We start from the raw sequence: 461373 nt of genomic DNA, 5'->3' as shown, positions 1-461373 counted from the left end.
TGCTTCCTTAATAACCTGCTCAACATTCTGATACTTACCCCTAGCAATTTGGGATTGAATAAACTGTTCTTGTTCAGGACTTAGGGTAATATTCATGGGTTAAATAACCTCCTTATCAGGAATTTAATAACTGAGACACACTATCACTAATTTTATCCTTTAACACCCGCCTTTCACTATCCAACCTTTCCAACTCCTCCTTATCCACACACCCACTTTTAAACTCTCGTGCGGTCAATTTGTCGATAAATATTACCCCAACAAAAAGCTTTAGATTTGTTGGGAGTTTCTTTATTTTGTCCCCAGTAAGCGGGCGGAATAAATTTATAGAACTTCCCTAACACATAGATTATAATTTTTGTCAATTAGTAAATTACGCCAAAAAAAACCTTCCTTAGCCTGGAAAACCGAATTTTGAAGATTTTATGAAGTTATTCAATTCGGTAGACTTATACAGCCAATCGTGTTATTTATTGTAGTGTTTGCTTAGTCTAAGAATTTTCATAAGTTCTATAATCCCTAAGCCATAAAGCTCTTAGCTCTTATGGCCACTGTTCTCAATTTAGTTGAGCGGACATCTAATTTGCTGACTAAACTGCAAATCTTTCTCAATAAAACTCAATCGGATATGTTGGCTCAAACCCCATCGCTGATTCTTATTTAAAATTCATTGAAAAGAACGGTAGCACTGTCCTACAAATAGATCCAGATGGAGGGGGTTCTGCTAGGGCTGTATCTTTAGCCCGTGTAAATGGAGTATCTTCTTCTCAATTAGCTAACATCAATAATTTTATCATTGGTAACCCAGACAACAACTTCCTTACTGGTGGTAATGTCAACCTTGGTGTTATCCCCTTGCTTTAATTTTAGTTAACTTCAAAAGCGAAAACTCCTTAATTTTCTCCTTTTTTTAACAACCTATCACAATAATCAAATCATGAAAAAACTCAATCAGTCTCTAGCTTTTGTAATTCTCAGTTTAAGTCTCATTGGACAAAACTCCGTATCTGCCGCAATTATTAATAATACCTTTAGCGGAACTGCTGATTTCGGGCCTCTTACTGGACAAAGTTATAATGGTACAGCTACTTTTGATGATTCTAGTATTACGGGATCAGGAAATGAATCAGTGTCCACTACTAACTTTGAGTTAACCTTCAATGGAAAAATATTTAATAACTCAAATGCGGATATAGGAGGAAGTGCAGAAGCAATTTACGTCGATGGAATTTTCGCAGGAATACAATATTATTCTTGACCGATTATGAATTTATCCGTTGGTTTAATTGCAGGGGCATTTGACACTGAGGATGCTTCGTTTGCCTATGAGCTATCAGGAATACAAGGTTCTGGGCCAATAACCTACGCTCAAAATGTAGTTTCAGTCCCTGAACCTTCATTAATTCTCGGCGTATTAGGTGTAGTTTCTATGGGAATGATTATAATAACAAACAAAAACCCTATTATTTATAGGATTTAAAAATCAATCCCCATCTTGATAAAAAATCTTCACTCCAAATAAAATTAATATTTGCATTGGCAGCCGCTTCTCTATCTTCATTTCTATCACCAATACACCTCTAATCCTTCTATATTTGGACAAAAATAAATAGATTTAACGGGCAGAAAATTTAGCAGAATTTGTTGCCTTTTGGTTATCTCTTCTAGAGATATATCCACTTGAACACTATTGAATATACCGATGGCTACCCATCGGAATCTTGTATAAAATTCAAGCACTTCTTTCCAAGAAGACAAAATTTTGACTTCGCTATTTTAGTTCTGTCGGCAGACGATAACGAACTAAACACGGCTGATATCACATTACTCCCCCTTTATAATCCCAACGGCAGCCAATCAACCCCCTTAAAAATTTGGTTACTCAACGGACTTGAAGAAGACAACGAAGCGGAAATCGGCATCGGGCATGAGATTGCCTTATACAACAAAGTCGATGAAGATCCCAGTTTATCAGCCGCATTATCAGGAGGAATTTTAATTGATATTTTGGGATTAGTGCGCCGCGCAACTGGAGAATTAGACGAAAATTTCCCCGACGTAGGACGCTACATTTTCACGGCGGGAGAATACTTATTTGCTTTAAATGCCGCCATCCCTAGAGGATATGCCCTAGCTTGTCAGATTATCTATAAAATTAGTGCCGCACAACTAACTTTTGCCCGAATTTTCTTAGGTTCGACGATCAAATCTTGGATTTATGCCCGAAAACCATTAGGCATCATCGTGCCGGGTTTAGCCGCCATTGCTGGAGATAAATACTACAAGGATTTGCCGGCAGATGAAAATACCGAAGATTATTCTTTTGCCGCATCTAGCTCAAATTGGCAAAATGACTATTATGAAATGCCCGACCCAGAAGCAGAAGAGGAAGAAGAAAAGCCGCCATTGAAGATGGGGCAAATTAGTCGGGATGAAAACAATATAACGATTGTGCGTTCTCTACCACCTGAAATTTATCTAGAAACGACATCTAACCAAAACGCTGAAGGACAGAGCTTAAAAAATGCCATCAAGCAGGATACCTACAATCAAAGTTTCAAGTTTAGTGGGGGTCTTAGGCCGCCCATGCCAGTATTCGGCTTCGAATAGAGAAATCCAGTATTTTACGGAAATGCCGGGGGCGTTAAAATCGCCAGGAGTCGCGGGAAAAGCAGGAAGTTCTTTAGGTTCAGGCTTTTTGTTGTCCCATTGCTCCCAGTTGAATTGGCCGGTCAGTCGCCAAGTTTGAAGATCGCCAGCGAGTCGGGTTGCTAGTGCGAGGCTATTTTTAATCCTTCTTTAGAAGCTTTGGCACCGGTGCTAATCTCGCGTTTCTTTTTGGTTCCGTCCGGATTGGGTAGGGTCGCTCTTAAATATAGACAGCTTGAATTATTTTTTGCGCGGATGGTTACGAAGTCAAGTTTTTCGTTCTTCGCTTTGATCGCCTCTTCTAAGTTAAAAGTGCTTCCCACTTTCTTCCCACCAATTCTGACCAAGAATGACTAAAATATAGTACCATAGATAGACACGAGATAGACGGAAGAAAAAGTCTAAAAGTTTTACCCGGAAAGATTTTCAGATATTTTAAGAGAAGTGGGTGACCAGGGACTCGAACCCTGAACCAGCGGATTAAGAGTCTCAAGGTCTAGAACTTGAAACAGTTATTTTATAAAGGTTTTAGCTGACATGATTTTTTTTATGTCAGTTTTTATGTAGATTTAGCTGATTTTTAGACAGGCTAGAGCAGGGGACTATTTAAGTGGAAGAATGAAAAGAGGGTTATGATTTTCGAGCCGGCCTTCGAGATTTCCTCCATTCAACCAACGTATTTTTACGAGTCCATCAGGAAGGTTCTCTATAATTTTCCCTTTGAGTTTTTGATACATATAATGCTTTACGAGCATTCCTGGCTTAAGTCCCCAATAATTCGCCCTGGAGTTTGTAAGTTCTAGGTCGGGTTCTACGCTAGGGGCTTCTACATCTGGTTCTAGGTCGAGTTCTACGCCAGGGGCTTCTACATATTGTTTGATGAAATCAACAAGCACCGCTCGGGCACTTGTTCCCGATTTTTTGCATTTTTCTTTAAACTCTTCCCAAGTTTGAGGGTCGATTTCAAATGAAGCTAATTTTAATTCTTTTGAGCGTCCCATGTTGTTTTCTCCTTAAAAAACCGGCATGACAAAATCACGGGTAACACCAGCGTAATTTTTCAAAATAATCTCAGGGCTGTTACCACAGTTTTTGGCTATATCTGCTATTAAAACCCCATAATTTAAAGCTAAAGTAATGTGGGTATGCCTCATCTGGTAAGGGTTCCGGTATTCAATTTCTGGTAAAGTTTCTAGAACTTTTTTCCAAGCTCTGGCATGAAAATTATGCCAATCAATATAATGCCCCCCTTTGGAAGGGAAGATTAAATAATTTCTCTTCTGAATACTTCCTATTAAATTTTCAACTTGCTCGTTTAAGTTTATTATTCGTTTTTTCTGGGTTTTTAAATGGGTTTGTTTTTCTTGTTCAACCCAAGCCTTATTAAATATAATTTTCTTCCCTAAAATAACATCAGTCCATTCTAAGGCTAGAGCCTCAGAAGGCCGGCACCCAGTATAAAAAATAAATTCTACCAGAGGGCAGTAATAACTATAGTATGTACTGCTTTTGAATGCTTGAATAATTTTATCTCTTTCTTCTAGGGTGAAAGGGTTAATATCTTCTTGGGTACATCTCTTTAATTTAATCTGAGAGGGCATTTCATCAAATGGATTATAAAAAATTAATCCTGATTGAGTTGCCCACTTACAACAAGCTTTGAGTTGTACTAAGATACGCCTGGCTTCTGATGCTGTTTTATTAGCTAAAAGCCAGTCCCTAATCTTTGTTGAATTGTTTAAGTCAGTAGTTGGCAGTTTTTTTAAACAATTTCCTACTCTTTTATCAAAATCTTTTTTTAAGGTAGATTTTGCTAGAGTCGCACTTTTGAAATTCCTATATTTACTCCAAATGTTTTTAAGGTCGTCTTCAGGATTTTTTGCTGTCCCACCGTAACTTAAAAGAGACGGATCAAATTCACCCTGACTAATGTCAAGCATGATTTTAGCCGCTATGTAATTAGCTTTGTCTAAATCGGCTTTATTATTAAAATTTCCTCCGGTAGATAGGTTAAAGCGATTCCCCTCAAACGAAAACCTAATAATAATTGAACCGTTGTTATTTATTGGTTTAATTTTTTTCATAGTTCACACTCGTTAATATCATAAAGGGGGTAATTGTCGTAATAGTTGCCGTAGTAAGCTTTAGGCTGTTGATTAGGAGATGGTTTTAATCTCATCTTTTTAAGCTGAGTTTTAGTTTTTAGATTTTCTGGAATACAGTTATAATTAGATGATTTATATAAAATCAAACCGTTGCATCTTTCAGGCTCAACAGAAACAGCCTTTTGATATCCATACTCTGGTAAATTTTTGGTAACAGTTAGTCTGTTTTTCGTTCTTTTATAGGGAAGTGGTTCAGAGCATACAAACCCTAAGTCTTTACGATTTTTAACTACCTCATGATAATAAAAAGTTCTATACTTACCTTCCTTAATAAAATTTGTTTGAAAAGTAAGATTTACATCGGCTACCTGGTAAAGACCCTTTATATCTATAATAACTTTTAATACATTGCATCCCCATTCGTCTTTATAAATTTCGTAAGGAAGTTTTTCAGCACAATGAAAGTTTTCTTTTAAAGACAAATGTACAGCTACATAAAATTTATTAATTTCCTTAGACCAAACATAATGATAAGGTAAAACTTGGGCCGCACTCCACCCCGGATATCTATCCTTGTAATTATTTGGATAATTATGAACTATTAAGTAATGATAGTTTAATTTATCGTCAAATCCCATAAAATAAGGCAATTCTACAGGTGAGTACCAACCGCATTCTTCAAGAGCTTTAATAGTATTTTCTTGATATCTATCCCAGTATCTTTCAACTTCTAAAACCCAACAATTTAAATTTTTATCAAAATAACGCTCATAAGGTAAAGGTAAAGGTTGGGATAAATTGTCACAATACTCGCGATTGATGCACCGAGAAGGATAATGAGTAATAGGGATACATTCAAAATCTAAAGGACATTCCATAAGCGTAACGTTACATTTTCTTCCTTAAGACAAAAACATTTTCTTCCTTGAAAAACTCTTCAAGTAAACGAGCGGCGAACCGTTCCTTTAATCTCCTTGGGAACCTGTCTAACTGGCTCTTTACCTGTCTATATAGAAGCTCTAAGAGAACTTCTTCAAGAACTCCCTTCTGTTCCGCTTCAGCTAAAAGCCCGTCTACTAATTGGTCAACTAATTGGTCAACATCAATCCCACCAGTAGCCTTGAGCCTGCTTTCTTGGCGGTAGTTCTTTTGGCGGCAAGCGTTACTACAGAACTGCTGGTCAGGTCTAGCCGCCAAAAATTCATTATTACAAATTGGACATTTTACGGGTACAGACATTAAATCACCTCTGAATAATCTGTATAATGGCTGGTCAGGTAATTAATTAAGTAAGATTTAGTGCCGCAACAAGGAAGTTTAATCACGGTCAAAAACTCAATCCTTAATTCTAATTGGGTCATTTTATTCCATCTTTTAATCTTTGCTTTCAAGTCTTGATGTTTAAGGATTTTATTGATAATTATCCCCAAATTGACCCAAGTTTGGGCAAGCTTTAAATTAGGTAAGCCATCCTTAGCAAAAGATTTAATCTGGTTCAGATAAGGTAAGATTACCTTCCAGTTCTGTTTAATCCATTGTTTTAATTCTTTAACGTTTTGAACATTGATTAAACTGATAACTAAAGTTTTAAGCTCTTTAGAATTTAATCTTGATAGCTTAGAAGCAAATTGAAGATTATCTAAGTCTGAGTGATACTTAGAGATATCGAATAGAGTTAGTTGATTCATAATTTAACTTTTTTAATAGAACATATCGGACAAAACTTTGCGTGTCGTTTATGCCGCTTGAGTTGTCTTTCTAAAGCTCTAGTTCCTTTAGGCCAAGTGCGGACTAATTTCAAAGTTTTTCCTTGCTTTATAGCGGCGGCTGTGATTTTCGCACCTTGTCCATTTAAGTGCTGGTTTAGCCTTTTCTTGATGGATTTGCTTGTGTAGCCTAAATAGTGCTGTGCAGAGTGTTTCTCCGAACCTATGGGAGTTGGTAAAAAGTGAAGCAGGTAACAGGTCATCTCATTAAGAACGTAATTTGATTTAAGTGTTTAGTGTGAGAATTGGTTAAAGTTAAAAAAGACTACCTCCTCAGTAAGTTATCAATCATATCTTTAGTTTTCTTCTGTAAAAATATTATGTCTGCGTCAATAGAAACATATCTTGAACAGACAAGGGATAAAAATCTATCTGTCTGGATATTGTGATAATAGATGCAATCACACCCCCTATAAGATAGGGACGCGATAAATTTACAGTGTTCAGGCATAAAACTCATTTTTTTAACTCCTAATCTCTACACAAATTTAAAGCTCGTTCAATTATCTCTAGTTGTTGTGAGATGCCTCCTAGGGATTGGCTTATGATTGTTTTCTTCCACTGGGGAGAAGATTTAGAAGAACTATCAAACTCTTCAGCTAAACCCCCTAAAATCTGTTTAATTTCGTCAATTTTTTCTTTCATTTTTTGGTTTAGATAAGGTTAAATTAGTGCTTATCCTTTTAAGGTTTTAGAGAGTTATAGCCTTTAATTTAGTTGTTGATCTTTTCGGCTGCTACTGCTAAGGAATCAGCGTCGTAGAGCCAATTGTCTGAGGGGTACTCGAAGGACATTTGCTCGCAAATATCATAAAGGCTGTGGACAACAGCTAATAAGCTGTTTTGAGTTACAAGTCCCTTTAAAGTTTCCAGATCATCGTCTGATAATTCTTGTTCGTATCGCGGCTTACTTTGCATTTTTTTTACCTCCTTTTAGATTCTTCTATCTCGATATAACCTTTTTGCAATAAATCCTCAATGGTATGAATTGCACAATGGTAGGTAAAAACCATAGTTCCTATGGTTAGGTCGGGTTCATCTATCAACGACCATATTATGGATTTTTCTGTTTGTTCCAAATTTTTTAAGTCTTCATGTAAAGGATCTCCTTCAAAATCTTTGATTAGCCTTACTTTATTTTGGAATCTTTTACTTAGCAAATAAGATTTCATCCCAATAGCGCCAAGAAGTTTTTTGTTGCTTTGAGAAATTTCAATTGTTTGAGTTTCCATTAATTTTGTCCTTAGATGCAATTAGGCTAAGTTAAATTCGAGAGTAGATGAATCTTCTTCTAGGAAATGGATATTATCAAAACCAAAGCCGAACAATAAATCATCAATTTCAATCGGCTGGTCAAATTCCCCCTCTATTGTTTCTTCAAAAGCTTGATTTGTTGTATCAATTTCGTAGCAGTAGAAATTGATGAAAGCAGGAGCAAAAGAAAGCCATTCCGGTTGTTCGATTAATTTATTAGGTTCAGTGGAAGATAAAAACCTTATACTCATTTTCTTTCCTCTAATTATTGATAAATTCTTCAGCCCTTGCCAAAGCATCAGCATCTTGATCAAAGCCGAAGCCGGGGTTATTCGTATGGGCTTCTGCGGCTAATTCCTTAAGAGCGGTGACTATTTCTAAAATCGAATACGATTGACAAGAATGTGTAATTGTTCTTTCAGGGCTTCTTTTTTGGTTGTTTGTTCGTTCATAGTTCCTCTAATTTGTATGTTCTGATGACTGGTTTTAAAAATAAAAAGGGATACTGTCTAAATCTTGCTCCCATTGCTTCTCTATTTCAGCCAAAGTGGAGGGGAGATGATTGTGTGGAGGAGCTACAAAAGGTTTAGCCCAGCAGGGTAAGTCGGTGTACTCGTCTTTTTTGCCTTGGTAGGGTTCTAAGTCATTCATTAACCAGTAATAATGAAGCCTAGCCCTTGAGTTTTCAATGCTAACCTCCCAATCATCAATAAACCCATTACAGAAAAATAAGATTAATTTTTCCCAGGTAAGCGGAAAATTTCGTTTACTCAGTGTCAGATAAAAGTACGTTTTATCTGAGCCTTCAGTGATAGTAAATCTTGTCATTAAAAAGTTGAAGGATTTGCTCATTTTTATTGAAGAATAAATTGAGAATGTTAGGAAAAGGGTGAGTAAGTAAGCAACTCACCCAATATAAAAGACTGCTTACAAGAGAGTATGCACCTCCTTTTTTTAACTAAGTAAAATCTCAAACCAACTGAACTTATTAAAGTCTCTGTGAATTGGTGGTGGGGTTTTTTGACCTTCCGCCGCCTCCGCGTTCCTAGTGGTTATCCCCGTCCACTCCCTACAGTTTTATTTAGTAGCTAACTATGTTTCGGAGTTTGAAGTCATAATTTTCCTGAAAATTTGGGAATACTGTTAATAGACAGCTAAGAGTTATGTTTATGGTTTATCCCCGTTGGTTTCCTTCTCCTGGGGCTTGGTTCAGAGCCGTAGTTTTATTTGTTGCCTTAACTCCATTGATATTTATGGCGCGGGTTTTCAACTACTCAATCTCTGAAGCTTCGGGCTTTGAGTCTTTTATTTGGTTAGTTGTAATACCCTTGATTTTCCTGGCTTTTCTCAATCAAGGAATTGAGGAAAATTCCTTTGACTTTCCTAGCATCGGAAGTTGGATTGATGGTTTTTGGAGTTGGTTGGCTTGTGCAGTGGCTTTGTTAATTTGCACGATAGCTGAATATATTCGCTATAACGGTTATGTCAACTTAGCAACTGTTCTCGGCTCAGACTGTGAGAACTACTTGAAAATAATTTTCTTGGTAGTTCTTGCTTATTTTTACCAAGCCCGTTACTTATTCCTTAATAGGAAGAATTAACACGGTAATCATGCTCATGCTGTCTTTTTGAATCCTCTACCCTCGCTATTTGGTGGGGGTTTTTCTTATTTATAGGCATCACCTCCCGATGAATGAAAAAGGCTAGGGAACTATATATTTTTGCCCCTCACGGGTTGGTGAAAAATAATTCACCTAAGCAAAGCAAGCGAGATAATTACAACAGCCTACTAACCCCTACATATGAACATTTGCACCGTTCCCTAGGGGGGTAGGATGTCGTTTACCGCTATACATGAAGTTTACGTCCTGTTGACCAGATTGTCAAGACGTTTACTTCATGAAGCAAACGTCTGTTAAAATGAAAGAAACTGAAAGTGATAAAAACATAACACCTTTGAGGAAACGTCGAGAATCTGCCAATTTAACTAGACCTGATGTCAAAAGACTGATTGGGGTTAGCGAAAGAAGACAAGCAGATTGGGAGTCTGGTAAAGCGATGCCCAGTCTAGAAAATGCTGCCGCATTAGCGAAACTGTATGGTATTAGCCTAAAGACGCTTTTTTTTGAATTAGGAATCGATGTTTCTCAAATTCCTGACGATAAAGAATTAGTCCGTAACAACCATACTTCTCAAGGTTAAACCTTGATTGACAAACCACAGGGAGAGTTAAAAAATTTGACGATCACTAACCGTGATCGTCAGCCTTAACCCCCAATTCACAGAAATTTAGACAGACTGCCAATTCACAAAATACAAACCAATAACGAATAAGAGAGGATTTGGTATGAATGATCGGACTAAAATAGCCACTGACTTTATGCTCAAGTTTATCGAGATGAACCAGCTAATTTTTGACCCAAACGAACCAGAGGAAGAAGAAGACCACGACGAAGAGTTGGTCAATAGAGCGGTTAAATTGGCTGATATGTTGTTAGCGCGACTCGAGCAAGATGTTACTAACAAGAATTGTAACTGCTTAAGCAAAATTCTAGAAAATAAAGACAACAGCAGTAAACATCCATTAGACATTTTATTGGCGAAAAAAAATCTTGACCGTAGAGCTTTAGCCCGTATATCTGGAGTTTCTTATGATTCGCTTACGAGCTATGTAATTGGTCGTAGGCATATAACGCTAAAAAATACGATGAAGCTTTGTTATGCCTTAGATTGTTCACCTAAAGAATTAGCCGAAGCTTTTGGCTATACACAGAATGATAATCCTTAAGCAGCCGTATGAACTAAAAATGACTAAAAAAGTAAGTTTTGACAGGACGACTTTTTGGTTATATGAACCAATACCGCCCGAACTAATCATTAAGTTTTGTCAATATTATCGAATTTCACTTAAGGCTTTTTTCACTAAATTAGGTTACAACGTGGAGGGTTTATGACACTCGATAGCAAAATTCCAGAGCCTAAATTTCAAAAAGGAGAAGAGGTAAAAACCCCTATTTCCAGAAACGGAACATATTTTAGAAAAATCAGTTTTCGTTTGTGGGATGTTACAGAGAGTGGATGGGTTTACCTATTTTCAATAGGCAATAATGAGGTTGAGTATTTCACCGAACAAGAACTTAAAAAAATAACTATCGGAATGGAAGATGAGTAGTGACATTGGCGAACTAATCAAAGAATCCAATCAATTAATTCTAGAGCTTGGATGGACGATTGACCAAGCCAAAACCCATCTAGAAGGCTTATTTAACAAGCGTTCACGGTATCTTTTAGATATTAACGAATGGGCAGAATATATCCGTCAACTGAAAAGGGAAAATTACTATAAGAAGCATTTTCCTTCGGCTGACGAAAAAGAATTATTAGCCCTCCTAGAGAAAGAATATAAGCGATTAGGCTGGGGTTCTCGCCAGAAATATTCTCACTTCTCTAATTACACCAATTTAATTTTATTTATGCCCCAAAAATTACAGCCTTTACAATTAAAGGCTTACATTGAACATCTTCAGACTTTACCGGCTTTGGAAAAGCTTAATAAAGGCGGTTTATAAACCGCCCGTAGTAGATAGGAATTGACTTTATCGCACAACTCGAAGAATTAATAGAGTCGCTTGATTAAGTTGGTTCCTCTCAATGATAAACCAAATATCCCGTTTAATTAAAGAGGAATTATGATCGCACAATTAAAGACCCAGGACGACGAATATCAATACATGGCTAATCTCGAAGCCGAGGAACTTATATTAGGTGGAATTCTCTTTGATCCTCACGCCATAGGAAAGGTAGCCAATTTACTAAAACCTGAACATTTCTATGCTCAGGGTCACGCTACAATCTACGAGCTCGCCCTAGAACTTCATCGCAAGGGTAGTAAAACCGACTTAATGCTTATGCAGGAAGCATTAGAAAGTAAAAAAGTTTTAGAAAAAATTGGGGGGCAAAATCGGTTACTCCAATTAATTGAACGCACAGCATCGGCGGCTAATATTAAAGGGTACGCTGGGATCTTGATTACCCACTACGAGCGGCGGCGGCTGAGAGATTTAGCCCATGAATTTCTAGAAGAGGTGAAAGACCGGCAAAACAACCCTTTCCAGCTACAACAAGATTTAATTACTAAAATCACGGCTTTAAACCACCTCACCCCAGGAGAATCTGAGACTAAATTTCTGTATGAGCAAATTAAGCAGATTCTTCAGTGTGCAGACCTAACAGAAACCGAAATACAGATCAAACTAGAGGAACTGAGGAAAAAAGAGCGGATTGGCTCATGGGAATGGCGCAAAGAGTATTTAGAGCCAATCAAGAAAGAATTAGGAGATATAGAAGAAAAGGACAGCATTGAGGAAGAAACAGACAAAATCCTCTCAGCCCAAGAAATGAGCCTAGTTCTAAGACAAATTCTCCCAGAGTGTTTGGCTACCCCTGTTTTAAAACTAGCTGGCTGGCTTAATCTAAAGCCGGAATGCTACCTTACGGCTTTACTCTGTGGAGTCAGCGGCCTACATTTCCCCAAAACCAAGCTGATCATAAATGAAGCGCTCGATTTCAGCGTTACCCCTAATTTATACGGGGGAATCGTAGCCCCTAGCTCTCAGAAAAAAAGCCCTCTAATCAAGGCGATGATTGTTAAGCCTTTGCGGGAGCTTCAAAACCGAGCAAGAGAGGTTTATAACCGAGAATTAGAAGAATATCAGCAACTTATTAACAAATACGAGAGGATGAAGAAAAATGACAAGGAAAACCTCTTAGAAGAGTTCCCCGATGGGGAGCCAAAAAAACCCCACCCCAAAATCTATTATTTTACTAATGCGACCTCTGAGGCCATAATTAACCAATTTGATAAGCATCCTGAACAATCCCTGCTTTACCTTAAAGATGAATTGGCCGGGGTCTTCAGTGGTATGAACGCTTACAGAGGCGGCAAGGGGTCTGATGAACAGGATTTTCTAAGCCAATATGACGGCGCTGGTGAGGTTAGGCTGAGAAAATCATCAGAATCGGGAGTCGTTGACCTAGAATGTGTTCCCCTCTCCATTTTCGGAGGAATACAGCCAAAAGTTCTGCACAACCTTTTAGGAAACGGGGAAGACGACAACGGCAAATGGGCGCGGTTTATTTTTGTTCAGCAGCCGTTAACCGCGTCAGTTATGAGCGAGGATGGAGGAGCAATAGACCTAAACCCGCTATTAGTGGAATTATATGAACAAATTGCCGGTTTTCCTGTGATGACTTATCGGCTTTCTCGTGATGCTTTCCGCGCATACTGCAAAGCCTATAACGAATATGAACAGCGCAAAATCAGCATACACACTTCAACACCGATGCGACACGTTTGGGGCAAAGCAGAGGGGCTTGTAGGCAAACTAGCCTTAAATCTTCACTGCATTGAATACGCTATGAAGGGAGAAGTGCCGCCAGAATCGATAGGCGCTCATACGATTAACAGCGCGATCGCACTGGCTAATTTTTACGCCGCACAGATTGAGAGTATTTATGGCGGCTTGGGTGAGTCTCTCCCGAGTAACCTCGCTAAGGTAATTGAGCTTTGTAAGCGGAACAACTCAGAAGCGATTACAGCCCGTGACGTTTATCACAGCCTATCCACTTCAATCAAAAAAAGCGTGTCCTGTGAGGAGATTCGAGGCTGGTTTGCTCGGTTAGCCGAAATGGGTAAGGGAATCATCGAGGGTGTAGGGAAGGGTTTAAAATTTAAAATTCCTGCCCACAATGACCACAATAACCACAATGACCACAAACCTATTAATAGTTCACCTGAACCAAAAGAACCCCCTGAAAATCAAAATGTGGGCAATGTGGGCAATGTGGGCAATGTGGTCGAGTTAAAACCGGTTAAACAACCCAAATTCGAAATAGGAGACGAGGTTAGCTGGACAACCAAAAAAGGAGCGATGGAAAGGGGCATTATCAAAGGATTTTCCCAGGAAAAACCCTATATATAGCTCATATTAACGTCATCAGCGAAAACCCCCGTCTGTGCATGGTTAACACAAACAGCTTAACCTTAGCCCCAAAAAATAAATCCTGAAACGTAACGTTACATTTCAGGAAACAAAATAGATAGAATTGATGAGTCAATTTTAGATGAACCTGGCTTGAATTTTGGCTACTGCCTCACTAACAGAGATAGTCCCATCTCGGTTAATGTCTAGGCCCGAATTCTGTTGATAAGCTATTCCTGGTGTCGTGAAAAGCCCATAGTTTAAGCTTTTCCCTATGGCTTTGGGATACAGCACAGCCATATATAGATCGGCCAAAGATTTTTTTAATTTTGCTGGATCAATCATGTTGAAATACTCTTCAACATAATCAAGCTGATCTAAAGCCGTCATTTGAGCCAAGACTTGGGTTGTTGTACCCAATGCTAAGGCTGTATGCGGCATGAATTGAATTAATCCAGTAGCACCAGAGCCAGCATAGTTTTGTTTACTGGGGCTAAACGTCCCGTCGCTTTCCCAACTAATGACCGCCATCAGGTCTGACGGATCGCAGTTGATTTTTTTAGCAACAAGCCGAACCTTATTCTTAAACTGCTGTGAGCAATTTTCGTCACCGATGACTCGCTTTAGCGGCTGGTGAGGCTGGCATAAATGCGCCCAAGTAGTAGCAGAGCCGCCGGCAGATTGAGCGAAAATTAATTCACGGGAATAATGAACAAACTTACCGGCTTCTGGCTTGTTAAGGTATTTGGTTCCGTCAAACTTCCCATAAGGGTCATGACAACTGAAATTGTCATCTTCGACCCCTAAAAGGACAATGACGTGGCCTCTAGAGGTAAACGAAACCGGTCCGCTAAATATTGCCGGATAACCCGCCTTTAGATGAGAAATAACCCTACTCCACTGGTGATTTGTACTCCAATTATCATCAATTTCATACTCATTGAGTAAGTATTGAATATCAGAGTGTAAAAATCTGTCTAAGTTTCTCTTTTGGAATTCTAAATAAAGAGAATCCGGAGAAACTGTTTTCCCTAAACAGCCTAAAACCATTGCTGTCGATGTTAACAAGCAAGACCCATAGGGGTCGTATTTGTTATTTAGCTGATAGAAGTAAGGAAAATTTTGGGAAGTAGGAGGAGAATTAGGAACCGATTTTTTTAAAGGTAGGGGACATTCTTGATGACGAGAAACCTGAGAAAACCGGATGGTTCCCTCAATACTCGCAACCATTAAAAGTGCAAGCATATTCCTTCTGTTAAAAAGCATTCCTCGATTTTGATTGTTGGGTTTAATCGACTTCCACGTAGTATTTGCCTCGGTGCTGAATTAAGGTTATTTTCCCTAGGTCAGCCAACGCTTTTACTTTTCTGACGCAAATATTGTTACGTCTCGCGAATTCTTCTATGGGAATTTTCATGGTTTTTAGCTAGGTTAAAAACCTAGCTTTTCTAATTAATTAGCCCTGTACAACGGTTACAGAGTTAATATTTTTACCGTTGTACTTTTTACCGTTTAGGCTTCCTTTAACGGTCAGAGGTTCTATTTTTTGAGGGTCTGCGAAACGAATAATGGGTCTAGCTCCTGCGAGGTTAATTCGGACTCTTACGGGCTTCGGACGATCCACACCAAAGACTAGATTGTCTTCTGTGTCTTTGGCTAGGGTCACTCCCAATTCCTTGTCAATTCCTTTATAATCATCTTTTTTGGCTCGCCAACTATATTTAGTCCCAGCAAGATTAATATAGAATATTGCTGTTTTTGAATCTGTTGCCATGTTATTTTCCTAGTTCTGATTTTTTAATTAAAAGTAGCGGTGATTTTAAGCACTCACATTTAAGTGCTCAAATAATCAGAAGCAACATAAGAAACTCCATTTATTCCGATACTAGGAACCATAGGAAGAGTAGCGGTGACTGTCATCGTTTGGTTTTCGGTATCGTGGGTAATAACGATGTTATTAGGCCGGGTAATTGAAGGCAAGGCTAATTCCGCTAAAGCTAAAGCTTGAGATACTTCTACTAATTGGCCGGGTAAATGCGTGGCAGAGGTTTGGATTGGAGCAGACATAAATTTTTCCTCGATTTGTTAACTGTCTTAAATCTAGTCTGTGACTGGGTTTTATGTCTATATGATCAAGACATTATGTCTGCTTAGGGGTTAAGGGCAAAGCGTGAATGAGAGTCTAATGAGAGTCCAGTGAATGATCAATATGAGACGATGATCAGCCATTGCCCTTTTAGTTTTTTAGCTTTAATTTCTCCGAGTTTACACTTACGAGTAACGTTACGAGGACACATAAAATTTTGTTTCGCGTATTCTTGAACTGATTGATATTTAATAATCATTTTATTTACCTTTTTTTCTCCATTGAATTTCCCACTCAGGGATTGTGTTTTCTTGACCTTGTTTAAAATATCTAGCGAGGGCAGCTTCTACTTGATAATCTTTTAAGTCAACTCCTTTACGAGGGCCGATTTTGATGTTAACAGGCTTTTTCATAAATTCTGGATTAATGTATTTTTTCCAGAATTCCCATAACCTCATCGCTTCTTGCTGACTGTAACAATTGGCAATAAATTTACTATTATCGTCAAGAGTGCAGATAATCTCTTGTTGCCCTTTTCTATAAGTTATCGGTTTGTTTTTTTCTAAATGAAGTCTTTTTTGTTCCATAAAATGAGGGATTGTTAGAGCATAGTAGCTCCTATCTTTTCGATACCCTACTACTAACTGTGGAATATCACCGCCTCTCCTCACTTGCCACCATTCAGGCACTAGAGCATAGGCAGTAGTTTCAATCTTACAAATGTCACTTCGAAGCATATTAATTAATTCTGCTAAGGCGCTCATTTGAGAAGATAATCCTTCTAATCCTTTGCCTTGGTAAGAAATTTTTTTGGTTAAAAGTTCGTTGATTTCTTCTTGGGATGCTCCTTCTGGAATATCAGCGAATTTTTCGCAGTCTGTCGTTTCAATCGTGCCCTTAATAGACACCTCTAAACTTTGGCATGGGTCGCAATCCATATCTTCTATACAAGTGCATGGTTTAGGGTTGGGTTTAGGTTTAGGAGATGGGCTTGGGTCAGGGGTTGGATATGGCCCTGGGTTTGGAGTCGGATTTGGTGTTGGGTCTGGAATAGGATTAGGAACCGGCCCAGGTTTAGGATTAGGGCTTGGGTTCGGTCCAGGAACCGGATTAGGATTAGGGTTTGGATTAGGATTAGGGTTGGGGTTTGGATTAGGGTTAGGATTTGGGACGGGGTAGGGGGTAGGAACGGGGTAGGGGGTAGGAACAGGGTAAGGACTAGGAACGGGGTAGGGGGTAGGAACAGGGTAAGGGGTAGGAACGGGGTAGGGGGTAGGAACAGGGTAGGGGGTAGGAACGGGAACATATATAGGAGGGCTAGGAACGGGATAAGGAATGTATACAGGAGGACTAGGCACAGGAACGGGAACCGGCACAGGAACTGGTACAGGAACGGGAACCGGCACAGGAACTGGTACAGGAACGGGAACCGGCACAGGAACTGGTACAGGAACGGGAACCGGTACAGGCACAGGAACCGGTACAGGCACAGGAACGGGAACCGGTACAGGAACGGGAACCGGTACAGGCACAGGAACCGGTACAGGCACAGGAACGGGAACCGGTACAGGCACAGGAACCGGTACAGGCACAGGAACGGGAACCGGTACAGGAACCGGTTCAGGAGGGGGAATCGGTTGTTGTGGTAAGGGACAAAAATCTGGATCTTCCGGTTTTTTTTCCTTTGGCTTAGGTTGTCCGGGTGGTTTGGGTTCTGGCTGTTTCTCTGGTTTAGGTGGGTCTTCTGGTTCTGGTGGCTTAGGTTCTTCGGGTTCGGGTTCAGGCGGCGGCGGCGGCTCCTCCGGTTCGGGTTCAGGCGGCGGCGGTTCCTCCGGTTCGGGTTCTACCGGTTTAGGAGGTCGTCTAAAGGGGACAATATCATTCTCTCCGTCTTCATCTGGTAATTTCTCAGGAAGAGGGGGAGGCGCATCAGGTATAGTTTCTGGAGGCGGTGCGATCGTTGGGGTCGCATAGCTGGGGCTAATGGGGCGAGGTTTAGCGTCTGCTAACGGCGGTGGATTCCCGTCAATGTCAGGTTTTCCGTCTTCTCTAGTTATTTTAGTAATTTTTAAACTTATTTGTCGGTTATTCCAAGGAACTAAATTATAAGTTTGCAGAGAATTCCAATAAGCTGGAATCGATGTTTTTTCTTGGCTTCCGGTTGCATTTTGGCGAATTATATTTAATGGCGGGCCATAAAAATAATTTCCCCCCGTAAAATTCAACTCGCCGGTACCTACTATTTTTCCTCTAAGAACTCCCCGATAATAGGCTGTATAAGGGGTTGGCTTACCAGAGGGAGGTTCAAACAGACACTCTGCCTCTCCCTCAACTACATAATTAACAAAACCTTGACCGCCTTTGAAAGGCGAATCGGCTGGCATTTCAGGAGAATGAGAACAAGGCCCTAATCCCAAATCACAAGCCATGCCCGGGTCTAAAAATTGAGCCGTACTCATGGGAATCCCCGGCACCATTCCTTCTGCTGCGATTCCTTGCTTTGCATTGTTAAAGTCTCTAAACAATGCTCTGGAAAGCCCTCTTGGTAATCGAAAGGGGTTTTTTGGAGGAGTTGTCGGGGGTTTTCCTTCTGGGGGGAACTGGTAAGGGCGACTGTAGGGGACAATATTATTAGCCGCTCCCCCAGGATTGCCGGTTGGAGGGAGCGTAGGGGTAGCGGTTCCCCCTGGGGTCCCAACCGGAGGGGAAGCAGTAGCAGTAGTCATTTATTTAATTAAAATTCATATCTTAAATTCAGCAGGGATGGAAGCGGAGCCGATATCATTAGCGTGTTCCCAGCGCTTTCCCTGTCTTTGCCAATTTTTATTCAATTTGATGTTAGTGCGGCTGATATTCTGCCATTCCGGGGGGCTTACTGCGGTAATTTCAAACGGTGCGGAGGTAGCTACTCGCGCAGCGTTCCCCGTAGATTCGATAACCGTTGTTTCTGGGTAAAGGTAATTTAAAATCATCCCAGACCAGACGTGCAATTTCTCTAATGTGTTGATTGTCGCTGGTATATCTGAAGAGGTAAAAGCTGTCATAGTCAATCCTATCTATTATTTAAGAACCTACTACTAAGCTACCCTCTACAACTGAGTAAAGGAATCGGAAAAAAACCTTAATTTAAGGTAAAGAAATTATAAAGGACAATTGTAGCCTCGTATCTGTACCTAAAAAAGGGGCTGATTTTTATGTCAGTTTTTATGTCAGTTTATGTCAGTTGAGGATTAAGAGAAGTGGGTGACCAGGGACTCGAACCCTGAACCAGCGGATTAAGAGTCCGATGCTCTACCATTGAGCTAGTCACCCCTATTTTTAAGTATACATTAAAATCACCGAGAATTTTACTCAGATTAGCTGTAGTGGGTTACAGTTGCTTAACATCCCCTAGGGTTTTTGGCTGGGCATTGTCCACCCCATAATTAAGCTAAGATCAAAAAAGCTACCATAAACCGATATTGACCTTAGATAAGTCCATGACATCCCTTGTTACTGTCGATAAGCAAAAATTAGAAAATCCTCCCCTAGAAATACATTATCTCGGTGATCGCGTGTTGCGTCAGCCGGCTAAACGCATTGCTAAAGTTGACGACGCAGTGCGGCAATTAGCCAAAGAAATGCTTCAAACCATGTATAGTGCTAATGGGATCGGTTTAGCCGCGCCTCAAGTAGCGGTTAATAAACAACTTCTCGTGGTGGACTGTGAACCGGATAATGCCACCAATCAGCCCATAATCTTAATTAATCCTCAAATCACGCACTTTAGCCGCGACTTATGTCAATTTGAAGAGGGATGTCTCAGCATTCCGGGAGTTTATTTAGATGTAGTGCGTCCTAAAGCCATCGAAGTCAGCTTTAAAGATGAAAGCGGACGGCCCAAAAAACTGAAAGCCACCGGACTCTTAGCCCGGGTGATTCAACATGAAATGGATCATCTTAATGGCGTTATGTTTGTCGATCGGGTAGGGAATAATTTAGCATTAACTGAAGAATTAAAAAAGCATGGGTTCAGTCTGCAAGCTGTTAAACCCATTGCTTAATTTTTTACATCTAATTAGAGGAGCTTAAGAAGAGTGACGCCAAAAAGTGGGGTGTTGTTATTGGGATCTTGTATTGCTGCGATTGCTGCTGTCGGCAGTATTTTTGAACTATCTTCGGGAACCCCTGATCTAGGAAACACGATCACCGGGCTAATTTTAGCAGCGAGTATCCCCCTAACTGGATTATTCTTCTGGGCGGCGGTTCAAGATACCAGAGCCAATCAAAAATAATCCAGATAGCTGAAAAAAAAGTCGGTTAGGAAAAGCGGCAAAAATTCCTAACCTTCTGATTCTGACAATGTAGATGAGTTTTGTTTTTGAAATTGGACAATCGCTTCTTGAGCAATTTTCATAGTTAGACGGACTTGATCAATTTCCGACAGTTCATCCCAAGGTGCTTGGCGTAATTCTGTGGTGCCTCGCATCGCATAAACCAAAGGACGAGCAAAAATTTGTAAATCGTCTTCTGACCAATGGGAGAGTAAAGGCTTAACACATTGGATTAATTGCTCTAAGGGTGACAAATTTAAAGAAGCAATATTTTGAGCATAATCCATAATTTTATCTAATTGATGGGAAGGGACAACTTGACCAAAGCGTTCCCAGAGAGTGAGTTTGACCACAGAGTGATCCGCTTGGCTCCAGCATTGATGGAGATTAGAAAATAACTGATCAGCGCCGCTAGTTAGCTCTTCATCATCTAAACAGTCACAAAGAGCAAAATCATCTTCTAATTCAGTCACATACAGGTCAGCCGAGAGAGCATCCTGATTCCAAGAGTAGGCAAATTCTTCTTCTAAGATGGAACTTAGCAATTCGCTTCTAACAGTGACGAGAGCATCTTCAGACTTAGAATAAGTAGGTTGTTTGTTCATAAAAAAGCTCCTAGATGTATCTATTTAACAGCTTGCCAAGATTAGCTACACTGTCATCCTATCAAGTTCCGCAGAAAAATTATGTTTTTTTTGTATCACTATAGACCAAATAGAGAGACAATGGGGAAAGCATAAAAACCAACACTAGCACCGATGTTACTGTTACTGTTTTATTTGGGCGATCAGCTATACGCCATAGACAGTTTAAGGGTTGTTGAAGTGATCCCTAGGGTGAATGTTAGAAAACTGTACCAGGCACCGGACTACGTAGCCGGTTTATTTAATTACCGAGGCAGAGTGATCCCTGTTATTGATTTATCTCTATTAATTCAAGGAAAACCCTGTAGTCTTTGCTTGAGTACAAGAATTATCATAGTCCAGTATCCAGGTAAACCCGAACAGAGGGATTATTTAGGACTGATGGCCGAACAAGTTACTGATACATTAAATAAATCATCTGTTGAGGAACCAGAAAGTGTTCGGGGAAATATTATTATGGATGGTCATCGGATCATTGAACTGTTGTGTGTGGAGTCTCTATTTCCTGAGATAGAACAACTGCGAGTTTTATACAGTTATTAGTCCATAGCCCTTAGTCTATAGTCCTTAGTGCGGAACTCGTTCGGTCCCCCAGTCCATAATCCATCATTTCTCCCCATACACACTCACATAAAGAGGAGTGTCCATTTGTTGAATAGTTCAACTGAGCCTAATTTGGGTACAGACTTTTAAGAGCTTCTCTAGCTTTCCACTCCACATTTAAAGACGACCTATGAGTAGGGAGTAGGATATAAAGAGTAGGGGAAAGACTAACGACTCATGACTAATCGCTAATGACTCCAGAAGAAAAACAAATAGAAGCTTTATTACAACAAAAAATCGGTTTAAAAAAAGATAGCATTAATGCTAGACAAATCACCAACGCTTTAGAAAACCGCCGGTTAGCCTGTGATTTGCCAGATTTAAAAAGTTATGTGCAATTTCTAGAAACCTCTTCTCAAGAATGGTGGGAACTGATTGACCAAATTGTTGTCCCGGAAACTTGGTTTTTTCGCCATCGGGAAGCTTTTAAATTTTTGCACAAATATGTCAAAACTGAGTGGTTAAAGCCAAAGTGCAGAACTCGTTCGGCCCCCCAGCCTGTCTCAATTTTAAGAGTCTTGAGTCTGCCTTGTTCTACAGGAGAAGAACCCTACTCTATCGCCATCACCTTGTTAGAAGCAGGATTAACCTCTAACCAGTTTCAAATTGATGCGCTTGATATCAGTCATAGAGCCTTAGAAAAAGCTAAAAAAGCGGTTTATGGAGAAAACTCTTTTCGAGAAGACCTCACTCTCCCCAAAAATCATTATTTTCATCAAATTCAAGAAAGCTATCAATTGTCTGAGCTAGTTCGAGAAACGGTTCAATTTAAAGAAGGCAACCTTTTAGGTCCTCACTTACCGGTTCACAAGCCTTATCAGATCATTTTTTGTCGTCATTTATTGATTTATTTAGATGTTTCGGCTCGTTCTCGTGCTATAGATAGGTTAGACCAGTTATTAGTTCCTCGCGGTTTTCTCTTTGTCGGATCTCCGGAAATTGCTTTGCTGCCTTCTCCCCGATTTCAAGTTATTGATTATCCTTATGCTTTTGTCTATCAAAAAAATGAAAAAAGAGCCAAACACAAAAACCCAAAACCGGAAAAATCTATTATTCAGAAAAAAATTCGCCCTAGCAACCCAACTGAGCTTACTTCTCTAGCTCAAGCACAAACACATCTTAAAAAAGGGCAAACAATTTCTCCTTTATCTCTTGCTAACCATCCACAATCCCCCCCTAAAAATCCACTCGCTCAAGCCAGAGATTTAGCTGATTCAGGAGCCTTAGAACAAGCGGCATCGTTATGTCGAGCCTATCTGAATCAAACCCCTAGTGACCCTCAAGCCTATCTATTACTAGGTCAAATTTATCAAGCATTAGGCTCAGAAATTGAAGCTGAACAATATTTTCAGAAAGTGGTTTATCTAGACCCCAATTGCGAGGAAGCTTTAATACACCTTGCCCTTCTTAAAGAATCTCGAGGCGACTTGAGTGGCGCAACTTTAATCAGACAACGTATTCAACGACTGTTTAAATTAAGAGACAACCCATTATGAAAAGCCAACTTTGGAAATCTATAGAATCAAAATTAATCAGCATCCTTCTCTTGTCTGCTGTGATTATGGTTATCGGTGCTGGCATTACCGTGCAAGGGATGTCTAAAGTGGTTAATCTATCGCAAAAATCCGCCGAACAGGCTCAAGAACAAAAAGATAGAACCGTTAATCAGGTTGTTCTTCTGTTTATCGTCGGAATTATGGTTGATCTCGCTTTGGGAGTTTGGATTACTCGTAAGATCGCCAAATCTTTAATTAAGGCTGTCAAAATCGCTGAAGAAGTTTCTGCCGGTAATTTAACCACTCAAGTAGAAGTCACTTCTAATGATGAAATTGGGCAATTATTAATTTCCCTGAAAACCATGACCGAAAATCTTAATTCTCTCATTTCTAAAGTTCAGCATTCCGGGATTCAAATCACCAGTTCAACGACAGAAATGGCGGCCTCGAGAAGACAATTAGAAGCCACTTTAACTGAACAAATTGCCTCCACCAATGAAGTGACCGCAACGGCTCAAGATATTTCTAATACTTCTGAAGAATTAGTCCACACTATGGAACAAGTGGCCGACTTAGCTCAAAGTACAGCCCAAGCGGCTTCTCAAAGTCAAAATGATTTAGTGCAAATGGAAAAAAGTATGCGTCAGTTGTTGGATGCCACCACTTCTATCTCTTCAAAATTAGGAAATATGAGTGAGAAAGCTCATAATATTAATAGTGTGGTATTAACCATTACTAAGGTAGCCGATCAAACCAATTTACTTTCTTTAAATGCCGCCATAGAAGCTGAAAAAGCCGGAGAATATGGAGCCGGATTTGCGGTGGTTGCTCGAGAAATTCGACGACTCGCCGATCAAACTGCTGTGGCCACTTTAGAGATAGAACAAATGGTTAAAGAAATGCAAACAGCCGTTTCTAATGGAGTAATGGAGATGGATAAATTTAATAAAGAAGTGAGAAATAGTGTAGAAGATGTCGGAAATATTAGCCGCCAAATCGCTCAAGTGATTGAACAAGTTCAGCGTATTACCCCTCAGTTTGAATTAGTCAGTAAAAGTATGGAAGAACAATCTCTTCAAGCTCGTCATATTCGCGAATCAATGGAACAATTAAGTGAAGGATCAGAACAAACTGGTTATTCTCTCCATGAGACAAATATTGTTTTAGAAAGATTAAATGAAGCTGCCCAAATTTTACAAGCCGAAATCTCTGTGTTTAAAGTTAAAAATTAAACCCCTTTACAAATTGCACCTTTTATACTAAGCTACCGTCAAGCTTAAAGTACACCCTGTGAAAACACAGTTTTTCGATGATTTAATTTAACCTCCATGCACATAATTGACTATTTGATTGTTGCTTTATATTTAATTTTTGTTATTGTCTTAGGCATTATTTTTGAACGCAAAGCGGCTAAAGGATTAGATGCTTATTTTTTAGGAGATCGCAGTATTCCTTGGTGGGCCTTGGGAGCATCAGGAATGGCTGGCAATGTGGATATGGCCGGTACGATGGTTATTTCTGCCCTCATTTATGCCCTAGGAACGAAAGGATTTTTTATCGAAATTCGAGGGGGAATTGTTTTAATTATGGCCTTTTTGATGACCTTTACGGGTAAGTGGAATCGAAGGGCTATTGTAATGACTGAGGCGGAATGGATGAAGTTTCGTTTTGGCCAAGGAACTCAGGGAAAAGTTGCTAGACTTCTCAGTGCTATCGCTAATTTACTGTTTTCTGTTGGGGCAATGAGTTACTTTTCTGTCGCGGGAGGAAAGTTTCTCGGACAATTTTTAGGCATGGATGATAGACTCGCTTCTATTCTTTTAATTTTACTGGCTTTATCTTATACCGTTGTTAGTGGATTTTATGGGGTAGTTTGGACAGATGTTTTTCAAGGTTTTTTGATATTAGTGGCTGTTATCTATGTTTCTATTGTGGCTTTACAAACTGTAAATTTACCGGAAAGTTTTTCAGTATCAATTGCGGGAACTCAAACTTTAAAAACTTGGAATTTACAAGAGTGGAGTAGTATTGTTCCCTCTTGGAAAGTAGATTTACCGGGAGATTATTCTATTTTTAATCTTTTCGGTGGAGTGGTATTTTTCTATATGGTAAAAACCATTATCGAAGGATGTAGCGGCAGTGGAGGATATATCGTACAACGGTTTTTAGCGGCTAAAACTGATCGAGATGCCGGATTACTATCTTTATTTTGGATTCTTTTATTAGCTTTTCGTTGGCCGTTAGTCACTGCTTTTGCTGTTTTGGGGATTCATTATGGAGTCACCCAAAAAATGATTACCGATCCAGAACTCATTTTACCAGTTGTTATTGAACATTATGTACCGGTTGGATTTAAAGGTCTTTTAATTGCCGCTTTTCTCGCCGCCGCTATGTCCACCTTTTCCTCAATTATTAATGCAAGTGCGGCTTACTGGACTAATGATATTTATCAAGCTTATTTGCGGCCTCAAGCCAGAGAAAGAGAACTGGTTTTTCAAAGTCGTTTATCATCAGCCCTAATTGTTATTATCGGTTTATTATTAAGCTTTAATGCTACCAATATTAACCAGATTTGGGGTTGGCTAACTACAGGTTTAGGAGTCGGATTAGCTGTTCCTTTATTGTTGAGGTGGTATTGGTGGCGGTTTAATGGTTATGGGTTTGCCATTGGTACAGCCGCAGGAATGATTGCCGCTATCCTCACTCAATTGGTTATTCTTCCGATTTACAATTATCCTCAATATCAAGAATATCTGCTTTTTTTAGTTCCTAGTATTTGCTCATTAGCGGGGTGTATCATGGGAACCTTATTGACTTCTCCCACTGAACCGGATGTCCTTCAGAATTTTTATAATATTACTCGTCCCTTTGGCATTTGGGGGGAGTTTAGCAAAACCCTAAAACCGAATACTCAAGCCAAAATTAAAGCCGAAAATTTACGAGATATTTGGGGAACTTGTTTAGCCGTTCCTTGGCAGTTGACTTTATTTTTAATGGGAATTATGCTCATCATGAAACAGTGGGATAATTTAAAAGTTTTATCTCTCACTTTTCTGTTATTGTCTATTGGTTTATATTTCACTTGGTTTAGATATCTTTCTAAGGAAGTTAAAGTGGAATCTCTCCAAACAGTTAATAGTGATGAGTTATAGTTTTTAAGAAATGGCAACAGGTAAGGGTTTAAGTTTTATTTAAATGCGTTGCTCCTTCCTGTGCCCACCAGACTAACAGAGGTTATGGCAACCCTAATTGAGCATTAACTGCCAAAACAGCCCCAAAAATCCCAACATTAAAACCAGGTGAGGAATATTTTTTGACCAAGGGCGCTGAGTAATTTTCAATAACGGAAAAACGCTAAAAGGAACAAAAGTCAGTAAAACAATTCCCACTAAAAAATTAGAAACATCTGTACTAAAAACTAAACTCGGTAAACCCACTCCACTAAAACCAAAACTTCTAGCCATGACTGGCAAAAACTGTCCTGACTCTTGAATTATTGTCGGGATATAATAAACCAAATTAGCCACCAAAGTCAGAGGCAAATAAGCATAAACCACCGTTAAAAAATCGGGCATTTCTGGATCAATCCAAACGCTGAGACGATGGGTTAAATAAATGGCGATAGCCGGCAAACTCAATAAACCTAAAACGCTCGGCAAAGCTAACAACAAATGCTCAGAATCTAACGGCAAATCTCCCCAACCGAACCAACCGAGAAAAACTCGAGAGTGGTGCATCAAAACACCCCCTAAAAGCAATAATAACAAAGCCGCTTCTGCCCAAAATCCCTGATTATTTTCCCATAAATCCACAGCCGGAAAACGTAAATTAAGCTGAACAGAACGATTAGGACAGGTTTTTAAACAACTCATACATAACACACAATCTCGATTATCTTGTAATTGCGCTGGAATAGAATATACAGGACAACCCTGACTCGCTTGTCCTTCATTAGCAAAAGCTTCAGGAAAAGAGGCCGGCACAGCACCATTAGCCTTTTGACAGCTTTTTGCACTGCATAAATTCCCACAAATATGTTCTATTGAACGCAATTCCAGCACAGAGAGTTTAGCAAACATTCCATTCATGCCGCCAATGGGACAAAGATAACGACACCAAAGACGACGCTCATAAATCAGGCTAAATCCCACCGCACCGGCTGTAATAATCAACAGTAACCAAGCAGAAAGATAGGCCCTATGGGGCAAATTCCAAAGCTTTTCCCATAAATAAATCAATACAAATCCCGCCCAAAGTAGCCAAGCACCCCAACGATTGAGCCATTTTTTCGGCCAGGGTTTGAGACGATAATGAAATAGCCGCCAAGAAATTTTTCTGAGCCATTCCCCTGTAATCATAAAAGGGCAAACACTACACCAAAGACGACCAACCAGGGGAAACAGTAATAGATAAAACGGCCACCACCAAGCCCAAAATAAATTTAAAGTCAAGCTATTTTCTCGCTCTTGTGGCCCAACTAACCCCAAAATAACCACAGGAATAAAAACCGCCATCATCAACAGCCAGAAAGGTTGCACCCACCATTGACTGAGGAAAAAACGACGTAAAATAGGTATTTGATTGAGTAAATCGATTCTGAAAGTATTTTTCGGGGACTGTACTGACCATAAAACTTGTTCAGGAATGACAGTTTGCTCTTTTTGAGTCATAATGACAGCCCGCTTGAGAATGATTTCTAATTCCCCTAAATTCTCTGAATAGTTATAACTCATTAAACGCCGCAGGCCTGCTTGACTAAGGCTTAACAGGGAACGCCCCCTTTCTTGACAATATTTTTTGAGAAAATAGTCGGCAAATTCTACCAAGTCTTTTTTCCGTTGTGCTAAACAAAAAAGCTTGATTTGGTGTATATTGAACTTTCCCGCAGAGAGGGGTTTAGCACTAGCAAGAACAAAGCGGATAGAAGGAGAAACTTGTTCACTGGTAATCGCTTCTAATAGCCGCACTTGGTCAGCTTCCGGTAACAGATGTACGTTATCAAATAAAACTGTACCTCGGCCTAAATGCTGGTTGAGATGTTCAATAATCCATAAAATATCAAGCTTTAGTGATTCGGCTCGATTTTGTAATAAGTTGCTGAGGTTAAATTCAATAAATAATCCTTTTTGTATGGCCGAATGAGCATGAATAAATCCAGCTATAAAAGTTTTGCCGCTCCCGGGGGGGCCTTGTAAAAGAATTGGCTTTAAATCTGTCAAGGCTTCTTGCACTTGAGCCGCTAATTTTTGACTGATTTTACTATTGCCTAAAAGAGTTTCGTGAACCGGGATCGGTTTTATATAGGGATGTAGGTCCTCTAAATAAGGGCAACTAGGAGCAAGAACGATTTCTTGAACAAACTGTTCAGACAAAGAAGATCGGTTTTGAGAATTCTTAATATTCTTCTGTGTAGGGTTAGTTAACTGGCTTTGATTAATATGACCATTCATTGTTTTTGATCCCTCCGAACCGGCGCACGAGTTTAGCTAAAGGAAGTTTTTCCCTTTTCAATAGAACCATTAGGAAAAGGCTCTACCCATATTAGGGATTTTTTAGAGGTATAAAAAAATACTATCTACTGGCTTATTAAGGATTTTTTCAACATTTAAAAGTCGGCCGATACCTACCTCTATTAAAACATCTCTCCTGACTAAGGGTTCCCAAATTTTAAAGAAAAATAACAGTTAAGCCTTGGCTATAAGCTAATTTAATCAATATTACCCCTTTTTTGAGGGAAGCAAGGAGCGTGGTAAGTTAATACAGGGATCTGGTTCTCACCAAGGAATCAGCGTGACTATAACACTTAAGATAGAGGGAATTCAGCCCTAAAGCCGGGTTTTTAATCAATCTTTCGAGAGAAGAGAAGACTGATCAATTTTTTTACAATTTATATAATAACGATAAAAAAATTAACTTTTACGCAAAAATATTATGGCTCTCTATAAACTCAGAGATTTTATTCCCGACTATCAAGAATATTTTGATCACGACGACATATTAAAATACGATCTTTACGTCGGAAATGATAAAGTAGGTTCAATAGACGACCTGTTAGTCGATGATAAAGGACAATTTCGCTATTTTTTAATTAATACAGGAATTTGGCTATTTGGCAAAAAAGTTTTACTCCCTGTAGGATTAGCTCGTATTGATTATATTGAACATCGGGTTCATGCAGACACTCTCAGCAAAGAACAGGTAGAAAATTTACCCGAATATAGCGAAGATATGACGGTTGATTTTGAGCATGAAGAGGGAGTGAGAAAAGTTTACCGCTCTGGGCGACGAGAAAAAACGCCTGCTGGTTTAGGTGTTGGTTATGGGGGAGCAGATAGTGCCCCTTCAACTCCTAATACTACCCCTAGCGTAGATCTCAGTGCCGGTTATGATGGCTATGATAAAGATTCTTATGATTACAATCTAGATCGAGATTTATACGATCTTAGCGAACAAAATCATGCAAAATTACTTTCTTCTCAAGAGCGACTGCGTCTGCGTCGTCAAAACCGTTAAACCTTTCACCGTTTGATCTCTTGATAATCATCTTCTCTTTGCTCTTGTTGTGTTCGCACAATCGTTTGTAAAGAACCAATCACAAATCCTAAAGTAGCACCGGTGGCAATGATAACGGGTTTTCTCTCTGGGCGTTGAGCGATAACCGATACCGCTAACCCTAGCATCGTTCCCACCAGTGCTGTGATAATTCCTGAAAAAATTATGGCTTTAATATTCATGCTATTCCCCTTAAGCGACTTCTAGAACGGCATTGTGGTGCTTAGTTTTATTATTTCAAAATTTCTGAGAAAGCGGCTTAAATGCTCAAATTTTGTTGCATTTTTACACAAATAAGAAAGAGTAGACGAGCAATAAAATTGTGACCACAAACAGAATATGATTCATCCAATCATCGAAAGTCCAATTTTTAAACACGGTTTTTGTGCCTGTAAAGGTTAAATCTCTTTGTTTTGCTATATTAAAAGCTTTTGCCCAAAATTGCAACAGCTTGCCCCTTTAGTCCGGCGAGTATGTCAAAATAGCGGCTCAACATCAGGTTAAAATAAACAAAACTTAATCAGGTTACTCAAAACCTCAAAAAACAAACCGATGATTTTAATTTGGCTGTGTTTAGCAAGTATATTAGGCTGGTTTGTGAGTACCTTAGCCGGCGGGGGCAGTTCTTTAATTTTAATCCCCCTCGTGGGGATGATGTTAGGAACAGCCGCTATTCCCCCTGTGATTACCATTGGATGTATATTTGGCAATGGTGAACGCAGTTTGGCTTATCGAGACAGGATTAATTGGCAAGTGATTCGTTGGGAGTTACCCGGGGCGTTAATCGGTTCAATTTTAGGTGTATTTACTTTAACAACCCTTAAGCTAGAATGGTTAACCATCTTAATTGCTATTTTTTTAATTTTTTCAGGGATAAATTACATTTTTAAAAAAGAAACAGCATCTTTTAAGGTAAAGGCTTGGTATTTTTTCCCTGCGGGCTTTGTTTTTGCCTTTATATCGGGAATTTTAGGGGGGACAGGTCCGTTATTAGCTCCTTTTTATATTAATTATGGCTTGAAAAAAGAAGAACTCCTGGCAACTCAAGCCATGACTCGGACGGTTATTCATATTGTCAAAGTCATTGCTTATGGCGTTTTTGGACTTTTAGAGCTACCCTATTTTAGCTATGGTGTTCTCTTGGGCCTTGCGGCTTTTCCGGGCAATTGGTTAGGCCATCTGGTTTTACAAAAAATTAGTGAGCGGCGCTTTCGTCAATTGGTCATCTCTTTTATCATTTTTAGTGGCCTGTTGCTCCTGTGGCAACAACGGAAAATTCTGTCAGATTATCAATATTTTTAAGCGATTTTGGCGACAACTTTTCAACAGGGTGCTTTATGGTTGACCCTAAATGCGATAATCTATCAGATACTCCTTTAATAAAAATTTTAGAATGTCGAAGAAAAACTTATTCACTCAAGTTTTATTGGCCTTGTTTGCGTTTGTGGTAGTGGTCGCTTGTAGTCAAACCAATACACCGACTACCACCACATCCAATACTCAAAACAGTCCGGCCTCAACTTCTGAAGCTATCCCCATTGGTATTGCTGTAGCACAAACCAGCAATGTTTCTTTACTGGGTCAGGAACAAGTTGTCGGAGCAAAAATTGCCGAACAATTTTTTAATCAAAAGGGTGGAGTCAACGGCAAACCGATTAAATTAATCTTTCAAGATACGGCAGGAGATGAGCAAGGAACTATCAATGCTTTTAATACTTTAATCACCCAAAATCAAGTAGTAGGAATTGTCGGGCCGACTCTTTCTCAACAAGCTTTTGCGGCTGACCCCATTGCTGAAAGAGCAGGAGTTCCTGTACTTGGGCCTTCTAATACGGCTAAAGGAATTCCTCAGATTGGTAATTATATTGCGCGTGTTTCTGCACCGGTAGCTGTTGTTGCGCCTAATGCCGTAGAAGAAGCCCTAAAAATTAATCCTAAAATTAAAAAAGTAGCAGTTTTCTTTGCTCAAAATGATGCCTTTAGCAAATCGGAAACAGAAACTTTTCAAAAAACGATTAAAGATCAAAATTTAGAATTAGTTACTGTTCAAAAATTTCAAACCACTGATACGGATTTTCAAACTCAGGCCACCAATGCCATGAACCTTGCTCCTGATTTGATAATTATATCGGGACTAGCCGCCGATGGAGGCAACTTAATTAAACAATTGCGCGAGTTAGGTTACAAAGGCTTAATTATTGGTGGGAATGGCTTAAATACATCTAATATGTTCCCTGTCTGTCAAAAACTTTGTGATGGGGTTTTAATCGCTCAAGCTTATAGCCCTGAGTTAGACAATGAAATTAATAAAGCTTTTCGGCAAGCTTACCTAGCTCAAAATAAAAAAGAACCTCCTCAATTTAGCGCCCAAGCTTTTAGCGGGGTTCAAGTTTTTGTCGAAGCTCTGACGGCTTTAGATAAAAAAACCCCTATTAAGAGTTTATCTTTAGCGGATTTACGCTCTAAATTGAATCAAGAAATTTTAGCGGGAACTTATGAAACCCCTCTCGGAAAAATTGCTTTTGATCCCGAAGGAGAAATTAAACAAGAACAGTTTTTTGTGGCACAAATAAAAGTTGAACCCGATGGTAAAAATACTAAATTTAATTTTTTAAAATAAATTTATGGACTTTAATATCTTTCTACAACAGTTTTTAAATGGCCTATCCGTAGGAAGTGTTTACGCTATTTTTGCGTTAGGCTATACCCTAGTTTTTTCTATTCTAGGAATTATTAATTTTGCTCACGGAGCAATTTTTACTCTAGGGGCTTATTTCGTTTATTTTCTCATCGGCGGAGCATCCGGCTTTAATGGTTGGCTGAGTAATGCTCAATTACCTTTTTCTTTTCCTTTTGCTATTGCTTTACTGCTAGGTAGTGTTTTAGCCGGCTTGGTGGCAATAATAGTAGAAAGATTGGCATTTAAACCCCTAAGAGAGCGAGGAGCAGATTCTTTATTAACCCTGGTTTCCAGCTTAGGAGCGGCAGTTTTTATTGTCAATTTAATTCAATTATTAGTCGGAGCAGAAATCTATACTTTTCCCGATAATATTTACGGCAATTTACCGGTAGCAATCAATTTGGGAACAGTGGAAAAACCCGTGATGGTGCGTACTGTTCAAATTATTATTTTTCTTGTATCTGCTTTAACTTTAGCGGTCTTAACCTATTTAATTAATTCTACCAAAATCGGCAAGGCTTTACAAGCAGTGGCCGAAGATACCACCACAGCCAGCTTATTAGGAATTAATCCCGAAAAGTATATTGTATTTACTTTCTTTTTGAGTGGTTTTTTGGGAGGAATGGCCGGTACCTTAGTGGGTTCTAGTGTTAGTATTGCTGGTCCTTATTTTGGGATTACCTTTGGACTGAAAGGTTTAGGGGTAATTGTTTTGGGCGGCTTAGGCAATATCCCAGGTGCAGTCATTGGAGGGTTAATTATCGGTCTAGCGGAATCATTTGTTCCGACAGATTATTCGGGCTATCGTGAGGCCATTTCTTTTGCTCTATTATTTATTATGCTATTGGTTAGACCTCAAGGACTATTGGGACGTAAACGCATCCAAAAAGTTTAATTAGTCATTAGTCATTAGTCATTGGTCATTAGTCATTAGTCATTAGTTATTATCAATTATCAATTAAAATGTCTAATTTCTTTACTACCTATGGTTTTTTAATAGTCTCCATGATTTTAGGAGCGATTTTAGGACTTTCAGTCTATTTACCCTTAATGTCCGGTCAGCTATCTTTAGCAAGTCCAGGTTTTTATGCTTTGGGTGGTTATATTGCGGCTATTCTTTCTACTCAAGTATTTAAATATACGGGTGATTTATTTCCTTTACCTTTTTTAGGTTTAGAACTGCTTCTAACTACCGTAATTTCTGCTGTGTTGGCAATTCTTTTAGGAATTCCTGTTCTACGTCTGAGAGGAATTTATTTAGCCATTGCCACCATCGCTTTTGTCGAAATTTTGCGTATTTTGGCCTTAAATTTAGACATCACCGGAGCCGCAGTGGGAATTTTTGCTATTCCTCAACCCTTTCACTCTCAAATAGAATATCTTTGGTTAGCTATTCCTTTATTAATTTTAAGCATGATTTTTCTTTATCGCTTAGAACAAATTCGTGTAGGTCGAGCTTTAAGAGCCATTCGAGAAGATGAATTAGCCAGTGGTGCGATGGGAATTGATCAAACTTATTATAAAGTTCTCTCCTTTACATTAGGCGCGATTTTAGCAGGATTAGTTGGCGTAATTAGCGCTCACTTTCTCAATACTTGGAATGCTCGTCAGGGAACTTTTGATGCTAGTATTATCTTCTTAGCTTTTGTGCTAATTGGCGGCTCAAAAACTTTTGTCGGCCCTGTTATTGGCGGCATGATTTTAACGGCTTTACCGGAAGTGCTTCGCGCTATGGCAGGAACTTCTGGGTTACCGCTCCCTTTAGCCAATTTTCTGCGGGATGGTCGGTTAATTATTTTTGGTTTTTTAATTGTTATTGGTAGTATATTCTACCCTCAAGGGATTATTACACCAGAGTTATTAAAGCGCATAAGATGGAAAAAATCAGTCTAATGGACTCGTCAACCCCTAAAGAGTTAAGCACTATATTAGAGGTAAAAAATGTTACCCGACGCTTTGGCGGCTTGGTGGCAGTCAATGCGGTTTCTTTTACTGTGGAAGAACAGGAAATTTTTGGCTTAATTGGCCCCAATGGCGCAGGCAAAACCACTCTGTTTAATATTATTACTGGGTTACTGCCGCCTAGCCAAGGTGAGCTAATTTATCAGGGAGAAAGTATTACTAAATGTAAAGCTTATCAAATTGCCAGCCAAGGAATAGCGAGAACGTTTCAAAATCTCCGCTTATTTGGGAATTTATCGGTGTTAGAAAATGTAGCGATTGCTCATCATATTCATTATAAAACCAATTTATTAAAAAGCCTTTTTGGTCTGCCGCCAACTCGGTTAGAGGAAGAAGAAACTTATAATAAATCGAAAGAATTATTATCATTGATGGGGCTAATTGATAAACAAGAACAACTGGCCAGAAATTTGGCTTATGGTGATCAGCGACGGTTAGAAATTGCCCGCGCTTTAGCGTTAAAACCGAAAATTTTGTTATTAGATGAACCGGCAGCCGGTATGAACCCATCCGAAAAACTCGCCTTGAGTGATTTAATTCGGCAGATTCGCTCAGATTTTAATTTAACGGTCATATTAATTGAGCATCATGTGCCTTTAGTAATGGGATTATGTGATCGGATTGCGGTCTTAGATTTTGGTCAGTTAATTGCTTTAGGTCAACCGGAAATTGTTAAGAATGATCCCGCCGTGATAGAAGCTTATTTAGGAGATGAATAAAATAAAAAATGGATATAAAAACACCTTTACTAGAAATCAAAAATCTCTATGTTAACTATGGTGCTATTCAAGCGCTAGAAGATATTGATATAGTGGTTTATGAAGGAGAAATTGTCACTTTAATTGGGGCTAATGGTGCGGGAAAAAGTACCACCCTAAGAGCCATTTCGCGGCTGATTCCTCCTCGTCGCGGTCAGATTGTTTACCAAGGAATAAATATTACTCGCTCTCGTCCGGATCAAGTAGTCAGATTAGGCATTGCTCAAAGTCCAGAAGGACGTAGAGTTTTAGCACGACAAACAGTATTAGATAATTTAAAATTAGGGGCTTATACTCGTTCGGATAAGTTAGGGATTAAAAGTGATTTAGAAAAGCAGTTTATTATTTTTCCGCGTTTGGCAGAACGTCGTCATCAATTGGCCGGAACTCTTAGCGGCGGAGAACAGCAAATGTTAGCCATTGCTCGTGCGGTGATGAGTAAACCCAAGTTATTATTATTAGATGAACCGAGTCTGGGTTTAGCCCCGCAAATTGTGCGAGAAATTTTTTCAGTTATTCGTCAATTAAATGAGTCAGGAGTTACGATTTTATTAGTAGAACAAAATGCCACTTTAGCCCTACAAACTGCCACAAGAGGATATGTTTTAGAAGCCGGAAAACTGGTACTAAGCGGCCTAGCTTCAGAATTATTAAAAGATGAGCGAGTTAAACAAGCTTATTTAGGATAAAAAAACCTAACCTCTTTCCCTAAAAAAATTATAGGGTGAGCAAGGTCACAGACCATGTTAAAAGTAGAGACTAGCCCTGGCAACCTCTTGCTAAACCATTAATCTTTGTTTCCCCTATGTCAACTAGCGCACCTCTTCCCTGGCGTTTTATTCCTCTGATGGCGGCTTCTGGGCGGCTACAGATGGCCGTTGATACTTGGTTGTTAGAACAACACCTCAAAGGAAACCAGCCTTCTGTATTGCGTTTTTACCGTTTCGAGCCGCTTGTGATTTCCCTGGGTTTTTTGCAACGCACCTATCCTCAACACTGGGACTCTTTGCAGATTGAGCGAGTTCGTCGTCCTACAGGGGGTAGAGCGGTTCTACATAGCAATGATTTATGTTATAGCGTCATTACTTCCAATATCAAAGGAAAACGTGCCGAAATTTATCAGCAGCTTTGCGAGTTTCTCGTTCAAGGTTGGCGCGATCTGGGTTTAGAGTTGTATTATGGTGAGGCAGGGCGCGGCTATATCCACAAAGCTAGTTGTTTTGGCACAGCGACTAATGCAGATTTAGTTGATGCTGAGGGCAATAAATTTATTGGTAGCGCCTTACGATGCAGCCATGAGGGAATTATTCAACAAGGATCGATGCAACTGGATACCGATCCTAACTTATTTCAAGCTATATTTGGTGAGGCTGCCCCAAAAGCTCAATTTAAGAATGTTTTTGAAGATCAAGCTTTTTTAGAAAACATTATCTCTACTCTAACGGATGCGGCTTGTCGCTGTTTTAATATTGAATTGATTGCTCAACCTTTATCAGACGAAGAGTTAGTAAAAATTACAAAAATAGCAAATTTGTAGGCTGGACAACGACAGGGAAAATGTTGAAACGTCAGCGATAAAAATAATTATAAGTACCTGGACACAATTAAAGTTCCCTGTTCCCTGTTATTTAATCTAATTTTAGAACTTGATTGCGTCCAAGAGTAATGGATTGGGCTTCAATAAAGATATATTTAATATCAGGGTATTGAGTCCGAATTGATAATTCTATACGATCAATAGCTTGAGCAATATCTTCCGCCGACAGATGACGATGAAATTGAATGTCTAAATTTAATAAGATTTCATGAGGGCCGAAATAAAGCGTAAGAAGCCGCAATACATCGGCTACAGCAGAGTCAGCAATAGCTAGTCTTCTAATATGTTGTACAGTATGATTATCAGCACCTTCCCCGATTAATAATCCTCGACTTTCGTAGGCTAAAAGCACCGCTACAATCGCTAAAATAATGCCAATAACAATAGATGCTATTCCATCGAAATAAGGATTATTAAAAATCTGACCTAAAATAATGCCCAATAATGCCACTATTAACCCCAACAAAGCGGCAGTATCTTCATACAATATTGTAAAAATGGTGGGGTCTTTGCTGGTACGGACTGCCTCAAAAAAACTTTGTTCGCCAATGGAGGGAGCAAATTCACCAAAGGCAACAAACCAAGAAAATCCTTCAAAAAAGATAGCTAATACCAGTACAATATAATTCCAAGTGGGGTTTTCAATGGGATGGGGATGAATTAGATGAGTAATGCCTTCATAGACAGACATACCACCGCCCACCGCAAAGATTAAAATTGCGACAATTAACGTCCAGAAATACAATTCCCGTCCGTGGCCGAAGGGATGGTTAGCATCAGGAGGGCGTTTACTTAAACGAATTCCAAGCAATAGCAGCAATTCATTACTGGTATCAACTGTTGAGTGTATGCCCTCTGAAAGCATGGCCGAACTTCCTGTAAACCAGGCGGCAATAAATTTGGTGATAGCTATGGCTAAGTTTGCCCCGATAGCAGCAAATATCGATTTTTTTCCGGATTCTCCCGCCATGAGATTCTGCTTTTATGGGTTGATGTTTTAATCTTGATTAAAAGGCGGCTTCTTCTGCGAGAGTCTTTGGAGAGATTTTCACAAAATAAGCCCGCACCCTGAAGGGTGGGGCTATACGAGCGAAGCCCGCCTACGCGGGCTAAATTATATTTGTAGGGTGAGTTAGGTGATAGCGTAACCCACCAAAACTCTACAAAGATAGGTTATGCTTTGTATGTATTAAAGTAAGATCAGTGTATAAGTGTAGCTTACTAACTCTGACAGTTGCTAAAAAAAGCGGAGACAACAGATGACCAATCAACCTCTATCCGAACATGAAACAACTTTTGTAGCTATTCAGTTAAAAAATGGCGAAACAGTTAAGGTCAGTATAGATGAATTAGAAGATTTTTGGACGGCTAATGCTGATGAAATTAAGATTACATACGGTAAGCCTCGCCGTCCTCGACATAAAACTGCTGTAGCTACAGATAAATAGCTTAGTAGTATTTAATGTAGATTATTTTTGTCATAAATGATTTATATAATTCACTCTTTTAATATATCATATCTATTTCTATACATAATTTAGTAAGGCAGAGCAAAACACACCCTTACCCTATGTCTATATTTAGGATTTGAGTAAGTCCTGCAAAATTTCTGCTTCCTGATGCAATTTTTTAAATTCCTGTCGTTCTTGCTCAAGCTTTTCTGTTAAATTAGCAATTTCTTTCTCTAAATTAGCAATTTTTTTCTCTTTTTGAGCCTTTTTTTCGTAATTATCTTGCCATTTTTGTAACCATCTTTTTTTTAGAGAACCTTCATCACTGCCACTCCCCTCGTCATCATCATTAAAAATAGATTCGGTTGTTGTAGTATTTTGCGATTCCGGTATAATAAAATCGTGTTTAACTCCATAGTTAAGCAAGTTAGGAATCGTAAAATGATTGAGATTTAACTCTTGTGCCAATTGATATAACTCTTCTTCTTCATACCAGCGATCTTTCTCCATATTGCTTAGAATAGTAAGCATATTGCTCTTTTTTTTGGGTTTATTGTTACCGAGTCTATACTTCATAGCTTTCTTAAAAAATAGATAGTTAACCAGCGATCTTTCTCCATATTCTTTGTAATTGTAAGAATATCCCCCCTTTTTGGTTTTTTGTTACCAAGTTTATATCTCATATTACGCCCTACCCTCATAGTTAACTTTTCTTTTGTACAACTACGTAACTATTATAGCAGAGTTTTCTAATTGTCTAGTATATTAAAATATTTACAGAAGAAGAAATGGCAAACTAATGTACTAAAATTGGGCAAACAATAAGAGATTGTTTCCTTTAACAAATTCTCGGTAACTGTTCTCCACTCAACATATCTAAAATGCGACTAGCACCGATCAGACTTTGTACAGTAACTAACCCCATCTTAGCGTCACTCCTGCCCGTTACCTGACCAATTATGCAAGCTTGCTCATTATGCGATCGCAATATCTCCAACGCTTTATCTACCGACTCCTGGGGAACAAAAGCCGCAAAGCGTCCCTCATTAGCCACATACAAGGGATCGAACCCTAAAATCTCACAAGCGCCTTGCACATCTTCTCGTACTGGAATCACATTTTCATCAATATTTATCGTTACTTTTGCACTGGCGGCAATTTCATTTAAGGTACTCGATAAACCGCCTCTCGTTAAATCTCTCAAACAATGAATCTTTACCCCGGCTTCTATCAGTTCTAACACAATACTAGCAAGCGGCGCTGAATCACTTTCGATCGTTGTCTCAAACTCTAACCCTTCTCGAACCGCCATAATGGCAATACCATGACGACCAAGGTCCCCATTAATTAAAATAACATCTCCCGGTTCTACACTTTGGGGAGCAATAAGTAAATCATGTTCTACTATTCCCACTCCGGCGGTATTAATAAAAATACCATCCCCTTTTCCCCTATCGACAACCTTAGTATCCCCCGTAATAATTTGGACATTAGCATTTTCGGCGGCTTGCTGCATAGATTGAACAATACGCCACAGAGTTTCCATCGGTAAACCTTCTTCGAGGATAAACCCCACACTCAGATATAACGGACGCGCCCCACTCATGGCAAGATCATTAACAGTCCCATGAATGGCTAATGAACCGATATCACCCCCCGGAAAAAACAGAGGGTTAATGACATAAGAATCTGTGGTAAAAGCGATTTTATCGGTAGGCAAGCTTAAAACGGCTGAATCATGGGGAATACTTTTAGCCGCGCCAAAAGTCGGCAAAAACATCCTTTCTAGCAACTGCTGCATCAATTTACCCCCGCCTCCGTGAGCCAGTAATACGGTAGGATATTGGTCTATAGGGATAGGACAAGAGACGGTAAAATCAGTCATTGCTAGTGATTAGGGTACAGATAGTAATTGTATTGTAGGTTGAGCCAGTGGAACGAAACCCAACTCTTTACTTAAGTTAAATCATTTTAGGTTTCTGTGGCGCTCAACCTAACTTAGAGATACAATTAACTACAAGCCTTACCACAAGAGTTTTAAGGCACTAACGAGTGCTAAAAAGCAAAAAACCCATAATATAATTTGTCCAGTAGCACCCTCAAATTTGAATCCAGTTGCGTCAACCTTAATAGTATCTTGGGTTGAAAAGTCTAGAACAACAACTATGCAGGTTGCCGCTATGGCCGCCAGGGGGATTCCAATAGCTGCTGGTATATGATCTAATAAAACACTTGTTAGATCTCCACTGTAAGACCCAAATTCTACTAATTGCACAAGATATACACCCGCAAACCACATTGTTGCGCCAACTACAACTAGCTGAACAATACGCTTTAACCCATCCCATAACCAATTACTCTCTTGGCTTTGAGTCATACCGATCTCCTTTAAGTTCAACCTATTGCTAATTAAACCACAAAAAATCGCTTATTTAGTTTAATTTTCAATAAAAATCAACCTTTTAAACACATAAAAAGTTACAATCTAAAATAAAAGTACAGATAAAATACAATTTGATTCATCAAATACATATAAAAGATAAACTTATGAGAGAGTCTGTTACTTATCAAGATATTCTGCAAAAAGGCCAGAAACAAGGAGAACGCATAGGGTTACAATTAGGCTTACAACAAGGCAAATTAGAATTAGTTATGCGTCTTCTGACTCGCCGTTTTGGGAAAATTCCGCGAGAACAAGAAGATAAAATGAATCAGTTATCTACAGTACAAATAGAAGATTTAGCGGAGGCTTTGTTAGACTTTCAATCAATGTCAGATTTAGTATCCTGGTTAGATAACAATTCTTAATTTATAGCCAAAACCCGAATGGCAGATCAAACAAATAGACAGCGCTTATCCTTAATTATCCGAGGTGCAGTGCAGGGTGTGGGGTTTCGTCCCTTTATTTATCGACTCGCTACAGAATTAGCGTTAGTCGGATGGGTGAATAATTCTTCTGTAGGGGTGTTTATAGAAGTTGAAGGTAACAGAAATACTTTAGAGTCTTTTTTAGAACGGGTACAACGCGAAAAACCCCCGCGATCGCAGATCCATACCATCGAAACCCAATGGTTAGACCTGAGCGGATATACTACTTTTGAGATCCGTCATAGTGTTAGCGGCGAAAAAACCGCCGTAGTGTTGCCGGACCTTGCTACTTGTCCAGACTGTTTTAGAGAAATTTTTGACCCCCATAACCGCCGCTACCGTTATCCTTTTACCAACTGTACCAACTGCGGGCCCAGATATACCATTATTGAAGCGTTACCCTATGACCGGTGTAATACCACCATGAAAGGGTTTAAAATGTGTCCCCAATGTCAAGCAGAATATGAAAACCCTTTAGATAGACGCTTTCATGCACAACCCAATGCTTGTCCTGTGTGTGGGCCTCATTTAGAATTATGGAACCTCCAAGGTGAAGTTTTAGCGGCTGGTGATCGCGCTTTGATAGCGGCTGCTAACGCCATCAGAGAGGGAAAAATTGTTGCTATAAAAGGATTAGGTGGGTTTCATTTAGTGGTTGATGCGAGAAATAGCGCCGCCGTAGCAGAACTGAGAAAGCGTAAAGGCCGCCCCGATAAACCTTTTGCTGTTATGTATCCGGGTTTGGACTTGGTAAAGGAACAGTGTCAGGTGACTCCTACCGAAGAGGAATTATTACAGTCTGCTGAATGTCCTATTGTTTTGTTAAAGTTTGACCTCTCCCCTAACTTCAGATCCCCCCTAACCCCCCTTATGAAGGGGGGAACCATATCTTCTGAGGTGGCACCCGGGAACCCTTATTTAGGGGTGATGTTACCTTATACGCCTTTGCATCATCTCCTGATGAGAGAATTAGGGTTTCCTATGGTTGCTACCAGTGGGAATGTATCCGATGAACCTATCTGTGTTGATGAACTTGAAGCGCTACAAAAATTAAACCAAATAGCAGATGTATTTTTAGTTCATAACCGTCCCATCGCCCGGCCAGTAGATGACTCTGTAGTCCGTACTATGGGAGGTCGAGAAATGGTTCTACGCCGCGCTAGAGGTTACGCCCCTTTTCCTATAATTATCCCATCCCCTACTCCCTCTCCCTTAACCCCTGTTCTGGCAGTAGGCGGCCATTTAAAAAATACCATAGCCATCGCCCGCCCGCCTCAAGTGTTTCTCTCTCAACATATTGGAGACTTGGAAACCCCTGCCGCTTTTAACTATTTTCAACAAGTCATGACTAGCTTAAGGGAACTCTATGAGTTTGAACCTGAACTGGTTGCTTGTGATGCTCACCCCGATTATATCTCGAGTCAGTTCGCCGCTTCTCAAAACTTACCCCTCATTAAAGTACAACATCATTATGCCCATGTTCTCTCTTGTATGGCCGAACATGGACTCGAACCGCCCGTTTTAGGGGTTGCTTGGGATGGGACCGGATACGGCGAAGATGAGACGATCTGGGGGGGTGAATTTATTTATATCTCCGAAGAAACCTATCAACGAGTGGCCCATTTTCGCCCTTGGCAACTCCCGGGCGGCGAACAAGCGGTCAAAGAACCTAGACGAATTGCTTTAGGACTGTTAGAAGAACTGTTAATTTTAAACCCCGTCCTTGAAGGGCGAGGTCTTATTAACAATACACCCCTTGAGCAAACCTTTACTCCTCAAGAATTATTTTTACTGAAAACCATGCTTAAAAAAGGACTGAACAGTCCTAAAACTTCTAGCGTCGGCAGATTATTTGATGGGGTCGCTTCACTGTTAGGAATTCGTCAGAAAGCCAGTTTTGAAGGACAAGCGGCTATGGAGTTAGAATTTAAAATAGGAGAAATGATCACTGATAACTATTATAATTTTTCTATCTCCTCATCCGTTCCCGCTATTATTGATTGGTCGCCGATGATCACAGCAATTTTAAAAGATGTTTCTGATGAGCTTCCCCTGCCAGAAATTTGTGCTAAGTTTCATAACACGCTAGTTAAAATAATTCTTGAGATTGCCAAGAGTTTCCCCTGCCATCAGATAATATTAACGGGAGGCTGTTTTCAAAATCGTTATTTGACAGAACGCACAATTGATCAGTTACAACAACAAAATTATTGTCCCTATTGGCATCAACAGATTCCGCCCAATGACGGTGGACTTGCTTTAGGACAAGTTATAGCCGCACTAAAACCCAGAGTTTCTATTAATCATCAAGAGGTTTAAACGATGTGTTTAGCTGTTCCTGGAAAAATCGTGAGCATCAATGGAGATGATCCCCTGACAAGAGTAGGAAAAGTCAGCTTTGGTGGGATTATTAAAGAGGTCAATTTAGCCTACGTTCCCGATGTTGAAGTGGGAGATTATGTCATTGTTCATGTGGGTTTTGCCATCAGTAAAGTTGATGAAGAAGCCGCCGAACAAACGTTAGAATATTTCCAAGAAATCTCGGAATACACTTCGGTTTAACTGACTTCCCCACCTCAAGGCCCAGGGATGCTCCCACCTAAGTACCTGGACATAAATAAAGCACTCTATATTAAGAAATGTTTTAGTGTCCGAACTCTTACCCATTGCCCTTTCCCCCTTCCCCATTCCCCAATCTCACAGTTAACTTTATTGGGAGTCCGACTACTTAGCGGCTTTTTCTTAGATAACTGAGTCGAGCCTATAGATCACTTGTATCAGTTTCTGAGGCGGTGAGTTTCCCTCCAAGCTAACATTGTCCACAACTCCAGACCAATAAACACCCGATCAGGTTATTTTGCTGATTAGGGGATGATCTCCATTAGGACTCAAGACAGAACTTGTTACAATAGTTTACAAAGAAGATCATTATTGATTGCCCTTTATTAAACCCCTATGGCCCCCATTAGCAACTTGCCTGAAATACAGTCTCAAGAGTATCTAACCGTTGATATTCAGCCGCTTCACATCCCTGAAGGACATAGAGAGGAACTCGGTCCCATCAGCGATACTTCGCCTGAGAGTTGGCGTTACAATCCAGAACGTATTTATGCTCATTATAGTAAGCGTCCTCTACAGGTATTAGGAAGGTTATTTAATATCATCGTTCCTTTTGTCTTCTTTACCCTCAGTATATGGTGGGACAAAATAAGCGGAAAAGCCGAAAAAAATGGCAAAAAACGCGCGAGCCAGATCAGGAAAATATTGACTAAACTGGGTCCCACTTACATTAAAATAGGACAAGCACTCTCCACAAGACCGGATTTAGTTCCCCCTACCTATTTAGAAGAACTGGCGACTCTGCAAGATCAACTGCCGTCATTTCCTAATGAAATTGCCTATCGTTTCATTGAAGAAGAATTAGGGGCGACTCCCCAAGAAATATATGCAGAACTGTCCCCACAACCCATTGCTGCGGCTTCATTGGGACAAGTGTATCGAGGTAAATTAAAAACTGGAGAAGAAGTAGCCGTTAAAGTGCAGCGTCCTGATTTATCACGCCGCATTACTTTAGATATATATATTATGCGTCGTCTAGCCAGTTGGGCGCAAAGAAATATTAAACATATTCGTTCGGATTTAGTAGCCATTACCGATGAATTAGCCGGACGGATTTTTGAGGAAATGAATTATGTCCAAGAGGGTAAGAATGCAGAAAAATTTGCCGAACTGTATGGACATATCCCCGAGATTTATGTCCCCAAAATCTATTGGGAATATACCGGGCGGCGTGTGCTGACGATGGAATGGATTCATGGGATTAAATTAACAAATATTAAAGAAATTCAAGCAAGGGGAATTGAAGCCACCCATTTAGTTGAAGTTGGGGTTCAGTGTTCTCTGCGTCAACTGTTAGAACATGGTTTTTTCCATGCAGACCCTCATCCGGGTAATTTATTAGCCATGTATGATGGCAGATTAGCTTATCTGGATTTCGGGATGATGAGTGTGATTAAACCTTATCAAAGATATGGATTGATTGAGGCCGTTGTTCATTTAGTGAATCGGGATTTTGAATCTTTAGCTTATGATTATGTGAAGTTAGATTTTTTAAAACCCGATACCGATTTAAGACCCATTATTCCGGCATTAGCACAGGTTTTTGGCAATGCGTTAGGCGCGAGTGTTGCGGAATTAAATTTTAAAAGCATTACGGATCAAATGTCAGCAATGATGTATGAATTTCCTTTCCGTGTGCCGGCTTATTATGCTTTAATTATCCGTTCAATGGTGACATTAGAAGGAATTGCCATTGGTATAGACCCGCATTTTAAAGTTCTCAGCAAAGCCTATCCTTATATTGCCAAGCGGCTTTTAACTGATCCTTCAGACGAATTACGAAACTCTCTGCGCGATCTTCTTTTTAAAGAAGGAAGTTTTCGCTGGAATCGCTTAGAAAACCTGTTGCGAAATGCTAAAAACTCTCCCGATTATAATTTTGATAGTGCTGTGGATCAAGCCGTAGATTTTCTCTTTTCCGAAAGAGGCACATTTATTCGCAATAAAATCGTCGATGAAGTGGTCAATGCTATCGATATTTTTGGGCGCAAAACTTGGTTTAATTTTTCGTCTTCAGTGCGAGAACAAGTCGGTTTAGCCGTACAGGAAACCCCACCGGAATTAAGAGATAATTCTCAGACTGTAGAACATCTAAAAAATATCTGGAATATCTTACAAGAAACTCGGGGATTTGATCCGATGCGGTTAGTGCCGGTATTAAGCAAAGTAGTTACTAAACCTGAAACTCAACAACTCGGCCAAAAAATAGCTGAAGGGTTAGCCCAAAAAGCGATCGCTAGACTCATCCGTAATTTATTGTTACAGGAGGAAAAAAATTCGAGAGAAAATTACAACTATTCAGTTAAAAAGCCAGCTTTGCCGCCTGCAATCGTTCCCTAATCCAATAAAACCTTAAATCTATCCAAATTTCATCGGTGTTCATCTGTGGATAATTATCAAAAAATCCATAGATGACACTAATTTAGAAGACCAAATAGCACCAGAAGCCGTCACCGGTGCATCAATACGCTTAACAGATGGGTAGTCATAAATAAATATTAATTAATAATGTGTTGTGGATTTAATCAACGCTCGAATTTTTGAGCAATGTTAAGATAATCTTTAAACACCTTACGGATTAGACTTTTATGCAAAAGCGTATTAAACTCCCCTTAAACTTTTACCAGCCTAACATATTTTTATCAACATTATTCATTTTATATTCAGGAGGAATGTTTGTTATTTTTGCACTCCTGGCGCGTATTGTTGCTACTGATAATATTCCTCTGGTTGCGCGTATTCCATTAATGATTATTTGTTTATTAGGGGCACAACAAGGACTACATTTATTAGGATTTGTCGCCCATGATGGCTTTCATTTTTCCCTCTATCCTAATAAATATGTTAGCGTTTTTGCGAGCATTTTTTTCTCCTCGATGATTGTGGGATGGCCGGCCATCGGTTACGCTCTTGTTCATCCAACACACCATCGCTACACCAATCAAAGTCAAGACCCTGACCGTCAGATTTACGTTAAATACAAAAGCGTTTGGCAAAGAATGTTTTTAGCTCGATTAGCGATTAATCGCCAAAATGTCCGCCATACTTTTGATGTATTATTGGGTCGTTCTCTGCCGGATTATTACGCTCGGCTACCCTTTAATCAGCAGATGATAAGAGTCTTTGCTGTGGTGAATATTTTAACCTTAATATTTTGGTTAAGTATTTACATTGCTATTACAATTTTTGATCCCTTAACAGGAATAATTGGCATTTTATTACCGCATTTATTATCGATAGGAATAAGTGGATTTCGTTTTTATGTGGAACACGCTGAAACGGGTATAGGTCCATTTTGTAATTCAAGAACTCGAACTTCTTGGCTAATGTCTATTTTATATTTCTTCAATAATTATCATCTGGAGCATCATCTTTACCCATCAGTACCTTGTTACAAATTGCCAATGGTTCATCGTCTATTAAAAGAGCAAGGCATTTATGAACAAGCAAGTTCTCCTATTGAAAAAGGACTTTTTAGTGATTTTTCTTTTATGATGGCTAAGTTGACTGATGCTCCCTAAAAGTCTCAATGATCTGACGGTTAACTTTGAGGTAACCGGGTTCAACATGGGTGAAATGCTCCCTTAACTTTTGGTGAGCCGCCGGCAGGGCGTGAAAAGGAATCGAAGGATATAAATGATGCTCGGCGTGAAAGGGCATATTCCACATTAAAAAGCGTATCGGCCAAAAAGTTAGGGTGGTTCGGGTATTGCTCAAATGATTATCATCTTTGGTGCAACCGGTATGTTCAGCCAGCAAAATGAAGCGCAAAAAGGGTTGACCCACTGCTAGAGGTAGCAACCAGTAGAGGAAAAACCAGGGCTGCCCAACAAATAGGGAAACAGCGATACCTGCTCCATAAACGGCTAATTGTAGTCTGATCGAGCGGGTTACTTCTTTTTGAGCCGCTTCAGGAACATAAGGACAACCCTCAAATTGACCGCAAGCCATACGAAAATAGCCCCGTAACTTGTCAACCCACCACAGCAACCCACTCATGACTAATAGATACTCCCAAATATTGCTCGGTTCGAGGTCAGTCAATTCAGGGTCTTTATTGGGAATGCGAGTGTAACGGTGATGCCACTTGTGATAGCGGCGGTAAAAGGTACTGTTATAGAATGACAGCAAACCAGCAAACCAACCGACAAGATCATTTAAGCGATTATTTTTAAATACGGTTCGGTGAACACACTCGTGCATAGGCGCAAACATAGAAGCGAAAGAGAAGCCATACACCACTAGGGCTGGTATACCTATCTCCCAACGATTCAGATGTGTCCCCCACAGATAACCACTGACTCCCATAATGGTGAGATGTCCGGCAAGATATAAGAAACCTTGCCAATTAGAACGGGCATTTAAGGCGTTTAGTTCTTGAACTGAGAGAATTTGATGATGTTTAGTTTTCTGGCGAGCCACTGGATCAAACGTTTCCGGCTCTTGGACTGTATCCATAACAGATAAATCGCTTTTTAACATCGCTTTACCTCAACAGGCAAATAACAGGAGTTGGCTTGATGGGTGAAATATATAATTATGTTGTGATCAATAATTGTAGTTAGGACTACTTTTTAAAAGTTTAACTTTTATACCGTTTTAAGTTGTCACCCATGTGCGGAATGTGGGTTGTAAAATACTGCCGATATAACTCACAGTTGGGTATGACTTTATCTGTTAACTTTTTGATCAGTCCCATACTGCTGAGTTTATAACTCAAGATTGAATCTAATGAGATTGGTTCTTGAGCCTTGAGAACGGTATCTAAGGCTTTTGCTAATTCAGGTTGTTCAAGCAATGCTACTTGATGACGTTGTAAATGAGATGAATAAATGCCGCTTGGTGTTGCGGCTGTATCAATGAATTGAGCAAAGGTAATATCCCCGCAACTGAGATGATAAATAGCCAAATGTACTAATGCTGGATGTCCTTCTACCATCGCCATCAGTTGTCTAGCTTCTTGTCCATCAGACCAGTTGAGTCCATAGCGTTGAGCTAAGTGTTGTACCTGTTCTAAATTAAAGTTGTTTAACTCGATGGGCAACCCTACATTAAATGGGGATTGTTTTAACTGAAGAGGGACATAAATTTCTGTAGAGTGAACGATAATTAGCCGTAATTTTTGCCATATAGGTTGTCTTTTAGCTTCCTCATACCAGGAGCGAAATAAAGGTAAAACATCTTTGGCTACTAGAGGATGCTCAAAGAGAGCTTGAACTTCATCTAAGGATAAAATAAGAGGTGCATTAATTTGCTTTAATATATAGTTGCGTAAATAGAGAGAACAACTAATTTTGCTGCCAATATCTTCATCCCAATAATCGTCTAATTTCATTTCCAGTTCTAACTGGTGAGTAATATTAGCACAGAGCCAACGCAAAAATCGAGGTAAATTGTCTAAAATTACATTGTCGATTTGCTCTAGATTTAAACTAACAATATGGTAGCCTTGACTAGCCGCATAATCTAAGGCTCTCAACAGTAAAGAAGTTTTCCCCATTTCTCTAGGTGCTTTAATCCGGACTAAGGCACCGGGTTTTTTAATTTCTTGAAAAACTTGCATTTCCATCTCAGTTCTTTCGATGTAGAAGGGAGAATCGAGGGGAACTGCACCACTTGGGTAAGAAGGTAAATCCACATTGGCAGTATTATTAATCGACCCTGGGTCACACTGACCTATGGGTTGCAATTCCTGCGCTAAAATATGTGAATTATCGGGATAAGTGGCTGTCTTTTCTGGTGTATTAGAGAGGTTCTCCACTAAGTTAAACGTAGAGTCAGAGTCAGTAGCTGTTATTTGGGAATTAGCTAGTTCTAGTGTTAGTTTTTCATTTACCCAGTCTAAATCAAAAATTTGGGCATAAATAGGGTTTTTGACCGTTAAACTGCCTTGCTGTTGGGAGACAACCCCAGATAAACGTAATTCTAAGTATTCAGGAGAGTTGAGAGCCGGAATTTGTCCCTGTTGTAAAATCTGTTGATATAGCCGTAATAATTGTTGAGTTTTGGGAGTATTATAGAGCAAGTTATCGCGTATGGTTCTTAAATGCTCTGGTTGATCTTGAGCTTCCCAATTGAGGATAATTTTGTTCTCGACAAGTTGCTCAATCCACTGCCGCTCCTCACCTTCTTGAAGAGGGGTAAATTCTGTGCTATTCTTGCAGTAATTGACTATTAATAAACAGAGTTTTTGGGTAAGAAATGGTTGTCCATTAGTCCAATATAAAATTTCTTTTAAGACAGCTTCTGGGTTGCTAACTTTCCCGACTAATCCCTTAATTAAAGGTTTACTATCTTCGAGTTTAAAGCCTTGAAGTTCAATAGCTCGACCGATATTAAAAGGCGTAGAATAGTGTTTATCTTGAATCAAATCTGAAGGGGTAGCAACTCCTAATAAAGCAAATGCCAGTCGTTTATAGGCTGGCTTAATAGCTCGATTTTCATAACAGTGGCGAATCAAGGCGAAAAATTCGTCGGTAGAAAACTTCAAGCCCAACACATTATCAATTTCATCGATAAAGATCACAATTTTTTGCTGAATCTGGGTCAACAATACAGTTTCAATAAATTGATTCAAGCACTGAATTGGAGAAAGATCATCACGTTCTTTTAACCAACTACGCCGATTAATTTCTAGCTTAAAAGCACTAACTAATTCTTGAATAATTCCGCCATACCATTGAGGCGCGGTAATTTGTTGACTACCAATTCCCGTTAATTCTATTTCAGCACAAGCAAAACCTTGAGTCCGCAATTTATTCATGGTTCGTATTCGTAAGCTAGATTTTCCCATCTGTCTAGCATTGAGGACATAGCAATAGTCAAGTGCTAATAAACCTTCGTACAGTTCTCTGTCTGCTTGCCGCACTACATAAGTTGGCGCATCAGGCGGGAGACTACCACCAGGCTGATAAATGGGTTTGAGTTGGGCAGACATGGGTATTTTTGATGATAAAAACCTAACTTAGTCAGAATTATCTCATATTTATGAATTTTTGTATATCTTATTTTAACTGATTAGCTTGGATAAGCTCATACGCATTTAAGCTTTATATCATCAAGGAGCAGAAATCAAGCTGAAATCCTTACCTGTTCCCTTATCTGAATAGACAATTGTTATCCGTGCCAGCTTATGACCTGAATTTAACTGAGATGTCAAGTCCTGAATTTAACTGAACTATTGGCTCAAGAACTCAAATATTATTTTAGCCAGGAATTATAGAGAGCGACAAATTTTCTTTTGTTTGTACATTCTTTTATTCTTCAGGTGTTAGATGGTCAACAGCAACTTAACTATACAAGCCTACCCAAAAGCAGAACCCTTGTTTTCTTTATCAGATCTAGAAATCGGCAATGTATTGTCAAAATCAAGCCAATTCAAAACCGTGTCTCAAAATCATTATCAGGCTTTTTGGCAATTATGGGAATCAGAGCAAAAATATTTTTACAAACTTTGCCTACGGTGGATGGGAGGGAATTCTCATGATGCCGAAGATGTCCTAAATCAAGTCATGCTCAAAGCCTGGAATAAATGGGAAAAATCTGCCAATAAAATTATATCTCCGAAAGCGTGGTTAGCTCGAATTATTTATAACTTCTGCATGGATATACATCGCCAACGCCAACGAGAAGCCAGAGGAATTGAAAATATTGATGATCTTAAATTTGCCGATGATCGAGCATTGGTTTCTGAGGTAGGCATTCCTGAATCTAATCTTTTGAATCGGGAAATGCAGACATATCTGGGACACCTAATTGAATCATTACCAGATAAACTACGCCATCCTTTTATTTTACACTGTTACTATGAGAAATCCTATCAAGATATCGCCAAACAACTGGCCCTCTCTGAGGAGAACACTCGTAAACGCATTCAAAAGGCACGAAGTATTTTAAAAAAGCAATTAAAGAAGTATCTTGCCGGGGAAGATAACACCGCTCTACATACCTTTTCACCATCCTCCAAGGATATTCCAAAAGGAGAAACCTTTCAATCTGATGAAACGGTGATTTCTCATTGGGAATCATCCATCCCAACAAAAAGCAAACAAGAAGAAATTAACTATCAAGTAACCGTATTATGTCTGGAAACATTGTCACATCTTTGGTACAGTTCAGTCAATTCTCTGGGCTGGAGATGAATGCTCAGTTGGTTGTCTCAGAAAAGCCAACTAGACAACAGCAGAAACTGATCACTCTCAGTAAATATGTGCAAAAATATCCTCAAGGATGGAAAAAAAGATTAGAACTGGCTAATTTGCTTTACGAGATGGGCAACTGGCCAGAAGCGATCACAGAATATCGTCAAGTGATTGAGCGGCAACCTCAATTAATCGATGTGCGGCTACAATTGGGAAAAATTTTGCAGCTAATGGGACTCAAAAAAGAGGCAAGAGAAACATATCAACAAGCTTTATTGTTGTCTGAAAATGAAGGGACTCAGAATCATATCAAAGGATTGATGGCTGTTTGCACCGGTGAGAGTCAGAAGGCAATCCTGGCTTTTAATTTAGCCGCTAGTTTAGAACCTGAGCAAGTGGTTCACTGGCTGGCTTTGGCACAGGTACATCAGGAGCGAGAAAATCCGCTTGGGACTCTCAGGGCTTTTGAGCAGGTTTTGTCTATCAATCCAGATGATATGATAGCTTTGATTAACAGCTATGACGCACTCTTGGCGGTGGGGGATATGCAAGCGGCTAGAGTGCGGTTGAGTCAGCTTATAGCCAAATCTGGCGATGATTTACGGGTACTGCAAAGACAAATAGAACAGCGTTTGCAGATGAGATGGGTATCTGGTGAAGAAGGGAAACAGACTAAAAAAATGATTACCTCTCTACTGCGACAGGTTCCTCATGGAGTTGGGGCTTATAATTTCCTAGCCTATTATCATATTTTACGGGGAGATTGGCGAGAAGGGGTGAAGGTCTTAGCCGAGTTTACCGCAGAACACCCTCAGCATCCTTATGGTTGGTATTACTATGGGCGCTGCTTGTTTGACACAGGAGAATATTACAAGGCGGCACAGATGATGGTAAAAGCTTATCATCTCTATCCCCATGATTATGAGATTTATCGGGGGTTGTGTGAAATTTTACCTTTTGTGACCTCTCCCCCTACCCCTCTCCTACGAGGAGAAGGGAGTAAGACAACTCTTGCTTCCATAGTGCAGGAGATGTTGCGGCGCTTTCCGGAACGTTGGAGTGTTTGGACGACGGCGGGGCGGGTATTAGTCGAACATTTTCAAGAGATTGAACGGGGTTGTCAAATTTCCCAACAAGGGACCGAATTACAGCCTGAGTTAGCTGATGCTTGGTTTCGTCATGGGCGGGTGTTGGCTTTGGCTGGAAAACACCAAGAAGCAGTAGAAGCGTTGGAGAAAGGATGGAAGCTTTTACCCGTCGGGGGTTGTTTGCCATCTGTTGCGGCTGCCGTGTGGTTAGGAGAGAGTTACAAAGTGTTAAAGGATGCCAAGGCTAGTAAAAAATGGTGGGAAGCGGCTTGTGAGGGATGTCAGGAATTAAGGACATTTAACCCGGCTGCGGCTGATTACTGGTTAGGGAGAGCATTGCTAGGGTTGGGGGATAAATTGGGCGTAATAGGGGCATATCAAAACGCTTTAAGTCAGCAGTTATTATACCCCGCTCGTGGGGAAGTTGAGAAGGTTTTGCAGAGGCTAAAAGGTAATAAGGGAAAAGGTTTTAGGGGATGATGCTAGATTTTCGAGGATAAAATTTGCCCGTAACTCGAAAACTTACCAAATAGGGGTGGGGAAACGTCAAAAAGATGTGGAAAGAAGTTTACTAAACTAATAATGGAGAAGACACAAGATGGACTATAAAATATCGATTCAAAAACACGAACAGGAGGCTAACGCTCCTATTCCTACGCCTGTGGATTTGCACTTAATTGGTAGCAATATAGACGTTACCAAACCAACTTTTTCAAACTTTGAGAAGGACTCGCTCGGAAACGGAAACAATCTTCGATTGACGGATGCAAAAAATCTTTTTCGGGCGTGTGCCAGTCACATTAATAAAACGGACAAACCAAAAGTACCGCCTAAGCTGTTCTTTATTTACCGGGCAGTGGCGATTGGTGGATTAACGCGCGGCTTAGGTCAGTTCGCATCCAAACCTCTTACCGTAAAAGACAAAAGCATTGATCCTAACTTAATTTCCAACAATGACGATTTTCGTCGTTTGACAGGCTTAGTTCCTATTCAAAAAAAATTAGCGAAACCGGCACAAGGAAAATATCTCAATGGTTTCATTGAGTTAGTAGACGGTTGGTCCCAATACAAAATCGTAAAAAAAGAAACAACAGGAAACAGTAAATCATACTTGTGTTGCGACAAAGGCGACCGCGTACGCGGACTCTCATGGGAAGATACGGAGGATTTTAAGGAGCTTAGCAACAAAGGAAAAATATTATGTACTTTCCTTGGGAACAACTCAGCCCCATACTTGGCGGATTGGGATCTTGTTTTGGTGGGAGTTTCCAAACCCAAACCAGGTTCTATGCAAAAGTCTATTTATAGGGTAGTTGATCAACCTATGAATAAATCTGATCATAATATTCTTCCCCAATGGCTTTACGATTGCCTGGAAAAGCAATCAGGTACTCTTTCTTCTCACGTTACCCAACACGGGCCTGAATCACTTTATTGTGGAAACGATATTACAGAGCCGAATGAAGAATTTCTTGTCTTACGGAATCATGCGAAGAATATTGAGGAGGTCCATCATTACGTAATTAATAACAACAGTGCAAAGTACACTGGAAAAACATCATGGGACAAATTACAAACTTATCTAAAGCAAGAATTGACACCAGAAGACTATTTTTACTATCAGTTCGATGAATTTACTGGAAAGGAGAATAAACCGGGTGATTACCGTACAGCAATCACAAAGCTGAATGACAAGCTACCTAATACCTAAGGCTACCCCGAAATCTTGAGTGTGATCGCTGCTCTTGTAGGGTGCGTTAATGCAATGTAACGCACCTTCTGAATTATCGGGAAAGCGATGGCTGAAAAAACTGGTAAAAAAAGGCTCTCCCGTACTTGTGGTGATAAGAAAAGCTTATAAGTTGTAGGGTACGTTAATTAAATATAACGTGCCTTTTTTATGATTAAATTTGGTGGGTTACGAGAAGTGTTAACCCACCTTATGCTTTATAAAAAAACTAGAAATTAAGAGGGTTTAATCCGGCTGCGGCTGATTATGGGTTAGGGAGAGCTTTAGTTGGCTTTTGGGATTATTTGGGAGCGATAGAGGTAACTCAAAGTGCTTTGAGTGAGCAATTGTTGTATCCGGCTCGTGGAGAAGTTGAGAAGATTTTGCGGAGGCTGAAAGGTAATAAGGGAAAAGGTTTTAGGGGATGAGGAGAGATTTTTTGGCAGAAAATTTGCCCGTAATTCGAAAAATTCCCAAATGGGAGGGGGTAAACGTCTAACAGGTGTGGGAAGAAAAAACCACTCAATTCAAATATAGTCTTGTAACAAAGGAAAAAACAATGAAACGTGTCATTCAAGGTCTACTCGCATTGACTTTCGCTATCGTGGTTGCTTGTGGCTTCCAGGCATTACCTGCCCATGCCCAAACGGTTCAATCGGTTTGCGATACCGTGTCAAGCATCAACCCCTGCATCGTTAATTTGACGAATACTAAAGAACAAGGTGTTCGAATTTCGACGGGTCAAGTCTTGTTAGCTGTCTACACTAACAACAGTTATGAAAGTCCAACGAGTATTTCTTTGAAAACGGGGACATCAGAACAATCGCAAGTCAACCTTCAACCTGGTCAGTCTGTTTGGAAAGAATACCGGTTTAATAGCTTTAATAGAGTTTCTGTAAAGGCTACCACTGCCAATGGGGCTACTGATGCAACTGTGGTCTTCGTACAGGCAGATTCGCAGCAAACATAAGGAAGCAAGTTACCCAGATAGGCTCACATCGAATACATAATTCTTTGTATTAACGATATCAACAATAATAAGGCAGCAGGTGTTCGCTCCTGCTGTTCCTAATAGAACAATAAGAAAGAAAAAAAACTATGAAGCTTGTAATTAAAGGTCTCCTCGCATTTACTTTCGCTATTGTGGTTGCTTGTGGCTTCCAAACATTACCTGCCCATGCCCAAATCCCTTGCCAAGTGACAAGTACCAATTCCTGTACAATTCACTTAACCAACTCGAGGAGTCAGGTAATGAGAATTACGCCTGGGCTAGAATTGTTACTTGTTTTCACAAATAACGATTTCAGTAAGCCAACAGATATTACAGTTGGGGTTGGGGGTGTACCTCAAGATACAAGAAATCTTCAGCCTAATCAGTCTGTTTGGAAAAGTTATCCTTTTCAGAAATATAATGGTTTTACCCTCCGAGCTAATTCTCCAATAGGAACGCCTAATGCCACCGTCGTAGCGACACAGGCAGAATCACAAGCTGATTCATAATCGGGTAAGTTACCCAAATAAGTTGACATCTAAAATATGACCTCTTTGTATTGATGATGTCAACAATAGATATCTCTAAAAATGATGACAAAATCCATATATATTAAGGGTCGATCTTTGATTTTTGGAGATGTCTAATAATGAGGCGACAGGTGTTCGCTCCTGCTGTCCCTAATAGAACAATAAGAAAGGAAAAAAATGATGAAGCGTGTAATTAAAGGTCTACTCGCATTTACTTTCGCTATTGTGGTTGCTTGTGGCTTCCAAGCATTACCTGCCCATGCTCAAGATATCTGCCAGGTCTGCCAGGCGACAAGCACTAATCCCTGCATCATTGAACTCACCGACACAAGGGTACGGGCAGTGAGAGTTGAAACTGCACAAGATTTGTTAGTTGTTATCGCAAATAACGATTTCGAGCGGCCAGTAAAGATTACAGTTGGGGTTAGTGGTGTACAAGAGACGATAAGTCTTCAGCCTAATCAGTCTGTTCTGAAAAATTATCCTTATCATGCATATCCTTGTTTTACCATTCAAGCTAATTCTCCAGTAGGATCACCTAATGTTACCATCGTTGCGGCACAGGCAGACTCACAAGGTGGATAATAAGCTGTTACGCATCTAAATTATTAGTCCAGATAAAGGAGGAGGAAAGTCGATCTTTGATTTTTGGAGATGTCTAATAATAAGGCAGCAGGTGTTCGCTTCTGCTGTTCCTAATAGAACAATAAGAAAGGAAAAAAACGATGGAGCGTGTAATTAAAGATCTACTCGCATTTATTTTCGCTATCGTGGTTGCTTGTGGCTTCCAGGCATTACCTGCCCATGCCCAAATCCCTTGTACTGTGACCAGTTACGAACCCTGTGTTCTTAATCTAGAGAACCATAAGCCTGTAAATGTGAATATCACGCAGAATCTACCTTTGTTAGTTGTTTATACAAACAACAATTTCACTTATCCAGGATCAGTTACTTTAAAAGTTGGAGGCAAGTCTCAAGATATAACAAATCTTGAAGCTAATGAGTCTGTTTGGGAAAAATACCGTATTCAGAACTTTAACGGTGTGCAATTTCAAGCTTCATCTGCAATAGGAAAACCGAATCTGATTGTAGTTGTCTTACAGGCAGATAGGAAAAAATCATAATAATGAGGAAAGAAAAAAACTATGAAGCGTCTAATTTTTCTGATACTTACTCTTGCTATCGTGTTTGCTTTTGGTTTCCAGGAACAACCTGCCTATGCCCAAACCTCCTGCCGCGTATTAAGTACCCAACCATGTATTTTAAAGATGGATAAAATTGATTCACCTTATAATCTTACGATTAACCCCCAGCAAGATCTGTTAGTTCTTTATACAAACGATAGTTTCGTCTCCCAAGTGACAGTTCAACTTGAAGTTCAAGATCAAGCTCAAGATACAATAGAACTTTCTCCAAATATGACTATGTGGAAATCTTACAAGTTTCAAAACTTAAAAGATGCTCCAGTTACAATAAAATTCATCCAATCAGCTACTCGAGGGGATGACATCGAAACTGTTATAGTTGCATTGCAAGCAGATCAACGTGGATAAAATTAAAGTGGCATCACTTTTTGTTTTATAAAGGCACTCGCGCGTTTGTCATTTATTCTCCTCTTCTTGTTTGAATCCTGGGTTAATTGGGCTTTTTGTTCCCCTGATTTCCAATCAGATCACTAAAATAACTCCGATACAACTGACAACGCGGCTCAACTTCATTACCGGCAAGCTTCACTAAACCCATACTCTGTAACTGATAAGCTGATATGGTTTCTAATCGCACGGGATTATTAGAAGTAATCACCGTTTCCAATGCCGCCATTAACTTCGGTTCTTCTTGCAAACTCAACCAATGTTCTCGCAAATGATGACTATAAATTCCCGCATCTGTGGAAGCCTCAGCTAATAATTTCTCTAAGGTGACATTGGGGTAACTTTTCAGGTGAGAAAATGCCAGTTGTAACAAATAAGGATGACCCCCAACCAGTTGCATTAAAGGAGCGATTAAAGATGAATCTTCGGCTAATCCATATTGTTGGGCTAAGACGTGAACTTCTTGTTTTGTGAATTCTTGTAACTCAATAGGTAATCCTACATTAAATGGCGATTGTTTAATATTGAGCCGAATATAAACATCAGTAGCATGAGCAATGGCTAATCGTAACTGTTGCCAATTTGGGCGGCTTCTCCCCTTTTCATACCAAGAACGTAATAACCCAAAAAAGTCTACATAAACTTCAGGGAAAGGAAAAAGCACATCCGCATCATCTAAGTATAAAACGAGAGGGCTATCTGCCGCCGCCAAGAGATATTCTTCTAAATAAGTTGTACAACTTACCTTAGCCCCCATAGCCTCTTCATCCCAATATTCATTCAACTTATTGGGTAACTTAAGCTCTCGCGTCAGATAAAGACAAAACCAGCGTAAAAATTTATTCAGGTTAGTCAGATGAGTTTGCCGGTCTGCCATTTCTAAACTTAAACTCACTGTACGATATCCCTCTTTTTTCACCTTAGCTAATACCCGTTCCATCAGGGAAGTTTTTCCCATTAATTTAGGCGCTTTTACCCGAATCAGAGAACCCGGCTGTAACAGAGTTTCATAACAGAGCAATTCAATACTAGAACGCTCTACATACAATTCTGAAGTGGTAAAATCCGCTTTACCTTGGCTTGAATAGCTGGCAGACGGGGATTCTTTTAGCTTGCCATTGTGCTTCTCTTTATTAACCGTAATTGCTTGAGGACTTAGTAAGTAATATTCATGAGTAGATTGATGATCCCAATGTCGTTTTAGAGCTTCCTTAAAATTACTTTTTTTTACTTTTTCTCCTAGTGCTTCTGTGAGCAGTTTCCAAAGCTTGGGCGCGACATCTTGGCTAATATAACTGGTGGCATACTGGTGTTTAGCCGCTATCTGATCGTATTCTTCGCGTTCACAAGCGCCTTTAATTATAATAATTTCTAAGTCAGTTAAATTTCTCGAGAACTTTTTTAAAACGGCTTGATTAGCGATTCCTATTGCCTCATCTAAATTAAAATTCATAATGACCAAGAGTAAACCTAAGAAAGATAGTATGGGGAACCTACAAAATATTAATATATCATAAATTTAGCTCAATCCAACTCTTGTTAAAGATCAATTCATAAATTCGGTTGTGGACTTTTATATAAGTTTGTTCTTTAATTAATAACCCTGATAAGACCAATTCTCGCTCCTCTGGACTATCAACTGCCTTGATCTTTCCCTGCTCTAAAACTTGTCGATAAAGTTCTAGTAATGAGGTAGCTTGTTGTTCCCCTTTCAGGATGCGATCACGTATTGTCCTTAAATGCTCCGGTTCGTCTTGAGCCTCCCAATTTTCAATAATCTTTGTGTTAACTAAATTGTCTACCCATGCTTTTTCGGTTTTGTGAGGAACAGAAGACGATAAACTACGGATCATTTGGCAAATCTTTTGCGTTAAAAACGGTTGCCCATTCGTCCAGAATAAGACTTCTTTTAATACAGCTTGTGGGTTACTAACTTTGTCTGTAAGTCCTTGCAGCAAGGGTTGCGCTTCGTGTAGCTGAAAGCCATGTAGTTGAATAGCCTGGCCAATATTAAACGGTGTGCGGCGATAATCAGTAATTAAATCATTAGGAGTAGCAACACCAAATAAAGCAAAACATAAGCGTTTATACTGGGAATTAATATTACGCTGGTTATAACAAGATCGAATCAAGGCAAAAAAGTCATTAACGGTAAAATCTAAACCCAAAACAGTATCAATTTCATCTAAAAAAATCACGATTTTAGGTTGTGTATTCTCTGGCAATTGGACTTCAGCTAATAAAACTTCCTCAAAAAATCGACTTAATCGCTGTACAGGAGAAAGATCCAATCGCTCTTGCCACCAAGCTTTTAAATTTACCCGCTCCAGCAGTTCAAACCCTTGCCATAATTCCACCGTTAATCCTTTATACCATTGTTCGGGGGTAATATTTTCGTTGCCCATTCGCGTCATATCGATAGCCGCACAACAAAAACCCTCTTGCTGTAAATGGTGCATCATTCTTACCATTAAACTCGATTTACCCATCTGCCGAGTATTTAAAACATAACAAAACTCTCCATTTTTTAAAGCTTTGTAGAGGTAACGATCGGCGGAACGTACCACATAAGTAGGAGCGTCAACCGGCAAACTACCGCCAACTTGATAATCATAAGTTGAGGCAAGTTCAGCACTTTTGAGCAGGGCGTTTTCAAATTCTAATTTAGCTTGAGTGGCTTTGAGAAGTTCTAGGGTTTGGGATAATTCTTGTGTACGCTGTTCGACTTTTTCCTCTAAGGTGGCATAGAGGCGAGAATTTTCAATAGAAATAGCCGCTTGACTAGAAAGAATGGTTAAGACTTGGACGCGATCTGGTGTAAATGCGTCGGTTGTGAGATTATTTTCTAAATATAAAATACCGCTTAATTTGCCTTGATTCAGTAGCGGAAAACAAAGAATTGATTTAGGTTGAGTGGCAACAATATAGGAGTCTTGGGTAAATATTCCCTTATGGGCGGCATTATTAAGAACGACATTTTCTTGAGTGTGAGCGACATAGTTGATGATGGCGGTTGAGAGCAACGGGGTTTCTGTGGCGGCATCTTGTGAGGATATAGGAATAGATTGTAGAATGGTAAAGTCACCAGAATCTATTGTTCCTGCGGCTTCTATGACCCAGTTATCATCAGAATGTACCAGCAAAAAGCCTTTTTGAGCGCCGGCATTTTCTATCATGATTTTCATTAATTTTGCCAGCAATTTGCTCAGAACAATTTCACCAGCTAGGGCTTGAGATGCTTTAATAACTGTGGTTAAGTCAAGTATTTCTCCGTTAGTGCCTTTAGTAGAAATAGTTGTGCTAAGAACTGTTCCTTGGTTGGGAGTTAATATAAAATATTGTGGATATTCGTCTTCTAACTGTTTGACTTTAGCTTTGGCTCCCCAACGGCTGTAACAATGGTGAGCATTTCTTAGATATAACTGTCCAACTTCTTCTCTGCCAAGGTTCAGGTAAAATTCTGCGGCTCGTTCATAAGCTAAGGCTTCTTCGTGGAGAAATTCATATTTTTTAGCTCCTTGAATCGCTCGTTCATAAAGTTCTTCTGCTTGCCAATTATATTTTAAGACTCGCGCTTTTTCGGCGGCGACTAAATCATATTTATGTTGAAAATTTTCTTGACAGTTGTTAGACCATATTTTCATACTCTCCTGATTTTTATCTACCTGCTCCATCAAGTCTTTTTGCTGCTTTAGATCACAACTGCCATAATGAGCAAGAAAAGAAAGAGAAGAATAAAAATTATGCTGAGGAGATGTTAAAAAAGAGCTAGAAGCCATTACATATTTTTCAGCTTTAATTGAATTATTATAAGCTTGAATATAATTTTTGGCAAAATAAAAATAAATAGTCTTAGCAAAATAGACAAATAATATTAACCATTGGTTATTGCTGTCAATCCATTTTTTTAAATAGGCTTTTTCTTCACTTATTGAATTGCCAATAATCAAGCCATTATCATTATTACACAAAAAATTAATCACAATTTTATGAAATATATTTATAGAATATATACAAAATTCTTGTTTTAAATTTTTGAGGTATTTAGAATATTTTTGGTACTCTTCATCAACTTCTCCTAAATATTGCCCACTTAAAAATTTGACTAAACAATAATTTATAGCTGCATAAGAGGCAAACTCATTCTCTCCTTTATCTATACCTATTTTAAACCCATGTATTAATTTTTTTTGTGCTACTGTATTTCTGAGAAACTCTTTCCAGTGCCATATTTGTCCATAATACATTTGTATAACAAAAGCTTCTGATTTGGGACTGTTAAAATTTTCTACTAACTTAAGAGCTAGATTGCCAAATTCATATCCATAATTAATATCTTTTGTTAAGCTGCACAAAACCATTCCATAAGTGCTATATATATAAGGTGCGTGAGGTGGATTGCCATATTTTATACAGAGACTAAGTTGGATTAATATTACTTCTACAAATAAAGGAAAGTTTGTTGTAAGTGTAGCTGTAACAACTTGTTGTAAAATTAGTGTAACTGCTATTTGAGAAGGGTCACTTATTAGAGGTAAATTAGCTAGTTCTTCAATCTTTTTAATTCCCAAAAATGATTGTATTAATTCTTGTGCTTGTGTAATTTTATTGACTATATTGCCAGGGTCTTGAGAAAGAGAAATATTTATCCCAAATTCTAATAAAGTTTCCAGAGCAGTATCAATAGCTTTATTAGGTTTAAATGTCGTATAATAATATAATATTTTTAGCTGTTTTACCTTTGCTTTATCGAGAAGATATTTAGCTTTTTTTATAACCAATTCAGCCATTTCTTCAAATTGCTCAAATTGAATGTTCAAGTAGAGCAATTCTAAGGTTTCTATATACAATTCCCAGGTTAATTCATATTGACAATTCCAGCTATTGGTCTCTAATAGTTCTGTTCCAATTTCTAAATATTTAAGTGAAGCTTCATAAGCTGTAGATACTTTAGATTTTTTAGCCGCTTTAAGATTTAATTTAGCTAACTCACTTTTTTCTAATTGCTCAGTGATTAACACAGATCCTTTATTGAGTTGATTAACAATATTAAAAAGGTTATCTTCTAACTCATGTTCTTGAGTATTTTTTAATAATAGACGACCTATTTGTAGATGAATAGCATTTTTCTCGTCTTCTGGTATCAGAGTATAAGCAGCTTGCTGAACTCGATCATGCAAAAATTTATAAGGAATATATTCGGGGTATTTAGGTATAAAAACAGAGGAAATTTCTTCAGGAGCAGTTGACATTTCCTCCTGATTCCATAACAGGGGGACTTTATAGTCATTACTTAAAGGAATAATCAATCCTTCTTTAATTGCTATTTGCAATTCCTGAGAGGTAACTGTTTGTGATTTTCTATTAACTATAGAAAGAACTTCTAAATTAAATTTATTTCCTATACAAGCGGCTAATTTCAATATATTCTGAGTGGTCTGATCCAGGTTTTTGATTTTTTTTGTCATTAGATCAACTATATTATCAGTTATTTCTAATCTTTGAATTTGCTCAATATCCCACTGCCAATATCCTCTCTTAGTTTTTTCAACATTTAGATTAAAATAATTTTGGTTAAAAAATATTAATTTTTTTTTGTACAAAGTCTGGAGTAATTGAGTTATGTAAAAAGCATTACCACCAGTCTTTTTTGTGATTAAAGCTGCTAGATATTTTGCCTTTTGGAGTGAGCAAAGTAAAGTGTCAGAAACTAATTCATTAACATGATTAATTGCCAAGGGACCAAGTGTGATTTGATTAATTCTAGTATGGGTTTTTTTAATTTGGTCTAAGGTGTACATTAAAGGATGAGTAGAACTGACTTCATTATCTCGATAGGCTCCTATTATCAACAAATATTGGCTGTCAGTATTGGTCATTAATTTTTCAATTAAATTCAAAGATGGCAAATCTGCCCACTGTAAATCATCTAAAAATATAACTAGAGGATGTTCTTTTTGAGTAAAAACTTTAATAAATCTTTCAATAAATAAGTTAAATCTATTTTGTGCTTCAGTTGGTTTTAATTCCTCAACAGACGGTTGTTTACCAATAATCTTTTCTAGATCAGGAATCACATCAATGATGATTTTTCCATTATTTCCTAAAGCTTTTAAAATCTTTTTTTTCCAAGTTACTATTGCTTTTTGAGGTTCACTTAAGAGTTGACGAATTAAGTCTTGAAAAGCCTGTGTAATGATTGTATAAGGAATATCCCTCTGCAATTGGTCAAATTTGCCATTGATAAAGTATCCTCTTTGTTGTGTGATGGGTTTATGAATTTCATTGACTAAAGCCGATTTACCAATTCCTGAATAACCAGAAATAAGTATCATCTCTGAACTCCCTTGACTGACTCTTTCAAAGGTAGTTAACAATTGAGTAATTTCTGATTCTCGACCGTAGAGTTTTTGGGGAATTTGAAACTTATCAATAATATCCTGATTGGCTAAGGTAAACTGAGAAATATGTCCTATAGTCTTTAGTTGCTCAAGACAAATTTCTAAATCTGCTTTAATTCCCCAAGCACTTTGGTATCTTTCTTCGGGAGTTTTAGATAATAATTTTAAGACTATACTAGATACAATCGAGGGAATAGATAAAACTATTTCATCAGGTCTTTTTGGTTCCTGTGCAATATGACAATGAACTAACTCCATCAAATCATTACTTTCAAAAGGAAGTTGTTGAGTTAACATTTCATAAAAAGTTACTCCCAAAGAATAAAAATCAGCCCGGTAATCTATGCCTCGGTTTATTCTTCCAGTTTGCTCTGGAGCAATATAAGCTAAAGTTCCTTCTAATTGATTGATATTGGAAACGGTCTGTATTTCTGAAGATAAAAGGGTAGAAATGCCAAAATCAATAATTTTCAGTTTACCAGTTTCTTGATTATAAACAATGTTGGCAGGATTAATATCTTTGTGGATAATATTAGCAGCGTGAATAACGGCTAAAGCTTCAACAATTTTAATGCCAATAATAAGAAATTCTTCTAAGCTAAACGGAACTTTGGACATTAATAACTTTAAAGATTGTCCTCCAAAGTCCTCCAAGAACATCACTAAACTATTTTTGTATCGCTGTAAATCGTAAGCTTTAATAATGTTATCTGCATTTAAGGAACAGGTAATTTTATATTCCTGTTTATATCGAGTCAATTCTGAAGGAGAGGGGTAATCTTCTTTAAGAATCTTCAGAATTACTGGTCGATTATTATGCTTGAGAATTCCTCGGTAGACTAATGAATTAGCACTTTCATAAATTTTCTCAGTCAAATCGTAATTTATTATTGTATCCATACTATATTGATATCATAGATGAATTTATTTGTTTTGCTAATCTGTAACAACAGTAGTTGCGCTATCTTTGAAGACAACGCAACTTTGAGGGGAGAAAGCCCCTCTTTTAAGGAAGTAGAGAGGGGTACTTCACGACTTCCCAATCTCAAATTTTCTAAGTTGTACTTAAAGGTAAATAGGGAAAAGGAGGTGATACATATTTTACATTTAGGTTATATTTCTTTCGGTCGTTTTGATCTTTATCATAAAAGGGCAGTTTTGTCTCATTAGATTGATCATCTTCATCATCTTCAGCGTAAGCCCATTTTTCAATATCCTCTATAGAAAGATTTCTTTCTGAAGGTATTGGAGGGTAGGGAATAATGGCTTTGAAAATAGAATTGGTTTGATTTGGACTGATTTGTAATTCTTGTATTTCGCCTTCAAACCTATTCCGACTCACTTCTATTGTATATCTGGCAACCATCTCAAATGTACTAAGAATAGGTTGAGAAACGCGATGGTAGTATTTGGATTTCAGAGCGTAATCAACTCCTTCTTTTGTTATTTTAGGATTTTCTTGTGTTTCATTATTTGTTGTTCCTTCACCTATCGGTTGATAATATTCTGTTTGATATTGACCCATTTCATAATATACCTGTCCTCCCAATAAAAGGCTCAAACAAATTCCCTGCCAAGCTTTACTGGTAGGTAAAATAAAAGTGTTTGAGTGGCCTTTAGACATCATTTTGATCTCTTCTTTGTTAAACTCATAATTATCAGGAGAATATTGGCTATCAAATAATAGAATTTCTCTGATTATGAGACCATCTAATATTTTCAAGTCAATATTGGCCCAGTTACCATTGACAAAATTCTTCCAAATATCAGAGTTTTTGGGATTCGTTGCCTCTAAATAAGCATACCAACTTTTGGCCAGTAACTGGGATATTTTGCGGGTAATATATAGTGATCGCGTGGTTATATACAAATTATTTACATTACTTATAGCGGTTATTTCTGTATTTGTACCGTCTTTTGAATTGGGGAACATTGTTTTTATAAACCCATCAGCAAAAGCTAATCCATTAGAGGGTAAATCATCACCTATGGTTTTATTATTATTTTTATCAAGATCAAGATAATAATATGCTCCTTTTAGTGGATCTCCTTTGTCGCTAAAGTCTTTTTTCGTTTTAGTTACTATTTTTACATTTATGTTTTTTGGTTCTGTTACCCCAGGACGCGGAGTAACTATTAAAATCTGATAATATTTATCGTCACCTTCTCTATCTGTGGTGATAGATGGAGTTACTTCAATAGAATTAGTCATGATAGTAATTTACCTTTGTTTAGTGTTAACAAAAAATGAAAAATTTTCAATTCAAACCGTAAAAACGTCTGGGATTATCCCAAACAATCTTTTGTACTGTTTCTTGAGGTAACTGTGACTCAAGCGCTAGAGTTTTTTTCACAATGTCCGGCTGATGATCCATGTGAGGATAATCCGAACCGAAAATCACGTGATCAGTCCCAATGAACTCAATCAGTTGAGCCAAGTAAGGCTCAGAAGGTTCGATTGACACAAAACACTGACGTTGAAAATACTCCGTTGGGAATATTTTTACATAGTTTGTAACTTCCCAACGTAAGTTCTTATACTCTTCATCCAATCGCCAGAGCCAATAAGGTACCCAACCACAACCCGACTCTAAAAAACCGACTCGAAGTTGAGGATGCCGCTCTAAAACTCCCCCTTCAATCAAAGCCAATAATGCCATCATTTGTTCCATTGGATGGGAGCAAGCATGGAGGGCAAAACGGCTATTAAATCTATCTGCCCCTGTTGTTGGTAGGCGGCTATGGGTTCCTTCATGGATGCCTACAGCTATATCCAAAGCTTCACAAGCACTCCAAAAAGATTCATAGGACGGATCGCTTAAAATTCTGCCTTTAACGGGGTTAGGGCGCAAAAAAACCGCCTTCCAGCCCCAATTGGCAATGCGTTCTAGCTCTTTAACCATTGTTTCCGGATCATGCAGATTAATCGCCCCCACACCTTTTAATCGCGCTGGGTCATAGCTGCAAAATTCTTCATATAACCAGGTATTATAAGCATGGGTAAAAGCATCTATGACTTCTGGCGGCAAGGAATCAATGGCAAATAACCAAAGTCCATAGGTGGGATAAATAAAGGCGATATCCACCCCCATTTTAACCATCTCTTCAACTTGGGATTCAGGGCTATAACGACTCAGATAAGCATGGGGATGAGCTTGCATCATCTGCTTATTGCCTTCTTTTTCGACTTGCTGAGAGACTTTTTCGGTAATCAATTCTCCTTTAATTTTCATGTCCAAAGACGGGGCAAAGTCCTTAAATTTAGGGTCAATATATTTGGCCCACATTTGAGGCGGCTCAATAACATGAGAATCTGCATCAATAATTTTGTATCCGTTTAACATAAAATTTTTTGGGGAAATGCCTTGATTTTAGCAGAAATTTTCGGAAAAACAAGTTAAATTCAGTATATATTAGTTATACAGTTTAGACTATACTGTTTTTTAATCTGTTATTTTGTTTAGAGAAAATTTGGGCTTCAAGTACATCAATCTCTCTAAGGGTTTTTGTATTGTTTGATACAATCTTGTAAAATAAGCGAAAAAGCGATGATTCTAAAACATTTGTGCTAGGAGATTAACAATTTGATTTATGATTGTCCCTTGTATGATTATAAATACTTTGACAAAAAGCTTTAACCAATATGCTGAATTACCCTTGCTTGAATCCGGCTTACTTAATAGAAATCCTAGAACCAGACACTATATTTTTTATATCTGAGCGAGAATCAGTCTGTTTACAAGATCCTCTTTATTACCGTTTAGTTAGGTTAATTGATGGTCAACGCAATGTTGATGAAATTGTTGATATTCTTCTATTAGAACTGCTACAAGACCCAATATTTACTCAAGAAATATCTAACTTTTTCCAAGCTTCTTTGGATTTTAGTATTCAAGTTCAAAAAGCCCTATTCCAACTACACCAACAAGGGTTTATTCTCGAAAATACTCAAGCCCTACCCTCTAATTTAGCTATTCTTTGCCATCATTTAAAAATTCCTCAGTTACAAGCTGATCATCAACTACAATCCACTAAAGTGTCTGTCAAGACGTTAGGAAAAGTCCCTGATGATTTTTTCATTAATCTTTTAAAATCTTTTCATATTCAAGCGGCTGATGAAGGCGATTTAACAATTATTTTAACTGACGATTATCTTCACCCAAATTTAGAGGACTTTAACCAACAAGCCTTGACCTCTCAAACCCCCTGGATGTTGGTCAAACCATTAGGCACTATTTCTTGGATTGGGCCTTTATTTTCTCCTCAGAAAACGGGATGTTGGCATTGTTTTGCCCAACGTTGGCGAGATAATCGACCCATAGAAGAATTTATTAACAGACAGAAAAATTCTACAACACTTTTAACTCCTCCCCTGGCTTTTTCTGAGGCGACAATGCAAACGGGTTTAACAATGGCTGCCACAGAAATTTTTAAGTGGATTGTTCAACAAAAGAATGAAAGAATAGAAGGAAATCTGATTACTTATGATACTCTAACTCTACAAACTCAAGACCACATTTTGGTTAAACGACCTCAATGTCCCAGTTGTGGAGAAATTTGTAATAAATCTCCGTTGCCTGTCGTTTTAGGGCACTGTAAAACCACATTTAGCAGCGATGGAGGATATCGTTCTTGTTCTCCTGAAGAAACCTTGAGAAAATATCAACATCATATTAGTCCAATTACAGGTGTGGTGCGAGAATTAGCTAAAATTCCCAGTCCTGGTTTAATTCATACTTATATAGCTAAACATCATTTTCGGAATGTTTTTGATAATGTAGATAACTTACGACAAAATTTAGGGGGTAGAAGTTCGGGAAAAGGAAAAACGGATAGTCAAGCCAAAGCAAGCGGCTTTTGTGAAGCAATTGAACGCTATTCTGGGGTATATCAAGGCGATGAAATTCAACAAAAAGCTAATTATCAACAATTAGGAGATACAGCGATTCATCCTCATGATTGTCTCAATTTTAGTGAGCAACAATATCAAAATCGTCAACAATGGAATGCTGAATGTAAAGGATGGTTTCAAAAAGTTCCAGAACCTTTTGATGAAACGAGAGTAATTGATTGGACTCCGGTCTGGTCTTTAACTTATCAAGATTTTAAATATTTACCCACTGCTTATTGTTACTATGGATATCCGCAATCTCATCCTTTTGACTGTTGGGCAGATTCTAATGGTTGTGCCGCCGGAAATACCATAGAAGAAGCAATTTTACAAGGATTTATGGAATTAGTAGAACGAGATTCTGTGGCTTTATGGTGGTATAATCGTTTGTCGAAACCTCAAGTAGATTTAGAGAGTTTTAATGAGCCTTATTTTGAGCATTTAAAACAGTATTATAAGAGTCTAAATCGAGACTTATGGGTATTAGATATTACCAGTGATTTGAATATTCCTTGTATGGCGGCGATTAGTTCAAGAAAGGATAGGGAAGTGCAGGATATTATCTTGGGATATGGGGCACATTTTGACCCGAAAATCGCCCTTAGCCGCGCTTTAACTGAGGTGAATCAAATTCTCCCTAATGTGCGATTTTTTAACGATAAGGGAATGACACAATATCCTAATTTTGCTGATGTTTTAGCGATAAAATGGTGGAAAACTGCCACTTTAACCAATCAAAGCTATTTAATCCCTAATGAGCAAATGATGGCCAAAAAAAGTAGTGATTATCTCCCATTAGCCAGTGATGATTTATTAGAGAATGTTAAGTTATGTCAACAAATCGTTGAAAAACAAGGCATGGAACTATTAGTTTTAGATCAGACTCGTGCTGATATTGGTTTAAGAGTCGCTAAAGTCATTGTTCCAGGGATGCGTCATATGTGGAAGCGGCTAGGGTTAGGAAGATTGTATGAGGTGCCGGTTAGTATGGGATGGTTAAAAAAACCTTTAAAAGAAGAAGAATTAAATCCGTTTCCTATGTGGATGTAAAGATCATTCCTCCCGAACTTTTAAAATGATAAATTATATAGTCAATAATAAATAAAGCAATGGATAAAACAATCCTGACAACCCTTGAGCAAGCCGGAGTGCAATTTGTACGAGTTCTCTGGTGTGACAATGCAAACCAAATTCGAGCTAAAGCATTTCATAGACAAAGACTAGAAGCTTACTATCAGCATGGGGTAGGAATTTCCGCCGCTCAACAATCAGTTTCTATCATGTATGATGGTCCTGTACCCGGCTCAGGAGGGGGACCAGTAGGGGAAATTCGTCTGGTACCGGACTGGGATACCTTAGCCGTGCTACCTTATGCGCCTCGTCATGCTAGAGTCATGGGAGACATGATCCTCGATGGACAACCTTGGTCATTATGTCCGCGCTCCTTTCTTAAAAGGGCCATCGCTTCATTAAAAGAAAAAGGGTTAGAACTGATGGCAGGATTTGAAAATGAATTTTATCTGTTGCGAGCTTACCAACCCGAAATTACCCCAGTAGACCAAACCAATTTTGCCTCTACCCTATCAATGGATATGCAGCAAGCCATTATAGACCAAATTGCTGATGCACTGGCTAAACAAGGAATCCAAATAGAACAATATTACTCAGAATCCGGCCCAGGACAGCAAGAAATTTCTCATCTGTACACTCAGGCCTTAAGCGCGGCTAACCAACAAATCATTTTTTGGGAAACCGCCAGAGCGATCGCTCGCCAAAATCAAATGATTGCCTCTTTTATCCCGAAAATATTTGCTAACTATCCAGGAAGCGGTTCTCATCTACATTTTTCGCTGTGGGAAGAGGGCAATAATATTTTGCCAGATGCACAGGGTAATGGACAATTATCATCGCTGGCGCGTCACTTTATCGCCGGTTTACTCGAGCATTTGCCGGCTTTAATGGCAATTACAGCCCCGAATCCCAATTCTTACCGACGCATACAACCTCAAACTTGGAGTGGTGCTTTTTGCTGTTGGGGATATGATAACCGAGAAGCGGCTATTAGAGTCCCCACCAACCCAGAACCCCCCAGTCCAACTCATATAGAATTCAAAACGTTCGATGCTACAGCTAATCCTTATTTAGCTTTAGGAGCCGTAATTGTGGCGGGATTAGATGGAATTAACCGAAGTCTTCCCTTAGTTGATCCGGTGGCAGTAGATCCAGGAACGTTAACCGATCAAGAGCTACAAGAAAAAGCTATTCAAAGATTGCCCAGTAATTTAGGAGAGGCCATTCAACAGTTAGAAAAAGATCAAGTTCTCTTAGCGGCATTAGGAGCCGATTTAGCGCAGGCATTTATAGCCGTTCGTCGAGCCGAATGGGAAGCGATGAAAGATTGGTCATTAGAACAACAAGTCAAGTTTTTATTAAACTATTATTAATATGATAGAGTTTGCGGCTATTGATCATCATGCTCATAATCTTTTAAAACCAGAAATAGCTCAAAAATATGCTTATGCGGCTTTTTTTACCGAAGGTTATGACCCAGAAATTATTAATCATCACGCCAGACACACCTTATTTTATTACCGCAGTTTGCGAGAAATAGCTCAATTATTAAATTGTGAGGCGACCGAAGCGGCTATTTTAGAACGTCGGCAAGAGTTAGGACTAGAAAAATTGGCAGACTGTTGTTTTAAAGCCGCCAATTTAGAAGCCATTTTTTTAGATGATGGTTTTTTTCCGTCAGAGGTTTTTCCTTGGCAGTGGCATCAAAATTTTGTGAAAGTTAAGCGAGTATTGAGACTAGAATATTTAGCCGAACAATTAATCCCTAGAGCAGAGAATTGTAAGAACTTTTTAGAAGCCTTTCGCAGTGAAATTGATCCGCCGCCTAGAGAAGTAGTGGCTTTTAAAAGTATTGTCTCCTATCGAACCGGTTTAAATATAGATCTGGTTTCTCTAGAAGTTGCCGAGTCAAGTTTTGAGCAAGTGAAACAAGCCTGTCAAGAAAAACCTTGCCGCTTGAATAATAAACATCTAATTGATTTTTTATTAATCCAAGCTTTAGAAATCGCCAATAAATATAGGATTCCGATCCAATTTCATACAGGATTTGGCGATCCAGACTTAGATTTAAAGCTGTCAAACCCCCTTTATTTACGTCCCCTATTAGAAGACAAACGTTGGCAAAATGCACCGATTATTTTGCTACACGCATCTTATCCCTATACCCGAGAAGGGGGATATTTAGCATCTGTATATCCCCAAATTTATCTAGATACGGGTTTAGCGGTACCCTTTTTAAGCGTGGCGGGAATGCGTTCTTGCGTACAACAATTATTAGAACTAACACCCACCACAAAACTGATGTATTCTTCGGATGCTCATCACATTCCAGAATTGTATTATTTAGCTGCCAAGTGGGGACGAAAAATTTTAGCTGACGTTTTAGAAGCGGCTATAAAAGACACAGACTTAACAGCCAAACAAGTAGACTTAATTAGCAAAGCCATCTTATCCGAAAACGCCCGTCACGTTTATCAATTATATAATTAAAAATAACCCAGGGCTATTTCATTCTCTCAAACACCTAACCCTGAAGGGTAGTTGCTCACGAACAAAGCCCGCCTGCGCGGGCTATCTGACGAATTATGAGCCTTTTAGCCTGCGTAGGCAGGCTTGGTTCGTAGAGCTAGCGGCTTTAGCCTGTGAGCGTTTCAAAAGAATGAAATAGCCCTGACCATAACCTTTGCATCTTTGCGCGAAAAAAACAACTATGCCCACTCGTCAAACTTTAAACCTAAACAACCTACAACTATCCTACTTAGAATGGAACCAAGCAGAAACCCCATTACTCGCCCTACATGGACTAGCCGATCATGGATTAGTTTGGTCAAGTTTAGGAGATTATCTAGCGGCAGAATATCATATTATCGCCCCTGATTTACGGGGACATGGAGAAAGTAGCAAACCGCCTCAAGGCTATCGCTTTATTGATTATATTCAAGACTTAGAAGCTTTAATGAATCATTTAGGCTGGAAGAATGCCCATATATTAGGTCATTCTTGGGGAGCGAAATTAGCCGCTATTTGGGCAACACAACATCCTGAAAGATTCCGCAGTTTAACTTTAATTGATCCCTTCTTTATCGATAAAATGCCCAGTTGGTTTAACTTAACTTTTCCCATCTTATACCAAGTTTTACCCTTTCTCAAAGTGATGGGCCCTTTTCCCAATTATCAAGCGGCAGAAAAAATCGCCCAAGGATTAAAACAATACCGAGGATGGACAATCTTACAGCAGCAAATTTTTCAAGAAGGAATGGAACAAAAAGCTGATGGAACTTGGGGAAGCAAATTTATCAAACCGGCGCGAGATGAAATTTTTGAAGATGTGATGAGAGTAGCCGGATTAACTAAACCTCTGGATATTCCGACACTTTTTATTAAACCGAAACAAGGACTTAATCGCACAGAATGGCAACTGAAACCTTATAAAACTTATTTAAAAAATTTACAAATTGAAGAAGTTCCGGGCAATCACTGGGCTTTTTTAGTGGAACCCGAGGCTTTTAATCAAACTGTTAAAGGTTTTTTATCTAAAATGTGATGTTTTTGTCTCGCGCAAAGGTTGATTAAAAAATTTACAGGATAGCATTCAAGATGATTATTTAAGCTTTGTTAGGGCTTCTTTTAGCTAGTTTCTTTATGATCATTATAAGCGTTGGTTGCTAATGCAGGTTAGGGAAACATTCTGCATTTTTACAACTCTGTTGAGTATTATTACATATTTTTAAAATGTAAATTTAAATTATTAATATTTTTTTTAATGTCATGGTGCTTTTTATAAAAAAAGCTTAACTTTAAATGAATTTAAGCTAATGACTAATACCCAACTTATGACAAGCGAAAAGAATTCGGTAACAATTCCTCTAAACAAAAAGACTGATTAGCCGCACAAATAATTATTTCAGCATTAGGCGCTAATTCTGCAATCCATTGACGACAAGCACCACAAGGCATCATCAATTGAATATTATTTGGCTCTTTAGCATCAATACAAGCCACAGCAATCGCCCTAAATTCTCGCTCTCCTTGAGCAATGGCATGAGCAAAAGCCGCACGCTCTGCACATAAACTTAACCCATAACTGGCATTTTCTACATTGGTACCCTGATAAATACCTTTATTTCCTAAAATTGCCGCCCCTACCCGAAATTTAGAATAAGGTGCATAAGCTAGTTGAGCCGCGTTTTCTGCCGCTTGGCAGAGTTGTTTTCTTTCTTGTGGAGATAATGCCATTTTTTAGCACTAAGAATGAGTTTTAGAGGTCCGATTTTTAGTATAGTTGAATTAACAGTTGATTAAAGAATAAGCCCTAAAGTCCCTATGAACATCCGCATTGGCAACGGTTATGATATTCACCGACTCGTCGAAGGAAGACCCCTCATTTTGGGAGGAATAGAAATTCCTCATCCCGTCGGACTATTAGGACATAGTGATGCTGATGTGCTAACTCATGCGATTATGGATGCTATGCTAGGGGCACTCAGTTTAGGCGATATTGGCCATTATTTTCCTCCTTCTGATGCCCAATGGGCAGGGGCAAATAGTTTATTGTTGTTAAAACAGGTGCATCAGTTAGTCATAGACCGGGGATGGCAGGTAAGCAATATTGATACGGTGATTGTGGCTGAACGTCCTAAAATTAAACCTTATATTAAGGATATGCAGACTAAATTGTCAGGAACCTTGGGACTTAATCCCGGTCAAATTAGTATTAAAGCCACCACTAATGAAAAGCTTGGCCCCATAGGACGTGAAGAAGGAATAGCGGCTTATGCGGTTACGTTACTGCTTGGTACTAATTGAGTTTATTAGTTATTACCCGCGCCTAGACTTCGGCTTTTAAGTAGAGCCGCTTCTCGCTTAAACCGCCTTTTTTAGCTTATTTTCTTCTTTTATTAATTCTAACTCGTCTCGGTTTTCTTTTAAAAATTCGTTGTTGGATTTTCGGATTTTTTCTCGATGAATTCGTCAAGTTTTGCTGGGGTAAATTTTCGATTTGTTGTTGGATTGTATTTATCTCTTGTTGTTGAGTCGTTAAAGTTTCTAACAAATCTTTTTGGGGGATGGCTTCAAATTGTTCTCGTAAATTTTTGATCTGTTCTCCAAATTGATCAAAATTAAGATTAGATAAGGATTCAGAGAGTTTTTTAACTTCATTAGATAAACTTTCGATCATTTGCCCTTCAGGTCGATGGTTGAACTGTTGCACTAAATTATTAAAATCACCGGAAAGCACATTAAATGAGTCCTGATGGACGAAGTTATTCACTTCGTTTTTTAAATAAGTTAATGAATCAAGAGATTGCTTTAATTGTTCTAATTCAGAACGAGTGGGTAAAGATTGAATTAGATTAAAAGCCTGATGAATTTCACTTTGAGAATTTTCTAAAGTTCGCTCTAGGTTTTGCTGATTCTGTTTAAGCTGAAGGATTTCTGCTTGGACTTGGGCAAAACTATCTAATCGTTGCTGTAAATTCGCTAATTGTTCTTGAAGAGGATTTAGGTCCACAGCATTAAGGCTATCAAGACGCGCTTGCCAATGACTGAGGGTTGTCTGAAAGCCCTCTATTTTAGCTTTTAATTCAGTGTTATCAAAAGAAGCGGCTAACTTTTGTAAATCTTGCTGAAATTGGCTGATGGTTGCTTCGGTGTTTTCAATTTTGGCTTGCAAGGTTTTGATGTCAAGAGAATAATCTACATTAGGAGACTCCTGATGAACTTCTTTTTCCTCTTGGGGTTTTTCTAAGAGTTTTTGTTCGAGTAATAAAATATTTTCTTCCACTTGCTGTCTATTAAAGATATTCAGCAATAAAGTAATCATTAAAGGAATAGCGGCATAAGTGATCTCTTGCGTCAAAGTGGCGATCGCTATCCCCACCATAGAAATGCCAACAAAGAGGTATTCAACAGCTTGTAGTCCTGGATTAGCGGTTTTCATGATTGGTCACTCCACAGGGTTTACAATTCTTGACTCATCACTGATAACTTATTAGAGTTAACTGTTAACTGCTAACTCTAATCGGAGGATAGATAATAGCGATGAGAATTTTAATCATGGGTGGAACCCGTTTTATCGGGGTATTTTTAACTAAAATCTTGGTCAAACAAGGCCATGAGGTGGTACTGTTTAACCGAGGAAACAAACCTGTACCCATTGAAGGGGTAGAACAGATTCACGGCGATCGCCAAGATCCGGTTCAATTAAAAGAGAAATTGGCGAATCAAAAATTTGATGCCATCTTCGATAATAATGGACGAGAATTAAATGATACTCAGCCTTTAGCAGAAATTTTTAAGGATCAAATTCAACACTTTATCTACGTCAGTTCAGCCGGTGTTTATCAAAAATCCGACCAAATGCCGCATATTGAAGGAGATCCTGTTGATCCCAACAGCCGCCATAAAGGAAAATTCGAGACAGAAGATTATTTAGCTAAGGCGGGTATTCCTTGGACTTCCATTCGTCCTACTTATATTTATGGGCCTCAAAACTATAATGATTTAGAGGCCTGGTTTTTTGACCGCCTTGTTCGAGACCGTCCTATTTTGATTCCGGGTAATGGTTTGCATATCACCCAACTCGGCCATGTTCAAGACTTAGCGGCAGCGATGGCTGCTGTATTAGGCAATGATCAAGCGATCGGACAAATTTATAATATTTCTGGGGAACGCTATGTAACTTTTGATGGGTTAGCTAAAGCTTGCGCCGTCGCCGTTGGTAAGTCCCCTGATGAAATTAAACTCCTTCACTATAATCCCAAAAAGTTTGATTTTGGTAAGCGCAAGAGTTTTCCTTTACGGGTACAACACTTTTTTGCTGATGTTCATAAAGCCATGACTCAGTTAAACTGGACACCGGAATTTGACCTTGTATCAGGGTTAAAAGACTCCTATGAACATGATTATCTCCCCAGTGGTCGCCATCAAGCGGAGATTGATTTCTCGGTGGATGAGGAAATTTTGTCAACTCTCTGAGGTAAAACGTAAATAAGCCCAGAAATTAACGTCAGAATAACCGACACCCAAAACAGGATTAAACCAGGAGTTGTCCATGCTGGAGGAAGCGGACCTATCAATAGGGCAATGGCACTAATTTGAGTCACGGTTTTGAGTTTTCCCCAGAAATTAGCCCCACTAATACTACTATTACCGGTTAGTTGAGGATTAACCCGCCAACCAGCAATAGACAACTCTCTGAGTAAAATTAAAAAGACTCCCCAAGCGGGTATCTGCCCTAATTCGATCAGGGATAACAGAGGTGCTAATACCAGTAATTTATCCACTAAGGGATCTAAAAATTTGCCTAATTCGGTTATTTGGTTGAGTTTACGGGCTAAATATCCATCTAACCAGTCAGTGGCGGCGGCAATTAAGAAGATAATGACACCGATAAGACGATGGTTAGGGGTAGGATCGTGCAATAAATAGACGATAAAGGGTATTCCTAAAAGACGTGAAAAGGTAATCCAATTGGGTAGGTTCATAGAAACAGGGTAAAGGGTAAAATTCAACTTAAACTGAGGAACTTGGCCAACGAAACAGTCTGGGCAATTGGGAAATATCTAAAAGATAATTGGCTATCCAAACAATAAGATTAATCATTAACAAATAACGTACCCAAATTAATTGAGGATTAGAAGGTAAAAAATTTAATGCCTCATATAATTGCCAAAAGCGATAGGGCAAATAAACATAAGGAACCATAACCCAGACCACTGAGGACTTTTTTCTCAGGGTATAAACTTCGGAAGCAATTTGTAATACTAAAATGATTAAATAGGGGAGGAGTGCGACAATAACGCTTTGATAACCCCAGACAAATCCCCACCACACCAAAGCAACAAGCGGCAGGAAAAGACCAAAAATTTGTACAGGGACAAACCAATAGTTAAACCATTTTGGCTGGGGTAATGGTAGTTCAAAAGGTTTAAGGTCTTTCCAAGCGCGATCAACGATCAATAGAAAAACTGTTGCCACCAGAGAAAAAAGCACATTTTCCCAAAATAGATAATCAATCATCACTCGATTTTTAATGACCAATATTTCGGGTGGAGGTTACCCACCACCCCTGATCACTTTATTTATCACACTCTCGAGACAATTATCTACCCCCAACGGTAATAGAATCCACCTTGATATGGGGTTGTCCAACAGTTACGTAAACACTGCCGCTAACTGAACCACAGAAACCCGCCGCTAACCCTAAATCTTGGGAAGACATAGAAATTTTATTCATGATTTCTTTAGCTTCTCCAATTAAAGTAGCTCCCTTAAGGGGTTTTGTGATTTTGCCGTTTTCAATTAAATAAGCTTCAGAAACCCCAAAGTTAAATTCTCCGGTAGCCCCTACACTACCGCCACCCATATTTTTACAGTAAATGCCTTTATCCACAGAGGCAAATAAATCATCTAGAGAATAGGCACCAGGGGCAATATAGGTATTACGCATCCTTGAAGCCGCCGCATAGGTATAATTTTGTCGTCTGCCGCTACCGGTACGAGGATGTCCGGTTCTCATCGAACCCGTGCGATCCGCTAAAAAGTTCTTAAGAATGCCATTTTCAATTAATAAAGTCCTTTGGGTAGGCATTCCTTCATCATCCATGTCAATAGTGCCAAAAGCTTTATCGGATAGCCCTTCATCCCAAGCGGTTAAATTTTCATGGGCGATCTTTTCTCCTTTTTTATCGATAAAGGGAGTAGACTGGCGCTCAATTTGGGTGGTTTCTAACAAATGTCCGCAAGCTTCATGAAAAATTACCCCACCAAACTCATTAGCCATAATAATTGGGTAATTTCCCGATTCTACATAATCAGCATAGAGCATTTTGCCGGCAGATTCTGCCACTCGTTCGGCATCGCTTTGATACTGCCAACCTCGCAAGAAATTGGGATCGCTGGTATCTCCTACCCGTTTACCAATAGAAGAGCGATGTTCTCCATCAGCACACAAGAGATTATATCCTACAGATTGAGTCAGACGGATATCTCGGGCAAATGTCCCATCACTAGCGGCCACCATCACCTCTTGCCAGTCCCGGAAATAAATAGTCCGTCGAGATTGTACATGATTAGCTTTGAGGGATAGCTGATGGTTAGCGGCTAGGAGTATATCGCCCATTTCTTGCATCGAACTACATTGAGATAACCAAACTTCTTTCCCTTTTGTCCCCGCATAATCTCGAAATATCTCTAGATTGGTTTCTGGGATGTAAGCATTAGGGGTTGGTAAGTTTAAGCCTAAGATTGATAATCCTTTTTCTAAAGCTGATCTTAAGCCGCTAAAGGATAAATCATTGGTACTAACATAACAGTCGCCGCTTCCTTTGAAGATTCTTACCCCGGCACCGGTAGACAAACGTGGGGAAATGCTAGTGATCAGATCATCTTCGGCTAAACAACTAATGTAATTGGTTCTTTCTAAGAAAAATTCGATAAAATCTGCTCCGGCTGCACGTCCTAACCCCAATAGGGTTGATAGGGGTTTTTCCCAAGTCCCGTCGAAGCGATCACACGTCGGGCTATATTGTAGGGTGGGCAGTTCTCTGGAAATGAGTAGGGTGGGTGGCATAGATTCGGTTTCCTTGATTGGCTTTAACAATTCCTGTATCTGCTAGTGTAGCAATTTCAGGGATGCCGCTTGACACCAGTCGCTTTAGACACTATCAATATTAGCCTTGTAATTAAGTAATAATTCTCTAGTCGCTCAAAAAGTCTTAAATTCTCTAAATAACTTTTTACTCTTTGAGTAACAAGATCAAAGATAATAAAATATGGAAATAGCCTCAAATATCAATTAGGTATAGTCGAGTCAAGCTGATGAGACTATGCTCCGGTTGTTGTTTGACTTTTATCTATATCGCTTAACCTTTTTAATCAAAGTTTATGCTCAAAATCAAGAAGATTTTTTATTTAGCTAAAGTGCTATTATTATGCCTCGTATTTTGTAGCACTCTACTGCCGGTATATGCCGCCACAACAACTTCTCTCAATTCACCCTTAGAAGAACAAGTTTTACAAATTATTCGTAACCATCCTGATGTCATTCTAGAATCGGTTAAAGAATACCAAAATCAACAGTATGCCCTGCAAGAGCAAAAAAAACAAGCCGCTTTGCAGGAGATGAAAAATAATCCTGAAAAAGTGCTGGGTAATTCCCCGACTCTCACCGCTTCGGCACAAAAACTTGTGATGGTAGAGTTCTCAGATTTTCAATGCCCCTTTTGTAGCAAGATGTATGTAAATCTGAAAAAATTTCTCGGTAAGCACTCTCAAGAAGTGAGTTTAACTTATAAACATTACCCTTTAAGTCAGATTCATAAAGAAGCTATGCCGGCAGCCTTGGCGGCTTGGGCGGCATCCCAACAAGGTCAATTTTGGCCGTTTCATGATCGTTTATTTAGTCAACAGGATAAGTTAGGAGAAAAGTTATATCTTGATATTGCTAACGAGCTTGCTCTAAATTTAGAACAGTTTAACCGTGATCGTAATAGCGAAGCGGCGAGATCGGCCATTGAACAAGATATGGCGGTGGCTGAAAACTTGGGAATAGAAGGAACTCCTTATTTAGTGATTTATAACCCTAATAAACCTGACGGCAAGATTGAAACATTTTCTGGAGCATTAGACATCTCTCAGTTAGAAAAGATATTGGCAAATATTGGCAATTAGCTACAGTCTTTTTGCCTAATTGAATTTCCCCTCTATTATGAGGGCATTTTTTTTTCAAAAGTTTTCTTGGCTAAAAAAAGCCTGAAATAGTTAAAAATAACCATTCCAGACCTAAAATTATGCTTTTGTGGCTTGTACTCCTTGCCACGCCAATACAGGGAGAAAACTTTTAGCAATCTAAATTGCCGCTCCTGAAGCGGGTTCTGCTCCCATATTAGAAGCAATAGAGCGTAATACTGTAATTTGTTGCTGAAATTCTAATCCTTCAAGGGCTTTTAGCCAGTCATTTCCTTGTTGGGATACTTGATAATTTTCTGGCATAGGAATAATGGTTCCTTGATCCATGCCTTGAGCTAATAAGTACCAAAAATCTAACTTAGTGGTGGCGCTTAAAGACCCATATTGACGGCTCATTTCGGTGCTGTTACCCCGAGCAATATCTCGCATAATTTGTAATTGTTCTTCTTGGGGTTTTTCTTTGACTTGATTAAATAAACCTTCAGCAATTCCAGGTGAAGCAGTGGAAGCATCCGGAGCCGCAGGGGTTACTCCTTGCCCCATTTTTTCATACACGAACCACAACAGTGCTAATTGATCATCAATACTAAACTGTGTAAATTCGTTAACGACTTTGTCAGTATTAGCTTGGAACTGAACCATATCTGAACCTCTCAATATTGGATTTTTTGCTATTATTTTCGCTTTTTTTAGCTCTTATTAATTAAGATAAAGGTTATCCCTATACATTTTCATCCAACTCTAGATATAGTTCATTGAATTTTTATATTTTTATATTTTTATTATTTATAACCCTCGGCAGATTAAAATTTAAATAAAAATTTTTATTTTTTTCTTTAAATAAATCATCAGTTACTGTTAACAAAAAACCGGAGAAACTAATTCATTATCAGGCTCAATACTATCTCGAATCAGTTGATAGCCAATTTCATCTATCATTAATCCTTGTTCTCTGGCTTGTTCCCAAGATTGCCGCTCCTTCCATTGAGCATAAGCCACTCCAGTTCCATCTTCATTTTGATGCAATCGAGAACCCAGGGTTTGATAAGTTTTATAAATCGCTTCGCTTAGGAGTCGCCAACCTTGACGAAATTGTTCTTCTTTGCCTGGCTTAAGCTTCCACTCCCTTTTTAACAAATCTCCAAGAGTCGCGCGAATCGCGGGAAGCGGAGTGGAGAGGTAGGTAGCTATTCTCGGAGTTAACTTGACTTTTGTTTACTGATATATAAACTTCCCTTACTTGGGGTGATAAGGGAAGTGATTAATGGTTAAAGATGAGTGATAAACATGAACAGTTTTAACTTTATGATACCACTTGCTACAGATTTGGGGATCATTTAATGATCTTCGGCTGAATCGGGGTCTAATTCCCAGCGTTGCTCGTCTCGTTGTTCGAGTCTGTCTCTAACTCGAAGGGGTTTATTATCATCGGTTTGTACCCCTGTGGCCACAGCAAGATCTTCGACAATACTTTGCTCAGGTGTAGGGGTTAAACCTCCTACTGCTTCTTCTCCGGCCACTTCAGCTTGATAATGATTAGCGTCAAGATCATTAGCCGTTAAGGTCATTCCTTCTTCTTCAATATATTCTGACTCTTCAAAAAGGCTTTCAGTGCCAGTATTGTCATCGTCTATTTCTAATAAATTATCTTGAGAAAGATTGTAAATTGTTGGCTCGTCCATCTCTATTTCTCCAGCAAAAAAATTAATAGCCTCTTCTGAACCTGATTGATCACACCACAAGCGGCTGACGGCTTAAGTTTCCCAAGGGATGCTCCCAAAAAATTGATAGCCTGCCTAGGCTGGGGTGCGGAACTCGTTCCGCACAGGCTTACTTAAACCGCTCCTTTGCATAATCTAAGAGGGGGCTTGAGTTATTCTTTATAAGTTTGGTAGGTTTGTGTTGTGGTTTCAGAAGGATAATTAACTGATGGTGGTACCTCGTTGAGTGATTCACCTTGAACTGATGAGACGGTGCGGCTGTGATGAACAGTTTTTGGTTCATCGTAGCGTTTTCTTCTTAACAACCCTAACAAGCCAAATAAACCTAATAACCCTAACCATCCTAAATTAGAACGTTGTTGAGCATCTTGGGTACTTTGATTGAGTCGTTGTTGAGCTTGCGCTACAGATGCGTCTATTTGTTGTTGAGCGGTTCTGGCATAGTCTTGAATCTGTTGTCTGACTGTTTGCATTCTTTGTTCAGTTTGCTGTTGGGCTGTCTGAACTCTTTGCTGTGCGGCATCTGTGGCTGCTTCTATCTCGGCTTGAGAGTTTTGCAGGCTTTGTTGACTACCAGTGCTAGTGGTGCCGGTGGTTCCAGTGGTGCCGGTGGTTCCAGTGGTGCCGGTGGTTCCAGTCCCACTGAGTCCACTTGTACTATCTGCGCCGCCAGTGTTACCGGTGGTGCTACCTGTGTCTAGTCCACTACTGCCGCCAGTGGTACCAGTTGTATTGCCGGTTCCACCAGTAGTACCGCTTGCGCCACCGGTTCCCGCGCCGCTCTGTGCTAAAACCGGACAATAAATCGGAAAAGTGGTTAAACTAATGGCTACAAGACTTGCACTGAGAAATTGAGAAACTTTCATGGTCTAACTCCTTTATATTAAGTAAAAATTAAGTAAAAATTAACTAACAACTTTGGTAGCAAAGAATTCTCGATGTAGATGAGCCAGTTGACATTGATAAAGGTCTTCCATTTGAGAGGCCACTCCATCCCAACTAAAGAAAGAGTTAACTCTGCGTTGTCCGGCTCGGCCTAATTCTTTGCCCCAAGCGGGATCAGATAAAATGCGATTAATGGCCTCAGCAAAAGCGGGTGAATTTTTGCTTTCTACCAATAATCCTGTTTTTGATGAAACTACGGTAAACCGTAATCCTCCTACATCGCTGGCCACCACAGGAATACCAGATGCCATCGCTTCAATGGTTACCAGTCCAAAGGGTTCATAATAACTGGGGATAACGCAGACATCGGCGGCGGCGTAGTAGTTGGGTAATTCACTGTGAGATATTTGTCCAGCAAAAAAAGTAATCTTTTCTAGACCCAGTTCTTCGACTATAGTTTCTATGCGCTCACGTTCGAGTCCGTCTATTTGTCCGGGTTGACTTCCACCAACGATAATTAGCTGTAACTTCTCATGTTTTCTCACTTCAGGACGGCCCACTGCTCGCACCAAGGTTTCTATGCCTTTGCGACGATCAAAGCGTCCTACATAGAGAATAACCTTAGCGTCTGGGTCAATTAAGAGCTTTTCTCGGGCGCTATCACGATCTACACTGGCAAAACGTTTAATATCAGTACCACAGGGAATTATTTCAATGTTGCCGCCACGAGAAACTAGCGAGCGCATATCTTGTTCTTCTTGAGGGCTGGTTGCTACAATGCAATCTGCTGTTTCTAAACATTGTTTTTCTACTGATAAACGGGTATTGGCCACCAGGGGAACGGTGGTGACCGATCTATATTTGACTGCACCTAAAGAATGATAAGTATGAATATGTCTAAATAAATGGTGTTTGCGTAGCTCTAAACCTACCCACCCAGAAAGCCAATAATTTGTATGAATGATCGGATATAAAGTATGTGTTTGTGCTTGGAAATTAAAAAAACTTTTGACAAATTCTGGTAAATATTCAAATAAATGATCTCGGCCAATAAATTTTTCCGGCCCTGCGGCTAAACGAATGGTTCGAACATTAGGACTATGCTCAACTATATTAGCTTGCTCGGCATAAACTTTGCGGGTAAACATATCTACTTGCCACCCTTTTCCTCCTAAAGCTTCTCCGATCTCCCTTACGTAAACATTTTGACCGCCGGCTTCTTCTTTTCCGATGTCGATAGATGGATCGCCATGCACAGAAATTAAAGCTATTTTTCCTTTATTTTGACGATTATACATAATTAGGCTCTTTGAAAATATATCAAATTTCTTTCTCAACACCTTTACAATAAAATTAACGCTTTAGCCTAGCATCCAACCCCAGTAATAAATAGGCTTAAGGTTGATTTTGCTGAATCGAACTCGGGAAATAATTCTTTTGACTGATAAAATTTTATTCAGGAAATGTCATCAATAATTTTATATTATAAACTCGGAGATACTCTCATCTCCACAAAATATTTTAAAAGTTAGGGGAACATCTTAAATTATATTTTAATGCCATAGATAAGCCTTAAATACCTATTTAAAATGCTCCCTAAAAAGACAGATTATGAGGGAAAAAAAGTGCGGCAAAGATGTTTAAACCGGTTGTTAATTACCACCAAACTCGATTTCCATCTTCATCTACTCTCGCCTGACGGATCACATCAGAAATTTTATCGGCATCTTTGACATGATGCAACGCTTCTTGACTTCCGTCTGGGTTATCGACGACAAAATAAGTCGGAACTTGTTGGTAACCCACAATATCCCAACTATCTACAGCAACTTGTTGAGCTTTTTCTTCGATCGTTTGGGGTTCTTCACTGATGCGATCACCTGGGTTAGCCGTTAAACGTCCCTCGTATTGATCTTCTTCTTTTATTGGCTCTTTATTATCAACATTTTGCTTGATCTCACTCATAATAAATCTCCTATGAAAATTTTTGTTCATATATTTCTATTACAAGGAAAAATCTTCGAAGTATCATCTTTAGATAGAAAGAGGATTTCTCGAATTTTTCTCAGTCTTTAGACAGAATCAAAAAAGGCTCTATTTCTTTTGATATACTTCTTGTTTCACGGCAACTCAATATTCATTTCTTGCGGGTGATGACAAAAGCGGTTTTTTTTTAGACCATAGAATCAGCCTTTAAACTATATTAATTAAAGTAAAAGTATATGATTTTAATGAAACCACATTTAACTATCCAAATACCCCCTAAAGATATAGAATCTTCAACCGACACAGAACCGATGACTCCTTTCTCTCATAAAATTATTCAGAAATTTTATTTTTTAATTTCTCAATCCTTTTTGGCTAGTCAATTGAAAAACTTAAAAAATAGTAATTTCAAAATTTATCTGAAAAGCCTCTTGGGTTTTTTAATTGGAACCTGCACGAGTTTAGTCGCTATCAGTCTTTTAAAATATTATTCTCCTTTAATTGCCACCTTAGCTGGAGGGGGGATAGGCGCTATTTTTCTGGGATTAGCGAGTGTTATTTTTGTCATTGATATCAAACCCGAAGCATCTGATAGCCTTTCAGCTAATCAATCTGAAGATAATAACATCGATTTTTTCTCCTGGCTGTATCCAAAAGAAATTGAGCCGAAATTAAGAAAAACCTATTTTATTTTAGTGGGATTATTGGTAATTTGTTTTTGTGCGGCTCTTATTCTTCATTCTAATAATAGCTTAATCGAAGATTTTTCTATTAACATGGCTACGGAAATTTTGGGAATACTTTTAGTGCTTTTTGCCGTAGATAGAGTAATAGAATCAGAAAGAGACAAAAAGGATAAAAAAAAGGAAAGAGTGGCTATGCAACAAATAAAACAACCGCTCCTTCATCATTTCTATGTCTTGCAAGAAACTTTTGAAAAAGTTAAACTAGATCATCAAACATCTAAAATAAAAGAAATTTCTGAGATTTTTGATAAGTTAGATACAGAACAAGTTTCTCAATTATCTGAATCCATCAAAAGTACAGATAATCTTTTGTATTCCCTTGAAGATATGAATTGGCTTGATTATTTGTCTCAAGAATGCCATTCCACTAAAGAAACTTTGAATCGAACAGTGGAAAAATACTCATTATTTTTACAGCCTAGTCTATTACGAAGCATCGAAGAATTTATTAATTCTGCTTTTATTCGCTTGATTGTAGACTACCACGAAAAATTTAAACACCTGGATGAATCAGAACATATTTTGCAAAATCAAGAAGAATTATTTGAGAATCCGGATTTTATTCTTTTGCTCAAACAACATTTGTTTAAATATTTTAAACTGATCAAGTTGTTTAATAAAAATACTGGAGAGCAAGAAAAAAATATTTTGTTCAAATAATCCCCAAGCCGCTTTGATAAGTTGTCACAGATTTAATTTAAATTTACTTGTTAAATCCCCTCAATTTCTTGATGGGGATACCCCACACCCTACACCCTTCTTACCACTAAGCAACAATCGTTAAATTATTAAAGTTCAGGCTAACTTTATTAGATAGAGTAGCAATTTGAATTTGAGCAATACTGCCGGTTCCATCTTGATCAAAAAATAATTTTCCTGTACTTTGTTGATAGATAAAACGATCATCACTATCCCCTGCACTAGAGCCTAAAACAAATTGAGCTTGATTGAGTATTCCTAATAGCAATTCCCCATCAAACCCACTGCGGCGAATCTGAATTGTATCGTTAGTGATAGAAAAATCTTGAATGGTGTCAATTCCCTCTATTCTAGATTCAAACAAGAAAACATCATTCCCATTGCCGCCTGTGACAAGGTCATTTCCATTGCCTCCTATCAGAGTATCATCTCCATCATTGCCGCTTAGGGTATCATTACCATCCCCTCCACTAAGAGTATTGTTACCAGCATTGCCAGTCAAATAATTATTAACAAGATTTCCACTGCCACTGAGATTATCTGTCCCTGTTAAGGTTAAATGTTCGACGTTTTCCGGCAGGATATAATCAATACTGGCTTGAACCTTATCAGTTCCCTGAGCTACGGTTTCAATCACTTGGTCGCCGGCGTTGTCAACGACATAGCTATCATTGCCCTCTCCTCCTGTGAGAGTATCTGCACCCGCCTTACCATTAAGATTATCATTCCCTTGGGCACCGTAGAGAGAATTATTGCCTGTATTGCCCCACAAAGTATTATTCAAAACATTACCTGTGCCTGTAACACTATCTGTCCCAGTTAAAATTAAATATTCTACGTTTTCTGGCAGGGTATAATTCATACTGGTTTGAACGGTATCAGTTCCTTGATTGAGGGTTTCAATCACTTGGTCGCCGGCATTGTCAACGACATAGCTATCATTGCCCTCTCCTCCTGTGAGAGTATCTGCACCCGCCTTACCATTAATATAATCATTCCCTTGGGCACCGTAAAGCGAATTATTGCCTGTATTGCCCCACAAAGTATTATTGAGAAGATTACCTGTGCCTGTGAGATTATTGCTCTCTGTCAAGGTTAAAATTTCTACGTTTTCCGGCAGGGTATAATCAATACTAGCTTGAACCGTATCGGTTCCCTGATCGAGGGTTTCAATCACTTGGTCGCCGGCGTTGTCAACGACATAGGTATCGTTGCCGGCATCTCCTATGAGAATATCTGCCCCCTCTTTACCGTTAAGGATATTGTTCCCACTATTGCCTGTAAGAATATTATTGCCAGTATTACCAGTGCCGTTAATATTATTGCTGCCAGTCAGAGTTAAATTTTCAACCCCTGAAGGTAAGGTGACACTAACCGATGAAAATAAAGTATCAGAAATGGTCGCGGTTCCCACAGGCTGTATTAGCAACCCATTCAGGGGATTACTTAAATTAACGGTAAAATATTCGGTGTTTTCGTTAGTATTATCGTTGAGGATGTTGACATTAATCGTTTTGCTGGTTTCTCCAGGCAAGAAAGTTAGTGTCCCACTGGTTGCAGTATAGTCAAGTCCGGCTTTAGCGGGTCCGTCTGCTGTGGCATAATCAACGGTTACAGTAGAATTAGCCGCACCCGTCAGACTCACGGTAAAACTAGCCGATAAATTATTAGTGCTTCCTTCGGTGACGCTGCTATCACTAATATAAAAAGCGGTCTGAATGCTACCTTCGGGGTTAAGGTTAGTCACTTCCGGTGAACGCACAAGCTTTCTGATAATTCCATCTATTTTATTGGTAACGTAGATTTCCCCGGCTTCATCAACGCCGAATCTTACATCGCTGCGAGTGCTATTGAGAAGCTTTAAAAAAGAGGTTTCTTGAGTGCCATTAAATAGTCTTAGTTCACTCAAGGTCGCCTGTTGACCATTCACCAGTTGACTCGCACTGACGTTGAAAAATCGTCCATCATTAGCAAAGTCCGCAGTAATATACTGCCCCACTAATTCAGGAATGGCTGAACCTCGGTAAACATAGCCGCCAGCGATAGCCACCAGTCCGCTAATATCATGGTCATATTGGGCAACGGGATAGGTATAATGGTAGTCTGCGTCATTGTCCGGCAAGGGATAGAGAGCATATTCATTATTGTCATTAATCACAAAAGTGCCTTCCCGATTTCCCCAACCATAATTAGCACCTTTAATGCCTAAATTGACTTCTTCGATAAAATGCTGGCCAATATCAGCAATGAGCATTTTGCCATCGCCTCCGGTATCCCAACTAATACGATGGGGATTTCGCAATCCGTAAGCCCAGATTTCTCCTAAAGTATTAGGGTTGTTATCTTTAACAAAAGGATTGTCGCTCGGAATGCCATATTTTCCGTTAGCACTATTATTGCCTTTAGGATCAATCCGCAGAATTTTTGCCAGAGGAACACTTAAATCTTGTCCGTTATCTAAAGGATCGGTATCGGTTACGGGAAATCCATTACTTCCACCATCGGCCGTGGCGATATAAAGCATTCCATAATCTGGATCGCCGGGTTTAGCATTGGGGTTAAAGGCGATTTGTCCTACGTTATGATCCGCATAGGGTTCTTCAATGCGTAGTAATTCGCGCATCGTTCCAAAAAAGGTATTAGCCGTAGGGTTGCTCACTTGCCATTGTCGAATGACATCATGATGAGAGCTTGCTATCAGGTTGCCTTTGCTGTCATAAATCGGTTTAGTAATGGGATAATCGGGAACTGAGGTACTTTTTTGTTCACTATTTACGGTGTAAAATATGCCATTGGTTTTAAAATCGGGATCAAAAGCAAAAGACGTAAATCCCTGCTGTCCAGAAGTCGATAAAAAATTTGACACCACTTGAGTTTTAAGGTCTAAATATACACTAACATTGCCATTATCAATAACATAAAGTTTTCCCCGCATATCATTAACAAATAACCGTCCGCTACCATCATTAGCAGAGGAGAGGAAATTTAAGCGAGCGGCACTATTACTACCTGTTCCACTATTAGGAATGTGGGCCACTTCTTGTAAGCCTACAGAAAGCGAAGATTTTTTAATCAGTTCGGGAATGGGATTAGAGGTAATTGCCATTTTTTTGTCTCCAGAAATTGCGTGATGGTCGGGTAAACTCTATAAATAAACTTAGCTTTTGATGATTATAAAAGCAACCCTGTATTTTCAATTTTTAAATTTTATTAATTTTATTGAAGCGTCTGTCCTCAATAAATGTAGTCAAAAATTTTCATTGATTGCCAATGGATAAGCTTGTTATTTCCTTTTTTAATTCTGTTAATTTTTATTTGAAGCAACCACTAATATAACAAAAAATTTTTTCTATTATGTCTCTAACTAAAGATAGATTTATCTGGGTCTGCCCAACTCAGAAACACTCAGTGAACAGACGCTACACTATTAAATAGTTCACCTATTCCATAACTGGATCATGACGCTGCCGCCTCGTCCAACCCAACCTCAAATGCTGCGAATGTTAAAGCTTGTTTTTCGTCCCACCGACTATATGGATGAAAATGGTAAACGCTTCGGAGACTGCTTTGCGGTAGGGAGATCGGAAACTCCCTTTGTCTATATCAGTAACCCGAAAGCCATACAACAAATTATGACCGCTCCTGCTGAACAATTTGACAGTGGCAGAGGCAACGGAATTTTAAAATTTTTCGTTGGGGAAAACTCCCTGATTTTGTTAGATGGGGTTGCTCATCAACGTCAACGAAAACTGTTAACGCCGCCGTTTCATGGGGAACGCTTGCAAACTTACCAACAATTAATCTGTGACATCGCCGCACAAGTCACTGAACCGTTACAGGTGGGTAAACCTTTTCGAGTTCGTACCATTATGCAAGAAATTACCCTCAGAGTAATTTTAAAAGCCGTTTTTGGTTTACAAGAAGGCGAACGCTACCATAAACTCAGACAACTGCTCACCACTGTCTTAGACTCTATCAGTTCTCCTTTAAGTTCTAGCATATTGTTTTTTCGGCAACTGCGAAAAGATTGGGGTCCTTTGAGTCCTTGGGGTAGATTTTTGCGTCTGAAAGCCCAAGTAGATCAACTGATCTGTGAGGAAATTCGAGAACGCCAACAACAAGAAAAATTAGACGGGGAAGATATCTTAACCCTTTTGCTCAGTGCAAGGGATGAAAACGGAGAACCCATGACTTTACTCGAGTTACGCGATGAGTTAATGACGATGTTAATTGCCGGACATGAAACCACCGCAAGCATTTTAACTTGGGCATTATATTGGATTCATTATTTACCTGAAGTGGGCGATAAATTACGTTTTGAATTATCGAGTGTGGAAGACAAATCAAATCTCGCTCACATTTGTAAACTCCCCTATCTCAATGCCGTTTGTTCAGAAACCTTGAGAATATACCCGGTTGCTCCTCTGACATTCCCAAGAATTCTCAAGTCGGATATGGAATTATTAGGATATAAGTTTGCGGCTAATACCGTCCTAGCACCTTGTATCTATTTATTACATCATCGAGAAGATCTTTATCCTCAACCCGATCAATTTAAACCTGAACGCTTTTTAGAACGACAGTATTCTTTATATGAATATATTCCTTTTGGCGGCGGTAACCGTCGCTGTATTGGCATGGCTTTGGCTTTACTAGAAATGAAATTGGTATTAGCAACCCTGTTGCAGCGTTTTCAGTTAGAGTTGCTTAATTCTCGTCCCCTCAAACCCGTAAGACGCGGCTTAACTATCGCTCCTCCAAACAATTTTAAAATGGTGCTAAAATCGGTTAATTATCATTGAATTGAAAAGAGGAAAACCCGAGTGGCTCGTTCTCAACCTTACCAGCCTTTACTGCTGCGAATTCTTCACGGAGTCAATCTTATCGTTGTCTTGTTGGCGATGGTTACGGCTTTTTGGGTTTATAATATTTACGATGGTCGATTAATTCAGCTTCCTTTGCCCAATATTCCTGACATGATTGGTATTCATGGAACCTTCGGAGTATTGTTTTTAATTGTTTTTCCGGCTTTGGCTTTATATAGTTTTCATCCAGGACAAAAACGCTTAATTCAAGGTGATACGATTAATAAATTAACCGCAGTGGGGAAACCGATTTGGTGGTACAGTCTCTATCGAATTATTAATACTGTCATGTTACTGGCTGGAACTTGGGCATTGATGACGGGCAGACAAATGAAAGAAGAATGGTTACCTGATGGAAATTTAAATGAAACTTGGTATCAACTCCATTTATCGGCTTGGCTGGTTCTGCTCGGTTGTTTAATCATTCATGTTTTAATGGGGTTAAAAATTGGCGGGACACCTTTAATTATGTCTATGTTTCGTAGACAATATCGCCCCAGTGACTCTCCTCGACTTTGGAGACAAAAAATTCAAGAATTTATTAAATCTAGAAAAGAAACAAGGCAATGAAAAACAATAATAGGGTTCTGTCCCTCGTGGAAATTTTTGTGTTTGGTGGGATTGTCTTTGGTTTGATTTCTCCCCTATTTTCTCCCGAAGAAGAAAAAGACTCACACCATTCAAGTTTGAGGAGTGCTACTCAATGGGTACATTTTTTTTTAAATCGTTTATAATCAGAGAAAATTTGTCTTAAAAAAAACTTATATGGATAGTCAAGAACTAGCAAAATATATTGAAGCGACTAATGGGATTTCTAAACCTTGGTTGCTGATTCAACTGCGGCTGAAAAAATTACAAGAACGCCGCTCAACGATGGCAGAGCATGAGTATTTACAAGAAATTGAACAATTACATCAAGAATTGATGCGTTTAGGTGAATGGTGGCGCGGCATAGAGGATGAAGTGTTTTAATACCGAAAAAAACACGCTGGCGCTAAAGTGAGCAAGATAGTCAATAGTCTTTAGTCCTTAGTCCCTACTCATTAGTGGAAGTTAAAATAGGGAAAACCCAATGGCCAAGCGGCTACAACTAGATGTAGGACGACTAATGACCAATGACTAATGACTAACAAAGCATAATAAAGAGATACTCTTTTATAATCTCAAACAAATACGCACAGATGAGTATTGATCATATAGAGCCAACCGAGTATCAACAACGACGAGAACGTTTGATGGAAAAAATCGGTCAAGGAACAGCGATTTTTCGCAGCGCTCCCACTGCCGTAATGCACAACGACGTAGAATATGTATTCCGTCAAGACAGCGACTTTTTCTATCTTACAGGGTTTAATGAACCAGAAGCGGTGGCCGTTTTTGCTCCCCATCACCCTGAACACCGTTTTATCCTCTTTGTACAACCAAAAGACCCTGAAAAAGAAACCTGGACAGGATATCGTTATGGGGTAGAGGGAGCCAAAGAACGTTTTGGTGCTGATGAAGCTTATCCGATCAATGAATTGGATGAGAAATTACCTCAGTATCTCGAAAAAGCTGACCGCATTTATTACCATTTAGGACGAGATCAATACTTTAATGAAAAAATTATTGCTCACTGGCAGAAATTATTGACCACCTATCCTAAACGAGGAACCGGACCGATAGCCATCGAAGATACTAACTTTATTTTGCATCCGATGCGACTAATTAAAAGTCCTACAGAGTTAACTTTAATGCGTCAAGCGGCAATCATTTCTGCCCAAGCGCATAACAGGGCGCGAGAATTTGCCCAAGTAGGACAATATGAATATCAAATCCAAGCCGAAATAGAACACACTTTTCGTCAACTTGGGGGGATCGGTCCTGCTTATCCTTCTATTGTGGCCTCGGGTGCTAATGCCTGTATTCTTCATTATGTGGAAAATACTTCTGTCCTCAAAGAAAATGATTTATTGCTCATTGATGCGGGATGTTCTTATGGCTATTACAACGGAGATATTACCCGTACTTTTCCCGTCAGTGGTCAATTTACCCCTGAACAAAAAACTATTTATGAGATAGTTTTAGAAGCCCAATTAAAAGCTATTGAACAGGTACAACCCGGCAAACCTTACCATGAGTTTCATGATGCGGCTGTGCGAGTGATTGTTGAGGGTTTAAAGGAACTCGAGTTATTAACGGGAGACACCGAAGAAATCATCAAAGAAGAGAAATATAAACCCTTTTATATGCACAAAACCGGTCATTGGTTAGGGTTAGATGTGCATGATGTAGGGTTGTATAAATGCGGGGAAGAAACCTGGCAAACTTTGCAACCGGGTCAGGTTTTAACAGTTGAACCGGGAATTTATATTTCTCCTACTATTAAACCCGCAGAAGGACAACCCGAAGTCCCCGAAAAATGGCGAGGAATTGGAGTGCGTATCGAAGATGATGTTTTAGTGACGGTGGATGGACATGAAATATTAACCTCTGCTGTTCCTAAACATATTGAAGATATAGAACGCTAAACTTGAGGTGGGCAGTTGCCCACCCATTGATAATAATTGTTGGAGAAAATCACCATGACTGCACAAACTACCAAGCGGCTTTATACTTTAGAAGAGTATATCAACCTCGAACAAAAAGCCGAGTATCCAAGTGAATATCGAGATGGAGAGATTGTAGCTATGCCAGGAGAAACAACCGATCATAGTAAAATTGCTTTTAACTTTGCTTTTAACTTCAGATTAGCCCTAAGACAGCAAAACTACCAAATTTTTCTCAGTGGTGTTAACTTGTGGATACCCCGTTATCGACATGGCACTTATCCGGATGTGATGGTGATTGAGGGAGAACCCATTTACGAGGGGACAGGAAAAAGAATAGTCACCAACCCTTCTATTATTGTAGAAATATTATCCAAGTCAACTAAAAATTATGACCAAGGGGATAAGTTTCTTCATTATCGTTCTATCCCTCAGTTTAAAGAATATTTATTAATCGATCAGAAGCGTTATTATATCATGCAATATACCAAAACGAATGAAGGAAAATGGTTATTAACTGAATACGAAGGAGAAGATAATATTTTATCCCTGAGTTCTATTAACTTTGAAATCAACTTTGCCGACCTTTATGAAGGCGTAGAATTTGAACAAGAAGACGCTGAATAAAAAAAAATCCCTCTCGCCAAAATTTTTTGAAATAAAAATAGAAATCCGTTAAACTGAGAAAAAACTTTCTAGGCTCTCAAAGCAGACTAGCACTGACTTGAGACGGGAGGAATCTGTATTGTTAAAGCATTTAACGTGGCAATTGAACGCCATTGGCTTTCTTTTCACTGGAATTGTTTTAGCTAATCCTACTCAGGCTCTATTAGCTAAAAATGCTCATGATCATGACATACTATTGAAATCTAGTTTATTAGACTATCAAAACCGAACAAGAGTTTCCTTAATAGACAAGAAAAATTTAAAAACCGAAAATCTAGCCCATCTTAGCGAGACACAAAGCCGCCGAAGGAACCATGAGGTATCTATTCAACTCGCTAATGATATCGCCTATGGTTTAACCATCGCCCAAGACAAAGGAGACATTAAATACGGTACAACAACCTATCGAAAAGTCCAAACCGCTATTCATTTACTAAGGCGGGGAGCAGGACTAGACGGTGCTTCTCGTCGTTCAGGTGTACCGAGGAATCTTTTAGATCAACTCATGCAAATGGGACAAAAGCGTCCAGGCGCTTTAATTGATCATGTTTTAGATTAATTAGATTAATAGGGTAGATATACACATGAGCAAAAGGGAATCAAGCCCTAATTGAGTCGGAAGCTGGGTGCGGTGAAAGTCGCACGCCCAGATTTAAAAGAGAGGGGCGAGGCATAATAGCCTCCCTCGACTCTACCATACAAATATACAGCCGCTTCGCCCAGGAATTTTTAAGGATGCTTGATTATTGTCCCAGGAAAGATCACCCTCACCATAGACTAATTGATTAGCCAAAACTTCGCCATTTTTTCCCTCAAAATTGACATTTCTTTCGGAATTATCCACATTAACCGCCACAATAACAGTCTGATTATCTAACGTGCGGCTAAAGACATAAACCGTATCATCAGCATAAACAATCTGATAATCTCCGGTTCTCAAAGCCGCATATTGATGACGGATAGCAATAATCTCTTTATGATACTTTAAAACCTCTAAATCCCAGTTTTCTTCTTTAGGAAAAGTACGCCGACAATCGGGATCTTTTCCGCCTTCTAATCCCACTTCATCCCCATAATAAATACTCGGGGCACCGGGGAAAGTAAACATGAGAAAAGTAATTAGTTTTATACTAGATTTATCCTTACCCGAAGTAGTTAATACCCTAGCGGTATCATGACTGTTAAATAAATTCAATTGAGTTAACTGAATATCCCAAGGATAACGGGATAACAATTGCTGCATCTTCTCACCATAAGTAGCGGCTGATAAAGCCGGATAGGGCTTAAAATCTTGAGATTGATAATACTCTTTCAGAACGCGATCACCAGCCACAAAAGCAATAGTCGCCTCAGCAAAAGGATAATTCATCACCCCATCAAACTGAGTCCCATCTAACCATTGACTGGCATCTTCCCAAATTTCTCCGACGATATAAGCTTCTGGATTAATAGCTTTTACCCGACTTCTAAATTCTTGCCAGAAACCCGGTACTTTTATCTCAAAAGGAACATCTAAACGCCAGCCATCAATTCCTTTTTTCAGCCAATATTCCCCTACCTGCATGATATATTCTCGCACTTCAGGGTTTTCATGATTAAATTCAGGTAATGCCCGATTGCCAATCCAACCCACATAATTAGCCGGATAATTGCCATCATAAGCCGACAGGGGCCATTTTTCAATTTTAAACCAACTTAACCAAGCCGAATAAGGACCATGTTCAAGGATATCATTAAAAAACAAAAACCCGCGACTCGCGTGATTAAACACCCCATCTAAAACAATTTTAATATTATGTCGATGGGCTTCTTCTATTAAAAAATCAAAGGCCACATTTCCCCCTAACATCGGATCTACCTGATAATAATCATGGGTGTGATAGCGATGATTAGAAGCCGATTGAAAAATGGGAGTAAAATAAATAGCGTTAATGCCTAAATCTTTTAAATAATCTAACCTTTCAATTACCCCCCATAAATCTCCTCCTTTATATCCTTGATAAGTAGGCGGAGAGTCCCAAGGTTCTAAATTAGAAGACTGCCATAAGCCATATTTTGGATGTTTACTTCTGGCAAAACGATCTGGAAAAATCTGATAGAAAACCGCGTTTTTTACCCAATCTGGTGTTTGTATTTCCATTGTTAGTAGTTTGTACTTAGACCATGTTAAGTTATGTGTATTTTATGTCTATCCTCTAGGAGTGACTTCTTCCAGAAGGACGAAATAGATGAGAATGTTCGGGGTGATAGAGACGGGACCTAGCTTCTTTAACGGCTCTTAAAGCCGGACTGATAATATATAGTGTGGTGCGAATTAAATTTTCTTGTTGTGTAAAAGTTGCCATTTTTAAGAGCGGCACGACCCAAATTTTTTCATCAGGCCAACCCACTCGAAAACAAACGGCAACCGGGGTATCTGGAGGATAATGTTGGAGCAGCTTTTCTTGTGCTTTTTCCACATGACGGGCGGCTAAATATAAACATAAACTCGCTTGATGGGCGGCAAGAGAAGATAATTCTTCTGCATCAGGAACAGCCGAAGCACTCCCACTAATACGGGTTAAGATAATGGTTTGTACTAGATCAGGGATAGTTAATTCTGTTGCCAGTTTAGCGGCTGCGGCTTGAAAAGCGCTAATTCCAGGGATTAATTCAAAAGGAATATTAGCCTCACTAAGTGCCTGCATTTGTTCATGAATAGCACTATAAAGGGTAAGGTCCCCTGAATGAAGACGAACAACCGAACAGTTGTTTTTTACCCAATCAATCATTAGGGGGATAATTTCTTCTAGAGTTTTGTTACCAGTGGGGATTAATTGGGCATCAGGGCGGCTATTTTGTAAGATTTGTTTGGGCACAAGAGAATCAGCATAGAGGATAATATCCGCTTGAGAGATAATTTTGTAAGCTTTCATGGTCAGTAAGTCCGGATCGCCCGGACCAGCACCAATAATGTAAACCGCAGGTTTTAAAGGGATTAAGGGCATCTAACTAAAATCCAAAATCACAGTCCATCAAAAAATCATTTTAATCAAAGTCCTAATTTTCCACATCTTGATTAACAGGACGTTTTGAAGAAACCACATCGGGTAAAGGTCGCTTCAGTCGATAAAGCCAAATTAATCCAGTTATTCCTGCCATAATACCCACTAAACTGACCACTTGTGCAATTCTTAAAGGTCCTAACATTAAGCTATCGGTGCGTAACCCTTCGATCCAAAAGCGCCCTAAACTATAGGCAATTAAGTAAATGAGGGTTAATGTTCCCACTTTAAAACGATCGCGATGACGCAACCCCCAAAAAAATAAATAGATCAACCCAGCAAAAACCAGCAAATTCCATAAGGACTCATATAAAAAGGTCGGATGAAAGTAATCATATTGCAGATATTCAGGAGGACGGCGGCTAGGGGGTATAAACAGTTTCCAAGGTAAATCTGTAGGTCTTCCAAAGGCTTCTGAATTAAAGAAATTGCCCCAGCGCCCGATGGCTTGTCCTAAAGCGAGAGAGGGAACAAATACATCGGTTAATTGCCAAAGAGAGATTTTATTGAGGCGCGAAAAGATAGCGGCGGCTAAAGTACCCCCTATAATGGCCCCATGAATCGCTATTCCTCCTTTCCAGATGGCTATCATATCACCAGGATGGCCGGCATATTCTCGCCATTGAAACAGCACATAATAAATTCTCGCTCCGACAATAGCACTAATAATGACCCATATAGCGACATCTCCGATTAAATCGGGGTTGATGTTGCGGCGCTTGGCTAAATATTGCGATAAAGTTACGCCAATGAGAACCGCAGAGGCGATTAAAAAGCCATACCAACGGACAGCAATGGGTCCGATCTCAAAAATGACAGGTCCAGGAGAGGTAAATTGAAAGGCTAACAGCATGGATTCATGATGATTGAGAGACAATCTTCACCTATTGTGTCATCCTCAGCGTTATTGAGACAGAAAATTTTGTTTAGGATATGGGGGGAAAGGTTAAAGGAACGTTAATCAAGCCTTTCCCTTTACCCTGGATCGTGATTTTTATTCTGTCTAGGAAAGCCAAAAATTTTCAGGGCCATTAGTATTCCTATGAGCAATAATCCAACAGTGGGGGTGGATTCAGGCACTGAGGGCGGCGGATTTTCTGAGAGAACTACTATATTTTGTGTAAACTGATTTTGATTATTGGAGTTAGCAATACTCCCATCAGCAAAACCGGTTTGGCTTAAATCTACATTGACCTCTAAATTGCTGTTTCCTCCGGCGAGAGTTTCAAAGTGCATTAAACTAAAACGATCCAGTTGATTAATGCCTATGACTGAACCCATCCCAATAGCCGGAAAAGAGCCGCCTCCTAAATTGATAATTGAACCATTGAGGCTGTCTAATGTTCCTGTGCGAAACATAGGAAAAGATTGAGTCACTAAAGAGTTGTTTAAGGCGATAGGAGCCGAGAAACTATCTAGTGAGTGTATGATAGCGGGGTTAAAATTGACGTTAATGGCTGAACTAATTAATCCTACTGGTGAGGGATCAGAATCTTTCATCAGGACTTCTATAAAGAAACGATCACCTATTTGAAAATTGGGATTAGTAATAACTTGTCCTGGAGTTCCTGCATTGTCAGCTAGTAGATGAACTTGCGTATTAAAATTAGACATAATTTTTTTTATTTAATCTATTAAGATTTACTCTAAATATGGCAATATGTTTCAACCGACTTTAACCGATACTTAAGTTTTTTTTAAGTATCTAATCTTTTTATAAGCTTATTTTTCAACCGATTAAACCGTAATTATACGTAAATTAATTGGGAAAATAAAAACCCTTCAGTGAAATTAAGCATAAATTTTCAAAGTCAACAAAAATTAATGGCAATTTCAGTAATTTTACTGAAGTAAAAATATTTAAATTCAGTAAAGTTTCTGCCTTTTGTAGTCCGATAAAATATTGAGAGGTTAATCATTGAGCTTGAGTTAACTTTAAATGAAAGTTGATTTTTTTTTAGGTTTACTTACTTAATCAAGAGATGAAATTAATTCTGATGTACCAAGCTCTTGAGGAAAAAAATCTTAATGATGTTATTTTTACAATTTTTTTGGGCATTATAAATTTGAAGAAGCTCAAAGCCCTGATACGCCATCAATGGTGAAAAAAAGCTTATTAGAGCAGCCCTAACCAGTTATGTAAGTTTTATTTTTAGGTAGATTCCTTTTCTCGTGTAAAGATGGGAATCTTCTGGGAAAAGAATTAGGAAAATCTTTCTTAGTCCTTGATTGTTAATGGCAAGTTGATCAAGGATAAATTGTCTAACTTTTTCGCAAGATTAGTGAGTTATTACATGAAGCTATCCCAACTTTTTCTTGACATTTAGAATCTATAAGCTAACCGAATTTATCATTTACCAGTCCTAGATTATTGGTGAATAGATGCTCTAACATCTTTCTATCTTTCCCTTGGTGAATTCATTCATCAAATAGATATGGGATAGCGAGCAACAAATCAGAACAACTTTTTTGAGAAGTTGATGACGAATTATTGTACAACAATTGAGGAAAAATACTCATGGCAACTATCTTTGTAAGTCAAGGTTCAACTGGTAATGGTTCTTCTTGGAGCAGTGCTTTTGGAAGTTTACAAGATGCCCTCGCTAAGGCGGTAGCCGGGGATGAAATTTGGGTAGCGGCGGGAACATATAAGCCCACAACGGGCACTGATCGTGCAGCTACTTTTACCCTTAAAGAAAATGTCAAAATTTATGGAGGTTTTAAGGGCACAGAAACTAGCGTTACTCAAAGAGATATTAAAAACAATGTCACTATTTTAAGTGGAGAAATTGGTAATACTGTCAATACAACAGCCGATAATTCTTTTCATGTTGTTACGGGAAGTGGAACAACAAATACAGCCGTTTTAGACGGGTTTACCATTACCGCCGGCAATGCTAACGGGAGTGCAAGTCAGGGAAATGGAGGAGGAATTTATATTTCTGCTGGCAGCGCTACTTTTAAAAACTTGATCATTAATAATAATGATGCAACGGCTAATGGCGGGGGACTTTATACAGAAAGTAATAGTAAGCCGAACCTTACTAATGTTACTTTCAGCAATAATAGCGCGGCTAATGGAGGTGGGGCTTACAATAATGGCAGTACAGGCTCTTTTAATCAGGTAACTTTCAGTAATAATAGTGCTACTAATTATGGAGCCGGAATTTATAACAATTCCAGTGCTATTACCCTCGACGGAGGAACTTTTAGTCAGAATAATTCTACTACTTACGGTGGAGCTATTTACAATACCAGTAGTAACGCCATCATTACCAATACCCGTTTTACTGACAACAAGTCCCTAGATGGGGGGGGCTATTTACAATAATAGTAGCTCACCGACCTTAACTAACACCAGTTTTATCCTCAATAAGGCGAGTGATGAAGGAGGAGCTATCTACAATAATGGTAGTAATGCTCAAATCACTAACTCAGTTTTTAGCCGCAATGATGCTACGAGTTATGGAGGAGGAATCTATAACTATAATAGTGACCCGACTTTAGTTAATACTACTTTTAGTAGTAATACGGCGAATAGCGGCAGTGGGCTGTACAATACTGGATACTACAGCAGTGGGTATTATTACCAAAGTAACGTAACAGCCACTAATAGTATCTTTTGGGGCAATGAAGATAGTAACAATACAGGGGCACAAATTGTTAATGTTACCAGTTATGGAACTGCCACCGTTACCTACAGTATTGTTCAAAATGGCTATACAGGAACCGGTAATATCAATGCTGACCCCAAATTTGTTAACCCTGCCTCAGATGACTTACGTCTTTCTGCCGGCTCACCCGCCATTGATAGCGCCCTGCCTGGGGCATTACCCGCCGATAGCCGAGATTTAGACAAAGATGGCGATAAAACTGAACTTACTCCTGTGGATTTAGCTAATAATCCTCGCCTTGTAGGAAGTGGCCTTGATATAGGTGCTTATGAAGGAGTTGCGGTTTCTCCCACTCCCCCAACTTTAGAGAAAAAAATCCTTTTTGTTAATAGTAATGCCAGTGGTAGTAATAATGGAAGTTCCTGGACTAATGCTTTTAGTGATTTACAAGCCGCTTTAAACGCAGCACAAGCAGGAGACGAAATTTGGGTCACAGCAGGAACCTATAAACCCACATCAGGATCAAATCGCAGCGCTACTTTTGCCCTTAAAGATCACGTCGCCATTTATGGGGGATTTAGTGGCATAGAAAGCGATCTCAGTCAAAGAGATTTTCAAAAAAACGTGACTATCCTTAGCGGGGAAATTGGCAATATTGTCAATACCACAGCCGATAATTCTTACCATGTTGTGACAGGGACAGGTGTTACTAATACTGCTATCTTAGACGGCTTTACTATCACCGCCGGGAATGCTAATGGAAGTGGAGATAATGCTAATGGTGCAGGATTATGGAGTAGTAGCGGTAGTCCAACCCTGAAAAATCTTATTTTCGACAATAATAATGCTGTCGGTAATGGAGGAGGACTCTACAATGGCGGGGGTAGCAGTCCGATAGTATTTAATGTTACCTTCAGCAATAATAAAGCGGCTAACGGCGGTGGGGCTTTTAATGAGAGTAGTACCTCCTCTTTTACTAAAGTTACTTTCAGTAACAATAGTGCTACTAATTATGGAGCCGGAATTTATAACAATTCTAGTGCTATTATCCTCAACGAAGGAACTTTTAGTCAGAATACTTCTACTAATTACGGTGGAGCGATTTACAATACCAGTAGTAACGCCATCATTACCAATACCAGTTTTAGTGAAAACAAGTCCAACTATGGGGGAGCGATCTTTAATCTTAGTAGCTCACCGACCTTAATTAACACCAGTTTTATCCTCAATAAGGCTGGTGATGAAGGAGGAGCTATCTACAATAATGGTAGTAATGCTCAAATCACTAACTCAGTTTTTAGCCGCAATGATGCCAAGGGGAATGGAGGAGGAATCTATAACTATAATAGTGACCCGACTGTAGTCAATACTACTTTTAGTCTTAACACCGCTAGTAGTGGCAGTGGGCTGTACAATACTGGATACTACAGCGGTGGGTATTATTACCAAAGTAACGTAACAGCCACTAATAGTATCTTCTGGGGCAATGAAGATAGTAACAAGACAGGAACTCAAATTGTTAATGTTGCCAGTTACGGAACTGCTACCGTTACCTACAGTATCGTTCAAAATGGCTATACAGGAACCGGCAACAAAAACGCTGACCCCAAATTTGTTAACCCTGGCGCTGATGACTTACGTCTTTCTTCTGGTTCCCCCGCCATTGATGGCGGATATCCTGGGGCATTACCCGCAGATAGTCAAGATTTAGATAAAGATGGAGATAAAACCGAATCTATCCCTATAGATTTAAAGGGTGTTCCCCGCCTCATTGGTGCAAGCGTTGACATCGGCGCTTATGAAAACACCCAAAACACGAATCAGCCCCCAGTTCTCAACGATGCCACCTTTACCATCTCCAAAAATAGCCCCCTCAATACAGTAGTTGGAACCGTTACCGCCAGTGATCCCGATAGTACCAATCTTACCTATAGTATTACCGCCGGCAATCCTGACCTAGATAAAGATAATAAATTTGCCTTTGCCATCGATAACTCAGGCAAAATAACCGTTACCGATCCCGACGACTTTGGCACAAACACAAAAATTGACCTCACCCTAAATGTCAGCGATGGCCAACTTTCTGACACCGCTAAAGCGACTATCAACATTACACCTGCTAACGTTGCCCCTGTAGCCAATGATGTCACCTTTACCCTAGCAGAAAAGACCGCCGTTAATACCCTTGTGGGAACGGTTATTGCCAGTGATTCTGATGGAGATGCCCTTACCTATAGCATCACTGGCGGCAATTTGGATGTAGATGGAGATGGAACCGCCGCTTTTGCCATCGATAACACAGGGAAAATCACCGTCACCGATGCGGATGACTTAGACTATGAAACTCATCCTAAGTTCAACCTAACGGTTACTGCTAGTGATGGAAAACTTCAAGATGATGCGGCTATTACCATTCAATTAAGTAATATTGATGAAGACCGTCCCGTCGTTAGCAAGATCAAAGACACCAGCGTAGAAAAGGGTATCGTTGCAGGAGGAATTATTGTCGCAGGAGATAAGGTTAGCGCCACCGATCCCGATACCCCAGTAGAAAACCTAACCTTTAGTCTCAAATCAGTCCCCAAAGATAAATCCGGTAATCCCTTTTTTGCCATCGACTCCAAAACCGGCGAAATTACCATCACCCAAACAGGGGTAAACAATCTCAAATTTACCGACACAACCTACTCCTATAAACTCGGTGTCGTCGCCTCTGACGGCGTTAATACCTCCAGCGAAGAAACCTTTAATGTCCTCACCAATACTAATCCCATCAGTTCCCAGATTAAGCTATTGGAAGACAATAACGGCAGCGTTGGCAATGAAATTACAAATGTCATCTTAAAAGATAGTTTCTTCGTTGAAATTAATCTCGCTGATCTTCGTACCAATGCGGCGGGAATCATTACTAGCGCCCTCAACCTCGCTTTTGGGGCTGATGTGGTACAAAATATTGATAATCCCTTCGATCCCACTAATGTCAATAGTCCCTTAGTGACCTCGAATTTTACCTTATACCGAGGCGGAACTTTAGACAATACAAAAGGTTTAATTGATAACCTCAGTGGGGGTTCACTTCCAGCCGGGGGACTAGGTTCTGCTATTGGGATTAATAAAAATGAGCGTTTTAGTCTGCTACATTTTAAAGTAGTGGGAACCCGAGATGATTCTCAAATTGTCGTTGACCTTGATTCAAAACAAACCGGGTTTGCTGATGGAACCTTTGTTGATCCGGATACACAGCTTAAATTTACCAAAACCCTGATCATTAATGATGCACCCACCCTTGATCCCATCAGCGATGTTAATTTACCCGAATTAAGTACAAAAGGCAAGGTAATTGTTGCCGCATCTGATGTTAAAGTTCATGATGATCAATTTGGTAATACTCCCACTTTTACCCTAAAAACTGTCCCCACTGATAAGACAAATAACCCCCTATTTGCCATTAATTCAACTACCGGAGAAATTACCCTAACTGAAGCCGGCGCAAAAACCATTGATTTTGAAAGCGGCATTACTGCTTATACATTAGGAATTACTGCATCTGATGGATACAAAACATCCATCGAAAAAACCTTTAAGGTTAATATTACCAACGTCAATGAAACAACTATTAGCCTCGATAAAACCGCCATAACCTTTAGTACCCCTCTATCTAAATACCGTAATGGTGCAACAGATAGCGCATTTGTCCGCCCCAATTTTGCTGATACTTTCAAATATATCGATATTACTAATAATGCCGTTGGCGATGCCGATAATTTATCGATTTCCCAAATAGAAATTAAGGCATCAGGGGTCAGTATTGATTTACCCTCCGGAGATATTTTAATCAAACCCGGCAAAACACAACGTTTCTATTTAACTTATGCTCCCGATGCCGCCGGAGAAAAATTCTCCCTGGATGATGGGTTAATTATTCACAGTAATGCTACCAATAATTCAGCCTTAAAAGTAGCTTTAACGGGTAAGTCAACTTATAACAGCGATATTTCCTACGACGGGAAAGTCAACTTAGGAGATTTAGCCCCCTTAAACGCGGCTTTTGGCAGTCGTCAAGGAGACAGTAAATATGATCCGACGGCTGATATTACTGGCGATGGTGCTATTAATTTAGCCGAATTAGTTCCTTATAACAAGGAATTTGGTTTGTCTGTGGTTTAATCAGTAACTAGGTGGGAAGTAAGTTATCACTAATTATATTGACATTAAAAAGGCTTAGTATTAGGGTGAAACTTCTAAAAACTTCCCACCCTGTTACAAAATTGTTGTAGTTGTTCAGGTGTGAGGATCTCAAGCTTTTCGCTAGATAATGACCTTAATATTTGGTCATAAGTAATTAAGTAATCACATTCTGCCGCACTACTAAGAATTAAAACATCACTTGCATGAACCCCTCGATTACGCAAGTCCGAAGCATTTTTAAAATATTCTTCTGCCTTCTCGTAATTGAAATACAGCATCTCAACTTGCTGTTGAAGTTGGTCAAGTCTTTCAGGATTCTTCTGGGTTTCTGGTAAAAAAAGGAGTTCTTGAAGCACAATAGGATTAATGGCAAGACGTAACTTTTTACGTATTTCATCAGAAAATAGACGCGAACTAGGTGACTCACCACGTATATAAGCCGCCACCACATTTGTATCTAAGAAAACAAGAGGCTGACTGTCATACTGTTGCATTTTAATATCTCTTGTCAATTAGTATTGATCTAAGTATAAATGAATGTGCCCTAAACAGCATTTATGCAGGAACATGGAAGAAAAAACAACTCTCTCAACTGTTAGGGAAATTGCCACTGATAACCTGTTCCATCATCAACAAATTCCTTCTCACCTATACCAACCACTTGAATAATAATAGTGCGGCTTGGCGGCTTCCATTGTCCTTGACGGGGGGCAATATCGACAATAACCTGATCGTTTTTTTGAGAAACTCTAATGACAGTTGTGGCCCATTCTCCTTGACGATAATTAAAAGAATGTCCGTCATCTTCATAAAAAGTAAATTCCCCCTGTCCGGGATAAATTCGCAAACTCAATTGAGAAAACCCTTCCTCATCAAGATATTGTTTTACCGGTTGCATGGGAATAATAGAACCGGCTTTCACATAAAGCGGCATAATTTCCAGAGGCGCAGGGGCCAAGATATGAGTTGGACCTTGATAACGTTCCCCAGTCCACCAGTCAAACCACACCCCCTCCGGCAAATAAACCGCCCGATATTCCACCCCAGGACGACAAACCGGGGCCGCCATTAAAGATGACCCTAAAAACACTTGCTCGTGTAACTCATAAGTTTTGGGGTCATTAGGATATTCATATAACAGAGGACGCAAAATTGGTTCACCCGTTAAAGCGGCTTGCCAGAACAAGGTATAGATGTAAGGAATGAGTTGATAACGTAGTTCAATAAACTTTCGACATATCCCTTCGATCGTATCACCAAAGACCCAAGGTTCCCGCCGACCTACCCCCATAGAAGAATGGGCCCGCATAAACGGATAAAGCATTCCCGCTTGCATCCAACGTGCAAACATTTCTGCGGTGGAATTTTGGGCAAAGCCGCCAATATCAGAACCCACGAAAGCCACTCCAGAAAGCCCCATATTGCACAACATGGGTAAAGACTGTTCTAAATGTTCCCATACTGCCTGATTATCGCCCATCCAAACCGATGACCAGCGTTGAATACCTGCATAACCTGAACGGGTTAAGATAAAAGACCGTTCATGTGGACGCAGACGTTCTAAACCTTCATAAGCTGACCGGGCCATCATTAACCCATACAAGTTGTGAGTTTCTGCATGGGTAGCGGCTTCGTCCAATGGCCCTTGCTGAGAATCCATCGGAAACCAGATTTTTTGACCTTTTTCACCGAAAGGGCGGTCCGCGATGGAGGGTTCATTCATATCATTCCAAATCCCGGCTACCCCGGCATCGGTCAAACTTTTATGACATTCACCCCACCAATAACGCACTTCTGGACGCAAAAAATCCGGAAAAACCGCTTTTTCGGGCCAGACATAGCCATGAAATAATTGTCCGTTCGGTTTCCGCACAAAATAGTCTTTCTGTATTCCTTCATCAAAGACTGTATAGTCGGCTTCCGGTTCATATTTCACGCCAGGGTCTATAATTGTAACCACTTTAAAGCCGGCTTGAGAGAGGTCTCCTAATAAGCCGGTGGGGTTAGGGAAACGTTTTGGACTCCAGCTAAAGACGCGAAAACCCCGCATATAATCAATATCAAAATGAATGACATCACAGGGAATTTCACGAGTGCGAAACTCTTGGGCTACCTGACGAACCACTTCTTCGGTATCATATCCCCAACGAGATTGATGATAACCGAGGGACCACACCGGAGGAAGCGGCATTCGTCCGGTGAGTTGGGTATAAGTTTGTAAAATTTGGGCGGGTTGGGGGCCATGGATAATATAGTAGTCTAGTTCTTGGCTTTGGGTTTCCATGCGCCAAGTGCCGGGTTTTTCTACGCCGAGATCAAATTGACTCCAATAGGTTGAATTTAAAAATAATCCATAGGCCAGATGAGGCCGCAAGGCGATAAAAAAGGGAATGGCCTGATACATTTCATCGGTTAGCGGGCCATAGTCAACTGCGTCTATTGTCCAGTGGGTTTTGATTTCGCTACGTTTATCGAGTAACCCGGTCCGTTCTCCAAACCCATAAAAGTGTTCATCGGCCTCTATTTGTTTCCATGCCGCTACTTCTGCACTACGCCACCCTAAACCGGTTTCTGCGTCGCAAGCAAAGGGTTGTCCCGATTGATCATAACAATGAAGATGACTATTTTGTCGAAAAATTTTTATCTGTATTTGTTCGGTTTTAATTTCGATGGTTTCGGGGGTTTCTTCCAGTTTAAAATCGGTTTTTTCCCATTCAGAATCATCTAAGGTAACGGCCCAAGAACGACGGGGTAAAAATTCGTTTTTTGGGGTAAAGCGTACCCGAATTAAGTTAGGAGCAAGGATAGTAATTCTAAAGCGGGCATTGGTACAGCTAAAGTCTATATGGCGATCATTAATATTAAAGGTTTTTATTGTTCCGATGATTGACCAGGGTTGCTCAAGAATGGGTAATTGTCCGAAGTATTGCGGCATAATTTTTAATGATTCAGGCAGCAGGGAATAGTAAAGATAGAGAGCGTTTTTACTTTGTTAACTTTCATGAAAGTTTCGGTACTGATTATCCTTGTAATAATGATTGTCCTCCATCTACCCATAATTCTGTACCGGTGACATGACTTGAAGCATCTGAGGCAAGAAATAAGACCACTTGCGCCACTTGTGCCGCTTTAGCGGATTCTTTGCCGGTTAGGGGTATTTGCCCTTCGGGAAATTCTACGGGAATTTTAACTTCTTCTAGGTTTTCTTGTGTGGTACTGTCATCTATATTAGTATCGATCGCCCCTGGACAAATGACATTTACTCTAATTTTATATTGGGCGAGTTCTACGGCTATCATTTTGGCGAGTGCCACTTGAGCGGCTTTTGAGCAAGCATAAGCGGTTGCACCGGTGTTGCTAAACATTCGAGTGCCATTAACCGAGGAATTAATAATAATTGAACCTCCCTGTTGTTTGAGATAAGGAAGGGCATATTTTACCGTTAAAAATGTTCCTTTGAGATTGGTTGATAGGGTTTTATCCCATTCTTCGGGCGTGAGGTCTTCAAGGGGGGCCCAAACACCATTAATACCGGCATTAGCAAAAACGATATCAATTTTTCCCCAATATTCGCTAATTTTTTCAAATGCTTGCTCGACTTGCTCAGGTTGGGAAATATCAGCAATGGTTACCAGTCCTTCTCCGCCTTCAGTGTGAATTTGATCTACCGTTTTCTGGCTTTCATCGGGTGTATGGTCGATTGTAGCAATTTTTGCGCCTTCTTGAGCCAATAATAATGCTGTTGCTTTGCCTATTCCTGAACCGGCACCACTAATGACGGCTATTTTGTCTTTAAGCTGCATTCCCATCGTTTCCACTCAGCCAAATTTTTACTGTTTTAATTGTTCGGGTTTGTATTTCTTTTGGCTTCTATCGCGGGTAAGCTTTTAGTCTCTTCCGAAAGATAGGTTAGTTAATTATAAATATTTTAGCCCGCTCCTGCGGGCTTTGTTCCTATAACTCCAGGCGAGCTTCGGTGCGCGAAAATGAAATTAGGCGGCACCCATATTACCGATAGGTTTATGATCGGTTTTTTCCTCGGGTCTAGGTTGCCATTTTCCATCTTCCCCCTGCACATAACTCACTCTAATTGAGTTCCATGCGACTTGGGTCGCTTCTTGTTCATTTAACCCGTCTTCACTTGCGCTATTAAAAGCCGCTCTAAAAATGTTTTGCGCTCCTTCAGGCAGTTTTTCTCTTACATCATTAGGAATTTGCTCAACAGTTTCGTAAGCCATAATTTTTTCCTCAAAAAATTTTATCTATATAATCTATGACAAACAAAAACCCTTAAGATCGCGTCTATCTTTAGATATAAGCTTTAAAATCCTATTTTTCATTAAATTTAAAAACCTTTCTCTAAGTTAACGAATACTGACTTATTCAACTTGACAACCCTCTAGAGATATAGAATTTTGTTAAAAAATAAAATTTTTCTTTTTTCTAATAGTTTATAACCTAATTATAACTAACATATAATCATGAAAAAATTAATCATAATTCATCATAGTAGAATCATTTAATCACAATTTCTATTTCCTGCGCCCTTTTATGGCACAATGAGAAACACGCCTTTTTAGCATACTGAGAAAACACAAGCCTTAAAGAAAAACCTATTAATCTATGACTGCCACTCTCCAAGCTCCTCGCTCAACCCGCCGAGTCGTCTTTCCTTTTACTGCTATTGTGGGCCAAGAAGAAATGAAACTGGCCTTACTCCTTAACGTAATTGATCCCAAAGTTGGTGGTGTGATGATTATGGGGGATCGCGGAACCGGTAAATCGACTACTATCCGTGCTTTAGCGGATTTATTGCCAGAAATAGAGATAGTAGCTAACGATCCCTTTAATTCCCATCCCGAAGACCCGGACTTGATGAGTGATCAAGTCAGACAGCAACTAGAAGAACAAATTCCCTTAACCACCGCCAAGAAAAAAGTCTCGATGGTAGACTTACCCTTGGGAGCTACAGAAGACCGAGTTTGCGGCACGATCGATATAGAAAAAGCCCTATCAGAAGGGGTCAAAGCTTTTGAACCTGGACTTTTAGCCAAAGCTAACCGAGGTATCCTCTATGTAGATGAGGTGAACTTATTAGACGATCACTTAGTGGATGTGTTGCTCGACTCTGCCGCTAGTGGATGGAATACGGTAGAACGCGAAGGGATTTCTATCCGTCATCCGGCCCGCTTTGTTCTGGTGGGTTCAGGAAACCCCGAAGAGGGAGAATTACGACCTCAATTATTAGACCGTTTCGGAATGCACGCCGAAATTCACACCGTTAAAGAGCCGCCGCTACGAGTGAAAATTGTAGAGCAACGGGCAGAATTTGACCAAGATCCCTTAGCTTTCTGTGGAAAATATCAAGCTGAACAAGACCTTTTACAGCAAAAGTTGGTCAATGCTCAACAACTTTTATCCCGAGTTAATATTGATTATGATTTACGGGTGAAAATTTCCGAAGTCTGTTCAGAATTAGATGTCGATGGTTTGCGAGGTGATATTGTTACCAATAGAGCGGCTAAAGCTTTAACCGCTTTTGAAGGACGCACAGAAGTAACCGTCGATGATATTAAGCGAGTTATTACTCTGTGTCTGCGCCATCGTCTCCGTAAAGATCCCCTAGAATCTATTGATTCTGGTTATAAGGTACAAAAAGCCTTTAGCCGCGTTTTTGGCTTAGATGTAGCAGAATAAAACAGAGGCTTTTCAGTTCGTAGTTATTGCATAAGCATATTTTAATAAATTTGTCAAGCAGGCTACGAACGTAATTTTAATGATTTACCTAGCTATTATGACTACAAAAGTAATTATTGTTGGCGCAGGACCGGCGGGACTGCTTCTAGCTCATTATTTGTTACGTCGTGGCAACTATCAAATTAGTATTTATGAGCGACGGAGTGACCCAACTCATGTCTCTTTTAGTAATGATAGAACTTTTCCCATCGCGTTATCAGAAAGAGCCAAAAAAGCCATCAGGTCAATACCCGGTTTAGAAGAACGTGTTTTAAGTCAGGGAACATTCATAACAGGGTCATTAAGTCATCAAAAAAATGGAAAAGTTCGTCGGAATACCCGAAAAAAACCACTCCTGATGATGGATCGTTTTGGTTTAGTTAATACCCTTTTACAAGAGTTAATTAAGAAAAATCAAAACCAGTCCCTTAAGCTTTATTTTAACTGTCAATGTACTCAAGTGAATTTACAGGAAAAAACCTTAGAATTCACGAGAGAAGACGGAGAAAAATTCACCGATAATTATGATTTATTAATTGGAGCAGACGGTGCAAATTCAGCCGTTAGAAATGCTTTTATTAATAGCGAAAACGAACCTTTTGAATGTGAACTGAGTTATGTAAAAGATGTTTATAAAACTCTTTTTATTCATCGGAATAATGAGCAAGGAGAACTAAATTTAGAAGCGGGAAAAATTCATAATTGGGGAAGTGGAGAGTCGCTCCGCATTATTTTAGTCCCACAAGCCAAAAAAGCCCTTAATGGCGTGATTATTTATGAGGCTAAAAATAATTTATTGGAAAATTTTTCGACAAAAGAAGACATCCTCAAATTTTTTGCCGATTATTTTCCTGAACTGAGTAAAATTCTCCCAGAAGAAGAAGCCAAGGCATTACTTAATCGTCCTATTTCAAGGGTGTTAACCGTTCATTGTAACCGCTATCATCAAGGGAATAATGTGTTAATCATTGGAGATGCGGCTCATTCTGTTTCGCCTTCTCTTGGTCAAGGCTGCAATAGTGCTTTAGAAGATGTAGAAATTTTCAATAATCTCTTGGATGAAATGGGGGATAATTGGTCACAAGCTGTACCAGAATTTACCCGACGAAGAGTTACAGATGCTCAGGCTTTGCGAGAATTGTCTAATTATGTTTTTCCTCGTGGTAATAAAAAATTATTTTTTGAGTTTTTCCTGAGATTAAATATAGGTCGTTTTTTTCATAAAATATTACCTAACTTTTTCCCTCCTGTCTTTACAGATCAAATCTGGGAAAGCAGCGTTTCCTATTCAGAAATTCTTCAATCTTGTCAAGGTTGGGTTACTAAAGTTAAAAAAGCCTACAGGAGTTAGTAGTAACTATCATTGGTCTAATTAAAGAAAACTAGGATTAAAATTGGAAATCCGAGTGTATCATCATGAATCATCTTTAACGGTTTCTAATAAAGCTTTCAATATTAAATAACAAGAGGTTGCCCCGGGGTCTTGATGTCCAGCACTTCTAGGGCCGAGATAACTCGCTCGTCCTTTTTTTGCTACTAGAGGGATAGTATTTTTCATCTCGGTTTCTGCGGTAGTTACGGTTTTGAAAAGTGCTTCTTGAATAGTATCTTCTCTAGCAATAGCTTCTTGATATCTCCCAACCGCCGGCACAAGCACATCTATCATAGTTTTATCGCCTAGACTGGCTTTTCCCCGTTGGATAACTCCTTGTACTGCGGTTTGTAATAAATTTCCTAATTCTTCACTGGTTAATTGTTCTTTTCCTGCGGCTGTAGCACTGGCCTTGAGAAAAAAAGACCCGTATAAAGGCCCACTCGCACCCCCCACCGTAGAAATTAAGGTCATACTAACGGTTTTAAAAATCGTACCTAGGTCTTGATCAGCAACAGTGGGTAATATTTCTCGGACTTTGTGAAAACCCCGGCTCATGTTGCTCCCATGATCCGCATCGCCAATAGCCGCATCTAATTCTGTCAAATAGTCTTTATTTTCGTTGAAGCTTTTAGCTAAGGCTTCTAGCCATTGTAATATTTGGTCTTTGGTAATCATTCTTAATGAGAATTGTCCACAGATTTAAATATTTATTCTAACTCGCTCAAAATATATCGGATGGTTGAGAAGGATCACACTTGAAAGGATGACAATAGAAATATCTAGGCTAAATTAGGAGATGCCTATGTTTTTAAGAACTTGGCGCTTCATCACGGTTCTATTTACCGCCCTGTTAACAGGGGCAACCTTTTGCCATACTTTAGAATTACCTGCTAAGATGGGCTACTCGGCGGTTTTATACATTACTCTACAAAAAAGTCTGTATTGGATGTTTGGCCCCCAAGGAGTCGGGGCCTATATTGAAGTAAGTGCAGTGGTAACAACTCTTGTATTGGCGTTCCTAGTTCGTAAGCGGCAACCCGCTTTTTTCTTAACCCTTGCCGCCTCTGTGTGTCTGTTGATCGCGTTTCCTGTGCTTTTTTTCTGGTTTAATGCTCCTGTCAATGCTGTGTGGAGTGGGGTGACAACGCCTCAGTCAATACCGGCAGACTGGACAAGACTACGAGATCAATGGGAATATTCCCATGCCGCACGTTTTGGTCTTCATTTATTGGCTCTAAGTGCTTTGGTGCTTTCGCTGATCCTGGAAACGCCGCTTAACCGCGAACGTGAGCGTCATTTTGTTCAAAATTATCCACAGATGAACACAGATGAACGCAGATGAACAGGGTGTAGGGTGTAGGGTGACCTCCTAGCACAAGCGACGAAGGAGCGCGGAGCATCGTAGGGTGTGGGGGAAGAGTTTTAGGGTTTGTTTCCTAAGATCATAATATCCAGTTTAAATGCACAACAGCTTACCAATGAAAAGCCGCCGTTTTTACTGGAGCATCCCAAAATTTAATTAACTCATCATCCATTTTTAGAAGCGTAATAGAACATCCCTGCATATCCAAAGAGGTGATATAAGCACCGATTAAATTCCGAACAATTTTTAAGCCTTTTTTTTCACAAATCTCGACTAATTTCCGATAGATAATATACAACTCAGACACCGGTGTTCCTCCCATACTATTGACAAAAGCTAATACTCTATCCCCCGACTCAAAAGGTGGATCAATTAATTCTAAGTTTTCCCATTCTCCGGTTTTGAGATTTAATTCTCGCAGGGTACGACTATAATTCGTATCTTCAATAATGGATAAGGCTAACATTTCTGTAATTTCATCAGCCGACTTTAAAAGCATTCTCTCCCGTCCGGGTTCGCCATGAATTCCGATGCCAAATTCTATTTCATCCTCTCCTAACTCAAAAGTGGGACTGCCTTTAGCAGGAGTGGTACAAGAGGTTAAGGCCATTCCCATACTACGCCCATTTAAATTGACTTTACGGCAGAGATCCGATACTTGTTTTAAATCATAACCGGCTTCGGCTGCCGCTCCGCAAATTTTCTCAGCTAAGACGGTTGTTCCTACTCCTCGTCTTCCTTGGGTATAGAGGCTATCTTTGACGGCTACATCATCATCTATGAGAATATTATTCACTTTGATGTCTTCTGATGCGGCTAATTCTGCGGCCATCTCAAAATTCATTACATCGCCGCTATAATTTTTGACGATATAAAGTACCCCCAAACCACTGTTAACTGTTTTAGCCGCTTCTAACATTTGATCCGGGGTAGGAGAGGTAAAAATTTCACCCGGACAAGCCGCATCTAACATTCCTCTTCCCACAAAACCCCCGTGCATGGGTTCATGGCCACTGCCGCCACCAGAAATGAGGGCGACTTTGTTGCTAACAGGAGCATCCGCACGATAGATAAAATGAGGGTCAAAATGGACTTTAATTAGCTCAGGATGAGCCAGTGCCATTCCTTCTAGAGTCTCGCGGACAACGGTGTCGGGATGATTGATCAGCTTTTTCATGGGGGTTTTAATTGAAATTGCAGAATTTTCTCAGGGGTTTTTAATTGGCGATTATATAATTTATTATTTAATACGAAAAAATTTTACCCCGGCACTCACCAAAACCAATTTTTACATAACCTTCTTTTTCACAATAGCCGCGCAAAATAACTTCGTCACCATCGGCTAGAAAAGAGCGTGTCTCGCCGCTTGGCAGTTGAATAGGTTGCTCACCCCGCCGCGTAATTTCTAGTAAACTGCCTTGTGAACCCTCATCAGCACCGGAAACCGTACCACTGGCCAATAAATCTCCTGAACGCAGATTGCAACCATTACTGGTGTGATGAGTAACCATCTGTGCGATAGTCCAGTACATTTGAGTAAAAGAAGCGCGGCTGATAGGTAATGGTTCTATCCCCATTTCTCTCATTTGGACCGAATGTAGTAAGACTTCAACCGTTAAATTAATGCCTCCGAATTGGCTATTAGTAGAGCAAGCAAGATAAGCTAAAGGTGCAGGGTCATCGCTATTACGCTTCATAGCCGCACAGCGAAAGGGGGCAAGGGCATCTAGGGTCACTACCCAAGGAGATATCGTGGTGGCAAAGCTTTTACCCAGAAAAGGGCCTAACGGTTGATATTCCCAAGCTTGTATATCTCGTGCCGACCAATCATTGACTAAACAAAGTCCGAAAATATGATCCTCTGCCCTATCAATGGTAATCGATTCTCCTAAAGCATTACCAGCACCCACAAACAGACCCACCTCTACTTCATAGTCTAGAAGTTTAGAAGCCGCAAAACTGGGAACAGACTCTTCAGGGCGCTTGCTCTGACCAACAGGCCGCCGAATGGGAGTCCCACTGGCTACAATGGAAGAAGCACGCCCATGATAGGCGACAGGAATATATTTATAGTTAGGTAATAAAGGATTATCAGGCCGAAATAGTTTTCCCACATTGGTGGCGTGAAAAATCGAGGCGTAAAAATCGGTATAGTCACCAATACTGGCGGGTAATAATAATTGTGCTTCAGAGATAGGCAGCAAAATTTTACTTTCTGGAGGTGATGAGTCTGAGTTATAACGTAGCAATTGACTAATCTGGCGGCGTAGTAATAACGCACTCTCACGCCCCAAGGCCATCATAGAGTTTAAATTAGACGCACCACAAGCCGCTTGCAAATCCTCTGAAAGTTCGGCTAATAAACCTACCTCACCAACGGCGGCTAAATCTAAAATTTGATCGCCAATGGCGACACCAAGACGCGGCGATAGCTCATTTCTGCGCCGAAATACCCCAACAGGTAGATTCTGAATCGGAAAATCAGTGTCTTTTTGATTGGCTGATTCTACCCAACTCCGTAAGTTAGGATTATGAGTCTCATCAATCGTAGGATTAATAGATTCTTTCGCGCTCATGGGTACTCGGTTTTTAACTAATTAATTGTAACTGTTTTAGGTCTTCTATGGGTTCACTCAAAGAGCAGGAACCAAAGGATTGAAAAAATGAAAGCCGGCTTTGTTCTATTTCGGGTAAGCTTAATTCATAATCTCGCCAAAAAATTCTGTCTGTCAGAAATTGAAAATGATCAAGGTGGGTTTCTTCTAATAGGTTTATTCCTGCTTCTAAACTGGCTTTTTGTCCATAAACTAAGGCGGCAAATAGGGCTAAATTTAAAAAGCCGTGCATCTTAACTAAAAGAGGTTCAGGGGTTAAGGGTTGTTCGCTCCTTAAGGGATGGTGTAGTCCGGCCGTGGCTTTAAAGGATACTTTTTCTTTACCTAAAGCGTAAATAAATTCACCGAGTTTAGCGGCACTCGGAAAGGCATTACTTGTTAGTCCTCCGGTTCTCAGTTTGGCTGATGCTGATGGGTTTTTTAAGATGGCTAAAAATGGCGTGATTTCTTCACTAAAAGGTATTTCAAAAAAGGCGTTTATTTTTGTCGGAAGCTGATGCAATGCTTTTTCTATTTCTGTGGGAGAAAGCGGCGGGAATTCTAAGGCGGTAATGGTTATTTTTGGGTTTTGGAGGGTTAAGGCTTTTTCTAGGTCTGCCTGCCAGTTTTGAGAGAGAATTAGGCTGAGTGACCATTGGGGTAAGGTAAATTGAGGGAGGAGTTTTTCCAAGTCGTCTAGGCGGGAGCTTGGTAATACAAAAGTTCCTAACATCCACTCGTAAGCGGCTGTTCGTTGTTCGCTATATTGGGTCATGGCTTGTGGTAAGTCGAGTTTGGCAGGAGGAAAGAGGCCTGCATAGTCGACGATTGATGAGAGTAAGGTTTTGATTGGGGTCAGCATGGGGGTTTATGGATAAATTTTCGCGCTATAGCGCAAAGAGTTGAGGTTTGAGTAAGCTTTATGGTTATCATATTTGGTGCATAAAAGCAATTTTTTTAGGAAATTGTTACAATGTTTCCATGCACTTTAGAGGGGAGTTGTCAATGAAGGATTTTTGTCCGATTAAGCGATTTGATCATCTTGAGTTTTATGTTGGGAATGCTTTAGGGGCGGCTGTTTTTTATTCTAAGTTGTTTGGCTTTACTGAGACAGCTTATCGGGGACTGGAAACGGGTAGCCGTGAAATTGCTTCTTATGTGATGGAACAAGGTGAGATTCGCTTTGTTTTAAGTTCGGGGTTAAGTCCTGACCATCCTATCTCTCAAAGTGTGTTAAAGCATGGTGATGCTATTGCGGTTATTGCTTTGGAGGTTCCTGACGTGGTGAGTGCTTATAAGGAAACTACCAGTCGTGGTGCTGTGGGGGTTATTGAACCGACTGAGGATGAAGATGGACAGGGGATTTTTCGTTATGCGGCTATTCGAGGTTATGGGGATGTGTTAATTAAGTTTGTAGACCGTAGTGATTATAAGGGGGTTTTTGCTCCTTATTTTGAGCGGCGCTATGGGGTGACTTCTCAAGATACGGGTTTAAAGACCATCGATCATATTGTGGGAAATGTTGAGTCTGGAATGATGGACCATTGGGTACGCTTTTTTGAGGAGACAATGGGTTTTAGTGTTTTGGTGCATTTTGATGATCAGACCATTTCGACAGAGTATTCGGCTTTAATGTCTAAGGTGATGCAAGATAGTACCGGTAAAATTAAGTTTCCTATTAATGAACCGGCGTTGAGTAAGGGTAAGTCCCAGATTCAAGAATATTTGGAATATAATCAAGGGGCGGGTATTCAGCACGTGGCTTTAGCGACGGATAATATTATTGAAACGGTAACTCGCATGAGAAAGGCGGGGGTAGAGTTTCTCCATACCCCTAAAAGTTATTATGAAAATTTAGCTCAACGGGTGGGAAATCTCGAGGAACCTATTGAGCAATTGGCAGAGCTAGAAATTTTAGTGGATTATGATCATCAGGGGTATTTACTCCAGATTTTCACCCAACCGGTGCAAGACCGTCCGACTCTGTTTTTTGAAATTATTCAACGTCAAGGCGCTCAAGGTTTCGGAGAGGGGAATTTTAAAGCGTTGTTTGAGGCTATTGAACGAGAACAGGTTCTAAGAGGAAATTTATAGCTAAATAAGATTATGCCTTATTACAAGAAGTTAGGGAATATACCATCAAAGCGGCACGTTCAGTTTCGCCAACCTGACGGGTCTTTATATCATGAAGAATTAATTAGCACTCGGGGGTTTTCGGGTATTCAGTCTCTACTGTATCATGTACATCCCCCCACTGGACTTTGTAAACTATTGCACTCAAAAAAAGTTGAGCTTGTCTATGAAGAACAGGATGCCTTACATCACCGCCATTTACGGACGGCAAAAGTAACAAGTAAAGGGGATGCCATAGATTCTCGGGTTCCTTTAATGGCCAATGGAGATGTCTGCATTTCGATAGCTTGTCCTACTCTTCCGATGTCTTATTGGTATCGTTTTGGCAATGGGGATGAACTGATTTTTATTCACGAAGGCACTGGGATTTTAGAGAGTCAGTTTGGTATTGTGCGTTATGGTCCGGGGGATTATTTGGTCATACCTACCGGTGTGCTTTGGCGTATTCTTCCTGATGAAAACCCCCAGAGAATGCTAGTTATAGAGGCTAATAGCCATATTGAGCCGCCAGCGCGTTATCTCAACCGTTACGGTCAATTTTTGGAACATTCCCCTTATAATGAGCGCGACCTGGGTCTGCCGGAGGAATTGATCACTTATGATGAAAAAGGAGAATTTGAAGTCCGAGTCAAAACTGGAGACTTCCTCTGTAGCTATCTGTATCAATATCATCCTTTAGATGTGGTGGGATGGGATGGTTATCTTTATCCCTATCGCTTTAATATTGAAGATTTTGAACCCATTGTCGGACGTATTCACCAACCGCCGCCAGTACATCAAACCTTTGAAAGTGCGGGTTTTGTGGTCTGTTCTTTTGTGCCGCGTCTTTTTGATTTTCATCCCCTGGCTATTCCTGCGCCTTATAATCATTCTAATATCGATTCTGATGAGGTGCTTTACTACGTTCGGGGCAATTTTATGTCGCGCAAGGGTATTGAGGAAGCATCAATTACCCTTCATCCTCGGGGACTTCCTCATGGTCCTCATCCGGGTATGTATGAGGGAGCTATTGGTAAGCAAAAAACTGATGAATTAGCGGTTATGATTGATACTTTTCGTCCTCTGCGGCTCACTAAGCAGGCGCTTTTATTGGAAGATTCTGAATATCTTTATAGTTGGATGATTTAAGCACTTTGATAAAAATAATTCTTATTCTCTCCCCTTAATAAGGCCCAGGGCTGTTTCATTTTATCTTGCGCTACCACCCTGAAGGGTGCAGCTACACGAGCGAAGCCCGCCTGCGCGGGCTGAATTTTTTGTTATTAATAAATATTAAATATTGAAGCCTGCGTAGGCAGGCTTTGTCCGTAGAGCCAGAGGCTTCAGCCTGCGGGAATTTGTGCATATGAAACAGCCCTACCTTATTTAGTAGATAAAATTATAAAATCGCTCACCCCAAAAGACAACCCATGATAGACCCTACTTTAACTTATGAGGATTACCTCAACCCTGATGTTAGCCAATTAGTGACCGAGGATGATACCCCTGTGGATAACTTCGCTTCACAAAAGCAACAGCGCCTCTTAACCAGCGTTCTCTACAGTGCTAAAGCTGATGAAATTTTTATTGCTGCGGCTAATGTAGGAATATATCACGCTCTCGGTCAGCCGCCGATTGTTCCTGATGTGTTTTTAAGTTTAGATGTGCAAGTGCCGCCAAACTGGTGGGAAAAATCCCATCGTTGTTATTTAATGTGGCAATTTGGCAAGCCGCCAGAAGTGGTTATTGAAATAGTTTCTAACCAGGAAGGGGAAGAATTAGGGAAAAAGTTAGGGATTTATGAGCAAATGCGGGCGAGTTATTATGTTGTTTATGATCCCAGTCATCAGCTAGGAGAGAAGGTTTTACAGATTTTTGAACTGAGAGGAAGGCGCTATTTTCAAACTGATCAAACTTGGTTAGAACAAGTGGGTTTAGGGCTAACTTTATGGGAGGGAAAATTTGAGGGAAGAGAGGATACTTGGTTACGTTGGTGCTATCAGGATGGTAATGTTCTCTTAACTGGAGATGAACGCGCCCAAAATGCCGAACAACAGGCCCAAAATGCCGAACAACGCGCCCAAAATGCCGAAGAAAGAGCAAGACTCCTGGCTGAACAATTAAAGGCGCTAGGGGTTGATCCCGATCAGTTGTAAATGAATAAATGAATAAATGTATAAATGTAGGGTGTGTTAGGCGGCGACCATCAATGAGCATGACATAGATTTAACAATCCGCCGTAACGCACCCATTTCGAGGTTTAGCGTTCAACTATGGGGTTTTCGTGACAAATATCGGAGCGAAGCTTTGACACCCCTCCACTCGAACTTATCGCCGACATTTCCCACCCGACAATTAACTTAACAAAACTTAATATTTTTATTTTTGTAGCGATCCACCTTCGGCCGAGAAAAGGCAAAGGGAAAAAGGGCAAAAGCGCCAAGGGGAATTAAGTCCTGGGCACACCTAACACTACCCGAAAACCAATATTATCGTCGTCGTAGTCGGTGTTGCCGTTGAAGCGGTTGGCACTACGGCAGTTATTCGGGAGGTCGTACCAAGAACCGCCGCGAATTATTTTTCGAGAACGATTATCATTTTTATTAAGCCAAGGACTTCCATCATTAGGGGCATTTTTATAGTCGTTATGCCTATCATCAGCGCACCATTCCCAGACATTCCCGTGCATATCATACAAGCCAAAGGCATTAGGGGAAAATTGTCCTACTGAGGTTGTTTCTTGTCTATACTGTCCTTGTGGTTCGTCGGCATAAGTCTGTTGAGCATTATAGTTAGCTAACTGATCTGTTAAAGTTTCCCCAAAGTAAAAGGGTGTAGTTGTCCCTGCTCTACCAAAATAATACGGGAGGGTGAGAGCCGTTGTCCCTTCGCTCGCTCAGGGCAAGCTTTCAAGCAACGGATGAAACCCGACGCGACGGGATTTATCCCGTTGTGTTTATTAGTTAATAGATGATAGTCAATTTATCTCCTAATCTTAGTTTTTTTATTTCTCAAAAATTGAATAAATTTTGTTAACTTTTTTGACCAAAATAGCTATATTTTAGTATCCTAAATAATGAGGAGGTAGTCAACTAATGTATGGGACAAAACCGGTTAAATTAAAAGTATCAGATGCCGTTAAAGCACATTTGACTTATTTATGTCAGCAGTCTAACAACCTAATCAACTCTTCTCTTTATCTAATCCGCCAAAGACATTTTGAATCTTGTGAGACTAAATGTTACTTTGACCGAGAAGGGTTTTATAGATGTGGACGTAGAGATAGATTCCTTAAGATAACTTATGCGGAGTTATGTAAATTAATGAAGGATGAACTTAGTTACAAGATTTTAGGAGGACAATGTGCCCAACAAACATTAAAAACGGTAGTAGAATCCTGTAATAGTTATAACGGTCTTCTAAAAGCTTATTGGAAGGGAGAAGTAGATAAGCCCAAAGTCCCCAATTACAGGAAAAAAGGAGGTTTAGCACCTATTACTTATCCGGCTCAAGCTATATCTTTCAATCTTGAAACAGGTAAGTGCAAACTTCCTATTAGTTGTGAATTAAATAACGATATAAAAACGGATTTGGGATTAACAGAAATTTGGATAAACGGCTGCACTGGAATAACAATAGAACAAATAGCCGAAGTAAGGATCATTCCTAAAAATCAAAGTTTATATGTAGAGTATGTTTACAAAGTTGAAGAACCCCCCTCTATACAACTTGATTATTCTCTAGCATTAGGAATTGACCCAGGTCTAACAAATTGGTTAACTTGCTTGTCAAATAAAGGAAAAAGTTTTATCATTGATGGCAGAAAAATTAAATCTATCAATCAAAATTATCATCGTAAAGTAGCCAAGCTTAAAAAAGGTAACCCGGCTAAATATTGGGATAAAGTGCTAGATAGCGTAACAGAAAAAAGGAATAACCAAATGAGAGACGTTATTAATAAAGCAGCGAAATTTGTAATTAATTACTGTCTTAAACATACAATAGGCAATATTGTTTTTGGTTGGAACACTGGGAGTAAAAACGAAATTAATATAGGCAAAAAGAACAACCAAGAATTTGTCCAAATTCCCACAGCCAGACTTAAGAATAGAATTAAGGAGTTATGCGATTATTATGGGATAATTTTTACTGAAACTGAAGAAGCGTACTCTTCTAAAGCAAGTTTTCTTGATAATGATTTAGTGCCTAGACATGGTGAAAAACCCAGTCAGTACAAATTTTCAGGAAAAAGAATAAAAAGAGGGCTGTATCGTACAAAAAATGGGCTATTAATTAATAGTGACTGTAACGGTTCAGCTAATATTTTAAAAAAGGTAATGACACAGCTAAACCTAGATTTAGCCAAGGTCACTAGGGGAGCTTTGGCACTCCCAAAACGGTACGATTTATTCACAGACATGAAAAAATTATATCGTAAGACCGATTGCGGAGGCGCGTTTTAAACCGCCGTAGCAATCTCAGCTTAGAATCCGTTGTCTTTTAAGCAACGGAGATGTCAAAAGCATATTCCCATTGAGCTTCTGAGGGGAGTTGATAGTCTCGTCCGGTTTTGCTCGATAATCGTTGACAAAATTCCACTGCATCTAACCAGGATATCTTTTCTACTGGCCGATTATCTCCTTTAAAGTAGGAGGGATCTAAATGTAGTTCACGTTTAACTTTCGGTAGAGATGCAACCGCTTTCCACTGTTGCTGAGTGATGGGATATTTACTCATAAAAAAGGGAGATACGGTAACTTGATGTTGGGGTTTTTCGTTGTCATTATCCGATGACCCCATCATAAATGTTCCCCCAGGAATGTCAACCATCTCAAGGAAAGTGTTTTGACCTAAATCTTCAATGAAGTAACAAGCTTGTCCTGTTTGCTGTTGAGTTATGTTTCCAGGACGGTTGACTGTAACAATCTCAAAGTTAAATCTTAGCAGTGATCGCTCAATACGACACTTAACAAATAGCTCATCTAGGGCTGAAAACATATTTGTCCTACTGTTTGGGTTTTGTGAATAGAAATTACGGGGAAAGTATTTGGGAAGTGGTTTTCCTTTCAAAATTTTCCAAATGCTAAGTTGTATTCCGATACCAAAGCGCCCTCCAGAATAGGACAACCAGAGGAAATCAAGAATACATAGGGTTTCACGGGGGAGGTTAGCCAAAGCCGCCGCATCAAGTACCCCATCATTAGTAGCCTGACGCAGGATAGCAGTAGTTTCACGGTCTGCTTTTTGCCAATCACTGGTTGCAAGGTAACCAGCCAGGATAACGTATTCAGAAGGCAGTTGTGCCTCAACAACTCGAATACCATACTCTAAAACTTGAGGCAAAGAATTGCTCCCCTCTCCTTGTAGGAGAGGGGTTGGGGGAGAGGTCAAGGGATTTCCTACCGTCCAACTATTCAAGCTTATCTGTCCTTTCGGAGGATAGGATTGACACTCGTTAATCGTGGGTAGCCTATAATAAACTGGGGTTTGACTGGCTAAAGCCCTATCAGTTAGCCAAGCACAAAATGCTAAAGCATCTGTTAAGTTAATGTCAGTTTTGGGATGTCTAGCTTGACTCGGCTGAAAATCCCCAGAAGTGTTGTTTTGTTTTACTTGGGCAAAAATAAAATACTCAGCCTGACTAATATAACCGGTATCTATTGCTAAGGTTTCCTTGATTTTCAATAAATTATTCAACCGGCGTGATAATTTAACCTCTGCGGCAAGCTTGGCAATAATTGCGTCATCTGATTCTAATCCTCTCTCTAAAATATCATCAAGTCTTTGACCAACAGTTGGTTTAACTCTCAACCCTTCTTTACGGCAATCATAAGCTAAACACAGAGAAGCAACGGTGTGATTTTCTAAAGCTTTTTCAATTAATGTTGTAGCATTAGCTTGAGCCGCATAAAGGCGAATGGTTTCCGCCCACCAAGGATCATGAATATTATCAGTTAACAGGGTATCTTGTTGTAAGTCTTTCACCTGAACGGCGGCTAAATATTCTTGAAAACTTAAATGGACAAATTCATAATTACCTAAATCTCGTTCTATTAATAGCCCACTGATTCGTTTAATTTCTTTTTCTAAAAAATCATGAGGTGTGAGACGATTTCCGGCGACTTGAGCCAGTTCTTGTTTAATAATTGCTTCTCCTTCAGACAGGGTAAAGGTTCTTTTTTGCTTTTGCATCAAAGCCAAGGCTAAAACCTGTAAAACCGCTTGATTTTGCTTGGCAGTGAGGGGTCTTTGTATCTTTTTAGCTTCTTGTCTAGCTCCTAAAAGAAGACTGCAAATTTTTTCATAAAGTTCTACTCTTCTACCCGGTAAAGCACTCCCACAGTAGTGAACTGTTGCAATCATGGTGACTAATAAAGGATTGGTCGCCATATCTGCAATAGCTCGGTTATAGATAATTTTTTCAATCAATTTCTCAGCATTTTGTTGAGCGTCTTGGCGAACAGCCGGGTTATCTTTAGCATGGCTTCTAATTTCTGTGTGGAGATACCAACTCTTGATAAATTGCCTCACCTGTTGGATATTAAAAGGCAACACTTGTAAAACAGTGCCCACTTGTTCTAAATAGGTATAACCATGAGGGCGAGAAGTGATAATAAATGCAGTTTTAGAGTAGGTTTTCATTTGAGAATTAACCCATTGACTCACTGCGTCTCGTTCTGTTTCATCGGCTACTTCATCTAATCCATCTAACATAACCAAAGATTGTTTTAATTCCTCTTCTATCCAATTCTTAGGGGGAATTAAAGGAGAAGAAGCGGGAAGCTTTTCTATTTGTTCTTTAATTAAATCGGCTAAATTGGGAGGTGGCTGGGTGATAATTTGGTGGCGCAAATCCCGCAAATATAAAAATACAGGGGTGAATTTTGGTACATTATATTTTTTATGGTTCTTTTTGGCATAGGTGAGAGTTAAATATTTCAGTAGAGTGGTTTTTCCTGAGCCAGGAGCGCCAAGAATAGCTAAACAGCGATAAGCATCAAAATCTTTTATTTTGGCTAAAAAATTCCATATTTCATGACTTTCATGATTTATTTTTGGCTGAATCATGGAGCCGCTAACCTTATCGGGAATTTCGGTGACAACTTGGAGAGAAATAAAAACATCTTCTAACTCTAAAACCGGTAAGCCAATCCGAAAGCCTTCTACCTTATAACTGCTTAATTTGTCAATTAAACTTTTAGAATATTTATTTTCAAATGATGAGATTTTTTCCCATAATCCAAATTCAAATTTACTGGCTATTTTGTCTAATAAATTTTCTAACCAAGCTTGATAATAGGGCGTGACTCTCTGGTGTATATTTTTAATTAACTTTTGCAAAATCGGCGACAATATTAGAGTTATTGTGCCGAACAAGCAGAGGATTACCAAGCCCCACTGAGCTTTAAAAGAAAAGCCAAGAACTCCAAAAACTCCAACCCCCATTAAAACCCAGTAGGAAATCCGTAAAAATAGAGTTTGATTAGTTGGCCAGATTCCCTGTGCTAATACTAATACGGGTAGAAAAACACCGACAATAAATAAACCTAGAGAAGTATAAAATAACCCCTGATTAAATTGTTCAGGTAGATGAGCAAATTTTAGTAATCCAAATAGAATAACTGCACCAATTAAAGGAAGTAAACTACTTAACCAATTTCCGTTAGTGGTGGTTCCTGTAGATGATGAACTATTAGCCTTTAAAGTTAGCCAAATAATGAGGGCAAAACAGGCCCCAGTGAGCCAAAATATTAAGGAATTAGGAATATCTGAAGATAATAACTCGTCTTTTGCCGGCAGTTGGTTAATGAGGTAAGCTAAAACGCCATTCAGTAAAACCAACATCACACTGACAACTTTTTCCATTTCCCCACCCCCTCAAAGCTCACTATTTTCTCATTTTAGGTCTATTGATTGAGTTAGAGGGATTATTTCAGTATTTTTTTACTTTAATAACGGAATAACTATAGTTAGCCTAGGATGGCTCTCAATAATACTCGCTTAAACTCCTTGTAGTATGAGAAATTATCGCCGACATTTCCTACTCTACAATTGAACAAAAATTATTTTAGATTCAATTGAAAAATGGTCTATTTTACCTCATACAATTAAAACACAAATCCTGACCCGGCATAGAAGGGCGGCCACAGAATCGACAGCTATCAGATAAAATCTCTGAATTAGAGGGTAAGAGATATTCTCCCTCTAGGGAAAGTTTATTATTTTTTTGATGACTCTGACGATTAGCGGCATTTTCAAATCGTTTAATTAACTGCTCAATCAGTCTCTGATTATTAGTTTTTAATCCTAATTCTCGTTCTTCGCTTTGATCCCCATAAGTTAAAAACTCATAACTCCCTAACATAGCAAAATTGTCATCGCAAACGAGAAAATTTTCATGAGTTCCTAAAAATTTAATTTGACAACGATTAGGATAATTAGCCGCTAATTTTTTAAAATAATTAAGTCCTCCATAAATTTTTTCATTATCTAACTTTTGGGGGTTGATATGTTTGAATTTACCATAACCAAGTTTTAAAACACCTCCTTGCTCTAAAAATTGCTTACATAAATCCCGAATTTCATAATGATGGGTGTTTAGACAATTTTCAGTCAGCCCAGTAGACACTAAAATTAGTTGTTTTTTAGCCTGTTTTAAAGCCTCTATCAAAACTTGACGACCTTCACTGCGATCAAAAATTAACTTATACTGATAACCAGAATTATTGTAGGTAATAAATTCAGTAAATTCCGATATTTTATTAACAATAATAGGAGCAATACTTTGAGAAATATTTTCTAGTAAAATTTTCAAATAATCATTTTCTAAATAATGATTAATATTTTTAAGTGAATCAGCTAGATTAGCATTTAAATTAGAAGTTAGCGATCTATTAACGATATCTTCCACAAGCTCAGTAAAAACCTCGGCAACATTATCTAATTCTTGTTTAAGAGTCAATGCAGTTAGTTCATTAGATTTGAGCGGCTCTAAATTCTGAGTATTTTGATTGAGCGTTTCCGATAATTTTTGTAATTTACTAAAAGTTAACTGTATTTCGCCAATTGTTTCAGCATTTAATTTCTCTATCTGCTCCATCAATAGTGATGGCTCAAATGGTTGTATCGGGACGGGAAAATTAGCTATTTCTTCCTGAATAGCTTTAGTGAGTTGTACACTTACAGTATTGACTTCCTGTTTAGTGGCTAAAGCTTTTAAGGCTTCGCTGATTTCCTGGTTATTGATTTGTGATTCTATCTCAGAGAGTTGCTCCCTAAGAAGATTATAAAATTGGGTTTCTGATGGCTTATGAGCGTCAGAGGATAACAAGCTTAAAGATTCAGTAATTAAGCCTAGCTGTTGCCGAATTTGAGTAAGGGTTTCTGGTTGTTCTTTCTCGAAATAACCCGATAAAATGCTAGATTGTTGCTCTATCAGCGCTTTAATTTGAGTTTCACAAGCAACCAGTACAGCTTGGGTTTTTTGTTCGACTTCAGTGATAGCATTAACACTGTACTGTTGTAACTGTTGACTCTGTAGTTGTTGCAGTCTATGTCGGTTAACCCAGTTAACAGAAACAGTCAACGCTAGAGGTGTGACTGCATATACCACCTGTCCGGAAACAGTCGCTACAATTGAACCTGCTACAGTTCCCACCAAGGAAATCGGTTCTGCTAATTCTAGCCAATGCCATCTAGTCATAGTTTTACGTGATTAAGCTTCTATTTTAGTGTTCCCCAAAAATTAGGTTTCTCAAACACAAAAAAGCAAAAAAAGGTGGGAAATTCCCCACCTCGCGGCATCTTGTTCTCTAATGTAGTCTCCAGACGTTGTTTGCTATCTTGCGGCTAATTGTAATTCCAAATTATTAGACACGGGAAACAATTTAGCCTTGCGAGATTTAACAAAAACCTCTTGCTGTAATCTTAATTGAAGTGAATCCATTTGTTCACGAGTGATATTAGCCAAAATTTCCATATTTTCAGCTAATTCTAATTCTACCTGAATCTCTCGCCCCAGATGGGTAATCCGTTTAACTTTCGCTGATATATTGTTTGGCTGTTGAATAGTATTGATGTCTAATTCATGAGGACGAACATAGACTTGTAAGGGTGAAGAATGATTTACTGATTTATGGAACTGATCCGGGAATAGATCCATAAAATTAGAATGACTCGGTAAAACATTCACATCGCCGACAAAACTCATCACAAAAGGAGTAGCGGGATGATCATAGATTTCATCAGCCGTACCGACTTGTTCAATTCGTCCTTGGTTCATTACCACAATTTCGTCGGCAACTTCCATCGCTTCTTCTTGATCATGAGTGACAAATACGCTGGTTAGGTGAACTTCATCATGTAAGCGTCTTACCCAGGCTCGTAATTCTTTACGGACTTTGGCATCTAAAGCACCAAAGGGTTCATCTAATAATAATACTTCGGGTTGTACCGCTAAAGCTCTAGCTAGGGCTACCCGTTGTCGTTGTCCCCCTGAAAGTTGAGCCGGATAGCGCTCACCTAACCCCTGTAATTGAATTAAACCGAGTAACTCTTCTACTTTGTCTTTAATTCCTTTGCGTCCATGTTTACGAATTTCTAAACCAAAGGCGATATTCTGGCGAACGGTTAAATGTTTGAAGAGCGCATAATGTTGAAACACAAAACCGATATTGCGCTGTCTGATATCTAAATTAGTGGTATCTCGTCCATTGATAATGATGGAACCGCTATCAGGTTTTTCTAAACCGGCGATGGCTCTTAAAAGAGTGGATTTCCCCGAGCCAGATGGGCCTAAAAGAGCAACTAATGAACCTTTTTTAACTTCTAAGTTGATTTGCTCTAAAGCCTGAAAGCTCCCAAATTTTTTTGATACTTGACGAACAATAATACTCATGTTAATTGATCTCCTAACTAATATAAATTACAGGGACAGTGGTCATTAGTTAACTATTAATGGCTTCCTCGTCGGGCAGTTTTCCGTTCTAAAATTTCTTTGAGAACTAGCGTCACTAACCCTAATAAAGCGAGAACAGCCGCAGCACTAAACGCCGCTTCAGTGAGATAATTTTTGTAAGCTTGTTCAACAAAGATAGGTAAAGTTGAGGTGCGACCGATAATACTACCGGAAACCACCGCAACTGCACCAAATTCTCCCATTGCTCTTGCATTGGTTAACAGCACACCATAAAGTAACCCCCAACGAATTCCCGGTAGGGTAATATTCCAAAAAACTTGCCAATCATTTGCGCCTAAAGTTCTAGCGGCTTCTTCTTGTTCTGTGCCTATTTCTTCTAGAACCGGAATAACTTCTCGGGCCACAAAGGGAAAGGTAACAAATATAGTCGCCATGACCATTCCAGGTAAGGCAAATACCACTTTCATGCCATGACTAACTAACCATTCTCCAAACCATCCGTTACGGTCTCCATAGAGTAAAACAATCATTAAGCCTGCTACTACAGGAGAAATGGAAAAGGGCAAATCTATAATACTCATTAATAAGGCACGTCCTCGAAATTGATTACGAGCAATTACCCAGGCGGCACAGAGTCCAAAAATAGTATTTAAAGGAAGAGAAATTGCCGCTACAATCAAGGTCATTTTAACAGCTTGTTGAAATTCTCTTGTGCTGGCGGCTTCTATAAAAGCTCCTATGCCTTTATGAAAGGCTTCATAAAATACAGAGGCAGCCGGAATAAATAACACTAAGGCTAAATAGCCTACAGCTAATAAAACTAACGGATACTGAGGTGATTTACTTGATTGCATAGCGACGGCCCCACTGTTGTAAAAGATTAATGACGAGCAAGATTACCAGGGAAATAATTAACAAAACGGTTCCAATTACGGTTGCCCCTGCATAATCATATTGTTCCAATCTTTGAAACACCAACACGGGCGCAATTAAATCATTAAAAGGAATATTAGAAGAAACAATAACTACTGAGCCATATTCTCCTACTGCTCTAGAAAAACCCAGAGCTACCCCGGTTAAAATCGGGGGAAGTAATGGAGGTAGAATCACTCGCACAAAGGTTTGTTTTTCCGACGCGCCTAGAGACCATGCCGCTTCTTCTACTTCGGTTTCCATTTCTTGTAAAACCGGTTGTAAAGTTCGGATGACAAAAGGAAGAGAAATAAAGAGCATGGCGACAAATACCCCTAAACGGGTAAAGGCGATTCTTATGCCAAAAGGAGCAAAAATTTGACCTATCCACCCATTTTCACTATAAACCGTTGCTAAGACTAAACCCGCTACCGAAGTGGGAATCGCAAAGGGTAAATCTACCGAAGCATCAATAATTTTTTTGCCGGGAAATTCATAGCGTACTAATACCCAGGCCACAATTGTTCCCAGTAATCCATTAATTAAACCAGCCACTAAAGCAGTCAGAAAACTCACGCCATAGGCTGATATGGCCACTGGACTGGTAGCAATTTCCCAAAATTTTCCCCATCCTAGGGTTAAAGATTTAGTCAATAGGGCGGCACTTGGTAAGATGAGAATGATCAGAATATAGATCACTGTAATTAACCAAGGCCAAGAAATACTATTAATTAATTTTTGCTTAGATAATTTTTTTGTTTTACCTGGGTAATAACTCGTGTCAACTTTTGTCATTTGTGAATTACCATCCATCTATTTCTTGTCCTGATTGATACCAAACCTCTACATCTAATTCAGCTAGGTCTAGTAACGCATTATCTATTTGTTGAGAACTTCCCCGAATTTCTAAATCAAACCAACCATCATTTTGACTATTAGCACCTAAAAGAGCAGCTACTATATTGACTTCTAATCCGTGATGAGAAGTTAAGCGCGAAATTATCGGCTGTTGTTGATATTTTTGTGGAATTTTTATTTTAAGACGAGTTTCAGTTGGGCGGTCAAATTCTGATTGGTCTAGATGTAAAGGTTGAGGGGTAGTCATGATTCTCCTCCGCTTCTAAGATTTCCCATTTTTTGTCAAAATTTTGTCAAAAACTGCACCATCATCAAAGAATTTGGCTTGAATTTTGCTCCATCCCCCTAAGTCTTTTACTGTAAAAAGCTTTTTAACTTCGGGATACTGACTAGCAAATTCTTTGGTAACAGTGGGATCAACAGGACGAAAACCTGCCTGAGCAAATTCTCGTTGAGCATCTGGGGTAAAGAGATATTGGACAAAGGCTTCGGCCACTTTCCGAGTGCCATGTTTATCCACGTTGGTATCAACAATAGCTATAGGACTATCGATAGAAATGTTGTAATCGGTTGGCACAACATAGTTAGATTTTTCTCCCTTTTGTTGGGCTAAAATTACCTCATTTTCGTAGTTGATCAACACATTTCCTTGCCCTTGTTTATAGAAGACATCGCTAGATTCCCGCGCATCTTTGGGTAAAACGGGGGCATTTTTGAAGACTTGAGCGACATACTGTTCGGCTTGTTGAGGCGTTCCTCCTGCAACTGTGACTGATCCCCAAAGGGCTAAAAAGTTCCATCTAGCTCCCCCGGAGGTTTTTGGGTTGGCAGTAATCACCTTGATGTCTTTGTTGGCTAAATCAGCCCAGGTGGAAACTTTAACGCTGTCATCCCGTTTGACTAAAGCGGCTACGGATTTTGTAACAATCGATTCATTGGGAAATTCTTTTTCCCAACCGGCTTGAATTAATCCTGCTTTTTCAATCTTTTTGGTATCCAATGCCAGAGCAAGAGCAACCACATCGGCTTCTAGTCCATCAATCACAGCCCGAGTTTGTGAGCCTGATCCCCCGTAGCTTTGTTGAAATATGACTTCTTGTCCGGTTTGATTTTTCCATTGCTCGACAAATTTCGGGATGATTTTAGAATAAGCACTTTGAGTAACTGCATAAGATACCAAAGTGACTTCGACGGGTTGGTTAGCCGCCTTATTGCTATCTCCACCGGAACCTGAACAAGCGGCGATCACTCCACTCATCGCCAAGCCGACTAACATTAAGCTCAAGTATTTTAAGGATTTGTGCATCATTTAGTTAGTTGAGTCTGTTTTGATAAAACCATTTTATGAGTTGGATCAATCATATCTGTATCCTAAATGTTTTGCAATACGTTTTAAAATATTGTTGCTTTCAAATTTAGGATTAACAAGAGTGTGTCATGATAAAAGGGGATAAATAGCCGTGATGATATGGCAAAAGTGAGTAAACAGCCGAAAATTAACCCTCTTAAACAGCTAATTGACAGCAATTTCCTGTTTAAGGGCTTAGAGGAACAGTTATTAGCAGAATATCTAAGTATAGACAGTCTGAAAGTTGAGAAGCTTTTTTCCAATCGTCCCGTCTATACTGCTTTTCTAGCGGATGAATATCTAGATGTCCTTTACGTCATCGTGGATGAAGGATTAGTGATTATCCGCAGTGCCCCCTTAGATCGTATTATTGCCATCACTTATCCTGGTGATTGTTTTGGTATGAGAAGCTTACCTTTTAGTCACGGGTTAGCTAGTCGGGCTTTTCCGAGTTTAGTAGAAGCTTACAAAACTACCCACGTCATTAAAATTCCTTTAGAAAACATTCAGAAAATTTATGAAAATAGCGATCAATTCCGGCAACGTTATGCCAAGCTCTTTGAATTACGCGAAAAATTCCAGTATCATCTGCTTAATTGCAGTACCTATCCACCTCAAGCCGTAGCCGCTTTATTACGAGGATTAATCTATCAAGAACGAGAGTTAGGCAACCAACCCGATAGTCATGGGCGTTATCGGTTCGATCTGCCGGTAGATGTGATCGCCCGAGCGTGCCAACTTAACCAACGTACTGTAGAGCAAGTTCTCAAAGGAATGCAACAAGAAAATTTAATTGAAGCGGTGAAAGATAGTGAGGTTTCAGGAGATTTAATTCAAGTGATCGACCCAGAAGCTCTCAAGGAGGTTTATAGTGCCACTCGAGATAAGGTTTCTTGGTGGCCACTACGGTAAGCTTACCCCATCTAAAGTAAAGAAATATTAAACAAGTGTTCGGGATGGCTTACCGTCATCCCCAGTTGATTAGCGAGTAATCATTGATATTTATCTATTGAACTGACCAAAACTATTGTTTTTTTTCAAAATCAATAGATATTTTCTTTACACTTAGGTCTATTTCTCTACTGCTCTGTTGACATTTGCGAGTTATTACGTAGGTAAAAATACTGAGTATTTCAGTAAAAATACTGAGCTTGCTGAGATTTTAAGAGCCGAATTGTTAATTTTAACAGGAAATTTAAGTACCATCTCAGTATTTACCACAATACTCAAGCCAAAATTTTCTCGGTAATCTTGAAGAACGTTAACTTTTGTAACGCTTTTAACTTTCTCAAACTCATGGCGAATCAACAGCACTTAACCCTACTTCGTGAAAGTATCAGCCTCTGGAATGAATGGCGCTCAAAACAGCCAAGTATTATTCCCGATCTCCAAAATGCTAATTTAAGCAATATTAATCTTAGTGGAGCTAACTTAATAGATGCTAATCTACAAGGTGTAATAGCTCGAAAAGCCAACCTAAGAGGTGCTAATTTGCAAAGAGCCAATTTGAGTCAAGCTGACCTAACTCAAGCGGATCTCTCTCAAGCAAATCTCTCTAAAGCGAACTTATCTAAAGCTTATATTTGTCATGCCGATTTAAATCAAACGATTCTCAAACAAGCGAATTTAAATCAAGCTTATTTACTTGAGGCCTACTTAAATAAAGCAGTTTTAAGAGGTTGTGAACTTATTGAAGCAGACCTAACACAAGCTTATATAACTCAAACCGACTTGAGTAGTGCTAATTTGCAACGAGCTAATCTAACTCAAGTAACCGCGCTCAATATTAACGCCTTAAATACTAACTTTAAAGCCGCTAATTTAACGAAAGCTTGTTTAGACAATTGGTTTATTAATCAGGCTACTAATTTAGAAGATATTATTAGTGATGATCCGGATTGGCAATCTAAGCTCGGCTTAAAAGCGGCTCAAACTCTTTCAAGACAACTATCTATAGAAGCCTTCATACAAGCTTTGCACCATCAAAATCGTGCCGCCAAACCGGAACAAAAACCAACAGTTAAACAGTCTTTTCTATCCTTAAGTTTGTCGGGGTTATGTTAATTGACCATGACTCTCGAGTTGGGCCAAATCTCGATCCTCTCATCTATAATTAATTGAAAACACTATGGTGTGAGGAAAAGAATGGCTGTTCAACTACAACAGGCACTAGCAGTAGGCACTTATATAATTACTCAGCGTTTGAGGGGACGCAAACGTTTTCCTCTTGTTCTGATGTTAGAACCTTTATTTCGCTGCAACCTAGCTTGTTCAGGATGCGGAAAAATACAACATCCCAAAGAGATCCTCAAACAACAGCTAACTCCCCAAGAATGCTTTGCCGCCGTAGAAGAATGTGGCGCTCCTGTGGTATCGATTCCGGGCGGTGAACCGTTACTCCATCCTCAAATTGATGAAATTGTTCAAGGGTTAGTCAAACGGAAAAAATTTGTCTATTTGTGTACAAATGCGATTTTACTAGAAAAAAACTTACATAAATTTGAACCTTCTCCCTACTTAACTTTTAGTGTGCATCTCGATGGTTTAAAAGAACAACATGATAAATGTGTGGATCGCCCTGGCGTATTTGAGATAGCGGTTAAGGCGATCAAAGCGGCTAAAGCGAAAGGTTTCCGAGTGACCACTAATACTACAGTATTTGAGGGAGCCGATCCCAAACAAATGCAGGAGTTTTTTGATTTCTTAGAGAGTTTAGGCACTGATGGGATGATGATTTCTCCAGGGTATAGCTACGAGTGGGCCCCGGATCAAGAACATTTTCTCAAGCGAGAACAAACGAAAGCCCTGTTTAGAGAAATTTTAGCGCCTTGGAAAACCGGTAAAAAAGTTTGGAACTTTAATCACAATCCTCTGTTTTTAGATTTTCTCATCGGAGAAAAAGATTATGATTGTACCCCTTGGGGAAGTCCTTCTTACAGTTTATTCGGTTGGCAAAAACCCTGTTATCTCCTCAATGAAGGGCATTATAAAACTTATCAAGAACTCCTAGAAAAAACCGAATGGGAAAAATACGGGCCCAAAAGCGGCAATCCAAATTGCGCTGATTGTATGGTGCATTGCGGTTATGAACCTACGGCGGCGATGGATGCTCTTAAACCTGAAAATATGGGGCGTGCTATGGGCAGTTTAGTTAAAGTGGGTTAATGTATTAGCTGGGGTGCGGAACGAGTTCCCCACTAGGGTGCGTTCCCTAGCGCACCAATTTGACGTTCGTGAGGTTCAAGTAAGTTTGATATATCTGGGCCAAGGGGAATGATCCCCCCCGGATTAAGCGGAAAAAGATTGCCATAATAATCTTGTTTCACCTGTTCTAGATTACAAGTATCAGCGACTCCAGGTATTTGATATAAATCTCGTAGGTAAGCGCCTAAATTTTTATAATCAGCGATGCGGCGGCGATTACATTTGAACAGCCCATAATAAACAATATCAAAACGAAACAGAGTGGTAAACAAACGCACATCAGCAAGAGTCAGTTGATTCCCACATAAATAGCGCTTCGTCTCTAATACCTCCTCAATCTCATCCAGCGTGTCAAACACTTCAGTACAGGCCGTTTCATAAGCTTGCTGTGTTTGGGCAAAACCGCAGCGATAAACCCCATTATTAACCCTGTGATAAATTTTATCGTTCCATTGGTCGATTTCGGCTTTTAAGCTTTCTGGGTAGAGATCAAGATCAGGATGGGTTGCCCATTGGTTAAACTGATCGTTAAGCATGACAATAATTTCTGCACTCTCATTGTTAACAATGGTGTTGGTTTTGAGGTCCCACAGCACCGGTACAGTAGAGCGCCCGTTGTAACCGGGTTGGGCTAAAGCATATAATTCTGGCAGGGTGCTACATCCCTGTTGAGAGTCTTCTAAGGCCCAGATACCCGCATCTCCATCGGGATAAACAATAGAAACAGAGATCGCCGCTTCAAGTCCTTTCATTGCCCGTACTACAAGGGTTCGATGGGCCCAAGGACAACCTAACCCCACATAGAGGCGATAACGTGCGGCTTCGGGTTGATAAGGGTTATCGGGTTGTGTGCCTACAGAATTTCTAAATTGACTGGCAGGACGAATATAGTCTCCGGTTTGGTTGCGCGGGGCCATTTTCGACATCATTTGATGCCATAGGGTTGACCAAATCGTTTTTCCCAATTTAATGATCAGTTTGGGGGGAAGGGATTTACCTTTACTAGGAGTTTTAGCGGTTGAGGATGAGTTGGTCATGGGGTTTTATGATATTGATATTGACAGCCATTTCTATGTTAATTACAGAAAATTAGAGTTTATAGGTTCTCGATGAACTGGGGTAACTTGCGCTTGCTTGAGAATGCCGCTTAAAGTAGTTATATATTTGGGAGATGCTTCAGGCAAAGGAAATTCTTGAAGATAAAGCCGTGTTGCTTCTTTTAAACCAGCAATAGCTTGTTCAATGGTTTCACCCTGATCAACTGTGCCGACTTCTGGACATTCCGCTATATACATATCTTCTTCTTTATAGACAATAACTGTAAAACTACGGGTTTTCATTCTGCTTGTCCCTCAAAACCTTATTTAACTACCCTAACATCATTTTTTAGTAAAATTATTTTGGAGTTACACATCTTTTTAAAAGTTTGTCAGTTTCTCCGAGTAGATTATACAAGAAATGATTGGCTGTTTTTTATTATTAAATAGATTACCCCAAAAACTTGAATAAAAATTTATTTGATGTTTAAAGTCTGTTTGAAAAAGTTCTTTTTTAACATTTTTTATCAGTGCATCAGCGTAGCTAGAATTCTTGGTATTAACACCGTGAATAAAAAATACAAGCATATTAATAGAATTTAAGGGCTAAACTTATTTTAATCTCCTCTAGTCAGCACTCACTATTGAAATTGAGACAATAACCAAGCGCTCACCTTACCATGATTCATCTCTCGACTACGCCGCAAAGCTTCTTCTAATAACCCAATCTCTAAACCTAAAAACACTTCAGATTGTTCAATTCTGCGGCTTCCCCGATTTTCAACCCTAAAAGCAATTATCTCAACTTTTTGCACATCAATTATCCAATACTCACCCACCCCCAACGACTCATATAAAAGGCGTTTTTCTCCTTTATCATCTCCCAGAGAAGAATAAGCAACTTCAATGACTAAATCTGGCGGCGGATAGTGATCGAGATCGATAATAGTAGTATCCCAAGGAACAACTTCTGCATTACTCCCCAAATAAAAAGACACATCCGGTTGCGCTTCAAGAGAGCCGCTTTTTCGATAAGTACAGTTATCATGAACATCAAGGTCTATATTCCGAAGCCCCGCCAATAGATATAAAATACCAATAATAGCCGCATGATCGCGGGAATGGGGATTACCTAAAGGAGACATTTCAAACCTCATCCGTCCATTATAATAGTAGCCCTTAGCCTTTTCGTAGTCAGGAGTTGTAATTGCTTGAAGATATTTATCCCAAGTCGCTTTAATCCAAGTATCGGTTATCAGTTTGAGTTGTAGCTGACTCATAAAAAACAATCACATAGCATCCGCCGCTTTTATTCAACCATAACACAACTTCTTCATCTAACTGACACATCTTGTACATAGAAGCCCTTTACTCTAAACACTTAAATCGAGTAGATGTTTTTCAAGGAGTTAACTATGCCCAATCAATTAATTGCTTATCTTCAAAACGACTTAAACATTTCCTCGGAACAAATTCAATTAGCTTTGAGTCACTGCCAGATGATTCCCAGTCAACTCCCCATGATCCTTTGGCAATATGGATTAATTAACTTAGGACAACTTAATCAAATTTTAGACTGGTGGGAAACCCACTAAAATATCCCACAATTGTTACAAAACTCATGTATTATAAAACATTCACCAACAACCCCTTTGCACTATGGCGAGAAACCTAAAAAACCTTCAAACTCCGCAAACGATTTAAAGCCGCCGCCAACTCAAACCGACGAAATAAAGCCAAATCTACTTGAGGAAACTCGGTCAAAACATCCAATCCTTGCTCTCCTATATCCATCATGACTCGGTCTAAAATCTCCGGTATCGTTTTACGTTGATCAATATAATTTTCTTTAGCATAAACAATCGCTAAAGCAATAGCTCTTAACTGTCCGGGATCAACAATTTGCTCTACTGCACTTAAATCAATATCTTCTGTCCCAAAAGCGACCTCATCTACATCTCTGACCTTAAATTTTACCGCTCGTCGTCCCCGACTGGGGTCAATACTTTCTCCTAAAGGAATACGTGCAGTAATTTGACCAAACTTTTGTCCGCCTTCTGGGATACGATCACTACTATATTCTTTGGCAATAGCTTTAGCTTGTTCGGTGACATCAAAAGGTTGAAAATTTTCCATAGCGATCACTGTATCTGCTACATCAAAATAATCTCCACTTCCTCCCATGACTAAAATCGTTGATACTGCATAATCGCTATACAGTTGTTTAACTTTATCAATAAAGGGGGTGATGGGTTCTTTATCCTTAGAAATTAACCGTTGCATTCGGCGATCACGGATCATAAAATTCGTGGCGGCGGTATCTTCATCCACGAGCAAAACTTTTGCCCCGGCTTCTAATGCTTCAATAATATTAGCCGCTTGAGATGTACTGCCACTGGCATTAGTGCTAGAAAAATTCGTCGTGGTTTTTCCTTGGGGTAATTGATTAATAAAGGAGGCAATATTTACCCCCACAATTGATCTTCCGTCTTCAGCACGTATTTTTACGGCAGTGGGATCACTAATTACCCACTCTCGGCCATCCCCAGGAATATGATTATAAACCCCTAATTCAATGGCTCTTAATAGGGTTGACTTTCCATGATAACCACCCCCAACAATTAAGGTAATGCCTTTTTTGATTCCCATGCCGCGAATTTTTCCTCGATTGGGACATGAAAATTCTACTTCTAGAGAAGGAGGAGATTGAAAAGTAATCACATCTTCTTTTAAAGGACGAAAATCCACGCCACTACGACGGGGTAAAATAGACCCATTAGCCACAAAAGCAATTAATTCTTTTTCTTCTAATTGTTGTCTGAGATAGTCGGCATCTTCGCAGCTTTCAATATGGGTTTGAATTTCTTGAGCATTTAAAGCTTTATATTTAAGGGTATGATTAATAATCTCTGGGACATCTTCCCCTAACATTTGTGCGGCTTGGCGGCCTAAAATTGTGCGTCCTCTTGCTGGTAGTCCCACTAAAAAACGCACTTCGACTTCTTGAGTATTGATAAAAACTGCTGTGCGTTCTAAAACTTCTTGCCCTATTCTGACCAGGGAAATTAAGCCGCTTTTGCCGGTGCCTCGATAAGAACTTATTTGCTGTGCTACTCGCTCAAATTGACGAGTTAGATAATCTCTGAGGGCTATTTCTCGGCTCTTGGATTGATATAAACTTGAAGGGAATTGAGCCACTAATTGAGGAATTTTAGCAATGAGTTTACTCGGGGCGGCAAAGGGGTCTCCTTGCACATGTTCAACAGTTAAAATAAAGTCGGAAAACTCATAAGTTCCTTTAATATCTTTGTAAGCTTTGTAACCGTAACCGTCTATCTGTAATAGCTTTTTTCGTAATTGATTGTCATCTAGCATAGCTACTATGGGCGATCGCCAATAATGAATATTGTCTTATGTCCCATTAAACCCGATTTGGTTGCCAATTTACAAATATAAAACCACTAAATCTCGTTCAAATACAAATTCTACACAATCGGCCAGATCGTCAACTCCAACACCATTAAGAAACCATTCAATCGCCAGCCATAGTAATAATTTAGGTAATAATACTTTCCATTTGATATTCATTTGGCCACCCTCATAATTGCTTTCATGGTTATCTACATGATGTGGCCACTCTCTTCCTGATTTCTTCTAGTAAACTACTGAACTTTACTAATAAGTTGCAAGCTCACTTCGTATTTTTACTGAAATTAGCTCATCAATAATTTTACGGGTTATAAGTATTTATATTTAGACCCCCCATTTCTCGAGAGCTTGTTTTAAGGCACCTGGTGGTAAACTGTCTACCGTAAAAGGTTGACCGCTCTCTAGCCGCTCTAAAGCTTCAAAAAAGGCTTGAACGCCTGCTCCTGGATTATCGGGATGGTCCATAATTCCTGTACCTGCATTTAAAATAACTTCATTGCCATAATCAGCGATGGCTTTAGGAACAATACCCGGATGAATTCCAGCAGAAGGAACCGGAAAGACATTACGAGAGCGCAAATTATCTCTAATATTATGTTCTTCTTGTGCCTCAAAGGGTAAACTTCCATAATGAGCCGGATATAACACCGCATCTACGCCAGCATGAGCCATTAATGTTCCTAAAATAACTGAATAAGATAACCCGGTGTCCGCTGATGCACACATAGCCCCGGCAAAAGCTGGATGAGCAAAAATAGGGACGTTAATTTCTGGATCGGCGGCTAAGGCTTCTAGTACAGAAAACCCATAAGTTAGGACATTTAATAATAAAGCATTTGCTCCTTGTTTGACTAACAAGCGTGCTTTTTGAATTAATTGATCGGCTTTACCGGTAACATTAACCGCATATAAAACAGTGCGTCCGGTTTGTTGTTGGATCTCTTCTATAACTTGACGACAAGCTTCTAAACGTTTTAGAGTAGGAGCCGTTGCTAAATCCCCTAATATTTCATCGTCTTTGATGATATCTAAGCCAGCTTGAGCCACTTGTTTTAAAATAATGCCATGATCGGCGGCTGATAGTCCTAAAGCGGGTTTAAAAATGGCCATAATTAAGGGACGGTTCCAAACATTGAGGGTTTTTCTGATTCCAGTAATGCCAAATTTAGGACGTTGACCATAGCTTTCGGGGAGATGCACCCCTAAAACTTTTGCTGCACCAGCCATAGAATATTTGCCGAATATCATGGTTAAAAGGCTGGCGATGTCATTTTCGACATTCATTTCCGGAAAAGCGATTTTAGCGATACTGTAACCTCTTTCATCGGTTTGAATATCGATCACTTCTGCTAAATGTTGTTTTAAGGTGTCTTCTCGGTGTGACCATTTAGCGTCCCATGTTCCTGCGGTTTGTCCCACAGCAATAATTTTGGCTTGTTTTTGGGGGTCTATTCCGGGGGGAAAGCGATAGTCTACTGTGATTGTCATTAGAATTTAGAAGGCTAAGAGAAAAATAAGTAAATAACTTTAGAAGAGGTTCAACTAATATTAAATATAATACACATTTCTTGAGCTATTATGATAAATTCTACATTGGTAGATATAGCCGTTTATGGCAATGATAAGCAATTAAAGCTCGTGATCGAGGTTAAAGCGCGACGCGGAACGACTCGTGATTGGGCTGCAAAATTACGACGCAATCTCTATGTTAATCAATTTATTCCTGAAGTTCCTTTTTATCTTATTGCACTTCCCGATCAATTTTATCTCTGGAAAAATATTCAGAACCCTAATGAGGTAGTCCTTCCTGATTATCAAGTGAATCCTCAGCCTTTTTTAAGTCCATATTATTCTTTAACTGAATGGAACGAAACTAAATTTTTTCATACAACTTTTGAGTTAATTATGATGAGTTGGCTTAATCAAATTATTAATTTAGAAACTCCTGAAACTCTTGATTTTATCTATCAAGACTGGCTGCTTAATTCAGGCTTATATGAAGCAATTAGAGGTGGAGAAGCAAAATTAGAGATTTCAAGATAACAGTTATGGATGTCTAAGTAGTCGGACATAAATAAAGTCCACTGTGTCAAGAATTGTAAAACGCCTACAACCCTTCTCCATTGCCCATTCCCCATTGCCCATTCCCCAAACTCGCAGTTAACTTTAATTTTGTCCAGGTACTTACCTTAGTTGAAAGTTTATCGGGGTTTGGTGGGCACTGTTAATTATTCTGTCTGTATCACAATTTAACGGCGAGTGCCCACTTGACAATTCATGATCTAGGATTTTTGGGGTTTTAATGGGTCGTCGGCAATGCCAGCAACTAATGAGAGCGGCTGTTTTTGATGCCGCTTGATGACCGCAGACATTGCACCAGTACCTAGCCAGAGCATCTGCTCGCGCATTCGCGTTAGATCAGATTGAGCCAAAGTATGCAAGATAGCTGGAGTACAACAAGGGCAAAATAAGGTTTCCATAAGAACCATAACTATCAGTTCCTCGAATTTTTGTCTTGACTAAATTTTATATAGCGTTTTTCTGTCTAGTCAGGTACAAAATTCTCGGTCTATTGATGTTCATGAGATAAATTTTATATACACAAGATAGCGGCTATAAACAATATTGCTCAATTGCCAAGGAGGACACCAAAACAGGTCTTGAGTAACAGAAATCAGGGTCGCTTCTTCAGAAAAATTAAAACTCACCAGACCAAAATTATTGCGTCCAACGACTTCCTCTCCTTCATGTAACCATCGATTTCTCCACAGTAATAAAAAACAATTGATCAGGCGGCTTAACCCATTAGATTTCGGTGGCCAATCTCTTTTTAACCAACTCACATCACGCCGCCAAGTTTTAGCCGCTTGACGTTTGATCCATTCAATGTTGTAGCTCCAATCTGGCGGGGGTTCCCATTGAGCGGCTTTAAGTTCTCCGGGTTTTTTGATCTCTATTAAATCCGGGGGATTTGTCCAACCGATCCATTGTCTTTTAGGTTCTGGAATTAAAGATTTTAATTTAGTATGTACGAGACGGGTTTTTAATTCAGAATTACAAAAAGCACTAGCCGTTAATTGAACCAGGACACGAGGCGCTATTTTTTGTTCTAATTGATCCTTGAATGAACGGACAGGATATTCCCAATAATTTAAACGCACAGCCGAACCATAATGTATATCTCCTGAAAGCACAATAACCTGCTCCCGTCGCTCAAATAGAGTGCTTAAAAGTCTGGCTAAAGCCGATTTATGAATATTCCAAGCATCGCCGACATCATTGTTATAAACTTTCCGTTTTCTAAGATTCCATCGTTGAACCCGGTCAATAATTTGTAGACTAAATAAATTGGTAGGAGCAATCACTAAAGTCAGATCAATTTGGGCTAACCCTTGCTTACATAAGTGATCAGTTTCTTGTAGCGGCTGGTGTATTTGCCTCTCAAAAGCCGTTGGACTCAGAAGCATAGGAGGAGACGTTGCCGGTTGTTCTCCGGCTGGATAGCCGCGCCAAGTACGAGTATCTAAAACTAGCACTTCATAGCCTTGATATCTGAGGGTGTAGTGCCATGTTAAAGCTTGAGGACTTCGATCTAGAATCATCACCTCCCCGTCTTTTTTCAGTTTGGGTAAACCTCTAAGGGCATCTTGGGGGGGTAGTCCTAAATAACTGGCAATCTCATCATTCGCTAATTCATCTGTTCCCTCAGAAGCGGACCAAGCTTCGGCGGCTATCAATAATTTATTTCCCGTTTGTCCAGGTTCAAATTGTTCTGGGGTGTTTCCCCAACCCTGAAATAACGCATAAGCCAGTAATCCATTTTGAACGGTTCTTTTTCCTAACGGTTTTCCTAAAACCCGTAAACACCAAGCTTGATTAAGATACCAATCATCACTAATATCATGATCATCAAAAATCATATAAGTGGGAACATTGGCTAAAGCTCGTCTGACCTTACCTAAAGAATGCAAAAACATTTGCAGTTCCCTAACTTCTTTATCCCATTGTCGGGCTTGCTTGGCATTTTCAGTCATTTCTTGTCCTTTGGGAAAGTCTTTGGGCCAAAGCACAGGTGACCAAACCAAAAGATACATGGCGCTATATTCACCCAAGCTAAAGAGATGACTTTTGGCCCGTTCAGGTTGATGGCGAAGTCCGGCCGTTAAGCCGCCTTTTTTTTCGGCAATAGCACTACGTTGACCAGGTTTGAGGTGTTTAGGGTTAACTGTATCAAGAAGGGTTTCTTCCCATCCTATCAGGGTATCTCCTGCATCTGTCACCGTTAAAAGTAGGGCATCTGCCACATCATCCCCATAAATTTGATCCCCTGTCATAAACAGTTGATGAACTCTGTGTTGAGGATCATCAGCCTCTTGTTCAAGTAAGTCATCTACAATGGGTAGTGCATCAATGCCTTCTCCTTGGGGTTTGCGGCAAGATCCGTGAATGATGCGGAGTTTGTTTAGGTCTTCGGGAGGTAAGACAAAAGTCGGCTGTCCATGTTCAAAATAGCTGATAGAAGTAGGACTATAATAGGGTGATTGTAGTGCCTCTTGTAAGGTTTGATGAGTTCCCTCAACCGGTTCAAAGTTTAAATCATAAGCATAGATGTGGTCTGAGACTAAACCCTCTGTGTTTAGGGTTTTTGCTGTTAGTGCAACAATATGTAAATGCTTCCCTAGGGCTATGGTTGAACCTTCTCCCTCGGCAATAATTTCCCCGGTTTCGATTTCTTTACCTTGTTTAGTACGATAAACTTGGAGCCTAACTTGACAGGCTGATCGCAATGCCACCCATACGGTTACAGCTTGGCTGTCTGTGCGTCTTAGAATGGGCCCGGATAAAATTAAGGGAAGTTGCTCAAGGCGATAGCTAAGGGAAGTCCAGGGCATAGAAAAATTATTTTTTGCTCATAGTTACTTTTACGATTACTTTTGATTATCGTAGAAGCCGCTTTACATTTATACTGCTTTACGGGCGATGAAAACTGAATGATTTTTTGGTAAATTATATAGGCCATACCTGACCTTCCTTTCAACCTGAAAACCCTCTTGACGCAATAAAAAGGCTATCTCTTCTGATTCATAAAGTCGCTGACGGTGTGTTTCTTCATCCCGCCTGTAGTGTTCTCCTACTTTTCTAAAGGTGATTATTCGACGAGTCAAAATTTTTTCTTGCTGATCTTCTTGTCTTTCAACTAACACTAACCAATTATTTCCTTCAGTGAATTTTTGTCTCGGAGTTTCTAAGAGAATTTTTTCCATTTCTACCAGATCAAAAATTAAAACCCCTCCCGGAGTTAAGGCGTTATAGATGCGGCGAAATAGATTAACTAGAAGGGCGCTATTGTTATCAGTATCAAATAGATAATTAAAACATTCTCCTACCGAAATAACCGCCTGACATGGGGGGATATCGGCTTTAAATAAAGATTCGAGGCGAAACTCAATATTAGGTAATCTTTGGCGAGCAATAGCAATCATTTCTGGCGAGATATCAATGCCAAGAACCTGATAATTTGCTTTGACCAGTTCTTGGGTTAATAAGCCGCTTCCACAGCCTAATTCAACAATTAATCCGGTTTGTATCAGGTTTTGTTGCAGGATTTCTAAAATTCCTGGAGCAGATTTGAGAGCAAATTCACTAAAACCGACATCATGAATATAGGCTAAGTCTTCTTTGTACCATTGTGTCATAAGGCAAGGGGAAGAGGAAGGGGGAAGGGGGAAAGGGGAAAGGGGAAGGGGGAAACAACAGTGGCTCGATTTTCATTTTTAAGAGTCAATTTATTGGCCCTTTAACCTTTTCTCTTTAACCTTTTCCCTAAATTAAAGAACGTTATGAGTATGGGGATGCTGTTTAACATTATCTTCTGTGCGGACCACATGAACCGCATTAAGAACCCGCTTTTTTTCCAGAGAATAGTTGAGGTTATCTCGGCGAGTTCCCACAGGAATGTGTTGCTTGGCTTCTGGGCGAGTCTTGTAGGTACGAGTAGCGGCAATTACCCGCTCTACGAAGTTATCACATAATTGCGCTTCTTGAGGAAAGTCAGCAGGGATTTGAAGAGTCTCGCCGCCGAGAACTTCCCCTACCAATTTTCCACAAGCGAATTGATAAGAAGTCGGAATGCCTTTGAGAATTGCTTCAAGTGCGGCAGAGGGAATAGGTTCAACTACTTGCACTTCGTGAAATTCGCCATCTTCTTTGAGAAAGCAGGTTGCTAAACCAAATACACAGTAATCTTCGGTGGATATATCGTTTGCGTCTTTAATTAAGATTGCCGTTGCCATGTTTTCTAAGTAGAGGTTGCTCAATTAATGATGATTGAATACTGTTTAGCCTCGATTGTATCAGCTATGAGCATTGCTAAATCTTAAGAGTACAATCTGACCACAAATCTATGAACTACCCACCCTCTCCACTTGGCTTTAAGATGGCTCAACAGATTTCAATTTCTCTGCCAAAATAGAAAATAACTTCCTTTATTAGAGCTTGCATTATGGCCCGACTAGACCCCTATACCCTACAAATGCAAATTTCTCGGATGTTCGAGCAAGGACAATCTTTCTTTTGTACTTTTAAGGTACAAGATTGGTTGCGGGAACGCAATCAAGACCCCGATGCCTACAATATCATTTTTCACTCTCGTCCGGCTCCGGCAGGTTCTAACCTAACTACAATGGTAGACATAGAATTACAACGCAAAGATGGTCAACCCGTTGATCCTTGGTTACAAGAAGAAATTAACCGTCATAGTTAATTTTCAACGAATTTTTAAGCTGTGGGTTTTGGCTGTTGCGCCTTCTCTATCTGAGCGTGAATTTCTTTGAGTTCCTCGATGGTACAGCGTAACCGGGGATGGTTAGGATCACTTAAATCTAGCTTTTCCCAAGGAACGCGATAACCATTATAAATTTTTGTCGCTCCTAGCAGATGTAACAGTCCTAAACCAACTGTCCAAGCTGATAAACGTTCTAAAATAGCGATGGTTCCGATTAAATATTCTTTAATCACCCATTCATTCCCTTGTTGTTGCACCCGTATTTCTTCAATTCGTCCTATAGATTTTCCGGTCGCGTCTTTCACGGGTTTACCGAGTAACAATTCTAAATGAATTTCACGGGTTGCCATTATTTGCCTCCTGGAATTTTTTTCACAACATGATCTCGCAACCACTGTTCATAAACTAAAGCGGCTGTCTCTTCAGCATCTAGATCTACATCTACATCAATTCCCACATCCACAACTTTTGACCAAGGAATGCGAAAAGGTTCCCTCTGTTTTGCTCCCCATCGACTTTGAATATTAAGCAACCAACGGGCCAAACCCGGATGAAGCCGCCTTGCTACAACTGGCAAACCTACCTCAATATAAGCTAGGCGTGGGGGTTGATTATCTGGATATTCAGCCACTATCCCGTCGACTCTGCCCATTTTTCGTTGATTACAGTCAACTAACTGATTGTCTAATACATCTCGAAATAAGTCCATTTCAACCTCCTAGCATTTCTAACGGAATAGCGGCAACTGCCAAAACAAAGGTTAAGGCAATAATAAAAATGACAATAGTATTATTTAACCAATGGTTACGATGATTACCGATATAGGATTCATCATTCATAATGATCAAAAAAGGTATAACCACTAATGGTAAAATAACCGCCGTCAGGGCCATAGAAAAAAGAGTTAATTGTAAAGGATCAATACCAATTACCATTAACATTGAAGCCAAAAAAAGCAACACTGAATACACCAGACAAAAACGCGCGGCTTGTTTTGGGCGTAAATTTTCCCCCCAATTCCAACCAAAAGCTTGAGAGACGATGTAAGCATTATCGAGACTCACCTCTAGCGCCGCACCAAAACAGGTAATTCCCAGAGAAGCGGCAAAGAGGACAAAACCCCAATAGCCTAAAGGTTGGGTTAAAATTAAGGCCACTTGTTCATATTGGTCAACTTGAATACCGTTAGGATAAAACACCAGGGCGGCTACAATTAACACCCCCAAAGAGACGATACTTCCAAATCCCATCCCCAAAACCGCCACCACCCGATTAATGGAGATATCTTCTTCACTCCATCGATTTTCTACTGCTCCCGATGAATAGAAATAAAATAAATAAGGACTAATTAAAGCCCCTAAAATACTAACCGCTATAAATAAATAATGAGGGGTATCTTGTTTAGGTAAACTCGGTAATAAACCCGACCCTAATTGTGTTAGAGAGGGATGTAGTTTAATGGTGGCAAAAACAAAAGCCAGGGTAATCAATCCTAAAACAGACACGCCATTTTCAATAATACTAAAGTTACCTTTCCAAAGCAGTAACCAAATCAAAAAAGCCACCGGCAAAGCCCACCATTGAAAACTAATGCCGGTTACCAGTTGCAAGGCAATACAAACGCCGCCAATCTCAGCCGCTAACACCAACAAATCAACGATAATTTCTGCAATGAGGGGAATAATTAAAAAACGAAATCCTAAACGTTCTCGTACAGCATCTATCAGCGTATGTTTACTAACGGCGGCTAAACGCCCAGACATTTCTACCAAAACAATCACGCAAACCGTACCGAGAAGAATTGCCCAAATGAGTTGGAACCCAAAAGATGAGCCGGCTTGGGCTGAAGTGGCGATCGCTCCCACATCCAAAAAACCGCCGATACTGGTGAGGATACCAAGGCCTACTTCAAGAATTTTCTGAGGTTTCATGGTTGTCCACCTGTTTCTTTAATTAAGGAATGTAGCGCCTGTTGATGAGTCGACAAAATTTGTACTTGTTGACTCACTGCCGGGTTATCTTTGTTATTGACTGCAATGGCCATACGAGTAACCGTTTTTTCGAGTTGTTGTAATTGATTTAAGACTCGGGTTTTTTGTTGAAAAGGAGTTACTTTGTTGAGGGTTTCAGCTTCTTTTTGCAGCTTTTCTTGAGCCGTTTCTAGGGTAAGTTTAGCATAAACCGTTGGAACATCTTGTTTTAGCCAAGCATCGCCTACCATTTGAGACGTTGCCGCCCAAGATGTTACAGTTTTCATCTCTTGAACAAATTTATCTGTAGAAGGTTGACTACTACAGCCGCTTGCTGTAAAGATCAGCAGCATGAACCCCCAAAAGCTGTGGGATTGCATAGCCAATTTTTCCTTTTTTTAAAAGCTATTACTTGAATTTTATCAATTAGTTTTTAGGGCGGGATTCTCCAAAAGATAGAAATACAAGCGGATTTTTTGCTCATGGATCGATTAAACTAACAACTATAAGGGTAACCATTAAAATAATTATGTATGTATTAATTGGGGGAGCCGGTTTAGTCGGCATAAGCTTGGCTCAAAAATTGGTAGAACTCGACCATACTGTGGCTATTATTGACATAGACCCATCAGCTTGTCGTTATGCTCGTGAACAAGTGGGAGCAATGGCTTTTGAGGGAAGTGCTGTCAAAACAGAAGTCTTGTTAGAAGCCGGCATTCGTAAGGCAGATGCTCTAGTGGCGGCTCTCCGCAATGATGCTTTAAACTTAGCTTTAGTGACTTTAGCTAAACACTACGGAGTTCCTTATATTCTCTCGAGAATGCGCCACAGTGATTTTGCTGAACCCTTGCGGCTGGCGGGAGCGCATCGTATTGTTGGAGCAATTGAATTAGCGGTTTCAACCCTCGTGAATGCGATTGAATATCCGCAAGTAGAATCGATGATGCACTTTGAGCAAGGACAGATTGAAGTGTTAAAGTTAGCGATTCCTGACAATTGCTATATTGTGGGTCGAAGTATTGCAGAAATTGCTCAAAATCCCCGATTTCCTTCGGATTCTCTAATTATAGGCTATCAACCCCATCCCCATGAAAGATTGATTATTCCTAACGGTTCTACCGTAGTCGAACCCGGTTCAACAGTTTTAGTGGCTACAAAACCGGGATTGTTACATCAAGTTATTGATTTTATCGAACAATGTAAATAGTCATTAGTCATTAGTCATTAGATTCGTAGGGTGGGTTAGGCGCGGTGATGATTTTCATGAAAAAGAGATAAGTTTTGGTCCGCGCCGTAACCCACCAAATACAATATTGTATCTCCATAAACATTTTTCCCAACGAGGCCGAAAGAGCCTTAGTTATTAGTTATTAGTTATTAGTTATTAGTTATTAGTTATTAGTTATTAATTATTAGTTATTAGTGATTAATCATTAGTTAAGTACCTGGACATAGATAAAGCCTAGCTCCGCGCCACTCTTTGTACATGATGTTAAGAAATGTAAAAGCCTTGAAAGCATTTCCTGTTCCCTGTTCCCTGTTCCCTGTTCCCTGTTCCCTGTTGCCTGTTGCCTTTTCCTATTTTTTTAATGATCATCTAAATTCAACAATTGCTCATCAATAGTTTTCAACCTTACTTGCACAATCATATCTGATAAAATACCCTTGCGTCTTGCCTCATTAAGGGCGTTTTTTTCAGCTAACAATAAGCGACGACGGATAGATTCTAATTTTGTTTGTTGTTGTTTTTCAGATTTTAAGTCATTATTACGACGATTATAAAACTCTCGTAAAGCCTTTTCGGCTGCGGCTACTCGTACCTGATAAGCCGCTCGCATTTCCTCAAAAATAGATTTAGGTAAGATCCCTGTTTTTAACAAACTATCTAATTCATCTTGTGCGGCTTTGGCGGTAATGAGTTGCGCTTGCCAATCTTCAATCTGTTGTTCTGGAAAAGAAACTTTAGACAAATTTAACTGTTTTACTAACCAAGGTAAGCTGATTCCTTGTCCGACTAGAGATAATAAAACTGCGCCAAATACAATAGCGATGACTTCTTCTCTTGCTTCTATGGATGAGGGGATACTTAAAGCAAGTGCCATAGACAGAGAGCCTTTGATATTACCTAAAAATAACACGTGCTGCCACCGCAGAGGAATAGGACGGTCAAATCGATTGATTAGTGCTAGTAGGGGATAAACACAGAGTAAACGACCAAGTTGATAGGCCACAATGGCCAGCATTACAGCCGGTAAAGTGTTCCATAAAGTCGTTAGATTGATTTCTAAACCAATCAGTAAAAAAATTAAACTATTAACGCCAAAACTCGCACATTCCCAAAAACTTAATAAAGTTAAGCGAGTAGAAGCAGAAATATTACTGGATAATCCCACAGTCCCGATAATTAGTCCTGCAACGACAATGGCCACTACGCCTGATACTTCTAATGAATGGCCGATTTGAAAAGCGCCTAATGCCACTGCTCCGGTGAGTAAAATATTTCTTAATGGCTCATCTGAGCGAACAATTAAACCGATACTGAGATATCCCAAGGCTAAACCGACAAGGGTTCCTCCTACAATCACCACGATAAACTCTTGTAATCCCTCCACCACAGTAATGGAACCAGAAGCATGAAATTTTAAAATCAGGGTAAATAGCACTAAAGCTACGCCATCATTAAATAAGCTTTCTCCTTCTACAATGGTGGTTAATTTCGAAGGAACAGGGATCTCTTTAAAAACAGCAATCACAGAAACTGTATCCGTGATGGCTAAAATGACTCCCAGCAATAAGGCAGGTGTCCAATGAAGTCCTAGTCCCCACTTCAAGACAATGGCGGTGATCCCAGAAGATAGCATGACACCCGGCCCGGCTAAAATAGCAACGGGTTTAATGGTGGTACGAAGACGGCTAATATCGGTATTAATGGCGGCTTCAAAAATGAGAATCGGCAAAAATACATTTAAAATTAAAGCATCATCTAATCCAATTTCATCGGGTAAAAGTTCGGCAATCGCTAATCCAGCTAAAACTAAGCCGCTAACATAAGGAATCCTCAGCCATTGGGACGCTAAAGCTATCCCAGTAGCCACCAATAAAAGAATCACTAAAACCGAAACTAATTGAGCAACATTCATCTGGGTCAACTTATGAAAGCCAGATTGATCTTATCCTTGTTGTTAGAGTTCTGCCTATAATAATGTTGCGAAAAATTGTTTTTATTTGGGTTGAGGTGTTAGGATTTTTAGCTGGAGGTTTATCAGTGTGGTTTGGCATCAATAATTATGTCGCTGTTGCTGATGTTATCCGCATTCTGCCACTAGGAGATTCTATTACCCAAGGGGGACGCAGAGAACGCCAGGAATACACCTACCGCTATCCCCTTTATTGTATGCTCCGTGAACGAGGCATAAATGTAGACTTCATCGGTTCACTTAAAACAGGACTTGATCCCCAAGCTACCTGGCCAGACTGTAAAACTGTTCCCTTTGACCGAGATCATGAAGGTCATTATGGTTGGACGACGAGCAAAGTGCGAGATCATCTGGCCAGTTGGCTTCAAACTTATCCTCATCCGCCTGATGTGGTACTCTTGCATCTGGGGACTAATGACCAAAAGGCCAGTGATTTTAATCAGGCCATTATAGAGCCGCTAAAAGATATTATTGCTATGCTGCGAAAGGTTAACCCAAGGGTGGTGATTTTTGTGGGACATCTTAATTTTAATGATGGTGCTGCCTTAAAGATTCGACCTCTTGTAGAAGCAATGGCCACTGAACTTAGTACAGAAGAATCACCCGTCATGACTGTACCTTTTTATCAAGGTTGGATCGAAGATCCGCATAAACCCCATACTGATACCTTTGACTGGGCACACCCCAATCCGCAAGGTCAAGAAAAAATGGCTCAAAAATGGTACGAGGCAATCAAGCCATTTCTAAAAAAATTAGGCCAACAAAATAATCAACAGCAGGAAAACAGCAATAGATAATCCCGTTTCTATAAACAGAGGTAACGCTAAAGTCTTCATCATTAATCTTTCCTTAAACTTACCTTAATCTTACTGTTGATGTAAAACTGGGTTACCGATACTTGACAAATATTTACAATTGACCTTGTTCATAAAAAGCGGTCATGGTTTTTTTAAATTTCTCAGCAGGTAAAGTAAAGGGAATTTTAGAGGCGAGTAATTCAATTAATTGCTGAGGTGTTATGTCAGGATATTTTTTCAAGGTTCTCTCAAGAAGACGCTCGGCGATGGGCGCAATGATATACTCTATCAGTTGCAGGCGACAAAATTCGATAAACTCGGGTTCAAGTGAGGTTGGAAATTGAGCAACAAGGCGCTCTTGTGAAATAGACGGTTCAACTAAACCTGCTGTTTTTGAGTTAGTCACCTGATCAGGGGTTTTTAAGTTGGATAAAGGATTAGATAAAGTTTTGATCATTTGACCTAAATCTTCTTCGGGTTTTTCTATCCAAATCGTTAAGTCTACCTGACTTTCTACCAGAATAGACAATTTGCCGGCCTCTAAGTCTTCTCGGCAAGCGGTGAGCGCCTTTTGATGCAAGTGTTTAGCGAAAGAGCGGCTTTTGATCAGCCATTTACCTTGAAAAAGGACTTTATTAGTGGTTGCATTGAGAATATCTTCAGATATAAAATCTTTGGCTTGCAAAAAAAACATAGTCTAAAAATAAACAATATTTGTGATAGGGGATTTTTAGTAAGTATTCTTAGCATTCCCAAAATTGAGATTGAAATTAACACTTCCAACTCAAGGCTCAAAACCCGTAAAGACATGGCCGAGTGCGGAACGAGTTCCGCACCCCACTCTACGGGGCAAATTGTCAAGATGTTTTTATTTATTAGGCACAGTCCACCACGCTAAAGCATAAGGCTGAGTTTTCTCGTTAACTTGTTGACGATATTGAACCCGTATTTTATAACGGCCACCCTTATGAACAGGACAAAAAATATGCTCGATACTATCTACATCACTGGTGGAACGACAGATACTTTGATTGACATCACCTCCATCCACTGGCATTAGATAAATATCTAGGTTATTTAAACCGCGATCATGAAACGTTTCGCCGACATCATATAGGTTATTTCCATTGGCATCATTAAGCTCTACCAATCTATCCCAAGCTAGAGTAATAGATACATAACTATTTTCTTTGAGAGGTTGCTCGAGAACATAATCGTTATAAGTCCCGGCAGATACTTGATTATAATCCCATCCCTTAAAGGGTACAGGTTTATCTGGATGCCATTGCCCTCCACTAAATTGTTGATAAGCACGAAACACATTGAGATGTCCTGTACCCATTTGTATATCCAGGGGAATTTTGGGGTTAGAGTAAGCATCTGAGTCTAACCAAGTGCGATTATGTTTATCAACGGTTGTCTTCATCATTCCTAACAATAAGCCATTGCCAGGGTCTTTAATCTTATCTGCGGAGTTGAGTAAGACCACTCTCATGACTTCGTGACGACGAGAGTCTATACTCCAATTAGCTTGATGCTGTCTTAATTGACGGTCGCCAAATTCCTGCAACAAAGCGACCGAGGCAGTAATATGGGGAGCCGCAAAGCTTGTCCCACTCACTTCAACCACTTTACCCTTTAAATCATAAAGGAGAATCTTATTGCCTGGAGCCACTAAACTGACTGCGCGGCGCTGGCCCATATTAATTTCCCGTTTAATGAGCCGCCTGCCGGTGCCTTCAGGTAAAGCACTGAGGTTAGCAAAGTCTACCTTAGCAAACTGTCCTTCTCGTTTAGCGGTATAAGCGGTAGTAATGCCATTATATTGATCAGTAGGAATAGGAATACCGCCTTTACCTTGATTGCCGGCGATGACATAAAGAACATCATGAACTCGTGCAGACCAATCAATACATTGAGTTAACAAAGCATTGCCGTCGAGTTTAGCATCTACACGACCATCTCGTTGTAAAGATTCTCCAAAACTAAAATTAATCGCCCGGACATCACCACTATTTTGTAAAGCCACATGTTGACTGGTGAGACATTCTTCAGGTTGTCCACCGCGTTTGAGATTTCCCACCGCACCCGAGTATAATTTCGCAGCCGGAGCCACTCCTCGCAGTTTTTTATCTTGACTAACCATCACCGAGGCGACCATATTCGCATGGTTGTCCACATAGGTATTAGGTTTAGCAGGAGTATCACGATAAAAAAGCCCTGCTAATGAGATAGCCGGATTCCATGCCACAGCTTTATCAAAACCGAATTTGCCTGGTCGTCCGATCTCTACTTGTCCGATAGCGATTTTGCGGCCAGTCAAATTAAGTGGGGGGGCCTGTAACAGATCGGCATAAATCCCTTCTTCTCCCACTGAGTCATACAAGGCTAAAGCAGGTGTGATTAATCCTGAAACTACCAAACCACAAGCCAGCCAGACGATTTTTTGCCTCATAGATTGTTAATTTAAAGTTATCTTCTGTAATATATCTATGATAGGCTCTCAAGATTCATTCGTTTAATTTGTAACCTAGAATTTTATCTATTGTTTGTTGGTCAGTTTTTTGGTGATGGATTTAAAGCAACAAAAGCAAGAAGAGTTTAACCAGAATTACCAAGCCGGACTTACGGCCTTTGAACAGGGCAAGTACCGTCTTAGTGTACAGTATTTAGAACTAGCCAATCAGGCAAGCGTGCCGGGTACTCGTATCAGTGGCGAGGTCAAAATTTGGCTAGTTACCGCTTATCAAGCCGCCGGCAGATTACAAGATGGACTGTCTTTGTGCCGTCAACTGACTCAATATCCCCACCCAGAAATCCGTAAACAGGCACAACGCTTACTCTATATTTTGGAAGCGCCTCGCTTAAATCGTCCTAAAGAATGGATGACGGAAATTCCGGATTTAGCTAAGACTCCTGAGACTGTTCAATATCTCAATAGTAGTGGTTCTCCTTCGCGTTCTACTCCTTCCCCACCAGCGATCAAACCGGTTGAGCAGTCTGGGGTGAATGCTCAAGATAATAAGTTTATTTGGGTGGCTTTGTTAGCCGCTTTGTTGACCATTGGCGGGTTGATCTGGTTTAGCTAAAAATTTTTCCGATGGGGGCTTGCTTTTTTTAGAGAAATGGATATATAATAGTAATCTGTGAATATCGGGGCGTAGCGCAGCTTGGTAGCGCACTACTTTGGGGTAGTAGGGGTCGTGGGTTCAAATCCCGCCGCTCCGATTGAGGAAAACTCGCTTTAAATGCGGGTTTTTTCCCATTTTAAGGGGGTTTGGGGGTCTTAAACTATCGGTAAATCTTCAACACCGTTGAGCCATTTTTGGTCATTTTAGTTATCATTTGGGTATGAGTTGGGTATAAAAAATGCAAGCTCCAACTGGCAAAAAAGCCTCTAAAGGAACTGTCTCCATAGAAGACTTCCAGGGTCGGTTACGTCTAAGATGGCGCTTTGAAGGCAAACGTTACGCTCTCTCCATCGGATTGCCTGATTCTAAAGTCAACCGTAAAGTCGCACAACAAAAAGCAACGGTGATCGAACTCGATATGGCTTCTGGTAACTTTGACGCGACTTTAAAAAAATATAAACCTCATATTCAAAGCACTAGCCAACTTACCGTAGTCACTCTCTTTGAAAAATTTATGGATAGTAAAGCTAAGGCATTACTTCCAACAAGCCTGGACAAATATCGAGCTACCCTTGGATATCTAAAATCATTGTTTCCAAACCAATTAGCCTCTACAATTGATGTAAAAGATGCTGAAAAATTCCTTGAATGGATAAATAACCGAGGTGTTTCGCCAATTGTCTGTCGAGAACGTCTTATTTTAATTCGGGCTGCTTGGCAATGGGGTATAAAACAGCAGTATTTAGATACTAATCCTTGGATAGATATGGTTTCTAGAGTTCGAGTGCCCCCTAAGCAAAGACCTAAACCCTTTTCCAGTGAGGAAATAAAAGCAATCATTGATGCTTTTAGAACCGATCAATATTACAGTTATTATGCTGACTATGTAGAATTTCTCTTTAGGACAGGTTGTCGTACCGCAGAAGCGATTGGCTTGCGATGGAAGCATCTTAATGATGATTGCAGTTCTGTATGGATTGGCGAGTCTTTAACTCGTGGTGTCAGAAAAAGCACGAAAACCAATCGTGAGCGGACTATCACCCTCACTCCTAAATTACAACAAATACTTTTAGCGAGGCGACCTGCAAATCCCGATCCTGAAGGGTTAGTATTTACCTCTTCCAAAGGAGGTGCAATCGATGATCACAACTTTAGAAACCGAGCTTGGGTAAGTATTTTGCAGCAACTTGGTTTAAATTACCGTAAACCTTACAACACGCGACATACTTTTATATCTCATGCTTTAGATAAAGGAATGAATCCCGTAGAAGTTGCTCAACTAACAGGCCATGATGTTCAAACGCTCTATGAAAACTATGCTGGTGTGGTAAATAGCAGACCTAGATTACCCGAATTGTAGAAGATGTTTTATTAGCATTAATTTCTCTTAACTTCGACAGTTATTTATTTAATTTGTAACTAGGAAATCATGAATTTTTGTTTTTAAAAGAATTTTTCATCGCTATATGCCATATTGCTTGAAGTGCTGGTTCTGAATTGATATTGTCGTTCATAACGTTATCAAATTCAGTATCAGACTAAAAGAACAAGTCATGACTTATTTTGTTGGTAAACAAGAGGTTTCTCAACATTTAAAGCTCAGTGCAACCACACTCAAGCGATATCGGCTACAAGGGTTGCTCGTAGAGGGAATTCATTGGGTTCGTCTTAACAGTCGGTGTATCCGTTACAATCTTGACCTCCTTCAAGACTGGCTTCAAAATCGTGACGATCCAATCGCTCATCAACGGGCAATAGAAATTTACCAAGCTAGTTTGTTGAGCAATCAAAAAAAGCCCAGAAAAAAATGAACATTTTTTACAAGTTTTTCTTTGAATCAATTTCTTCTCAGACGACAAAAATATATGCTATTAACACGGCTTGCTCTCTGCTTCTAACCCCCAGTCACAAGCCAACAAAAGAACGATAGCAGCCTAGGGAAGCCCACAACAAAACATCGAAGTTCTAATTAAGCTCAATGGGAGCGAACAGAAAGAAAAATTGCTTCCCTCGGACTCCACCTCAACTATTCCTTAACTCCCATCGGTGGACTTTTGACTGGTTAATGACTGATGGGAAATGAACTTAAAAAAGCTGATAAATGCTTTTAAAATATAACTCAAAGGAACGTCAATTACCTTAAAAGACAATACAAAAAAGAGCAATTTTCCCAAGCGAAAATTGCTCTTTAACATATTTAGTCAATCACAGAAATTTCCCCATTGAGGAAAAAGATAGGTGCTTCTTCACCGATGTCAATCTTTACACCAAGGTTAGTAGGTTCTTCGACTACAACTCCCTGCTTGCCCTCGTATTTACCTTGGTAGCGACGGCTATGGATCAAAACATCAGTGCCAATTTCTAGATTGGGGGTACGAGTTTTACCATTGCTGAACGCTTCTGTAACTGTTGTCAAATTATTATCAGGCTCAGATTCGTCTCTTTGGTCAGATTTGCCAGATTCAGCTTTCTTGACGAGATAGAGTGCCCCCACTGCAAAGGCCATCTCCATATTGTCTTGATTGACGACTTTCACTATAGAACCATCATCGCTCACACCAATAATACTATATTCCCGTCCATCCGCTTTTCGGGCAAGGTCACCCACAGCTAAATCTCCAGGCTGACAAGTTTGGGGTTTGGGTGGTGTGGGTAGCGGGTGACGTTTGACTGGTTGCCAGGAAGCATTTTCTGAATTACTGGGTTGTTTGCTCAAATCAGCCTGAGCCAGTCTATGAGCGTCTTCTGGTTGGATGCCGAAAACAATTAAATCGTAACTGTAACCTTGTGATCGGCTAGAGTCGATAACCTTAAAGCGATCGCCTACAGTATGAGTAAAACAGAGCCATTCACCCCAGGCTTTAGCTCGGTTATAAGCATTAATGCCAGCGTAAACCGTTGTCTCGTCTGGCTGATACACGACATTCTCAGACAGCCTGATATAAGTGGACTCTTCTGGAGAAGATTCGCTATCAGAGAGGTTTTTTTCGTCTTCATCGCTTTCAATCTCTGAACCATTTTCTATTTCAGTAGCTTTTAAAGAATCTTCCCGTTCAGGAGTTAATAATTGGAGGCGTAGCTGTACTTCATCGGGATCGCTCTTATTAACGGGATTTTCAGAAGATAGAAGCGAGTTATTCTCTTGATGGGCAATAGGATTATCGTTATCTGTTGATAAGTCTTCCTCTGATTGGCTGCCGTTGTCGAATATTTGTAAAGTGGCGGTTTTAACAGTAGCGATCACATTTGGGTCAACAGTGTTTAACTCATCAACAATGCCTTTAAGAAGTCCTAACGCTTCGACGACTTGTCCTTGAAGTTGGGTAAGCTTTTGAGCCTCTTCTCGCTTGCTGGCAATCAGTTGCTCATAAGTTTCAATTTCCGAATTGAGATGCTTTAAATAGTCTCCTAAGACGGCTAACATAATTTTTTCCTCTTTTTAAGTTTAATGGAGTGTAATAAGTGGTAATCGGGCTAAAAAAAGAGCAGCCCACTTGAGACTGCTCGTTATGGAAGGAACACATTTGATTGTTTTTTTCAAAGGGGCGGCGTTGCGAAATTCAGGCACATTCGGGTTCTAGAACTTGTTTTGTCCAAATTCGACATTTAGGACAGTAGTGCGCGTCGTCAAAACCCTCGGTAATTAGAGCCGGAATAACTTCGGTTAGGCAGTTTCGGCAAATAGGCATTAACACCTTGAGGATGTCTGTACCGCCATAGCAATCGGGTCTGAATTTTTGAACGATTTTAATGACCAGATTTCTATGACAAAAAGGTCTTTCATGTTTCCACTTACCAGTTTTTTCCCAGTGCTTGAGGGCTTCATCCATACCGCTTCGTTCCCAACAGAGCAAGGTGATATGTTTTTTGGGGTCTAGATTGGCCAGCCATACCTTGATAACTGGAAAATTAGCCTTAACCTCCTCTCGGTAACGACTGGTATATTCTTCTTCGTTAATCCGTTTTTGCTTCCAATCTTGCAGTAAATCAGCACTCGGAACGAAAAACTCTAGACGACCATCAACCCGAAAATTGTGAGGAATGCTGCGAGAAATCGAAAACAGTTGACCATGATGGCGATGAGGCTCAAAGTATGACGCTGTGTAAATCATTTGTCACCTCTTATGCTACATTCCGCCGACAAGCGTGTTAACGCTCTATTGTTGGTCAGGAGGCTAACGGCTAACTGCCAATAAAATAAGCTCCTCGTTTCAACGAGACAAATAACAGTTTTGTCAAGCCAAGAAACAAGGAGCTAATTACCAAAAACAATATTAAGAAAAGAAGGAACGGATGATATTACGAACCGCCTCAGTGTCGGGGTAGCACTGAACTTCTCGCATTGTCCCGTTGACTAGCCGCTTTTCAGGGATGGCTAATTGACCAACTGGTGAATTTTTGACAAAACGACCAAGTTGGGAACGGTTTTGAGCGCTCACGGGTAAACCCATTTCCTCCGCTATTTCCACGACTCCGCGTAATATTTCCGTCGTCCCCGGCAAGGCGGCTTGTTCGAGGACTTCTGAAATCGTGTGATCGATGAGATATTGAGCCAGGCGAGGGGAAATATCGACGACTAACTCGTTAATCTCGTTAATAGCCCGTGCAGCAATTAGGGCTTTTGGTGGCTCTTTGCTTTGGTTAATGCTGTAGCTTCCCGTGCGTCGGAGCGAAGGAAGAACCTCATGGAATATCCAGCGTTGAAATCTTTTGGCTACAGCTTTACGGGATTTGAAAATCAAACGATAGAGTCCAGGTTCGGTTACAGTTAAGAATTCTTGCTCACCACCAAGGGTACGTATAGTAACCGTACCCTTTTCGTCATCATCAAAATTTCTTAGAGTATCACTTGTTCGTTTGATTTCCAAGACGGTACAGACATCTTGGGCTACCCATTCGGGCTTATCGGGAGTACCCACAAAACGAACATCTTGGTTTTCAAATCCGAAAACAATAAGATCTGACATAAGTTTATTGTTAACTCATCAGCAAAAAAGGGCGATAGCACCATAAACTTTGGGAGTGATGGAAGAGGGATAATACAGCCCATTTTTTTACTTGGATAGCGTCCAGCTACATTTTTTCGTCCGCCACCGACTCGACGACAGGGGTCTGAAGTACGAATCTGTTCAATTAGCAGTTGGGTATTTTGCGAGAGATTTAGGCGGTTACACCACGCCGTAAATTCAGAGTCAGATAACATAAGGCACTTTAAGCATTAATTGATATGTTTTTAGATTTAAAAGGGATATATAGTGGGGAACGACCTCGTTTTTCATCGCTTTTTTGCCAACCAATTCCGTCAGGATCTCGTTTTTTAGTCCATTCGGGAAAATCATCTTTATATTTAGTGACAGCATTGCTTAATGATCCTTGTTTAAGTCGGAGTCTTTTCGCTAATTCTGATGGGGTTAAGCGCATTTCTTCGATATCTTCTGAAGATTTATTAGGGTTAACGTTTTCCTGCCTTCGTTCAGTGTTTTCTTCCTGTGATAGGGTGGTAACTGCATCAATTATTGTCGTTGAGGTTTGAGTTTCTTGTTCGTTTGTTTCACGGCTATTGCTACTCTCTTGTTTCTGGGCACTGATAACTTCGTCAATTTTGGATTCATTTGTAACTTGCTCAGGTTCAATTTGTTTGTTGCTCAAACTGCCGTTAGAAATATTATTTTTAATTGGGTCAATCAATTCTTTTTTTTCAGTTTCTTCTGTCTCTTTAGCTTCTGGCAAAGCTTTTAACTCTTTTGAAGAAGGTTCTAAACCTTGCTGTAAAAAGTTAATCAAAGTTTTAAGTTTCTCACCTTGGTAAAACTGAAGTAGTTTATCGGCTGCTTTTTTAGGATTATCCATTCTTACCGACTTAGAACGGTCTTTTATGCCTAATAAATCTTTGACAAAGCTATTAAGTTCCCGACTATAAGCAGGTTCCTTGTACTCATCCTCTGGAATTATGTTAGTATTTATGTATTGATTAATTCGGAGTCCAATTAAATCTCGCATTTCAACGTACTCTCGTTCATCTGCCGTGAGATGATCAGGATCTTTGATATCACGTCCTAATTTAGCAGCAAGGTCTATGGCAATCAATCCTCTGTCCAATAACTCCCCAATAATCGGTATAGCTTCGGCTGCACGGTTGGCAGCACGGATACGTTCTTGTTGTGCAGTTTTTAACTTCCCATCTTCAAGATGGGAAGTTTCTTCAGTCAAATCTGTTCTTTCGCCTTGACGAGATTCGTAGACAAGTGTACGGAATAGTCGTTGAACCTCGTAATCTGAATTAAGAATGTTATCTACAACATTTATAGTCGTTTCTAAGCCATTAGGACGTTTAGCAGTAATAAAAGCCCGAAAATTATCTGAATCAGTTCCTTTAGTGTAACGACAGTAGTAAGGTGTCGTAACTCCCTTCGCTACATAAAGACATTCCCACGATTTGTTTTCAATAATTTCTTTGATGTATTGGGGTATTTTCTGAACGAAAGCAAAATCTCTAGCAATACCAGAAGCAATACTATCAGATAGTAAAAAAGCTTTAGCGGCTTTTTTGTGTTCATCTTCAGGTAGTCTATCTTCATCAGAGATAACTTTGATAATAACAGCTAAATCTGATACATTAGATTGATTTGGGTCTATGGTGTTAAAGTTGCTATTCATGTTAAAGATCTTCCGTTCCTTTTAAATCTCGTGCATGAGCAATACGGTCTATCAACCATAGATAAATGATTTCCCATGATTGATAACCAATAAATTTCTTAAGTGGGATTCGATTTCTTCGTTTAGCTATAGTATGAATCTGTTTAAGATGCTCTTTCCTTTCTTCATCGCTGGCGCGAGGATATAGAAGACAGGCTAATTGATAAACTTTTTTATTGACCTGCTTTCGAGCATAATCTACCTTTTTATCTGGCAACCAAGTAGAGTATTCTGAGGGAAACCCTTCTGGAATTTCTTCATTTGTTGTCGCCTCAGAAGAAATTCTTGAATTAACATCTTGTTGATATTCACTATGTAACCAATCGAATAAACCTTTTTCGTTCATCAACATTCGAGCAAAATGGGCTGGTGTTTTACTCCAGTTTTTGCCAATATCCTTGTTTTCAATCGCCCACTCGGCAATATTGGCATATTCTGTGGTAATTTCTTCTCCATCGACGATTTGCGCTCCCATTTCACCTGTTGATGCAAGGGGAATAAAGTTAGATTCGGAGGGGGTTGATGGTTCTCCATCTCCATCTGACTCTCCTTCAAAGTCTCCCGTATCATCGTCTTCATCATCGCTATTATCGGTGACATCCGGTTTGCAAACAATATGAGCAACTTCATTAAGCACATCTATAGCTAATTGAATTAGAAGAGGATGAGCAGGAATTAAGGTTTGTACTGCTTCACACTCTTCTTGACTGGGGAAAAGACGTAATAAACGCCCCAAATCTTGCATAAAAGATAAAGGAGCGCAAATATTAGTAGCGTGAATTCGATATTTGAGACGTTTGATGGAAACTCCTTCACCTAACATATTCACACCAATAATCCAAGAACGCGCCCCTTGTCCTGTTTCTGAAGCAAATGCTTCTATGAGTTGGCTAGAATCTTCTTTGGATTTGAAAAAAGCACTTAAATTAGAGTCATACTCCTCTTTGGACACAACGACTAACGCTTCCTCGCCTGTCAAACTTTTAATTCGTTCTTTCATCTGACGGGCTGCTGCAATATTTGGAACTCTGACATAAGTGGCACATTCAGGAAGCTCTTTAACGCGGTCACGTTTCATATTTCTGTGCGCCCACAAAATGGCTTCTTTAACCCAACCACCATCCACCATAATGGCTGTATTTAGCGCATCTCTTAACTGTTGCTCTGTCGTCGCATTGCCAAAAGTTTGTCCATCGTAAGTGGCTTTACCCCGACTATATTTGAACTCTCCTTCAAGGGTGACAAAGGAGAAGGACGGAATAATCTCATCTCTTAAGGCATCTGCTAGAGTATAACGAAAATCGGGTTTACACTCATAGGTATTGTCGGCAATTTGTTCATAATTCAACCAGTTACCCAGAATCATGTTGTTATCGGAACGAAAGGGAGTACCAGAAGTCATGAGGCGATGGGATACAATATGATCTCGAAAAGCTATCTCACAGGCTTGTCCAAAAGAAAGCTCATGACTGGCATGGTGAACTTCATCAAGAATGACAAAGACTTTACCTGCTAGGTTTTTCTCCAATGCTTTGGCTAAATCTTGAGCATTTTGCCCTTTCGTTAACCATTGGTAACTAATGACAATGCCATGATAACCTTCTTTCAATAAGTCATCTGGGCTTGGTAATCCCTTTAGTCGGTTATCAGTTCCTGAATAATAGAGATTTAAGCCAAAAAGATTATAAGCATCTTGGGCGTATTGTTTTCTTAGATGCTCTGATGGAGTCACAACAACCACAATTGACCAATCTAGGGTACTTTTCAGTGAAACGAATGTAAACAATGAGCCACCGGTTTTCCCGGCTGCTGTGCAACCTTCAAGTAATGTATTTTTCTTAGGATTAGTTTGATATTGCCTAACAAACCGTTCTTGCCAGTCTCTAGGAATAAATGGATGACCCACAGTTGTTACCTCCTTGTTAAAATTGGGTGAGTCGTATATCGTTCGTCATTCAAATGTATCTCACGTATCTCAATAGTAGCACATTCGCAACTCATCAACATGGCAAGAACCAGCAAAGATAAAACAATTTCAATTCGACTGTCTCAGACCATGTTAGAGGCATTAGATGCCCGTGCTGTCTTAGACGAAAAAGACAGAGCGCAGGTGATACGAGAAGCAATAGCCAAGCATCTCGAAATAGATGAAGATGAAATTCAAGAAAAACTTACTTATTTAGAAGAAAGCGTTAATAAACTCCAAAATGAATATCAACAAGATAGAAAAAAAACGGAAGCATTAGGAAAACGAGTAGATGAAATGAGTCGTCTAGTCGCTTATTGTATTGAACGCTTGCCATCTGGCAAAACTTAAAAAGTATTCCCATTAGTCAATTTTTACGCTAATACACTAAGTTAATGCTCATTTCACTTTTTTTTTGAATATTTAATTGACTAAGTTTTTGTTTAAATTCTCGGCAAGCTTATTATTCAAAATTCGACTCTCGGCAAAATTATGATTCAATTGAAGAAATGGCTTTGTTGAGTGGTTGATGAAATAATCGGGATTGTAGAGACGGCTGTTACTTAAAGTAAAAAGTGGCCGTTTTTAAAGGATAAAGTGGCCGCTGTCTAAAACCTAAACTAGAAGGGCGCTAGAACTTATTCCGTAACAAAAGGCGATCACCTCTTTCTTAAAGACTAAAGCCAGTTAATTATGCTTACAGACAATTTTTTACTCTAAATTCTAGGGACGGTCACTTTATGCTTTAAAAGCGGACACTTTATCCTTTAAGTGACAACGGCAACGGCAAAGTTATGATTCAACTGGTGGCAAACTTATGGGTAAAGTCACAGGTTTGAATTTCTAATTCTTTAAGGAGCGCTCACCCATAGCCATCATTTTAACCCCGTCAGGCGTTCCTTCAACCTTGTATAACGCTCTTGTTGGTTCACTTGCCTCACCGCCATCCCTATGGCCTTAGAAGACCCAATGACAATAGCCAATTTCTTAGCACGAGTCAGCCCTGTGTAAATAAGATTTCGAGAGAGCATTATATAATGACTGGTGTAAATCGGCAGTAAAACCACTGGATACTCTGACCCTTGGCTTTTATGGATGGAAATCGACCAAGCCAAAGCTACTTCATTGAGGTCGGCAAAATCATAAACCACTTCTCGTCCGTCAAAGCAGATAGTTAGTTCTTGTTCAACTGGATCAATAGCCGCTACCATTCCTAAATCCCCATTAAACACTTCTCTCTCATAATCATTCTTCAGTTGAATCACTCTATCTCCCACTCGGAAAGTCATCCCCCCTCTGGAAACTTCGGGTTTATCGGGACTAGGGGGGTTGATTAATTGCTGAAGAACTTGGTTAAAATTGCGCGTCCCCACTGCACCTCTCGTCATCGGACAAAGTACCTGTACGTCAGTTACAGGATTGAAACCTTGACGGGGAATAAAATCACGGATGAGTTCACAAACCACCATTACCCCATGTTCTGGCTCAGTTCCACCATTATGCCAAAGACAATCTGATTGCGGAGCATCGCTAATTGGTTCTAATTTGGGATATTGTCCTCCATTAATTTGATGTGCAGCGCGGATAATAGCACTCGAAGATGCTTGACGGAAAATTTGGGATAAACGCACGATGGGAATTTTCACCGAATCAATTAAGTCAGCTAAGATTTTTCCAGGTCCCACACTGGGCAACTGATCCACGTCCCCTACTAACAACAAGCAAGCTTGTGGTGGGATCGCTTTTAACAACGAATGAGCCAGAAACAAATCCAGCATTGAAGTTTCATCCACTACGATAGCATCGTAGGGCAGGGGATTGTCCTTATCCCGTTTAAACCCCATAGTAGCGGGGTCAAATTCGAGCATTCTGTGGAGAGTCTTAGCTTCTAAACCCGTTACCTCCCCCATTCTCTGTGCTGCTCGTCCAGTAGGAGCGGCTAACCCAATCTTCTTACCCATCGCTTTCCATAAAGCCACAATAGTACGGGTACAGAAGGTTTTTCCCGTCCCTGGACCCCCCGTAAGAACCATTACCCGTGAGGAAGCCGCCATCTCTACCGCTTCAAGCTGTTGGGGAGAAAGAGAAATTCCTCTACTTTGAGTAAAACGTTCTATCCAATTCCTGACACGGGGCAAATCAACTTCAACCGGGTGTGAAAGTTGTTGTCGTAGTAATTGAGCGAGATTTTCCTCAGTGTAAAAGAAAGCCGGTTTGTAGCACAGAGGCATCCCTCCTTCTCCTTTTTCTACCATCAAGGCTTGCTGTTGTCCCATCTCGTCAATAATGGCACTAATCGATTCTATTTCGGCTTCATGTTCTCCGTTGCTGAGGAGTTCTGCTGATAGCTTCATCAATTCGGGTTGAGGTAAAAAACAGTGTCCGTCCTCGGCAGCTTGGCTTAAAACGTGCAAGATTCCCGACTTATAACGATACTTCGACCAGGGAGAAACACCCACGTTATAAGCAATTTTATCGGCGGTCAGGAAACCGATCCCATAAATATCATCTGCTAGTTGGTAAGGGTTGTCTGTGACAGTAGCGATCGCATTTGCTCCATACTGCTTAAAAATCTTGACAGCGTAAGTGGTAGAAACTCCATGCCCCTGCAAGAAAACCATAACTTCTTTGATGGCTTTCTGAGTTTCCCAGGCTTTTTGAATCATAACAACCCGCTTTTTGCCGATGCCTGGGACTTCTATCAGCCTTTGAGTCTTGTTTTCGATGATTTCTAAAGTTTCTAAACCAAAGTGTGCCACAATCCGTTTAGCGGTAACGGGGCCGACTCCTTTAATTAAGCCGCTTCCCAAATATTTCTCCATACCTGTGAGGGTAGCGGGTTTCGTTTCAGTGTACTGCTGAACCTCGAACTGCTGACCGTATTGGGGGTGATTCTTCCACACTCCTTTAAGCTGGAGGGTTTGCCCGGCTTGAATATTAGCGAAGTTGCCCACTACCGTCACCAATTCCTTTGCTCTGGGGGATTGTAGCCGAGCGACGGTATAACCCGATTCTTCGGCGTGGTAGGTAATGCGTTCTACCACGCCGGTGAGAGATTCAGGTGCTTGACATCGGTAGGGTACTGAGGAGTCTTGGAGATTCATTTTAGGCGGTCAAAAACACAGGGATATGGACAGCATTACCCTTGATTGTACTAATTTTGTTTTTATAGAACAAGAGAACTAGCTAGGCTGAGAGATTTGTCGCTTTTATCAAAAAAGCTATTATTGATAAGAAACTTATCACCTTGGTCATCAGATAAGTTTTAGAGGTCTTAACTTAAAATGCCATTAGTTTTAGTTTTTTTTGGCCGGAGGAATTTCATCACCTGTTAAAGTGACGATTTTGCCATCTTTTAAGATGCTGATCGACTCTCCTAATTTACGGTGTCTCTCTATAGCCTCAGCAATAGCCACTCTCACACCTGCGTCGATGATTTGATGCAGTTGTGTTAGTGTAGGTTCGCTCATATCAGTCTGCGGTAATGGTTCGGAAGGTGTCGAGGTCATAAATGATTGCTGTAAATCACCTTGTCTCCAAAGTATATTCTAGGCAATGTTAGAAAATAGCTGTCGATAAAGCGGAAGATGTTGATACTGACCGAGACGATTTAACCACTCTCCTCCATATTCTTCTAATTCCTCTGTTTCTAGGCTAAAAATCTGTACCCTATTGGGAGTAATGACCATAATCAACCCTTGGGGTATGGACAGACCGAAAAGAGACTCATAAGCCCTTCGATAAGCAGCAATTTGAAGTTTCGCATCAGTTAGCCATTGCGATCTTTTCTCCCTGTGGCTTGTTTTAAAATCGAATAAGGTTAAAATACCCTGCCAATAAGCCAATAAATCAAGCGTTCCAGCATACTGAAGCCCTCGATGATAAACAGGTTTCTCACTGGCCACTACTTCCCCTATCGCCCCCAGAATTTTCCTTGCCTCATTCCAAAACTCGCTCACATCGGTGGGACATTCTTGGTCTTCTCCCTTAAATCTAGCTTCAATTAGCTTGTGAATGACTTTACCTCGTTCTGCGGCTAAAAAGCGTAACTTTTCGGCTTCAGAACCGTTACGTTTATGCCAGTTTCTCAACCTTGTGCGCCCTTCTGCCGGCATAGTTGCTTGTAAAATGGTCGTAACACTGGGAAAAAGACCGTAGGGAGTTTCATAAAATTTCCCCCCTGACGGTAACTTAAGAATTTTCATGGCAATTATTCCTCTTTTCGCTCAAAATACTTACAGAAATTGTCTTCGTCTGCCATCGCTGCTTGAATGGGGTCAATAGCACAGGGTAAATAAGGGTTATTATCAAAATAAGCACAATTACGACAGCATTGTCGGCGTTTAGCCCTAATTTCCTGGTACTTTTCTTCGACCTTCCGATAAATCTGATGGTTGATCAAAGCGCGACGGCAAGTAGAACCGAGATTAAAATTAAAATTAGACATCCTGCCTCCAGGCAAAAATCATGCCTCGCCTAAAAAAAAAAGAAGCAGCAGGTTACATACAGCAACCCGCTACTTCTAAACCACTATGAGTTAAGGATTATCGTCCATTCACAAAAGCCGAGCTTTCTAATTCGCTTGCCTTAGCAGAGGACATTAGGAGTTCGATCTCATCAGGAGACAGACCATCAATCGGAATCAAATTCACCGACAAATCAATCATCTTGGGATTATTTGCCATGAAATCAGCAATATGTTCAAGCTGTTTGATCTCTTCGTCGGTTTCCCGTTCGCGCCAATCCCAGATAACACTGTAATAGTCGCCTTTGTCCCCATTGTGTTTGAGGAATGAGCCTTTAAAGATACCGAGGGCAGGTTCTCCAGACTCCATCAATTCCGTGACTTTCTGGGAGAATTGAGCGATACTACGCTTCTTGAGGTAGGTTAAGCAGACGGTATTCTTGGGCAGGATGTCGCAGCCAGGAGCCGCAACAAACCAGACTTGTAACCAGAATGAATTGGTGATTTTGCCGAGATTGCCGAAGAATTGAGCGACTTTAATAATGGAAATTTCAACTTCTTTGCCCCGATAATCTTCCTCTCCAACCTTCCATTGTCCTAAACGGCAGTCATTTCTGAGGTTAAAGGGGACTTGAGGCATGAAAATCGAATTTTGAGGGCGAGTACCAAAGACTGAAAATTTGGCTAAATTACTCATGACTTTAATTTCCTTTTTGTTGCTTTAATTTGTGTTAATTTCGCGTGTTGATGGATGCGCGACCCCCAAGAGGCAGGGTGAGGAAAATAGATAAATTCCCTCATTTTTCCTGCCTTCTAACTTTTTTTTTCAATTGGCGTTAGCCTTTCTCAAACGTGAACCTTTCTTAAACGTGGTGGCCACCTCGTATCAATTTCTCTACCCAACTTGCGAATGTGCCAACGAATTAGTGAGTGGGCTAAGGGATCGACCTGACCAGAGTTTAAAAGGTCGATGTAATGCTGTTGGTGAAATACTAATTCTTGGTAACAGAGAAGTCTTCTCATTCTCATGGCTAACCCCCACAAAATTTGCTATTTTCAACAACTTCCCTGGCTCCTGCATCATCGGCTGCGTGGATAGTCAGCACAGACAGAGCCTTGTGATGTTCTGCCAAAAGATGGCGGTAAGCCAGTTGGTCAGCTAATAGGTTTCTTACGAATGACAAGGGTAATCGACAGGCAACGTCGAGATGCAGGGATTGGTTGCTTTGTGACGCAATCATAGTTTCCTCCTAGCAATACGCTCACAATCCGATGGGCGATAGCCCCATCAAACGGTTTTTTAAGAGGATGATTTCAATAGTTTGCCGAGCTTTTAAATTTCTAATGCGAGTTCTTTAACTAAATAATCTCCTAAAAACTCGAAATCAACTTTTTCTAAAGCCAACCTTAACAAGGGTTCAATAAAGGTTAATTCATGTTCGATTAAGGGGTCAGCCTCAAGATTAAAATTCAAATCTGCCAAATCAAACTCGGTTTCATCTTCAGTTTTTGACCAAGCCAAATGAAGTTCTAAAAACTTTTTGACTAAATAAGTTTTGGGGCTATTTTGGGGAGGACATTTTTTATACCAAACACTCATTTGTTTAGCCAATTCAGGATCATAAGCATTTTTCTCTTCCCAATAAAGCTCACTAAGAGCCTCTTTTAGCCACGAGAATATAATGGATGTTTCTGGATTAATTTGGGCTATCTGTTGCAACGAATTTGATGAGGACTGTTGTTTATCCTTGATTAGTTGTCTTAAAGCTTGCTTCCAAGTAGCGGCTGTATTGGCATCAGGATAAATATCGATTAATTCAATTAATTCTTGGCGCGATTTGGGGTTCAATTCATTTTGTACTCGGTTTCCCAATAGGACTATAGCTCGTTCCATTGAAGCAATTGAACCAGGAATTTTTGGGGGAAGCGGCTTAATATCTTCTGGGGTTGAGCGTTTTTTCCGTCTCGGAAGCATTTTTCTATTAATCGCCAAGGGTATGTATAATATACACACCCAAAGAATGACCGACAACTGAAGACAGTATTATTTAAATTTGGCAGCATGGCCAAAGCCTTCTGGGGTAAAAGCTTGAAGCATTTAAGGCAAGTTATTGGCAGCATCATAAAAAGGATACGGTTATTAACCGCACCCTTTTCATCCAGTCTCCAAAAACCTTGGGTATGCTGGTTATTTATCCCCAATTTGATTTAAGCTCCTATTTTAGCTTGGATAATCTCCGATGCTACCGCGTAAAGAGCGTCAATCATTCCATCTTTCTCTACCTGATCGATGAGGCTTGTCCGTTTATTGCGAGAACGAGCTTTAACGTCATAGTGATAGCGATACTTGAACTGGCAGTAAAGGTGACTAAAGAAATCCTTATAAGCCACACCGCTAGAATAGCAATAAGTTCGCACCAATAAGACAACTTTATCCCTTACACTCATTTGTTGCGCTTGTTCAGCCGAAAAGGGGATAATTTCTAAGTCGGATTCGGCTTGTTTTTGGATGGCTACTAATGACAGCAAAACTTCATCTTGACTTTCTTGAGCTTTCTTGATCTGTGAGGTTTGTTCGGTTAAAACTTCAACTTGGCTCTCTACAGTGTTAACCTGAGATTGAACCAATTTCAGTTGTCGTTCCTGTTCGACAAATTGTTGAGCTACTGATAACAAGTATTCAGCTTGGCTCATCGACTTTTGCCAGCCCAATTCTTGCTGTACCCAAGTCCGAAAACCGATTGCTCGGAAAGCTCGACAAACTTGCTTGGCTTGTTGAGTACGATAACGCTCCTTAGCTTCATAGGCGTAGTATTCGAGAATTAGGGCTACTAAAATGTCACTTAGCGCATCACCCTCAAAAACCTGCCCGGTAAAGGATTCAAAGATTTCAGAGACGTTTTGCCCATCACTAATTTTCTGCACTAAACGCACTACAGAACTGACATCAACACCTGCTAACCGGGCTACGGCACGACGGGACGCAAAGGCTCGACCTTGCTCATCAATGGTAAATTCACTCCGAATGTCTTCCGACAAATGATAAATCGAAATGTTGCTCATCTTTATTTACTCCTTTGTAATATTCCCTTTTTGAACGACAATCTGTGTTCAAGTGGCTCACACAATCCGATGGGCGATAGCCCCTAGGGGAATTAGTAGTTAACAAACCTTGTTGAAGGGGGTAACGCTCCTAGCTTCATAAGCGTAGTATTCGTGACTGGGAGGGCTACTAAAATTTTTGACAGCGCATCGCCCTCAAAGACTTGTCAGACAAAGGATTCAACGATTTTAGAGACTTTTAGCCCATCACTAATTTTCTGCACCAGACGCACTACAGAACCGACATCAACATCTGCTAACCGCAATGGGCGATAGCCCGATCAGTAAGTTAATAGTGAGCTAACCCGCGCTAAATGAAATTCTGGGCTTCTCAACAGGGCTATCTATCGGCTTATTCACTTATTCATCAATAATTTAATGTATAACAGTTAACTTGACAGGCAAGATAAATTAAAAGTTAAAGCTATTATTCCGATAGGCTTATCGTATTTTATGGGTCGTCTATCCCTTAATTGAGCTTTTACATTTCCTTGACCTGAGTTATCTATGAACCAATTTTTAGCCAAAGCATTTAACCTTCCTACCACCACAGTTTCTCTATCTATCGCGGCGGTATTTTTTAATTTGTCGGCAACGGCAGCCACATTTACCCCCTTTTCTTTTGTTACCAACGTTACAGCCAGTCCTAATCTCTCTTCTAACCCTAACCTTCTCAATGATCCCACCCTAGATGTCCGCCTTGATTCGGTTAGTTGGGGTGGGATCACCGTCAATAATTTCGAGGTGGTTAGCACCGGCAGAGTGCTTCAAAATGATACTTACTTTAATACAGCCGATGGCAATACTTACGGGATTCTTCATTCAGGACATGGACCGAATACCGAAAGCGATCCTTTAGTTGAAGAAGGTCCGGCTAAACCCAACCCTAGTGATCTTGACATTGCTAACTCTTTGGGAAATTTAAACCTCAATAGTCTTTTAGTGACTAGAGAAAATGGAAATACAGCCAGTATCGAAGTTTCTTTTGCCAATCCGGTAAACACCTTCTTTTTTTGGGAGCGTGGGGGAACCCCAGGAAGTTCGGTTGCCGGAGATAGCGATTTACTCGTCGAAGCCCTCAGTGATGATGGCTCTACGGTTCTAGCAACTTATAAAATTTTAAGAGCCAACTATACTAAAGCCGGCTACAACATCAGTACGATAGTGCCTCCAGTTCTTAATAATGGACCGTTCAATATTGGCTCAATCGGCATCAGTCTCGGTGACATCACCACCAAAACACTACGATTAACTAGCACCAATAATAATCTTGGTGCTGCTAATGGTGATAATGGACCAGATTTTAAGGTAGTAGCAGCTAATGTCACCGTTCCCGAACCCGGCTCACTCATGGCTTTGCTACTAGCTACTGTACTAGGAGGACTTCACAAGAGCAAGAATTGGAAATCAGACTGAGAACAAAATTGCGATATTTTAATGGCTCTTTAAAGGTATAAATATTACCTAGACCCTGAAAGCGAAGAGTGAAATTACCCCAGAGCTACCACCAGAGCAAGATTATTTACGAGCAAGCCTATATGAGGCTCACGTAAGCATTTCTATTGTTTAGGAGGGTGTATATATTACATACACCCTCTTCATCCTCATCTTGCTTGCTCTGTGTTGAGACTAGCTGAGGTTAGCTAACTCTCATCCTGACTAGCTTTCGTGCAATCATGCCCGTCAGCTTGCCTATATGATGACGAATTAATAGCCGCGCCTTCGGTTTGACTTGCTTAGAGCTTAAAAGGCGGCTATAATGCTCTCTATGGATTAGTAATTCTTGGTAACAAAGAAGTTTTTTCATGGCTGTAAATTGGTAGAAAGTAGACTAAAATACGGACTCTAGTTCGGGTTGCCAAAAGTCAGCGACCACCCACTCCGATAAGTCAAACAGAGATTGCAGGGCGGTTTCTATGGCATTCCTCGTAATCTCATTAACTTTCAAGTCAATGACCACAGAGTCAACCGGAACTGCATAACCGCAGTCCTCCTCCACTGCTTTACTGTGAAGCTGAACTTTAACTGTCTTGGGCGGCTCCATGCTTATTAACTCGCAGTCATGGGTTTTGGGATGATGCCGTCGAGCAGATTGGTTAAATGCGTGACACCACCCTCTACCCCCTTCGTCTTGGTAGTCCTCGAAGAAAGGGCAGGACTGGCAGCATGAGCTTGAAGTAGGTTTAGAAAAGTTTTGCGCCATAATTAAAGTGAGATTATTAATTAAGTTTTCAGAGAGAACTGCTTGTTGTCTCACAGGCAGCTTCTCGTATTTAAAAGGCGTTAGCCCCTTACTATCTCCGAAAAAATTGATAATAATCTCTACACGATCGTGTTGTGATGCCCAAGCCTTATACCCCCCAGGCAAGTTGAACCGATTTTTGAGAAAGAGTTTTAATCAAAGCAATTTTTCCCATCCCTCTTACTGTTTCACTGGTTCCTTTTGCCAACGGAGAGGTTGAGAATCACATTAAAGTATTAGGATAAGATTGAGAAAAAAAAATTTAAAAATCCTGAAAATATTTATAATCATTCCGGATAAAATGACCAAAAAAACTATCTCCACTTAACAGGGCTACTAGAGCATATCAATAAAAATTTTGCCTTTTCCAACCCACGATTCCTGATGGGTTAATTCCTTTAAGAGGAATTAACCGACCGGTTATAATTAAAAGACCTAAACCGATTTCATTCTGACATCAATAACGAATAAATAAATTAGTGCCTAAATATTTGGCAAAATTTTTTATGATTACTGGAATTTTTTTTAAGTTTCTTGAACTTCAGGTTTAGTTTTATCGCTATGAGGACGTATTTCTCCCACTAATGAGTGTAATATACCAGCTAACTACTTTTTTATTTGTCCACAGTCCAAAAAGAATGAATAAGGTTTTAATTAAAAATTGTTTATATATACACATTAATTGGAAGTTAGAAGGTAAAATATCAAAGAAACTCTACTCAGCAATAATTGATGGATGAAGCTAGATTACAACCTTATGTTAATTTAATTGAACAATTACTCAACTGCCCCCAAGGTGATGAACCTAAGATCCTGCAAGCTGTTGAGGAATTGCTTGATGGGAAATTATTGCAGGTGATGGAATACTCTGCGGCAAGGTTGGAGGAACAAGGAGATAAAAATAATGCGGACAAGTTGCGGAATTGGGTGCTTTCTTTGGGGGAATATCTCAGCCCTCAAGAGGTAAATATTGAGGAATATCTGGGGTTTCTCCAAGAGGTATTACAAGCAGAATATGAAAGTAATAGTGATCCTGCGGTAGTTTATCCGATCTTAGAACGCCACCAACACCTGTTAGATGATACCTTTGCCCAAGTGTTGCAACAATGGGCGAGAAATGTCTTTTCTGAAAAAAATACAGAAGAGGCGGCGACGATTGCAAAGGTGATGCAAAATTTATGTAATAAGATTGCACAATTTCCTAGGGGTAGTCGGGCTAATAATCTGGAAATTGCTATTACAGGTTATCGCACTCTGTTAGAACCATATACCCGTGAAGCCTTTCCAGAACAATGGGCTATGATACAAATTAATCTGGGGAATGCTTATGGTAATCGCATTAGAGGAGACAGGGCACAGAATCTAGAGTCAGCTATTGTTGCTTTTAAACAGTCTTTAGAAGTATTTACCCTTGAAGCCTTTCCAGAACAATGGGCAATGATACAAAATAATCTGGGAAGTAGTTATAATAAGCGCATTAGAGGCGAAAGAGTAGAGAATCTGGAGTTAGCTATTGCTGCTTTTAATTGCTCTTTAAAAGTTTGTAGCCGTGAAGCCTTTCCAGAACAATGGGCAACGACACAAAATAATCTGGGGAATGCTTATAGTGAACGCATTAAAGGGGAAAGGGCTAATAATATAGAGTTAGCTATTGCTGCATATAACCAGTCTTTAGAAGTATATACCCGTGAAGCCTTTCCTTATGAATGGGCAAGGTCACAAAATAATCTAGGCACTGCTTATGGTGAGCGCATCAGAGGGAAAAAGGCTAATAATATAGAGTTAGCTATAGTCGCTTTTAACCGCTCTTTAGAAGTATATACCCGTGAAGCCTTTCCTTCTGAATGGGCAAGGTCACAAAATAATCTGGGGATTACTTATCTATATCGCATTCTTGGGGAAAGGGCAGAGAATCTAGAAAAGGCGATCGCAGCCTTACACCGGTCTTTAGAAGTATATACCCGTGATGCTTTTCCTGAAGATTGGGCTAGGATACAAAATAATCTGGGCGCTGCTTATAAAAACAGAAATCGTGGAGATGAGGCAGAGAATATAGAAAGGGCGATTTCTTGTTATCAGGAATCTTTAAAAGTTCGTACTATTAATGCTTTTCCTATTGATTGGGCAACCACTCAAAATAATCTAGGAAATGCTTACAGTAGCCGCATTAAAGGAGACAAAGCCGAAAATATAGAGCTTGCTATTACCTGTTACCAAGAAGCTTTAAAAATTTATACTCGTGAAGGTTTTCCTATGGACTGGGCAGAGACACAATATAATTTAGGGAATACTTTTAAAGAACTTTTTAAACTTCTTGGAAAAGTAGAAGACATTACACAAGCAATTACAGCCTATAAACAAGCGCGATTAATCTTTCAAGAAATAGAAGATGAGCAATTATTTCTCGATTGTTTATATCAGTTAAGCAAAGCTTTATTAGAAGGAGGATATTATACAGAAGCCATTGAAAATCTAAAAATCTGTCAGCAAAGCCATCAAGAAAAAAAAAATATCAAAAGTTTAGCCCCAATTTTATTCGATCTTGCTTATCTCTATCATCGGACTGGCAGACTAGAACAATCAAGACTTTATTTTAAAGATTCTTTGCGCCTATTTCGTCGTTTAGATGACAAGGAGAATATTGCTTCTGTTACTATTGCCCTGGGAAATTTAGAAATACAAATAGGACAGATTTCTCAAGCTTTGACTCATTTAAAAGAAGCAGAGAAATTTTATCTAGAAAACCACAATCGTGAACGGCTACAAGAAATTAACTATCTACTAGACATAATACAATCTTCTTAAAATGTCAAGACTAAAAAAACATAACTCAAGCCTAGAAAAATGGGGACTGAAAGAAAATCCTTTTCGGCCAACTCCCCCAAATGATCCTGAAAAAGTAGCACAAATTTTTTATGGACGAGATCAGGCTTTAGATGTAGCAATTCCTACACTTTATGAGGGACGTAATATCCTAGTAAGAGGTGCTTGGGGAATTGGCAAAACTTCCTTAATTTTCAATTTAATCTATCAGTTACAACGGGAAGTCGCTGAATTAGATGACAATGAAAAAATGTTAATTCTTTATCTGAGTAGCATTCCAGGAGAAAGTGCCACAGAATTTTATCGTGCTTTATTATTAGCGATCGCAGATAGTTTAGCCGATCTGGATCAAGAAGCACAAGATATTGCTAATACTATTTTAGGTTTTTCAATACAACGGACTAAAACTATAAATGAAGGACAAGTTAAGTTAGGTGTATTATCCTTCGGAAGAAGAGAAGAATCTCCCTCAAATAAACTTACTCCTACTGCCAATGCCGATCCTTATCCCTTGCTAATTCGTTTACTCAATCAAGCAGAAAAAAAATATTCTCGTCTTGTCATTGCTATAGATGATTTTGATAAAAAAGATCCCATTGTTGTCCAGAATATTTTAGAAGGCAGCTTAGATTTATTTCGGATGGGGAAAAATAGAGGATTTATTATGACTGGAAGAGGATTTACCGATCTTCAAGAAGCAACTTTAAAAGCACTTGGGATATTTTCTGAAGATATTCCCCTGGAAAAAATGAGTCAAGATGCTTTACGTCAAATTGCGATTAACTATCTTAATAGTGCTAGAAAAGAGCCACGAAACGATCCTCATCCTTTTACAGAAGAAGTCATGCAATTAATTACTAATTATGCTCAAGGTGTTCCTCGACAGCTTAACACAATCTGTGAAAAAGTATTACGTAATGCCGCTTCTGAAGGATGTGAAATTATTGATCAAACCGCCTTTAGTTCAATTTGGCAAACTCTCCAGCAAGAGTTTACTTATTCTCTCAGTCCTATGTTTCGTCATTTGCTATATGTTGCTTATCAAGCAGGTGGAATTAGTGAAGATATCTCTGATCGAGATTTAGATAAACTGGATGTTGTAACCTTTGTAGCACTTTATCCTCAACTTAAATCTATGGAAGAACAAGGGCTATTAATTCGCCAAGAAGATGAAAAAGGGTTTCGTTTTACTCCTTCCCAATTATTTGAACCGAAATTCCTACCTGAATCTAAATCTGAGTAAGACCACAGGTCCGGAATTTTTGCTATATTGTAGAGGCTGGTCAATATTCAACTATAAACAGCAATCTCCAGCCAAGAAATATGGATGAAGCTAGATTACAAGCTTATGTTAATTTAATTGAACAGTTGCTCAACTGCCCCCAAGGTGATGAACCTAAGATCCTGCAAGCTAATGAGGAATTGCTTGATGAGGGGTTGTTGCAGGTGATGGAAAGCTATGCGGCATGGTTGGAGGAACAAGGTAATAAGAATAATGCGGACTGGTTGCGGAATTGGGCGCTTTCTTTGGGGGAATATCTCAACCGTCAAGAGGTCAATATTGAGGAATATCAGAAGTTTCTCCAAGAGGTATTACAAGCAGAATATGAAAGTAAGAGTAATGTAGCGGTAGTTTATCCGATTTTAGAACGTCACCAACATCTGTTAAATGATACTTTTGCCCAAGTGTTGCAACAATGGGCGAGAAATGTGTTTTCTGGAAGTAATACAGAAGAGGCGGCGGCTTTTGCAGGGGTGATTCAAAATTTATGTAATAAATTTCAACAGTTTCCTAGAGGAAGTCGGGCTAATAATCTAGAAATTGCCATTACAGGTTATCTCACTCTGTTAGAACTATATACCCGTGAAGCCTTTCCTGTTGATTGGGCAACGACACAAAATAATCTGGGCGCTGCTTATAGCGATCGCATCCGAGGGGAAAGGGCAGAGAATCTAGAATTGGCTATAGCAGCATTAAACCTGTCATTAGAAGTTTATACCCGTGATGCCTTTCCTGAAGATTGGGCAAGGACACAAAATAATCTGGGGGCAGCTTATAATTATCGCATCCGAGGGGAAAGGGCAGAGAATCTAGAATTGGCTATAGCAGCATTAAACCAGTCATTAGAAGTTTATACCCGTGATGCCTTTCCTGAAGATTGGGCAACGACACAAAATAATCTGGGGGCAGCTTATAATTATCGCATCCGAGGGGAAAGGGCAGAGAATCTAGAATTGGCTATAGCCGCCTATAACCAGTCATTAGAAGTTTATACCCGTGATGCCTTTCCTGAAGATTGGGCAAGGACACAAAATAATCTGGGGTTAGCTTATAATTATCGCATCCGAGGGGAAAGGGCAGAGAATCTAGAATTGGCTATAGCAGCATTAAACCTGTCATTAGAAGTTTTAACCCGTGATGCCTTTCCTTATGAGTGGGCAGGTACACAAACTAATCTGGGGTTAGCTTATAATTATCGCATCCGAGGGGAAAGGGCAGAGAATCTAGAATTGGCTATAGCAGCATTAAACCAGTCATTAGAAGTTTTAACCCGTGAAGCCTTTCCTGTTGAATGGGCAAGGACACAAAATAATCTGGGGATAGCTTATCTATATCGCATCCGAGGGGAAAGGGCAGAGAATCTAGAATTGGCTATAGCAGCATTAAACCAGTCATTAGAAGTTTATACCCGTGATGCCTTTCCTGAAGATTGGGCAAGGACACAAACTAATCTGGGGAATGCTTATAAAAATCACATCCGAGGGGAAAGGGCAGAGAATCTAAAATTGGCTATAGCCGCCTATAACCAGTCATTAGAAGTTTATACCCGTGAAGCCTTTCCTGAAGATTGGGCAAGGACACAAAATAATCTGGGGATAGCTTATCTAGATCGCATCCGAGGGGAAAGCGCAGAGAATCTAGAATTGGCTATAGCGGCATTTAACCAGTCATTAGAAGTATATACCCGTGCCGCCTTTCCTTATGAGTGGGCAACGACACAAATTAATTTGGGGATAGCTTATAGTGATCGCATCCGAGGGGAAAGGGCAGATAATCTAGAGTTAGCTATAGCGGCATTTAACCAGTCATTAGAAGTATATACCCGTGATGCCTTTCCTTATGAGTGGGCAACGACACAAAATAATCTGGGATTAGCTTATAATTATCGCATCCGAGGGGAAAGGGCAGAGAATCTAGAATTGGCTATAGCCGCCTATAACCACTCTTTAGAAGTAAGAACCCCGATCACTTTTCCGATAGACTGTTTACAAACAGGACGTAATTTAGGGAATGCGGCTACCCTTAAAAAAGACTGGGAAACGGCAAGAATTGGCTATAGTCGGGCTATTGCTGCGGTAGAACAAAGTCGACAATGGGCTAAAACTCACCACAGTAAAGGAGAAATACAAGCAGATGCCATCGATGTTTATCACAAGATGATCGAAGTTTGTTTAAAAGATAACCTGTTCGATTTAGCCTTTACCACCGTAGAAAGTAATAAATCTCGTTATTTAGTAGAATTATTGGACTCTATTAACGTTCCGATTCCTGAGAATACAACCGACTCTCAAAGACCCCTGTATGATGAATATATGAAGTTACGTCGTCAGTTAGATATATCAGGGTTAGAGTTTAAGGAAACAAAAGAAGACAAGGAACACTTAAGCCGCGATCGTCTTCGTTTACAAGAACTCCTCAATCAAATCCAGATTTTTGATCCCGATTTTACCCTAACCCAACGGGTTGAACCGATTAAATTAAAAACTATTCAATCTATCCTAGATGAAAATACCGTGATTTGGGAATGGTATATAAGCAGCGATCGCTTTTATACTTTTATCATTACTCATAACAGTATTGATGTAGTAGTTAGTAACCGTGATGAGTTAGACATTTTAAGAAACTGGGCTAAAGATTACTTAACGGACTATCGTCAAAAAGGATGGGAAAGTAACTTACCCGAAAAACTAGGTAAATTAGAGGATACCTTATTACTGCCTCAAGTCTTAGCAAAAACGCCTCATGACTGTAACCATTTAATCTTAATTCCCCATCAATACTTACATTTAATTCCCATTCATGCCATTTCACCCCTACAACAAAGATTTACTGACGGTATTCAATATATTCCCAGTTGCCAACTTTTACACAGATTACATCAAAAATCCTTTAACAGAGAATCCCCTAGTCGTTTAAGATATTTTTTCGGACTGCAAAACCCAACGGAAGATTTAACCTATAGTGATGTAGAAGTAGAAACCATTCAACAAAAATTTAATCCTAATATTTTTATTCTCAAAGGAAAAGAAGCCACTAAAAACAAATTTATTCATCCCGACACCATAAAGAATTTAAGAGAAAGTTCTTTTGTTCATTTTGCTTGTCATGGAGGATATAACTTTAAATCTCCCTTAGAGTCAGCTTTACTTTTAGCTGGAAGCATAGAAACAGAACAAACCGCTATCAATAGAGAGGAAGAAACCTCAATCCTTACCTTACGAGATGGTAACAGAGGAAACACCAAAGAAGGGTTAACCCTGCGGGATATTTTTGAGAAAATTAACCTATCTCAATGTTATTTAGTCGCCTTATCTGCTTGCGAAACAGGGATAACCGGCTTTAGCAAAGAAATAGATGAATATATCGGGTTAGGAAGTGGATTTTTATATGCTGGAAGTCTTCATGTGATCAACAGTTTATGGAGTGTAGGAGATTTCCCAACAGCGCTGTTAATGATTCATTTTTATCAACTGCTGCTAGATGAAAGCCACTCCTTAAGCGTTTGTCAAGCATTACAAAAAACTCAACAGTGGATGCAAACCGCTACCAGACAAGACATTATTAACTGGGTAAAAACCTTAAACATTAGTAATGAAAAACTGATAAAAGATATCGCAACTTGTTTAAGAAGAGATTATCCTAACCCACCCTTTAACCATCCCATATATTGGGCAGCCTTTTGTAGTTTAGGCAATATAAGCTAGAATAATTTTAGTATTGTAAATACTTGTAGGATGTGTTCCCAACGCATCAATCTATATATATAATAATTTCATTAAAGAGATGTAAGGATAACCATGATGAAAGAATCAACAATAGATGAATCAACGAAAACCCTCTTAGTTTTTGTCAAACTCATCAAAGACAGAAACAGTATTTTTTCTGCTGATGCTTGGCAAGACTTAGCAAACCTAGACAAAAATTTAGCGCAACTAGAAACAGAAGAAGATTTTGAGATTGCTGATACCATTTTAGACTGGTGTGAGCAACATCCAGACATCCAAACTACTTTATCAGAAACTTGTCAAAATATTAGAGTTCGTGCTGATATTGTAGAAAATGAGGAACAATTAAAAGAAATCTACAATCTTAGGCAAGAAGGACAGATGATAGGCAATAAATCTTTAGTCCGCCAAACTATTCAAAGCACCATCAAACAACCTCCCCCAACCACCAAATAACAAAAAGTGATGAATGATATAGATATTAATATTTATGCGGCCAATATTCACAGTTTTATTTTTCAAATCCAAACAGGAATAGATGAAAACTTTCAACCGCTTTATTTCCCCCGTGAATGGGTAAATAATACTTATCAAACTATCATTCAACCTTTTCCAGATTTTACCGAAAAAACCCTAGACTTACGGAAAGACACCCCCAAAGCCTCAAGGTTTAGCCTATTCACAGAAAGTAAAAGAGGTCTTTTATTTTCATCTCAAAACCTAAACCCAAAAACGAATAAACCCTATCGAAAACTCTTAGTTTATCCTCAACAAATTGCCGATAGTTATGTCTTAAGCTTAAACTTTTATATTCCCCAAACCGCGCAGAAAGACAATATTAAACTTGAACAATTAAAAGAATTTAACCCTGATCATTGTTTACAAATTAATACTAAATTAGGTCAAACCTTTTTAATAACAGCCTTTTTAGACCCAAATATAACAGAAAATAAAGAAAAAATAGCCAATCAATGTTTACATCATTTATTAAATTTATCTTTAGAAGAAATCCAAGCAAAATTTTACAGAAAAGGGGAATTATTCAACAGTGAAATTATAGAATATGGCAATCCCAAACTCGATCAATTTCACGCTTTAATACTTTTCTTTGCTGAAGAATCTAGCAGTGAAAACTTCAATAAAATTTACTGGGAATTACCGAGTTTATTATTATACCATCACAAAATAATTACCGCTTATGCTGATAGTCGCCTAGACTATCACGAACTAGATAAAAAAGTGTCAGAAATTGACAGACTTATTTCTAGTTTTAACTCTCAACCCCAAGAAAACCAGATTTTATCCTCAAATGAACTCGAAGACTTTAATCAAAAACTCAAACAACTCTTAAACCTCTCCTTAGACTATTCTCGAAAACTACGTAACTTAGAATACTATCAAAATACCATTGCTATTCATAGTTCTAACTATCAAACTAAACTCAACTATTTACAAAAATTAACCAACAATAATCTTGACTTTTTTGCCTCATTATGTGGGGAAGAATGGACAACATTACAAACACAAATAAAAGCAGACTTAAACTATTTTCATCAAGGAACTATCATATTAAATCAAGGAATAGAAACCATTAGAGGACTGATAGAAATAGATCAAGCAAAAAGCGATCGCCTCAAAGAAGCAAGAGAAAAAGAAAAAGATATCCGTCTTCAAATTACCATATTAGCGATAGGTTCAGGTTTAGCAGTAGCGGGAATTGTTGCTACTAGCTACCCCTTAATTACCCCAGAAAATCCTTTATTACCTCCCTCATTCCGTCCCCTACATCCCTTTTCTACATCAGTTATTTTAAGCCTGATTTGTGCTATTTTGGCTTATTTACTCATAGAATTAATAGCTATAATAATTCGCAAATTTAAAAAATTTAAGGCATAACCAACTGTCATGCTTTCCCCATCGCCGATTTAATCATCTCCAATAACTCTTGCGTTCGTTCCTTAAAAAAACCCTCAAAATCAACCTCTCTTAACCACTTGGACTCAATTAAGTGAAAACGCAAAATTTCAGCAATTCTCTCCTTTGTTAACCCTTTTTCCTCCAACTGCGCCAAATATACCAAAGGGGTTGACTCCCTAAAAACCGATTCGTATTCATTTGCAATAAAGTCTTATTGACAATACTATAATCTTTACATTAAGCTTCCTATATTCGAGTGATCGTAGTCAATTATTGTTATACAAATTTCCTCTAGATTTCTATTGTACTTCGTCTAAGGCATTCTTAAAGCTAACTTATCTTGATCGTTGCGCTACAAATGCACTTTTCCTCTTGGTCACTAGGGGTGTGTAGAGTACACATATCCTTGTGATTCTTATCTTTGGGGATCGCCTAATCCCATTAAGATCGTACTTAAAAATGATCTTTTCAAGTCACACAAAAGTTTAATGCGTCACTTTTAGGGTGTACATATTAGCGAATATATTATTTATTATAGGCAAGTATTGTGATCCCCCCCAAATCTATACCAGCTAAGAATTATATGTGATTTGATCCCCATTGGTGGCAGGAAATATTTTACCCCATGAAGGGGATCTCCATGAACTGATTATCTTTAATAACTATATAACTATTGAGTTTAAGGGTGTTGGCGTGAATTTACATTGGAGTATCCACAGAGCGATCGCATGGAGGGCAAACCAACCCACCGCGATAGCTTCAACGTCATCAAAACGACTTCATCAATTGAGTGCTGATTGCCCTTGGGCACAGAAATGGTCGTCCCTAGTGTGGCAGCAGGGTGAAAGTCAAGCCGTGCAAAGATTTTAACCGTCGAAGTTCCATCGGTGGCAGCAGCATCTACCTTGATGGACGCGCTCACACTTAGTTGACTCAATGGTTGATCTTGTAGCCAAATTTCTGTTGGCATCTCACCCCCACCTAAAAAATTGATAATAATCTGGAAAAATCTGCCAAATGACTGTTGTAACCCTAGATTGCAGCGATTCCCACAGCCAATTTCGAGCTTCTGGCACCAATTGGAGATACTCGATTGCCACGTCTAGAATAGCTTGGAACGTTTCTGGACTTTCCATAACCGACTCGGCCTGAGTCAACCACGCGGATAGTTCTAGCACACTTTCCCGGTATTGAGAGGGAATATGTCGGCCCCTGAAATCGTCAGTAGAGGTCGCTGATTCGGTTTGAGAGCCAGGACACTCGCCGTTATCATTTATTTCTAAAGCGTTTTGTTGTACTTCATCAAAAGCCGGAGATTGAGCATCACAACAGCCGCCGTTATTATTTATTTCTATAGCGTTTTGTTGTGCTTCGTCCTGGTCCACCGATTGAGCATCACAACAGTTGCCGTTATTATTATTATTTATTGGCGAGTGTTGTGACCCCCAGGAATCAGACTCAGAGCTAAGTTGAACCGCTTTTAAAGTCAGAGTTTTTTCGCCTGAAATTTCCTTTGTTCCTTGTACTGTTTCACTACTATTGTTGTCCAACGAGAAAGGTTGAGCATCACAACAGTCGCCGTTGTTATAATTAATTGTCAGCGAGTGTTGTGACCCCCAGGAATCAGACTCAGAGAGAACTTGAACGGGTTTTGGAGTCAAAGTTTTTTCAGAGGCAACTTCCCTCGTAGCTTCGACTCTTTCACCAACGTTGTTGTCCAATGAGAGAGGTTGAGCGTCACAACAGTCGCCGTTATTATTATTATTGATCAGCGAGTGTTGTGACCCCCAGGATTCAGACCCAGAGCTAAGTTGAACCGGTTTTTGAGAAGAAGTTTTTTGTTCGGCAATTACCCCCGTAGCTTCGACGTTTTTAGCACTATTGTTATCCAACGAGAGGGGTACAAGATCACAACAGTTGCCGTTGTTATTATTAATTGTCAGCGAGTGTTGTGACCCCCAGGAATTAGACTCAGAGCTAAGTTGAACCGCTTTTGGAGTCAGAGTTTTTTCCCTAGAAATTGCCCCCGTAGCTTCGACGCTTTCATGAATGTTGTTGACCAAGAAAAGAGTTTGAGGATCACAACACTCGACAGTATTATTTATATTTACTGGCTCTGATGCCCAAGAGTCAGATTCAGAGCCAAGTTGCTCCCATTTCTGGCTTAAAGAATCTAGAACCGCAATGCGATCGGGATCATTTAGCTTATCGAGAGCAAGTCGGTAAAAACGTTGTCTCCCCTTCACCTGACGCTCAAATTTCAGATGCAGCCCAACACGATTGAGCAGTCGGTTAATAAATTGGATGGGCTTGGTTTGGTTTGTTACCTTGAAATTAAAAGCAGTATTTATACTTCGAGAAAACTTTCTCGCTAGTCGTAGCACTTTCTGAATGCCTTCATCGTCACCGCTATACTCCTTATCGGGATTTTGTAAATCGATGCTCTCAAAAAGCCCGATATCTTGCAGAACTTTAATTTGGAAAGAATAAGTCCGTATATCGGGCAAATAAACCGCCCCATTAACAAATTGCCACAGATGATCTAACCACTCCCGCAGGTCGAGAATTTTAGTTTTATCAGGGTTTTGGGAGTACCAGAACAGTTTTTGAGCATTAAGCCACTTGCGGCGGTCTTTCGTAGTTGCCTTGTATATGAATTCTTTGGTCAATTCTATCCCAGGAAGTTCCGCCTTCAGGAGAGCTTTAGCTATCTGGCGGCTTTCCTCTTGAGTAGGATTGTTTTTTTGGGACATTAAAAGCGCGACATCAAGCGGAATATCGTCTGCTTCAGAGATTGCCTCCGCTTCCTCCTTTGGTAGCTGTTTTTTTATGTCGGCAACCCTAGACCCCTCGTCAGTGTTATCGCGCCCTTTATTATTGATAATAATGTGACCTTCTTCTATTAACTGGCGGTGTAACTCGCAAGCTAGGTTAGCTAATCCATAATTCTTCCTGGCTATGAGGCTACAGTACAGATTAACGTGAGGATTATCCCAAGTTTGTGTTTCCCGATTCCAAATAGCATCGTAAGCTTGGCGAATTTGCCAATCAGTAGGATTATCGGGCGCGATCGCTTTAGCCACATCAATGAGGATGCTCGTTTCCCTATGGAAGGTAAACAGATGCTCCTTAATTTCTTCGGGGAAAAAAGAGTTATGGCCTTCGACTTTCCCACGACTACGACACCAGATAATCCGAGGGATATTCTCTCTTACCCGACTGAGCATTTGGCGACATTGACTCGGTTCGAGAACACCAGTAAAGAAAGCATACATGAGGTCAAACCAAGACAGATCGATGGAGACTCCTGCCCCCATCGAGGAAGTGTAAATGAGGACATCTGGCTTAATTTCTAGAAGTTTATCGTTGGGACGCTCGACAAAACTCCTTCCCTCGTCGGTTTCTGTGGTGCTACTGTCAATGCGGACGACAATTAGGTGGGGGTAGCATTCTCGAATAAAACGCTCTAAAGCTTCGGCTTGGTCTTGAGAATCGGTGGGGATAGCGATTCTTCGCTGCCTTTCGACTCCATTATCAATTACCGGTCTGGCTAAATCGGCAATTAATTGCGCGATCGCAGTATCTTTCTTGCCCGTATGAAATTCTATTGACCATTGGGTTTCCTTGCCTACATACTCGTTGGTGACGACGAAAACCGGAGCGTCCGGAACAAGCGCCTTAAAATAGTTGATGGACAGGCCACTCATGTCCGCATCGGCAATCAGAAGCATTCCGCCGTTGGCTAGAGATTCTCGTATTTTATTCTCCAAAACTCGCAGGATGAGAGGTCGTTTGTCCTTACAAGTCGAACTCAGCAGCAGGTGAATTAATGCCAGTTCTGACTCGTCGATGATGACTAGGCTATGCCTCCAATCCCGTTCTAGGAGCTTCCAGACGCTATCCCAACAAATTCCCAGGCTTTCCATGTTCTCCAACAAGGTTACACGGTCTAGACCAGAGATTTGATCGCCACCCCAGGTAATGCCCCACTTAAGACTCTGCTCTCGTCCTAAAGCCCGTCTGGGAGTGAGAGAAATCACCTTCATTCCCCCACTTTGGCAGGATTCGATAATCTTTTGAATCTGAACACTTTTACCAGTACCTTTGGGGGACTTCAGGGCTACAATACCCTCGTTGGGAATTAGAGCGGCTAAGTCAGGTAAGTAGCGGCTGTTTAGACGGATGTTCGGTTCGTAGGTGAGGCTTTGTAATTGACGCTGAACGGCTTTGACTTTGATGTCGCGCTGCGTTTTTTTAACCAGAGAGAAGAATTCATTCGTTGACAGCAATTTAATAGAAGCTAAAGCCGCCTCATCAATCTCATCTATGTCACCGTTATCCTTATCCCGTTGACCCCACCAAGCAATACGGGTTTCAAAACCGAGTGTTTCGAGATAGCCGATGGTGTTGCTGTAAATTTTGATGATGTTCTCGTTTACAAGACAACCTGCATCGGCAAATAGAATGGGTTGCAAAACAATATTGTTGGGGCTGGTATTATCGTCGTTATCGTCATTTTCGGCTCTTTGTGCTTCTATTTGCTCTTTTATGCTTTCTAGGTAGCTTTTAAGAGTTTCGGGGCTAGAGGCGAAGTTACCCCCAGAAGCCCCAATAGTGTACATTCCAAGCCGCTCACAAGTAATGGACGGTTTAAATGCTACTCCTTCAGTTAGGGCTACGGGAATGATGGTTTTGTCTTCTTTTTGCTTTTTAAACCATTTACTGATGACTTCATGGGGTTCAGTGGAAGGCGCAAAGAACGCTAAGGGTAACTCGCCATTTTTCAAGTGGACAGATGGCCCCTCGTTTCGCCGCTTCTTTTCCGATGATGCCCATAAATATTTGGGAAATTGGTCGAGGTAATCTAGACGAATTTGCCAGCCCACTAACTGACCTTGCTCGTTGGCTATAGGGCACAAAATACCTGAGACGGGAACATAAAGCTTTTTGCCGCCACGCAACACTCCCGCCAAATTGTCATCCACTTCGGTTTCTAGTTGCTGCCATTGCTTAACCGAGCGGTACAGTCCTGCTTCAATTTGCTCATCGCTCATGCCACGCTGTTGCAGTTGGTGGCGATGCTCGTCACTTAGTTCTAATTGGCTAAGAATTGAGCGGATAGCAATATCTCGTTCGGCATCAGTGAGCAGACGACTCAAGCGTAATTGTTTTCGCTCTTGTTCTCGCCTTCTCATTTCTTGCCATTCTCGCCGTTTTTCTTCTGTCCATGCTTCGGCTGAGGCTTTGTTTGTCCACATTCCGAACCCTAGACCGTCAAAACCCCGAAAAACATAGTCGCTTGGAGCCGCATCGAGTTCTCGACAATGAACGAGTTCTGTTACTGTATTTTGGCGACAGTCCTTTCGAGTACCACCACAGACGGGACATTCTCTCTTATAAAATCGTTTCCAACTCATATCTGTCCCTCCTGCTTTTTACAAGAAGGGGCACAAAGTTGTTCCAAGAACTGGAGTAATTGAGCGGCACAGGCGGGTTTATTCTTCTTGTCAACACTCCAATCCCATTGCTGAGTAACTTTTTGTATCTGTTCGGCTTGTGCTTTCGTAAACTGCCCTGGAACTTGCAGTCCGGTTTCGTGATGGATGAGACGGTATTCCCATTCTGGTAGGACTCGCTCATTGAGGGGGATAGATTCAATAATAAGAGTATAGATTGTATCTTCAATGGGGAAGAGTTCGATTTGAATTGCGCTTTGAACTGGGCTAATCATTATTCGTTTCTCCTTATTTTTCTCCGAAGAAACTGTCCTGATTGCCTACGGAAGCCAATGCCAAAATTGACTGGGGTGCGGAACTCGTTCCGCACGGTTGTACGTCTGAAAATAGCTATGATGTAGCGATGGCGATAAGTGCCTGGGGAAAATCTATGAAGATAGGAGTTACGCACTCTTCACTTTCATAATAAGGGTTTGAGGGAGCTACATAAGCGATCGCTTCAACCCCAAATCAAGGTTTCCGATGCTGAGTGCGTAAGTCCTAGAAGACATACCGCCCCTGATTCTGGCAAAAGTTCGTATTCGTAGGATTGCAAGCAGTTCCTAGATTTTCTGGCTAATAATTGGGGTTTGGCGTTGCTCCAATGAGCTAGGAATCAGTTGCCAATAACCCCAATTAGAACAGCCGCTAGGCACTGAAACGACGCAATCTCTTAACTTGGGCCATCAGTTCATAACGCTCGTAGCAAATTCCTAAGAATCGCTGATGGATAGGGGGCATATCGTCAAAATCTATACCCTTACCCCAGTTGAAAATGGTCTGACGCTTGACTCCCAATACTCGTACAAACAGTGCGATACACTGCTTGCGATAATTAGGTTGCATCTCGGCTGTCAAGATATCCACTTCCGACAAGCCGTCTAGACCGAACATTTTCCGACAGAATTCACGCGGACTTAATGAAGGCGGCTTTATTTCGAGGGGATACTTGGTACAGAGATAAATAGCTTGATTAGCATCAGAGCTTTGCGGTTTAGGGACAAAACCGTTTGTTGTTAGCATGGTCTTAATCTCCATGTCTGGGTAGTCAGATGTGGGGGGAAATCGTCGGTAGTAGGTGTCGGAAGCACCGAACCCGGCGTTAAGTATTCCTCTCTTCTCTGGGTTTATAGGGCGATTGTACTGCAAGAATTAAAGTCTTGCAACTTTATTCATCTTTCATTTAATCGAATATTTCCGGAAAAAAGGGTTGATGGAGTATAAATAATCATCAAACTTCTGTGTAATTTAATATTACTAAAAAATAGATTGTTAAGGAAAAACCTTAGATTTTTTGATTACACTATTTTTATAACATCTATCTAAAGACAGATAAAAAGTAATAGTTATAGTTACTCATTAAGCGAAACTTCAAAATACAATTTACACGATTTTAGGAATTTTTCTTGATTATACAAAAAATCGAAATTTCATGAAAATAAATTTTTATAGGTTCGACGTTGGATTATAGAGAATCGTTAACTGTTGTATTTTTCTAATGTAGGTATTGTAAGTAATGTAAGGGTAACAGGTTCGGTTCTCCACGTTGAAGTATGCTAGTTCATACCTATAAGCCATATAAGCTCTGAGTTTTAGTTATAAAGTGACAGTAACCAACTCAGATTGTTACCCTATAAAGTTTATACCGTTTAGTTAGCATACTTAAACTTGTAGAGCCACAGGTTCTTGAGCCAAACAGTTCAGTTACGGCTAAGAGACTTTATCCTCAAGATTGACAGAATCAGAGAGTAAAGTGGCTCAACCCGCTAAAATATTTTATAATTTGAAAGTAAAAAGAAGTTATTTTCCTTCTGCAATATCAGTGTATATAAAAATTTTTATAGCTAAGAAAAGAAGAAGCATAAACTCTATTGCGACAAGTACCTGAATTGCCAAGGTGGGCTTTGAGATTGAAAACAAGAAAGCTAATAAAGCTATAAAACCAGAGAAGACAAAAGTAATCTCATCGATAATTAACTGCTCGATTTTACGACTCTTCCGTAGCTTATCATTTCTGTGAGCGACTTCCCAACCCAAAATAGATTCGTTACCTTCATTACCTATCAAATCTGTAATTTTTTTAGCGAGAGTTATGCGAATATATCTACCAATAGCAGAGATTTTTTCATCATTAACCAAATAAATCCAACCAAGAATTAGACAAACCCAAGGAATAACCAGCAAAGCATAATAGCTTATCTTATTTGAGAGTGCAAAAGATAGAATACCGCCAAATGCTCCTATGGTCACAAAGATTATATTGTCGCGGAAGCCGATACGCTGGGCTTGCTCATCTTTTAACTTCTCATATTCTTGAAAATACACTTGAAGCAGATATTGTTGTTGCTCATTCATAAGTTCCTCCTCGAAACCAAATTGTTTAAAAGTATGCTCTAATTTTGACATTAATAGCGAAAATAGGCAAAATAGAAGAAGCTCTAAATAAATTAAAGGTTTATCCCATGCCTAGTGCAGTTATACTCACGGCTATTCAAGTGGAATATATGGCAGTTCGTGCCTATCTGAGTGAACTGCGAGAAGAGATGCACCCTCAAGGAACAATTTACGAACGGGGAAAATTTATTGATAACGGGAAAGAGTGGCAAGTTGGAATTGTGGAGGTTGGGGCGGGAAATGCAGGTGCAGCCTTAGAAGCCGAAAGAGCGATCGCTTATTTTAATCCTAGTGTAATTCTATTTGTCGGGGTAGCAGGGGGAATTAAGGATGTCACCCTTGGAGATGTGGTAGCCGCGACGAAAGTCTATGGATATGAGTCGGGTAAAGCCAAGCTAGTTTTTGAACCTAGACCTGATGTAGGAATTTCTACTTACAATCTCATCCAACGAGCGAAAGCGGAAGCGAGAAAGGAAGACTGGTTACAACGACTTCAATCATCTGTCCCTAATTCATCTCCTCGTGTTTTCGTTGCACCTATTGCCGCAGGAGAAAAGGTTGTCGCGTCTAAAAAATCTGCTGTGTTTAAGTTTCTTCAATCGAACTATGGGGATGCTTTAGCAGTAGAAATGGAAGGGCGAGGGATACTGCAAGCGGCTCATGCGAATCAGCAGGTATCAGCATTGATTATTCGGGGAATTTCTGACTTAATCGAAAAGAAAGGTGAGGCGGATGCGTCTGGTTCGCAGGAAATAGCTGCCCGTCATGCGAGTGCATTTGCTTTTGAAATACTGGCAAAATTCACTGGGGAATCAATCAAATCCCCCATTTCTCAATCTCGAACTTTAACAATTTCTTCTGAATCGACAATGATGAATTTAAGTACAACTCCTCCCAAAGTTTTTATTAGTTACAGTCATGATTCAGAGGAACATAAAGATCGAGTTCTTAGTTTAGCAGATCGCCTGCGGAGTGATGGTATTGATTGCAACATCGATCAATACGAAGAATCTCCCCTAGAAGGATGGGCGCGTTGGATGTTAAATCAGTTAGAATGGGCTGATTTTGTTCTGGTTGTGTGTACTGAGGCATATAATCGACGATTTCGAGGGTTAGAAGAGCCGAAAAAAGGACGAGGAGTTACTTGGGAAGGAGCGGTTATTTCTCAAGAATTGTATGATGCTCAGGTAAAAAGTACAAAGTTTATTCCGGTTCTTTTTTCTTCAGAAGATGAAGATTATATCCCGATCGTAATTCGGGGTTTCAGTCGTTACAAACTCGATTCTGATGAAGGGTATGAGATGCTCTATCGTCGTCTTACCAAACAACCCCTAACGACAAAACCCAATCTAGGTATATTAAAAACATTAGGAGATCGAAAACGCAAACAGCTTTTTCAAGATGAGCAAGTTTCTAAAAATTCTGACAATCAGACTCCATTGCCATCAGTGTCCCCTAACTTTTTCGCCTATGATGATGCTTGGGTTGGTCGAGAGCAATTAATCCAAGACTTAAATTATCGGATTCGAGAGTCCTGTCGTCTGCTGGTTTTAGTTGGAATGACAGGTATTGGTAAAACCGCTTTAGGGGAACGCTTGGCTGTTGAATTATCTGATTGGTTTGGGGGAGATTGGGGTAAATATTATCAGGAAAATTTTGATAATGAGGAGCAGTTTTCTGATTTTGCTAGTGTAGCCGCTCGCTGGTTGGAAAAGTGGGAAGAATTAATTACACCAGATGATCGCAGAGATACCCAGCGATTACTCTATCGGTTGTTGAAACACCTGCAAGAGAATCGTTATTTAGTACAAATTGATTCTCTAGAAAATATTTTGCAAGGGAATGAAGAAGAAGGTTGGAGTGATTTTAAAGATGAATGGTGGGTGAAATTTTTCAATGCTTTTCTCAAGTCAGATTCCTGTTTAAGTTGTATCATCATCACCTCACAAGATTTACCAAGACAAGTTGAAGAGATAGGAAGTCGCTCTCCAAATTTCTGGTATGGTCAAGCATTAAGCGGATTGGAAGAATTAGAAAGATTAGCTTTGTTTAAGAAAATAGGTCTAGAAGTTGATGTTAATTCAGCAGGAAAACCCTATTTAGAGCGAATAGGTAGTGCTTATGAAGGTCATCCTTTGGCATTGAGGGTGATTGCAGGGGAGATTAAAAATAAGCCCTTTAATGGTAATATTATCGCTTATTGGAATCAGTATGGTAGTGAAATAGAGGAAGTAGAAAAAGCGATTGCTGAAGCACAAGCGGGTAAAACAACTGGAGAAGATCCATTTAAGTTAGATCGCTTTACAAAAACTTTAAGACGAAATGTGCGATCGCGTCTTAATAAAACTTTTGCTCGACTAAAGGAGGATGTCAGGTATGCTTATATTTTACTCTGTGAAGCTTCCGTTTATCGATGTCCTGTACCAGAGAATTTTTGGCTGTCCCATTTAGAAGATTGGGATCGGGATGCAGAAGAACAAAAAGCAGCGTTAGATGTTTTAAGAGATCGATATTTATTGGAGGAATTAGTTGAAGAAAATCAATGTTTATTAAGACAGCATAATTTGATTAGAAGTGTGTCTTTGGAACATTTAAAACAATTGGAGGATGAGGATGAATAACTTGATACCTCCTAGCGAGTTAATTTTGAAAGAGCTTGGTATTGATCGAATTACTATAAAATCTCTTGATAGTATTAAACGCGCTAATTATAGATCTGTCATCAACTGGCTAACTAAATATAAAGCTAAGTCAGACGCTTCTAATTTAGAACAAATAAGAGGCTACTTAGAAGCTTTTTATCATCTCTGTAATATAGAAGAATGGGATAAAGCTAGTAAACTCCTTTCAATTCGCCTCAATACTCCTACTAATGAAGAGTTACACAAGCAACTCAAAACTTGGGGATACTATCAGGAACAAATTGAAATTTATCAAATAATTTTTAAAAAAATTGCTCGACATTGGGATGCTATTTGCTTAGAAGGGTTAGGCAACGCTGCGTTTGCAGGTGGCAATATAAAAGAATCAATTGAATACCATCAAAAGCAATTAGAAATTGCTCAAAATTTTCTTGATCAAGAAAGGCAGATTTCTGCGCTGATTGGATCTGCAAATTCTTTTAAGTTTCTAGGTAAATATGATGAGGCTACTAAATATTATTTAAAAATTTTAGAGATAGCTTTCCAAATTGCTAATAAACAAGGAAAAATGATGGCACTAGGTGGTTTAGGTAATATCCAGACCTATTTAGGGCATTACGGAATTGCGATTGAGTACCATCAGCAACAGTTAAACATAACAAAAGATATAAGCGACAATTTAGGTAAAATTGATGCTTTGCTTGGTTTAGGTCAGGCTTATCTTTATCTTAAAAACTATTCAAAAGCACTTGATAGCTATGAAAATAGTTTAGAAATTGCTAAAAAAATTGAAAATAAACATCTAGAGCTAAAAGCAATATCTGGTTTAGGAAGAACTTATTATGAGCTAGAAAAATATGAACTAGCAACTCATTATTATGAGAAAATTAAAAAAAATGCTCGTGAAATTAGTTTGCCATTAGAAGAAGCAGAAGCTATAGCAAATCTAGCAATAGTTCAAAGAGAATTAAACAAAAATTCTCCTGAGAATTTAGAAAAAATCACTAATAGTCTTAACGAATCTTTATCTATTTTTAATGAAGCAGGCAATCCTCTTCAGATAGCTGGTATTCTGAAAGAATTAGCAAAAACTTACGATTGTTTAGGAGATATCAAAACAGCAAAAAAATATTGTCAACAAGCTTTAGAAATAGCTATTGATTTAAAGCTTTCATTAAGAGATGAATGTGATGAATTAATAACTAAGTATTCAATTAATATTGATCAAAATAAAATACAACTTATAAAAACTAAAGAAATTGATAAAAATCAATGTGAGTCATTAAAAAATGAAATTGATGTCGTTATCATCACAGCAACTGGAGTAGAATTGAAAGCCGTACTAGATTTACTCAAACCTTACCCTCGAAGAAATAACAGTTATGTTTTCAAAGTATTTGATAAATTTGGAACTTATTATTTAGGAAAATTTGGATCTTATAAAACTGTTGTTACGAAGTGTAGAATGGGATCTACTGAGGAAAATGCTTCTAAAGATGTAACTAGAGAAGCATTGAGAATGTGGAAGCCTAGAGCTATTATTATGGCTGGAATAGCCTTTGGTCAAGACTCAAATAAACAGAAAATAGGAGATGTATTAATTGCTTCGGAAATCATTTTTTATGAAAAACAGCGTGTTGGAAAAAATAGCATTCCTCGAAGTCCTATTCCTCCAAGTAATCGCACATTATTAGATCGCTTTGAAACTGTTCATGATTGGAATTTTAAAAATCACGATAATTTACCATTTGAAATCAGAGTTGGTTCTATATTATCAGGGGAAAAATTAGTAGATGAGCCAGTTTTTAAAGCCAAATTATTTAATCAGTATCCTCAAGCAATAGGAGGAGAAATGGAAGGTGCTGGATTATGTTCAGCGGCAATAAGTGAGGGAACGGCATGGATTTTAGTTAAGTCTATCTGCGATTGGGCAGATGGAAATAAAGATAAAAAATATCAGGTTTTAGCTGCTAATGCTGCGGCTTCTTTGGTGCATCATGTATTATCTCAGTCAACTGTATTAAATGGAATTAAAAAGCCTTTTTATGATTGATTTATTAAAACATTAATTGAATTTGTAAGAATAAGATGAGTAAGCAAGTTGAACTAGATGTAAAAACAAAAAAAGCTTCAGAAGAAACGAGTATTACTCCTTCTGGTGAGAAAATTTTAGCACAGCTTGGTATAAATTCAGCCTTGGTTAAAGCGATAAATCAAGGTATAAAACGATCATACTATCGAGCAGTGATTAATTGGCTTACGAAATATAAGGCTAATCCAGAAGATTCTAATTTAAAGAAGGTGAAAGGTTTATTAGAGGCGTTTTATAATCTGTGTCAGGTTGAAGATTGGGAGGAAGCAGAAAAGTTACTTTTAAATACTCCTACTAGGGAAGAATTGCACAATCAATTAGGTACTTGGGGTTATTATTACCAACAGATTGAGCTATATACAAAACTTATTGGTGAGATTATTTATAGCCAAAATAAAACTTTTCTGAACGCTCTTGCAAATGCTTACTTTACAGTTGGTAATTACGATCAAGCTATTCATTACCATAATCAAAGATTAGCTCAAGAACAGAAAAGTGGGAATCAAGAAGGAGAAGCAATATATTTAAAAAATCTTGGGGTTGTTTACTACTCTATCGGAGATTACATATCAGCTATCCAACTTTTCGAGAAAAGTTTAGAAATCAATAAAAAATTAGAAGATTTACATGGAGAAGCTACGGTATTAGGCGAGCTAGGTAATGTTTATCATGACAAAGGTAACTATATAAAAGCTATAAAATGCTGGCACAAAACTTTAGAAATAATGCAGAAGTTTAATGATTTTCAAAGAGAAGTAGGCTCTTTAGTAAATTTAGGATTTTATACAAAAGTATTAATAATTTTGACCGAGCAATTGAACTGCTTCAGCAAGGTTTTGAAGTTTTCAGTAAGATCGATAATCTACAAGGACAAGGGAAAGCGCTTAACAACTTAGGAGGAGTTTACTTTAGATTGGAAAATTATGATAAAGCTCTCGAACTGTATCAAAAACGGCTGAAAATTGCTAAAAGATCAGGTGAATTGGAAGGTGAGCTAGTAGCAACAGGAAACTAAAAAGTTATTAAAACGAGCAGGAGATGCCAAACTATCACCATGAGTAAAATTGCTCTATCAGGCGAACTACTTTTACAAAATATACAGATTAATTCAAAAATAATAAAAACCATTAAACCTCATTGGAAACGGACTTATTATCGAGCCGTTATCAACTGGCTAACTAAGTATAAACCTTCTCAAGATGGGTCGAATCTAGACCAAATTAAAGGCTACTTAGAAGCTTTCTACCATCTCAGCGAAGTAGAAGACTGGGAAAAAGCTATGAAAATATTTTCTACTCGACTTAATACACCAACTAATGATGAATTACATAATCAACTCAACATTTGGGGATACTATCAACAACAAATTGAATTATACAAGAAAACTCTGGGTAAAATAGATACTAATTTTGATACTATCCTGTTAAATGGTTTAGGAAACTTATACAACTCTTTAAGCGATTATCATCAGGCAATTGAATGCCAACAGCAACATTTAAACATTGCTAAATCTATAGGTGATCGCTTAGGAGAAGGGATAGCTCTTGGAAATTTAGGGTTGAATTATTATTACTTAGGAAACTACCTAAAATCAATAGAATATTCTCAAGAAAGTTTGATCATTGTGTGGGAACTTAAGCAACGTCGAGAAGCGGGTGCGGCTTTAGGTAATTTAGGACTTGCTTATAAAGCTTTAGGAGATTACCAAAAAGCAATTAAATTTCAAAACTTACGTTTAGCAATTACCAGAGAAATAGGTGATCGCACAGGAGAGGCACAGTCTTTAGGAAACTTAGGTGTACTTTATAATAGCTTAGGAAATTATACTCAAGCCTTAGAGTATCATCAGCAATGTTTAGCCATTGCTAAAGAAATAGGCGATCGCTTAGGGGAGGAACAAGCATTAGGAAATTTGGGAATCAGCTACCAAAATTTGGGACAATATGCTGAAGCGATTAATTGTCATGAGCAAAGTTTAGCGATCGCGCGGGAAATTGGCAACCGTCTAGAAGAGAGCAGCAGTCTAGGAAATCTTGGAAATATTTATATAAGTTTAGGCCAATATACCAAAGCTATTGAGTATCATCAAAATGGTTTGGTAATTTCAAGAGGGGTTGGCGATCTTAGCGGTGAAGCAGCTTGTTTGGGAAGTTTAGGGATTGTGTATGATACCTTGGGAGATTATGAACAGTCAATTGAGTACCATCAGCAACAATTAGCTATCTTTCAAGAGATTGAAGATCGTCACGGAGAGGGTGTTGCTCTAGGAAGTTTGGGAAATGCCTACTTCTCTTTAGAAGATTATGATAAAGCTGTTGATTATTATCAGCAACGCTTAGAAATTGCTCAAGAAATAGGCCATAGAGGAGGAGAAGGATTTGCGCTCTTGAGTTTGGGAAATGTCTATTTTTCTCAAGAAAATTATGAGGAAGCAGGTAAGTTTTATCAACAAAGATTGACTATAGCTCAAGAAATAGGCGATCGCTGGGGAGAGGGAAATGCTTTATGTAATTTAGGAGCAACTTTTATACGACTTAATGAATATACACAAGCTTTAAAATATTTACAATCTTCATTAGAAATTTGTCAAGAAATTAAGACTCCTTATACTGAGGCTAAAGTTCTCCAGAATTTAGCGGCAGTTTATCGAAAGTTGGATGAGCCAAAATTAGCTTTAGAATATTGCGATCGCGCTTTATTTCTTGCTACAGAATTAGGGATTTCCTTAGCTCAAGAATGTCAAGAATTTAAAGAACTATTACTTAGTGAACAGTAAATACCGATTCAAGCTAGAGATAACAAAGCGAAAAAAACAATAATTAGTAGGTAATATATCGCTCTATGCGCTTCTCAAGCATGAACAGGTAGATCCAGAAATGCTGGCAAATACAGACTACCTCGGTGATGAATTGGATGCTTTAGCAGAGGTAATTCGGCCTGCGGATGCCATTATATCGCCTCGTGGACTTTCACCTGTTAAGAAGCCAGTGGTTGCGTAGAGGGGAGTCTGATGGATTTGTTTTTGAAGCGCGATCGCATTTTTTTCGACAAAAATGGTTATGGATGGATTAACTCAGCTTGATTCATTTTCTTGTGTAAGGGACTTCATCGAGTCTTGTATTTCTTGAACCAATGGAATCCCTAAGTCTGTAGCTATCTGTAACGCTTGTTCGTAATATTTTTGTGCTTGTTGGGGTTGATTAATTTTATGATGGAGTTCGGCTAAATTTTTAAGAGATTCAGATACTCCTGCACGGGAGTCAATTTCTTGAAAAATGGTCAAAGATGTCTGTAAATTTTCTAATGCTTCATCATATTGTTCTAGCTTTATTTGTGTATTTCCCAAATGACCCAAAACAAAGCCTTCTCCTTGGCGATCATTAATTTCTCGTAAAATAACTAAAGCTTCCTCAAGGTAGTAAATCGCCTGTTCATACTCTCTTGAATCAAGATAAGCATTCCCAAGATTACCCAATGCTATGCCTACTCCTCTGCGATCATCAATTTCTTTTGCAATCATTAAGTATTGCCGATAAAGATTAATTGCCAGTTGATAATCCTGTAAACCACAGTAAGCATTCCCAAGATTACCTAATGCTGTGCCTTCACCTCTACGATCGCCAATTTCTCTTGCAATTCTCAAGTATTGTAGATGGTAACTAATAGCGTGTTGATACTGTCCTAAATAATGGTAAGTAAGCCCTAAATTGCCTAATATATGGCTTTCACCCCTGATATCTCTAATGTTTTTTGAAATGGCTAAAGCCTGATGGTATAACTCAATCGCCTGTTGATACTGTCCTAAAGAATTGTAAGTAAGCCCTAAATAAACCAAGGCTATGCTTTCATTTTTTCGATCATTAATTTTATGAGCTATATTTAAACTTTGATGGAAAATTTCAATCGCAGCACTATATTTACCGAAAATATAATTGGCATTTCCCAAACAGTTGTATAATTTTATATCTATAGATTGGCTTAGATGTTGTAAAAGTATTGTACAAATTTCTACTTGTACTTGGTAGTAGCCCCATGTACCAAGCTGTTCCAAAAGCTCCTCTTCTGTGGGGGTATCTATTTGAAGAGAAAGAATTTTGTAAGCTGCTTCCCATGCTTCAACTTCACATAGATGATAGAAAGCTTCTAAATATCCTTTAACTTGCTCAATCCTAGAAGAATTTTCTATTGGTTTATAATGCGTTAACCAGTTAACAACTGCACGATAATTAATTCTCTGAAGATGAGTTATATTGGGGTTGCTTAATAGGGTAGCTCGTATTTCAGATAAAATAGCCTTTTCTACGTCAGATTGTGTAGGAAGCGAGTTTAGCTCTATTGAATCAATTTCAATTTTTTCCTCATCTGAATCTAATTGTTTTAAATGTTCCAGTGCTATACTTCTAATCAAATTATGTTGCCTTAACAACCATCGATCATTATCAACTAATTCCTCAACTAAATATCGGTCTCTTAATATATCTAAAGCTGCTAATTGTTCATCCTCATCTCGATCCCAATCTTCTAAATGACTCAGCCAAAACTCCTCTGGTACGGGACACCGATAGACAGAAGCTTCACAGAGTAAAATGTAAGCATACGTTGCATCCTCTTTAAGCCGAGCAAAAGTTTTATTGAAGCGCGATCGCACATTTCGTCTTAAAGTTTTTGTAAAGCGATCCAATTTAAACGAATCTTCTCCAATTGTTTTACCTGTTTGTGCTTCTGCGAGCAACTTTTCTACTTCTTCTATCTCACTACCATATTTGTTCCAGTAAGCGATAACATTACCATTAAAAGGTTGATTTTTAATTTCCCCAGCTATCACTCGCAACGCCAGAGGATTACCTTCGTAAGCAATGCCAATTCTTTCCAAATAAGGTCTGCTTACTGATTCTGGACTAATATCTACCCCAATTTTTTCAAACAATGCTAACCGTTCCTGTTCTTTCAACCCACTTAGAGCTTGGCAATACCAAAAATTTGTAAAGCGCGATCCTATCTCTACAATTTGTCTCGGTAAATCCTGGGAAGTAATAATAATACAACTAAAACAGGAATCTGAGTTGAGAAAAGCAGTAAAAAATTTCACCCACCATTCATCTTTAAAATCACTCCATCCTTCCTCTTCATTTCCCTGCAAAATGTTTTCTAAAGAATCAATTTGTATTAAATAACGATTTTCTTGCAGGTGTTTCAGTAACCGATAAAGTAATCTGTGAGTATCATTACGAGCATCAGGTGTAATCAATTCTCCCCACTTTTCCAAGCATTGAGCAGCTACACTAGCAAAATCAGAAGACTTTTCCTCATTATCAAAATTTACTTGATAATATTTACTCCAATCTCCCTTAAACCAGTCTTCTAAATCAAGTGCTAATTTTTCCCCTAGAGCAGTTTTACCAATTCCGGTCATTCCCACTAGAAGGAGCAGACGACAGGATTCTCGAAGACGATTACATAACTCCTGAACCAAACTTTCTCGGCCAACCCAAGCCTCATCATAGGCAAAAAAATTGCGACTTACTAGCTCAGTGATAAATTTTTGATTAACATCAGATAATTTACTAGCGATTGCTGGTTGATAAGCTTCCTCCTGTGAAGTTAAATTTATAGGCTTTCTGGATTCGATTTCTATCACTGAACGAATCTCTTCCTTGGTTGTTATTTGTACATCTTCTAAATAGAAAACTTTAACTGGTACACCCCACTTATTAATCAAAATAACCCTAATTCTCCCCTTTGCTTCCTTCTGCCCTGCCGTCAATAAAAATCTAACTTCTCCATAACTCCCCCCAAAGCGATGCAACACTAAAACCGATTCATCAACAGATTTAACCTTAAAAAAATCACTATCTACTTGACAAAAAATAGGGTATTCTTCCTCCTCATATTGCCACTCAAAACCCTCCTCGACTTCTAAATCAATGGTCATTAAATAGGTTTTTCCTGCCTGTGCTTCACGAGGATAACTAATAATCGGTTTAACGGATAATAAAGCAGACTTTTCAGACTTCATAATTAACCCTCCGCAAGAGACAGTTTTAGGAATACATTAGGATGACCATAATAAACATACATAAAAGTGTAGAAATATAAAGCACAAATATCCTCATTACCCGGTTCATCTCGCAATCTTTGGTAAATGCGATCGCGTAAAGACCTTAAGATTTGAGGAACAGTTAAACGATAATTTTTCTCATATTCCTGAAAGAATTCCTGAGAAATTAGAGTTGCATAATTTTCCTCAACTTCTGTTAATGTACCAATCACTCCCTTTGCTCCTCTTTCCAGAAAAGATGTTATAAATCCTACTCGATAACCCTTAGAAAACTGATCTCTAATTAGTTCAAAATGACAAGCATTCATAAAGATAATGCTCGAATAATATGATGAAAACTCTATGCCTTGTAAATAACAATTAAAGCTGTCATAAGATAATATTTTTTGACTAAAAGTAGTTTCTAAAAAGCCATGACGAGCAATATAAACTAACCCAATAGTTTCTTTTTTTTCTTTTAAATGAGTTAAAAAAGCCTGATTCTCAGAAAAACAAACTGATTGATAACTCTTTAAACTTTTAATTTCCTCTAATTCCTCCGTCTTAGCATAAATTAACACATCCCCCTGACAACAATCAGCAGAAGACTGAGGAGAGGGGATAGAATAAATCTTATCCCAATTTTCCAGATCGGGAATATCTAGCCACCGTATTAGATTAACCCTTATCCCTAAAGGTTGTTGGCGCAGAGGTAACATTTCCCAAGGAATGACAAAATCCGTGCCATCGTTAATAATGAGATCAGATAATTCTTCTAATTCCCGTAGCCATCCTAATAGTTTACCAATAGGACATCGACTTCTGTAACGTTGCAATTGTCCCAAAATTTCACTCGCACGTTGTTGAGAGTTGATAAGCTGACTAAGGGTAATGGGAGGTGGGGGACTGGTTTCTGTTTCCTTTGGATTATCCCATGCTATATTATGAAGACGAAGAAAATAATTATTTTCCTGCTCTAACACATACAAAATAGCTACATTGCTCGGAAATTTTTCTTCTAAATCAATAAAAGTAATTTCTTCTGAATACTTCCCTATCGTTGAGCTTTCTTGAAAAAGTGATTCTCTTTTACGGTGCGGTAAATTTCTTAATTTTCCTAAATCAGGTTTAATGATCTCAGGTTGCTTAGTTAGATGACGATAAAGAGATTCATAGCCTTTCTCAGAATCTAATTTGTAGCAAGTAAAACCCTTAATAACAAAAGGAATATATTCTTCATATTCTGTTGCAAAAACTACAGGAATAAACTTAGTATTTTCCCCAAAATCATCATACATTTCTTGAGAAATAACTGCCCCTTGCCAAGTAACACTTTGTCCTTTTTGAGCTTCTTCTAACCCGCGAAATCTTCGATTATATATTTCTGTACAAACCACCAAAACAAAATCAGCCAACTCTAACTGATTTAACATCCAACGCAGCCATCCTTCAGAGGGAGATTGTTCATATTGATCAATATTACAATCAATTCCCTCACTTCGTAAGCGATTAGCTAAACTCAAAACTCTATCTTTATGTTCCTCTGAATCATGAGTATAACTGATAAAAACTTGAGGAATAATTTGCCCCCCTTCCACCTTCTCTAAAGCATCATTTTTACTTGCTTTCGGAGACGATGCTTGCTTCAGTTCCGAGGGTAATGAAGAAGATTGTTTGACTCCTTCACGCTTAGTAATTTGCCCCCAAAAATCCCCAGACATTACTCATCCACCTCCCATGTTTCCAGAGGTAAAATATCGGCAATTTTCGCTTGAAGTGCCTGTGCTAATTTGACAGGTAAATTGGCATAATATTTCGGTTTTGGATTGAGTAACACTGTTTCTACCTCATTAAGGGCAGCAATTTGTTGACTCACAAAGATTGCATCCTCAATTCCCTTTTGTTTTACCGGTAAAGTAGGTTTTTGATTCAACCGACTCGCTTCTAGAGGTATATTGCCCCTACCATCGCTAATAATGACTAATACCCCTTGCTGAATCAAACTTCGTCCATGTTGTAAGGCATGACGTAAGGTTTGCAAGGCTAAATCTAATCCATGCGCTAGGGGTGTAGCGTTTCCCCTTCCCGCATCTAAACCCTTGCGAATGCGCGGAACAAGGATATTTTGAGCCATAATCTTTTGTGCCTGTAATTCCTGTCGTGCTTCGGCAGAACCCACCTGAATTAGGCATATATTCGCCCTTTCTGTATAGGCCCACTGTAAATAGGGTAAAAGTGCCTCTTGCCAACGACAATCCCGCAAACAGGTATAATCTAATACTACAGTTAGCATTTGTTCGGCAACCGTAGCCCGTCGATACCGCCTTAAATCAGTTGATTGCAAAATTAAGGGTATGGGTAAAGATTGAGAGACTTGTTCATTAGGTAAAGCTTGACGACGGAATCCTTGAAATTTAGCCGCTTCTAATAAGGTACTCACTAAAGCTAAATCTTGTAGCGTTTTCGTCGGTTCTACTCCAATAATTACCCCTCGCCCTGAACCAACAGATTTAAAGCGACGGGGAGGCAACCGGAGAGAGGCGAATTCCCGCTCAACAGGTGTGGTATCTTCAGGATAAGGATCGGCGATCGCAACCCGTTCTATTCCCAAGGAAGTCGATGGCAATATCTCCCTATCTTTAGGTTCATAAACCGGTTCTAATTTAGGTGTTTCCTTGAAGGAATCTGAACTAGATAGCTCAACTAAGGGGGATTCTGTCGGGATTGAGGGGGGTTTTGGTGGGGAAAATGTGTTTTTTTTCGGTTTTTCAAAAGTAGTTTGCTTGAGTAACTTTAACCCCATCATACCTGCCGCTTGATCGATTTCTTGTTCCGTTACCTGATAGACTTGCTCTAATTGGGCATTGGTATAAGCTAACCTCAGTAAAGTTAAATCTCGTCTAATACTCTGTCCCTCTGCCGTATAATCAAGAATACGGCTTCTAGCTTCTGGGATAATGTTGGGAAAATGCGCTCGTGCTTTGTGCAGAATTGTCTCAATATGCGGCGATAAAGAGAAATTCTCTTGAGTTGGAGTAACATTTTGCGGTTGTAACCATTTCTCAATCTGTGTGGATCGATCAGTAGTTGTAATTTCTGCTTCACTAAAGCGTAAGGCAAAGCGATCTAACAAATGAGGGGAAACTAATCCAACTCCCTCGCGGGGACATCCTGCTAACCAGCATAAATTCGGTTGCCAACGTTCCTGATGTCCGTGACGTTCCAGATACCCAACCTCTGACCCCATCAACATAACACAAGCCCTAGCCGCCGCCAAACTCAAGCGAGTTAAGTCTGGAATCATAACGATTCGTAATTCGGGAATTTTTCCTCCAGAAAGTAAACCCGATCGCCACTCAAAAGACTGTTTTGTATTATCCTGACTAAAGGTTAAGCTTCCCCACAAATCCTCCTCAGTTTCGATTGTCCCTAACTCGATAGTAGAAACTTGCTCTTCCGTCACTGTTTCTAACAGATGAGTCATGATTTGGGCAGTAGCCTGTAGACTAGCAATAGAAGCATCAAAAAATAGAAGACTCCGCAAGCCAGGATTGAGGGCAGCACAGGCTAAACCCCGTAGGAGAGGATTGGTAAAATCTGCTATTACCTTACTCACTCTCTAAAATCTCCGCTACAGTCTCATTATCTTGGTCATGCCACACCCCCTGATTACTCTGTGCCATTTCTGGCCGACGGTGTTGAAGGGCTAAAGGGACTACTGCCCGAATATGTTCACTATTGACGGTTTCTGCCCCTTGTAACGCAGCACAAGCCCGCGCCGCCATTGCTAAGATAAAATCTCCTCGGTTGCCTTCTACTTGAAACCTTTTTCCTAGCGTAATACATTGATTAAGTGCTTTTGAGGCAACTTTGATGCTATAAACTTTTTCCTTTGCTGCTTTTAGCTGTTGAACTTTTTCCTGATTTTCTTTCTTGGCTAATTCTAAAAATTCTGATTTGTTCTCCAAATCAAGCTGAACAAGTGCTTCTTCAAAGGCGAGAACATTTTGCAGAATCGCTAATCTGCGCTGTTCTTCCATCTCGGCGGTAACACTAACCATTAAACCAAAACGATCAAGCAACTGGGGACGCAAACCTCCTTCTTCTGGGTTCATCGTTCCTACTAAGGTAAAAGACAAGGCTTTTTGCTCACTCTGCCCTTCTCGCTGCACCACTAGCACTCCTGTTGAGGTGACATCGAGGATGATATTGACAATATGATCGTCTAATAAGTTAATCTCATCAACATAAAGCAGTTTTTTGGCGGCTTCTTCTAATAAACCCGCTTGCCAAACTGCCTTACTCTGCATCAATTCATCAATTTTCCAGCCTCCCACTACCCGATCTTCTGTGGCATTGATCGGTAAAGTTACGGGTAAGTCCCCGTAAAGCATCTGCGAAAATGCTCGCACAGCCGTTGATTTGCCCGTTCCCCGATGTCCACTAATCAATACTCCTCCTAGCCGGGGTGCAATATAAGCAATTTCTAGGGCAAGTTTAAGTTGTTCTTGTCCGACAATTCGGCTGTAAGGGAGAATTGGGATCGGCGATATTGTATTCATGCCATTGGTTTTGATTCAATCTTGATCAATAATTTTATCCTAAACCTTGAGAAAGCTTGAATAAAGGGAATTTTTCCTAAATTATTGAGGCGCTGTTATAATAAATGAAGCTATAGTACAGATGATTGGTCTATGCTCTGTGCAGTTATTATTACCTCCCGAATCGAAGAGTATTCGGCGGTTCAGTCTCATTTAAGTGATCTTCACGAAATAGAACACCCACAAGGAACAGTTTACGAACGAGGAAATTTTACAGCCAATGAACAAACATGGGACATTTTAATCGCTGAAATTGAGGCAGGGAATGAAGCAGCCGCTTTAGAAGCAGAGAGAGCAATTTCTCATTTCAATCCTAATGTTTTACTGTTTATTGGAGTCGCTGGCGGAATCAAAAATGTCAAGTTAGGAGATGTGGTAGTGGCTGACAAAGTTTATGGCTATGAATCAGGTAAGGCGGCAGAAGAATTTTACCCTATACCAGAAGCCAGAAATACATCTTATAGATTACGAGAAAGAGCTAAAGCTGAAGCAAGAAATAAAGATAACAATTGGCTAAAAAGGTTAACATCTTTTAATTTATCTGTTCCTCCTCAAGTTGTTGTTGCTCCCATTGCGTCTGGTCAAAAATTGATTGTCTCAAATCAATCAACTGAGTTCCAGTTTTTACGCTCAAATTATGAGGATGCGATCGCTGTTGAATCAGGAGGTTTTGGCTGTCTTCAAACGGCTAAGGCTAATGAGCGACTTTTTGCGCTTGTTATTCGGGGCATTTCTTATCTAATTGATAACTTTAGTGAATCTGATGAAAAAAACTGGACAGAAATAGCTGCTCGTCATGCAAGCGCCTTTGCTTTTGAAATTTTAGCTAAGTTTAAACTTGAGCAAGAGAATATAAGTCAGCAAATTAGAGGTATTCAGTCAAATATAAAACGAGTCGAAGAGCAGATTAATGTTGAACAGATGGCTGAATTAATCAGTAAAAATCTTAACTCTAATTTAACTGATGAAATAAATAAGAAAATTGATTTTGTTAGTAAATTCCTTAAAAAAGGACAACTGAAACAAGCTTTTGACTATATAACTGACTTAACAGATGAATTGTGGCATAAAGCAGATGACAAAGCTAAATATCGTTTATTAGCTAAAACTGGCCTAATTCAATTAGGATTAGATCATTATCATGAAGGCGCATCAAACCTAATCAAAGCTAAACAATATAATCCAGACAATGAAACTGCATTGGCTTTAGCCGCCAGAGGACATATTTTACACAAACAATATGAGCAAGCAGAAATATTAATAGAGAAAGTTTTAGAAAAAAATCCTGCTAATGCACTTGCCTATTCTCTCCGTGTTGATATGGCTAACGAGGCAGATTCTATTGATAAGATTTTAGAGCAAATTCCTGAGCCTTATCGAAACGAGCCTGATGTTTTAATTGCATTAGGACAAGCTGCTTTCAATCGTCAACTTTATCCCCAAGCTGAAGAATGGGTTCAATCTGCCATTAATTTATCTGAGAAAGAAGGATATACAGATAATTTAAAAGTTTTACTAGGAGTAATTATATTAGAGCCTGTTACTCAAGATTATCTTCGAATTGCGTCTGGACAATTAAGTGAAATTAATCAGAAAAAATTAGAGAGAGCAGTTAAGTTATTTACGGAATTTCTCAAAGGAAATCCTTATGATGCAAACGATCTATCTCCTCTGGAATTAACTGCATTACCAAATCGTAGTGGTGCTTTGAGATTACTAGGTAAATATGATGAAGCCATTAGAGATATTGATCTAGTTTTACAGAGAGAACCAGATAATGCTTATTGCATTAAACAACGCGCTATTCTTGCTCATGAAAAAGGAAATGAAGAACAGGCTTATGAATTTTCTAAAAAGCTCCTTTCAAGTCCTGAAATACCTGAAGCTTCTATACTAGCTGCCAGTTCGTTGATAACTATGCAACGATTTCCCGAAGCACAAAAAATCCTCGAAGAGTTTCAACAAACGGAGGGACATGAAAAACTAAAGCAAGAAACAAAACGACTCCAAGTAGAAATTTATTTTAAATTAAAAGATTATAAATCTGCTCAGAAAATTCTAGAAGAATTGTTAAATGGAGATCCTGAAAATACATTTAATCTAATTTTGCAGATTCGGTTTAAAAATACAATTGATAGAGATAAAGTTTCTGATGAACTCATCGAGAAAGCTAAAAACTGTTTATTACTTGATACTTCTATCGCTGCGTCTTGGTCTTTAGCTGAAGAATTATATTATTTAAAATACTATCGTGATGCGGCTGAAATTTATGAGTTATTTGTTGATAAAACTTTAAATAATAGACTTACTCGTAATTTAGCTTATGCTTACTATTGCTCAGGACAATATAAACCGGCTTTAGAAATTTGTAACCAATTACTTAATAAATATGGTGCTTTGCAATATGCTTCTGAAATGGCTGCTAATATTTATGAAAGGATAGGGGATCTTACGGAAAGTAGTCGGATATGTGAAGATTATTTAAAAGTAGTTCCTGATGATAAAGTTATTCAGTTACGTTTAGCCTGTATTTATTATTTACAAAATAATTATATTGATTTAGATAATTTTTTAGACAAAAAAATTACTATTGATAACTTAAGTTCAGAGCATTGTTTTTATCTAGCTAGATTATATAAATCAAGACGGCGTATCAATGATTTTTTTGATGTCATTTATGAAATGAGAAGACAGTTTTATAATGAAACTGAAGTTCATGAATTTTATAATACTATTTCATGTTTAGAAGTTTGCAGAAATCAACCTAATAACGTAAATATAGAACGAATTGAAAATAACTGCGGAGTTCTTGTCAAAGATTCCCTTAATAACGAGCAGTGGTATATATTAGATGATCGGAATGATGCAGAGTTATCAAAACAAGAACTTAATTCTAGCCAAACGCTTTATAAAAAATTAATTGGGAAAAAAGTAGGTGATACAATCATTAAGTCAGAAACTTTTTTTGAACAGGAGACTTTAACTATAGTCGCTATAGAAGATAAATATTTTGCTGCCTTTCAACTTAGTCTTGATTTCCTAAAAAATTTATCTGATTTTCAAGGTCTTCAAGTAATTCATGTCCGAATGACAGAAGATCAAATTGCCCCTGATTGGCTTCAAAAATTTGATGAAATGCTACAACGGCGGGAAGATAATTTTGATCAGTTAAAAACTGATTATCAGCAAGGAAAAATTCCCCTTGGTTTATTTGCAAATATTATTAATAAGAATCCTATTGAACTTTGGGAAATGCTGGTTTGGCACTCTACTCCTTTAATCCACGCCTGGTCAAATTTTAATAATGAAAAATTTGAAGATTCTTTGACGATTTTACGAAAAGGGGGTTCTGTTGTTATCGATCCCATATCTTTAATGACAATTCACCAATTAAACATTGCTGACGAAGTAGTAAAAGCACTAGGAAAATTAGGTATCGCTCAATCAACTCTTTATTTATTCCAAAATGTTGTTGAGCAGATTCAAGACTGGGAAGCCAATGGTTTTGCCACTGTAGGGATAAGAGAAAACCAAAGAATTTTTCAGGAATTTACTCCTGAGCAAGTTGCTCAAAAAAGAAATTATTTTGAACAAATAATTCAATGGATTAATAATAATTGTTGCGTGTTTCCCTGTTGGAGAGCATTAGATATTGAGGTGGAGAAACGTGAACAACTTAATCAAGTTTTTGGTTTAGCTTTTGCTGATACTGTATTGATTGCCGGAGAGTCAGGACGTATCTTATATTCTGATGATCAATTTCTGCGCTGGTATGCTCATGCAGATTCAGGTGTTGGAGGAGTTTGGACTCAGGTTATCCTTAATTATTGCCGGCAGGTGGAATGTATTGATGAATCTAAATATCGTCAAGCAACTTTACAGTTAGTTTGCTGGGGATATGATCATACTAGGATCGACGCTAGTATTCTATTGGAAGCGGCTAGAAAGAGTGAATGGAGAGTAAAGTATCCGTACACCAGAGTTTTACAGGTTCTTAGTGATCCAAAATTGGAAATAAAGTCTGTTGTTTATGGGATTAGCGAATTTATATATCAACTTTACCAAGAAGTTGTAATTCCCGATATTAGAGATTACTTAATTCTTGAAATGTTGAGAACGTTAACTTCTAAACGTTCTAAAACAAACTTTATTAATATCTTGAATCAATTCATAAAAAAACGATTTATTTTAAACCCCGTCCATGAAAAAGAAGTTTTGTCGTTAATAAGAATCTGGCAAGATTGTCAGTCAATAATTACTTAAAAAATACTTTTTTTACATAGAAATAAAAAAATTTTAGTGAACAATCACCACAAACCCTATCTAGAGGTAGATTACCTGACCCCTCAAGACGGGTAGGCTCAGAAAGAAGTAGGTATTTGCCCTTTTGCCCTCGGATGAAGCTAGGCGCTTTGTTAATGGTTGTGAGAGTTGCAAAGGCTTGCTAACACAACTGTAAACAACAGAGACTTGAAAAAGTAGTTATGTCCTTCGACTTTAACAAGTTTTTAACCTCTAAATCCGCTAAACGTCACGTCCATCCCGTCGACCTTTTCCAGAGTCTAAAAGTGATCGACCCCGATGTAAAGGATCTTTGGCTGGCTCAGGGGGATGCTCTACGGCTCTGGCACGCCATACGAGATCATGAAGATGTGGCGCTCGTTCTCAATACGGGAGCGGGAAAAACAATGATAGGAGCGATCACCGCACAATGTCTCGTCAACGAAACGAATGACCATGTTCTCTACGTATGCAGTTCGATCCAATTAGTTGAACAAACCGCCAAAAAAGCCGAAGGTTACGGACTCAAATTTACTACTTATTATCGCAGCGATTTCAGCAATACACTCTACCAACGAGGGCAAGCTCCCTGTGTGACCACCTATCATGCCCTTTTCAATGGGAAATCTCGCTTTTTGCAAGATCTCCCATCTGCGATAATCTTTGATGATGCTCATACCGTCGAACATCTCCTGCGAGATGCCTTCAGCATCAAGATCAGACGAGAAACATTTCCCAAAGCCTTCTCCCAGATAGTAGAACTTTTTCGTGGCTATCATAGACTGATTCGCGCAGGAGTGGGTTATGAAGAAACTCAAAAACAAAGAAACGCCAATAACTATTGGTTCGTGCCACCTTTTGCCCTCTACGAACAATATCACGAATTAGAAAGGATTTTACTCGATGCGAATCTCGATGAGGAACTCGAAACCCTTTTCTCTTGGGAACACCTGAAGAATTATCTGGATATCTGCACCCTGTTCATTTCAGGTCAGGAAATTGTGCTTACGCCCCCCGTCATTCCCGTTAGTACCATTCCTTACTTTCAAAAAGGCATCCGTCGGCTTTATCTTTCAGCCACTCTCACGGCAGGGGATAAATTTATGAGAACTTTTGGCCGAGTGCCGGAGATCGTTGCTCCGAAAACCACCGCCGGCGAGTGTGAGAGATTAATTCTCCTCCCTTCGATGCACGAAGATTCTCCTGATGATGTGGCCATCGCTAAAAATATTATTCGAGAGCATAAAGCTTTAATTTTAGTGCCTTCTTATCGTCGAGAAGCAATTTGGTCTGATGTGCTGACCATGCGTGAAAAAGATAATGTTACCGAAAAAATAGAAAAATTCAAAGCCGCCCAATCGCCTGAAAAAATGTCATTAGTCAGTCGCTATGACGGGATCGATTTACCTGATAATGATTGTCGCGTCATGGTTATTGATGAGCTTCCGGCCAGTCTCAATCCTCTAGAAAAATTCTTTTGGGAAAGACTCGGTTTGGCCAAATATTTGCGCTCGGCGATTTCCTCCCGAATTATTCAGGCATTTGGTCGAATTTCGAGAGGGATGAGCGATTATGGGGTGGTGATCATCACGAGCCAAAAATTGCGAGATTGGCTACTTGAGCCGAAAAATCTGGCGACTTTACCCTTATTTCTGGTTCAACAACTGGAATTAGGGATGAGTATTTCCGAAGATACCCATCCGTTAGAGCTTGAAAAAGTGGCTAGAGGCTGTCTTAATCGAGAGCGAAACTGGCTTGACCTTTACAACGAAAAAATTCAAAAATCCAATTCAGATGTGGAATCTACCACCGATCCGCAAGCTCTCAGGATTTCGCAGACCGAATTCGAGTTCGGTCAAGCTTTGTGGCGACGCGATTATGAGGTGGCGGCTAAATGCTTGTCACAGTCTTTAGAAGAGACTTTTGAAGCGAGTGCTAACACGGCAGCGTGGCATCTTCTTTGGCTAGGTTATTGTTATGAGCGGCTTGGCCAGAAGAGGGAAGCGTATGAAGCTTACCAAAGGGCGCATAACATAGCCCACAATATACCTCCCTTGCACCTTCAAGATTGGTCAGACCTCACGCCGGAATTACCCGATCAAGTGCTGGAAGTAGCCCGATATTTGTACAGCGATCCTTTAGTTATGCAACAGTCTGTCCCCACAAATTTCGATCTCGACCTCGCCGTCCTTGATGGCACAGGAGATTCAGACCAAATTGAGGAGTCCCTAAGATTGCTAGGACAATATTTAGGTCTGATGTCGAGTCGCCCAGAAAAAGAGTTTGGAACCGGCCCTGACGTTTTCTGGGATGCGGGAGAAGGGCCTGTTTTATCCTTGGAAGTTAAATCGGACAAACAGTCTAGATCTTCTTATGTCAAAAAAGACTTGGGACAGTTGAGAGATCATTACCGATGGGTGATCAATCATAGCCAATCCCAGACGATTTACTCCGCTTTTGTGGGTTTATCGCTGCCACCATCACACAGTTCTAACCCTGACCCCGATATGGATGTCATCGAGTTGAAGGAATTTAAAGCGATAGCCCAACGGTTGAGGGCAGCTTTAGAAGATATCTGTAGCCAAGCTTTACCAACCACCTTACCCCAGAAGGTTTTTGAGGTGTTCAAGCAAAGAAATTTACTTTGGCCAGAGCTTTATCAAAATATTAAGAAATGTAAGCTCCACGAGCTTCGTCAAAAGCACTAATCACTAAATGAATGCTTACTGTAGGCTATAATATAGAGTCTTTATTAACCCCTTTTTTCCTATAGGATGTAAAATTATGTAACTTTTGTTGGTTGATTGAATTACCAAGAGCAATTTTAAGTGTATGATGAATTTATATAGTACAATTATACTAAATACGAATAGATAGGCACGATGAAGGCTGAACTCCTTAAAAGGTTGTTTCGGGCGATCGCTAGTTCTGATCCAGAAGCGCTCGACAAATTGACGTGCCTAGTTATAGAAGAGGAGCGCAGCAAAGGTCATACAGCCTTAGCTCAACAGTTAGAGAATATTAAGAGTAAAAATAAACAAGAAAAGCCTACTTCCAGTAGTCAGACACCACTTTCAACCCCGGAGACAACGCTACAGGATCTTCAGTCTCTACCGACCAGTAAACGTTTTAATCTTCCCTTGGTAACTTTTGTTCCTAGGGAGAAACTACGCCACCATATGATCTTGCCTGTAATGGTAGAGAAGCGTTTCCAACGAATTGAGCGTGAGTATGCAGCAAGAGATAGACTAGCTCATCACGGACTACGTTACCGACAAAAGATTTTATTATATGGTTCTCCTGGGTGTGGTAAAACTCTCGGAGCAGAGCGTTTAGCTTGGAATACAGGACTGTCACTTTTGAAAGTTCGTTTTGATGCAATGGTATCGTCTTTTTTAGGTGAGACGGCCAGTAATCTAAGATTAGTCTTTGAAAAAGCTTCCGAGTCTCCATGTCTACTATTTTTAGACGAATGTGATGTTATAGCCAAATCACGGGAAGATACTCAAGAGGTAGGAGAAATCAAACGAGTGGTTAATACATTTCTTCAAATTCTTGATGAGTATGAACCCAATTCTGGATTATTAGTAGCTGCTACCAATCTCAATAAATCACTTGATACTGCTCTTTGGAGACGATTTGATGATGTTATAGAGATTCCCAAACCTGGAGAAGCTGAGTTAAAATTTATAATAAAACAAACGTTATCAGCTATTGATGTTGGAGTTATTAATTGGGATGCTATAGTGCAAGACATGAAGGGATTTTCTGCGGCTCAAGCTGTTCGAGTCGCTCAGGATGCAGCTAAAAGAGCAATTCTTGAACGAGAAGAGTTAGTCATTCAAGAGCATTTAGAAGACGCTATCCAAGAAATTAAAGTGTCTTTTAGTTAAAAAATAAATAAGATAGAAAAAACTCAATGGTTGAACGATCTAAGGACTATTCTCATATTCCCCTCACACTAACAATACAAGGAACAGCTAAACCTTCACGCCCACCAAGATCTAATCCTAGATCATTAGCTAATTTGGGTAATCGTCAGGCACATGGCACTAAACTAAAAGCTAATGTGGACGCAATATTTTTCTCTTGGCAAGAAGAGGAAGAAAAAAGAGACGAAGAGGGTAAACCTAAACTCCCCAATGCTCGACGAGTTATTTTACAAATTGATCCAGACGCTTTTGATCCAGACAAATTAAAAAGCTATGGAATAGAGGTTATTGCAGAACTAGAAGATGGGTATATTATCGGTGCTTCAGCAGATTTAGAACTAAGTGCTTTACAGAAAAAAATAGAACAATTTCTTAAAGAAGAGCGTGGAGGAACTACAGTTGCTGGAATTTGGGAGCTTATAGAAGGATATAAAAAACCAGAATTGATTGTATCCCCTGAATTATGGAAACAATGGGATAAAATTAAAGATGATGATATATGGATAGTTGATGTAGGAATTGCTTGTTTAGGCCCTAAAACTAAACTCTCTAAATATCCCGAACACAAAGAAAATGAAACTGATGAAAAATTTTTGCAGAAAGTTAATCGCTGGATGAATAAGCGAGATATCACTTGCAGAGAATGGGATGATGAAAAATTAATTAGAGAAGATGATTTTCGTCAATTTATTTTTTCTTATCAAGGAAAAATTTTATCGATAGAAGAAGGAGAAAGTACAAAATATTGTGAATTACCCGATAGTTTTTCTTGTCGAATAGAAATTTCAGGCAAAGGATTAAAAGATTTAGTTAGTAACTACCCTTATATTTTTGAGGTTAGTGAACCAGATGAGTTTCTTGAAATGATTCAGCGTCAAGGTTTAGCTGATGCAGCAAGTCCCTCTTTTCAATTAGACCCTCCAGATAAAAATGCTCCAAAAGTTTGTATTATAGATAGTGGAATTCAAGAAAGACACTGTCTTCTAAGAGCAGCCATCGATGAAAATAATTCTCGCTCTTGGGTTCCTGGTGAAGTTAATATAACGGCTGATTATGTGAAAAACGGAGGACACGGAACAAGGGTAGCCGGTGCGGTTCTGTATCCTAATATAATACCTCAAACTGGAAGACAACAAGCTATTTGCTGGCTCCAAAATGCTAGAATTCTTAATTCTGATAATAAACTTCCTGACAAACTTTTTCCTCCAATTATTATAGAAGATATTGTTAATATTTATCATTCAACAGGAACAAGACTTTTTAATCATTCAGTTACTGGCTCTGTGCCTTGTCAAACTCAATATATGAGCGCTTGGGCAGCTACCATTGATCAACTTACATGGAAAAACGATATTTTATTTATTGTTGCTGCGGGGAATTTACCTATAGATAACAGAATAGGGCAGACAAGATTATCAATAAAAGATCATTTGGCAGCTAATCGGTCTTATCCAAATTATTTACTTGAAGACTCTTGTAGAATTGCTAATCCTGCTCAAAGTTTTCAAGCTTTAACAGTGGGTTCAGTATCACATAAGTTCTATAATCAATCTTCTCTAACTTCAATGGCACAACCCGATCGCCCCTCGGCTTTTTCCTGTTCAGGATTTGGAATTTGGGAGAGTATTAAACCAGAAGTTGTTGAATATGGAGGTGATTTAGTTACCGATGGAAATATACCCCCTAATCTGACTCATCCAAAAGAAGTGTGTCCTGAGTTAGTGCGCTCAACTTTACATGGTGGATCTGCGATCGCATCTGATACTATTGGAACTTCATTTGCAGCACCAAAAGTTACTCATATTGCTGCTCGTCTTGCGGCTCAATTTCCTAAAGAGAGTTGTTTATTGTATCGTGCGTTAATTGTGCAGTCTGCCCGATGGCCAGAGTGGGCAAGGGCTAATAAGGAAAATAAATTAGGAGTAATCCGTTCTTTTGGTTACGGTATTCCTAATCTAGAGCGAGCCAGTCGTAATTCTCCTAACCGTGTTACCTTATATACAAAAGGAGAACGGAGAATAGAAGCTAGACAAGCTCATATCTATCAAGTGAAACTTCCAAAAAAACTAATTTCGCCTGGAGAAGAGTTTGAAATTTTATTAGAAGTGACCCTTTCTTATAAAGCTCAACCTCGTAGAACAAGACGTAATCGGAGAAGATATCTTTCCACTTGGTTAGATTGGGAATGCAGTAAAAAAGGAGAAGATCCTCAGCAATTTTTAAAAAGAGTATTGGACAAATATGAGGCTCCAGAAAACACAGAAAAAGGACAAGGAATTTTTAAGTGGATGCTTGGGAGACAAAAAAATTATGGAATAGTTAAAGACGTTTCCAGAGGTTCAGGGACTATTCAAAAAGATTGGACAATAGTCAACTCCTACGAGCTTACAGAAGCGTTTTGTATTGCTGTAGTGGGTCATGAAGGCTGGAACAATGATCCAGATGCTTATGCTCCCTATTCTTTAGTCGTCAGTTTTGAGGCACTTAAGGCTGAAATAGAAATTTATACAGAAATTGCCCAAGTACAAGTGCCGATTGAAGTTGAACAAGAAGTACAAATTTAGGCGATTCAATTTAATCGAGTAATTTCTAATTTAATGAAGATCAATATCGTGTTTGAGGAGTAGCCATAGATGTAAGTGATCGAAGATCACGCACATACAAAAAAGCTTTACCCTGCAATCTTTTAAGTCCAAATGAGCCTATTCAAGAATCTAAGCTACGCGCTCCCAATCGAAAGCAGAAAATAATATCTTACAAGCAATTATAAGTTAAAGTATAAAATAAAAAAAAAGACTATTAATTAAGGAATTTTTCTTTATTTTTGCGGTTTCTCTTGCCAGTTTAGGGGGAAGTTTGTTCTTATAAAGTTAATTACTGTATTGCGTGGTATGTTTTTTCTCTTCTCCACATCTGTCTGCGTCAGATTGCGGGAGATCTCGTCGGGGGTCGTGTTAGCACAACTTCCGGCGTTGTTTTTGGAGAGGAAAAAAATGTTATTAAGAAGAATTAGACAAAAAATTTATGTTCGACAATATTTGTAAGTTTTTGGCAGAAAATTTTCCCGATGATTTTGCTCAATGGTTGATCGGTTCGCCCGTCCGCCTATCGCGTTTAAGTCCGTCTGAATTGTCCAATGAACCAATTCGGGCAGATTCTTTAATTTTACTGCAATCCGATGAGTTAGTCTTACATATAGAATTCCAGACTAATCCAGATGAACGAATGGGGTTCCGTATGTTAGATTATCGGGTAAGAGTCTATCGACGTTTTCCTCGTAAAAGAATGCGTCAAGTTGTGGTTTATTTAGCTCAAACCAGTTCAGAGTTAGTCTATCAAGATCGCTTCGAGTTGGAAAATACTATTCATCGTTATGAAGTGATTCGTCTTTGGGAACAGCCACCAGAGCCTTTTTTACAATCTTTGGGGTTATTACCCTTTGCGGTGCTGTCACAGACCGATAATCCTACAATGGTATTAAGCCGCGTAGCTGAGGTTGTAAATCAAATTACTGATAAGCAAGTTCAAAGTAATTTGGCTGCGGCTTCGGGAATTTTGGCAGGATTGGTTTTAGATAAATCTTTGATTAAGCGTTTTTTCAGGAGCGATATTATGAAAGAATCAGTCATTTATCAGGAAATTTATCAAGAAGCTGAAGAAAAAGGCATTTTAAAAGGCAAGATAGAAGGAAAAATCGAAGGTAAGCAAGAAAAAGCTGAAGAAGTTGCGCTTAATTTACTCAGAATGGGTTTAAATTTAGAGCAAATTGTTCAAGCAACAGAATTAACTCTTGAACAAGTACAAAGTTTACAAAGGCAATTAGATTAAAAATTCAAACCTTATTTAGGGACTTGCGTTTTGTTAATTACATCAGTCGGGAACTCGCATTCTCCCCCAGTCAAGTTGCGGCTACAACTTCCGAGAAAATGAGTATCTGGCTGGTATTTTATATCTACGCAAGTCTCTTAATCAATTAATAAGGCAATTTTCTTTATATATAGACAATTAAAAATTTTACTCCACTCCGTCCAGCTTTGCTCCTGCCCTTTAGAATAAGCTCCTCCCCGAAGATGAGCATTAAATACAAGTGGGTTGAGATGAAGTGAGTGACCAGATGTCACACACCATTAGTAAAACTCTTACTAGGTATAATCCTTAACCAGTTTAGACGATTGTTATCTAATAGTAAATTTTCAAAAATTTAAATATTCCCGAAAAAACAAATAACAAGAATTCAAGAACTTTTCTTTGATTTTGCTGTATGAGTTGCCGTTCTATTCTTAATCCGCTTTCATTGGGATAACTCGCATTTGTCATCCCATTCAACTCGGATAACAAGGAGGAATTGACCTTGCATGAACTCACTGATAGAACAAGCAATTTTAAGCAAAAAGGAGGGACAAGACTTACTGAAAATTGTTCATCAAACGCAGTGGCGTAGTTACCTAAAAACGATTGGTTTAAATCCCGATGAACAAATTAGCCTCAGTTGGGAAAATGTTGAAGATTTACTAGCCCTGCAACTGTTTCTTAAGGCTAAAGCCGGCAATAACCAACATAACAAAGCGCAATTTTCCCAACTTTACCAAAAAGGGAGAACAGCCGTTTTAAAAACCCTTTGCCGTCTAGAAATTCCTTTGAAGTTGGAGAAAAAGAAACTCATCCGACGCTATCGAACTCAAATTTTACCTAATAGAACTATCAGGATATAAGGTTTAACTTTCTCCTGAATGGATCGCTAAAAGTCCAAATTTCCCTATCCACCCATGCTATTTCATCCCATTATTTATGATCATTTCACCACCTCCAGTCAAAGAGCCAAAAACTTCTCTTATCCAAAAGCTCAAAGCGGTTACTCTACCCCTTGGATTAATCGGTTTTGGCATTTTAAATGGCGCAGCCGGCAATCGGGTTCTGGTAATAGTCGGGGTCGTATCCGGCTCGGTTGCCTTCGTACAACCGTATCTTGAGGGGAAACGAGCAAACCGAAAGATAAAAAGAGCATTCCTTTTAATACTGGGAACATTGGTTTTTGCCTTACTTAACCTCATTGCTAGACCCGCTCAGGCGCAGTTTTTCCAGAACGCCGAGGAATTCTTTAACACGACTTTTACCTCATCGGGTGCAGCTATACCCCTAGTCTTCAACACCCTACGGGCACTCTATATCGTTTATCTAGCGGTTGCCTTCATCGGTGTATTTAACTCCGTGCGACAAGACGAAGACTGGGTAGCCGCCGCACGGACTCCTATTTTAGTGGTCATCACTGTCACCTTAGCTGACATTCTGACCGGACTCATTACTGGCTAAGAGACGGTATCGGAGTCATTATTCAGGAATAACTTGGCAAAAAATTGAGCAATTCTCTTTTTTTCCTCTTCCCTGAATTTTGACTCTTTCCTATTTCTAAATTCCTCATTAAATTATGTCTGAACCGAATTCATTCCGCCGCATTAATCAAGCCCTCGGCAAACAACCTAAAATTGGCCCCTTTCCTGCCGGGCAAGTGTTCCCTTTAGCCTTCATCTTATTCATTTCTTGGTCAATCAAAGAAATCTTTCACCTCTCTTGGATAAATACCGCTCTTTTCGGAGTTTGGCTGATGGGAACCAGTTGGATTCTCACAGGCACTCGCGCTTGGCGGTTCTTCTCTAAATTCGTCGTTACGCCTTATTTCGTCAGGGCCGCGGTTCGCTACGAATCGGTTTTAGCCAGACAAGAACAATTAGTCAAAGGAGGAAGAATCAAAAAATGAAGCCAAAAATCCCTAAAATATCCATCAAAGAGGGGTCAAAAACATTTACCATGACTCCTATTGAGAACCATCTGCACCTTCAAGCAATGGTGAGTATTCGCCTCAGAAATCGGCATTTGGGAGCTTATCTACTTAAAAAGAATAAATCAGCCCCTTGGCAACTGGTTTTCGGTTTTTCTTGCGAGGGTATTCATAGTTTTCTCTCTGCCGAAGAAATTGAGGGCGTTTTTGACCAAGTAGAAGCCGGTTTGAAAGATTTTCCGCAGTCCGAGTCAGTAACATTTCATTTGGGGGCATTTAAAACTGATAGAGATCGTCAATCGAGTCTTGCCTCCCTCATTAAACGTGCCCCCACCGATGAGGTTAAATTCCTACTTACCGGAGAACGTCAGCGCGTTCAAGAATTAGCCGCAACAGGACTACGAGAACCCAAACTATTAAAAGTTTACGTCACCTATACCTTCGGCTCATCCGAGCAGGAATACTCAGACTGGACAGAACGCGCCCTCGGTAAACTCGAAGAATCTCTCGGATGGATGCGAGGCGAAGGAGCGGCAAATCAAGCCATACGCCTCGAACAGATGCTCGGTGCGGGGTTCACTAACGGTTATTTAGTTTGGGAACAACTGTTTATTAACAAACTGAAGCTAAAAATCGCCCCCATGACCGAAACCGAGCTATGGGAAACGTTATGGTATCGCCTGAACTCCCGTACTGCACCTATTGAAATTCCTCAACTTCTTATTTTCGATGAGGACGGTATTCGAGAGGAAATTAACTCAGAAGTTCATAGTGCTACACTGCTATTTGCTGACTCCGTACCGAAAGCCGATCGCAAATGGATCAAATGTGGGAATAAATACACAAGCGTTTTAACCTTTTGGGACAAACCTGCGGGATGGAAAAATAAGAGGCAGCAATTACATTACCTTTGGGATGTTATTGCTAGAGATTTAGTCACAGATACGGAAATTTTTTGTCAAATCAGTCCAGCTAACCCCACATTAGTGAGAACAACCGTTCAACGCCTCATCAAGCAATCTACGACCGCAGCCGTTAGAGCTAACGAACGGCAAAACGTGGATGTAGCTGCCAGCATCAACGCCAAGCGTTCCGTTGAAGCACAAGAGAGCTTGTATGAGGGAGCAGTGCCTTTTCATACGGGTATAACCTTTCTCGTTCACCGCAACACTTTAGAAGAATTGGATGATGCTTCTCGTTCCTTAGAAAACTTCTTTTTACGCCCTGCTTGGGTAGTACGAGAAACCGAAGTCGCGTGGCAAATCTGGTTACAAACCTTGCCTATCGTACAAGAGAAACTACTTTCCTTTCGATATGGTAATCGCCGACTCGTCTATCTCAGTAAAGAATTACCTGGGCTAATTCCGCTAGTAACCACCCTCAGCCCCGATAAAGATGGTTTAGAGTTAATTGGGGAAGATGGGGGTACACCAGTTTATATCAACTTGTTTAGATCTGAGGGTAAGCATTTAGGAGTTTTTGGTACAACTCGCTCAGGTAAATCTGTTCTAGTCTCTGGCATCCTGACTCATGCTCTAGCCCGTAACGTTCCTGTGGTAGCTCTCGACTATCCCAAACCGGATGGGACAAGCACTTTTACCGATTACACCGAATTTGTTAGCCCTTTAGGAGCGTACTTTGATGTAGGGGCAGAATCGATCAACCTGTTTGAACGTCCCGACCTTTCCGCATTGCCTCCTGATGAACAGGCGCGACGCTTTGAGGACTATAAAGACTTCCTTTCGGGTTGTCTCGTGGCAATGGTCGTAGGTATCAACACAGAAGAAACTCTCAAAACCACCATCCGAACCGTTCTCTACTGCATCCTCAATCGCTTTTTTGCCTCGGATATTATTTTAGAGCGCTATCAGAAAGCCGAAGCCGAAGGGTTAGGCACACAAGCGTGGCAAGAAATTCCCACCCTGCGAGATTACCTACAATTTTGTACTTTAGAGGAAATCAGCAACCTTTTACAACTTGAAGAGGGAATTAACTGGAATTTAGTCCCCAAAGCCTTAGAACAAATTCGTCTGAGGCTGATTTACTGGGCAAACAGTCGCGTCGGTAAAGCAATTTCCTCTCCCTCAACCGTTCCCACAGATTCTATGTTGCTGGTGTTTGCCCTACGGCAAGTGTCCCAGAGTGAAGATGCGGCTATCCTTTCTCTGGTTGCCTACGCTGCGGCATTACGTCGGGCAATGGCTTCTCCGATGAGCATCTTCTTTATAGACGAGTCTCCTATTCTCTTCCAATTCCCTGAAATTGCCCAATTAGTAGCCATGCTCTGCGCTAATGGTGCAAAAGCCGGTATTCGTGTCATCATTACTGCCCAAGACCCCAATACGATCGCGTTAGCCGGCAAAGTGGGGGCGCAAATTCTCCAGAACTTGAGCGTTCGTTTGATTGGAAGAATTCAAAGAACTGCCACACCAAGCTTTGTACAAATCTTTGGCTATCCCGTCGAAATTATTGCCCAATGTGAGCGATTTTTACCGAATAAACAGGGCGTTTTTACCGGGTGGCTACTCGATGACAGTGGAATTTATACCTTCTGTCGTTATTATCCCGCCTATGTTCAATTGGGGGTGGTGGCGAATAATCCCGATGAACAAGCCATCCGAGCCGAATATCTAGCTCACTACCCTGACAAATTTGAAGCCATCGCATTTTTTAGCCAGATTCTTTGCCGTTCGTTACGCTCAGGCGCTTCCTTAAGCGATCTGTTTGAACTAGAAAACACAAGACTTAAAGCCAAGAATGAGCAAGAGGCATTGATTCTATCTGGCTTTTAAGATTTTTACACTTTATCCCTTTGAAAGCTATGAACATGATTATTCCTCACAAACAAAAACCCTTCTGGCATCGCGCTTTACCTATCGGATTGGGAGTGATCGCAATAGGTTCTCTTACCGCTAAACCCGTCCGTGCGGGAATTGCTGATTTTCTCGGCAATTCTACCTTTGGCGATATTTACTCTCAACTGGTGTCATTTTTCCCTCAAATGATTGCCGTAGATCAATGGATTTCTCTACTAGAGAACAGTGTTAACGATCCCTGTCAGGCTGTTCCTATCCTTTTTGCTACCCCTAGTGAACCGGGTTGGTGTACGACGGCAACAGACATACTCGGTGGCGGTAGCATGACAAGCGTTCTTCAGGATGTAGTTGGATCTTTGGGAATTCCCGACCCTCTACAAGCTCGTGCCCAAATACAAGAAAAAATCGATGAAGCTGGCGAAACGGCTGATCCTTTTATTATCAATCCCGAACTTTATGGTATCGAACTCGGAAATTTAAGTGACCGCGCGGCTACCTCTCTCAGTGCTAAAACCGTTCTGTCAGATGAGGGACAACAGCAAATAGAAGACGAAATCGAACAAACTGGTGAGGTTGTCCAGTCTATCCTCGATACTTCTGATGAAGCCCAATCTTATGACAGCACTCAGGATGTGGTGAAGGCACTGGCCAGAATTAATGCTCAACAATCAGTCATTACGGCGATGCAACAGGCTTCTTCCTTGAGAAGCCGCACCGATACCCAATTCACCAACCTGAATCTGGCTAATATTTCCCGTTCTTTAGACCAACAAAACCGAGACAAGCAAGCGCAATCAACGGTTGATGGTTTCCTTTTACTTCATTTAACTGCCCAATCTAACCTTTTTTAAAACCAGATGGCTGATTTTTCTCTTAACAACGTACTGATTGATGGTGCAAAAGCGGCATCGGATGTTGCCACGTCCTGGGACAATACCTGGAAAAACGTTCTGGGCGATTCGGGTTCTTTAGGTGGGACTACTCTTTACGGTGTCCTCTGTTGGGTGGGAACTCTCTTTGCTGTAGGAACCCTCATTTTTCTAATCGTCGAACTCTACAAAGATTTAAACGAAGGCAAACCCGCCGTCCTGACCTCGTTGGTGTGGCCGTTACTGGTAGCTTTCCTATTAGCTGATAACGGTTACTGGTTAGCGAAAAGTACCTTGTCTCTGCGGGAAATTATCAATCAAGCTAACTCTCAAGTTATTGCTATCACGATGTCTGGAGTCAAACTTGATGAGCTTTACCGGCAGGCTAACGGCAATATCGGACTACAAGGCATTATTTCCAATAGTATGCGGGCTTGTCAATCCCTGACGGGAGAAGCCCAAATGCAGTGTATGAGCCAAGCGGTAACGCAAGCACAAACCTTTGTCGATAATTACAAATCCCAGTTTGGCGATACAAGCTGGCTCGACAACATTCAAGGATTTCTCAACGGGATCGGGAGTGCCATTACGGGCGGAGCCGTTGATATGGGGGTTTTTGGACTGCTCAAGCCGATTTGGATGCCGATTGTCGTTGCCGTCCTCTACTGGCTGCAAATTGCTTATCAAAACTTGCTCGAAGCGGCTCTATTGATTACGGCTTTACTCGGCCCGATCGCGGTTGGCGGTTCTCTCCTTCCTTATGGACCGAGATCCATTTTTGCTTGGCTGACAGGATTCTTTTCCGTAGGGTTCGCTCGACTCTGCTTTAACATCATCGTCGGACTAGCCTCTGTGGTAGCCACAAGTGCAGAAGGTGGCGATCCCTTCTGGTTTGCTCTGTTTTCTGGCTTATTAGCCCCGATTTTAGCTTCTAGCTTGGCTTCGGGAGCGGGATTGACGGTCTGGACATCCATTGCTAATGCGGTGGGAAAAACCGCCACAACCATTGGTGGATTGATGGTTTAGGAGGATAGAATCATGCAATTATTTAAACTCAAAAAAGCGGCTTCTTCTACTGAGGTGAAAATCCCTAAAGCTCAACGTTTAATTAAAACTTCTTCGAGTAATGTTCTGACACTTTTTGTTTTAGCCACCTTGGGCTTACAAGGGCTTCTTTTCCTTCAAACCACGTTTAATACGATCTGGATTGCTAAACTCGCCCGTAAACCCTCACCAACTTTAGTGGAATTAGTAGATGGGCGTTCGGTTCAAGTGGGGGCGCAAGCTTCTTTATATCGTTCTCCCCAGGCGATTCAGTATTTTACCAGTCAGATTACCTCTATGTTGTTTAGCGCGTCAGGTACTTTGCAGGGCAATGACAAAGTTCCAACAAGCACACTCAAGCCAACCTTAGATCCAGGGGTAGAACTGAGCGGTAATAGTTTCCGAGGGAAACGCAAAGTCACGACGGCTGCCTGGGAAGCGAGTTTTGCACTCTCCGAAGATTTCCGTAGCACTTTTTTACCCCTTTTGGCTGAAATTACTCCCGTCGGGGTGTTTAGTGGCACGACTCAGACAGTTTTGGTCATCGATCATCTCTCTGAACCCGAACCGATTGAGGCCGGTAAGTGGAAGTTAAAGATGATTGCCAATCTTTATTTCTTCACCGGGGGCGATCCCGAAGGGATCTCGCTTACGCGAGCGCGTATTGGTAAAGCCGTTCCCGTGAATAAGGATATTTATGTGAGGGCAGTTTACATCACGCCTAAACCTTTACCCGAAAGCGCGACGGAAATTCAACGAGCGGTTTATAACGCCCGGACTGCGGGGCTGGAAATTTACCGCTTTGGGGACTTAGCCACTTCTCCTAATCCCGATGTTGCCCCTCCTAAAAAATGAGTTTTACACGATGAATAGCCAAATTGAAGAAAAAAATGTTTCCACAGAAGAACGTTTAGCCAAATTGACGGGTTTTAATAGCCCTTCAGCCGATCCTGCTCCATCAAGTCCCCATTCTTCTACAAACACTCCTCTACTAACCGATGAAGATTTAGAAGAACAGATTACGAGACATAGTTTTGCCTCTAGCCCGTTATCTAAGTTAGTTTTTGTGGCAGGAGCCGTCTTTTTTGTGGTTTTCATAGCGAGTTTGTTTCTATCTCAATTCCAATCTCCAGGCGAGTCGGTATCAGCGAAAAAACCAAACGAGACGAAAGAAAGTCAACAAAGTCCCTTGCTTTCTCCTGAAAATCAAGATAAAGAGAAGAGTGAACTCCTTTCCGAACTGGCCTTAAGGGAGCAGCAAGAGCGGCTTAAAGACTTAGAAGCCGAAAAAGTTAAGCAACCTCAACCCATCAAACAAGATCCACGAACCGGACAACCTCAACCAAAAACCGTTACCTTACCACAGAAACGACCTGTGCAAAGTGTTCCCATCCGTCAGACTCCCATTCGGCAAACACCTGTTCGGCCAGTTGTCTATCAACCTCGACCTCAGCCTGTTCCGGTTCGCTACGGGCAACCTGTACGCCCTATTCCGGCTGTTAGGGCAACTGTATCACCATCTAGGAGCAATCTCGTTGATCCGACCCAAGTTTGGACACAATTAGCGCAAGTCGGCTCTTTTGGGGGTTTTAGTAGTCAATCAAGAACTTCTAGCCGCTCAATTCCCAGATACGAGCCAAAAACCGCCTCTACCCCTATTGCGCCTAATAGTCAAGCAACTCCAACTCCAATTTCCGAAAATTCGACTAATTTTACCAATTATAATCCTTCATCCCCTGCCGTAGTTTTCGGGCAGTCAGTATCAGCCGTTTTAGAAACGACTATCGCTTGGGAAAGTTCTCGCAATAGCCGAACCGAGGTAACTCCCGATGACCGTTACATCATTACTCTCAATGAACCGCTCAAAGATCTTTCGGGTAATGTTCTCATTCGAGCAGGTTCCCAACTCGTGGTCAAACTATCTGCGGGGAATAATGCCCTCGTTACCTTGATTGCCGAAAGTCTTATTGTCGATGGGGTTGAAACGAAATTGCAGAGCGGTACTTTAAAAGTCAGAGGGGTAAAAGGTCAACCCCTTATCGCCTCTAGGAAAACTTTCGGAGGAAGCAATGGAAATAGTGCCGAAGCTTTGACCGATATTCTCTCAGTTGCGGGTGATTTTGCTGATATTCCCGGCACTCGTTCCCTTTCTACTCTCTATCGGGGTATAACGGGCGGAAAAACTCGCCGTTCTGGGGTTACGGCGACAGTGTGGTACCTCAAGGCGGGGACTCCTCTAGAAGTCTTCGTGAACAGGACTTTTAACCTCGATGTGCCCCAAAAGCCTTTAGAACTGGATTTAAGCGGATTAACATCAGTCGAAGGGGGAACAGGAAATGATTAAAAAAGCGATAACTACGGGTCTAACCCTCGTATTACTTCAATTTTCCCCATCAGTCATGGCTAATTCTGTCCTCAACTTTTCTAGTAGCCATGCAGGGGGGCGTACAGGTTCAATTCCTTCTATTACTGTTTGGCCAGGAATCGGACTGTCTCTTAACTTTTCGGGAACCGGAGAACGTATCGTTAAAGCTTGGCTCGATGACCCGTCTCGCTTAACCTTGGACTTCGATACTCCTATTTTTGTCCCACAGGAGAACGAGCGCTATAGCTCAACGACGATTATCCATCTTCGTCGCATTCATTCGTTAAAATTCGCTCATTTACCGGCTACAGCCACCACGCTTTTGACGGTTGTTACCGAATCTGGGGAAACGCGGAATATTTATTACTTCCGTATCGGCTATGGCAGTGGTCAAGCTCGTTACGTTGCCATCAACATTAACAGCGATCCTCGTCCTGCGCTGCAACAACGTCAAAAAGAGGAGCAAGCTACTAGAGCAAGGGCTAACAGGATCGAGCAGGGTTTAAAAATCGCTCAAAGCCGCGACACATCGAAACGCAATGGACAAGTTTTTGAGCGAGTTGAAATTTTGCTGGCTCATGTGCGAGGTGGGATGTCTTGGGAGGATGCTTTACGCCGCACTAATCTTGCTCCCTCTGTACTCCTTCAATTAGAAGCTTTAGTGACAACTTCAGATTAATACGTAAGTTTTTTGACCCATACGAGTGAGGATAATAAATCAATGCTCCAACGAAATGTCATTCAATATGCCGCACTAATACTTGCTGGTGCTACCGCCTTTATCTCCCTAAATACAATTTTTTTAGCCAAGCCAAAAATAGCGTCTGCTCAAAAGAGCGCTGGTAGTGAAATGTATGTTCCCTCTATCAAGAGCAATGGTGCGCTTTTACCCGATTGGGAGCGCATTACTTTTCGCGTGATCCCTCCGGCTTCCGAAGGTGGCTCTTTAAATTTGTCTAGCTTAAAGGGAGTTCTCGGTTATGATGCTTCTCGCAGTTGGAATGCAGGGGATTCCATCACCTCAATTGTCATGCTTGGGGATTTAGCCGAAGTGACGAACCTGCCTACTCGTTCACTCTTGAGTATTTTAAATACTGTAGGATTGTCGGGAAATTCCGTAAGTCTTGCCGATTTTGGACTAATTAAACAGCAAACACTCAAAACCTTGGTTGATGCGATTCCCGACTTAGCCAATTTTTCCCTCGATGAGGTTGCCCCGCTTTATGATCTCGTAGAGACACAATTAGGTAGTGAGAGCGCCTGGACTTTAAAAGATTGGGAGTTGGGAGAGCTAATTAATAATAATTTATTAGCTAATTTACCCTTAGATTCGATTAATCTAGCCAAATACGATCTTAATTCACTCCCTGGTCTTTTAAATACTCCTCTAGACCAATTTGCCGGCTGGGGTGAGACTCTAATTGGTGAAATTCCTGGGCTGGCAGATTTGCCCTTTGCTAATTTCTTCACGGATTTGGGCACACCTGGGATATTTGCCCTGGTAGATATAGTATTTGGGGAAAAAGAAGCCCATCGGGTCAATACCGTGACCGGAAGTGATGTGGTCGGCTTTGACTACCCCTGTGACCAAAATAACTGCGCTCATATTGAATTGTCCGGCCCCGACTGGTTAGGCGCAACTTTTTTTCATGGGAAACAATGGATTTCTGGTAACTCTCAATGGGTTGCTGGTGGCAGTGGTTGTCTTGCCGGCTCTGAACCTACGGGGCGACTTCCTTTTGGTGAAGGTTTTAAAGTCGTTCTCACCGATACTGATGAAGCTTCTGGCTTGGCCGAATTTTCCATTTACTTTCGCTTTTCTATCTTTTGTGGCCGCAGCCCCTATATAATTGGCCCCTTTCCTTGGATGTCTCAGCATGAAAAAGACATCATCTTTCTTGGTGCATTTTAGTCATAAATTTCCTTAAAAAAACAATAAGAAAAACCATGATGACACTTCCACAAAGTCTTGCCGAAAAATTAAAACTATATCCAGCAATCGCTCTTGCAATAGAACCCGTTTATCATAAGCCATCTCTCCCAACAGGCTATCAGCCGAAGCTTATTGAAGTTTTTTGTGACCAGAAATTAGCTCTCCAATGGGCAAATGGTTATATTACCCATGAAATTTATGTCCCCGAAACCTATACCCCTAAAACCATTGAGTGGGCAATTGATGGAGAACTGGCTTGGGTTTTAGTCGAAGGAGAAACCTTACTCAATCGTCTGGAAAATCCGATCCAAATGCCCGACTTAGGGGGATTCAAGAGTAAAGGCAGTTAAAATTATCCCCTTTTCCAGTTTTGAAACAAATTTACTGATAACTACTATGTCTAATCCTGTAATTCCTATTGATCGCCACGAAGCTCAAAAAAGTGGCCAGGCTATCCAAGAGGCACAAGATAGTGTCATGACGACGGCGGCTACTGCTACGATCGCTCTGATTCGTCAACTACTCAAGTCTCTAAAACTGGGGCAGAAGGATGTTAATGTCGAGATTGCTATCAATGACTCCGTAGCTTACAAGGCCAATGTTAAAAATAAAGAGCTTGACGTTAAAGCTCAAACTCCAGAATTGTCAGAAAAACAATTGCGCTACCTCCAAGAAGTTATTAAGTTACCACCGTCAAATCAGCCTGGGGTGGCTTCTATACCCCTAGATCAAGATGTACAAATTACCATTAATGGGAAAGAAGTTTTTCGCTTACATGATGGAGTTGTCGAAAACAATAAGCTTGCTCCTACGGTAGAGAAAACTGGTGTATTACCTAGTAAAAATGTTGAAACCTCAACTCGACAAGGCAAGACCTCCTCATCACCCGTAACTTCAGGGCAAAAAACGGTTCAAGAAGCTAAAACCTCATCATTACCCGTAACTTCAGGGCAAAAAACGGTTCAAGAAGCTAAAACCTCATCATTACCCGTAACTCCAGGGCAAAACACAACCCGACAAGGCAAAACCTCGTCATTACCTATACCCTCAAGACAAAAAACCACGACTGAAGCTAAAACTTTACCCTCGCCTGTCTCTCCAAAGGCAAGCACAAGTCAAACAGCCAAAATTCCCCCTATTCCTGGGGTTCAAGCTCCAAAAAGCACTGTCTCTACCCAAATCGAACAATCTTCTGTACCATCCGTTCCCGTTGAGATTGTTACTGAAAATTCGCCTCAACAGGGGCAAAAGGGCGTTTCTCTCTCAGGGGAACAAAAACAGGAGTTGCACAAGCTTGGGGTTAATCTCGATCAGGTTCAAAATGCTGTGGCTAATGCCCCACAAGGTAATGTTCCTATTATCCTGGTTCTTAATCGGGAAATAGAGCGAAATGTACCAAAAAGTTCGCTTAAAGAGAATCTTAAAGGGAGTATTCCCCGTTTCCAGAACGCAATACGAGATTTTTCCCGTAAAGTATCTACTTTTTTGAGTTCAGCGCGAGAAAAACTCTCTCCGGCTGCTAACCGAGGTCTAAAACAGGATTTACAGAATATTGCCGTGACCAACGTTGCCTCAAAACTACTTGACCGCTTTGGAGGAAAAACTGAGGACGGCAAACAAGTGTTTGAAGGCAATAGCTTCCGCATAGAACGTACTGGCCGAGATTTGACGGTCAGTGCTAAGGATGGACGAGGAACGATTTTAAGCCTTAAAAATGGGGAACTGGAGGGTTCTCTGACACAAAAAGATGTTGAAAAATTCCAAGCCGTCGATCGTCAGTTGGATCGCGGTAAATCTAGACAGTCTCAAGCTGAAATAGGGTGAGGATTTGGCTTATGTCAACCAATATTAGTGGGCTTATTCCCTTATTGTTGCGAAAATCGACTATTTTGCCGGCTCTGCGGATTTTTGTTGAGATTAGCCTGTTTTATGGGGGACTTGTTTTACCCCATTACATGGTTATCTCACCAGAGGAAATTTTTCTTTTATCAGTGGCCTTCGGTGGCCAAATCGCTTTACTCATCTGTCGTTTTAGATTTTCTGATGATGATCGTGCCGTCTGGAAATTAGGAAAAAAGTCTTTTTTTATCCCTTGTGCAATACTTTTCGTTCTGGGTTGGTGGCTGTGGCGTTGGTGGTATCTACCGAAATTCCTTCTAAAAGCAGGACTGACAATTTTTCTTGTCAGTACCCTTTTGTGCCTTCAACATCTCGAACGTGAGTTGACCCCAGAGATAACAATTGCCTTTCTAAGCCAGGCCGCTTTTATCCCATTTCCCCTTTTCTTGTCGATTCTTTTTAATTTCTTCTCCCTGCTATGAATCATTATATTGCCGTTAAACCAGCTAATGATGCTTTTGGTCGTGCTTTCAATAATATCTCTCGCTCTATCTCCCCTCAACAGGGGATGATGTTGCTTGCCTGTCTTGGATTTGTTGGACTACTTGCCTTGATGGGGAAGACCGGGGGTAAAAAAGGCAAATTGGCCAAGGGTTATTTTGGTGGACGTGCAGAAAAATCAGCCGCTAAACGAATTGCCCTCAAACAAATGCGGCATAAAAAAAAGAATGCTGTTTCAGTTTGGGTGGGAACGCCGACTCAAAATCCTTGGGGTAAGTCACCTCTGTATCTTCCTGATGCTCAAAGAGGTACGGCGGTTCTTGGTGCGCCTGGGACGGGTAAGACGGTTTCAGTCATTGACCAAGTGGCTATTTCTGTGATTGAACAGGGATTCCCCATGATTTTATGGGATTTTAAATTCCCTACCCAAACTTCTCGTCTGGCGGCTTATGCGGTTAAAAATGGCTATCAACTGCATATTTTCGCCCCTGGTTATCGGGAATCTGAAGTTTGTAATCCTTTAGAGTTCCTTAAAGACGATACCGATTCGATGATGGCGCGTCAGTTTGCCGAGGTGATGAACCAGAATTTTAAACGCTCTGGGCAAACCTCTGAGGATGGTTTCTTTGGCCCCGCCGGCGATCAGGTGACGGAAGCGATTATGATGTTGGCTAGAGGTACGGACTATCCTGATTTGATGATGTGTCAGGCATTGGCCAGTCGCACTGATTTGGCTCAACAAATTATCAAGCAGAAGGATCAACTAAATCCTTGGATTTTGGCTAGTTTTGGGCAATTAATTTCCAGCGCCCAATCAGAAAAGACTGTTAGTTCTATCCTGGCAACCGCTAATATTAATTTTACTCGCTTTATGAAAGCGGACGTTTTACCTGCATTTTGTGGTCAAACTACAATCCCAACTTTTTTGGAAGGAAAGCAAATGTTAGTGTTGGGATTGGACAGGGAAAAACGCGATGTTCTTGCTCCTTTGATTGCGGCTATCCTTCATTTATTAGTTAATAGAAATGTTTCAAGAAAGCGTTCTGACCCGTTATTTCTCATAGCTGATGAAGTGCCAACCCTTTATTTACCAGGGCTTCATCATTGGTTAAATGAGAATAGGGAGGACGGCTTATGCACCGTTTTAGGCTTCCAAAATTTGGTACAAATGGAGAAAATGTACGGTGAAGATTTAGCCAGAGCAATTATTGGAGGCTGTGCTACGAAGATAATTTTTAACCCACAAGATCAAGATTCGGCTAAATTATTTTCGGATTATCTTGGTTCTAAAGAGGTTAAGTTTAAACAAAAAAGTAAGGGCAGAAGTGGAGGAAAAGCCAGTACCAATATTTCTGAACAAATTCAAACGAAACCGCTTTTTGAAGCCTCGGATTTTCTTCAATTACCTACGGGTCGTTGTATTCTGCTTAATCCTCATTTTAAGCGAGGTAAGGCTGCTTATATTCCCCTTTTGGAATCCATTAATTTGAGTAATGATTATCAGACTATTTTAAAATGGTCAGAAACTCGTTGGGATAAGGTGAGAGGAGGTTTGCAAGGGCGTAGCACACAGATTCCCATTACTGGGGAAGATTTGGCGGCGCGTTATCAACTGGCTCAGAAAATGTTTCCGGGTGGGAAGAATAAGGGCGAGGAGAGTGAACTTTTTGCAGCAATGTTGTGAATCAATATGGTAAGATTCAGGCTCATCCAAAGAAAGAGAACTTTTTGGGCAGAAAGATTCAACATTAATAAAATAAAGAAAATCACAGTTCTGATTCCGATGAGGCTTCTAAATTGTCTTGTGTTGCAAGAGATATATTGATACAGGCACAAACACCTTGCCAATCACGCTTTGATAAATGACCAATCTTAACCAAGTTGGCAGAGGGAGGTAATGTTACAATAAAACTGCGGAAAATAGACTTTACTCGCAAACCTGCTGCCTGCCAATCTAAGAGCAAATAATCTGTTATCCCTAAATCAGTGGTTTGAGTTGTAATTATTCCAACAATAACATCAGGACGATTGGTGTGATAAATTGTCGAGGATATTACCACAGCAGGACGACGTTTAACACCCCTTACACCAGGAAAGTCAACTGTGACCACATCACCAGGATTAAATATCACTCAATTACCTCCTCCTCATCTGGAAAAAGTGTTGTCACATATTGCATAGAAAAAACACTAAGATCAACTTGATCTTGTTGTGTCCATGTATCGCTTTCATCAATGACAGTAATATTCTTCTGGACTAAATCATTGAGAATGAGAGTTGCCAAGCGCAATTGTTCGGCTGGCGACAAATTACGAATAATCTCGCTATAAATTTCTTGGATACTGGTTGGCATAGTTAATCCTCCTACTTCTCATTGTACTGTGATGAGATAGTTAAATAAATACTTTGCGCGTTATCCATGACCTTGAGAGAGGAGTAGTTGTTAACACTTTTAACGATTCTGATTCTGAAAAAAAGTGACAGGCTGTTAAATTCCTGTCACTTTACTTTCAAATTAAAGTAGTGCTAAAGCTTCTCGATGTGCCTTAATTCTAAGTCTTGCCGAATCTCCAAACCATGCTGATTCCAACCGAGAAACTTCCGATTTCCCTCGTTGATGATCTAGCCATTCGGTGAAACCGTTATAAGCATCCCAAAGAGTTTTTCCTCCATTACCTTTTCCCGCTTCAAAGTTCTCCTGAATTAAAGGAAAAGCCCAATTTTCTGTTGGGCTATCTGAGGAGAAAATATTGCCAATATATAGCTCAAATAGTTCTCTACTAATTGGCTTGGTTGCCATCGCTTTATACTCATCAATGGCTGTATTAAAACTCCGTCGGGATAAATCTAGAGCAAGATGTGCCAGAGCTAATTTTTCCTCAATATTACTGTTATGGCGGATGCGAAAAGCTTTGCGCTTCTTTTCCTCTTCAAAACGTGAAGCACTCGCCCAACTCAAAGTATTCCAACAAACAACACGGATCGGAGTAAATTGAATCCAAATTGCTGTACTTCCATCATGAGAATTATGTAATAATAAGTAAGGCTGTATCGCATCACCTTCTTGAATTTCAACAGGGTTCATTTGAATTTTAGCTAAGATCCAAATCCGTTTTCCTCGCTTTAAACTTCCTGCTGCTTCCAGGGTAACATCCCCTTCATGAAGCAAGACATCGAACCATTTAAAAGCTTCGCTATTTTGTAAAGGATGATAAGCTTTAGACACTACTCCTAATAATTGCTGATCTCCAGATCGAATTAAACATTTGTGGGTAGGAAGAGAGACAAATTCATCCTCTTGTTGGCGATAAATAGGTTCTTCTAAAACTTTCCAATCTAATCCTGCTTCAATAATGGCTTGTTCGGTAGTGGGAGGATTATTGAGGACTTTACCCAAACGATGCCATGCAGGTTCTTTTACAAAGAAACCCGACTCAAATTCGTGTGTCATAGCGAGATTTCTCCTTCGGTTTTATCTCGCTTTTTATTGGCGTTAGCCAACAACTGATTTCTTATTCAAACCTCAAATTGTTAACAGCGTGTTAGAGTTCGTTTCAGATAAAGGTCATAAGGATTGTTGTAACGTACCATTCCTTGTTGTAATTGAGGCAGGATTTCACGGATTTCTTGGCTACAGGTTTTTAAGCCTGTATCTTCAGCAATTTTTGCCGCTTTTAGATGGTCAGAAACCCCCTGATTAAATAGAGTTTGAGACTTTTTGAGAGTGCTTTGATATTCATGGGTAAAACTTTTATCGCTTCGTGTTTTTAGCCTTAAAGTTCGCACTCTAGTATTGATGAGAGTAAACTGCTTGCCTTCGAGTTGCTCCCCTTCCCCAATAAGCACTAACTAAAATTAATGGTTCAGGGGATTCCTCAATAATTTTATTGTAGAGAGCAAGGGCTTCATCATATTTTCCGTGCATTGCTTTACTTTCTGCGGCTGGTAACATTTCTGATACAGTTTTTGGGATTTTTGGCCCACTGGGAGGGGCAGTCAACATCCCAAATATGACTAACCCAATGGTGGCAGAAAAAGGCATTGAGGCTAGTTGTAGGGCATGAACGAGAGCAACAACATTTTGTTTAGGAAACATAGCAAAATTTAACCGAGAATAGTAAATAATACATTTGTTTTATTTTAAGGTACTATATTCTAATTCATATCATCAGATGTTTTAGATAAGCATTAGTTAACAATTCTCTTGATAGGCATTAATTAGATTAAATTAATCGAAGAAAATAATTTATAACTCTTAATAAAGCAAGACTTAGTTACTTGGAGTTATCGTTCTAATTCAACCCTTTTTTGGTTTAAATAATTTTCCTCAATTAGCTCAGTAGCCTTATTAGTAACCTGTAGAATATATTCTCTAGCTATCTTAAGATAAGTCTCTCTTGGAAATTCTTGATGCCATTGTTTAACCTGATCGCTTTGAGTTAAAGTTATTCTAATCTCCTCTAAATCGTTACCTGATTTTAAAGATAAAAGAGTTACTCCAATATCGATGTCTCTGGTTTTTTTGTCATGAAATTGAGGCAGTTGGCGAACAAGGGAGGCAAGATGGACATATTTATCTCTTAATGTCTTTTTCTGTTGTTCTAGCTCGTCACTTTCTACTTCCTGGTTATAGTTTTTCAGTTGTTCTAATTGGTTATTCTCTGTTTCTTGATTGTCAGTAGTAACAACTGTGAGGGCTTCTTTTTGAGGGTTCAACTCATCCTGAGTTAGTTTATAACTATTTTCAGTAGCCAAGATAGATTTTAAGTTAGTCCAAGAATAATCCTTACCAAGTTGCCGTCCTTGAAAAGCTACACCGTTAAATTTATAAGAAATTCCCTCTATTTGCCCTATGTCAGACTTTCTGAGCCGAACATTTACTTTTTTATCCCTCAATCGCTCAATAAATTCCTCAATAGAAGGACGATCTTTTAAGGCTTGTTCGATTATCCCCTGAAGCTGGCTTCTTTTGTTAAGTTCACCTGTCCTTCTCTGTTGCCGTATTTCTCCAGTGGTTGGAGAGTGCTTTCTTTTTTCCCAACTGTTTTGCGTGGGAGAAAGCCCAAAGTCTTGCTCTAATTGTCTGACTAATTTTTCAGAGCGCCTATATTGCCAAGAATCATTAACTACCGAACCGTCAGTAATTCTGATACGGCTGGCGATAACGTGAATGTGATCGTGTTCTCTATCGGTGTGACGGTAAATAGCGTATTGGTTTGCGTCAAATTCCATCCCTTTTAGATAAGCACGGGCAATTTTAACCCACTGTTGTTCAGCTAGTTTTTCCTCCTTAGAGACAGAAAGACTAACGTGATAAACGCATTTGGTAACTCGCCTTCTTAATTGGGCAGAAATGCGAAATTCAAGGGCTAGACTTTCTGGCTCTTTTCCGGTCATGTTCGTGCCAATTAACTTGGCTCCGGCTTTGTTGTGTACATAATCCAAGACGTTCTTAAAGTTCGTGCCTTGAACCTGTTTAGCTATCATTGATTGATTTTATAATTTCATCATTTATTGGTTTCTTGTGTAGGCGGTTGTTTTATCCCCATTAATTCTTTTCTCACTTCATTAAGAAGCAAGTATAAGCTATTTAAAGAGTCCTTATTTGCCTCTTTATCTTGAAGCTTTTCGGCAATTTTCCCCAGTTCAAAATAAAGTTTTCGATTGACCTCTGGGACAAATTTAATGCGGCTGTTATTACTTTGGGCAAGGGCATTTAATCTTACCAGTCCACTCAGGGTTATATTCTGTTGTGCCGCTTGTTGGGCTAATTTTTCTTTTTCGCGGGGCAGGAAGCGAACACTGACTATATCGGTTTTTAGTTTTTTGGGCTTCAAAGCTTTTACTCCTTGACCCGTAATCGAAGAATAGGATCACTTTTAGTATGGCATAATAAAAATATAAATGTGGGGGAAAAACACGGCTTGCTCTCCTTATTAATGCCCAGGCAATAAGCCTTATGAAGCTAGAGGCAAGATGTAGGAATTAGGGAGGAGTTAGGTAACTGTAGAAAGAAGCATCAACCTAAAGTAAAAATCGTAAAAATGCTTGGAGTAAACTTATAAATAACTTCATACAATCGAGAATTTTCTTATCGCTAACTCAGAAAGACTTGTCAAAAATATGCTTGAACTTACTGAAAAATGCTTGTCAGAACGATCAATTTTAGAAAGGCGAAGAAGAGAGTTTATGGTTCCTTCGAACTTGATTTCACAGGTAGGCACAACAGAAAGGAAACCCTTCTCATAGCTAACCCTTCTGGGTGTTGCCCGAATCAATGAGCAATATTTAACATAGAAGAAACACAGTCAAAGCGACTAAACAAGTTTTTATGCACCGTTACTTAACTTTCTCGCTGCATTGATGAGGAAAATAATATGACGATTACTCTAGATCACACCATCGTACCCGCCCATGATAAGAAAGCATCAGCCGAGTTCTTTGCTCAAATTTTTGGACTCTTAGTAGAATCCCCTATTGGTCATTTTGCTGCCGTAAAAGTCAATGACACCTTAACACTAGATTTCGCTGACACTGAAGACTTTGAGTCCCATCACTATGCTTTCCATGTCAGCGACTCGGAATTTTTAGCTATCTTTGCACGAGTTAAAGAAGCGGGTCTTTCTTACAGTAGTGACCCAATGCACCACAATACCGGTCAGATTAACCACAGACAGGGGGGGCGTGGCTTTTATTTCTTCGACCCCAACGGTCATAATCTCGAATTACTAACTCGGACTTAAGTCGGTTACACTGAAAATTGAATCGTGCCACTACTTTATTAATGTCTCAATCCGTCATCGAGCCTCCCTTTATGCCGCCTAAATTTCCCACCCCGTTTTCGGCAATGGGCTATCTCTTCGGCCAGTTCGAGACAGCACTACCAGTCGAGCATCAGGGTAAACGAAAAGGAAATTTACAACTTTTTGACGGTACTATACTCCCGGCTAGGGTGGGGCTTACGGTTTGGCAAAAATTATCTCAAAACCCAACTTTTAATCTAGATAAGACTTACCTGTGGCGGGTCTATTTTCGCACCACTACTGAAGCCAAATTGTCTCAAGTGCAATTGATTAAGTGTGTTTCCCTCGTTGAAGACTATTCATTTAATGACCTACCTCCACAACAGACAGCTTCAGACCAATTCCAAATCCAAGGGCGCATTCTCTGTACAGATAATGAAAAAGTGGTGATACGCTTGGAACGCAACGAAATTCCCCCGCCCGGTCAAGAAAATCAGTCTCGCTGGCAACCCTTTTTAATTACGGTTTCTGGCAGCCTTCCTGGAGCAGAAATTGGACAGTTTTGGGAATTACTCTGCATTCGTAAGGGTGAAGAATTGGTTTTAAAAGAAGCCAATTGGGTAGATGAAACCATTACTGTCACAAAAACTCTCCCCACTGCGGTGCAGATTCCTGCCGCGAGTGCATCAAAGAATTCATCATCAACAGACTCTTCCTCTCCAATTATTATGATTAATGGCAAACAACCAGAAATGACGGTTAAGTTCACCACTCGCCCTGAACTTCCAGAACAAGGTAAGACTGTAATACTAGAAGTATCAGGGGAAGGAGGCATTAGTGTCCGAGCTTCTCTCAATCGCAAAACCCTCAAAAAACAAGTGGAGAAGATGGATTCTTTTGCGGATTGGGTAGCAGCTTTATCAGGAAAAGTCGCTCGTATTGGCTCGGATGGCGTGGTTGAACTCGAAGGGGCAGGGGTGACAGTTTTTGAGAAAAAGAAACAAAAGGTAGAGGACAAGCCTGATGCCTAAATTTTCTTTTCAGTAAGTGAACCGAGCTTTGGGGATCTCAATTCTAAAGTGTCCTAATGATGAGTTAGCCGACTCTAAAAGCGATATTTCAAGGCGAGAGCAAGTATTATAGCTCTGTATGTTCAGTAAGGATTAGTCTTCTTACAAAATCGCTGTAATCATCTTTCATGGGTAATTCCATGTCAACAAATATCCGTTTTCTTGTGACTAAAACTTTCTCTCCCGTGAGGGGATTTACTCCTTCTTTCTGATAAAATTCCCAATACAAGCCTAATCCTCGTTTCTGCCAGTTAGGTAAGTCATTAAAATTAAGTCCCGCTTCCTGATAAAGCAATTCATTTTTAGCACTAATTGAGAGTTTTTCAAGCTTGCTGGTTGCCTGACCAACTGTATAACCGTTTTTGCGTAAAGTCCAGTAACAATGGGAGTTTAAGGCATTTCGATGAGCATCTTCACTACGCCAACGGAAATAATCGACAACTAAATTTAAGGTTGGTAGTTGAGAAATACGGCAATCAAACGCGGCTAATGTACCTAGCAGTAGTGAGAGTTTAGCACTGGCTTCTCCTGCTAAGACTGAATTAAGTTTTCTGAGCTTTCGCCCGAAGGTTGTTTCGTCTCGATGCAGTAACAGTGATATTTCATCGCTCTGGGTGTAACCATAGACTACTCGAAATCCACAGTTCATCAAATGTTCTACGGTTGCTACCATGTAATCCCGAAATTTGGGGTCAAAGGGCACTTCAAACTGATGAGTGTATGGCAGTCAATCGGGTGAAATTACGTCCGTCAAGACGAGCGACCATAAAAATTTCTGGCAGAACACAAAAATCGTGTCCTGTCTCAAAAACTCTAAGTTTTGTGTCTAATTCTTCAAATTTCATCTGAGTCACTGAGGAAAAAAATATGCTCTTTGTTATTTATTAGTCAATCGGGAATTCTCCATATTTCTTAGACCAGAAAACATTTTTCGACTCAAAATAAACGACTTCTTTATGCTTTTTATCTGTCTTAGCTTTTGGGGATGAACACACCAGCATTCGTTTTTTTATGCCCTCCTTTTCATATTCTCTTACCGCTAACTTTTCCCCACAAACTGGACAAGGATGCTTAGTTAATTTCAAAGACGGGGCACTTTCTTCGTTCTTTTCTCCGGGTAATTCCCAAGTTTTACGCCACTTATTGTAAAACATAACCTGCTGACAACTTGGACACTTGAGAAAATAATCTTTGTGAAGCTTTTTAGAAGAGGAGGGAATTTCTACCATTTTATGAGCGCAATGGGGACACTCAATTTTTGATTCTTTCTTAGAATGGCTTTGAGCGTTTTGACTTTGGCTGTTTTTAGATGAGGGCGGTTGACTACCGATAACTTTTAACGCCTTCACCAGTGCAACGGCAAAATAATCCTCATTCCACCCTATAATATACCGTTCCCAGTTTTCTTTACCCGAAGCAATAGCATCTAGCTTGTCTTCCATAACAGCCGTAAACTCGGCTTGGAGCAACTCTGGTAGAGTTTTTTCTAAAAAAGCATCCACTTCTAACCCCAGAGGCGTTGCTTGTAGTTGCCGCTTTTGAACCTCTGCATAACCCCGTTCTTTTAAGGTTTTTACTGTCGGCGCAAAAGTTGAAGGACGACCTATGCCCCGTCGTTCCATTACTTGTACTAACTTGGCTTCACTATAACGCGGAGGTGGTTGAGTCTGTTTCTTTTCGTGTCCGGCTTCCAATAGGTGTAATAACTGTCCTTGAGACACTTGGGGTAACAGTAAATCATCGCTTAAGTCTTTCCAATACTTAGCATATCCAGCAAAAGTAACTATCTGTCCTCTCGCTTGCCAGAATACATCCCCTGATTGGGTAATGATACGAGTTTTCAGGATTTGCGCCGGCTTGCACTGACTGGCAACCGTTCTCAACCAAATCAGTAGATAAAGCTCAAATTCCTCCGCCGAAATCTCTTGTTTTAGCTCAATGGAAGGCTTGAAAATATCAGTAGGTCTAATAGCCTCGTGTGCTTCTTGGGCGGTTTTCGAGGTGCGGTGAGTGGCAACTTTAGCGGGAACGTTATTCGGGTCTTTTTCAGTTAGCCACTGCTTGACCGTTGCACAGAATTGGGGGTCTAGATGATATGAGTCCGTCCGCATATAGGTAATGTATCCCCCCTCGTACAGGCGTTGCGCGACCTGCATCGTCTTGTCTGGACTCCATTTGAGGCGGCTTCCGGCGGCTTGTTGCAGTGAGGAGGTAGTAAAAGGAGCAGGAGGATTTTTGCTAACTGTCTTACTTTCTACTTTGAGTACATGATGGGGAAATTCACCAGCAATACTGACTAACCTATCGGCTTCGGACTCACTTAAAACTTTTGTGGCTTCTACCTTATTTTCCTCTTTTTCTCCTGCATCATCTCTTTCTTCATTTTCTTCTTTACCTGTTGCTGTTGAGGACTTTTCACCTAGATAGTAAGCTTTAAAACCTTCGGAGTAAGTGACAGAAACTAACCAGTAATCTTGCGGCTTAAATTCTTGTATTTCCCGTTCCCGTTGACAGAGAATGTGTAAAGCGGCTGACTGCACTCTACCAATAGATTTTGCTCCATTGTTCAGTTTCCAAACTAGGGGAGAGCCTCTATAACCCACCAGTTTATCTAAAACCGAACGCGCTAAGGCAGCGTTAACTAAATTCATATCGAGTGAGCGAGGACGCTTGAGAGATGCTTTGACGGCTGCCGGTGTAATTTCCCGATAGGTTATTCGTTGAGGATTTCTTAAATTAAGAACTTCTTTTAGATGCCAAGCAATGATTTCTCCTTCCCGGTCTTCATCGGTGGCTAAGATGACTGTATCTACTTGCCGGGCGAGTTCTTTTAATTGTGAGATGGTTTTCCTTGCCATCGGGTTTTTAGGCACAAAGCGGCAAGAAATACTCTCGGATTGGAGGTCAAAGCCTAAATTATCATCCCCGTCTTTGGCCAGTTCGCGGATATGACCGCCACTAGCTTTAACAATGTACTCTGACCCCAGAATTTGCTGTAGTTTTTTCAGTTTTCCAGGCGCTTCTATGAGAAATAGCTTTTTTGACATCTGCCGCTTGATTCGATAAGAAAGAAAGGCTATCTCGAACCCTCATACCTCCTCATTATATCAGTACAGATTAACTCAAAAAAACCGAGAACATTGATGATCTCAAGAGTGAAGTTTTATGGTCTTGGGTCTTTTCTTGGGTCACAGAAGAAAAAGTTTTCTTGATTCACAATTAAGTCATTATGCCAATATCTCATTTTTATTTGGGGTCTGGCTATCAAATTTATATATTATATATAAGCTTATCAATTCTATTTACTTATATAAAGACGGGGAACTGGTTTAGGCTTGAGGGGAAATAAATGTCGATTTAACGGACATTTTAAAAACGATAGGTGAAGACCGAAACTTGAGCAATTGTTCCTCGTTAAATTGTTTTCAACAATTCCCGGCTCCGTTGTGATGGTCGAGCTTGCAAAAATATTTAATCCAGGTTGCTAATTATTCCTTTAACCATTGTCAACAATTTTAACTTATTGACAATTAAACTCCCCTTTTAAAACCCAATCAAATCTTTTCCTGGCATCTACTTGAGGGCATCACAACGGAAGCTGATAATAATTATAAATCCGGCTCCGTTGTGATGGTCGAGCTTGCAAAAATATTTAATCCAGGTAGCCAGTTATTCCTTTAACTATTGTCAACAATTCTTGTTTATTGATAATTAAACTCCCCTTTTAAAACCGACTCAAATCTTCTGGTGGTATCTACTTGAGGGCATCACAACGGAAGCTGATAATAATTAAATTATCCGGCTCCGTTGTGATGGTCAGCCTTGAAAAAATATTTAATCCAGGTTGCTAATTATTCCCGAAACGATTCTCAACAATTTAAGTTTATTGACCGGTAAACTCTTTTTGAAAAAATCCTTCAAATCCTTTCCTGGCATAAACTTAAGGGGGTAACAACACTCGCCGATTAAATTAATACACTATCCGTGCCTGTTATGATCCCTCTGAAGGCAAAAAGATAAATCCTTGGTGGCTACTGTCCCAATATACTCGAATTGATAAATCTTCACGAATTCATGAATATATATTAAACCAAGAATTTTTCCAGCAAATTGACAAAAGAAGTGCATTGGTTAAAGGTGTTTGTTTATAATGTTTCTACAGGCTTACTGCGATGAGCAGTAAACAAGGTCAGTCGAACCCGCCTGAATCAGGCAAATCAGCTATGCTGGACAAAGGTCAGCCGAACCCCCCTAAACTCGGCAATCAGAGAGATCTGGACAAAGGTTAGCCGAACCCCCCTAAACTCGGCAATCAGAGAAATCTGGACAAAGGTCAGCCGAACCCCCCTAAACTCGGCAATCAGAGAAATCTGGACAAAGGTCAGCCGAACCCCCCTAAACTCGGCAAAGGGCGAAAATTGGATACAACCACCTTTAAAAAGGGAGTAATATTTGGGTCAGCCGAACCCGCCTAAACTCGGTATGTTAGTCAGCACTGCTGGAAATGACTCCCTTATAGAGAATTGGTACTCCGATCAACCCAACCTACCATTACTGTCCAATGGGCAAAAACTGGATAAAACCACCTTTAAGAAGGGAGCAATATTTGGGTCAACCGAACCCCCATTACTCGGTATGTTAGTCAGCACTGCTGGAAATGACTCCTTTTAAAAGAATTGGTACTCCGGTATGGCGAACCCATCTTAACTCGGTAATGGACGAAAGCTAGAAATAACCCTCTCTGGAAAAGAGTGGTATTGCTGGTCATGCGAATCTACCATTACTCGGATTTAGCCGAGTAATCTGGACATAACCCTTTTTTTCAAAAAAACGGGTGTTAAATCAACATATCTTATTTTATTTCGGTAAGGTTAAGTTTCCTCTCGGTATTATTTTTAAGCATCGAGACGAACTATACCAGTACGATGAAAGCTGTCGTCGATTAATCGGCGATGCTATCCTCATGCGCTCAGTTCGATGACATTTATTTGAGGCTATCAATTTGAGGCTATCAGTTTAAGCGACAGCGACCTTGGCTTTGACACTCAAGTCGTTGCTGACGTTCTTTGATGATTGTCTCCAAATTTGGTCGCCCGGTTAACCTTAATCGTAAGGAAGCCCAAATTTCATAGAGCCTATCAACCACTGGACGGATGATAGGTAACTTAGTCGCCCAATAAATCCAACCTATCCCCAGAATGGAATATATTCGGCGGAAAACTTGGACGTTTTTAATAACCGTGTTGTCGGGCAATAGGGCGTGAATTCGTCCCATTGCTGCCTGATAGGAAACGCCCCCATTATCCCTTGGGTTATAGTTTATGTCGGCAATATCCACAAAAGCAACTAACCCTCGTCCCCTATCCTGTTTTTGCAGAAAATTGACCTCTCGTAAGCATAAAGGGCATTCTCCGTCATAGAGAAGTTTAATTTTCCATTTCGGGGACTCAGTAAAGGTTTCCAGGGAGTTAGGGGATTGAGTAGGTAACGATGACATCAGACGAATACAGACGAGATTTTTTATATTTTAAAAACTATTAAGCCAGAATGAGCGCTTTCTATAAGCAATCAAGCACGAGTATGGAAGGGCTTTATTGAAATATTGGTCGCTCATTGGCGAATACCAAGGCATAAAGCCTTATCTGGTTCCATTGTGATGACCCTCTAAAAATTGTGAGTATTAGAGCCAAATCCGTATCTTTTAGCCAGATGGGTAATGCCGATACCCAAAAGATTCCTCGCGCGTAAAGAGCGAACGAGAAGTTCAAATACTTATCCCAATGCTGTTAGATGGTAGTGATCAATTATCACTACCATCGTTTAAATCTTTAGAGAAGAAAATTATTTTGATCAATGAAATGAACGCTTCTAAGTGCGATGTATTACGCGAGTTTTGGCCGCCAAATCGTGCCATGTTAATTTGTCCTTGCGCCAGATAGTACAAAAGTAACCCAAGCCCAATGGAATCGCCCCGATAATCTTCATATATGCTCGTTTCAACGATTGTGAAAATGTTATCCGGCCACCTTGGTCATCAACGACTTTGAGCCGAAGAAGGATTTTGCCATGAGTCCCTTGATATTTTGAGCAATCCATCAATAAACCATAGAATATCCATAATAATAGAGTCGTCTCTCTTATTAGATTTCGTGCGGACAAAAAGGTTTTTCGTAACTCTATGTCTTGATTATTGTGGAAATAATCTGATAAAACTCGGTCAAATCCCAAGAAAAAATAAGCCACGCCGAAAACGACTAAAGAAATCGGAATTATGTCCAGCAAATAAGCCAATAACCTTTTCCACAATCGTGCGTATTTCACTCTCATCTCCCTTGTTTTCATGAGTAGCCAAAATTTTCCTTCGGGATAATAATATACCGTTCCCAGTTATTCCCCAAACCATTCTCAATAATTTAGGATTGTTGATAATGGTTAAAAGCATCACAACGGACGCTGATAATAATTAAAATATCCGGCTCCGTTGTGATGGTCGTGGTTGAAAAATTATTAGACCCTGGTTGCCAGTTGTTATCTAATTACTTGTCAACAAAGGGAACTTATTGATAGGTAAACTCCTCATTGAAAACCCCCTCAAATCCTTCTGTGATATGGATTAGAAAGGGTCACAACACTCGCATGGATTTATAACTTACCGGCTAGTGTTGTTGTCACTTAAAGGTATTATAGTGGTCACTTTCCTGATTCTCAACAAGAGAGGTTTATTGAAAAGCAAGACCTAGGGATAAAACCCCTTCAAATTCCCCTCTGGCATTAACTTTTTAACCTATCGAGATTGAGAAATGAAAAATAATTGAAGAGTCTTTCGGACCCTCATCTAAAGCCTTTTCAAAATTTACGAGTAACGATTGTTCTAATTCAAATTTTCTAAATCCGCTAAGTCTTGTAATCGGCCTGACGCTTTTTTGTTTTTTCTTAGATTATCTAAATCAATAAAATTTACCACAATATTTTCTACAACAACTTCTACTTTTAAAGGATAACAATCTTGAAAATTCACTCCGTCAATAGTTGTCAATAAATCTATTCTATTCGGAGGATAACCAAGTTGAATAATTTGGTCAGGAGTAAGAAAATCTCCAGTTTGTAAGCCCAAAGAACCAAATCCAAATTCTTCTAAGGCATGGAGTAAATTCTCGGCGTTTTCTGGACTCATCTCTATCCATATATCAATATCTTTTGTATAACGAGGATAGCCGTGTACAGCTACAGCATAACCCCCAACAACAAGGTAATGAACCTGATTAACGTTTAGAAATTGTATAAACTCTTTGAAGTCTTGATTCAACACTATTATCTTTCCATTGATGATATTCTTGACGGATTTCTTCTAAGGTTTTTAGTCGTGCCTGATAGGATTGCGTTTGCCAATAAGCAAAATCACTTTTTTGGGCTTTGAGAGGAATTTTATGACAAATTATTTCCATGTTGTGACAATTGATCGTAGTTTTTTCTTTTAGTCTAGCAAAATCTTTGTCGAAAGTCTGCACCGTCACCCCGATTATTCTCTCTCAAGGAAGTTTTATAGAGAACCAAGACCGAGGGAGATGGGGTTACTAATTGCCCAATTATTCCCGAAACTATTCTCAATAATTTAGGCTTGTTGATCATCGTTTTGGCCATCACAACGGACGCTGATAATAATTAAAAATATCTGGCTCCGTTGTTATGGTCGAGCAAGTAAAATTATTTAACCCAAGTTGCCAGTTATTCCCCAAACCATTCTCAATAATTTAGGCTTGTTGATCATCGGTTTCGGGCATCACAACGGACGCTGATTAATTAAAATATCCGGCTCCGTTGTTATGGTCGAGCAAGTAAAATTATTTAATCCAAGTTGCCAGTTATTCCCCAAACCATTCTCAATAATTTGGGCTTGTTGCTCATCGAGGGCATCACAACGGACGCTGATTAATTAAAATATCCGGCTCCGTTGTTATGGTCGAGCAAGTAAAATTATTTAATCCAAGTTGCCAGTTATTCCCCGAACCATTCTCAATAATTTGGGCTTGTTGCTCATCGAGGGCATCACAACGGACGCTGATTAATTAAAATATCCGGCTCCGTTGTTATGGTCGAGCTTGCAAGTAAAATTATTTAACCAAGTTGCCAGTTATTCCCCAAACCATTCTCAATAATTTAGGATTGTTGATAATTGAGGGCATCACAACGGACGCTGATTAATTAAAATATCCGGCTCCGTTGTTATGGTCGAGCTTGCAAGTAAAATTATTTAACCAAGTTGCCAGTTATTCCTCAAACTATTCTCAATAATTTAGGATTGTTGATAATTGAGGGCATCACAACGGACGCTGATTAATTAAAATATCCGGCTCCGTTGTTATGGTCGAGCAAGTAAAATTATTTAACCCAAGTTGCCGGTTATTCCCCAAACCATTCTCAATAATTTAGAATTGTTGAGAATGGTTAAAAGCATCACAACGGACGCTGATAATAATTAAAAATATCTGGCTCCGTTGTTATGGTCGAGCAAGTAAAATTATTTAATCTAAGTTGCCAGTTATTGCCCAAACCATTCTCAATAATTTAGGATTGTTGATAATGGTTAAAAGCATCACAACGAACGCTGATTAATTAAAATATCTGGCTCCGTTGTTATGGTCGAGCAAGTAAAATTATTTAATCCAGGTTGCCAGTTATTCCCCAAACCATTCTCAATAATTTAGGATTGTTGATAATCGTTTTCCGCATCACAACGGACGCTGACAATAATTAAAATATCCGGCTTGTGTTGTGATGGTCACTCTAGGAAAAATTGAATTGTGGTAGCTCGTTTCTCAGTACGCAAGAATTGATCAATCTTCACGGATTAATGAATATATATTAAACCAAGAATTTTTCGACCAAATTGTCAAAACAAGTGCAAAGGCTCTTGATGTTTGTTTAGAATGCTTTCATGAACAGGTTTACTGCTTGAAAGCGGTAAAAAAGGTTAGCCTACCCCACCTGAATTAGGCAAATCAGCTATGCTGGAAACCACTTTTAAAAAGGGAGTAATATTTGGGTCAGCCGAACCCGCCTAAACTCGGTATGTTAGTCAGCACTGCTGGAAATAACTCCCCTTGAAAAAAGTAGTATTTGGGTCAACCGAACCCGCCATAACTCGGTAATCCTCAATTTTTTCTCGTCATGCTCGATTTTATCTTTCAAAGTCGAGACGGACTAAACTGGTAGCCCTCAAAGTTGATACAGATCAACTTGCTCCCTCATCTAGGCTGATGTTGGGAAACATATCAGCTTACCCAAACTAAAAACTCTTAACGAAATCAAAGCGCTCATGGCAGATGTGACCATTGCGGCGGATTTTGGGGCATCCCTTGGACGGGCAATCTACAGCACCGGTTCCGGATACTGCAAACCCGAACTGATGTTACTTGACCCTCAAGTGGTGCTTGTTCCCGCCAAGAGCATTTCTAATTACGAGAAGTACAAAATTGGTCAAGCAAATCCCGAAGATTCGGCTTGGGTTAAATTTGATGAGGCTCATTTCGCTGTCGGCTTCCTGGCCAAGAAAAACTTTCACGCCGTTCACTGCTTGGAATCTTTGAAAGTCGATTCAGCGATTCCTCAAGCTTTGTCTATCATCGGCAGCGTAGCCCAGAAAAAAAATTTACCCTCTCAATTCTCTCTATCTCTGGGTATTCTGCTTCCTTGGAACGAATTTCGAGATCGAGAAAAATTCGCTTCCCAAATCTCCACAGCCTTATCCGACTATACCTTTCGAGGACAGCAGTTTTCTGTACAACTCGAATCCTTAACCGCATTACCCGAAGGAGGTGGTATTTTTGCCAGAGGCAGAATGCCTCAACAACCAACTCTTAAACTCCTGTCCCCAAAAGAACTCACTATCGCTGTCATTATGCTCGGCTATCGCAATTCCTCTATCCTGGTCATAGAAAAAGGAGAATTAACGCGCGGCTCGACGGGCGACTTCGGTTTTGCCCGAATGGTGCAGAAAATTCAAACTTTTACTTCTGGGCAAAAAGCGGATATTTTAGTTCCCGTCATCTGTTCAGCTAGAGCCAAACTGGGCAAGCGTGTCTTGGAAACCCTAGCCCGTAGTGGACGAACCGAATTACGCAATAGAGAGGTCGAAGAAATTGCTGAAGCGATAGTAGATGCGAGAGCGGAGTATGTCGCTCTTTTAGAAAACTGGCTCATCCAACATTTGCCGAACCAAACGAAAATTGACGAATTCATCATTAGCGGCGGGACAGCCCGTTATCTCAAAAAAGAATTGACTGATCTTCTCAAGGGATTCGGCGGCTCACTTAATTGGTGTACCGGACTTGAGGAAAGGATTAAGAAAACCTTTGGTGATATTGTCAGCAACAATTCTCTCGAATCGAGATTAGCTGATGTTTACGGGCTGTTTTACAAGCTGCACAACCGCCCCTTACCCCGAATTAGAGAAACTACAGGAGAACCAACTGATGTCAACGTCAGAGCAATTTAACTTTGTCTTCCGTCACCAACCGAAGAGAACTTCTAAATACGGGATACTGCTAACTTACATCAATCAAGATGGGGCAGATTTGACCCGATGTGAGCGAATGTTACATCCGGTTGCCGCTTTCTGGCTACCCTTTGCCTATCAAAATTGTACCGATGCTTCCTCGTCCGAGCTACAACAACTAGCACGTTCTGCGGTTTATCAACTCAAACTACACATCCATTACTTGGAGAACTCCTTCGGGTTGAATGATGATTCAAGTGCCTTAGAACCCACTCAAAAGCTCGAAAAACCGTTTTTAGCAGAGGTATCTACCAATGGATGGCATGAAAAGGACAATTTGCCAAAAATAGAAGATTTCAGCGATGAAGACGATATTTTAAGTCAGTTAATTTAACCGAGTGAGGACAAGCCATGACATTCACCCGTGAAGATTTTCAGCGTGAATATAACCTTAGCGATGAGGATGTGCGAGAAACAGCCAAAGCTTGCGGCCTATCTTTGAAGAAGCGCAATTATTCTGATGAGGAGTTTGAACGCTTTGCCGAAGCCAGAAAGTTATTTGATGAAGGTACGGCTAACTCTTACGATGACATCGCCAATTACTTTAAGAGTAATGAAATGCAGCCCGATTCAGACGACGATGATTTAGACATTTCCAATGACAACAGTTCGGACGGCAATGGATTAATTATTAATGAAAAATTAGCCGAAGATTTGCGTTTGTTGGAAGCCCAAGCAATGGAAACAGGGTTTCAAATGGGACTCCAACAGGCAGAAATCATGGGCAAAGTCATTCCTCAAGTTACTATTCTGCGGCTTAAAGAAATGATCGTCACCGGGGAACTCAAGCAAAACTTTCAACAAATCTGGAGCGAGGCCACTAAAACTTTGGGAAACGCTCAATCCCTCACCGAGCAGGTAGAGGGCAGGTGGAAGGAATTTCAACTACAGAAATACCAACCCCCGACGAGCTTGCCCTCCTCATCGACGGAATCATCCAACAGCGACTATTGATCGCCATTTCTCAAGAAGAATCCCATCTTAAACTACAGCAACAACAACTCGCTATTGTAGCCGAAAAACAGCGTAAACGCTGGCAAATTATCAAGCAATGGGGCAATCTCATCAATTCTTGGACTTGGGCGGTGGTTCTGATGGCGATCATTTTCCTTCTCGGACTGCATACGGGATTGAATTTATTGCCAGAGGGCGTAGTGTGTAAAAGCCGAGAGAGCTTTTGTTATTTTCTACGATTTGATTCAAATAAGCGGATATTAAAGCGATAAAAGAAAAGGAATATTAGTTTTATGGACTTTCCTCGAACTAACAAGAAACTTTTAAGCCATAGCGAAAAAATCAAAGCACTTCATGAACGAGAGCTAGACCTTGATTTTGATGGCGACGGACTAACTGAACGCGAAGAAAGAAAATATGGACTCAACCCCCTTAGCCCTGATACTGATGGTGATGGTCTTTATGATGGTCAGGAGATAGGAATTCATATCAATCCTCACTTATACTCTAAAGTTCCTCCCTCGGTAGAAAAAGGTTCTGAGAAAGAGAAACACAGAGAAACTTACCTTCACTCGGTTCAAACTCTTTTAAAAAACCAAGAGTTATCCTATCAAGCTCTTTATAACCAGATTGCGGGGGATGATTGGCTCGGTCGTTCTTTGGATGAAAGAGTCTTAGCCGCACAAGTGCATTCGGGATCTTCAGAAGATCAGATTAAATGCTCCTTGGCTCAAAGTCCTTATGTTCAGTGGCAGCTAGAAGAGGGTCAATGGGATAGAGACTTGGCTATTGGCTATATCGGAGGATTAACTCGACAATTTGGGGCTAAAAGAACACAAGAAGAAGAAATAGCCGAATAAAGAAGCCTTATCTCAAAGTAAATCTTCCCAATCGAAGGAATCGAGGTCTTGCTCGGTTTCAAGGTCTTCAACGGCGATGTAGCCTTGCGAGAGTAGTTCTTCGGTATCTAGACCGGCACGAGCAATGATTTTGTCCCTCAAGCTAGAAGCGGGTCGATTTCGCGGAGCAAATAGCTTTCTGTCTTCAATTTCTTCTTTTTTCTGCCGTTCATACTCGGCGATTTCTTCGGGTGAACTCCCCTGTTTTCTCAAGAACTCCCGAAAGTGCGGTTTGATTGTGCCGTCTGGCTCGTAGAGGCTTCTCTCTAAAATTGACTCAAAAATTGCACCAGCTTTCATATTTTTTCCATTAGCTCCTTACAGTAACGCTTCTTTTTTAATAAGTCGGGAGTGCCAGTCATTATGACACTGTACCTCGCTCATTTCGACACTAAACTCAGGCAAGACTTAGAATTAAGAGAACCGATCAAAAATTGCCTTGCCGAATACTTATTTCCCGATGCAAAATTCACGTTAGGGGAAATTAATCCCGATACGGTCAAAGCCGAAGATTTACGGGCATACAAAGGAATGTCGCTACAATTCGCGTCGGGTAAGCGGATGTATTTTTCTGAGCGTCCCGTGCGAGATCTGCTTTATCCTAATGCTTCTGATGGAGCCGCCTATGGGAGTTTGCCCTTTACCCCTTGTCAGAAGTTTTCTGAAGTTAGACAAGCTAGAGTTCTTATCATTGATGATAGCACAGGAGCATCGGACGGGATTTTGCCACTTCAAGAGGCTAAAAAGTTGGTAGGAGACTGTTATGGAAAAATGAGCCTAGAACTAGCCGAACAACTGACCAGCTCAAAAAATGCCCCTATTCAATTTCGTTTGGGTATTCGACCTCAAAACGATTGTGATGTTTATCGCATAGCCAAGGGAACATTAGCCCCTGACCGTAGATTAGAAACTTTAACCAGTGCTGTCATCTCTGGGCGCGAGAAAATGAAAGTTGGTTATGATCTTATCCTTCCCACTAGCTCCTTCAAAGGACGTAAGGGAGCAGATGCTATTAAGCCTGGGGAGTACCTTCTTAATATTGGTATTGGAGTCAAAGCTATTGCCCAATATGGTAAGCAAAGCCTCGGTACTCAGGTTTTGGTCAATTATCCGCAAGGAGTTGAAGCTGACATTTTGCCAATCCTCGAAAGGAAGGCCAAAGAATTAGCTAATGCTCAGTCAGATTTACACGCGCTGGCTAAACATTTTCTTCAAAACTACCAACAACGAACGATTACCACTGAAGAGGAATATCTAAAAGATCTCGACTTGTCACCAGAAGACACTTTAGCCGAAGAAGATGCCGAAAATATTCAAAAGGGTGAGAGAATTTTCTATGACCTGCTCAAAACCGATTTAGAGCATCATGGGCAACTGCTAGAACATCCTTTCGTTATCGATGAACTGAAGAAATTTCTTCAAAGACAATGGATGGATATCGCTACGGGCAGAGCGATCAAGTTTCAGTCAGCATTAGCACAACCAAGCCTTGACCTGGGAGAAAATGAAGTATGTGTTCCTCGAATGCCCAATGGGGCAGAACTAATTGTCACCCGTAGCCCTCTGGTCAACTCCAATGGGGTCATCACTTTAACCAATCGTCATCTACCCGGACTGATGCACTTGGAGGGGACAATTCACATTCATCCTGAAACGGCAGCAAAGCATTTACAAGCCGACTTTGATGGGGATAGATTGGCGTTTGAGAGGGCTGATAAATATCCCACCCTGACAGCAGAAATTAAGGAATCATTACTCCCCCAAAATCGTTATCCTGATGTGGTTAAACCAGATAAAGTTGCTTATCAGGGAAGTTTTGAGGAAATTGCCACCTCTGCGGTTAAAAATGACATTGGCAAAATCGCCAACCAAATCATGAGGGCTGTGTCTCTGCGATGGGAAACGGTGTTAATGCCCCAGGAGAAAAAAGAAAGTTACGTCGGGCAAGTTGCCAAGTATTATCGGGAAATTTTAGACAAAGATGCTTCACCCGACAATCATTTTTCTATTCCCCAAAAATATAAACAAACCATCCAAGAAATAGCTAATTTACCTCAAGAGCTTACCGCGCAACAAATTGAGACAGCCCTTCAACAGATGCGAGACATCCAATACAAGATTGTTGGCGACTTGTCGAACGAACTTCAGGTAGCGGTTGATGGACCCAAGAGCGCCAACCGACCCAATACAGCTATTTTAAATGCCTGTCGGGAGATTGGCGGTTATCAACCTGTAGCTTGGCTCTCTGGTAGAGATAAGAGCCGGAATCCCCAAGTTTATCGCACTCATCCCTTAGAAAGTAAAAATTACAGCCCGATTGACCGTATGATTGGCGTGGCGAATGAAAAATGGCAAGAAAATCGTTTAATTTCTCGACCTGTTCATCAGTTTCGAGAATTTTTTCCCTCTGTTAAAAATCCCAATCTTACCGAAATTGCCGGAGAAATTAAGGAAACGTACAATGATTATCTAAAAAAGGCAAGAACCCTCACTGACCTCAAAACTGAGCATCCTGAACTGATTGAACCTTATATTGAGGTCACATCAGCCACCAGTCAAAGAAAAATTTACCTAACTCGGCTAGATCGCTTTGGAGGGTTAGAATCGGGCTTATTAAATCCAAATAAACCATGTACTCTTGATTTGCGTGTAGTAAAGAATACGATTGAGCCAGAAATTCCGAATACTCTTTTGGCAGTGGCAACCCTCAATATAGATGAGAAATTAGTTGAGCAACCGGTAGGAGCGATCGCCACTTCATCGGTAGAACAACATAATCTCAAAGCAGGTAGATCATTAATACAAGCATCAGCAATCACTCGACCCGGCATCACTGACGGAAGAATTGAGGGTATTTACTCCGAACTTGATGAATATGTAAATATGCTTCGCCAACAACACCCTGTTAACGAAAGGAGAGAATTAGCTGCTGCTCTGTGGCACAATGCTCATACTCGTGATGAATATCAAACCAAAAAGGCTCTACTTGCTTTCAAATTGTTTCCCGATGAAGTTATCCAACAGCTTTCCAAACTACAATTTACCGAGTTAAAAGTCGTGGGTTTGCATTTTCCCACTAATGAACATGGAAATAAACAATGGCGAGGGGAAGAAGTTGACTGTGAGATTGCACTCCATCCTATCCCTGATAAATCGGGACAATTAGAGGAAAAGCGAATCATTAAGGTTGAAAACAAAGTCTTAGCCCCTCTAACAAATGAATCTCCCGCTATGGCTGTCGGAACAAAATTTAAAGCCTCTATCCTAGCCGAACCGAGTTCAGGGGTGATAGCCACTACCCCTAAAGGAAATACCCTTAAAATAGGGCAGATTAAAAACTTTGCCTACCGCAAACACTCTTGGCAGGGACAAGAGGCAAAAATCAACATTGCTTTGGTAAACAATGGTAGGGGACGTGCAATTCCCCTAGTTACCCTTGATGGTAATGCCTTGGGGGTTTTGGACAAAGAAAGTGAAATGAACTTAAAAGAACGTAACCTTTTAAGCGCGAAGGGGTTGACTTTGGTTGCCCGACTCTCCAATACCCCCTCAACCACAGCGCAAGTAATAGTTAAGCCAGAAACAGTTCTCTATCCTTGGCAGCAACGAGAACTTGAAAAGCAAATGGAAGCTAAACGTGGTGTTTATCGGCAACAATATGAAGCTTATGCGTCTGATGTTGGGCGTAATTCGTCTTTAGCCGGTGCTTCTCCTCACTTAATTGATGTTGAGGTAGCAAGACTAGCTTATGCTGATACGGGTGACTCCCATGAGGTGGCGACTATCTTGAGTCAAAGCGACCAAGTGAGACAATGGAGGGCAAGTGTTCCCAATGCTCTCAGTTGGGATGAGTATGTCAACCAAGCTAAAGAATACGTTCGTTATGTTCAATCTGCTGCGAAGGAGCGCTCAAACCAAGTCTCATTTGAAAGATGACTAGATTTTAATTTTACCAAATAGTTTTTGTCTAATATGAATGAGAGAACTTAAGATTAGATTAGGAAAAGAAAAAAATAAACAAGGGAAAAAATTATGAATCATGAACTCTTAAAACGTATTACTCATAATCCTGATATTTGTCATGGTAAACCCTGTATTCGAGGTTTAAGGTATCCTGTCGAATTTATTCTAGAACTCCTCAGTGCGGGTATGACCACCGAAGAAATCTTAAGCGATTATGAGGATTTAGAACCAGAAGATATTCAAGCTGTTTTACTTTTTGCAGCCCGTTTGAGTCAAATTAAAAGTATTCATAAAATTGCTTCATGAAGTTTTTGGTTGAGGCTCAACTCCCAGTCCGTTTAGCCAGATTTTTAGAAACTTCGGGTTATGATACGATACATACCCAAGATTTACCGCCACAAAACTCCACCTCGGATACACAAATCAACGATATTTCAATTGAACAAAAGCGAATCGTTATTACCAAGGATTCAGATGATCGTAGATTCTTTTCTGACCCTTCAAAAACCTCACAAATTGCTTCTTGTTAGTACGGTAAATATTAAAAATAGTGAACTACAGACGTTAAAATTTTCAGTAAATAATTTTCATCCCAACCCGCTTTTTTCCTTTTAGCTTTAGCTCCGACCTTAAGAGTCTTTTCTTGTTTCACAATGCTGGAACCTTTACGCTGAGAGTTTTTCAAAAATTAGATGCGTTTGCCCTGCCCCCAATGGTAAACCATTTGATAGCATAGAGGGGTACGGCAAGGAAACCCAACAATGGTAAAACCTCAGATTTCCATCAGACTCGCCCCTGCCCTCCTGGAGCGGCTGAACCGATACATAGAGCGCACTGGTCGCTCCAAGACCGAAATCATCATCACCGCCCTCTCCGGTTACTTGGGGGCAAACGATGGGGATGATCTGGGCAATCGGCTCACCCGACTGGAGGAGAATATGGCCGATCTCCTCACCACCGTCAAGGATTTAAAAGAGGAACAGAACTGATGCAGATCGAGATTCAGGGACAGGATGCCATCGAAATCGCTCAGGACATCGTAACTACGGAAGGAGTGCAGGGCAGCTACGAAGTTATCTCCGAAGTGGAGAGGGAGGGAACCCTTGCTACCATCGCCACCATCATCGGCATCACCACCGGCGCGATAACCATAGCTGAAAAGCTCTACGAGCTTAACAAGAAATCTGTTAACTCCCCCGAATCGGTCAAGATAGAACGGGTTCTTCTGGTGGGGAGAAAAGGCGATCGCCTCCTGCTCAAGGATGCCACTTTAGAACAACTGCAAAAACTCCTGGAACAAGAAAAATCATGAAAATCCTTCATGTTGGCCTTCAGGAGATGGGTAGCGATAGGGCTGAGTTCCGATTTTTCTGGGACAACCCCAACCAGACTCACACCTACACAAGATCCCTGAGTGAAATCGATAACCTGAGAGATAGGGCTGATACCGATTACTATACCCGTTTACCGGAAGACTACACTAAGACGGGAAAAACCTTGTACCGATGGTTAGATGGTACGGAGCGCATCCTACAGAACGAGTTAGATAGTCACAGGGGAGAGGGAATCGTCCTGGCTATCAGCACCAGCGAAGGATTAGCCCATCTACCTTGGGAATTATTACACGATGGGCAGGGTTTTCTGGTGTCTAAGCTCCCCGCGATCATTCCCTTGCGATGGATGAAAACGGGCAATGAAAGGCTGTTAACCCTTGACGATAACCCGCAGGATCGAGCCTTAAATGTGGTTTTCATGGCGAGTTCTGCTAGAGGTGTAAAGCCTATACTAGACTTTGAGGCAGAAGAAGGTAAGATCCTGAAGGCGACCAAAGGGAAACCCCTATCTTTAACCGTTGAGGAGAGCGGCTGTCTTAAAGAATTAGGCGAGTGGGTAGCCAGTAAAGAACGAGGATACTTCGATGTTATCCACTTGAGCGGACACGCCAAAATCGAGGGTAATAAACCCTATTTTATTACCGAGACGGAATACGGAGACAGGCACGATGCCAGCGCCGAAGATATTGCCAGAGAATTACAGTTCGATTTACCTAAGCTCTTGTTCCTATCGGGGTGTCGGACGGGCTACTCCGATGGGGATGAGATCCTTTCGATGGCGGAGGAGTTATTAGAAAAGGGGGCTAAGGCCGTTTTGGGGTGGGGTCAACCCGTCAGGGATAGGGAAGCGGCTGATACGGCGGCCACCCTCTACGAGAAGCTTTCCCAAGGATTTACCTTGAGCGAGTCGTTAGCTTTCGCCTATCAGACCTTATTGGGAAGTCAGGCGAGGGATTGGCATTGTTTACGCCTCTATGTCAGGGGAAGTATCCCAGAAGCCTTGGTAAAGAGGGGACAGAGAAGACGTTTACCCCCCGTATCCGTTGTTGACCAATTCGTAGATCCCGAAACGAAATATTTGCGGGTGGCCACACGGGAAACCTTTATCGGTCGTCGCCGTGACCTTCAGGATTGCTTGCAGGTGCTTAAGAAACCCTTTGATAATCCTAAAGCAATTCATAAGGCTGGTGTTTTCCTACAAGGTGGGGGTGGTAACGGGAAAAGTACCCTCGCCGCCCGTCTGTGCGATCGCCTCCCTGACTATACTAAGCTCGTCTGGTGGCGACAAATTGATCAAACTAGCTTGGTTAATACCCTAGCTAAAAAATTAGATCGTCCACAACGTCAAATCCTTCTGGATTCTAATGAGGATCTAGACTATCGCTTAAGGGATGTTTTCGGTCAGTTAAACCAGCCCCTTCTGCTTATTCTTGATGATTTTGAGTGGAACTTGGAATGCCCTTCATCCAGGGATGATTACATCCTTAAAGCAGGGGTAGCTCAACTATTACAAGCTCTCGTTTGGGCGATACAGGAAACTCATTACTACCATCGCCTGATCATTACCTGTCGCTATACATTTAATTCCCCTCTGTTCAAGGAATTTTATCATCTGAAGTCTTTGCCTTCCTTCAAATACAAAGAGTCCGATCTAGAGAAGAAACTGTGGCGCTTAGAGCATTTTAGTTCGGGTAAGATCGATAAAAACTATATAGAAAGGGCTTTAAACCTAGCCGATGGCAACCCCCGTCTGTTGGAATGGCTCAATGATGAGGTTTTGAGTTCAGGGGATATAGATGCTAAATTGCGGTCATTTGAGAATGAAACCGATGTTAGTTGGCGCGATAAGATAGTCTGGCGGTTAGAGGAAAAACCTCAGCTTTTGACGGATGAAGCTCTTGAACAGGTGGTCAGCAATTGTCTGATCTATAACCTCCCTGTTCCCCTTGAAGCCTTAGAAGCGGTTTGTCAATCTGTGCCTAACTATCAGAAAAAATTACAACAGGGACAGGATAAAGGCTTGATCGAGGTAATCCGCAATGAGGACAGAGAAACCCTCTACCGCGCCTCTCACATCAAACACATTAACCCCCATATCGAGCTTCCCAAAGATGCAAGTAAGCTTTCTACTTTAGAGAAAACGGCAGTTAAGACTTTAACCGAACTATGGGGGAATGAAGAGAACGAAAACGAGGAAAGATGGACAGAGATTTTCCGTCTCGCCTTTGCAGATGAGGAAAACCCTGAAAGGTTCAGGGAACAATTCGATAAGATTATCTCGGTGCAATACAACGCAGAAGCCGATCGCGCCTACGAAAAGGAACTGAGAAAACAGAGGGAATATCTTACAGAAAACCAAGGTCACATTTATCAACAGTTAGAGGAGTACCTACGGCAGAAGGATTGGAGAAAAGCCGATCACGAAACCGCTTTCATTATGTACCAGTGGATGGTCATAGAAAATTATGATGACTTCGACGACCTTTTTAGAGAAGTATCCCTAGAGGTAATCGATGAGATTGATCGTCTCTGGATGGACTACAGCGAAGGGAAGTTTGGCATCAAGGGACAGGCGAAAATTTACCGTGACCTTGGGGGGACGGAAGAATATAATGAGGAAGTATGGGATAGCTTCGTAGATCGCGTCGGTTGGCTAGAAGGAGGCAGAAATGTTTGTGCTCTTAAAGAGGTAGTATATCATACTACAACACAGCCAGATTCTATACAAAAACCAATACTTATGTATTTCCGGTTTCGTGGAAGCGTTGGGTGGACTGATGGGGTCGATCCAGAGTGGTTGGGAGGGTCTCTTCTCTCGCGTCAAGACTTAAAAGAGTGTAGCATAGATGACTTACAGAATTTTGTGAACCATGTGAACGGGTAATTTTTCACGAAGCCATGCGGGTTGCGGGATTCCGATACCTGTCACCGAGGGGTCAGCCGCCGCTCCGATTTTTTTGTAGTATGCTCTTTTAGTAAAAGAAAAGCCAAGGGTACTGTGGGAAACTTTATCGCATTTCTTCGAGATTGCAACTCTATTAGAGATTTATTGGTTAAAAAATATTATTAGAACACTACGAGATACATTAGATGGAGAGTCTTACAACCAAGAAGGCTTACTCTTTGGTATTCCTGACGCTGTAAGCATTATAAAGAATAAAACTGTGAATTTATTTTGTTTAGGAATTTAATAGCTATAGTCCAAAAAACAGGGAGAGGCATTCTCCCCCTGTCTTCTTTCCTCATGCTAAAGAGCGAATTTTCTCGATAATTCCTGCCGCCTTCTCATTAACCGGAATAAAGACTCGTAGCTTCCAATTAATCATTTCCGTCATGCAACCAAGGGCTTTCAGGCACATTACTTCTGCCTGTTGATGAACACCGATAATTTCTAAGCGTTGATTGCCCATTACAGATGATGAACGTAATTGCCAGCCTCGTACTAACAGCATCACTTCCTTACGTTGAGTAACAGCATGGAAAACCTCATCAGCCGTTAGTTTAGGAGTATTGGTAATGCCCAAGTTACGATACACTGACGCGATATTCTCCGCATGGACTAATCGACCAAGCAATTTCTCCCCGCTATCGGTCTGTAGCCTGAATACTCGCATATTAAGAGCATCTAAGCGATTCCATATCGGCAAAAGTAAGCCCGTAATCAAGTAAAATGAATCCACTTCAAACTCAGGGGCGTTACCCACTTCTTGCTGCCAGAGACGACTAAAAGTTTCTTGGGTTGTTTCCTCCCAAGTGGAAGCCCGAAATTGGTCAAGACTCATCTTTTCGTTCGATGCTGGACGAATTAGGTTAATCCGACGCACAATTGCTCCGTCATCGGTAACAGTGCTATTTGTAGGAATTGCGATCGCTACTCGACCAGAACGCTCGTTAACAACTAATTTCCCCTGATAGTTTTCGGACATTTCTAAAGCTTCAGGAAGTCTCAAAACACTAGCTTTACGTTTGCGCTCAATTTTGACGCAGTGGGTTTGTGCCCCTGTTTCTGGGTGAGTATAGATGACTTGTTGCTCTAAAATGCTAAAGTTGTCAGCCTTGAGGGTTTCTACTCCCGCCTCATAGCTTCCCGTAGCTAGAGCTTCCTCAATCTTACTCTCTAACCTGACCTCAAACTCCTCAAATAAAGCATTTTGAAGTTCAATCCGTAAAGCTAGGACACGATTGAGGAATTGGGAAATCGGTGGTAAGTCTTCCTTGAGGTTGCCTTCAGGAGTCGTCAAAGATAGTCCCGTGTATGCTTCAAAATCCTTTAAACAACAGCAATCGAGCTTTCCTGCGTAGAGTGCGAGATAGAGTTGCCGTAATGCGGCTTTAGCGTAGGGCGATTCTAGATTGTCCTCTTCTCGAAATAATCCCTGTCCTCCTGTTTGTCGCTGTCCTCGTGTCAGTGCCCCCAAAGAATCCAAGCGACGGGCTATCGTTGAGAGAAACCGTTTTTCACCTTTAACATTAGTAGTAACAGGACGAAATAAGGGAGGTTGAGCTTGATTTGTCCGATTGCTGCGCCCTAACCCTTGAATGGCTGAATCTGCCTTCCAACCGGCTTCTAAGAGGTAATGAACTCGTAAGCGTTGATTTCTGGCTTTAAGGTCAGCGTGATAACTTCTTCCTGTGCCACCCGCTTCAGAAAAGACAAGAATACGCTTTTTATCGTCCATGAATGCTCCAGTTTCGGCAAGATTAGCTGAACCCGAACGCTTTTGTAAGACTAGCCGTTCTCGCTCCCCTTTTGTTTCCTTGACGATGCGTTTAGAGCGTCCCGTCACTTCTGCCACGTTCTCATAACCGAAGTGTTGTATGATTTGGTCGAGTGCGCCCGGCACAGGGGGTAACAATCCCAAGCGTTCAATCAGTTCGTCTCGCTGCCTTAAGGCTTCCTGACACAAAACTGGATTGCCCTCGCTATCGGTTACGGGCCGAGAATATTCATTACCTTGCTCGTCAGTATAAATTTCATGCAACTGGACAGGAAACGAGTGCATCAGGTAATCCATCACATACTCTCTCGGTGTAATATCGACTTGTAAGTCATGCCATTGACAGGTAGGGATGTCTGCTAATCTTCGGTCTAAGAGAGCCTCATCAGTTGAGGTAATTTGAATCACGGCAGCATGACCATTAACTAAATCCTGTTCTATAGTTTTGAGCAAAGTTGGACACTTCATCGAAGTAATTAAATGGTTAAAGAATCGCTGCTTGTTGCTTTCAAACGCAGAACGGGCAGCAGATTTGGCATTACGATTTCGCGTTTTACCGGTGGGACTACTAATGTTAGTCGCTTCTAATGCCGCTTCTAGGTTTTGATGGATGATTTGGAAGGCATCAGCATAGGCGTTATAAATTGTAATTTGTTCATCAGTTAACTCATGCTCTAAAATGTCATACTCTACGCCGTGATAGGATAGCGATCGCGCCGTATATAATCCTAGGGCTTTCAAATCCCGTGAAACCACTTCTAGTGCAGCAATACCCCCTTTCTCCATTTCGGCGACAAAATCGGATTGGTTGGCAAAGGGAAACTCTTGGCTCATCCACAGTCCTAACCGTTGAGCGTAGGCGAGGTTATTAATCGTAGTTGCTCCTGTTGCAGAAACATAGAGGACTCTGGCTCTTGGTAATCCATGCTGTAACCTCAATCCCGCAACTCCTTGTAGAGACGGTTTCTTGAAGCCCCGTTCTCTCTTTTCTGCTGAAGCATTAGCCATACAGTGAGCTTCATCAAAGACAATTACACCCTCAAAATCTTTGCCGCACCAATCGATAAGCTGTTCGACGCGAGATTTCTTGCCCTGCTTGGCTTCAGTACGAAGGGTGGCGTAGGTGACGAAGATAATGCCTTCAGGGAGTTCAATGGGTTCACCTTGACGAAATTTGCTTAAGGGAATGATTTGCTCTCTTTTTCCCCCCAAAGCTGTCCAATCTCGCTGTGCATCTTCGAGTAAGGTATCGGATTTCGAGATCCAGATCGCTCTTTTGCGTCCTTGTAGATAATTATCCAGTAGGATCGCACCCACTTGTCTGCCCTTACCAACCCCTGTTGAATCGCCAATGAAGTAACCTCGACGAAATCTGACCGAAGCAGCTTCTTGGGTAGCTACAGAAACAATATCTAGGGTGTCATCAACTTGATAATTACCTTTGAGAAACTGACTGTGAGACTCTCCTGCATAAATTACTGATTCTAGTTGAGCGTCAGAGAGTATTCCTTGCGTGATGAGCAATTGGGGAAGCCGAGGTCGATAAGCGGGTTTTGGTGGGGCTAGACTGGCCATAGCCGCACTTTGAACCAGAGGCGACGGATGTTGAACTGCTCCTTCAATGAGGACAGTTTGGGGTTCGTAGGCTTCATAAAGACTATCACTAATCTCCTGTCCGCTTCCAGTCCAATCACGAGTAGTATAAGCGATTTCTACTATATCCTCAAAAGATACTCTGATATCTGGGTTATCTCGTAATTTGGCTTTGGACTGTATAGCTTGGGTTTGCTTAGTGATGTCATAAGAATCTAAAAGAAGCGAACCTACTTGAGTGACCGATTCAGGAGGGATCGTGTTGGCTTTTGCTTCAGTTATAGTAGTAAGTGCAAGACGTTCTGGTACGAAGCTTTCTACCAAGTTGAGCAACCCAGATAGGGAAACAACTTTATCAAAGCAGTTAACAAACTCATCCGGCTTCGGGGATGAAATTTTGTCGAATACTGTTAAGCGAGTCTCAGTAGTTGTTCCGTGCTTGGCATAAGCATTGCCCTCAATCGGACAGGAAAAGGCGACTTTTGCCGATTGTTGCAGTTTAATAAAGCTATCTCGCCATTGGGAGTTTAGAGGTGAGAACCAATTAGCCGTAATGACAACCAAACGGCCTCCTTTTGACAGTCTTGCCAGCGCTGAACCTAAATGTTTAAGGGTGGCAAACTGATTACGTTTTGCCATCTTCGGGGAAGCGGTAAAAGGCGGATTCATTACCACCACAGTTGGATGATATTTCTCGTCAAGATAATCGTCAATTTGTTCAGCATTGTGGCTAAATAAAGGGGCTTGAGGAAATATTTCCCCTAGAATGCTTCGACGTTGAGGACAAATTTCGTTGAGGATTAATTGCGCCCCACCAAGAGAAGCAAAAGAGCTTAAAATTCCTGTACCTGCACTTGGTTCTAATACGAGGTCATCGGGAGTGATTTGTGCGGCTACTGAAGTAATATAAGCCAGGGGAAGGGGGGTAGAAAACTGCTGCAACTGAATTGATGTCTCTGAACGTCTGGTTTGAGTAGGGCAGAGTCGATGTATTCGCTCAATTTCTCCAAGAATAGATAGAGAATTAGATTGGTTGAGTATTTCTCTACCTTGCTGTTGAATGAGCAGGATTTGAGCGATTTCTAGGGCTTCATAGGCATCTTTCCAAGCCCAAGACCCTACTGCATCAGAGCCGCCAAAGCTTTCGGTCATTAAACGAGAGAGGTTGGCATTAGTAATGGGTTGCCCCTGTTGTAGAACTGGTAAAAGTTGATAGCCTACTTTAATAAGTGGATGGGTTGAGGTAGGTTGTTTGGCTTCTTGTAATGGTTTTGTCGAAGCTTTAGGGCAGTTATCTAGCTCGAAAATATCTTCTAAAACCGCTCGAATTTCAGGGGAAGTTTCAGGGACTAAAGCCGTCAATTGCTCGATGGTTTCAAGTGCCGCACTTGCTCTGTCAAATAATAGAGTGAGTTGCTGGCTTTTGGTTTTCAATTGGGTGGAGATCACCTTTAATCTTTCAGTTTCTTCATGAATTTGAGCAAGGCGATCACCAAAAATTTGAGTGGGTTTAATTTCGCTCAACATAATAAGAACTTTCTTGAGTGGAATTTATTTAAAATTTCGGAGCAGGTTGAATCATTGATATATAATTAAGATTCAATCCTGCCTATAAAAAACGTTAGCTGGCTATTATTTCATCAATTTCAGAAATTTGGTTAAATACTGAGATTAGTTCAGGAAGTTGTTCCTCGATCACAGTTATTACATGATGGGAATCGTCTTTGAGGATGGTACAAATTTCGGCTTTAAGCAAGGCAAGAGACTTTTCAACTTTGCCGCATTTCTGTTGAATACCAAGAGGTTTACAAAGTTTACGGCATTGACGTTTTTTGAGGTTGTTAATCAATGTCTCGGTTTGGGTATAGAGGTTATTGTCTTGCTTAGGATTAGAGATATTTTCTGTCGGTAGTTCAGGATTAACTGGCTCAAAAGAAGCGTTTTCATTTTCTATAATGAGAGAAATTTCTTCTGATTCTGTTTTTGGTCTTAATTGTTCTTCAAAAGAGAGATCATCTACAGTATTGGTGTCGTCTAATTGAGATGAGCTTGCAGGGAGTGCTGGATGGACTGTAAAGAACTTCTGTGGTTGGTAAATCAAATTAGATACAGCACAGAAATAGACAGCGAAAAGAAAGATGGGGAAAAGAAATTCATTGATTGTAGCGTACATGATTTTTACTCCTGAATTAGGTAATTTGTTGTCTTGATGGCTGGTGCTTTCTGAAACGACCAGCACTTGCCAACAAAAAAAAGGCGTTAGCCAAATTCAGATCTAGTTTGATACAGCTATTTTTGGCTTGTTCCTGTTCGACAAGCAGAGGGAGCAGGAAACTAACGGGACTTAAGGCAAAAAAGCGGCTTAAAAAAGGCTGAAAACCTTATGTATTCAAATGTTTAGCTCGAAAATACATAAAACCTTAATACATATAGCTTTGAGGTCAATTTACCTCGACAGAGGTAAATTAACTGTCCTGTAAGGCTTTCAGCCCTTTTTATCCATTAAAACTGCCTAAGTCCCGCTAAGGAAAACAGGAGAGAGGTGGATTCGAGTAAATTTTTAGTAGTATTGAGATATGGTTAAGGAAATTTTTCGTGATCTAGTTGGGTCAAAAATGGGTATGAATTGGGTATTGTAATTTTTTAATATTAAGTAAAAGCTTTTTATGAAGGGAGTTTTAAAAACTAGGCATCAACTTTGGGGTAGTAGGGGTCGTGGGTTCAAATCCCGCCGCTCCGATTTAATTGGAAAGCTCATAAATCAAAGCTTTCAATCTCTAAGACAAGGGATTGACAACCTATCTGTGTTTGGTCAATCCCTATATTAAGTAGGTGGACAAAATTAAAGTTAACTGTGAGATTGGGCAATGGGGTTGCGGGGAAAGGGCAATGGGTAAGAGTTAGGAGAGTAAAACATTTCTTAATACAGAAAGCTTTATTTATGTCCAGGTACTTACAGCCAATTTGCTAACTATTAAACGGCTTTCTTTAATGGTTTCGCTCAACGGTGGCTGACTATTAAACTCTCTCCAGATGGCTGCACCGCGTAAACCCTCAGTTTCCTTTTGCCATAGTTAGCTAACTGATGGGAGTAAGACTGCATTGCTTGATTTAGCTCTTTGAACTCCTGAGTAGTTACTTTACCGGATTGATGGTATATCTCGACTCGAAAATATTGCTCACAAGTGCCATTCAGACTTGTGGAGCTTGTGGTATCGGTTGCCTGAGTGTAGGCGCGTCCGATGGCAGACTTAAGCGATCCCATCTCTCCCAAAACCTTGAAAATGTCCATTATTGTTTCCTGGTCTATATTTTATATCCCTAAGCTACGCGAAAATTAGAATAGCTCCTGTGAGCTTGATCACAAAAGGATATTTGTAGAAAGCGAGCGCTTATGCCCGCAAAACAATACACTTTTACTCTTTCTCTTAACCGACCTCAGCATTAAGTCTTTTGATAGATTTAAACACAATCATTTAGCTGTATATTGAAATTATTAAATGAATATAACTATATGTAACGATTTATACGGAAACCTGCCAAGGGGACAAACCCCTTGGATAAAACTTTTATCGCTCTGGCGGGTAAAATCTAGGATAATTGACGGGCAACCATCGCATCATTTATCCGGTCCAAAGATATTGCCCCAGGGCCACTCGTCGCCAACCCTTTAAGCCAGAACCTTTGGACAAGACATTATTAATGGCTTCTGCCGCTTTTTTTTTGTGCTTTTCAGCTATCCCATCTGGATAAAGCCAATCTAAAACTTGAGGGGTAGTCATACTATGAGGATGATGTTCTTGCAGACAAGCACGGATGGCTGCTGTAGTTGTTCCATAGGCGGCTAATTTTGCTGAATAGGGTAAGCGGGCACTCTGGGCTACATGAGCCGACTTTTTAGGTTGTGAGAGATTTTTAGAAGAATGCCATAAATCTGGAAATTCCTTGAGATCAATGGTCCAGCATTCCGGAGAGTCTGGCATCGCGTACCATTTTTTTTCTCTTGCGCCCTCTTCTAGGAGTTTTTTAGTGGCTTGAGTCATTTCCTCGAGGTATTGATCCGGCACTAAGCCATAAAGTTTTCTAACAATATAATTAATCTGTAAAATCTTACCGCGATTACGCTCAAGAAGGTCCTTGAGTTCCTCTGTCATGGTGGCTCGGCCTTGTTTGAAGAAAAGAGACTCACCGCTTAAGTCGGGTTCATCCGAAGATGGCAACTCTAATAAAGGGGTAATATCTTCTAAGCGAATAGAATGGTCGTCCGAGTCAAACTCACCATGAATGGCACTAAAATCCGGTAGCAGGCTAGGAGTTAACAAAGCTTCTATATGAGCTAGTTGTTGAGCCGCTAATGCCATCGCTCGCTGATGATATTCTACTAACTGGCGATAATAATCTGCTAGTTGATTTAAAACCTGATTATTAACTTTAGGGGGGGGGGGTGGAGGAGGAAAATTTAACATAGCTGTTCAGTGGCTCCTGTTAGGTTTTCGGTTTTTCACAACGGAGACATTTACTAGCGACTCCATTGCATTTGTTGCCATATTTGGGACAGGTTGTGGCATAAGTTTCTCTCTCTACTTCATCATGGCAATAACTACAGATGAGCCGGAAAACCCGAGTATGAATGGTTCGATAATGAGACCTAACGGTATATTCTTGGACGTGGACTTTTTTGCTTGGCATAGTTCAGAAATTTGTTAATCTTTTCTTATTGTTGCATAAGGGGGAAAGTTTTATAGGTATCGGAAGTTATAATTGGGGTTAATTCTCAATTCCTAATCGCTTTTTCCCTCGATTGTTCAAATTTCTGTCAAAATTTGCTTACATAGTCTTAATCAAAGACTTAATGGCTTTCATTTGATGGCGGCTTACCAACTTACATCCGCTCTAAAACTGAAATTCCTAGCAAAAATAATCCTAATTTTAAGGTTTTTGCTGTTAAATCACATAAGATTAAGCGGGATGTTTTAATGGGATCTTCTGATTTTAAAACTGGGCAAGTTTCATAAAACTTATTAAATTTTTTGCTCAGTTCATATAGATACTCACACAATCGATTGGGCAGTAAATCTCTTTCTACATCTTGAATAACTTCTGTCAATTGCAAAAGGCATTTACTCAAAACTAATTCTGCCTCTTCTGTGAGGAGAACACTCGCTCCTTCATCTAACTGGTTAAAATCTATATTTCCTTCTCTACTAATACTTTGTACACGAGCATAAGCATAGAGCATATAGGGTGCTGTATTGCCTTGTAAAGCCAGCATTTTATCATAACTAAAAATATAATCACTGACTCTATTTTGACTTAAATCAGCATATTTAATCGCACTAATTCCTACGCCCTGAGCAACATGATTAATAAATTCCTGGGATTCAGTACGTTCATCGCTGCTTAGTCTTGTTTCTAAATCTCGGCGAGCATGAGCAATGGCTTCATCAATTAAGTCTTTTAATTTAATCGTTTCTCCTGAACGGGTTTTTAATTTTTTCCCGTCTTCTCCTTTAACAATTCCAAAAGCCACATGAACAACTTCTACATTCTCCGGCAAAATCCCGGCCTTTTTAGCCACTTGGAACACCTGAGCAAAATGATTAGCCTGCCCGGCATCAGTCACATAAATAATTCTTGTGGCTTGGTCTTGTTCCACCCGGTATTTCAAAGCAGCTAAATCTGTCGTCGCATAGTTATATCCCCCATCGGATTTTTGCACAATTAAAGGTAGGGGTTCTCCCTCTTTATTGGTAAATCCTTCTAGAAATACACATTTAGCACCTTGATCCTCAGTTAATAATCCTTGTTCATCTAACTGGGTAAGGATTCCCGACAGCATAGGATTGTAAAAAGATTCCCCTCTCTCTACCAGTTTAATATCAAGAATATCATAAATTCCTTGAAATTCCCGTCGAGATTGTTCACATAATAATTGCCAAGCATGGCCGCTATCATTGGCTCCTGCTTGTAATTTAACCACTTCTTGTCTTGCTTCTTCTTTAAAAGTTTCATCTTCATCAAAGCGAATTTTAGCTTTTTTATAAAAAGAGACTAAATCCCCTAAATCGAGAGCATTGGCAGTGGTTAAAGCGTCTGGATAAACTTCTCTTAAATAAGCAATTAACATCCCAAATTGAGTTCCCCAGTCTCCCACATGATTAAGACGTAAAACCTCATGACCTCTAAATTCTAAAATTCTGGCCAGACAGTCGCCTAGAATGGTAGAACGTAGATGTCCTACGTGCATTTCTTTAGCAATGTTTGGACTAGAAAAATCAATGACGATTTTTTGAGGAGGAGCGGCTTTTTCTACACCTAAGCGCGGATCTTTTTGAAGGATGCTAATTTGATTTTCTAAATAACTCCGTTTCAGGGTAAAGTTAATAAAACCAGGTCCTGCAATTTGAGGCGGTTCGCATAAATCACTGATCTCTAACGCCTTGACTAATTGTTCTGCTATGGCTCTTGGAGATTGTTTTAAGGGTTTAGCTAAAGACAAGGCTACATTAGACTGATAGTCTCCAAACTTAGGATTCGTTGCCGGTACAACCAACCCCTCTATCTCAGTGAAATCTTGCTCAAATGCGATTTTTAAGGCTTGAGTAAAACGTTGCTTGAGTTGTTCGATAATAGAAATCATAAGAGTTTTTTGATCTGATTTTAAACGTGAAAATAATTCAACAGTTAGAAGATCTTCCCCCTTGGGTGATCGTTTTGATTAGCTTATTCTTGATAGCACTCATTGCTGTGATCGACTATATCATCATCATTGACATTTCTCTATCCATCTTTTACCTTATCCCGATTATCCTGGTTACTTGGTTTACTAGGCTACGTATGGGGATTTTATATTCTATCATTTGTGCTTTTCTTTGGTTTTTTGGTGAGATCGTCTCCAAAAGCTATCCTTATCCCTGGATACCCTATTGGAATGTGGCTGTTAGACTAGGCTTCTTTTTAACGATAACCTATCTTCTGTGGGAATTGAAAAAAGTCTATCAACGAGAAAGACACTTGGCTAGAACAGATGGACTAACCGGCATCACTAACCGATGGTTTTTTTTAGAATTGTTAAGTTGGGAGGTAGAGAGATTTCGCCGACATCAACGTCCTCTTACTTTAGCTTATCTGGATGTAGATAATTTTAAAACGGTTAATGATTCTTATGGTCATAGTGTGGGCGATCAACTGTTACGCTCCCTTAGCCATACCCTTAAGACTAACATTCGTAGCGTAGATATTGTCGCTCGCTTAGGTGGAGATGAATTTGCTTTGCTGCTCCCTGAAACTGATTATAGGTCTGCACAAGTGGTTGTAACTCGCCTTCAGGATAAACTTTTAGCGGCGATGGCTGTAAAATCTTTTCCTGTAGGTTTTAGCATAGGGGTAGTGACCTTTTTAAGCCTACCAGAATCTATCGATGAGATGATCGAGTTAGTGGATCACTTGATGTACGATGTAAAAAATAGCGGCAAAAATCGACTTAAGCATGAGGTCTTCTCGGCTTCGTCTTGAGCCTTGTAGAATTTATCAGTCATGAAACCATCATCAATTGTATTATTTGCTATTTTGACATTCATTTGCGCTTGTCAGCGTCCTTCAGATAAAATTAAATCCACTCCTTCCCTTCAAACCTCTGTGAGTGCCAGCAATATTCCTGCTAAACAGTTGATAGCTACCCAACCGTTAACCCCTCAACCAATTCGCATTACAGTAAAAAATTTACCCTTACCTTACGCCAGTAATAGTGCCTCTAAGCCGCCTCAAGTAATTCCCATTCCTAATCATCCCACATTAAAAGTTCCCCAAGGGTTTGAAGTCAATATTTTTGCCGAAAATTTAGAGCAACCTCGCTGGTTAGCGTTAACGCCTACAGGAGAAGTTTTAGTGACAGAAACTCGTCAAAATCGCATTCGCCTTCTCAAAGATACAAATAATGATGGTGTAGCTGATGAATATAAAACTTTTGCAACCGCATCTAATGGGTTAGAAATTCCTTTTGGCATAGCTTTCGCTAGTCAATACTTTTTTTTAGGTAATCATAACCAAGTTCGCAGATATCCCTATCAAAAAGGACAACAACAACTGCAAGGAAAAGGAGAAAAAATTACCGATTTACCTGGGGGGGGATATCGTCAGCATTGGACTCGCAATGTGATTGTTTCACCTGATGGACAAAAGTTATATGTTTCTATTGGTTCTCAAACTAATGCCGATGTAGAACCGCTTCCTCGTGCCTCTGTACAGATCATGAATTTAGATGGTTCAAATCGACAAACTTTTGCTGATGGGTTGCGTAACCCTGTGGGATTAGATTTTCATCCTCTGACTCAGCAATTATATACCACTGTTAATGAGCGAGATGGGTTAGGGGATGATTTGGTGCCTGATTATTTAACCCGCCTTGAAAAAGGGCAATTTTATGGCTGGCCTTATACTTATTTGGCTCCTCAATTACTAGACCCTCGTCATCAAAAAAGTGTTAATCCTCAGTTAGCGGCTAAAACTTCTACACCTGATGTTTTATTTCAAGCGCATTCTGCCGCCTTGGGCTTAAAATTTTATACTCAAAAGACTTTTCCCGAAAAATATCATAATGGTGCATTTGTTGCCTTTCGCGGTTCTTGGAATCGCCATCAAGGAACCGGCTATAAAATTGTTTTTGTTCCCTTTAATAATCAGGGAAAACCGTTAGGCTATTATGAGGATTTTTTAACCGGCTTTCTGGTTGAGCCATCGGTTCCGTCTACTTGGGGAAGACCGGTAGGATTATTGGTTTTACCTGATGGAAGTTTATTATTTACCGAAGAAGCTAATGGCAGAATTTATCGGATTCAAAAGAAAAAGTAACAGCAATTAAGCCGAGATTTATCCGACTTTAAGATACAATAAAATAAACTCTCTCGTGGCGTGACGATATGCAAACACCTATTACTGAGAAAGTTCGTTGGACAACTGCGGATTTAGACTTGTTGCCTGATAATGGCAATCGCTATGAGATTATAGAAGGAGAGTTATTTGTGGCCAGGGCCCCCCATTGGAAACATCAACAAGTTGCTGACAATATCTGTACCGACTTAAAGCGGCAATTAATCCCAAGAGCAAGGAAAAATGGGGCGACAAAAAATTAACTTAAATTTAAAGCAAATTCTCATTAACCACCTTAAAAACCCCGTTAAAGCCAGCAAGACCCGATTTTTTTTCTTTTTCCCTCCTGACGATCACCAAAAAATAGAGTATTTTAGGAGTTAAAATTATAAGTTGCTGTCAGTTATGTTACAAAAAGTTAAAAGTTTAGCACTTCTTACTTCTGTTTGTACGATGCTCAGTGGAACAGTGGGTCCGTTGGCGGCTAAACCGGCTCCCTCAACACAAAATCAAAAACCCCAATCTACTACAGAAACAATCTATGAAAAAGCTAAACAAGAATTACCCCAAGATGTTTATATCGTTTATCGTATTGTAGATCGTCTTGCCAGAGCCAACGGACTTGATGAACATCCTTGGCGTATTGGTATTGTTCAAGAATATAACATCAATGCCTTTGCCACAGAAGCCAATTTAGTCGCTGTTTATAGTGGTTTATTAGATCAATTAGGGGGTGATGCGAGTGCGCTGGCCTGTGTCATTGGTCATGAAATGGGACATCACACAGAACGCCATCTGGCCATCGGGCCCACTGAACAAGCCGCCTTACAAGCACAAATCCAACAAGAGGCCGAACAACAAGTTAAACAAGAAATAGAATCGGCTAATTCTGAAGCGACAGGGGCCTCTGTGGGGGGTGCTGTGGCTAGAGGGATTGGTAGTTTTTTTGGCGGTTGGGGTAGTGTAGCCGGTAATGTGGCCGGTTCGGCGGCGGATAGTGCGGCTCAACAACGGATGGCTAAGGCGCAAAAAAGAGTTGAAGAAATTGTCGCCCAAAAAAATGCTGAATTACAGGAGAAAATCGCTCAACAAAGCAGAACCCATGAATTTGAAGCTGATGAAAAGGGATATATTTATGCAACGACGGCGGGTTTTGATCCTCAAGGATGCGTGAGAATGTTAGAAGTTTTAGGGAGAATGCCTGGGTCTGAAGTAGATAGCAGCCATCCGGCTGTTCCTAAACGTATTGAAAGAATGCAGCAGTTAATGACCGAACGTCCTGCTTCTACTTTAGTCCCATTAGGAGAGTCGAGAATTAAAACCTCTCAACCTTTAACTTATGAACCTTCTAAAGATGGACAGTCTTTAAGAATTAATTCTCGTCATGGCGGCAACGCGGGAGACTTTTTTGATCAACAGTTTGGTAAATAGTTTCTCAGCTTAAATCGAGACTGAGTTGTCTGAAGTTGAGGGGAGTGTCATCTGAGTGAGGGCTTTTAAAACTTGTGGATGTATGTTGCCGTTACTGACGACAATCCCCCGATTTTTACTCAATTTAGCACCAAGGGAAAAATCTAAGGGTTTACCCTCTAGGTCGCTAACCTTTCCTCCTGCTTGTTCCACAATAATTGAACCGGCCGCATGGTCCCAAATATTTTCTTGATACATGGCTCGAGCTAAAGGAATCCGCAAATATAAATCGGCTTCTCCTCGGGCCACAGCCCCATATTTAGCTTGTGAGTCCATCTGTTGAGCCGCGCCGCTTAAACCCAGGGTTTGATCTAAAATAATTTGTAAACTGCGATCACTATGGGCTGATTCTACACTTTCAATGCGCCGGATTTTTTCGATTTGATCGCTGTCATTAACCCGAATAAACTGAGATTTTTGAGTGCCTATAGAGATCATCTCTGTTGACTGGCCTCTAATGGCGAGAAAAATTACCCCTTGATCTCGGTTAGGTTGACGAAAATCTGCCGCTAAAGCCGGACAGGCCAAAATTCCTAATTTAACTTCTCCTTTTTCTACTAAGGCTAAAGCAATGGCGTATTGATCGCCGCGAATAAAACCTTTAGTGCCATCTATAGGATCTAAAGTCCAGTAACGAGAGTGCGGAACTCGTTCGGTGCCCCAGGCAATTTGGCCATTTCCTCGGTTGATCCAATCAATCACATCAGGTGGTGTTGTCCCTGGAATAAGCTTTTGAACTTGCTGAGTTACTGTCTTTAAAGAGTCTGCTAATTCAGGTTGCTCTAAAAAGGTAGCATCTTCTTCGGCGATAATGGGATCATCAGGGAACGCTACCGATAACCCTTGACAAATGATCGCCTGAGAACCGAAGTCAGCTATAGTAACCGGACTAGCATCGGCTTTTTTTAGAGTTGCCCAGTTTTGCTGGTGGCGGACTTGTTGACACAGTTGGGCGGCGGCGGTGACTGTTGTGATCGCTATTTGTTTTTCTTTTTCGTAATTAGTCATTAGTCGTTAGTCGTTAGTTATTGTGTTGCCTAAAAAAGTAGGAAACCCAAGGCGAATAATATCCCACTGAAAAAATGAAGATTTACGGCTAAAAACTTGCAATTGCTGACTTTTTCAGGTTGATCGTGGTATTGCTGAACATGACTCGTCAAAGCGATCGCAAAGGGTAAACTGAGGACAACCAGTAAAGTTCCGAGGGGGTAAATTCCTAAGCCAATCAACAAAACTGTCAAAACATAGAGACTTGCTGTACTCCACTTTAACAGTTTAGCTCCTCTGGCCGTACCCAGACGGACAATAGGTGAACGCTTGCCGGCTGCGATATCATCTTCTACCTGATGAAAATGCGAACAAAATAAAATGATCGAAGTGCTAATGCCAATAAACACTGAACCTCCTAGCATCGTGGCTGAGAAACTTTGAGTCTGTGAATAGTAAGCCGCCGTGATCGCTAATGGTCCAAAGGCAAAAAAACAGATAATCTCGCCCAAACCCTGGTATCCTAGACGGAAGGGAGGGCCTTGATAGCTATATCCCAAGGCACAACACAGAAGAATAATTTCTAAGACTGTCCAATCTTGCTGCCACCAAGCAATCGCAAAAATTCCTAAAATTCCTAATCCCAAACAGAAATTACTTAACCCAAAAATTAAGGGTTTATTTCCTGTTAAATTTACGACAGAATGGGTTTTATTTTTATCAATGCCGGTTTCTGAATCAAACACATCATTGCTGAGATTTTCCCACGCTAAAATTAAAATAGCGGATATTAAAAAGGTCAAAAATATGCTGAGATTTAGTCGATGAGTTTCTCGAAAAGCTATGGCTGTTCCAGCGATAATGGGCATAATTGCAACGCTATACATTGGGGGTTTAATGGCAGCCAGCCACAACTTTTTTTTAGAGGGTTCAATTATCGGGGTTGTAGTCATAATACACCATGAAGCTGCTGATGGACAATGTAAGTTTTTTCTAATGCAAAAATTGTATCAGTCAAAGAGCAACAACCGTTAACTTAACATTCAAAAGTTACCTAAACCCGGAGATAGGCTAGGGTGTTTGGGAGCCGAGAAATACAACCATTGGAAAACTTGATAGCCTGACAACCCAAACGGTCTAACCTCGTCGATATCAAGGGAGAAAATCAAGTTTTATTGCTGATGAAATCCCCTCTATTTTATTGATGGAGATTGCCTACAGCAAAAACCTACTCAACCGTTGTTAATGACTATCTTACCCTTCTTCGATACTATAGATAGGGGAGTGCCGAACTTGTTCGACACCTCAGTTAATATAACCAGGAGGTTGTAACATTTGAAGGCTAATCATTGTCCCTTTGTTAAGGGATATACTTATCCTTGAAAACCTATAAGATATTCTTTTTTACATAGCATTAATGTGGCTACTCAGAGAAAAAACGATAAATAACTTTACGATGTCTACTGCTGTGCCAGTTGTCCCTGATCATGGTAATCTTATACAAGATGAGAAAGCACTCTATCGGTTTCTCTTGGCTTGTCAGGAGAAAGCAACCGGCAAGGGAAAATCACAAATTGTCAGTTTTTCCCAACAAATTAATTCTATAGATCCTTTAGCCGTGTTGGAGAAAATTATCCAACCAAATTTGTTATATTCTTATTGGGAAAATCGACGTAAAGAAGAGGCGATCTTGGGTTATGGAGTGACTAAATCTTTAACCCTTGATTCTCCTGATCGATTTAGCCAATCCCAACAGTTTATCGAAAATTGTTTAAATCATACTTTACGAGTAGGGGAAATTTTTAACGCTGAACCTTACTGGTTTTGCAGTTTTACATTTTTTGAGGCTAATTTAAGTGAAACTACGCCTTTCCCTTCAGCGACTATTTTTCTGCCTCAAATTCAAATCATTAAGAAAAAACAGCAATGTATTTTAGTCATAAATTGTTCAATCAATCCAAAAATAAATTTAAAATTATTGTTAGAACAAATCAATTATCATAGTAAATTTATTAAGGATTCTAGCGAATTTAATTGTTTAGTCCCTGCTAAAAGTCATGAGAAAAAAATCGCAGAATTTTATCCGTCTTATAACTTTAAAGCCGCCGTTTCTTCGGCGTTGAAATCCATTGAATCTCAGCAATTTAGTAAGTTAGTTCTGGCTCATGCGATCAATGTAATTTCGAGGGAAAATTTTCCCATCGTTTCTTCTCTCAATAACTTACGTCAGCGTTATCCTGACTGCTACACTTTTTCAGTCAGTAATGGCAAAGGTCATCATTTCATTGGCGCGAGTCCTGAACGACTCATTAGTATTCAAAATCAACAGTTAGTCACTGATGCTTTAGCTGGTTCAGCCCCGAGAGGAAAAACGGCTAAAGAAGATGCTAAAATCGCGCAAACTCTCTTAAGAAATGAAAAAGAAAGAAGGGAACATCAGGCTGTTAGTGAATTTATTACTCAGCGACTTTTCAAACTGGGATTAGCACCTCATTGTTCTCCCTTAAAACTGTTAAAATTATCCAATATTCAGCATTTATGGACTCCTATTTACGCTCATCTCAAACCCCATATACACCCCTTACAAATAGTTGCTCAACTTCACCCTACTCCTGCGGTTGCGGGCGTTCCTACAGAAATTGCCTGTGAACAAATTCGTCATTATGAAACATTTGATCGAGGACTTTATGCCGCGCCTTTGGGGTGGATAGATTCTCAGGGAAATAGTGAATTTATTGTCGGAATTCGCTCAGCTTTAATTGAGGATAATCACGCCCGACTCTACGCCGGTGCTGGTATCGTTGCAGGTTCAGATCCAGACAAAGAACTAGCTGAAATACAACTGAAATTTCAAGCCTTAATGAAAGCTTTACTTTGATGAAAATGATTAAATGAAAGCTAAATAACTGGAACTAAATCAAGTCCAAAGTTGATGAATTTTGTAAATTGGCTGTGGTTTAAGACCCAAGGTACAGTTAAGTAGCTGCATTTATTTGTTTTTTCATCTTTTCAGTTAATAATTCCATGATCATTCCCACACGGGTAAGGTAAGTGGTAAAAATTGCTCTGGCTTGTTGATAATTGATTTTCTGATCGGTTGCTTGGTTATAAGCCTCTAAAGCTTTAAACACAACCAAGAAATGATCAATTTCTGTCTCATTGATTACATGAGCTTTGATATAACAAAGATGTTTATCTTTCTCAGCTTCTGAACAAACATAATAGCGATCAATGAAGTTAGAAAAATGATGCAGCGCTATACTATATTCACAATGATTATAGATCTCTGAAAAGATATTAGTAAGTAACCCTGTGCCAATATCATCCAAGACCATATTCTGGTATATCCAGTTTTTAAACTCCCTTGCTACAGGAAGACAATAGTAATCTAATTGCCAAGGAAAATCCCCTAAAAAAAATCCTGCCAACTGATCATAAAGTTGAGCATGGGTAACCCCTTGAAAATCTAACCCTAAATCTTCGTAACTGGTTGCCGCATTGTAACTTGCTGCGAGAAAAAATAGTTGTTGTCTATCCGCTTCTGAACTTAATGCTAATCTCTGCAAACGGCAGGAAAGCGCATAAATTGCTAACATCTTTAAATGGGTTGATTTCCAAGAATTGAAAAACAGCGCCAAGAATTCTTTAGACCATTGACAGCTTGATAGATAGTTGAAACACTTTTCAATTTTTCTAAGGGAAAGCTCAGAGTCTATTATACTTTGCTTTAAAGCCTTTTTTAAATTTGCCTCAGATACAAGATTAATTAATGGCTCAATAAGAGAATTAAAATCTGGGGAAAAGGTGGCTGATAAATTAGAATTGTTTTCTGGCAATGACTTTTTTATTAATTTTTTATTCATGAACAATTTGACCAATTATTAAATAGACGGCTAGATGATGTTTTATATAATATCCATTTTGCCCGAAATGTCAAGGAGAAGAGTTACAAATGTTACAAGCGAATCATTCAAAAAATAATCGTTAAATTTTTATTACATTTTTTAAATCTTAAATCATTTTTATAGCTTTAATAACCCATTATTAACCAAAAACCTCTAGCCTCTTTAGAGTTGGCTTGAAAAAAGCTGATTAGCCTAGAGGAATTTCATTAAATGACTTCATCACATTTTAAACTTTTTCACTTCCTACCCGCCACCGCACTCTTTTTAGGAATAACCGCTATATTTCTCCACCAAGAAATAGCTAGAGCGGCTTTTACCACCAGTGCCCCTGCTCAAGCGACAGGATTAAACGGTTGGAAATATGATCCTTTGTTCACCGTTGGAGACACGGTTAATGGATATACTCCTGTAGGGATTCTCGATGGAATTGGGGCCGTTGATGGAACAACCATCGGACTAAATTCTAATTTAGTTCGGGTTTTAGTTAACCATGAACTCTCAGCAGGTACAGGTGCATCCTACAAGGTAAATAACGGAGGACTCACCATTAATGGTGGTGCCAGAATTAGCTACTTTGATATTGACAAAACCACGCGCCAAATTGTCAATGCGGGTCTAGCTTATAATGCTATCTACGATCGCAATTACAACCTGATTACCAACACCTCCCAATTTAAGGATGGTATTTTATCGTCTCGTACCAGTTTAGATCGCTTTTGTTCAGGGAGTGCTTTTGGAAGATATAGCTTTGGCAATGGAATAGGATTTGAAGACACGATTTACTTTGCCGGCGAAGAAACCTCCAACGGTACTCAATGGGCGCTTGATGTTGCTGGTGGGAATCTCTGGGCAGTTCCGCAAATGGGACGGGGTGCTTGGGAAAACTGGACAGAACTCAATACTGGTCGAACCGATGTTGTGGCCTTGCTCGGTGGAGATGATACCACAGGCGCTCCCCTATACCTGTATGTGGGTAAAAAAGGTGGTGCAGGTGATGGAAGCTTCTTAGATCGCAATGGTCTAAAGCAAGGAAAGCTTTATGCTTGGAAATCCAACACAGGAGCATTGGACCCTAGCCAATTTAACGGCACAGGTAACTCCCTCAATGGGCAATGGGTAGAACTCGCTAACCAAGGGTCCGGAACTGGCTATGTTAATGGTTATGCTAGTGCCAACACTTTACGCACTCAAGCCGATAATCAAGGCGGCTTTTCCTTTGCTCGCAATGAAGACTTAACCACTAATCCTAATAATGGAACTCAGGCGGCTTTTAACGCTACTGGTAACAGTCTTTACCCGAGTGATCTGTGGGGAGATACTTATATCTTAGACAACCAGTTGGTCTTTGATATTAATGGACAACTCGATACAAACGCCTCTACAGCCAATCTCAACATTCTTTATGATGGAGACGATGCTGGTAAAGGTCAATTTCCTGGTCCTGATTATGGACTACGGAGTCCAGATAACCTAGATTGGGCTGATGATGGTTTGATCTATGTTCAAGAAGACCCCGCCGTTTCAGGATTTGGAGCGACTTCCCAACAACAGCCCTCTATCTGGCAAATTAACCCTACTACAGGCAAATTAACACGGGTTGCTCAATTAACTAATCCAGATCCCGCTACTTTAGCCGAGTGGGAATCTTCGGGGGTATTAGATGTCACCCATTTATTTGACACTAAACCTGGAGAAAAGGTGTTGATCTTTGATATTCAAGCTCATACTCTAAAAGGGGGCAATATTGCCACCTATAACCTAGTAGAGGGAGGACAATTAGGGTTATTGACTACTGCGGTTCCAGAACCTTTAACCCTCCTTGGTGCAGGATGTGCTATGGGCTTTGGTGCATTCTTCAAGCGTAAGCTAAAAGCTAAATAAAACTCGGAAATTACTCAGATAAAATTTTCCTTAAGTCGGTTAGGTGGGCTAATTACCCACCTTATTAAAATTTAAACCAGCAGCATCGCCCTAGATATTTTAGGATTGACTAAGGAATGGATGTAATAACAAGGTTAAAAATGATTGATGAAGGTTACGTTAAATATCACTGTGAATGGCTTGATAGTCCTTCAGTCACTTTTGAACAAATTGAAGAACTCAATCAATGGCGGCATAAGTTATTTCAACTGGGTTTAATTGGTCAATATGATAACGGGATTGGATTTGGCAATGTGAGTATTCGTTGTTTAGATCAGGAGCATCAATTCATTATTTCAGGCACAAAAACCGGCGGAATACCTGAGTTAAATGAACAACATTATACCCGAGTAATAGATTATGACTGGGAAAAAAACTGGTTAATTTGTCGCGGTTCCATTCAAGCCTCTTCAGAAGCTTTAACCCATGCCGCCGTCTATACAGCTAACCCTCATATTAATGCAGTTATTCATGTTCATCACCTCAAACTTTGGCAAACGTTAATGGATAAAGTTCCCACAACGGCTAAAGATATTGCTTATGGAACGCCTGAAATGGCCCAAGAAATTATCCGTCTGTGTCAACTAGGAAATTTGAAAGAAGCCAAAATTTTAGTGATGAGTGGTCATTGGGAAGGGGTTATGGCCTTTGGCTGTAATTTAACCGAAGCCGGCAATTTATTGCTTGAGTATTATCAACAATGTCAATTATTTTAATAACTCTACTCGATCTCGTCCATCCACTTCTTGAAGATAAACCTTTACCTGTTCTTCAGAAGCAGTGGGAAGTTTTTTGCCGGTATAATCAGGGTGGATCGGTAATTCCCGATGTCCTCGGTCTACCAGCGCTAAGAGTCGAATCACTGAGGGTCTTCCATATTCGGTTACAGCATTTAAAGCCGCTCTAATGGTTCGTCCTTTATAAATGACATCATCGACTAAAACGACGGTTTTACCGGTTAAATCAAAAGGAATTTTCGTTTTAGCGGGGGTTCTGGTTTTAATGCGGTCTAAGTCGTCCCGATAAAAGGTGACATCGATAGCTCCCACCGCCACCTTGATCTTTTCTAACATTTCGATTTGACTGGCTAACAGATGAGCTAGAGGAACGCCTCTAGTGTAGATTCCCACTAGCACCAGTTGAGAGAGATCTCCGGATTTTTCTATCACTTGAGAAGCTAAACGGGTAAGAGTGCGACGAATTTCTTCAGCCGATAAAATTTCGACAACTTGGTTAGGCATGATGTTAGAATTTCGCTCTAAAGTTAAATTTTAACAAAATCAAGCCTCTAACAAACGCTATCGAAGCTCACTCTTGGGGCGTGGGAGCGGTTAACGGTTTAGATTTTCTGCAATGGCTGTGGTGGGTTGAGTGACTTGACTTCCATAATTGCTGTGGGTAGAAGACAACCCGGCTGATAAAGCAATCAGCATGATAACACCACTAGCGGCTAATACGGTTAATTGATGTAAAGTTCTATCCATATCTGGCTTTTGTTTAAGTTTTTTGAAAAATCTAGGTAATTTCTAGAATATGACTTTTCAGTATAGCTTGAAACTGGGAAAAAAGCCAGTAATAATACTGTTTTTTTAGCTTTTTGGGCCGAATTCAACTACGGATTAGATTTTCTGTAACAGGTATTAAGAGTTTCTCTAACATAAGGGCCGACGACTGTCAACCATTTTCTTAAAATTTGCCTCAATTCCACATTGCTAATGACAGAATTAACCAACTCACGCCAGCGAGGATCATTTTTCGGTAAAATTAAGCCATAATACTGACAGTCTAAAGGACGTTGAGGAACTAACTGATATTGTTCTGGAATCGATAAGCCTTGAAGGGTCGCTTCGCCCAGTAACAAAATTCCATCACTGGCAAAAGCATCGATTTTTCCGGACTGTACTGCTTGAATACCTCTTAAACGGCCAGTTATGCCTTGAAATACTTGAATTTTGGCTTGAGGATAGCGGTTGCGGATAAATTCCTGGGTGGTTGTATTGCGAAGAACGCCTAAAGTGAGGTCAGCTAATGATCCATCTGTATTAAACTTATTTTCTTGGTCAGTTTTAATAATAAATTGGGTTCCGGTGATAAAAAATGGGTCGGAAAAGGCTATGGCTAAGTCAGAAGCTTGTCTAATGGTATTAGGTCCACATTCAAGGTCTACTAATCCATCTTTGACTAGATCAAATCGATTGTACAAAGTTGATTGAAATAGTTTAACCGTAATAATTTGTTTATTTAATTCTTCTTGGATTTGTTGCCTAATTAAATTAATAACATCTAAACAAATACCATTTAAATTATTATCCAGGTCTTTATAGCCAAAAGGAACAGCGTCTTCTCTCATGGCAACTCTTAACAGTCCGGTTTTTTGAATATTGTCTAAAACGCTGGTTTCTTGTGCCTGAAGAAAACTTGAAAAATTGAAAAATAATAAACTGATCAAAAAGAGGCTCAGGAGCTTTTTAAGCGAAATTAAATGTCTTATCAGTTTAGCTAAATTCATTTTTATGGACTTTAATTTACTCAACATCGCAGGGAGTCGTTATGTGCCATTGATCTAAAATGTCTTTAAATAATACTTCTTCGATCCAGGTTTTAGCAACAACTGTTAGAGGCAAAGCGAGTAATAAGCCTAAAACCCCAAAAAGTTTGGCAAAAAATAATTGAGCCATCAGGGTGACTGCCGGTAAAAGAGAGACTTGTTTAGCCATCACCGTTGGCGTTAATAAATAACTTTCAATATTTTGAATAATAAAATATAAGATTAAAACAGCACCCACTTTCCAAGGAGCATCCAATAGAGCCAGCATGATCGGAAAAACCACACTGGTGGTCGGGCCTATATTAGGAATAAAATTGAGTAACCCGGCTAATAAAGCATTAAATAATACTAAATTAATATGTAAAGCGAAAAGTCCAATCGCACTAAAAACACCGATAAAAGTAGAACTAATAACAATTCCCGTAAACCAATTCACTAAAGCGAGTTCAGTTTTATCGAGAATTTCCTCTCCTCGACGACGATAAAAAGAAGGAAACAATCTTAAAAATCCTTGACGATAGGGATGAGGATTAAGTAACATTACAAAAATTAATATTAGTATAAATAATAATTGTAAAATGGCAAAAAAAGAATTAGAAAAAATGGCAAAAAACCGTTTCCAAAATTGGGTATCTTCAAAGATCGGTTGAAGTTGCTTAACGAGGTCACTTAAAGTAGTTGGAGGCTGAGGAAGCCATCCTAAATTAGCATCTCGAAGGGTAATTAAAAGATGACGAATTTGCTGCCATATCTGAGGTGATAACTCTAATAAATTTTTAAATTGTTCGAGAAACGGCGGTATAATTAGGACAAAAAACAGGGTGATTAAAATTAAAATTCCCGTGAAGGTAAGCGTAATAGCATAATTACGTTTGATTTGATGTTGTTCTAGCCAACGGATCAGACGGTTAAGCGCAGTGGCAAAAACGATGGCCGTGAAGATGAGCAACAGCAATTGCTGTATTTGCCATAAGATATAAATAGAGATGATGAAACAGATGAAACCTAGGCAACGACTAAAATTCACAGCCTTAAATAAAAATAGTATTCAACCTCATTTTAATGTCTGCCGCTCCAACAAGACCATTTTTTAATCAAGTCGCACTTAATGTTTATGGGGTTGGGGGCACGCAGGGCTTACCCTACAGAAAATAGATAAATTGCCCCCTTAAGACAAAATAGTAGGGTCTATAGGGAGCTTTTCGCGTACTTCCGGCTCATTAACGGGTGGCAATAAGCACTTGTTCTTTTCTTGATAAAAATTGCTTTAAGGATGTCTCTACTTGATTTCGGACAATTTGGCGGTATTCTACAAAATGTTCAAGACTAGCACAATGATAAACATAACCAAATAAGGCTTGTGGATTGTTTTTGATAATACTAAATAAGTAAGACCAAAACAACCATCGTGTTTTAGACTTCAAACCTTGCCGCCAAAAAAGAATCAAAAGAACTTTAATTTCTTTCCAAGTCAATTGGGTGGCCCTGCGTTTGGTAAAAGTCGTTTTACCTCGAGATGTCGCAAATTTTAAAAAACATCGATGAGTACGTTCTAAAAATGCCTCGGGTTCATACAAATTCCAAAAACCTTGGATATATTCGTCTACTATTTCTTCGATCGGACGAGTAGGAGTAAAATTGATTAAGCTCGTTTGATTGATATCTACATTATCTTTTAATAACCGTTGTTCATTTTCTAATCTAGTCCAGAGTGCCGTATTGGGTAGTGCTTGCAACATGGTAAAAAAAGCACGGGGAATGGCAACTCTTTCTACAAACTCGGCAATGCGCTGGCCGGCTCCTTTCTTTTCACCGTCAAATCCGACAATAAAACCCGCCATCGGGACTAATCCTGCCCGAGTAATTTTATCTATGGCATCGTCTAAAGGATGGCGCGTATTTTGAAATTTTTTGGTGAGTTCTAAACTGTCTTCGTCGGGTGTTTCAATTCCTAAGAACACTGAGACAAAATTACAATCCACCATCAAATTCATAAGTTCTTCATCTTCGGCTAAGTTCACAGAAGCTTCTGTAAGAAAACCAAAAGGATAATGGCGTTCTTCTTGCCAAACTTTTAATTCTTGAAGTAATAATTTGACATTCCGCTTATTGCCGATGAAGTTATCATCTACCATAAAAACGCCACGCCGCCAGCCTAATTCATAGAGATAGTCTAATTCCGCTAATAACTGCTGTGGTGTTTTAGTACGCGGCTTACGGCCATAAAGTGTAATAATGTCGCAAAATTCACATTGAAAAGGACATCCTCGGGAAAATTGAACTGACATTTGTACATAAGCATCAAGGTCCAATAAATCAAAACGAGGAATTGGGGTGGTGGTTACATCCGGTTTATGGCCTTCACTGCGGAAAACTCCAGAGGTTTCTCCTTTTTTAAGGGCTTCAACAAACAGAGGCAGAGTTATTTCGCCTTCATCTAAAATTAAATAATCTGCCCCATATATTTTTGCTTCTTCAGGTAAAGAGGTAGGATAGGGACCCCCAACAGCGACTTTTTTACCTCGTCTTTTTGCCTCCTGAATTTGAAGTTTAAAGTCTTCTTTTTGCACAATCATTGCCGAAATAATCACAATCTCAGCCCAAGACCACATTTCTTCAGTAATGGTGCTAACATTTCGGTCAACCAACCTGAATTCCCACTCTTGCGGTAAGATAGCCGCTACTGTTACCAGTCCCAAGGGCGGCAGTAGTGCTTTATGACCAAATAAATTTACATATTTTTCAAAAGACCAAAAAGTTTTAGGAAATAGAGGATAAATTAGTAAAGCTTTCATTTTACTTATCTTGTATTATTTTGTTTGATAAGGTTGTAGGTTTTCCATAAATCCTATCTTTAAACCCGCTAGAAAAACTATAGCAATTTGAGGTAATTGCTTAATAAAGTTCTCCTAATTCGGAGAGGTTTAGAGGGAATATACTTAGTAACTGCTCATTAATTTACAAAGACTGCTTTATTTATAGATTTACATAAAATTTTGATTATGTCAAAAAAACTTTACTGGCGTAATATCAATAAATGTAACAACGCGCACATATTTTTTACGGATGCGCTCAAAAAAACCGTGTCAGTTGCTTGATAACTATTAAATAATAACTATTAAGTAATAACTGTTAAGTGATCAGTAAGCTGTTGTGCATTTAAACTGGATATTATGATCTTAGGAAACAAACCCTAAAACTCTTCCCCCACACCCTACCCCCTACACCCCGCCACAAAGAACAAATTAAATGCGTGACAGCTTAATTACTGTGTCACTTCGCGCATATATTTTCCCCATAACAGAGCCGCTTGTCCACTACTTCCATTGGTAGGGGTATTATCATCATTACCGAGCCAAATACCGGTGACTAAATTACGACCCGGAATATAGCCAATAAACCATAAATCCACAGCATTATTGGTTGTCCCCGTTTTGCCGGCCTCTCCTAAACCGATACTTGCTCCTCTACCCGTACCATGTTGCACCACACCCCGTAATAGAGAAGTCATGGTTTGAGCAACCCCTCCAGAAATTGCTTGAACAGTATTATTTTTATCCTCTTCAAACGAATAAATCACCCGACAAGTTTGAGGATTTTTGGGGTCAATACATTCTTCTCCATCGAGAATACGTTTAATGGCGTGAGGACGGTTCCAAACTCCCCCATTAGCAAAAGTCGCATAAGCCCCGGCCATTTCCAATACATTGACCTCACTTTGCCCTAAAACTAAGCCGGGTACCGGGTTTAAATCAGATTTAACACCGAGTTTTCTAGCCATTTTGACGATATTATCTAAGCCGGCATCCTGAGCCACTCGCAAAGCAATGGCATTTTCCGACTGCGCTATGCCACCATACATATCTGTCGCGCCGCCAGTTCGTTCACAGGGTTTATAATTTTGCCCCATCCAAAACAGCCCCGCACAGGAGTAAATTTTGCCCGCAGAAATCCCTTTTTCAATGGCTGCGGCATAAGCAAATACCTTAAATGTCGATCCTGGCTGTCTTTTTGCCTGAGTAACGCGGTTAAATTGACTCTGTTTATAGTCTGTCCCTCCCACCATCGCTAAAATTTGGCCGGTGCGGGTATCAAGAGTAACCATTGCCCCATTGGAATAGCGATAAGAGGGGCCATAGGTGCTAACGGTTTGCTTGAGGGCGGCTTCTGCCTTTTTTTGCATTTGCGGATCTAAGCCTGTCTCCACAATAAAATTTCCTTCTTTAGCCACTTCGTTTCCTAATAAGTCCCGCAATTCTTCAAAAACATAGCTATAAAAATAGGGAGCAATGGCACTACTGAGGGCTTCTTTGGCTTTCGGGCTGACCTCTATGCGCGATCGCCTTGCCCGATCAGCTTCTTGTTCAGAAATCATCCCCAAGTTAGCCATACGGTTAATCACTCGATTCCGCATTTGTACGGCAGTATTATAATCTTGTACCGGGTTATAAAGATTGGGGGCGGGTAACATGGCCACTAAAGTAGCGGCTTCATTTAGGGTTAACTTTCTCGCTGACTTATCAAAATAAAACTGGGCAGCATCTTCAAAGCCATAATTTCCTGCCCCTAGATAAATGCGATTAAGATACAGATTTAATAATTTATCTTTGCTGTAGAAGGCTTCTAATTTTAAGGCAACGAGCATTTCTCGCAATTTGCGCCCGGCAGTATTTTCTCGTCCTACTTCCGGAAATAAACTACGGGCTAATTGTTGAGTGAGGGTACTCGCCCCCTGACGAATATCATTACCTTTATAATTGATCACTACTGCTCGCAAAATCCCGTAAGGATCAACGCCAAAATGCCAAAGAAAGCGGCTATCTTCTGAAGCCATAACGGCTTTAGGTAAATAGGGAGAAAAATCCGATAGGCGTTTTAATTCTTGATGGGTATCTTCTCGGATGGGACTGAGGGGAGTTTGTCCATCTCTAGCATAAACCACCACTGGCTTTCCCACGCTTGGGGGTAGGGGATGAACCGGATACTTTGACCATTCCATGCCCATCCACAAGGCCAATAATCCCATCACTCCCCCGGTTCCATAAAAAGAGTAGCGCATTAAGCGTACCCACAAGGGAGGAGGATTATAAAAGCTAATTTTAACCCCATTAGCGAGTTCTGGCGGTCCTAGGGTAATCTCGTCTCCATGACGCAGAGCCAAGGTGGTTAGGCGATGTTTCCCGAAATAGACTCCATTGGTGGAGTTTTCGTCTTTGAGGAGGAAAAGATTGGGATTTTTCGCGTCTCGTTCTAGAGAAAAGTGAACGTGACTGACCACAGGATTTCTCACCACAATATCACAAGACCTTGAACTGCGCCCGACAACATATTTATCTCCCAACAATGAATAAGTTTCTGGTTGTTTGACTTCCCCGTCAAATATCCGCAGTTCGGGAACCCTAGACCCTTTTTTGAGGGACATTCCGCCAAAGCTAACTTTAGCATGAAGGTTCTGAACCGCTAAAGTTAACATTTGACTTAATTGGGTTTTAGGTTGTTGGGGAGGTTTTGAGGTCATGGAAGCCGCAAGCAAGATCACTTCATCTATTATGATTTAAGATTGGGTTAACTGTGTTCCCCATCAATTTATCCTAAGCGTTCAGTGATCACACTGAGAATTTTGTTGCTGCTTTCTGGTCTGGCGGCTCAGATGTGATCGTGATCACAGCTACTCAATCAAAATTAAGTAATAATTACATCATAATCGACGAATTTACTCGATTTTCTTAAATTTATCTGCAATGTTTAAGGGCTTGGGCATCAAGAAAAACCACTGCCTGCGCGAAAGGTCAACTGGCCCCCTCCCTTTACTACTAGGCCTGTTGAGTGCTGTCAACGGCACTTGCTCTAGGCAGGTAAACCCCAAGACTCTGACAGGTTCGGCAGTTCCGCTCAAAACCGGGGAACCTCCCACAGGACTGCTTCACCGCACTAGCTCCCCTGCTCCCTAACCACACTGTTAACTTTAATGAGTATCTATCTACTTATTTGAGTTGTTCTTTTCTTAACTTAAGACTCAAGCTAAATTGAATAATTTTCTATGGCTAAAACAAATGAATTATTAGGGTCTTTGTATATTGAGACTTTAATAGTAGGTATATTGGTGGTGGTGCAGCAAAGTTGGCTAATTTTTCTGGAACTCTTTTCAAGACGAGCAAGTTTTCAGCACATCAATAATTGCCTCTTTTTTGTGAATCTCTTTAGTTCAGTAGCAATTCTTGTAGCAGTAAGCTGGCTAATCTGGCTCTTACATAAACGCTTAAAGCTTCCCCTATGCCAAATCATCAAGATCAGTCAGATTTGGGGCAAGGGTGAAATAAAAGCTCGAATTAACTATTCTTCCTCTGATGAAATTGGTTATTTAGTTGAAGTTCTCAACAGGATGGCGGCTGAAATTGAGTTAAATCAGCAGAAAATTCTTTTACGTAATCAACAGCTTGAAAATTTGATGGCAACTCTATCTCATGATATGAGAACTCCTTTATTAGCGGCTCGTAACGCCTTACGTGCTTTGCTACAGGGAGCTTATGGTCCCGTGAATGAAACTTGGAAAGAAATTTTTCAGGAATTTTACCAAGATAATCAAAATATTCTTCAGCTAGTAGAAACGCTTTTAGATATCTCTCGTTATGAAGCTAATGGCCAGAAAAATTTCTCTTATGAGCCTCTCAATTGGAAGAATATTTTTGAACAAGCTACTGTTAGAATTCAATCTATTACTGAGTATAATGGTGAAATTAAATATCACATTGCCCCCTCACTCCCTATGGTTTACGGAGAAGAATTAGGGATTCAACGGGTGATACAAAATTTACTCGACAATGCTGTAAGAGTATCCAAACCCCATCAGCCCATAAAGTTGATGGTAGTTTCTTCAGGTGTTGAGCAAATACAAGTATCTATAGAAGATAGCGGCCCAGGAATTTCTCCTCTAGAAAAAGAGCGAATATTCTATCGTTTCATTCAAGGACAAAGCCGCCAGGGACGCTGCGGTTTAGGGCTTTATCTTTGTCGCCAGATTATTGAAGCTCACGGCGGTAAGATTAACGTAGATACTAACCTAGGTCACGGAAGTAAATTTTGGTTTACTCTGCCGATTGGTAGCCATGAATTAATGCTTAAATAAATTAATAACTATGGATGAAAATAAGACGTTAACTCCTATACGAATTCTGTTAGTTGATGATCATAATTTAATGCGGCGAGGACTTAAAGGGTTGTTTGCGCTTAATCCTGATTATGAAGTAATAGGAGAAGCGACCGATGGCCTACAAGCTATCGAACTTCAAGAACAATTAAAGCCAGATATCATCTTAATGGACATTGATTTGCCGCTTCTGGATGGAATATCAGCGACACAAAGAATTAAAAGAGACGATACGGCTACAAAAATTTTGGCTTTAAGTGCTTATGATCATGATACTCAAGTGTTGGGAATGTTAGCCTCCGGTGCAGATGGTTATTGTCTTAAAAATATAGAATGGGAAGAATTATTAGTCATCATTCGCTTAATCTCTCATGGAGGTGTTTATTTAGATCCTCGAATTGCTCACAAGGTGAGTCATCTGCTTAAGTCCGGCTCTTTTGCTGTTGAGACAAATACTACCCCCAAAGCGGTTACCGTTCTCAGTGAGAGAGAACGCTTAATTCTTAAATTAATTGCTGAAGGATTCTCTAATAAAAAAATTGCCGAACAGCTTTTTCTTTCACCAGGAACGATCAAGTCTTATGTACGGATGCTCCTCAATAAGTTGAGTGTAGATGACCGAGTTCAAGCCGCAGCTAAAGCTGTACGGGAAGGTTTAATTTAAAAAGGTAATTAAACAAGCGCTTGTAGTTGTTCACTGAGATCTTGGAGTGTCATTAATTCCGACCACCAGATCACAGAAAGACCTAAATTCTCAAAAATTTCTTCAGGGAGCGACGAACTGAAGACTAAAGCTTTTGGAGCAAATAAGGTTATTTCCTCGGAACTAGGAAGACCGTAGTAAGGTAAAACTTCGGCCCCCTGCTGTAGACAATGGCGGCTGAGTCTTTGCACAATCAGAACATCATTGCCAATAATCATAATTGGACTTTTTATCATAGTAAAAGCTGGTTAGGGAAATAGTTTTTGAAATTTAATTTGACCTAGTAAATTTTTTATTGTCTATTTCTAGAATAAAGTAGAAAATTTTGCTTGACCACTCCCAACTGGATATCCATTTGGTCATCAATCTTGCCTTCGAGTTACCCTCTAGAGTCAATGATAAGTATAGCCATTTGGCAGTATTAAATTTTGAATGTTTTAGAAGAAAATAAAATCATACAGAACTCCAAACTCTATATTGTGGTCAACTGGCTAAAAGAGGTTATTTCATGACTACGATTTTTCTAAAAAATTCCCTAGTTGGAGAGCTAAAAAACTCCCCCTCAATTTCGCATGAAAATTTAAAACAAATAGAAGTTATCGTTGACGATATTTATCATTTAATCGACCTAGAACAAGAGAAAAAACAGCAAAATATGCAACAAGAGTTTCAAGAAAGAAATTCTCAACTAGAGACGATGGCTGATTTAATTAATGATCTTTCAAATGAATTAGAGACTAAATTATTTGAGTTTAAAAAACTGGCGGATAACCTCCATAAAATTGAGCAAGAGCTTAAAAAAATTTTTGCTTTTAATTATTCTTGTAAACAAGCTTCGCATCATTTTTATCACCCGAGCATAAATCCTTGCATATTGATTGATACCCAAATGCCTTTTTTAGTTAAACAAGAAAATAAATTTATCTTAGAAACTAAAAAAATAGAGCTATTGAAAGCCCACAAATAAAGTTTCCTAATTTTCCTCAGTATTATCCTCAATTCACTAGCAATTTAAGGACAAAAAAATGGTAGTAGCAACTCAAATTATCCAACCCACTTCTAAAAACTTTATTCCTCAACCTATCAAGTATAGTAATTGGCCCAACTCAGCCTTTTTAGAAAGTTGTCAATCGGCGGGTTATCTGTTAGATCAAATTAATATTATGGATGGGATGAGCGGCTCTCGAATTGAGCGAAATGGCAGGCAACTTATTAACTTAGCAGGAATTAATATTTTAGGACTTCAGGAAAATCCTGAGTTTATCGAGATTTTTTGCGACAAAACTCGTCAATATGGTTTAGCAACAGGAGGCTCTCGCCTGACTCAAGGAGTTTGTGTTCCTCACTGGCTACTAGAGCAAAAAATGAACGAAATTTGGGGGAAAAATTACACCTTGACTTTTGGAACAGGCGCTCTGGCTAATATAGGTTTTATCAATGCTATGACGGCTGCTTTGCCTGTAGATGGACAGATTAAAATCGATAATCGGGATGCCGTATTTGTATTAGATCGAGATTGCCACTGGAGTTTGTGGAACCCCACGTCTAAATTAAAATATGGAGAGCAACTTTTTTCCTTTAAACATAACGATCCCGACGACCTTGAAAAAGTTTTAAAAAAAATTAACTCTCCTAAAGTTGTTGTGGTTTTTGAAACAGTATATTCTAGTGATGGTAGTGTGGCTCCCATTGGACAATTACTGGATGTTTGCGAAAAATACGGGGCTTTATCTTATGTAGATGATGCCAATGGATTTATGATTTACGGAGAGCGAAATCGGCCTTTTTACGAAGAATACTTGGCTTTATCTCGAGCAACTTTTATAATGGTTTCTTTCTCTAAAGCGATTGGGATTGAAGGAGGAGCTATTAGCGGCCCAGCCGAATTTGTAGCCACTTTTGAGTTTCTTTCGGGAACGGCATTATTCACTGCAACTATGCAACCGCCAACAGCCGCTACTAATCTAGAAATCATTAATTACTTACAAGCTCATCCAGAAATTATGGACAATTATCTGTTACGTTGTTCACAATTTCGACAAATTTTACTTGATTCAGGTTTTTGTTTAAATAACACTCCTTCTTACATTAATTCAGTTTACGTTGGTAAGGATGAAGTGGCTGAACAAGTGCGTCGGGAGTTACTAGAATTAGGCTATTGTATTCCTATATTCCGCTATCCAGCCGTCAAACGAAATCAAGCTGTAATTCGACTCATGCTTAATAATCAGCATACTGAATCAGACATTGAGAAGTTTATCCAAGACCTCAAAAAAGTCCGAGATAAATATCAATTCTAAAAATTTTGCAGTGTACAAATGGTAATGAGTATTTAGCTACAATCAAGCCCTCATTACCCTTTTTTTAAGCATTATGTTCTTATCTTCTCCCCTCTGTTTCTAGGAATCAAAAGGAGAAATACATTGAAAAGACGGGTTGTTTTAATTTCTGGATGTTCTAGTGGTTTTGGATTATTAACCGCAGTTGAAATGGTACGTCGTGGGTTTTTAGTCATTGCTACTATGCGAAATTTGTCTAAGCGCTCGACCCTTGAAGCGGCTTTGTCTAAGCTGATGCCTAAAACTGAATCTGTTAATGATTTATCTGATAATAGTTTTTTTCTCAATACTCCCCATCCTCTCTGTAAAATTGGTTATTTAGATGTGAGTAACCCCGATTCTATCTCTCATTGTGTTAATAAAGTTCTTGATACTTTTGATGCCATTGATGTCTTAGTTAATAATGCGGGTTCTGGATTAGGGGGTTTTGCAGAAGATATTTCTCTTGATGAATTTCGCGCTCAATTTGAAACCAATTTCTGGGGATTAGTAACTCTGACTAAGGCGGTCATTCCTCAGATGAGAAAACGCCGTCAAGGTCATGTGATTAATGTTTCTAGTATTGCTGGTTTAATTGGTGTGCCGGGATTATCTTCTTATTGTGCTAGTAAGTATGCTGTTGAAGGATTTAGTGAATCTTTGAGGTATGAACTACTGCCTTTTAATGTTTGGGTTTCTTTAGTAGAACCCGGAACTTATAAAACGAATATCCAATCAGACCCTCAAGAATTAGTTAAGAGTGCTTTTGTTCCTACATCGGCTTATTATGAGTGGGGAAAAACTTTATTAGATCTGACGTTAGAACAAGCCAATAGCTCTCGATATAATCCTCAAAAAGTTGCCGGTTTAATTGCTAATATTTCTGAAAAAAAACACCCGAATATTCGCTATGTTATTGGCGAAGAATCTCTTTATTTAAAAATCAAGAATTTTTTGCCATCTTTCTTGGTTGAAAATTTGGTATTTCGTTTTTATCGTTACCAAGATAAAAGCCTATAATTTGTCTAAACACCCGATTATTGAGTTTAAGGAGTTTAATTAAAATGAAAAAAACCGTTAGCTATGCTTCAATTTTTGATTTTAACAATTTGAAAAAATATTGGCAAGCTTTTTCGATTTTTTATTTAGTAATTATTTTGTTATATTTGCTCCCTATAGGGGTTGTTATACCGGCTTTGATCGTTAGTATTTCGGCTTATTATTACTTGCCAGAACCCATGATCATAGAGTCCATTGTTGGGTTTGCTCTGTTGGGATATTATCTATATTTTGGGCTTCAAAAATGGATCTTTAAACCCAAATATTTTACCTTAAATCGAGGATCGATAAGCTCTCTAAAATTTAATTTATTAAAAATCAGAATTTTAAATCTAGATCATAGCATTACTGAACAAAAAAAGCTGTTACAAAATCACCCTATTGAAATGATTAATTTAGAAAATTGCGGACCTAAAGTCAGACTTTTATGTCCCTTTTCAACTTTTCGAAAATTGGAACTTGAATTAGTGAATAAACTTAAAGGGTCATGGGATGAATCTCCCTATATCACTTTTTTAGGGTCTAATGATTTCGATCATGTAACCTTGCTGCTTCTTCGCCGCATTCCTACTGCTTTCAATCTTCTATTTTTTGATCAGCACGCTGACTGGAATCCTTTTTTCTTTACTGATATGATGTGTGGTTCTTGGTTATACCACGCTTTTACCGCCAGTCAGATGGATATGGTTTTTCATATAGGAGGAGGCGAAAAAGCTTTTGATGCTACTGGGAATATTTTTGACGCTGTTGAATGTTTTGGCAATGGACAAGGAATCCAAAAATACATTGATAACGGAAGAATTGTCTGCTTGCCGGCTAGTAGAACTTTTGCTAAAAATCCTTACATTAACTATGATAAGGCCGTTAATCAACCCGTTAAAACATCATGGACAGTTTTACGCCAGCGCGTGGAATTTTTACTGGAAAAATACCACGATAAGCTTACCTCTAAACCCCTTTTTATCGCCATAGATAAAGATGTTCTTATCCCTCAAGATAATGTTCAGGTTTGGGATTCTGGAGAGTTATCCGTAGAAGATGTGGAAACAATTATTTCTACCTTTGTTCAATTGTCTAATTATCAAATTGCCGGAGTTAGTATTTGCGGAGATTATAGTCCACCAAATTATCAAAGTTTTTTTCAGCTTGCTAGTCTTCTTGAAAAAGCGGCAATTCTTCAGGGCACTCGCCTCGAAGTACATCCGTACTCTCTTGAAATTAATGAAAAAACCAACGAAAGATTATTATCTTTATTTCTCTCTTTCTACTCTTAATCTCTAAGCCCTTAGACATAATTTTAAAATCCGCTAATGTTTACTTTAACCTTGATCGTGATTTGGTTAGGTTTGATTGACAGCATCAATCCCAGTTTAATTGTTATAGCTTTTTTCCTGCTGTTGTCCCGAGAAAAACTTTGGGGCTACATATTGGGAATATTTTTAGCAATTTTACTTCAATTTTTTGTTCTCGATTTGGGCTTAGAAAAAGTTGCCAAGATTTTTTCTTGGGCTAAGTTTATCCATTGGGAACTGATCATGATTTTTTTGGGAGGAATTTTAATTGTTTATGGTTTCTATAGCTTGCGACAGAAATTTCAACTCCCTAAGTCTGATCATTGGCAGTGCCCAACCAAGTCGTTCCATGATGCTTCTTCTTCTTTGAAACTGACTACCCATTTTAAAGACCTGCTTTTGGGCGGTATGACGACACTGGCAGAAGCACCAATGGGATTTTTACAGGTTTTGGTTGTGGTTGAAATTCAAAGATTTAACGTAAATCCTTTACTCACTCACGTTTATTTTATTATTTATTCTCTATTGTATACTCTGCCCATTATCCTTTTAAATGTATTAGCCCTTTGCTATGCAAAGCCTTTTAAGAGTTGGGTGCAGGGACGGCTACAATCTCTCTATGTCAGAATAAATATTGCTTTAAATGTGACTTTCATCGCTTTAGGTTGTCTGTTGATTATCTTTGCCGCTCAACAGTTGCTCACTTAGGCAACACAGAGACCTCGCTTTTTCAAAATTTGACTCTTGGCCACCAGCTATTTTTGTGTTATTTTTTATATAACGAATGTTCGATTAAAAAAATGCCTAAGATTGTTGATCACGTTCGCTATCGTCAAGAACTGCTTGGCAAATGCCTTGATATTTTTGCCGCAAGGGGTTATGGTTCCGTGACCATGCGGGAAATAGCCCAAGACTTGGGGGTTTCTACGGGAACACTCTATCATTACTTTTCAGGCAAAGAAGCTTTATTTTTACAGTTAGTAGAGCAGTTAACTAAACAAGATATCAGCAATTTTTTAGCCTCAGCAGATAATACTCAACCTCTGGGAGGCAAAATCGAAATGCTGTTTGATTTTATGAGAAAAAATGAAGATTATTTTCTCAAGCAAATTTTAATTTGGGTTGATTACTGTCGCCAGCAAGATAATACAGCCCTATTGAGTAATGAAATCATTCAACAGGCGGACAACGATGTCAAACAAGTCATCACTAACTATTTACAAATTCCTGCTCCTATCGTGGAATTAATTTTTTCGGTTATGTATGGAATCTTAATGGAAAGGCTTTTTGACGGGAAAACTATCTCGTTTGTCAATCAAAGTAATTTCCTGGCAGAAATGGTGACTGTTTATTTAGAACATAAATCTCAACAAACGAAAGAAAATTGTTGTTAATCAATACAGGGTAAGGAGTGATCTTATGACTTTTCAATTTATTTCTAAACCCTCACAAGCTCGCCTCGTAGCCTTAATGGTGGCGGCGACCTCGCTTACAGGAGCAATCATGTTTTACGCCATCTCCCAATTAAAACCCTCGGCAAATATGCCCTCTAAAACAGCACAAGCCGCTCCAACTCTTAAAAAAGTAGCCGCTTTAGGACGCTTAGAACCCTATTCCGAAGTGGTGTCTATTGCCGCTCCCTTAAATTTAGATGGGGATCGGGTGGCTCAACTCCTGGTTAAACAAGGCGATCGCGTCAAAGCCGGACAAATCATTGCCATTCTTGATTCTCGCGCCACTTTAGAAAATGCCCTAGCACAAGCCACTCAACAAGTTAAAATGGCTCAAGCCAAACTCGCCCAAGTCAAAGCCGGAGCCAAAACCGGCGAAATTCAGGCACAACAAGCCCAATTAGCCCGTATAGAAGCACAAAAACGCAGCGAGATCCAAGAACAACAAGCCAACATCGCTCGCTTAGAAGCGGAAAAAGCGGGAGAAATCCAAGAGCAACAAGCGATTATTACTTCCTTGCAAGCCCAACTCGCCAATGCCGAGATAGAAGACAGGCGGCATCAACTGCTCTACCAAGAGGGGGCGATTTCTGCCTCAGTACGAGATGCCAAGCATTTAGCCTTCTTAACCGTACAGCAAGAACTGGCCGAGGCAAAAGCCGCCAAAGAGCGCATCGAAAACTCAAAAGAGCAACAACTCGTAGAAGCGAGAGCCGCCTTTGAGCGCATTCAAACGTCTCGACCCCAAGAAATCCGGCAAGCACAAGCCACCTTAAACGAAATTGCTGAAGTAAGACCGGTTGATGTGCAGGTAGCCCAAACAGAGGTAGATAATGCTATAGCCGCTCAGTTACAGGCAAAAACGAACTTAGAACAAGCCAATATCCGCGCACCGATGGACGGACAAATTCTCAAGATACATACGCGCCCTGGCGCAAAAATTGGCGATTTAGGACTGCTAGACATGGCTCAGACTGACCAAATGGTTGCCGTCGCCGAGGTTTACCAAACTGATATTGGTAAAATTCGACTCGGACAACGAGCTATCATCAAGAGCCAAGCTTTTGCCGGCCAATTACAGGGAACCGTCTCTGAGATAGGTTTACAAGTTAATCGACAAAATGTCTTTAGCAACCAACCCGGAGAAAATTTAGATCGCCGGGTGATAGAAGTCAAAGTGCGTCTCAACCCGTTGGATAGTAAGCGGGTGTCGGGTTTGACTAACCTACAGGTAGAAGTGGTGATTCAACTGTAAATGCTCACAGCTTTTTTTATAACATACGTCTGATATAAATAAAGAAAACTATGTTGTCTAAACTCTTCGCTAAAACCCCCCTAGCCTGGCGGCAATTAACCAAGCAAAAAACGCGCTTTTTAGTGGCCATAGCGGGAATTACCTTTGCGGATCTTTTAATGTTCGTGCAATTGGCTTTTCAGGAAGCCCTTTATGATTCAGCGATTAAACCGCTTCGCAGCTTACAAGGAGATTTAGTCTTAATTAATCCTCAATTTCAAACCTTATTTTCAGTCAAGAGTTTTTCCAGAGAAAGGCTATATCAATCATTAGCTTATCAAGGAGTCGCATCGGTCAATCCGGTTTACATTGGCACCGCTCAATGGCGCAACCCCGAAACTCGTATAGAGAGGGCGATTTTAGTGTGGGGCGTTGAGCCGGCTCAACCTACCTTTACTTTTAATGAAGTCAATCAAAATTTAGACCAATTAAAAATTCTCAATAACGTGTTATATGATCAAGCGGGGCGTCCGGAATATGGAGAGATCGCACAGAGTTGGCACAAAAGCGGTACTCTCGAAACCGAAATCAACGGAAAAACTATATCGGTCAAAGGTCTGTTTACTTTGGGGGCCTCATTTGCGGCTGATGGGAATGTGATTACCAGTGACTCAACGTTTCTGTCTATTTTCCCCGAACGGCAAAAGGACCGCATCGAAGTGGGGTTGATCACCTTAAAACCGGGAGCCAACCTAGAGGCAACTCAAGCGCAACTCGAGGCCGGATTACCGGATGATGTTCAAGTGTTAACCGTAGAAGAATTTGCCCAAGTGGAAAAAGCTTATTGGGAAAGTGGTACACCCATCGGCTTTATTTTTGGTATGGGTGTAGTGATGGGTTTTATCGTCGGAATTGTCATTGTTTATCAAATTCTCTATTCTGATGTATCGGATCATTTGCCAGAGTACGCCACTCTTAAAGCGATGGGATATAGTGATGGCTATTTAATCATGACCTTGATGCAAGAAGCTTTGCTTTTAGCCGTTCTCGGTTACATTCCAGGATTTATCCTCTCAATGGGATTATATCAACTCACTTACGCCGCTACAATGCTTCCCATTGTTATGACTACCAGTCGGGCGATTAACGTTTTTATCTTAACTGTAGTCATGTGTTTTGTTTCAGGGTTAATTGCGATGCGTAAGTTACAATCTGCCGATCCGGCTGATATTTTCTAATTTTTTCGTTTAATTTCTACTTTTTGGGACAGTGGTATGCTTAACCATCACGACGAATCAAATCTTCAAAATATGCTGCACCACCTAGGCCGGTTGTCAGATATGATTTTTGCTTTAGCGATGGCACTGACGATTTTAGGATGCCAATTACCCCAGTCTCCGATGACTAACCAACAAACTAATCATTTTTTGTTCAATCAGCTTAATTCTTTAAGTAATTATGCTATCGCTTTTATTACTGTTGGTTTTTATTGGATCGATCATGTTCAACAATTTAAATATTACCGAAAAACCAATGAAATACATCTGTGGCTTTATCTTATTTATCTGTTATGTCTTTTTTTAGTTCCCTACTCTACCGCTTTAACGGTTTATTTACCTCAAAGCTTATGGGCAAAAATTTGGTTTAGCATCAATATTTTTTGCTTGGGTATGTTATCTTTTTTGAGTTGGACTTACGCCAGTTATAATCATCAATTAATTGACCGAAATTTAGCTTTAAAAACTATTAAATTAATGGCTTGTAATACGCTAGTAGAGCCGCTCTTATCTTTACTGACGATAGGAGTAGCGTTTTTCAATTTATCTCTCTGGGATTGGGTCTGGTTTTTACTACCAATTCCCTATATTATTTTACATAAATTTGACCAAAAACCGACGATTACTCCCAGAGAATTTTCAGCAAATAACTCCCGAATAACTCTAGATAGCAACAGTCACTTAAATTAATTTAACTCAACTATGCAGACCTTAAAAGAACAAAAAAACCTAGCCGCTTCCCAAAATTCGGCGGTGATCTCAGCGAAAAACCTCAATCATTTTTTTGGAGAAGGAACCCTTCGCAAACAAGCGCTTTTTGAGATTAATCTAGATATTTATCCAGGAGAAATTGTAATTATGACGGGGCCGTCCGGCTCGGGAAAAACCACTTTATTAACTCTGATGGGGGGGTTACGTTCTGCTCATGAAGGAAGTCTAAAAATTTTAGGGCAAGAAATCTGTCAGGCTTCTCAACAGCAATTACTACAAATTAGACGGTCTTTAGGCTATATTTTTCAAGCTCATAATTTACTGACATTTTTAACGGCTAAAGAGAATGTACGAATGTCTTTAGAATTACATGATACAATGCCGCCTCAAGAGATGGATGTCAAGGTTATTAGTATATTAGAAGCGGTGGGTTTAGGGCATCGTATTAATTACTATCCCGAGAGTTTATCAGGGGGACAAAAGCAGAGGGTAGCTATCGCACGAGCTTTGGTAAGTCAGCCTCAAATTATCTTAGCAGATGAACCGACGGCGGCACTCGACAAAAAATCCGGACGAGATGTGGTAGAAATGATGCAACAATTGGCAAAAGAGCAAGGTTCTACGATTCTGCTAGTGACTCATGATAACCGTATTCTCGATATTGCTGATCGCATTATTTACATGGAAGATGGGCGGCTTCGGGATGATCACTAGGCCCCCTCACCCTCTCGATTAAAAACAACGATTTTATGTCCGAAAAGTCCCTCTTATTAAGGGGGATTTACGGCGATCAAATCTTATCAACTGTTGTTAACCTGTTACCAACCCTTCGTCCAACAATAATTAAATCTCTCTCAACGCCATCTAATACAGCCACATTAGGCAGAAAACCCCATTGCTGAAAATCATATTTAGTAAACAGTTGTAAACTCGGTTTATTATGAGCAAAAATGTAACCAATTAACGTATTTAGCCCAAGCCTAGGACTTTTATCAATCGCTTGTTCTAAAAGTTTCTGTCCAATACCTTGACGTTTATAATTCGGGGCAACATATAAACTCAATTCGGCTGTACACTGATAAGCCGGACGACCTAAAAAAGATTGAAAACTGAGCCATCCCACCACAATATTATCAATTTCCATGACCCAAACAGGTCTAGTTTCTGGGGGGTGATCATAAAACCAATTGAGCCGGCTTTCTACGGTGATAGGATTAAGGTCTGCCGTTGCTAAACGACTGGGAATACTGGCATTATAAATCTCCACAATAGTCGCTAAATCAGTTTCTCTAGCATCCCGTATTTTCATCCCGCACCACTCCCTAGAAGAAATAGACTTAAGAGAGTTCCGCTATTCCAAAGGCTGTGAAGTAACATTGAAGATAGCAAATTCCGTGAGCGCGTATAAACTACCCCTAATATAATCCCTAATGTCGCTAAAGGCATCACTTCTGATACATTCAGGTGAGCCACAGCAAAAATTAATCCACTCACCCCAATTGCCGCCCATACCGGTATATAACGAGTTAAGGAAGGCAATAAAAATCCTCTAAACATCACTTCTTCAAACAGAGGAGCGGCTATAGCGGCTGTGACGAAAAAGATGATTAAAGCGACGGTATCTTGAGACTCTAAAGCTAACATTAATAATGGATTACTTCCGCCTTCTCCTTGCCAAATTTTTTGATTAATTAACGATACAATAACCACTAAAGGAATTGCCACTAAATAACCGCCTAATCCCCAAACTATCCAGTTACTTAGCCAGCGAAAACGAAACCAATCTTTAGGAATCGGAAAATAAGGTCTTATGGATAAATATAAGACTGAAAATCCTCCCAAAGCCATTATTATATAGCTCAAAAACACATAGATGGCTTTAGCTCTTAAACTGAAACTACTAGGATTTATCTCTAACAATCCAAATCCCAAGCTAAATACAAGCGGCAACAAAATTTGTCCGAAAAATACAAAGCCAACGATTAAAACTTGCCAGATGGTTTCTCCTCCCCAAGGGGTTTCCCAGGCTTGTGCATCAGTAATAGTTAATAGTGCTTTTTTTGGATTGATCAATAATTGAATTAACAGGAAAATTAATAGACCTAATCCAATAATTCCAGCGAGGATGGGAATGCCTGAAATTAAAGCTAATTTACTAGCCGCTTGAGTGGCTATGGCTTGTTCTTGTTTTTCCAGGTTAGCCAGAGCTTCTTGCTGATGGGTTGTTTCGTATAATTGTCTTAATGCCGCATAGCGGAACCATCCTTGAAGATTGGTTTTTAAAGTTGGTTCTACGGTTTTCGAAATTGTTGAGGGTTGACTCCATAATTGTTTTAATATTGCGGCTGTGGTAGCTATTTTATCTTTAGTTAGTTCGGGAGACACTCCACTCGCTAATCTTTGCCAAATTTCTTTGGCTTCTTGTATTTCTCCTCTTTTTGCTTGAATCAATCCTAATTTTAACTCTAGAGCCGCTATCGATTTTTTTTCTTGATTAATTTTTTGTTTTAATTCGTTTTTTTCTGTATTATTGGACAGTAATTTAGATAAATTAATTTTATTTTCTACTGTAATTTCCGGTTGATTTTCCGATAATATATTGAGTTTATCTTCGAGTTTTGATAGATTTTTTTCGGCTAATTTTTTGGCTTCTTCATATTGATTTTGAGCCAGCTTATAAGGCTCATTTCCCAGTATAGCCGCACGCCAGCCGCCCACCTCAGCACCGGCGGTTGATGATGAGTTAGGAAAGGCATCTAATGATAATTCTGAAGCCTGTAAAATTAAATTTGTTTGATAGAGTTGTAAGTTAGCTTGAACCTGCGGCTGATTGACACTCCCAATCAAATTGAACAGGACGGGGATTAGTGCTACAACAGTTAACACCCCTAAAATTACTCGCTTGATTGTCATGGAACCTCTTTATTGTGGGATTCTCAATTTGTCTATCTTATCTTAATCAAGTTTATTCTACGTAGAAAAATAGAAAAATTTTCGGATTCGCCTAGAGCAGAGTTAAAATCCCTTGAGAGTTTTCTGACCCATCGCTTGAGAATTGCTGCCCAATTTAGTGATCAACAAATTATGACTCAGGGCTAGACATTTTCGGGAAGCGTTTCACTTTTCTAATCGGCAAATTAGCGATTAAAACTGTCATTCTTTGGTCACTTTCTATGGATAACTCGGTTTCTTCTGGATCAATTTCTACATAACGACTCACCACTTCTAAAAGTTCTTTTCGCATGGCTTCAAGGGCTTCGGGATTGATGCCTAAACGATCATGAGCAATGATGAGTTTTAGACGACGTTTGGCTTCCTTGCCACTTTTATTTGAACCTGACCAAGAAAAAATTTTTTCTAGCAATTCAATAATCATTGGTTTAATTTGACTCGGGTAGATAAAAACACAATATTACTTACCTAAAAAACGACGAAGAAGACGGGTAATAATATTATCTTGATTAGTCATCAAATCGAGAAAAGGAACATCATCTCCTTGAAGACGGCGAGCAATATTCATAAAAGCCATAGCCGGCAGGGACGGTTTTTCTTCTCCGACAACAGGTTCACCTCGGTTAGTGGAGGTAATAATTCGCTCATCATCAGGGACAATTCCAATCAGAGGAATAACGAGCAAATCTAAAATATCCTCGACACTAATCATCTGATTGAGTTGGATCATTTCTGGTCTAACGCGGTTGACAATTAAGCGGATACTTTTAATATCCTCATTTTCGAGTAACCCTACGACGCGATCAGCATCTCGTAAAGCCGCCATTTCTGGAGTGGTGACAATGATCGCCTCTTGAGCCGGAGCGACAGCATTGCGAAATCCCATTTCTATGCCAGCAGGACAATCGATGATGACATAATCATAACTCTTAGCCAGTTTATCGGTTAGCTCTTGCATTTGCTCGGGGTTAACCGCTTCTTTAGTGCGATTTTGAGCGGCTGGCAATAGCACTAACCCTTCTTGACGTTTATCTTTAACGAGGGCTTTTTCTAGAGTACACTCTCCGGCCAAAACATCGATGGCTGTATAAACGACTCTTTGTTCTAGTCCTAGCAGTAAGTCTAAATTTCTTAAACCAAAATCTGCATCCACTAAGGCAACTCTAGCACCTAATTTGGCTAATCCTGTGCCTAAATTAGCAGTCACAGTTGTTTTTCCGACTCCCCCCTTACCAGAGGTAACGACCATTATACGACCCATAGTTGATTCACTCATGTGCGGATTCATTTATTCAAAATTTAATCGGTGATCAGGCATGATACAAGCGTTTAATAACTTATTTCCAGCCGCCCATTTCTGAGTTAAAAGAATGGGTTTTGGGAAAATTATACGCCTGATCAATGCGGATGCCTTCTGGAGTAATAAAAGCCACTTCCGGCTCAAATTGTGCCGGCGAGATCGAAGGCGCTCTAGCGACGACATCGGCAATTCTAAGCTGAGTCGGTTCCATTCGCAAAGCCATAATGGTACATTCAGAGTTTCCTGTGGCACCGGCATGAGCGACTCCCCGTAAACACCCCCAAATTAAAATGTCTCCGTCTGCGATAATTGTACCTCCTGGGTTAACATCTCCTTGGATGATTACTGTACCAGGATGACGTATTTCTACACCAGATCGAACCGTCATTTTTAGATAAAGAGGTTCGGCTGGGAGAATTTGTTTCTGCATCGAGTGAGCGGCATAGGTTTGGGTAATGGGTTGTTGTTCGACGGAATAACCCGAGGTAGCCGCAGCGACGGCGGTTTGACGGCGGCTGGTTTGAATGGTTTTGAGTTGGAGTTGAGATTCTTGTAAGATTTGGGCCAGAATTTGTAATTGTCGGGTATCTAAAAGTCTATCCTCTACAATCAGATGTACAGGGGTATCCGCACTCCAAAAGGGTTCACTTCGTTTTAGACAATGTTTTAGTCCTTGTTCGAGTTCCATCCATTCGTTGATGGGTTCTCGTTGTCCGGGTTTGGGAAGAATAATTAAGAGTTTTTCTCCCTCGGTTTTTAGATGAACTTGTGAATAAAGTTCTGTTAAAGGAGGGGAAGGGGTTTGAGTCGGGTTGGCGGTTGGCGGGGAAGAATCCATTTTCTAGGGGATGATTAATATAATAGCTTTATCTTAAACGACGATAAACGGTCGCTAATCCTTGAGCATCTCCCACATTGCCCGGAAAGAGAACAACGGGCAAATTAGGAAATAACGGATGATTTTCTGGGGTTCTAACCATTGAGCAACCGGCTAAAATTTGACCTAACAAACGAGCCGATCTTAAACTTAATCCGGTACTTAATACATCATTAGAGGTAATTCCGCCTTTGCTGATGAGAAAACTAATCTCTTTGGGTAAACCTTTCACCACATCCATTAATAAAGAAGAGACAGCAATGCCAAAGTCTAGCCGCTTTTGTACAGTTTCAAAGGTTAATTCTTGCCGAGAGGTATAAATTACAGGGGTTTTCCCTGATTGATGCACGGTTTTAACTTTTTGCAAAATTTCTTCGAGGATCTGATCGCGTTGACTGGGTTCATCGCGTAATTGCTCTACTTCTACAATAATTCCTTCTACGGTGGGTTCAGTGAGTAATTGTTCTAGCTGTTGGCTGGTTTTTTTGACATGAGAACCGACTAACACCACACCGGGTTGATCGGTGGGTTTATATTTTGCCATTTCTTGGGCCGCAATGGGTTGTTTACCCAGTTGGGCTAAAGAGGTTAAAATACTGGCGGCACTGCGAAATAAGAAGCGTTTTCCGGCTTGTGCCGCTTTTATAATCTCTGATGCTAATCGATCTAAGTCGGCTTGGTTTTCTCCATCCACCACCACGCATTGATTTCCCTGTAATTTCATCAGTCGCTCGAGGCTTCCTGTACGAAGATCTGAGAGTAAAAATCGTTCTACTTGTGCGGCTTTAATGCGTCCTCGGGTTTTTTCTTCTACATAGTCGGGGAGGTAACTGTGATGATAGGCGAAAACGGAATCTTTGGCAAATTCTGTTTGAGCAACGGGGGTGGGAACACCATCAATGATTAAATAATGAATACTGTCTTTGGTGATGCGTCCGCCTTCAAAAAAGGCCGGAATGAGAAAATGAGCATCAAATGGGCCTAATTCTTCGGCAATTACATCTGTTTCAATGGGATAATGTCCTCGTAAGGTGGAATCCGAACGACTAACCACTAAATATTCTTCAATTCCTTCTGCTTCTATGGCGATTTTGAGGTTATGACATACTTCGCGAGTTACCTCTGCCGCTTTGAAGGGAGGTAAGGCTCTAGTATTGGTGAGAACAAAAAAAATAGCGGCTTCGTCTTTTAGTCCTAAGCGCAAGGTGTCCACATCCCAATTCATCAATAATAAGCAACTGTGAACGGTTTGCGAACCGGTGGGATCGTCGTCTAAAACGATAATTTTCGGTTTACTACTCATCGAAAATTTTGGGTTTGAAACCCCCTCCTTTAGCGAAGCGAAGGAGGGCTTTATAAAACTTTAGTAACTAACAATTAAGCCAGTAGAACGGCGAATTAACGTTACTTTACTAAAGGCTATCTGTCCTAACCGTTTCCAGTTAGCATCGCTGACAGATATTTGTTTTTTAGTTTGACCTGAGACATAGCCAATTCCTTTGGGAGAATCAACTAAATCGCCTTTTATTAAATCAAAATCAGTTGTTGTCCCACCATATTTACGTCTTAACCCTCCTTGGCTTGGGAGCATAAGATGAAGTTGACGACGGCTAAATGGCGGTCTTTTGATAACAGCAAATGGACAACTTGTTATTGCTACTGAACCTACCCAGTGATGACCTTGACTATTAACAGTCTGAAAAGATTTATAATCCAAAAACTGAAAACAAGCTAAGGTTAAACCATCATTGGCATGACTTTCTTTAGATTGCTTTGCCTTGTCTTTAGACTTTTCTAATCCTAAATGTTGTCTTAAGTTAGAGGTCTGCCATCCATAACGGGTATGAACATTGGCCAACTGTCTTAGTTGCTCTAACATCCATTTTTGACCAACCATCACAGGAGAAAACCCTTTTCCTGAACGTGCTTTTTTCCTACCCGAAGTTAAGTCGACATCGACTTTTACATATTCAAAGTAAATGTCGGTTATCGGAAAGACTTTACACAGTTCTTTGATGACTCTCAATTCAAGTTGTCGGTTAGCGCGAATTGATGGAGGTAGTTTACCTTGTTTGCGGTTGTTAAAACGTTTTTCACGGTGCGCTCTTAATTCAAAAGGTAGATTTCGATTAATCCGCCTTCCTCGTCTTGCACGACGCATCATTCGGCGATCTTCCATACGCTTTTTAACTGTTTTAAAAGGTAATTCTAAATGTCCAGTCCATAAAGAATATGACGAAGACTGAACACCTATACCTGAAAACAGCTTACCTGGGTCAATCCCTATAGATATAAGTTGAATTTTACTGTCAGATGGCTCGACAGCTAGTTGAACATAAAATTGGTTTAAGTCATTGAATTTACCAACAGCTTTACCGTCTTTTATCCATTTTCTTGCCCGGCTAGATTTGGTGGGCATTAACGGTTTTCCTTCTTTTGAGATAACAGGTACTCTTTCCATTGGAGATAATCCTTAAAGAGTTAAGTTTAAGTCCCTTCGTCCACCCAGTTCCAGATGTCTTGTCTTTAACAACACTCTCCCAAAAGAGTTTACAGATAATCCAAGCTAGGGAAGAACTTGGAAGTGTTTGACTGAAACTAGGCTTACTGGACTATTCACCGCTTAACGTCGAGAACTTTGGGGTTCTCAATCCCCGTCCCTTGACCGGCGGGGTTGGTGAATTGCTCTTCCTGTTTCTTGCCCTTAGTTATTGTCTCACTTTGACTGACTTATTCGTGGATTTGTTCTTAAAATGAATAAGGTAAGTATAGTTTATTGGCTACCGTGATTCGCTTTGGTTTGTTGAGTCGCCGCTTTTTTCTCGTTGTATGGGTATTCCTCAGTCTATCAGGCTGTAGTTGGATCAAGGAAGCTTTTCCCTTCAACAAGCACAAGAAACTGACTTCTGATCAGCTAGGGATTATTATCAATCAATCTGACCCAACGAGTGTAGAAATTGGACAATATTATCAACAGAAACGCAAAATTCCGCCGCAAAATCTTATCTATATTAAATTTAAGCCGAATCGTGTTGCTTTATCACCTCTAGAGTTCCAGGAACTTAAAACACAAGTGGATGCTCAAACGCCCGCTCATATTCAAGCTTATGCTTTAACCTGGGCGAGTCCTTATCGTGTTGGTTGTATGTCTATTACCAGTGCTTTTGCTTTTGGGTATGATAGCAGTTATTGTGCTAGTGGCTGTTTTCCTACCCACATCAGTGCTTATTTTGATAGTGATACTTCTCAACCCTATCAAACTTTTAAATTTCGCCCTACTGTCGCTATTGCCGCTACTAAAGTTAGCGAGGCGAAAAAGTTAATTGATAAAGGGATCGCGGCTGATGGAAAAAATCCTAAAGGAACGGCTTATCTTGTCAGTACCAACGATAAAGCTCGTAATGTTCGGGGGTTAGACTATCTGAATATTCTCAAGGAATTGGGACAGCGATTTCTGATTAAGATTATTTATGCCGATGCTCTAGAGAATAAGTCTGATGTGATGTTTTATTTTACTGGCGTTCCCAAGGTTAATAAACTCGATAGTAATGTTTTTTTGCCGGGTGCAATTGCTGATCATTTAACCTCTTATGGTGGACAATTAACCAATAGTTCTCAAATGAGTAGTCTTCGTTGGCTACAAAGCGGCGCAACTGGCAGTTATGGTACAGTGGTTGAACCTTGCAATTTTCCTGAAAAATTTTCTAATCCAGGGGTTTTGATGAAACATTATTTAAAAGGCGATACTCTCTTAGAGGCTTATTGGAAGAGTGTCGCTATGCCCGGACAAGGGATTTTTATTGGAGAACCTCTGGCTAGACCTTTTCCCAAAATTGACAACTAGCGTTTTTTTCAGCAATAATGATGAGTATTGTTAACTACTATTTGTTTAGTAAAAATACTTAAACCTGGCTGTATTTAGTAATTTTAATATTCCTGTAAGTAATCACATTAATTAAGTTTAAAAAATATTTTTTAATTATTAAATAATAATAATAAACCAGAAGTTTAGAGAATAACTTGATTAGAATCAACGCATTAGATTTTTTTAAAAGAGGGTGATAAAAATGGAACATCCTACAGAAGTAAAACATGATGATACCATAATTGGCTTTATCCTCGGTCTGATGGCCTTATTGTGTTTATTTACCTTTATTGTTCTCGTTGGTATTTTCTAGAAAAATTATAGATAATCAATTTGGGTGCGTTATAACCAGACAGTAGCGCACCTTATATTAACGTTTAAATAAGTAGGTGGGCAAAAATAAATGAACACTCTTATTAACTCTTAAAAATGCCCAATTCCTTATTTGTTGCCTGTTCCCTGTTCCCCAGGGCTATTTCATTCTCTCAAACACCCTAACCCTGAAGGGTAGTTGCTCACGAACAAAGCCCGCCTGCGCGGGCTATCTGACGAATTATGAGCCTTTTAGCCTGCGTAGGCAGGCTTGGTACGCAGAGCTAGCGGCTTTAGCCTGTGAGCGTTTCAAAAGAATGAAATAGCCCTGCCTGTTCCCTGTTCCCAGATCCGGTGTTCCCTCTCTCCGTTTTACGTTTAATTATGCCCACCTACTTATAAATATTAGATAATCTTTTCTTAAGCGCCACAGGAACGGGAAAGTCATAAATCTTAAGCAAATCTTAAGATTTCCTGTCACAGACAATCCTCTCCATAGGATCGACGCAGAAGGATTTTTAATAAAAGGAGATAAAAATGACACAGCAACCCAAACCTGATAAAGTAGCCAAGCCCGGCGATACGATAATTGCCTGGATTTTTGGTGGTATCATCCTCTTTACTGTACTCACCGGACTGATTTTGGCTGGAACCTTTTAGGATAAGAATTATATCAGGAAAAGCATTTGTTATGGTAGGGGGTTGAACAGAACCCTCTATTTTTTTGTTGAGCTTGCTTATTTAGGATTGAAGTTAAGATTAGTAAATATTTCTGTATTAAAAATTACTTTTTATTAAAAAATTTTGTAACTTTTGTTACTGATATAATTTTTAGTATATTTTGATACAATATAGTCTTAAATTAAAGAGGGTGATAGCTATGCAAGCAAGAGAAATATACAAAACATCAGTTTCTTCAGTGCCCTTCTTAAGAACACCTCAACCCGGGATGTGGATACCCCTAGAAGAATTACCTAGTCCTTTTGCCCATGATGAAGCGCTGTTAATCTGCCAACTCAGTAAACATCAATGGATAAGTTGGATACCCGAGCATGGGGAATACATTTTAGAATTAAAAGGTTAAATTTTGTAGGTAGAGACGTTGCAGGTAACGCCTCTACAGCAATTAGAGGTGAGAATTTTTTAGACAAGCCGCTTAATGGTGGGTAATTGATTGTTGTAAGAATGCTCAGACAGATCAATCCAACCCATATCTTTAAGACGATAAATCAAATTAGAAATTGTCACCCCCAACTCCGCCGCCATTTCATATAGATGCCGCCATCGGCTCAAATTTCGCCCTTGACTAACTTCTTTTAATTTATACTCTGGCATCAATAAACAACTCGCAAAATACTGAGCTTGCCATTCGATGCCTTCTAAATTATTCTGACTACGACAGAGTAAAGGTTCTACCTGAATTTTGCGACCTAATCTTTCTAGATGTAACGCTTGCTTGACTGCCTCTGGATTAATATGTAACACCCAATGACCAATTTCATGAGCAATGGTAGACTCCCCAAAGCCGCTTCTCAGGGTAGGGATATCCTCATTAATTTCAATCAGATGCTCTAAAGGCAAAATTCTCGCCGCAATTTGTCCTTTTTCATCCGAGACAATGCTATCCCAAACGACATCTAAGCCCAAAAATTCCGCAACGCGGCTGGCATCTAGGGGCCATTTAGGGCGATAATTAGGCACTTGCTGCATCTGTTGGAGAATAGCGGTAGCTTTGGCTTCTATTTCTGCTTTGCTAATAAAACGATAGGGTTTAAAAATCGGTAATGTTAAAGACTTAGGCATAAATCTCCCCCCACAGATGCATTATTTTTGCTGTTTTTCTGCTTTAATCGCTTCTTGGAATACCCGTTGGGCGAATTCCGGATTTTCCCTCAAGCGGCGAAATAAAGTAGGCATCGTTTTATAGTTTTGCTTGAGAAAGTCTTCATCGCCTTGGGGAATGCGCCCGGCTAAAAAGATTAATTCCTCAGCATCTAACCCTAAATTTTCGGCTAAAGCCCGAATAATATCTTCTTTTGGCGCATAATCTGCCCGATTATTCTCTAATTTAGACAAATAGGTGAAGTCAAGACCGAGTGACTCCGCTAACTCGCGTTGGCTCAATCCCTTGTCTTTCCTAGCTTTCCGAATGATTTGACCAAAATTCTCTTCCACGTCCGTTTAATTTTTCCTTGTAACTACTTGACGAAAAAATCAACATAAGTTTATTATAGCAGTGTTGAAGAAAAAATCAAGTTTGCAATCTCACCCGAAAGATTCCTAATGGACAGGAGTTGATAATTCCGAGTCCGAATTGGGGAACTATATAGACAAAGCTATTTTCAGGCTTCGTCGCACCCTTCTTGATGAAAAGATGGGGCTAATTTTGACGCACTGTTAATTTTTGGAGTATTAAAATTATGAGTCAATTCACATCACCTCTGAGTAAAGAGCAAATTTTACAGGCTTTTTCTAAACTGATGGCAGAGCTAAAAAAAGGGGAATCCCGAGTAGCCACCAAAGAGGAAGAATTTGAAAAGCAAAAGAATCAACAATTATTAGAAGAAGCGGCTCAATATACGGTGGATAATATCGTTAACAGCATGGCTTCTCTACAATTAGATTTTAGTAAAATTATTAATGAATTATCCGAAAGATTAACCTCAGAATCATCTAAATTAGATGAACTACGAAAAGCCATCGGCGTGCAAAAAGAACAATTAGAAGAATTGCGGAAAGTCCGCTTAGTTGCTGATGCCCTTCATATTTTAAGACAGGAACATCAAGAACAGTTAAGAATTTTGCAAGAACAGACCGCCGAGCAACGAGAAACCATAGAAAAAGACATGGCCCAAACTCGCAAAACTTGGGAAAAAGAACAACAAGACTTTGAAATAAAAGTGACTGAAACTGCCGAATTAACCGCGAATAAACGGCAGGAAGAAGCGGCAGATTATCAATACCATCTTGAGCGCGACCGCAAAATAGAAACCGATGAATATGAGGAGAAAAAACGACAACAACAACGAGAGTTACAACAAGTGAATAAAGAAAAAGAAAAAGGGTGGAAAGAACGAGAAAAAGTCTTAACCGAGCATGAAAAAGAATTCCAAGAGAATCTGAAGAAGATAAGCGGTTTTGAAGAAAAACTGAAAGAAGAATACAACAAAGCTAAAGGAGAAGCAATTAAAGAAGCAGAAAGAGACGCAAAAGTTAGAACAGACCTATTTGAGAAAGATTGGGAACTTTCTAAGCAAGGATATGAGTTAAGCCTTCAATCTCTAGAAGCGGCAATTACTCGGAATAATGAACAGATAGCGGAACTCACGGCTCAATTACAAGCGGCTACCACTCAAGCGCAAAACTTAGCCATGAGAGCCTTTCAAACCAATGGCACAGCAACTAAAACCGCCTAGTATTTTGAAAAAAACTTGAATTTTATTTAGGAGTTAATTCATGGCTAAAATCAATTCTAAAAGCACCAAGACCGAAATTTTACAAGCTTTTGAAGAATTAGAAAAAGAAAAAGTAGAAATCGAAGCCCAACTGAAAAAACTTAGTAAACTGAAAGCAACTGAAGCGAGCCAAACCATGCCCAATACTACCACAAACAATACAGCCGTAAAAGCGCCTCAAATTCTTCAAGCTAATATTTCTCAAATTCTGCAAAATCTAGAAAACTTACAAGTGGGTTTTGGAAGTTCCGTCAGCAATTTATCAGAAAAACTGATTGCCGAAGCTTCCACCCTTGAAGACTTAAGAGAAGAGTTAGCGGAAGAACTCGAACAATTACAACAATTGCATCAAGTAGAAACCGTTGAAGAAAATACTCTAGATACCTTAATTCAATCTTATGAGGAAAATTCTAAGACCTTTGGAGAAGAAATAAATCAGCAGCGAGAAACCTTATTACAAGAAATTCAAGATTTACGAACAGCTTGGAGAAAAGAACAAGAAAATCACAATCGAGAAATTAAAACCCGCAATGATGACTATCAAAAAAATCTAGAACGAGAAGAAGAAGAATATTGGTACAATTTAAACTTAGAAAGAAGTTTGGATTTAGAACAGTACGAACAGCAAAAGAAAACTCAATATCAAGAGTTATCTGAAGCTCGTCAAACCCAAGAAAAACAATGGAAAGAGCGAGAAGAAAGCATTGCTAAACGAGAAAAAGAACAAGCAGAAGCTAAAGCTAAAGTAGAAGACTTTGAGAAAGAACTCGAAGCCAAAATTAAACAAGGTAAAGAAGAAGGCAAAGGAATTGGTAATTATCAGGCAAAAATTAAAGCCGATTTACGCAATAAAGAAATAGAAGGAGAAAGAAAAAATTATGAATTAAGACTGTCTTCTTTACAACAAACCATTCAAACCCAAGAAGGAAGAATTCGCAACTTAAGTCAACAACTCGAAGCCGCACTGAAACAAGTACAAGACTTAGCGGTTAAAGCGATAGAAGGCTCATCTAATCGGAGTTCTTATGATGCTATCCGCGAAATTGCTATAGAACAAGCCAAAAATCAGCCGAAAAATAAATAATCCACCGTTCAATGTGGGTATTTTTTAGATAATTGATAGGTGGGGACTTTTTTAGACATTGGTGTTAAAAACAAATAAGGTGGGCCTACTACCCACCCTATCATCAGTTCACGGAATTCAATTAAAGATTAGTAATCAAAATCACCGCCGCCAGCGCCAGCACCCGCAGCAGATTTTTCTTTTTCAGGTTTGTCAACCACAATACACTCAGTGGTGAGAACCATACCTGCAATAGAAGCCGCATTTTGCAGAGCAGAACGAGTTACCTTAGCAGGGTCAACGATACCCGCTTCTAGCATATTGGTGAAGGTATCATTAGCGGCATTATAACCGACGTTGAATTCCTTCTCTTTTACCCGTTCAGCGACAACAGCACCATTTTGTCCGGCATTTTCAGCAATACGCTTTAAGGGAGCCGTTAACGCACGAGCAACAATTAGCGCACCGGTTAACTCTTCAGTCTTGAGGTTAGCTTTTGCCCACTCTTCGAGGGTAGGAGTTAAATGAGCTAAGGTAGTACCGCCACCAGGAACGATCCCTTCTTCCACAGCCGCTTTAGTTGCGTTGATCGCGTCTTCTAAGCGGAGTTTGCGGTCTTTCATTTCGGTTTCGGTAGCAGCACCCACTTTAATGACTGCAACCCCACCGGATAACTTAGCAAGACGTTCTTGTAATTTTTCTTTGTCGTAAGAAGACTCGGTTTCTTCGATTTGACGGCGAATTTGTTCGCAACGCGCTTTAACACCCGCTTCGTTACCTTCAGCAACAATGGTGGTGTTATCTTTGGTGATGGTAATACGGCGAGCTTTACCGAGCATATCAAGCTTGGTATTTTCTAGCTTGAGTCCAGCATCTTCGCTGATCACTTGACCACCAGTCAGAACCGCGATATCTTCGAGCATTTGCTTACGGCGATCGCCAAAACCCGGTGCTTTAACCGCAGCGACATTTAATACACCGCGCAGACGGTTAACGACTAGAGTAGCAAGCGCTTCTTTTTCGATATCTTCAGCGAGAATTAATAACGGTTTGCCAGCACGAGCAACCTGTTCTAATACAGGCACTAAATCTTGTACTAGCGCGATTTTCTTATCGGTGAGCAGGATGGCGGGGTCATCGAAAACGCACTCCATGCGCTCTGTATCAGTCACGAAGTAGGGAGAGATATAACCCTTATCAAAGCGCATCCCTTCGGTAATTTCGAGTTCGGTCGTCATGGACTTCCCTTCTTCGAGGGAGATAACCCCTTCCTTACCGACTTTATCCATCGCTTGAGCGATCATGCTGCCGACTTCTTCATCGTTACCCGCAGAGATGGCACCCACTTGAGAGATCGCTTTGGAGTCTTCAACCGGTTTAGCGTGTTCTGCAATCTTGCCGACTAAATACTCGGTCGCTTTGTCGATCCCACGCTTGATAGAAATGGGGTTAGCACCAGCAGCAACGTTGCGTAACCCTTCTTTAACCATTGCGTGAGCGAGTACGGTAGCGGTGGTGGTCCCGTCTCCAGCGACATCATTGGTTTTAGAAGCGGCTTGACGAATTAAAGAAACGCCGGTATTCTCAATGTGATCTTCTAATTCAATTTCTTTAGCAATGGTGATCCCGTCGTTAACAATCTGCGGGGCACCAAATTTCTTTTCTAATACTACGTTACGTCCTTTTGGACCGAGAGTAACGGCTACAGATTCAGCGAGGATATCCATTCCTCGTTCTAGTGCGCGGCGTGCTTCGTCGTTGTAAATGATAGATTTAGCCATAGGTGTATATGATTGCTCAGTTGATGCTAACAGTTGTGAACAGCGAATAAAAGATCAATGAAACTTAAAGGGTTTCTCGTTGTGGGGTTGTGGATAAAACCAACAACACACAGCCAATGATCGATAAGAAATTAGGCAACAGCAGCTAAGATATCTTTTTCAGATAGAAGGACGTAATCTTCTCCACCCAGTTTGATGTCGGTTCCAGCATATTTGGAATATAAAACTTTGTCACCGACTTTGACTTCTATGGGAGAACGACTACCATCGTCATTGCGCTTACCTGGCCCAACGGCTACAACTTCACCAACTTGGGGTTTTTCTTTAGCGGTATCAGGTAGGAGAATTCCCCCTGCGGTCTTTTCTTCGGATGGGCTAACTTTGACAAAAACGCGATCACCTAGTGGTTTTACTGTCGATACGTTAATGCTAATAGCTGCCATGAAATGTCCTCCGGATTACTTACTTTGTCTGAGTTCGTGGTTTGAGTTAGCACTCTCACCTTACGAGTGCTAATGTAGCGAAACAACCGAGGCCTTTGCAACACCTTTGACGGTACGGGTTCCCGAACTAATCGGCTAGTTTACCCGAATTGCGGCTAAAACTGCGCTGTAATCACAGTTACAAGAACTTATTAAAACTTTGTGTAATTTCGCAAGTCCCGCACTCACGTTAAGCGAAGTGCGTGGGTCAGTTACTCAACTAAGATTTCTTCTGATTGAAATTGATGATCTTTGTCGAGTTTCCAGCAACGAACATCGATCACTTTTCCTTGTCGGACAGAAGCAATGACATAAGAATATTGCGGCCAAGCAATCAGGCGATCAAATTCTGAAGGGATAGCCGCGTGATCGGGATGGGAATGATAAATGCCGATAATGGCTAAATTGCGATCGCGGGCTTCTTTTTGGACTTTTAAAATTACTTCCGGAGCAATACTAAAATTAGTGCGTTTCGTTCTTTCGGTTAGGGATAAAAATTCAAAATCCTCAGCATTCCAACTATTTTCCGTTTCTCTAACTTCACTGACAAGATTATTTTCTCCTTCAATTTTACCGAGAAGTAAACCGCAGCATTCTTCGGGATAAATTTTTTCAGCCTGTATATAAATTGTTTGAAGTTGTTCTAAAGTAAGTGTAATCATATTTTAATCTAGTTGAATAATTAAGCTTGTCCTTGACGAGTCATTCCTATCCCTAAACGATAGATATCGGGAACTTTATAACGCTGAACTTCGTCCTCAGTCCCTTCATATATCGCTAATAATCCTACCTCTAGACCTAGTTTTAAAAATTCGTCAAAGCCTTTAACTTCTTCAGCTTTAAATGGGGTTCTTCCTAAAGTTTTTAAATGATCTACAAGCTCTTGTAACTCGGGGAATTCCTCTTTAATTAAGGCATCTAAAGCTTCTTTAGATACTCGTTCTAAGGAGGAAATTAAGGCTTTAGGTCGAATGATACTTTTTTCATAATTATTTCTTTTTTGTTCTTTTACTTCCCAATCTTTAGCCGCTACAAAAAGCTGTAATAAAGCGCGGGGATTATGGTTATCACTTCCATCAGCTAAACGATTCCAAACCCAGTTGCGGGTAAAAGCCGATTTTGCGCCTCTCATTCTTTCACCAACCAATAAATTCCAGACCTCAAAAACTTGAGATTCCATCCAATAATCATAATTATCTAGTAGCCCTTGACCAAGAAATGAAGCCGTAATTTTTTTAAAAGCTGGAGAAAGAAGTGCTTGTTTAATAACAACTGTAAAAAAGTCAGCTTTTTCTTCCCAACTTAGGGTAACAGAACGCCCAAAAAAATGACTTTTATTTTCAAAACTCAGTTTCCGCCAAATATCATCTCTAAGCAAAAGCTTAAATTTTAAGTTAGATAAATTATCCCCTATGTCTGTAATTAAAGTTAGCAATCCTTCAATAGCTTTAGTTCGTCGTTGTCTATCAGATTGAGTATTTCCAAAGCCCGTATCTAAACCATCAAATAAAAGAATAGTTTCCGTTTGGGTTGCTTGATCTAGACGTTGTAACCAATCTCTAGCTAAAAGTCCTACCTTATTAACAGATAACATCTGTTCGAGACACTGGATAACTTGGAATTCAGTTAAGGTACGTTTATTTAATAACTGCGCTAAAGACTCATCAGGTAATATGTTATTTTCAGGAGTAGATAAATAACAAGCTAAACAAGTTTGTAACATCCAAAACTCGCGCCAACTTCCTCCTGTATCTGTTAGCGTTTTTTCAATTTCTTTAAATCCATCAGAACTAATCACCCAAAAACTTTCTTTTTTAAGAGGACTGGGAGACATTACCACTACTGAAGGGCGTTGAGTACCTTCCATAATACGACGAAAAATAGCAGTTTTTCCTGTCCCTTTTCTACCTAGCACTAACGGAGTTCTCGGTTGTAAAGCTTTATTAACTAATTCAGTAGCGACAAAAGTCTCTAGAAAATTATTCTGATATTCTGCTGTTCCTGCCGAAAATTCTAATTCTGCTAAAACATCGGGTTTCGATTCAGATAAATTACTTCTATTTAAAAGACTCTGTTCAGTGCGAGTTGGTAAAAATAATTCTATCCATTCCGATACGGGTTCAAAATCTTCCCAAATTTCTCGATCTGATAACGTTTGATCTGAAGTAGCGATCACTTCACGGTAAGGAATAAATTGAGTAATTTCAGATTCAATAATTTTATTACTTTCAGACTGTTGTTCTTTTAATTTGGATAACCAAGTGCTAATCCAATCTAACGCCCTAGTTTGATATCTTTCTACTACTTCTGGTGCTTTACTAGCGGGAATAGGTGATACTAAAAACCGAGGTTCTGGGGTTAATTTTTGATTTCGTTTTGTCTTTGATGTTAACATAGCGCGAACTAATGCCTCTGTTCCTTTTTTGGCTTGAGGATGGGGAAAAAAGACAATAATTGCTATATCTGCTAGATCAAATAATAAAGGAGCATTTAAAGGGGTAATTCCTGTACGAGCATCCAGAAGAATTACATCAGGTTTAAATGAAAGATGATTACTGAGCAAATCCATTAACTTTCGTAAAGGGTTTTCTTCTTCTCGATACCAAGCTTCAGGGTTAATTAAATTTAGTAAACGGGCATAATTAGCGTTAGGAATACCCGCCGGTAAACAATATAATTCTTCCGTTTCAGATATTCGCAGAATATGTTCTTGAATATTAGGTTGATTTCCTTGATCAAGAGCAATCAATAGAGATAATAATCCTTGATCATCTCTGACTTCTGCTTCTTTGCCAAATAAAGCGGCTAACCCAGGTGCTTCTAAGTCCATATCCACACAAAGTACAGTGCGCCCTCGACGAGCTAAAATTCTAGCAGTATAGGCTAATGCTGTGGAGCGTCCTACTCCTCCTCTTAAAGAATAAAAAGTAGTGATAATAGGGGGGTTTAAATCTTCATCTAAATCTGAGGGAAAAATAATTTCTTCGGGAAAATTGCTACTTCTAGCTAATGCTTCAGGCCATAAAGGAAGATCTTCTAATGTAGAATCTATAGGTAAAGTTCCTGCCCATTCAAGTTCATCAGGTGTCAAAAGATCTAAAGATTCAATGGTTAATTTATCTAATTTTTTAAGGGTAATTTCTCTTCTTTTTTGATAAGGTTTACCAGCAAACCCCTCACAAACAACCACAATACGCCAACCTGAAAAGGGATCGGGTTGAACCCGCAAGTCTTGACAGTCGAGGGACTCATCGCTTAAATTTTGACGGATTTGCTCTTTTATTTCGTTCTGATTCATCCAATTGGCCTCGGTTTAAGGAATAGCCTTCTTTTGTAACAAAGCTTTTAAACTACATTCAATAGCATAGCCTGCCATATAAACTGCACCTATTGCGTTCGGATTATGTTTATGTATAGCTTCTGCATCAGCAATACGTTCTAGAGCAACATTTAGCCACTCTTGATAAGTGTTTGGACTCATTAAAGCTAGGAAAATAATAATTAATTGAGCTTATCCATAATTATAAGCTCTAATCTCAAATTGATTTCCAAACTCTGTGGCGGCTTTACTTATGATCCCTCTTAATTGCTAACTTACTGGTGATAACTGAGGAATAACCTGATCATCTTCTCCTACTATCCAACTGGCAAAATGCCTCGCTAAAGGAGGAGCAAAAATTAAAGGACTGGTGAAACCAGAAAACAAATAAACCCCCGAATAATTATTAATTTCTCCCACTAAAGGTTGAGAGTTATTGGCAAAAGCCACTAGACAACTGTGTAACTTTCCTGGTATATTAGATAATAGAGGTAGTATTCTGCCTACTTCTGCGCGTATTTCCGCCTCAGAGATAACGAAATCAATGTCAGCAAAATAATCAGTCCGCACTTGACTCATTTGGCCTAAAACAAAACTTTTGTCTTTAAATTGGATCGCCCCAGGTTCAATAATTCCCTCCCTTAAATCTGGCGTTGGATTATCCCAATAGAGTTGTTGAGAGGAGGTAGTCCATTGAGACTCCATGATTAACCGTTTTTGTATGGCTGGCATAACCAAGGTACGGAGTTTAAGGTCTTCTATGGGCGGCGTTTCAAGGGAAAGTGAATGAGTAAAATAAAGTTTAACCGGAATACCTGCGGCTTGTAAAAGAGAACGACTCAATGCTCCTGCACAAACAATTGTCGAGTTAGCAGTAATTTTTTGTTGTGGAGTAACAACTCCTTCTATCCGATTTTTGTTAGCTAAAAGTTTAACAACGGATTCTATTTTAATGTCTCCCCCTAAACGCAGAAAGGCCTGTTGATAAGCGTCTCGGGTTTTTTGGGCATTAATATGACCATGCGGCAGTTTTAATACTCCTGAAATAGCATTAGGATTAAGGAGAGGTTCGAGTTGACAAGCTTCTTCTACCGTCAAGAGTTGAGGAGGAATCGCAAAAATAGAGTAACTTTCAAAGACAGTTTGAGGGTCATCAGTTGGGTCAATGGTTAAAACTAAATCTATCTCTCTAAATTCTGTATTTTCGTCTAATTCTGCTGAAAGGTTGCGATGAAGATCAATTCCTTCTTGACAGAGTTGTCGGTTTAATTTGGTTGTTCCGCACCAATAGGCTAACCCCCCATAACTATATCGGGTGGCATTATGAGAAATAGCATCTTTTTCTAGTAGGAGAACTTTAAGTCCTTTGAGGGCGAGTTCATAACTGAGTGCAGAACCGGTAATTCCGCCACCGATAACGATGATGTCGTAGTTGGTCATGTTAGATGTCAGTATGGCAAAAGGCAATAGGCACTTACCAGGTGTAACTAAATTTTACCTTTTGAGATTGTGCTTTTGGATTGAAAAACTTTAATAATTTTGACACATAGCGCCTTTGTAAAAGAGTGGGTTGAAATCAAAACCCTCAACCCACTTTAAAAACTAGCCTTTAGCCTTTTGGGCCCAAACCCTTGTCGGGAGTCCCCAAATATAGATAAAGCCTTCAGCCGCTTTATGATCGAATTTATCATCAGCGCCATAAGTGGCTAAACTTGGGGTATAAATAGAATAATCTGACTTACGACCGACTATAGTGGCTTTGCCTTTAAATAATTTCACCCGTACTGTACCGGTCACTCTTTCTTGAGTTTTATCGATGAAAGCATCTAAGGCTTCTTTGAGAGGACTATACCACAGACCTTGATAAATCAAGTGACTATAGGTTTCCTCAATTCCCCGCTTGTAGTGGGTAACGTCTCCGGTTAAGGTCAGACTTTCTAAATCCCGGTGAGCATCAATTAACACTAATAAAGCCGGCGCTTCATACACTTCCCGCGATTTAATGCCTACCACTCGGTTTTCGATCATATCAAGGCGGCCTATCCCATGTTTACCCACTGTTTCATTCAGTTGGGTAATGAGAGTGACGGGATCGAGATAGTTACCGTTGATCGAGACAGGAATTCCCTTTTCAAAACCGATCTCAATATACTCCGGTTCATTAGGAGTATCGGCGATCGCTTTGGTCATCAGAAAAACTTCTTCGGGGGGTTCCGTCATGGGGTCTTCTAGCGGCCCCGCTTCGATACTGCGTCCGAGAAGGTTGCGATCGATACTAAACGGAGAAGATTTTTTAACGGGAGATTCAACCCCATATCTTTCCCCATAAGCGATGGTTTCTTCTCTAGTCATGCCCCATTCTCTGGCGGGGCCGAGGACTTTAAGGTTAGGATTAAGAGCTAAGATCCCTAAATCAAAGCGCACTTGATCGTTTCCTTTTGCCGTACATCCGTGTGCAACCGCATCCGCCCCATATTTTTCGGCGGCTTCTACTAACAGTTTAGCGATTAGCGGACGGGCTAAAGCGGTGGAGAGAGGGTAGCGATTTTCGTACAAAGCATTAGCTTTTATAGCAGCGAAAGCGTACTCTTTGGCAAATTCTTCTTTAGCGTCGGCGACTAATGATTCTACTGCCCCACATTTGAGGGCTTTTTGTTGAATAGGGCCAAGTTCATCACCTTGTCCTAAGTCAGCCGCTAGGGCGATCACTTCTTGTACTCCCCATTCTTTGATTAGGTAAGGAATACAGACTGAGGTGTCTACACCACCCGAATAGGCTAACACAACTTTATTGGCACGACCCATACAGTTTTCACCTTTAAAATGACTAAACGGTTATTGTATCAGGTATCTTTCTTAAGGTTAGTCTATGGGGAGTTTTTCTCTCTTAGTTGTTATAATGATTGAACAATTTATTAATGATTATTTTAGATTTTGTCTCTTAGTATAAATCGGGTAAAACAAATCTGAAATTATTCTGAAGTTTTCTTAGTGAGAAGAACTTTTGTTAGAACAATATTTATAATAATTCTTGAAACTCTTCAATAGTTAAACCAGCATCTCTGATAATTCCAGCCATTGTATAACCCTATTTAACCGACTTCCACATAATAAGATTCAGCATCTTGGTTTAATTCTTCAAGTGTTTCTAAATAAGCTTGAATGGCATCTTTGATATTTTCTAAAGCTTCTTCTTCGGTGTCTCCTTGTGACCAACATCCCGGCCAAGTTGGACACCATACGGCATAACCTTCTTCTGTTTTTTTTAGTTTAACTTGATATCGCATCTTGATGTTTTTAAGTTGGTAAAGTTTATTTTTAAAATTAGTAAATAAAAGGATTTATTTTATTCATCCATATATTCATCTGGCTCCCAGAAAAAAGCTTCGGGATCTTCTTCATAAGGAACTGTATATTGTCCTCCGATCTTAGCCGCATTTAATGCTACGTGTTCATTTAAAGAGAGTCGGCAAACTAAACATTCAAATTTTGTTGGCAATACAGATATATTTGTAACAAAAGTCCCATCTATCAATTTAATTTTATGCTCACTGTAGTCTATAATTTTTCCTTGAATAATTGAGTCAGATTTACAAGCTGGACATTCAATCATTTTTTTTGTTTCATCGTTTAGATTATTATATTTCTGGTCTTTTTCTAATATTCTTATTTCAATTTCATCAGGAGTCAATTGTTCATGATAAATTTTCGCTTTGTTTGTTTTTTCTTTGACCATCGATACAAGATCATTTTCAACTGATTGAATTGCTGTTTTTGCGGCTTCTCCTCTCCCATTTCCAAATAGATCCTCCAAATCTTTATGCTGATGAGCAAGGAAAATTTGGCAAATTCTATAATATTCAGGTAACCATGTATCAGTTTTTAACCCTTCAAAAGCTGGTCTTCCTGTATGTAATTCTATATTCCTCAGTTCCATCCAATTATTACAACTCTGCGATTCTTTGTTAGTAAAATTGTCGACAAAAGATTCACATCTTGAAAACACTGTACTTACTGATATTGTAGTAGGTTTTTTATTTTTAATTTTAATTGGACGTTCAAAAGCATATAAAATACTCTCTTCTTTATTATTATTATTAGTATCAGCTAGTAATACTGGATGTATCTTAGCTAATGTTGCTTTAGCTAATAATTCTAATGCCAAAAAATACCAAAAAGGAAATAAAGGACTATCTTCAGTTGCCTCATTTCCATATTTTATATATATTTTAGCTTTGTGCCAAAACCCTTCATAATCCCAATCACTCATTTTATTTATCTGTTTTTTTAAACAATAAACAATCTTTGTAAGGCAAAATTAACATACTGGCTATTTTCTACTTTATCACGTCCATGTAAAATCCGCCAGTTGTTGAGGATAAGTATTGAAAACGGTTGAAAATTGATATTTTTAGGAGTCGATGTATTCAAGTTGTCTTTTAGGAGCATAGCTGAATCCTTAGCCATACTCTGACAAGGTTTCATGCAAGCCTCATTGTATCTTAAAAAAATAGTATTTTTATCCGCAAATTTACTTAAGACTGAAGCATAAAATTTATTATACCCATCTTCAACGATCCAAACTTCATAAAATAAAGTTTTAATTTCATCTTCTGTAAATTTAATACTTTCAAAATCTAGTATTTTAATAGCAGAAGAATAAGGTAAGTCATGAGAAAAGCTAAATATTACATAGTGAGGTGGAATTTTATGATAGACACCATCGGTGTGAAAAGGTATTTCGTCTAATCCATAAATTGAAGATAATGATCCTGGCTTTGCATTTTCTCTAGTTTTAGGAGTAATAATATCTATTAAATTTCTACCTTTTTTTGCAGGAATTGGCTGTCCTAGCTGTTGTCCTATATCTAGAATATTAAATGCTGTATTATTTTGTTTATAAAGCCATCCATTTTGAGATAAAATTGTTAAATCTTCTTTAGTTAATAGCATATTGATTATCTCTGTCTATTCTACGATTTTACGTTTTACCTCTAACCGGCTTTCCCACTTCTGAGCAAACGTTTCTCCTTTCTCGAATAATTCTCTAGTTTTTTGTTCCGCTTCTTTAGCAATTTTTAGCAACTCTAATAGAGTTTTTGTATCGGGTAACTTATTCATCACTTATTAATTTTGAATTATTAAAGGTGGGCTTTCACACCCACCCGAAAATCAACTAAGCGCCTACAGCTTCTTTAGCCGCATACATCACCTCAAGGGTAATTTCATTTAACCCACGTTCTCGGGCAAACTTTTCAGTATTACGCTTAACTTTACCTCTCACAAAACCCGGAACTTTATTCAATTCCGCCTGTGCTTCCTTATTCCAATTCAAATCAGAATCAGCCGAAACCGACTTAGTAATCACTTCCTTAGTATCATGACCGCCAAAAATTTCTAACAGGTGATCTTCCATCCCCAAAGTGAAAGAATTATAAACCAAATCTGCCACTTGATTTGTGCCTTCATACCCCAAGAAAGGCTTATAACCGAGAGGGAAATTTTGAATATGAATCGGTGCGGCAATTACCCCACAAGGAATATCTAAACGCTTACCGACATGACGTTCCATTTGAGTGCCAAAAATAGCCGCAGGTTCAATCCGAGCGATAGCATCAGCAATTTGTGCATTATCTTCACTGATGAGGATTTCATCACAATACTCCTTCACTTGCTCCTTAAACCAATCAGCATCATACTTACAGTAAGTACCCGCTAAAACCACATGAATTCCCATTTCTCGGGACAAAATCTTCGTCATCGCCGCCGCATGGGTACTATCCCCAAAAACTACCGCTTTCTTACCCGTTAAATTTTGACAGTCAATGGAACGAGAAAACCAAGCCGCTTGAGAAACAAAAAGAGTTTGTTCTTCGATAAAGTTTTCATAATCAACCGCCGCCCCCTGTTCATTGAGCAATTGTTGAATCTTACGGATGCAACGGGCAGTCTCTACCACACCCATCGGGGTAATATCCACATAAGGCATTCCAAACTCTTGCTCTAGATAACGAGCCGCCATTAACCCCACTTCCCGATAAGGAACCAGATTAAACCAAGCGCGAGGCAATCTCTTTAAATTTTGCACGGATGCGCCCTCGGGAATGACTTCATTGACTTCAATTCCCAAATCTGCCATTAACCGTTTTAATTCGGTGCAGTCGTGCTGGTTATGAAAACCCAGAGTAGTAACCCCAATAATATTAACCGAGGGCTTTTCGCTCTTTCCTGACGGTAATAAGTCTTTCTTTTTCGCTTTTTCGAGATAAAACTGCACAATTTGCTGAAGGGTTCGATCGGCGGCTTGTAATTCATTGACTCGATAATGGTTAACATCGGCCAGCATCACATCGCCTTTAGCATCCATTTGGGCCCGATCTACAAAGTTTTGTAAATCTTCTTGTAGAATGCTGGAGGTACAGGTAGGCGTTAAAACAATCAGGTCCGGGGTTTCTTCAGTATCTTTACGGACGATATTATCTACCACCTTTTCTTGAGAACCCCGGGCTAAAACATGGCGATCCACAACACTAGCGGTTACTGGGGTAAAATCGCGTTCTCGTTCTAACATCGAGCGCATCACGTTAAAATAATCATCTCCCAAAGGAGCGTGCATAATTGCATGGACATTTTTAAAAGAACTGGCGATCCGTAGAGTGCCGATATGAGCGGGGCCGGCATACATCCAGTAAGCTAATTTCATAGAGTTCTCCCTATAAGCTGACTTGAGCAAAAATAATGACTTGGTTTTGAACTGTATATGAATTGTCTCAGAGTTGTCCTCTTTTGAGGGGGAATGCTAAAACAACGTTACATAAGGGATTGATAGCCCAAATCTTGAGCTACCAAGGGTTTGAAAGCGATATAAACAACATTTTTGTTGTTTTAATGATACAAATCTTAATGCTAAAGATTGTCAAGCTTGCTCTTGCAATATTTAAATCCTCATAACCTTTTTCTATTGCCCCTTGTCTATTGCCTAGTCTGACAGTTAACTTTAATGAGTGACCACAAACTTACTTAGCTTTCACAGAGCGACAATATGAGACATAGAAAAAAAATTGCGATTGCTTGTCAGGGAGGAGGCAGTCATACAGCATTTACTGCGGGCGTGTTACAAGAACTTCTGGCGGCAGGCGTTCATCAGCAATATGACATTGTCAGCTTGAGTGGAACATCTGGCGGCGGAATTTGTGCCTTGCTGACTTGGTATGGACTCCTCAAAGCCGCTTTTGGCTCAACTGAACCGGTATTTCAGCCCCTTTTGGATTTTTGGCAGGATAACACCGCGACAAATCTTTGGGAAGTGTCTTTTAATAATTGGTTACTTCAAGCGCGTCGATTAGCCGATAGTGGGTTAATTCCTACCTTTAGTGTTAATCCTGACAATTTAGAAGCTTGGCAAAAATTTTGGTTAAATTTTACACCAAGGAAGGAATTTTTAGACCTAAAAATTCTTTTAGAAAAGCACGTTGATTTTGACTCTCTTCAACAATTAGTTAAACCGAGTAGTCCTCAGTTATTAGTGGGAGCGGTGAATATTATTTCAGGGACTTTTAAAGTATTTGATTCTACTAAGGGAGAAATAACTGTAGATTCTATCCTGGCTTCTTGTGCTGTACCGCCTTATTTTAAAGCGGTTCCCATTGAGGGAGAATTATATTGGGATGGTTTATTTGCTGAAAATCCACCCCTAAGTCGAATTTTGAAGCGAGACAATCGACCTGATGAAGTTTGGATCATTAAAATTAATCCCAAAGCACGAGACAGTGAACCCAAAACAGAAGTGGATATTTTAGAGCGTCACAATGAATTAGCTGGTAATATTTTATTAGGGGCAGAAATTGAGTTAATTACCATGATTAATAATTGGTTGGAGCAAGGGGCTTTTACAGAAGATTTTTTGGCGAAAAATCCCGTCAAAAAAATTCAAATTCGTCTGATTGCTATTAATTCTGAATTAGTCGCCCTTTTAGATTATGCCTCAAAACTAGACCGCCACCCCTCTCATATCCATCAGTTAATTGAAGATGGACAAAAGCAAGCTAAAGCCTTTTTAGAGAATATAGATGATGAGTTATTTCAACCTACCAGTTGGTATGTTTGATTTTAGGGCAAAAAGAATTGCTATCACCCCCTAGCACCCTCTTAAGCCCTCAATCTCTCCTCTAATCTTGAGATAGGAAAAAGCAAAAATTTTTTTTGAGTGGACAAAAATTTTTTTTGAGTGGGCAAATTTTTTTTTGAGTGGGCAAAAATTTTTTTTGAGTGGGCAAAAATTTTTTTTGAGTGGGCAAAAATTTTTTTTGAGAAGACAAATTTTTTTTTAAGAAGGCAAAAATTTTTTTTGAGAAGGCAAATTTTTTGTTGAGCCGGCAAAAATTTTTTTTGAGCCGGCAAAAATTTTTTTGAGTGGACAAAAATTTTTTTTAAGAAGGCAAAAATTTTTTTTGAGTGGACAAAAATTTTTTTTAAGAAGGCAAAAATTTTTTTGAGCCGGCAATTACCTAGACATAAATAGACCTCTTGTATAATTAATTTTTTAGTAATTTTTTAGAATATTTACTCTTTTATGTGGTTTTTTTAGTTCAAAATCGTTTATTTTGCAAGAAGCCTAATAAAAATCACTTCGTACTTAATCGATCTGATTTCTAACACCAGACAACGCGGCGTAAGCAATACCAATTGCATCCACAGTATCATCAATAGGAAGACTATCTAGGTTAAAAATATTTTGGATAATTTCGGCAACTTCTTGTTTAGTCGCTCGTCCATGATCTAAATAACATTTCCAAGAAGATTGGTGTAGCAAAATCGGAAGAATTTTAAGCTCACGATAAATGACCAAATTTAATACCCCAAGCGCTTGTATAACCCCCCCTGCGGCTTTAATTTGGCGACCAAAAAACGGCATTTCTATGGCCACTGCTTGAGGTTGAAACTCTTGTAAAATTTCGGAAATATCCTTTTCAATTTCTAATAATCTTTCAGGAGTAGGACAACGTTTAGAGGTTTCAATTGTACCATAATCAAGCAATTGGGCTGGTAGGGGTTCATCAATTTCTAATACAGCCCACCCAATTCGTGCTAATCCGGGATCTAGTCCGAGCCATCGTTTACTCATGGTTGCCAAATGATTGAATTTAATATTTTTCTACCCATCTAACAAATGTCGTATTACTATTGTTATTTAAATTATGATCATGATGTAATTCCAGTTTCATATTTTTATCAATAGCTATTCTATATTTTAAGCTAACCGTTCCTTGAAGCGGCTCATTAGCTGGAAAATGATTAATAATAATTTCGGAAATATTACTATTATTTCTTACTTCCAATTCATCATTCAAAAACCCAGGTAACGGAGAAGTAAAGCCTAGAGAGACATTATTTAAATTGGCATCCCACGAAAAATTAAATTCTTGGCTAATACGACGATTAGATAAGGCTTTTGCTGAGGTATTTAAATTGCGTAAATAGTCCGGAGTTTGATCAATTTCATTCGGGGTAAAGTTGTTCAAGTTGAGCCAAGTTGTCTGAGAAAATTTTAGGTCATTAGGGACGATTACTTTAAGCCCATGAGGAGAGGAACTTTGAGAGGTTTCTTGAGCATTAGACAACTCGTTATGAAACCAGTCTATAAATTTTTTGAGAGAAAAACTTGAGGTGCTTGTCCAGTTAGGCTGCTCAGTTAAATTATTCTGACTTCCCCTAAGTTCTAGATACCATGTCAAGCCTAACGGTAAAGCAAAAGAACTCTTAAGACTCCCCGAATTAAGCGTTAAAGAAGATTGAAAGTTATCAAATTTTAGTTGGCTAAAAACCCCATTAATTTCTTCAGGTTTTTGCTGATTGACCTGGGGAGTAGTCACCACTAAAGGTAAAGATGGATCATTAGAAGGGTTTGATTGTAATTCGAGAGGATCAATTTTCTTGAATTCTCTTTTTTGTTCAACCAAATTATTATTTTTCAGTTCAATGGGATCACCTAATGCTTCGGCTGCCTGATGAGATGATTCTTCTTGAACTTCTACCTCATTGACTAGACTGAGTGACATCAATTCAAGTCCAGTAAACATATATATTCTTAGGGAATCATAGAAAGATTTATTCTTAGTCTAGCTTAAATTATCGGGTGCTTTATAGCGCTCTTGTTAAGCTATTGTTAATTTAGGCTAAGTTTTAGCTAATACTTGAACTTTATCATCCATGATTACGTCTGGCTTGGGAGTAAAACCTGCTGATAGGGAGTTTCCCCATTGGCTCAATAATAGATTGGGCATTGGCAATTAAAAAGCTATCATAAAGTTCAAGAATGGTTTGAGGAGTCAGTCAATGATCAATGAGTCTGGGAGCAACAAGGCGACAGTCACATCAAAACCGATCACTTCCCTTTTCCCACAAGTGTCTGTGGTTGTGCCTATCTATAATGAAGTAGAAAGCATTACCTCATTGGTGGAGACAATTGCCAGCACATTGAGAGAAACTGGGTTAGATTATGAAATTATCTGCGTTGATGATGGTTCTAGAGATGGTTCCACTGAAGTGCTGCGGGAATTAGCCGCTTTGAGGAGTGACTTAAAAGCCGTTATTTTACGCCGTAATTATGGTCAAACCCCGGCAATGGCAGCAGGTTTTAGATATGCTCAAGGTAAAATTATCGTTACTCTTGACGGGGACTTACAAAATGATCCGGCTGATATCCCCAAATTATTAGCTAAATTAAATGAAGGATATGACCTTGTGAGTGGTTGGCGTAAAAACCGACAAGATGATCAATTAACCCGCTTACTTCCTTCTAAAATAGCTAACTGGTTAATTGGGCGAGCCACAGGTGTAGAATTACATGATTATGGGTGTTCTCTAAAAGCTTACCGAGCCGAGGTATTGGCTGATATGAATCTGTATGGCGAATTACATCGCTTTCTGCCGGCTTTAGCTTACATTGAGGGAGCGAGAATTACAGAGATCCCAGTGGGTCATCATGCCCGGCGTTATGGTAAAAGTAAATATGGCTTAGGCAGAACTTCTCGGGTAATACTAGACTTATTTACTGTCTTTTTTATCAAAAAGTTTCTGACTCGCCCGATGCACGTCTTTGGGCTATTTGGTTTAATCTCAATGTTATTAGGAACAGGTTTTGGAATTTATTTAACTGTTATTAAACTGTTTTATGGGACAAGTATTGGTCATCGTCCTTTACTAATTTTAGCGGTGCTGCTATTTTTAACCGGCATACAATTGTTGAGTTTTGGATTATTAGCTGAGTTAGTAATGCGGACTTATCATGAATCTCAAAAACGCCCCATATACCGAGTTAGAGAAATTATTGGCCAAAACTCTTAAGATTAATTATATAGCAGTGCGGAACTCGTTCCGCACCCCAGTCCAAGGAAAGGCTATTCATAGCCTTAAAGGTGAAAACCTAGTTACAGCAGGAATTTGCCAGTGCCTTTGGCTAACCACTTACAACTGAACGATTAACTATGGGAACGATTTGGGAACTTGATTTTTATTCTCGTCCAATTTTAGATGAAGACGAAAAAAAATTATGGGAAGTTTTAATTTGTGAAGCCCCCACCGAGCCGGATTTATCGCCGGATTCTTTGTTTCAATATTCGGAATTTTGCTCTAGTAAAACGGTTAATTCTCTTTGGTTAGCAGAAACCCTTAAAAAAGCCATCGCCCAAGCCGGAAAAGCTCCCAAAAAAATTCGCTTCTTTCGGCGGCAAATGAATAATATGATCACTAAAGCTTGTGAGGAAGCCGGTATAGATGCGGCTCCGAGCCGCCGAACTTATGCTTTAAATCAGTGGATTGAACAGAGAATGAAAGAGTTTTATCCTCAACAAGAAGGATATGATCAAAAAGCGGCTCTATCCACTTCTGTACAATATCCCGGTTTAAATGCTATTCCCCTTCCGGATGCTATCAGAGGAGATAAAGGCGATAAATATGCTTTTGTCAGTTTAGAGGCCGAAGCTTTTGCTCAACTCAAAGAATGGGATATCGCTTTTGGCGAAGCTTTTCCCCTCTCAATGCTGGGAATTAACCCCAAAAACAAAATTCCTGGCTTAATTATTTATTCTTCTCGCGCCCTTCCTTTAGCGGGTTGGATGTCAGGGTTAGAGATGGGTTATTTAAAATTTGAAGAGAGTGATCGCCCCATCGTGCGGCTAGAAACTGGCGTTAGTGATAGCTGGATTGTCATTAATGTTACTAATCCTCAAATTTTGTCTGAAGCTAAAGGGTTTGAAGAAACGAAAAAAAGAGCTAATAATGTCCATTTTTTAGCAGTTCAATCTAGCCCGGAGTCAGAATCTTTTGCAGGATTTTGGTTGTTAAAGGAAGAAAATTAGAAGTTTAGTAGATGCCCACCCCGCGAGCGCCAGCCCCTACGCCGTGAAAACCCGGGCCGACTCCACCGCCCACACCGATCCAATCAATGAACAACGCGGTTGCTCCTCCAGATTTGGGCATCGTACCATTGATCAGCTTGTAGTTGTAGACTAAATCCTTCCCATCAATGACGGGATGAGTGATCTCAACTACAGTAAGGGTGTTCTCTTGACGACCTGACTCATAGACCGAAAGGGTGGCGTTGGGTGGATCATTGCCAAAATTGTCGGGACCTTCCCTGGCTTTCCATTCATCGAAATAGGCGGGCATGGTGAGGTGCCCGGCGATCCGCACTGGGCGATCCGAGAAATACAACGTCTGCTGATTGACATTGACTAGGCGCAAGGTTTTCCCCTCGACCTTGAAATCTTCAGCAGTCTGCACAAACATCAATTGAACCTTGTTGTCTTCAGCCCTTGTTGAGGACAGGCTATAAGTTAGAGAAGCCACCGTGGCCATCAGTGCAGCAACAGCCAAAAATTTGCGTCTCGTCTTCATTGTTTAGTTTTTCTGCGATCATGTAATTTCTAGCCGTAATTATAGTTCCTAAAAAAATACCATCAACAAAACCGATCTTTTAGTACATATATCTTAATAAAAGACTCTTAATTCATCAGGGGATAGCATAAAAAAAGAGCCTGCGTAGGCAGGCTTAATTCGTGGAAGTGGAGTTATTTTAAGTTTTTTTTTATTAAAAATAAAAAGCTCAAACTCATACAGCTATAGAGTAACCATTGCCATTTTTAGAAAAGTCATAGATCTCCATACTTTTAGTTTCATCAATGAGAAACTGTAAAAAAGTTCTCGCAATCACTGATAATTGTTTACCGGCTAAGTAACCCACATACCAAGATCTTTCAATGGGAAAGTGCTGAACATCTAAAATCGTAAGGTCTTCACTCGTAGACAGTAGGGTATGCTTAGACAGCACTGAGATCCCTAAACCCCCGGCAATGGCTTGTTTAATCGCTTCATTACTGCCGAGTTCCAAACGCACTTTCACAGAAACCCTATGTTGATTAAACAGTTTGAGTGCGGCTTGACGAGTTCCTGAACCCGTTTCACGCATGATAAAAGGTTCTCCATTGAGTTCGCTAATGGGAATTCTTGACTTTTTAGCTAAAGGATGACCTTTTCTGGCTACGACAACTAAAGGATTATCTAAAAAAGCTTGGCTGTTAAGGTCAACATCCTCGGGAATTTGACTTAAAATATACAAATCATCTTCATTATTGAGCATTCGCTGATGTAGCTGCTGATGATTGGTGACTTGTAAGGATATATCGATTCCCGGATACTGTTCACAAAAAGCTCCTAACAATCTAGGAACAAAGTATTTTGTCGTGGTAATTACCCCCAAACGGAGGCTACCCTGTTTCGTCCCCTTCAAGTCGGCAATTTTCATATCAAAGTTATCGAGTCTGTCAAACACATCTTGACAAGTCTTTAATAATTCATTACCGGCTTCAGTCAGATAGAGGCGTTTACCGATTTGTTCAAATAGAGGTAAACCGATGGCCTTCGTCAGTTGCTTAACCTGACTCGAAACAGTAGGTTGAGTAATGTATAATTCCTCTGCCGCTTTGGTGAAGCTTCCGTGACGGGCCGTTGCCTCGAAAACTCTTAACTGATGTAGAGTTGCCTGTATCAAGAGCCTGTCTCCCTATCTATTGTATATATCGCCTATTATCTTACCCTCATCCATAGAAATAAGTCAATGCCAATATTAATCGATATAGATTTTTAACTAGATAAACAAAACTGAACAAAAAGTCTAATCCTACAACAATTGACAAAATATTGAAAGGACGGTTACACACCGTCCCCTATTGTTAGCAAATTATGATAAATCCCTTAAAGCTGAGGAATTAACTCTTCTTTGTCAGGAACATGGGTATATTCAGCCACAATCTGACGGAACTCTTTGCCGTCAATGGTTTCTTTCTCGATTAACAAATCAACCAAACGGTCAATCACTTCTCGATTATCCCGAATAATCTGTTTAGCCATTTGATGACCATGTTCGACAATGGCCCGCACTTGATCGTCAATTCTCGTGGCTACCTTTTCAGAATATTCAGCGCGAGTCATTAAACCCGCCCCTAAAAATACTTCTCCGCTTTGACTCTCTAAAGACAAAGGACCTAAATCACTCATCCCGAAACGTGTCACCATTTGACGGGCCATTTCTGAAACTTGTTGTAAGTCTCCCCCGGCACCGGTGGTAACCTCATCATAACCAAAGATTTCCTCTTCGGCGGCTCGGCCTCCCATCGCACCGGCAATGCGGGCCATGATTTGCGCTTTGGTGGTTAACCCTTGTTCTTCATTAGGAGTGAACCAAGTTAACCCTTGTGCTTGTCCTCTAGGAATTAGGGTAACTTTCTGTACAGGGTCGTGATCTTTGATTAAAGTCCCCACGATGGCGTGACCCACTTCATGATAAGCAATTAGCCGCTTACTCTTACTATCTACTAAGGGAGTGCCTTCCATACCGGCAATTACCCGGTCAATCGCATCGTCTATCTCTAACATGGTAATCGCCTCTTTACGACGACGGGCCGTGAGAATAGCGGCTTCGTTCAGTAAGTTGGCTAAATCTGCCCCACTAAACCCAGGAGTCCGACGGGCGATCGCATCTAAGGAAATTTCTGAGGCTAATTTTTTATTGCGGGCGTGAACTTCTAAAATCGCTAAACGTCCTTTTACATCGGGCGCATCGACGATTACCTGACGGTCAAAACGTCCCGGACGCATCAAGGCGGAGTCTAACACATCAGGGCGGTTGGTAGCCGCAATAATAATAATGCCGGTATTGCCTTCAAACCCGTCCATTTCGGTTAACAGTTGGTTTAAGGTTTGTTCGCGTTCATCATTCCCACCACCGATACCAGCCCCCCGTTGACGACCTACTGCGTCAATTTCATCGATGAAGATTAAACAGGGTGCGTTTTCTTTGGCTTTCTTAAATAAATCACGGACTCGGGAGGCCCCAACCCCGACGAACATTTCCACAAATTCGGACCCCGAAATGCTAAAGAAAGGCACGCCGGCTTCTCCGGCAATGGCTTTAGCCAGTAGGGTTTTACCGGTTCCGGGAGGCCCGACTAATAAGACTCCTTTGGGGATTCTTGCCCCTACTGCGGTAAATTTTTCAGGCTGTTTGAGGAAGGTAACGATTTCTTGTAATTCTTCTTTGGCTTCGTCAATACCGGCTACATCATCAAACATAATGCCGGTTTTGGCTTCCATTTGAAAGCGCGCGCGAGATTTGCCAAAATTCATGGCTTGGCCTGGACCGCCGGGAATATTGCTAGAACGGCGGAAGAGGAAAAATAGAGCCGCAATTAAGAGAATGGGAAAGAGTAAATTGCCCAAAAATCCCCACAGCGCCCCATCATTACGCAGAGGATGTACATCTAAGCTGACTCCTTTATCGGTTAGCTTAGAGATCAATTCTGGAGAATTAGAGGGTAAATCCACCCGTAACCTTTGCACTTGATTTTCAATTAGCGGATCAACTGCTTGGACTATGGCTGTGCGTCCTCCTTCATAGAGGTCAACCGATAGAACCCGTCCGGCTTCTACATATTCGAGAAAGCGTCCGTAGGTCATGCGGGTACTGGCGGTATTATTGCCTACCATGCTGGTGGCCGGCGTGAATGTCCCTTGCCAAAGGAAAAACCCTACCACTAGCAGGGGTATTGTCCAGAGTAAAACGGTTCTCCAAGAAATTTTCATGTTTTAATGTTTCTCTTAGATGGTCAAGAAAGTATTTCTATTATTCTATTTTGCTGCTTTTGTCAAGATATCTAGCATAAAGTTTGCCAAATTTATATAAAAAGCAGATCGTTCTTAACTAAATTTAACGTAATTCTCAGATTTCTCGCAATGAAATTGATAGAGATGATACAGATGAATGCCGGTTTTTTTATTCAAGGGTTAATTATAGGGCTGTCCATTGCTGCGCCAGTGGGCCCCATCGGGATACTTTGTATTAATAGAACTTTAGCCCAAGGAACCGCGACGGGTTTGGTTTCACCGGTTGGGTGCGGCTACAGCCGATGGGATTTATGGTGGTGTGGCGGCGTTTTTTTAGATTATAACCATCGAGGATGTTGAGCAATATCAAGTGATCTATCACACCGTCGCGGCTTTTTTTTTCTGTTAAAATACATTAAGTTGACCAACAAAGTGTATTTTAAATCATGGAAGCTTCCGTAATTAGTCCAGTTGTTGAGAATTTGCCTTTCGTTGAGGCGAGTCTCAATTACCTCATTCCCATGAAAGAAAAACCCGTTAACTATACCTATGATCCCCCGCCAGGTGTTCCTCAACGGAGTGGAACCTATGAAACTCGTAAGCTTCCCATCCTCAATGGTCGATTAATTGCCACAAATCTATCTCTTGACAAACAAGGGTTTGTACTACTGGAAAGCCCAAGTCCAGACCTTAACTTCTACGATGACCATCAAGTGCGCTCAATTTATTATCCTCACGCCACACAGTTTCTGAGTAAGGTATTAGATGCGGCTAAAGTGGTAGTATTCGATCACAATGTTCGCAATGCTCGGCGAGCTAAACTAGGAGAAAAAACGGCAAAAGAGCCAGTCAAGGTGGTCCATAATGACTTTACTCTCCTTTCTGGCTATCAACGTGCGCGAGACGAATTAGCCGCCCTTGGGGTCGATAATATCGAGGAACTGTTGCAAAAAAGATTTAGTATCGTTAATCTTTGGCGACCTCTGGCTGAACCGGTTCAAGAATCTCCTATTGCCGTATGTGATGGCCAAACCATAGCCTTAACAGATTTTATGGCGGCTGACCTTGTGTATCGTGAGCGCGTCGGTGAAACCTATTTAGTTTCGTATAATCCGGCCCAGCGATGGTATTATTTTCCCCAAATGCGACGCGATGAAGTCTTGCTTCTCAAGTGTTTTGACTCAGACTCTAATTGTCAGACAAGGTTTACGGCTCATACAGCGTTCGATGACCCCACCAGTTCAGCCGATGCGCCGCCCAGAGAAAGCATTGAGCTTCGGACGTTGGTTTTTTATTAGGATGGGCAAATGATTAGCGGGAGCGTTGAAAATTGTATGGGTTATCTTCTTCTTTTTAAACTGGCTTTTTCATCCCCCATGACTTGGCCTGAATAATTATCTCGAATTAACTGTCCAAATTCACTGATAAAATTGTTGCCATACTCAGTTTCTTGTTCTTGTTCTAGTTCATCTTTCATCGATAAGTAATATTCCAAATCCGACATTTTTTCCAAAGCTTGTTGACTAGCAATTTTGGCGGCATGATGAGTTATTCTCTGTTTGAGAACCAAGCGAATAACTTCTACTAAATTCCCTAAGTGGATTTGACAGTTAATGCCAATTAATTGTTTTTGAAATAAATATTCCTGTAACTCAAGTAAAACTTGATCGACAGGCCTTGTTACTTCTCGCAGACTATTCCGAATAATTTTTAATAAATTATCAGCCCTGATCTCGTCGTCATCTTCAATTAAATTATGTTCCTGTAAATAAGCTTGTAAATGAATAACGGCTTTTTCAAGCTGTTCTAATTTTTCTTGCTCAACGCTTGAAATACAGTCAGGATTGATTGATTCTAATAAAGGTTCTGATTGTCTAATGGGGTCTCTTAAAACTGATGCTATTGCTCGGGTTACTGTGGTTTGAATTTGCTCTGATAATTGGGTTTTTCCTTTTTCAAGTTGATAAAATTTTCCGGCGGTACTGCTGGCATACAAACAGGGTAAATGATTAAGGGCATAAGTCTGAATTTCCACCGGGTTAAGACAATCTCGGTACTTGAGAAACATTGGAGGTAAATTTTTTAACTGTTTGTTGACTTCAATTTCTACCAATTCTTCCATCACATTGATATATTTATGAATAACATTGCTCATTACTTTCGCTCCCAGGAAATTGACTAAAATAGCAAGCCTTTTCAGTAAGTCAACCCCACTTGAGTATAATGACTTATAATCAGCTTCACTTATTCCTTTTTGTCTAATATATAATTTATCCTCTTTACCAAATTCCTAGGTGATCTAGATCAATGAAAATATGAAGATTTGTAAAAATCAAAGCGTTCTGAACAGGAAAATTATTGTAAATTTAGATAAAAATTAAGGTGGGCACTGCCCACCTGAGAAACTCTCTTGAAAGGAATTAATTGAGATTAGTAAGTTTCAACGTGCCAACGGTGGTCTTTCTTCAACTGCTTTTGGTATGTAGCCCAGTCAGTACCACTTGCCGCCGCTTGAGCGCTTAAAGCCGCGTCAATTCCGTCTTCCATTCCCTTCAAACCACACATATAAGTATGAGTATTGGGTTTTTGGATCAAGTCCCACAATTCGGCGGAGTGTTCGGCTACTCGGTGCTGAATATACATCCGTCCGCCTTCAGCATTCTTTTGTTCGCGGCTGATGGCATAAGTCAGGCGGAAATGATCTTTGTAAGTTTCTGCCAATTCTTCTAACTCTTGTTTGTAGAGAATATTGCCAGTATAAGGAACACCGAAGATTAACCAAGCCAAGCCCTTAAACTTATAATCTTCATGTTGTTCTTTGAACATCCGCCACAGGAAAGCCCGGAAAGGCGCAATACCGGTTCCTGTTGCCAACATAATGATGGTCGCATCTTCATCCTTTGGCAGTAGCATTTCTTTACCGACAGGTCCGGTAATCGCTACATCTGCACCCACTTCTAAATGACACAAATAGGTTGAGCAAACGCCATAAACAGTCTCTTTGGTTTCAGGATGCTCATACTCTAGCTGACGAACACACAGAGAAACGGTCTTGTCATCGAGCTTATCACCATGACGGGTGGAAGCAATCGAATATAATCTAAGCTTATGGGGTTTACCTTTATCATCGGTTCCGGGAGGAATAATACCGATACTTTGCCCTTCTACATAGCGTAAATCACCACCAGAAATATCAAAAGTCAGGTGTTGAACGATTCCCTGTCCTCCCTCACGAACTAATGAATAATTTTCGACACATTTACCCAAATACGGATTGCTGGGACGGTAAATGTTAACGGGAACATCGTCTTTGGCTTTCACTTGTGCTTGAGTCATAGACTTACCTTTCTCTATCTCCTTGGATGCCTGTTGTGTGGGCTGACTGGTGGCTGTCATTTGCAAGGGGATCTCTCCATTGAGAGGCTTAATACTGACAATTTTCCCACCCAGGCGAGCAATACGTCGCATTTCTTGATTCATTCGCCCGTAAGGAACTGTAATAAACAAATTGCCGCTACGGCGAAGGGGGTAGTTGATTTTGTCAGTGTTTCCGTTCTGACTTAAACCGACCACTTCATAAACAAACAGACGGTTATCATTATTACTTGAATCAGTAGAACTTGCCACTACACTTGGACTGTACATAATTTCAATAGCTCCCAATCTTTAGCTATAAATCCATCTCGTGCTTTAAATAGCCTACCATTGGAAGGCTACAAGGCTACGTTTAAACTTAGCTAAGAGCTATTGAGCTTCAGTTCCCCCGCTTGCATTAACAGTTCATCTGTGAGAATAATTCAGTTTCTATGTTAAAAACTGTTACAATGGCAGCAGTTTAATTTTTTCTTTATCAAAAGTGTTCGATTTACCGTAGCCTAGATCCTATATTAGCTCATTCTAATCGAACTGTGCCTTGTGTGGTGAATACCCATCTGGTATGATCCATAACACACTATCTAGTATTAATGCTGATAGAGCAACCAAGAGTTGGAAAGGGTTTTACACCTCATCCATTTTTAGGGTGTCGTGGTTGACTCCGTACACTTACTAGGGTACAAACTTAATTTTATAGTCAAATGAAATGTTTGGCTATAGAATGACTAACTATAAATCGCTTAGATGACTTAGGCAAGGGCCGGGTGCTATCGGGATAGTCTTGACCTATGTAAACGCTCAAAAAGCGGTATTTCATAGAGCAATGACTATAATCCTTATAAAAAGTGACCCGCAGGCTCAAGGTAAACTCTCCCCACCAAGGAGAGAGCCATTGAAAGAAAAAATAACGGGTTAACAATCAGTTTTGCATTAGAGGGAAACTATGACCACTCAGTCAGATCGCGTGGTTCTCATTGGAGTTGCCGGAGACTCCGGTTGTGGAAAATCAACTTTTTTACGTCGTTTAACCGATTTATTCGGTGAAGAATTCATGACGGTTATCTGTTTAGATGACTATCATAGCCTTGATCGTCAAGGAAGAAAAAAAGCAGGGGTAACGGCTTTAGATCCCAAAGCGAATAACTTTGATCTGATGGCCGAGCAGATCAAGGCACTCAAGAGCGGTCAGCCGATCATGAAACCCATCTACAACCATGAAACAGGGATGATTGATCCTCCCGAACGGGTAGAACCTAACAAAGTGGTCGTGATTGAGGGACTTCACCCCCTGTATGATGAGCGCGTCCGCTCTTTGGTTGACTTCAGCGTTTACCTTGATATTTCTGATGAGGTAAAAATTAACTGGAAGATTCAACGGGATATGGCAGAAAGAGGACACTCTTATGATGATGTGATTGCCTCGATCAACGCTAGAAAACCCGATTTTAGTGCTTATATTGAGCCACAAAGAGAATACGCTGATGTTGTTATTCAAGTTTTACCAACAAAACTGATTGAAAACGACACTGAAAGCAAAATCCTGCGGGTGCGCTTAATTCAAAAAGAAGGGTTAGAAAACTTTAAACCCGCTTATCTGTTTGACGAGGGTTCAACCATTGACTGGAGACCTTGTGGTCGCAAGCTCACTTGTGCTTATCCAGGACTGAAAATGTACTATGGACCCGATAATATCTTTGGCAATGAAGTTTCTATCCTAGAAATTGATGGTCAGTTCGATAATCTCGAAGAAATGATTTATATTGAACAACATCTGAGCCGGACAGGAACTAAATATTACGGTGAAATGACTCACCTGTTACAACAGCACAAAGATTATCCAGGTTCTAATAATGGAACCGGGTTATTCCAAGTTTTAGTCGGTCTAAAAATGAGAGAGACTTATGAAATCTTAACGGCTGTTGAGCCTAAAGTGGCTACTCAAGTTGTGTAAGTTTTCAGCTTAATATTAAACAATTGGCGGCTCGTGAGAGAATGAACTTGGCTCTTGCGAGTTTATTTTAGTGACGCGGCATTGAGAAAATCTGAGCAAATATATTTTTATCCTTATTAACATAGAAATAAACTTAGGAAAACGACAATGGGTGTTTGGTTAGTTACCTGTATTGTTCTCTTTATTTTAGTTCAATTGTATCAGTGGGTGATCGGTTTTATTCTCCCTCTACCCATTTACATTTTAGCGGGAGCATTTTTGGCGATCGCTTCTAATTCGGAGCGGGGAATAGGGTCTTTATTCGGTCGCTCTTCGCAAAAAACTGTAACTTTATCACAAAACGCCACCTTAGTTAACTCTACTCATTCTCTTGAGGGAGAAAAAATAGCTGTTGCTGCTTTAGAATCTGAGAGGACATTTACCCAAGAGTAAAACAATGGTTATCTTACAGAAAGATTGGCAAGAAGATTTGATCAAAACTAACGGCGTTAATCTCCATTATGTTAGCGCCGGACAAGGAAAGTTGATCTTATTTTTACATGGCTTTCCTGAATTTTGGTATTCTTGGCGACATCAAATCACAGAATTTTCCACCGATCATAAAGTCGTGGCCTTAGACTTACGGGGTTACAATGATAGCGATAAACCCTCATCACCAGATGCCTATAAACTGAGTGAATTAGTCGAAGATATCAAAGGGGTAATACAAGGCTTAGGCTATGAAAATTGTATCCTAGTGGGCCATGATTGGGGAGGAGCGATCGCTTGGCAATTTGCCTATACTCATCCAGAAATGGTGGAAAAGTTAATTGTCCTTAACCTTCCTCATCCAGCTAAATTTGTGGAAGGCATCCGCACCCCTCAACAACTGCTCAAAAGTTGGTATATATTTTTCTTTCAAACTCCCTTATTACCTGAGTGGCTTTTGCAAGCTAATGATTACCAAGTCATTGAGTCTAGTTTTAAAATGATGGCCATTAATAAAAATGCCTTTAGCCAAGAAGATATCAACGCTTATAAAGATGCGGCGGCTAAACGGGGAGCTTTGACAGCGATGATTAATTATTATCGTAGCACTTTGTCTGGCTTGTTCAATCGCCCCCTTAAAGATTGGGGAATTTTAGAAATCCCAACCTTAATGATTTGGGGAGAAAATGATATCGCTTTAGGCAAAGAACTTACTTATGGAACCGAAATTTATGTCAAAGATTTGACGCTCAAATATATTCCTAATTGTAGTCACTGGGTACAACAGGAACAACCTCAATTAGTCAATCAGTATATCCGAGAGTTTCTCAACAAATCTTAACCGTTAAAATTGAGTCAGAGCCAATTAACTATGGGAAAAAAAGCCAAACTCAAAAAAATTCGTAAAGAGCCGTTACCGGACAATCAAAATAAAGCCGATTTTGCTCCCGATCAATTTGTCAAAAATCTAGAAAAACAAGGCTACTCCTTCAAAAAAATTGAACATTCTCCCGAGATACCCGAAAATCGAATCGAACCACAAATTTGATGATTTAGTCATTAGTTATTAGTCATTAGTCATTGGTCATTAGTTCTCTACCTCCTACTTCCTTAAAGATGACCAACTATCACCAAACAGAGGCATTTATTCCCTATAGCCGCACAGAACTTATTCATTTATGTCTATCTGATGGCCATTTAACTGACAATGAGGCGGCTCAATTTCGAGAATTCTGTGAAATTCTTTCAGCTTATTATCATTTTAAGCTGCATCATATTTTAGAAAGACTAAAAAATAATTTTGCTCCCTTTAACCCTGAGAATGAACCGGACTCTATCTGGGATCTGTCGACGCTTCAAAAAAACCAAATGGAGAGACAATTAATCGAAGATTTTCAACAGATTCTAGAACAAGCCAATTATATTCCTATTAGTCAAGAAAGGTTAGAGGAAGCTTTGAAAGAACAAACCTTAATTGAACTTAAAACCGAAGTAGATTTTAATGAGTTTGAACATCTAGTTTGTTATGGTCGCGGAGATGTCTATAAAATATTGACGGTCAAAAAGCTATTTAAAAAGGTAAAAAAACAAGTAGCGGCTTTTGATACCGTAGTTTTATTAATTAAATTTAGAGAAGATAGAATTACCCAAAAAAGAAAAAAGTTTTTAGAAAAATATTTTGAATTAGATTTTAATAAAATATATGTCTATCTTTACAAGCATCTTTCTAAGTATGATTTAGAATTCATCTTTCCTAATATCAAAATGAGTATGACCTGGAAAGATCGGTTATTATTTGGTGTTCCGGCTATTGGGGCATCGATTTCAATGATTTATAAAATTATCCCTCAAGTATTATTGATTATCGGAGTATTTTTTGTAGTTACAATGGGTTCATCTCCCATTAAACAAATTAAAATTACTCCCGAACAAACTAAAGAAATAATGCCGATTTTAATCGCTATGTTTTCTTTAGTATTAACTTGTGGCGGCTTTGCTTTTAAACAGTATTCTGATTATAAAAATAAGCAAATAAAATTTCAAAAAAAAGTGGCTGAGACATTATTTTTTAGAAAGATGGCCAGTCAAGCGGGTGTATTTCAGTATTTAATTGATGCGGCAGAAGAAGAAGAATGTAAAGAGATGATTTTAGTTTATTATCACTTATTAACTAGCGCTATTCCCTTAACTCCTCAGCAGTTAGATCAACAGATTGAGGAATGGATGAGGACAAAAAACAATAAATCTATTAATTTCAATATTGACAAAACCTTAGAAAATTTACAAGCAATTCGAGGAAAATTAGCTCATCAAGAAGAAATCCCTTTAATTAGTTTTGATAGTCAAGGGTTTTGTTATGCACTTTCCTTAGATGAAGCTAAACAAGTTATTGACTATGTTTGGGATAATGCCTTTAAGTGGAATTTAAATTAAGGGCTGTTATGTCAAGAATTGTTAACTTTCTTGGCTCTTGCGATAACTGGAAACTTGGTTAGAATGAGCAATCTAGGGTCATAAGTCTGAAAAAAATCTATTTTTAGGGTGAAATTTTGACAATCTGTTCTATAATTTTCTCTAGGCTACTCGTTTTTTCTATTTTGCCTGTTCAATCAACCGACCCTGTTTTATATAGCTGTTCCCCCTAACCAAGTGTCTGTTAGCAAATAAATTTTTTAATTGGAGACTTCCAATGAAGCTTTGTCATGGAAATAAAAGGTTTTGGCGTTGGCAGGGGATGGTGATGATTGTTCCTTTGCTATTGATTCTATTTGTGTGGGTTACTGACGCTCAGTCTCAGAATCCTGCTACTTTATCATCCATATCTGAAGAGAAAATTCAAATTACTATTGAGCGCATAGTTACAAAATACTTTGACGGCAAAAAAGACTTATTTCAATTGGAAATTAAGAAATATTTTCAACAGCCTGAAAATAAAAAGGAACTACAAAAAATAGCCCATGAAGAAGCTAAAAATATGGTTATAGCTGAAAATGAACTACAAAAAATAGCTCGTGAAGAGGGAGAACAAGAAGCTAAAGATATGGTAGGAAAGTTGATTGGCAACCTAGGAACTTTTGCTACTGTTCTTAGTGTTTTAGTAACAGTATTTACTGGTATTGGTATTGTACTTTCAGTTTATATGTTTTTCTTGAAGGAATCTATAAAAAAATACGTTTTTAACGAAGTTTTTAAAGAAATCGGCCAAGATATGAGAGAACTGAAAAATAAACTCTCAGAAAATAACAAATTCATTGATACTAAAAAAGAAGAAATTAAAAACTATGTCGAGTCTTTCAAAAATGAAATTGATGAGCTTCAAAGACAATATGAGAAATTAATAGAAAACCAATCGAGAGAATAAAAATAGAAAGAAATCAAAAAAGTAAACAATTTAATTGCGTAGTAAGGAAAAAATAAATTATGCTAACACAATCAAATCACCATCCTGAAAACCAACAAATATTAGATGAAATATATAACATAAATATTGATAAAATAAGAAGAAATCATCAATACCCACACCCTTTATTTTTTGATATTGCTTATGATTTAATAGCTAGTGAACAGCCCTTTTTAGAAACACGAAAGAGTTTACTACAGTTTTATTTTAAATTAATTTTTCAAGATAATTTTTTGCTCACGATAAAAGATGTTAAATTGATAGAAACAATCATTGAAGATTTTTTAAATAAAATAAGAGAATTGAGCAACCAACATGATACAACAAATTATATTCAAGCTCTAGAAGATCATTTGATTATAATTTTTGATGAAGCTATAGAAAGAGAAAAAATTATTTACCATAAACAAAGAAATCTAGATAGGATTATTGAGCGATTATCTGAAAGGATAGTCAGCGTAATAATTTTTATAAAATCTCAACTTAGGTGGCAGCAATTGGAAAACGAACGCCGTGATCAACTTAAAGAATATCTTGATGAAATCCAATTTATGATGAGAGATTTTCCCAAAAAAACAAAATTTAGATACGATCGCAAAAATCGAAAAACTTTTACTCAGGCTCAAGGCATAAATATCACTAAATTGTATAAATAAAACTTAATAATTAATAACAATTATTATCATGAACAACTCAGAACCTAAAGTTATAGCATTTATTAGCGGCAAGGGAGGTTCAGGAAAAACCACCATCACTATTGCTACTACTCAACTTCTTACGGACATACAGCAATCTTGTCTTTTAGTAGATTGTGATTTAACTACTAATGGATGTTCGTATTTTTTTCAAGAAAAATTAAAGGAAAAAGCAGCGAATGGAATTTGGGAAATTTTGGAATTGCAATTAAAAGAATCTGATGCAGTTGCTGCACAAGCGAAAGAGCTACCGATTGGGATTACAGATAAGTTTTATTTTGCTGCATCACGGAAAGTATATCAAAATAAAGAACTACCAACTTATGAATCTTTATCACAAAAACTAGAAAGAATAAGCGAAGTTTTTAAGGGATTAAAAGAATGGGCATCTGAACAAAATATTAACTATATTTTATTGGATTGCCAAGCCGGATATTCATATACTATGCAGGTTGCTATCACAAACTTAGATGCAGATAAATTAGTGATAGTCGTTGAACCTGATGCAATTACAAAAGATGCGGCTAAGAATACGATAAATCAATTATCTAACAGTTTTAGAAAAAGCGGCTTCAATTTCCCGCCAGAGCTTAGATTAGTTAACAAGTTAACTATAAGTGAATTAGAAATGTATGTTGATATGCAGAAACGAGAAACCGTTCTTGAATGGCAGGATTTGCTTCCTCCGCTTTCCTTCGATCCTCAAGTTAGAAATGCCTTTGCTAATAAAAGGCTGCCAATTGATGTTCAAAAACCGTCAGTGTTGCTTTTTGCACTTGTTAGAACACTAAAACACATTTTTCCAGAAATTAGAAAAACTATAGAGGATTATGAATTAAATAAAGTAAATATTCTTTTTGAAAAGTACCAAAAAGAAGTAAAAGATCTTGAAAAAGAAAAAAAACAATTAGAGCAACAGCAAGTTGACATTAAAACAAGAAAACTTTTAATAAGAAATAAGAGTGTACGAAATATCATCCTAGCAAGTGCATTTTTGATAATTTGGATTCTTATTTGTGTTCTAATTTTGAGTATAAATAAAACATTAGGGATTAAGATTGGACTTGGGATAATATTTATTGTAATAATATTGCTAATTACTAAATATGTATTACAGTTAATACCAAAAGGAAAACAATTAGAAAACAATGTTCAGAGAGAAATCGACTTATCTAACCAGATTGGTATCATAAATCGAAAGTTAGATCACTACCGGTCTTTGGAGTTAGCTCTTGCAAAAGAGAATCTTGTTACTCCAAGAGATAAGGAAGAAAACCTACAAAATACTGATACCTAGCTGATAAGTTTATTAGTTTAACTCAATTTACTGGATATTGTGCTTGGCTTCAATAAAATCGTATATACTCAATTTCGCCTTTGTTTTTGGTATCTAATTCCCACTTCTGCTCCCCCTCTTCATAAGGTTTTACTCTAGCAGGTGTTTTCAGCGTCCATTTATTTTTATTACCCGATAACGACTTTATTGTTTTTGTAAACGAGGCATTAATTATATCTTTATAAAGTTCTATATCTAAATCGTATGATAAAAACAACCAGTAATAAGTATTTTGTCCCTGCTGATCAGTAACAATCCAAAATTTCCCTTCATTATTCCTTTCAAAAATAAACTGTTTCCCCTTCCCCGCTTTTCCATAAGATTCTTCACGACTTTCTGTTGTTAGTGTAACGGTTGTATATTCAGAGTTAGATAAATTTTGTTGCTGATATTTAGAAAGCAAGTCAGCAGAAGGAGAGATTTTAATCTCAGGAGGAGGAGGAAGAAGTGTCTCAAACGTTTTAGTAAAATCTTTTCCCTCAAAATTCGAGTCGACTTTGCCCTCTAAAGCTTCTATTTTTTGAGAGTCTAAATGTTGTCTAGCTTGTACAGATTTTAATTGCTCCTCTAAAGCTTCTATTTTTTGAGAGTCTAAATGTTGTCTAGCTTGTACAGATTTTAATTGCTCCTCTAAAGCTTCTATTTTTTGAGAGTCTAAATGTTGTCTAGCTTGTACAGATTTTAATTGCTCCTCTAAAGCTTCTATTTTTTGAGAGTCTAAATGTTGTCTAGCTTGTACAGATTTTATATTTTTAGATAGCATATATTCTCTTTTCTTATTTACAGGTTTCCTCCTTGTTGATAATGAATTTTGTCTAAATTTTAATTTCCCCTCTAAAGGTTCTATTTTTTCAGGTAAAGAGCTTTGTATAGTTTCTACTTTATACTTTAAAGGTTCTATTTTTTCAGGTAAAGATTGATTTTTTATAATAACAGTTTCATTACTACCAATACTTATATCTTTGGTTTCTTCACCATTGTTTTTAGAGAGCATCCCAATTTTGCACGTTATCTTTTTTAAGAGGTGCTGAAAACCTGGGATTATGGTTACTTTGGGTGATGCTTTTACAAAAATGGTATGCTCCCCATTTTTAGGTTTTGTTTTACTAATAAATCTACCTATAAAGATGCCTATAGGGATGCCTATAGGGATGCCTATAAGGATATATATAAATAGTGGATTTGCTTTTTCGGGTGGCCGGGTTGTTGAAGATTGATGCTCAACGGTTATCGTCGCTAAAGAACTACTTCCTTGAAAAAGAGTTTCAGAAATATAATCCATCTTTTTGAATAAATATATAATGTAAGCATTACTGGTATCAGTACCCCATTTGCCGTCTGATTCCTTTTTTTCAAGTTTAAAAATATTAGACTGTATATTTTGAAGCTTTGCATTGGATGTCTTAGTGCTTAATTTTTCAACTGAACTTATTGGCTCAAGCACTTGGTTAATTTCCTTTAATCGTTGGTTAATAATTGGTATTTCTTCATTGGTAATTATTTGCTTTAATTCATTATTACTATTTCTAGTATTGACCAAATTTTTATATTCTTCTTGCAATTTTTTTGTAGCATCAAAAGCATCTTCAAACAACTTTATTTCTGGAGGTTTAGTCTTCTCTTGCTCAATAGTATTTATCAATTTTTTTAGGGATTTTTTAAATGTTTTATAAGGCCCATTCTCATCGTCCTTAAAAATTTTCCAGTTGGTCGATAGATTTGGAGAACTAACTCCTGGTTTAGACATTTCTGGTGAAGGCATTGAAGGGGAAGATTTAGCTAAAATTATTGAAGGATTATAGACTAGGCTACTGACTGTAATCATGTCTAAAACTAGATAAATAAAAAAATTCCTAATCTCTTTATTTTTCATCATTTTTATCTTTCACTTAGCACACGCAATAGGACTTTTAAACCCAAAATAAATGGAGGCTCAAACCGAATAGATTCTCGCCTTCGGTTAACAATTGCTAATAATTCATTTCGCATAAACCTTCTGATATTTTTCCAAAACTCAGAATTAGAGTTAATATCAATCCTGTTAAAAATTAAAGGTTCTTTTTTAGTTAATTTTGTCCAAATATTATAAAAATTTAAGAGAAATTCGGGTAATTTTTCTAAATCAGGAAGGTCACAGCTTTCAATTTTATTGTCTGGTGGAAAATCAGAATTCCAGTTATACTCAGCATCATTTATTTTGTAAGCTTCTCCAGCAATGTATGGATATTTTTCCGCATTTTTCAGTCCTCGCAAAGGCTTATCATAAGCCAAAACTAATCCCAGAGCAACCTCATCTTTAGGATTATTGCTCAAGTGTATATTTCCCAATCCTCCAGTAAAATTTGTAGATTGTTGTAAAATTTCGAGCAGTATTTTGTTAATTAAAGACTCTCTGTTAAATTTCCCTGAATCCTCTAGCCAATTGAATAGACGAGAGCCATTTCCCCCTAGATAGATAGTAGGAATTTCCTGGCTTTTCTTTATTTCTCTTTCGCTAAGAACTTTAAGTAAAATCCCTACATAATAATACAAGCCGCCAATTCCTAAAGCCGTTAGCTGGATAACTTTTTGGAATTGTTCATTTTTGATAATTTCAGGTAAAACTCGTCGTTCAGATAAGGCACTATCTCCTTCTTGAGCTAATAGTAAATCTAAATAATTTAAGTTTGTTGAAGAATTTAAGTTTGTTGAAGATATTTCTTCCTCAAATAGTAGCTGTAACACATCTGAACGCTGAGATAAAAACCTGGTGAATAAGTGATTGCCAGCTAACTGAACTGAACATTGATAAACCAGTCGATAATCTTCCCATATTGAAATATCTGAAGTGCCACCCCCGATATCAATAATTACACTATTAATGAGTTGACCTTGTTGACCTTGGTTATCCACAAAATATTGAGCCACAGCTAAACTTTCAGTCAGATAATCTCCTATATTTTCATCTTGACGGAGAAAGTTATGTTGAATTACCATCTTGGACTGATTTAAATCTGAGATGATGGTTTCCCATATCCCTGCATAATTGCCTTTATCATCATCAGAGAATGCTGAGGGATAGGAAATACACCAGTCAATACTTCTAACATTTTTTAGAACAGCTTTAGCTGTAATATGTAAAGCTAATTGCTTTAAAAAAAGCGTTGTAAAGTTAGGATGACTTGTTGACCACTTTAAAGAGGTCTTATACCAAGTTGTTTCCGTTGAAATTTTAAATATATCAGTATCCGTTCTATATATACGACCATCAAAAATTTTTCGGTTTTTTTCGCGGTCTTCTTTAGAGCTTCCCCTTGTGGTCAAAATACTAGCCAAAGGTAGCTGAACGATTTTTGGGCTGTCTGTAATGAAATACTCAATTAATGGAATAAAACCCTCTCCTGCGTCTTTAGTAACCTGAAGATTTAAGGGAGGACTCATAACTATCAATTTTTCAGAAAAGCCTCTATCCCGATCAATTTTGCAATAAATGTAAACATTAGTAAATGAAGTCCCAAAATCAACACCCACTATCCAGTTAACGGGATCTATTTTACTCACTTGAGGAGAACTAGACAATAAAATTAAACCTAAATTTTTTGCTTGTTCATCTTGGCAAAAAATAAAACTAGGAAATTGGTTTAACTGGACAGTTTGAAAGGAACCTAGAAAGCTAGAATCAGAAAATCTTTCTGAAACTTCTACAATTTGACTGGGAAACTGAACCCTAAAAGTAGGACAATTGCGATCATAATAAAAGGCATAATACTCTTGCCATCCCTGAGCTTGAAAATTCGGCCAAATCTCTAGAATTGGAACATCAACTAAGGCATTTTGGGGCTTAAGAGCATAATCTTTCTGGATTTCGTAATCTTGAGGGGGATTTCCCATAGTCAACCCAGAAAGAGGTAAGCGCAGACTTACCCGAACACTTCCGCTATCAATAGATTCAAAATCAATCCGATTAGCTAACTCTTCAGAAGTAAGGTAATCGAGAAGAATAGGATTAATCGGTAGCAAAGGCGTAATTTTTTTCTCATTATTTTGATAAATCAGCCCATTACTACCGACGGGAAGCAAGCTTCCTGGCAGTGCCCGTTCCTGAGTTATAAAATAGAATTCAGGTAAAAATAAATCTTTTGCCTCGATCAACTTATATTCATTTTCCCAACTTTCAAAACGGTTCTTCCGTTGCTTATGATTCAACCCATTGAGAATAGCTAAGTGAACATCTTTACAGATGCGGATTTGCTGTTCTTTGACCCCCCATTGCTCTGCAATCTTGGCTATATTACGCCTAGTTAGTAACTCAGCCGAATCAGGAATAATCAGCAACTCCTTTGTGTCGGCTTTTTCGGGACTGGGAATTAAGCGCACGCTAGGAGGTTGTTCTGCCAACCGAATCGGTTTGAGAGATTGTAACGCGCCTTGGTTTAGCACTTGCCCCAAAGATTTCGACTTCTTACTCAACTGAAAATCTACCTTCTGAAATGAATATAATTGCAGGCGGTTTTTGAACTCTTGCAGCAATAGAGAAATCTTATTAATTCCTTGTCGAGTGCCCCCATACTGAGGCAAGCTCTGATCCAGTTTTTCTAACCAATACCATAATAATTCTTTTTCCTCGGTCGCCAAAAAAGGGCGAGCCAGAGGAGATTGTAGCTTGCCGTCCACAAACCAAGGAAGTCCGGCCCAGATTCCCCCTTCAGAGGGACAAACTAGGGTACTTGGAGAACTCATTCCAACCGGATTGTTCTGCCAGAGCAAAATATAAACATCGTACCAAGGATTTTTTCCCTCTAGCTGGTACACCGCGTTAGCATCCGAAGGGAGGAGTTGGCGCAGGGAGCGAGCAAAGGGATCTTGTTCTTGTTCGAGTTCAATCAACTCTGCTGTTAAGGGAAACCCCCGCATCTCAGCAAAAGCGATCGCCGCTAACATTCCCTGCCATTGTTCTGTAATTTCTTGGCGCAGGGGATGCTGGGTATCATGTAAGGCCATTTCCACTAACAGAGGACGCGCCCAGATGTGGGGGATAGAACTAACACGGTTTTTCTGCCTGGGATTTTCCGTATTCAAACTAGCCGCCACTTGCTGTAAGGTATCGAAAGATTGGGCACTCCACTCCCCAGGATTACCCGGTTTAACCTGAGAATCATCTTTTAACTGGGGCAGAAAGAAAAAATTGCTCATGAGCTACCTGTTTATTTTTGGCAAAGTCTGTACAGAGCCTTTGCTAGTCCCACCGTGCCTTGATTCGGTTCTTCTATTCCTCTACGATCAAGTCGATTAACCAACCTCTGCACCGTATCTAGCCGCTTTCTCTCAATTCTACTGGATTCATCGACTAAAGCGGCAAAATTTCCGTTTTGCCCATTAGCATGATTTTCAAAATCTCCAAAAGCTTGAGTATTAAACAGTCGAATCTTATAGACCTCATCTTCGTGTAAAGCTTTCAGCCATTGCAAATAAGTCTTACACCAAGTCGTAATTGCTGAGAGTGCCTGCTGTTGTCCACTATTCGATAGTTCAGGCAGATTAGGGTTAGCAAAAAACTTAGGGACTTTATAAAAATGTTCTACCCAAGGAGAAGATCTAGCCATGTTTTCTTGGTCCAGGAGTCCCTCTCTGAGTTCGGGAACAATTTTAGCTGTCCAGGCAAAAGCAAAGCGCGTTGCACCAATCAGATTTTCTTGTACCTGTGAGCTTTCTGGGAGATCATTCCAAGTCACTTCTAACGGATCATTAGCCTTGAGGAGGAGGACTTGATTGGTTGGGGTATGAACCTGAAAATGACGAATGGCCAAAGCACCAAACAATTCCAGAAAGTGCTGTCGGTTTTCCTGCATTGCTCTCCCTAACTTAAAGCGATCGCTGACTGGGGATAATTTGGGGGTTCCCAAAAGGTAAATACTACTAAATCCCAGATAATTCGTTATTTCCCTATTATCTGAGGAATTGTGCGCTTGAGTTCTATAGTAGCGCAGAGCGACTTCTGCCGTAAGCAAAAACTCCTCGGGTTTAGCATAGACTTCTTCGTCGAGACTTCGCTCCACCGGAAATTCAAAATAAGGAAGCATCAACAAACCGCCGATGGGCAAGCCCTCAAACTGGTTAGCAATTAAGCGGGCGATCGTCGGCAATCCGGAAGCCCCCGTCCCGCCAAAAACCGAACCGCACAGAAATACCTTAGCTTGTGGATCTTTCTCAATCTTCTCTATCAGTGATCGCCAAGGTTCTTGGGCAGCTAATTGCAAATGACTCATCACGGCTGAACCAATCGCAGGCCGACCTCGAAATCCGTCCTCTAGGGAAATTTCCCGTTCGGCTTCTCCATAGAGAACTTCAAAAAGATGTCCCAGTTTAGGATTGCTTTGCCTGTAGGTATGGTAATTAAAAAAATCACTCAGGGTTGGGTTTGCTCCGCTTACCGGGGCCCACACATCCCCGATTACCTCAATCTGAGTCGTCATCCAAGTATTTTGGACTAATGCGCGGCACTGCCGGTAAACTTCGATCACTGTCCTAGCACGAGTGACATTGCCATTAGCTTCATCTTGATCAACAAAAACAATCCAGATGAAATCTTCTCCACACAACCCTGCACCGGCCAGATGCACGAGGGCTTCCACACATTTTGCTCCGGTTCCGCCAATTGCAATCAGATACAGTGCCATTACTTTAAAAACGGTAGGTGACGCAGGAAATAAGAGCCAGGAACAACCCCATATTTTAGTGATTCTGGTGTACTTATAGCGGTAGCCACCCAAAATAGCCACAAAGCATCTAGCACATAGAAAAAGGCTAAATAGGGAATAGCCTGACGGCTTTCCTGAAAGAGAAAAAGAGATAATAGAATACTAGCAAAAGGAAGCAGGGATAAACTAGCCCAAATTATTCTGAACCCTTGAACTGAGAGTCTGTTATCTCGGTCATTATAGTAGCTTGCCAGTCCATACCAGATCAAACTCCCTAGACTCGAAGCCACAAATACAATCCCTGCACCGAATCTGTATTGACCCCCAACCCAATCTTCAGGAGTAACATCCTCTAGTGTGATCGTACCACCGGTAAAAAAGGAAGGCTGAACAACAAACATAAAAGCAAACCCAATTAACAAGACAAATAACAGGCGAATAATAGTCATTTGCAGTCTCGAAAAGCGATAATCTATTTTTAACGCGATCTGTAACTTTTTCCCAGGAAAGTTGAAAATAATGACATACAAACCCTTAGCGGCTATTACTATTTTTATCGCACTGACAGCTACAGGATGTCCTTCCCAGTCGCCTATCTCCCTTAACTGCGAACCTCCAAAAATTAACATTGATAACCAGAAGTCAAAGTCACCCACTATTGATATTTACGTTGATACGACACCCTCAATGGAGGGGTATGTCACTGTTCCCAACAGTAACTATGTTCAGACTATACAATTGGTTGATAGTGCGGCTAACGCCATGACTGCACTCAAAAATAGAAATTATTACAGCTTTGGCATAGAACCGAGGCCCCTTAATGACCGATCAAATTTTTTGAAAGCACAATTGCCCGGCTTTTATCAACTGACGGATAAAAATTTTGAAGACACTCGCATTGATACGGCTATTAATGCTGCTATTACTGGACAGAAAAATAAGGACAAAATCTCGATTTTAATTACCGATTTGTATCAACAAGAGTCTGATATTGCGAAGGTTACAGACCAATTAAAACAATATTTAGAAGGAGATTATGCCGTAGGAATTTTAGCCATTAGAAGTCAGTTTCAAGGCTGGATTTATGATGTCGGAATAGCTGGCGGCAAATTTCGGTATGATACAACTAAGGTTAAACCCGAGCAATATCGTCCTTTTTATCTCATTATTCTGGGGAAATATCCTGACGTAGTTAATTATTTTGAACAACTCAAAAATCTAGACAAAAACCTATTTACAGAGGAACAGTTCATGATTTTCTATCACCAGATTGTTAGCCAACCTTCATTACTCTCTATTAGCTCAAATTCTCCTAGGCGAGGCAATGGACTCCTGCGACAAAAGACCATGTGGGTGACAGGAAATCAGAGAAAGAACAGAATCAAGGTCGATCCCGAAACCGTCGAACTATTGGGAGTTGACGAACGCCTAGAAAATAGTAATAAAAATAGTATCGATAACCAAGCTTCTTACTATCCTCTGCCTTACACTCTACCACTTGCTTCTGAAGGAAATATATTTACCCTAGATCCCATTGTTGAAATTTTTGATAAAAGTCAAAATGATTTTACTCCTGTTAAATCTGTTAATTTAACAGCCGATATTTTTGCTATTACAATATTAAATAAAGAAGCTAATATGATGAATATGACCTCAGAAATTGATGCCAAAAAACTAGAATCTGGCACATATTTTATTCAAGCCAATTTAATTCCTTATCAATTTCAAGAGCCTAATTGGTGGACAACTTGGAACACTGAAGCAAGTAATCAAGACGGGTCTAAAACTAATAAATTAAAAAATTTTTTGTCAGAGTTAAAAGCTGTAATGCTTAAAGCTATGGAATCAAAACAAACACGAGTAGGAAAATTGTGTTATGTCATCCAGAAAAACTAATATCATAGCTAAACTTCTTTAGCCCCCCGTGAGTTTGGGGGGTTGGGGAGATGTTTGCTTGTACTTAATTCCAAGGAATTTTCTGACGTTCTTGTAATACTAATCCATAAACGGCCTCAGTTTGTTTAGCCAGTTTCGGCCAACTAAAACGTTTTTCTAAAGATTCATAAGCATTCTCCACTAACCATTGAGCATAATCTTGATTTTTTAAAATTTCTAAAACTCCCCAAGCCAAAGAATCAGGATTATTTGTATAAGTGACAATTCCCGTCTTACCATGTTGGACAACTTCCGGCAACCCTCCAGTATCTGACACCACCACCGGAACACGAGCCGCAAAACTTTCTAGTGCTACAATACCAAAAGGTTCATACAGACTCGGAAAAACAGCACAGTCAGCAATAGTTTGAAATTTATCTAAATTTTCATCCGACATAAAACCGGTAAAAAAACATTTATGCCAAATTCCTAAATTCCACGCTTGTTCTTTAAGCTTATCGATATTGCCGCCGCCAATAATCACAAATTTTACATGACCTCCCATTTCCCAAAGGACTTTCGGTGCGGCATTAAGTAATACCGAAACCCCTTTTTCAAAACTCATACGACCGACATAATAAACAATTTTTTCTTGATCCTCAGCAAAGCAACGGCGAAAATTTTGGCTATCAAAATTCGGATGGCGATGTTTTTTCTCAGGTCGAATGCCATTATAGATCACATCAATTTTATCCCAAGGCACACCTAAAGCTCGCTCGATTTCATAGCGCATATAGCCGCTACAAACAATGACTCGCCAAGCATTGTAACCTAAAGTGCCTTCTTTTGAGGAGATATAACGGTGAGTATCATTATAAAGCCCGTTGTAGCGTCCATATTCTGTAGCGTGGATGGTAGCCACCAGAGGAATTTTAAAGAGATGTTTGAGGGCGATCGCCGCATCAGCGACTAACCAATCATGAGCATGAATAAGATCATAAGGTCTTTCATTGAGCAGTTTACCGCCATAAGCCCCCATGCTTTCATTCATATTCACAACCCAGTGAAAAAAGTCGTGTCCAGGAGCTACGGGAACTCGATGAATGTGAACCCCTTCAACGATTTCATAAGCCGGCGCTCTACCGAATTCTACAGTTAGTAAATGAATCTCATGTCCCAGTTTTACCAGTTCAGGATAAAGTTCCGCGACGTGACGCGCTATACCCCCAACTATTCTGGGGGGGAATTCCCAAGCTAGTACCAGAATCCTCATTAGTCCCCTATCCTCGAAAAGTTTAATGTTAGTATAACTTTACATAATTTGTTACCATTTTCAATAATCTTACTCAGGGGTAATAGCCGCAGGACAGACATGAGCTAACTGACAAACGCCACAATCGGGTTTTCGAGCTTTACAGACGGCTCGACCATGATAAATAATGCGAATTGAAAAATTTTCCCATTGCGGTTGAGGTAGCAGCCGCATTAAATCCCGTTCTATTTTAATCGGATCTGTTTGTTCAGTTAATCCGAGCCGCCCACTAAGCCGCTTAACATGAGTATCGACGGTAACCCCTTGAATAATACCAAACCCATGAGCTAAGACCACATTAGCCGTTTTGCGAGCGACTCCGGGCAAACTGAGTAACTGTTCCATCTGTTGAGGGACTTCTCCCCCAAATTGGGAGACAATTTTCTGACAAGCGCCTTGAATATTTTTGGCTTTATTGCGATAAAAACCCGTAGAACGAATTAAAGTTTCTAACTCTTCTATTGATGCGTTGGCTAAAGACGGGGCATCAGGAAAACGGGCAAATAAGGCAGGAGTCACTTTATTAACCCGTTCATCGGTACATTGAGCAGAGAGAATGGTTGCCACTAGAAGTTGCACAGGCGTTTGATAGGTCAAACTGCAAGTGGCATCCGGATAAGTCCGCTCAAGAATGACCAAAATTTCTAATGCCCGTTGTTGTTTTGTTGCCCACTTGCGGGTGATGCTCACTGGTGCCAAATTGATTTACTGAAAAAGTTTTTGAAAAATTGCTAAATTCACGGTATCCCGTACAATTAGGAACACCCCTAACCCCAATAAAAGCACTAAACCCGTTTGCATAATATTTTCTTGTACTTTTAAAGGTAAGGGTTTTCCTCGTAGAGCTTCAATGCCCAAAAACACCAATTGACCTCCATCTAGAGCAGGCAAAGGCAGAATATTAATAATGGCTAAGTTGATGCTAATGAGTGCCGCAAATTGAAACAGATTCCCGGCATCATTTTGGGCGATGGCTGCCCCATACTCAACAATTTTAACCGGACCAGCTACTTGAGCCGCATTTTCTTGAAAATTGCTAATCAATAACCAAAATCCTTTAGCTGTCAGATTGGCTATGCGTTGATATTCATTAGCTCCTACCGTAAAAGCATCGATAAAATTTTTAGCTTGGCGATGGACAATTTCCCCATTTGGCGTGAGCATAACGCCGATTTTGCCTTTTCCTTCGGGAGTTTCTTGAGGAGTAATCGAAAGTTTAAGGGTTTTTTCTCCGCGTTTGATGGTAAAATCTAAGGGTTTATTGGGCGAACTTTGAATAATTTGCCTTAAATCCATAATCGCTTCTGGAGAGGCCTCGAGGGTTTTGCTACCCACACCCAGGATCACATCTCCTGATTGAATTCCCGCCACTACCGCCGCACTTTTTTCTCCGGGGAGAATTTCAGGCACTACCACACCGGCTTGATAGTTCATATCTTGGAAGCCAACAGTAGCGGCTTGACCCACTAAGAGAAAATAAGCAAAGATTAAATTAGCAATGACTCCAGCACTGATGACGATAGCCCGGTCTAAGATAGGGCGGTTACGTAGTAAATTGGGGTCATCTGGAGAAATATTACTGCTTTCAGGTTCATCATCCGGAAAACCGACGTAACCGCCAAGGGGAATGGCGCGGATGGCGTATTCCGTCTCGGGGCCTTGATATTTGGCTAAAGCCGGACCAAAACCGATGGAGAAACGGTTAACATGAATCCCTTGTAGGCGGGCGGCGGCAAAGTGACCTAACTCGTGTATGACAATTAATAGGGCTAAAACGGCGATAGCTGCCAGAACTGACATAATAAAGATACTCTGTAATTTATCTTACTTTTACTTTTGTCTATTTTAAGACATTGTTCAAGCCTTATGGATGCTTCTTGGAGAAGATAAAGGCTCCGCGCCCGCCCGTCGTGTTAAAACTGGAGTAGTTCCCTCATCACAGCCATTATGTTTGTAACCGTTAGCCCGAATACCCTTAGTCTGTCTCCGGGAACTGAAGTCATTTTACATGATCAAACCTGGGAAGATTATGAACAACTCCTGAAAATTCGTCAGGATAAAACTTTTCCGAAAATTTATTTTAATGCTAAAACTGGTGTTATTTTACTGATGTCACCTCTACAGAATCATGGAAAAAGAATCGACGCTTTAAGAGATTTAGTGAAAATTCTTTTACGCTATCAAAATCAAGATTGGGATTGTTTCGATCCTATTACGCTTAAAAAATTTGAGCAAGCCGGAGTTGAACCAGATACTTGTTTTTATATTAATAATTATCAAGCTATTTTAGGTAAAGATAGGATTGATTTGACTGTCGATCCTCCTCCAGATTTAGCGATAGAAGTAGACTTAACTTCAAAAACTCGAGTGGAAGATTATTTACCGATAGCGATCCCTGAGTTGTGGATTTATCGTCGTGGAGAATTATTAATTTATCTTTTGGAGGGTGATCGATATCAAAATAGTCAAGCAAGTTTAATCTTTAATAATATTGATGTCAAAAATCTTTTGCCTAAATATGTAGAACTGGCTTGGAATAATCGTTCTAGTCTAGCCTTGCGGCAGTTTGAGCAGGATTGGTTAAACGAAAATAAATAAGGTTTTTAAATAGAGGTAATTATGACGATTGTCAATCACTTGACACAAAAATTAACTTTAGCCGAATTTTTAACCCTTCCAGAAACTAAACCAGCTAGTGAATATTTTGACGGAGAAATTTATCAAAAACCTATGCCTCAAGGAGAACACAGTAGCTTACAAGGTGAGTTAGTAGCGGCTATTAATGGGCGAGGGAAATCGAAAAAATTAGTTTATGCTTTACCCGAATTGCGGTGTACTTTTGGAGGACGTTCAATTGTGCCAGATATTGCCGTATTTACTTGGGAAAGAATCCCGAAAAATTCTGAAGGTAGAATACTCAATAAATTTGAAATTTATCCGGATTGGATCATTGAAATTTTATCACCTGAACAATCCGCTAATAAAGTTATGAAAAAAATTATTTTTTCTCTGAAACAAGGAACTCAGCTAGGATGGTTAATTGATACAGAAGATGAATCGGTAATGATTTTTAAACCCGATCAATTACCTGAGATTAAATCTGATGAGGAAATTTTACCGGTTTTAAAAGTATTAGAAGATTGGCAGTTATCGGCTAATGATATGTTTCAATGGTTGACTTTATAATCGCTCTAGAAATTTCTGAGGTCAGGAAAAGCGGATTGGTGATCAGGGTACTGTGCTATGGCTTTTCGAAAAATGTCTAAAGCAAGTCGCAATCATCTTCTTGAGTATTTGGGAGATCAACATTTTCCAGAAAATCAACTAGATGGTACAATTTGCAAATACTCTGTAGGCAAAAACATAGGTAGAAAGTGGTTCAAGCATCTCTATCGTCAGCCATAACCCTTCCTGAAGATACACAACAATTACAACAATGGCTCAATCAACTAGCAGATCGCATTATCGCAGGTGAAGCCATCAGCAAATCAGTAGCCCTCGCCCTAACCCAAATAGAAGGCCAGGAAAACATCCTATTACTCTGTGAAGCGGCTGATCGCATTCGTCAAAGTTGTTGCGGCAACCAAGTGGACTTATGCAGCATCATCAACGTAAAATCCGGCAACTGTTCCGAAAATTGTCGCTTTTGTTCTCAATCTGTGCATCATCCCGGACAAGAATCCCCCATCTATGGGCTTAAATCCCCTGATGAAATTGTAGAACAAGCAAAATCCGCCAAAGCCGCCGGAGCAAAACGCTTTTGCTTAGTCAGTCAAGGACGCGGCTTAAAATACAATAGCCCAAAATCCAAAGAATTCGAGCAAATCTTAGAAACCGTCAAACGCATCATCACAGAAGCGCAGATTAAACCCTGCTGTGCTTTAGGAGAAGTCACCCAAGAACAAGCACAAGCACTCGCCGAAGCCGGCGTTACCCGCTATAACCATAACTTAGAAGCCTCAGAAAACTTTTACCCCCAAATCGTTACCACTCATAGCTGGCGGGATCGCGTAGAAACCGTTAAAAACCTCAAATCAGCCGGCATACAAGCCTGTACCGGTGGCATCATTGGCATGGGAGAAACCTGGGAAGATAGAATAGATTTAGCCCTATCCCTGCGAGAATTAGAAGTAGAATCCGTTCCCATTAACCTCCTCAACCCAAGAGAAGGAACCCCCCTAGGGCATCTTCCTAAACTCGATGCTTTTGAAGCCCTCAAAGCCATCGCTATCTTCCGATTTATTCTCCCCGCTCAAATCCTCCGCTATGCTGGAGGAAGAGAGGCTGTCATGGGAAAATTACAAAATTTAGGCTTAAAAGCGGGAATTAATGCTATGCTAATTGGGCATTATTTGACAACCCTGGGACAACCCCCAGAACAAGATCATTTAATGTTGGAATCGTTAGGTTTACAGGGCGGTGAAGCCCCTATTCCCGGTGAATACCCATCGCAAGCGCAAAACCCGACCATCTCTTGCTAACTATAAAAAACCTCAATCAACGGTGAATCCTGCCAATGAATTTCTCTGGGGGTTAATTGGTTTACTTTTAACCATTTTTACCACCTTTTTACCCGCCTCAATCACTAATTTACCCTGGAATTGGTCCCATGATGGCGTTTTACCTGAATCTTTAGGTGTCACTTATCAAATAGGGGCAGTTCTGCTAACCGGTTGTATGGGAGGAAAAAATGCCGGAGCCTTGGCACAAATTGCCTATGTTATCCTAGGATTAACCTGGTTACCCGTTTTTGCTCATGGAGGCGATTGGGAATATCTCAAAGAACCCAGTTTTGGTTATATTCTTGGGTTTATTCCGGGTGCTTGGGTGTGCGGCTTAATGGCTTTTCGCACAAGGGCTAAAATGGAAACGTTGGCCTTTAGTGCAATTTGTGGTTTATTAGTGATTCATCTTTGTGGTTTAGTTTATTTAATTGCTTTATCCTTCCTGAGTCCTAGTCAAACCCTATCCCCCACCAGCTTACCTTCTTTTATCGTCAATTATTCTCTGTTGCCTATACCAGGTCAGTTAGTTATTATTTGTGTTATTGTGGCGATTGCTTATTTTTTGCGTTTAATCTTGTTTTATTAAATTGCTTGTGGCTGGCCAATAACAAACAATCCTAAATAACCCAAAAAAATGAAAAAAAATCAATGGTTTTGGCTGGTGGCTATTATCGGTTTAATTTTAGACCGACTGACTAAGTATTGGGTTGTCCAAAGCTTTGACACCACAGGAGATACTGTACCCATTTGGTCAGGGGTTTTTCATTTTACTTATGTGATTAATACAGGAGCCGCTTTTAGTTTCTTTAAAGGTGGCGCAGGATGGCTACGGTGGCTCTCTTTAATTGTTAGTCTAGGATTGATTTTTTTGGCATGGTATGCCCCAAGAATGAGACTGATAGAACAGTTAGGCTATGGCTTTATTTTAGCAGGAGCTTTAGGCAATGGAATTGATCGCTTTGTAATGGGATATGTCGTAGATTTTTTGGATTTTCGCTTAATTAATTTCCCGATCTTTAATTTGGCTGATGTGTTTATTAATGTCGGTATATTTTGCCTATTGATTGCCAGTTTACCCACTAAACCCAGTGCAAAAAGAAATTTGTCTAAAGAAAATAATTTAGATCAAAATTTTAAATAATGAAAGATTTAGACTTGATTACTAACTCTTTAACCGATGTAGAACAGCAACAAATAAAAAGTTTACAAGAGTGGCAAAACCGAATGATTCTCAGCGATTGTTTGCCTGTTTTGAGGGAAATGCCTTCTAATCTCGTGGATTTAATTGTCACTTCACCTCCCTATGCTGATAGTCGTAAAAAAACTTATGGCGGCATTAGTCCTAATGATTATATAGATTGGTTTTTACCCATTGCTCAAGAATTGAAAAGAATTTTAAAACCCGAAGGAACATTTATTCTTAATATCAAAGAAAAAGTCGTCAAGGGAGAAAGACATAATTATGTCATTAAATTAATTCTGGCCATGCAACAGCAAGGTTGGTTATGGACAGAAGAATATATTTGGCATAAAAAAAATTGCTACCCCGGTAAATGGCCCAATCGTTTCCGAGATGCTTGGGAACGCTGTCTTCAATTTAATCGGCAAAAAAAATTTAAAATGTATCAAGAAAGGGTCATGGTTCCGATGGGAGACTGGGCCAATTCTCGCCTGAAAAAATTGAGTGATACTGATAAAATTCGTGACCCTTCAAAAGTAGAAAGTGGATTTGGAAAAAATATATCTAATTGGTTAGGGCGTTCAATGGCTTATCCTACCAATGTTTTACATCTAGCTACCGAATGTAATAATAAAAATCATAGTGCGGCTTTTCCTAAATCTCTGCCCTCATGGTTTATTAACTTATTTACAGAAACGTCGGATCTCGTGCTAGATCCTTTTGTGGGTTCTGGAACCACTTGTATAGCGGCTAAAGAGTTAGGAAGACATTATCTAGGGATTGAAATAAAAAAAGAGTATTATGATCTAGCTGTGTCTAATATTGAGAAAGCCCTATTTAATATACAAGCAGAAAAGTCTGCACAAAAGGCCCTCAATTCTAGCTTACCTACAGAGGCAGAAAAAGTCCAATCTTCTGCGGAACAATTGCCACTAAGTTTAGAGGAAGACTTGCCTGGAAAAAATAGCGAAAAATTTCTAAATTTAGCCGATATAGTCGATATTGAGGAGTATTAAATGAGGCAGAAAAGTGAAAAAAATTTTCAAAAAATAAGTGAATCGCTGGTCAAAAAAAGTTAAAATAAGTATTTGGACAACTATAGCAGCCGCTAAAGCCATTAGGACATTTTTCAAACCCAAAACCTAATAAAAGCAAGCTTTGAAGCTTCTGCAATTAATCGCTCGAAAAGTTAAATGTAAAATCCCTATAGTCCGGATTCTCGGTGTAACAAAAATCATCAAAAACCCCTAATTTACGAGGGGACGTGTTAATGTAGAAACATATTTGTCGATGGTGGGATACAATGGTGCGACCAAAAGGAAATCCCCATATAGCTCGTTATCATTTTACGACTGATAGAGATGAGCCGCTAACCGCCAAGCTATCACTACGGGTTACTGACTCTATGCTAGAAGAGATTAAATCAACAGAAAATTGGCAAGAATTCATCCGAGAAGCCATCGCCGAGAAAATTAAACAAAAACAAGAAACCAGAAAAGTTAAAACTGAGGAGAAGGCAGCGATGCTAGAGGCTTTTCCAGATTTAATCCTCACCATAGACCAACAGGGCAAAATTTTAGATTATAGCGGCACAAACAGCATAGAAGACTATGGACTGGGGTGCGGAACTCGTTCCGCACTGCCAACACAGCTACAACAAAAAACCTTAGCAGAAATATTACCCCCCCAGATAAGCGAGCAATGGAAACAAGCCTTGGCCGCTTTAAATAGAAGAAAAAATCTAGTAACGATTGAATATTCTCTATTAATCAACCAGATAGAAGAATTTTATGAAGCGCGACTTGTGCCGCTTAAAGAATCAGATAACTTACTGGCGATTATTCGCAATATCAGCCAATGGAAGCGCTCAGAAGCGGCTTTACGTCTTAATGAACGCCTCTATCGAGCCATCGGCGAAACCATTGATTATGGGATTTGGATTTGCGAACCCGATGGACGAAACATTTATGCCAGTGACTCGTTCCTCAATCTAGTGGGAATGACTCAAGAACAGTGTTCTAATTTTGGTTGGGGAGAGGTCTTACATCCGGACGATGCCGAAGCAACCATCGTCGCCTGGCAAGAATGCTCTCAAAGCGGCAATTTTTGGGACAGAGAACATCGCTTTCGCGGTATAGATGGTAACTGGCATCCCATTCTCGCTCGGGGTGTTCCAGTTAGGGATGAAAAGGGAGAACTTCTCTGGTGGGCCGGCATTAACCTCGATATTAGTAGTCTCAAGCAAACCGAAGCCAAATTACGAGAAAGTGAAGCCCAATTGAGAAATCTTGCAGATAGCGCCCCTGTGTTAATCTGGATGAATAATGCTGAAGGCGGCTGCGAATTTGTCAACAAAGCCTATCTCAAATTTTTTGGCGAAAGCTTGGAAGAAATACAAGGATTTGGTTGGAGTATTCATTTACATCCAGACGACGCGCAGCCCTATTTGTCGGCTTATGAACAAGCATTCAACGAGCAAAAACCCTTCCGGGCCCAAGCGAGGATTAAGCGTGCAGATGGTCAGTATCGATGGCTAGACTCAAGAGCCACTCCTCAATTCAGTTCTACAGGCCAATTCCTCGGTTATATTGGTAGTAGCTCAGACATTTCCGAAATCAAAGAAGCCTCTGAAGCCTTGCGAGAATCTGAGCAACGTTTTAAATTATTAGCCGATAACGTTCCTGTGCTGATTTGGATGGATGACGAATTTCAACATCGCCGCTTTGTCAACGCACGTTATCTTCAGTTTGCCGGCATCTCTCCTGAAATGCTTGTGCAGGGGTGGACTGACTTACTTCATCCTGAAGATGCACAGCAGTATTTATTGAAGTATAAACAAGCCATTGCCCATAAGTCCGAATACCGGGCCGTTGTTCGTTTGCGGCGACATGATGGGGTTTATCGATGGTTTGAAGTGATCGGCTTACCCAGATTTGAGGGCGACTCCTTTGTGGGTTATCTAGGCTGTAAGCTCGACATCACCGAGCGCAAACAAGCTGAAGAAGCTTTACAGCAACGAGAACAACGCTTTAGTAACCTGTTTAATGGCATGGAAGATTGGGTTTTAGTCTATCACCTCACAGAGGAGGACCAACCCGGTAAATTAATTGAAGTTAACGAACAAGCCTCGAAAAAGCTTGGCTATAGCCGCGAAGAATTGCTGTCCATGTCGGTCAAGGATATCATCAATCCCGCCTCAGTTAATCCCGAAGCCAGTCTGAAAAAATTACAATCAGCAAAACATATTGTCGTAGAATCGGTTCACATCACTAAAGAGGGTCAAGAGATTCCTGTTGAGGTCAGTGCTACCTTATTTACCCTCAATGGTTTACCAACGGTGCAAGCCATTTGTCGAGATATCACTGAACGCAAGCAGATAGAGCAAGAACGCGAACAACTGCTGATCCGCGAACAAGCCGCCCGAGAAGCGGCAGAATCAGCCAATCGCATCAAAGATGAATTCTTAGCCGTACTGTCTCATGAATTGCGCTCACCCCTGAATCCGATTTTAGGTTGGGCGCAGATGTTAAAAAACTATGAGCTTGATCAGCCCACCACTCAAAAAGCCCTCTGTATTATTGAGCGCAATGCCCGCCTACAAGCTGAATTAATCGAGGACCTTTTAGATGTCTCCCGCATTCTGCGAGGCAAACTCAATCTCAATACCACTTCAGTCAGTCTCGTGGTGGTGATTGAGGCAGCCCTAGAAACGGTGCGTTTGGCAGCACAGGCGAAAAGTATTGAGCTTAGAACCCAGTTAGAAACCCCTGTGGGCAGAGTTTTAGGTGATGCCGCCCGTTTACAACAAGTGGTCTGGAATCTGCTCTCTAATGCGGTTAAATTCACCCCAAGCGGGGGACAAGTCGAGATAGAATTAGAGCAAATTCATGGCGGTGTTGAAATTCGGGTAAAAGATACCGGTAAGGGAATTACACCAGAGTTTTTACCTTATATCTTTGACTACTTCCGTCAGGCTGATAGTAGCACCACTCGAAAATTTGGCGGACTGGGGTTAGGTTTAGCCATCGCTCGTCACTTGGTAGAATTGCACGGCGGCAAAATTTGGGCCGAAAGTCTCGGAGAAAATCAAGGAGCCACTTTTATCGTCAATTTGCCCTTACTTCCTCAAGAATTCCCCAACGATACGCTCATGAGTGTTACGCCGGTGAGTGAAAACAAAACCCCCACTTTAACCCTAGCAAGTCTTCATATTTTGGTGGTGGACGATGAAGCAGACACCCGCGAGTTTTTGCAGTTTGTCCTATCTGATGCGGGTGCAACCGTTACAGTGGCGGCTTCGGCCAAGGAAGCTTTAGAAATCGTCACCCAATACCGGTTTGATCTCTTAGTCTGTGACATTGGTATGCCCAACATTAATGGTTATACTCTGCTGCGAGAGTTACGAAAATGGGAAGCTTTGAGAGGAAATGCTCAAATTGCGGCGATCGCCCTGACTGCCTATGCCGGCGAATTAGACCGACAGCAAGCATTTTTGGCAGGATTTCAACGGCATATTACTAAACCGGTTGAACCGCAATTACTCCTTAAAAGTATAGTTGATCTAATTGAGTCTAACCTCGGGTAAGTACCTGGACACTCTATAGAGCTTCTCTGTACCCGCGAATTGTAAAACGCCCACAATTCCCCCACACCCGACACCCGACGCCCTAACCTCACAGTTAACTTTAATGGGTGTCCGACTACTTAGTTCACGAATCACGTTTCTCATACCAATCCCAATAAGCGGTGATCTCACCCACCTGAATTTCTAAGGGGTGCTTCTTTTGATCTGAAGGACAAACACGAATAATGGCTTGCTCACTGGCAATTTCCTGAATGCAAAGACCTAATTGTTCAATTACTCCCAAAATTTGCCAATAAACTTCTCGATTTTGACAATTAATAATTAGTCTCAGAGCTTCCTCAGTAATGCTAAAATGCCAGTCAGACTTTGATAATAAGACTTGAGTAATGGCATCGCAGTAAGCATAAAAATATTTGCCTACAGCCTCTTCTAATCCTAAACGTAACTGTCTATCTAGCGGCGTTGGTGCCGAGGGTAAATCATCAGGTGAAAAGAAGCCCGCACTCATTAAAGCAGTCCTCTAAATAGTGTGTAAATTTCCTCACTTAGCTCGGATAGCAAGGAATACTGTTGTTTATATCATCCTCGGAAAAAATGAGTTTAATTAGCCGTTTTGATTAAATTAATTAGAAATGAACTCATCTTTCAAAGACAAGTTAAATAAGATTTTCTGTTTTAATTTGGGATAGAGGAGTCAGAATTTTTGCCGCTAGGGACGAGTATTTTTAGAGTGATCAAAAACAGGCAATAATACTCATCAGCCATCCCCAATTAAAAAGGCCGATAGGTTACGTAGAATCACCTATTTTTAGAGTCATCTGGGCGGATTTTTTTTCAGTTGCCGCATATCAATAAAAACCTTGACTTAAGCGACTTTTTCCTCTACGCCAAACCCAACTAACACCACATTTTCTAGAGGTTCTCCGTCGGCAGGTCGTTGATAATTAACAATTTTCCTAATTCTCAGTTTTGGGTTCACTAAGGTAATGGAATCTACTGATACCACACGGGTATAGTTCGTCGTCATTAATAATTCTCTAGTCCCCAGATCAAAACGGAAATGAGAAATAATAGGTTTAGCTTCTTCATAAGCGCGGTCTCGGAGATAATCGCCTTCTAAAAATCCGTTTTTTTCTTCTTTTACCACAAATAATAAATTCAAATTTTGTGAGACTTCTTCCCCTTTTTCAGAAATGGTATAAAACCCTAAATTAAATCCGGGAATTTGTTCTAATTTTAATAAATCTGGAGACGGATATTGATTATCTAGTAAAACTTTAGTTTTGATTTCAGAGGTTAGCGGCTTAATGTTAAACTCTGTTCGGGAGCGTTCTACTTCATGATGACTTAAATAATGATAAGTGCGTTCTGTTGCCCAACTGCCAAGGCAATGCTCAAAAAACTCGAGAAATTTATCCATAATCAATATCTAAGTAGTCTTAGAGAAATTAATCTACATTTTAGCGAAAAAAACCCTGTTTCCATCAGGGCCTAACAGGGAATTTCCATTTGAATTTTAAACCCCACCCTTCAAGGGCGAGGTCTGCATTTACTTATATAGGCGAAAATCTAGTTATAGCAAGGATTTCTCTAGGGAAATGCCTTTGTCTATAATTTCGTGCCGCAATGAGGACAAAAAGTATTCGTTTGTGGATTGTCGGCTCCGCAGTTGCTACACTGAACCTGGGCAATTTCGCCATTGCCTGTTTGACGTTCAGGTAATCCGATCATTTGAGCATTACTCTTACCCGGAGCCACCATCGGATAACAGTTTTCCTCTCTTCTGACATGAACATCCACCAAAACCGGGCCATCATGAGCTAACATTTGGGCGATCGCATCAGACAGTTGAGCCGGATCAGTTACCGTGATTCCTTTCACCCCATAAGCTTGAGCCAATAACTCAAAATTGGGCATACCCGGCTGCATATTAGAAGAACTATAACGCTCGCCATAGAAGGTTTGCTGCCATTGACGCACCATCCCTTGCCAACCGTTATTAATGATGACGGTTTTCACCTGAATATTGTACTGAGCCAGGGTTGCCAATTCTTGAGAATTCATTTGAAAACTCGCATCACCACTGACACAAATCACTTGTTCCTCGGGAAGGGCCACTTTAGCCCCCATGGCCGCAGGCATACCAAAACCCATTGTTCCTAAACCCGCACTAGAAATCCAGCGACGAGGGCCATTTTTGAGGAATTGAGCCGCCCACATTTGATGTTGTCCCACATCAGTTGTATAGTAGGCTTTGGGTGCTTGGCGGTCTAACTCCACAATCACTTGTTGAGGGGCAATACTATCCGGATAACTCGGAACCATGAGAGGATAGTCTTCACGCCAACGATTAATCCGGTCTAACCAGGCTTTAGTTCTTGTAGAATTAGTCGGATAATCAATTTCTCTGACCCGTTGTAGAATTTGTTCAAGAACTTGGCGCACATCTCCCACAATAGGCACATCAGGGCCCCGAACTTTACCCACTTCTGCCGGATCAATATCAATATGAATGACTTTCGCGTTGCGGGCAAACTCTTCTAACTTACCGGTGACGCGATCATCAAATCTGGCTCCCACAGCAATTAATAAATCGCATTCAGTGACCGCAAAGTTGGCATAAGCTGTCCCGTGCATCCCCAACATTCCCAGCGATAGAGGATGATGTTCATCAAACGCGCCCAGTCCCATCAGCGTTGTGGTGACAGGCATTTGAAAACGTTCTGCCAGTTCATGAACTTGGGCATGGGCATTAGCGGCGATCGCTCCACCCCCCACATAAAGTAGAGGACGTTCGGCGGCATCGAGTAACTGTAAAGCCGCATTAATTTGGCGAGGGTTTCCTTTTACGGTAGGACGGTAGCCAGGCAGTTTGACATCTCCCGGTTCAACGGGAATATAATCACAGACTTCGAGTCCCACATCTTTAGGGATATCAATCAAAACCGGTCCGGGTCTGCCGGTGCTGGCAATATGAAAGGCTTCGGCCACGATTTGAGCCATATCACTGGCATTGCGAACCACATAGGAATGTTTAACGATCGGCAGAGTTATGCCAAAAATATCGGTTTCTTGGAAAGCATCACTTCCGATGGCCGGGCGAGACACTTGACCGGTGATGATCACCAAGGGGATCGAATCCATGTGGGCGGTGGCAATTCCTGTAACTAGGTTCGTCGCCCCTGGACCTGAAGTTCCGAAACAGACACCGACTTTTCCGGTCGCCCGCGCGTATCCATCGGCCGCATGGGCTGCGCCTTGTTCGTGTCTGACTAAAATATGCTGGATATCTCCTCTAGCTTCTGAGCGATAGAGTTCGTCATAAATCGGCAAAATTGCGCCGCCCGGATAGCCGAAAATATGCTTTACCCCGTGACGTTTGAGACTATCCATTAGTGCGTAAGCCCCGGTTTGTCGTTGGGGCAAAATGGTCAAGGGTAGAGTCGTTTTAGGAATTGATGAAACCACAGCCAAACCGTCCAACTAAACTTAAGGATTTATTTTATATTTTGTTGCCTACGATGCAACAATAACAACATCAAGATTGATACGATAAGTATCTTTTCATTTTAGTGCAAGAAAGCAACAGAAATTATTTTTCTGCTGGATTAAAAAGATCAAGGTTGATGCTCAGAGCGGCTTATCAGTTGCTGTTTCCCAACACTTGAGCCACGATTCTCAGGTCTACCTTAAACTTCTATCTTTCAGTATTTCTTGACAACTCTGAGTAGATTTGTTACATTTCTTCACCAGCTTGTCAAAAGCTAGATGTGGTTATTGACACGGCGCAGTAACCAATCAAAACGAGCCTCAGCAAAAGGAAGGACATCTAAAAAAGCCGGCGGCAGATTTTGAGGTTCAATGTCCTCTTTTTCTTCCTCTTTGGGGTTATAAGCTAAATTTTTAAGTGTATGGCGAAGACGACTAGAGAGAAATAAGGTGATCGCCCGGTAAAACCGAGAAGAAAAGCCAATATCTTGATTAAGCCGGTCAGCTAACTGAAGACAAGGAATGGATAAAACGACGGAGTTTTCAGTGGCTTTTACGGTAGCAGAAGGAAGAAGGTTATCAATAAAGGACATTTCTCCAAAAACTTCGCCGCTTCCCCCTTTGGCGATCACTTGTGTGCTATCTTGATCAGTTCTCAACACCTCTACCTGTCCTTTGAGAAGAATGTATAGCTTATCAATCGGTTGGTCTTGCTCAATAAGAATGGTATTTGGGGAGATCTTTTCAAGTTGTCCTCGGGCAATGATCCAGTCGAGGTCATCATCGTTCAATTCTCCAAAGAGAAACAGCACTTTTTTCATAGAGGTCTTTAACGGCCAAGCAAGTAAAATTCAACAACGAGAAAGGCCAATGAATTGCGTCATTTTACCCCTAATTATATGACTTCTCAAGCCGTGCCCACTGCTCGCCGCCAAAGATGTCCAGTCAACGTACTCCCCAAGTCGCCGCGCTTCAAAACGAGTAATGATCCCATCTTCTGCCAAAAAGATAAAAAAAGAGAGTAATATACTCCCTCTAAAATGACATTGTTAAAAAAGGTTAAAGAATAGAATTGCTTGTCTTATGAATGAAATTGGTCAGAATTAGTAAGCTAGACCCATGCTTCGGGTAGTTTCTGCTCCCAGATAGACGCGGATGCTCAAGAAATCGGTTGGGCAAGCGGTTTCACAACGCTTACAACCAACACAGTCTTGAGTGCGAGGAGAAGAGGCGATTTGAGCGGCTTTACAGCCATCCCAAGGCACCATTTCCAACACATCTGTAGGACAAGCGCGAACGCACTGAGTGCAGCCAATGCAAGTGTCGTAGATTTTAACGCTATGAGACATTGAATATCGGCTCCTTACCGAAAGGTTCTCCTGAGGTAATCTTTTGTAGATTATCGGCTAGTTTACCGCACAGGTACAATTTACTTATCGAAAAGGTTGCAGAACTTTAAATTCTGTTACACAAACCGGGGGCAAGGAGTAGGCAAGAGTCTCCTGGGCAGTCAATGAGGCACTAAAATTAATTTGAGATTAGATTAAAAATAAATTAAGATTGTTTTATAAATAAAATATATTTGAGTGCCATACTGTACTATTTATCTAAAACTAGCTTCAAAAGACTTTAACCATGAGTAAATCTAGGAAAGGCAGACTGTCCTGGCTGAAGGGCGTGCTGTCTTGGCTTAACTTATCTATGTCAAACCGGCGGCTAAAGAGCAGTTCTTTTAAAAGCTTTGTTCAGCTTTTTGTGATCGGGTTAAGTTTAACTGTCGTGATCGCCGCCTGTACTTCTACCAATAGAGATACATCTTTGACCACCAGTCAACCCAATGAGGTTGAACTGAACCTTGTTTCTTTCTCTGTCACCGGGGCCGCCTACGAAAAAATTATTCCCAAGTTTGTCGAAAAGTGGCAACAGGAGCATAATCAAAAAGTCATCTTTAAGCAGAGTTATGGCGGCTCTAGCTCTCAAGCTCTTTTGGTGGCTCAAGGCAAAGAAGAAGCCGATGTAGTACACTTGTCACTTGCTCTCGATATTCAAAAGCTTGAAAGAGCAGGATTAATTAACCCAGATTGGGAAACAGAATTTCCTAACAATGGGATTGTGAGCCAATCAGTAGTAGCCTTAGTGACTCGCGAAGGCAATCCCAAAAACATTAACACTTGGAACGATCTAACCCAAGCCGGACTAACTCTGATCACCCCTAACCCCACCACATCCGGTTTAGGACGCTGGAATTTTTTAGCTTTGTGGAATGCAGCCAAGCAAGGAGGAGCGGATGAAAAGCAAACCCGAGACTTTCTCGCAAAAATTTATAAAAATGCCCCTATTTTGCCTGAAAGTGCCAGAGAAGCGACCAATACATTTATCAAAGCTCAAGGAGATGTGTTGCTCACCTATGAAAGTGAGTTAATTAATGATGCTCTCCAGGGGAAAAAACCGCCCTACGTTATTCCTGATGTCAATTTTTCCATTGATAATCCGGTTGCTGTGGTGGATAAAAACGTAGATCGACACGGTACTCGTGAAGTAGCGGCAGCTTTTGTCGAGTATTTGTACAGTGTCGAAGCTCAAAAAGAGTTCGCCCTTCTCGGCTATCGACCCATTGCTTCTAGTCTATGGCAAGACCAAGCCTTAACTAAGCAATACCCTCCAATTAAAAGTCTAGCAACGGTTAAAGATTATGGCGGCTGGGCTAAAATTCAGAAACAGTTTTTTGATGATAACGGGATTTTTGTCCAAATCTTGAAAACGATCAAAGCCGCTTAAAGCCGAAAAAAGGTGAATATTCTTGCCATTTTCAGCCTATGCAGTACACAAATGGCAAGACCCATGAGAAACTGAGAAACAAATATTGGTATTGAGCTAGAGCGACAATATTACAGTCCAAAGCCGCTCGCCTGTCAAGCATATCTCTTCATCAGCCCAATACTACCTTAAGCGAGGCGATCTACTGATATTCTAAAGATATATTGTCGATACAATTAGAATTAAACAGCGAGCGTAATAAATCTTATGTCAGAAGAAACCGCATCTAACCCAAAAGCCACAGCCCAAGCCGAAGCTGATGCCGCACCAGCTAAAGCCGAAGCCAAAAAGAAGGAAAAAGAACCTGCTATCGAAGACAAACCCTTCACTGAGTTCATCGAACAAGATTTTACCCCTGCCTTAAAAAAAGCTCTTTTAGGTCAGGGGCTAAAAGATGTAGAATTAACCTTTAAAAAGGATAAACTTCCCTTGGCTGGCAGTTCTTCTAGTGAGGAATACTGGCAAGTAAACGGCTCTTTGCCCCAAGGAGGGAGACAATTTAACCTCTATTTCCTCGATGAAGATATCAGTGGTAAAAAAGCTTTTTCCTGCTCCAATGGAGGGAAAAAACCGAGTATCATTGAATCTTTTATGATTGATGAACGAAAGGTCAACTTAGATTTAATGGTGTTATATACATTGCAACGCCTGAATGGTCAAAAGTGGTTGACAAAAAACTAAAAATTCAAACCATCAAAGATTAAAAGTTAAGAACTTTTATCTAAGATAAGTACCCCCGACATCAATCAATTAACTTGAATGATTGTCCAGGTACTTAATTATTAGTTCTTTTTCGGGAATTCTGTATGGTTGTCTATCAGTAGTAGTAATTCTGAGCAAGTTAAACCCATGCGTGTATATGTACTATTGTTTAATGTAGGCACGGAAAATGAAGGGATTCATACGGTTCAAATGGGAAACCGCAATAAAGTGTTAATGTTTGAGTCAGAAGATGATGCCACTCGGTACGCTTTATTATTAGAAGCTCAAGATTTTCCCGCCCCATCTGTAGAGTCGATAGAATCTATTGAAGTTGAAGAATTCTGCCGCAGTGCCGATTATGATTGTGAACTAATCAAAGAAGGAATGTTAGCAATTCCTCCGGAAAAAAATGTAGATAAACCTCAATGGAGCGAAGAAGAACAATCAAAAGAGAAAATAGAACCGGCTCAAAAAGAAACAGAAACGGTTTCGGGAATGTCCCAAGATGAGCTAGAGCGCATTCGTCGTCAGCTTGAAGGACTTTTGTAAAAAAAAAAACTAAAATGAACAATTTAGAAGAAAGGGGACATTTATTAACTGAGCAGATTAACCCCAATAGCCAAAATCTGGACCAGTTAAGCTCATTAGAATTGGTAGAGTTATTTAATGCCGAAGATGCTCAAACCTTAAAAGCCATCGCCATGGCCAAAAATGAGTTAGCAAAAACCATTGATTTGACAACGGCGGCCTTACGTAAAGGAGGAAGATTATTTTATATCGGTGCCGGCACCAGTGGAAGATTAGGGGTACTCGATGCGGCAGAATGTCCCCCAACTTTCTGTACTCCCCCCGAGATGGTACAGGGAATTATTGCCGGAGGAGCCGCCGCCTTACTTCGCAGTTCCGAAGACTTAGAAGATAAATTAGAAGATGGGGCGCAAGCCATAGCCCAACGACAAATAACAGAATTAGATGTAGTAGTGGGAATCACTGCCGGGGGAACAACGCCTTTTGTTCACGGCGCAATAGATGCGGCTAAAGGACGGGGAGCAACCACCATTTGTATTAGTTGTGTTCCTTATGAACAAGTAGAAATCTATGCTGATGTCGATATTCGTCTTCTGAGTGGTCCAGAAATCGTGGCCGGCTCAACTCGACTCAAAGCCGGTACCGTCACGAAAATGGCTTTAAATATTATCTCTACAGGGGTAATGGTACGCTTAGGAAAAGTCTATGGAAATCGGATGGTAGACGTAGCAGTGACTAACCGCAAACTCCATGACCGCGCTCTACGCATTATACAAGACTTAACCGATTTAAATCGTACTGAGGCCGGATATCTGTTGGAGAGAAGTGGCAGACGAGTTAAACTAGCTTTGTTGATGCACTGGACCGGAGTGGAACCCGAAACCGGCGATCGCCTCCTAGAAGAACACCAAGGCAATCTAAGAGCCGCTCTCAATAGCACCATCATCAACAGTTAACAGTTAATAACTCAACTTTAAGATCACAATGTTTAATGCTTCTGAGACGACTGCCATTATTGTTATTCTCCTAGCTGCTGTAGGAATTCTCGCTTGGGGCTATATGAGAGCAAAAACCTTCGGTAAACTAGGAGTATTAGCCTGGTTACAATCTGTTGTTCTCATGGGTCCTTGGCTAGTGTTTTTCGGTCTATTTGCAGCAGGGATATACTTAAATTTGGTGGGCATTCTTTCGCTTTTAGTCGGCTCAGTTATAGTTTATATTTATCTGGGCAAACGTCTTAGGGCTGAGGGCCAAGATACTATTCTACGAGAACGAGCAGCCCAACGGCTCAAAGAACAACAAGAACAAGCAATTCAAGCCAGTGGCGAACCAGTTTCCCACCCCAATCAATCTTTAGAAAACAAGTTACCTTCAGCAGAATTACCTTTAACGATCATCGCCGAAGTTTTACCCATTCCTGAAGAAGACCTTAAGGTCATGCAAGGAATTTTTGGCATTGATACTTTTTTTGTCACGGAGACGATTTCTTATCAAGAAGGAGCTATTTTTAAAGGGAATTTACGAGGAGAGCCGGACCTCGTTCACGCTCGTCTTTCAGAAAAACTAGAATCTCATTTCCAAGACAAATATAGATTGTTCCTTGTGGAGGGTTCTGAAGGTAAACCGGTGGTGATTATTCTTCCTAGCAGTGATGACCCCCAACCCTCAACCCTAGCTCAGAAAAATTTAGCTTTAGTTCTGTTGATTGCTACCATTGCCACCAGTTTAGAAGCCTCTAGTATTTTACTCGGATTTGATTTATTTAATAATTTAGGTCGCTATCAAGAAGCTATTCCCCTCAGTCTGGGAATATGGGGCATATTAGCCGCTCATGAAATCGGTCATCGACTAATCGCTAAACGCTATAATATTCGCCTGAGTATTCCCTTTTTTCTGCCCACCTGGCAAATTGGCTCTTTTGGGGCTATTACTCGCTTTGAGTCTTTAGTGCCTAACCGTAATGTTCTTTTTGATATTACTTTTGCCGGACCGGCTTTAGGGGGACTGGTATCTTTAATATTTCTCGTGATTGGTTTAGTGTTATCTCATCAGGGGAGTCTGTTTCAAGTTCCCACACGCTTTTTCCAAGGGTCAATTTTAGTGGGATCTTTGGCGCGAGTGGTTTTAGGTGATGCCCTACAAAACTCCTTAATTGATGTTCATCCTTTAACCATTATTGGTTGGTTAGGTTTGATTATTAATGCTTTAAATTTACTGCCGGCTGGACAATTAGATGGGGGACGCATTGTTCAAGCTATCTATGGTCGTAAAACCGCCAGACGCGCCACCATCGCTACCCTAGTGATTTTGGGAATTGTGGCTTTAGTCAATCCGGCTAATCCAGTTCCTTTGTATTGGGCAATTTTAATCCTGTTTTTACAACGAGATTTAGAACGCCCAACCCTCAATGAATTAAGCGAACCCGATGATACCCGCGCCGCTTGGGGTTTGTTGGTACTGTTTTTGATGTTGGCCACCTTAATTCCTTTAAGTCCCGCTTTAGCAGGGCGTTTGGGAATCGGCGGCTAAAGATCACACTGATTGCCGTACCTATTGCTAAATTGCCACGTTAACATATAAAAGTTGTGCAATTTTCAACCCATAGGGTACTTGTAGGTAATTATTCATGGGCACTGATGATCGTAAAAAGCGTATTTTAGCTCATCTGGCAAAAAGTACAGATGGGATCAAGTATGGAACTTCCAAAACCAGTTCGGTGAGTGATTCGACTCCATCGGTAGAATTGCCGCCTCCACCGCCCATCCCTCAACCTGTTGTACCCCCTCCTCTATCTCCCAAGAGTCGGAAAAGACAGGTGATTGATCATGTAAAAAACAGCAGTGGAGATTTTGGAGATTTTTCCTTTGGTTCAGAAAAACGCAAACAAAAAATTAGCGAGCATTTGCGTAAAAGTCTGAGTTAAAACTTTAACAATTACAAGTATTGTAGAGATGTTGCCTCCAACGTCTCTACCTCAATTATCGTTGGATTCTCAGGCAGGAAATATGTTTAAAATTGAAGACAAAATAATTATAAAGCAGCCTTCTTTTTTTATTCCTAGTCTCTATTTTGCTGAAGGACTTCCTTATATTATTATTAATACTGTATCAGTAATTATTTATAAAAATCTCGGCATCGATAACGGAAAAATTGCCTTTTGGACAAGTCTTCTCTATTTGCCTTGGGTTTTAAAAATGTTTTGGAGTCCCTGGGTTGAGTGCTACTCGACAAAAAGAAATTGGATTTTATTGACTCAGTTAACAATGACGGGTTGTTTAGCACTATTAGCTTTCTCTTTGCATCTAAACGATTTTTTTGGGGTGTCTCTGTTGATTTTAACCCTAGGGGCCTTCGTTTCAGCCACTCATGATATTGCTGCCGACGGCTTTTATCTACTTGCTTTGAATCCTCAGCAACAAGCCGTATTTGCTGGTATTCGCTCGATTTTTTATCGAGGAGCCGTTATTTTTGGCTCAGGATTTTTAGTGTTTTTAACCGGTTATTTAGCTGAAAAATCCGGGAATATCCGCTTAAGTTGGACAGTATCTCTCGGAGTCTCGGCTATGGTTTTTGCCCTAATTTTTATTTATCATCAATTCAGTTTGCCCTATCCCCCACAAGATAGTTTTGTCTCTTCCTCCAAACGCTTATCAAAAAATGCTTTTTTAGAGATTATAACTTCTTACTTTCGTCAACCTAAAATAGGAGCCATTATTGGGTTTATTTTATTATATCGCTTTGGCGAAGCTATGTTGCTTAAATTAGCCGCTCCATTTTTTTTAGATAAGCCAGCCCAAGGAGGATTAGGTTTAAGTACAAGCGATGTCGGCTTGATCTATGGAACTTTTGGCGTTTTAGCTTTAATTATCGGAGGAATTTTCGGAGGAATAATTGTAGCTAAATATGGCTTAAAAAAGACAATTTTACCTTTAGCAATTTCCCTTAATGCCCCCAACCTTTTCTATGTCTATATGGCAGTAAATCATCCGCCTTTACCGGTTATTTATTTATTAGTTGCCCTAGAGCAATTAGGTTATGGAATGGGATTTACGGCTTTTATGATCTATTTAATGAAAATTGCCGCTAATCATTATCAAACTTCCCATTATGCCATTTCAACCGGTATTATGGCTTTAGGTATGATGCTCCCGGGTTTAATCAGTGGTTATATTCAACAAGCGATAGGTTATCCCCTCTTTTTTACCTTAGTTTGTGGACTGGGTTTATTAGGAATAGCCAGTATCTTTTTTCTGCCTTGGCATGAAGAAAATCAAACAGATTGACTACTGTGGACAAGGCAAAAAAACCTTAAACTATTAAATAAAGGTAACTGTGACTTATTTATGAATAAAAAACTCACAAATCAACTAATTGTTATCACCGGTGTCACTAAAGGACTCGGGCGAGCCATGCTTGATCAATTTATAGCATTAGGACATACTGTCATTGGCTGTGGACGCTCTAAAGCAGAAATTAAGAATCTTTGTGAACTTTATCCTTCTCATCACTTTGCCGTTGTGGATGTAACCCAGGGTACCGAAGTCCAACAATGGGCTAATCAAGTGATCAAAAATTTAGGCACACCGGACTATTTAATTAATAATGCCGCTATTATTAATCGTACAGCCGCTTTATGGGATATTTCTGAGGCCGAATTCTCCCAATTAATTGATATTAATATTAAAGGGGTAGCCAATACCATTCGGGCTTTTCTTCCAGCTATGCTCGATAAAAAAGCAGGAATGATCATTAATTTTTCTTCAGAGTGGGGACGTTCTACCTCTCCCGAGGTGGCTCCTTATTGTGCCTCAAAATGGGCCATAGAAGGTTTGTCTCAAACCTTATCTCAAGAAGTGCCGGCGGGCATAGGCGTTATTGCCTTAAATCCAGGAATTATTAATACTCAAATGCTACAAAGTTGTTGGGGACAAGAGGCTGTTCATTATCCCACTCCTGAACAATGGGCTAAGAACGCTGTCCCTTTTATTTTAAGCCTCAATAGTCAAAATAATGGTCAGTCTTTGAGCGTGAACGATTAAAACTCGGTTTCAGGATGAATTAACTCTAACCCTGCCGCTTTAAGTTTTTTATTAGATAAACGGAGATTATAGGCGCGTGTATAAGATTGTGAACTATCCCAATTAATCAAAGGAAGTCCATGAGCATCAAACAAGCGCCGATAAAATTCACGTCTAATCATCGGCGTATCATCGGCTAAATGGTAAATCCCCTCTAATTGTTTCTCTTGAATTAATTTGATCGCCCCAACAATATCATCTAAGTGAACCCAATTAGTATAATCTTCGCCATTACCCGGACGAGTCGTTCCTGCCCAAGAACGAAAAATATTAATTAATTCTCTTTTCGGGCCATAGATTCCTGCTAGACGCAAAATACAGAGTTTTAATGGCTCTTGAAGCCCGGATAATAAGGCTTGTTCCGTTTCTAGTAACGCCTCGCCATTTTCATTAATGGGTGCTACGGCTGTCGTTTCATCGATCCATGCGCCCTGTTTATTTCCCAATACCGCATAACTCGCCGTATAAATAACTTGTTTAACCGTTTGATTTTCTTTTAAGGCCATGACTAAATTTTTAGCGGTTTTTAGATAAGTCTCTCGATAACCCTCAGCACTGCGGTTTCTAGCCGCTACACTGAGTAAAATTACCTCAGTATCGGCAGTAACTTGCGCTAGAGTGTCTGGGTTATCTCCCTTAAAGAGGACCACTCGTAAGCCGAGGTTCTCTAAATCGGGGATTTTTTCGGGGGTTGTAGTGGTGGCTGTAACTTCGTGTCCGCAAGCAGTCCAAATAGAGGCGATCACACTTCCTACATAGCCGCAGCCAATGATTGCTATTTTCATTTTTTTCTGCTAGTAACTCATGAGTCAGTTAGCAAAGATCTTACCCTACTCAGTTAAAAACTAAAAATTTGGCGAATAAGCTCGAAAAAAAATTATAATGATCATCAAGATTTCGCGCTAATGATTAATATTAATTTTTATAAATTTTAATTGAAAACCGTAACAATTTAGCCCCTTGTGGGGGAGTTTTCAGAAAAACACATATCTCTAACCATTTTTACTCAAAAAAACCCTCCCAAAAAATACGGAAATTTTTACTTAATTCAGGGGACTGAGGAAATGATCTCAGTAATTTTACCATGTTTATTTTTTATCAAAAAAATCTAAAATAATGATCAAAGAATACCATGAGATGAGGGTTATCATTCTATGGTTTTTATTTCCAAAAAACCGGGTATCCAGCAAATTCAAAAGTTCAACAGAATCGAACCGCCTTTAAAAAAGAAATATCCTAAAAAGCACGATCACTTCGGCTTAGATGAATTTTTCTATTTTAATACTGAGTCCGGTTCAATTACCGACTGGAACAGATGCCGTAATATTTTAACCAGTGAAGACTTTATTATTGGTTTAATAGAAGGATTAGAAGAAGAAGTTGGCAACGCTTCAGGGGTTGTCATGTACCAAATTGGTAAGCAATGGGGATTGAGAGACGCTGAGTTTTTCAAAGGCTGGTTTGACGAAGAATATGAATATGATATGCCCCTGAGCGACATGAACATTTCTTATGTTTTAGAAGCTTGGTGGTGGCCTTTTACAACCCAAGGATGGGGCAACTGGGATATTGACTTAAGTGAGCAAAAAAATGGTTTCATGTTCGTCAATATTTATGATTCCGCAGTGGCTCGAACATTAGGAGATGTGGGAAAACCGGTTTGTCATATTTACGCAGGTCTAATGGCAGGATTTTTTAGCAGCCTAATTCAAAAAGAACTCAGTTGTATCGAAATTCAGTGCTATTCTATGGGAGAAACTTTCTGTAAGTTTCTTTTGGGGAAAAAAGACCGCATTGATGCTGCGACCTTCTGGCAAAACGAAGGTGCCACAGCAAAAGATATAGAAAAACGGTTGGTTAATGGAGAATATCTCAAATGATGAGTGTCACTGTTTGGGGATCTTTGAAAGTTGATGAATTCTTTAACAATTACAATTGGTCTGGTCAGCCGGTAAATGCCCCATCAACTGAGACAGCATTGGGAACAGTAGAAACTTGGTTCTCTCTTACGGTAGAGAAATTTTTCCAACAAAATAACTGGTCAGGTGTAGGCAAGCAGAATACAGTGGCCTGTTACCCGGCAACCAACGTCTCTCAATCATTACTAATGCCTGTGGGGCAATTTTTCCAATGGGGGACATGGAAAGGTCTAAAAGAAGCGGCTGTGGTATCGAAACCTCCCTCTAAATCACAAACATCTATTTCCAACTCGCACAAATATAACTTAAACGACCTATCAGATTTATTCTAAAAAAACCGCCATGCAAACAGATTTAGCCAATCTATTTTATGCCGCCCAAGATCATTATCTGTCTGAGGGCGAAGTGACAACCTTTAAAGAACAAGTCGAGATTTTACGGCGGCGCGTAGAAATTTACGAATGCTTACGAGACCGAGAACTAGAAATCTTTCAACCCGTCGCCAATCAACTTTCTGAAGCCTTTAGTCAAGAAAATCCTAAAACTCTTGAACTAGCGCTAAAACATTGGATAGCTGTGATGCGTTATAGTGCCATGGCCACACTACTCAACAATCCTGAATATTTACAACATCGTCTCCTAGAGTGGCTAACCGACATCATCTCCGCGCACTCCTTGCAAGAAATAGAAACCTATCTCTATGAGTTTTTAAAATTCAGACTGGCAGAAATTTTAACCCTAGAGCAACTCGCCTTGCTCAATCCTTATTTAGAACTGGCAAAAGATACCCTTCTCAAGTCTACAGCAGACGCGATGATATAGGAGATTACCATGATAGACGTTAGTCAATTACTTGCAGACGATTCGCGCGGTAACTATTTCTCTCCCGATGCCTATTTACAAGGAGATATAGAGTTTGGCGTGATTGAAAACCGTAGTGGTTCTCGTCTGTTGGCCATTCCGGAAACCTTATTAGAGGGACTCCATGCCGCCTTAGATGAAGAAATAGGCATCGGTTCTCAAGTGGTTCTCTACAGTTGCGGTCGCTGGTGGGGAAAAAGTTTTTATAGACGTTTGTCGGAAGAACTAGAAGCCTATTATGGCAAACCGCTTGCTCAAATGGAAATGATTGAATTCCTGCAATGCTTGAAAGAATGCTGGAAAGCTCATGGATGGGGCATTCTCGATATAGACCTCAAATATTATCAGCAGGGATTTTTAGTCATCAAGATTGGAAACTCTCCTTTTGCCGAAACCGCTATGGCTAATAACCGTCCGGCCTGTTTTATAGAAGCCGGAGTCTTGAGTGCCTTTTTCAGTCAATTGACCGGACAGGCCTTACATTGCACTCAAACCGCCTGTGAGTCAATGGGAGCAGAGGCAAATTGTTTTGTCCTCGGTTTAGAGGAGCGGCTCAAAATCGTTTTAGCATGGTTAGAAGAAGGTCATGACCATGCCACAATTATGGAATTGCTCTGTCGCAACCAACCTTCCATCGAGCTATAAAACCCAAATTTTCAGGATAAGGAGGATTAACAAGTGGCCAAAATTGTCAAGCTTGACCCCCTCGATCAAGAAGTATCCATTCAAACCAATGATAACGTCATGTCGGCTCTGTTAAAGGGGGAATTGCACGTTTTACAAGAATGTGGTGGACGGGGAATGTGTTCCACTTGTCATATTTATATTAAGGGAGGTATGGACAGTTTATCTCCCCTCAACCGCCGAGAAATGCGAACCCTAGAAGTGATCACAACCGCCAATCAATATTCTCGTTTAGCTTGTCAGGCGAGGGTTATCGGTCCTGGGGTGGTGGTGGAAGTTCCAGAAGGGATGTATCTCGATGAAATTGAAAATATTGAAGATTTAATTGGTCGTCGAGCCGAACAAGATATCCTCCATCCTCTCAATGGCAAAGTATTAGTGGAAAAGGGAAAATTGATTACCCGTTCGATGATTAGTCAACTTGAAAGTACCAAAGTGGAAGTCTCGGAATTTTTTGCTCAAACCCGAGATGCTTAAACTTTCCTACTGCACTATTAAGGATGTAAGCAAATGTTAAAGCAAATTGCTAATTTATGTTTAGAAAGTGACGGGCGTTATGCCACTGCTGGAGAGTTACAGTTTTTGAAAGACTATTTAGACTCTGTGGAAGTGCGTATTAGTGGTTATGAAAAAATACGAGATCAGGAAAATGAAATTCTCGAGGCATTAGATAAAACCTTACTAGAACATAAGGAAGCTTGTTTCGTTGGCACCCGAGATATTACCACCAGAATTCACAACGATATGATTATGCAGCTACGCCATTCGGCGGCATCTATGTTGATGGGTGACTTAGATCGAATTCGGGAAGCGATGTTAATTTGGTTTCAAACTATTGCCCGCTCTTTTGCCTTTCAAAAACAAGCTGGTATTACGTTTTACTTACTTCAAGATGTGATTAAACCCTATCTAACTCCCCAAGAAGCCGATTTAATTTTGCCGATTATTCAACTTGATCAAGTGGTGATAGGTAGCTAAAAAATAATTTTTAATCCTTAACGAGGCAACGGATCATGAGCAGTATTACTAAAAGCGAAGAAACTTTCACCGTTACATTAATTAACGACAAAAAAGAAATTAATAAAAAAATTCTCGTCAGAGAAGATGAATTTATTCTCGACGTGGCAGAACAAAAAGAGATTAAGTTACCTTATTCTTGCCGGGCTGGTGCTTGTTTTGACTGTTTAGGTAAAGTCATTAGCGGCAAAGTAGAACAAACTGAAAAAGCTCTCGAATTCCTAAAACCCGATGAGCTAAAAGCCGGTTATATTCTTCTGTGCGCGGCTTCTCCTCGTTCGGATTGTGTGATCCAAACTCACCAAGTAGAGGAATTATTTGGAGAAGACTAAGGTTAAATAGCGGCTAAAAAAAACCGAAAAGATTGAGACTATAAGGAATTTTCAGACTATGGAAGAACAACCGATTACTAATCCAATTGAACCAACAAACGAGAATGATAGCGTCTCTAAAACGGCTTCAAATGCTAATATTTTCGATGCGGTTTCTGTGGTAGCGGCTATTGGCGGCGCTGTGGCTTCTCTGGTCACTCAACAAGTGGCTGTGGTGGCTTTTCCTTTAGCCCTATCAGTGGGAGTTCATGTCTTGAATCGTAGACAGTCTATCAATGCTCTACAACAGCATTTTGAAAATAGGGTTTTAGCACAAAACCTCCATATTGTTAAAACCGAAGAAAAATTACTAGCATTAGAGCAAACATTAGGACAATTTAAACAAGAAACTTGGCTGGCTTTAGAGGTACAGCAGCAAGACCACAACAAGGCTAATCAAGAGTTATCTGAAGAAATTAATCAACTGCAAAAACAGACTTCAACTTTAGAGGAATTTACTCAATCTATAGAGTCTAAAGAACAACAGTTAACCGCAGTAGTAGAAGAACTAAGACAGCTAGAAAACTACTCTCAAGCTTTGCGTGCTGAACCTAGTGCAGCAGAAGTCCATTATCAACGAGGAGTTAGCCATCAACGTCTTGGGGATAAACTCGGAGCGATCGAGGATTATTCGGATGCGATACGCCTTGATTCTAAATATGCTCAAGCCTATCATAGTCGAGGTATTCTCTATGCCGAATTAGGTAAGCGTAAATTAGCGGTGGATGATCTACGTACAGCTTCTAAATTGTACTTTGAACAAGGGGATATCGACAGTTATCAAAAAGCACGAGACCTCGGTAAGGAATTTTACGATCTGCGAGATGTGATGGAAGAACAAGTGACTGTTAATGCTGAGAACATAACCGAACCATCGGACTCTCCAACAGAAAACAAGGGGAAAGCTAAGTTTAAACCCTTATCATCCGTGTCAGTAGAGCGGCTATTTGCCTAAAAATTAACGGTTTTTTCAATCTTTGCTCCTCTGCGCGGGCTTTTTGCCCGCCTTATTTCTTAGGGATCATTAGCCAGAGCGGCTTGATCAAAGCTACCATAGGATAAGTCTTTAACTTAACATTCATCCTCATAAATCAGATGGGTCAATTTATCAAACAAATCTTTGCCAGTTTAATTGGAACTGTGGCTGGACTAATGCTATTTTTGGCAGTAGGAGCAAGCGGCTTGGTTCTATTATTGGTATCTGCCGCTATGCAGGAAAATGTCCCCACCGTCAAAGATAAATCTTTCCTAGTATTTGACCTATCGATGCAGATTAAGGACACAAAACCCCCCTCAACCCTCAGTCAAGCTTTGCAAAATGACGAGACGGTAACTATGACTCTGCGTTCTTTGCTCAATGTCGTCGAAAAAGCCAGCAAAGATTCACGAATTATGGGGATATTTATTGATGGTAGAGGGGTAGAAGCCGATAATGGATATGCGACTTTAAGCGAAGTTCGTAAGGCTTTAGAAGATTTTCGGGCGGCGGGTAAGAAAATCGTTTTTTATGATGTAGATTTAGATGAAAAAAAATATTTTTTGGCATCAGTGGCCGATCAAGTGGTTCTCAATCCGATGGGAATGATGGAACTCAATGGTATAGGCGTTCAACCGATGTTTTTAGCAGGCGCATTAAAAAAATATGGCATTGGTGTGCAAGTGGTGCGAGTGGGTGAATATAAATCGGCTGTTGAACCCTATATTCGTCAAGATTTAAGTCCGGCAAACCGTCTTCAAACACAAGTTCTTTTAAATGATCTTTGGGCTAATTTTTTAACAACGGTGTCCAGTAGCCGCAAGATTAGCGCGACGAAGTTACAAGATATCGCTGATAATCAAGGGGTTTTAATGCCAAAAGAAGCGGAAAAACTGGGATTAGTGGATCGAGTGGCTTATTTTGATGAAGTGTTAGCGGACCTCAAAAAGCAAACCGGACAAACCAGCGCAGATGACAAAACTTTTGCTCAAATTTCTCTGTCTACCTATGCTGAAGGTTTGCTCAACGAGAATCAAGCTTCTACTAATCAAATTGCGGTGGTTTATGCCGATGGGGAAATTGTCGATGGAGAAGGGACAGTTAATAATATTGGCGGTGAACGTTTTGCCAAAGAGTTACGCAAGATTAGGCAAGACCCCAATATTAAAGCAGTGGTTTTACGGGTTAATAGTCCTGGAGGAAGTGCCACCGCTTCAGAAATTATTGGGCGCGAGATTCATTTGATTAGTCAGCAAAAACCCATCGTTGTCTCTATGGGAAATGTGGCGGCCAGTGGCGGCTATTGGATTTCAGCCGGGGCGAGTCATATTTTTGCTGAACCTAGTACCATTACTGGGTCGATCGGCGTATTTGGATTGTTATTTAATATCCAAAAGATTGCTAATGATAATGGGGTTAGTTGGGATGTCATTAAAACAGCAAAATTAGCGGATATAAATACCTCAACCCGCCCGAAAACCGAACAAGAGTTAGCGATTTATAAGCGGTCTGTGGGACAAGTTTATAATTTATTTATTGAGAAAGTTTCCCAATCGCGCAATTTATCCCCAGAAAAAGTTCGCGAAATTGCTCAGGGCAGAGTTTGGTCCGGACAAGATGCGAAAAAAATTGGCTTAGTGGATGAACTCGGCGGCTTAGAGGCTGCCATTGACTATGCGGCTAAACAGGCTAATTTAGGCAAGAATTGGACTATTCAAGAATATCCCAGTCGCCGCACTTTTGAATCGGTTATCCTAGAAAAGCTTTTTCAAACTAAAATACAAGACTCTTTGACACCCCCGCCGGATGTTTTAACGGCTGAAACCTTGAAGTTAAAAAAAGAGTTAACCGTGTTTCAAATGTTTAATGACCCTCGGGGAGCTTATGCTTATTTACCGTTTAATTGGCAGATTAAATAACTAAGGTATGGTGGGAGTTTTTCGGGCAATTACATATCACTATTAAATAAATTTTACATCTATCCTAAGATAGATAAAAAAAGTTTACAATTTTACCTATAGGGTTTCCTTGTTGGGTGTAAGTACCTGGACACTCTAGAGAGCTTCTCTGTCCCCGCGCTCCGGTAAAACTCTCCCAACTCTTACCCATTGCCCTTTCCCCCTTCCCTTTCCCCCTTCCCCCGTCCCCCGTATTTATGGTGGGTGATATAAATTACTCTTTCATTGGGAATAATAACCGTAAGATTGTGTTAAAAGTACGCTAAGAACCTTGTCAATTGCTGCTGGAGAAAATCATGATTACCAAAAAACCTACCAACAAACGCCTTGGGGAAATTTTACGACAAGCAAACCTTGTTTCATCTAGCCAACTTGAAGAAGCACTCTCAGAACAATCTCAAACTCATAACCGTATAGGAGATATTTTAGTAAGACGGGGTTGGGTTAAGCGAGAAACCGCCGATTTTTTTGCTACACATTGGGCAAATCTAGTTAATGAAACTGAAAAACCCCTAAAACAGCCTTTAGGGCATTATCTCAAAGAAGCGGGCTTGTTGGATGATGAGCAAATTAACACAATTATTAGTGAACAAGACCAAGGTAAACTTTGGGTACGCTTAGGAGCATCAGCCGCTCTTAAAGGATGGCTCAAACAAAGTACAGTCGATTTTTTTGTCGAGCATTTGTTTCCTGAACAGGCTAGTGATTCCCCTTTCACTAAGGCAAAATCTTCTCAAAAAACTGCTAAAGGACGACGGTCCTGGTTCTTTTCTCAGATGAAATAAAGGAAAATAGTCTCTCTTCAGCCTAAACCGACCTTTTTCAAAGCTTCCTCTGCTGCCGCTTTGGTTGCTTCTTGTTTGCGACGACCCCGACCAACGCCATAGACTATCCCTTGTACTTTAACTTGAGCAGTAAATTCTTTAGCATGATCAGGTCCTGATTCTTCGATGATGATATATTCAGGATTTTGAGAGAACTCAGCTAAGGCCCATTGCTGAAAGCGGTTTTTGGCATCTAGAAGGTTTTTTGTGGTTGCTACTTCAGATTGAGAAACCATTAAAATATCAGCCACAGATTGAAATAAGGGATGGACAAAATTTCTGACAGCATCAACACCAGCATCGAGATAATAAGCACCGATAATGGCTTCAAAGGTATCACTTAACAGAGCCGGGTTTTCTCGTCCTCCATCTTTAATAGCCCCTTTTCCTAGCCGCATTAACTCTCCAATTCCCAGTTGAACCGCAAATCTTGCTAGTTGTGTCTCATCCACTAATTTCGCTCGCAGACGAGTCAATTGGGCTTCACTTAAATGAGGATAGCGCTGATAGAGAAATTCACCCGCCACAAAGGCCAATATTGCATCGCCGAGAAATTCTAAGCGTTCGTTATGTTCATTGATCCCCGAGTGTTCGTTGATATATGAGCGATGGGTAAGGGCACATAACCAAAGTTGTTGATTTTTAAACGTGGGCAGGTTGAGCATCTTCCGACCATTTTAACTATCCATTATTCATTATCTACAGTTTTCGTCCACCGTAGGCCATGGGGGAGCTATTATTCTTAAAATCTGTCAGGCAAAAGATAGCGGCTGTGGGTAGCCCTTTGCTTGTGCCCTGTTCTCTTTCTTAAGCAAAACTTGTCAATTGTGCAAGAAGTCTAATTATAAAATCTCTTATCTGCTTCTTATTGCTAAAAAGTAGATAAGAGCCAATTCTACATCCCTTTATCTCTCAACAGAGAGCATAATTATTAATATGATTCCCACTAAAGACAAAAAAATTAACTCAAAGTAAAAAAATAATTGTACTATATCTGAGAAGACGATTTTCTGGAGGTTTATGCAAACAACGGCTGAGTATTATTGTGCTTTTTGCGGCGAAGCAAACACAACCTTTATTGATTACAGTGGCGGCTTTGAACAATCCTATATTGAAGATTGTCAAGTCTGTTGCCGTCCCAATATTCTCTATATACGCATTGATGAAGATACCCTAGAGGTAGAAATTGATACTGATTACGAAGAATAATCGGTTACTTCAAAGCTCTTGATTAGGGCCACTTAGCAAACTCTTCGGTAAATTCTTCTAAAGATAACAGTTTAATCTTCGGCTCATGGGCCAGAGAATCTCTAATTGCCTCAGTGTTATATCCCCAAGCGGCTAAGTATAAACTGATGCCTTCTAAATCGGCTGCTTTTTGCACTAATTGAAGCGGTTTTAATAAATCTTCAACAAACCAAATATTTTTCGGAATTTCTGATTTAATTTCTAATATATAGCGTAATGTTTCATATTTTGGGCGTTTAACTTCTTTGCCAAAAATGGCATTTTCTGATAAATTTATTCCCTGTTGCTCTAAAAGTTGTTTGACAAAACGCCCCTCTTTAGTGGTGATAATATACAACTGTGTAGAAGAGTGAAGAACCTTAGATAATTTGTCAATGATCCCCGGATAAAATTGATGAAGTTTTAACCATCCTTGTAAATCAGTACGAATCCATTCATCTCGCACAGCATCTAAAGTTTCAGTAATTTCTTTGGGATTTAAATTTTCTGAACTAATAATTTTTTGACAAATATTTGACCAATTATTAAACATTTCTGTTTCAGGAGTTTCTAAAACTAATGCTCGGATTAAAATTGGCATTTCCCAACCGATTTCTATCACCGGACGGAGGCGGTAAAAACTCGAAGCTAAATCATCAATATTACAAGTTTCAGAACCCCAAATTTTTTGGTAAGTTCGCTTACTGCTTTGGAAATATTCTAACATTCCATCACAGATAACCCCGTCGAAATCTAAAGCTAAAATAGTTGGAGATTGCTTAGACATAGATTATTGCTCAAAACGAGAAAACCCTAACTCAGCATTATATTTTATGATTATACCTTAGACTCTTTTCCCTATCTGCCACCGTAGATACAGCTTCTTAGAACATCTAAGTACCTGGAAATAAATCAGACTCATGCTCACTCTGAAAATGTTTTACGCCGGAAACTCTTTCAAGAGTGCCTAATTTTACAGTTAACTTCTGTTGTCGATGCTACTGATAACCATTCGTTAGCTCAGTCTTAAACGAAAAAATCGACTCTTTAAGGTCTTCAATGATACATTAAAAGCATAACTGACCTAAAACTCCTGTACAATTTGTTATGATTCAGTTTTTGAGAACAAAAATTATTCCATCAAAGATTGTTCAGTTATTAATTCGCACAGTTTTAAAATGGCAGCAAGATCAATGTTTAGAAATGGGAGCGGCTTTATCTTATTATTCGCTGTTTTCCCTTTTTCCAACTTTGTTAGTCATTCTAAGTATTTTTAGCTTTTTTCTCGGGCCGAATACTGAGGCATATAATCAAATTTTGCATTTAGCTAAAGAAGGATTACCCTCGGAGGCATTTCAGATTATTGAAGAAACTTTAATTCACATGAATCAAAGTAGTGTGGGTGCCGGAATAGTTGGCTTTTCCATCTTATTTTTTAGCGCGAGTCAGGCTTTTGATGTTCTGAGCCGCTCCATCAATAAAATTTGGCAAGTTCCCCAAAAATATCATAGCAAAAGAAAGATAATTACGGCACTGCTAAACTTTATTCAAGCTCGAATATTTGCTTTTACTCTTGTGCTTGGAACGGCGGGAATAATTTTACTTTCTTTAATTTTCAATATTCTGACTAAACTTTTACTGTTCCTTTTAGAAAACGTTGCCGCTACTGTCAATTTTATCAAAATCGATAAAGCTTTTTTAGTAGCCAAAATTCAACTCGGAACGACTTTTTTTCTTCTGTTGCTAGTGGTGATGATTTTATTCAAAATTTTACCCTCAACTAAAATTAAATGGAGAGATATTTGGCTCGGCTCATTATTAACAGCAACAAGTCTTTTTTTTCTACAACAATTAGCGAGTAATAGTGTCATCAGAATCGGGACAAGATTTCAATATTATGGTGTGATTGGCGGAGTCATGGTTTTATTGCTTTGGATTTACCTAACCTGTGAAATTTTCTTTTTAGGCAGTGAGTTTACTTTCATTTATGCTCAATTATTTGGGAGTCGTCGTAGTGAGTAAGTAGCAACCTCGGCAGGAGTTTCAGGGTTTTGATTTGATTGCTGACTTAATTGATTAATTCCGAAATTTGAGCCGCCGAAACTAAGGTATTTGCACATAAAATTGCTGAAGCGGCAACGGCAGGAACACCAATGCCCGGTAAGGTACTATCTCCCACACGATATAATCCGGTAATGGGAGTATAACAATGGGGAAATAACCCTTGTTCTGCTGAAATTGCCGGTCCATAAGTGCCTCGATATCGGCGTAAGTAATGAGCATGGGTTAACGGGGTTCCTATTAATTCTAAAACCACTCGTTGGCGAATATCCGGAATAACTTTTTCTAAAGCTTGATATAAAGACTGCGCTCGCTGTTTTTTCTTCTCGGGATAATCGGCATTTTTTTCCCATCCTTCCCAAAGTTCTAAGGTATAAGTATGAATGAGATGATGTCCATTAGGAGCTAGGGTTTGATCCCAGACAGAAGGAATAGAAATCATACAAGTATTACCCGGTTCAGTAAGATCTTTTTGACTATCATGAACCACCACATGATGACCGGTTAATCCTTCTAAACCATCCGCTTTAATCCCTAAATGCAGGTGCATAAAACTCGGAATGGCTGGCGTTTCTAAACTCTTCTTTAAATAAGCTTTCGGCAAGTCTTCGGGAGATAATAATTTTTCATAAGTATCCCAAATACTCGCATTAGAAATAACAATATTCGCTCGAATGACTTCACCGTTTTGTAATTTAATGCCGCTAACTTTTCCCTTTTCTACTAAAATTTTTTGCACATGGCTTTTTACTCTTAACTCTCCTCCCCAGCGCTTCAACCCTCTAACCAAAGCATTGACAATTGCTTCACTCCCTCCTTTTGGATATTCTACCCCGGCGCGAGTGCGTTCTCCTAACATAAAAGCCACTTCAGGCGCGATGGTTCCCTCGGCTTTTAATCCCGATAATAAAAAACATTCTAAATCAATTAATCGCCTCACCCAAGGATCGCTTATGTATTGATCCATGATTTGCCCCACTGAAGCATTAATGACCTGTAATTGCGGCAAAAACTTGATTAAACTCTGACCATATTTTAAAATTAAAGTAGGGATCACTTGCCAATCAGAACGCAACGCGATCGTGGGAATATCTTTAAGACAATCATAAAGAGATAAAAGCCGCTTCTCAAATCTTTCTAACTGCATAGCTCCGGCTGGAGTAATTTGGGAGATGGCTTGACGATAGGCATTTAAATCACTATAAATAGGTAAAGTAAATTCCGGAAAATGATAATGTCCCAAAGGATCATAAGGCACAACCTCGAGAGATTCTCCTAACAAATCTAGAACCTGTTTAAGAGGATTAAGACTAGGTTTTTGGCTACCTAAACCACAATAAAAAGAGGGACCCGAATCAAACTTAAAACCATCCCGAGAAAAACTATGAGCGGCTCCTCCGGGCAGGGAATGACTTTCACAGATTAAGACTTTTTTTCCGTATCTAGCTAATAATGCACCGGCACACAATCCACCAATCCCACTACCAATAATAATAATATCGAGCCTTGAGTTTTTATCATTCATGATTTCAAATAAATTGACCTATTAGTGATAATCTAAGATCCAGTGAATGGAGTAACCTAACTAACTATGTACTTATTAATTCCCGCCGCCGGCATGGGAAAACGGATGGGAAGCGATCGCAATAAACTATTACTCACCCTGATGGGTAAACCCTTACTAACTTGGACATTACAAGCCGCCCACGCTTCCCAAGAAATAACCTGGATAGGCATTATAGGACAATCCTATGACTTTCCTGATTTTAAAACAATTATGGCTGAAGTGTCTGGGAGTAAACCTGTTGAATTGATTCAAGGCGGAGAAACTCGTCAGGAATCCGTGTACAATGGCTTACAAGCCTTACCCTCCCATGCCCAACAGGTATTAATTCATGATGGGGCTAGATGTTTGGCAACCCCCCTATTATTTGATCGTTGTGCAAAAGCCTTGCAGACTTGTCAGGGGTTAATTGCAGCCATCGCCGTTAAAGATACTATTAAAATTGTCGATGAGAGCGGCTATATTCAAGATACCCCAGATCGCCGTCAACTGTGGGCGGCTCAGACTCCCCAAGGATTTGAGGTAGAATTATTAAAGCATTGTCATCAGCAAGGACGAACCTTGAACTGGGAAGTAACTGATGATGCCGCCTTGTTTGAAAGATGTCAACTACCTGTCAAAATTGTCGAAGGAGAGGAAACGAATCTCAAAGTAACAACCCCCGTAGATCTCGCCATTGCTGAATTTATTTTGCGTCAACGTTTAAACCTTTAAAACAATGAATAATCCAGCCTTGTCAGTAATTATCCCGATTTATAATGGAGAGGCAGATTTACCCGATTTAATCGAGTGTTTACGTTCACAAACCTATCCCAAAGAACAAGTCGAATATTTATTAGTGGATAATAACAGCAGTGATCAAACAGGTGAAATACTGCAAACCACTGCTGTTGAACTCGCTAACCAAGGAATAAAGCTAACTCCTTTGACGGAGAAAGACATCCAAAGTTCCTATGCGGCGCGGAATCGAGCCATACGTTTTTCCCATCATAGTATTTTAGTCTTTACTGATGCTGATTGTCGCCCGCAATCGGATTGGTTAGAACAACTGGTAAAACCTTTTAGTAATCCTAATATTGGCATCGTTGCCGGGGAATTAGTGGCGTTAGAAGGCAATAGTCTCTTAGAACAATATGCGGACTTAGGCGGCACTTTATCAGCAAAATATCTTTTAGAACATCCTTTTTGTCCCTATGGACAAACGGCCAATCTGGCGATCAAAAAACAAGCTTTTGAAAAAGTCGGGTTATTTCGTCCCTATTTAACCACTGGGGGAGATGCGGATATTTGCTGGCGAATTCAACAACAAACCGACTGGAAGATAGATTTTGCACCTTTGGCCATTGTCCGTCATCGACATCGAGCAACGCTCAAAGAATTTCGCAGTCAATGGCGGCGTTATGGTAGTTCTAACCGCTATCTACATCAGTTATATGGTGTGGATTTGATGAGAGATTTTACGGCTAAAGAGGCTATTTATCGTTTGAGTCGCTGGATTATTAAGGAAATACCGATAGATAGTTTAAAAATGATGCAAGGTCAAGCCAGTTTGGTTCATTTGCTTAAAACTCCCATAGATTTGCTGGGTTTTCAAGCCAGAAGTCAAGGTCAAAAAGAGTCTCTACTTTCAGAAAAAGCTCGAGAAATTGAATGGCTTTAAGATTTGGTTAGACCCGGAAAACAGTCTTGTCTATCCTAAGATATAGTCCAGTTTTTTCTCAATTTCTACCTACCTACTTATTTTTAAACAGAAAAAGAAAAGCTATAATCTACAAGTATAAAGACATTATTAATTATTGACAAGACAAAGGGTTTAAAATATTAAAACCTTCGTCAATGAATTATTATTTATATGAGTTTGGGAGTAAAAACGAAGAACATGGAAAATAAAAAACCAGAATTTGCCTATCAAGATATTTCGGTAATTTCAGTGGTAAGTGAATTACATAATTATTTTCGAGATTTACACTCTTATTATCAAATTGCTAAAGGAAATTTGCTCGGTCGTTTAGAAGCGGCTCAAGAGAAAGCCGAAAACCAACAATTAAAACAGGAACTAGAAGAACTCAATAAAAAAATCGCTTATTTTCACGTTTTGAATAATTCTATTTCTACAGTGGATGTTGTTTTACATACTCCGGATATGATTTCTGAGCTTGCCACTCCATCTAAGGTCTAAATTTTAAAAGCAAGGATGAGGCCGAAATTTCCCAATATAGGGCAAGGAACAGTTGAAAAATATTTAACTAAACTTATTCATACTTAGCTAAACCTTGTGCTATACTAAAAATCTGAGTAAGCTAGTGAGCAAGGAGCGCGTTGTTACTAGGATTTAAAACCGAACTGAAACTAAATAATAAGCAAAGAACTTTGTTAGCCAAGCACGCGGGTGTAGCCCGTCATGCTTATAATTGGGGATTAGGATTAACCAAGCAGATACTTGACCATAATAAGGTAAATCCTGACCAGAAAATCAAGTTTCCTACAGCTATTGATTTACATAAATGGTTAATAGCTTTGGTAAAGCCTAATAATCCTTGGTATTATGAAGTATCAAAGTGTGCCCCTCAGTATGCGCTTCTTGCATTAAGAGATGCTTGGGGAAGATGTTTTAATAAGGTGTCTCAAGCTCCAAGATTTAAAAAGAAAGGAAGAAAAGATAAATTCAGCTTAGATGGGTCGATTAAGGTAGAACATTTTCGCCTAAGAGTACCTGTTATAGGATGGCTTAAAACCTATGAAAGAATGCCCACTGGAATACTGCCTAAATCGGTGACTATTAGCCGTCAAGCCCATAGATGGTTTATAAGTTTGAAAATTGAAACTGAATCTACACAGAGAGCGAAAATTCATGAGGTTGTTGGCGTTGATTTGGGTGTACTTCATTTAGCTACGCTCTCGACGGGTGAAGTTTTTGAAGGAACTAAAAGTTATCGAAGATTTGAAAAGAAACTAGCGCGCTTACAATGGTTAAATCGTCATAAGGTGATTGGCTCTAATAACTGGAGAAAAGCGACTATTAAAATAGCCCTTTTACACAAGAAAATAGCTGACATCCGCAAAGATACGTTACATAAACTTACGACTTATTTAGCTAAGAACCACAGCCGAATAGGGATTGAAGACTTAAATGTGTCTGGAATGTTAGCCAATCATAAGTTAGCCAAAGCTATCTCGGATCAGGGTTTTTATGAGTTTCGTCGTCAACTAGAATATAAAACCCAGCTTTATGGCTCGGAATTAGTCATTATTGAGAGATGGTTTCCCTCTAGTAAAACTTGCTCGGGTTGTGGCCTAGTCAAAGAAAGCTTAAGTCTTATGACAAGAACTTTTAGTTGTGAATGTGGTCTAAAAATAGATCGAGATTTAAACGCCAGTATTAATCTGGCTAAGGCGGTAAGTTCTACTGTCTCTACCTGACGGACTAGATAGTGCCGACACTACTAGGATGAAGCAGGAATAGAACATTAAATCTATTAAGGTAGATTTTCGTCAAGTTTCTAAGAACGGAATGAGGAATTTACTTAGCAACGGGATAGCAAAAAACCCAAAAAAGCTCTGAACCTTTTAAGCCGCTCCCAAGTCTAAACCCCAGACTTACAACAAAGAGGAAAATGCAAACGTGTTGGCTGATGAAGTGGCTAGCACCACCGAGAGAGAATTGGTAGTTCGATGTCAGAGGGGCGATGCGATCGCCTTTCGTCAATTGTATCAACGCTACCAGCAAAAAGTTCGCTCAACTCTGTACCAACTATGCGGGCGAGAGATGTTAGACGATCTCGTCCAAGAAGTGTTTTTAAGAGTATGGAAAGGTCTGCCTAAACTGCGCCAACCCTCATACTTTTCCACCTGGTTATATCGCATTTGTTGGAATGTGGCCGTTGATGGACGGCGACAATTTGCCAAACAAAAAAGAGAAAAAATAGAAACCACCACAGATGAGTCTAACTCATCTCCATGCGAAAACCTCTTTCGTGTTCAAGATACTCCAGATTTAATGCAGTTGCACTACGAAGATTTAGTGGAACGGGGGCTTCAAAGCCTCAGTTTAGAACATCGGGTCGTATTAGTCTTACATGACTTAGAAGACATTTCCCAAAAAGAAATCGCCCAAATTTTAGAACTTCCTGTAGGCACGGTTAAATCTCGGTTACACTATGCTCGCAATGCCATCAAAAAATTTTTGCAGCAAGAAGGGGTATTATTATGACTCGCTTATCTCATGATGACAACGATGATTCATTAGTTCAGTTTTTAAGCCAATATCGACCCGTTCCTCCACCGGCAAGCGTTCAACTAGAAGAGAGGTTAATCAAACGCATTGAAAAAGAACCGATGGACTCAGCCAATTCATTTGATTGGTTTTGGGTTCTTCCTAGTGCGATGACAGCACTTTTGTTAATGGTGGGGGTGAGTTACCGTTGGTTTCGTGCCTCTCCCGACTTAGCAAAGCAACCTGAAAGTATACCCACTAGATATCAAACCCTAGAAACCTTTGTTATCGATAGTTGGGATGGAGCAACCGAAGACAGTTCTTACCTCTCGGGGACAAACAACTCTAATCTCTATTGGCTCAATTTTGCGGATTCCCAACCCGAGACTCAATCATCACATTTAATGACTTATTAATTAAACGGAGATGTTCACTATGTCTATTCGCCAAACCTCAATAGTCGTAGGTTTATTCGCACTTTTTATTGGCACAAGCGTCGTTTTAGCCGAACCCCTCTTTAAAAATAGCTCCCAACCCACCACTAACTCTGAGCAACTTGTCGCCCAAAACCCCGACACCACCCCGCAAGATACTCCCCAAAGAGGTCCAGGTAACCGAAGAGGTCAACGGGGAAATTTTGGGCCGGGTAGACTATTACAACAACTCGGACTAAGCGATCAACAACAGCAAAAACTTGAAGCCATTAAACAAAAATATCAAGGACAACTTCAACCCCTGCGGGAAAACATGAAAACCCTGCGGGAAGACTTAGGAACTCTAATGACAGGAACAGCCTCTAATCAAGAAATTCGCGCTAAACATCAACAATTAGTCGCATCCCGTCAAAAAATGGAAAACATTCGTTTTGAGAGTATGTTAGAAATGCGAGAAATCTTAACACCAGAACAACGAAGCAAATTAGGTCAATTAATGGAACAACGGCGAGAAAATTTTCGGCAACGGTTTACAGAAGGACCCGACGGCGATGAGTAACCGGTTGCGATTAAAATAAGAAACTGGTTGACCATTATAAACAAACTCATTAACCTTGAACAAATTTCTACGACGCACTGTCTTTGTGCCTCTTCTGGTTCTCTCGTTGGGTTTAACGCTTCTGCTGTCCAATTGTGGTAAACAGCAGACCACTACCACAACACAACCCACAAGCGGACAAGCTAACGGCGAGGTTCTTAAACTACTGTTTTGGCAAGCACCCACCATCCTCAATCCTCATTTATCCACAGGATTTAAGGATGCAGAAGCCAGTCGAATTACCCTAGAACCCTTAGCCAGCTACAACCAAAAAGGCGAGTTAATCCCCTTTTTAGCCGCAGAAATTCCCAGCGTAGCCAATGGGGGAATAGCAAAAGATGGTAAGTCGGTAACTTGGAAACTCAAACAAGGTATTAAATGGTCAGATGGAACGCCTTTTACCGCAGAGGATGTGGTCTTTACCTATCAGTTTATTAGTGACCCGAAAGTTGGCTCAACCAATGGCGGAACTTATGACTTAGTAAAAAAAGTAGAAGCCCTAGATGATCATACCGTCAAAGTGACCTTTAAAACCGTCAATCCGGCTTGGTCGCTTCCCTTTGTAGGGTCTGAAGGCATGATTTTACCCGCTCATGTTTATAAAGATTTTTTAGCAGAAAAAGCACGACAAGCCCCGGCTAATTTACTGCCCATCGGCACAGGTCCTTATAAAGTCGTCGAATTTAAGCCTGGGGATGTGGTGATTTATGAACTTAATCCGAATTTTAGAGAAGCCGATAAGTTAGCCTTTAAACGAATTGAACTCAAAGGCGGCGGAGATTCTACTTCTGCGACTCGGGCAGTTTTACAAACTGGTGAAGCCGATTATGCCTATAATGTTCAGGTAGAAGCCCCCGTTTTAAAAGGACTTGAAGCAGGAGGAAAAGGAAAATTAGCCTCAAATTTTGGCTCGTTAAGTGAGCAAATTTTACTCAATCAATCTGATCCTAATAAAGCCACAGCCGACGGAGAAAAATCCAATTGGAAAAATCCTCATCCCTTCTTTTCCGACGAAAAAGTCCGTCAAGCTTTTGCTTTAGCCATTGATCGAGATACTATTGCTCAACAACTTTATGGAATTACAGGAAAGCCTACCAGCAATTTTTTACTCTTACCCCAACAGTATAATTCGGCTAATACTAAATATGAGTTTAATTTAGAAAAAGCAAAAACTTTATTAGATCAGGCGGGATGGAAAGATACGAATGGTAATGGAATCCGCGATAAAAATGGGGTAGAAATGCAGGTGGTTTTTCAAACGACGGTGAATCCTGTGCGTCAGAAAACCCAACAAATTGTCAAGCAGGGACTACAATCTATTGGGGTAGGAGTAGAGTTAAAAAATGTGGATGCAGGGATTTATTTTTCTAGCGACCCAAGTAATAATGATACCCTAGAACATTTTTATGCAGATATGCAAATGTTAGCCACCGGCAATACTAGCCCCGACCCCGGGACTTATATGAAAGATTATATCTGTGATGGCGGCAAAAATATTCCTCAAAAGGCGAATAATTGGTCAGGCAATAATTACTCTCGTTATTGTAATCCAGAATATGATAAGCTCTGGCAACAATCTAATCAGGAATTAAATCCCGAAAAACGAAAAGAGTTATTTATTAAAATGAATGATATTTTGATTAATAATAACATCCTTATTCCTCTGATTCATCGGGCTGATGTGGCGGCGATTAGTAATAAGTTACAAGGATTTGAATTAACCCCTTGGGATAGAAATACTTGGAATATTAAAGATTGGAAACTTAGCAATCAATAAGGGTATTGTTAAGTACCTGGACATCAATAAAGCACCTCTATGTGTTTTGAAATGTAAAAACCTCCTTAAGTGTCCTGGCTTTTGCCTAATCTGAGCGTTTAAGCTGGTGATCAGTTAATGATTATTGATGTTATTTTATTATTATGGATGTATTTTAAGGGTCTGGAAAGGATAAGCCCTTTTTTCAGTCCGAAAATATTACTCGCGTCTGGTTAGGGGAAAACTTTAGCTAGATTGGGGTGCGGAACTCGTTCCGCACTGCGACCTCGTCTCCTACTCCCTAAAAACCCAAGTGGTTTTATCTTAAGATGTAGTAAGCTAATCCATTTAATTAAAGAATGCTCCTTACTGATGCTCTGCTGCTAGATTACAAACGCTGTCAACGTCGTGCATTTCTCAATCGTTATGGAGACCCAAGTCAACAAGACCCTGAGCGAGATTTTTTTATCAAACTCCGACAAGAAAGTCAAAATCACATCGCCAAGGTTTTATCCGAATTGTACCCCCATGCTCAACGGCTTCCAGATATCTTTCCCTGGAAAGAAAGAGCCGAAGCGACAGAAACATTGATGGCACAAGGGGTTGAGTGCATACACAAGGGAGTGTTATTTCACGAAACCCAAGATTTTCTCACACAAGAAACTATCACGCTGGTGGGAAAGCCGCATTTACTCGTTAAGAGCATCGGACAGTCAAAATTTGGCAATTGGATGTATATCCCCATTAGTATTCAATTAGGCCGTCGCCCTAAACCCGAATATAAAATTTTAGCCGCCTATTATGCTTATTTACTAGACTTTATTCAAGGAACTTTACCCCCCAATGCCCAACTGATTTTACGTCCTCTCAAAACTTACGAGGTGGAGTTGGAAATTTGGATGCCAAAAGTGCTTGATGCCATCACAGAGTGCCTACAAATGTTGCACCAACGTCAAGAACCTGAAGTCTTTATCTCCCGTCAACGCTGTAGTTTATGTCATTGGTATACCCATTGTTATACTCTTGCTCAATCTCAGCAACATTTATCCCTTGTGCCGGGGGTGACTCCTAGCCGCTATGAATCTTTACAAACCCTCGGCGTAGACTCAGTCGCCTCTCTAGCTAACACTTCTGTGCTTCATGTCGGTGAATTAATTGGCTTAGAGGTAGCCACTCAATTACAACAACAAGCTCAATCTATACTCGAAAATCGAGCCATTCGTCGAGCCAATTCTCCTCCCAATAAGCAAATCATTATTCCTACTGCTTCTATTGAACTTTATTTTGATATTGAAGCCGAACCCGAGCTAAATGTCGATTATTTATTAGGTATTTTGCTCGTTAATCGTCAAGAAAATACTCAGCAGTTTTATCCCTTTTTAGCCGAACAACCCGAAGAGGAAAAATCGATCTGGTTAAGTTTTGTAACCTTTATGAATCATTATCCAGAAGCCCCTATTTTTCACTATTCGGAATATGAAGTAGAAACAATCAAGCGATTAGCCAATTTATATGGAACTCCTCAAAAACAACTAGAAAATTTACTCTCTCGTTGTACTGATCTGCATAAACAAGTCATCAACTCTGTGACCTTCCCTGTAGAAAGCTATTCTTTAAAATCCTTAGCTAACTGGCTAGGGTTTCAATGGCGAGATGCCGGGATAAGCGGGGATCAATGTGTTTGCTGGTATGATCAATGGTTAACCACAGGTGATCGCAGTTTATTAGATGCAATTTTACGTTACAATGAAGATGACTGTTGGGCGACTTTTCATCTCAAAAACTGGTTAGTTCAATTTTTATTAAATCCCCTCTCATCTGAATTAACCTAATCTTAACCTTATCGCTTAGTAATAATTACTTTACCAAGTTGTTTTAAAGTTTTAAGTTGTACAAAGATTTCTAACAATCTCTACTCCTGTACCCGTAATTACCAATACAAAAGAAAAAATAATGCTAACGTAAAGATTAAAGAAGGGCACACAAGATTTAAGGGAAATAAGTCAAGGTGCATTTCTCTCCTCCCACAGACTGAAGGTGACTATTATGATGCTGCCCATATTTCCACTTTTGTTATTAATAACGTCTATAGGAAGCGTTGTTTGGTATCAAAAAACTGATAATGATATTTTTGGGGCCTTAGCCGTAACTTGTGCCGCCGTTTGTCTAATTTGGGGATTAGTGATTGCCCATTGGTCAATACATTTACTGGGTTTGCTAGTCTTACTGAAATTCAGACCGCCAATTCTCGAGTGGGTGCAAATCAAAAATGATTAAGACTCAGAATTTTTGCTCAATTATAAGAAAAAAATCTTAAATCGGGTGGTTATTGCTCACCCGATCAGCTTTTGCCCCTTTTTAAGCTCGATAGCATTCCAAGGCTTCTTTAAGAGGAATAGGGACAGCAGTGGGCACAGTTTTTTCTTCTTCTCGCCGCATACAAGCCGCTTGTTGTTCTCCTTTAGCCACTAACTCTTCCCCTTCGTCTCTAATGCGCCAGTATTCAAATAACATCGTAATTCGGTTTTGAAGCAATTCTTTAAGACGCATCCGAATAACCACTTGATCAAAAGCGAACAATTCAGAATAATACTCACAAGAGACACGAACCGTCACCAAAGCAAGACCTTGAGAAAGTTCTTTAATAATTTCTGGGGCATGATCTTTAAGAAACATTTCTCGGCAACGGCCTTGCCAACGCACATAATTAGCATAATAAACATTCCCCACCAAATTAGTTTCTTCAAAGCTAACAATATGTAAGTATTCGTAGGCTTTCATCATCGTTTTTTAAATTATGAATAAATGAACCTAAATAAAGATAAAATATTTTCGTAGGGTGTGTTAGCCAAGCATAACGCCGCTAAAAACCGCTTTTATTATCCCTTTTTGCCAGAAAAAATTGGCTCTCCCGTACTTGTGATGATAAGAAAAGCTTATAAATTGTCGAATTGTAGGGTGGGTTAGGTGCGGGGATAATTTTTATAAGAAACGGATAATTTTTGATCCGCTCCGTAACCCACCACTGTGGATTTTGTATCAATATAAAGATTTTTCCCCACGATGCCGAAAGAGCCGAAATTCAAGTCTAAGTACCTGGACAAAATTAAAGTTAACTGTGTGATCACCGGATCTGGGAACAGGGAACAGGGAACAGGGAACAGGGAACAGGGAACAGGTAAGACTTTCACTGTTTTTACATTTCTTAACATAAAGCGCTTTATTTATGTCCAGGTACTTAATTAAAATTTAACTGTTAACAGTTTCAGGTTTAGTTGGGGGAAAACGATGATAATACAAAGCAATCAACATAGGAATTAAAACCATGAAATTATAAAACAGATGGAGTTCTAAACGAGGAAACCAAATTTGTCCAATACTCATAGGCACAGGAGAATTAAACAAATTTTGATGAGTGATGGCTTGACCTAACAATAAAGCGTGTTCAAAATGATGATAAAACTGAAGTCCGAAAGCAATATCCCACCAAATAAGGGCATTTCCTACCATAGAAGGCCGTAACAGCGCTAAACCCAACAGCATAAAAAGGGCATGGCCATAATGTAGCCATTCGGTCTTCATCAGCCAAGGTTGCCATAAACCCAGTAAACCCATACAGTCAGGTCTTTTCCATCCTAAAACCCACAATTGAAAAGCCTGACAAATATGTTCGGAAAAGTGAAGAATAATCACCAACATAAAGACTTGCATGGCCCGTTTATACCAACGCCCATTTAAGGTGTAAATCAGAGAATGATAACAGGATAAAAGAATTCTCCAGGGTAAAAATGAATTTTTTCTGTTTTTTTTGCTTGAGATAGTCATGGTTAGTAATCTCCTAATTTAATTAAAAAATTAAAAGTTTAATGATAGTTCTATCGGGGTTGAAAATGCCGGTTCAAGTTGATTAAAAGCCTCATTTTTCCGGTCTTGGTGGTTGACTAAAATCGCAAAAATACAGGGGTTTTCCTGCTGTTGAACCGAAATCACAAAAGTAGCGATCATCATTTCCCCCGACTCCAACCACACCCCATCAGCACGAGTTTGACTCAACATCAAGGGAGCATTCAGCATTGCCCCGGCTTTTTTTAAACACTCATAAGCCGCCCAAACCCTTAAAGCGGCAACATCTAAACTCTCTCCAGTAGAAGCCGCAAGGGCCGAGGCCAGAGCAAATTTAGAGGTACCCAACAAATCACTCCAAGTCTCTGTAGTTCTAGAGATCACCGTTTCTACATCACAGGCCACCGCACCTGAACCCGCCACCGCCAAGGTGAGATTGCCGGCATGGGCGACCGAAACTGAGGTTTTTTGATTAACTTCCGGTTTTCCATCAGGACGACGGGTAATAATCACTCCTTTTGAGGTTAAAGCTTGAAGAGAACGATCACTCCTGATGCGTCGATCTACGGTTTCATCTTGATCCACAAGTATACGCAGATCAGCAGAGGGTAAAACCTCCTTAATCTTACGTTCTAGATAGGGAGAGAGTAAATTAGCAACCCAGGCAATTTGAGAGTCTCGATGCTGCACAATTTCTAGGGTTAACCCTTCCCAGTGTTCTAAGACCATACCATCAGGGGTAAGCACATCGAGATCATAGATAAATCTATCTCCGATGCGCTGTCTTTCCTGGGCGGCTACGATCAGTGTCTCAACGCTTGGGAAAGCATAAATGATTAATTTTTCAATCCCCACAGGTAAAAGGGTGGCATGGGGAACACAAGCTTGTAAAGCATGAATAACTGCATCTTTTGCCCCTGGATCGCCTAAAATTAGGTCTTGGGGAAGATAGCGGCTAAACCAACTCTCTTGGTGGCGGCTAAGAGTGGCGATACATTCGGTGGCGCGTAAATGCTGGTATTGTTGTAGTCGTTGAAAACGGCCTTGATGAAAGAGGATTTGTCCGTAGAGGTGTTGTTGGGGGTTGAGTGGGGTTGAGTTTTGTCGGCACTCTGTAGCAGATAGATGATTTGTCGGTTTTTGTCGGACATGGTGAGAGGATACATGATAGATAGCCCGGAAGTGATCGATGCTAAATTGAGTTTGTTCGCTACGGAGGGCCATTTCAATTTGTCCGTTTTCGGTTCGTTGTGCCGCAATGCGGATTTTTAAAGGTTGGTCCTCACAGATGATGGGACGGTTAAATCGAACTTTTTCAAAGGTGATTTGATCCCCGCTATCCCCCGGCCAGGAGGATATTAAAGCTGTAGCGACTTGCGCCATTGCTTCTAGTCCCATCACTCCCGGAAAGATCCGTTCTCCTTGATAGATATGATCGTTGAGATAGGGGTCTGTCTGGGGAGAAAGTTCTACATCGACGATTAATTCTATCCCTGGATAATAGACTTTTGGCTGTTCTAAGAACCGCAGCAAGGGTAATGGCGGCTGTTCTATTTTTAGGGTTGGAGGAGTGCCAAAACGTCCGGTTACCACCACTGAAGGAGTCGGTAAGCGATGATTGAGTAAGCGGCGTAAGATAGAAATCCCCGTATCAGGGGGAATCGGCGTAATTCCCTGCTGTATGAGGCTCTCTATACGTCCCAAACGCTGTCCCATCCCGACTCCTGACCACACCGACCAATCCAGATTTAAACAGCGACAATGGGGATAGTGATGCTGAAATTCTTCTAAATCACGACCTAGCCATTCATTGGCTAAAGCATAATCGGCTTCTCCAGGGAGTCCCGTCCGTGCAATGATCGACCCAAAGGTAATTAATACTTTCAGATGATCAGCATTAATCGCGGCGAGTAGGTTTTGCAGTCCGACTACCTTGGGGGCTACCGTGCATAAAACATCATTTTTGTCAAGATGTTTGATCAATTTAGGATGATTGACCCCGGCAGCGTGAATCAGGGCGGTAATGGTTCCCAACTGGGATTCTATTTGACTAACAGCCGCCTTAATCCCTTGAGGATCGGTAACATCCACAGAAAGATACATCACGGGAATACCCAAAGCCTTGATCCGAGAAAGATTTTGCTCAAGTTCTGGATCAGTGTCGGGTTGGGAACGTCCCAGTAACGCTAAACGAACCCCGCGATCACTAGCCAGGGATAAAGCACATTCGGCGGCAATGCCTTTCCCCCCACCAGTGACTAATAAAACATCTTTGCAGTCAAGGGAGATAGTCTCAGGATGGTCCTCGAGGGATAATAACCGCAAAACCGGTGATCGTCTGTTGCCTTGTGGATCATAATAAGCTTCACAGTAGCCACGCCCTAAAGCCGCTTCCGAGGTGATCCATTGAGCCGCTTGACGAGGGTCCACCTCCACCGGCACATCCACCACACAAGTGGTTATTTGAGGATTTTCTAAAAAGAAAGTTTTCGCAAAAGAGGCAGCCCCACCGCCATGTTGTACCAAAACCAATTTGCCCTCGAGATTTGATGAGTGCAGCAGCTTTTTGCATCCTTCTAATAACAGATCCATGTCAGAAAAGTTCCGCTTAGGCCCAAGACAAACCACAACCCCAGAACCTTCGCAGAGATTAAAGGCTTGTTGCAAGGATGCAATTAAAGGGTCGTCAGTGGGAGCGATAATTTGCCAATTAGAGGAGAGAGAATGATCTTTTAGCTGATGATTGAGAGGAGTATCCACCCATTCAACGCTAAAGATTCTAATCCAAGCCTCAACCCCTGTGGGAATCTCTTCAACCTTGGAGACATCCCCGATACTGGCGAGATTTTCTAAGGCTTGAGCAATTTCAGCGAGGGTTGCATCGGCATAGTCAGTAGGAGAAACCGGCGGAGATAGCCCTAAATGACGAGCCGCTTGAGCAACTAATTGACCTACTGTAATAGAATTCAAGTGTAAATCACTCAGGAGCCGGTGATCGTCTCTAATGGCTTCTAGAGGGAGTTCGGTTTTGTCTGCTACTAACTGACGTATGCACTCAAGGGGTGACACAGTTGCAGAAATCTTTTGCTTCTCTGTTTGCTCAGGAGAGGGGTTGGGAGAAACAACGGTCTTTTCGCTCAAAGAGGGGGCTAACTCACAAGGATTGAGCAAAAATTTCGGCTGCCAGTGGAGGTTAAACGGACGGGTAAAACGGTCCTCAAACAGGGCACGATGATTAATGGGAATTCCCATCACAAAAGCCGCCGCCACCGCTTTTAATAAGCCTTTAAGAGACTTAGCGCCGGCATCTAGGGCCATGACGGGAACAGAAAGAAAATCCCCGATCAAGCCGCTTAAAATCTCTCCGGAACCCACTTCAATGAATAAATCTACCTCTTTGGCGGCTAAGGTAGCGGCATCAATAAAACGCACTGGCGCGGTAATTTGTTCAACCAACAGCGAACGCAAATCTTGATGAGTGGAGAGAAAAGAAGCGGTAACCGTAGAGATAACCGGTTTTTGCAGAGGAGAAATTTCTATTGTGGCTAAATACTCCTTCAGGGGTTGAATAGCCCCAGAAACTAAGGGAGAATGGAAAGCATGAGAGACAGGCAATTTAACTGTTTTAATCCCTTTAACCTTGGCTTTCTCAAGCACATCATTAACCCCTAATACCTCTCCTGAGATAACCGTTTGAGAAGGAGAATTTAAACTAGCTATCACCACAACCCGGCCATTGAGCAACTGTCTGACGGCCTGTTCTGGGGCGGCTATGCTGGCCATCATCCCTGTGGGGTTTTCTGCCATCGCTTGACCCCGAACTCGAGCCAAATTAATCACAGAAGTTGCATTGAGTGCCCCTGCCCAGTGTAACGCGCTCAGTTCCCCTAAACTATGACCGACCGCTATTGAGGCAGTGATTCCCAAATGTTCTAACACTTGCAACCCCACCACCGCCGAGGTAATAATAGCAGGTTGGGCAATTACAGTGGATTTTAGGTCTTTTTCTCGAGGCAAGTTCGCTTGAGTGTAGATCTCTTTTAGCCAGGGAAAACGACGTTCCCATGCTCCACCATTGAGGTACACTGGGGCGGCTTGTCCAGGAAACAGGAAACCCACTCGAGGAGTTTTATGGGCAGTACCGAGAAAAACATCGCAACAATTAACTCTCAAGTCAGGACATAAATTGATCCCCCCAACCCCTCTTGATAAGGGGGGCAATTGCTCAAGTGAGCTTATTTTTTCTAAGTGATCGGTTAATTCCTGCGGGTTACTGGCGATCATTGCCGCTCGTAAGGGTAAACTCGGATCAAGGGTTTTGGCCAATTGTGCCGCTAAGTCTCCCACTTCGGCATGAGATAATTGAGGCGCAATGGTTAATAAGTGTCTAACTTGTTCTTGAAGTTGCTCAAGGGTTTGTGCTGATAACAAGAGCAATTCTGCATCTTGAGGAGCCGCTATCAGTTGACTTTCCCTAGGCGTGACTCGAGTTCGGGGCACACTGGCTAACCCTTCTAAAACAATATGAGTGTTAATGCCGCCAAACCCCATAGCACTGACTCCCGCCCGTAAGGGTTGAGAACTTGGCCACAGTTGACCTTCCTGAAGCGTTTTTACAGCAGGATTTTCAGTTAATAACGGATGTGGAATTTGAGAGCCGCTTGTTGGGGGGATCATTTGACTGTGCAATGCCAAAGTGGCTTTAATGAGTCCGGCGATACCGGCGGCGGCTTTAGTATGTCCGATGTTTGCTTTAATTGAACCGACTACCGCCGGTAAAACAGCATTCCTCTTGCGAATTTGGCTGAGAACTTGTAATTCTGTCGCGTCTCCTACGGCAGTTCCCGTACCATGTCCTTCAAAATAGGCAACGGTATCTGCCCCAAAACCGGCTTTATGGTAAGCGCGTTGCAGGGCTAATAATTGTCCGTCGACTTCAGGTCGAGTAATACCCCCGTGACCATCGGAAGAGATGCCCCAACCTCGAATTAAACTATAAATGCGGCAATTTTGGGCTAAAGCATCCTCATATCTCATCAATACCATAAAGCCGCAGCCTTCACCCGGGATAAACCCTTCAGACTTAGCATCATAAACCCGCATTTCTTGTTGGGCTAAGGCCCCGGCTTTAGCAAACCCCACTAATTCAAAGGGATCTAAACTGAGGTCTACTCCTCCGGCTAAAGCGACATCCAGGTCCCCAACACTCAGGGCAGAACAAGCATTAGCCACTGCTAATAAAGAAGAACTACAGGCCCCATCAAGCACATAACCGCCGCCTTTTAAATCAAAATAATTACAGATCCGTCCAGCAATGGTATTAGATAAATTTCCCGCCAAAGATTCTGCACCAATTTCTGAAAAAGGCTCTTTATATTTAATTTCTAAATCTCTCAAAAAATCCTGACGTTCTTGAGCGGATAAACCCTGTTTGAGCAGTTGTGCTTCTACGACACGACGGACATAAGGCCAACGCAGACGGAGAGTATTAGCCCGAGAAAATTCTCCCGTTAAGGTATTCCCTAATAAAACCCCTGTGGTTTCTTTGGGTAAATTTTTTCCCTCGACAAAACCCGCATCAGCTAAAGCGCGATCGGCTATATCTAAAGCTAACCAATGAACCAGATCAGCCGCCCGAAAAGTCTCACCCACTACCTTAAATTTAAGCCGATCAAATTCATAGCCTTCAAGGACAGCCGCTTGGCTCGAATAAATGGTATCAGCACTAGAACGATCACTATTAAAATAATCCTCTAACGATAATCTAATCTTAGGAATTTGTCTAAAAGCGCGACGTTGAGACAGAACATTTTCCCATAACTCTTGAGGGGAGCGCGCATCAGGATACAAACAAGCCATCCCCACAATAGCAATAACAGTAGAAGCTTGGGAAGTATTAACTAACATCATTGATCATCCCCTTATCTCATCTGCGTTTATCTGCGGACAATAACCATTAAATTTTGCTCGGAGCCGGCATTAAAACGGATTGACTAACTCGACTCATTACCCCTTGAAGTGCTAAAATAACCCCTCTTAAAACACAAATGATTGTTAAGCCAAAAAACATCCCAAAAACGATATGAAAATACATCAATAATCCATAAGCTGCCGCAACAGAAACCCCAAAAATAAATTGATCAAGTGGTTTAGCGGGGGTGGTGCCGGGATCAGTCACCATATAGAAAGTAAACAGCACAAAAGCCACACCAGTCATCGGTAATAAAGCGGCTATTAAAGGAGTGTGAAAAATAGAACTTCTGAAGAGAGCTTGAATAAAGAAACCTCCTACCCAACCAGCAATTAAAGGTAATTTTTGAGTAAATTTAGCATTAAGAAAGGTTCCAGATATAACAATAATTGCTGGTAAAATCCAATCTGCCCAACCCGAAAGATTTTCAGTAAATTGATAAGGGGGAGCAATTCCTACCCAAGGAAATAACAATAAGGTAACTGAAATTCCAAAATTAGAAGGATTTAAAAAGTGGCGTTTTCCTTGACCCATAGTAACGCGAAAAAGGGCTTTTGAACCAATGGCAACCGCAACCGCAAAAGCAATGGGTAATAGTTGTTCATTGGCATAAAGTAACATAGCAATAGCTAAAGAAGTAATATGAGCCGAGAGAATAAAATCCACAAATTGCCCAAAATTTCCCCAGAAAAGAGGTTGACGTTTATTGACCCAAGCATCAACAGTTTCTAGGAGAAGTTCGACAGAGTAACCGGTTGCTAAGGCGACTAACGGTTGTGCCCAAGATTGCTCAAATCCTAATACAGTATGACCGAGGATATTAAGACAGGTAATAGCAATAGCAAAGCGGCGAAGTCCAGCCAAGCGAGTTGCTTGATAGGAAGTAGATTGTGTCATAACGATGGAAAGGGTATAACAAACTGTAGAGGATATTAAGAAATTAGCTTTAAAGAATAGGCTGGATTAAGGTTATGTTGAGCTAAGAATGGATAGTTCGTCTTAATCCAACCTATAAAGTAGGAACTAGGTTGGGAAATGAATTATTTAAGCTTAGAACCTTTGCGTTTGAAGAAAGTCCCAAACCCTAAAGCGGCGGCTGAACCGAGAATTGTCAAGGGTTCGGGGGTAGCGGCTACTCTGGTGGAATGACCATAAGGACTCCCGTCTGCTTTAGTGTGTCCAGCAGGTCCAGGGAAGAAATCACCAGGATGACAGAATTGACCTTTAGGAATATGACAATTGACTTCTCCATTTCCAAGTTCGCCCCGTACTACTTGATCATCACGAGAGACATTATGAGACCAATCTGCCCCCGAATTGATAAGTCGAAGAGAATTGGAAACGGTCAATTCTAAATTGCTATTTACCGCCTTGAAGACCGCATCAAAATTAACTGTAAAATCAGAGGTAAATCTTCCATCATTATCCTGACTATCATCAAAAGTTTGATGGCCATACCATGAGATAGCGTTATGAGTAATAGTCATTGTTCCTGCTGACACTTTATCTTTTGAGAGATTAATAAAGACATTAAACAATTGACCATCAATCTTTACTGATTTTTCGCTTTTGAGAGAGAGCAGGGTTATTTCGAGGGGAATTGTCACAGATGTTCTTTCTAAAATTCCATCGTTATTATCATCAAAAATAGCATCCTCTACACGCTTGATTTTGGTATCTGTCTTACCTGGCCCGACAGTGTTACCTATCAAGTCTACTAAACCAATCTTGTATGACTTCCCATCTACCTCAACCGTACCGAAATCGTATTTAGTCCCGCCACTGAAAGTATGAAGATAATCAGTCCCTTTATTAATATTGGCGGCTTTGGCAGAATTGGGAATTCCTAAAAATGCTATAGCACTTAATCCGAGAGCGCTTAAAATGCCTAACTTATTGGGCATTAAATAATTCATTTTTTTTGCTCCTAAATAGTTAACAACATACAAAGTATAAAAGCTCACTAGCTTGCACTTTTTTTTAAAGTTATGACTAGAGACATTACTAAATACTATACAACAAATTACTAAATTTGAATTGTTTTTTATTATTTTTTAACATTATTAATATTTTCCTGAAACTGATCTTTAATTAATGATATTTAAGACCGATTTTTGTACAAGAATTAACCCACTTAAGAAAAGGGGCTAATACCACTGCTTAATCAGCTAATTACTCTTTTGAAAGAGCCGCTTTATTTCCCGTTTCCGAACGAGGCAAACCCCCCCTAAAACGGAGCGGCTACATTTTCCCCACTCCTAAGCGAGGTACCACTCAATCCGAGAGCGGCTAAAACACCTAGTGGGCATTAAAGAAATCATGGTTTATACTCCTAAATAGTTAACAACATACAATTTGTAAGCTCCCTTTTGGGGGCTTTTTTTCTAGCCGAGACTAGAAGCGGTTTTTGCCATCTCACCCAGTTGCAGCGTATGCCATCCCGGTGATAACAACAAACTTGAGGTATGAAGATTTCCTGAGTGATCGCGCCACTGCACTTTCACTGTTAATTGAGTATTTTTACTCAGCTTCCCTAAGCCAAAATGCAACTCAGGACTTCTCGCACCAGAATGTCCATTTCCCCCATCAACTTGAGCGACTAATTGTCGTCCATCCGGCAAATAAACTGTCGCCGTCGCACCAATAGCAGGAGACACCGTTCGTAAAAGCTTTAACCCTAAAAAGGCTCCCGCATTCTGACTATCATTGCGATAAAAATAGGAGCTATCCCATTGATTAGCAATGGCAAAATCTAAATCTCCATCGCCATCGACATCGGCTGTAGCAATGCCGCGAGTGACAAAAGGATCATCTAACCCTAGGGCCACAGCAAAATCATAATAGCGCCCATCTTTCCCCCGCACAAAGAAAGGATTATGCTGGTGTCCGCTTAAATCATCTCCGTCTTTAAACTCAAACCAACTCCCAGGCCATTTCAACAATTGGTCATTTCCTAGGGCCAATTCATGCAACTCGGGCCATCGGTTCACCGTTCCTTGACGAAAACCGGTCGCCTGTAGGGCTTCTAATTCCCCATCATTATCAAAATCGCCAAACTTAGTCTCCCATCCCCAACCACTGCGAGAAACCCCTAAAGGCTCACTACGGTCAACATAAGGAGCAATTCCTTTTTGCATCAGTTCCACCTTACCGGTACTGGTAAAGAGAAAATGACTCTCTTCTAAGGCATACTCAGCCGCTATGTTACTGACATAGATATCCAGCAACCCATCATGATTCACATCGCCGAAGTCTACCCCCATGCCTTTAAAAGAATCATGCCCCAATACCTTAGAATTCGGAGTCGTTAAGCCTTTTTGCCCCTCTAACAGAGCAAATTGAAGCTTTCCGGCAGTTGAACGATTATGTAATAGGCGATCAGGTCCAAAATCATTGGCAAAATAAATCTCAGGCAATAGATCCCCATCGAGATCAGCCGCTCCTACTGCCAAGGTCCACCCCTGAGCAATTTTATCCTCTAAGACTCCTTTTGCCTCCTGATACTGTACCGTTGGCTTATCTCCAGATGTGGCTCCACTCCAGAGGAAAAGGCGATTTGTTCCCCCATTAAACGCCCGAGTCATAGAATCCTGCATTTGCTCTATTCCAGTGCCATTGACGTTTAAAATGGCGGCGTTGTCTTGAAAATAATTGCCCACAATCAGATCGTGATGTCCATCTCCATCTAAGTCCGCAAAAGTCGCCGCATCCGTGTACCACTTTTCCCCAGTGTCAACGATTTCCTGTGCAATATAATCGCCGATTTTACCCGTTTTCGACTGTAAAAAGGCGACCGGAGTGCGTCCCCAGTAATACACCAACAGATCCATTGCTCCATCTTCGTTTAAATCCCCAGGTAAACAGCCCATAGGAGCCATTGTATTAGGATCATAAGGCAGACTATGGACTTCTAAGGGAAAGGCTTGATAACGCTTAGCGGTACCCGGTACCGGAGCAACAATAACCCGATCAATGCGAGTATCCACATAACAGCTATCATTAGGCAATCCATCGCCATCAAGATCATTTAAGGCAATGGAAGCTCCGACGGCTGAAATCCAGCCTGAGTGACGCTCTAAACTCGGATGAACTGAGCGTTCTCTCTGATAAGAATATCCCGTCAATTCTGGCAAGCGAAGACGGGTAAATTGAAATCGAGCCGCGATCGCTTCGGTTTCTGTGGCCGATAGACTCGGCATCCGACTCAAGAAAAATAAACTGATGATAATAGTGATAGCGACTAATTTTTTTAGGGACTGTCTCCAGATACTTACTAAAATACTCATCAAAACACCTATGTTATTGCAAAATGATTTTGGATGCGTTGCCGCCAAATTTCGTAGGCGGGAGTGGTTGCTTGACTCGATAACCCAATTAAGGATAAGTCTGTAATGGTTGCGGCTGGTTCGGCAGACATTCCACATAATACCTGACAACACATTTCGGTATTTTCTGTCATGTTGCCGGCTCTGATGCGAGTTTTAGCCGCAAAGGCTGCCCCTTGAGCGATTTGAGGTAAATAGGCTGCCGCTAGTCTTCTTAACTGTTCTATGGAAGCGCGATCTACTCCCCCGGCATAAGTGCAAGCTAACCCCACACCACTCCAGAGATCGGCCCGTCTATAAGGCGGAAATTGCTGGATTTTTTGGGCTATACGGGCAACATCTGCTCCTTGGACAAACCATAAACTGCGCCCTAACCCTTGATCGAAAACCTTTAAGGCATAACTCCAAGCCGATAGTTCTGAGGGAAAGGCAAGAGTTTCAATATACTTGCGCCCTTGGAAGTATCCCTGATGAAAGCCATATCCATCAATAGCTAACCAACCCAATAGGGGATCCGGAAATTGCCCGACTGATGCACCACAAGAGAGTTGATGCAAATAGGGTTTTAATCTCCATTGCAGTCTTGCTAACCCCCACCCTGCCCCGACATAGCTCATGTAAATATAAGGGTTTCCTGGGCCGCCGACAAACTCAAGAAAGCGATCCCCCCTCCAAGGTGTTAATTGATCGAGTAGGAATAATGCCATTGCCGCCCCTTCAAAGGCAAATCCTGCTAATTCAGCTTCGCTCGCTTTTAGTTTGCCCAGAAAAATTTCAGGATTTTCATCGTTGATAACCGCTTGATATCCCTCTACAAAAGTACAGCCAATTGTTTCTAAATGCTCTTGAATTTCGGCAACACTGGCGTAAAATCCGCGCCGCTTAAAGGTTGCTTCTTCTGGGGAGAGACTAAATAACTGTTTCCTTAACCACTCCCAAGGATGCCTGAGAGTTGTTTCAATTAATCTTTTAGAGTCGGCATTTCTAAAACTGAAAAGATTTAACCGACCCCTATTTCTGGGTTTGATTAGCATTTTTCACTCGCTATAGTTTATACTAAAATTGAAATATTTTTTAAGCTCTTTTTTCCAGATTTTTTTAGGGCTGCTCATCAGGTTTTTGATTACCGACTAGCATAAATTATCCATGTTAGATTTACTGTAAGCTTTATTGTTCAACTTGAATATTGTAATATTTCTTTACCTTTTCTTTAACCTCGAGCAATATAAAAACATAAAAATCTCGGCGAAAAATTTAACTATTTTTTCAATTTTTGCAGAAAATTATCAATAATTTACTCTAAAAAGGCAAGCTTTTGCTCAAATTGTAATTTTTCTTAGCAAAATTCTGTACAGGCAGCGATATTTGTTACATCGTTTTAAAATTATGCCGAACCAATCATACTTGTGTGATGTTTATGTATGTAGAAGTTAATATTTTTGAAAACGTTACAAAACTTCAATTTCAAGCCGCTTGCTTTTTCTCAATGCTTTTGATATGGATAAAAAGAAAGCAGAAAGTTGTGTTTGCCCTGACCATTTCTCAAACAAGCAAAATTTTATTTCACAGTTATTAAAAATCTAAAAAAGAATATGGTGGAAACATCATTTGTCAAAACAAAGATATCTCGCTCAAGAGTATTCAGGATAAGTATAGTAGCGGTCGTAGCTTCATCAGCCATTACCCTTGCCATTGTCTACCATCGGTCATTGCTGGGCACCTCAAAGCCAGTCCCCTCAACCGCCACAGAGATAAAACTGGCCACCCCAGATCAGGCCGTGGCGGCTTTAGGACGTTTAGAACCTCAAGGAGAAGTGATTAATTTGTCGGCCCCGGCTTTTAATGAAGGCACTAGAGTGGACCAACTGTTAGTAAAAATGGGGGATCAGGTAAAAGCCAAACAAATTATTGCCATACTCGATAACCGAGATCGCCTAGAAGCGGCTCTAAGGAAAGCTAAAAGTCAGGTGAAGGTTGCCCAAGCCAATCTAGCTAAAATTAAAGCCGGAGCCAAAATAGGAGCTATTAACGCCCAAAAAGCCACCATAGAACGCATCCAAGCCGAACTAGAAGGACAAATGAATAGCCAACAGGCCACTGTAGAACAGATAGCGGCAGAACTCAACAATGCTCAAACCGAATGCGGACGTTATCAAAGTCTTTATGGAGATGGGGCTATCTCGGCCTCAGATCGGGATAATATGTGTGTTAAAGAAGCATCTTTGCAAGAACAGTTAGCCAGTGCCCAAGCCAACCGTGATCGCACAAAAGCCACTCTCAACCAACAGTTAGCCGAAGCTAAAGCCAGTTTAGCAGAAATCGCAGAAGTTCGACCGGTGGATGTAGCCATAGCACAAGCTCAATTAGAAGATGCCATAGCCGCCGAAAAAGAAGCACAAGCTAACTTAGACTTAGCTTATGTGCGTAGTCCTCAAGCCGGACAGGTCCTCAAAATTCATACTTATGCAGGAGAAAGGGTAGGAGACAAAGGCATTGTCGAACTGGGAAATACCGCTCAGATGTATGCTATAGCAGAAGTTTATGAAACCGATATTAGCCAAGTTCATATTGGACAACGCAGCCAAATTACAGGCGCAGGGTTTAAAGGAAAATTGTTAGGAACAGTGGATGAAGTGGGCTTACAAATTGGGAAAAAAGATGTCTTAGGAACTGATCCGGCGGCTGATGCCGATGCGCGAGTGGTAGAAGTAAAAATTCGCCTTGATCCGGCCTCGAGTCAACAAGTGAAAGGATTAACTAATTTACAGATCAATGTGGTCATTGATACCTCATCCTCAAAACCCCTTTAAACAAATGATCATTCTTAAACTTCCCTTGGCTTGGTTACAACTCAAACATGAAAAAATCCGCTTGTTGGTAGCGATCGCGGGAATTAGTTTTGCGGTTGTGTTAATTTTTATGCAACTGGGTTTTCAAGCCGCTTTATTTGATAGTGCTGTTCATTTACACAACAGTTTACGAGGAGATATCTTTTTACTCAGCACTCGTTCTACTTCCTTAATTGGCATGAAAAGCTTTTCAGAGCGCAGATTATATCAAGCATTAGCTTTGCCGGAGGTAGAATTTGTTACCCCCATTTATTTAGGCTTTGCTCAATTTCAAAATCCTTTTAATCCGAGTTATTGGCGCAATATTCATGTCATTGGTTTTGAGATTCAATACCCAATTTTTAAACCGATAGAAATTCAAAAGAATCTGACCCAACTTAAACAGCAAGATGTCGTTCTATTTGATCGAGCATCGAGGTTTGAATATGGAGCGATCGCTGATGGGTTTGAAGAGGGAAAAATTTTGACTACAGAAATTGATAATATAGTGGCCAGCACTCGTAAAATTAGGATTGGTGGATTATTTCAATTAGGGACATCTTTTGGCATCGATGGCAATTTACTCACGAGTCATGTAAATTTTTTACGGATTTTTTCTCAACGCAATAAAGGGTTAATTGATGTTGGCTTAATTCAACTCGAGTCAGGGATTGAGGTTAACCGAGTTCAAGCGGCTATCCGTAAGAAATTACCCCCTGATGTTCGGGTTTTTACTAAACAAGAATGGATTGAGTTTGAAAAAAACTATTGGATGAGTAGTACCGCCATCGGATTTATTTTTACTTTAGGAGTCGGCATGGGGTTAATTGTGGGAATTGTGGTGGTTTATCAAATTCTTTATACGGATGTTTCCGATCATCTGAAAGAATATGCAACTCTCAATGCTATGGGATATAAAGACAGATATTTTTTATCTGTGGTCTTACAAGAATCCATTATTCTTGCTATTTTAGGCTATATACCCGGCTTTTTAATTTCTTCTGGGGTGTATAATTTAGCTAGAAAAATGACTCTTTTACCGATTGCCATGACTCAAAACCGCTCTTGGTTTGTTTTTTCTTTAACGCTTGTGATGTGTTTTCTTGCAGGAATGATCGCTATGGGTAAGTTAAGAGATGCTGATCCATCGGATATTTTTTAACCATTAGATCAAGCCGGTAATATCTTTTCCGCATTCATCAGCAAGATAACATAAAGCTCGGAATCTTAAGCCCACAAATTCTTCATATAATGGATTAAGTTTACAAAGAGGCGGAATATGTAGTATTTTTCGTCCAAAGCAATAAATTTCTCGTTCAAAAGGACACTGAGAGGGAATTAATCGGCAGATCAAGTCAGCTATATTAGGATTATCTATTTTGACATTATCTAGCCAAGTTTTAATTAAATCAATAACTGTATTGGGAGGTAATTTTAGTTTGGCTGTATTCATGGTTTTAATCGTCCTTAAGTAAATGTGCTTTGTGTTTATACTTTGAATTTAACAAGACTTTGGCCTAATCGCAAGGTTTTTCTAATAGAAAAACTTAATTTGTATTATAAAATTTTATACTTCATGGGCGAGAAGGGGGTCTTGTGGTCCGGCATAAGGTACAGACAGGGGAAAAAGAAAAAAGTCAGTCTTCATCTCCTCCTAACAGTCTGTCAAGCATGAATGCTAGGTTAAGAGGCGAGTCTCGAGAAGCCACCATTAATGATCGGAAATTTAAAAGCGTCTTAGCTTAATACATAAGTATTATAGCCTTGACAAGACTCATGAAGTACAGTGTATGAGGTTCACCCCCCACGATTCTATGAGGGTTCTACTTCTAACTTCTGACTTCACCCTTGCGGACTTCTGCTATAATTGATGTCCCGCTTTGATCCTCATTTCCCATTTGTTGATGATTAAGAAAAAAGGGTATGAGCAAGCTTTTTTCTTCTAGTCCAAATTTAATTAATTGTATTTGCTAAAAACTCTATCGGTAGAATTAATTTTTTACATTCCCTTTCAGCCAATTTTAATGGGGGCAAATTATTCAAAAAAATCACAGGTTATTGCAAAAATTTAATCCCAAAGCCGGCTTGAATAGCTTTTAAACCCTTGACCCGTCTACTGATGTCAAGATATAAATAAATTTTCAGTTTAACGATTAATCATCTATCTTTAGTCATAAAAATCTTAAAATTTTCTGTAAAATAAAATACCATTTTCGCTTTTGATAAGCTGTCTGTATAAATTACTATAAAAATCTTTGCAATTTTCTCACTCTATAGCATGATCCCTTTTGGCCCAAAGTTTGCCCTTAGATAGAGTTAACTATTTTTTTTGGGAATTACATTGGAAGAAAGTTAAATAAGAGGAAATAAAAAATGGCTGGTCAACTATGCTGGCTTTTCCAGTTTGAAAGCGATACAGAAATGATTCTACATCTGCGATTAGAATCTCACCAACCTTGGAAACCCTATACAGCTTTTCCAGGTCTTAAAGTTGCTGACTATCCTATCCCTAGAGGCTCAAAAGGTTGGGCAACTTATCAAAAACTTTTAAAAGCTGGTTGGACTTTAATTCCTACAACAATGGCAAATAAGACTTTTATTGAGCATTCATCTTTAAGCTTAAAAATTAGTTGAAAAATCTAGTTTTGAGTTTAATTTTTTCAATAAGACTACCTTAATTGACTTGTGATTCTTGATTATTTTATTAACTGATGATGATGAAGGCTTTAGAAAAAAAACAACCTCTAGAAATTTTTCGACTTTTAGCTAACCTTAAAAACAATCTTTGGCTTATTGGCGTTCTCTTTTTAGGCTTGGGAATTGCTGACCGAGTTTTTTCAACTTTTGCTGATGGTTATTTATCTGGGATTGAATTTACCCATCTATCGATCATCTGTTTCTTCTGTATGAGTTGGCTTTGCTTAAAGCCCGAGATCATTTTGACTGGTGAAAATGATGCTATCTTTGAAAACCATGAAGAAGCTTTACAACATTTTTCTCCCGATGAAGATCATTTAAATGTTGTACAATCTAGGATGATAGAATTGGAAGATCAGCACTTGATTAGTCAAGCCTATACTCTGCCTTTTCCTTATCTTTGCCAAATTTATCATCTTTTGAATTTAAAACATTTAGAAAGCATTCATAGCTTTAGCTTAAATAATTTAAGAGTAACGGGTGTGCTGGATTGTCAACCCACTCTGACTGGGGGGGTGATCAAATTTAAAACCATGTTATCCGCACCAGTGAATATCCTAAGACTTTGGCGGCAATCGGGTGTAGAAGTTGAGTTAACTTTGCATACACCCTTTACCATTGAACTGAGTATTCCCCTATACAATGACAAAAAAATCATTGTCATCTTTAATGTGGTTCCTTTAAGTAAAAATCAACATAAGTTGTTTATTGATATTTATAGCAACTTAACGTGGTATAAACCGATTTTACAAATAATTTTGCACGCGGCTTCTTGTTTGACCCTTTTTGAAGATTTGCCCTATTTACAAACTCTAGCGAAAAGAAATTTAGAGCGTTTAGTCTGTTTAAATTCGGTCTTAAGTCATGAAACTCAGTGGTTATTTAAACGGTTTATTGATTTATACGGCGCAAATCTTCAACTGTTAGGAGCGGCTATTTAATACTAGGTTGAGTTCAAAAAAATAATCATGACCTCATGTCTTAACCCCCTCTCCAACAAGGTAAGGGGGAACAAACTATTCTAACTGAATTAAATCTAATATCAAATAAATTTACTAATTTCTCCGGCTTCTGGCTTGTTGCTCAGTCATCATGCGCTCCCCATAAACTAATAATTTATCTAAAGTATCTAAACGATTTTGCCACACCTGAACCTGATAAGGCTCCACTTGTTGTTGCTGACGCATCCATGCCCCAAAAGACGAGCGAAACCGTGAAAGAGCCGTTCTAGCTGAAGACAAATTTTCTCGAGAGGGTTGCGCGGCTAACTGATTGAAACTATTGGCTAAAGCATCAACTTGCCTGCCCCATTGCTTCATGGTTCCCTGCTCCATCGCCAATTGATTATTCGCCACTAAAAAACTCCACTCCCGTTGTAATGCTTGATAGCGGGCCACCACTGTTTTAAAGGGTTGACGGTGCGGTAAAGGTTCTCCACCATTAGCTGCGATAGACCCTTGGGTTCGATTAAAAATCATTTCTAGAGAGGGAGTTAAATTTTCTGCCGCAAACAGAGCAAAGCCGCTTGTCGGCATATTGCGGACTAGCTGCATCTGGTCAACCGTTACCGGATCAGGCACTTTTAGCAGCCGCAAACCCGGAATAATTAAACTCGCTCCAGCACTACCCGGCTCATTTAACGGTTTAATCTTATCTTCAAAAGTCCCTGTATCCAGAGCATAAGTCATCAAGCAAATTAAATCTACCCAATTATTTTTGCCCCATTCTTCCCAATTTTGTTGTAAACGCGAGAGGCGGTCTTGCCGTTCTAGGGGAAAAACTGCCACCGAGACAATTAAAGAAGGGCGACGTTGTTTGAGGCGTGCGGAGGCAGTGGCAACGAAACTATCTACTTGTCGTATGCGAAAAGCGTTCCATTGACTCCAAAGCGGCGAGCCGGGTTCAACATCCATCGGATCTACGCCGGTCATTTCTTTAAACAACCAACGAGAGGAGTTACTATAGCCAAAAATTTGTTGTTGATTAGGAGATTGGAAAGGATAACGAATATAGTCAAATTGAATCCCATCCACATCATAATTCATGACTATTTCTTCGAGTAGGGATAATAAATAAGCCTGCACTTCTGGATTAGCCGGATCAAAGAAAGCTTTTTTATACCCCTGAGAATAGTCAAAAATCCCCCCTTGTTTGTTCACGTTTGCCCAATCCGGATGAAGGGTTAAAACCGGTCCGAGATAGTCGAGGGGTTGATTCATCACTTCATTGTGGCGTTGGTTAGCCGCCGCAAAAATCCACGTCCAAGCGTGCAGTTCCATTTTGCGCTCATGGGCTAATTTTATTGCCGCTTTGAGGGGGTCCCAACCTCGAGTTAGGGGATTTTGCTGAGGAGCGATTTTACTAGGATAAATGGGGTAACTGGCGTTAATGGTTTCAAAAAACACCACATTAATTCCCGCTTGGGCCATGCGATCAAAAATTTTCGCTAATTCTTGCTCAGATTTAGCCTGTACAATGGTTCCTCGATCAAGCCACATGGCGCGAATTTCTGACTGAGCAAAGGGGCGATCCGTCGGATAATTATCCCAAAGATTGCGTCTAGCTTTTAACCACAATTGGCGGGCCTCATTATATGAACCACGTTCGGCCAGTTGTTGAAACGTTTGTAAGGCTTCTCTAGCTTCTATGAGGGCTTTATAGGAAGGATTATTTTTAGAAACCGTCACTAAACTCGCTTGGAGGCTATCCCCTTGCTTGAGAGATTCTTCGACCACATTATGGGTGGAATTATCAATTTGACTATGGGTTGCTTCGGCGGCGAGAAGGGTGCTTTCTACCCGAGCTATTAAGGCTTGTAATTCTTGCCTCATCTGTTGGATATCTTGGCCTGAAAGTACCGATTGATTGATGGGAGCATCTGGGGAAATGGATAAAGTCTGCTGATTAGAATTGTTGGTAGGGGATGAACTTACCGGTTGATTTTGGGGTTTGGCCGGCTTAGCACTTTGGGGTTGCGGCTTTGGTAAAACGGGAACCGAGGGCTGATTAACGGTTTTTGTCGCGTTACAGGAAGTAGGGCTGTCTGAACCCTTTAGAGCCACTACATTGTTGCGGTTGATTCCATAGCGGCTCAAAGCGGCGCTCAACCAAGCCACATCAAACTTAGCTGAGGCTACTTGGTCCTGTCCCCAACGCCAGCCAAAATAGGTAGATTGATCGGTCACGACGACAGCCGGCGGTGAACCTTGGGTTTTCCAAATTGCCGACGTTTGACTATTGACGCTCGTGGGAATGATCACACCCCCAATAAAGGTACTCGAAAAAGAGTTTAGTCCTTTGGCCCAACCGGATGAGGGATTATTGGCTATTTTTAAAGTGGCGGCTCTTGAGTTAATAAAGCCCCAGTATGCCCCAAATAAAGAGCGTAATTGAGTTTTTATCTCGGGTTGAGAGGATATTGCTGTGGGTCCACTGACAATGACTTTTCCGCCTACGTTCATCCATTGCTCTAAGGCTTCGGCTTGAGAGCCGTTAATATTTTCTACATTAGGTAACAGCAAGATGTTGACGTTGCTTAAGTCTGAGGCTTCTTGCCATTGGGATTGTTCTAAAATACAGTAATTTAGGCCGAGTGCTTGTAATCGATTGGTTATTTCTACCCATTGCTGAGAGTTTTCTGGGCTTTTGACTACTCCTATCTGCCGAGGGGAGGCTGTAGCCGGTAATATTGAAAGGATTAATGGCAATAATGAGGAGAGTAGTGCAGTGAGTTGTTTTTTTGTTAGGAGGCTGATCATTAACTGGTCTTTGGCTGCCCGATTGACTCTCAAAGCAATTCTCAACACAACACTCCTCCTTATATTTGTAAGATAGTCTATGAGCCGGTTTTTGTTCCTTTTGATGTTCTCAAGAATAATAACAGTGCCCTTCCTTCTTGGTCAACTTTAGCCGCCAACAAGCGCTACCCACATTATCGGAAAATTCCTTGGTAGGGGCGTATTCTTTAATATTGTCAAAAACCGTCTCTCAAACTGGAAAACGCTTCATGGCTATGATCGCTTCTTTGGCATTTTGTCTTAACATTGCCGAGACTCCAGGAATGTAGGGAATTTGCCAGAGTAAATCCACTGTTCGCCTTAAAAGCCGCACCAAGTCCCCCTCATCAAGACTGGTTGCATCACAGAGGTCTTGCCATTCTGTGCCTCTGGCCCAAGCTTCTACTAACCCCATCAATTCATCCTCTAACCACACTGGGATGGTAATCATTTTTTGACGTTGTGACTGGAATAACTGACGGCGTGTTTCTTGCAGGCTAACTGGACCTCCTTTAACCAGGCGGTATAATACGGCAAAAAACCAGAGCCAGTAAGCCTCTTTTGCCAAATGAGCGCGTAAAATTAATATTTCTAAAGTTTCCTCTCCTTTAGGTTGCCTTTGAAACACCTCTATTACTTGTAGTGAGGGAGGATAATAACTCATGGTATCAGGGCGTAGCGTTTCAGTAATTAAAGCACTCACCGCCGCCGCTAAATGAGGCGGTTCAAGTTGCTCTAATTCTCCAGACATCAATACTAACCCGACCCATAATTCATTATCACCGCGAATGGTAGCGGCGGCTTCTCCGAGCAGAGTGGGGGTATAACCATCTAAGGCATTGAATTGTTGTAAAATTTCAATCAAATGCAGAAATTCTTCCCAATAATAGGATTTTTTCGATTGATGTCTTTGGTATCGGATTTGAATGGCGTGCAGTTCCTCTTGGAGTTGTTGACGGTCTTCAAATTTTTCTAGTATCTGACCGGGATTTTTGTATTGTTGTAAAGGATGATTGTTCAGTTTCGCTTCGAGGATCTCCACTTGTTGCTGTTGCTCAATTAGATAGGATTCTTCCACAAGTTCTTGGGCATAACCTTTAATTTGTTGGCTCAATTTTGCGGTTTTTTCATCTCCTTTTCGCCACGGCCCAAGTTGAACTTTTTCTAAATTGGGTAAAGGAATCTCTGCTATTTCTGATAAAGGAATTGAACCCGGATTAATATCTAATAGGTCAGCAATAGCGGCGATATACCAACGGTTATCTTCTCCTAAACAGACAAAATCCGGCGATTTTCCTGAACCTGGGATACTCCCTATCAAGACGGCTGTCACCGGTTCAGATACCTTGATGTGCTTACCTTTGAGATGAACAATTTTTCCCGCTTGCAATTGCTCAAGCCGCGTTACAATTTCATTTTTTCTGTTAGTTTGAGCTTGATGTCTTAGGATTTTTAAAAGCCGCTTTTCTTCTCTGAGGGTTTCATTAATTTTTTTATAACTATTAATTTGTCCCTCACTAATTCCGGCTAATTCTATATTTAGCTTGGTTAGTTCTGTGGTCAATTCAATAATCGCCTGTTTTTCGGGTGCGAGTTTTAAGCGAGCTAAATATTCGGCAAAACTGCATTCTAATAAATCCTTGGCTTGTTCAAGGCTATGTTTTTGCAGTAAATTTAAGACCATTCCATAAGAGGGAGTAAAACAGCTTTTTAGGGGTTCGGGTTGCGCTGTGGCTAAATAAGCCGCTTCTTTTGCTCCTTCAAAAGGCGTTTGTACGGTCACCACATGACCTAATTGATCCATTCCTCTACGTCCGGCCCGGCCCGCGATTTGTAGGAATTCTGAGGGCGTTAACATACTGTGTCCCTCATCGGTTCGTTTAGAAAGGGCGGAAATTACGGTGGTTCTCGCTGGCATATTAATCCCGGCTGATAGGGTGGCGGTGGCAAAAACCACTTTAATTAACCCTAATTCAAATAACTTTTCCACTAATTCTTTCCAAGCCGGTAAAATGCCGGCATGGTGTGCGGCAATTCCTCGGGTGAGGGGTTCAAGGTGATCTAAGCGGATAAATTTGGACTCGCTGGCTAAATATTGGAATAGCTGACTTTTTATTTCGGGTTGGGTTTGTAAAATTTCTAGGAGTTGCTCGGTTGCATCAGGATTATTGGCTAAAAACGAGTAGATTTTATCGCGTAAATCCGGATTATTTTTAGCAAAATAGTTGAGGAGTTGCTCTTGTAAACTGGCATTTTCCGCTAAAAAGAAAACTAACAAACGCCAACAAAGTTCTTTTTCTTCCTCTCTATTAACTAAGTTTAATGAACCCAAGGATTGAATAGCTTGATCACATCCCCGGCGACTAAATATGACGTAAATCGCCGGCAGCATTTGACCGAATTGCAATTGTTCTACAATTTCTAGAATGGTAGGACATTCTTCTCGTCTGATGCGGCGCTGTTTTTTCTGGTTTTTTTTGGGGAGGAGACGGGGATTGATGGCTGTGTTTTTGCTGTTGAGCAGAGGAAAAAGCCCTTGCTTAGTGCTAAAGTAAAAGCTTAAGGGAACCGGACGGAAATCTGAATTAATTAATTCACACGTCGAGATTTTTTGCTCTAAAAATTGCTTATTTTCCCTTTTTTGGCGAACTTTATTAATCCAGTCAGTTAGTTCTTCTGGGTTGCCAATGGTGGCTGATAAGGCTACTAATTGAATGGTGGGCGGACAATAAATGATTGATTCTTCCCACACTGTCCCCCGTCCACTATCACTAATGTAGTGACATTCGTCTAAAACCACTGTTTCTACATTTTCTAAAGATGTTCCTACTTCACCAATGGGGGTTTCATAGAGCATATTGCGGAAAATTTCCGTTGTCATCACTATGATTGGTGCATCAGGATTGATCACGATATCTCCTGTAATCAAGCCAACATCAACCCGATGAGCTAAAAATGGTGTTTGTCCAAATTTTTCTTGGAAATCTCGACATTTCTGGTTAGATAGGGCTTTAAGGGGAGTGGTGTAAAAAACTCGTTTTCCTCGAGCTAGGGCGCGATAAATGGCATATTCACCCACAAGGGTTTTCCCCGAGCCGGTGGGGGCACACACTACTACTGATTTACCTTGTTCTAGGGCGGTGATCGCCTTTTTCTGGAATTGATCCAGTTCAAAAGGAAATAGGGTTTCTAGGTTTAACGTTGAGTTGGCGGCTTTACTATTCACTCAGAATTTTTGTCAAATTAGATAGACACTTTTTTAGATGGCCTTGGCTCTATTGTACGTTGATTATGGCTTAGATGTTAGGGGGGGGTAAAAAATGAAGATTTTAGTTTACAGAGGTGGTAGGGTACCTCTGTAGATAGGCCTAGCTCAACTCGCCAAAACGCTCTTGGTATTGTTTTAATAACTCGCTCATTTCTTGAGTTCGTTGTCGTTCTTGTTCTAATTGTTGTTCAGTTTGTTCTAATTGTTGTTCAGTTTGTTCTAATTTGTTTTGGGTTTCTTCTAACTGGTGGCTAATCTCTTGATAAGAAAAGAATTTTGAGCCATCAGGACGATACAGCAATAATTCTTCGGCGGATAGTTCAAAGCGAATGCCTAAACGGGGACTCGCCCAATTTTCGATGGCTTCAATCACCTCGAGTCCATATTCTCCTTTAATCCAACCTTGTAATTGATTGTTTTGAGGGTCGTAAATATAATACTCTTCTACGCCGTAACGTTCATAAAACAGTAATTTTTTTGCCATCTCTACTGAGGTGTTACTTGGAGATAAGATTTCAAAAACTACTTGAGGAGGAATATTATCTTCTTGCCATTGTTTATAAGATAATCTATCTCCTTTGGGTCGTCCAAATACCACCATAATATCTGGTGCATTAACAACCGTATTAATTCCCTCCAGAGGATACCAAAATAAGTCACCCGCGACGAAAATATTCTGCTCATCAGCATAAAGCCAGTCTAAGTTTTGCTGAATTGTTACCAGCCAACGATATTGTATTGTATTATTTGCCATTGGTTGACCGTCGCTATCGGGATAGATAATGTCTTGTTCGGTTGCGGGATGGGGTAGTTGAGAAACCATAATTTTTAGCCTCCTCAAAATTAATAACGAATCATGCTAAAACGAAAAGCTGGATGTTGCCCACCTAGGGATAAACCGACTATTTCGGAGCAAATTTTCAGCCCGTTTTCACTATTGGTTAAAATAACAATGCCGTTTTTTTGTTTTTTGTTGGAAACAGTAAAGCTTTTAAAGCTTCCTACATCTCCCCAATGCCAAAAGTAATCCTGATTAGCACTATGTTCTATTCCCCATCCTAAACCCCAATCTAGAGAGGGCGTAATTTTAATTTGAGGACGCAACATTTCGTCGAGACTCTCTTGAGTTAGGTTGGAACTGTCTGGTGTTCCTGGGTTCATCATCGCCATCAGAAATTGAGCATAATCTGTAGCTGTGGTGCGTAAACTTCCTGCTGAAATGGCTTTTGTGGGTTTACTCATGGTTTTCGGATTGCCAAAGCGATCATGTCCAAAAGTTGCGCTGATTTCATACTGTGGCTCCCAGATTAAACTACTGCTCGTCATTCCCCAAGGATCAAGAAAATTATTTTTGATATAATTGTCTAACGATTGATTCGTAATTTCTTCTACGACTTTTTGTAAGTATATATATCCTTCTCCGGAATAGCTAAATTTTGTTCCGGGTGTTCTTTGTATCCATACTGGACGATTACCACTCCAGTTAGGAAAACCGGTGGTATGAGATAAAACCATTCGGGCTGTAATTTGTTTAATTCTAGGGTCTTTAATATAGGGTTTAGCTGTATATTCAGTTAAAGGAGTATTGAGATTTAATTGTCCTTGTTCGCAGAGTTTGAGGACACTATAAGCAAACAAGGGTTTAGTTAAAGAAGCCGCCGCAAATATGCTGTTATTGTCGATTGGTTGTTTACTTTTATAATTTTTGACTCCAAAAGTCGCATTCCAATATAATTGTCCATTGTTGATTATCGCTAAAGAGATACCCGGCACAAGGGCTTGACGCATTAAAATCGGAATACGTTGTTTAAGAGTGGTGATGGTTGGGTCTTCTGAAGGATCAGCCGCTCCTATTTTACTGAGTAAGCTAATGGCACTAAAGGTAGCTAACCCTAATAAAGCATTACTACCATGATTAATTAATTGTCGGCGAGTAAACCAGTTTGTCATCGTTGGTTGTTCCAGTGGTATTTTCTGTGTCTAATCTCCAGAGTAACTCATCAGTTAACTCTAAGTATATTTAGCGGCTTCTTTTAAGGCCAAAATTAGCCCGCATTACTATAATAGACAACAAAAGACTCTGCTTAAATTGACTCAAAATGTCTTACAGCGATTTCACTTTGGCCAAGGTCAAAAAATCTTTTGACTTAAAAATCATTGAAGACTTAGACCTTTTTGCTCAAACGACTGAACTTGCTCCTAGTCAATTACTTGATAGCTTCTTGAGAGAAAATTCCCAACTTGCACTAAAAATAAACACAGAAAAAGCTCGCTCTGAAATGATTATTGCTCCAATTTTATTAGATTTAAGAAAACAAGCTTATTTAAAAATAAGTCTTTTTTCAGGAGTAGAGTTCAATGTTGATCTAGAACAAGGCTTAAATGGCACTTGTGACTTTTTAATTAGTGCTTCTCCTGAACAGCTATTTATTACCTCTCCCGTGATCAGCCTAGTAGAAGCGAAAAAAGAAAATATTGTAGGAGGATTAGGTCAATGTGTGGCCCAAATGGTAGCGGCACAAATTTTTAATGAGCGAGAAGGTAATAATATTCCGATTATTTTAGGGGCGGTGACATCGGGTAACATTTGGAAATTTTTACAACTTGAAGGTAAGGCAATTAAAATTGATTTTAATGAATATTATCTCTGAGACCTTCCCAAAATTATTGGCATTTTAGCTAGTGTCTGCTGAACAGGTGGGCAAGGTCGAAATAGATTTTAAACTACTTTTGCCCACCCTACCCTACGATCGCTTTTATACTATACAGACGTTGGGTTCAATTTCTTGGCTATCTGTTGAATTTCTTGTCGAGAAGTCTCGATATACTCCTTCCCCATTTGCTGAACTAAAGCGACTAATTCCTTACCCGCTTTTTCCGGAGAACCAACCCCAAACGGAGGATCGGGATTATATTCCAAGAGTAATTCAATAAATTTAGCCGTTTGTTCCCCACATAAAACTTTAACCAAGATCAATCCAAAATCAATCCCGGCCGTAACACCACCCCCTGTAATACGATCGCGGTCTATGACAACTCTTTCTCGGCAAACTTGCGCCCCTAAGTAGCCTAATTGTTCCAAAAACGCCCAATGACAAGTGGCGCGATAACCTTGCAACAGTCCAGCCGCCCCTAAAATTAATGCTCCTGTACAAACCGAGGTAACATACTTCGCTTGTTGACTTTGCTTTTGCAAAAATTCTAACATTTCCTTGTCTTTGATCATCTCCAGATGTCCAGGCCCTCCAGGGACACACACCACATCTAAAGGCGGACACTCAGCAAAGGTTTGATTCGGCAAAATTTTTAACCCTTCATCGCTGGTAACAGGGTCTAAATTCTTCCACAGTATATAAATTTGACTATTAGGTGTACGATGCAAAACCGTTAAAGGGCCGTTAATATCCAGTTGGGTCATCCCTGGAAAAATCACTAATCCGATCCGATGTTTAATGTCTTGATTCATGGCTTTGCTGATGGTCAATTAATAGAGTACAGAAGGAATTATGCCTAAGCTCGCTGCTATCATATTCTTGACTTGATTAAAAAGCCTAGTCCCCAACTGGGTAGTTTATAAATCATTATGCAAACAAATGTTTTACACTCTCTGATCGCATCACTCGCTACTGCTTCTAATCAACAGCAAATGCGATCGCATTTCATGGATACTGCTGGAGAACTCTTTATAGCTCAACGTTGGGGAATTTATTTACTCGATAATTTGTCTCAAGTTGCTCAGGTTGATGTCAAAGGTTTACCCGATAGTTTTGTTGATCGTTATGAAAAAATAGGTCGTCAAGTCGATCCAGTTTTAAAATATGTGATAGAACGTCATGCGCCTGCCCACGAACAATTATTACTCACTCAAGAGCAGTGGAAACAAAGCTTACTTTATCAAAATTGCTGTTCGAGTTTTGACCATGAGCATATTATGACAGGCCCGATCGTCGGACAGGGGCAATTAATCGGTACAGTTCACTTTGCGCGTATTCGGGAAACCTCTGCTTTTAATATAGATGATTTAATGTTTTTAAGTGCTATCTGTACTCATTTTTCTGCTAATTTAGCCCGTATCAACTCACCCGATCCTCAATTAACTTCGGATTGGGCTAAAAAACTAACTTCCCGTGAATTACAGATTATCTCCTTAGTGGCTCAAGGACTCACTAACACAGAAATTGGTCAAGAACTTTGGATTACTCAAAACTCGGTTAAACAAGCGTTAAAACGAATATTTCGTAAGCTCGATGTGCGCTCTCGCGCTCAAATGGTAGCTAAACTGCAAAATATTTCTTAAATGCCAGACAATCCCGATATCTAGATAACGATTACATCAACCGCAACCCAGATATCAGGATTGTATAGCTTTATCGATCTTCAGTGGAACTTATTGAAACCGGAGTGGTGATCAATTTCCTTAATCAGCCGTAGCCAATTCAGTTTCCGTGCTGCCAGTAGTGCGACGACGAGTAAGGGTATTAAATAGCATTATACCGATGGCCTTGATTAAATTGCCTTCTAATTCGTTGAACATCTTCATATTGAGACGGAAAGCATCATTAGCTTCAGCGACAATGCGATTAGCCGTTTCTTGATCGATAGGCATTTCGTCTAAGGATTGACGGTATCGATTTTTAAAGGCTTTCTCATCGGAAATGTCTTCAAACTCATAGAAAGCGGTGCCGCCTTCTTCCAAATTCATCGCCCGTTGAGCAATTTTTTTGAGAATTTGTCCGCCTGATAAATCGCCTAAATAACGGGTATAGGAATGAGCGACTAATAATTCAGGTTGAGTGGCAGCTACTTCGTGAATTCTTGCTACATAAGCTTTACCGGCTTCTGAGGGAGCTACTTCAGAGCGCCAGTTGGCCCCGTAGTAGAAGTATAAATCTTGTTCTAGAGACGATTTACGATTTAACTCAGGGAAGTAGATTTTAGAGACAATGGGGTGTTCGCGAAGTTTTTCCATTTCCTCTTCCATCGCTGTGTAGACGAAATAAAAATTAGTCACTAACTTCCGATAAGAAGTTTTTTCAACCACGCCTCTTAAAAAGCACTTGACAAAACCAACGTTTTCTGCTGCGCTATGGGATTTTTTGGTCCCTTCACGTAATAAGGTGGATAAATTAACGCTCATGCTATACTTCCGGTTTTCTAAGGTTAACGCTTTATGAATGAGTTTTACAAAAGCTTAAAAAACTGCCTAATTGAGTAGGTTAAACTGAATTGATGAGACTTTTTATTAAGAATTCTTACAAAGAAAGGCAAAAGGCTATAGGGAACAGACAAAGACAAAAGTAAGTTAAATTTAGATAATATTAGCCTTGCCCTTACTCTTCCCCTTTCCCCCTATTTCCTGTTGCCCGTTGCCTATTCGCTGTTGCCTATTCGCTGTTGCCTGTTAAAAATGAAATCTAATCGCTGCTTGAAAATCAGTAAATATCTCAGTTACCATCTGCGACATCACCCTGAAGAATTAGGGCTTGAACTTGCACCTGGGGGCTGGGTTGAGGTCGAGAAACTTTTAGCCGCCTGCCTTGAAGCTCAATTTCCTCTGACACGTGAAGAATTAGAGGAAGTGGTGACAAACAATGATAAACAGCGTTTTTCTTTTGATCAGACAAAAACCCTCATCAGAGCCAATCAAGGTCATAGCGTCCCGGTTGACCTACAATTAACATCGCTTGCTCCCCCAGAGATTTTATATCACGGCACATCCACAAAGGCAGTCCCGTCAATTTTAAGTCAGGGTTTACTGAAAATGGCTCGCCATCATGTTCATTTATCCACTACCATAGAAGCGGCCAGAAAGGTTGGTCAGCGCCAAGGCAAACCTGTAGTGTTTGAACTGGATGCGGCTGCGATGTACCAAGCTGGTTATCAATTTTTCGTTTCTGAGAATGGAGTATGGTTAGTCGAGACAGTCCCACCCGCTTATCTAAGGCAAATTTATCCTTTATTAGTTACAATTTAGTCAAAAATATTAACAACTCTTGACATAAAAAAGAAATGAGGTAAGATTTTATAGCTAAAATTTAACAAAATTAAGATGAAATTTGCAATCATGCTTATAATCGGTACAGGAATTTTATTTTGTGATCACATTTCTTAGTCAAAAGTTACAATTATCCCTATAGTCATAACTCTCTGGTGATGCCCCGAATACTCGTAATAGATGACGATCCCGCAATCTCCGAATTAGTCTCCATCAACTTAGAGATGGCTGGTTATGACGTTAACCAAGCAGAAGACGGCATAAAAGGTCAAGCTTTGGCTGTCCAATTACAGCCAGATCTGATCATGCTTGATTTAATGCTACCAAAAGTTGATGGTTTTACCGTGTGTCAGCGACTGCGCCGGGATGAGCGCACATCCGATATTCCGGTTCTGATGTTAACCGCCCTAGGTCAAACACAGGACAAAGTGGAAGGCTTCAACGCGGGGGCTGATGATTATCTCACTAAGCCCTTTGAAGTAGAAGAAATGCTGGCTAGAGTGCGGGCCCTGCTGCGGCGAACGGACCGAATTCCCCAAGCGGCTAAACATTCTGAGATTCTCAATTATGGGCCCTTAACCCTTGTGCCTGAAAGGTTTGAGGCCATTTGGTTTAACAAAACTGTGAAATTGACTCATTTGGAGTTTGAGTTACTCCATTGTTTATTGCAACGTCATGGTCAAACTGTCTCCCCTAGCGATATTCTCAAAGAAGTTTGGGGATATGATCCTGATGACGATATAGAAACCATTCGAGTTCATATTCGCCATCTGCGAACCAAACTCGAGCCAGATCCGAGACACCCTCGTTACATCAAGACCGTCTATGGGGCGGGTTATTGCTTGGAGTTACCCAGCAGTGAACAGTTGAGCCTAGATACTGATGTAGCCGCCGTCTAAAGGTCCCTGTGATCCTATGGTGATTCTCGTCCCCAAAGCTTAGGTCAGCCCTTCCGGTTGACTTATAGTTTTGTGTTGGTCTAAATAAAACCTTGACTTAAATTTAGCTCTCTTCATCAAAAGTGGGTGGGCAATGCCCACCACCACAACCACTGATAATAACTAGCTAATGGTAGTTAAGATATCTTGGGCGTGCGTTTCAGTTTTCACTTTATCATCAACAGCAATAATGGTTCCTTGGGCATCGATAATATAGGTTACGCGCTTGGCATATCCTCCCCCAGAAACATCATAAGCATTAGTAATTTTGCCATCGGTGTCAACTAACAATTTAAAAGGTAAACCATACTTCTCTTTAAACTTTTTATGGGAAGCTTCATCATCCATGCTGACACCGAGGACCACCATGTCCTTATCTTGATACTCCTGATAATTATCACGAAAACTTTGCGCCTGTTTGGTGCAGCCTGGAGTATCATCTTTAGGATAAAAGTACAAAACAACTATCTTACCCTGAAAATCTGACAAGGAAACAGTATTGCCCTCGTCATCCACAGTGGTAAAGTTAGGGGCTTCTGTGCCAACTGCTAAAGCCATATAGTTTCCTTCCTTAAATAAATTTCATCCTATTCCATCATAAAACTTTACAATGCTAATAGGAAGACAAATTAGTCATTAGTCATTGGTCATTAGTTGCCTTTTCCCTTTCCTCTAGTCCCTATATTTCCTATGACAGCATCTTCAAGCCCAAAACAGTCATTACTTCAATACTCGACACGAACCCTAACCCGAGCCGAACAGGCGCTATTTTGCTCTCCTTTCCAGCTAATCTTGTTTAAAACCATGCGCCATCAAAGTGTGCCTTTGCCACTCATCTCAGGAGTAAGAGGACTCGAACAACAATATACTAAAAAGCTGCTGAGTGAAGGACGAGCAGAAAGGGAATTAATGTGGCTCATTCAGGTGGGGTTATTGCGACGAGAAGTAGATGGACAAGGAATCACCGATAGCTTTCGTTTGACCCCCCTAGGACGACAAATCGTCGAAAAATGGGAAGCTCAAAACTTTCCTGTTCCGACTCCTTCACTCTGGGAGCGGCTAGTGAATTTTTTAACTCGCTGGTTTTCAATTTCGTTCTAACCTTGAGTTAGAGAAATTATGATAGAGAAAGTCAGAAAGTAGATTTAAGCAATGAAAGGAATTATGGTGGTGGGGACAACCTCCCACGCAGGAAAATCTTTTTTAACAGCAGCATTGTGTCGTATACTTGCCCGACGAGGTTGGCATGTCGCTCCCTTTAAGGGACAAAACATGGCTCTTAATGCTTATGTTACCCCCGCCGGTGGCGAAATAGGCTTTGCTCAAGCGGTACAAGCTTGGGCCGCAGGGACTACGCCCAGAGTGGAGATGAATCCCATTTTACTCAAACCCCAAGGCGATATGACCTCTCAAGTCATTCTCAAGGGCAAAGTGTTTGGGAAAATTACGGCTTCAGACTATTATGATCAGTTTTTTGAGACCGGTTGGGAGGCTATCACCTCTTGTTTAGAACGCTTATCTCTAGAATTTGATTTAGTGGTTTGTGAAGGGGCAGGAAGTCCGGCTGAAATCAATCTTAAACATCGAGATTTAACTAACATGAGAGTAGCCAAGCATTTAGGGGCGGCGACTTTGTTAGTGGTGGATATTGACCGAGGTGGGGCTTTTGCTCATATCGTGGGAACTCTCGCTTTATTAGAACCCGAAGAACGCACTCTCATTAAAGGAATTATCATCAATAAATTTCGAGGACAGCGCTCTTTATTAGATTCTGGCATTAAATGGTTAGAAGAATACACCGGCATTCCTGTATTGGGGGTAATTCCTTGGAGTGATGTTTTAATCCCAGCAGAAGATTCCCTAGATTTGTTTGAAAGACGTATTAAACCTAATGCTGAGATTAATATTAGCGTGCTTCGTCTTCCCCGTATTGCCAATTTCACAGATTTTGATCCGTTAGATTCTGAGGTGAGCGTTTCTCTCAATTATGTGGATTTACACCAAGAATTAGGATACCCTGATGCTGTGATCATTCCTGGCTCAAAAACGACTATAGAAGACTTAATGGCTATATATAAAAGCGGCATGGCTCAAAAGTTACAAGACTATGCCGCAGCCGGAGGGGTGATACTTGGCATTTGTGGCGGGTTTCAAATGTTGGGAGAACGAGTCTTAGACCCAGAAAAATTAGAAAGTGAGCAACAGGAGTTTAACGGATTAAATTTATTGCCCATAGAAACGGTGATTATTCCTGACAAAATCGCCTCTCAGCGACAAGTTTTTTCCAATTATCCTCAGTCGGGTTTGCCCATTAGCGGCTATGAAATTCATCAGGGCGTTACTCGCTTAGTTAATGGGGTCAAGCAACCTGAAAAGCTGGGTTGTCAAGCTTTGTTTAATGACGAAAAATTAGGTTTAGTCAACAGTTCCCATTTAATTTGGGGTTGTTATTTGCATGGACTATTTGATAATGGGGCTTGGCGACGGGCGTGGTTAAATTTTTTACGACATCGGCGAGGACTGTCTGCTTTACCTACCGGTATTGCTAACTATCGAGAGCAACGGGAAGCGACTTTAAATGTGATCGCGGATTTAGTGGAATCTCATTTAGACTTAACGCCGATTTTATCAAAACTCTAAAGAGATCTGATCTAGGTAACGCCTAAAAGGAAAGAAAAAATGACCGTTCAAATTCGATTTTTACCTGATGATATCACCATTGATGCTACTGCGGGAGAACCCATGTTAGAGGTAGCACAAAGGGCCGGTGTTCTTATTCCTACAGGTTGTTTGATGGGGTCTTGTCATGCCTGTGAAGTCGAGTTAGATGATGGAACACCTATCTGTGCTTGTATTAGTGCTGTGCCAGCCGGGACAAAGTCTATCACGATTAATTTATATTCTGATCCCCTTTGGTAATTAAAACCTAAAAATGTCAGAGCATCTTTTACAAAAACGAGACTATACAATTATTCTGGCCAAAAAGGCGGCTACTGAGGCGGCTAGTCCGCCGGGATGGCAACAGCAATGGAAGCTCGCTGAAAAGTCTATTATTAATCTGGCGAAAAAATGTGAAGAATTTGACCCTGATGGGATTACGCTTTATATCGCTAGTTTTTGTTAAATGCTTTGTTTGATTAAGAAAAAAAATTTATGTTATAATTGAGGATTAAGAGTTATTTTCAAGCCGCCTAGTAAAAAAGATATAAGATGAGCCAGATATTAGAGCTAGAGGACGAAAGAGAAGAGTGGGAAGAAGAACTTGGCGATGATGATGAACAGGATGAGTCAGATACTTCTCACTTTGATATCAAACAGATTTCTAAAATTGTTGTTTATGGAACTGATTGGACAACAGAAACTATCTTAAATCAACTGACCCGTGAGAATATTAACTTAAATCCTAGTTTTCAGCGCCGAGATGCTTGGAATATTATACGCAAGAGTCGTTTTATAGAATCTTTGATTTTAGGGCTTCCTGTACCACAAATAGTTTTAGTAGAAAGAGAAAAAGGTAAATATTTAGTGCTAGATGGTAAGCAGCGTTTACTCACCATTTTGCAATTTTATAATCAAAGTAAATCAGTTAATAATAATTTTAAGTTAAAAGGTTTAGAATTTCTCTCCGAGCTTAATGGATTGAAATGGGAAAACTTTGATCCTTTACATCGTGACACTTTAGATGCTTTAGACAATCAAACAATTAGGACAACAATCATACGAAATTGGCAAAGTGAAGATTTTCTATATAAAGTCTTTTTGAGATTAAATGTTGAAAATACTCCTTTATCTCCTCAAGAACTCAGACAAGCTTTAAATCCCGGCAAGTTTACTGATTATATAGATGATTGGTCAAATAAAAGTCAAGGGTTAAAATATATTTTCCCTAAACAACCAGATTTTAGGATGCGTGATAATCAATTACTCTTAAAATACGTTGCATTTCAGTATTTTTTGCCTGCATATAGAGGGAGTTTAAAAGCTTTTCTAGATGAAACCTGTAAAAAACTTAATAAAGCTTGGGAAAAAGATCAAGATAATATAGAGAAAACTCTTCAACAATTTGAAGATGCTATGATGCTTACTATCAAGATATTTGGCCAAGATAATTTTGGAAGAATTTGGTTAAAAAATAAAGAAAAATATGAAAAAAATCGGAGTTATTCTTTACTAGAAGCAATATTATTTTATTTTTCAGATCCAGTCATTAGAGAAAGAGTAAACGAGGTAGATCCAACAAAAATTGAACAAGCATTTAAGACTCTTTGTTCTTCATCACAAGATTTTATCAATTCCCTCAAAAGCACTACAAATACTATTGCTAAAACTTACACAAGATTGGCCCTTTGGGGGAAGGCTTTACGAGAAGTTTTGAAAATAGATTTTAACATTCCTGAATTAATTGATAATCGGATTTTTTTTTCAGGATTTAGATAAGGTAGAAAAGATTAGATATGCCTCGTTCTCCAAGATTTAGAGCGCTAGAAAAGGAGCTAAATATACTTAGAAAATATTTTCTACCTAGAAAATTTGATCCATCTGGCTTATATTCTGAAAGACAGTTAGTTCATGCAAGTTCTTATCGAGTATTAGCTCATGCTGAAATTGAAGCTTATCTTGAAGATCGAATGAAAGAAATAGCATTGTCAGCCGTTAAAGCTTGGAAGAAAAATGCAGAAATTCGACGCACATTAATCTGTTTACTTGCTTTTTCGGGAATGGAATTAGAAGCACCTCCAGATTCGCTTACGCCTAAACAAACGAGTTCCAAGCAAAAACATAAGGAAAAGTTACAATTAGATCAGAAAATAGATAAAGCTCTTAGCTGTTTTATCTCTTGTGTAAATGATAATCATGGTATTAAAGAAAAAAATCTTTTGACTCTGCTTTTACCTATCGGGATCAACTGTGATTATCTAGAGGAATTCTGGCTTACTTCTATGAACTCCTTTGGTGAGAACAGGGGAATTATTGCTCATACCTCAGCATCATCCTATAAAACTACACAACCTATCAACCCTAAAGATGAGTTAGATAATATTAAAAAAATTGTTTATGGAGAGCCAGGTGTACAAGGGTTGAAAGATATTGATGAATTACTTAATGCTCTTATGAAGTGAAATATATATTGATTCATTAAATTAGCCGCAATCCTCGCCTAATCCTTAACTTTTATGACTAAAGATCGGTTTTTGGTGCAGGTTGCTTTAGTATGTGTTTTGAGACTTGCAGTGTTTTTCAAAGCTTGGCGATTATCGATGTTGTTATTATGATCATGGTGATCACCCGGAGCCGTTACAAGTTACAGCGAGTCCCAATAATGAGCAGTCTATCCTGGTTATTGCTGACAATATTGGTTTAGCTTTATTTGATTTTGGGAGCCGTTCTGGGTGTTCTCTATCTATCTGGAATAAGCGCAAATTAGCCGCATTAGACCAAAACTAATCCATTATGAGCCAGCCGCCTATCAACTCAGAAACCCCTAAACAGCGTTCTACCAATGAATTAGCAGCAGACCGCACCGAACTGGCTAAATATCGCAGCCGGGCAGCAGCAGACCGCACTTTAATGGCTTGGATACGCACCTCTCTATCCTTGATTGCTTTTGGCTTTGGTATTCCCACTATCGTCAAGGCGATTGAAAATACCCATCTTGGTCATAACCTTAACCCAGTCAGATTTTCGGTCATCGTGGGACTGTCTTTTATTGCTACGGGAATGCTGGGGATGGCTTTAGGATTGAGAGAACATCGTCGCTTACTCAAACAAATTCAGAGCAATTGCTATACTTACGAATCCTCTAATAGTGCGGAAATTATTGCGGTGGCTTTGCTAATGATTGGGTTACTTAGTTTTATTGGGGTAATTATTAGGTCGTTAAATTTTTGAGCATTAAAATCCCCAATTTATTACACAAAAATTTGCCTAAAAGGATAAATCTATGCCGCTAAGTACCTGGACAAAATTAAAGTTAACTGTTTGGTAAGGGAACACCGGATCTGGGATCTGGGAACAGGAAAGGCTTTCAAGGCTTTTACATTTCTTAACATAATCAACTTTATTTATGTCCAGGTACTTACGTGAATACAAACCCAAAACCACTTTTCCTGGTGTAATAGGACGGACAGTAGATCAGTCTAGTCCTGCTTGGCCAAAACCTTTGCCAGCTAAAGAAGGCACTCCTAATGTGCTGTTTAGCGTCCTTGATGATACGGGATTCGGTCAATTTGGTTGTTATGGGAGTCCCATCCAAACACCCAATCTAGACGCACTAGCCGCCAACGGGTTGCGCTACAATATTGCTGCTGATTAAAAGTTGAATTACTGGTTTATTTTTAGGGTAATTAAGGGTAAGATACGCATAATTACCAAAAATTTTAGTGTGGATTTATAAACAGTCCTTAAGCTCGGTTAGAGGTGGGAATGATTTTGATGAGAAACCTATAAATTTTGAGCCGCGCTATTACTAAGCACCGAAATTATTATAGTATGAGAGACTGGGGTGCAACGCTCGTGTTCCGCACTGTTCACCTAATAAAAAGTTTTATTGCCCTAATTGACTCTCTAATTCCCGAATCCGTGCCGCAAGCGGAGCAATCATTTCTTGGACTTCTGCCTCAGAATAACGAATGGGAATATGTTGGGGACAATTCCAATCAAGCGCTTCCATTTTAATCAAAAATACTCGTCCTAATTCGGCTTGATAATTGGGGTCAGCTAATTGATTGAGCAATTCGGGGTTATCATCAATTACTTGGGCGCGTCCCCAAATTTTTAAGCGTCTTCGATGAGCATAATCCATCAAAAATAAGAAAATTCGGTTATTGTCTTTTAGATTCCCTGAACTCAGATATTGTTGATTCCCATTAAAATCTACAAAACCTAAAGTTTTCTCATCGAGAACTTTTAAAAATCCTTGAGGCCCTCCTCGAAATTGTATATAAGGCCAGCCATTACTATTAACTGTTCCCATATAAAAGCTGTCTCGTGCCGCAATAAATTCTATTTCTTTCGCTGTTAATACATCTTCAGATACCCCTCGCTTGGCAAAGTTATCATAAATTTCTCTAGAACCGTAGCAGCTTTGAGTCGCTTTCACGCCATCAGTAAAGGCTATATTCGTAAAATTTCTAGCCATGATTTTTTCCCTCATACAAAATCTGATTAAGGAGTAGTTGGGTAGGGATAGCCTACCAAAAATTTATAATTTATGCTGAAATAGCGATGGCTTTTTTAGACACTTCTATATTCGGCATTCCTACAAAACCCGGCAGGTTTTTAATACGCTCAATCCAAGCTTGTATATTAGGATAGTGATCAAGAGCAATTTTTCCATCGGGCGCTAAGGCAATATAAGGAAATACAGCCACATCAGCAATGGTAGGATGTCCTAATTCTAACCACTCTCGCCCTTGTAAATGTTGGTCAATTTGATGAAGAATAAAAGCCGCTTTTTGAGTTGCCACATCAATATTGACGCTCTTAGCATTAAATAAGTAAAATAGTCTAGCGGCTTCTGTACCTTGGCGAATTTCTCCAGCAGTAGTGGATAACCAACGCACGATGCGGCTAAGAGACTCTGCATCATTGGGTAACCATTGTTCATTGCCGTAACGACGCGCTAAATACACTAAAATAGCTTGAGCATCTGAAAGGATGGTTTGATCATCCACCAATACAGGCACTTGTCCAAAGGGGTTAAGCTTGAGAAATTCTTCTCCTTTGTGTTCTCCTTGCATCAGATCAACCTGTATGTATTCATAGTCAAGATTCAACAAAGATAAAAAGAGTTTCACTTTGTAACTGTTACCCGAGAGTTCATGTCCGTATAGCTTAATCATGGTCTTAACCTGCTTTTTTTCTTTGACTCTCTTATTGTACCGAACGTTCTGTTTAATGTCAAGACCGAATATTCGGTACAATGAAAATCCACTTGGAAATAAAAAGAGAAAAATGTCTAGAGAACAAGCGATTCGGCAATTAATCCCGGTTTTTCGGCGATATGGTTATGAGGGAGCAACCCTGTCACGTTTATCAATGGCAACGGGTTTAGGGCGTTCGAGTCTGTATCATCACTTTCGGGGAGGGAAAGAAGAAATGGCCGCCGCCGTATTAGAATATGTGGGGCAATGGTTTGAGACGACGATTTTAGCCGCTTTACGCACTAGGGATGAACCCCTGGAACGCCTGCGGGTGATGTGCGAGAATTTAAATGAGTTTTATCAGCAAGGTCAAGAAAATTGTTTACTCAATGCCATTACCTTTGGGGAGGGTAATGACCTATTTCACCGCCAAATTGAACAAATGCTGAAAATTTGGCTAGATGAACTGGCGCGTCTGTTACTAGAAGCCGGAATACCAGCAGAAATAGCTAAACATCGGGCACAAGAGGCTATAATCTTAATTCAAGGGGCTTTGGTATTGGCTAGGGGATTGGGTAACACGGCTCCTTTTGAGGAGATGATCGCTTCTCTTCCTGAGCGGCTTTTGGCTTAGGATTGACTTTGGACGTTCATTGTATACTGTTTAAATCGTTCTAAATCGGCTTGGATGGTAGATTCAACCACACGACCTAAAAAAAGATTATCCATTAACTTACCTAACCAACCCGGAATCGAATAAGCCACCGTCAATTTAACCACACTACTGCCATGACGATCATAAAAGCGAATTGCCCCTCGATTTGGTAACCCGTCCACAGATTCCCATTGAATAATTTGATTGGGAATCACTCTTAAAATTTTCGATAACCAAGTAAATTCAAAGCGACCACTAGCCAATTTCCAACGGGACAACTCAGGATTATCTTCTAAGACCTTAACAGACTCAATCCACTTCATCCAACGGGGCATCTGTTCTATATCAGACCATAAACTCCAGACTAGCTCAATCGGCGCATTAACTTCAACTTGTACGGTATGTTCTAACCAATTGCTCATTTTAGTGGTGAATATTAGTTTTTTATAGTACGGTGGGCAGTAGCCCACCAAATTGTTCAACAATGATCGATTTAGCTGGCAATAGAAGCTTGAGGACTAATTTTTAAATCTTCAGCTTTTTCTAAAATTGCTTTCGCCGCTTGTCTGCCAGAAAGGGTTGCCCCTTCCATACTATCAATATAATCTTGTTGGGTATAGCTCCCCGCTAGGAAGAAATTTGGGATCGGGGTAACTTGTGCAGGGCGATAACGGTCCATGCCGGGGGCTTCTCGGTAGAGGGACTGAGCTAATTTAACCACACTGTACCACGTCATTTTGAGTTCCCGAGAAGAGGGAAAAAGCTTGTGTACTTGTTTTAAAACATGATTGGCGATCGCTTCATTATTTTCTTTAATAAAAGGATCGCCGGGGGTTAAAACTAATTGTAATAAAGACCCTTGTCCGGGTTGATAATAATCGGCAGGACTGGTTAAAGCGAGGTCAGCAAAACAAGAAAAGTCAGCATCAGCCGTATAGAGTAAATTATCGATGCCGGCGGCTTTTTCTAACTGTTGACGTTTTTGGGGATCATTTAATTCTGTCACCCAACCATCAAAGCGTAACTGTACCGTTGCCACAGGAACAGCTTCTAATTTATAGATATTGTCAAATTCGGGCCACTTACGCCAATCTTGAGGTAATAGACGTTGAATTCCCGGCACATCAGTGGCACAGACATAAGCATCGGCTTTAATGGTTTCTTGGCTTTCCCCATTGGCGACAATGATCCCGGTGACTTGGGTTGCTTGTCCTTCTTGTTGATATAAAATTTCTCTGACTTGTCGTCGAGTATAAATTTTTGTGCCGCGTTGTTCTAAATAATTAATGATAGGTTTGTGTAAATATTCATCAGGGGAACCTTCTAACATCCGTAATACTGACGCTTCAGTTTTAGCCGCAAAAAACTGAAAAATTGTCAACATACAACGGGCGGATATATTTTCTGTATCAATAAATCCTAGGGCGTAGGCAATGGGGTTCCACATACGTTTTAGACTGCCATTATTGCCGCCATGTGAGCGAAACCAATCAGCAAAACTGATAGAATCCAAATCTCGGATACTTTTTCATGGCCCCTTCAAAGTCTATTAAACCGCGAACGATCGGGCTAGTTCCGAGAGCAACCGAATTAGCAATTTTATCAATGGTAGAAAGTTGAGAAGTGGTAAAAAAGGCTTTTAATCCGTTAAAGGGCGCTCCTGTAAAGAAACGAAAATCTAATTCTCCTACTTTTGCGCCTTCATTAATAAAAGTATGAGTATGTTCTTTGAGGCGTAGATTTTCAATCGCCCCTACTTTTTTCATCACTTCAAACAAATTGTAATAGCAACCAAAGAAGACGTGTAGTCCCATCTCAATGTGATTGCCATCTGCATCTAGCCAACTGCCCACCTTGCCACCCACAAAGGGACGAGATTCAAAGATTTCCACTTCACAGCCGGCATCCACTAGCTCTATAGCGGTGGCCATTCCGGCTAATCCTGCACCAACGATCGCAACTCGCATTCGTTTCCTTGACGTTTCAGTTTTTTTACATATTGTAACATTGCCGGGTTCAAGAGTTTTTTAACCGCTTAGGGATCAAGGAATTTTTAGCGATTGACTTGGGTTTTTTCTTCTAACTGTTGTTGGACTACTGCCTTAAGCTTAGAGTACAATTCCGAACGGTCTAATTTTGGGGTAAATTCATCAATCGTTCGCCCGGCGATGGTTCCTCGCCATTGATAATCGTGATCTAAATCCGTATAAAAGGCCGATGATGCCGATTTTTGGGGATCAGTCTCCGTAAAAAATTGAGTAAACAACTCATCTAAATTGGTTAAGGCCGATTTTAAATCCTGGGAGTTATTAACCTTAGTATCGCTCGTGGGTAAACCCTCATGATTGAGCAGAGATAGCGGCGAAGCTTGTGAGTTGCTTCTTAAGTGTGATTGAGCCGCCTCATAAACCGATAAGTTTTCATCACTGGAGTTAGACACTAAGGGATGGTTTAAATCCTCGTCAGTGGCTTCATTTATTGGGGTGGGGAACGAGTTCCGCACTGCTGTTAACGGATAAAAAGGCGGCTGATGGCTATGAGGGGAAAAAATCCGATTTTGTTCAGGGATCACAGCAGGGTTAAAAGATTTTGAGAGAGTTTTTGTGGCTGTGTTTTGGGGGGGATGATCATGGCTTTTGGCATATTCGCCCGATTCTTCTTGCTCAAGCAGATTACGGCAAATTAAACGTTCAAATTCATGACTAAAATGACTGGTCATTTGTTCTCGCCGCCTCCACAATTTCAAGATTTGCTCAACCGAGATGGCTTTATAACGTCCCTGATAAAGCGCTTCAATAATAGCGGTGCGTATCCATTTGGCTGAGTAATCTTTCAACCACTTATCGATCAGTTCTTGAGGAAAATAGCCTTTGAGATCAAACCCATAGCGGATGAGTAAGATCGTTGCTTGAGCGAGAGTTATGTCTTGTGTTGGCTCTGTCATCAATCGTATTGTCGGCAGTTCTTACAGACAAAGGCAGGTTTCTTTACATATCTTAAGATTTACTTAAGACTTTTGAGTAGATTGTTCGGGAACTTTTTCTGCTCTCATTCTAGTCCTAAGCAAGTAAGGAATCTATAAAGGTCATCATTAATTAAATAAGTAGAACAAATTTACGCTGTTGTCTCAAAAAATTAATCGCTGACCTCAAGGTTTTTGTTAACTAGATTGGGGTGCGGAACTCGTTCCGCACTATCACACTAAAATATCACACAGAAGCCTAAGTGAGTGTTATCACAAATCGATGATCAATTATTAGTTAGCCGCCGTAGGGTAGGGACATAAACGAGATGCGAATCCGATGCGCTACCGTTTGATGGAAGGGTTAAACCCAAGTGTTCATGCGTCGCTGTTAGCTAAAGAGTGATAACCCTTTATTAACAAAGGATGCGGAAAAAGCTCCGCACTCATTCGCTCAAAATTGCAGCCTAGTTGGTAATATTAAATGGGGAGAGGATGAAAAAATTAGGCCGATTGACTACATCAATATTGCTCACCATGAGTTTAGCCATGTACGCGCGTTATTTTTCTGATTCAGTGGCTAACTCTCAAAAACCTAAATTCAGCCCAATGATTCAACCTATCGCCCTAAAAAATGATTAAAATGCTTTTAGGGAATTCATCACGGATAATTATTGACAAAATAATATAATTATGATATGGCTGCCAAAACTCTCGGATTAGATGCGGGTTTGTATGAATATTTCCAGGCGGTTTCTTTACGAGAACCCGAAATTTTAACTCAATTACGCCAAGAAACAGCCCAACATCCTATGGCAAGAATGCAAATTGCGCCAGAGCAAGGACAGTTTCTAGCTTTATTAATTCAATTGATGGGAGCGAAAAAAACGCTAGAAATCGGCGTATTTACGGGCTATAGTAGCTTAGTGGTGGCTTTAGCCCTTCCCCCCGAAGGTAAGGTGATCGCCCTAGATCTTGATGAAGGCTATACAGGGATCGCCCGTCGCTACTGGGAACTAGCGGGAGTGACTGATAAAATTGACCTTCGTCTTGCTCCGGCTCTGGAGAGTTTAGCGCAACTCCTGCAACAAGGAGAAGCAGAAACCTTTGATTTTGCCTTTATTGATGCTGATAAAAGCAATTACGATCACTATTATGAAGCGGCATTAAAGTTAGTTCGTCCAGGTGGATTAATTGCCATTGATAATGTGCTTTGGAGCGGAAGAGTGGCTGATCCCAGCGTCCAAGATAATAGAACAAAAATCATTCGCTCATTGAATGAAAAACTACACCAAGATCCCCGAATTAATCTTAGTCTAGTGCCTATTGCTGATGGGTTAACTTTGGCAATGAAAAATTTTTGAGGTGCTTCCAAAAATACAACAAATGCCGCGTTAATTAAGTTAGTTGATGGGAGATTTTTTCGGGAGAGAGAAATGTTATGATCGAAAATATCTCTTTTAAACTAGCTTAATAGTGGATTTTGAAATTATCAGCGATATTACGAACATTGAAATTATTGCCACAGGAACAGGAATTCGTAATCGACTACGATTACAAAAAAAGTATGGCAAGGGTAAATGGAGAAAATTAAAGGGCATAGCCCAAGTTCAATTAGCCAATGGTATAATTAGGTTAGCTGAAGTCCATTGGTACGAAGCTCATGGAATTGGCAAAAAAGAATTTAAGCTTAAGCTACCGTTTCTAGATTGACTATGGAAATAGCTCTATCTCAAGCCAATCAGTTTGTAGTGTGTCTTAATAATGAAGGCTACGAAGCTTCACTAGAAGTCGGCAAAATATACCGTGTTATTCCTGATGAGACAGCAGAAATAAACGGTCTAATTAGAGTGCTTGATGAAAGCGGTGAAGACTATGCTTTTTCGATAAATCGGTTTCATCCTATCGAATTACCAAAGCCAATAGAAGAGGCATTATTATCTGTAGTTATTAACCATTCTTAAAAGCTTTACGACTTTTGAGTTGTAACTGCCGCACTTTTTCTTGTTGCCGCTTTCTTTTTTCTTGGCCGAGACTCTCAAAACAGTAAGGACAACAAATACCTTCTTCATATTGAGGAGACTCTTTATCCATCTCTGAAATGGGATGACCACAACTGCGGCACATATCATAGCTTCCGGGTTCGAGTTGATGTTTAATGGCTATACGTTCATCAAAGACAAAACATTCTCCTTCCCATAAACTTTCTTCGGGAGGAATCTCTTCTAAATATTTTAAAATTCCGCCTTTGAGATGATAAACTTGCTCAAAGCCTTGAGTGATTAGATAAGATGAGGCTTTTTCGCAACGAATCCCACCAGTACAAAACATGGCAATTTTTTTAGGCTGAGTGGGATCAAGAGAATTTTGTATATAATTGGGGAACTCTCGGAAAGAATGAGTTTGAGGGTTGATCGCGCCTTGAAAAGTCCCGATAGATACTTCGTAGTCATTGCGAGTATCAATGACCATCACATCGGGATCGCTGATCAACTCATTCCAATCTTTAGGACTGACATAAATTCCTACCTGTTGATGAGGGTTGGCTTGAGGTTGTCCTAGGGTGACGATTTCTCGCTTGAGTTTGACTTTCATGCGTTCAAACGGGGGAGACTCGGCCAAAGATTCTTTGACTTCTAAATCCTCGAAGCGGCTATCACGACGCAAAAAAGACAAGACTGCATCTATTCCCGCACGAGTCCCGGCGAGCGTGGCGTTGATTCCTTCACAGGCCAGTAGGATCGTTCCTTTGATGGCTTGTTGTTGGCAGTAGGCTAGAATAGGAGCCTGTAGACGGGTATAGTCTGGCAGAGAAACAAATTTATAAAAGGTAACAACAACCTGACTCATAGCGATTCAAAAAAATTTTGCCCATAATACCGGTATACATCATAGAAGTTATATTTAGATGAAACCTAGTAAGAACACTGAGAAACCTAAAAAAGCCAGTGCAGGAAGCGTTAGTCTAGAGAGTTTTCGAGATCGTTTACGAGTGCGATTTAGCTTTAATGGTAAACAGTACACAATTGGCTTAGGAGTGAGTGATACCTTAGAAAATAGAAAGCTTGCCCAAGCAAAAGTAAAAGAATTACAGTCGGATCTAGTTTTACAGAGATTTAATCCTGAAAACTTGTCTAAATACAAGTTAAGAAAAGATTTAAATGTTGTAAGACCTCCTGAGAAAAAAGAATTAACCCTTACCGAGTTATGGAATAAATATGTTTCTTACAAGAGTTGCACAGTGAAAGCTAAAACATTAAACGAATATAAAACAACTGTTGGTAGTCATATAAATAAAATGCCAGTGCAAGATATTAGCAAAGCTCTTGATGTAAGGAAATATTTACTCGCTCATACGACGGATTCAATGACAAAAAGAATTTTAATCCACATAAATGCTTGTGTTAAGTGGGGTATTAAAAACAAGTTAGTTGAATTAGACAAGAGTCCTTACGAAGGAATGGCAACAGAACTGCGTCACAACTGGGAAGATAATTCTATTCCAGATGCTTTTTCTGATCAAGAATTAGAAGCAATATTCGATGCTTTTGCTAATCATAAAGGAGTTTTAAAAGCAGGAACTACAGATGTGTATAGAGGATACGCTTACAACTTTTATCTCCCTTTTGTAAAATTTCTTGCTTATACGGGATGCAGACCTAGCGAAGCCATTGGGTTAACTTGGGGACAAATAGACGATAAATTACAAACAATAACATTCGATAGATCTATAGTCCATATAAAAGGTGAAGCGGTTGAGAATGAAAAATCAAAAAACAATAGATCTCGTAAATTTAGATGTGATGATAAGCTTACTAATTTGTTAAAAAGCATAAAAAATCTTAAGGTTTCTCCTAACGAATTAGTTTTTAAATCTCCGACAGGAAAAGCGATTAATTATAATAACTTCTCTAATCGTGCCTGGAACAAAGTTGTAGATCCTTTATTAGGAAGAGAGACAACCCCTTATCAATTACGAGACACATTCATAACAAAACAAATCAGTAATGGTATTTCTGCGGCAGTGGTAGCTAAGTGGGTTGATAATTCAGTAAGGATTATCGAAGAAAGATATTTAGATAGTGACAAAATTACCAACATTTGTCCTAGAAATTAATTAAGAAGAAAAACTAAATAATAAGCCAAGACTAGATAAACTCTAGTTTTTTTTCTCATTTTCTAGAATATCTTTAAAGTTTATATTTTACTAAAAATTGATCTAGTTATTTAGTGATTTAGTTATAAATTCCGCTTCGGGCCTCTGTCTTTAAAAAACTAATATATTTTTATATTAAAAATAATTTTTTTTTATACATATCCATCTGATACTAAAATGGCTAAAACTATTTTATAGAAAGACTTTTAAGAGATTCAGATGATACTAATCTGATACTAAAAAGTCCTACTTAAAAACTCGTAGGCAAGTTTAATTGACTAATAGATGGAGTAAAGCTTAAGAAAGCAAATTCCAGAACCCTTTATCTGTAAGAGTTTTAGAAAGTAGTTGACATTTAGAAGAGTGATCGCTATACTAGATAAGGCAAAGAAAAAACCTTGAATTTAATAAATTCATAACTTGGGGGTATAGCTCAGTCGGTAGAGCGCCTGCTTTGCAAGCAGGATGTCAGCGGTTCGAGTCCGCTTACCTCCATTTTATAGCTTGTAGTATCTAGTAAAAAACAGCCTGCTTAAATTTACTCCCCCCAGGAAGAGAGTAGGGGGGATACGAGGGGAGCTATGCTAATGCCCAATATCACAAAGATGCCATAAACTGGGCGATACGATCCAATCCTTTTTCAATCGTCTTCATATCGGTAGCATAAGACAGACGGATAGTGGTATCATTACCAAAAGCAATCCCCGGAATTACGGCGACATTTTGAGACTCCAGTAACTTATCCGAGAAATCCAGAGAAGTCATTCCCGTTTGGCTAATATCAACATAAACATAAAAAGCACCATTGGGAACCGGACAACTGAGCTTATCAATTTGATTAATTCTCTCTAACATCACCTGGCGGCGTTCGGCGAAAGCTTTACACATCTGTTCGACACATTCTTGAGAACCTTCTAAAGCCGCTACCGCGCCATACTGAGCAAAAGTACAAACATTCGAGGTACTATGACTCTGGATGGTAGTCATTGCTTTAATGAGTTCTTTCGGTCCCGCCATATAGCCAATGCGCCAACCCGTCATGGAATAGCTTTTGGCAAACCCATTACTAATGATCGTCCTCTGAAAAATCTCATCGCCAAAACTCCCAATACTTTGATGTTCTGCGCCATCATAGAGAATTTTTTCATAAATCTCATCAGAAACCACCAAAATATCCTTTTCCACGATAATTTCGGCTAACTTTTGGATTTCTTGTGGCGTGTAAACCGTTCCTGTAGGGTTAGAAGGCGAGTTAAGAACAAATAACTTAGTTTTTGGGGTAATGGCTTCTTTTAATTGCTCAGGGGTAATTTTATAATCATAATCAGCTTGAGTTTGCACAATAACCGATGTTCCCCCGGCCAGGGTTACCATTTCAGGATAACTCAGCCAGTAGGGAGCAGGAATAATCACTTCATCCCCAGGTTCAATTAAAGCCAACATCAAGTTAAATAGAGAATGTTTCCCGCCATTGGTCACCATCACCTGTTCAGGGGGATAATTGAGATGGTTATCTTGGTACAATTTTTTAGCGATGGCTTCTCTTAACTTGGGTTCTCCGGCTGCCGGACCATACTTGGTCTTACCTTGATCTAAAGCCAGTTTAGCCGCTTCCTTGATATGGGTAGGTGTATCAAAATCCGGTTCTCCAGCACTAAAACTACAAACATCGATCCCTTGTCCTTTCATTGCTTTAGCTTTAGCAGCAATGGTCAATGTTAGGGAAGGGGTGACTTTACCGACTCGGGTGGCCAACTTCATGATGATTCTTCGCAATTCTTCTTTATCTATTTTGAGTGATTGACAATACACTCTCCTCTAGTATTCTCGATTTAAAAGCAATGGTTAATTTTTTTCACAGGATTTACAGAATTTATCTGTTGCCAACTGACAGGTTAGATTAAAGTAGGGCGAGCTAATGGTTGAGGTCAAGGATCATATTTTGCTGATGGTGTCTCAAAGCGAAAATCGTCGTTTACTGACAGATTTATTAAAAACTGAATATTCTCTCTTGTTTTTTGTCAATGAGAAAAGCCTGAGTCAAGACTTTGATTTATGTATTGTAGATGGATTAGCTTTAAAACGTTATCAATGCCAGTTACAGGCGCGACGAGAGGCATCTGAACCGGTTTTTCTGCCTTTTGTGCTGTTAATTTCCCGTCCTCAGATGAAAATTATTAACGATGTGTTACCGGCTCAAGTGGATGAAGCGCTCGTTATTCCCATTGAAAAGGTAGAACTCTTAGGGCGGCTAAAAGCCTTATTGCGATCACGTCGCTTAACCCTGGAATTAAAAGCGGCTAATGAGCAATTACAGCACCTCAATGCCTTTAAAAGCCGCTTTCTTTCTATGGCTTCCCATGATTTACGTAGTCCTTTAAGTGCTATTTCTGCCAGTGCCCAACTTTTACAAAATCATTATCACAAGCTTTCTAGAGACAAGCAGGAAAGAATTCTTCAGTTGATGCACTCAGGAGTGAAGAGGATGACCCAATTATTAAATGATATTGTGATTATTAATCAGGCCGAAGAAGGAAAATTAACCTTTCATCCTTCCTTTTTTAACTTAGACCAATTTTGTCAAGAATTAGTGGAGCAATTTCAGATGGCTTCAGGCAGTCGGCATCAAATTGAATTTATGAGTGTCACTGACTCGAAGACAGATCATTTTAAATTGTTTAACTCAGATTTCAAAGTTTACATGGATAAAAATTTATTATACCATATTTTTTCTAATTTACTTGATAATGCCATTAAATATTCTCCAGATGGCGGGATAATTTCTTGTAAATTAATTTATCAAGAGCATCAAGTTATTTGTCAAATCAAAGATCCCGGCATAGGCATTCCGCTTGAAAAGCAACAAAAATTGTTTGAGGCTTTTGTGCGAGGCGATAATGTAGAAAAAATTCGGGGGACAGGATTAGGATTATCCATTGTTAAACAATGTGTAGAGCTTCACGGCGGAACCATCGCTTGTGAAAGTCAAATTAACCTAGGGACGACTTTTATTGTTACCCTACCTTATGGCTATGAGAAATTTCATTAATAGGGGAGATGAGAGAGCCGGGTTAAAGATAGGAGGAGAAAACGCGATCAATAGGAAGCCTTTCATCTTAAACTAGAAATTCCTGGCATGAAAGCGGAAGATTTAGATATTCAAGTCAGTCAGAAAACTGTCGCTATTAGCGGATAACGCAAGCAAGAAAGCAAAACCTCAGAAAATGGAGGCGCTAAAAGCGAATTACGCTATGGGAAGTTTCAAAGAGTCATTTCTTTACCCGCATCTGTAGAAAATACCCAAGTCACTGGCGAATATAAAGAGGGAATTTTCAACATAGTCTTACCTAAGACAGATGTAGAAAAATAGAAACTTGTTAAAGTTCAAGTTAGCTAGGGAATAATTGAGGTGTAGATAGGGGGGAGATGACCCCCTATTTTTTTATCTCCTCACTCTCCACAGACTGTATAGGTTTATTTATTCTCTAAGCCTCCCCAAGCGCCCTCATCGCTGATGCGGCAAATCATACCGGGTTGTTCGCTTAACTGTTTCATCCAAGCTTGTAGTTGCTGTTTTCCCTGTTCACCGTTGAGCCAAACGAGGGTTAAGTTTCCAATCACATCATAAGGATCACAAGATAACATTACGTCACTCTGAGCAATGGGTTCTATTTGCTCATTACATTGCCATCCTCCCCCCTCGATCATGTCTTTCCAAATATTGACATCTTTGGCTTCAACTTCGATGCTACTCTCTCCCTTGCTACAACCCCATATTCTCATCTGCTGAGAGTTATCGGGTAAATTGTCTAGATTAGTGTTCCCGCTTTGAGCCGATAGCGGCTGAGTTATGGCGGTTAAACTACCTAAGCATAAAAGGCTGATCCCTAATGTTAATTTTTTTGGTGTTTTCATAAAGGTTGTACTAAAAATTTGTGGCGGCGCTGGTACTAGATAATTACACGAACAAGGGGTAAGAACCAACATTAGTCTAGATCAATCTCGGTGGGGTGGGTCAAATAGCTTAAACTTTTGAAACTTTTTCCCGTATTTTTTTCTAGCCTCTTTTTTAACCGATATTTGCTTAATTCTCAGGGAAAAACCCACTCAACTAGAGCCGCCACAAAACCTATAGGGTTAATTTTACCGTAGCCGCCAACCCACAAAAAAACCTATAGGCCATAAAGCACCGCCAAAAAATTGCTTGTTCTTGGCCCTTAATATGCTATGCTATTATTTCACTCAGATGAAATACCGATCACATACTTTCTCCACTCCTGGTTAGACTCACCGCGAGTATGCTTAATCAGTTCAAAATACAAACTACTGTAGGGTTTACGAGGTTGAGACAAAAGAGTCATATTAGCTTCTTTAGGGGTTCGGTTACCTTTTTTCACATTGCAGCGCACACAAGCGGTAACCAGATTTTCCCAAGTTTCCCCTCCACCGCGAGAACGGGGAATCACATGATCTAACGTTAATTGCTCACCTTTGTAACTACAGTATTGACAAGTATGTCGGTCTCGTTCGAGAATATTTCGGCGGGTTAAAGGAATCTCCTTATAAGGAACTTTAACATAATGCCGTAATCGGATAACTGTCGGGAGAGGAAGACCACTATAGAGAAGTCGACCATTGTGTTCAAGTTGCTCAGCCTTACCTTTGAGTAACAATACAACCGCCCTCTTCCAACTGGTAATATTGAGCGGCTCATAGGAGGCGTTTAACACCAGTACCTTGCCCATAGGTATCGAGATTGAATTTAATTTATCCCAGATGGTAGCACAGATAACCCCTTATGTCTGCCCCATCACGCAAAAATATACAACTTTGCTGTTGACTTTTTAGGAACATCTGTTAATTTAGACCTATCTTAAACTTAAAATGCTTGTAAGATCAAAGCTTTAGGCTTGCATTTGTGAGGAGAAGTCAGCAATGCTGAGTCGACAAACAACCCCTAATGGTCTGACCGTTGGGCGTTATACCCCCAGTTTATCAGAAATTATCCGTCACCGGGCTTGGATAGAAATCGATCACCATGCCCTAGCTCATAATATCCGCTCCATAAAGCAAATTTTATCACCTTCAACGGCATTAATGGCCGTAGTTAAAGCAGATGCCTACGGTCATGGGGCAGTACGGGTTGCTCAAACTGCCCTACAAGCCGGAGCAACTTGGTTAGCCATTGCAACGTTAGGGGAAGGTATTGAACTTAGAGAAGCCGGCATTGCTGCACCAATACTCATTTTAGGGGCAATTAATACCCCTGCTGAAATTGCCACTATTGCCCAGTGGAAGTTACAACCCACTCTGTGTAACCCTCAACAAGCGTTAGTCTTTTCAGAAACCCTGACTAAACTCGATCAAAGCCTGCCGGTTCATCTTAAACTCGATACAGGGATGTCTCGCTTAGGGACTATTTGGACCGAAGCCGCCGCTTTTGTGCAGTTAGTGCAGCAATTACCCTATCTAAAAATTGCCAGTATCTATTCCCATTTAGCAACGGCCGATGACCCAGATCCCACTGTCATGCGGCTACAACATCAACGTTTTGAAGCGGCTATTGCTGAAATTAAAGCTAATGGTATTACTCCCCCTCGTCTTCATTTTGCCAATTCAGCCGCTACCTTAACTGATCCGTCTCTCCATTATGATTTAGTCAGAGTAGGATTAGGATTATATGGATTGTATCCGGCTCCTCATCTGCGGGAAAGCGTGGACCTCAAACCGGTTTTACAAGTCAAAGCGCGAGTCACTCAGGTAAAAACCATCCCCGCCGGTACAGGGGTAAGTTACGGCTATCAGTTTATCAGCGATCGCCCGTTACGCATAGCGGTGGTGGGTATTGGTTATGCAGATGGTGTGCAACGGAATTTATCTAACCGTTTAGAGGTTTTGGTCCGGGGACAACGCATTTCTCAAATTGGGGCCATTACAATGGATCAATTAATGTTAGATGTGAGTAATATTCCCGATTTACAAGCCGGCGAAGTGGTGACTTTAATTGGTAAAGATCAAGACCAAGAAATTACGGCTGATGAGTGGGCCGATAAATTAGGAACCATTTCTTGGGAAATTCTTTGCGGGTTTAAGCATCGTTTACCTAGGGTGAGTATTCCTCAATCTCAAGAAGAGTTAGAAGTCTCCGGTGTCAGCTAAAACAACCCTTTTGGCGACTGTAGCTGCTGTAGGGTGTGTTAGCATAGCGTAACGCACCCGACTTAATTAAACACAACTGCGAGTGAAAGGTAGGCGAAAGCTGGAACCTCCAAACTCTGGCGACGGTACAGTACCTTGACAATTCAAGTTATGGGGTTCCAAGCAAGAAATAAAGTCATCGGTTGACTTTCGGTGCTTGGGTAAAAACTTGACCGTAATTAGGTCAAAGTCTTCCAAAAAATGGTAGCCAGTACCCAGGGACTCTGGGGAAGCCAAACGTCTATGCAGTCGGGCTGTCGGAGTAACACTGTTGGGAGAAATATACATTTCGTTTGTACCAGCAACTACTAGATAAGTGGCGTAAAACCGTAAAAGGAAGTAACTAGAAATGCCCAATCGTGAGGTTGGGAAGCCCGCGCTCTATCGCTTGCGATGAGCGTCGGGAGGATGTCACACACAACTTCTATAGGGATATAATGCCCCTTGAAAATAAGCATCTTGAGGAAAAGGAACATAGTCAGGATGATGAAATTGTTGGGCGACTTCATCAGCAAAAAAAGCCCCTAATTTCGTCAATTCAATTTTCTCCTCATTTTCAAACAGTAAACCAAAAGTTTTTAATTGCTTAATTTTTTCCCCGAACACCTCATTAAGATCAGCCCCAGTAATTTGTTTAAAATAACTCTTCCATACCCGGCGATTTTTTAGAGGAAGAACTACCGCCCATCTCATTTGTTCTTCGGAACTTCTGACTATCCCTCGGTTCAGAGGTAATTTGCCGGACTCAATGAGAGCATAATATTCATCCATATTTTGAGTATTTAGCACAAACCTGTCTCGAAGACTACTAAAAGCCGTTAATCCTAAGCCAATTTGATCCAACAATCCACAGCATTGATTATCAGCATAATGAGAGTAATGTTCAGGCTTTTTGCTAAAGACTCGCCGCAGATTTTCATAATAACCATGTTCATTAAGAATATCGATGGCTACCTGTTTCATCATCAAAGTTTCTTCAACAGTTGGGATTTCTTGCGGGCGAATTTCTCGGACTTTTTTAATCGCGCCCTGATAATCTCCATAAGCTTCTACTTTCAGTCGATATAACTGTATCTCTTCGGTGTCTAAAGAAACCGCTTCTTCGATTACCTCGATCCAGTTTTCTAGAGTTTGCCCCCAATAGCCAAAAATAAATTCAATATTTACCTGAAACCCTAAATCTTGACAATTTCGGATCGATTCTATCGCTTCTTTTGCCCCATGATGCCGCCCCATTTTTTTGAGTACCGACTCATTAAAAGATTGTATGCCAATGGTGACACGATCAACGCCATAAGAGCGCATCATTTTTAGCCTTTCTATCCCTTCAGAACCGATCAAAGTGACCGGATCAACATCATAATTAAATTGCTTACAAGTGGACAGATCAACCCGTTCCACAAAAAAATCTAAAAAGCGTCTCATTTGCGCCAAACTCAAATAAGTGGGCGTACCTCCTCCGATCAAAATCGATCTCGCTCGAATTTTATCCCCGCCGAGACGCTTCATATAAATATCCATTTCTTTTTCTAATGCTTGAAGATAATGATCTTTCTCAGCAGTTTGTTCTCCCAACATCACCGGATAATGGCAGAAAGTGCAATGGCGACGACAGAAAGGTATATGAACATAAACATCAAATAATCCATCACTAGGGCTAGTATAAGTCCTAAATAACTCCTCTTCGGTGGTAGGAGCATACATGGTAATAGGCGGATAATGAACCGACGGAAAAAAATCCCCACTCTTACAAATTAATCCGGCTGTCTGAAGCCGCTTAAAATCTTCTATTCTTTCTTTTGCCCTCTCCATTAACCGTTGTGTTTGCTTATTATTGCGCTCTATAACTTGAATCATTTTCCGAATTCCTCTCTAGAATTAGTGGATAAAAATCCCGTAGCTAATTGACTTATTACACTAAAACTATCTCAAACAAGTTTTAATCTTAAAATTCTACTAAATAAACTTGTACCAATTTAAAAATATAAAGTTTATTTAACTTTTTACCCCCGGCAAAGTAAGATAATTCCAGTAGTGGTAATCGCCGTTCCCACTACCGCTTTTAAAGTCACTTTTTCTTGAGCAAAAATAGCGGCTAAAGGCAAAACAAATAAAGGTTCCGTAGAAATTAAGGTATTAGCTATCGCCACATCAAGATACTTAAAAGCCACGATAGACAACCAAAACCCGCCAAAGGTTACCACACAGACAGAGACAACAAACAAGCCGCCTAATTTGACATCAGAAAACGGCAGCATCCAACGCCCCAACTTATTCGTGATCACGCCTAAAAACAGGATGCCGGTAGTTCCTGAAATCATGCGGATAAAAGTCGCGCTCAAAGCAGAAACCGAGTCTAAACTATCCTTAATAATAATCAAAGATACCGACATACAAATTACAGCTAACAAACCCAAAATCATGCCTTTTAATCGAGAAGCTTTTTCTTCTCCTGTAATTTTTGAAATTAAAACCACCGTAATTCCTAACACAATTAAAAAAATCCCCGCCCATTGTACTCGGGAGGGTTGCTCTCCCAGAAATAGCACCGCTAAGACAACCGTGAAAACCTGTCCAAAAGTCATCAATAAAACTAAAGAATGTGCTTCTAAATCTTGTAGGGCTTCAAAAAATAAGGTATCACTGACAGCAATGCCTAATAATCCACTTAAAATTAACAGCAATAAGGATTGTTCTTCGATGCTTTCATAACCGATAAAAGCCAAAGCTAAAGCGAGTAAAATAATACTGAGACTTCCTTTGGCAAAGGTCATGGCTAAAGGGGAAATTCGCTCACCCAGCCGCTTAAATAGGATAGAACCCATTGCCCACGAAGCCGCCGAGCCAAGGCCCGCAAAAATTCCAATAATTCTTAAATCCTCCATCACATTTTTTTGAAGATTAAAACATATCTTTGAGGCACAGAAGCGAAATCTTTAACAAAGCGAAAACCGTAATACTTAAGCTGTCCAATAATTAATTGTTTGGCAATATAAGGACCATGATAAGGAAGTTTTCCCCGTTCCACTACCGCATTATCAACAATAATTAAAGTCCCGTCTTTTTTCAGGGATTTTTTAATATTATCAATAAAGCGATGTCGGTCATCCTCTTTATCCATCCCGTAAATATTGTGATACAAAGAACATAAAAATGCCACATCTATTTGATTTTCTCCAACGCCAAGAGTATCTCCTTGGGTCAAGACCGTTTCAACATTTTTTATGCCATATTTTTGACTGACGTGGTTAACATAATCCAAATGTTTTTCCACAGTATCAATAGCAAAAACACGCCCTTTATCCCCAACAATTTCGGCAAATTTAAAGGTAAAATACCCTGGGCCACTGCCAACATCAGCAATTTTATCTCCGGCTTTGATCGGAAAAAAAGTCATCATTTTGCTAGTTTTTTCCCATTCTTCCCTTCTCGGATTATTAAAAAGAATAGTGTCTTCTAACAGGGCTTTTCTTTCTTGATCGGCTTGGGTAAATTGCTCCTCTAATTTGTTCAAGTGATATTTTAGGGTTAAATAATCTTTTAAGTTGGTAAAATCATTAGCCGAAAAGAATTCAAAAAAACTGGACACATATTTGTCTTTTAAAAATTCTTTTTTTTGGGATTCAGAGGCTAAAAAGTAATCACAAAACCATTGTAAGGTGCTGTATTCTCCGCCATAATTTTCTTTAGGAATTAATTGAGTATAGAGTTCACTGGCGGCTTTAGCAGAATCGAGGTTTTTATGGGCGACTGCATCATAAACCAGTTTAGCGGCTCGGTTTCCTTCTTCAGTAATAGCAAAAGAGTCATTACTCCCTATGTGAATTAAAGACATAGGGGTAGTAATCTCAAGCCATTCCCCCCCCGCCGATTTATGTTCTTGGCTATTGGGTGAGCTTTTCGTGAAGAAAACTATCACTAAGATAGCGGCTAAAATTGCCAATATGGCTAAGATAATTGCTTGGGTTTCTCTCCTTGTTGTGATGATTCTCATCCGGTTTATTATTGATTATTCATGGTTAATGATTAACGCCTTGTTTAAGGAGTTCCTCCACTCATTAAAACTGGCGATTTAAAAGAGTTAGAACTTAATCCTGCCTGTTTTATGGTTTGTTGGGCGTGTTCT

At 40.0% G+C, this 461373-nt stretch carries 426 protein-coding genes, 3 tRNA genes and 3 pseudogenes (2 of these 432 cut by a window edge); 223 read left to right on the top strand and 209 right to left on the bottom strand.

The window, feature by feature from the left end:
- Positions 1 to 96, bottom strand: the 5' end (the start) of a protein-coding gene (locus CYAN7822_RS03330; protein ID WP_013320827.1) for a type II toxin-antitoxin system ParD family antitoxin. It extends 174 nt beyond the left edge of the window; only the first 96 of its 270 coding nucleotides appear in the window; the start codon lies at positions 94 to 96; its stop codon lies beyond the left edge, outside the window.
- 841 nt (positions 97 to 937) lie between these two features.
- Here CYAN7822_RS03330 and CYAN7822_RS03325 point away from each other — a divergent pair.
- The 3 genes from CYAN7822_RS03325 (at position 938) to CYAN7822_RS03315 (ending at position 2610) form a co-directional block, all read left to right on the top strand.
- On the top strand, positions 938 to 1258 hold the full coding sequence (locus CYAN7822_RS03325) for a hypothetical protein (RefSeq protein ID WP_041933114.1): 321 nt from the start codon (positions 938 to 940) through the stop codon (positions 1256 to 1258).
- 6 nt (positions 1259 to 1264) lie between these two features.
- Entirely contained in the window at positions 1265 to 1480 is a 216-nt protein-coding gene (locus CYAN7822_RS03320; protein ID WP_041933113.1) for a PEP-CTERM sorting domain-containing protein, read from the top strand.
- A gap of 200 nt (positions 1481 to 1680) precedes the next feature.
- Positions 1681 to 2610 (top strand): hypothetical protein, encoded by a 930-nt coding sequence (locus CYAN7822_RS03315; RefSeq protein WP_013320826.1) that lies wholly within the window; start codon positions 1681 to 1683, stop codon positions 2608 to 2610.
- A 161-nt stretch (positions 2611 to 2771) separates the two neighbouring features.
- On the opposite strand, the gene CYAN7822_RS03310 is transcribed toward CYAN7822_RS03315, so the two are convergent.
- The 12 genes from CYAN7822_RS03310 to CYAN7822_RS03260 form a co-directional block, all read right to left on the bottom strand.
- Complete coding sequence (locus tag CYAN7822_RS03310) at positions 2772 to 2972, bottom strand: hypothetical protein (protein ID WP_041933112.1); 201 nt, start codon at positions 2970 to 2972, stop codon at positions 2772 to 2774.
- 279 nt (positions 2973 to 3251) lie between these two features.
- On the bottom strand, positions 3252 to 3650 hold the full coding sequence (locus tag CYAN7822_RS03305; RefSeq protein ID WP_013320825.1) for a hypothetical protein: 399 nt from the start codon (positions 3648 to 3650) through the stop codon (positions 3252 to 3254).
- Positions 3651 to 3662: 12 nt separating this feature from the next.
- Positions 3663 to 4733: a site-specific integrase gene (locus CYAN7822_RS03300; RefSeq protein WP_013320824.1), complete on the bottom strand. Its 1071-nt coding sequence runs from the start codon at positions 4731 to 4733 to the stop codon at positions 3663 to 3665.
- Positions 4730 to 5632 carry a hypothetical protein gene (locus CYAN7822_RS03295; RefSeq protein ID WP_013320823.1) on the bottom strand — a complete coding sequence of 301 codons (903 nt, stop codon included), beginning with the start codon at positions 5630 to 5632 and terminating at the stop codon, positions 4730 to 4732. Before CYAN7822_RS03295 ends, CYAN7822_RS03300 begins: the two co-directional genes overlap by 4 nt.
- Before the next feature lie 10 nt (positions 5633 to 5642).
- Positions 5643 to 5993 (bottom strand): hypothetical protein, encoded by a 351-nt coding sequence (locus CYAN7822_RS03290; protein WP_013320822.1) that lies wholly within the window; start codon positions 5991 to 5993, stop codon positions 5643 to 5645.
- Entirely contained in the window at positions 5993 to 6442 is a 450-nt protein-coding gene (locus CYAN7822_RS03285) for a hypothetical protein (RefSeq protein WP_013320821.1), read from the bottom strand. Before CYAN7822_RS03285 ends, CYAN7822_RS03290 begins: the two co-directional genes overlap by 1 nt.
- On the bottom strand, positions 6439 to 6723 hold the full coding sequence (locus tag CYAN7822_RS40465) for a GIY-YIG nuclease family protein (RefSeq protein WP_013320820.1): 285 nt from the start codon (positions 6721 to 6723) through the stop codon (positions 6439 to 6441). Before CYAN7822_RS40465 ends, CYAN7822_RS03285 begins: the two co-directional genes overlap by 4 nt.
- Before the next feature lie 268 nt (positions 6724 to 6991).
- Positions 6992 to 7165 carry a hypothetical protein gene (locus CYAN7822_RS37440; protein WP_013320819.1) on the bottom strand — a complete coding sequence of 58 codons (174 nt, stop codon included), beginning with the start codon at positions 7163 to 7165 and terminating at the stop codon, positions 6992 to 6994.
- Between the two features lie 68 nt (positions 7166 to 7233).
- Positions 7234 to 7437, bottom strand: a complete 204-nt coding sequence (locus CYAN7822_RS03275) for a hypothetical protein (protein WP_013320818.1) — start codon at positions 7435 to 7437, stop codon at positions 7234 to 7236.
- Between the two features lie 5 nt (positions 7438 to 7442).
- Complete coding sequence (locus CYAN7822_RS03270) at positions 7443 to 7751, bottom strand: hypothetical protein (RefSeq protein WP_013320817.1); 309 nt, start codon at positions 7749 to 7751, stop codon at positions 7443 to 7445.
- Between the two features lie 21 nt (positions 7752 to 7772).
- Positions 7773 to 8024, bottom strand: a complete 252-nt coding sequence (locus tag CYAN7822_RS03265; RefSeq protein WP_013320816.1) for a hypothetical protein — start codon at positions 8022 to 8024, stop codon at positions 7773 to 7775.
- 235 nt (positions 8025 to 8259) lie between these two features.
- On the bottom strand, positions 8260 to 8601 hold the full coding sequence (locus CYAN7822_RS03260) for a hypothetical protein (protein WP_013320815.1): 342 nt from the start codon (positions 8599 to 8601) through the stop codon (positions 8260 to 8262).
- Between the two features lie 341 nt (positions 8602 to 8942).
- Between CYAN7822_RS03260 and CYAN7822_RS03255 the strand changes: the two genes are divergently transcribed.
- From CYAN7822_RS03255 to CYAN7822_RS03225, 6 genes are all read left to right on the top strand, one after another.
- Positions 8943 to 9374, top strand: a complete 432-nt coding sequence (locus tag CYAN7822_RS03255) for a hypothetical protein (RefSeq protein WP_013320814.1) — start codon at positions 8943 to 8945, stop codon at positions 9372 to 9374.
- A 319-nt stretch (positions 9375 to 9693) separates the two neighbouring features.
- Positions 9694 to 9975: a helix-turn-helix transcriptional regulator gene (locus CYAN7822_RS03250; protein ID WP_049802493.1), complete on the top strand. Its 282-nt coding sequence runs from the start codon at positions 9694 to 9696 to the stop codon at positions 9973 to 9975.
- Between the two features lie 145 nt (positions 9976 to 10120).
- Complete coding sequence (locus tag CYAN7822_RS03245; protein WP_013320812.1) at positions 10121 to 10561, top strand: helix-turn-helix domain-containing protein; 441 nt, start codon at positions 10121 to 10123, stop codon at positions 10559 to 10561.
- Between the two features lie 162 nt (positions 10562 to 10723).
- Positions 10724 to 10945 (top strand): hypothetical protein, encoded by a 222-nt coding sequence (locus CYAN7822_RS03235; RefSeq protein WP_013320811.1) that lies wholly within the window; start codon positions 10724 to 10726, stop codon positions 10943 to 10945.
- Entirely contained in the window at positions 10938 to 11342 is a 405-nt protein-coding gene (locus CYAN7822_RS03230) for a hypothetical protein (RefSeq protein ID WP_013320810.1), read from the top strand. The genes CYAN7822_RS03235 and CYAN7822_RS03230 overlap by 8 nt, the downstream gene beginning before the upstream one ends.
- Before the next feature lie 120 nt (positions 11343 to 11462).
- Entirely contained in the window at positions 11463 to 13754 is a 2292-nt protein-coding gene (locus CYAN7822_RS03225; protein ID WP_013320809.1) for a DUF3987 domain-containing protein, read from the top strand.
- A 138-nt stretch (positions 13755 to 13892) separates the two neighbouring features.
- On the opposite strand, the gene CYAN7822_RS34365 is transcribed toward CYAN7822_RS03225, so the two are convergent.
- The 8 genes from CYAN7822_RS34365 to CYAN7822_RS03190 all read right to left on the bottom strand — a co-directional run bounded on the left by CYAN7822_RS34365 (position 13893) and on the right by CYAN7822_RS03190 (position 19152).
- Complete coding sequence (locus CYAN7822_RS34365) at positions 13893 to 14999, bottom strand: C39 family peptidase (protein ID WP_013320808.1); 1107 nt, start codon at positions 14997 to 14999, stop codon at positions 13893 to 13895.
- 43 nt (positions 15000 to 15042) lie between these two features.
- Positions 15043 to 15171, bottom strand: a complete 129-nt coding sequence (locus tag CYAN7822_RS40110; RefSeq protein WP_013320807.1) for a hypothetical protein — start codon at positions 15169 to 15171, stop codon at positions 15043 to 15045.
- Positions 15172 to 15210: 39 nt separating this feature from the next.
- A complete protein-coding gene (locus tag CYAN7822_RS03215) occupies positions 15211 to 15528 on the bottom strand; it encodes a hypothetical protein (RefSeq protein WP_013320806.1) in 318 nt (105 codons plus the stop codon).
- Between the two features lie 59 nt (positions 15529 to 15587).
- Positions 15588 to 15821: a hypothetical protein gene (locus CYAN7822_RS03210; RefSeq protein WP_013320805.1), complete on the bottom strand. Its 234-nt coding sequence runs from the start codon at positions 15819 to 15821 to the stop codon at positions 15588 to 15590.
- A 137-nt stretch (positions 15822 to 15958) separates the two neighbouring features.
- Positions 15959 to 16099, bottom strand: a complete 141-nt coding sequence (locus tag CYAN7822_RS37435; RefSeq protein ID WP_013320804.1) for a hypothetical protein — start codon at positions 16097 to 16099, stop codon at positions 15959 to 15961.
- Between the two features lies 1 nt (position 16100).
- Positions 16101 to 18566: a hypothetical protein gene (locus tag CYAN7822_RS40105; RefSeq protein WP_013320803.1), complete on the bottom strand. Its 2466-nt coding sequence runs from the start codon at positions 18564 to 18566 to the stop codon at positions 16101 to 16103.
- A gap of 15 nt (positions 18567 to 18581) precedes the next feature.
- A complete protein-coding gene (locus tag CYAN7822_RS03195; RefSeq protein ID WP_013320802.1) occupies positions 18582 to 18884 on the bottom strand; it encodes a hypothetical protein in 303 nt (100 codons plus the stop codon).
- Positions 18885 to 19080: 196 nt separating this feature from the next.
- Positions 19081 to 19152, bottom strand: a tRNA-Lys gene (locus tag CYAN7822_RS03190).
- A gap of 167 nt (positions 19153 to 19319) precedes the next feature.
- On the opposite strand from CYAN7822_RS03190, the gene def reads away from it, so the two are divergent.
- Positions 19320 to 19883 carry a peptide deformylase gene (gene def / locus CYAN7822_RS03185; protein WP_013320801.1) on the top strand — a complete coding sequence of 188 codons (564 nt, stop codon included), beginning with the start codon at positions 19320 to 19322 and terminating at the stop codon, positions 19881 to 19883.
- A gap of 33 nt (positions 19884 to 19916) precedes the next feature.
- Positions 19917 to 20114 (top strand): hypothetical protein, encoded by a 198-nt coding sequence (locus CYAN7822_RS03180; protein WP_013320800.1) that lies wholly within the window; start codon positions 19917 to 19919, stop codon positions 20112 to 20114.
- Between the two features lie 47 nt (positions 20115 to 20161).
- Here CYAN7822_RS03180 and CYAN7822_RS03175 read toward each other — a convergent pair whose 3' ends face one another.
- Complete coding sequence (locus tag CYAN7822_RS03175) at positions 20162 to 20758, bottom strand: hypothetical protein (protein WP_013320799.1); 597 nt, start codon at positions 20756 to 20758, stop codon at positions 20162 to 20164.
- Between the two features lie 153 nt (positions 20759 to 20911).
- Between CYAN7822_RS03175 and CYAN7822_RS03170 the strand changes: the two genes are divergently transcribed.
- The 4 genes from CYAN7822_RS03170 to CYAN7822_RS03155 all read left to right on the top strand — a co-directional run bounded on the left by CYAN7822_RS03170 (position 20912) and on the right by CYAN7822_RS03155 (position 26048).
- Positions 20912 to 21340, top strand: coding sequence for a chemotaxis protein CheW (locus CYAN7822_RS03170; RefSeq protein ID WP_013320798.1), 429 nt, complete (start codon positions 20912 to 20914; stop codon positions 21338 to 21340).
- A 251-nt stretch (positions 21341 to 21591) separates the two neighbouring features.
- Positions 21592 to 22896: a CheR family methyltransferase gene (locus tag CYAN7822_RS03165; RefSeq protein WP_013320797.1), complete on the top strand. Its 1305-nt coding sequence runs from the start codon at positions 21592 to 21594 to the stop codon at positions 22894 to 22896.
- Positions 22893 to 24128, top strand: coding sequence for a methyl-accepting chemotaxis protein (locus CYAN7822_RS03160; RefSeq protein WP_013320796.1), 1236 nt, complete (start codon positions 22893 to 22895; stop codon positions 24126 to 24128). The genes CYAN7822_RS03165 and CYAN7822_RS03160 overlap by 4 nt, the downstream gene beginning before the upstream one ends.
- 96 nt (positions 24129 to 24224) lie before the next feature.
- Entirely contained in the window at positions 24225 to 26048 is a 1824-nt protein-coding gene (locus CYAN7822_RS03155; RefSeq protein ID WP_013320795.1) for a sodium:solute symporter family transporter, read from the top strand.
- 93 nt (positions 26049 to 26141) lie between these two features.
- Here the strand turns inward: CYAN7822_RS03155 and CYAN7822_RS03150 are convergent, their stop codons facing one another.
- The gene (locus tag CYAN7822_RS03150) at positions 26142 to 28346 is read right to left on the bottom strand and encodes an AAA-type ATPase lid domain-containing protein (RefSeq protein ID WP_013320794.1); all 2205 of its coding nucleotides are present in this window, start codon (positions 28344 to 28346) and stop codon (positions 26142 to 26144) included.
- Positions 28347 to 28827: 481 nt separating this feature from the next.
- Here CYAN7822_RS03150 and CYAN7822_RS03145 point away from each other — a divergent pair, with 481 nt between their 5' ends.
- Entirely contained in the window at positions 28828 to 29409 is a 582-nt protein-coding gene (locus CYAN7822_RS03145; protein ID WP_013320793.1) for a PRC-barrel domain-containing protein, read from the top strand.
- A 5-nt stretch (positions 29410 to 29414) separates the two neighbouring features.
- Here the strand turns inward: CYAN7822_RS03145 and CYAN7822_RS03140 are convergent, their stop codons facing one another.
- The gene (locus CYAN7822_RS03140) at positions 29415 to 29630 is read right to left on the bottom strand and encodes a hypothetical protein (protein ID WP_013320792.1); all 216 of its coding nucleotides are present in this window, start codon (positions 29628 to 29630) and stop codon (positions 29415 to 29417) included.
- A gap of 370 nt (positions 29631 to 30000) precedes the next feature.
- On the opposite strand from CYAN7822_RS03140, the gene CYAN7822_RS03135 reads away from it, so the two are divergent.
- The 7 genes from CYAN7822_RS03135 (at position 30001) to CYAN7822_RS03105 (ending at position 36385) form a co-directional block, all read left to right on the top strand.
- Entirely contained in the window at positions 30001 to 30750 is a 750-nt protein-coding gene (locus CYAN7822_RS03135; protein ID WP_013320791.1) for a sulfite exporter TauE/SafE family protein, read from the top strand.
- A gap of 91 nt (positions 30751 to 30841) precedes the next feature.
- On the top strand, positions 30842 to 32068 hold the full coding sequence (locus tag CYAN7822_RS03130; RefSeq protein WP_013320790.1) for an ABC transporter substrate-binding protein: 1227 nt from the start codon (positions 30842 to 30844) through the stop codon (positions 32066 to 32068).
- Between the two features lie 4 nt (positions 32069 to 32072).
- Entirely contained in the window at positions 32073 to 33023 is a 951-nt protein-coding gene (locus CYAN7822_RS03125; RefSeq protein WP_013320789.1) for a branched-chain amino acid ABC transporter permease, read from the top strand.
- Positions 33024 to 33091: 68 nt separating this feature from the next.
- Positions 33092 to 34021 carry a branched-chain amino acid ABC transporter permease gene (locus CYAN7822_RS03120; RefSeq protein WP_013320788.1) on the top strand — a complete coding sequence of 310 codons (930 nt, stop codon included), beginning with the start codon at positions 33092 to 33094 and terminating at the stop codon, positions 34019 to 34021.
- Positions 34021 to 34809 (top strand): ABC transporter ATP-binding protein, encoded by a 789-nt coding sequence (locus tag CYAN7822_RS03115; protein WP_013320787.1) that lies wholly within the window; start codon positions 34021 to 34023, stop codon positions 34807 to 34809. The genes CYAN7822_RS03120 and CYAN7822_RS03115 overlap by 1 nt, the downstream gene beginning before the upstream one ends.
- Before the next feature lie 8 nt (positions 34810 to 34817).
- Positions 34818 to 35537, top strand: a complete 720-nt coding sequence (locus tag CYAN7822_RS03110) for an ABC transporter ATP-binding protein (RefSeq protein WP_013320786.1) — start codon at positions 34818 to 34820, stop codon at positions 35535 to 35537.
- A 116-nt stretch (positions 35538 to 35653) separates the two neighbouring features.
- On the top strand, positions 35654 to 36385 hold the full coding sequence (locus tag CYAN7822_RS03105; RefSeq protein WP_013320785.1) for a lipoyl protein ligase domain-containing protein: 732 nt from the start codon (positions 35654 to 35656) through the stop codon (positions 36383 to 36385).
- Positions 36386 to 36476: 91 nt separating this feature from the next.
- On the opposite strand, the gene CYAN7822_RS03100 is transcribed toward CYAN7822_RS03105, so the two are convergent.
- On the bottom strand, positions 36477 to 37415 hold the full coding sequence (locus tag CYAN7822_RS03100; RefSeq protein ID WP_013320784.1) for a cation diffusion facilitator family transporter: 939 nt from the start codon (positions 37413 to 37415) through the stop codon (positions 36477 to 36479).
- 289 nt (positions 37416 to 37704) lie between these two features.
- Here CYAN7822_RS03100 and CYAN7822_RS03095 point away from each other — a divergent pair, with 289 nt between their 5' ends.
- A complete protein-coding gene (locus tag CYAN7822_RS03095) occupies positions 37705 to 37893 on the top strand; it encodes a hypothetical protein (RefSeq protein ID WP_013320783.1) in 189 nt (62 codons plus the stop codon).
- Between the two features lie 132 nt (positions 37894 to 38025).
- On the opposite strand, the gene CYAN7822_RS03090 is transcribed toward CYAN7822_RS03095, so the two are convergent.
- The 3 genes from CYAN7822_RS03090 to CYAN7822_RS03080 form a co-directional block, all read right to left on the bottom strand.
- On the bottom strand, positions 38026 to 38427 hold the full coding sequence (locus tag CYAN7822_RS03090; RefSeq protein ID WP_157871775.1) for a hypothetical protein: 402 nt from the start codon (positions 38425 to 38427) through the stop codon (positions 38026 to 38028).
- Positions 38428 to 38734: 307 nt separating this feature from the next.
- On the bottom strand, positions 38735 to 39781 hold the full coding sequence (gene hypE, locus CYAN7822_RS03085; RefSeq protein ID WP_013320781.1) for a hydrogenase expression/formation protein HypE: 1047 nt from the start codon (positions 39779 to 39781) through the stop codon (positions 38735 to 38737).
- A 138-nt stretch (positions 39782 to 39919) separates the two neighbouring features.
- Positions 39920 to 40273, bottom strand: coding sequence for a hypothetical protein (locus CYAN7822_RS03080; RefSeq protein WP_013320780.1), 354 nt, complete (start codon positions 40271 to 40273; stop codon positions 39920 to 39922).
- A gap of 170 nt (positions 40274 to 40443) precedes the next feature.
- On the opposite strand from CYAN7822_RS03080, the gene CYAN7822_RS36685 reads away from it, so the two are divergent.
- From CYAN7822_RS36685 to CYAN7822_RS03055, 5 genes are all read left to right on the top strand, one after another.
- Complete coding sequence (locus CYAN7822_RS36685) at positions 40444 to 40704, top strand: DUF4351 domain-containing protein (protein ID WP_013320779.1); 261 nt, start codon at positions 40444 to 40446, stop codon at positions 40702 to 40704.
- An 18-nt stretch (positions 40705 to 40722) separates the two neighbouring features.
- Positions 40723 to 43083 carry a carbamoyltransferase HypF gene (hypF, locus tag CYAN7822_RS03070; RefSeq protein WP_013320778.1) on the top strand — a complete coding sequence of 787 codons (2361 nt, stop codon included), beginning with the start codon at positions 40723 to 40725 and terminating at the stop codon, positions 43081 to 43083.
- Positions 43084 to 43086: 3 nt separating this feature from the next.
- Positions 43087 to 43326 (top strand): HypC/HybG/HupF family hydrogenase formation chaperone, encoded by a 240-nt coding sequence (locus CYAN7822_RS03065; RefSeq protein WP_013320777.1) that lies wholly within the window; start codon positions 43087 to 43089, stop codon positions 43324 to 43326.
- A gap of 393 nt (positions 43327 to 43719) precedes the next feature.
- Positions 43720 to 45723 carry an ABC1 kinase family protein gene (locus tag CYAN7822_RS03060; protein WP_013320776.1) on the top strand — a complete coding sequence of 668 codons (2004 nt, stop codon included), beginning with the start codon at positions 43720 to 43722 and terminating at the stop codon, positions 45721 to 45723.
- 332 nt (positions 45724 to 46055) lie between these two features.
- Positions 46056 to 46904, top strand: a complete 849-nt coding sequence (locus tag CYAN7822_RS03055; protein WP_157871774.1) for a fatty acid desaturase family protein — start codon at positions 46056 to 46058, stop codon at positions 46902 to 46904.
- On the opposite strand, the gene CYAN7822_RS03050 is transcribed toward CYAN7822_RS03055, so the two are convergent.
- Together CYAN7822_RS03050 and CYAN7822_RS40460 are read right to left on the bottom strand one after the other, a co-directional pair.
- On the bottom strand, positions 46882 to 47865 hold the full coding sequence (locus tag CYAN7822_RS03050) for a fatty acid desaturase family protein (protein WP_013320774.1): 984 nt from the start codon (positions 47863 to 47865) through the stop codon (positions 46882 to 46884). The two genes, CYAN7822_RS03055 and CYAN7822_RS03050, sit on opposite strands and share 23 nt — an antisense overlap.
- A 100-nt stretch (positions 47866 to 47965) precedes the next feature.
- Complete coding sequence (locus tag CYAN7822_RS40460) at positions 47966 to 50320, bottom strand: AAA-like domain-containing protein (RefSeq protein WP_013320773.1); 2355 nt, start codon at positions 50318 to 50320, stop codon at positions 47966 to 47968.
- A 337-nt stretch (positions 50321 to 50657) separates the two neighbouring features.
- On the opposite strand from CYAN7822_RS40460, the gene CYAN7822_RS03035 reads away from it, so the two are divergent.
- From CYAN7822_RS03035 to CYAN7822_RS03000, 8 genes are all read left to right on the top strand, one after another.
- Positions 50658 to 51524: an RNA polymerase sigma factor gene (locus tag CYAN7822_RS03035; protein ID WP_013320772.1), complete on the top strand. Its 867-nt coding sequence runs from the start codon at positions 50658 to 50660 to the stop codon at positions 51522 to 51524.
- On the top strand, positions 51464 to 53092 hold the full coding sequence (locus CYAN7822_RS03030; RefSeq protein WP_013320771.1) for a tetratricopeptide repeat protein: 1629 nt from the start codon (positions 51464 to 51466) through the stop codon (positions 53090 to 53092). The genes CYAN7822_RS03035 and CYAN7822_RS03030 overlap by 61 nt, the downstream gene beginning before the upstream one ends.
- Before the next feature lie 118 nt (positions 53093 to 53210).
- A complete protein-coding gene (locus CYAN7822_RS03025; RefSeq protein WP_013320770.1) occupies positions 53211 to 54323 on the top strand; it encodes a hypothetical protein in 1113 nt (370 codons plus the stop codon).
- 577 nt (positions 54324 to 54900) lie between these two features.
- A complete protein-coding gene (locus CYAN7822_RS03020; protein ID WP_013320769.1) occupies positions 54901 to 55311 on the top strand; it encodes a hypothetical protein in 411 nt (136 codons plus the stop codon).
- Between the two features lie 128 nt (positions 55312 to 55439).
- The gene (locus tag CYAN7822_RS03015) at positions 55440 to 55841 is read left to right on the top strand and encodes a hypothetical protein (protein WP_013320768.1); all 402 of its coding nucleotides are present in this window, start codon (positions 55440 to 55442) and stop codon (positions 55839 to 55841) included.
- A gap of 198 nt (positions 55842 to 56039) precedes the next feature.
- Positions 56040 to 56447: a hypothetical protein gene (locus tag CYAN7822_RS03010; RefSeq protein WP_013320767.1), complete on the top strand. Its 408-nt coding sequence runs from the start codon at positions 56040 to 56042 to the stop codon at positions 56445 to 56447.
- A gap of 140 nt (positions 56448 to 56587) precedes the next feature.
- The gene (locus tag CYAN7822_RS03005; protein ID WP_013320766.1) at positions 56588 to 56986 is read left to right on the top strand and encodes a hypothetical protein; all 399 of its coding nucleotides are present in this window, start codon (positions 56588 to 56590) and stop codon (positions 56984 to 56986) included.
- A gap of 21 nt (positions 56987 to 57007) precedes the next feature.
- Positions 57008 to 57415, top strand: a complete 408-nt coding sequence (locus CYAN7822_RS03000; RefSeq protein ID WP_013320765.1) for a hypothetical protein — start codon at positions 57008 to 57010, stop codon at positions 57413 to 57415.
- A gap of 82 nt (positions 57416 to 57497) precedes the next feature.
- Here CYAN7822_RS03000 and CYAN7822_RS02995 read toward each other — a convergent pair whose 3' ends face one another.
- The 4 genes from CYAN7822_RS02995 to CYAN7822_RS02980 all read right to left on the bottom strand — a co-directional run bounded on the left by CYAN7822_RS02995 (position 57498) and on the right by CYAN7822_RS02980 (position 67199).
- Positions 57498 to 58907 carry an AAA-like domain-containing protein gene (locus CYAN7822_RS02995; protein ID WP_013320764.1) on the bottom strand — a complete coding sequence of 470 codons (1410 nt, stop codon included), beginning with the start codon at positions 58905 to 58907 and terminating at the stop codon, positions 57498 to 57500.
- Positions 58908 to 58965: 58 nt separating this feature from the next.
- Positions 58966 to 64755, bottom strand: a complete 5790-nt coding sequence (locus CYAN7822_RS02990; RefSeq protein ID WP_013320763.1) for an AAA family ATPase — start codon at positions 64753 to 64755, stop codon at positions 58966 to 58968.
- Positions 64756 to 64909: 154 nt separating this feature from the next.
- A complete protein-coding gene (locus CYAN7822_RS02985; RefSeq protein ID WP_013320762.1) occupies positions 64910 to 66067 on the bottom strand; it encodes a hypothetical protein in 1158 nt (385 codons plus the stop codon).
- A 46-nt stretch (positions 66068 to 66113) separates the two neighbouring features.
- The gene (locus CYAN7822_RS02980; protein WP_013320761.1) at positions 66114 to 67199 is read right to left on the bottom strand and encodes an amidohydrolase family protein; all 1086 of its coding nucleotides are present in this window, start codon (positions 67197 to 67199) and stop codon (positions 66114 to 66116) included.
- Between the two features lie 299 nt (positions 67200 to 67498).
- Between CYAN7822_RS02980 and CYAN7822_RS02975 the strand changes: the two genes are divergently transcribed.
- The 4 genes from CYAN7822_RS02975 (at position 67499) to CYAN7822_RS02960 (ending at position 73361) form a co-directional block, all read left to right on the top strand.
- The gene (locus tag CYAN7822_RS02975) at positions 67499 to 69796 is read left to right on the top strand and encodes a TOMM precursor leader peptide-binding protein (protein ID WP_013320760.1); all 2298 of its coding nucleotides are present in this window, start codon (positions 67499 to 67501) and stop codon (positions 69794 to 69796) included.
- Positions 69797 to 69855: 59 nt separating this feature from the next.
- Positions 69856 to 71190: a glutamine synthetase family protein gene (locus tag CYAN7822_RS02970; RefSeq protein ID WP_013320759.1), complete on the top strand. Its 1335-nt coding sequence runs from the start codon at positions 69856 to 69858 to the stop codon at positions 71188 to 71190.
- A gap of 1 nt (position 71191) precedes the next feature.
- Positions 71192 to 72307: an amidohydrolase family protein gene (locus tag CYAN7822_RS02965; RefSeq protein ID WP_013320758.1), complete on the top strand. Its 1116-nt coding sequence runs from the start codon at positions 71192 to 71194 to the stop codon at positions 72305 to 72307.
- A 220-nt stretch (positions 72308 to 72527) separates the two neighbouring features.
- Entirely contained in the window at positions 72528 to 73361 is an 834-nt protein-coding gene (locus CYAN7822_RS02960) for an alpha/beta fold hydrolase (protein ID WP_013320757.1), read from the top strand.
- 287 nt (positions 73362 to 73648) lie between these two features.
- On the opposite strand, the gene CYAN7822_RS02955 is transcribed toward CYAN7822_RS02960, so the two are convergent.
- The gene (locus CYAN7822_RS02955) at positions 73649 to 74053 is read right to left on the bottom strand and encodes a cytidine deaminase (protein ID WP_013320756.1); all 405 of its coding nucleotides are present in this window, start codon (positions 74051 to 74053) and stop codon (positions 73649 to 73651) included.
- Positions 74054 to 74140: 87 nt separating this feature from the next.
- Between CYAN7822_RS02955 and ispF the strand changes: the two genes are divergently transcribed.
- Positions 74141 to 74623 carry a 2-C-methyl-D-erythritol 2,4-cyclodiphosphate synthase gene (gene ispF / locus CYAN7822_RS02950; protein ID WP_013320755.1) on the top strand — a complete coding sequence of 161 codons (483 nt, stop codon included), beginning with the start codon at positions 74141 to 74143 and terminating at the stop codon, positions 74621 to 74623.
- A 76-nt stretch (positions 74624 to 74699) separates the two neighbouring features.
- On the opposite strand, the gene CYAN7822_RS02945 is transcribed toward ispF, so the two are convergent.
- On the bottom strand, positions 74700 to 75758 hold the full coding sequence (locus CYAN7822_RS02945) for a hypothetical protein (RefSeq protein WP_013320754.1): 1059 nt from the start codon (positions 75756 to 75758) through the stop codon (positions 74700 to 74702).
- 101 nt (positions 75759 to 75859) lie between these two features.
- On the opposite strand from CYAN7822_RS02945, the gene CYAN7822_RS02940 reads away from it, so the two are divergent.
- Complete coding sequence (locus tag CYAN7822_RS02940) at positions 75860 to 76795, top strand: NAD-dependent epimerase/dehydratase family protein (RefSeq protein WP_013320753.1); 936 nt, start codon at positions 75860 to 75862, stop codon at positions 76793 to 76795.
- Here CYAN7822_RS02940 and pgsA read toward each other — a convergent pair.
- From pgsA to CYAN7822_RS02925, 3 genes are all read right to left on the bottom strand, one after another.
- On the bottom strand, positions 76744 to 77304 hold the full coding sequence (pgsA, locus tag CYAN7822_RS02935) for a CDP-diacylglycerol--glycerol-3-phosphate 3-phosphatidyltransferase (RefSeq protein ID WP_013320752.1): 561 nt from the start codon (positions 77302 to 77304) through the stop codon (positions 76744 to 76746). The two genes, CYAN7822_RS02940 and pgsA, sit on opposite strands and share 52 nt — an antisense overlap.
- Positions 77305 to 77332: 28 nt before the next feature.
- Positions 77333 to 77839, bottom strand: coding sequence for a hypothetical protein (locus CYAN7822_RS02930; RefSeq protein ID WP_013320751.1), 507 nt, complete (start codon positions 77837 to 77839; stop codon positions 77333 to 77335).
- Positions 77840 to 77921: 82 nt separating this feature from the next.
- The gene (locus CYAN7822_RS02925; protein WP_013320750.1) at positions 77922 to 79391 is read right to left on the bottom strand and encodes a TldD/PmbA family protein; all 1470 of its coding nucleotides are present in this window, start codon (positions 79389 to 79391) and stop codon (positions 77922 to 77924) included.
- A gap of 314 nt (positions 79392 to 79705) precedes the next feature.
- Between CYAN7822_RS02925 and CYAN7822_RS02920 the strand changes: the two genes are divergently transcribed.
- Positions 79706 to 80491, top strand: a complete 786-nt coding sequence (locus tag CYAN7822_RS02920; protein WP_013320749.1) for a DsbA family protein — start codon at positions 79706 to 79708, stop codon at positions 80489 to 80491.
- Positions 80492 to 80668: 177 nt separating this feature from the next.
- On the opposite strand, the gene CYAN7822_RS02915 is transcribed toward CYAN7822_RS02920, so the two are convergent.
- The 6 genes from CYAN7822_RS02915 to CYAN7822_RS02890 all read right to left on the bottom strand — a co-directional run bounded on the left by CYAN7822_RS02915 (position 80669) and on the right by CYAN7822_RS02890 (position 85080).
- Positions 80669 to 81151 (bottom strand): orange carotenoid protein N-terminal domain-containing protein, encoded by a 483-nt coding sequence (locus CYAN7822_RS02915; protein WP_013320748.1) that lies wholly within the window; start codon positions 81149 to 81151, stop codon positions 80669 to 80671.
- A gap of 216 nt (positions 81152 to 81367) precedes the next feature.
- A complete protein-coding gene (locus CYAN7822_RS02910; protein WP_013320747.1) occupies positions 81368 to 81646 on the bottom strand; it encodes an antibiotic biosynthesis monooxygenase in 279 nt (92 codons plus the stop codon).
- Between the two features lie 200 nt (positions 81647 to 81846).
- Positions 81847 to 82191 (bottom strand): DUF6335 family protein, encoded by a 345-nt coding sequence (locus tag CYAN7822_RS02905; protein WP_013320746.1) that lies wholly within the window; start codon positions 82189 to 82191, stop codon positions 81847 to 81849.
- A gap of 191 nt (positions 82192 to 82382) precedes the next feature.
- On the bottom strand, positions 82383 to 83096 hold the full coding sequence (locus CYAN7822_RS38860) for a hypothetical protein (protein WP_013320745.1): 714 nt from the start codon (positions 83094 to 83096) through the stop codon (positions 82383 to 82385).
- 39 nt (positions 83097 to 83135) lie between these two features.
- Positions 83136 to 84413: a glycosyltransferase family 4 protein gene (locus CYAN7822_RS02895; RefSeq protein ID WP_013320744.1), complete on the bottom strand. Its 1278-nt coding sequence runs from the start codon at positions 84411 to 84413 to the stop codon at positions 83136 to 83138.
- 358 nt (positions 84414 to 84771) lie between these two features.
- Positions 84772 to 85080, bottom strand: a complete 309-nt coding sequence (locus CYAN7822_RS02890) for a hypothetical protein (protein ID WP_013320743.1) — start codon at positions 85078 to 85080, stop codon at positions 84772 to 84774.
- A 266-nt stretch (positions 85081 to 85346) separates the two neighbouring features.
- Between CYAN7822_RS02890 and CYAN7822_RS02885 the strand changes: the two genes are divergently transcribed.
- Positions 85347 to 86507 (top strand): DUF1097 domain-containing protein, encoded by a 1161-nt coding sequence (locus CYAN7822_RS02885; RefSeq protein ID WP_157871773.1) that lies wholly within the window; start codon positions 85347 to 85349, stop codon positions 86505 to 86507.
- A 106-nt stretch (positions 86508 to 86613) separates the two neighbouring features.
- Here the strand turns inward: CYAN7822_RS02885 and CYAN7822_RS37425 are convergent, their stop codons facing one another.
- Positions 86614 to 89652 (bottom strand): PQQ-dependent sugar dehydrogenase, encoded by a 3039-nt coding sequence (locus CYAN7822_RS37425; protein ID WP_013320741.1) that lies wholly within the window; start codon positions 89650 to 89652, stop codon positions 86614 to 86616.
- A gap of 352 nt (positions 89653 to 90004) precedes the next feature.
- Here CYAN7822_RS37425 and CYAN7822_RS02870 point away from each other — a divergent pair, with 352 nt between their 5' ends.
- The 7 genes from CYAN7822_RS02870 to CYAN7822_RS02845 all read left to right on the top strand — a co-directional run bounded on the left by CYAN7822_RS02870 (position 90005) and on the right by CYAN7822_RS02845 (position 95164).
- Entirely contained in the window at positions 90005 to 91348 is a 1344-nt protein-coding gene (locus tag CYAN7822_RS02870; protein ID WP_013320740.1) for a cytochrome P450, read from the top strand.
- A 21-nt stretch (positions 91349 to 91369) separates the two neighbouring features.
- Entirely contained in the window at positions 91370 to 91981 is a 612-nt protein-coding gene (locus tag CYAN7822_RS02865; RefSeq protein WP_041933107.1) for a cytochrome b/b6 domain-containing protein, read from the top strand.
- Positions 91978 to 92145: a hypothetical protein gene (locus CYAN7822_RS37420; protein ID WP_157871772.1), complete on the top strand. Its 168-nt coding sequence runs from the start codon at positions 91978 to 91980 to the stop codon at positions 92143 to 92145. The genes CYAN7822_RS02865 and CYAN7822_RS37420 overlap by 4 nt, the downstream gene beginning before the upstream one ends.
- A gap of 31 nt (positions 92146 to 92176) precedes the next feature.
- Entirely contained in the window at positions 92177 to 92383 is a 207-nt protein-coding gene (locus tag CYAN7822_RS02860) for a hypothetical protein (protein ID WP_013320739.1), read from the top strand.
- Between the two features lie 209 nt (positions 92384 to 92592).
- Complete coding sequence (locus CYAN7822_RS02855; RefSeq protein ID WP_013320738.1) at positions 92593 to 93921, top strand: aminopeptidase P N-terminal domain-containing protein; 1329 nt, start codon at positions 92593 to 92595, stop codon at positions 93919 to 93921.
- 54 nt (positions 93922 to 93975) lie between these two features.
- Positions 93976 to 94566: a Uma2 family endonuclease gene (locus tag CYAN7822_RS02850; RefSeq protein ID WP_013320737.1), complete on the top strand. Its 591-nt coding sequence runs from the start codon at positions 93976 to 93978 to the stop codon at positions 94564 to 94566.
- Between the two features lie 118 nt (positions 94567 to 94684).
- Positions 94685 to 95164 carry a hypothetical protein gene (locus CYAN7822_RS02845; RefSeq protein WP_013320736.1) on the top strand — a complete coding sequence of 160 codons (480 nt, stop codon included), beginning with the start codon at positions 94685 to 94687 and terminating at the stop codon, positions 95162 to 95164.
- 132 nt (positions 95165 to 95296) lie between these two features.
- On the opposite strand, the gene CYAN7822_RS02840 is transcribed toward CYAN7822_RS02845, so the two are convergent.
- From CYAN7822_RS02840 to CYAN7822_RS02825, 4 genes are all read right to left on the bottom strand, one after another.
- Positions 95297 to 96745 (bottom strand): glycoside hydrolase family 13 protein, encoded by a 1449-nt coding sequence (locus CYAN7822_RS02840; protein WP_013320735.1) that lies wholly within the window; start codon positions 96743 to 96745, stop codon positions 95297 to 95299.
- Positions 96746 to 96800: 55 nt separating this feature from the next.
- Positions 96801 to 97592: a precorrin-4 C(11)-methyltransferase gene (cobM, locus tag CYAN7822_RS02835; protein ID WP_013320734.1), complete on the bottom strand. Its 792-nt coding sequence runs from the start codon at positions 97590 to 97592 to the stop codon at positions 96801 to 96803.
- Between the two features lie 52 nt (positions 97593 to 97644).
- Positions 97645 to 98502, bottom strand: a complete 858-nt coding sequence (gene lgt / locus CYAN7822_RS02830) for a prolipoprotein diacylglyceryl transferase (RefSeq protein ID WP_013320733.1) — start codon at positions 98500 to 98502, stop codon at positions 97645 to 97647.
- Positions 98503 to 98624: 122 nt separating this feature from the next.
- The gene (locus tag CYAN7822_RS02825; RefSeq protein ID WP_013320732.1) at positions 98625 to 99263 is read right to left on the bottom strand and encodes a hypothetical protein; all 639 of its coding nucleotides are present in this window, start codon (positions 99261 to 99263) and stop codon (positions 98625 to 98627) included.
- A gap of 904 nt (positions 99264 to 100167) precedes the next feature.
- Between CYAN7822_RS02825 and CYAN7822_RS34340 the strand changes: the two genes are divergently transcribed.
- Together CYAN7822_RS34340 and CYAN7822_RS02820 are read left to right on the top strand one after the other, a co-directional pair.
- Positions 100168 to 100980 (top strand): right-handed parallel beta-helix repeat-containing protein, encoded by an 813-nt coding sequence (locus CYAN7822_RS34340; protein WP_013320731.1) that lies wholly within the window; start codon positions 100168 to 100170, stop codon positions 100978 to 100980.
- Positions 100958 to 105430, top strand: a complete 4473-nt coding sequence (locus tag CYAN7822_RS02820) for a beta strand repeat-containing protein (protein ID WP_013320730.1) — start codon at positions 100958 to 100960, stop codon at positions 105428 to 105430. Before CYAN7822_RS34340 ends, CYAN7822_RS02820 begins: the two co-directional genes overlap by 23 nt.
- Before the next feature lie 74 nt (positions 105431 to 105504).
- Here CYAN7822_RS02820 and CYAN7822_RS02815 read toward each other — a convergent pair whose 3' ends face one another.
- The 4 genes from CYAN7822_RS02815 to CYAN7822_RS02800 form a co-directional block, all read right to left on the bottom strand.
- Complete coding sequence (locus CYAN7822_RS02815; protein ID WP_013320729.1) at positions 105505 to 105945, bottom strand: type II toxin-antitoxin system VapC family toxin; 441 nt, start codon at positions 105943 to 105945, stop codon at positions 105505 to 105507.
- A 101-nt stretch (positions 105946 to 106046) separates the two neighbouring features.
- The gene (locus tag CYAN7822_RS02810) at positions 106047 to 108386 is read right to left on the bottom strand and encodes a glycoside hydrolase family 31 protein (protein WP_013320728.1); all 2340 of its coding nucleotides are present in this window, start codon (positions 108384 to 108386) and stop codon (positions 106047 to 106049) included.
- A gap of 85 nt (positions 108387 to 108471) precedes the next feature.
- Entirely contained in the window at positions 108472 to 109254 is a 783-nt protein-coding gene (locus tag CYAN7822_RS02805; protein ID WP_041933464.1) for an SDR family oxidoreductase, read from the bottom strand.
- Positions 109255 to 109443: 189 nt separating this feature from the next.
- Positions 109444 to 109689 carry a ChaB family protein gene (locus CYAN7822_RS02800; RefSeq protein WP_013320726.1) on the bottom strand — a complete coding sequence of 82 codons (246 nt, stop codon included), beginning with the start codon at positions 109687 to 109689 and terminating at the stop codon, positions 109444 to 109446.
- A gap of 385 nt (positions 109690 to 110074) precedes the next feature.
- Between CYAN7822_RS02800 and bchI the strand changes: the two genes are divergently transcribed.
- Both bchI and CYAN7822_RS02790 read left to right on the top strand, forming a co-directional pair.
- Positions 110075 to 111148 carry a magnesium chelatase ATPase subunit I gene (bchI, locus tag CYAN7822_RS02795; protein WP_013320725.1) on the top strand — a complete coding sequence of 358 codons (1074 nt, stop codon included), beginning with the start codon at positions 110075 to 110077 and terminating at the stop codon, positions 111146 to 111148.
- Between the two features lie 97 nt (positions 111149 to 111245).
- Positions 111246 to 112538, top strand: a complete 1293-nt coding sequence (locus CYAN7822_RS02790; RefSeq protein WP_041933463.1) for an FAD-dependent oxidoreductase — start codon at positions 111246 to 111248, stop codon at positions 112536 to 112538.
- Between the two features lie 63 nt (positions 112539 to 112601).
- On the opposite strand, the gene dhaL is transcribed toward CYAN7822_RS02790, so the two are convergent.
- Complete coding sequence (gene dhaL / locus CYAN7822_RS02785) at positions 112602 to 113237, bottom strand: dihydroxyacetone kinase subunit DhaL (RefSeq protein ID WP_013320723.1); 636 nt, start codon at positions 113235 to 113237, stop codon at positions 112602 to 112604.
- A gap of 127 nt (positions 113238 to 113364) precedes the next feature.
- On the opposite strand from dhaL, the gene CYAN7822_RS02780 reads away from it, so the two are divergent.
- A complete protein-coding gene (locus CYAN7822_RS02780) occupies positions 113365 to 113904 on the top strand; it encodes a DUF1772 domain-containing protein (RefSeq protein ID WP_013320722.1) in 540 nt (179 codons plus the stop codon).
- 130 nt (positions 113905 to 114034) lie between these two features.
- Here CYAN7822_RS02780 and dhaK read toward each other — a convergent pair whose 3' ends face one another.
- The 3 genes from dhaK to CYAN7822_RS02765 all read right to left on the bottom strand — a co-directional run bounded on the left by dhaK (position 114035) and on the right by CYAN7822_RS02765 (position 117381).
- Positions 114035 to 115102 carry a dihydroxyacetone kinase subunit DhaK gene (dhaK, locus tag CYAN7822_RS02775; RefSeq protein WP_013320721.1) on the bottom strand — a complete coding sequence of 356 codons (1068 nt, stop codon included), beginning with the start codon at positions 115100 to 115102 and terminating at the stop codon, positions 114035 to 114037.
- Positions 115103 to 115169: 67 nt separating this feature from the next.
- Positions 115170 to 116501 carry a fumarylacetoacetase gene (fahA, locus tag CYAN7822_RS02770; protein ID WP_013320720.1) on the bottom strand — a complete coding sequence of 444 codons (1332 nt, stop codon included), beginning with the start codon at positions 116499 to 116501 and terminating at the stop codon, positions 115170 to 115172.
- A gap of 13 nt (positions 116502 to 116514) precedes the next feature.
- A complete protein-coding gene (locus CYAN7822_RS02765) occupies positions 116515 to 117381 on the bottom strand; it encodes a hypothetical protein (RefSeq protein WP_013320719.1) in 867 nt (288 codons plus the stop codon).
- A 143-nt stretch (positions 117382 to 117524) separates the two neighbouring features.
- Between CYAN7822_RS02765 and hppD the strand changes: the two genes are divergently transcribed.
- From hppD to CYAN7822_RS02750, 3 genes are all read left to right on the top strand, one after another.
- Positions 117525 to 118613: a 4-hydroxyphenylpyruvate dioxygenase gene (hppD, locus tag CYAN7822_RS02760; RefSeq protein WP_013320718.1), complete on the top strand. Its 1089-nt coding sequence runs from the start codon at positions 117525 to 117527 to the stop codon at positions 118611 to 118613.
- Between the two features lie 12 nt (positions 118614 to 118625).
- The gene (locus tag CYAN7822_RS02755) at positions 118626 to 119780 is read left to right on the top strand and encodes a homogentisate 1,2-dioxygenase (RefSeq protein WP_013320717.1); all 1155 of its coding nucleotides are present in this window, start codon (positions 118626 to 118628) and stop codon (positions 119778 to 119780) included.
- Between the two features lie 281 nt (positions 119781 to 120061).
- Entirely contained in the window at positions 120062 to 120787 is a 726-nt protein-coding gene (locus CYAN7822_RS02750) for a Uma2 family endonuclease (RefSeq protein WP_013320716.1), read from the top strand.
- 293 nt (positions 120788 to 121080) lie between these two features.
- Here CYAN7822_RS02750 and CYAN7822_RS35495 read toward each other — a convergent pair.
- Positions 121081 to 121449 (bottom strand): annotated as a pseudogene (locus CYAN7822_RS35495) (formylglycine-generating enzyme family protein); the annotation flags it as partial.
- Positions 121450 to 121726: 277 nt separating this feature from the next.
- Here CYAN7822_RS35495 and CYAN7822_RS02745 point away from each other — a divergent pair.
- Positions 121727 to 123094, top strand: a complete 1368-nt coding sequence (locus CYAN7822_RS02745; RefSeq protein WP_013320715.1) for an RNA-guided endonuclease InsQ/TnpB family protein — start codon at positions 121727 to 121729, stop codon at positions 123092 to 123094.
- 37 nt (positions 123095 to 123131) lie between these two features.
- Here the strand turns inward: CYAN7822_RS02745 and CYAN7822_RS34335 are convergent, their stop codons facing one another.
- From CYAN7822_RS34335 to CYAN7822_RS02710, 7 genes are all read right to left on the bottom strand, one after another.
- Positions 123132 to 126497 (bottom strand): SUMF1/EgtB/PvdO family nonheme iron enzyme, encoded by a 3366-nt coding sequence (locus tag CYAN7822_RS34335; RefSeq protein WP_013320714.1) that lies wholly within the window; start codon positions 126495 to 126497, stop codon positions 123132 to 123134.
- A 229-nt stretch (positions 126498 to 126726) separates the two neighbouring features.
- Complete coding sequence (locus tag CYAN7822_RS02735) at positions 126727 to 128334, bottom strand: phospholipase D-like domain-containing protein (RefSeq protein ID WP_013320713.1); 1608 nt, start codon at positions 128332 to 128334, stop codon at positions 126727 to 126729.
- 135 nt (positions 128335 to 128469) lie between these two features.
- Complete coding sequence (locus CYAN7822_RS02730; RefSeq protein WP_013320712.1) at positions 128470 to 129528, bottom strand: sulfate/molybdate ABC transporter ATP-binding protein; 1059 nt, start codon at positions 129526 to 129528, stop codon at positions 128470 to 128472.
- A 56-nt stretch (positions 129529 to 129584) separates the two neighbouring features.
- Complete coding sequence (gene cysW, locus CYAN7822_RS02725) at positions 129585 to 130403, bottom strand: sulfate ABC transporter permease subunit CysW (RefSeq protein ID WP_013320711.1); 819 nt, start codon at positions 130401 to 130403, stop codon at positions 129585 to 129587.
- On the bottom strand, positions 130390 to 131274 hold the full coding sequence (gene cysT, locus CYAN7822_RS02720) for a sulfate ABC transporter permease subunit CysT (RefSeq protein ID WP_013320710.1): 885 nt from the start codon (positions 131272 to 131274) through the stop codon (positions 130390 to 130392). Before cysT ends, cysW begins: the two co-directional genes overlap by 14 nt.
- On the bottom strand, positions 131264 to 131566 hold the full coding sequence (locus CYAN7822_RS02715; protein WP_013320709.1) for an NIL domain-containing protein: 303 nt from the start codon (positions 131564 to 131566) through the stop codon (positions 131264 to 131266). The genes cysT and CYAN7822_RS02715 overlap by 11 nt, the downstream gene beginning before the upstream one ends.
- A gap of 15 nt (positions 131567 to 131581) precedes the next feature.
- Positions 131582 to 132625, bottom strand: a complete 1044-nt coding sequence (locus tag CYAN7822_RS02710) for a sulfate ABC transporter substrate-binding protein (protein WP_013320708.1) — start codon at positions 132623 to 132625, stop codon at positions 131582 to 131584.
- A 162-nt stretch (positions 132626 to 132787) separates the two neighbouring features.
- Here CYAN7822_RS02710 and CYAN7822_RS02705 point away from each other — a divergent pair, with 162 nt between their 5' ends.
- From CYAN7822_RS02705 to hpnH, 3 genes are all read left to right on the top strand, one after another.
- Positions 132788 to 133579: a Crp/Fnr family transcriptional regulator gene (locus CYAN7822_RS02705; protein ID WP_013320707.1), complete on the top strand. Its 792-nt coding sequence runs from the start codon at positions 132788 to 132790 to the stop codon at positions 133577 to 133579.
- 384 nt (positions 133580 to 133963) lie between these two features.
- Positions 133964 to 134731 carry a pentapeptide repeat-containing protein gene (locus CYAN7822_RS34330; protein WP_013320706.1) on the top strand — a complete coding sequence of 256 codons (768 nt, stop codon included), beginning with the start codon at positions 133964 to 133966 and terminating at the stop codon, positions 134729 to 134731.
- Positions 134732 to 134812: 81 nt separating this feature from the next.
- Entirely contained in the window at positions 134813 to 135832 is a 1020-nt protein-coding gene (gene hpnH / locus CYAN7822_RS02695; RefSeq protein ID WP_013320705.1) for an adenosyl-hopene transferase HpnH, read from the top strand.
- Between the two features lie 32 nt (positions 135833 to 135864).
- Here the strand turns inward: hpnH and CYAN7822_RS02690 are convergent, their stop codons facing one another.
- From CYAN7822_RS02690 to CYAN7822_RS02675, 3 genes are all read right to left on the bottom strand, one after another.
- Complete coding sequence (locus tag CYAN7822_RS02690) at positions 135865 to 136908, bottom strand: glutathione S-transferase family protein (RefSeq protein WP_013320704.1); 1044 nt, start codon at positions 136906 to 136908, stop codon at positions 135865 to 135867.
- Between the two features lie 42 nt (positions 136909 to 136950).
- Positions 136951 to 137211 (bottom strand): type II toxin-antitoxin system HicB family antitoxin, encoded by a 261-nt coding sequence (locus CYAN7822_RS02685; RefSeq protein ID WP_013320703.1) that lies wholly within the window; start codon positions 137209 to 137211, stop codon positions 136951 to 136953.
- A gap of 338 nt (positions 137212 to 137549) precedes the next feature.
- The gene (locus tag CYAN7822_RS02675) at positions 137550 to 138188 is read right to left on the bottom strand and encodes a Uma2 family endonuclease (protein WP_013320702.1); all 639 of its coding nucleotides are present in this window, start codon (positions 138186 to 138188) and stop codon (positions 137550 to 137552) included.
- Between the two features lie 135 nt (positions 138189 to 138323).
- Here CYAN7822_RS02675 and CYAN7822_RS02670 point away from each other — a divergent pair, with 135 nt between their 5' ends.
- Entirely contained in the window at positions 138324 to 138503 is a 180-nt protein-coding gene (locus CYAN7822_RS02670) for a DUF2949 domain-containing protein (RefSeq protein WP_013320701.1), read from the top strand.
- A gap of 76 nt (positions 138504 to 138579) precedes the next feature.
- Here the strand turns inward: CYAN7822_RS02670 and CYAN7822_RS02665 are convergent, their stop codons facing one another.
- The 3 genes from CYAN7822_RS02665 to CYAN7822_RS02660 all read right to left on the bottom strand — a co-directional run bounded on the left by CYAN7822_RS02665 (position 138580) and on the right by CYAN7822_RS02660 (position 141825).
- A complete protein-coding gene (locus CYAN7822_RS02665) occupies positions 138580 to 140283 on the bottom strand; it encodes an ABC-ATPase domain-containing protein (protein WP_013320700.1) in 1704 nt (567 codons plus the stop codon).
- A gap of 69 nt (positions 140284 to 140352) precedes the next feature.
- The gene (locus CYAN7822_RS38515) at positions 140353 to 140496 is read right to left on the bottom strand and encodes a hypothetical protein (protein WP_013320699.1); all 144 of its coding nucleotides are present in this window, start codon (positions 140494 to 140496) and stop codon (positions 140353 to 140355) included.
- 165 nt (positions 140497 to 140661) lie between these two features.
- Positions 140662 to 141825: a RuBisCO large subunit C-terminal-like domain-containing protein gene (locus CYAN7822_RS02660; protein WP_013320698.1), complete on the bottom strand. Its 1164-nt coding sequence runs from the start codon at positions 141823 to 141825 to the stop codon at positions 140662 to 140664.
- A gap of 90 nt (positions 141826 to 141915) precedes the next feature.
- On the opposite strand from CYAN7822_RS02660, the gene CYAN7822_RS02655 reads away from it, so the two are divergent.
- Positions 141916 to 142380: a hypothetical protein gene (locus tag CYAN7822_RS02655; protein WP_013320697.1), complete on the top strand. Its 465-nt coding sequence runs from the start codon at positions 141916 to 141918 to the stop codon at positions 142378 to 142380.
- A gap of 239 nt (positions 142381 to 142619) precedes the next feature.
- Here CYAN7822_RS02655 and CYAN7822_RS02650 read toward each other — a convergent pair whose 3' ends face one another.
- The 4 genes from CYAN7822_RS02650 to CYAN7822_RS02635 form a co-directional block, all read right to left on the bottom strand.
- Positions 142620 to 142826, bottom strand: coding sequence for a hypothetical protein (locus CYAN7822_RS02650; protein WP_013320696.1), 207 nt, complete (start codon positions 142824 to 142826; stop codon positions 142620 to 142622).
- 90 nt (positions 142827 to 142916) lie between these two features.
- Entirely contained in the window at positions 142917 to 145229 is a 2313-nt protein-coding gene (locus CYAN7822_RS02645; RefSeq protein ID WP_013320695.1) for an alkaline phosphatase D family protein, read from the bottom strand.
- Between the two features lie 69 nt (positions 145230 to 145298).
- Positions 145299 to 146033, bottom strand: a complete 735-nt coding sequence (locus CYAN7822_RS02640; protein ID WP_013320694.1) for a class I SAM-dependent methyltransferase — start codon at positions 146031 to 146033, stop codon at positions 145299 to 145301.
- A gap of 132 nt (positions 146034 to 146165) precedes the next feature.
- Positions 146166 to 146630: a hypothetical protein gene (locus CYAN7822_RS02635; RefSeq protein ID WP_013320693.1), complete on the bottom strand. Its 465-nt coding sequence runs from the start codon at positions 146628 to 146630 to the stop codon at positions 146166 to 146168.
- Positions 146631 to 146839: 209 nt separating this feature from the next.
- Here CYAN7822_RS02635 and CYAN7822_RS02630 point away from each other — a divergent pair, with 209 nt between their 5' ends.
- Positions 146840 to 147100 carry a hypothetical protein gene (locus CYAN7822_RS02630; RefSeq protein WP_013320692.1) on the top strand — a complete coding sequence of 87 codons (261 nt, stop codon included), beginning with the start codon at positions 146840 to 146842 and terminating at the stop codon, positions 147098 to 147100.
- Positions 147101 to 147114: 14 nt separating this feature from the next.
- Here CYAN7822_RS02630 and CYAN7822_RS02625 read toward each other — a convergent pair whose 3' ends face one another.
- From CYAN7822_RS02625 to CYAN7822_RS02610, 4 genes are read right to left on the bottom strand one after another with little or no spacing between them, the layout of a single operon-like run.
- Entirely contained in the window at positions 147115 to 147471 is a 357-nt protein-coding gene (locus CYAN7822_RS02625) for a hypothetical protein (RefSeq protein WP_013320691.1), read from the bottom strand.
- Positions 147471 to 147830, bottom strand: a complete 360-nt coding sequence (locus CYAN7822_RS02620) for a hypothetical protein (protein ID WP_013320690.1) — start codon at positions 147828 to 147830, stop codon at positions 147471 to 147473. The genes CYAN7822_RS02625 and CYAN7822_RS02620 overlap by 1 nt, the downstream gene beginning before the upstream one ends.
- A 1-nt stretch (position 147831) precedes the next feature.
- Positions 147832 to 149052, bottom strand: a complete 1221-nt coding sequence (locus CYAN7822_RS02615) for an NRAMP family divalent metal transporter (protein ID WP_013320689.1) — start codon at positions 149050 to 149052, stop codon at positions 147832 to 147834.
- Positions 149049 to 149471 (bottom strand): hypothetical protein, encoded by a 423-nt coding sequence (locus CYAN7822_RS02610; protein WP_013320688.1) that lies wholly within the window; start codon positions 149469 to 149471, stop codon positions 149049 to 149051. Before CYAN7822_RS02610 ends, CYAN7822_RS02615 begins: the two co-directional genes overlap by 4 nt.
- Positions 149472 to 149620: 149 nt before the next feature.
- Here CYAN7822_RS02610 and CYAN7822_RS02605 point away from each other — a divergent pair, with 149 nt between their 5' ends.
- The gene (locus tag CYAN7822_RS02605; protein ID WP_013320687.1) at positions 149621 to 150298 is read left to right on the top strand and encodes a potassium channel family protein; all 678 of its coding nucleotides are present in this window, start codon (positions 149621 to 149623) and stop codon (positions 150296 to 150298) included.
- A gap of 379 nt (positions 150299 to 150677) precedes the next feature.
- Here CYAN7822_RS02605 and CYAN7822_RS02600 read toward each other — a convergent pair whose 3' ends face one another.
- Entirely contained in the window at positions 150678 to 152231 is a 1554-nt protein-coding gene (locus tag CYAN7822_RS02600; RefSeq protein ID WP_013320686.1) for a cation:proton antiporter, read from the bottom strand.
- 62 nt (positions 152232 to 152293) lie between these two features.
- Between CYAN7822_RS02600 and CYAN7822_RS02595 the strand changes: the two genes are divergently transcribed.
- The gene (locus CYAN7822_RS02595; protein WP_013320685.1) at positions 152294 to 153085 is read left to right on the top strand and encodes a GDSL-type esterase/lipase family protein; all 792 of its coding nucleotides are present in this window, start codon (positions 152294 to 152296) and stop codon (positions 153083 to 153085) included.
- 112 nt (positions 153086 to 153197) lie between these two features.
- On the opposite strand, the gene CYAN7822_RS02590 is transcribed toward CYAN7822_RS02595, so the two are convergent.
- Together CYAN7822_RS02590 and CYAN7822_RS02585 are read right to left on the bottom strand one after the other, a co-directional pair.
- Positions 153198 to 153779: a DUF8082 domain-containing protein gene (locus CYAN7822_RS02590; protein WP_013320684.1), complete on the bottom strand. Its 582-nt coding sequence runs from the start codon at positions 153777 to 153779 to the stop codon at positions 153198 to 153200.
- A 174-nt stretch (positions 153780 to 153953) separates the two neighbouring features.
- Complete coding sequence (locus CYAN7822_RS02585) at positions 153954 to 155540, bottom strand: S8 family serine peptidase (RefSeq protein WP_013320683.1); 1587 nt, start codon at positions 155538 to 155540, stop codon at positions 153954 to 153956.
- Positions 155541 to 155655: 115 nt separating this feature from the next.
- Between CYAN7822_RS02585 and CYAN7822_RS02580 the strand changes: the two genes are divergently transcribed.
- The 4 genes from CYAN7822_RS02580 (at position 155656) to CYAN7822_RS02565 (ending at position 158027) form a co-directional block, all read left to right on the top strand.
- Positions 155656 to 156174, top strand: a complete 519-nt coding sequence (locus CYAN7822_RS02580; RefSeq protein WP_013320682.1) for a hypothetical protein — start codon at positions 155656 to 155658, stop codon at positions 156172 to 156174.
- Between the two features lie 65 nt (positions 156175 to 156239).
- Positions 156240 to 156313 (top strand) — tRNA-Pro (locus tag CYAN7822_RS02575).
- Positions 156314 to 156454: 141 nt separating this feature from the next.
- On the top strand, positions 156455 to 157576 hold the full coding sequence (locus CYAN7822_RS02570; RefSeq protein WP_013320681.1) for a site-specific integrase: 1122 nt from the start codon (positions 156455 to 156457) through the stop codon (positions 157574 to 157576).
- A gap of 193 nt (positions 157577 to 157769) precedes the next feature.
- Complete coding sequence (locus tag CYAN7822_RS02565) at positions 157770 to 158027, top strand: helix-turn-helix transcriptional regulator (protein ID WP_013320680.1); 258 nt, start codon at positions 157770 to 157772, stop codon at positions 158025 to 158027.
- 386 nt (positions 158028 to 158413) lie between these two features.
- Here the strand turns inward: CYAN7822_RS02565 and CYAN7822_RS02560 are convergent, their stop codons facing one another.
- From CYAN7822_RS02560 to CYAN7822_RS02540, 5 genes are all read right to left on the bottom strand, one after another.
- A complete protein-coding gene (locus tag CYAN7822_RS02560) occupies positions 158414 to 159640 on the bottom strand; it encodes a hypothetical protein (protein WP_013320679.1) in 1227 nt (408 codons plus the stop codon).
- 136 nt (positions 159641 to 159776) lie between these two features.
- Positions 159777 to 160328, bottom strand: coding sequence for a DUF488 family protein, N3 subclade (locus tag CYAN7822_RS02555; protein ID WP_013320678.1), 552 nt, complete (start codon positions 160326 to 160328; stop codon positions 159777 to 159779).
- Between the two features lie 162 nt (positions 160329 to 160490).
- Entirely contained in the window at positions 160491 to 161183 is a 693-nt protein-coding gene (locus CYAN7822_RS02550) for a BRO-N domain-containing protein (RefSeq protein ID WP_013320677.1), read from the bottom strand.
- Between the two features lie 244 nt (positions 161184 to 161427).
- Positions 161428 to 162873 (bottom strand): hypothetical protein, encoded by a 1446-nt coding sequence (locus CYAN7822_RS02545; protein WP_013320676.1) that lies wholly within the window; start codon positions 162871 to 162873, stop codon positions 161428 to 161430.
- A gap of 1 nt (position 162874) precedes the next feature.
- On the bottom strand, positions 162875 to 164818 hold the full coding sequence (locus tag CYAN7822_RS02540; RefSeq protein ID WP_013320675.1) for a DEAD/DEAH box helicase: 1944 nt from the start codon (positions 164816 to 164818) through the stop codon (positions 162875 to 162877).
- Between the two features lie 99 nt (positions 164819 to 164917).
- Between CYAN7822_RS02540 and CYAN7822_RS02535 the strand changes: the two genes are divergently transcribed.
- On the top strand, positions 164918 to 165229 hold the full coding sequence (locus CYAN7822_RS02535) for a ribbon-helix-helix protein, CopG family (protein WP_013320674.1): 312 nt from the start codon (positions 164918 to 164920) through the stop codon (positions 165227 to 165229).
- A 524-nt stretch (positions 165230 to 165753) separates the two neighbouring features.
- Here CYAN7822_RS02535 and recD2 read toward each other — a convergent pair.
- From recD2 to CYAN7822_RS02495, 8 genes are all read right to left on the bottom strand, one after another.
- Complete coding sequence (recD2, locus tag CYAN7822_RS02530) at positions 165754 to 167982, bottom strand: SF1B family DNA helicase RecD2 (protein WP_013320673.1); 2229 nt, start codon at positions 167980 to 167982, stop codon at positions 165754 to 165756.
- 192 nt (positions 167983 to 168174) lie between these two features.
- Positions 168175 to 168387 (bottom strand): hypothetical protein, encoded by a 213-nt coding sequence (locus CYAN7822_RS02525; protein ID WP_013320672.1) that lies wholly within the window; start codon positions 168385 to 168387, stop codon positions 168175 to 168177.
- Between the two features lie 39 nt (positions 168388 to 168426).
- Positions 168427 to 169083 carry a hypothetical protein gene (locus tag CYAN7822_RS02520; protein WP_013320671.1) on the bottom strand — a complete coding sequence of 219 codons (657 nt, stop codon included), beginning with the start codon at positions 169081 to 169083 and terminating at the stop codon, positions 168427 to 168429.
- Positions 169084 to 169088: 5 nt separating this feature from the next.
- Positions 169089 to 169325, bottom strand: a complete 237-nt coding sequence (locus CYAN7822_RS02515) for a hypothetical protein (RefSeq protein ID WP_013320670.1) — start codon at positions 169323 to 169325, stop codon at positions 169089 to 169091.
- A 97-nt stretch (positions 169326 to 169422) separates the two neighbouring features.
- Complete coding sequence (locus tag CYAN7822_RS02510) at positions 169423 to 170040, bottom strand: hypothetical protein (protein ID WP_013320669.1); 618 nt, start codon at positions 170038 to 170040, stop codon at positions 169423 to 169425.
- Between the two features lie 334 nt (positions 170041 to 170374).
- On the bottom strand, positions 170375 to 170584 hold the full coding sequence (locus CYAN7822_RS02505; RefSeq protein ID WP_013320667.1) for a hypothetical protein: 210 nt from the start codon (positions 170582 to 170584) through the stop codon (positions 170375 to 170377).
- Positions 170585 to 170676: 92 nt separating this feature from the next.
- Positions 170677 to 171318, bottom strand: a complete 642-nt coding sequence (locus CYAN7822_RS02500) for a hypothetical protein (RefSeq protein ID WP_013320666.1) — start codon at positions 171316 to 171318, stop codon at positions 170677 to 170679.
- A 233-nt stretch (positions 171319 to 171551) separates the two neighbouring features.
- On the bottom strand, positions 171552 to 172406 hold the full coding sequence (locus CYAN7822_RS02495) for a hypothetical protein (protein ID WP_013320665.1): 855 nt from the start codon (positions 172404 to 172406) through the stop codon (positions 171552 to 171554).
- A 546-nt stretch (positions 172407 to 172952) separates the two neighbouring features.
- On the opposite strand from CYAN7822_RS02495, the gene CYAN7822_RS02490 reads away from it, so the two are divergent.
- Complete coding sequence (locus CYAN7822_RS02490) at positions 172953 to 173861, top strand: exosortase-dependent surface protein XDP2 (protein WP_013320664.1); 909 nt, start codon at positions 172953 to 172955, stop codon at positions 173859 to 173861.
- A 415-nt stretch (positions 173862 to 174276) separates the two neighbouring features.
- Here CYAN7822_RS02490 and CYAN7822_RS02485 read toward each other — a convergent pair whose 3' ends face one another.
- Positions 174277 to 174702 (bottom strand): hypothetical protein, encoded by a 426-nt coding sequence (locus CYAN7822_RS02485; protein ID WP_245602669.1) that lies wholly within the window; start codon positions 174700 to 174702, stop codon positions 174277 to 174279.
- Positions 174703 to 175419: 717 nt separating this feature from the next.
- Between CYAN7822_RS02485 and CYAN7822_RS02480 the strand changes: the two genes are divergently transcribed.
- From CYAN7822_RS02480 to CYAN7822_RS37415, 6 genes are all read left to right on the top strand, one after another.
- A complete protein-coding gene (locus CYAN7822_RS02480) occupies positions 175420 to 177492 on the top strand; it encodes a tetratricopeptide repeat protein (protein WP_013320661.1) in 2073 nt (690 codons plus the stop codon).
- A gap of 1 nt (position 177493) precedes the next feature.
- Positions 177494 to 178753 (top strand): ATP-binding protein, encoded by a 1260-nt coding sequence (locus CYAN7822_RS02475; RefSeq protein ID WP_013320660.1) that lies wholly within the window; start codon positions 177494 to 177496, stop codon positions 178751 to 178753.
- 80 nt (positions 178754 to 178833) lie between these two features.
- Positions 178834 to 182496 (top strand): CHAT domain-containing tetratricopeptide repeat protein, encoded by a 3663-nt coding sequence (locus CYAN7822_RS02470; protein ID WP_013320659.1) that lies wholly within the window; start codon positions 178834 to 178836, stop codon positions 182494 to 182496.
- A gap of 93 nt (positions 182497 to 182589) precedes the next feature.
- Positions 182590 to 182973: a hypothetical protein gene (locus tag CYAN7822_RS02465; protein WP_013320658.1), complete on the top strand. Its 384-nt coding sequence runs from the start codon at positions 182590 to 182592 to the stop codon at positions 182971 to 182973.
- A 9-nt stretch (positions 182974 to 182982) separates the two neighbouring features.
- Entirely contained in the window at positions 182983 to 184413 is a 1431-nt protein-coding gene (locus CYAN7822_RS02460) for a hypothetical protein (RefSeq protein ID WP_013320657.1), read from the top strand.
- Between the two features lie 624 nt (positions 184414 to 185037).
- Positions 185038 to 185304 (top strand): hypothetical protein, encoded by a 267-nt coding sequence (locus tag CYAN7822_RS37415; protein ID WP_157871771.1) that lies wholly within the window; start codon positions 185038 to 185040, stop codon positions 185302 to 185304.
- A gap of 101 nt (positions 185305 to 185405) precedes the next feature.
- Here CYAN7822_RS37415 and CYAN7822_RS34325 read toward each other — a convergent pair whose 3' ends face one another.
- The 4 genes from CYAN7822_RS34325 to CYAN7822_RS02435 all read right to left on the bottom strand — a co-directional run bounded on the left by CYAN7822_RS34325 (position 185406) and on the right by CYAN7822_RS02435 (position 192284).
- The gene (locus CYAN7822_RS34325) at positions 185406 to 189851 is read right to left on the bottom strand and encodes a plasmid replication protein, CyRepA1 family (protein WP_013320655.1); all 4446 of its coding nucleotides are present in this window, start codon (positions 189849 to 189851) and stop codon (positions 185406 to 185408) included.
- A complete protein-coding gene (locus CYAN7822_RS02445; protein ID WP_013320654.1) occupies positions 189848 to 190165 on the bottom strand; it encodes a hypothetical protein in 318 nt (105 codons plus the stop codon). Before CYAN7822_RS02445 ends, CYAN7822_RS34325 begins: the two co-directional genes overlap by 4 nt.
- A 412-nt stretch (positions 190166 to 190577) precedes the next feature.
- Positions 190578 to 190952: a hypothetical protein gene (locus CYAN7822_RS02440; RefSeq protein ID WP_013320653.1), complete on the bottom strand. Its 375-nt coding sequence runs from the start codon at positions 190950 to 190952 to the stop codon at positions 190578 to 190580.
- A gap of 777 nt (positions 190953 to 191729) precedes the next feature.
- The gene (locus CYAN7822_RS02435) at positions 191730 to 192284 is read right to left on the bottom strand and encodes a hypothetical protein (protein ID WP_013320652.1); all 555 of its coding nucleotides are present in this window, start codon (positions 192282 to 192284) and stop codon (positions 191730 to 191732) included.
- A 107-nt stretch (positions 192285 to 192391) separates the two neighbouring features.
- Between CYAN7822_RS02435 and CYAN7822_RS02430 the strand changes: the two genes are divergently transcribed.
- Genes CYAN7822_RS02430 through CYAN7822_RS02415 form a run of 5 tightly spaced genes read left to right on the top strand, consistent with a single transcriptional unit; the run spans position 192392 to position 199833 of the window.
- On the top strand, positions 192392 to 194944 hold the full coding sequence (locus CYAN7822_RS02430; RefSeq protein ID WP_013320651.1) for a phosphorylase family protein: 2553 nt from the start codon (positions 192392 to 192394) through the stop codon (positions 194942 to 194944).
- The gene (locus CYAN7822_RS02425) at positions 194937 to 197018 is read left to right on the top strand and encodes a tetratricopeptide repeat protein (protein WP_013320650.1); all 2082 of its coding nucleotides are present in this window, start codon (positions 194937 to 194939) and stop codon (positions 197016 to 197018) included. Before CYAN7822_RS02430 ends, CYAN7822_RS02425 begins: the two co-directional genes overlap by 8 nt.
- A 35-nt stretch (positions 197019 to 197053) precedes the next feature.
- On the top strand, positions 197054 to 197953 hold the full coding sequence (locus CYAN7822_RS02420; protein WP_041933104.1) for a tetratricopeptide repeat protein: 900 nt from the start codon (positions 197054 to 197056) through the stop codon (positions 197951 to 197953).
- Positions 197851 to 198072, top strand: a complete 222-nt coding sequence (locus tag CYAN7822_RS40455; protein WP_425365332.1) for a tetratricopeptide repeat protein — start codon at positions 197851 to 197853, stop codon at positions 198070 to 198072. The genes CYAN7822_RS02420 and CYAN7822_RS40455 overlap by 103 nt, the downstream gene beginning before the upstream one ends.
- A 39-nt stretch (positions 198073 to 198111) precedes the next feature.
- The gene (locus CYAN7822_RS02415; RefSeq protein ID WP_041933103.1) at positions 198112 to 199833 is read left to right on the top strand and encodes a tetratricopeptide repeat protein; all 1722 of its coding nucleotides are present in this window, start codon (positions 198112 to 198114) and stop codon (positions 199831 to 199833) included.
- Positions 199834 to 200130: 297 nt separating this feature from the next.
- On the opposite strand, the gene CYAN7822_RS36655 is transcribed toward CYAN7822_RS02415, so the two are convergent.
- The 4 genes from CYAN7822_RS36655 to CYAN7822_RS02390 are packed head-to-tail and all read right to left on the bottom strand — an operon-like array spanning position 200131 to position 207656.
- Positions 200131 to 203073 carry a tetratricopeptide repeat protein gene (locus tag CYAN7822_RS36655; protein ID WP_013320649.1) on the bottom strand — a complete coding sequence of 981 codons (2943 nt, stop codon included), beginning with the start codon at positions 203071 to 203073 and terminating at the stop codon, positions 200131 to 200133.
- Positions 203074 to 203075: 2 nt separating this feature from the next.
- A complete protein-coding gene (locus tag CYAN7822_RS34320; RefSeq protein WP_013320648.1) occupies positions 203076 to 204815 on the bottom strand; it encodes an SEFIR domain-containing protein in 1740 nt (579 codons plus the stop codon).
- Positions 204815 to 206710, bottom strand: coding sequence for an Mg-chelatase subunit ChlI-like protein (locus CYAN7822_RS02395; RefSeq protein WP_013320647.1), 1896 nt, complete (start codon positions 206708 to 206710; stop codon positions 204815 to 204817). The genes CYAN7822_RS34320 and CYAN7822_RS02395 overlap by 1 nt, the downstream gene beginning before the upstream one ends.
- Positions 206703 to 207656, bottom strand: a complete 954-nt coding sequence (locus CYAN7822_RS02390) for an AAA family ATPase (RefSeq protein WP_013320646.1) — start codon at positions 207654 to 207656, stop codon at positions 206703 to 206705. Before CYAN7822_RS02390 ends, CYAN7822_RS02395 begins: the two co-directional genes overlap by 8 nt.
- Positions 207657 to 207788: 132 nt before the next feature.
- On the opposite strand from CYAN7822_RS02390, the gene CYAN7822_RS34315 reads away from it, so the two are divergent.
- The 19 genes from CYAN7822_RS34315 to CYAN7822_RS02295 all read left to right on the top strand — a co-directional run bounded on the left by CYAN7822_RS34315 (position 207789) and on the right by CYAN7822_RS02295 (position 234735).
- On the top strand, positions 207789 to 211958 hold the full coding sequence (locus tag CYAN7822_RS34315) for a PIN domain-containing protein (RefSeq protein ID WP_013320645.1): 4170 nt from the start codon (positions 207789 to 207791) through the stop codon (positions 211956 to 211958).
- Between the two features lie 221 nt (positions 211959 to 212179).
- The gene (locus CYAN7822_RS02380; RefSeq protein ID WP_013320644.1) at positions 212180 to 214684 is read left to right on the top strand and encodes a DEAD/DEAH box helicase family protein; all 2505 of its coding nucleotides are present in this window, start codon (positions 212180 to 212182) and stop codon (positions 214682 to 214684) included.
- A gap of 174 nt (positions 214685 to 214858) precedes the next feature.
- On the top strand, positions 214859 to 215869 hold the full coding sequence (locus CYAN7822_RS02375; protein WP_013320643.1) for an ATP-binding protein: 1011 nt from the start codon (positions 214859 to 214861) through the stop codon (positions 215867 to 215869).
- Between the two features lie 26 nt (positions 215870 to 215895).
- A complete protein-coding gene (locus tag CYAN7822_RS02370) occupies positions 215896 to 218472 on the top strand; it encodes a S8 family peptidase (protein ID WP_013320642.1) in 2577 nt (858 codons plus the stop codon).
- 460 nt (positions 218473 to 218932) lie between these two features.
- The gene (locus tag CYAN7822_RS02365; protein WP_013320641.1) at positions 218933 to 219736 is read left to right on the top strand and encodes an Rpn family recombination-promoting nuclease/putative transposase; all 804 of its coding nucleotides are present in this window, start codon (positions 218933 to 218935) and stop codon (positions 219734 to 219736) included.
- A gap of 527 nt (positions 219737 to 220263) precedes the next feature.
- On the top strand, positions 220264 to 220620 hold the full coding sequence (locus CYAN7822_RS02360; RefSeq protein WP_013320640.1) for a hypothetical protein: 357 nt from the start codon (positions 220264 to 220266) through the stop codon (positions 220618 to 220620).
- 76 nt (positions 220621 to 220696) lie between these two features.
- On the top strand, positions 220697 to 221218 hold the full coding sequence (locus CYAN7822_RS02355; protein ID WP_013320639.1) for a hypothetical protein: 522 nt from the start codon (positions 220697 to 220699) through the stop codon (positions 221216 to 221218).
- A gap of 115 nt (positions 221219 to 221333) precedes the next feature.
- On the top strand, positions 221334 to 221663 hold the full coding sequence (locus CYAN7822_RS02350; RefSeq protein WP_013320638.1) for a hypothetical protein: 330 nt from the start codon (positions 221334 to 221336) through the stop codon (positions 221661 to 221663).
- On the top strand, positions 221660 to 224476 hold the full coding sequence (locus tag CYAN7822_RS02345) for a helicase HerA domain-containing protein (RefSeq protein ID WP_013320637.1): 2817 nt from the start codon (positions 221660 to 221662) through the stop codon (positions 224474 to 224476). Before CYAN7822_RS02350 ends, CYAN7822_RS02345 begins: the two co-directional genes overlap by 4 nt.
- A gap of 29 nt (positions 224477 to 224505) precedes the next feature.
- Entirely contained in the window at positions 224506 to 225351 is an 846-nt protein-coding gene (locus CYAN7822_RS02340) for a hypothetical protein (RefSeq protein WP_013320636.1), read from the top strand.
- 6 nt (positions 225352 to 225357) lie between these two features.
- Positions 225358 to 226395 carry a hypothetical protein gene (locus tag CYAN7822_RS02335; protein ID WP_013320635.1) on the top strand — a complete coding sequence of 346 codons (1038 nt, stop codon included), beginning with the start codon at positions 225358 to 225360 and terminating at the stop codon, positions 226393 to 226395.
- A gap of 12 nt (positions 226396 to 226407) precedes the next feature.
- On the top strand, positions 226408 to 227268 hold the full coding sequence (locus CYAN7822_RS02330; protein WP_013320634.1) for a hypothetical protein: 861 nt from the start codon (positions 226408 to 226410) through the stop codon (positions 227266 to 227268).
- Positions 227269 to 227278: 10 nt separating this feature from the next.
- Positions 227279 to 228757, top strand: coding sequence for a hypothetical protein (locus CYAN7822_RS02325; RefSeq protein ID WP_013320633.1), 1479 nt, complete (start codon positions 227279 to 227281; stop codon positions 228755 to 228757).
- The gene (locus tag CYAN7822_RS02320; RefSeq protein ID WP_013320632.1) at positions 228750 to 229457 is read left to right on the top strand and encodes a hypothetical protein; all 708 of its coding nucleotides are present in this window, start codon (positions 228750 to 228752) and stop codon (positions 229455 to 229457) included. Before CYAN7822_RS02325 ends, CYAN7822_RS02320 begins: the two co-directional genes overlap by 8 nt.
- Positions 229458 to 229499: 42 nt before the next feature.
- Positions 229500 to 230690: a hypothetical protein gene (locus CYAN7822_RS02315; RefSeq protein WP_013320631.1), complete on the top strand. Its 1191-nt coding sequence runs from the start codon at positions 229500 to 229502 to the stop codon at positions 230688 to 230690.
- A gap of 35 nt (positions 230691 to 230725) precedes the next feature.
- Entirely contained in the window at positions 230726 to 231061 is a 336-nt protein-coding gene (locus CYAN7822_RS02310) for a hypothetical protein (protein ID WP_013320630.1), read from the top strand.
- A 46-nt stretch (positions 231062 to 231107) separates the two neighbouring features.
- Positions 231108 to 232535: a hypothetical protein gene (locus CYAN7822_RS02305; protein WP_013320629.1), complete on the top strand. Its 1428-nt coding sequence runs from the start codon at positions 231108 to 231110 to the stop codon at positions 232533 to 232535.
- Positions 232536 to 232546: 11 nt separating this feature from the next.
- Positions 232547 to 233032, top strand: coding sequence for a hypothetical protein (locus CYAN7822_RS02300; RefSeq protein WP_013320628.1), 486 nt, complete (start codon positions 232547 to 232549; stop codon positions 233030 to 233032).
- A complete protein-coding gene (locus tag CYAN7822_RS02295; protein ID WP_013320627.1) occupies positions 233029 to 234735 on the top strand; it encodes a type IV secretory system conjugative DNA transfer family protein in 1707 nt (568 codons plus the stop codon). The genes CYAN7822_RS02300 and CYAN7822_RS02295 overlap by 4 nt, the downstream gene beginning before the upstream one ends.
- An 82-nt stretch (positions 234736 to 234817) precedes the next feature.
- Here CYAN7822_RS02295 and CYAN7822_RS02290 read toward each other — a convergent pair whose 3' ends face one another.
- From CYAN7822_RS02290 to CYAN7822_RS02265, 7 genes are all read right to left on the bottom strand, one after another.
- A complete protein-coding gene (locus tag CYAN7822_RS02290; RefSeq protein WP_013320626.1) occupies positions 234818 to 235183 on the bottom strand; it encodes a type II toxin-antitoxin system PemK/MazF family toxin in 366 nt (121 codons plus the stop codon).
- Entirely contained in the window at positions 235180 to 235404 is a 225-nt protein-coding gene (locus tag CYAN7822_RS02285; protein WP_013320625.1) for a hypothetical protein, read from the bottom strand. The genes CYAN7822_RS02290 and CYAN7822_RS02285 overlap by 4 nt, the downstream gene beginning before the upstream one ends.
- A gap of 162 nt (positions 235405 to 235566) precedes the next feature.
- Positions 235567 to 236502 carry a DUF932 domain-containing protein gene (locus tag CYAN7822_RS02280; protein ID WP_013320624.1) on the bottom strand — a complete coding sequence of 312 codons (936 nt, stop codon included), beginning with the start codon at positions 236500 to 236502 and terminating at the stop codon, positions 235567 to 235569.
- 80 nt (positions 236503 to 236582) lie between these two features.
- The gene (locus tag CYAN7822_RS39315) at positions 236583 to 236897 is read right to left on the bottom strand and encodes a hypothetical protein (RefSeq protein WP_245602667.1); all 315 of its coding nucleotides are present in this window, start codon (positions 236895 to 236897) and stop codon (positions 236583 to 236585) included.
- Positions 236839 to 237147 carry a hypothetical protein gene (locus CYAN7822_RS39310; RefSeq protein ID WP_245602665.1) on the bottom strand — a complete coding sequence of 103 codons (309 nt, stop codon included), beginning with the start codon at positions 237145 to 237147 and terminating at the stop codon, positions 236839 to 236841. The genes CYAN7822_RS39315 and CYAN7822_RS39310 overlap by 59 nt, the downstream gene beginning before the upstream one ends.
- 188 nt (positions 237148 to 237335) lie before the next feature.
- Positions 237336 to 238538, bottom strand: a complete 1203-nt coding sequence (locus CYAN7822_RS02270; RefSeq protein ID WP_013320623.1) for a relaxase/mobilization nuclease domain-containing protein — start codon at positions 238536 to 238538, stop codon at positions 237336 to 237338.
- A 20-nt stretch (positions 238539 to 238558) separates the two neighbouring features.
- Positions 238559 to 238888, bottom strand: coding sequence for a plasmid mobilization protein (locus tag CYAN7822_RS02265; RefSeq protein ID WP_013320622.1), 330 nt, complete (start codon positions 238886 to 238888; stop codon positions 238559 to 238561).
- A gap of 540 nt (positions 238889 to 239428) precedes the next feature.
- Between CYAN7822_RS02265 and CYAN7822_RS02260 the strand changes: the two genes are divergently transcribed.
- Both CYAN7822_RS02260 and CYAN7822_RS02255 read left to right on the top strand, forming a co-directional pair.
- Complete coding sequence (locus CYAN7822_RS02260; protein ID WP_013320621.1) at positions 239429 to 239794, top strand: VOC family protein; 366 nt, start codon at positions 239429 to 239431, stop codon at positions 239792 to 239794.
- 17 nt (positions 239795 to 239811) lie between these two features.
- The gene (locus CYAN7822_RS02255; RefSeq protein ID WP_245602664.1) at positions 239812 to 240825 is read left to right on the top strand and encodes a hypothetical protein; all 1014 of its coding nucleotides are present in this window, start codon (positions 239812 to 239814) and stop codon (positions 240823 to 240825) included.
- A gap of 106 nt (positions 240826 to 240931) precedes the next feature.
- On the opposite strand, the gene CYAN7822_RS02250 is transcribed toward CYAN7822_RS02255, so the two are convergent.
- Genes CYAN7822_RS02250 through topA form a run of 3 tightly spaced genes read right to left on the bottom strand, consistent with a single transcriptional unit; the run spans position 240932 to position 243911 of the window.
- A complete protein-coding gene (locus tag CYAN7822_RS02250; protein ID WP_245602663.1) occupies positions 240932 to 241537 on the bottom strand; it encodes a tRNA(His) guanylyltransferase Thg1 family protein in 606 nt (201 codons plus the stop codon).
- Positions 241538 to 241568: 31 nt separating this feature from the next.
- A complete protein-coding gene (locus tag CYAN7822_RS38855; protein WP_216701560.1) occupies positions 241569 to 241709 on the bottom strand; it encodes a hypothetical protein in 141 nt (46 codons plus the stop codon).
- Between the two features lie 39 nt (positions 241710 to 241748).
- Complete coding sequence (gene topA / locus CYAN7822_RS02245; protein ID WP_013320619.1) at positions 241749 to 243911, bottom strand: type I DNA topoisomerase; 2163 nt, start codon at positions 243909 to 243911, stop codon at positions 241749 to 241751.
- Between the two features lie 1405 nt (positions 243912 to 245316).
- On the opposite strand from topA, the gene CYAN7822_RS02240 reads away from it, so the two are divergent.
- Together CYAN7822_RS02240 and CYAN7822_RS37405 are read left to right on the top strand one after the other, a co-directional pair.
- Positions 245317 to 245535 (top strand): hypothetical protein, encoded by a 219-nt coding sequence (locus CYAN7822_RS02240; protein ID WP_157871769.1) that lies wholly within the window; start codon positions 245317 to 245319, stop codon positions 245533 to 245535.
- A 163-nt stretch (positions 245536 to 245698) separates the two neighbouring features.
- Complete coding sequence (locus tag CYAN7822_RS37405; RefSeq protein ID WP_157871768.1) at positions 245699 to 245845, top strand: hypothetical protein; 147 nt, start codon at positions 245699 to 245701, stop codon at positions 245843 to 245845.
- Positions 245846 to 245875: 30 nt separating this feature from the next.
- Here the strand turns inward: CYAN7822_RS37405 and CYAN7822_RS02235 are convergent, their stop codons facing one another.
- The 4 genes from CYAN7822_RS02235 to CYAN7822_RS02220 all read right to left on the bottom strand — a co-directional run bounded on the left by CYAN7822_RS02235 (position 245876) and on the right by CYAN7822_RS02220 (position 248372).
- Positions 245876 to 246361, bottom strand: a complete 486-nt coding sequence (locus tag CYAN7822_RS02235; protein ID WP_013320618.1) for a thiol-disulfide oxidoreductase DCC family protein — start codon at positions 246359 to 246361, stop codon at positions 245876 to 245878.
- 371 nt (positions 246362 to 246732) lie between these two features.
- Complete coding sequence (locus CYAN7822_RS34310) at positions 246733 to 247191, bottom strand: RDD family protein (protein ID WP_280990116.1); 459 nt, start codon at positions 247189 to 247191, stop codon at positions 246733 to 246735.
- 544 nt (positions 247192 to 247735) lie between these two features.
- Positions 247736 to 248173, bottom strand: a complete 438-nt coding sequence (locus CYAN7822_RS02225) for a hypothetical protein (RefSeq protein WP_013320616.1) — start codon at positions 248171 to 248173, stop codon at positions 247736 to 247738.
- On the bottom strand, positions 248127 to 248372 hold the full coding sequence (locus CYAN7822_RS02220) for a toxin secretion, membrane fusion protein (RefSeq protein ID WP_245602661.1): 246 nt from the start codon (positions 248370 to 248372) through the stop codon (positions 248127 to 248129). Before CYAN7822_RS02220 ends, CYAN7822_RS02225 begins: the two co-directional genes overlap by 47 nt.
- Positions 248373 to 250180: 1808 nt before the next feature.
- Between CYAN7822_RS02220 and CYAN7822_RS02215 the strand changes: the two genes are divergently transcribed.
- Genes CYAN7822_RS02215 through CYAN7822_RS02195 form a run of 5 tightly spaced genes read left to right on the top strand, consistent with a single transcriptional unit; the run spans position 250181 to position 253233 of the window.
- Positions 250181 to 251359 carry a ParM/StbA family protein gene (locus tag CYAN7822_RS02215; protein ID WP_013320614.1) on the top strand — a complete coding sequence of 393 codons (1179 nt, stop codon included), beginning with the start codon at positions 250181 to 250183 and terminating at the stop codon, positions 251357 to 251359.
- Entirely contained in the window at positions 251337 to 251753 is a 417-nt protein-coding gene (locus CYAN7822_RS02210) for a hypothetical protein (RefSeq protein ID WP_013320613.1), read from the top strand. Before CYAN7822_RS02215 ends, CYAN7822_RS02210 begins: the two co-directional genes overlap by 23 nt.
- 17 nt (positions 251754 to 251770) lie before the next feature.
- The gene (locus CYAN7822_RS39305; protein ID WP_013320612.1) at positions 251771 to 252373 is read left to right on the top strand and encodes a hypothetical protein; all 603 of its coding nucleotides are present in this window, start codon (positions 251771 to 251773) and stop codon (positions 252371 to 252373) included.
- Positions 252370 to 252645 carry a hypothetical protein gene (locus tag CYAN7822_RS02200; protein ID WP_041933101.1) on the top strand — a complete coding sequence of 92 codons (276 nt, stop codon included), beginning with the start codon at positions 252370 to 252372 and terminating at the stop codon, positions 252643 to 252645. The genes CYAN7822_RS39305 and CYAN7822_RS02200 overlap by 4 nt, the downstream gene beginning before the upstream one ends.
- Before the next feature lie 21 nt (positions 252646 to 252666).
- Positions 252667 to 253233 carry a hypothetical protein gene (locus CYAN7822_RS02195; RefSeq protein WP_013320611.1) on the top strand — a complete coding sequence of 189 codons (567 nt, stop codon included), beginning with the start codon at positions 252667 to 252669 and terminating at the stop codon, positions 253231 to 253233.
- A 12-nt stretch (positions 253234 to 253245) separates the two neighbouring features.
- Here CYAN7822_RS02195 and CYAN7822_RS02190 read toward each other — a convergent pair whose 3' ends face one another.
- Entirely contained in the window at positions 253246 to 253572 is a 327-nt protein-coding gene (locus CYAN7822_RS02190; RefSeq protein WP_013320610.1) for a hypothetical protein, read from the bottom strand.
- A 63-nt stretch (positions 253573 to 253635) separates the two neighbouring features.
- On the opposite strand from CYAN7822_RS02190, the gene CYAN7822_RS02185 reads away from it, so the two are divergent.
- The 6 genes from CYAN7822_RS02185 to CYAN7822_RS02160 all read left to right on the top strand — a co-directional run bounded on the left by CYAN7822_RS02185 (position 253636) and on the right by CYAN7822_RS02160 (position 261453).
- A complete protein-coding gene (locus CYAN7822_RS02185; RefSeq protein ID WP_013320609.1) occupies positions 253636 to 257208 on the top strand; it encodes a hypothetical protein in 3573 nt (1190 codons plus the stop codon).
- Between the two features lie 96 nt (positions 257209 to 257304).
- Positions 257305 to 257541, top strand: coding sequence for a DUF433 domain-containing protein (locus CYAN7822_RS02180; protein WP_013320608.1), 237 nt, complete (start codon positions 257305 to 257307; stop codon positions 257539 to 257541).
- Positions 257538 to 257765: a DUF5615 family PIN-like protein gene (locus CYAN7822_RS02175; RefSeq protein WP_013320607.1), complete on the top strand. Its 228-nt coding sequence runs from the start codon at positions 257538 to 257540 to the stop codon at positions 257763 to 257765. The genes CYAN7822_RS02180 and CYAN7822_RS02175 overlap by 4 nt, the downstream gene beginning before the upstream one ends.
- A gap of 231 nt (positions 257766 to 257996) precedes the next feature.
- Positions 257997 to 258224 carry a ribbon-helix-helix protein, CopG family gene (locus CYAN7822_RS02170; protein ID WP_013320606.1) on the top strand — a complete coding sequence of 76 codons (228 nt, stop codon included), beginning with the start codon at positions 257997 to 257999 and terminating at the stop codon, positions 258222 to 258224.
- Positions 258224 to 258547, top strand: coding sequence for a hypothetical protein (locus CYAN7822_RS02165; RefSeq protein WP_013320605.1), 324 nt, complete (start codon positions 258224 to 258226; stop codon positions 258545 to 258547). The genes CYAN7822_RS02170 and CYAN7822_RS02165 overlap by 1 nt, the downstream gene beginning before the upstream one ends.
- Positions 258544 to 261453 carry a CHAT domain-containing protein gene (locus tag CYAN7822_RS02160; RefSeq protein WP_013320604.1) on the top strand — a complete coding sequence of 970 codons (2910 nt, stop codon included), beginning with the start codon at positions 258544 to 258546 and terminating at the stop codon, positions 261451 to 261453. Before CYAN7822_RS02165 ends, CYAN7822_RS02160 begins: the two co-directional genes overlap by 4 nt.
- Positions 261454 to 261811: 358 nt before the next feature.
- Here the strand turns inward: CYAN7822_RS02160 and CYAN7822_RS02155 are convergent, their stop codons facing one another.
- From CYAN7822_RS02155 to argS, 6 genes are all read right to left on the bottom strand, one after another.
- Positions 261812 to 266407: a bifunctional class I SAM-dependent methyltransferase/DEAD/DEAH box helicase gene (locus tag CYAN7822_RS02155; RefSeq protein ID WP_013320603.1), complete on the bottom strand. Its 4596-nt coding sequence runs from the start codon at positions 266405 to 266407 to the stop codon at positions 261812 to 261814.
- A gap of 94 nt (positions 266408 to 266501) precedes the next feature.
- Positions 266502 to 267053 (bottom strand): hypothetical protein, encoded by a 552-nt coding sequence (locus CYAN7822_RS02150; RefSeq protein WP_013320602.1) that lies wholly within the window; start codon positions 267051 to 267053, stop codon positions 266502 to 266504.
- 828 nt (positions 267054 to 267881) lie between these two features.
- Positions 267882 to 268172 carry a hypothetical protein gene (locus tag CYAN7822_RS02145; protein WP_013320601.1) on the bottom strand — a complete coding sequence of 97 codons (291 nt, stop codon included), beginning with the start codon at positions 268170 to 268172 and terminating at the stop codon, positions 267882 to 267884.
- 331 nt (positions 268173 to 268503) lie between these two features.
- Entirely contained in the window at positions 268504 to 269346 is an 843-nt protein-coding gene (locus tag CYAN7822_RS02140; RefSeq protein ID WP_013320600.1) for a hypothetical protein, read from the bottom strand.
- Between the two features lie 19 nt (positions 269347 to 269365).
- Entirely contained in the window at positions 269366 to 269569 is a 204-nt protein-coding gene (locus CYAN7822_RS35460) for a hypothetical protein (RefSeq protein ID WP_013320599.1), read from the bottom strand.
- 193 nt (positions 269570 to 269762) lie between these two features.
- On the bottom strand, positions 269763 to 271520 hold the full coding sequence (gene argS / locus CYAN7822_RS02135; protein WP_013320598.1) for an arginine--tRNA ligase: 1758 nt from the start codon (positions 271518 to 271520) through the stop codon (positions 269763 to 269765).
- 26 nt (positions 271521 to 271546) lie between these two features.
- Here argS and CYAN7822_RS02130 point away from each other — a divergent pair, with 26 nt between their 5' ends.
- The 4 genes from CYAN7822_RS02130 to CYAN7822_RS02115 all read left to right on the top strand — a co-directional run bounded on the left by CYAN7822_RS02130 (position 271547) and on the right by CYAN7822_RS02115 (position 275179).
- Positions 271547 to 272395 (top strand): GGDEF domain-containing protein, encoded by an 849-nt coding sequence (locus CYAN7822_RS02130; protein WP_013320597.1) that lies wholly within the window; start codon positions 271547 to 271549, stop codon positions 272393 to 272395.
- A gap of 21 nt (positions 272396 to 272416) precedes the next feature.
- Complete coding sequence (locus CYAN7822_RS02125) at positions 272417 to 273730, top strand: PQQ-dependent sugar dehydrogenase (protein WP_013320596.1); 1314 nt, start codon at positions 272417 to 272419, stop codon at positions 273728 to 273730.
- Between the two features lie 68 nt (positions 273731 to 273798).
- Positions 273799 to 274011, top strand: a complete 213-nt coding sequence (locus CYAN7822_RS37400) for a Uma2 family endonuclease (RefSeq protein WP_013320595.1) — start codon at positions 273799 to 273801, stop codon at positions 274009 to 274011.
- 142 nt (positions 274012 to 274153) lie between these two features.
- Positions 274154 to 275179: a M48 family metallopeptidase gene (locus CYAN7822_RS02115; RefSeq protein ID WP_013320594.1), complete on the top strand. Its 1026-nt coding sequence runs from the start codon at positions 274154 to 274156 to the stop codon at positions 275177 to 275179.
- A gap of 9 nt (positions 275180 to 275188) precedes the next feature.
- Here the strand turns inward: CYAN7822_RS02115 and CYAN7822_RS02110 are convergent, their stop codons facing one another.
- Both CYAN7822_RS02110 and menA read right to left on the bottom strand, forming a co-directional pair.
- On the bottom strand, positions 275189 to 276226 hold the full coding sequence (locus tag CYAN7822_RS02110) for a 3'(2'),5'-bisphosphate nucleotidase (protein ID WP_013320593.1): 1038 nt from the start codon (positions 276224 to 276226) through the stop codon (positions 275189 to 275191).
- A gap of 29 nt (positions 276227 to 276255) precedes the next feature.
- The gene (gene menA, locus CYAN7822_RS02105; protein WP_013320592.1) at positions 276256 to 277158 is read right to left on the bottom strand and encodes a 2-carboxy-1,4-naphthoquinone phytyltransferase; all 903 of its coding nucleotides are present in this window, start codon (positions 277156 to 277158) and stop codon (positions 276256 to 276258) included.
- A gap of 503 nt (positions 277159 to 277661) precedes the next feature.
- On the opposite strand from menA, the gene CYAN7822_RS02100 reads away from it, so the two are divergent.
- Entirely contained in the window at positions 277662 to 279083 is a 1422-nt protein-coding gene (locus tag CYAN7822_RS02100; protein ID WP_013320591.1) for an isochorismate synthase, read from the top strand.
- Positions 279084 to 279180: 97 nt separating this feature from the next.
- Here CYAN7822_RS02100 and CYAN7822_RS02095 read toward each other — a convergent pair whose 3' ends face one another.
- A complete protein-coding gene (locus CYAN7822_RS02095) occupies positions 279181 to 280068 on the bottom strand; it encodes a hypothetical protein (RefSeq protein WP_013320590.1) in 888 nt (295 codons plus the stop codon).
- 252 nt (positions 280069 to 280320) lie between these two features.
- Between CYAN7822_RS02095 and CYAN7822_RS39300 the strand changes: the two genes are divergently transcribed.
- Positions 280321 to 281991, top strand: a complete 1671-nt coding sequence (locus CYAN7822_RS39300) for a PEP-CTERM sorting domain-containing protein (protein WP_013320589.1) — start codon at positions 280321 to 280323, stop codon at positions 281989 to 281991.
- A gap of 140 nt (positions 281992 to 282131) precedes the next feature.
- Positions 282132 to 282746 carry a class II aldolase/adducin family protein gene (locus tag CYAN7822_RS02085; protein WP_041933098.1) on the top strand — a complete coding sequence of 205 codons (615 nt, stop codon included), beginning with the start codon at positions 282132 to 282134 and terminating at the stop codon, positions 282744 to 282746.
- Here CYAN7822_RS02085 and pyrR read toward each other — a convergent pair.
- The 6 genes from pyrR to CYAN7822_RS02060 form a co-directional block, all read right to left on the bottom strand.
- Positions 282738 to 283271 carry a bifunctional pyr operon transcriptional regulator/uracil phosphoribosyltransferase PyrR gene (gene pyrR / locus CYAN7822_RS02080; protein WP_013320587.1) on the bottom strand — a complete coding sequence of 178 codons (534 nt, stop codon included), beginning with the start codon at positions 283269 to 283271 and terminating at the stop codon, positions 282738 to 282740. The two genes, CYAN7822_RS02085 and pyrR, sit on opposite strands and share 9 nt — an antisense overlap.
- A 90-nt stretch (positions 283272 to 283361) precedes the next feature.
- Positions 283362 to 283514 (bottom strand): hypothetical protein, encoded by a 153-nt coding sequence (locus tag CYAN7822_RS37395; RefSeq protein ID WP_013320586.1) that lies wholly within the window; start codon positions 283512 to 283514, stop codon positions 283362 to 283364.
- Between the two features lie 128 nt (positions 283515 to 283642).
- Positions 283643 to 284491 (bottom strand): amino acid ABC transporter substrate-binding protein, encoded by an 849-nt coding sequence (locus tag CYAN7822_RS02075; RefSeq protein WP_049802664.1) that lies wholly within the window; start codon positions 284489 to 284491, stop codon positions 283643 to 283645.
- 64 nt (positions 284492 to 284555) lie between these two features.
- Positions 284556 to 285605 (bottom strand): AI-2E family transporter, encoded by a 1050-nt coding sequence (locus CYAN7822_RS02070; RefSeq protein WP_013320584.1) that lies wholly within the window; start codon positions 285603 to 285605, stop codon positions 284556 to 284558.
- Between the two features lie 193 nt (positions 285606 to 285798).
- The gene (locus CYAN7822_RS02065; RefSeq protein WP_013320583.1) at positions 285799 to 287373 is read right to left on the bottom strand and encodes a B12-binding domain-containing radical SAM protein; all 1575 of its coding nucleotides are present in this window, start codon (positions 287371 to 287373) and stop codon (positions 285799 to 285801) included.
- Positions 287374 to 287843: 470 nt separating this feature from the next.
- On the bottom strand, positions 287844 to 290096 hold the full coding sequence (locus CYAN7822_RS02060; RefSeq protein WP_013320582.1) for a PBP1A family penicillin-binding protein: 2253 nt from the start codon (positions 290094 to 290096) through the stop codon (positions 287844 to 287846).
- A 522-nt stretch (positions 290097 to 290618) separates the two neighbouring features.
- Between CYAN7822_RS02060 and CYAN7822_RS02055 the strand changes: the two genes are divergently transcribed.
- Together CYAN7822_RS02055 and CYAN7822_RS02050 are read left to right on the top strand one after the other, a co-directional pair.
- Complete coding sequence (locus CYAN7822_RS02055; protein ID WP_013320581.1) at positions 290619 to 291704, top strand: sensor histidine kinase; 1086 nt, start codon at positions 290619 to 290621, stop codon at positions 291702 to 291704.
- Between the two features lie 10 nt (positions 291705 to 291714).
- The gene (locus CYAN7822_RS02050) at positions 291715 to 292389 is read left to right on the top strand and encodes a response regulator (RefSeq protein WP_013320580.1); all 675 of its coding nucleotides are present in this window, start codon (positions 291715 to 291717) and stop codon (positions 292387 to 292389) included.
- An 8-nt stretch (positions 292390 to 292397) separates the two neighbouring features.
- Here the strand turns inward: CYAN7822_RS02050 and CYAN7822_RS02045 are convergent, their stop codons facing one another.
- Positions 292398 to 292664 (bottom strand): hypothetical protein, encoded by a 267-nt coding sequence (locus CYAN7822_RS02045; protein WP_013320579.1) that lies wholly within the window; start codon positions 292662 to 292664, stop codon positions 292398 to 292400.
- 272 nt (positions 292665 to 292936) lie between these two features.
- On the opposite strand from CYAN7822_RS02045, the gene CYAN7822_RS02040 reads away from it, so the two are divergent.
- The 10 genes from CYAN7822_RS02040 (at position 292937) to CYAN7822_RS01995 (ending at position 302484) form a co-directional block, all read left to right on the top strand.
- Positions 292937 to 293395 carry a hypothetical protein gene (locus CYAN7822_RS02040; protein ID WP_013320578.1) on the top strand — a complete coding sequence of 153 codons (459 nt, stop codon included), beginning with the start codon at positions 292937 to 292939 and terminating at the stop codon, positions 293393 to 293395.
- Positions 293396 to 293453: 58 nt separating this feature from the next.
- Complete coding sequence (locus CYAN7822_RS02035) at positions 293454 to 294728, top strand: aminotransferase class I/II-fold pyridoxal phosphate-dependent enzyme (RefSeq protein ID WP_013320577.1); 1275 nt, start codon at positions 293454 to 293456, stop codon at positions 294726 to 294728.
- Between the two features lie 123 nt (positions 294729 to 294851).
- Positions 294852 to 295766, top strand: a complete 915-nt coding sequence (locus CYAN7822_RS02030; protein ID WP_013320576.1) for an SDR family NAD(P)-dependent oxidoreductase — start codon at positions 294852 to 294854, stop codon at positions 295764 to 295766.
- Positions 295767 to 295810: 44 nt separating this feature from the next.
- Complete coding sequence (locus CYAN7822_RS02025) at positions 295811 to 297079, top strand: hypothetical protein (protein WP_013320575.1); 1269 nt, start codon at positions 295811 to 295813, stop codon at positions 297077 to 297079.
- 36 nt (positions 297080 to 297115) lie between these two features.
- Positions 297116 to 297805 (top strand): GAP family protein, encoded by a 690-nt coding sequence (locus tag CYAN7822_RS02020; protein WP_013320574.1) that lies wholly within the window; start codon positions 297116 to 297118, stop codon positions 297803 to 297805.
- A gap of 92 nt (positions 297806 to 297897) precedes the next feature.
- Positions 297898 to 298491 (top strand): TetR/AcrR family transcriptional regulator, encoded by a 594-nt coding sequence (locus CYAN7822_RS02015; protein ID WP_013320573.1) that lies wholly within the window; start codon positions 297898 to 297900, stop codon positions 298489 to 298491.
- Positions 298492 to 298516: 25 nt separating this feature from the next.
- Positions 298517 to 299803 carry an ABC exporter membrane fusion protein gene (locus CYAN7822_RS02010; RefSeq protein WP_013320572.1) on the top strand — a complete coding sequence of 429 codons (1287 nt, stop codon included), beginning with the start codon at positions 298517 to 298519 and terminating at the stop codon, positions 299801 to 299803.
- A 50-nt stretch (positions 299804 to 299853) separates the two neighbouring features.
- Positions 299854 to 301020: an ABC transporter permease DevC gene (gene devC, locus CYAN7822_RS02005; protein WP_013320571.1), complete on the top strand. Its 1167-nt coding sequence runs from the start codon at positions 299854 to 299856 to the stop codon at positions 301018 to 301020.
- Between the two features lie 36 nt (positions 301021 to 301056).
- The gene (locus tag CYAN7822_RS02000; RefSeq protein WP_013320570.1) at positions 301057 to 301749 is read left to right on the top strand and encodes a TMEM175 family protein; all 693 of its coding nucleotides are present in this window, start codon (positions 301057 to 301059) and stop codon (positions 301747 to 301749) included.
- Between the two features lie 12 nt (positions 301750 to 301761).
- Positions 301762 to 302484 (top strand): DevA family ABC transporter ATP-binding protein, encoded by a 723-nt coding sequence (locus tag CYAN7822_RS01995; RefSeq protein ID WP_013320569.1) that lies wholly within the window; start codon positions 301762 to 301764, stop codon positions 302482 to 302484.
- A 76-nt stretch (positions 302485 to 302560) separates the two neighbouring features.
- Here the strand turns inward: CYAN7822_RS01995 and CYAN7822_RS01990 are convergent, their stop codons facing one another.
- The 7 genes from CYAN7822_RS01990 to CYAN7822_RS01960 all read right to left on the bottom strand — a co-directional run bounded on the left by CYAN7822_RS01990 (position 302561) and on the right by CYAN7822_RS01960 (position 309360).
- Positions 302561 to 303079, bottom strand: coding sequence for a GNAT family N-acetyltransferase (locus CYAN7822_RS01990; protein WP_013320568.1), 519 nt, complete (start codon positions 303077 to 303079; stop codon positions 302561 to 302563).
- A complete protein-coding gene (locus tag CYAN7822_RS01985) occupies positions 303076 to 304683 on the bottom strand; it encodes a CPBP family intramembrane glutamic endopeptidase (RefSeq protein ID WP_013320567.1) in 1608 nt (535 codons plus the stop codon). The genes CYAN7822_RS01990 and CYAN7822_RS01985 overlap by 4 nt, the downstream gene beginning before the upstream one ends.
- Positions 304684 to 304852: 169 nt before the next feature.
- Positions 304853 to 305146 carry a cell division topological specificity factor MinE gene (gene minE, locus CYAN7822_RS01980; RefSeq protein WP_013320566.1) on the bottom strand — a complete coding sequence of 98 codons (294 nt, stop codon included), beginning with the start codon at positions 305144 to 305146 and terminating at the stop codon, positions 304853 to 304855.
- Between the two features lie 36 nt (positions 305147 to 305182).
- The gene (minD, locus tag CYAN7822_RS01975; protein ID WP_013320565.1) at positions 305183 to 305983 is read right to left on the bottom strand and encodes a septum site-determining protein MinD; all 801 of its coding nucleotides are present in this window, start codon (positions 305981 to 305983) and stop codon (positions 305183 to 305185) included.
- A 76-nt stretch (positions 305984 to 306059) separates the two neighbouring features.
- A complete protein-coding gene (gene minC, locus CYAN7822_RS01970; protein WP_013320564.1) occupies positions 306060 to 306860 on the bottom strand; it encodes a septum site-determining protein MinC in 801 nt (266 codons plus the stop codon).
- A gap of 28 nt (positions 306861 to 306888) precedes the next feature.
- The gene (locus tag CYAN7822_RS01965) at positions 306889 to 308202 is read right to left on the bottom strand and encodes a four-carbon acid sugar kinase family protein (RefSeq protein WP_013320563.1); all 1314 of its coding nucleotides are present in this window, start codon (positions 308200 to 308202) and stop codon (positions 306889 to 306891) included.
- A 60-nt stretch (positions 308203 to 308262) separates the two neighbouring features.
- Complete coding sequence (locus tag CYAN7822_RS01960) at positions 308263 to 309360, bottom strand: RRXRR domain-containing protein (protein ID WP_013320562.1); 1098 nt, start codon at positions 309358 to 309360, stop codon at positions 308263 to 308265.
- A gap of 324 nt (positions 309361 to 309684) precedes the next feature.
- Here CYAN7822_RS01960 and CYAN7822_RS01955 point away from each other — a divergent pair, with 324 nt between their 5' ends.
- From CYAN7822_RS01955 to CYAN7822_RS01950, 3 genes are all read left to right on the top strand, one after another.
- Positions 309685 to 310743, top strand: a complete 1059-nt coding sequence (locus tag CYAN7822_RS01955; RefSeq protein ID WP_013320561.1) for a TIGR03790 family protein — start codon at positions 309685 to 309687, stop codon at positions 310741 to 310743.
- Between the two features lie 870 nt (positions 310744 to 311613).
- Positions 311614 to 311736, top strand: coding sequence for a hypothetical protein (locus CYAN7822_RS40100; protein WP_013320559.1), 123 nt, complete (start codon positions 311614 to 311616; stop codon positions 311734 to 311736).
- Positions 311737 to 311956: 220 nt separating this feature from the next.
- A complete protein-coding gene (locus CYAN7822_RS01950) occupies positions 311957 to 312160 on the top strand; it encodes a hypothetical protein (protein WP_013320558.1) in 204 nt (67 codons plus the stop codon).
- Between the two features lie 59 nt (positions 312161 to 312219).
- Here the strand turns inward: CYAN7822_RS01950 and CYAN7822_RS01945 are convergent, their stop codons facing one another.
- Both CYAN7822_RS01945 and CYAN7822_RS01940 read right to left on the bottom strand, forming a co-directional pair.
- The gene (locus CYAN7822_RS01945; RefSeq protein WP_013320557.1) at positions 312220 to 312879 is read right to left on the bottom strand and encodes an ImmA/IrrE family metallo-endopeptidase; all 660 of its coding nucleotides are present in this window, start codon (positions 312877 to 312879) and stop codon (positions 312220 to 312222) included.
- Between the two features lie 21 nt (positions 312880 to 312900).
- Positions 312901 to 313251 (bottom strand): helix-turn-helix domain-containing protein, encoded by a 351-nt coding sequence (locus tag CYAN7822_RS01940; RefSeq protein WP_013320556.1) that lies wholly within the window; start codon positions 313249 to 313251, stop codon positions 312901 to 312903.
- 245 nt (positions 313252 to 313496) lie between these two features.
- Between CYAN7822_RS01940 and CYAN7822_RS01935 the strand changes: the two genes are divergently transcribed.
- Positions 313497 to 314492 carry a coiled-coil domain-containing protein gene (locus tag CYAN7822_RS01935; protein ID WP_013320555.1) on the top strand — a complete coding sequence of 332 codons (996 nt, stop codon included), beginning with the start codon at positions 313497 to 313499 and terminating at the stop codon, positions 314490 to 314492.
- 40 nt (positions 314493 to 314532) lie between these two features.
- Positions 314533 to 315615, top strand: a complete 1083-nt coding sequence (locus tag CYAN7822_RS01930; protein WP_013320554.1) for a hypothetical protein — start codon at positions 314533 to 314535, stop codon at positions 315613 to 315615.
- Between the two features lie 128 nt (positions 315616 to 315743).
- Here the strand turns inward: CYAN7822_RS01930 and groL are convergent, their stop codons facing one another.
- The 12 genes from groL to bchB all read right to left on the bottom strand — a co-directional run bounded on the left by groL (position 315744) and on the right by bchB (position 327879).
- Positions 315744 to 317375 carry a chaperonin GroEL gene (gene groL, locus CYAN7822_RS01925; protein ID WP_013320553.1) on the bottom strand — a complete coding sequence of 544 codons (1632 nt, stop codon included), beginning with the start codon at positions 317373 to 317375 and terminating at the stop codon, positions 315744 to 315746.
- 131 nt (positions 317376 to 317506) lie between these two features.
- On the bottom strand, positions 317507 to 317818 hold the full coding sequence (gene groES, locus CYAN7822_RS01920) for a co-chaperone GroES (RefSeq protein ID WP_013320552.1): 312 nt from the start codon (positions 317816 to 317818) through the stop codon (positions 317507 to 317509).
- A 251-nt stretch (positions 317819 to 318069) separates the two neighbouring features.
- Positions 318070 to 318519 (bottom strand): M67 family metallopeptidase, encoded by a 450-nt coding sequence (locus CYAN7822_RS01915; RefSeq protein ID WP_013320551.1) that lies wholly within the window; start codon positions 318517 to 318519, stop codon positions 318070 to 318072.
- Between the two features lie 20 nt (positions 318520 to 318539).
- A complete protein-coding gene (locus CYAN7822_RS01910) occupies positions 318540 to 321155 on the bottom strand; it encodes a P-loop ATPase, Sll1717 family (RefSeq protein ID WP_013320550.1) in 2616 nt (871 codons plus the stop codon).
- A 15-nt stretch (positions 321156 to 321170) separates the two neighbouring features.
- A complete protein-coding gene (locus tag CYAN7822_RS37390) occupies positions 321171 to 321338 on the bottom strand; it encodes a HEPN domain-containing protein (protein ID WP_013320549.1) in 168 nt (55 codons plus the stop codon).
- Between the two features lie 108 nt (positions 321339 to 321446).
- Positions 321447 to 322616: an NAD(P)/FAD-dependent oxidoreductase gene (locus tag CYAN7822_RS01905; protein WP_013320548.1), complete on the bottom strand. Its 1170-nt coding sequence runs from the start codon at positions 322614 to 322616 to the stop codon at positions 321447 to 321449.
- A 162-nt stretch (positions 322617 to 322778) separates the two neighbouring features.
- Entirely contained in the window at positions 322779 to 323981 is a 1203-nt protein-coding gene (locus tag CYAN7822_RS01900; protein WP_013320547.1) for an argininosuccinate synthase, read from the bottom strand.
- Positions 323982 to 324268: 287 nt separating this feature from the next.
- Positions 324269 to 324463 (bottom strand): type II toxin-antitoxin system HicB family antitoxin, encoded by a 195-nt coding sequence (locus CYAN7822_RS01895; protein WP_013320546.1) that lies wholly within the window; start codon positions 324461 to 324463, stop codon positions 324269 to 324271.
- A 59-nt stretch (positions 324464 to 324522) separates the two neighbouring features.
- Positions 324523 to 325446 carry a hypothetical protein gene (locus CYAN7822_RS01890; protein WP_013320545.1) on the bottom strand — a complete coding sequence of 308 codons (924 nt, stop codon included), beginning with the start codon at positions 325444 to 325446 and terminating at the stop codon, positions 324523 to 324525.
- A 17-nt stretch (positions 325447 to 325463) separates the two neighbouring features.
- Positions 325464 to 326129, bottom strand: a complete 666-nt coding sequence (locus tag CYAN7822_RS01885; RefSeq protein ID WP_013320544.1) for a Fe(II)-2OG oxygenase family protein — start codon at positions 326127 to 326129, stop codon at positions 325464 to 325466.
- Between the two features lie 15 nt (positions 326130 to 326144).
- The gene (locus tag CYAN7822_RS38505; protein ID WP_013320543.1) at positions 326145 to 326297 is read right to left on the bottom strand and encodes a hypothetical protein; all 153 of its coding nucleotides are present in this window, start codon (positions 326295 to 326297) and stop codon (positions 326145 to 326147) included.
- Positions 326298 to 326352: 55 nt separating this feature from the next.
- Positions 326353 to 327879, bottom strand: coding sequence for a ferredoxin:protochlorophyllide reductase (ATP-dependent) subunit B (gene bchB, locus CYAN7822_RS01880; protein ID WP_013320542.1), 1527 nt, complete (start codon positions 327877 to 327879; stop codon positions 326353 to 326355).
- A gap of 339 nt (positions 327880 to 328218) precedes the next feature.
- On the opposite strand from bchB, the gene CYAN7822_RS01875 reads away from it, so the two are divergent.
- Entirely contained in the window at positions 328219 to 329283 is a 1065-nt protein-coding gene (locus CYAN7822_RS01875) for a patatin-like phospholipase family protein (protein ID WP_013320541.1), read from the top strand.
- Between the two features lie 528 nt (positions 329284 to 329811).
- Here CYAN7822_RS01875 and CYAN7822_RS01870 read toward each other — a convergent pair.
- Positions 329812 to 330300, bottom strand: a complete 489-nt coding sequence (locus CYAN7822_RS01870) for a crossover junction endodeoxyribonuclease RuvC (protein WP_013320540.1) — start codon at positions 330298 to 330300, stop codon at positions 329812 to 329814.
- 19 nt (positions 330301 to 330319) lie between these two features.
- Complete coding sequence (locus CYAN7822_RS01865) at positions 330320 to 331255, bottom strand: hypothetical protein (RefSeq protein WP_013320539.1); 936 nt, start codon at positions 331253 to 331255, stop codon at positions 330320 to 330322.
- A 256-nt stretch (positions 331256 to 331511) separates the two neighbouring features.
- Here CYAN7822_RS01865 and CYAN7822_RS01860 point away from each other — a divergent pair, with 256 nt between their 5' ends.
- Together CYAN7822_RS01860 and CYAN7822_RS01855 are read left to right on the top strand one after the other, a co-directional pair.
- Positions 331512 to 332522, top strand: a complete 1011-nt coding sequence (locus CYAN7822_RS01860) for a glycosyltransferase family 2 protein (RefSeq protein ID WP_013320538.1) — start codon at positions 331512 to 331514, stop codon at positions 332520 to 332522.
- A 140-nt stretch (positions 332523 to 332662) separates the two neighbouring features.
- On the top strand, positions 332663 to 333535 hold the full coding sequence (locus tag CYAN7822_RS01855; protein ID WP_013320537.1) for a Tab2/Atab2 family RNA-binding protein: 873 nt from the start codon (positions 332663 to 332665) through the stop codon (positions 333533 to 333535).
- A 4-nt stretch (positions 333536 to 333539) separates the two neighbouring features.
- Here the strand turns inward: CYAN7822_RS01855 and CYAN7822_RS01850 are convergent, their stop codons facing one another.
- The 3 genes from CYAN7822_RS01850 to ftsH2 all read right to left on the bottom strand — a co-directional run bounded on the left by CYAN7822_RS01850 (position 333540) and on the right by ftsH2 (position 337316).
- Complete coding sequence (locus tag CYAN7822_RS01850) at positions 333540 to 334073, bottom strand: hypothetical protein (protein WP_013320536.1); 534 nt, start codon at positions 334071 to 334073, stop codon at positions 333540 to 333542.
- Between the two features lie 214 nt (positions 334074 to 334287).
- The gene (locus tag CYAN7822_RS01845) at positions 334288 to 335226 is read right to left on the bottom strand and encodes a LysR family transcriptional regulator (RefSeq protein WP_013320535.1); all 939 of its coding nucleotides are present in this window, start codon (positions 335224 to 335226) and stop codon (positions 334288 to 334290) included.
- A gap of 203 nt (positions 335227 to 335429) precedes the next feature.
- Positions 335430 to 337316, bottom strand: coding sequence for an ATP-dependent zinc metalloprotease FtsH2 (gene ftsH2 / locus CYAN7822_RS01840; protein ID WP_013320534.1), 1887 nt, complete (start codon positions 337314 to 337316; stop codon positions 335430 to 335432).
- Between the two features lie 174 nt (positions 337317 to 337490).
- Here ftsH2 and CYAN7822_RS01835 point away from each other — a divergent pair, with 174 nt between their 5' ends.
- Together CYAN7822_RS01835 and CYAN7822_RS01830 are read left to right on the top strand one after the other, a co-directional pair.
- Positions 337491 to 337697, top strand: a complete 207-nt coding sequence (locus CYAN7822_RS01835; protein WP_041933096.1) for a hypothetical protein — start codon at positions 337491 to 337493, stop codon at positions 337695 to 337697.
- Between the two features lie 86 nt (positions 337698 to 337783).
- Positions 337784 to 338635 (top strand): CmcJ/NvfI family oxidoreductase, encoded by an 852-nt coding sequence (locus CYAN7822_RS01830; protein WP_013320533.1) that lies wholly within the window; start codon positions 337784 to 337786, stop codon positions 338633 to 338635.
- 41 nt (positions 338636 to 338676) lie between these two features.
- On the opposite strand, the gene CYAN7822_RS34300 is transcribed toward CYAN7822_RS01830, so the two are convergent.
- Both CYAN7822_RS34300 and petH read right to left on the bottom strand, forming a co-directional pair.
- A complete protein-coding gene (locus tag CYAN7822_RS34300) occupies positions 338677 to 339492 on the bottom strand; it encodes a late competence development ComFB family protein (RefSeq protein WP_013320532.1) in 816 nt (271 codons plus the stop codon).
- Between the two features lie 275 nt (positions 339493 to 339767).
- Complete coding sequence (gene petH, locus CYAN7822_RS01820; RefSeq protein WP_013320531.1) at positions 339768 to 340982, bottom strand: bifunctional rod-capping linker CpcD/ferredoxin--NADP reductase PetH; 1215 nt, start codon at positions 340980 to 340982, stop codon at positions 339768 to 339770.
- A 673-nt stretch (positions 340983 to 341655) separates the two neighbouring features.
- On the opposite strand from petH, the gene CYAN7822_RS01815 reads away from it, so the two are divergent.
- The 8 genes from CYAN7822_RS01815 (at position 341656) to CYAN7822_RS01780 (ending at position 348523) form a co-directional block, all read left to right on the top strand.
- Positions 341656 to 342663, top strand: coding sequence for a phosphoribulokinase (locus CYAN7822_RS01815; protein ID WP_013320530.1), 1008 nt, complete (start codon positions 341656 to 341658; stop codon positions 342661 to 342663).
- Between the two features lie 147 nt (positions 342664 to 342810).
- Positions 342811 to 343095 (top strand): hypothetical protein, encoded by a 285-nt coding sequence (locus tag CYAN7822_RS01810; protein ID WP_013320529.1) that lies wholly within the window; start codon positions 342811 to 342813, stop codon positions 343093 to 343095.
- A gap of 4 nt (positions 343096 to 343099) precedes the next feature.
- On the top strand, positions 343100 to 343972 hold the full coding sequence (locus CYAN7822_RS01805; protein WP_013320528.1) for an alpha/beta fold hydrolase: 873 nt from the start codon (positions 343100 to 343102) through the stop codon (positions 343970 to 343972).
- 30 nt (positions 343973 to 344002) lie between these two features.
- The gene (locus CYAN7822_RS38500; protein ID WP_013320527.1) at positions 344003 to 344179 is read left to right on the top strand and encodes a hypothetical protein; all 177 of its coding nucleotides are present in this window, start codon (positions 344003 to 344005) and stop codon (positions 344177 to 344179) included.
- Between the two features lie 68 nt (positions 344180 to 344247).
- On the top strand, positions 344248 to 345564 hold the full coding sequence (locus CYAN7822_RS01795) for a TMEM143 family protein (protein WP_013320526.1): 1317 nt from the start codon (positions 344248 to 344250) through the stop codon (positions 345562 to 345564).
- Positions 345565 to 345820: 256 nt separating this feature from the next.
- Positions 345821 to 346492, top strand: a complete 672-nt coding sequence (locus CYAN7822_RS01790; RefSeq protein ID WP_013320525.1) for a hypothetical protein — start codon at positions 345821 to 345823, stop codon at positions 346490 to 346492.
- A 59-nt stretch (positions 346493 to 346551) separates the two neighbouring features.
- Positions 346552 to 347187, top strand: coding sequence for a hypothetical protein (locus CYAN7822_RS01785; RefSeq protein WP_013320524.1), 636 nt, complete (start codon positions 346552 to 346554; stop codon positions 347185 to 347187).
- Positions 347188 to 347215: 28 nt separating this feature from the next.
- A complete protein-coding gene (locus tag CYAN7822_RS01780; RefSeq protein WP_013320523.1) occupies positions 347216 to 348523 on the top strand; it encodes an AAA family ATPase in 1308 nt (435 codons plus the stop codon).
- Positions 348524 to 348572: 49 nt separating this feature from the next.
- On the opposite strand, the gene CYAN7822_RS01775 is transcribed toward CYAN7822_RS01780, so the two are convergent.
- The 4 genes from CYAN7822_RS01775 to CYAN7822_RS01760 are packed head-to-tail and all read right to left on the bottom strand — an operon-like array spanning position 348573 to position 355688.
- Positions 348573 to 350438 carry an AAA family ATPase gene (locus tag CYAN7822_RS01775; protein ID WP_013320522.1) on the bottom strand — a complete coding sequence of 622 codons (1866 nt, stop codon included), beginning with the start codon at positions 350436 to 350438 and terminating at the stop codon, positions 348573 to 348575.
- A 2-nt stretch (positions 350439 to 350440) separates the two neighbouring features.
- The gene (locus CYAN7822_RS01770; RefSeq protein ID WP_013320521.1) at positions 350441 to 353734 is read right to left on the bottom strand and encodes a cell division protein FtsA; all 3294 of its coding nucleotides are present in this window, start codon (positions 353732 to 353734) and stop codon (positions 350441 to 350443) included.
- An 11-nt stretch (positions 353735 to 353745) separates the two neighbouring features.
- Positions 353746 to 355218 (bottom strand): FtsZ/tubulin family protein, encoded by a 1473-nt coding sequence (locus tag CYAN7822_RS01765; protein ID WP_013320520.1) that lies wholly within the window; start codon positions 355216 to 355218, stop codon positions 353746 to 353748.
- Positions 355218 to 355688: a hypothetical protein gene (locus CYAN7822_RS01760; RefSeq protein WP_013320519.1), complete on the bottom strand. Its 471-nt coding sequence runs from the start codon at positions 355686 to 355688 to the stop codon at positions 355218 to 355220. Before CYAN7822_RS01760 ends, CYAN7822_RS01765 begins: the two co-directional genes overlap by 1 nt.
- Before the next feature lie 70 nt (positions 355689 to 355758).
- On the opposite strand from CYAN7822_RS01760, the gene CYAN7822_RS01755 reads away from it, so the two are divergent.
- Entirely contained in the window at positions 355759 to 357135 is a 1377-nt protein-coding gene (locus CYAN7822_RS01755; RefSeq protein ID WP_013320518.1) for a hypothetical protein, read from the top strand.
- Between the two features lie 64 nt (positions 357136 to 357199).
- Here the strand turns inward: CYAN7822_RS01755 and CYAN7822_RS01750 are convergent, their stop codons facing one another.
- From CYAN7822_RS01750 to rseP, 3 genes are all read right to left on the bottom strand, one after another.
- Positions 357200 to 358387, bottom strand: a complete 1188-nt coding sequence (locus CYAN7822_RS01750) for a glycosyltransferase family 4 protein (RefSeq protein WP_013320517.1) — start codon at positions 358385 to 358387, stop codon at positions 357200 to 357202.
- Between the two features lie 69 nt (positions 358388 to 358456).
- Positions 358457 to 359116, bottom strand: a complete 660-nt coding sequence (gene nth, locus CYAN7822_RS01745; protein WP_013320516.1) for an endonuclease III — start codon at positions 359114 to 359116, stop codon at positions 358457 to 358459.
- Positions 359117 to 359131: 15 nt separating this feature from the next.
- The gene (gene rseP, locus CYAN7822_RS01740; protein WP_013320515.1) at positions 359132 to 360226 is read right to left on the bottom strand and encodes an RIP metalloprotease RseP; all 1095 of its coding nucleotides are present in this window, start codon (positions 360224 to 360226) and stop codon (positions 359132 to 359134) included.
- Between the two features lie 144 nt (positions 360227 to 360370).
- Here rseP and CYAN7822_RS01735 point away from each other — a divergent pair, with 144 nt between their 5' ends.
- The 7 genes from CYAN7822_RS01735 to CYAN7822_RS01705 all read left to right on the top strand — a co-directional run bounded on the left by CYAN7822_RS01735 (position 360371) and on the right by CYAN7822_RS01705 (position 368696).
- On the top strand, positions 360371 to 361024 hold the full coding sequence (locus CYAN7822_RS01735; protein ID WP_173362896.1) for a Uma2 family endonuclease: 654 nt from the start codon (positions 360371 to 360373) through the stop codon (positions 361022 to 361024).
- A 21-nt stretch (positions 361025 to 361045) separates the two neighbouring features.
- The gene (locus tag CYAN7822_RS01730) at positions 361046 to 361612 is read left to right on the top strand and encodes a Uma2 family endonuclease (protein WP_013320513.1); all 567 of its coding nucleotides are present in this window, start codon (positions 361046 to 361048) and stop codon (positions 361610 to 361612) included.
- Between the two features lie 188 nt (positions 361613 to 361800).
- The gene (gene bioB, locus CYAN7822_RS01725; protein ID WP_013320512.1) at positions 361801 to 362907 is read left to right on the top strand and encodes a biotin synthase BioB; all 1107 of its coding nucleotides are present in this window, start codon (positions 361801 to 361803) and stop codon (positions 362905 to 362907) included.
- Complete coding sequence (locus CYAN7822_RS01720; RefSeq protein ID WP_049802491.1) at positions 362864 to 363517, top strand: biotin transporter BioY; 654 nt, start codon at positions 362864 to 362866, stop codon at positions 363515 to 363517. Before bioB ends, CYAN7822_RS01720 begins: the two co-directional genes overlap by 44 nt.
- A 48-nt stretch (positions 363518 to 363565) precedes the next feature.
- The gene (lspA, locus tag CYAN7822_RS01715) at positions 363566 to 364072 is read left to right on the top strand and encodes a signal peptidase II (protein ID WP_013320510.1); all 507 of its coding nucleotides are present in this window, start codon (positions 363566 to 363568) and stop codon (positions 364070 to 364072) included.
- Entirely contained in the window at positions 364072 to 365127 is a 1056-nt protein-coding gene (locus CYAN7822_RS01710; protein WP_013320509.1) for a DNA-methyltransferase, read from the top strand. Before lspA ends, CYAN7822_RS01710 begins: the two co-directional genes overlap by 1 nt.
- A gap of 287 nt (positions 365128 to 365414) precedes the next feature.
- Positions 365415 to 368696 (top strand): PAS domain S-box protein, encoded by a 3282-nt coding sequence (locus tag CYAN7822_RS01705; protein WP_013320508.1) that lies wholly within the window; start codon positions 365415 to 365417, stop codon positions 368694 to 368696.
- 124 nt (positions 368697 to 368820) lie between these two features.
- Here the strand turns inward: CYAN7822_RS01705 and CYAN7822_RS01700 are convergent, their stop codons facing one another.
- The 5 genes from CYAN7822_RS01700 to psaC form a co-directional block, all read right to left on the bottom strand.
- Positions 368821 to 369204 (bottom strand): hypothetical protein, encoded by a 384-nt coding sequence (locus CYAN7822_RS01700; RefSeq protein ID WP_013320507.1) that lies wholly within the window; start codon positions 369202 to 369204, stop codon positions 368821 to 368823.
- Between the two features lie 357 nt (positions 369205 to 369561).
- Positions 369562 to 370116 (bottom strand): phycobiliprotein lyase, encoded by a 555-nt coding sequence (locus CYAN7822_RS01695; RefSeq protein WP_013320506.1) that lies wholly within the window; start codon positions 370114 to 370116, stop codon positions 369562 to 369564.
- A 188-nt stretch (positions 370117 to 370304) separates the two neighbouring features.
- Positions 370305 to 372164 (bottom strand): biosynthetic-type acetolactate synthase large subunit, encoded by a 1860-nt coding sequence (gene ilvB, locus CYAN7822_RS01690; RefSeq protein WP_013320505.1) that lies wholly within the window; start codon positions 372162 to 372164, stop codon positions 370305 to 370307.
- Positions 372165 to 372460: 296 nt separating this feature from the next.
- The gene (locus tag CYAN7822_RS01685; protein ID WP_013320504.1) at positions 372461 to 373006 is read right to left on the bottom strand and encodes a cyclic nucleotide-binding domain-containing protein; all 546 of its coding nucleotides are present in this window, start codon (positions 373004 to 373006) and stop codon (positions 372461 to 372463) included.
- Positions 373007 to 373288: 282 nt separating this feature from the next.
- On the bottom strand, positions 373289 to 373534 hold the full coding sequence (gene psaC, locus CYAN7822_RS01680) for a photosystem I iron-sulfur center protein PsaC (protein WP_013320503.1): 246 nt from the start codon (positions 373532 to 373534) through the stop codon (positions 373289 to 373291).
- 286 nt (positions 373535 to 373820) lie between these two features.
- Between psaC and CYAN7822_RS01675 the strand changes: the two genes are divergently transcribed.
- From CYAN7822_RS01675 to CYAN7822_RS01640, 8 genes are all read left to right on the top strand, one after another.
- Complete coding sequence (locus tag CYAN7822_RS01675) at positions 373821 to 374963, top strand: sulfate ABC transporter substrate-binding protein (protein ID WP_013320502.1); 1143 nt, start codon at positions 373821 to 373823, stop codon at positions 374961 to 374963.
- Between the two features lie 246 nt (positions 374964 to 375209).
- Positions 375210 to 375683, top strand: a complete 474-nt coding sequence (locus CYAN7822_RS01670; RefSeq protein ID WP_013320501.1) for a DUF2996 domain-containing protein — start codon at positions 375210 to 375212, stop codon at positions 375681 to 375683.
- 168 nt (positions 375684 to 375851) lie between these two features.
- Positions 375852 to 376253 carry a DUF3110 domain-containing protein gene (locus tag CYAN7822_RS01665; RefSeq protein ID WP_013320500.1) on the top strand — a complete coding sequence of 134 codons (402 nt, stop codon included), beginning with the start codon at positions 375852 to 375854 and terminating at the stop codon, positions 376251 to 376253.
- Between the two features lie 14 nt (positions 376254 to 376267).
- The gene (murQ, locus tag CYAN7822_RS01660; RefSeq protein WP_013320499.1) at positions 376268 to 377188 is read left to right on the top strand and encodes an N-acetylmuramic acid 6-phosphate etherase; all 921 of its coding nucleotides are present in this window, start codon (positions 376268 to 376270) and stop codon (positions 377186 to 377188) included.
- 28 nt (positions 377189 to 377216) lie between these two features.
- Positions 377217 to 378761: a site-2 protease family protein gene (locus tag CYAN7822_RS01655; RefSeq protein WP_013320498.1), complete on the top strand. Its 1545-nt coding sequence runs from the start codon at positions 377217 to 377219 to the stop codon at positions 378759 to 378761.
- 97 nt (positions 378762 to 378858) lie between these two features.
- The gene (locus CYAN7822_RS01650; protein WP_013320497.1) at positions 378859 to 379155 is read left to right on the top strand and encodes a hypothetical protein; all 297 of its coding nucleotides are present in this window, start codon (positions 378859 to 378861) and stop codon (positions 379153 to 379155) included.
- Positions 379156 to 379183: 28 nt separating this feature from the next.
- Positions 379184 to 380515, top strand: a complete 1332-nt coding sequence (locus tag CYAN7822_RS01645; protein WP_013320496.1) for an MFS transporter — start codon at positions 379184 to 379186, stop codon at positions 380513 to 380515.
- A 60-nt stretch (positions 380516 to 380575) separates the two neighbouring features.
- Positions 380576 to 381271, top strand: coding sequence for an SDR family oxidoreductase (locus tag CYAN7822_RS01640; protein WP_013320495.1), 696 nt, complete (start codon positions 380576 to 380578; stop codon positions 381269 to 381271).
- Here CYAN7822_RS01640 and CYAN7822_RS01635 read toward each other — a convergent pair.
- Entirely contained in the window at positions 381268 to 382095 is an 828-nt protein-coding gene (locus CYAN7822_RS01635) for an SDR family oxidoreductase (protein ID WP_013320494.1), read from the bottom strand. The two genes, CYAN7822_RS01640 and CYAN7822_RS01635, sit on opposite strands and share 4 nt — an antisense overlap.
- A gap of 369 nt (positions 382096 to 382464) precedes the next feature.
- Here CYAN7822_RS01635 and CYAN7822_RS01630 point away from each other — a divergent pair, with 369 nt between their 5' ends.
- The 10 genes from CYAN7822_RS01630 to CYAN7822_RS01585 all read left to right on the top strand — a co-directional run bounded on the left by CYAN7822_RS01630 (position 382465) and on the right by CYAN7822_RS01585 (position 389881).
- Entirely contained in the window at positions 382465 to 383190 is a 726-nt protein-coding gene (locus CYAN7822_RS01630) for a V4R domain-containing protein (RefSeq protein WP_013320493.1), read from the top strand.
- Positions 383187 to 383561 carry a hypothetical protein gene (locus CYAN7822_RS34295; RefSeq protein ID WP_013320492.1) on the top strand — a complete coding sequence of 125 codons (375 nt, stop codon included), beginning with the start codon at positions 383187 to 383189 and terminating at the stop codon, positions 383559 to 383561. The genes CYAN7822_RS01630 and CYAN7822_RS34295 overlap by 4 nt, the downstream gene beginning before the upstream one ends.
- Before the next feature lie 10 nt (positions 383562 to 383571).
- Positions 383572 to 384051, top strand: a complete 480-nt coding sequence (locus CYAN7822_RS01620; RefSeq protein ID WP_013320491.1) for a globin family protein — start codon at positions 383572 to 383574, stop codon at positions 384049 to 384051.
- Positions 384052 to 384060: 9 nt separating this feature from the next.
- Positions 384061 to 384735, top strand: a complete 675-nt coding sequence (locus CYAN7822_RS01615; RefSeq protein WP_013320490.1) for a V4R domain-containing protein — start codon at positions 384061 to 384063, stop codon at positions 384733 to 384735.
- A 33-nt stretch (positions 384736 to 384768) separates the two neighbouring features.
- Positions 384769 to 385251, top strand: a complete 483-nt coding sequence (locus CYAN7822_RS01610; protein WP_013320489.1) for a 2Fe-2S iron-sulfur cluster-binding protein — start codon at positions 384769 to 384771, stop codon at positions 385249 to 385251.
- Positions 385252 to 385284: 33 nt separating this feature from the next.
- On the top strand, positions 385285 to 385752 hold the full coding sequence (locus CYAN7822_RS01605; protein WP_013320488.1) for a globin family protein: 468 nt from the start codon (positions 385285 to 385287) through the stop codon (positions 385750 to 385752).
- Positions 385753 to 385787: 35 nt separating this feature from the next.
- Entirely contained in the window at positions 385788 to 386123 is a 336-nt protein-coding gene (locus CYAN7822_RS01600; RefSeq protein ID WP_013320487.1) for a 2Fe-2S iron-sulfur cluster-binding protein, read from the top strand.
- Positions 386124 to 386181: 58 nt separating this feature from the next.
- Positions 386182 to 387117, top strand: coding sequence for a tetratricopeptide repeat protein (locus tag CYAN7822_RS01595; protein ID WP_013320486.1), 936 nt, complete (start codon positions 386182 to 386184; stop codon positions 387115 to 387117).
- 140 nt (positions 387118 to 387257) lie between these two features.
- Positions 387258 to 389057: a signal peptide peptidase SppA gene (gene sppA / locus CYAN7822_RS01590; protein ID WP_013320485.1), complete on the top strand. Its 1800-nt coding sequence runs from the start codon at positions 387258 to 387260 to the stop codon at positions 389055 to 389057.
- A 335-nt stretch (positions 389058 to 389392) separates the two neighbouring features.
- Complete coding sequence (locus tag CYAN7822_RS01585) at positions 389393 to 389881, top strand: cyclic di-GMP-binding domain-containing protein, MshE-related (protein WP_013320484.1); 489 nt, start codon at positions 389393 to 389395, stop codon at positions 389879 to 389881.
- A gap of 17 nt (positions 389882 to 389898) precedes the next feature.
- Here CYAN7822_RS01585 and rnc read toward each other — a convergent pair whose 3' ends face one another.
- Entirely contained in the window at positions 389899 to 390585 is a 687-nt protein-coding gene (gene rnc / locus CYAN7822_RS01580) for a ribonuclease III (protein ID WP_013320483.1), read from the bottom strand.
- 355 nt (positions 390586 to 390940) lie between these two features.
- Here rnc and CYAN7822_RS01575 point away from each other — a divergent pair, with 355 nt between their 5' ends.
- Positions 390941 to 391129, top strand: coding sequence for a CPXCG motif-containing cysteine-rich protein (locus CYAN7822_RS01575; protein ID WP_013320482.1), 189 nt, complete (start codon positions 390941 to 390943; stop codon positions 391127 to 391129).
- Between the two features lie 22 nt (positions 391130 to 391151).
- On the opposite strand, the gene CYAN7822_RS01570 is transcribed toward CYAN7822_RS01575, so the two are convergent.
- Positions 391152 to 391934 (bottom strand): HAD family hydrolase, encoded by a 783-nt coding sequence (locus tag CYAN7822_RS01570; protein WP_013320481.1) that lies wholly within the window; start codon positions 391932 to 391934, stop codon positions 391152 to 391154.
- Between the two features lie 320 nt (positions 391935 to 392254).
- Here CYAN7822_RS01570 and CYAN7822_RS01565 point away from each other — a divergent pair, with 320 nt between their 5' ends.
- Entirely contained in the window at positions 392255 to 393169 is a 915-nt protein-coding gene (locus CYAN7822_RS01565) for a YihY/virulence factor BrkB family protein (protein WP_013320480.1), read from the top strand.
- A gap of 46 nt (positions 393170 to 393215) precedes the next feature.
- Here the strand turns inward: CYAN7822_RS01565 and CYAN7822_RS01560 are convergent, their stop codons facing one another.
- Positions 393216 to 394733 (bottom strand): phytoene desaturase family protein, encoded by a 1518-nt coding sequence (locus tag CYAN7822_RS01560; RefSeq protein ID WP_013320479.1) that lies wholly within the window; start codon positions 394731 to 394733, stop codon positions 393216 to 393218.
- 66 nt (positions 394734 to 394799) lie between these two features.
- Between CYAN7822_RS01560 and ispD the strand changes: the two genes are divergently transcribed.
- The 10 genes from ispD (at position 394800) to CYAN7822_RS01510 (ending at position 404050) form a co-directional block, all read left to right on the top strand.
- A complete protein-coding gene (gene ispD, locus CYAN7822_RS01555) occupies positions 394800 to 395486 on the top strand; it encodes a 2-C-methyl-D-erythritol 4-phosphate cytidylyltransferase (protein ID WP_013320478.1) in 687 nt (228 codons plus the stop codon).
- A 4-nt stretch (positions 395487 to 395490) separates the two neighbouring features.
- On the top strand, positions 395491 to 396432 hold the full coding sequence (locus CYAN7822_RS01550; RefSeq protein WP_013320477.1) for a glycosyltransferase family 2 protein: 942 nt from the start codon (positions 395491 to 395493) through the stop codon (positions 396430 to 396432).
- A gap of 219 nt (positions 396433 to 396651) precedes the next feature.
- Positions 396652 to 396951, top strand: a complete 300-nt coding sequence (locus CYAN7822_RS01545; protein WP_041933093.1) for a hypothetical protein — start codon at positions 396652 to 396654, stop codon at positions 396949 to 396951.
- Between the two features lie 191 nt (positions 396952 to 397142).
- Positions 397143 to 398192: an RNA-guided endonuclease InsQ/TnpB family protein gene (locus CYAN7822_RS01540; protein WP_245602658.1), complete on the top strand. Its 1050-nt coding sequence runs from the start codon at positions 397143 to 397145 to the stop codon at positions 398190 to 398192.
- Between the two features lie 202 nt (positions 398193 to 398394).
- Complete coding sequence (locus CYAN7822_RS01535) at positions 398395 to 398982, top strand: sigma-70 family RNA polymerase sigma factor (protein ID WP_013320474.1); 588 nt, start codon at positions 398395 to 398397, stop codon at positions 398980 to 398982.
- On the top strand, positions 398979 to 399401 hold the full coding sequence (locus tag CYAN7822_RS01530; RefSeq protein WP_013320473.1) for a hypothetical protein: 423 nt from the start codon (positions 398979 to 398981) through the stop codon (positions 399399 to 399401). The genes CYAN7822_RS01535 and CYAN7822_RS01530 overlap by 4 nt, the downstream gene beginning before the upstream one ends.
- Positions 399402 to 399420: 19 nt before the next feature.
- Positions 399421 to 399978 carry a Spy/CpxP family protein refolding chaperone gene (locus CYAN7822_RS01525; protein ID WP_013320472.1) on the top strand — a complete coding sequence of 186 codons (558 nt, stop codon included), beginning with the start codon at positions 399421 to 399423 and terminating at the stop codon, positions 399976 to 399978.
- 55 nt (positions 399979 to 400033) lie between these two features.
- Positions 400034 to 401794 (top strand): peptide ABC transporter substrate-binding protein, encoded by a 1761-nt coding sequence (locus CYAN7822_RS01520; RefSeq protein WP_049802489.1) that lies wholly within the window; start codon positions 400034 to 400036, stop codon positions 401792 to 401794.
- A gap of 338 nt (positions 401795 to 402132) precedes the next feature.
- Positions 402133 to 403605: a TM0106 family RecB-like putative nuclease gene (locus CYAN7822_RS01515; protein WP_013320470.1), complete on the top strand. Its 1473-nt coding sequence runs from the start codon at positions 402133 to 402135 to the stop codon at positions 403603 to 403605.
- Positions 403606 to 403819: 214 nt separating this feature from the next.
- Positions 403820 to 404050: a hypothetical protein gene (locus tag CYAN7822_RS01510; protein WP_013320469.1), complete on the top strand. Its 231-nt coding sequence runs from the start codon at positions 403820 to 403822 to the stop codon at positions 404048 to 404050.
- An 81-nt stretch (positions 404051 to 404131) separates the two neighbouring features.
- On the opposite strand, the gene CYAN7822_RS01505 is transcribed toward CYAN7822_RS01510, so the two are convergent.
- The 8 genes from CYAN7822_RS01505 to CYAN7822_RS01470 all read right to left on the bottom strand — a co-directional run bounded on the left by CYAN7822_RS01505 (position 404132) and on the right by CYAN7822_RS01470 (position 416946).
- On the bottom strand, positions 404132 to 404557 hold the full coding sequence (locus CYAN7822_RS01505) for an acyl-CoA thioesterase (RefSeq protein ID WP_173362885.1): 426 nt from the start codon (positions 404555 to 404557) through the stop codon (positions 404132 to 404134).
- 179 nt (positions 404558 to 404736) lie between these two features.
- Complete coding sequence (locus CYAN7822_RS37385) at positions 404737 to 404964, bottom strand: hypothetical protein (protein ID WP_157871763.1); 228 nt, start codon at positions 404962 to 404964, stop codon at positions 404737 to 404739.
- Between the two features lie 58 nt (positions 404965 to 405022).
- Positions 405023 to 405598, bottom strand: a complete 576-nt coding sequence (locus tag CYAN7822_RS01495; RefSeq protein WP_013320466.1) for a hypothetical protein — start codon at positions 405596 to 405598, stop codon at positions 405023 to 405025.
- Positions 405599 to 405628: 30 nt separating this feature from the next.
- Positions 405629 to 411526, bottom strand: coding sequence for a type I polyketide synthase (locus tag CYAN7822_RS01490; protein WP_013320465.1), 5898 nt, complete (start codon positions 411524 to 411526; stop codon positions 405629 to 405631).
- Positions 411527 to 411572: 46 nt separating this feature from the next.
- Positions 411573 to 412484 carry a hypothetical protein gene (locus tag CYAN7822_RS01485; protein WP_013320464.1) on the bottom strand — a complete coding sequence of 304 codons (912 nt, stop codon included), beginning with the start codon at positions 412482 to 412484 and terminating at the stop codon, positions 411573 to 411575.
- 143 nt (positions 412485 to 412627) lie between these two features.
- Positions 412628 to 413503: a PEP-CTERM sorting domain-containing protein gene (locus CYAN7822_RS39295; protein WP_013320463.1), complete on the bottom strand. Its 876-nt coding sequence runs from the start codon at positions 413501 to 413503 to the stop codon at positions 412628 to 412630.
- A 468-nt stretch (positions 413504 to 413971) separates the two neighbouring features.
- On the bottom strand, positions 413972 to 415873 hold the full coding sequence (locus CYAN7822_RS01475; RefSeq protein WP_013320462.1) for a CRTAC1 family protein: 1902 nt from the start codon (positions 415871 to 415873) through the stop codon (positions 413972 to 413974).
- Between the two features lie 8 nt (positions 415874 to 415881).
- Positions 415882 to 416946, bottom strand: a complete 1065-nt coding sequence (locus CYAN7822_RS01470) for a DUF1702 family protein (protein ID WP_013320461.1) — start codon at positions 416944 to 416946, stop codon at positions 415882 to 415884.
- Between the two features lie 558 nt (positions 416947 to 417504).
- Between CYAN7822_RS01470 and CYAN7822_RS01465 the strand changes: the two genes are divergently transcribed.
- Entirely contained in the window at positions 417505 to 418722 is a 1218-nt protein-coding gene (locus tag CYAN7822_RS01465) for an ABC exporter membrane fusion protein (protein ID WP_013320460.1), read from the top strand.
- Positions 418685 to 419902, top strand: a complete 1218-nt coding sequence (devC, locus tag CYAN7822_RS01460; RefSeq protein WP_245602657.1) for an ABC transporter permease DevC — start codon at positions 418685 to 418687, stop codon at positions 419900 to 419902. The genes CYAN7822_RS01465 and devC (CYAN7822_RS01460) overlap by 38 nt, the downstream gene beginning before the upstream one ends.
- Positions 419903 to 419905: 3 nt before the next feature.
- Here devC (CYAN7822_RS01460) and CYAN7822_RS01455 read toward each other — a convergent pair whose 3' ends face one another.
- A complete protein-coding gene (locus CYAN7822_RS01455) occupies positions 419906 to 420193 on the bottom strand; it encodes a Mo-dependent nitrogenase C-terminal domain-containing protein (protein ID WP_013320458.1) in 288 nt (95 codons plus the stop codon).
- 143 nt (positions 420194 to 420336) lie between these two features.
- Here CYAN7822_RS01455 and CYAN7822_RS37375 point away from each other — a divergent pair, with 143 nt between their 5' ends.
- The 3 genes from CYAN7822_RS37375 (at position 420337) to CYAN7822_RS01445 (ending at position 422378) form a co-directional block, all read left to right on the top strand.
- Positions 420337 to 420486 (top strand): hypothetical protein, encoded by a 150-nt coding sequence (locus tag CYAN7822_RS37375; RefSeq protein ID WP_157871762.1) that lies wholly within the window; start codon positions 420337 to 420339, stop codon positions 420484 to 420486.
- A 627-nt stretch (positions 420487 to 421113) separates the two neighbouring features.
- Positions 421114 to 421374 (top strand): hypothetical protein, encoded by a 261-nt coding sequence (locus tag CYAN7822_RS01450; protein ID WP_013320457.1) that lies wholly within the window; start codon positions 421114 to 421116, stop codon positions 421372 to 421374.
- A 77-nt stretch (positions 421375 to 421451) separates the two neighbouring features.
- Positions 421452 to 422378 (top strand): hypothetical protein, encoded by a 927-nt coding sequence (locus CYAN7822_RS01445; RefSeq protein WP_041933091.1) that lies wholly within the window; start codon positions 421452 to 421454, stop codon positions 422376 to 422378.
- Positions 422379 to 422492: 114 nt separating this feature from the next.
- Here CYAN7822_RS01445 and CYAN7822_RS01440 read toward each other — a convergent pair whose 3' ends face one another.
- From CYAN7822_RS01440 to CYAN7822_RS01425, 4 genes are all read right to left on the bottom strand, one after another.
- Entirely contained in the window at positions 422493 to 425195 is a 2703-nt protein-coding gene (locus CYAN7822_RS01440) for a glycoside hydrolase family 10-like protein (RefSeq protein WP_049802661.1), read from the bottom strand.
- 229 nt (positions 425196 to 425424) lie between these two features.
- Entirely contained in the window at positions 425425 to 428439 is a 3015-nt protein-coding gene (locus tag CYAN7822_RS01435; RefSeq protein ID WP_013320454.1) for a DEAD/DEAH box helicase, read from the bottom strand.
- Positions 428440 to 428581: 142 nt separating this feature from the next.
- Positions 428582 to 429304, bottom strand: a complete 723-nt coding sequence (locus CYAN7822_RS01430; RefSeq protein ID WP_013320453.1) for a Uma2 family endonuclease — start codon at positions 429302 to 429304, stop codon at positions 428582 to 428584.
- Positions 429305 to 429324: 20 nt separating this feature from the next.
- Complete coding sequence (locus tag CYAN7822_RS01425; protein ID WP_013320452.1) at positions 429325 to 430431, bottom strand: serine hydrolase domain-containing protein; 1107 nt, start codon at positions 430429 to 430431, stop codon at positions 429325 to 429327.
- A gap of 149 nt (positions 430432 to 430580) precedes the next feature.
- On the opposite strand from CYAN7822_RS01425, the gene CYAN7822_RS01420 reads away from it, so the two are divergent.
- Complete coding sequence (locus tag CYAN7822_RS01420; RefSeq protein ID WP_013320451.1) at positions 430581 to 431132, top strand: hypothetical protein; 552 nt, start codon at positions 430581 to 430583, stop codon at positions 431130 to 431132.
- 110 nt (positions 431133 to 431242) lie between these two features.
- Here CYAN7822_RS01420 and CYAN7822_RS01415 read toward each other — a convergent pair whose 3' ends face one another.
- A complete protein-coding gene (locus CYAN7822_RS01415; protein ID WP_013320450.1) occupies positions 431243 to 431947 on the bottom strand; it encodes a DJ-1/PfpI family protein in 705 nt (234 codons plus the stop codon).
- Positions 431948 to 432064: 117 nt separating this feature from the next.
- Here CYAN7822_RS01415 and CYAN7822_RS01410 point away from each other — a divergent pair, with 117 nt between their 5' ends.
- The gene (locus CYAN7822_RS01410) at positions 432065 to 432778 is read left to right on the top strand and encodes a LuxR C-terminal-related transcriptional regulator (protein ID WP_013320449.1); all 714 of its coding nucleotides are present in this window, start codon (positions 432065 to 432067) and stop codon (positions 432776 to 432778) included.
- Positions 432779 to 432898: 120 nt separating this feature from the next.
- On the opposite strand, the gene CYAN7822_RS01405 is transcribed toward CYAN7822_RS01410, so the two are convergent.
- On the bottom strand, positions 432899 to 433618 hold the full coding sequence (locus CYAN7822_RS01405) for a biliverdin-producing heme oxygenase (protein ID WP_013320448.1): 720 nt from the start codon (positions 433616 to 433618) through the stop codon (positions 432899 to 432901).
- A gap of 270 nt (positions 433619 to 433888) precedes the next feature.
- Between CYAN7822_RS01405 and CYAN7822_RS01400 the strand changes: the two genes are divergently transcribed.
- Complete coding sequence (locus CYAN7822_RS01400) at positions 433889 to 434455, top strand: RNA 2'-phosphotransferase (protein ID WP_013320447.1); 567 nt, start codon at positions 433889 to 433891, stop codon at positions 434453 to 434455.
- A 179-nt stretch (positions 434456 to 434634) separates the two neighbouring features.
- Positions 434635 to 435375: a response regulator transcription factor gene (locus CYAN7822_RS01395; RefSeq protein WP_013320446.1), complete on the top strand. Its 741-nt coding sequence runs from the start codon at positions 434635 to 434637 to the stop codon at positions 435373 to 435375.
- A 162-nt stretch (positions 435376 to 435537) separates the two neighbouring features.
- Here the strand turns inward: CYAN7822_RS01395 and CYAN7822_RS01390 are convergent, their stop codons facing one another.
- The gene (locus tag CYAN7822_RS01390) at positions 435538 to 435972 is read right to left on the bottom strand and encodes a peroxiredoxin (protein WP_013320445.1); all 435 of its coding nucleotides are present in this window, start codon (positions 435970 to 435972) and stop codon (positions 435538 to 435540) included.
- A 132-nt stretch (positions 435973 to 436104) separates the two neighbouring features.
- Between CYAN7822_RS01390 and CYAN7822_RS01385 the strand changes: the two genes are divergently transcribed.
- The 9 genes from CYAN7822_RS01385 to CYAN7822_RS01345 all read left to right on the top strand — a co-directional run bounded on the left by CYAN7822_RS01385 (position 436105) and on the right by CYAN7822_RS01345 (position 441727).
- A complete protein-coding gene (locus CYAN7822_RS01385; RefSeq protein ID WP_013320444.1) occupies positions 436105 to 436515 on the top strand; it encodes an Npun_F0494 family protein in 411 nt (136 codons plus the stop codon).
- A 51-nt stretch (positions 436516 to 436566) separates the two neighbouring features.
- Positions 436567 to 438054 (top strand): cobyric acid synthase CobQ, encoded by a 1488-nt coding sequence (gene cobQ, locus CYAN7822_RS01380; protein ID WP_013320443.1) that lies wholly within the window; start codon positions 436567 to 436569, stop codon positions 438052 to 438054.
- Positions 438055 to 438093: 39 nt separating this feature from the next.
- Complete coding sequence (locus CYAN7822_RS01375) at positions 438094 to 438333, top strand: 2Fe-2S iron-sulfur cluster-binding protein (protein ID WP_013320442.1); 240 nt, start codon at positions 438094 to 438096, stop codon at positions 438331 to 438333.
- A gap of 13 nt (positions 438334 to 438346) precedes the next feature.
- On the top strand, positions 438347 to 438538 hold the full coding sequence (locus CYAN7822_RS01370; RefSeq protein WP_013320441.1) for a vWA domain-containing protein: 192 nt from the start codon (positions 438347 to 438349) through the stop codon (positions 438536 to 438538).
- Positions 438539 to 438624: 86 nt separating this feature from the next.
- Complete coding sequence (locus tag CYAN7822_RS01365) at positions 438625 to 439851, top strand: DUF262 domain-containing protein (RefSeq protein WP_013320440.1); 1227 nt, start codon at positions 438625 to 438627, stop codon at positions 439849 to 439851.
- Positions 439852 to 439868: 17 nt separating this feature from the next.
- On the top strand, positions 439869 to 440534 hold the full coding sequence (locus CYAN7822_RS01360; RefSeq protein WP_013320439.1) for a HEPN domain-containing protein: 666 nt from the start codon (positions 439869 to 439871) through the stop codon (positions 440532 to 440534).
- A gap of 106 nt (positions 440535 to 440640) precedes the next feature.
- Positions 440641 to 440859: a hypothetical protein gene (locus CYAN7822_RS01355; protein WP_041933090.1), complete on the top strand. Its 219-nt coding sequence runs from the start codon at positions 440641 to 440643 to the stop codon at positions 440857 to 440859.
- Between the two features lie 6 nt (positions 440860 to 440865).
- Complete coding sequence (locus CYAN7822_RS01350) at positions 440866 to 441303, top strand: YidH family protein (protein ID WP_013320438.1); 438 nt, start codon at positions 440866 to 440868, stop codon at positions 441301 to 441303.
- A 175-nt stretch (positions 441304 to 441478) separates the two neighbouring features.
- Positions 441479 to 441727, top strand: a complete 249-nt coding sequence (locus CYAN7822_RS01345; RefSeq protein ID WP_013320437.1) for a sulfatase-like hydrolase/transferase — start codon at positions 441479 to 441481, stop codon at positions 441725 to 441727.
- Between the two features lie 231 nt (positions 441728 to 441958).
- On the opposite strand, the gene CYAN7822_RS01340 is transcribed toward CYAN7822_RS01345, so the two are convergent.
- Together CYAN7822_RS01340 and CYAN7822_RS01335 are read right to left on the bottom strand one after the other, a co-directional pair.
- Positions 441959 to 442552 (bottom strand): pyridoxamine 5'-phosphate oxidase family protein, encoded by a 594-nt coding sequence (locus tag CYAN7822_RS01340; RefSeq protein ID WP_013320436.1) that lies wholly within the window; start codon positions 442550 to 442552, stop codon positions 441959 to 441961.
- Positions 442553 to 442622: 70 nt separating this feature from the next.
- The gene (locus tag CYAN7822_RS01335) at positions 442623 to 443255 is read right to left on the bottom strand and encodes a glutathione S-transferase family protein (RefSeq protein WP_013320435.1); all 633 of its coding nucleotides are present in this window, start codon (positions 443253 to 443255) and stop codon (positions 442623 to 442625) included.
- Positions 443256 to 443367: 112 nt separating this feature from the next.
- Here CYAN7822_RS01335 and CYAN7822_RS01330 point away from each other — a divergent pair, with 112 nt between their 5' ends.
- Positions 443368 to 443910 (top strand): TetR/AcrR family transcriptional regulator, encoded by a 543-nt coding sequence (locus CYAN7822_RS01330; protein ID WP_013320434.1) that lies wholly within the window; start codon positions 443368 to 443370, stop codon positions 443908 to 443910.
- Here the strand turns inward: CYAN7822_RS01330 and CYAN7822_RS01325 are convergent.
- The 3 genes and pseudogenes from CYAN7822_RS01325 to CYAN7822_RS34290 all read right to left on the bottom strand — a co-directional run bounded on the left by CYAN7822_RS01325 (position 443907) and on the right by CYAN7822_RS34290 (position 446875).
- Positions 443907 to 444353, bottom strand: a complete 447-nt coding sequence (locus tag CYAN7822_RS01325; protein ID WP_013320433.1) for an SRPBCC family protein — start codon at positions 444351 to 444353, stop codon at positions 443907 to 443909. The genes CYAN7822_RS01330 and CYAN7822_RS01325 overlap by 4 nt on opposite strands.
- A 71-nt stretch (positions 444354 to 444424) precedes the next feature.
- Positions 444425 to 445898 (bottom strand): annotated as a pseudogene (gene zds / locus CYAN7822_RS01320) (9,9'-di-cis-zeta-carotene desaturase).
- Positions 445899 to 445984: 86 nt separating this feature from the next.
- A complete protein-coding gene (locus CYAN7822_RS34290; RefSeq protein ID WP_013320432.1) occupies positions 445985 to 446875 on the bottom strand; it encodes a hypothetical protein in 891 nt (296 codons plus the stop codon).
- 513 nt (positions 446876 to 447388) lie between these two features.
- Here CYAN7822_RS34290 and CYAN7822_RS37370 point away from each other — a divergent pair.
- From CYAN7822_RS37370 to CYAN7822_RS01300, 4 genes are all read left to right on the top strand, one after another.
- Complete coding sequence (locus CYAN7822_RS37370; protein WP_157871761.1) at positions 447389 to 447535, top strand: hypothetical protein; 147 nt, start codon at positions 447389 to 447391, stop codon at positions 447533 to 447535.
- Between the two features lie 56 nt (positions 447536 to 447591).
- A complete protein-coding gene (locus tag CYAN7822_RS01310) occupies positions 447592 to 448257 on the top strand; it encodes a class I SAM-dependent methyltransferase (protein ID WP_013320431.1) in 666 nt (221 codons plus the stop codon).
- Between the two features lie 112 nt (positions 448258 to 448369).
- On the top strand, positions 448370 to 448606 hold the full coding sequence (locus tag CYAN7822_RS01305) for a hypothetical protein (protein ID WP_013320430.1): 237 nt from the start codon (positions 448370 to 448372) through the stop codon (positions 448604 to 448606).
- A 2-nt stretch (positions 448607 to 448608) separates the two neighbouring features.
- Positions 448609 to 448857 (top strand): hypothetical protein, encoded by a 249-nt coding sequence (locus tag CYAN7822_RS01300; RefSeq protein ID WP_013320429.1) that lies wholly within the window; start codon positions 448609 to 448611, stop codon positions 448855 to 448857.
- On the opposite strand, the gene trhO is transcribed toward CYAN7822_RS01300, so the two are convergent.
- The gene (trhO, locus tag CYAN7822_RS01295; protein ID WP_013320428.1) at positions 448844 to 449743 is read right to left on the bottom strand and encodes an oxygen-dependent tRNA uridine(34) hydroxylase TrhO; all 900 of its coding nucleotides are present in this window, start codon (positions 449741 to 449743) and stop codon (positions 448844 to 448846) included. The genes CYAN7822_RS01300 and trhO overlap by 14 nt on opposite strands.
- Before the next feature lie 58 nt (positions 449744 to 449801).
- Here trhO and CYAN7822_RS01290 point away from each other — a divergent pair, with 58 nt between their 5' ends.
- Together CYAN7822_RS01290 and CYAN7822_RS01285 are read left to right on the top strand one after the other, a co-directional pair.
- A complete protein-coding gene (locus CYAN7822_RS01290) occupies positions 449802 to 451010 on the top strand; it encodes a tyrosine-type recombinase/integrase (RefSeq protein ID WP_013320427.1) in 1209 nt (402 codons plus the stop codon).
- 461 nt (positions 451011 to 451471) lie between these two features.
- Positions 451472 to 451544 (top strand) — tRNA-Ala (locus tag CYAN7822_RS01285).
- Positions 451545 to 451646: 102 nt separating this feature from the next.
- Here CYAN7822_RS01285 and CYAN7822_RS01280 read toward each other — a convergent pair.
- Complete coding sequence (locus CYAN7822_RS01280; protein ID WP_013320426.1) at positions 451647 to 452810, bottom strand: pyridoxal phosphate-dependent aminotransferase; 1164 nt, start codon at positions 452808 to 452810, stop codon at positions 451647 to 451649.
- Between the two features lie 157 nt (positions 452811 to 452967).
- Between CYAN7822_RS01280 and CYAN7822_RS01275 the strand changes: the two genes are divergently transcribed.
- Together CYAN7822_RS01275 and CYAN7822_RS35455 are read left to right on the top strand one after the other, a co-directional pair.
- Positions 452968 to 454098 carry an ATP-binding response regulator gene (locus tag CYAN7822_RS01275; RefSeq protein WP_013320425.1) on the top strand — a complete coding sequence of 377 codons (1131 nt, stop codon included), beginning with the start codon at positions 452968 to 452970 and terminating at the stop codon, positions 454096 to 454098.
- 66 nt (positions 454099 to 454164) lie between these two features.
- A pseudogene (locus CYAN7822_RS35455) lies at positions 454165 to 454419 on the top strand (Hsp20/alpha crystallin family protein); the annotation flags it as partial.
- A gap of 104 nt (positions 454420 to 454523) precedes the next feature.
- On the opposite strand, the gene CYAN7822_RS01270 reads toward CYAN7822_RS35455, so the two are convergent.
- Together CYAN7822_RS01270 and CYAN7822_RS01265 are read right to left on the bottom strand one after the other, a co-directional pair.
- On the bottom strand, positions 454524 to 454964 hold the full coding sequence (locus CYAN7822_RS01270; protein WP_013320424.1) for a hypothetical protein: 441 nt from the start codon (positions 454962 to 454964) through the stop codon (positions 454524 to 454526).
- A 323-nt stretch (positions 454965 to 455287) separates the two neighbouring features.
- On the bottom strand, positions 455288 to 455794 hold the full coding sequence (locus CYAN7822_RS01265; protein WP_013320423.1) for an HNH endonuclease: 507 nt from the start codon (positions 455792 to 455794) through the stop codon (positions 455288 to 455290).
- 190 nt (positions 455795 to 455984) lie between these two features.
- On the opposite strand from CYAN7822_RS01265, the gene alr reads away from it, so the two are divergent.
- Positions 455985 to 457208: an alanine racemase gene (alr, locus tag CYAN7822_RS01260; protein ID WP_013320422.1), complete on the top strand. Its 1224-nt coding sequence runs from the start codon at positions 455985 to 455987 to the stop codon at positions 457206 to 457208.
- Between the two features lie 450 nt (positions 457209 to 457658).
- On the opposite strand, the gene CYAN7822_RS01255 is transcribed toward alr, so the two are convergent.
- The 4 genes from CYAN7822_RS01255 to hydE all read right to left on the bottom strand — a co-directional run.
- Positions 457659 to 459104, bottom strand: coding sequence for a coproporphyrinogen-III oxidase family protein (locus CYAN7822_RS01255; protein ID WP_013320421.1), 1446 nt, complete (start codon positions 459102 to 459104; stop codon positions 457659 to 457661).
- 146 nt (positions 459105 to 459250) lie between these two features.
- The gene (locus tag CYAN7822_RS01250; RefSeq protein ID WP_013320420.1) at positions 459251 to 460132 is read right to left on the bottom strand and encodes a DMT family transporter; all 882 of its coding nucleotides are present in this window, start codon (positions 460130 to 460132) and stop codon (positions 459251 to 459253) included.
- On the bottom strand, positions 460132 to 461241 hold the full coding sequence (locus tag CYAN7822_RS01245; protein WP_013320419.1) for a class I SAM-dependent methyltransferase: 1110 nt from the start codon (positions 461239 to 461241) through the stop codon (positions 460132 to 460134). Before CYAN7822_RS01245 ends, CYAN7822_RS01250 begins: the two co-directional genes overlap by 1 nt.
- A gap of 44 nt (positions 461242 to 461285) precedes the next feature.
- Positions 461286 to 461373: the 3' end of a [FeFe] hydrogenase H-cluster radical SAM maturase HydE gene (hydE, locus tag CYAN7822_RS01240; RefSeq protein ID WP_013320418.1), read on the bottom strand. 938 nt of this gene lie beyond the right edge of the window; 88 of the gene's 1026 nt are visible here — the last part of the coding sequence; its start codon lies off the right edge, out of view; the stop codon is at positions 461286 to 461288.

Source organism: Gloeothece verrucosa PCC 7822 (assembly GCF_000147335.1).
Classification (GTDB): domain Bacteria; phylum Cyanobacteriota; class Cyanobacteriia; order Cyanobacteriales; family Microcystaceae; genus Gloeothece; species Gloeothece verrucosa.
Note: the sequence above shows the minus strand (reverse complement) of the source record. Positions and strands in the feature narration are given on the sequence as shown.

Excerpts from the sequence above, each read along its gene's own strand:
- CYAN7822_RS38860 (WP_013320745.1), bottom strand. The coding sequence starts at position 83,096 with ATGAAAGTTTCTCAATTTCTCAGTGCAAGTCTTGTAGCCATTAGTTTA.
- CYAN7822_RS02260 (WP_013320621.1), top strand. The coding sequence starts at position 239,429 with ATGACGATTACTCTAGATCACACCATCGTACCCGCCCATGATAAGAAA.
- CYAN7822_RS01685 (WP_013320504.1), bottom strand. The coding sequence starts at position 373,006 with ATGAAAAAAGTGCTGTTTCTCTTTGGAGAATTGAACGATGATGACCTC.
- fahA (WP_013320720.1), bottom strand. The coding sequence starts at position 116,501 with ATGAGCGCGAAAGAATCTATTAATCCTACGATTGATGAGACTCATAAT.
- CYAN7822_RS01440 (WP_049802661.1), bottom strand. The coding sequence starts at position 425,195 with ATGATCAGCCTCCTAACAAAAAAACAACTCACTGCACTACTCTCCTCA.
- CYAN7822_RS01455 (WP_013320458.1), bottom strand. The coding sequence starts at position 420,193 with ATGAATACAGCCAAACTAAAATTACCTCCCAATACAGTTATTGATTTA.
- CYAN7822_RS02195 (WP_013320611.1), top strand. The coding sequence starts at position 252,667 with ATGGACTTTCCTCGAACTAACAAGAAACTTTTAAGCCATAGCGAAAAA.
- CYAN7822_RS01400 (WP_013320447.1), top strand. The coding sequence starts at position 433,889 with ATGAAATCTAATCGCTGCTTGAAAATCAGTAAATATCTCAGTTACCAT.
- cobM (WP_013320734.1), bottom strand. The coding sequence starts at position 97,592 with ATGCCCTTAATCCCTTTAAAACCTGCGGTTTACATTATTGGTGCTGGT.
- CYAN7822_RS01705 (WP_013320508.1), top strand. The coding sequence starts at position 365,415 with ATGGTGCGACCAAAAGGAAATCCCCATATAGCTCGTTATCATTTTACG.
- CYAN7822_RS02320 (WP_013320632.1), top strand. The coding sequence starts at position 228,750 with ATGATTAAAAAAGCGATAACTACGGGTCTAACCCTCGTATTACTTCAA.
- CYAN7822_RS34335 (WP_013320714.1), bottom strand. The coding sequence starts at position 126,497 with ATGGAAAAAGTTGTCAGTGTGATGTTGGTTTTACTGAATGGCGTTTTA.
- CYAN7822_RS02295 (WP_013320627.1), top strand. The coding sequence starts at position 233,029 with ATGAATCATTATATTGCCGTTAAACCAGCTAATGATGCTTTTGGTCGT.
- CYAN7822_RS01930 (WP_013320554.1), top strand. The coding sequence starts at position 314,533 with ATGGCTAAAATCAATTCTAAAAGCACCAAGACCGAAATTTTACAAGCT.
- CYAN7822_RS02650 (WP_013320696.1), bottom strand. The coding sequence starts at position 142,826 with ATGGTTCTTATGGAAACCTTATTTTGCCCTTGTTGTACTCCAGCTATC.
- CYAN7822_RS02805 (WP_041933464.1), bottom strand. The coding sequence starts at position 109,254 with ATGCAGCTTAAAGACAAAATAGCCGTCATTAGTGGTGCCGGTTCAGGA.
- CYAN7822_RS02930 (WP_013320751.1), bottom strand. The coding sequence starts at position 77,839 with ATGATTGATTATCTATTTTGGGAAAATGTGCTTTTTTCTCTGGTGGCA.
- CYAN7822_RS02855 (WP_013320738.1), top strand. The coding sequence starts at position 92,593 with ATGAGTATTGATCATATAGAGCCAACCGAGTATCAACAACGACGAGAA.
- CYAN7822_RS02730 (WP_013320712.1), bottom strand. The coding sequence starts at position 129,528 with ATGAGTATTATTGTTCGTCAAGTATCAAAAAAATTTGGGAGCTTTCAG.
- CYAN7822_RS01815 (WP_013320530.1), top strand. The coding sequence starts at position 341,656 with ATGACCACTCAGTCAGATCGCGTGGTTCTCATTGGAGTTGCCGGAGAC.
- CYAN7822_RS40460 (WP_013320773.1), bottom strand. The coding sequence starts at position 50,320 with ATGTCTGCCCAACTCAAACCCATTTATCAGCCTGGTGGTAGTCTCCCG.
- CYAN7822_RS03055 (WP_157871774.1), top strand. The coding sequence starts at position 46,056 with ATGTTTGTTATTTTTGCACTCCTGGCGCGTATTGTTGCTACTGATAAT.
- CYAN7822_RS01830 (WP_013320533.1), top strand. The coding sequence starts at position 337,784 with ATGGAAGCTTCCGTAATTAGTCCAGTTGTTGAGAATTTGCCTTTCGTT.
- CYAN7822_RS01710 (WP_013320509.1), top strand. The coding sequence starts at position 364,072 with ATGAAAGATTTAGACTTGATTACTAACTCTTTAACCGATGTAGAACAG.
- ispF (WP_013320755.1), top strand. The coding sequence starts at position 74,141 with ATGAACATCCGCATTGGCAACGGTTATGATATTCACCGACTCGTCGAA.
- CYAN7822_RS02270 (WP_013320623.1), bottom strand. The coding sequence starts at position 238,538 with ATGATAGCTAAACAGGTTCAAGGCACGAACTTTAAGAACGTCTTGGAT.
- CYAN7822_RS03305 (WP_013320825.1), bottom strand. The coding sequence starts at position 3,650 with ATGGGACGCTCAAAAGAATTAAAATTAGCTTCATTTGAAATCGACCCT.
- CYAN7822_RS01650 (WP_013320497.1), top strand. The coding sequence starts at position 378,859 with ATGGGCACTGATGATCGTAAAAAGCGTATTTTAGCTCATCTGGCAAAA.
- CYAN7822_RS02640 (WP_013320694.1), bottom strand. The coding sequence starts at position 146,033 with ATGACACAATGGTACAAAGAAGACTTAGCCTATATTCATGATGTCGGT.
- CYAN7822_RS02160 (WP_013320604.1), top strand. The coding sequence starts at position 258,544 with ATGAAAATCCTTCATGTTGGCCTTCAGGAGATGGGTAGCGATAGGGCT.
- CYAN7822_RS01910 (WP_013320550.1), bottom strand. The coding sequence starts at position 321,155 with ATGAATCAGAACGAAATAAAAGAGCAAATCCGTCAAAATTTAAGCGAT.
- CYAN7822_RS03020 (WP_013320769.1), top strand. The coding sequence starts at position 54,901 with ATGAAACGTGTCATTCAAGGTCTACTCGCATTGACTTTCGCTATCGTG.
- CYAN7822_RS01575 (WP_013320482.1), top strand. The coding sequence starts at position 390,941 with ATGCAAACAACGGCTGAGTATTATTGTGCTTTTTGCGGCGAAGCAAAC.
- CYAN7822_RS02525 (WP_013320672.1), bottom strand. The coding sequence starts at position 168,387 with ATGACCTCGACACCTTCCGAACCATTACCGCAGACTGATATGAGCGAA.
- CYAN7822_RS35460 (WP_013320599.1), bottom strand. The coding sequence starts at position 269,569 with ATGCCAAGCAAAAAAGTCCACGTCCAAGAATATACCGTTAGGTCTCAT.
- CYAN7822_RS02495 (WP_013320665.1), bottom strand. The coding sequence starts at position 172,406 with ATGAGCAACATTTCGATTTATCATTTGTCGGAAGACATTCGGAGTGAA.
- CYAN7822_RS02590 (WP_013320684.1), bottom strand. The coding sequence starts at position 153,779 with ATGTTTTTTTTGCAAGCCAAAGATTTTATATCTGAAGATATTCTCAAT.
- CYAN7822_RS01340 (WP_013320436.1), bottom strand. The coding sequence starts at position 442,552 with ATGGCTAGAAATTTTACGAATATAGCCTTTACTGATGGCGTGAAAGCG.
- CYAN7822_RS03265 (WP_013320816.1), bottom strand. The coding sequence starts at position 8,024 with ATGAGTATAAGGTTTTTATCTTCCACTGAACCTAATAAATTAATCGAA.
- CYAN7822_RS02285 (WP_013320625.1), bottom strand. The coding sequence starts at position 235,404 with ATGCCAACCAGTATCCAAGAAATTTATAGCGAGATTATTCGTAATTTG.
- CYAN7822_RS01385 (WP_013320444.1), top strand. The coding sequence starts at position 436,105 with ATGACAGCATCTTCAAGCCCAAAACAGTCATTACTTCAATACTCGACA.
- CYAN7822_RS01935 (WP_013320555.1), top strand. The coding sequence starts at position 313,497 with ATGAGTCAATTCACATCACCTCTGAGTAAAGAGCAAATTTTACAGGCT.
- CYAN7822_RS01895 (WP_013320546.1), bottom strand. The coding sequence starts at position 324,463 with ATGCGATATCAAGTTAAACTAAAAAAAACAGAAGAAGGTTATGCCGTA.
- CYAN7822_RS02150 (WP_013320602.1), bottom strand. The coding sequence starts at position 267,053 with ATGTACGCTACAATCAATGAATTTCTTTTCCCCATCTTTCTTTTCGCT.
- CYAN7822_RS02190 (WP_013320610.1), bottom strand. The coding sequence starts at position 253,572 with ATGAAAGCTGGTGCAATTTTTGAGTCAATTTTAGAGAGAAGCCTCTAC.
- CYAN7822_RS38515 (WP_013320699.1), bottom strand. The coding sequence starts at position 140,496 with ATGAATATCAAATGGAAAGTATTATTACCTAAATTATTACTATGGCTG.
- groL (WP_013320553.1), bottom strand. The coding sequence starts at position 317,375 with ATGGCTAAATCTATCATTTACAACGACGAAGCACGCCGCGCACTAGAA.
- CYAN7822_RS01810 (WP_013320529.1), top strand. The coding sequence starts at position 342,811 with ATGGGTGTTTGGTTAGTTACCTGTATTGTTCTCTTTATTTTAGTTCAA.
- CYAN7822_RS34290 (WP_013320432.1), bottom strand. The coding sequence starts at position 446,875 with ATGACAGAGCCAACACAAGACATAACTCTCGCTCAAGCAACGATCTTA.
- CYAN7822_RS02600 (WP_013320686.1), bottom strand. The coding sequence starts at position 152,231 with ATGAATGTTGCTCAATTAGTTTCGGTTTTAGTGATTCTTTTATTGGTG.
- CYAN7822_RS01960 (WP_013320562.1), bottom strand. The coding sequence starts at position 309,360 with ATGGAAAGAGTACCTGTTATCTCAAAAGAAGGAAAACCGTTAATGCCC.
- hppD (WP_013320718.1), top strand. The coding sequence starts at position 117,525 with ATGAAGGATTTTTGTCCGATTAAGCGATTTGATCATCTTGAGTTTTAT.
- argS (WP_013320598.1), bottom strand. The coding sequence starts at position 271,520 with ATGATTTCTATTATCGAACAACTCAAGCAACGTTTTACTCAAGCCTTA.
- dhaL (WP_013320723.1), bottom strand. The coding sequence starts at position 113,237 with ATGATTACCAAAGACCAAATATTACAATGGCTAGAAGCCTTAGCTAAA.
- CYAN7822_RS03210 (WP_013320805.1), bottom strand. The coding sequence starts at position 15,821 with ATGTCTGCTCCAATCCAAACCTCTGCCACGCATTTACCCGGCCAATTA.
- CYAN7822_RS02350 (WP_013320638.1), top strand. The coding sequence starts at position 221,334 with ATGTCTGAACCGAATTCATTCCGCCGCATTAATCAAGCCCTCGGCAAA.
- CYAN7822_RS34320 (WP_013320648.1), bottom strand. The coding sequence starts at position 204,815 with ATGTCTGGGGATTTTTGGGGGCAAATTACTAAGCGTGAAGGAGTCAAA.
- CYAN7822_RS03320 (WP_041933113.1), top strand. The coding sequence starts at position 1,265 with ATGAATTTATCCGTTGGTTTAATTGCAGGGGCATTTGACACTGAGGAT.
- CYAN7822_RS03060 (WP_013320776.1), top strand. The coding sequence starts at position 43,720 with ATGGCCCCCATTAGCAACTTGCCTGAAATACAGTCTCAAGAGTATCTA.
- CYAN7822_RS02995 (WP_013320764.1), bottom strand. The coding sequence starts at position 58,907 with ATGAATTTTAATTTAGATGAGGCAATAGGAATCGCTAATCAAGCCGTT.
- devC (WP_013320571.1), top strand. The coding sequence starts at position 299,854 with ATGTTGTCTAAACTCTTCGCTAAAACCCCCCTAGCCTGGCGGCAATTA.
- CYAN7822_RS02670 (WP_013320701.1), top strand. The coding sequence starts at position 138,324 with ATGCCCAATCAATTAATTGCTTATCTTCAAAACGACTTAAACATTTCC.
- rnc (WP_013320483.1), bottom strand. The coding sequence starts at position 390,585 with ATGCTCAACCTGCCCACGTTTAAAAATCAACAACTTTGGTTATGTGCC.
- dhaK (WP_013320721.1), bottom strand. The coding sequence starts at position 115,102 with ATGAAAAAGCTGATCAATCATCCCGACACCGTTGTCCGCGAGACTCTA.
- CYAN7822_RS02100 (WP_013320591.1), top strand. The coding sequence starts at position 277,662 with ATGTCTACTGCTGTGCCAGTTGTCCCTGATCATGGTAATCTTATACAA.
- trhO (WP_013320428.1), bottom strand. The coding sequence starts at position 449,743 with ATGAGTCAGGTTGTTGTTACCTTTTATAAATTTGTTTCTCTGCCAGAC.
- topA (WP_013320619.1), bottom strand. The coding sequence starts at position 243,911 with ATGTCAAAAAAGCTATTTCTCATAGAAGCGCCTGGAAAACTGAAAAAA.
- CYAN7822_RS02925 (WP_013320750.1), bottom strand. The coding sequence starts at position 79,391 with ATGCCACCCACCCTACTCATTTCCAGAGAACTGCCCACCCTACAATAT.
- CYAN7822_RS02570 (WP_013320681.1), top strand. The coding sequence starts at position 156,455 with ATGCAAGCTCCAACTGGCAAAAAAGCCTCTAAAGGAACTGTCTCCATA.
- CYAN7822_RS02965 (WP_013320758.1), top strand. The coding sequence starts at position 71,192 with ATGATAGAGTTTGCGGCTATTGATCATCATGCTCATAATCTTTTAAAA.
- CYAN7822_RS02745 (WP_013320715.1), top strand. The coding sequence starts at position 121,727 with ATGTATGGGACAAAACCGGTTAAATTAAAAGTATCAGATGCCGTTAAA.
- CYAN7822_RS02510 (WP_013320669.1), bottom strand. The coding sequence starts at position 170,040 with ATGAGTAATTTAGCCAAATTTTCAGTCTTTGGTACTCGCCCTCAAAAT.
- CYAN7822_RS02025 (WP_013320575.1), top strand. The coding sequence starts at position 295,811 with ATGAAAAAAACCGTTAGCTATGCTTCAATTTTTGATTTTAACAATTTG.
- CYAN7822_RS03245 (WP_013320812.1), top strand. The coding sequence starts at position 10,121 with ATGAATGATCGGACTAAAATAGCCACTGACTTTATGCTCAAGTTTATC.
- CYAN7822_RS01370 (WP_013320441.1), top strand. The coding sequence starts at position 438,347 with ATGTCAGAGCATCTTTTACAAAAACGAGACTATACAATTATTCTGGCC.
- CYAN7822_RS02370 (WP_013320642.1), top strand. The coding sequence starts at position 215,896 with ATGGTTGAACGATCTAAGGACTATTCTCATATTCCCCTCACACTAACA.
- CYAN7822_RS02325 (WP_013320633.1), top strand. The coding sequence starts at position 227,279 with ATGAATAGCCAAATTGAAGAAAAAAATGTTTCCACAGAAGAACGTTTA.
- CYAN7822_RS01630 (WP_013320493.1), top strand. The coding sequence starts at position 382,465 with ATGGTTTTTATTTCCAAAAAACCGGGTATCCAGCAAATTCAAAAGTTC.
- CYAN7822_RS01670 (WP_013320501.1), top strand. The coding sequence starts at position 375,210 with ATGTCAGAAGAAACCGCATCTAACCCAAAAGCCACAGCCCAAGCCGAA.
- CYAN7822_RS36655 (WP_013320649.1), bottom strand. The coding sequence starts at position 203,073 with ATGAAGTCTGAAAAGTCTGCTTTATTATCCGTTAAACCGATTATTAGT.
- CYAN7822_RS02065 (WP_013320583.1), bottom strand. The coding sequence starts at position 287,373 with ATGAAAGCTTTACTAATTTATCCTCTATTTCCTAAAACTTTTTGGTCT.
- CYAN7822_RS02660 (WP_013320698.1), bottom strand. The coding sequence starts at position 141,825 with ATGACAATCACAGTAGACTATCGCTTTCCCCCCGGAATAGACCCCCAA.
- CYAN7822_RS01675 (WP_013320502.1), top strand. The coding sequence starts at position 373,821 with ATGAGTAAATCTAGGAAAGGCAGACTGTCCTGGCTGAAGGGCGTGCTG.
- CYAN7822_RS02960 (WP_013320757.1), top strand. The coding sequence starts at position 72,528 with ATGCCCACTCGTCAAACTTTAAACCTAAACAACCTACAACTATCCTAC.
- CYAN7822_RS01600 (WP_013320487.1), top strand. The coding sequence starts at position 385,788 with ATGAGCAGTATTACTAAAAGCGAAGAAACTTTCACCGTTACATTAATT.
- CYAN7822_RS02625 (WP_013320691.1), bottom strand. The coding sequence starts at position 147,471 with ATGGCAACCCGTGAAATTCATTTAGAATTGTTACTCGGTAAACCCGTG.
- CYAN7822_RS40100 (WP_013320559.1), top strand. The coding sequence starts at position 311,614 with ATGACACAGCAACCCAAACCTGATAAAGTAGCCAAGCCCGGCGATACG.
- CYAN7822_RS02620 (WP_013320690.1), bottom strand. The coding sequence starts at position 147,830 with ATGGACTTATTTCGAGATGTATTAGACAATCAGTTAGTTGACTGTAAT.
- CYAN7822_RS01545 (WP_041933093.1), top strand. The coding sequence starts at position 396,652 with ATGGAAAATAAAAAACCAGAATTTGCCTATCAAGATATTTCGGTAATT.
- CYAN7822_RS01450 (WP_013320457.1), top strand. The coding sequence starts at position 421,114 with ATGGCTGGTCAACTATGCTGGCTTTTCCAGTTTGAAAGCGATACAGAA.
- CYAN7822_RS34365 (WP_013320808.1), bottom strand. The coding sequence starts at position 14,999 with ATGCTTGCACTTTTAATGGTTGCGAGTATTGAGGGAACCATCCGGTTT.
- CYAN7822_RS02545 (WP_013320676.1), bottom strand. The coding sequence starts at position 162,873 with ATGAATAGCAACTTTAACACCATAGACCCAAATCAATCTAATGTATCA.
- CYAN7822_RS03065 (WP_013320777.1), top strand. The coding sequence starts at position 43,087 with ATGTGTTTAGCTGTTCCTGGAAAAATCGTGAGCATCAATGGAGATGAT.
- psaC (WP_013320503.1), bottom strand. The coding sequence starts at position 373,534 with ATGTCTCATAGCGTTAAAATCTACGACACTTGCATTGGCTGCACTCAG.
- bchI (WP_013320725.1), top strand. The coding sequence starts at position 110,075 with ATGACTGCCACTCTCCAAGCTCCTCGCTCAACCCGCCGAGTCGTCTTT.
- CYAN7822_RS02665 (WP_013320700.1), bottom strand. The coding sequence starts at position 140,283 with ATGCTAGATGACAATCAATTACGAAAAAAGCTATTACAGATAGACGGT.
- CYAN7822_RS02050 (WP_013320580.1), top strand. The coding sequence starts at position 291,715 with ATGGATGAAAATAAGACGTTAACTCCTATACGAATTCTGTTAGTTGAT.
- CYAN7822_RS01915 (WP_013320551.1), bottom strand. The coding sequence starts at position 318,519 with ATGATTACACTTACTTTAGAACAACTTCAAACAATTTATATACAGGCT.
- CYAN7822_RS01595 (WP_013320486.1), top strand. The coding sequence starts at position 386,182 with ATGGAAGAACAACCGATTACTAATCCAATTGAACCAACAAACGAGAAT.
- CYAN7822_RS01275 (WP_013320425.1), top strand. The coding sequence starts at position 452,968 with ATGGTTGAGGTCAAGGATCATATTTTGCTGATGGTGTCTCAAAGCGAA.
- CYAN7822_RS01890 (WP_013320545.1), bottom strand. The coding sequence starts at position 325,446 with ATGAGTGATTGGGATTATGAAGGGTTTTGGCACAAAGCTAAAATATAT.
- CYAN7822_RS02630 (WP_013320692.1), top strand. The coding sequence starts at position 146,840 with ATGGCCCGACTAGACCCCTATACCCTACAAATGCAAATTTCTCGGATG.
- CYAN7822_RS37420 (WP_157871772.1), top strand. The coding sequence starts at position 91,978 with ATGAAAAACAATAATAGGGTTCTGTCCCTCGTGGAAATTTTTGTGTTT.
- CYAN7822_RS03015 (WP_013320768.1), top strand. The coding sequence starts at position 55,440 with ATGAAGCTTGTAATTAAAGGTCTCCTCGCATTTACTTTCGCTATTGTG.
- CYAN7822_RS02515 (WP_013320670.1), bottom strand. The coding sequence starts at position 169,325 with ATGTCTAATTTTAATTTTAATCTCGGTTCTACTTGCCGTCGCGCTTTG.
- CYAN7822_RS01950 (WP_013320558.1), top strand. The coding sequence starts at position 311,957 with ATGCAAGCAAGAGAAATATACAAAACATCAGTTTCTTCAGTGCCCTTC.
- CYAN7822_RS01365 (WP_013320440.1), top strand. The coding sequence starts at position 438,625 with ATGAGCCAGATATTAGAGCTAGAGGACGAAAGAGAAGAGTGGGAAGAA.
- CYAN7822_RS01605 (WP_013320488.1), top strand. The coding sequence starts at position 385,285 with ATGTTAAAGCAAATTGCTAATTTATGTTTAGAAAGTGACGGGCGTTAT.
- CYAN7822_RS03050 (WP_013320774.1), bottom strand. The coding sequence starts at position 47,865 with ATGTTAAAAAGCGATTTATCTGTTATGGATACAGTCCAAGAGCCGGAA.
- CYAN7822_RS03005 (WP_013320766.1), top strand. The coding sequence starts at position 56,588 with ATGGAGCGTGTAATTAAAGATCTACTCGCATTTATTTTCGCTATCGTG.
- CYAN7822_RS02890 (WP_013320743.1), bottom strand. The coding sequence starts at position 85,080 with ATGAGTGAGATCAAGCAAAATGTTGATAATAAAGAGCCAATAAAAGAA.
- CYAN7822_RS01635 (WP_013320494.1), bottom strand. The coding sequence starts at position 382,095 with ATGAAAATAGCAATCATTGGCTGCGGCTATGTAGGAAGTGTGATCGCC.
- CYAN7822_RS03270 (WP_013320817.1), bottom strand. The coding sequence starts at position 7,751 with ATGGAAACTCAAACAATTGAAATTTCTCAAAGCAACAAAAAACTTCTT.
- CYAN7822_RS40105 (WP_013320803.1), bottom strand. The coding sequence starts at position 18,566 with ATGACTACTGCTACTGCTTCCCCTCCGGTTGGGACCCCAGGGGGAACC.
- CYAN7822_RS03025 (WP_013320770.1), top strand. The coding sequence starts at position 53,211 with ATGGACTATAAAATATCGATTCAAAAACACGAACAGGAGGCTAACGCT.
- CYAN7822_RS01765 (WP_013320520.1), bottom strand. The coding sequence starts at position 355,218 with ATGGCACTGTATCTGATTGCAATTGGCGGAACCGGAGCAAAATGTGTG.
- CYAN7822_RS03080 (WP_013320780.1), bottom strand. The coding sequence starts at position 40,273 with ATGACTCAAAGCCAAGAGAGTAATTGGTTATGGGATGGGTTAAAGCGT.
- CYAN7822_RS02380 (WP_013320644.1), top strand. The coding sequence starts at position 212,180 with ATGTCCTTCGACTTTAACAAGTTTTTAACCTCTAAATCCGCTAAACGT.
- CYAN7822_RS02905 (WP_013320746.1), bottom strand. The coding sequence starts at position 82,191 with ATGGACGAGCCAACAATTTACAATCTTTCTCAAGATAATTTATTAGAA.
- CYAN7822_RS02635 (WP_013320693.1), bottom strand. The coding sequence starts at position 146,630 with ATGGCAACGGCAATCTTAATTAAAGACGCAAACGATATATCCACCGAA.
- CYAN7822_RS02040 (WP_013320578.1), top strand. The coding sequence starts at position 292,937 with ATGACTACGATTTTTCTAAAAAATTCCCTAGTTGGAGAGCTAAAAAAC.
- CYAN7822_RS02750 (WP_013320716.1), top strand. The coding sequence starts at position 120,062 with ATGATAGACCCTACTTTAACTTATGAGGATTACCTCAACCCTGATGTT.
- CYAN7822_RS03275 (WP_013320818.1), bottom strand. The coding sequence starts at position 7,437 with ATGCAAAGTAAGCCGCGATACGAACAAGAATTATCAGACGATGATCTG.
- CYAN7822_RS02895 (WP_013320744.1), bottom strand. The coding sequence starts at position 84,413 with ATGTATAATCGTCAAAATAAAGGAAAAATAGCTTTAATTTCTGTGCAT.
- CYAN7822_RS02885 (WP_157871773.1), top strand. The coding sequence starts at position 85,347 with ATGAAACCACATTTAACTATCCAAATACCCCCTAAAGATATAGAATCT.
- CYAN7822_RS01485 (WP_013320464.1), bottom strand. The coding sequence starts at position 412,484 with ATGACACAATCTACTTCCTATCAAGCAACTCGCTTGGCTGGACTTCGC.
- CYAN7822_RS02715 (WP_013320709.1), bottom strand. The coding sequence starts at position 131,566 with ATGACTACCCCTCAACCTTTACATCTAGACCAATCAGAATTTGACCGC.
- CYAN7822_RS03230 (WP_013320810.1), top strand. The coding sequence starts at position 10,938 with ATGAGTAGTGACATTGGCGAACTAATCAAAGAATCCAATCAATTAATT.
- CYAN7822_RS34310 (WP_280990116.1), bottom strand. The coding sequence starts at position 247,191 with ATGAGAGTGAAATACGCACGATTGTGGAAAAGGTTATTGGCTTATTTG.
- CYAN7822_RS03235 (WP_013320811.1), top strand. The coding sequence starts at position 10,724 with ATGACACTCGATAGCAAAATTCCAGAGCCTAAATTTCAAAAAGGAGAA.
- def (WP_013320801.1), top strand. The coding sequence starts at position 19,320 with ATGACATCCCTTGTTACTGTCGATAAGCAAAAATTAGAAAATCCTCCC.
- hypF (WP_013320778.1), top strand. The coding sequence starts at position 40,723 with ATGGCAGATCAAACAAATAGACAGCGCTTATCCTTAATTATCCGAGGT.
- CYAN7822_RS02170 (WP_013320606.1), top strand. The coding sequence starts at position 257,997 with ATGGTAAAACCTCAGATTTCCATCAGACTCGCCCCTGCCCTCCTGGAG.
- CYAN7822_RS02870 (WP_013320740.1), top strand. The coding sequence starts at position 90,005 with ATGACGCTGCCGCCTCGTCCAACCCAACCTCAAATGCTGCGAATGTTA.
- CYAN7822_RS03250 (WP_049802493.1), top strand. The coding sequence starts at position 9,694 with ATGAAAGAAACTGAAAGTGATAAAAACATAACACCTTTGAGGAAACGT.
- ispD (WP_013320478.1), top strand. The coding sequence starts at position 394,800 with ATGTACTTATTAATTCCCGCCGCCGGCATGGGAAAACGGATGGGAAGC.
- CYAN7822_RS03145 (WP_013320793.1), top strand. The coding sequence starts at position 28,828 with ATGGCTCTCTATAAACTCAGAGATTTTATTCCCGACTATCAAGAATAT.
- CYAN7822_RS01530 (WP_013320473.1), top strand. The coding sequence starts at position 398,979 with ATGACTCGCTTATCTCATGATGACAACGATGATTCATTAGTTCAGTTT.
- CYAN7822_RS02365 (WP_013320641.1), top strand. The coding sequence starts at position 218,933 with ATGTTCGACAATATTTGTAAGTTTTTGGCAGAAAATTTTCCCGATGAT.
- CYAN7822_RS02465 (WP_013320658.1), top strand. The coding sequence starts at position 182,590 with ATGATGAAAGAATCAACAATAGATGAATCAACGAAAACCCTCTTAGTT.
- CYAN7822_RS02165 (WP_013320605.1), top strand. The coding sequence starts at position 258,224 with ATGCAGATCGAGATTCAGGGACAGGATGCCATCGAAATCGCTCAGGAC.
- CYAN7822_RS02125 (WP_013320596.1), top strand. The coding sequence starts at position 272,417 with ATGAAACCATCATCAATTGTATTATTTGCTATTTTGACATTCATTTGC.
- CYAN7822_RS01985 (WP_013320567.1), bottom strand. The coding sequence starts at position 304,683 with ATGACAATCAAGCGAGTAATTTTAGGGGTGTTAACTGTTGTAGCACTA.
- CYAN7822_RS02820 (WP_013320730.1), top strand. The coding sequence starts at position 100,958 with ATGGGGGGGGCTATTTACAATAATAGTAGCTCACCGACCTTAACTAAC.
- groES (WP_013320552.1), bottom strand. The coding sequence starts at position 317,818 with ATGGCAGCTATTAGCATTAACGTATCGACAGTAAAACCACTAGGTGAT.
- CYAN7822_RS01945 (WP_013320557.1), bottom strand. The coding sequence starts at position 312,879 with ATGCCTAAGTCTTTAACATTACCGATTTTTAAACCCTATCGTTTTATT.
- CYAN7822_RS02815 (WP_013320729.1), bottom strand. The coding sequence starts at position 105,945 with ATGCAACAGTATGACAGTCAGCCTCTTGTTTTCTTAGATACAAATGTG.
- CYAN7822_RS01515 (WP_013320470.1), top strand. The coding sequence starts at position 402,133 with ATGCTCCTTACTGATGCTCTGCTGCTAGATTACAAACGCTGTCAACGT.
- CYAN7822_RS01645 (WP_013320496.1), top strand. The coding sequence starts at position 379,184 with ATGTTGCCTCCAACGTCTCTACCTCAATTATCGTTGGATTCTCAGGCA.
- CYAN7822_RS01770 (WP_013320521.1), bottom strand. The coding sequence starts at position 353,734 with ATGAGCAATTTTTTCTTTCTGCCCCAGTTAAAAGATGATTCTCAGGTT.
- CYAN7822_RS02115 (WP_013320594.1), top strand. The coding sequence starts at position 274,154 with ATGTTACAAAAAGTTAAAAGTTTAGCACTTCTTACTTCTGTTTGTACG.
- CYAN7822_RS02440 (WP_013320653.1), bottom strand. The coding sequence starts at position 190,952 with ATGCTAACAACAAACGGTTTTGTCCCTAAACCGCAAAGCTCTGATGCT.
- CYAN7822_RS02985 (WP_013320762.1), bottom strand. The coding sequence starts at position 66,067 with ATGACTAATTCTATTGAAGTAACTCCATCTATCACCACAGATAGAGAA.
- CYAN7822_RS02735 (WP_013320713.1), bottom strand. The coding sequence starts at position 128,334 with ATGACTAGATGGCATTGGCTAGAATTAGCAGAACCGATTTCCTTGGTG.
- CYAN7822_RS34330 (WP_013320706.1), top strand. The coding sequence starts at position 133,964 with ATGGCGAATCAACAGCACTTAACCCTACTTCGTGAAAGTATCAGCCTC.
- CYAN7822_RS02990 (WP_013320763.1), bottom strand. The coding sequence starts at position 64,755 with ATGGATACAATAATAAATTACGATTTGACTGAGAAAATTTATGAAAGT.
- cysW (WP_013320711.1), bottom strand. The coding sequence starts at position 130,403 with ATGCAATCAAGTAAATCACCTCAGTATCCGTTAGTTTTATTAGCTGTA.
- CYAN7822_RS37395 (WP_013320586.1), bottom strand. The coding sequence starts at position 283,514 with ATGGATAGAACTTTACATCAATTAACCGTATTAGCCGCTAGTGGTGTT.
- CYAN7822_RS03010 (WP_013320767.1), top strand. The coding sequence starts at position 56,040 with ATGATGAAGCGTGTAATTAAAGGTCTACTCGCATTTACTTTCGCTATT.
- CYAN7822_RS02435 (WP_013320652.1), bottom strand. The coding sequence starts at position 192,284 with ATGAATGAGCAACAACAATATCTGCTTCAAGTGTATTTTCAAGAATAT.
- CYAN7822_RS02360 (WP_013320640.1), top strand. The coding sequence starts at position 220,264 with ATGAACTCACTGATAGAACAAGCAATTTTAAGCAAAAAGGAGGGACAA.
- CYAN7822_RS02970 (WP_013320759.1), top strand. The coding sequence starts at position 69,856 with ATGGATAAAACAATCCTGACAACCCTTGAGCAAGCCGGAGTGCAATTT.
- CYAN7822_RS02470 (WP_013320659.1), top strand. The coding sequence starts at position 178,834 with ATGGATGAAGCTAGATTACAAGCTTATGTTAATTTAATTGAACAGTTG.
- ftsH2 (WP_013320534.1), bottom strand. The coding sequence starts at position 337,316 with ATGAAAATTTCTTGGAGAACCGTTTTACTCTGGACAATACCCCTGCTA.
- CYAN7822_RS02425 (WP_013320650.1), top strand. The coding sequence starts at position 194,937 with ATGAATAACTTGATACCTCCTAGCGAGTTAATTTTGAAAGAGCTTGGT.
- CYAN7822_RS01505 (WP_173362885.1), bottom strand. The coding sequence starts at position 404,557 with ATGATGAAAGCCTACGAATACTTACATATTGTTAGCTTTGAAGAAACT.
- CYAN7822_RS01470 (WP_013320461.1), bottom strand. The coding sequence starts at position 416,946 with ATGCTAATCAAACCCAGAAATAGGGGTCGGTTAAATCTTTTCAGTTTT.
- pgsA (WP_013320752.1), bottom strand. The coding sequence starts at position 77,304 with ATGAACCTACCCAATTGGATTACCTTTTCACGTCTTTTAGGAATACCC.
- CYAN7822_RS02155 (WP_013320603.1), bottom strand. The coding sequence starts at position 266,407 with ATGTTGAGCGAAATTAAACCCACTCAAATTTTTGGTGATCGCCTTGCT.
- CYAN7822_RS02790 (WP_041933463.1), top strand. The coding sequence starts at position 111,246 with ATGACTACAAAAGTAATTATTGTTGGCGCAGGACCGGCGGGACTGCTT.
- CYAN7822_RS02850 (WP_013320737.1), top strand. The coding sequence starts at position 93,976 with ATGACTGCACAAACTACCAAGCGGCTTTATACTTTAGAAGAGTATATC.
- CYAN7822_RS03150 (WP_013320794.1), bottom strand. The coding sequence starts at position 28,346 with ATGAATGGTCATATTAATCAAAGCCAGTTAACTAACCCTACACAGAAG.
- CYAN7822_RS02555 (WP_013320678.1), bottom strand. The coding sequence starts at position 160,328 with ATGATTTACACAGCGTCATACTTTGAGCCTCATCGCCATCATGGTCAA.
- CYAN7822_RS03170 (WP_013320798.1), top strand. The coding sequence starts at position 20,912 with ATGTTACTGTTACTGTTTTATTTGGGCGATCAGCTATACGCCATAGAC.
- CYAN7822_RS01410 (WP_013320449.1), top strand. The coding sequence starts at position 432,065 with ATGCAAACAAATGTTTTACACTCTCTGATCGCATCACTCGCTACTGCT.
- CYAN7822_RS02615 (WP_013320689.1), bottom strand. The coding sequence starts at position 149,052 with ATGAAACCTCAGAAAATTCTTGAAGTAGGCCTTGGTATCCTCACCAGT.
- CYAN7822_RS38500 (WP_013320527.1), top strand. The coding sequence starts at position 344,003 with ATGGGAAAAAAAGCCAAACTCAAAAAAATTCGTAAAGAGCCGTTACCG.
- CYAN7822_RS02565 (WP_013320680.1), top strand. The coding sequence starts at position 157,770 with ATGACTTATTTTGTTGGTAAACAAGAGGTTTCTCAACATTTAAAGCTC.
- CYAN7822_RS02550 (WP_013320677.1), bottom strand. The coding sequence starts at position 161,183 with ATGTCAGATCTTATTGTTTTCGGATTTGAAAACCAAGATGTTCGTTTT.
- CYAN7822_RS38505 (WP_013320543.1), bottom strand. The coding sequence starts at position 326,297 with ATGAATAAGTTACCCGATACAAAAACTCTATTAGAGTTGCTAAAAATT.
- CYAN7822_RS02330 (WP_013320634.1), top strand. The coding sequence starts at position 226,408 with ATGCAATTATTTAAACTCAAAAAAGCGGCTTCTTCTACTGAGGTGAAA.
- CYAN7822_RS02110 (WP_013320593.1), bottom strand. The coding sequence starts at position 276,226 with ATGACTAATTACGAAAAAGAAAAACAAATAGCGATCACAACAGTCACC.
- CYAN7822_RS03175 (WP_013320799.1), bottom strand. The coding sequence starts at position 20,758 with ATGAACAAACAACCTACTTATTCTAAGTCTGAAGATGCTCTCGTCACT.
- CYAN7822_RS01870 (WP_013320540.1), bottom strand. The coding sequence starts at position 330,300 with ATGAGTAAACGATGGCTCGGACTAGATCCCGGATTAGCACGAATTGGG.
- CYAN7822_RS03290 (WP_013320822.1), bottom strand. The coding sequence starts at position 5,993 with ATGTCTGTACCCGTAAAATGTCCAATTTGTAATAATGAATTTTTGGCG.
- CYAN7822_RS37400 (WP_013320595.1), top strand. The coding sequence starts at position 273,799 with ATGCAAACACCTATTACTGAGAAAGTTCGTTGGACAACTGCGGATTTA.
- CYAN7822_RS01430 (WP_013320453.1), bottom strand. The coding sequence starts at position 429,304 with ATGGTTTCTCAACTACCCCATCCCGCAACCGAACAAGACATTATCTAT.
- recD2 (WP_013320673.1), bottom strand. The coding sequence starts at position 167,982 with ATGAATCTCCAAGACTCCTCAGTACCCTACCGATGTCAAGCACCTGAA.
- CYAN7822_RS02860 (WP_013320739.1), top strand. The coding sequence starts at position 92,177 with ATGGATAGTCAAGAACTAGCAAAATATATTGAAGCGACTAATGGGATT.
- CYAN7822_RS02310 (WP_013320630.1), top strand. The coding sequence starts at position 230,726 with ATGATGACACTTCCACAAAGTCTTGCCGAAAAATTAAAACTATATCCA.
- CYAN7822_RS02055 (WP_013320581.1), top strand. The coding sequence starts at position 290,619 with ATGGCTAAAACAAATGAATTATTAGGGTCTTTGTATATTGAGACTTTA.
- CYAN7822_RS01760 (WP_013320519.1), bottom strand. The coding sequence starts at position 355,688 with ATGACTATTATTCGCCTGTTATTTGTCTTGTTAATTGGGTTTGCTTTT.
- CYAN7822_RS02765 (WP_013320719.1), bottom strand. The coding sequence starts at position 117,381 with ATGCTGACCCCAATCAAAACCTTACTCTCATCAATCGTCGACTATGCA.
- CYAN7822_RS02185 (WP_013320609.1), top strand. The coding sequence starts at position 253,636 with ATGACACTGTACCTCGCTCATTTCGACACTAAACTCAGGCAAGACTTA.
- CYAN7822_RS01345 (WP_013320437.1), top strand. The coding sequence starts at position 441,479 with ATGTCCAGGTACTTACGTGAATACAAACCCAAAACCACTTTTCCTGGT.
- CYAN7822_RS02955 (WP_013320756.1), bottom strand. The coding sequence starts at position 74,053 with ATGGCATTATCTCCACAAGAAAGAAAACAACTCTGCCAAGCGGCAGAA.
- CYAN7822_RS03165 (WP_013320797.1), top strand. The coding sequence starts at position 21,592 with ATGACTCCAGAAGAAAAACAAATAGAAGCTTTATTACAACAAAAAATC.
- CYAN7822_RS37370 (WP_157871761.1), top strand. The coding sequence starts at position 447,389 with ATGAAAAAATTAGGCCGATTGACTACATCAATATTGCTCACCATGAGT.
- CYAN7822_RS01615 (WP_013320490.1), top strand. The coding sequence starts at position 384,061 with ATGATAGACGTTAGTCAATTACTTGCAGACGATTCGCGCGGTAACTAT.
- CYAN7822_RS01990 (WP_013320568.1), bottom strand. The coding sequence starts at position 303,079 with ATGAAAATACGGGATGCTAGAGAAACTGATTTAGCGACTATTGTGGAG.
- CYAN7822_RS03125 (WP_013320789.1), top strand. The coding sequence starts at position 32,073 with ATGGACTTTAATATCTTTCTACAACAGTTTTTAAATGGCCTATCCGTA.
- CYAN7822_RS02645 (WP_013320695.1), bottom strand. The coding sequence starts at position 145,229 with ATGCCCTGGACTTCCCTTAGCTATCGCCTTGAGCAACTTCCCTTAATT.
- CYAN7822_RS02755 (WP_013320717.1), top strand. The coding sequence starts at position 118,626 with ATGCCTTATTACAAGAAGTTAGGGAATATACCATCAAAGCGGCACGTT.
- CYAN7822_RS02430 (WP_013320651.1), top strand. The coding sequence starts at position 192,392 with ATGCCTAGTGCAGTTATACTCACGGCTATTCAAGTGGAATATATGGCA.
- CYAN7822_RS02605 (WP_013320687.1), top strand. The coding sequence starts at position 149,621 with ATGTATGTATTAATTGGGGGAGCCGGTTTAGTCGGCATAAGCTTGGCT.
- CYAN7822_RS02480 (WP_013320661.1), top strand. The coding sequence starts at position 175,420 with ATGGATGAAGCTAGATTACAACCTTATGTTAATTTAATTGAACAATTA.
- CYAN7822_RS02560 (WP_013320679.1), bottom strand. The coding sequence starts at position 159,640 with ATGTTAGCCGTCTTAGGAGACTATTTAAAGCATCTCAATTCGGAAATT.
- CYAN7822_RS03095 (WP_013320783.1), top strand. The coding sequence starts at position 37,705 with ATGACCAATCAACCTCTATCCGAACATGAAACAACTTTTGTAGCTATT.
- CYAN7822_RS37440 (WP_013320819.1), bottom strand. The coding sequence starts at position 7,165 with ATGAAAGAAAAAATTGACGAAATTAAACAGATTTTAGGGGGTTTAGCT.
- CYAN7822_RS02810 (WP_013320728.1), bottom strand. The coding sequence starts at position 108,386 with ATGCCGCAATACTTCGGACAATTACCCATTCTTGAGCAACCCTGGTCA.
- CYAN7822_RS03130 (WP_013320790.1), top strand. The coding sequence starts at position 30,842 with ATGTCGAAGAAAAACTTATTCACTCAAGTTTTATTGGCCTTGTTTGCG.
- CYAN7822_RS02505 (WP_013320667.1), bottom strand. The coding sequence starts at position 170,584 with ATGATTGCGTCACAAAGCAACCAATCCCTGCATCTCGACGTTGCCTGT.
- CYAN7822_RS01395 (WP_013320446.1), top strand. The coding sequence starts at position 434,635 with ATGCCCCGAATACTCGTAATAGATGACGATCCCGCAATCTCCGAATTA.
- CYAN7822_RS03035 (WP_013320772.1), top strand. The coding sequence starts at position 50,658 with ATGGTCAACAGCAACTTAACTATACAAGCCTACCCAAAAGCAGAACCC.
- CYAN7822_RS02520 (WP_013320671.1), bottom strand. The coding sequence starts at position 169,083 with ATGAAAATTCTTAAGTTACCGTCAGGGGGGAAATTTTATGAAACTCCC.
- CYAN7822_RS02020 (WP_013320574.1), top strand. The coding sequence starts at position 297,116 with ATGTTTACTTTAACCTTGATCGTGATTTGGTTAGGTTTGATTGACAGC.
- CYAN7822_RS01885 (WP_013320544.1), bottom strand. The coding sequence starts at position 326,129 with ATGCTATTAACTAAAGAAGATTTAACAATTTTATCTCAAAATGGATGG.
- CYAN7822_RS02335 (WP_013320635.1), top strand. The coding sequence starts at position 225,358 with ATGGCTGATTTTTCTCTTAACAACGTACTGATTGATGGTGCAAAAGCG.
- CYAN7822_RS01405 (WP_013320448.1), bottom strand. The coding sequence starts at position 433,618 with ATGAGCGTTAATTTATCCACCTTATTACGTGAAGGGACCAAAAAATCC.
- CYAN7822_RS01785 (WP_013320524.1), top strand. The coding sequence starts at position 346,552 with ATGCTAACACAATCAAATCACCATCCTGAAAACCAACAAATATTAGAT.
- CYAN7822_RS01695 (WP_013320506.1), bottom strand. The coding sequence starts at position 370,116 with ATGGATAAATTTCTCGAGTTTTTTGAGCATTGCCTTGGCAGTTGGGCA.
- CYAN7822_RS02280 (WP_013320624.1), bottom strand. The coding sequence starts at position 236,502 with ATGACACACGAATTTGAGTCGGGTTTCTTTGTAAAAGAACCTGCATGG.
- CYAN7822_RS03155 (WP_013320795.1), top strand. The coding sequence starts at position 24,225 with ATGCACATAATTGACTATTTGATTGTTGCTTTATATTTAATTTTTGTT.
- devC (WP_245602657.1), top strand. The coding sequence starts at position 418,685 with ATGTGGTCATTGATACCTCATCCTCAAAACCCCTTTAAACAAATGATC.
- CYAN7822_RS02920 (WP_013320749.1), top strand. The coding sequence starts at position 79,706 with ATGCTCAAAATCAAGAAGATTTTTTATTTAGCTAAAGTGCTATTATTA.
- CYAN7822_RS03030 (WP_013320771.1), top strand. The coding sequence starts at position 51,464 with ATGTCTGGAAACATTGTCACATCTTTGGTACAGTTCAGTCAATTCTCT.
- CYAN7822_RS39295 (WP_013320463.1), bottom strand. The coding sequence starts at position 413,503 with ATGAATTATTTAATGCCCAATAAGTTAGGCATTTTAAGCGCTCTCGGA.
- CYAN7822_RS02355 (WP_013320639.1), top strand. The coding sequence starts at position 220,697 with ATGATCATTTCACCACCTCCAGTCAAAGAGCCAAAAACTTCTCTTATC.
- CYAN7822_RS02375 (WP_013320643.1), top strand. The coding sequence starts at position 214,859 with ATGAAGGCTGAACTCCTTAAAAGGTTGTTTCGGGCGATCGCTAGTTCT.
- murQ (WP_013320499.1), top strand. The coding sequence starts at position 376,268 with ATGAACAATTTAGAAGAAAGGGGACATTTATTAACTGAGCAGATTAAC.
- CYAN7822_RS38855 (WP_216701560.1), bottom strand. The coding sequence starts at position 241,709 with ATGAAATTTGAAGAATTAGACACAAAACTTAGAGTTTTTGAGACAGGA.
- CYAN7822_RS01525 (WP_013320472.1), top strand. The coding sequence starts at position 399,421 with ATGTCTATTCGCCAAACCTCAATAGTCGTAGGTTTATTCGCACTTTTT.
- CYAN7822_RS37435 (WP_013320804.1), bottom strand. The coding sequence starts at position 16,099 with ATGATTATTAAATATCAATCAGTTCAAGAATACGCGAAACAAAATTTT.
- CYAN7822_RS01775 (WP_013320522.1), bottom strand. The coding sequence starts at position 350,438 with ATGATGAAAAATAAAGAGATTAGGAATTTTTTTATTTATCTAGTTTTA.
- CYAN7822_RS02300 (WP_013320628.1), top strand. The coding sequence starts at position 232,547 with ATGTCAACCAATATTAGTGGGCTTATTCCCTTATTGTTGCGAAAATCG.
- CYAN7822_RS01860 (WP_013320538.1), top strand. The coding sequence starts at position 331,512 with ATGATCAATGAGTCTGGGAGCAACAAGGCGACAGTCACATCAAAACCG.
- CYAN7822_RS02345 (WP_013320637.1), top strand. The coding sequence starts at position 221,660 with ATGAAGCCAAAAATCCCTAAAATATCCATCAAAGAGGGGTCAAAAACA.
- CYAN7822_RS01250 (WP_013320420.1), bottom strand. The coding sequence starts at position 460,132 with ATGGAGGATTTAAGAATTATTGGAATTTTTGCGGGCCTTGGCTCGGCG.
- CYAN7822_RS02010 (WP_013320572.1), top strand. The coding sequence starts at position 298,517 with ATGACTTTTCAATTTATTTCTAAACCCTCACAAGCTCGCCTCGTAGCC.
- CYAN7822_RS02500 (WP_013320666.1), bottom strand. The coding sequence starts at position 171,318 with ATGCTTCCGAGACGGAAAAAACGCTCAACCCCAGAAGATATTAAGCCG.
- CYAN7822_RS36685 (WP_013320779.1), top strand. The coding sequence starts at position 40,444 with ATGAGAGAGTCTGTTACTTATCAAGATATTCTGCAAAAAGGCCAGAAA.
- CYAN7822_RS03160 (WP_013320796.1), top strand. The coding sequence starts at position 22,893 with ATGAAAAGCCAACTTTGGAAATCTATAGAATCAAAATTAATCAGCATC.
- CYAN7822_RS02045 (WP_013320579.1), bottom strand. The coding sequence starts at position 292,664 with ATGATAAAAAGTCCAATTATGATTATTGGCAATGATGTTCTGATTGTG.
- CYAN7822_RS34325 (WP_013320655.1), bottom strand. The coding sequence starts at position 189,851 with ATGAGTTGGAAACGATTTTATAAGAGAGAATGTCCCGTCTGTGGTGGT.
- CYAN7822_RS01475 (WP_013320462.1), bottom strand. The coding sequence starts at position 415,873 with ATGAGTATTTTAGTAAGTATCTGGAGACAGTCCCTAAAAAAATTAGTC.
- CYAN7822_RS02840 (WP_013320735.1), bottom strand. The coding sequence starts at position 96,745 with ATGGAAATACAAACACCAGATTGGGTAAAAAACGCGGTTTTCTATCAG.
- CYAN7822_RS01995 (WP_013320569.1), top strand. The coding sequence starts at position 301,762 with ATGCAGACCTTAAAAGAACAAAAAAACCTAGCCGCTTCCCAAAATTCG.
- CYAN7822_RS39310 (WP_245602665.1), bottom strand. The coding sequence starts at position 237,147 with ATGTTTCCTAAACAAAATGTTGTTGCTCTCGTTCATGCCCTACAACTA.
- CYAN7822_RS02140 (WP_013320600.1), bottom strand. The coding sequence starts at position 269,346 with ATGTTAAATTTTCCTCCTCCACCCCCCCCCCCTAAAGTTAATAATCAG.
- CYAN7822_RS02085 (WP_041933098.1), top strand. The coding sequence starts at position 282,132 with ATGATTGATGAAGGTTACGTTAAATATCACTGTGAATGGCTTGATAGT.
- CYAN7822_RS02780 (WP_013320722.1), top strand. The coding sequence starts at position 113,365 with ATGTTTTTAAGAACTTGGCGCTTCATCACGGTTCTATTTACCGCCCTG.
- bchB (WP_013320542.1), bottom strand. The coding sequence starts at position 327,879 with ATGAAATTAGCTTACTGGATGTATGCCGGCCCCGCTCATATCGGCACT.
- CYAN7822_RS01900 (WP_013320547.1), bottom strand. The coding sequence starts at position 323,981 with ATGGGTCGTGCCAATAAAGTTGTGTTAGCCTATTCGGGTGGTGTAGAC.
- CYAN7822_RS03120 (WP_013320788.1), top strand. The coding sequence starts at position 33,092 with ATGTCTAATTTCTTTACTACCTATGGTTTTTTAATAGTCTCCATGATT.
- CYAN7822_RS03195 (WP_013320802.1), bottom strand. The coding sequence starts at position 18,884 with ATGACAGCTTTTACCTCTTCAGATATACCAGCGACAATCAACACATTA.
- CYAN7822_RS34340 (WP_013320731.1), top strand. The coding sequence starts at position 100,168 with ATGGCAACTATCTTTGTAAGTCAAGGTTCAACTGGTAATGGTTCTTCT.
- CYAN7822_RS01445 (WP_041933091.1), top strand. The coding sequence starts at position 421,452 with ATGATGATGAAGGCTTTAGAAAAAAAACAACCTCTAGAAATTTTTCGA.
- CYAN7822_RS01730 (WP_013320513.1), top strand. The coding sequence starts at position 361,046 with ATGACGATTGTCAATCACTTGACACAAAAATTAACTTTAGCCGAATTT.
- pyrR (WP_013320587.1), bottom strand. The coding sequence starts at position 283,271 with ATGCCTAACCAAGTTGTCGAAATTTTATCGGCTGAAGAAATTCGTCGC.
- hpnH (WP_013320705.1), top strand. The coding sequence starts at position 134,813 with ATGGCTGTTCAACTACAACAGGCACTAGCAGTAGGCACTTATATAATT.
- CYAN7822_RS03285 (WP_013320821.1), bottom strand. The coding sequence starts at position 6,442 with ATGAATCAACTAACTCTATTCGATATCTCTAAGTATCACTCAGACTTA.
- CYAN7822_RS02210 (WP_013320613.1), top strand. The coding sequence starts at position 251,337 with ATGTCAACGTCAGAGCAATTTAACTTTGTCTTCCGTCACCAACCGAAG.
- CYAN7822_RS34295 (WP_013320492.1), top strand. The coding sequence starts at position 383,187 with ATGATGAGTGTCACTGTTTGGGGATCTTTGAAAGTTGATGAATTCTTT.
- CYAN7822_RS03295 (WP_013320823.1), bottom strand. The coding sequence starts at position 5,632 with ATGGAATGTCCTTTAGATTTTGAATGTATCCCTATTACTCATTATCCT.
- CYAN7822_RS02655 (WP_013320697.1), top strand. The coding sequence starts at position 141,916 with ATGATAAATTCTACATTGGTAGATATAGCCGTTTATGGCAATGATAAG.
- CYAN7822_RS02015 (WP_013320573.1), top strand. The coding sequence starts at position 297,898 with ATGCCTAAGATTGTTGATCACGTTCGCTATCGTCAAGAACTGCTTGGC.
- CYAN7822_RS01425 (WP_013320452.1), bottom strand. The coding sequence starts at position 430,431 with ATGACAAACTGGTTTACTCGCCGACAATTAATTAATCATGGTAGTAAT.
- CYAN7822_RS02460 (WP_013320657.1), top strand. The coding sequence starts at position 182,983 with ATGAATGATATAGATATTAATATTTATGCGGCCAATATTCACAGTTTT.
- menA (WP_013320592.1), bottom strand. The coding sequence starts at position 277,158 with ATGACTACAACCCCGATAATTGAACCCTCTAAAAAAAAGTTGTGGCTG.
- CYAN7822_RS01875 (WP_013320541.1), top strand. The coding sequence starts at position 328,219 with ATGAGACATAGAAAAAAAATTGCGATTGCTTGTCAGGGAGGAGGCAGT.
- petH (WP_013320531.1), bottom strand. The coding sequence starts at position 340,982 with ATGTACAGTCCAAGTGTAGTGGCAAGTTCTACTGATTCAAGTAATAAT.
- CYAN7822_RS01245 (WP_013320419.1), bottom strand. The coding sequence starts at position 461,241 with ATGAGAATCATCACAACAAGGAGAGAAACCCAAGCAATTATCTTAGCC.
- CYAN7822_RS02145 (WP_013320601.1), bottom strand. The coding sequence starts at position 268,172 with ATGGACATTTTCAAGGTTTTGGGAGAGATGGGATCGCTTAAGTCTGCC.
- rseP (WP_013320515.1), bottom strand. The coding sequence starts at position 360,226 with ATGTCAGTTCTGGCAGCTATCGCCGTTTTAGCCCTATTAATTGTCATA.
- CYAN7822_RS01855 (WP_013320537.1), top strand. The coding sequence starts at position 332,663 with ATGGGAACGATTTGGGAACTTGATTTTTATTCTCGTCCAATTTTAGAT.
- CYAN7822_RS03300 (WP_013320824.1), bottom strand. The coding sequence starts at position 4,733 with ATGAAAAAAATTAAACCAATAAATAACAACGGTTCAATTATTATTAGG.
- minE (WP_013320566.1), bottom strand. The coding sequence starts at position 305,146 with ATGATTATTGAATTGCTAGAAAAAATTTTTTCTTGGTCAGGTTCAAAT.
- CYAN7822_RS03100 (WP_013320784.1), bottom strand. The coding sequence starts at position 37,415 with ATGGCGGGAGAATCCGGAAAAAAATCGATATTTGCTGCTATCGGGGCA.
- CYAN7822_RS02175 (WP_013320607.1), top strand. The coding sequence starts at position 257,538 with ATGAAGTTTTTGGTTGAGGCTCAACTCCCAGTCCGTTTAGCCAGATTT.
- CYAN7822_RS02035 (WP_013320577.1), top strand. The coding sequence starts at position 293,454 with ATGGTAGTAGCAACTCAAATTATCCAACCCACTTCTAAAAACTTTATT.
- CYAN7822_RS01550 (WP_013320477.1), top strand. The coding sequence starts at position 395,491 with ATGAATAATCCAGCCTTGTCAGTAATTATCCCGATTTATAATGGAGAG.
- CYAN7822_RS03255 (WP_013320814.1), top strand. The coding sequence starts at position 8,943 with ATGGTTTATCCCCGTTGGTTTCCTTCTCCTGGGGCTTGGTTCAGAGCC.
- CYAN7822_RS01700 (WP_013320507.1), bottom strand. The coding sequence starts at position 369,204 with ATGAGTGCGGGCTTCTTTTCACCTGATGATTTACCCTCGGCACCAACG.
- CYAN7822_RS02095 (WP_013320590.1), bottom strand. The coding sequence starts at position 280,068 with ATGAATAAAAAATTAATAAAAAAGTCATTGCCAGAAAACAATTCTAAT.
- CYAN7822_RS02945 (WP_013320754.1), bottom strand. The coding sequence starts at position 75,758 with ATGAAAACCGCTAATCCAGGACTACAAGCTGTTGAATACCTCTTTGTT.
- CYAN7822_RS02940 (WP_013320753.1), top strand. The coding sequence starts at position 75,860 with ATGAGAATTTTAATCATGGGTGGAACCCGTTTTATCGGGGTATTTTTA.
- CYAN7822_RS01905 (WP_013320548.1), bottom strand. The coding sequence starts at position 322,616 with ATGACCAACTACGACATCATCGTTATCGGTGGCGGAATTACCGGTTCT.
- CYAN7822_RS02180 (WP_013320608.1), top strand. The coding sequence starts at position 257,305 with ATGAATCATGAACTCTTAAAACGTATTACTCATAATCCTGATATTTGT.
- CYAN7822_RS03000 (WP_013320765.1), top strand. The coding sequence starts at position 57,008 with ATGAAGCGTCTAATTTTTCTGATACTTACTCTTGCTATCGTGTTTGCT.
- CYAN7822_RS01280 (WP_013320426.1), bottom strand. The coding sequence starts at position 452,810 with ATGAAGTTGGCCACCCGAGTCGGTAAAGTCACCCCTTCCCTAACATTG.
- minD (WP_013320565.1), bottom strand. The coding sequence starts at position 305,983 with ATGGGTCGTATAATGGTCGTTACCTCTGGTAAGGGGGGAGTCGGAAAA.
- CYAN7822_RS01750 (WP_013320517.1), bottom strand. The coding sequence starts at position 358,387 with ATGAGGATTCTGGTACTAGCTTGGGAATTCCCCCCCAGAATAGTTGGG.
- CYAN7822_RS01415 (WP_013320450.1), bottom strand. The coding sequence starts at position 431,947 with ATGAATCAAGACATTAAACATCGGATCGGATTAGTGATTTTTCCAGGG.
- CYAN7822_RS01290 (WP_013320427.1), top strand. The coding sequence starts at position 449,802 with ATGAAACCTAGTAAGAACACTGAGAAACCTAAAAAAGCCAGTGCAGGA.
- CYAN7822_RS01560 (WP_013320479.1), bottom strand. The coding sequence starts at position 394,733 with ATGAATGATAAAAACTCAAGGCTCGATATTATTATTATTGGTAGTGGG.
- CYAN7822_RS02315 (WP_013320631.1), top strand. The coding sequence starts at position 229,500 with ATGCTCCAACGAAATGTCATTCAATATGCCGCACTAATACTTGCTGGT.
- CYAN7822_RS02685 (WP_013320703.1), bottom strand. The coding sequence starts at position 137,211 with ATGAAAACCCGTAGTTTTACAGTTATTGTCTATAAAGAAGAAGATATG.
- CYAN7822_RS03105 (WP_013320785.1), top strand. The coding sequence starts at position 35,654 with ATGTCAACTAGCGCACCTCTTCCCTGGCGTTTTATTCCTCTGATGGCG.
- CYAN7822_RS01835 (WP_041933096.1), top strand. The coding sequence starts at position 337,491 with ATGAATGCCGGTTTTTTTATTCAAGGGTTAATTATAGGGCTGTCCATT.
- CYAN7822_RS01510 (WP_013320469.1), top strand. The coding sequence starts at position 403,820 with ATGATGCTGCCCATATTTCCACTTTTGTTATTAATAACGTCTATAGGA.
- CYAN7822_RS39305 (WP_013320612.1), top strand. The coding sequence starts at position 251,771 with ATGACATTCACCCGTGAAGATTTTCAGCGTGAATATAACCTTAGCGAT.
- lspA (WP_013320510.1), top strand. The coding sequence starts at position 363,566 with ATGAAAAAAAATCAATGGTTTTGGCTGGTGGCTATTATCGGTTTAATT.
- alr (WP_013320422.1), top strand. The coding sequence starts at position 455,985 with ATGCTGAGTCGACAAACAACCCCTAATGGTCTGACCGTTGGGCGTTAT.
- CYAN7822_RS37425 (WP_013320741.1), bottom strand. The coding sequence starts at position 89,652 with ATGGCAATTACCTCTAATCCCATTCCCGAACTGATTAAAAAATCTTCG.
- CYAN7822_RS02250 (WP_245602663.1), bottom strand. The coding sequence starts at position 241,537 with ATGGTAGCAACCGTAGAACATTTGATGAACTGTGGATTTCGAGTAGTC.
- CYAN7822_RS02690 (WP_013320704.1), bottom strand. The coding sequence starts at position 136,908 with ATGACCAACTCATCCTCAACCGCTAAAACTCCTAGTAAAGGTAAATCC.
- CYAN7822_RS03325 (WP_041933114.1), top strand. The coding sequence starts at position 938 with ATGAAAAAACTCAATCAGTCTCTAGCTTTTGTAATTCTCAGTTTAAGT.
- CYAN7822_RS01310 (WP_013320431.1), top strand. The coding sequence starts at position 447,592 with ATGGCTGCCAAAACTCTCGGATTAGATGCGGGTTTGTATGAATATTTC.
- CYAN7822_RS01330 (WP_013320434.1), top strand. The coding sequence starts at position 443,368 with ATGTCTAGAGAACAAGCGATTCGGCAATTAATCCCGGTTTTTCGGCGA.
- CYAN7822_RS02420 (WP_041933104.1), top strand. The coding sequence starts at position 197,054 with ATGAGTAAGCAAGTTGAACTAGATGTAAAAACAAAAAAAGCTTCAGAA.
- CYAN7822_RS01585 (WP_013320484.1), top strand. The coding sequence starts at position 389,393 with ATGATTACCAAAAAACCTACCAACAAACGCCTTGGGGAAATTTTACGA.
- CYAN7822_RS02415 (WP_041933103.1), top strand. The coding sequence starts at position 198,112 with ATGAGTAAAATTGCTCTATCAGGCGAACTACTTTTACAAAATATACAG.
- CYAN7822_RS02390 (WP_013320646.1), bottom strand. The coding sequence starts at position 207,656 with ATGAATACAATATCGCCGATCCCAATTCTCCCTTACAGCCGAATTGTC.
- cysT (WP_013320710.1), bottom strand. The coding sequence starts at position 131,274 with ATGGATGGTAATTCACAAATGACAAAAGTTGACACGAGTTATTACCCA.
- CYAN7822_RS01270 (WP_013320424.1), bottom strand. The coding sequence starts at position 454,964 with ATGAAAACACCAAAAAAATTAACATTAGGGATCAGCCTTTTATGCTTA.
- CYAN7822_RS01420 (WP_013320451.1), top strand. The coding sequence starts at position 430,581 with ATGTCTTACAGCGATTTCACTTTGGCCAAGGTCAAAAAATCTTTTGAC.
- CYAN7822_RS01325 (WP_013320433.1), bottom strand. The coding sequence starts at position 444,353 with ATGAGCAATTGGTTAGAACATACCGTACAAGTTGAAGTTAATGCGCCG.
- CYAN7822_RS03115 (WP_013320787.1), top strand. The coding sequence starts at position 34,021 with ATGGACTCGTCAACCCCTAAAGAGTTAAGCACTATATTAGAGGTAAAA.
- CYAN7822_RS39300 (WP_013320589.1), top strand. The coding sequence starts at position 280,321 with ATGACTTCATCACATTTTAAACTTTTTCACTTCCTACCCGCCACCGCA.
- CYAN7822_RS01665 (WP_013320500.1), top strand. The coding sequence starts at position 375,852 with ATGCGTGTATATGTACTATTGTTTAATGTAGGCACGGAAAATGAAGGG.
- cobQ (WP_013320443.1), top strand. The coding sequence starts at position 436,567 with ATGAAAGGAATTATGGTGGTGGGGACAACCTCCCACGCAGGAAAATCT.
- CYAN7822_RS02705 (WP_013320707.1), top strand. The coding sequence starts at position 132,788 with ATGGCAAAAGTGAGTAAACAGCCGAAAATTAACCCTCTTAAACAGCTA.
- CYAN7822_RS02000 (WP_013320570.1), top strand. The coding sequence starts at position 301,057 with ATGCTTAACCATCACGACGAATCAAATCTTCAAAATATGCTGCACCAC.
- CYAN7822_RS01620 (WP_013320491.1), top strand. The coding sequence starts at position 383,572 with ATGCAAACAGATTTAGCCAATCTATTTTATGCCGCCCAAGATCATTAT.
- CYAN7822_RS02235 (WP_013320618.1), bottom strand. The coding sequence starts at position 246,361 with ATGTCATCGTTACCTACTCAATCCCCTAACTCCCTGGAAACCTTTACT.
- CYAN7822_RS02490 (WP_013320664.1), top strand. The coding sequence starts at position 172,953 with ATGAACCAATTTTTAGCCAAAGCATTTAACCTTCCTACCACCACAGTT.
- sppA (WP_013320485.1), top strand. The coding sequence starts at position 387,258 with ATGGGTCAATTTATCAAACAAATCTTTGCCAGTTTAATTGGAACTGTG.
- CYAN7822_RS01335 (WP_013320435.1), bottom strand. The coding sequence starts at position 443,255 with ATGATTAAGCTATACGGACATGAACTCTCGGGTAACAGTTACAAAGTG.
- CYAN7822_RS02580 (WP_013320682.1), top strand. The coding sequence starts at position 155,656 with ATGGATTTAAAGCAACAAAAGCAAGAAGAGTTTAACCAGAATTACCAA.
- CYAN7822_RS02980 (WP_013320761.1), bottom strand. The coding sequence starts at position 67,199 with ATGTTAAACGGATACAAAATTATTGATGCAGATTCTCATGTTATTGAG.
- CYAN7822_RS02610 (WP_013320688.1), bottom strand. The coding sequence starts at position 149,471 with ATGCAATCCCACAGCTTTTGGGGGTTCATGCTGCTGATCTTTACAGCA.
- CYAN7822_RS03225 (WP_013320809.1), top strand. The coding sequence starts at position 11,463 with ATGATCGCACAATTAAAGACCCAGGACGACGAATATCAATACATGGCT.
- CYAN7822_RS02595 (WP_013320685.1), top strand. The coding sequence starts at position 152,294 with ATGTTGCGAAAAATTGTTTTTATTTGGGTTGAGGTGTTAGGATTTTTA.
- CYAN7822_RS02340 (WP_013320636.1), top strand. The coding sequence starts at position 224,506 with ATGAACATGATTATTCCTCACAAACAAAAACCCTTCTGGCATCGCGCT.
- CYAN7822_RS01490 (WP_013320465.1), bottom strand. The coding sequence starts at position 411,526 with ATGATGTTAGTTAATACTTCCCAAGCTTCTACTGTTATTGCTATTGTG.
- hypE (WP_013320781.1), bottom strand. The coding sequence starts at position 39,781 with ATGACTGATTTTACCGTCTCTTGTCCTATCCCTATAGACCAATATCCT.
- minC (WP_013320564.1), bottom strand. The coding sequence starts at position 306,860 with ATGGATTCTTCCCCGCCAACCGCCAACCCGACTCAAACCCCTTCCCCT.
- CYAN7822_RS02825 (WP_013320732.1), bottom strand. The coding sequence starts at position 99,263 with ATGTCTAATTTTAATACGCAAGTTCATCTACTAGCTGACAATGCAGGA.
- CYAN7822_RS01255 (WP_013320421.1), bottom strand. The coding sequence starts at position 459,104 with ATGATTCAAGTTATAGAGCGCAATAATAAGCAAACACAACGGTTAATG.
- CYAN7822_RS01965 (WP_013320563.1), bottom strand. The coding sequence starts at position 308,202 with ATGAGTAGTAAACCGAAAATTATCGTTTTAGACGACGATCCCACCGGT.
- CYAN7822_RS01570 (WP_013320481.1), bottom strand. The coding sequence starts at position 391,934 with ATGTCTAAGCAATCTCCAACTATTTTAGCTTTAGATTTCGACGGGGTT.
- CYAN7822_RS40465 (WP_013320820.1), bottom strand. The coding sequence starts at position 6,723 with ATGACCTGTTACCTGCTTCACTTTTTACCAACTCCCATAGGTTCGGAG.
- CYAN7822_RS01865 (WP_013320539.1), bottom strand. The coding sequence starts at position 331,255 with ATGTTTACTGGACTTGAATTGATGTCACTCAGTCTAGTCAATGAGGTA.
- CYAN7822_RS02915 (WP_013320748.1), bottom strand. The coding sequence starts at position 81,151 with ATGGTTCAGTTCCAAGCTAATACTGACAAAGTCGTTAACGAATTTACA.
- lgt (WP_013320733.1), bottom strand. The coding sequence starts at position 98,502 with ATGCTGTTAGCCTTTCAATTTACCTCTCCTGGACCTGTCATTTTTGAG.
- CYAN7822_RS02215 (WP_013320614.1), top strand. The coding sequence starts at position 250,181 with ATGGCAGATGTGACCATTGCGGCGGATTTTGGGGCATCCCTTGGACGG.
- CYAN7822_RS02710 (WP_013320708.1), bottom strand. The coding sequence starts at position 132,625 with ATGCACAAATCCTTAAAATACTTGAGCTTAATGTTAGTCGGCTTGGCG.
- CYAN7822_RS02475 (WP_013320660.1), top strand. The coding sequence starts at position 177,494 with ATGTCAAGACTAAAAAAACATAACTCAAGCCTAGAAAAATGGGGACTG.
- CYAN7822_RS03110 (WP_013320786.1), top strand. The coding sequence starts at position 34,818 with ATGGATATAAAAACACCTTTACTAGAAATCAAAAATCTCTATGTTAAC.
- CYAN7822_RS01655 (WP_013320498.1), top strand. The coding sequence starts at position 377,217 with ATGTTTAATGCTTCTGAGACGACTGCCATTATTGTTATTCTCCTAGCT.
- CYAN7822_RS02445 (WP_013320654.1), bottom strand. The coding sequence starts at position 190,165 with ATGATTAGCCCAGTTCAAAGCGCAATTCAAATCGAACTCTTCCCCATT.
- CYAN7822_RS03140 (WP_013320792.1), bottom strand. The coding sequence starts at position 29,630 with ATGAATATTAAAGCCATAATTTTTTCAGGAATTATCACAGCACTGGTG.
- CYAN7822_RS01790 (WP_013320525.1), top strand. The coding sequence starts at position 345,821 with ATGAAGCTTTGTCATGGAAATAAAAGGTTTTGGCGTTGGCAGGGGATG.
- CYAN7822_RS03135 (WP_013320791.1), top strand. The coding sequence starts at position 30,001 with ATGATTTTAATTTGGCTGTGTTTAGCAAGTATATTAGGCTGGTTTGTG.
- CYAN7822_RS01495 (WP_013320466.1), bottom strand. The coding sequence starts at position 405,598 with ATGACTATCTCAAGCAAAAAAAACAGAAAAAATTCATTTTTACCCTGG.
- CYAN7822_RS02585 (WP_013320683.1), bottom strand. The coding sequence starts at position 155,540 with ATGAGGCAAAAAATCGTCTGGCTGGCTTGTGGTTTGGTAGTTTCAGGA.
- CYAN7822_RS01360 (WP_013320439.1), top strand. The coding sequence starts at position 439,869 with ATGCCTCGTTCTCCAAGATTTAGAGCGCTAGAAAAGGAGCTAAATATA.
- CYAN7822_RS01640 (WP_013320495.1), top strand. The coding sequence starts at position 380,576 with ATGAATAAAAAACTCACAAATCAACTAATTGTTATCACCGGTGTCACT.
- CYAN7822_RS01350 (WP_013320438.1), top strand. The coding sequence starts at position 440,866 with ATGAGCCAGCCGCCTATCAACTCAGAAACCCCTAAACAGCGTTCTACC.
- CYAN7822_RS02800 (WP_013320726.1), bottom strand. The coding sequence starts at position 109,689 with ATGGCTTACGAAACTGTTGAGCAAATTCCTAATGATGTAAGAGAAAAA.
- CYAN7822_RS03215 (WP_013320806.1), bottom strand. The coding sequence starts at position 15,528 with ATGGCAACAGATTCAAAAACAGCAATATTCTATATTAATCTTGCTGGG.
- CYAN7822_RS40110 (WP_013320807.1), bottom strand. The coding sequence starts at position 15,171 with ATGAAAATTCCCATAGAAGAATTCGCGAGACGTAACAATATTTGCGTC.
- CYAN7822_RS01300 (WP_013320429.1), top strand. The coding sequence starts at position 448,609 with ATGGAAATAGCTCTATCTCAAGCCAATCAGTTTGTAGTGTGTCTTAAT.
- CYAN7822_RS01780 (WP_013320523.1), top strand. The coding sequence starts at position 347,216 with ATGAACAACTCAGAACCTAAAGTTATAGCATTTATTAGCGGCAAGGGA.
- CYAN7822_RS01805 (WP_013320528.1), top strand. The coding sequence starts at position 343,100 with ATGGTTATCTTACAGAAAGATTGGCAAGAAGATTTGATCAAAACTAAC.
- CYAN7822_RS02975 (WP_013320760.1), top strand. The coding sequence starts at position 67,499 with ATGCTGAATTACCCTTGCTTGAATCCGGCTTACTTAATAGAAATCCTA.
- CYAN7822_RS02675 (WP_013320702.1), bottom strand. The coding sequence starts at position 138,188 with ATGAGTCAGCTACAACTCAAACTGATAACCGATACTTGGATTAAAGCG.
- CYAN7822_RS02305 (WP_013320629.1), top strand. The coding sequence starts at position 231,108 with ATGTCTAATCCTGTAATTCCTATTGATCGCCACGAAGCTCAAAAAAGT.
- CYAN7822_RS01265 (WP_013320423.1), bottom strand. The coding sequence starts at position 455,794 with ATGGGCAAGGTACTGGTGTTAAACGCCTCCTATGAGCCGCTCAATATT.
- CYAN7822_RS01465 (WP_013320460.1), top strand. The coding sequence starts at position 417,505 with ATGGTGGAAACATCATTTGTCAAAACAAAGATATCTCGCTCAAGAGTA.
- CYAN7822_RS34300 (WP_013320532.1), bottom strand. The coding sequence starts at position 339,492 with ATGAGCAATGTTATTCATAAATATATCAATGTGATGGAAGAATTGGTA.
- CYAN7822_RS01755 (WP_013320518.1), top strand. The coding sequence starts at position 355,759 with ATGACATACAAACCCTTAGCGGCTATTACTATTTTTATCGCACTGACA.
- CYAN7822_RS37390 (WP_013320549.1), bottom strand. The coding sequence starts at position 321,338 with ATGAGTCCAAACACTTATCAAGAGTGGCTAAATGTTGCTCTAGAACGT.
- CYAN7822_RS01850 (WP_013320536.1), bottom strand. The coding sequence starts at position 334,073 with ATGAAGACGAGACGCAAATTTTTGGCTGTTGCTGCACTGATGGCCACG.
- CYAN7822_RS01795 (WP_013320526.1), top strand. The coding sequence starts at position 344,248 with ATGACCAACTATCACCAAACAGAGGCATTTATTCCCTATAGCCGCACA.
- CYAN7822_RS34315 (WP_013320645.1), top strand. The coding sequence starts at position 207,789 with ATGCTCTGTGCAGTTATTATTACCTCCCGAATCGAAGAGTATTCGGCG.
- CYAN7822_RS02060 (WP_013320582.1), bottom strand. The coding sequence starts at position 290,096 with ATGACCTCAAAACCTCCCCAACAACCTAAAACCCAATTAAGTCAAATG.
- CYAN7822_RS03090 (WP_157871775.1), bottom strand. The coding sequence starts at position 38,427 with ATGCTTACTATTCTAAGCAATATGGAGAAAGATCGCTGGTATGAAGAA.
- CYAN7822_RS02535 (WP_013320674.1), top strand. The coding sequence starts at position 164,918 with ATGGCAAGAACCAGCAAAGATAAAACAATTTCAATTCGACTGTCTCAG.
- CYAN7822_RS03260 (WP_013320815.1), bottom strand. The coding sequence starts at position 8,601 with ATGACAAGATTTACTATCACTGAAGGCTCAGATAAAACGTACTTTTAT.
- CYAN7822_RS01390 (WP_013320445.1), bottom strand. The coding sequence starts at position 435,972 with ATGGCTTTAGCAGTTGGCACAGAAGCCCCTAACTTTACCACTGTGGAT.
- CYAN7822_RS01375 (WP_013320442.1), top strand. The coding sequence starts at position 438,094 with ATGACCGTTCAAATTCGATTTTTACCTGATGATATCACCATTGATGCT.
- CYAN7822_RS01565 (WP_013320480.1), top strand. The coding sequence starts at position 392,255 with ATGATTCAGTTTTTGAGAACAAAAATTATTCCATCAAAGATTGTTCAG.